The organism is Citrobacter sp. MGH103, assembly GCF_001034475.2.
Classification (GTDB): Bacteria; Pseudomonadota; Gammaproteobacteria; order Enterobacterales; family Enterobacteriaceae; genus Citrobacter; species Citrobacter freundii.
This window is the reverse complement of sequence record NZ_CP073043.1, coordinates 1,842,816-2,302,232: the sequence shown is the minus strand read 5'-3', so window position 1 is coordinate 2,302,232 and position 459,417 is coordinate 1,842,816. Positions and strand designations below refer to the sequence as shown.

Annotated in this window: 470 protein-coding genes, 7 tRNA genes, 7 other RNA genes, 13 pseudogenes, 1 riboswitch and 1 other annotated feature (2 of these 499 running past the window's edge); of the genes and pseudogenes, 217 read left to right on the top strand and 280 right to left on the bottom strand. The window is 50.9% G+C overall.

The genetic code is table 11. The features are described from left to right. The 5 genes from oppD to ychE form a co-directional block, all read right to left on the bottom strand. Positions 1–366, bottom strand: partial view of a murein tripeptide/oligopeptide ABC transporter ATP-binding protein OppD gene (gene oppD / locus SK33_RS11145; RefSeq protein ID WP_003833364.1) — the beginning only. Its footprint begins 648 nt before the window's first position; 366 of the gene's 1,014 nt are visible here — the first part of the coding sequence; its start codon is at positions 364–366; the stop codon falls past the left edge of the window. Positions 367–377: 11 nt separating this feature from the next. Beyond that, positions 378–1,286: an oligopeptide ABC transporter permease OppC gene (oppC, locus tag SK33_RS11140; protein WP_003020701.1), complete on the bottom strand. Its 909-nt coding sequence runs from the start codon at positions 1,284–1,286 to the stop codon at positions 378–380. Between the two features lie 14 nt (positions 1,287–1,300). Beyond that, positions 1,301–2,221, bottom strand: coding sequence for an oligopeptide ABC transporter permease OppB (oppB, locus tag SK33_RS11135; RefSeq protein WP_003020708.1), 921 nt, complete (start codon positions 2,219–2,221; stop codon positions 1,301–1,303). Positions 2,222–2,343: 122 nt separating this feature from the next. Continuing rightward, positions 2,344–3,975 (bottom strand): oligopeptide ABC transporter substrate-binding protein OppA, encoded by a 1,632-nt coding sequence (gene oppA / locus SK33_RS11130; protein WP_048217865.1) that lies wholly within the window; start codon positions 3,973–3,975, stop codon positions 2,344–2,346. Positions 3,976–4,747: 772 nt separating this feature from the next. After that, positions 4,748–5,395: an NAAT family transporter YchE gene (gene ychE, locus SK33_RS11125; RefSeq protein WP_003020714.1), complete on the bottom strand. Its 648-nt coding sequence runs from the start codon at positions 5,393–5,395 to the stop codon at positions 4,748–4,750. A gap of 487 nt (positions 5,396–5,882) precedes the next feature. Between ychE and adhE the strand changes: the two genes are divergently transcribed. After that, complete coding sequence (gene adhE / locus SK33_RS11120; RefSeq protein WP_003020717.1) at positions 5,883–8,561, top strand: bifunctional acetaldehyde-CoA/alcohol dehydrogenase; 2,679 nt, start codon at positions 5,883–5,885, stop codon at positions 8,559–8,561. Between the two features lie 236 nt (positions 8,562–8,797). On the opposite strand, the gene tdk is transcribed toward adhE, so the two are convergent. Then, entirely contained in the window at positions 8,798–9,415 is a 618-nt protein-coding gene (gene tdk, locus SK33_RS11115) for a thymidine kinase (RefSeq protein ID WP_003020720.1), read from the bottom strand. Between the two features lie 610 nt (positions 9,416–10,025). Between tdk and hns the strand changes: the two genes are divergently transcribed. Beyond that, on the top strand, positions 10,026–10,439 hold the full coding sequence (gene hns, locus SK33_RS11110) for a histone-like nucleoid-structuring protein H-NS (RefSeq protein ID WP_003020723.1): 414 nt from the start codon (positions 10,026–10,028) through the stop codon (positions 10,437–10,439). 136 nt (positions 10,440–10,575) lie between these two features. Here the strand turns inward: hns and galU are convergent, their stop codons facing one another. From galU to rssA, 3 genes are all read right to left on the bottom strand, one after another. Further along, a complete protein-coding gene (galU, locus tag SK33_RS11105; RefSeq protein WP_003020727.1) occupies positions 10,576–11,484 on the bottom strand; it encodes a UTP--glucose-1-phosphate uridylyltransferase GalU in 909 nt (302 codons plus the stop codon). A 204-nt stretch (positions 11,485–11,688) separates the two neighbouring features. Next, the gene (gene rssB / locus SK33_RS11100) at positions 11,689–12,702 is read right to left on the bottom strand and encodes a two-component system response regulator RssB (protein ID WP_048217867.1); all 1,014 of its coding nucleotides are present in this window, start codon (positions 12,700–12,702) and stop codon (positions 11,689–11,691) included. 90 nt (positions 12,703–12,792) lie between these two features. After that, positions 12,793–13,704, bottom strand: a complete 912-nt coding sequence (gene rssA / locus SK33_RS11095; protein ID WP_048217869.1) for a patatin-like phospholipase RssA — start codon at positions 13,702–13,704, stop codon at positions 12,793–12,795. Between the two features lie 111 nt (positions 13,705–13,815). Here rssA and SK33_RS11090 point away from each other — a divergent pair, with 111 nt between their 5' ends. The 11 genes from SK33_RS11090 (at position 13,816) to SK33_RS11040 (ending at position 16,763) form a co-directional block, all read left to right on the top strand. After that, positions 13,816–14,271 carry a YchJ family protein gene (locus SK33_RS11090; protein WP_003020734.1) on the top strand — a complete coding sequence of 152 codons (456 nt, stop codon included), beginning with the start codon at positions 13,816–13,818 and terminating at the stop codon, positions 14,269–14,271. Positions 14,272–14,326: 55 nt separating this feature from the next. Then, positions 14,327–15,169, top strand: a complete 843-nt coding sequence (gene purU / locus SK33_RS11085; RefSeq protein ID WP_003020737.1) for a formyltetrahydrofolate deformylase — start codon at positions 14,327–14,329, stop codon at positions 15,167–15,169. A gap of 156 nt (positions 15,170–15,325) precedes the next feature. Beyond that, a tRNA-Tyr gene (locus tag SK33_RS11080) sits at positions 15,326–15,410 on the top strand. 44 nt (positions 15,411–15,454) lie between these two features. Then, positions 15,455–15,586: non-coding RNA, RtT sRNA (locus SK33_RS11075), on the top strand. A 44-nt stretch (positions 15,587–15,630) separates the two neighbouring features. Then, positions 15,631–15,762: non-coding RNA, RtT sRNA (locus SK33_RS11070), on the top strand. 44 nt (positions 15,763–15,806) lie between these two features. Continuing rightward, positions 15,807–15,938, top strand: a non-coding RNA gene (locus SK33_RS11065) — RtT sRNA. Positions 15,939–15,982: 44 nt separating this feature from the next. Continuing rightward, positions 15,983–16,114: non-coding RNA, RtT sRNA (locus SK33_RS11060), on the top strand. A 44-nt stretch (positions 16,115–16,158) separates the two neighbouring features. Further along, positions 16,159–16,290, top strand: a non-coding RNA gene (locus SK33_RS11055) — RtT sRNA. 36 nt (positions 16,291–16,326) lie between these two features. Beyond that, a tRNA-Tyr gene (locus tag SK33_RS11050) sits at positions 16,327–16,411 on the top strand. A gap of 44 nt (positions 16,412–16,455) precedes the next feature. Then, positions 16,456–16,587: non-coding RNA, RtT sRNA (locus SK33_RS11045), on the top strand. Positions 16,588–16,631: 44 nt separating this feature from the next. Then, positions 16,632–16,763, top strand: a non-coding RNA gene (locus tag SK33_RS11040) — RtT sRNA. A 236-nt stretch (positions 16,764–16,999) separates the two neighbouring features. Here SK33_RS11040 and narI read toward each other — a convergent pair. From narI to SK33_RS11015, 5 genes are all read right to left on the bottom strand, one after another. After that, entirely contained in the window at positions 17,000–17,677 is a 678-nt protein-coding gene (gene narI, locus SK33_RS11035; protein ID WP_048217872.1) for a respiratory nitrate reductase subunit gamma, read from the bottom strand. Next, positions 17,677–18,387 (bottom strand): nitrate reductase molybdenum cofactor assembly chaperone, encoded by a 711-nt coding sequence (narJ, locus tag SK33_RS11030; protein ID WP_003020745.1) that lies wholly within the window; start codon positions 18,385–18,387, stop codon positions 17,677–17,679. The genes narI and narJ overlap by 1 nt, the downstream gene beginning before the upstream one ends. Then, positions 18,384–19,922, bottom strand: a complete 1,539-nt coding sequence (gene narH, locus SK33_RS11025) for a nitrate reductase subunit beta (protein WP_003020747.1) — start codon at positions 19,920–19,922, stop codon at positions 18,384–18,386. The genes narJ and narH overlap by 4 nt, the downstream gene beginning before the upstream one ends. Then, positions 19,919–23,662 (bottom strand): nitrate reductase subunit alpha, encoded by a 3,744-nt coding sequence (locus tag SK33_RS11020; RefSeq protein WP_003841311.1) that lies wholly within the window; start codon positions 23,660–23,662, stop codon positions 19,919–19,921. Before SK33_RS11020 ends, narH begins: the two co-directional genes overlap by 4 nt. 514 nt (positions 23,663–24,176) lie before the next feature. Beyond that, on the bottom strand, positions 24,177–25,568 hold the full coding sequence (locus SK33_RS11015) for a NarK family nitrate/nitrite MFS transporter (protein WP_003020752.1): 1,392 nt from the start codon (positions 25,566–25,568) through the stop codon (positions 24,177–24,179). A 340-nt stretch (positions 25,569–25,908) separates the two neighbouring features. On the opposite strand from SK33_RS11015, the gene narX reads away from it, so the two are divergent. Next, positions 25,909–27,705, top strand: coding sequence for a nitrate/nitrite two-component system sensor histidine kinase NarX (gene narX, locus SK33_RS11010; protein ID WP_048217873.1), 1,797 nt, complete (start codon positions 25,909–25,911; stop codon positions 27,703–27,705). Further along, positions 27,698–28,348, top strand: a complete 651-nt coding sequence (narL, locus tag SK33_RS11005) for a two-component system response regulator NarL (protein WP_048217874.1) — start codon at positions 27,698–27,700, stop codon at positions 28,346–28,348. The genes narX and narL overlap by 8 nt, the downstream gene beginning before the upstream one ends. Before the next feature lie 21 nt (positions 28,349–28,369). Here the strand turns inward: narL and SK33_RS11000 are convergent, their stop codons facing one another. After that, positions 28,370–29,755 (bottom strand): YchO/YchP family invasin, encoded by a 1,386-nt coding sequence (locus tag SK33_RS11000; RefSeq protein ID WP_048217876.1) that lies wholly within the window; start codon positions 29,753–29,755, stop codon positions 28,370–28,372. A 175-nt stretch (positions 29,756–29,930) separates the two neighbouring features. Here SK33_RS11000 and SK33_RS10995 point away from each other — a divergent pair, with 175 nt between their 5' ends. Together SK33_RS10995 and SK33_RS10990 are read left to right on the top strand one after the other, a co-directional pair. Then, positions 29,931–30,284 carry a DsrE/DsrF/TusD sulfur relay family protein gene (locus SK33_RS10995; protein WP_003020761.1) on the top strand — a complete coding sequence of 118 codons (354 nt, stop codon included), beginning with the start codon at positions 29,931–29,933 and terminating at the stop codon, positions 30,282–30,284. A gap of 262 nt (positions 30,285–30,546) precedes the next feature. Then, entirely contained in the window at positions 30,547–30,792 is a 246-nt protein-coding gene (locus SK33_RS10990) for a DUF1883 domain-containing protein (RefSeq protein ID WP_003020763.1), read from the top strand. A 54-nt stretch (positions 30,793–30,846) separates the two neighbouring features. Here the strand turns inward: SK33_RS10990 and SK33_RS10985 are convergent, their stop codons facing one another. Then, on the bottom strand, positions 30,847–31,542 hold the full coding sequence (locus tag SK33_RS10985; protein WP_003020766.1) for a gamma-glutamylcyclotransferase: 696 nt from the start codon (positions 31,540–31,542) through the stop codon (positions 30,847–30,849). 403 nt (positions 31,543–31,945) lie between these two features. On the opposite strand from SK33_RS10985, the gene chaA reads away from it, so the two are divergent. After that, positions 31,946–33,046, top strand: a complete 1,101-nt coding sequence (gene chaA, locus SK33_RS10980) for a sodium-potassium/proton antiporter ChaA (protein ID WP_003020769.1) — start codon at positions 31,946–31,948, stop codon at positions 33,044–33,046. Between the two features lie 98 nt (positions 33,047–33,144). Here the strand turns inward: chaA and kdsA are convergent, their stop codons facing one another. The 6 genes from kdsA to hemA are packed head-to-tail and all read right to left on the bottom strand — an operon-like array spanning position 33,145 to position 38,449. Beyond that, complete coding sequence (gene kdsA, locus SK33_RS10975) at positions 33,145–33,999, bottom strand: 3-deoxy-8-phosphooctulonate synthase (protein ID WP_003020772.1); 855 nt, start codon at positions 33,997–33,999, stop codon at positions 33,145–33,147. A gap of 35 nt (positions 34,000–34,034) precedes the next feature. Next, a complete protein-coding gene (gene sirB1 / locus SK33_RS10970) occupies positions 34,035–34,844 on the bottom strand; it encodes an invasion regulator SirB1 (protein ID WP_003020775.1) in 810 nt (269 codons plus the stop codon). Positions 34,845–34,846: 2 nt separating this feature from the next. After that, positions 34,847–35,239, bottom strand: a complete 393-nt coding sequence (gene sirB2 / locus SK33_RS10965) for an invasion regulator SirB2 (protein WP_003020779.1) — start codon at positions 35,237–35,239, stop codon at positions 34,847–34,849. After that, the gene (prmC, locus tag SK33_RS10960; protein WP_003020781.1) at positions 35,236–36,069 is read right to left on the bottom strand and encodes a peptide chain release factor N(5)-glutamine methyltransferase; all 834 of its coding nucleotides are present in this window, start codon (positions 36,067–36,069) and stop codon (positions 35,236–35,238) included. The genes sirB2 and prmC overlap by 4 nt, the downstream gene beginning before the upstream one ends. Then, positions 36,069–37,151, bottom strand: a complete 1,083-nt coding sequence (gene prfA / locus SK33_RS10955) for a peptide chain release factor 1 (RefSeq protein ID WP_003020786.1) — start codon at positions 37,149–37,151, stop codon at positions 36,069–36,071. Before prfA ends, prmC begins: the two co-directional genes overlap by 1 nt. A 41-nt stretch (positions 37,152–37,192) precedes the next feature. Further along, positions 37,193–38,449, bottom strand: a complete 1,257-nt coding sequence (gene hemA, locus SK33_RS10950) for a glutamyl-tRNA reductase (protein ID WP_003020789.1) — start codon at positions 38,447–38,449, stop codon at positions 37,193–37,195. Between the two features lie 211 nt (positions 38,450–38,660). Here hemA and lolB point away from each other — a divergent pair, with 211 nt between their 5' ends. The 4 genes from lolB (at position 38,661) to dauA (ending at position 43,153) form a co-directional block, all read left to right on the top strand. Further along, positions 38,661–39,284, top strand: coding sequence for a lipoprotein insertase outer membrane protein LolB (gene lolB, locus SK33_RS10945; protein WP_003020792.1), 624 nt, complete (start codon positions 38,661–38,663; stop codon positions 39,282–39,284). Continuing rightward, the gene (gene ispE / locus SK33_RS10940; protein ID WP_044700194.1) at positions 39,281–40,132 is read left to right on the top strand and encodes a 4-(cytidine 5'-diphospho)-2-C-methyl-D-erythritol kinase; all 852 of its coding nucleotides are present in this window, start codon (positions 39,281–39,283) and stop codon (positions 40,130–40,132) included. Before lolB ends, ispE begins: the two co-directional genes overlap by 4 nt. A gap of 266 nt (positions 40,133–40,398) precedes the next feature. Further along, complete coding sequence (gene prs / locus SK33_RS10935) at positions 40,399–41,346, top strand: ribose-phosphate diphosphokinase (protein WP_001518537.1); 948 nt, start codon at positions 40,399–40,401, stop codon at positions 41,344–41,346. A 151-nt stretch (positions 41,347–41,497) separates the two neighbouring features. After that, entirely contained in the window at positions 41,498–43,153 is a 1,656-nt protein-coding gene (gene dauA, locus SK33_RS10930) for a C4-dicarboxylic acid transporter DauA (protein ID WP_008322586.1), read from the top strand. Positions 43,154–43,273: 120 nt separating this feature from the next. Here the strand turns inward: dauA and SK33_RS10925 are convergent, their stop codons facing one another. Together SK33_RS10925 and SK33_RS10920 are read right to left on the bottom strand one after the other, a co-directional pair. Continuing rightward, positions 43,274–44,737, bottom strand: a complete 1,464-nt coding sequence (locus SK33_RS10925) for a pyridoxal phosphate-dependent decarboxylase family protein (protein WP_048217878.1) — start codon at positions 44,735–44,737, stop codon at positions 43,274–43,276. A gap of 15 nt (positions 44,738–44,752) precedes the next feature. Continuing rightward, entirely contained in the window at positions 44,753–46,138 is a 1,386-nt protein-coding gene (locus tag SK33_RS10920; RefSeq protein ID WP_003020802.1) for a diaminobutyrate--2-oxoglutarate transaminase, read from the bottom strand. Positions 46,139–46,746: 608 nt separating this feature from the next. On the opposite strand from SK33_RS10920, the gene lysC (SK33_RS10915) reads away from it, so the two are divergent. Next, on the top strand, positions 46,747–48,108 hold the full coding sequence (gene lysC, locus SK33_RS10915; RefSeq protein WP_048217880.1) for a lysine-sensitive aspartokinase 3: 1,362 nt from the start codon (positions 46,747–46,749) through the stop codon (positions 48,106–48,108). 114 nt (positions 48,109–48,222) lie between these two features. Here lysC (SK33_RS10915) and ychH read toward each other — a convergent pair whose 3' ends face one another. After that, positions 48,223–48,504: a stress-induced protein YchH gene (ychH, locus tag SK33_RS10910; RefSeq protein WP_003020810.1), complete on the bottom strand. Its 282-nt coding sequence runs from the start codon at positions 48,502–48,504 to the stop codon at positions 48,223–48,225. 274 nt (positions 48,505–48,778) lie between these two features. Between ychH and pth the strand changes: the two genes are divergently transcribed. Both pth and ychF read left to right on the top strand, forming a co-directional pair. Further along, positions 48,779–49,363, top strand: coding sequence for an aminoacyl-tRNA hydrolase (gene pth, locus SK33_RS10905; protein WP_003020814.1), 585 nt, complete (start codon positions 48,779–48,781; stop codon positions 49,361–49,363). A gap of 115 nt (positions 49,364–49,478) precedes the next feature. Continuing rightward, a complete protein-coding gene (gene ychF / locus SK33_RS10900; RefSeq protein WP_003020818.1) occupies positions 49,479–50,573 on the top strand; it encodes a redox-regulated ATPase YchF in 1,095 nt (364 codons plus the stop codon). Between the two features lie 167 nt (positions 50,574–50,740). Here the strand turns inward: ychF and SK33_RS10895 are convergent. Next, positions 50,741–51,849, bottom strand: a pseudogene (locus SK33_RS10895) (IS3 family transposase). Positions 51,850–52,082: 233 nt separating this feature from the next. Here SK33_RS10895 and SK33_RS10890 point away from each other — a divergent pair. The 23 genes and pseudogenes from SK33_RS10890 (at position 52,083) to SK33_RS10780 (ending at position 78,328) form a co-directional block, all read left to right on the top strand. Beyond that, positions 52,083–52,991: a helix-turn-helix transcriptional regulator gene (locus tag SK33_RS10890; protein ID WP_048217882.1), complete on the top strand. Its 909-nt coding sequence runs from the start codon at positions 52,083–52,085 to the stop codon at positions 52,989–52,991. Between the two features lie 3 nt (positions 52,992–52,994). Then, complete coding sequence (locus SK33_RS10885) at positions 52,995–54,572, top strand: hypothetical protein (RefSeq protein ID WP_048217883.1); 1,578 nt, start codon at positions 52,995–52,997, stop codon at positions 54,570–54,572. 16 nt (positions 54,573–54,588) lie between these two features. After that, positions 54,589–55,161 carry a hypothetical protein gene (locus SK33_RS10880; protein WP_048217884.1) on the top strand — a complete coding sequence of 191 codons (573 nt, stop codon included), beginning with the start codon at positions 54,589–54,591 and terminating at the stop codon, positions 55,159–55,161. 12 nt (positions 55,162–55,173) lie between these two features. Further along, positions 55,174–56,202, top strand: a complete 1,029-nt coding sequence (locus SK33_RS10875) for a hypothetical protein (protein ID WP_048217885.1) — start codon at positions 55,174–55,176, stop codon at positions 56,200–56,202. Positions 56,203–56,252: 50 nt separating this feature from the next. Continuing rightward, positions 56,253–56,540 (top strand): YkgJ family cysteine cluster protein, encoded by a 288-nt coding sequence (locus tag SK33_RS26645; protein WP_075262466.1) that lies wholly within the window; start codon positions 56,253–56,255, stop codon positions 56,538–56,540. Between the two features lie 170 nt (positions 56,541–56,710). After that, a protein-coding gene (locus tag SK33_RS10865) for an IS3 family transposase (RefSeq protein ID WP_113772681.1) occupies positions 56,711–57,858 on the top strand; the annotation gives its coding sequence in 2 pieces (ribosomal slippage) (positions 56,711–56,948 and positions 56,948–57,858; 1,149 coding nt in all). 14 nt (positions 57,859–57,872) lie between these two features. After that, positions 57,873–58,889 (top strand): annotated as a pseudogene (locus tag SK33_RS10860) (EAL domain-containing protein); the annotation flags it as partial. Positions 58,890–59,092: 203 nt separating this feature from the next. Further along, positions 59,093–59,824 (top strand): MerR family transcriptional regulator, encoded by a 732-nt coding sequence (locus tag SK33_RS10855; RefSeq protein WP_003841536.1) that lies wholly within the window; start codon positions 59,093–59,095, stop codon positions 59,822–59,824. 309 nt (positions 59,825–60,133) lie between these two features. Beyond that, positions 60,134–60,664 carry a Csu type fimbrial protein gene (locus tag SK33_RS10850; protein ID WP_003020867.1) on the top strand — a complete coding sequence of 177 codons (531 nt, stop codon included), beginning with the start codon at positions 60,134–60,136 and terminating at the stop codon, positions 60,662–60,664. Between the two features lie 14 nt (positions 60,665–60,678). Continuing rightward, positions 60,679–61,401, top strand: a complete 723-nt coding sequence (locus tag SK33_RS10845) for a fimbrial biogenesis chaperone (RefSeq protein WP_003020869.1) — start codon at positions 60,679–60,681, stop codon at positions 61,399–61,401. Between the two features lie 55 nt (positions 61,402–61,456). Next, positions 61,457–63,742 carry a fimbria/pilus outer membrane usher protein gene (locus tag SK33_RS10840; protein WP_048217887.1) on the top strand — a complete coding sequence of 762 codons (2,286 nt, stop codon included), beginning with the start codon at positions 61,457–61,459 and terminating at the stop codon, positions 63,740–63,742. Positions 63,743–63,755: 13 nt separating this feature from the next. Then, positions 63,756–64,724 carry a Csu type fimbrial protein gene (locus SK33_RS10835; RefSeq protein ID WP_048217890.1) on the top strand — a complete coding sequence of 323 codons (969 nt, stop codon included), beginning with the start codon at positions 63,756–63,758 and terminating at the stop codon, positions 64,722–64,724. Between the two features lie 321 nt (positions 64,725–65,045). Then, positions 65,046–66,320, top strand: coding sequence for a Glu/Leu/Phe/Val family dehydrogenase (locus SK33_RS10830; protein WP_003020877.1), 1,275 nt, complete (start codon positions 65,046–65,048; stop codon positions 66,318–66,320). Between the two features lie 325 nt (positions 66,321–66,645). Continuing rightward, a complete protein-coding gene (gene dhaK, locus SK33_RS10825; protein ID WP_003020880.1) occupies positions 66,646–67,716 on the top strand; it encodes a dihydroxyacetone kinase subunit DhaK in 1,071 nt (356 codons plus the stop codon). A gap of 11 nt (positions 67,717–67,727) precedes the next feature. After that, positions 67,728–68,360 (top strand): dihydroxyacetone kinase subunit DhaL, encoded by a 633-nt coding sequence (dhaL, locus tag SK33_RS10820; protein WP_003020881.1) that lies wholly within the window; start codon positions 67,728–67,730, stop codon positions 68,358–68,360. 10 nt (positions 68,361–68,370) lie between these two features. Further along, complete coding sequence (gene dhaM, locus SK33_RS10815; protein WP_048217891.1) at positions 68,371–69,801, top strand: dihydroxyacetone kinase phosphoryl donor subunit DhaM; 1,431 nt, start codon at positions 68,371–68,373, stop codon at positions 69,799–69,801. A gap of 170 nt (positions 69,802–69,971) precedes the next feature. Continuing rightward, a complete protein-coding gene (locus SK33_RS10810) occupies positions 69,972–71,684 on the top strand; it encodes an alpha,alpha-trehalase (RefSeq protein WP_003020888.1) in 1,713 nt (570 codons plus the stop codon). Positions 71,685–71,891: 207 nt separating this feature from the next. Beyond that, complete coding sequence (locus SK33_RS10805) at positions 71,892–72,914, top strand: ABC transporter substrate-binding protein (RefSeq protein WP_048217892.1); 1,023 nt, start codon at positions 71,892–71,894, stop codon at positions 72,912–72,914. 26 nt (positions 72,915–72,940) lie between these two features. Beyond that, positions 72,941–73,900: a FecCD family ABC transporter permease gene (locus tag SK33_RS10800; protein ID WP_369707177.1), complete on the top strand. Its 960-nt coding sequence runs from the start codon at positions 72,941–72,943 to the stop codon at positions 73,898–73,900. Next, positions 73,897–74,658: an ABC transporter ATP-binding protein gene (locus SK33_RS10795; RefSeq protein ID WP_048217895.1), complete on the top strand. Its 762-nt coding sequence runs from the start codon at positions 73,897–73,899 to the stop codon at positions 74,656–74,658. Before SK33_RS10800 ends, SK33_RS10795 begins: the two co-directional genes overlap by 4 nt. A gap of 9 nt (positions 74,659–74,667) precedes the next feature. Further along, on the top strand, positions 74,668–75,480 hold the full coding sequence (locus SK33_RS10790; RefSeq protein ID WP_032949452.1) for a class I SAM-dependent methyltransferase: 813 nt from the start codon (positions 74,668–74,670) through the stop codon (positions 75,478–75,480). Next, positions 75,477–76,334 carry a ModD protein gene (gene modD, locus SK33_RS10785; RefSeq protein ID WP_048217897.1) on the top strand — a complete coding sequence of 286 codons (858 nt, stop codon included), beginning with the start codon at positions 75,477–75,479 and terminating at the stop codon, positions 76,332–76,334. Before SK33_RS10790 ends, modD begins: the two co-directional genes overlap by 4 nt. Positions 76,335–76,357: 23 nt before the next feature. Then, complete coding sequence (locus SK33_RS10780; protein ID WP_048217898.1) at positions 76,358–78,328, top strand: TonB-dependent receptor plug domain-containing protein; 1,971 nt, start codon at positions 76,358–76,360, stop codon at positions 78,326–78,328. 41 nt (positions 78,329–78,369) lie between these two features. On the opposite strand, the gene SK33_RS10775 is transcribed toward SK33_RS10780, so the two are convergent. Beyond that, positions 78,370–78,624 carry a GlsB/YeaQ/YmgE family stress response membrane protein gene (locus tag SK33_RS10775; RefSeq protein ID WP_048218889.1) on the bottom strand — a complete coding sequence of 85 codons (255 nt, stop codon included), beginning with the start codon at positions 78,622–78,624 and terminating at the stop codon, positions 78,370–78,372. Positions 78,625–78,825: 201 nt separating this feature from the next. On the opposite strand from SK33_RS10775, the gene ycgR reads away from it, so the two are divergent. Next, on the top strand, positions 78,826–79,560 hold the full coding sequence (gene ycgR, locus SK33_RS10770) for a flagellar brake protein YcgR (RefSeq protein ID WP_003020911.1): 735 nt from the start codon (positions 78,826–78,828) through the stop codon (positions 79,558–79,560). A gap of 11 nt (positions 79,561–79,571) precedes the next feature. Here the strand turns inward: ycgR and emtA are convergent, their stop codons facing one another. Beyond that, positions 79,572–80,183: a membrane-bound lytic murein transglycosylase EmtA gene (emtA, locus tag SK33_RS10765; RefSeq protein ID WP_003020914.1), complete on the bottom strand. Its 612-nt coding sequence runs from the start codon at positions 80,181–80,183 to the stop codon at positions 79,572–79,574. A gap of 98 nt (positions 80,184–80,281) precedes the next feature. Here emtA and ldcA point away from each other — a divergent pair, with 98 nt between their 5' ends. Beyond that, entirely contained in the window at positions 80,282–81,196 is a 915-nt protein-coding gene (gene ldcA / locus SK33_RS10760) for a muramoyltetrapeptide carboxypeptidase (protein WP_048217900.1), read from the top strand. Positions 81,197–81,293: 97 nt separating this feature from the next. Further along, a pseudogene (locus SK33_RS10755) lies at positions 81,294–82,961 on the top strand (potassium/proton antiporter); the annotation flags it as partial. A gap of 171 nt (positions 82,962–83,132) precedes the next feature. Here SK33_RS10755 and dadX read toward each other — a convergent pair. Continuing rightward, a complete protein-coding gene (gene dadX / locus SK33_RS10750; protein WP_003020922.1) occupies positions 83,133–84,203 on the bottom strand; it encodes a catabolic alanine racemase DadX in 1,071 nt (356 codons plus the stop codon). A gap of 12 nt (positions 84,204–84,215) precedes the next feature. Beyond that, a complete protein-coding gene (locus SK33_RS10745; protein WP_003841565.1) occupies positions 84,216–85,514 on the bottom strand; it encodes a D-amino acid dehydrogenase in 1,299 nt (432 codons plus the stop codon). 322 nt (positions 85,515–85,836) lie between these two features. On the opposite strand from SK33_RS10745, the gene SK33_RS10740 reads away from it, so the two are divergent. Then, positions 85,837–87,369, top strand: a complete 1,533-nt coding sequence (locus SK33_RS10740) for a SpoVR family protein (RefSeq protein ID WP_048217904.1) — start codon at positions 85,837–85,839, stop codon at positions 87,367–87,369. 102 nt (positions 87,370–87,471) lie between these two features. On the opposite strand, the gene fadR is transcribed toward SK33_RS10740, so the two are convergent. Continuing rightward, positions 87,472–88,191: a fatty acid metabolism transcriptional regulator FadR gene (gene fadR / locus SK33_RS10735; RefSeq protein WP_003020931.1), complete on the bottom strand. Its 720-nt coding sequence runs from the start codon at positions 88,189–88,191 to the stop codon at positions 87,472–87,474. Positions 88,192–88,427: 236 nt separating this feature from the next. On the opposite strand from fadR, the gene nhaB reads away from it, so the two are divergent. The 3 genes from nhaB (at position 88,428) to SK33_RS10720 (ending at position 91,096) form a co-directional block, all read left to right on the top strand. Then, positions 88,428–89,972: a Na(+)/H(+) antiporter NhaB gene (gene nhaB, locus SK33_RS10730; RefSeq protein WP_003020934.1), complete on the top strand. Its 1,545-nt coding sequence runs from the start codon at positions 88,428–88,430 to the stop codon at positions 89,970–89,972. 141 nt (positions 89,973–90,113) lie between these two features. Next, a complete protein-coding gene (dsbB, locus tag SK33_RS10725; RefSeq protein WP_032949460.1) occupies positions 90,114–90,644 on the top strand; it encodes a disulfide bond formation protein DsbB in 531 nt (176 codons plus the stop codon). Between the two features lie 110 nt (positions 90,645–90,754). Next, positions 90,755–91,096, top strand: a complete 342-nt coding sequence (locus SK33_RS10720; RefSeq protein WP_003020940.1) for a DUF1971 domain-containing protein — start codon at positions 90,755–90,757, stop codon at positions 91,094–91,096. Between the two features lie 29 nt (positions 91,097–91,125). On the opposite strand, the gene SK33_RS10715 is transcribed toward SK33_RS10720, so the two are convergent. From SK33_RS10715 to SK33_RS10705, 3 genes are all read right to left on the bottom strand, one after another. After that, on the bottom strand, positions 91,126–91,572 hold the full coding sequence (locus SK33_RS10715; RefSeq protein ID WP_003020944.1) for a YcgN family cysteine cluster protein: 447 nt from the start codon (positions 91,570–91,572) through the stop codon (positions 91,126–91,128). A 92-nt stretch (positions 91,573–91,664) separates the two neighbouring features. Continuing rightward, positions 91,665–92,324 (bottom strand): fumarylacetoacetate hydrolase family protein, encoded by a 660-nt coding sequence (locus tag SK33_RS10710; RefSeq protein ID WP_048217905.1) that lies wholly within the window; start codon positions 92,322–92,324, stop codon positions 91,665–91,667. A gap of 69 nt (positions 92,325–92,393) precedes the next feature. Then, positions 92,394–92,687, bottom strand: a complete 294-nt coding sequence (locus SK33_RS10705; protein ID WP_003020949.1) for a YcgL domain-containing protein — start codon at positions 92,685–92,687, stop codon at positions 92,394–92,396. Positions 92,688–92,813: 126 nt separating this feature from the next. Here SK33_RS10705 and minC point away from each other — a divergent pair, with 126 nt between their 5' ends. From minC to minE, 3 genes are read left to right on the top strand one after another with little or no spacing between them, the layout of a single operon-like run. Continuing rightward, entirely contained in the window at positions 92,814–93,521 is a 708-nt protein-coding gene (gene minC, locus SK33_RS10700) for a septum site-determining protein MinC (protein WP_048217906.1), read from the top strand. 23 nt (positions 93,522–93,544) lie between these two features. Beyond that, positions 93,545–94,357 carry a septum site-determining protein MinD gene (gene minD / locus SK33_RS10695; RefSeq protein WP_003020956.1) on the top strand — a complete coding sequence of 271 codons (813 nt, stop codon included), beginning with the start codon at positions 93,545–93,547 and terminating at the stop codon, positions 94,355–94,357. Between the two features lie 3 nt (positions 94,358–94,360). Then, positions 94,361–94,627, top strand: coding sequence for a cell division topological specificity factor MinE (minE, locus tag SK33_RS10690; RefSeq protein ID WP_001185666.1), 267 nt, complete (start codon positions 94,361–94,363; stop codon positions 94,625–94,627). Between the two features lie 86 nt (positions 94,628–94,713). Here minE and SK33_RS10685 read toward each other — a convergent pair whose 3' ends face one another. After that, positions 94,714–95,631 carry a LysR family transcriptional regulator gene (locus SK33_RS10685; RefSeq protein WP_003020959.1) on the bottom strand — a complete coding sequence of 306 codons (918 nt, stop codon included), beginning with the start codon at positions 95,629–95,631 and terminating at the stop codon, positions 94,714–94,716. Positions 95,632–95,734: 103 nt separating this feature from the next. Here SK33_RS10685 and SK33_RS10680 point away from each other — a divergent pair, with 103 nt between their 5' ends. Next, positions 95,735–96,820, top strand: coding sequence for a tartrate dehydrogenase (locus tag SK33_RS10680; RefSeq protein ID WP_032949464.1), 1,086 nt, complete (start codon positions 95,735–95,737; stop codon positions 96,818–96,820). Between the two features lie 50 nt (positions 96,821–96,870). Here the strand turns inward: SK33_RS10680 and rnd are convergent, their stop codons facing one another. The 5 genes from rnd to SK33_RS10655 all read right to left on the bottom strand — a co-directional run bounded on the left by rnd (position 96,871) and on the right by SK33_RS10655 (position 103,304). Further along, complete coding sequence (rnd, locus tag SK33_RS10675; protein WP_008322612.1) at positions 96,871–97,986, bottom strand: ribonuclease D; 1,116 nt, start codon at positions 97,984–97,986, stop codon at positions 96,871–96,873. A gap of 84 nt (positions 97,987–98,070) precedes the next feature. Then, positions 98,071–99,756 (bottom strand): long-chain-fatty-acid--CoA ligase FadD, encoded by a 1,686-nt coding sequence (gene fadD / locus SK33_RS10670; protein ID WP_162771970.1) that lies wholly within the window; start codon positions 99,754–99,756, stop codon positions 98,071–98,073. Positions 99,757–99,960: 204 nt separating this feature from the next. Next, positions 99,961–100,545 carry a Slp family lipoprotein gene (locus tag SK33_RS10665; RefSeq protein WP_003020975.1) on the bottom strand — a complete coding sequence of 195 codons (585 nt, stop codon included), beginning with the start codon at positions 100,543–100,545 and terminating at the stop codon, positions 99,961–99,963. 94 nt (positions 100,546–100,639) lie between these two features. Continuing rightward, on the bottom strand, positions 100,640–101,335 hold the full coding sequence (tsaB, locus tag SK33_RS10660) for a tRNA (adenosine(37)-N6)-threonylcarbamoyltransferase complex dimerization subunit type 1 TsaB (RefSeq protein ID WP_003020977.1): 696 nt from the start codon (positions 101,333–101,335) through the stop codon (positions 100,640–100,642). 58 nt (positions 101,336–101,393) lie between these two features. Then, on the bottom strand, positions 101,394–103,304 hold the full coding sequence (locus SK33_RS10655; protein WP_048217909.1) for an ATP-dependent DNA helicase: 1,911 nt from the start codon (positions 103,302–103,304) through the stop codon (positions 101,394–101,396). A 140-nt stretch (positions 103,305–103,444) separates the two neighbouring features. On the opposite strand from SK33_RS10655, the gene SK33_RS10650 reads away from it, so the two are divergent. After that, positions 103,445–103,789: a RidA family protein gene (locus SK33_RS10650; RefSeq protein WP_003020984.1), complete on the top strand. Its 345-nt coding sequence runs from the start codon at positions 103,445–103,447 to the stop codon at positions 103,787–103,789. 6 nt (positions 103,790–103,795) lie between these two features. On the opposite strand, the gene SK33_RS10645 is transcribed toward SK33_RS10650, so the two are convergent. After that, positions 103,796–103,975, bottom strand: coding sequence for a YoaH family protein (locus tag SK33_RS10645; RefSeq protein WP_003020986.1), 180 nt, complete (start codon positions 103,973–103,975; stop codon positions 103,796–103,798). 83 nt (positions 103,976–104,058) lie between these two features. Between SK33_RS10645 and pabB the strand changes: the two genes are divergently transcribed. The 4 genes from pabB (at position 104,059) to SK33_RS10625 (ending at position 109,282) form a co-directional block, all read left to right on the top strand. Continuing rightward, complete coding sequence (gene pabB, locus SK33_RS10640) at positions 104,059–105,420, top strand: aminodeoxychorismate synthase component 1 (RefSeq protein WP_016150386.1); 1,362 nt, start codon at positions 104,059–104,061, stop codon at positions 105,418–105,420. A gap of 3 nt (positions 105,421–105,423) precedes the next feature. Next, complete coding sequence (locus SK33_RS10635; RefSeq protein WP_048217910.1) at positions 105,424–106,002, top strand: CoA pyrophosphatase; 579 nt, start codon at positions 105,424–105,426, stop codon at positions 106,000–106,002. A gap of 183 nt (positions 106,003–106,185) precedes the next feature. Continuing rightward, entirely contained in the window at positions 106,186–107,550 is a 1,365-nt protein-coding gene (sdaA, locus tag SK33_RS10630; protein WP_003020994.1) for an L-serine ammonia-lyase, read from the top strand. 130 nt (positions 107,551–107,680) lie between these two features. Next, positions 107,681–109,282 carry an EAL domain-containing protein gene (locus SK33_RS10625; protein WP_048217911.1) on the top strand — a complete coding sequence of 534 codons (1,602 nt, stop codon included), beginning with the start codon at positions 107,681–107,683 and terminating at the stop codon, positions 109,280–109,282. Positions 109,283–109,288: 6 nt separating this feature from the next. Here SK33_RS10625 and yoaE read toward each other — a convergent pair whose 3' ends face one another. Together yoaE and SK33_RS26740 are read right to left on the bottom strand one after the other, a co-directional pair. Continuing rightward, a complete protein-coding gene (gene yoaE / locus SK33_RS10620; protein WP_003020999.1) occupies positions 109,289–110,848 on the bottom strand; it encodes a CNNM family cation transport protein YoaE in 1,560 nt (519 codons plus the stop codon). Then, complete coding sequence (locus SK33_RS26740) at positions 110,836–110,994, bottom strand: protein YoaL (RefSeq protein WP_370766360.1); 159 nt, start codon at positions 110,992–110,994, stop codon at positions 110,836–110,838. Before SK33_RS26740 ends, yoaE begins: the two co-directional genes overlap by 13 nt. Positions 110,995–111,307: 313 nt before the next feature. On the opposite strand from SK33_RS26740, the gene manX reads away from it, so the two are divergent. From manX to mntP, 5 genes are all read left to right on the top strand, one after another. Continuing rightward, complete coding sequence (gene manX / locus SK33_RS10615) at positions 111,308–112,270, top strand: PTS mannose transporter subunit IIAB (protein ID WP_003021002.1); 963 nt, start codon at positions 111,308–111,310, stop codon at positions 112,268–112,270. A gap of 58 nt (positions 112,271–112,328) precedes the next feature. Further along, a complete protein-coding gene (locus SK33_RS10610; RefSeq protein ID WP_003021004.1) occupies positions 112,329–113,129 on the top strand; it encodes a PTS mannose/fructose/sorbose transporter subunit IIC in 801 nt (266 codons plus the stop codon). 12 nt (positions 113,130–113,141) lie between these two features. Next, complete coding sequence (locus SK33_RS10605; RefSeq protein ID WP_008322630.1) at positions 113,142–113,993, top strand: PTS mannose transporter subunit IID; 852 nt, start codon at positions 113,142–113,144, stop codon at positions 113,991–113,993. Between the two features lie 60 nt (positions 113,994–114,053). Further along, a complete protein-coding gene (locus SK33_RS10600) occupies positions 114,054–114,512 on the top strand; it encodes a DUF986 family protein (protein WP_003021010.1) in 459 nt (152 codons plus the stop codon). A 432-nt stretch (positions 114,513–114,944) separates the two neighbouring features. Next, positions 114,945–115,511 carry a manganese efflux pump MntP gene (mntP, locus tag SK33_RS10595; protein WP_003021013.1) on the top strand — a complete coding sequence of 189 codons (567 nt, stop codon included), beginning with the start codon at positions 114,945–114,947 and terminating at the stop codon, positions 115,509–115,511. On the opposite strand, the gene rlmA is transcribed toward mntP, so the two are convergent. The 6 genes from rlmA to mgrB form a co-directional block, all read right to left on the bottom strand. Further along, positions 115,508–116,317, bottom strand: a complete 810-nt coding sequence (rlmA, locus tag SK33_RS10590; RefSeq protein WP_003841628.1) for a 23S rRNA (guanine(745)-N(1))-methyltransferase — start codon at positions 116,315–116,317, stop codon at positions 115,508–115,510. The genes mntP and rlmA overlap by 4 nt on opposite strands. A gap of 63 nt (positions 116,318–116,380) precedes the next feature. After that, positions 116,381–118,126: a peptidoglycan glycosyltransferase FtsI gene (gene ftsI / locus SK33_RS10585; RefSeq protein ID WP_003021017.1), complete on the bottom strand. Its 1,746-nt coding sequence runs from the start codon at positions 118,124–118,126 to the stop codon at positions 116,381–116,383. Between the two features lie 219 nt (positions 118,127–118,345). After that, positions 118,346–118,555 (bottom strand): transcription antiterminator/RNA stability regulator CspE, encoded by a 210-nt coding sequence (gene cspE, locus SK33_RS10580; RefSeq protein ID WP_001062678.1) that lies wholly within the window; start codon positions 118,553–118,555, stop codon positions 118,346–118,348. A 12-nt stretch (positions 118,556–118,567) separates the two neighbouring features. Next, complete coding sequence (locus tag SK33_RS10575) at positions 118,568–118,711, bottom strand: DUF2627 domain-containing protein (RefSeq protein WP_003034983.1); 144 nt, start codon at positions 118,709–118,711, stop codon at positions 118,568–118,570. Between the two features lie 636 nt (positions 118,712–119,347). Beyond that, positions 119,348–119,632, bottom strand: coding sequence for a YebO family protein (locus tag SK33_RS10570; protein WP_003034980.1), 285 nt, complete (start codon positions 119,630–119,632; stop codon positions 119,348–119,350). Positions 119,633–119,706: 74 nt separating this feature from the next. After that, positions 119,707–119,850 (bottom strand): PhoP/PhoQ regulator MgrB, encoded by a 144-nt coding sequence (gene mgrB / locus SK33_RS10565; RefSeq protein ID WP_003034977.1) that lies wholly within the window; start codon positions 119,848–119,850, stop codon positions 119,707–119,709. Positions 119,851–120,014: 164 nt separating this feature from the next. Here mgrB and SK33_RS10560 point away from each other — a divergent pair, with 164 nt between their 5' ends. After that, positions 120,015–120,254: a YobH family protein gene (locus SK33_RS10560; RefSeq protein WP_003034975.1), complete on the top strand. Its 240-nt coding sequence runs from the start codon at positions 120,015–120,017 to the stop codon at positions 120,252–120,254. Positions 120,255–120,368: 114 nt separating this feature from the next. Here SK33_RS10560 and kdgR read toward each other — a convergent pair whose 3' ends face one another. Then, positions 120,369–121,160 carry a DNA-binding transcriptional regulator KdgR gene (gene kdgR / locus SK33_RS10555; protein ID WP_003833778.1) on the bottom strand — a complete coding sequence of 264 codons (792 nt, stop codon included), beginning with the start codon at positions 121,158–121,160 and terminating at the stop codon, positions 120,369–120,371. A gap of 174 nt (positions 121,161–121,334) precedes the next feature. On the opposite strand from kdgR, the gene SK33_RS10550 reads away from it, so the two are divergent. After that, positions 121,335–122,708 (top strand): MFS transporter, encoded by a 1,374-nt coding sequence (locus SK33_RS10550; protein ID WP_032949472.1) that lies wholly within the window; start codon positions 121,335–121,337, stop codon positions 122,706–122,708. Positions 122,709–122,754: 46 nt separating this feature from the next. On the opposite strand, the gene htpX is transcribed toward SK33_RS10550, so the two are convergent. From htpX to SK33_RS10530, 4 genes are all read right to left on the bottom strand, one after another. Further along, a complete protein-coding gene (gene htpX / locus SK33_RS10545; RefSeq protein WP_003034964.1) occupies positions 122,755–123,636 on the bottom strand; it encodes a protease HtpX in 882 nt (293 codons plus the stop codon). Positions 123,637–123,828: 192 nt separating this feature from the next. Then, the gene (prc, locus tag SK33_RS10540) at positions 123,829–125,877 is read right to left on the bottom strand and encodes a carboxy terminal-processing peptidase (RefSeq protein ID WP_003034960.1); all 2,049 of its coding nucleotides are present in this window, start codon (positions 125,875–125,877) and stop codon (positions 123,829–123,831) included. Positions 125,878–125,896: 19 nt separating this feature from the next. Further along, positions 125,897–126,583: an RNA chaperone ProQ gene (gene proQ, locus SK33_RS10535; RefSeq protein WP_048217913.1), complete on the bottom strand. Its 687-nt coding sequence runs from the start codon at positions 126,581–126,583 to the stop codon at positions 125,897–125,899. A 96-nt stretch (positions 126,584–126,679) separates the two neighbouring features. Further along, positions 126,680–127,177, bottom strand: coding sequence for a GAF domain-containing protein (locus SK33_RS10530; RefSeq protein ID WP_003034953.1), 498 nt, complete (start codon positions 127,175–127,177; stop codon positions 126,680–126,682). Positions 127,178–127,305: 128 nt separating this feature from the next. Here SK33_RS10530 and yebS point away from each other — a divergent pair, with 128 nt between their 5' ends. The 5 genes from yebS (at position 127,306) to SK33_RS10505 (ending at position 133,323) form a co-directional block, all read left to right on the top strand. Continuing rightward, positions 127,306–128,589, top strand: coding sequence for a membrane integrity lipid transport subunit YebS (gene yebS, locus SK33_RS10525; RefSeq protein ID WP_003841983.1), 1,284 nt, complete (start codon positions 127,306–127,308; stop codon positions 128,587–128,589). Continuing rightward, positions 128,558–131,191 (top strand): PqiB family protein, encoded by a 2,634-nt coding sequence (locus SK33_RS10520; RefSeq protein ID WP_048217915.1) that lies wholly within the window; start codon positions 128,558–128,560, stop codon positions 131,189–131,191. The genes yebS and SK33_RS10520 overlap by 32 nt, the downstream gene beginning before the upstream one ends. 112 nt (positions 131,192–131,303) lie before the next feature. After that, positions 131,304–132,692, top strand: a complete 1,389-nt coding sequence (rsmF, locus tag SK33_RS10515; RefSeq protein ID WP_048218890.1) for a 16S rRNA (cytosine(1407)-C(5))-methyltransferase RsmF — start codon at positions 131,304–131,306, stop codon at positions 132,690–132,692. 100 nt (positions 132,693–132,792) lie between these two features. After that, the gene (locus tag SK33_RS10510) at positions 132,793–133,029 is read left to right on the top strand and encodes a YebV family protein (protein ID WP_029139506.1); all 237 of its coding nucleotides are present in this window, start codon (positions 132,793–132,795) and stop codon (positions 133,027–133,029) included. 102 nt (positions 133,030–133,131) lie between these two features. Continuing rightward, on the top strand, positions 133,132–133,323 hold the full coding sequence (locus tag SK33_RS10505) for a YebW family protein (protein ID WP_003034941.1): 192 nt from the start codon (positions 133,132–133,134) through the stop codon (positions 133,321–133,323). Here the strand turns inward: SK33_RS10505 and pphA are convergent, their stop codons facing one another. From pphA to SK33_RS26420, 5 genes are all read right to left on the bottom strand, one after another. Further along, positions 133,324–133,965 carry a protein-serine/threonine phosphatase gene (gene pphA, locus SK33_RS10500; RefSeq protein ID WP_003034937.1) on the bottom strand — a complete coding sequence of 214 codons (642 nt, stop codon included), beginning with the start codon at positions 133,963–133,965 and terminating at the stop codon, positions 133,324–133,326. 412 nt (positions 133,966–134,377) lie between these two features. Then, positions 134,378–134,716, bottom strand: a complete 339-nt coding sequence (locus SK33_RS10495) for a YebY family protein (RefSeq protein ID WP_003034934.1) — start codon at positions 134,714–134,716, stop codon at positions 134,378–134,380. Between the two features lie 20 nt (positions 134,717–134,736). After that, the gene (copD, locus tag SK33_RS10490) at positions 134,737–135,609 is read right to left on the bottom strand and encodes a copper homeostasis membrane protein CopD (RefSeq protein WP_003034931.1); all 873 of its coding nucleotides are present in this window, start codon (positions 135,607–135,609) and stop codon (positions 134,737–134,739) included. A gap of 3 nt (positions 135,610–135,612) precedes the next feature. After that, complete coding sequence (gene yobA / locus SK33_RS10485; RefSeq protein ID WP_003841654.1) at positions 135,613–135,987, bottom strand: CopC domain-containing protein YobA; 375 nt, start codon at positions 135,985–135,987, stop codon at positions 135,613–135,615. Positions 135,988–136,245: 258 nt separating this feature from the next. Continuing rightward, positions 136,246–136,455: a hypothetical protein gene (locus tag SK33_RS26420; RefSeq protein ID WP_003844137.1), complete on the bottom strand. Its 210-nt coding sequence runs from the start codon at positions 136,453–136,455 to the stop codon at positions 136,246–136,248. A 154-nt stretch (positions 136,456–136,609) separates the two neighbouring features. Between SK33_RS26420 and SK33_RS10480 the strand changes: the two genes are divergently transcribed. From SK33_RS10480 to SK33_RS10465, 4 genes are all read left to right on the top strand, one after another. Next, on the top strand, positions 136,610–137,200 hold the full coding sequence (locus SK33_RS10480) for a hypothetical protein (protein WP_032939142.1): 591 nt from the start codon (positions 136,610–136,612) through the stop codon (positions 137,198–137,200). A gap of 492 nt (positions 137,201–137,692) precedes the next feature. Further along, on the top strand, positions 137,693–137,884 hold the full coding sequence (locus SK33_RS10475) for a hypothetical protein (RefSeq protein ID WP_008322661.1): 192 nt from the start codon (positions 137,693–137,695) through the stop codon (positions 137,882–137,884). A gap of 317 nt (positions 137,885–138,201) precedes the next feature. Further along, positions 138,202–139,104: a diguanylate cyclase gene (locus SK33_RS10470; RefSeq protein ID WP_003844140.1), complete on the top strand. Its 903-nt coding sequence runs from the start codon at positions 138,202–138,204 to the stop codon at positions 139,102–139,104. 353 nt (positions 139,105–139,457) lie between these two features. Continuing rightward, a complete protein-coding gene (locus tag SK33_RS10465) occupies positions 139,458–140,036 on the top strand; it encodes a recombinase family protein (RefSeq protein ID WP_003844141.1) in 579 nt (192 codons plus the stop codon). A gap of 306 nt (positions 140,037–140,342) precedes the next feature. Here the strand turns inward: SK33_RS10465 and SK33_RS10460 are convergent, their stop codons facing one another. The 4 genes from SK33_RS10460 to SK33_RS10445 all read right to left on the bottom strand — a co-directional run bounded on the left by SK33_RS10460 (position 140,343) and on the right by SK33_RS10445 (position 144,462). Further along, positions 140,343–141,068, bottom strand: coding sequence for a YagK/YfjJ domain-containing protein (locus SK33_RS10460; RefSeq protein ID WP_003844142.1), 726 nt, complete (start codon positions 141,066–141,068; stop codon positions 140,343–140,345). A 417-nt stretch (positions 141,069–141,485) separates the two neighbouring features. Continuing rightward, positions 141,486–142,460, bottom strand: a complete 975-nt coding sequence (locus tag SK33_RS10455; RefSeq protein ID WP_251363593.1) for a recombinase zinc beta ribbon domain-containing protein — start codon at positions 142,458–142,460, stop codon at positions 141,486–141,488. A gap of 161 nt (positions 142,461–142,621) precedes the next feature. Next, positions 142,622–143,742 (bottom strand): IS3-like element ISSen4 family transposase gene (locus tag SK33_RS10450; RefSeq protein ID WP_096147877.1). Its coding sequence is split into 2 segments (ribosomal slippage): positions 142,622–143,484 and positions 143,484–143,742, totalling 1,122 coding nucleotides; the frame shifts between segments, so codons are not numbered across the junction. A gap of 33 nt (positions 143,743–143,775) precedes the next feature. Continuing rightward, complete coding sequence (locus SK33_RS10445; protein ID WP_247751834.1) at positions 143,776–144,462, bottom strand: recombinase family protein; 687 nt, start codon at positions 144,460–144,462, stop codon at positions 143,776–143,778. A 148-nt stretch (positions 144,463–144,610) separates the two neighbouring features. Here SK33_RS10445 and SK33_RS10440 point away from each other — a divergent pair, with 148 nt between their 5' ends. The 3 genes from SK33_RS10440 to exoX all read left to right on the top strand — a co-directional run bounded on the left by SK33_RS10440 (position 144,611) and on the right by exoX (position 146,290). Then, entirely contained in the window at positions 144,611–144,841 is a 231-nt protein-coding gene (locus tag SK33_RS10440) for a DNA polymerase III subunit theta (protein WP_003034925.1), read from the top strand. Between the two features lie 106 nt (positions 144,842–144,947). Beyond that, the gene (locus tag SK33_RS10435; protein ID WP_003034921.1) at positions 144,948–145,604 is read left to right on the top strand and encodes a carbon-nitrogen hydrolase family protein; all 657 of its coding nucleotides are present in this window, start codon (positions 144,948–144,950) and stop codon (positions 145,602–145,604) included. 23 nt (positions 145,605–145,627) lie between these two features. Then, positions 145,628–146,290, top strand: coding sequence for an exodeoxyribonuclease X (exoX, locus tag SK33_RS10430; RefSeq protein ID WP_048217917.1), 663 nt, complete (start codon positions 145,628–145,630; stop codon positions 146,288–146,290). Here exoX and ptrB read toward each other — a convergent pair. The 4 genes from ptrB to yebG all read right to left on the bottom strand — a co-directional run bounded on the left by ptrB (position 146,281) and on the right by yebG (position 149,941). Then, positions 146,281–148,335 carry an oligopeptidase B gene (gene ptrB, locus SK33_RS10425; protein ID WP_178317586.1) on the bottom strand — a complete coding sequence of 685 codons (2,055 nt, stop codon included), beginning with the start codon at positions 148,333–148,335 and terminating at the stop codon, positions 146,281–146,283. The two genes, exoX and ptrB, sit on opposite strands and share 10 nt — an antisense overlap. Positions 148,336–148,421: 86 nt before the next feature. After that, on the bottom strand, positions 148,422–149,081 hold the full coding sequence (locus tag SK33_RS10420; protein WP_048217920.1) for a tellurite resistance TerB family protein: 660 nt from the start codon (positions 149,079–149,081) through the stop codon (positions 148,422–148,424). A gap of 94 nt (positions 149,082–149,175) precedes the next feature. Next, complete coding sequence (gene yebF, locus SK33_RS10415; protein ID WP_003034909.1) at positions 149,176–149,529, bottom strand: protein YebF; 354 nt, start codon at positions 149,527–149,529, stop codon at positions 149,176–149,178. Positions 149,530–149,650: 121 nt separating this feature from the next. Next, positions 149,651–149,941, bottom strand: a complete 291-nt coding sequence (gene yebG, locus SK33_RS10410; RefSeq protein WP_003034906.1) for a DNA damage-inducible protein YebG — start codon at positions 149,939–149,941, stop codon at positions 149,651–149,653. A 131-nt stretch (positions 149,942–150,072) separates the two neighbouring features. Here yebG and purT point away from each other — a divergent pair, with 131 nt between their 5' ends. After that, a complete protein-coding gene (purT, locus tag SK33_RS10405) occupies positions 150,073–151,251 on the top strand; it encodes a formate-dependent phosphoribosylglycinamide formyltransferase (RefSeq protein ID WP_048217921.1) in 1,179 nt (392 codons plus the stop codon). A 67-nt stretch (positions 151,252–151,318) separates the two neighbouring features. Here purT and kdgA read toward each other — a convergent pair whose 3' ends face one another. The 3 genes from kdgA to zwf form a co-directional block, all read right to left on the bottom strand. Then, positions 151,319–151,960 (bottom strand): bifunctional 4-hydroxy-2-oxoglutarate aldolase/2-dehydro-3-deoxy-phosphogluconate aldolase, encoded by a 642-nt coding sequence (kdgA, locus tag SK33_RS10400; protein ID WP_048217922.1) that lies wholly within the window; start codon positions 151,958–151,960, stop codon positions 151,319–151,321. Between the two features lie 34 nt (positions 151,961–151,994). Beyond that, the gene (gene edd / locus SK33_RS10395; protein WP_048217923.1) at positions 151,995–153,806 is read right to left on the bottom strand and encodes a phosphogluconate dehydratase; all 1,812 of its coding nucleotides are present in this window, start codon (positions 153,804–153,806) and stop codon (positions 151,995–151,997) included. Positions 153,807–154,039: 233 nt separating this feature from the next. Beyond that, a complete protein-coding gene (gene zwf / locus SK33_RS10390; protein ID WP_003034896.1) occupies positions 154,040–155,515 on the bottom strand; it encodes a glucose-6-phosphate dehydrogenase in 1,476 nt (491 codons plus the stop codon). 367 nt (positions 155,516–155,882) lie between these two features. Here zwf and SK33_RS10385 point away from each other — a divergent pair, with 367 nt between their 5' ends. Further along, the gene (locus tag SK33_RS10385) at positions 155,883–156,752 is read left to right on the top strand and encodes a MurR/RpiR family transcriptional regulator (RefSeq protein WP_003034893.1); all 870 of its coding nucleotides are present in this window, start codon (positions 155,883–155,885) and stop codon (positions 156,750–156,752) included. Between the two features lie 118 nt (positions 156,753–156,870). Continuing rightward, a complete protein-coding gene (pyk, locus tag SK33_RS10380) occupies positions 156,871–158,313 on the top strand; it encodes a pyruvate kinase (protein ID WP_048217924.1) in 1,443 nt (480 codons plus the stop codon). 43 nt (positions 158,314–158,356) lie between these two features. Here the strand turns inward: pyk and lpxM are convergent, their stop codons facing one another. The 3 genes from lpxM to znuA all read right to left on the bottom strand — a co-directional run bounded on the left by lpxM (position 158,357) and on the right by znuA (position 161,727). Next, positions 158,357–159,328: a lauroyl-Kdo(2)-lipid IV(A) myristoyltransferase gene (gene lpxM, locus SK33_RS10375; protein ID WP_048217925.1), complete on the bottom strand. Its 972-nt coding sequence runs from the start codon at positions 159,326–159,328 to the stop codon at positions 158,357–158,359. A 119-nt stretch (positions 159,329–159,447) separates the two neighbouring features. After that, a complete protein-coding gene (gene mepM, locus SK33_RS10370; RefSeq protein ID WP_003034883.1) occupies positions 159,448–160,767 on the bottom strand; it encodes a murein DD-endopeptidase MepM in 1,320 nt (439 codons plus the stop codon). 15 nt (positions 160,768–160,782) lie between these two features. After that, positions 160,783–161,727, bottom strand: coding sequence for a zinc ABC transporter substrate-binding protein ZnuA (znuA, locus tag SK33_RS10365; RefSeq protein WP_003844151.1), 945 nt, complete (start codon positions 161,725–161,727; stop codon positions 160,783–160,785). Positions 161,728–161,805: 78 nt separating this feature from the next. Between znuA and znuC the strand changes: the two genes are divergently transcribed. Next, the gene (gene znuC / locus SK33_RS10360) at positions 161,806–162,561 is read left to right on the top strand and encodes a zinc ABC transporter ATP-binding protein ZnuC (protein WP_003034877.1); all 756 of its coding nucleotides are present in this window, start codon (positions 161,806–161,808) and stop codon (positions 162,559–162,561) included. Next, positions 162,558–163,343, top strand: coding sequence for a zinc ABC transporter permease subunit ZnuB (gene znuB, locus SK33_RS10355; RefSeq protein ID WP_003034874.1), 786 nt, complete (start codon positions 162,558–162,560; stop codon positions 163,341–163,343). The genes znuC and znuB overlap by 4 nt, the downstream gene beginning before the upstream one ends. A gap of 78 nt (positions 163,344–163,421) precedes the next feature. Here znuB and ruvB read toward each other — a convergent pair whose 3' ends face one another. The 6 genes from ruvB to aspS all read right to left on the bottom strand — a co-directional run bounded on the left by ruvB (position 163,422) and on the right by aspS (position 168,678). Further along, positions 163,422–164,432: a Holliday junction branch migration DNA helicase RuvB gene (ruvB, locus tag SK33_RS10350; RefSeq protein WP_003034872.1), complete on the bottom strand. Its 1,011-nt coding sequence runs from the start codon at positions 164,430–164,432 to the stop codon at positions 163,422–163,424. An 8-nt stretch (positions 164,433–164,440) separates the two neighbouring features. Further along, a complete protein-coding gene (gene ruvA, locus SK33_RS10345; protein ID WP_003034869.1) occupies positions 164,441–165,052 on the bottom strand; it encodes a Holliday junction branch migration protein RuvA in 612 nt (203 codons plus the stop codon). Between the two features lie 80 nt (positions 165,053–165,132). Further along, positions 165,133–165,654 carry a crossover junction endodeoxyribonuclease RuvC gene (gene ruvC / locus SK33_RS10340; protein WP_003034867.1) on the bottom strand — a complete coding sequence of 174 codons (522 nt, stop codon included), beginning with the start codon at positions 165,652–165,654 and terminating at the stop codon, positions 165,133–165,135. 34 nt (positions 165,655–165,688) lie between these two features. Next, complete coding sequence (locus SK33_RS10335) at positions 165,689–166,432, bottom strand: YebC/PmpR family DNA-binding transcriptional regulator (protein ID WP_003034865.1); 744 nt, start codon at positions 166,430–166,432, stop codon at positions 165,689–165,691. 28 nt (positions 166,433–166,460) lie between these two features. Next, positions 166,461–166,904 (bottom strand): dihydroneopterin triphosphate diphosphatase, encoded by a 444-nt coding sequence (gene nudB / locus SK33_RS10330; RefSeq protein ID WP_003034863.1) that lies wholly within the window; start codon positions 166,902–166,904, stop codon positions 166,461–166,463. A gap of 1 nt (position 166,905) precedes the next feature. Next, complete coding sequence (gene aspS, locus SK33_RS10325; protein ID WP_003034862.1) at positions 166,906–168,678, bottom strand: aspartate--tRNA ligase; 1,773 nt, start codon at positions 168,676–168,678, stop codon at positions 166,906–166,908. Positions 168,679–168,966: 288 nt separating this feature from the next. Between aspS and SK33_RS10320 the strand changes: the two genes are divergently transcribed. From SK33_RS10320 to SK33_RS10315, 3 genes and pseudogenes are all read left to right on the top strand, one after another. Beyond that, positions 168,967–169,533 (top strand): hydrolase, encoded by a 567-nt coding sequence (locus tag SK33_RS10320; protein ID WP_032949527.1) that lies wholly within the window; start codon positions 168,967–168,969, stop codon positions 169,531–169,533. Beyond that, a pseudogene (locus SK33_RS26415) lies at positions 169,530–169,625 on the top strand (hypothetical protein); the annotation flags it as partial. The gene SK33_RS10320 and the pseudogene SK33_RS26415, both read left to right, overlap by 4 nt. Positions 169,626–169,886: 261 nt before the next feature. Next, positions 169,887–170,126, top strand: a complete 240-nt coding sequence (locus SK33_RS10315; protein ID WP_000497460.1) for a DinI family protein — start codon at positions 169,887–169,889, stop codon at positions 170,124–170,126. Positions 170,127–170,211: 85 nt separating this feature from the next. Here the strand turns inward: SK33_RS10315 and SK33_RS10310 are convergent, their stop codons facing one another. Both SK33_RS10310 and SK33_RS10305 read right to left on the bottom strand, forming a co-directional pair. Next, a complete protein-coding gene (locus SK33_RS10310; RefSeq protein ID WP_048216170.1) occupies positions 170,212–170,622 on the bottom strand; it encodes a hemerythrin domain-containing protein in 411 nt (136 codons plus the stop codon). Between the two features lie 191 nt (positions 170,623–170,813). After that, complete coding sequence (locus tag SK33_RS10305; protein ID WP_003841689.1) at positions 170,814–171,146, bottom strand: hypothetical protein; 333 nt, start codon at positions 171,144–171,146, stop codon at positions 170,814–170,816. 78 nt (positions 171,147–171,224) lie between these two features. Here SK33_RS10305 and SK33_RS10300 point away from each other — a divergent pair, with 78 nt between their 5' ends. Continuing rightward, positions 171,225–171,467, top strand: a complete 243-nt coding sequence (locus tag SK33_RS10300; protein WP_003840850.1) for a DinI family protein — start codon at positions 171,225–171,227, stop codon at positions 171,465–171,467. A 133-nt stretch (positions 171,468–171,600) separates the two neighbouring features. On the opposite strand, the gene SK33_RS10295 is transcribed toward SK33_RS10300, so the two are convergent. From SK33_RS10295 to SK33_RS10270, 6 genes are read right to left on the bottom strand one after another with little or no spacing between them, the layout of a single operon-like run. Beyond that, positions 171,601–172,926 (bottom strand): phage tail fiber protein, encoded by a 1,326-nt coding sequence (locus tag SK33_RS10295; protein WP_048217926.1) that lies wholly within the window; start codon positions 172,924–172,926, stop codon positions 171,601–171,603. A 9-nt stretch (positions 172,927–172,935) separates the two neighbouring features. Then, entirely contained in the window at positions 172,936–173,880 is a 945-nt protein-coding gene (locus SK33_RS10290) for a DUF6453 family protein (protein WP_048217927.1), read from the bottom strand. After that, positions 173,880–176,600 (bottom strand): phage tail tip fiber protein, encoded by a 2,721-nt coding sequence (locus SK33_RS10285; RefSeq protein WP_048217929.1) that lies wholly within the window; start codon positions 176,598–176,600, stop codon positions 173,880–173,882. Before SK33_RS10285 ends, SK33_RS10290 begins: the two co-directional genes overlap by 1 nt. Then, positions 176,600–176,998 (bottom strand): DUF6950 family protein, encoded by a 399-nt coding sequence (locus SK33_RS10280; RefSeq protein WP_016150471.1) that lies wholly within the window; start codon positions 176,996–176,998, stop codon positions 176,600–176,602. The genes SK33_RS10285 and SK33_RS10280 overlap by 1 nt, the downstream gene beginning before the upstream one ends. A gap of 6 nt (positions 176,999–177,004) precedes the next feature. After that, on the bottom strand, positions 177,005–177,589 hold the full coding sequence (locus SK33_RS10275) for a hypothetical protein (protein ID WP_048217931.1): 585 nt from the start codon (positions 177,587–177,589) through the stop codon (positions 177,005–177,007). Then, the gene (locus SK33_RS10270) at positions 177,589–178,182 is read right to left on the bottom strand and encodes a hypothetical protein (RefSeq protein WP_048217932.1); all 594 of its coding nucleotides are present in this window, start codon (positions 178,180–178,182) and stop codon (positions 177,589–177,591) included. Before SK33_RS10270 ends, SK33_RS10275 begins: the two co-directional genes overlap by 1 nt. 164 nt (positions 178,183–178,346) lie before the next feature. On the opposite strand from SK33_RS10270, the gene SK33_RS10265 reads away from it, so the two are divergent. Continuing rightward, the gene (locus SK33_RS10265) at positions 178,347–178,571 is read left to right on the top strand and encodes a hypothetical protein (protein WP_003841703.1); all 225 of its coding nucleotides are present in this window, start codon (positions 178,347–178,349) and stop codon (positions 178,569–178,571) included. On the opposite strand, the gene SK33_RS10260 is transcribed toward SK33_RS10265, so the two are convergent. The 25 genes and pseudogenes from SK33_RS10260 to SK33_RS10140 all read right to left on the bottom strand — a co-directional run bounded on the left by SK33_RS10260 (position 178,560) and on the right by SK33_RS10140 (position 195,046). Beyond that, positions 178,560–178,919 carry a hypothetical protein gene (locus SK33_RS10260; protein WP_016150474.1) on the bottom strand — a complete coding sequence of 120 codons (360 nt, stop codon included), beginning with the start codon at positions 178,917–178,919 and terminating at the stop codon, positions 178,560–178,562. The genes SK33_RS10265 and SK33_RS10260 overlap by 12 nt on opposite strands. 41 nt (positions 178,920–178,960) lie before the next feature. After that, the gene (locus SK33_RS10255; protein ID WP_048217933.1) at positions 178,961–179,671 is read right to left on the bottom strand and encodes a phage tail tape measure protein; all 711 of its coding nucleotides are present in this window, start codon (positions 179,669–179,671) and stop codon (positions 178,961–178,963) included. Positions 179,672–179,743: 72 nt separating this feature from the next. After that, a protein-coding gene (locus SK33_RS10250) for an IS3 family transposase (protein ID WP_113772681.1) occupies positions 179,744–180,891 on the bottom strand; the annotation gives its coding sequence in 2 pieces (ribosomal slippage) (positions 179,744–180,654 and positions 180,654–180,891; 1,149 coding nt in all). A 63-nt stretch (positions 180,892–180,954) separates the two neighbouring features. Further along, a pseudogene (locus SK33_RS10245) lies at positions 180,955–183,531 on the bottom strand (phage tail tape measure protein); the annotation flags it as partial. Between the two features lie 57 nt (positions 183,532–183,588). Further along, a complete protein-coding gene (locus tag SK33_RS10240; RefSeq protein ID WP_048217934.1) occupies positions 183,589–184,002 on the bottom strand; it encodes a lipoprotein in 414 nt (137 codons plus the stop codon). A 54-nt stretch (positions 184,003–184,056) separates the two neighbouring features. Continuing rightward, on the bottom strand, positions 184,057–184,335 hold the full coding sequence (locus SK33_RS10235; RefSeq protein WP_048217935.1) for a phage tail assembly protein T: 279 nt from the start codon (positions 184,333–184,335) through the stop codon (positions 184,057–184,059). Between the two features lie 8 nt (positions 184,336–184,343). Then, positions 184,344–184,733, bottom strand: a complete 390-nt coding sequence (locus tag SK33_RS10230; protein WP_048217936.1) for a phage tail assembly chaperone — start codon at positions 184,731–184,733, stop codon at positions 184,344–184,346. Positions 184,734–184,760: 27 nt separating this feature from the next. Continuing rightward, positions 184,761–185,465 carry an immunoglobulin domain-containing protein gene (locus SK33_RS10225; protein WP_048217937.1) on the bottom strand — a complete coding sequence of 235 codons (705 nt, stop codon included), beginning with the start codon at positions 185,463–185,465 and terminating at the stop codon, positions 184,761–184,763. A 57-nt stretch (positions 185,466–185,522) separates the two neighbouring features. After that, positions 185,523–185,870: a tail completion protein gp17 gene (gene gp17, locus SK33_RS10220; protein WP_048217939.1), complete on the bottom strand. Its 348-nt coding sequence runs from the start codon at positions 185,868–185,870 to the stop codon at positions 185,523–185,525. Further along, complete coding sequence (locus SK33_RS10215) at positions 185,867–186,316, bottom strand: HK97-gp10 family putative phage morphogenesis protein (RefSeq protein ID WP_048217940.1); 450 nt, start codon at positions 186,314–186,316, stop codon at positions 185,867–185,869. Before SK33_RS10215 ends, gp17 begins: the two co-directional genes overlap by 4 nt. After that, positions 186,313–186,651, bottom strand: coding sequence for a phage head closure protein (locus SK33_RS10210; protein ID WP_048217941.1), 339 nt, complete (start codon positions 186,649–186,651; stop codon positions 186,313–186,315). Before SK33_RS10210 ends, SK33_RS10215 begins: the two co-directional genes overlap by 4 nt. 9 nt (positions 186,652–186,660) lie before the next feature. Beyond that, on the bottom strand, positions 186,661–186,984 hold the full coding sequence (locus tag SK33_RS10205; RefSeq protein WP_048217943.1) for a head-tail connector protein: 324 nt from the start codon (positions 186,982–186,984) through the stop codon (positions 186,661–186,663). Beyond that, positions 186,981–187,247, bottom strand: coding sequence for a hypothetical protein (locus SK33_RS10200; protein ID WP_048217945.1), 267 nt, complete (start codon positions 187,245–187,247; stop codon positions 186,981–186,983). The genes SK33_RS10205 and SK33_RS10200 overlap by 4 nt, the downstream gene beginning before the upstream one ends. A gap of 38 nt (positions 187,248–187,285) precedes the next feature. After that, positions 187,286–188,494, bottom strand: coding sequence for a phage major capsid protein (locus SK33_RS10195; RefSeq protein WP_048217947.1), 1,209 nt, complete (start codon positions 188,492–188,494; stop codon positions 187,286–187,288). Between the two features lie 13 nt (positions 188,495–188,507). Further along, positions 188,508–189,161: an HK97 family phage prohead protease gene (locus SK33_RS10190; protein ID WP_044701272.1), complete on the bottom strand. Its 654-nt coding sequence runs from the start codon at positions 189,159–189,161 to the stop codon at positions 188,508–188,510. Beyond that, entirely contained in the window at positions 189,148–190,377 is a 1,230-nt protein-coding gene (locus SK33_RS10185) for a phage portal protein (protein WP_048217949.1), read from the bottom strand. Before SK33_RS10185 ends, SK33_RS10190 begins: the two co-directional genes overlap by 14 nt. After that, positions 190,377–190,562 carry a hypothetical protein gene (locus SK33_RS10180; protein ID WP_008323320.1) on the bottom strand — a complete coding sequence of 62 codons (186 nt, stop codon included), beginning with the start codon at positions 190,560–190,562 and terminating at the stop codon, positions 190,377–190,379. The genes SK33_RS10185 and SK33_RS10180 overlap by 1 nt, the downstream gene beginning before the upstream one ends. Positions 190,563–190,572: 10 nt before the next feature. After that, on the bottom strand, positions 190,573–192,330 hold the full coding sequence (locus SK33_RS10175) for a terminase large subunit (protein WP_048217950.1): 1,758 nt from the start codon (positions 192,328–192,330) through the stop codon (positions 190,573–190,575). After that, on the bottom strand, positions 192,330–192,803 hold the full coding sequence (locus tag SK33_RS10170) for a phage terminase small subunit P27 family (protein WP_048217951.1): 474 nt from the start codon (positions 192,801–192,803) through the stop codon (positions 192,330–192,332). The genes SK33_RS10175 and SK33_RS10170 overlap by 1 nt, the downstream gene beginning before the upstream one ends. A gap of 156 nt (positions 192,804–192,959) precedes the next feature. Beyond that, positions 192,960–193,310, bottom strand: a complete 351-nt coding sequence (locus SK33_RS10165; protein WP_048217952.1) for an HNH endonuclease — start codon at positions 193,308–193,310, stop codon at positions 192,960–192,962. Continuing rightward, a complete protein-coding gene (locus SK33_RS10160) occupies positions 193,298–193,531 on the bottom strand; it encodes a hypothetical protein (RefSeq protein WP_048217953.1) in 234 nt (77 codons plus the stop codon). The genes SK33_RS10165 and SK33_RS10160 overlap by 13 nt, the downstream gene beginning before the upstream one ends. Positions 193,532–193,550: 19 nt before the next feature. Continuing rightward, on the bottom strand, positions 193,551–193,781 hold the full coding sequence (locus SK33_RS10155; RefSeq protein ID WP_047500056.1) for a hypothetical protein: 231 nt from the start codon (positions 193,779–193,781) through the stop codon (positions 193,551–193,553). Beyond that, the gene (locus tag SK33_RS10150; protein WP_048217954.1) at positions 193,781–194,308 is read right to left on the bottom strand and encodes a DUF2514 domain-containing protein; all 528 of its coding nucleotides are present in this window, start codon (positions 194,306–194,308) and stop codon (positions 193,781–193,783) included. The genes SK33_RS10155 and SK33_RS10150 overlap by 1 nt, the downstream gene beginning before the upstream one ends. Before the next feature lie 2 nt (positions 194,309–194,310). Next, positions 194,311–194,730 carry a structural protein gene (locus SK33_RS10145; RefSeq protein ID WP_048217955.1) on the bottom strand — a complete coding sequence of 140 codons (420 nt, stop codon included), beginning with the start codon at positions 194,728–194,730 and terminating at the stop codon, positions 194,311–194,313. Beyond that, positions 194,717–195,046, bottom strand: a complete 330-nt coding sequence (locus SK33_RS10140; protein ID WP_079967939.1) for a phage holin, lambda family — start codon at positions 195,044–195,046, stop codon at positions 194,717–194,719. The genes SK33_RS10145 and SK33_RS10140 overlap by 14 nt, the downstream gene beginning before the upstream one ends. 165 nt (positions 195,047–195,211) lie before the next feature. Here SK33_RS10140 and SK33_RS10135 point away from each other — a divergent pair. Further along, a protein-coding gene (locus SK33_RS10135; RefSeq protein WP_096147877.1) for an IS3-like element ISSen4 family transposase occupies positions 195,212–196,332 on the top strand; the annotation gives its coding sequence in 2 pieces (ribosomal slippage) (positions 195,212–195,470 and positions 195,470–196,332; 1,122 coding nt in all). 78 nt (positions 196,333–196,410) lie between these two features. On the opposite strand, the gene SK33_RS10130 is transcribed toward SK33_RS10135, so the two are convergent. From SK33_RS10130 to SK33_RS10095, 8 genes are all read right to left on the bottom strand, one after another. Beyond that, positions 196,411–197,013, bottom strand: a complete 603-nt coding sequence (locus SK33_RS10130; RefSeq protein WP_048217958.1) for a hypothetical protein — start codon at positions 197,011–197,013, stop codon at positions 196,411–196,413. A 289-nt stretch (positions 197,014–197,302) separates the two neighbouring features. Next, positions 197,303–198,118, bottom strand: coding sequence for an antitermination protein Q (locus tag SK33_RS10125; RefSeq protein ID WP_048217959.1), 816 nt, complete (start codon positions 198,116–198,118; stop codon positions 197,303–197,305). After that, positions 198,115–198,426, bottom strand: coding sequence for a hypothetical protein (locus SK33_RS10120; RefSeq protein ID WP_048217961.1), 312 nt, complete (start codon positions 198,424–198,426; stop codon positions 198,115–198,117). Before SK33_RS10120 ends, SK33_RS10125 begins: the two co-directional genes overlap by 4 nt. Positions 198,427–198,436: 10 nt before the next feature. Beyond that, complete coding sequence (locus SK33_RS10115; protein ID WP_048217962.1) at positions 198,437–199,795, bottom strand: replicative DNA helicase; 1,359 nt, start codon at positions 199,793–199,795, stop codon at positions 198,437–198,439. Then, positions 199,792–200,673, bottom strand: coding sequence for an ATP-binding protein (locus SK33_RS10110; RefSeq protein ID WP_048217963.1), 882 nt, complete (start codon positions 200,671–200,673; stop codon positions 199,792–199,794). Before SK33_RS10110 ends, SK33_RS10115 begins: the two co-directional genes overlap by 4 nt. 14 nt (positions 200,674–200,687) lie before the next feature. Next, positions 200,688–201,689 (bottom strand): hypothetical protein, encoded by a 1,002-nt coding sequence (locus SK33_RS10105; protein WP_048217965.1) that lies wholly within the window; start codon positions 201,687–201,689, stop codon positions 200,688–200,690. Beyond that, on the bottom strand, positions 201,686–201,994 hold the full coding sequence (locus SK33_RS10100; RefSeq protein WP_048217966.1) for a hypothetical protein: 309 nt from the start codon (positions 201,992–201,994) through the stop codon (positions 201,686–201,688). Before SK33_RS10100 ends, SK33_RS10105 begins: the two co-directional genes overlap by 4 nt. Next, positions 201,991–202,275, bottom strand: a complete 285-nt coding sequence (locus SK33_RS10095) for a Lar family restriction alleviation protein (protein WP_247751701.1) — start codon at positions 202,273–202,275, stop codon at positions 201,991–201,993. The genes SK33_RS10100 and SK33_RS10095 overlap by 4 nt, the downstream gene beginning before the upstream one ends. A gap of 385 nt (positions 202,276–202,660) precedes the next feature. Here SK33_RS10095 and SK33_RS10090 point away from each other — a divergent pair, with 385 nt between their 5' ends. After that, positions 202,661–202,909: a bssS family protein gene (locus SK33_RS10090; RefSeq protein ID WP_048217968.1), complete on the top strand. Its 249-nt coding sequence runs from the start codon at positions 202,661–202,663 to the stop codon at positions 202,907–202,909. Between the two features lie 107 nt (positions 202,910–203,016). On the opposite strand, the gene SK33_RS10085 is transcribed toward SK33_RS10090, so the two are convergent. Beyond that, a complete protein-coding gene (locus SK33_RS10085; RefSeq protein WP_048217969.1) occupies positions 203,017–203,232 on the bottom strand; it encodes a Cro/CI family transcriptional regulator in 216 nt (71 codons plus the stop codon). Positions 203,233–203,310: 78 nt separating this feature from the next. Here SK33_RS10085 and SK33_RS10080 point away from each other — a divergent pair, with 78 nt between their 5' ends. The 21 genes and pseudogenes from SK33_RS10080 to cmoB all read left to right on the top strand — a co-directional run bounded on the left by SK33_RS10080 (position 203,311) and on the right by cmoB (position 214,501). Beyond that, positions 203,311–203,724, top strand: a complete 414-nt coding sequence (locus tag SK33_RS10080; protein WP_053065179.1) for a helix-turn-helix domain-containing protein — start codon at positions 203,311–203,313, stop codon at positions 203,722–203,724. An 88-nt stretch (positions 203,725–203,812) separates the two neighbouring features. After that, positions 203,813–204,334, top strand: a complete 522-nt coding sequence (locus SK33_RS10075) for a helix-turn-helix domain-containing protein (protein ID WP_053065180.1) — start codon at positions 203,813–203,815, stop codon at positions 204,332–204,334. Positions 204,335–204,462: 128 nt separating this feature from the next. Further along, positions 204,463–204,828, top strand: a complete 366-nt coding sequence (locus tag SK33_RS26410; protein WP_233609292.1) for a hypothetical protein — start codon at positions 204,463–204,465, stop codon at positions 204,826–204,828. Beyond that, positions 204,825–205,250, top strand: a complete 426-nt coding sequence (locus SK33_RS10065; protein WP_048217970.1) for a hypothetical protein — start codon at positions 204,825–204,827, stop codon at positions 205,248–205,250. Before SK33_RS26410 ends, SK33_RS10065 begins: the two co-directional genes overlap by 4 nt. A gap of 61 nt (positions 205,251–205,311) precedes the next feature. Further along, positions 205,312–205,587 (top strand): hypothetical protein, encoded by a 276-nt coding sequence (locus SK33_RS10060; RefSeq protein ID WP_048217971.1) that lies wholly within the window; start codon positions 205,312–205,314, stop codon positions 205,585–205,587. Between the two features lie 118 nt (positions 205,588–205,705). Beyond that, positions 205,706–206,062 (top strand): hypothetical protein, encoded by a 357-nt coding sequence (locus SK33_RS10055; protein WP_048218897.1) that lies wholly within the window; start codon positions 205,706–205,708, stop codon positions 206,060–206,062. Continuing rightward, on the top strand, positions 206,062–206,292 hold the full coding sequence (locus tag SK33_RS10050) for a hypothetical protein (protein ID WP_048217972.1): 231 nt from the start codon (positions 206,062–206,064) through the stop codon (positions 206,290–206,292). The genes SK33_RS10055 and SK33_RS10050 overlap by 1 nt, the downstream gene beginning before the upstream one ends. Continuing rightward, the gene (locus tag SK33_RS10045; RefSeq protein WP_048217973.1) at positions 206,285–206,707 is read left to right on the top strand and encodes a hypothetical protein; all 423 of its coding nucleotides are present in this window, start codon (positions 206,285–206,287) and stop codon (positions 206,705–206,707) included. The genes SK33_RS10050 and SK33_RS10045 overlap by 8 nt, the downstream gene beginning before the upstream one ends. Further along, on the top strand, positions 206,704–207,282 hold the full coding sequence (locus SK33_RS10040) for a hypothetical protein (RefSeq protein WP_048217974.1): 579 nt from the start codon (positions 206,704–206,706) through the stop codon (positions 207,280–207,282). Before SK33_RS10045 ends, SK33_RS10040 begins: the two co-directional genes overlap by 4 nt. Before the next feature lie 11 nt (positions 207,283–207,293). Next, positions 207,294–208,130, top strand: coding sequence for a BRO-N domain-containing protein (locus SK33_RS10035; RefSeq protein ID WP_048217975.1), 837 nt, complete (start codon positions 207,294–207,296; stop codon positions 208,128–208,130). Further along, positions 208,123–208,545 carry a hypothetical protein gene (locus SK33_RS10030; protein WP_048217976.1) on the top strand — a complete coding sequence of 141 codons (423 nt, stop codon included), beginning with the start codon at positions 208,123–208,125 and terminating at the stop codon, positions 208,543–208,545. Before SK33_RS10035 ends, SK33_RS10030 begins: the two co-directional genes overlap by 8 nt. After that, on the top strand, positions 208,542–208,766 hold the full coding sequence (locus SK33_RS10025; RefSeq protein ID WP_048217977.1) for a hypothetical protein: 225 nt from the start codon (positions 208,542–208,544) through the stop codon (positions 208,764–208,766). The genes SK33_RS10030 and SK33_RS10025 overlap by 4 nt, the downstream gene beginning before the upstream one ends. Continuing rightward, entirely contained in the window at positions 208,763–208,975 is a 213-nt protein-coding gene (locus tag SK33_RS10020; RefSeq protein ID WP_048217979.1) for a hypothetical protein, read from the top strand. Before SK33_RS10025 ends, SK33_RS10020 begins: the two co-directional genes overlap by 4 nt. 287 nt (positions 208,976–209,262) lie before the next feature. Further along, positions 209,263–209,433, top strand: a pseudogene (locus SK33_RS26405) (ATPase); the annotation flags it as partial. Beyond that, positions 209,433–209,795: a hypothetical protein gene (locus tag SK33_RS10010; RefSeq protein ID WP_023063003.1), complete on the top strand. Its 363-nt coding sequence runs from the start codon at positions 209,433–209,435 to the stop codon at positions 209,793–209,795. The pseudogene SK33_RS26405 and the gene SK33_RS10010, both read left to right, overlap by 1 nt. Before the next feature lie 148 nt (positions 209,796–209,943). Further along, positions 209,944–210,180 carry an excisionase family protein gene (locus SK33_RS10005; RefSeq protein ID WP_019077032.1) on the top strand — a complete coding sequence of 79 codons (237 nt, stop codon included), beginning with the start codon at positions 209,944–209,946 and terminating at the stop codon, positions 210,178–210,180. 58 nt (positions 210,181–210,238) lie between these two features. After that, positions 210,239–211,552, top strand: a complete 1,314-nt coding sequence (locus tag SK33_RS10000) for a tyrosine-type recombinase/integrase (protein WP_048217981.1) — start codon at positions 210,239–210,241, stop codon at positions 211,550–211,552. Further along, complete coding sequence (locus SK33_RS09995) at positions 211,531–212,304, top strand: DUF72 domain-containing protein (RefSeq protein ID WP_044701478.1); 774 nt, start codon at positions 211,531–211,533, stop codon at positions 212,302–212,304. Before SK33_RS10000 ends, SK33_RS09995 begins: the two co-directional genes overlap by 22 nt. Positions 212,305–212,356: 52 nt before the next feature. Next, the gene (locus SK33_RS09990; RefSeq protein WP_003034689.1) at positions 212,357–212,752 is read left to right on the top strand and encodes an MAPEG family protein; all 396 of its coding nucleotides are present in this window, start codon (positions 212,357–212,359) and stop codon (positions 212,750–212,752) included. Between the two features lie 40 nt (positions 212,753–212,792). Then, positions 212,793–213,536: a carboxy-S-adenosyl-L-methionine synthase CmoA gene (gene cmoA / locus SK33_RS09985; RefSeq protein ID WP_048217982.1), complete on the top strand. Its 744-nt coding sequence runs from the start codon at positions 212,793–212,795 to the stop codon at positions 213,534–213,536. Next, positions 213,533–214,501, top strand: coding sequence for a tRNA 5-methoxyuridine(34)/uridine 5-oxyacetic acid(34) synthase CmoB (cmoB, locus tag SK33_RS09980; RefSeq protein WP_048217983.1), 969 nt, complete (start codon positions 213,533–213,535; stop codon positions 214,499–214,501). The genes cmoA and cmoB overlap by 4 nt, the downstream gene beginning before the upstream one ends. 243 nt (positions 214,502–214,744) lie before the next feature. Here the strand turns inward: cmoB and cutC are convergent, their stop codons facing one another. Continuing rightward, positions 214,745–215,491, bottom strand: coding sequence for a copper homeostasis protein CutC (cutC, locus tag SK33_RS09975; protein WP_048217985.1), 747 nt, complete (start codon positions 215,489–215,491; stop codon positions 214,745–214,747). 2 nt (positions 215,492–215,493) lie between these two features. After that, positions 215,494–216,060: a VOC family protein gene (locus SK33_RS09970; RefSeq protein WP_048217986.1), complete on the bottom strand. Its 567-nt coding sequence runs from the start codon at positions 216,058–216,060 to the stop codon at positions 215,494–215,496. Positions 216,061–216,298: 238 nt separating this feature from the next. Between SK33_RS09970 and argS the strand changes: the two genes are divergently transcribed. Next, on the top strand, positions 216,299–218,032 hold the full coding sequence (argS, locus tag SK33_RS09965; protein ID WP_048217987.1) for an arginine--tRNA ligase: 1,734 nt from the start codon (positions 216,299–216,301) through the stop codon (positions 218,030–218,032). Between the two features lie 227 nt (positions 218,033–218,259). After that, a complete protein-coding gene (mrdA, locus tag SK33_RS09960) occupies positions 218,260–220,197 on the top strand; it encodes a penicillin-binding protein 2 (protein WP_048217989.1) in 1,938 nt (645 codons plus the stop codon). Here the strand turns inward: mrdA and bglB are convergent. The 10 genes from bglB to tar form a co-directional block, all read right to left on the bottom strand. Continuing rightward, on the bottom strand, positions 220,169–221,308 hold the full coding sequence (gene bglB / locus SK33_RS09955; protein ID WP_048217990.1) for a beta-galactosidase BglB: 1,140 nt from the start codon (positions 221,306–221,308) through the stop codon (positions 220,169–220,171). The genes mrdA and bglB overlap by 29 nt on opposite strands. Positions 221,309–221,616: 308 nt before the next feature. Beyond that, positions 221,617–222,009 (bottom strand): flagellar protein FlhE, encoded by a 393-nt coding sequence (flhE, locus tag SK33_RS09950; RefSeq protein ID WP_003034667.1) that lies wholly within the window; start codon positions 222,007–222,009, stop codon positions 221,617–221,619. Then, a complete protein-coding gene (gene flhA, locus SK33_RS09945) occupies positions 222,009–224,087 on the bottom strand; it encodes a flagellar biosynthesis protein FlhA (RefSeq protein WP_003034666.1) in 2,079 nt (692 codons plus the stop codon). Before flhA ends, flhE begins: the two co-directional genes overlap by 1 nt. Then, positions 224,080–225,231 (bottom strand): flagellar biosynthesis protein FlhB, encoded by a 1,152-nt coding sequence (flhB, locus tag SK33_RS09940; RefSeq protein WP_048217991.1) that lies wholly within the window; start codon positions 225,229–225,231, stop codon positions 224,080–224,082. Before flhB ends, flhA begins: the two co-directional genes overlap by 8 nt. 158 nt (positions 225,232–225,389) lie before the next feature. Further along, the gene (gene cheZ, locus SK33_RS09935) at positions 225,390–226,034 is read right to left on the bottom strand and encodes a protein phosphatase CheZ (RefSeq protein WP_003034659.1); all 645 of its coding nucleotides are present in this window, start codon (positions 226,032–226,034) and stop codon (positions 225,390–225,392) included. A gap of 10 nt (positions 226,035–226,044) precedes the next feature. Then, positions 226,045–226,434: a chemotaxis response regulator CheY gene (gene cheY / locus SK33_RS09930; RefSeq protein ID WP_003034656.1), complete on the bottom strand. Its 390-nt coding sequence runs from the start codon at positions 226,432–226,434 to the stop codon at positions 226,045–226,047. A gap of 17 nt (positions 226,435–226,451) precedes the next feature. Continuing rightward, on the bottom strand, positions 226,452–227,501 hold the full coding sequence (locus SK33_RS09925) for a protein-glutamate methylesterase/protein-glutamine glutaminase (RefSeq protein ID WP_048217993.1): 1,050 nt from the start codon (positions 227,499–227,501) through the stop codon (positions 226,452–226,454). Then, on the bottom strand, positions 227,498–228,370 hold the full coding sequence (gene cheR, locus SK33_RS09920) for a protein-glutamate O-methyltransferase CheR (protein ID WP_003034649.1): 873 nt from the start codon (positions 228,368–228,370) through the stop codon (positions 227,498–227,500). Before cheR ends, SK33_RS09925 begins: the two co-directional genes overlap by 4 nt. Before the next feature lie 19 nt (positions 228,371–228,389). Continuing rightward, a complete protein-coding gene (tap, locus tag SK33_RS09915; protein ID WP_048217994.1) occupies positions 228,390–229,991 on the bottom strand; it encodes a methyl-accepting chemotaxis protein IV in 1,602 nt (533 codons plus the stop codon). A 43-nt stretch (positions 229,992–230,034) separates the two neighbouring features. Then, positions 230,035–231,690 (bottom strand): methyl-accepting chemotaxis protein II, encoded by a 1,656-nt coding sequence (gene tar / locus SK33_RS09910; RefSeq protein ID WP_032936849.1) that lies wholly within the window; start codon positions 231,688–231,690, stop codon positions 230,035–230,037. A 406-nt stretch (positions 231,691–232,096) separates the two neighbouring features. Here tar and SK33_RS09905 point away from each other — a divergent pair, with 406 nt between their 5' ends. Beyond that, positions 232,097–233,356: a dicarboxylate/amino acid:cation symporter gene (locus SK33_RS09905; protein ID WP_048217995.1), complete on the top strand. Its 1,260-nt coding sequence runs from the start codon at positions 232,097–232,099 to the stop codon at positions 233,354–233,356. A 76-nt stretch (positions 233,357–233,432) separates the two neighbouring features. On the opposite strand, the gene cheW is transcribed toward SK33_RS09905, so the two are convergent. From cheW to flhD, 6 genes are all read right to left on the bottom strand, one after another. Continuing rightward, complete coding sequence (cheW, locus tag SK33_RS09900; protein WP_003034638.1) at positions 233,433–233,936, bottom strand: chemotaxis protein CheW; 504 nt, start codon at positions 233,934–233,936, stop codon at positions 233,433–233,435. Between the two features lie 20 nt (positions 233,937–233,956). Next, complete coding sequence (cheA, locus tag SK33_RS09895; RefSeq protein WP_003034635.1) at positions 233,957–235,993, bottom strand: chemotaxis protein CheA; 2,037 nt, start codon at positions 235,991–235,993, stop codon at positions 233,957–233,959. Between the two features lie 4 nt (positions 235,994–235,997). After that, positions 235,998–236,927 (bottom strand): flagellar motor protein MotB, encoded by a 930-nt coding sequence (gene motB / locus SK33_RS09890; RefSeq protein WP_048217996.1) that lies wholly within the window; start codon positions 236,925–236,927, stop codon positions 235,998–236,000. Further along, positions 236,924–237,811, bottom strand: coding sequence for a flagellar motor stator protein MotA (gene motA, locus SK33_RS09885; RefSeq protein WP_003034628.1), 888 nt, complete (start codon positions 237,809–237,811; stop codon positions 236,924–236,926). Before motA ends, motB begins: the two co-directional genes overlap by 4 nt. 124 nt (positions 237,812–237,935) lie before the next feature. Continuing rightward, positions 237,936–238,520, bottom strand: a complete 585-nt coding sequence (gene flhC, locus SK33_RS09880; RefSeq protein WP_008785071.1) for a flagellar transcriptional regulator FlhC — start codon at positions 238,518–238,520, stop codon at positions 237,936–237,938. Then, positions 238,517–238,858 carry a flagellar transcriptional regulator FlhD gene (flhD, locus tag SK33_RS09875; RefSeq protein WP_003034622.1) on the bottom strand — a complete coding sequence of 114 codons (342 nt, stop codon included), beginning with the start codon at positions 238,856–238,858 and terminating at the stop codon, positions 238,517–238,519. Before flhD ends, flhC begins: the two co-directional genes overlap by 4 nt. A 793-nt stretch (positions 238,859–239,651) precedes the next feature. Between flhD and uspC the strand changes: the two genes are divergently transcribed. Then, positions 239,652–240,080 carry a universal stress protein UspC gene (gene uspC / locus SK33_RS09870; RefSeq protein ID WP_003034619.1) on the top strand — a complete coding sequence of 143 codons (429 nt, stop codon included), beginning with the start codon at positions 239,652–239,654 and terminating at the stop codon, positions 240,078–240,080. A gap of 17 nt (positions 240,081–240,097) precedes the next feature. On the opposite strand, the gene otsA is transcribed toward uspC, so the two are convergent. The 6 genes from otsA to SK33_RS09840 all read right to left on the bottom strand — a co-directional run bounded on the left by otsA (position 240,098) and on the right by SK33_RS09840 (position 246,966). Continuing rightward, entirely contained in the window at positions 240,098–241,519 is a 1,422-nt protein-coding gene (gene otsA, locus SK33_RS09865; protein ID WP_048217997.1) for an alpha,alpha-trehalose-phosphate synthase, read from the bottom strand. Continuing rightward, positions 241,494–242,297 carry a trehalose-phosphatase gene (otsB, locus tag SK33_RS09860; protein ID WP_003034610.1) on the bottom strand — a complete coding sequence of 268 codons (804 nt, stop codon included), beginning with the start codon at positions 242,295–242,297 and terminating at the stop codon, positions 241,494–241,496. The genes otsA and otsB overlap by 26 nt, the downstream gene beginning before the upstream one ends. 175 nt (positions 242,298–242,472) lie before the next feature. Then, on the bottom strand, positions 242,473–243,459 hold the full coding sequence (araH, locus tag SK33_RS09855; RefSeq protein ID WP_003034609.1) for an L-arabinose ABC transporter permease AraH: 987 nt from the start codon (positions 243,457–243,459) through the stop codon (positions 242,473–242,475). Between the two features lie 14 nt (positions 243,460–243,473). Next, entirely contained in the window at positions 243,474–244,988 is a 1,515-nt protein-coding gene (gene araG, locus SK33_RS09850) for an arabinose ABC transporter ATP-binding protein AraG (RefSeq protein ID WP_048217999.1), read from the bottom strand. 115 nt (positions 244,989–245,103) lie between these two features. Then, on the bottom strand, positions 245,104–246,093 hold the full coding sequence (locus SK33_RS09845; RefSeq protein ID WP_003034602.1) for an arabinose ABC transporter substrate-binding protein: 990 nt from the start codon (positions 246,091–246,093) through the stop codon (positions 245,104–245,106). A gap of 315 nt (positions 246,094–246,408) precedes the next feature. Then, entirely contained in the window at positions 246,409–246,966 is a 558-nt protein-coding gene (locus SK33_RS09840; protein ID WP_048218898.1) for a DJ-1/PfpI family protein, read from the bottom strand. A 553-nt stretch (positions 246,967–247,519) separates the two neighbouring features. Between SK33_RS09840 and SK33_RS09835 the strand changes: the two genes are divergently transcribed. Further along, on the top strand, positions 247,520–248,023 hold the full coding sequence (locus SK33_RS09835; RefSeq protein ID WP_003034597.1) for a non-heme ferritin-like protein: 504 nt from the start codon (positions 247,520–247,522) through the stop codon (positions 248,021–248,023). A 139-nt stretch (positions 248,024–248,162) separates the two neighbouring features. On the opposite strand, the gene SK33_RS09830 is transcribed toward SK33_RS09835, so the two are convergent. Continuing rightward, on the bottom strand, positions 248,163–248,414 hold the full coding sequence (locus SK33_RS09830; RefSeq protein WP_003034595.1) for a DUF2766 family protein: 252 nt from the start codon (positions 248,412–248,414) through the stop codon (positions 248,163–248,165). 130 nt (positions 248,415–248,544) lie between these two features. Here SK33_RS09830 and SK33_RS09825 point away from each other — a divergent pair, with 130 nt between their 5' ends. Further along, positions 248,545–249,966, top strand: coding sequence for an MFS transporter (locus SK33_RS09825; RefSeq protein ID WP_048218000.1), 1,422 nt, complete (start codon positions 248,545–248,547; stop codon positions 249,964–249,966). 33 nt (positions 249,967–249,999) lie between these two features. Here the strand turns inward: SK33_RS09825 and SK33_RS09820 are convergent, their stop codons facing one another. Continuing rightward, positions 250,000–250,638, bottom strand: a complete 639-nt coding sequence (locus tag SK33_RS09820; RefSeq protein ID WP_003034591.1) for an RpiB/LacA/LacB family sugar-phosphate isomerase — start codon at positions 250,636–250,638, stop codon at positions 250,000–250,002. 267 nt (positions 250,639–250,905) lie between these two features. On the opposite strand from SK33_RS09820, the gene yecR reads away from it, so the two are divergent. After that, a complete protein-coding gene (yecR, locus tag SK33_RS09815; protein ID WP_003034590.1) occupies positions 250,906–251,241 on the top strand; it encodes a YecR family lipoprotein in 336 nt (111 codons plus the stop codon). A gap of 194 nt (positions 251,242–251,435) precedes the next feature. Next, positions 251,436–251,933 (top strand): non-heme ferritin, encoded by a 498-nt coding sequence (gene ftnA / locus SK33_RS09810; protein WP_003034588.1) that lies wholly within the window; start codon positions 251,436–251,438, stop codon positions 251,931–251,933. Between the two features lie 45 nt (positions 251,934–251,978). Here the strand turns inward: ftnA and SK33_RS09805 are convergent, their stop codons facing one another. Beyond that, a complete protein-coding gene (locus SK33_RS09805) occupies positions 251,979–252,218 on the bottom strand; it encodes a YecH family metal-binding protein (protein WP_003034586.1) in 240 nt (79 codons plus the stop codon). A gap of 226 nt (positions 252,219–252,444) precedes the next feature. Here SK33_RS09805 and tyrP point away from each other — a divergent pair, with 226 nt between their 5' ends. Next, the gene (gene tyrP / locus SK33_RS09800; RefSeq protein ID WP_032949537.1) at positions 252,445–253,656 is read left to right on the top strand and encodes a tyrosine transporter TyrP; all 1,212 of its coding nucleotides are present in this window, start codon (positions 252,445–252,447) and stop codon (positions 253,654–253,656) included. Positions 253,657–253,682: 26 nt separating this feature from the next. Here tyrP and SK33_RS09795 read toward each other — a convergent pair whose 3' ends face one another. The 4 genes from SK33_RS09795 to SK33_RS09780 all read right to left on the bottom strand — a co-directional run bounded on the left by SK33_RS09795 (position 253,683) and on the right by SK33_RS09780 (position 256,312). Next, positions 253,683–254,348, bottom strand: a complete 666-nt coding sequence (locus tag SK33_RS09795; RefSeq protein WP_003034581.1) for a YecA/YgfB family protein — start codon at positions 254,346–254,348, stop codon at positions 253,683–253,685. Between the two features lie 209 nt (positions 254,349–254,557). Then, complete coding sequence (locus SK33_RS09790) at positions 254,558–254,839, bottom strand: heavy-metal-associated domain-containing protein (RefSeq protein ID WP_003833910.1); 282 nt, start codon at positions 254,837–254,839, stop codon at positions 254,558–254,560. Continuing rightward, positions 254,836–255,192, bottom strand: a complete 357-nt coding sequence (locus tag SK33_RS09785; protein ID WP_032949538.1) for a membrane protein — start codon at positions 255,190–255,192, stop codon at positions 254,836–254,838. The genes SK33_RS09790 and SK33_RS09785 overlap by 4 nt, the downstream gene beginning before the upstream one ends. Further along, a complete protein-coding gene (locus SK33_RS09780) occupies positions 255,170–256,312 on the bottom strand; it encodes a transglutaminase-like domain-containing protein (protein ID WP_048218001.1) in 1,143 nt (380 codons plus the stop codon). The genes SK33_RS09785 and SK33_RS09780 overlap by 23 nt, the downstream gene beginning before the upstream one ends. A gap of 331 nt (positions 256,313–256,643) precedes the next feature. Here SK33_RS09780 and SK33_RS09775 point away from each other — a divergent pair, with 331 nt between their 5' ends. Next, entirely contained in the window at positions 256,644–257,669 is a 1,026-nt protein-coding gene (locus SK33_RS09775) for a patatin-like phospholipase family protein (RefSeq protein ID WP_003839115.1), read from the top strand. Between the two features lie 19 nt (positions 257,670–257,688). Here SK33_RS09775 and SK33_RS09770 read toward each other — a convergent pair whose 3' ends face one another. Together SK33_RS09770 and SK33_RS09765 are read right to left on the bottom strand one after the other, a co-directional pair. Next, positions 257,689–258,159: an SRPBCC family protein gene (locus tag SK33_RS09770; protein ID WP_003839113.1), complete on the bottom strand. Its 471-nt coding sequence runs from the start codon at positions 258,157–258,159 to the stop codon at positions 257,689–257,691. Between the two features lie 13 nt (positions 258,160–258,172). Then, positions 258,173–258,862: a LolA family protein gene (locus tag SK33_RS09765; RefSeq protein ID WP_048218002.1), complete on the bottom strand. Its 690-nt coding sequence runs from the start codon at positions 258,860–258,862 to the stop codon at positions 258,173–258,175. A gap of 204 nt (positions 258,863–259,066) precedes the next feature. Between SK33_RS09765 and SK33_RS09760 the strand changes: the two genes are divergently transcribed. Then, positions 259,067–259,411, top strand: a complete 345-nt coding sequence (locus SK33_RS09760) for a hypothetical protein (RefSeq protein ID WP_075262469.1) — start codon at positions 259,067–259,069, stop codon at positions 259,409–259,411. Positions 259,412–259,520: 109 nt separating this feature from the next. Here SK33_RS09760 and SK33_RS09755 read toward each other — a convergent pair. From SK33_RS09755 to uvrY, 6 genes are all read right to left on the bottom strand, one after another. Next, positions 259,521–259,607 (bottom strand) — tRNA-Leu (locus tag SK33_RS09755). Between the two features lie 12 nt (positions 259,608–259,619). Further along, positions 259,620–259,693, bottom strand: a tRNA-Cys gene (locus tag SK33_RS09750). A gap of 51 nt (positions 259,694–259,744) precedes the next feature. Further along, a tRNA-Gly gene (locus SK33_RS09745) sits at positions 259,745–259,820 on the bottom strand. 151 nt (positions 259,821–259,971) lie between these two features. Beyond that, a complete protein-coding gene (gene pgsA / locus SK33_RS09740; RefSeq protein WP_003030490.1) occupies positions 259,972–260,520 on the bottom strand; it encodes a CDP-diacylglycerol--glycerol-3-phosphate 3-phosphatidyltransferase in 549 nt (182 codons plus the stop codon). Positions 260,521–260,575: 55 nt separating this feature from the next. Next, positions 260,576–262,408 (bottom strand): excinuclease ABC subunit UvrC, encoded by a 1,833-nt coding sequence (gene uvrC, locus SK33_RS09735; RefSeq protein WP_003030488.1) that lies wholly within the window; start codon positions 262,406–262,408, stop codon positions 260,576–260,578. After that, complete coding sequence (gene uvrY, locus SK33_RS09730; protein ID WP_003030486.1) at positions 262,405–263,061, bottom strand: UvrY/SirA/GacA family response regulator transcription factor; 657 nt, start codon at positions 263,059–263,061, stop codon at positions 262,405–262,407. The genes uvrC and uvrY overlap by 4 nt, the downstream gene beginning before the upstream one ends. A 296-nt stretch (positions 263,062–263,357) precedes the next feature. Here uvrY and SK33_RS26735 point away from each other — a divergent pair, with 296 nt between their 5' ends. Both SK33_RS26735 and SK33_RS09725 read left to right on the top strand, forming a co-directional pair. Beyond that, the gene (locus SK33_RS26735) at positions 263,358–263,501 is read left to right on the top strand and encodes a hypothetical protein (protein WP_418219448.1); all 144 of its coding nucleotides are present in this window, start codon (positions 263,358–263,360) and stop codon (positions 263,499–263,501) included. Between the two features lie 19 nt (positions 263,502–263,520). Then, complete coding sequence (locus SK33_RS09725) at positions 263,521–263,745, top strand: DUF2594 family protein (RefSeq protein WP_003030482.1); 225 nt, start codon at positions 263,521–263,523, stop codon at positions 263,743–263,745. Positions 263,746–263,811: 66 nt separating this feature from the next. Here the strand turns inward: SK33_RS09725 and sdiA are convergent, their stop codons facing one another. From sdiA to SK33_RS09680, 9 genes are all read right to left on the bottom strand, one after another. After that, a complete protein-coding gene (gene sdiA / locus SK33_RS09720; RefSeq protein ID WP_003030480.1) occupies positions 263,812–264,534 on the bottom strand; it encodes a transcriptional regulator SdiA in 723 nt (240 codons plus the stop codon). 230 nt (positions 264,535–264,764) lie between these two features. After that, the gene (tcyN, locus tag SK33_RS09715) at positions 264,765–265,517 is read right to left on the bottom strand and encodes an L-cystine ABC transporter ATP-binding protein TcyN (protein ID WP_003030477.1); all 753 of its coding nucleotides are present in this window, start codon (positions 265,515–265,517) and stop codon (positions 264,765–264,767) included. Next, a complete protein-coding gene (gene tcyL / locus SK33_RS09710) occupies positions 265,514–266,182 on the bottom strand; it encodes a cystine ABC transporter permease (RefSeq protein WP_003030474.1) in 669 nt (222 codons plus the stop codon). Before tcyL ends, tcyN begins: the two co-directional genes overlap by 4 nt. Positions 266,183–266,203: 21 nt before the next feature. Next, positions 266,204–267,190 carry a D-cysteine desulfhydrase gene (dcyD, locus tag SK33_RS09705; protein ID WP_048218003.1) on the bottom strand — a complete coding sequence of 329 codons (987 nt, stop codon included), beginning with the start codon at positions 267,188–267,190 and terminating at the stop codon, positions 266,204–266,206. A 107-nt stretch (positions 267,191–267,297) separates the two neighbouring features. Further along, positions 267,298–268,098, bottom strand: a complete 801-nt coding sequence (gene tcyJ, locus SK33_RS09700; protein ID WP_003030469.1) for a cystine ABC transporter substrate-binding protein — start codon at positions 268,096–268,098, stop codon at positions 267,298–267,300. A gap of 100 nt (positions 268,099–268,198) precedes the next feature. After that, the gene (gene fliZ / locus SK33_RS09695) at positions 268,199–268,750 is read right to left on the bottom strand and encodes a flagella biosynthesis regulatory protein FliZ (protein WP_048218004.1); all 552 of its coding nucleotides are present in this window, start codon (positions 268,748–268,750) and stop codon (positions 268,199–268,201) included. Between the two features lie 56 nt (positions 268,751–268,806). Then, positions 268,807–269,526 (bottom strand): RNA polymerase sigma factor FliA, encoded by a 720-nt coding sequence (locus SK33_RS09690; protein WP_003030465.1) that lies wholly within the window; start codon positions 269,524–269,526, stop codon positions 268,807–268,809. Between the two features lie 162 nt (positions 269,527–269,688). Then, positions 269,689–270,960 (bottom strand): FliC/FljB family flagellin, encoded by a 1,272-nt coding sequence (locus SK33_RS09685; protein WP_178317564.1) that lies wholly within the window; start codon positions 270,958–270,960, stop codon positions 269,689–269,691. A 223-nt stretch (positions 270,961–271,183) separates the two neighbouring features. Further along, on the bottom strand, positions 271,184–272,497 hold the full coding sequence (locus SK33_RS09680; RefSeq protein ID WP_048218899.1) for a FliC/FljB family flagellin: 1,314 nt from the start codon (positions 272,495–272,497) through the stop codon (positions 271,184–271,186). Positions 272,498–272,819: 322 nt separating this feature from the next. Between SK33_RS09680 and fliD the strand changes: the two genes are divergently transcribed. From fliD to amyA, 4 genes are all read left to right on the top strand, one after another. Then, positions 272,820–274,232 (top strand): flagellar filament capping protein FliD, encoded by a 1,413-nt coding sequence (gene fliD, locus SK33_RS09675; RefSeq protein WP_048218005.1) that lies wholly within the window; start codon positions 272,820–272,822, stop codon positions 274,230–274,232. Between the two features lie 13 nt (positions 274,233–274,245). Next, positions 274,246–274,656 (top strand): flagellar export chaperone FliS, encoded by a 411-nt coding sequence (fliS, locus tag SK33_RS09670; protein ID WP_048218006.1) that lies wholly within the window; start codon positions 274,246–274,248, stop codon positions 274,654–274,656. After that, positions 274,656–275,024 carry a flagellar protein FliT gene (fliT, locus tag SK33_RS09665; RefSeq protein WP_048218007.1) on the top strand — a complete coding sequence of 123 codons (369 nt, stop codon included), beginning with the start codon at positions 274,656–274,658 and terminating at the stop codon, positions 275,022–275,024. Before fliS ends, fliT begins: the two co-directional genes overlap by 1 nt. A gap of 68 nt (positions 275,025–275,092) precedes the next feature. Further along, positions 275,093–276,580: an alpha-amylase gene (gene amyA / locus SK33_RS09660; RefSeq protein WP_048218008.1), complete on the top strand. Its 1,488-nt coding sequence runs from the start codon at positions 275,093–275,095 to the stop codon at positions 276,578–276,580. 40 nt (positions 276,581–276,620) lie between these two features. Here the strand turns inward: amyA and yedD are convergent, their stop codons facing one another. Beyond that, positions 276,621–277,034, bottom strand: a complete 414-nt coding sequence (gene yedD / locus SK33_RS09655) for a lipoprotein YedD (RefSeq protein WP_003030454.1) — start codon at positions 277,032–277,034, stop codon at positions 276,621–276,623. Between the two features lie 185 nt (positions 277,035–277,219). Here yedD and yedE point away from each other — a divergent pair, with 185 nt between their 5' ends. The 5 genes from yedE to SK33_RS09630 all read left to right on the top strand — a co-directional run bounded on the left by yedE (position 277,220) and on the right by SK33_RS09630 (position 281,557). After that, a complete protein-coding gene (yedE, locus tag SK33_RS09650; protein ID WP_003839093.1) occupies positions 277,220–278,425 on the top strand; it encodes a selenium metabolism membrane protein YedE/FdhT in 1,206 nt (401 codons plus the stop codon). Beyond that, positions 278,422–278,655, top strand: a complete 234-nt coding sequence (gene yedF / locus SK33_RS09645; protein WP_000790504.1) for a sulfurtransferase-like selenium metabolism protein YedF — start codon at positions 278,422–278,424, stop codon at positions 278,653–278,655. The genes yedE and yedF overlap by 4 nt, the downstream gene beginning before the upstream one ends. A 175-nt stretch (positions 278,656–278,830) precedes the next feature. Further along, the gene (locus SK33_RS09640) at positions 278,831–279,193 is read left to right on the top strand and encodes a GtrA family protein (RefSeq protein WP_032949546.1); all 363 of its coding nucleotides are present in this window, start codon (positions 278,831–278,833) and stop codon (positions 279,191–279,193) included. Next, the gene (locus SK33_RS09635; RefSeq protein ID WP_032949547.1) at positions 279,190–280,125 is read left to right on the top strand and encodes a glycosyltransferase family 2 protein; all 936 of its coding nucleotides are present in this window, start codon (positions 279,190–279,192) and stop codon (positions 280,123–280,125) included. The genes SK33_RS09640 and SK33_RS09635 overlap by 4 nt, the downstream gene beginning before the upstream one ends. Next, positions 280,115–281,557, top strand: coding sequence for a glucosyltransferase domain-containing protein (locus SK33_RS09630; RefSeq protein WP_048218009.1), 1,443 nt, complete (start codon positions 280,115–280,117; stop codon positions 281,555–281,557). Before SK33_RS09635 ends, SK33_RS09630 begins: the two co-directional genes overlap by 11 nt. Before the next feature lie 214 nt (positions 281,558–281,771). Here SK33_RS09630 and fliE read toward each other — a convergent pair whose 3' ends face one another. Beyond that, a complete protein-coding gene (fliE, locus tag SK33_RS09625) occupies positions 281,772–282,086 on the bottom strand; it encodes a flagellar hook-basal body complex protein FliE (RefSeq protein ID WP_003030448.1) in 315 nt (104 codons plus the stop codon). Between the two features lie 216 nt (positions 282,087–282,302). On the opposite strand from fliE, the gene fliF reads away from it, so the two are divergent. From fliF to rcsA, 14 genes and pseudogenes are all read left to right on the top strand, one after another. Then, a complete protein-coding gene (gene fliF / locus SK33_RS09620) occupies positions 282,303–283,976 on the top strand; it encodes a flagellar basal-body MS-ring/collar protein FliF (RefSeq protein ID WP_048218010.1) in 1,674 nt (557 codons plus the stop codon). Then, entirely contained in the window at positions 283,969–284,967 is a 999-nt protein-coding gene (gene fliG, locus SK33_RS09615; protein ID WP_003030443.1) for a flagellar motor switch protein FliG, read from the top strand. The genes fliF and fliG overlap by 8 nt, the downstream gene beginning before the upstream one ends. After that, positions 284,960–285,667: a flagellar assembly protein FliH gene (gene fliH / locus SK33_RS09610; protein ID WP_003030441.1), complete on the top strand. Its 708-nt coding sequence runs from the start codon at positions 284,960–284,962 to the stop codon at positions 285,665–285,667. Before fliG ends, fliH begins: the two co-directional genes overlap by 8 nt. Beyond that, positions 285,667–287,037: a flagellar protein export ATPase FliI gene (fliI, locus tag SK33_RS09605; RefSeq protein ID WP_003030440.1), complete on the top strand. Its 1,371-nt coding sequence runs from the start codon at positions 285,667–285,669 to the stop codon at positions 287,035–287,037. The genes fliH and fliI overlap by 1 nt, the downstream gene beginning before the upstream one ends. 21 nt (positions 287,038–287,058) lie before the next feature. Continuing rightward, positions 287,059–287,502, top strand: coding sequence for a flagellar export protein FliJ (fliJ, locus tag SK33_RS09600; RefSeq protein ID WP_003030438.1), 444 nt, complete (start codon positions 287,059–287,061; stop codon positions 287,500–287,502). Beyond that, complete coding sequence (gene fliK / locus SK33_RS09595; protein ID WP_048218011.1) at positions 287,499–288,713, top strand: flagellar hook length control protein FliK; 1,215 nt, start codon at positions 287,499–287,501, stop codon at positions 288,711–288,713. Before fliJ ends, fliK begins: the two co-directional genes overlap by 4 nt. A gap of 104 nt (positions 288,714–288,817) precedes the next feature. Next, positions 288,818–289,285, top strand: coding sequence for a flagellar basal body-associated protein FliL (gene fliL, locus SK33_RS09590; protein ID WP_003030435.1), 468 nt, complete (start codon positions 288,818–288,820; stop codon positions 289,283–289,285). 4 nt (positions 289,286–289,289) lie between these two features. Continuing rightward, the gene (gene fliM, locus SK33_RS09585; protein ID WP_048218013.1) at positions 289,290–290,294 is read left to right on the top strand and encodes a flagellar motor switch protein FliM; all 1,005 of its coding nucleotides are present in this window, start codon (positions 289,290–289,292) and stop codon (positions 290,292–290,294) included. Beyond that, positions 290,291–290,704 (top strand): flagellar motor switch protein FliN, encoded by a 414-nt coding sequence (fliN, locus tag SK33_RS09580; protein WP_003030433.1) that lies wholly within the window; start codon positions 290,291–290,293, stop codon positions 290,702–290,704. The genes fliM and fliN overlap by 4 nt, the downstream gene beginning before the upstream one ends. Beyond that, positions 290,704–291,081 carry a flagellar biosynthetic protein FliO gene (fliO, locus tag SK33_RS09575; RefSeq protein WP_113772682.1) on the top strand — a complete coding sequence of 126 codons (378 nt, stop codon included), beginning with the start codon at positions 290,704–290,706 and terminating at the stop codon, positions 291,079–291,081. The genes fliN and fliO overlap by 1 nt, the downstream gene beginning before the upstream one ends. Beyond that, a complete protein-coding gene (gene fliP, locus SK33_RS09570; RefSeq protein ID WP_003030427.1) occupies positions 291,081–291,818 on the top strand; it encodes a flagellar type III secretion system pore protein FliP in 738 nt (245 codons plus the stop codon). Before fliO ends, fliP begins: the two co-directional genes overlap by 1 nt. Positions 291,819–291,827: 9 nt before the next feature. Further along, a complete protein-coding gene (fliQ, locus tag SK33_RS09565; RefSeq protein WP_003030425.1) occupies positions 291,828–292,097 on the top strand; it encodes a flagellar biosynthesis protein FliQ in 270 nt (89 codons plus the stop codon). 8 nt (positions 292,098–292,105) lie between these two features. Next, a pseudogene (gene fliR / locus SK33_RS09560) lies at positions 292,106–292,901 on the top strand (flagellar biosynthetic protein FliR). Positions 292,902–293,179: 278 nt separating this feature from the next. After that, entirely contained in the window at positions 293,180–293,803 is a 624-nt protein-coding gene (gene rcsA, locus SK33_RS09555; protein ID WP_003030421.1) for a transcriptional regulator RcsA, read from the top strand. Between the two features lie 54 nt (positions 293,804–293,857). Here rcsA and dsrB read toward each other — a convergent pair whose 3' ends face one another. Further along, entirely contained in the window at positions 293,858–294,046 is a 189-nt protein-coding gene (dsrB, locus tag SK33_RS09550) for a protein DsrB (protein WP_003030419.1), read from the bottom strand. A gap of 163 nt (positions 294,047–294,209) precedes the next feature. Between dsrB and yodD the strand changes: the two genes are divergently transcribed. After that, positions 294,210–294,437 carry a YodD family peroxide/acid resistance protein gene (yodD, locus tag SK33_RS09545; RefSeq protein WP_003030417.1) on the top strand — a complete coding sequence of 76 codons (228 nt, stop codon included), beginning with the start codon at positions 294,210–294,212 and terminating at the stop codon, positions 294,435–294,437. Positions 294,438–294,643: 206 nt separating this feature from the next. Here the strand turns inward: yodD and SK33_RS09540 are convergent, their stop codons facing one another. Beyond that, positions 294,644–294,829, bottom strand: a complete 186-nt coding sequence (locus tag SK33_RS09540) for a YodC family protein (protein WP_048218018.1) — start codon at positions 294,827–294,829, stop codon at positions 294,644–294,646. A gap of 77 nt (positions 294,830–294,906) precedes the next feature. Further along, positions 294,907–295,821 carry a DUF808 domain-containing protein gene (locus SK33_RS09535; protein ID WP_169316136.1) on the bottom strand — a complete coding sequence of 305 codons (915 nt, stop codon included), beginning with the start codon at positions 295,819–295,821 and terminating at the stop codon, positions 294,907–294,909. A 175-nt stretch (positions 295,822–295,996) separates the two neighbouring features. Between SK33_RS09535 and yedA the strand changes: the two genes are divergently transcribed. Then, entirely contained in the window at positions 295,997–296,917 is a 921-nt protein-coding gene (yedA, locus tag SK33_RS09530) for a drug/metabolite exporter YedA (protein WP_003839069.1), read from the top strand. On the opposite strand, the gene SK33_RS09525 is transcribed toward yedA, so the two are convergent. The 3 genes from SK33_RS09525 to SK33_RS09515 form a co-directional block, all read right to left on the bottom strand. After that, on the bottom strand, positions 296,909–297,376 hold the full coding sequence (locus SK33_RS09525; RefSeq protein WP_032949554.1) for a very short patch repair endonuclease: 468 nt from the start codon (positions 297,374–297,376) through the stop codon (positions 296,909–296,911). The two genes, yedA and SK33_RS09525, sit on opposite strands and share 9 nt — an antisense overlap. Then, on the bottom strand, positions 297,357–298,787 hold the full coding sequence (locus tag SK33_RS09520; RefSeq protein ID WP_048218019.1) for a DNA cytosine methyltransferase: 1,431 nt from the start codon (positions 298,785–298,787) through the stop codon (positions 297,357–297,359). Before SK33_RS09520 ends, SK33_RS09525 begins: the two co-directional genes overlap by 20 nt. Before the next feature lie 76 nt (positions 298,788–298,863). Further along, positions 298,864–299,556, bottom strand: coding sequence for a phosphohydrolase (locus SK33_RS09515; protein WP_048218020.1), 693 nt, complete (start codon positions 299,554–299,556; stop codon positions 298,864–298,866). A 442-nt stretch (positions 299,557–299,998) separates the two neighbouring features. Between SK33_RS09515 and ompC the strand changes: the two genes are divergently transcribed. After that, positions 299,999–301,168, top strand: coding sequence for a porin OmpC (gene ompC, locus SK33_RS09510; protein ID WP_048218021.1), 1,170 nt, complete (start codon positions 299,999–300,001; stop codon positions 301,166–301,168). A 102-nt stretch (positions 301,169–301,270) separates the two neighbouring features. Here the strand turns inward: ompC and SK33_RS09505 are convergent, their stop codons facing one another. Then, complete coding sequence (locus SK33_RS09505) at positions 301,271–301,603, bottom strand: EmrE family multidrug efflux SMR transporter (RefSeq protein ID WP_003839058.1); 333 nt, start codon at positions 301,601–301,603, stop codon at positions 301,271–301,273. A 296-nt stretch (positions 301,604–301,899) separates the two neighbouring features. Between SK33_RS09505 and SK33_RS26400 the strand changes: the two are divergent. Further along, positions 301,900–302,079 (top strand): annotated as a pseudogene (locus SK33_RS26400) (hypothetical protein); the annotation flags it as partial. Between the two features lie 27 nt (positions 302,080–302,106). On the opposite strand, the gene SK33_RS09500 reads toward SK33_RS26400, so the two are convergent. Further along, a tRNA-Ser gene (locus tag SK33_RS09500) sits at positions 302,107–302,196 on the bottom strand. Positions 302,197–302,289: 93 nt separating this feature from the next. Here SK33_RS09500 and mtfA point away from each other — a divergent pair. The 5 genes from mtfA to SK33_RS09475 all read left to right on the top strand — a co-directional run bounded on the left by mtfA (position 302,290) and on the right by SK33_RS09475 (position 306,924). Then, positions 302,290–303,054 carry a DgsA anti-repressor MtfA gene (gene mtfA, locus SK33_RS09495; protein ID WP_003030306.1) on the top strand — a complete coding sequence of 255 codons (765 nt, stop codon included), beginning with the start codon at positions 302,290–302,292 and terminating at the stop codon, positions 303,052–303,054. Between the two features lie 132 nt (positions 303,055–303,186). After that, positions 303,187–303,262: transfer RNA gene (locus SK33_RS09490), tRNA-Asn, on the top strand. 258 nt (positions 303,263–303,520) lie between these two features. Next, positions 303,521–304,558, top strand: a complete 1,038-nt coding sequence (locus tag SK33_RS09485; RefSeq protein WP_048218023.1) for an extracellular solute-binding protein — start codon at positions 303,521–303,523, stop codon at positions 304,556–304,558. Further along, positions 304,542–306,230, top strand: coding sequence for an ABC transporter permease (locus tag SK33_RS09480; protein WP_003844223.1), 1,689 nt, complete (start codon positions 304,542–304,544; stop codon positions 306,228–306,230). Before SK33_RS09485 ends, SK33_RS09480 begins: the two co-directional genes overlap by 17 nt. Before the next feature lie 10 nt (positions 306,231–306,240). Then, positions 306,241–306,924 (top strand): ABC transporter ATP-binding protein, encoded by a 684-nt coding sequence (locus tag SK33_RS09475; RefSeq protein ID WP_048218025.1) that lies wholly within the window; start codon positions 306,241–306,243, stop codon positions 306,922–306,924. A gap of 24 nt (positions 306,925–306,948) precedes the next feature. Here SK33_RS09475 and ldtA read toward each other — a convergent pair whose 3' ends face one another. From ldtA to pduF, 23 genes are all read right to left on the bottom strand, one after another. After that, entirely contained in the window at positions 306,949–307,878 is a 930-nt protein-coding gene (ldtA, locus tag SK33_RS09470) for a L,D-transpeptidase (protein WP_048217363.1), read from the bottom strand. Between the two features lie 127 nt (positions 307,879–308,005). After that, positions 308,006–309,070, bottom strand: coding sequence for a nicotinate-nucleotide--dimethylbenzimidazole phosphoribosyltransferase (gene cobT, locus SK33_RS09465; RefSeq protein ID WP_048218027.1), 1,065 nt, complete (start codon positions 309,068–309,070; stop codon positions 308,006–308,008). Between the two features lie 24 nt (positions 309,071–309,094). Beyond that, positions 309,095–309,838: an adenosylcobinamide-GDP ribazoletransferase gene (gene cobS / locus SK33_RS09460; protein ID WP_003844226.1), complete on the bottom strand. Its 744-nt coding sequence runs from the start codon at positions 309,836–309,838 to the stop codon at positions 309,095–309,097. Continuing rightward, a complete protein-coding gene (gene cobU / locus SK33_RS09455) occupies positions 309,835–310,380 on the bottom strand; it encodes a bifunctional adenosylcobinamide kinase/adenosylcobinamide-phosphate guanylyltransferase (RefSeq protein ID WP_003030294.1) in 546 nt (181 codons plus the stop codon). Before cobU ends, cobS begins: the two co-directional genes overlap by 4 nt. Next, positions 310,377–311,897, bottom strand: coding sequence for a cobyric acid synthase (locus SK33_RS09450; protein ID WP_003844229.1), 1,521 nt, complete (start codon positions 311,895–311,897; stop codon positions 310,377–310,379). Before SK33_RS09450 ends, cobU begins: the two co-directional genes overlap by 4 nt. Then, the gene (locus tag SK33_RS09445; protein ID WP_003839037.1) at positions 311,894–312,709 is read right to left on the bottom strand and encodes an energy-coupling factor ABC transporter ATP-binding protein; all 816 of its coding nucleotides are present in this window, start codon (positions 312,707–312,709) and stop codon (positions 311,894–311,896) included. The genes SK33_RS09450 and SK33_RS09445 overlap by 4 nt, the downstream gene beginning before the upstream one ends. Positions 312,710–312,717: 8 nt before the next feature. After that, entirely contained in the window at positions 312,718–313,395 is a 678-nt protein-coding gene (locus SK33_RS09440) for an energy-coupling factor ABC transporter transmembrane protein (RefSeq protein ID WP_003030290.1), read from the bottom strand. Continuing rightward, positions 313,382–313,663 carry an energy-coupling factor ABC transporter substrate-binding protein gene (locus SK33_RS09435; RefSeq protein WP_003030289.1) on the bottom strand — a complete coding sequence of 94 codons (282 nt, stop codon included), beginning with the start codon at positions 313,661–313,663 and terminating at the stop codon, positions 313,382–313,384. Before SK33_RS09435 ends, SK33_RS09440 begins: the two co-directional genes overlap by 14 nt. A 2-nt stretch (positions 313,664–313,665) precedes the next feature. Then, positions 313,666–314,403, bottom strand: a complete 738-nt coding sequence (gene cbiM, locus SK33_RS09430; RefSeq protein WP_003834098.1) for a cobalt ECF transporter S component CbiM — start codon at positions 314,401–314,403, stop codon at positions 313,666–313,668. Further along, positions 314,400–315,113 carry a cobalt-factor II C(20)-methyltransferase gene (locus tag SK33_RS09425; RefSeq protein WP_003839034.1) on the bottom strand — a complete coding sequence of 238 codons (714 nt, stop codon included), beginning with the start codon at positions 315,111–315,113 and terminating at the stop codon, positions 314,400–314,402. The genes cbiM and SK33_RS09425 overlap by 4 nt, the downstream gene beginning before the upstream one ends. Further along, positions 315,110–315,904, bottom strand: a complete 795-nt coding sequence (cbiK, locus tag SK33_RS09420) for a sirohydrochlorin cobaltochelatase (protein ID WP_048218028.1) — start codon at positions 315,902–315,904, stop codon at positions 315,110–315,112. The genes SK33_RS09425 and cbiK overlap by 4 nt, the downstream gene beginning before the upstream one ends. Before the next feature lie 10 nt (positions 315,905–315,914). Further along, positions 315,915–316,700 carry a cobalt-precorrin-6A reductase gene (locus SK33_RS09415; protein ID WP_046670006.1) on the bottom strand — a complete coding sequence of 262 codons (786 nt, stop codon included), beginning with the start codon at positions 316,698–316,700 and terminating at the stop codon, positions 315,915–315,917. Beyond that, the gene (locus SK33_RS09410) at positions 316,697–317,422 is read right to left on the bottom strand and encodes a precorrin-3B C(17)-methyltransferase (RefSeq protein WP_003030278.1); all 726 of its coding nucleotides are present in this window, start codon (positions 317,420–317,422) and stop codon (positions 316,697–316,699) included. The genes SK33_RS09415 and SK33_RS09410 overlap by 4 nt, the downstream gene beginning before the upstream one ends. Further along, positions 317,422–318,477, bottom strand: coding sequence for a cobalt-precorrin 5A hydrolase (gene cbiG / locus SK33_RS09405; RefSeq protein ID WP_003030276.1), 1,056 nt, complete (start codon positions 318,475–318,477; stop codon positions 317,422–317,424). Before cbiG ends, SK33_RS09410 begins: the two co-directional genes overlap by 1 nt. Beyond that, entirely contained in the window at positions 318,458–319,231 is a 774-nt protein-coding gene (locus tag SK33_RS09400; protein ID WP_003030275.1) for a cobalt-precorrin-4 methyltransferase, read from the bottom strand. Before SK33_RS09400 ends, cbiG begins: the two co-directional genes overlap by 20 nt. Continuing rightward, positions 319,224–319,793, bottom strand: a complete 570-nt coding sequence (locus SK33_RS09395) for a decarboxylating cobalt-precorrin-6B (C(15))-methyltransferase (RefSeq protein WP_003030273.1) — start codon at positions 319,791–319,793, stop codon at positions 319,224–319,226. Before SK33_RS09395 ends, SK33_RS09400 begins: the two co-directional genes overlap by 8 nt. Next, on the bottom strand, positions 319,783–320,388 hold the full coding sequence (locus tag SK33_RS09390) for a cobalt-precorrin-7 (C(5))-methyltransferase (protein ID WP_032949563.1): 606 nt from the start codon (positions 320,386–320,388) through the stop codon (positions 319,783–319,785). Before SK33_RS09390 ends, SK33_RS09395 begins: the two co-directional genes overlap by 11 nt. Further along, positions 320,382–321,518: a cobalt-precorrin-5B (C(1))-methyltransferase CbiD gene (gene cbiD, locus SK33_RS09385; RefSeq protein WP_003030269.1), complete on the bottom strand. Its 1,137-nt coding sequence runs from the start codon at positions 321,516–321,518 to the stop codon at positions 320,382–320,384. The genes SK33_RS09390 and cbiD overlap by 7 nt, the downstream gene beginning before the upstream one ends. After that, the gene (locus tag SK33_RS09380; RefSeq protein WP_048218030.1) at positions 321,515–322,147 is read right to left on the bottom strand and encodes a cobalt-precorrin-8 methylmutase; all 633 of its coding nucleotides are present in this window, start codon (positions 322,145–322,147) and stop codon (positions 321,515–321,517) included. The genes cbiD and SK33_RS09380 overlap by 4 nt, the downstream gene beginning before the upstream one ends. 10 nt (positions 322,148–322,157) lie before the next feature. Continuing rightward, on the bottom strand, positions 322,158–323,117 hold the full coding sequence (cbiB, locus tag SK33_RS09375) for an adenosylcobinamide-phosphate synthase CbiB (protein ID WP_032949565.1): 960 nt from the start codon (positions 323,115–323,117) through the stop codon (positions 322,158–322,160). Further along, positions 323,114–324,493, bottom strand: a complete 1,380-nt coding sequence (locus SK33_RS09370) for a cobyrinate a,c-diamide synthase (protein WP_003030262.1) — start codon at positions 324,491–324,493, stop codon at positions 323,114–323,116. Before SK33_RS09370 ends, cbiB begins: the two co-directional genes overlap by 4 nt. Before the next feature lie 88 nt (positions 324,494–324,581). After that, a riboswitch (cobalamin riboswitch) is annotated at positions 324,582–324,756 on the bottom strand. Positions 324,757–325,088: 332 nt separating this feature from the next. Continuing rightward, positions 325,089–326,000 carry a transcriptional regulator PocR gene (gene pocR, locus SK33_RS09365; RefSeq protein WP_003030260.1) on the bottom strand — a complete coding sequence of 304 codons (912 nt, stop codon included), beginning with the start codon at positions 325,998–326,000 and terminating at the stop codon, positions 325,089–325,091. A 203-nt stretch (positions 326,001–326,203) separates the two neighbouring features. Beyond that, positions 326,204–327,013 carry a propanediol diffusion facilitator PduF gene (pduF, locus tag SK33_RS09360; RefSeq protein WP_003030258.1) on the bottom strand — a complete coding sequence of 270 codons (810 nt, stop codon included), beginning with the start codon at positions 327,011–327,013 and terminating at the stop codon, positions 326,204–326,206. A 525-nt stretch (positions 327,014–327,538) separates the two neighbouring features. Between pduF and pduA the strand changes: the two genes are divergently transcribed. The 21 genes from pduA to SK33_RS09255 all read left to right on the top strand — a co-directional run bounded on the left by pduA (position 327,539) and on the right by SK33_RS09255 (position 344,299). Then, on the top strand, positions 327,539–327,820 hold the full coding sequence (gene pduA / locus SK33_RS09355; protein WP_003030255.1) for a propanediol utilization microcompartment protein PduA: 282 nt from the start codon (positions 327,539–327,541) through the stop codon (positions 327,818–327,820). Then, on the top strand, positions 327,820–328,632 hold the full coding sequence (pduB, locus tag SK33_RS09350; RefSeq protein ID WP_003030252.1) for a propanediol utilization microcompartment protein PduB: 813 nt from the start codon (positions 327,820–327,822) through the stop codon (positions 328,630–328,632). The genes pduA and pduB overlap by 1 nt, the downstream gene beginning before the upstream one ends. An 18-nt stretch (positions 328,633–328,650) precedes the next feature. After that, the gene (pduC, locus tag SK33_RS09345) at positions 328,651–330,315 is read left to right on the top strand and encodes a propanediol dehydratase large subunit PduC (protein WP_048218031.1); all 1,665 of its coding nucleotides are present in this window, start codon (positions 328,651–328,653) and stop codon (positions 330,313–330,315) included. Positions 330,316–330,325: 10 nt separating this feature from the next. Beyond that, on the top strand, positions 330,326–331,000 hold the full coding sequence (gene pduD, locus SK33_RS09340) for a propanediol dehydratase medium subunit PduD (RefSeq protein WP_048218032.1): 675 nt from the start codon (positions 330,326–330,328) through the stop codon (positions 330,998–331,000). 14 nt (positions 331,001–331,014) lie between these two features. Further along, on the top strand, positions 331,015–331,533 hold the full coding sequence (pduE, locus tag SK33_RS09335) for a propanediol dehydratase small subunit PduE (RefSeq protein ID WP_003030243.1): 519 nt from the start codon (positions 331,015–331,017) through the stop codon (positions 331,531–331,533). Between the two features lie 15 nt (positions 331,534–331,548). After that, complete coding sequence (locus SK33_RS09330) at positions 331,549–333,381, top strand: diol dehydratase reactivase subunit alpha (RefSeq protein WP_003839013.1); 1,833 nt, start codon at positions 331,549–331,551, stop codon at positions 333,379–333,381. Next, on the top strand, positions 333,371–333,721 hold the full coding sequence (locus tag SK33_RS09325) for a glycerol dehydratase reactivase beta/small subunit family protein (RefSeq protein WP_048218033.1): 351 nt from the start codon (positions 333,371–333,373) through the stop codon (positions 333,719–333,721). Before SK33_RS09330 ends, SK33_RS09325 begins: the two co-directional genes overlap by 11 nt. A gap of 19 nt (positions 333,722–333,740) precedes the next feature. Continuing rightward, a complete protein-coding gene (gene pduJ / locus SK33_RS09320) occupies positions 333,741–334,016 on the top strand; it encodes a propanediol utilization microcompartment protein PduJ (protein ID WP_001057752.1) in 276 nt (91 codons plus the stop codon). Between the two features lie 24 nt (positions 334,017–334,040). Continuing rightward, the gene (locus tag SK33_RS09315) at positions 334,041–334,505 is read left to right on the top strand and encodes a BMC domain-containing protein (protein WP_016150574.1); all 465 of its coding nucleotides are present in this window, start codon (positions 334,041–334,043) and stop codon (positions 334,503–334,505) included. Further along, positions 334,505–335,137: a phosphate propanoyltransferase gene (locus SK33_RS09310; protein ID WP_003030214.1), complete on the top strand. Its 633-nt coding sequence runs from the start codon at positions 334,505–334,507 to the stop codon at positions 335,135–335,137. The genes SK33_RS09315 and SK33_RS09310 overlap by 1 nt, the downstream gene beginning before the upstream one ends. After that, complete coding sequence (gene pduM / locus SK33_RS09305) at positions 335,134–335,625, top strand: microcompartment protein PduM (protein WP_048218034.1); 492 nt, start codon at positions 335,134–335,136, stop codon at positions 335,623–335,625. The genes SK33_RS09310 and pduM overlap by 4 nt, the downstream gene beginning before the upstream one ends. Positions 335,626–335,628: 3 nt before the next feature. After that, positions 335,629–335,904 (top strand): EutN/CcmL family microcompartment protein, encoded by a 276-nt coding sequence (locus SK33_RS09300; protein WP_003030211.1) that lies wholly within the window; start codon positions 335,629–335,631, stop codon positions 335,902–335,904. Between the two features lie 8 nt (positions 335,905–335,912). After that, the gene (gene pduO, locus SK33_RS09295; protein WP_048218035.1) at positions 335,913–336,920 is read left to right on the top strand and encodes a two-domain cob(I)yrinic acid a,c-diamide adenosyltransferase PduO; all 1,008 of its coding nucleotides are present in this window, start codon (positions 335,913–335,915) and stop codon (positions 336,918–336,920) included. Next, complete coding sequence (pduP, locus tag SK33_RS09290) at positions 336,917–338,302, top strand: CoA-acylating propionaldehyde dehydrogenase PduP (protein WP_003030206.1); 1,386 nt, start codon at positions 336,917–336,919, stop codon at positions 338,300–338,302. Before pduO ends, pduP begins: the two co-directional genes overlap by 4 nt. Positions 338,303–338,312: 10 nt before the next feature. Further along, entirely contained in the window at positions 338,313–339,425 is a 1,113-nt protein-coding gene (locus SK33_RS09285; protein WP_048218037.1) for a 1-propanol dehydrogenase PduQ, read from the top strand. Beyond that, positions 339,422–340,777 carry a cobalamin reductase PduS gene (pduS, locus tag SK33_RS09280; protein ID WP_003838995.1) on the top strand — a complete coding sequence of 452 codons (1,356 nt, stop codon included), beginning with the start codon at positions 339,422–339,424 and terminating at the stop codon, positions 340,775–340,777. The genes SK33_RS09285 and pduS overlap by 4 nt, the downstream gene beginning before the upstream one ends. Before the next feature lie 2 nt (positions 340,778–340,779). Then, the gene (gene pduT / locus SK33_RS09275; protein ID WP_003030201.1) at positions 340,780–341,334 is read left to right on the top strand and encodes a propanediol utilization microcompartment protein PduT; all 555 of its coding nucleotides are present in this window, start codon (positions 340,780–340,782) and stop codon (positions 341,332–341,334) included. Then, entirely contained in the window at positions 341,334–341,684 is a 351-nt protein-coding gene (gene pduU / locus SK33_RS09270; protein WP_003030198.1) for a propanediol utilization microcompartment protein PduU, read from the top strand. Before pduT ends, pduU begins: the two co-directional genes overlap by 1 nt. A gap of 4 nt (positions 341,685–341,688) precedes the next feature. Beyond that, a complete protein-coding gene (gene pduV / locus SK33_RS09265) occupies positions 341,689–342,141 on the top strand; it encodes a propanediol utilization protein PduV (protein WP_003030195.1) in 453 nt (150 codons plus the stop codon). Next, the gene (locus SK33_RS09260) at positions 342,126–343,340 is read left to right on the top strand and encodes an acetate/propionate family kinase (protein ID WP_003030191.1); all 1,215 of its coding nucleotides are present in this window, start codon (positions 342,126–342,128) and stop codon (positions 343,338–343,340) included. The genes pduV and SK33_RS09260 overlap by 16 nt, the downstream gene beginning before the upstream one ends. A 92-nt stretch (positions 343,341–343,432) precedes the next feature. Then, positions 343,433–344,299 (top strand): GHMP family kinase ATP-binding protein, encoded by an 867-nt coding sequence (locus SK33_RS09255; RefSeq protein WP_044711279.1) that lies wholly within the window; start codon positions 343,433–343,435, stop codon positions 344,297–344,299. 40 nt (positions 344,300–344,339) lie between these two features. Here SK33_RS09255 and SK33_RS09250 read toward each other — a convergent pair whose 3' ends face one another. The 7 genes and pseudogenes from SK33_RS09250 to phsA all read right to left on the bottom strand — a co-directional run. Next, positions 344,340–344,675, bottom strand: a complete 336-nt coding sequence (locus SK33_RS09250) for a DUF496 family protein (protein ID WP_003030187.1) — start codon at positions 344,673–344,675, stop codon at positions 344,340–344,342. 238 nt (positions 344,676–344,913) lie between these two features. Next, positions 344,914–345,972: an FUSC family protein gene (locus SK33_RS09245; protein WP_003030186.1), complete on the bottom strand. Its 1,059-nt coding sequence runs from the start codon at positions 345,970–345,972 to the stop codon at positions 344,914–344,916. Positions 345,973–346,079: 107 nt separating this feature from the next. Beyond that, positions 346,080–346,547, bottom strand: a complete 468-nt coding sequence (sbmC, locus tag SK33_RS09240) for a DNA gyrase inhibitor SbmC (protein WP_003030184.1) — start codon at positions 346,545–346,547, stop codon at positions 346,080–346,082. Between the two features lie 122 nt (positions 346,548–346,669). Next, positions 346,670–347,842 (bottom strand): serine-type D-Ala-D-Ala carboxypeptidase DacD, encoded by a 1,173-nt coding sequence (gene dacD / locus SK33_RS09235; protein ID WP_032935099.1) that lies wholly within the window; start codon positions 347,840–347,842, stop codon positions 346,670–346,672. A 139-nt stretch (positions 347,843–347,981) separates the two neighbouring features. Continuing rightward, the gene (gene phsC, locus SK33_RS09230; protein WP_048218040.1) at positions 347,982–348,749 is read right to left on the bottom strand and encodes a thiosulfate reductase cytochrome B subunit; all 768 of its coding nucleotides are present in this window, start codon (positions 348,747–348,749) and stop codon (positions 347,982–347,984) included. Next, the gene (phsB, locus tag SK33_RS09225) at positions 348,746–349,324 is read right to left on the bottom strand and encodes a thiosulfate reductase electron transport protein PhsB (RefSeq protein WP_003844270.1); all 579 of its coding nucleotides are present in this window, start codon (positions 349,322–349,324) and stop codon (positions 348,746–348,748) included. The genes phsC and phsB overlap by 4 nt, the downstream gene beginning before the upstream one ends. 14 nt (positions 349,325–349,338) lie before the next feature. Next, a pseudogene (gene phsA / locus SK33_RS09220) lies at positions 349,339–351,396 on the bottom strand (thiosulfate reductase PhsA); the annotation flags it as partial. A 67-nt stretch (positions 351,397–351,463) separates the two neighbouring features. Between phsA and SK33_RS09215 the strand changes: the two are divergent. Beyond that, positions 351,464–352,444 (top strand): IS5-like element ISKpn26 family transposase, encoded by a 981-nt coding sequence (locus SK33_RS09215; RefSeq protein WP_000019445.1) that lies wholly within the window; start codon positions 351,464–351,466, stop codon positions 352,442–352,444. 149 nt (positions 352,445–352,593) lie between these two features. Here SK33_RS09215 and SK33_RS26640 read toward each other — a convergent pair. Next, a pseudogene (locus SK33_RS26640) lies at positions 352,594–352,812 on the bottom strand (twin-arginine translocation signal domain-containing protein); the annotation flags it as partial. 401 nt (positions 352,813–353,213) lie between these two features. Between SK33_RS26640 and sbcB the strand changes: the two are divergent. Then, positions 353,214–354,638, top strand: a complete 1,425-nt coding sequence (gene sbcB, locus SK33_RS09205; RefSeq protein ID WP_048218045.1) for an exodeoxyribonuclease I — start codon at positions 353,214–353,216, stop codon at positions 354,636–354,638. 59 nt (positions 354,639–354,697) lie between these two features. On the opposite strand, the gene plaP is transcribed toward sbcB, so the two are convergent. From plaP to SK33_RS09185, 4 genes and pseudogenes are all read right to left on the bottom strand, one after another. Beyond that, a complete protein-coding gene (plaP, locus tag SK33_RS09200; protein WP_048218046.1) occupies positions 354,698–356,059 on the bottom strand; it encodes a putrescine/proton symporter PlaP in 1,362 nt (453 codons plus the stop codon). Further along, positions 356,049–356,111, bottom strand: coding sequence for a membrane protein YoeI (gene yoeI, locus SK33_RS26730; protein WP_099045591.1), 63 nt, complete (start codon positions 356,109–356,111; stop codon positions 356,049–356,051). The genes plaP and yoeI overlap by 11 nt, the downstream gene beginning before the upstream one ends. Before the next feature lie 162 nt (positions 356,112–356,273). After that, positions 356,274–357,258: pseudogene (locus tag SK33_RS09190) on the bottom strand (LysR family transcriptional regulator). A gap of 41 nt (positions 357,259–357,299) precedes the next feature. Beyond that, positions 357,300–358,124 (bottom strand): SDR family oxidoreductase, encoded by an 825-nt coding sequence (locus tag SK33_RS09185; RefSeq protein WP_003030163.1) that lies wholly within the window; start codon positions 358,122–358,124, stop codon positions 357,300–357,302. Between the two features lie 174 nt (positions 358,125–358,298). Between SK33_RS09185 and hisL the strand changes: the two genes are divergently transcribed. The 9 genes from hisL to hisIE all read left to right on the top strand — a co-directional run bounded on the left by hisL (position 358,299) and on the right by hisIE (position 365,529). Continuing rightward, positions 358,299–358,346, top strand: a complete 48-nt coding sequence (gene hisL / locus SK33_RS09180) for a his operon leader peptide (protein WP_100250077.1) — start codon at positions 358,299–358,301, stop codon at positions 358,344–358,346. Further along, positions 358,322–358,444: a sequence feature (His leader region), on the top strand. It overlaps the preceding gene by 25 nt. Positions 358,445–358,489: 45 nt before the next feature. Then, positions 358,490–359,389, top strand: a complete 900-nt coding sequence (gene hisG, locus SK33_RS09175) for an ATP phosphoribosyltransferase (RefSeq protein ID WP_048218051.1) — start codon at positions 358,490–358,492, stop codon at positions 359,387–359,389. Positions 359,390–359,394: 5 nt separating this feature from the next. Beyond that, positions 359,395–360,699 (top strand): histidinol dehydrogenase, encoded by a 1,305-nt coding sequence (gene hisD, locus SK33_RS09170; RefSeq protein WP_048218052.1) that lies wholly within the window; start codon positions 359,395–359,397, stop codon positions 360,697–360,699. Beyond that, positions 360,696–361,775, top strand: coding sequence for a histidinol-phosphate transaminase (gene hisC, locus SK33_RS09165; RefSeq protein ID WP_048218054.1), 1,080 nt, complete (start codon positions 360,696–360,698; stop codon positions 361,773–361,775). The genes hisD and hisC overlap by 4 nt, the downstream gene beginning before the upstream one ends. Then, positions 361,772–362,839: a bifunctional histidinol-phosphatase/imidazoleglycerol-phosphate dehydratase HisB gene (gene hisB / locus SK33_RS09160; RefSeq protein ID WP_048218056.1), complete on the top strand. Its 1,068-nt coding sequence runs from the start codon at positions 361,772–361,774 to the stop codon at positions 362,837–362,839. Before hisC ends, hisB begins: the two co-directional genes overlap by 4 nt. Beyond that, positions 362,839–363,429, top strand: a complete 591-nt coding sequence (gene hisH / locus SK33_RS09155; RefSeq protein ID WP_048218057.1) for an imidazole glycerol phosphate synthase subunit HisH — start codon at positions 362,839–362,841, stop codon at positions 363,427–363,429. Before hisB ends, hisH begins: the two co-directional genes overlap by 1 nt. Then, positions 363,429–364,166 carry a 1-(5-phosphoribosyl)-5-[(5-phosphoribosylamino)methylideneamino]imidazole-4-carboxamide isomerase gene (hisA, locus tag SK33_RS09150; protein WP_048218059.1) on the top strand — a complete coding sequence of 246 codons (738 nt, stop codon included), beginning with the start codon at positions 363,429–363,431 and terminating at the stop codon, positions 364,164–364,166. The genes hisH and hisA overlap by 1 nt, the downstream gene beginning before the upstream one ends. Next, the gene (hisF, locus tag SK33_RS09145; RefSeq protein WP_019077116.1) at positions 364,148–364,924 is read left to right on the top strand and encodes an imidazole glycerol phosphate synthase subunit HisF; all 777 of its coding nucleotides are present in this window, start codon (positions 364,148–364,150) and stop codon (positions 364,922–364,924) included. Before hisA ends, hisF begins: the two co-directional genes overlap by 19 nt. Next, entirely contained in the window at positions 364,918–365,529 is a 612-nt protein-coding gene (hisIE, locus tag SK33_RS09140; protein ID WP_003030122.1) for a bifunctional phosphoribosyl-AMP cyclohydrolase/phosphoribosyl-ATP diphosphatase HisIE, read from the top strand. The genes hisF and hisIE overlap by 7 nt, the downstream gene beginning before the upstream one ends. A gap of 55 nt (positions 365,530–365,584) precedes the next feature. Here hisIE and wzzB read toward each other — a convergent pair whose 3' ends face one another. Beyond that, positions 365,585–366,568 (bottom strand): LPS O-antigen chain length determinant protein WzzB, encoded by a 984-nt coding sequence (gene wzzB, locus SK33_RS09135; protein WP_048218061.1) that lies wholly within the window; start codon positions 366,566–366,568, stop codon positions 365,585–365,587. 398 nt (positions 366,569–366,966) lie between these two features. On the opposite strand from wzzB, the gene SK33_RS09130 reads away from it, so the two are divergent. Further along, complete coding sequence (locus tag SK33_RS09130) at positions 366,967–367,971, top strand: NAD-dependent epimerase (protein ID WP_032949582.1); 1,005 nt, start codon at positions 366,967–366,969, stop codon at positions 367,969–367,971. A 58-nt stretch (positions 367,972–368,029) separates the two neighbouring features. Here the strand turns inward: SK33_RS09130 and ugd are convergent, their stop codons facing one another. From ugd to SK33_RS08965, 33 genes are all read right to left on the bottom strand, one after another. Continuing rightward, positions 368,030–369,196 (bottom strand): UDP-glucose 6-dehydrogenase, encoded by a 1,167-nt coding sequence (gene ugd, locus SK33_RS09125; RefSeq protein WP_048218063.1) that lies wholly within the window; start codon positions 369,194–369,196, stop codon positions 368,030–368,032. Between the two features lie 197 nt (positions 369,197–369,393). Next, positions 369,394–370,800 (bottom strand): NADP-dependent phosphogluconate dehydrogenase, encoded by a 1,407-nt coding sequence (gene gndA / locus SK33_RS09120; RefSeq protein ID WP_003844291.1) that lies wholly within the window; start codon positions 370,798–370,800, stop codon positions 369,394–369,396. 160 nt (positions 370,801–370,960) lie between these two features. Next, the gene (locus SK33_RS09115; RefSeq protein ID WP_048218065.1) at positions 370,961–372,019 is read right to left on the bottom strand and encodes a DUF1972 domain-containing protein; all 1,059 of its coding nucleotides are present in this window, start codon (positions 372,017–372,019) and stop codon (positions 370,961–370,963) included. 7 nt (positions 372,020–372,026) lie between these two features. Next, entirely contained in the window at positions 372,027–373,145 is a 1,119-nt protein-coding gene (locus SK33_RS09110; RefSeq protein WP_048218067.1) for a glycosyltransferase family 4 protein, read from the bottom strand. Continuing rightward, positions 373,142–374,338 (bottom strand): O-antigen polymerase, encoded by a 1,197-nt coding sequence (locus tag SK33_RS09105; protein WP_048218068.1) that lies wholly within the window; start codon positions 374,336–374,338, stop codon positions 373,142–373,144. The genes SK33_RS09110 and SK33_RS09105 overlap by 4 nt, the downstream gene beginning before the upstream one ends. Beyond that, positions 374,338–375,204, bottom strand: a complete 867-nt coding sequence (locus SK33_RS09100; RefSeq protein WP_048218069.1) for a glycosyltransferase family 2 protein — start codon at positions 375,202–375,204, stop codon at positions 374,338–374,340. Before SK33_RS09100 ends, SK33_RS09105 begins: the two co-directional genes overlap by 1 nt. A gap of 94 nt (positions 375,205–375,298) precedes the next feature. Continuing rightward, complete coding sequence (gene wecB, locus SK33_RS09095; protein ID WP_048218072.1) at positions 375,299–376,444, bottom strand: non-hydrolyzing UDP-N-acetylglucosamine 2-epimerase; 1,146 nt, start codon at positions 376,442–376,444, stop codon at positions 375,299–375,301. A 142-nt stretch (positions 376,445–376,586) separates the two neighbouring features. Further along, the gene (locus SK33_RS09090) at positions 376,587–377,837 is read right to left on the bottom strand and encodes a flippase (RefSeq protein ID WP_048218073.1); all 1,251 of its coding nucleotides are present in this window, start codon (positions 377,835–377,837) and stop codon (positions 376,587–376,589) included. Between the two features lie 2 nt (positions 377,838–377,839). Beyond that, positions 377,840–378,412, bottom strand: coding sequence for a dTDP-4-dehydrorhamnose 3,5-epimerase (rfbC, locus tag SK33_RS09085; protein WP_048218074.1), 573 nt, complete (start codon positions 378,410–378,412; stop codon positions 377,840–377,842). A gap of 1 nt (position 378,413) precedes the next feature. Then, positions 378,414–379,292, bottom strand: coding sequence for a glucose-1-phosphate thymidylyltransferase RfbA (rfbA, locus tag SK33_RS09080; RefSeq protein WP_048218077.1), 879 nt, complete (start codon positions 379,290–379,292; stop codon positions 378,414–378,416). Between the two features lie 51 nt (positions 379,293–379,343). Next, positions 379,344–380,243, bottom strand: coding sequence for a dTDP-4-dehydrorhamnose reductase (gene rfbD, locus SK33_RS09075; protein ID WP_048218080.1), 900 nt, complete (start codon positions 380,241–380,243; stop codon positions 379,344–379,346). Beyond that, entirely contained in the window at positions 380,243–381,328 is a 1,086-nt protein-coding gene (rfbB, locus tag SK33_RS09070; protein WP_048218081.1) for a dTDP-glucose 4,6-dehydratase, read from the bottom strand. The genes rfbD and rfbB overlap by 1 nt, the downstream gene beginning before the upstream one ends. A 373-nt stretch (positions 381,329–381,701) precedes the next feature. Continuing rightward, positions 381,702–382,595 (bottom strand): UTP--glucose-1-phosphate uridylyltransferase GalF, encoded by an 894-nt coding sequence (gene galF / locus SK33_RS09065; protein ID WP_048218083.1) that lies wholly within the window; start codon positions 382,593–382,595, stop codon positions 381,702–381,704. 165 nt (positions 382,596–382,760) lie between these two features. Then, complete coding sequence (gene wcaM / locus SK33_RS09060; RefSeq protein ID WP_048218085.1) at positions 382,761–384,155, bottom strand: colanic acid biosynthesis protein WcaM; 1,395 nt, start codon at positions 384,153–384,155, stop codon at positions 382,761–382,763. An 11-nt stretch (positions 384,156–384,166) separates the two neighbouring features. Continuing rightward, positions 384,167–385,387, bottom strand: a complete 1,221-nt coding sequence (gene wcaL, locus SK33_RS09055; RefSeq protein ID WP_048218086.1) for a colanic acid biosynthesis glycosyltransferase WcaL — start codon at positions 385,385–385,387, stop codon at positions 384,167–384,169. Beyond that, a complete protein-coding gene (wcaK, locus tag SK33_RS09050; RefSeq protein ID WP_048218088.1) occupies positions 385,384–386,664 on the bottom strand; it encodes a colanic acid biosynthesis pyruvyl transferase WcaK in 1,281 nt (426 codons plus the stop codon). The genes wcaL and wcaK overlap by 4 nt, the downstream gene beginning before the upstream one ends. 23 nt (positions 386,665–386,687) lie before the next feature. Then, the gene (wzxC, locus tag SK33_RS09045) at positions 386,688–388,166 is read right to left on the bottom strand and encodes a colanic acid undecaprenyl disphosphate flippase WzxC (RefSeq protein ID WP_048218089.1); all 1,479 of its coding nucleotides are present in this window, start codon (positions 388,164–388,166) and stop codon (positions 386,688–386,690) included. Between the two features lies 1 nt (position 388,167). After that, the gene (gene wcaJ / locus SK33_RS09040) at positions 388,168–389,562 is read right to left on the bottom strand and encodes an undecaprenyl-phosphate glucose phosphotransferase (protein WP_048218091.1); all 1,395 of its coding nucleotides are present in this window, start codon (positions 389,560–389,562) and stop codon (positions 388,168–388,170) included. Between the two features lie 54 nt (positions 389,563–389,616). Then, positions 389,617–390,987, bottom strand: coding sequence for a colanic acid biosynthesis phosphomannomutase CpsG (gene cpsG, locus SK33_RS09035; protein ID WP_048218094.1), 1,371 nt, complete (start codon positions 390,985–390,987; stop codon positions 389,617–389,619). 135 nt (positions 390,988–391,122) lie between these two features. Then, on the bottom strand, positions 391,123–392,559 hold the full coding sequence (gene cpsB, locus SK33_RS09030; protein ID WP_048218096.1) for a mannose-1-phosphate guanyltransferase: 1,437 nt from the start codon (positions 392,557–392,559) through the stop codon (positions 391,123–391,125). 2 nt (positions 392,560–392,561) lie between these two features. After that, complete coding sequence (gene wcaI, locus SK33_RS09025; protein WP_003036742.1) at positions 392,562–393,785, bottom strand: colanic acid biosynthesis fucosyltransferase WcaI; 1,224 nt, start codon at positions 393,783–393,785, stop codon at positions 392,562–392,564. Continuing rightward, complete coding sequence (locus tag SK33_RS09020; protein WP_003036744.1) at positions 393,782–394,261, bottom strand: GDP-mannose mannosyl hydrolase; 480 nt, start codon at positions 394,259–394,261, stop codon at positions 393,782–393,784. Before SK33_RS09020 ends, wcaI begins: the two co-directional genes overlap by 4 nt. A gap of 2 nt (positions 394,262–394,263) precedes the next feature. Next, positions 394,264–395,229, bottom strand: a complete 966-nt coding sequence (gene fcl, locus SK33_RS09015) for a GDP-L-fucose synthase (RefSeq protein WP_048218098.1) — start codon at positions 395,227–395,229, stop codon at positions 394,264–394,266. A gap of 2 nt (positions 395,230–395,231) precedes the next feature. Continuing rightward, on the bottom strand, positions 395,232–396,353 hold the full coding sequence (gmd, locus tag SK33_RS09010; RefSeq protein ID WP_003036748.1) for a GDP-mannose 4,6-dehydratase: 1,122 nt from the start codon (positions 396,351–396,353) through the stop codon (positions 395,232–395,234). 24 nt (positions 396,354–396,377) lie between these two features. Further along, complete coding sequence (gene wcaF, locus SK33_RS09005; protein ID WP_003036750.1) at positions 396,378–396,932, bottom strand: colanic acid biosynthesis acetyltransferase WcaF; 555 nt, start codon at positions 396,930–396,932, stop codon at positions 396,378–396,380. Positions 396,933–396,941: 9 nt separating this feature from the next. Next, a complete protein-coding gene (gene wcaE, locus SK33_RS09000; RefSeq protein ID WP_048218101.1) occupies positions 396,942–397,688 on the bottom strand; it encodes a colanic acid biosynthesis glycosyltransferase WcaE in 747 nt (248 codons plus the stop codon). A gap of 5 nt (positions 397,689–397,693) precedes the next feature. After that, positions 397,694–398,911: a colanic acid polymerase WcaD gene (wcaD, locus tag SK33_RS08995; RefSeq protein WP_048218104.1), complete on the bottom strand. Its 1,218-nt coding sequence runs from the start codon at positions 398,909–398,911 to the stop codon at positions 397,694–397,696. Next, a complete protein-coding gene (wcaC, locus tag SK33_RS08990) occupies positions 398,886–400,103 on the bottom strand; it encodes a colanic acid biosynthesis glycosyltransferase WcaC (protein ID WP_003036756.1) in 1,218 nt (405 codons plus the stop codon). Before wcaC ends, wcaD begins: the two co-directional genes overlap by 26 nt. Then, positions 400,100–400,588, bottom strand: a complete 489-nt coding sequence (gene wcaB, locus SK33_RS08985; protein WP_003036758.1) for a colanic acid biosynthesis acetyltransferase WcaB — start codon at positions 400,586–400,588, stop codon at positions 400,100–400,102. The genes wcaC and wcaB overlap by 4 nt, the downstream gene beginning before the upstream one ends. 2 nt (positions 400,589–400,590) lie before the next feature. Continuing rightward, complete coding sequence (gene wcaA / locus SK33_RS08980) at positions 400,591–401,433, bottom strand: colanic acid biosynthesis glycosyltransferase WcaA (RefSeq protein WP_003841790.1); 843 nt, start codon at positions 401,431–401,433, stop codon at positions 400,591–400,593. A 72-nt stretch (positions 401,434–401,505) separates the two neighbouring features. Next, positions 401,506–403,668 carry a tyrosine-protein kinase Wzc gene (wzc, locus tag SK33_RS08975; protein WP_048218107.1) on the bottom strand — a complete coding sequence of 721 codons (2,163 nt, stop codon included), beginning with the start codon at positions 403,666–403,668 and terminating at the stop codon, positions 401,506–401,508. Continuing rightward, complete coding sequence (gene wzb, locus SK33_RS08970; protein ID WP_048218108.1) at positions 403,665–404,114, bottom strand: low molecular weight protein-tyrosine-phosphatase Wzb; 450 nt, start codon at positions 404,112–404,114, stop codon at positions 403,665–403,667. Before wzb ends, wzc begins: the two co-directional genes overlap by 4 nt. A gap of 5 nt (positions 404,115–404,119) precedes the next feature. Beyond that, positions 404,120–405,259 (bottom strand): polysaccharide export protein, encoded by a 1,140-nt coding sequence (locus SK33_RS08965; protein ID WP_003036765.1) that lies wholly within the window; start codon positions 405,257–405,259, stop codon positions 404,120–404,122. 656 nt (positions 405,260–405,915) lie between these two features. Here SK33_RS08965 and SK33_RS08960 point away from each other — a divergent pair. After that, the gene (locus SK33_RS08960) at positions 405,916–407,499 is read left to right on the top strand and encodes a TerC family protein (protein ID WP_003841782.1); all 1,584 of its coding nucleotides are present in this window, start codon (positions 405,916–405,918) and stop codon (positions 407,497–407,499) included. A 44-nt stretch (positions 407,500–407,543) separates the two neighbouring features. Here SK33_RS08960 and asmA read toward each other — a convergent pair whose 3' ends face one another. The 3 genes from asmA to udk all read right to left on the bottom strand — a co-directional run bounded on the left by asmA (position 407,544) and on the right by udk (position 410,738). Continuing rightward, positions 407,544–409,397 (bottom strand): outer membrane assembly protein AsmA, encoded by a 1,854-nt coding sequence (gene asmA, locus SK33_RS08955; protein WP_048218110.1) that lies wholly within the window; start codon positions 409,395–409,397, stop codon positions 407,544–407,546. 26 nt (positions 409,398–409,423) lie between these two features. Further along, a complete protein-coding gene (gene dcd, locus SK33_RS08950; protein WP_003036774.1) occupies positions 409,424–410,005 on the bottom strand; it encodes a dCTP deaminase in 582 nt (193 codons plus the stop codon). A 91-nt stretch (positions 410,006–410,096) separates the two neighbouring features. Beyond that, entirely contained in the window at positions 410,097–410,738 is a 642-nt protein-coding gene (gene udk, locus SK33_RS08945) for a uridine kinase (RefSeq protein WP_003036776.1), read from the bottom strand. Positions 410,739–411,053: 315 nt separating this feature from the next. Between udk and SK33_RS08940 the strand changes: the two genes are divergently transcribed. Further along, positions 411,054–414,383: a diguanylate cyclase gene (locus SK33_RS08940; protein WP_048218901.1), complete on the top strand. Its 3,330-nt coding sequence runs from the start codon at positions 411,054–411,056 to the stop codon at positions 414,381–414,383. Here SK33_RS08940 and alkA read toward each other — a convergent pair. Continuing rightward, on the bottom strand, positions 414,351–415,220 hold the full coding sequence (gene alkA, locus SK33_RS08935; protein ID WP_003844335.1) for a DNA-3-methyladenine glycosylase 2: 870 nt from the start codon (positions 415,218–415,220) through the stop codon (positions 414,351–414,353). The genes SK33_RS08940 and alkA overlap by 33 nt on opposite strands. Positions 415,221–415,356: 136 nt before the next feature. Between alkA and yegD the strand changes: the two genes are divergently transcribed. Continuing rightward, on the top strand, positions 415,357–416,709 hold the full coding sequence (gene yegD / locus SK33_RS08930; RefSeq protein WP_048218112.1) for a molecular chaperone: 1,353 nt from the start codon (positions 415,357–415,359) through the stop codon (positions 416,707–416,709). A 98-nt stretch (positions 416,710–416,807) separates the two neighbouring features. Here the strand turns inward: yegD and SK33_RS08925 are convergent, their stop codons facing one another. Next, a complete protein-coding gene (locus tag SK33_RS08925; protein ID WP_101741518.1) occupies positions 416,808–416,867 on the bottom strand; it encodes a type I toxin-antitoxin system Ibs family toxin in 60 nt (19 codons plus the stop codon). Between the two features lie 278 nt (positions 416,868–417,145). On the opposite strand from SK33_RS08925, the gene SK33_RS08920 reads away from it, so the two are divergent. The 15 genes from SK33_RS08920 to SK33_RS08850 all read left to right on the top strand — a co-directional run bounded on the left by SK33_RS08920 (position 417,146) and on the right by SK33_RS08850 (position 435,356). Continuing rightward, complete coding sequence (locus SK33_RS08920) at positions 417,146–418,393, top strand: MdtA/MuxA family multidrug efflux RND transporter periplasmic adaptor subunit (RefSeq protein WP_048218115.1); 1,248 nt, start codon at positions 417,146–417,148, stop codon at positions 418,391–418,393. Then, entirely contained in the window at positions 418,393–421,515 is a 3,123-nt protein-coding gene (locus SK33_RS08915; RefSeq protein WP_048218117.1) for an MdtB/MuxB family multidrug efflux RND transporter permease subunit, read from the top strand. Before SK33_RS08920 ends, SK33_RS08915 begins: the two co-directional genes overlap by 1 nt. Further along, the gene (mdtC, locus tag SK33_RS08910; RefSeq protein WP_048218119.1) at positions 421,516–424,596 is read left to right on the top strand and encodes a multidrug efflux RND transporter permease subunit MdtC; all 3,081 of its coding nucleotides are present in this window, start codon (positions 421,516–421,518) and stop codon (positions 424,594–424,596) included. After that, positions 424,593–426,005 (top strand): MFS transporter, encoded by a 1,413-nt coding sequence (locus SK33_RS08905; protein ID WP_003036790.1) that lies wholly within the window; start codon positions 424,593–424,595, stop codon positions 426,003–426,005. The genes mdtC and SK33_RS08905 overlap by 4 nt, the downstream gene beginning before the upstream one ends. Continuing rightward, positions 426,005–427,417, top strand: coding sequence for a two-component system sensor histidine kinase BaeS (gene baeS / locus SK33_RS08900; RefSeq protein ID WP_048218121.1), 1,413 nt, complete (start codon positions 426,005–426,007; stop codon positions 427,415–427,417). The genes SK33_RS08905 and baeS overlap by 1 nt, the downstream gene beginning before the upstream one ends. Positions 427,418–427,567: 150 nt before the next feature. Next, positions 427,568–428,791 carry a tyrosine-type recombinase/integrase gene (locus tag SK33_RS08895; protein WP_048218124.1) on the top strand — a complete coding sequence of 408 codons (1,224 nt, stop codon included), beginning with the start codon at positions 427,568–427,570 and terminating at the stop codon, positions 428,789–428,791. 736 nt (positions 428,792–429,527) lie between these two features. Continuing rightward, entirely contained in the window at positions 429,528–429,857 is a 330-nt protein-coding gene (locus SK33_RS08890) for a hypothetical protein (RefSeq protein ID WP_247751702.1), read from the top strand. Between the two features lie 1,215 nt (positions 429,858–431,072). Further along, positions 431,073–431,240, top strand: coding sequence for a helix-turn-helix transcriptional regulator (locus tag SK33_RS26725; protein ID WP_075262470.1), 168 nt, complete (start codon positions 431,073–431,075; stop codon positions 431,238–431,240). A 24-nt stretch (positions 431,241–431,264) separates the two neighbouring features. Next, positions 431,265–431,681 (top strand): hypothetical protein, encoded by a 417-nt coding sequence (locus SK33_RS08880; RefSeq protein ID WP_048218126.1) that lies wholly within the window; start codon positions 431,265–431,267, stop codon positions 431,679–431,681. A gap of 14 nt (positions 431,682–431,695) precedes the next feature. Next, a complete protein-coding gene (locus SK33_RS08875; protein ID WP_048218128.1) occupies positions 431,696–432,010 on the top strand; it encodes a hypothetical protein in 315 nt (104 codons plus the stop codon). 15 nt (positions 432,011–432,025) lie between these two features. Continuing rightward, positions 432,026–432,598, top strand: a complete 573-nt coding sequence (locus SK33_RS08870; protein WP_048218130.1) for a hypothetical protein — start codon at positions 432,026–432,028, stop codon at positions 432,596–432,598. Positions 432,599–432,736: 138 nt separating this feature from the next. Then, positions 432,737–433,036 carry a hypothetical protein gene (locus SK33_RS08865; protein WP_162771962.1) on the top strand — a complete coding sequence of 100 codons (300 nt, stop codon included), beginning with the start codon at positions 432,737–432,739 and terminating at the stop codon, positions 433,034–433,036. A gap of 97 nt (positions 433,037–433,133) precedes the next feature. Beyond that, complete coding sequence (locus tag SK33_RS08860) at positions 433,134–433,928, top strand: Rha family transcriptional regulator (RefSeq protein ID WP_048218136.1); 795 nt, start codon at positions 433,134–433,136, stop codon at positions 433,926–433,928. A gap of 313 nt (positions 433,929–434,241) precedes the next feature. After that, entirely contained in the window at positions 434,242–434,865 is a 624-nt protein-coding gene (locus SK33_RS08855) for a hypothetical protein (RefSeq protein ID WP_053065181.1), read from the top strand. Between the two features lie 2 nt (positions 434,866–434,867). Next, entirely contained in the window at positions 434,868–435,356 is a 489-nt protein-coding gene (locus SK33_RS08850; RefSeq protein WP_048218139.1) for a hypothetical protein, read from the top strand. Between the two features lie 381 nt (positions 435,357–435,737). Here the strand turns inward: SK33_RS08850 and SK33_RS08845 are convergent, their stop codons facing one another. Beyond that, positions 435,738–436,676, bottom strand: a complete 939-nt coding sequence (locus tag SK33_RS08845; RefSeq protein ID WP_048218141.1) for an STM4504/CBY_0614 family protein — start codon at positions 436,674–436,676, stop codon at positions 435,738–435,740. A gap of 486 nt (positions 436,677–437,162) precedes the next feature. Between SK33_RS08845 and baeR the strand changes: the two genes are divergently transcribed. The 3 genes from baeR (at position 437,163) to trhP (ending at position 439,874) form a co-directional block, all read left to right on the top strand. Then, positions 437,163–437,885: a two-component system response regulator BaeR gene (baeR, locus tag SK33_RS08840; RefSeq protein WP_003036797.1), complete on the top strand. Its 723-nt coding sequence runs from the start codon at positions 437,163–437,165 to the stop codon at positions 437,883–437,885. 135 nt (positions 437,886–438,020) lie between these two features. Next, positions 438,021–438,353: a YegP family protein gene (locus SK33_RS08835; protein ID WP_003036800.1), complete on the top strand. Its 333-nt coding sequence runs from the start codon at positions 438,021–438,023 to the stop codon at positions 438,351–438,353. Positions 438,354–438,512: 159 nt separating this feature from the next. Continuing rightward, positions 438,513–439,874, top strand: coding sequence for a prephenate-dependent tRNA uridine(34) hydroxylase TrhP (gene trhP / locus SK33_RS08830; RefSeq protein ID WP_003844346.1), 1,362 nt, complete (start codon positions 438,513–438,515; stop codon positions 439,872–439,874). A gap of 662 nt (positions 439,875–440,536) precedes the next feature. On the opposite strand, the gene SK33_RS08825 is transcribed toward trhP, so the two are convergent. The 8 genes and pseudogenes from SK33_RS08825 to SK33_RS08790 form a co-directional block, all read right to left on the bottom strand. Beyond that, positions 440,537–440,758 carry a DNA-binding transcriptional regulator gene (locus tag SK33_RS08825; protein WP_075262471.1) on the bottom strand — a complete coding sequence of 74 codons (222 nt, stop codon included), beginning with the start codon at positions 440,756–440,758 and terminating at the stop codon, positions 440,537–440,539. A 78-nt stretch (positions 440,759–440,836) separates the two neighbouring features. After that, complete coding sequence (locus SK33_RS08820; protein ID WP_048218144.1) at positions 440,837–442,003, bottom strand: phage late control D family protein; 1,167 nt, start codon at positions 442,001–442,003, stop codon at positions 440,837–440,839. Then, complete coding sequence (locus tag SK33_RS08815; RefSeq protein WP_048218146.1) at positions 442,000–442,464, bottom strand: phage tail protein; 465 nt, start codon at positions 442,462–442,464, stop codon at positions 442,000–442,002. The genes SK33_RS08820 and SK33_RS08815 overlap by 4 nt, the downstream gene beginning before the upstream one ends. 13 nt (positions 442,465–442,477) lie before the next feature. After that, positions 442,478–444,919: a phage tail tape measure protein gene (locus tag SK33_RS08810; RefSeq protein ID WP_048218148.1), complete on the bottom strand. Its 2,442-nt coding sequence runs from the start codon at positions 444,917–444,919 to the stop codon at positions 442,478–442,480. After that, positions 444,909–445,067, bottom strand: a complete 159-nt coding sequence (locus SK33_RS08805; protein ID WP_306308100.1) for a GpE family phage tail protein — start codon at positions 445,065–445,067, stop codon at positions 444,909–444,911. Before SK33_RS08805 ends, SK33_RS08810 begins: the two co-directional genes overlap by 11 nt. Continuing rightward, positions 445,064–445,378, bottom strand: a complete 315-nt coding sequence (locus tag SK33_RS08800) for a phage tail assembly protein (RefSeq protein WP_032942881.1) — start codon at positions 445,376–445,378, stop codon at positions 445,064–445,066. The genes SK33_RS08805 and SK33_RS08800 overlap by 4 nt, the downstream gene beginning before the upstream one ends. Before the next feature lie 53 nt (positions 445,379–445,431). After that, positions 445,432–445,950, bottom strand: a complete 519-nt coding sequence (locus SK33_RS08795) for a phage major tail tube protein (protein ID WP_041327772.1) — start codon at positions 445,948–445,950, stop codon at positions 445,432–445,434. 12 nt (positions 445,951–445,962) lie between these two features. Beyond that, positions 445,963–446,817, bottom strand: a pseudogene (locus SK33_RS08790) (phage tail sheath subtilisin-like domain-containing protein); the annotation flags it as partial. Between the two features lie 60 nt (positions 446,818–446,877). Here SK33_RS08790 and SK33_RS08785 point away from each other — a divergent pair. Continuing rightward, on the top strand, positions 446,878–447,882 hold the full coding sequence (locus SK33_RS08785; protein ID WP_000427614.1) for an IS110-like element IS5075 family transposase: 1,005 nt from the start codon (positions 446,878–446,880) through the stop codon (positions 447,880–447,882). A 250-nt stretch (positions 447,883–448,132) separates the two neighbouring features. Here SK33_RS08785 and SK33_RS08780 read toward each other — a convergent pair. The 9 genes and pseudogenes from SK33_RS08780 to SK33_RS08740 all read right to left on the bottom strand — a co-directional run. Then, a pseudogene (locus tag SK33_RS08780) lies at positions 448,133–448,483 on the bottom strand (phage tail protein); the annotation flags it as partial. Positions 448,484–448,618: 135 nt separating this feature from the next. Next, entirely contained in the window at positions 448,619–449,197 is a 579-nt protein-coding gene (locus SK33_RS08775; protein WP_048218149.1) for a tail fiber assembly protein, read from the bottom strand. Next, on the bottom strand, positions 449,197–451,125 hold the full coding sequence (locus tag SK33_RS08770) for a phage tail protein (RefSeq protein ID WP_048218151.1): 1,929 nt from the start codon (positions 451,123–451,125) through the stop codon (positions 449,197–449,199). The genes SK33_RS08775 and SK33_RS08770 overlap by 1 nt, the downstream gene beginning before the upstream one ends. Before the next feature lie 10 nt (positions 451,126–451,135). Continuing rightward, positions 451,136–451,666: a phage tail protein I gene (locus SK33_RS08765; protein ID WP_048218153.1), complete on the bottom strand. Its 531-nt coding sequence runs from the start codon at positions 451,664–451,666 to the stop codon at positions 451,136–451,138. Continuing rightward, on the bottom strand, positions 451,659–452,567 hold the full coding sequence (locus tag SK33_RS08760) for a baseplate assembly protein (protein ID WP_048218156.1): 909 nt from the start codon (positions 452,565–452,567) through the stop codon (positions 451,659–451,661). Before SK33_RS08760 ends, SK33_RS08765 begins: the two co-directional genes overlap by 8 nt. Before the next feature lie 5 nt (positions 452,568–452,572). After that, a complete protein-coding gene (locus tag SK33_RS08755; RefSeq protein WP_048218158.1) occupies positions 452,573–452,923 on the bottom strand; it encodes a GPW/gp25 family protein in 351 nt (116 codons plus the stop codon). Continuing rightward, positions 452,920–453,561, bottom strand: coding sequence for a phage baseplate assembly protein V (locus tag SK33_RS08750; protein ID WP_048218162.1), 642 nt, complete (start codon positions 453,559–453,561; stop codon positions 452,920–452,922). Before SK33_RS08750 ends, SK33_RS08755 begins: the two co-directional genes overlap by 4 nt. 107 nt (positions 453,562–453,668) lie before the next feature. Further along, positions 453,669–455,021: a nucleotide-binding domain-containing protein gene (locus SK33_RS08745; RefSeq protein WP_048218165.1), complete on the bottom strand. Its 1,353-nt coding sequence runs from the start codon at positions 455,019–455,021 to the stop codon at positions 453,669–453,671. Positions 455,022–455,031: 10 nt separating this feature from the next. Beyond that, positions 455,032–455,514: a hypothetical protein gene (locus tag SK33_RS08740; protein WP_162771963.1), complete on the bottom strand. Its 483-nt coding sequence runs from the start codon at positions 455,512–455,514 to the stop codon at positions 455,032–455,034. Between the two features lie 34 nt (positions 455,515–455,548). Here SK33_RS08740 and SK33_RS08735 point away from each other — a divergent pair, with 34 nt between their 5' ends. Then, entirely contained in the window at positions 455,549–456,529 is a 981-nt protein-coding gene (locus SK33_RS08735; RefSeq protein ID WP_048218169.1) for an IS5-like element IS5 family transposase, read from the top strand. 265 nt (positions 456,530–456,794) lie between these two features. Here SK33_RS08735 and SK33_RS08730 read toward each other — a convergent pair whose 3' ends face one another. The 9 genes in view from SK33_RS08730 to SK33_RS08695 are tightly spaced (each overlapping or abutting the next) and all read right to left on the bottom strand, a layout consistent with a single transcriptional unit that may run on beyond the window. Next, positions 456,795–457,244: a phage virion morphogenesis protein gene (locus tag SK33_RS08730; protein ID WP_048218173.1), complete on the bottom strand. Its 450-nt coding sequence runs from the start codon at positions 457,242–457,244 to the stop codon at positions 456,795–456,797. Then, complete coding sequence (locus SK33_RS08725) at positions 457,237–457,704, bottom strand: phage tail protein (RefSeq protein WP_048218174.1); 468 nt, start codon at positions 457,702–457,704, stop codon at positions 457,237–457,239. Before SK33_RS08725 ends, SK33_RS08730 begins: the two co-directional genes overlap by 8 nt. Continuing rightward, positions 457,667–457,912 carry an Rz1-like lysis system protein LysC gene (lysC, locus tag SK33_RS08720; RefSeq protein ID WP_247751717.1) on the bottom strand — a complete coding sequence of 82 codons (246 nt, stop codon included), beginning with the start codon at positions 457,910–457,912 and terminating at the stop codon, positions 457,667–457,669. Before lysC (SK33_RS08720) ends, SK33_RS08725 begins: the two co-directional genes overlap by 38 nt. After that, positions 457,800–458,228 (bottom strand): Rz-like lysis system protein LysB, encoded by a 429-nt coding sequence (gene lysB / locus SK33_RS26395; protein WP_048218176.1) that lies wholly within the window; start codon positions 458,226–458,228, stop codon positions 457,800–457,802. The genes lysC (SK33_RS08720) and lysB overlap by 113 nt, the downstream gene beginning before the upstream one ends. After that, the gene (locus tag SK33_RS08715) at positions 458,210–458,458 is read right to left on the bottom strand and encodes a DNZ54_00345 family protein (protein ID WP_048218179.1); all 249 of its coding nucleotides are present in this window, start codon (positions 458,456–458,458) and stop codon (positions 458,210–458,212) included. The genes lysB and SK33_RS08715 overlap by 19 nt, the downstream gene beginning before the upstream one ends. Beyond that, positions 458,455–458,967, bottom strand: coding sequence for a lysozyme (locus SK33_RS08710; RefSeq protein WP_048218181.1), 513 nt, complete (start codon positions 458,965–458,967; stop codon positions 458,455–458,457). Before SK33_RS08710 ends, SK33_RS08715 begins: the two co-directional genes overlap by 4 nt. Beyond that, positions 458,951–459,172 (bottom strand): HP1 family phage holin, encoded by a 222-nt coding sequence (locus SK33_RS08705; protein WP_016153631.1) that lies wholly within the window; start codon positions 459,170–459,172, stop codon positions 458,951–458,953. The genes SK33_RS08710 and SK33_RS08705 overlap by 17 nt, the downstream gene beginning before the upstream one ends. After that, positions 459,163–459,366, bottom strand: coding sequence for a tail protein X (locus SK33_RS08700; protein ID WP_048218184.1), 204 nt, complete (start codon positions 459,364–459,366; stop codon positions 459,163–459,165). The genes SK33_RS08705 and SK33_RS08700 overlap by 10 nt, the downstream gene beginning before the upstream one ends. Continuing rightward, on the bottom strand, positions 459,366–459,417 hold the end of the coding sequence (locus SK33_RS08695; protein ID WP_046276225.1) for a head completion/stabilization protein. Its footprint extends 455 nt past the window's final position; 52 of the gene's 507 nt are visible here — the last part of the coding sequence; its start codon lies beyond the right edge, outside the window — the gene reads right to left on this strand; it ends in the stop codon at positions 459,366–459,368. Before SK33_RS08695 ends, SK33_RS08700 begins: the two co-directional genes overlap by 1 nt.

Genomic DNA, 459,417 nt, shown 5'->3' with positions numbered 1-459,417 from the left:
CCGCATGTACGGATTGAGAGACGTCATCGGGTCCTGGAAAATCATCGAGATTTGCTCAGCACGCAGTTTGTTCAGTTCACGTTCCGGTAAGTTCAGAATTTCACGTCCGTTGAACGTTGCGGAGCCCCCGATACGACCATTAGCCGCCAGCAGGCCCATCAGGGCAAAGGCCGTTTGCGATTTACCTGAACCGGATTCTCCGACAATACCCAGCGTTTCTCCAGCTCGCAGAGAAAAGTTTAAATCGTTGACCGCAGTTACATCGCCGTCGGGGGTAGCGAACGTCACACGCAAATCTTTTACGTTCAGCAGTGCGTTAGCCTGTTGTTGCGCGAGCGGCGCGGTTGAGGTTTCAATTACGCTCATGGCTGCACTCCTTAACGGTCTTTCGGGTCGAGGGCATCACGCAAGCCATCGCCAATAAAGTTAAAACAGAACAAAGTGACCACCAGGAAACCTGCCGGAAACAGCAGCAGCCATGGTGAGACTTCCATTGAGTTGGCACCATCACTGAGCAGAGCGCCCCAGCTACTTAACGGCTCCTGCGTACCTAATCCCAAAAAGCTCAGGAAGGATTCAAACAGGATCATGCTCGGCACCAGCAATGAAGCGTATACCACCACCACACCCAGCACGTTCGGCACAATATGGCGGATAACGATACGCACGGTAGACACCCCGCCCACTTGCGCCGCTTCAATAAACTCTTTGCGCTTGAGGCTCAGCGTTTGTCCACGCACGATACGCGCCATATCCAGCCAGGAGACCATCCCGATAGCGACAAAAATCAGCAGGATATTTTGCCCAAAGAAGGTGACCAGCAGGATCACGAAGAACATGAACGGGAAGGAGTTGAGAATTTCCAGCAGACGCATCATCACCGAGTCGATTTTTCCGCCGAGGTAGCCCGACAGAGAACCGTACAGCGTACCGACAACCACCGCGACCAACGCCGCCGCAATGCCGACCATTAGCGAGATGCGCCCGCCAATCGCCACGCGCACCAACAGGTCGCGTCCCGACGAGTCAGTACCGAAATAGTGGCCTGATTCCGTATCCGGCGCGCTGGACATCATGCCCCAGTCGGTATCGAAGTAGGTAAACTGCGACAGCATCGGCGCGAGCGTCACGAACAGCGCAATAATTACCAGCACCACCAGGCTTGCTACCGCAGCACGGTTATGCATAAAGCGTCGACGCGCGTCCTGCCACAGGCTGCGGCCTTCGACCTCCAGCTTTTCACTGAAATTCTCCAGCGCTTCGCTGTTTTTCTTACTTAACATCATAGCGAGCTCCAGTATCAGTAACGAATTTTCGGGTCGATAACGGCATAAAGCACATCGACAATCGCGTTAAACACGATGGTCAGAGTACCCACCAGTATGGTCAGACTCAGAACCAGCGAATAGTCGCGGTTTAACGCGCCGTTGACGAACAATTGGCCAATGCCCGGCAAACCATAGATGGTTTCAATAACCATCGAACCGGTGATAATGCCGACAAATGCCGGTCCCATATAGGACAGCACTGGCAACAGCGCAGGTTTTAACGCATGGCGGAAAATAATCCGCCGCATCGGCAACCCTTTGGCGCGCGCGGTACGAATAAAGTTAGAGTGCAGCACTTCAATCATCGAACCGCGAGTAATACGAGCGATACTGGCGATGTAGGCCAGTGACAAGGCCACCATTGGTAGGATCATAAATTTCAACGCCCCACCGTTCCAGCCCCCGCCGGGCAGCCATTTCAAGGTTATGGCAAATATCATGACCAATAAGGGAGCGACCACGAAACTGGGGATAACTACCCCAGTCATTGCCACCCCCATCACCGTGTAATCCCAACGTGTATTTTGCTTCAGCGCGGCTATCACCCCGGCGCTAACGCCGACGAGTACCGCCAGAATAAAGGCTGCCGCACCCAGCTTCGCAGAAACCGGAAAACTCGAAGCAACGAGGTCGTTAACCGTGTAGTCTTTATATTTAAAGGATGGTCCAAAATCGCCATGCGCCAGCTGTTTCAGATAGCTGAAGTACTGCGTCGAGATAGGATCGTTAAGATGATATTTCGCTTCAATATTCGCCAGCACCTCTGGCGGTAACGCGCGTTCCCCGGTGAATGGGCTTCCGGGCGCAAGGCGCATCATAAAGAATGAAATCGTAATAAGAATAAACAGCGTCGGAATCGCTTCCAGACAGCGACGTAATATGAATTTTAACATTGCCCGTACCTTCTGGCGTGTGCCTTTATACCTCTTTAACCCCGACGTTCAGGTAAAGCGGTATTAATAGTTCGAAGAAAAAAGACACTGTGGGGCAAAAATGATTGCCCCACGTCTTGCCATTAATGCTTGATAATATACAAGTCTTTAACGTGGATATTATCCATCGGGTCTTTACCGGAGTATCCGCCAACCCATGGTTTCACCAGGCGGGCATTAACATAGTAATAAACCGGTACAATCGCAGAATCTTTATCCAGCTGCTGTTCCGCTTTCGAATACAGTTCGCTGCGCTGCGCTTCATCCGTCACTTTCAGCGTATCCGCAATCAGCTTATCAAATACCGGGCTCTTATAGTGGACGGTATTATTGGAGCTGTCGGACAGCACCATATTCAGGAAGGACGTCGGTTCGTTATAGTCCGCACACCAGCCCGCACGTGAAACATCATAGTTGCCCTGATGGCGCGTATCGAGGAACGTTTTCCATTCCTGGTTTTCCAGCTTCACATTAGCACCCAGATTTTTCTTCCAGATAGATGCCGCGGCAATAGCCAGCTTCTTATGCAGGTCTGAAGTGTTATACAGCAGGTCAAAGGTCAGCGGTTTCTCAGCGGTATATCCAGCCTCAGCCAGCAGTTTCTTCGCTTCTTCATTACGTTTTTCCTGAGACCACTTGAACCACTCTGGCTCAACCAGTTTCGCGCCATCGGTGTATGGAGGAGTAAAGCTATACGCTGGCAGATCACCCTGGTTTTTCACTTTATTGACGATAATGTCACGATCCAACGCCAGCTTCAGGGCGGTACGAACACGAACATCGTTGAACGGTGCTTTCTGGTTGTTGATTTCGTAATAATAGGTGCACAGATACGGGTCAACGTGGACTTCGTTCGGGATCTCTTTTTTCAGTTTCTGGAATAACTCAATCGGCATGTTGTTATAGGTCATGTCGATTTCCCCGCTGCGATAGCGGTTAACGTCAGTCACTTCAGAAGAAATAGGCAGGTAGGTTACCTGGTTAATAACCGTTTTGGCGTTGTCCCAATAGTTGGTATTACGCTCAAGCACAATGCGCTCGTTCACAACCCAGTCTTTCAGTTTATACGCACCGTTAGTAACGATGTTAGCGGGCTGGGTCCACTTCTCGCCGAATTTTTCAACAGCAGCTCTAGGAACTGGTGAAACGGAAGAGTGCACAAGCAGTTTGTAGAAATAAGGAACAGGTTCGCTGAGGGTGACTTCAAAAGTATGATCGTCGAGAGCTTTTACGCCGAGATCGGTGATCGGTTTTTTACCGGCGATAATATCATCAATATTGACGATGTGACCGTACTGCAAATAACTGGCGTACGGTGATGCAGTATTGGGATTAGCCAAACGTTGCCAGCTATACACGAAATCCTGCGCGGTAACAGGCGTGCCGTCAGACCACTTAGCATCTTTACGCAGATGGAATGTCCAGACTTTAAAATCTTTATTTTCCCATTTCTCAGCCACGCCAGGCGATGGTTTGCCATCGACATCACTGATTAATAAACCTTCAAACAGGTCACGGTTAATGTTGGATTCAGGTACACCTTCGATTTTGTGGGGATCGAGTGACTGCACTTCCGAACCGTTATTACGCACCAGAGTCTGCTTTTCAGCAAGCTGCACACCCGCTGGCACTACTGCCGCCGTGGCAACATTTCCAGCGACTAGCGCAGTTAAGATCCCCGCAGCTACTAAACTTTTTTTAGTGATGTTAGTCATTGTGTTGTACTCCCTCATTATTATGGCTGGTTTTTTAACCAGACTGTTAATCCTGTCAGGATCACTGTACGGCACCGGAGATTTTCTGCCGTCAGGTCGTTTTTTGTTTTACTACTTGCTATCACCGACTTTATTTATTCTGGCGGTTCGTACGACCGCCTTACGTCGATTATCTTCGTGCCTCCCCTGCCGGAAACACGCTATTACCCTGTTGAGAGAAACTAACTGCAAATGATTCTCATCAACGTGAATTCTTCTGCATAATACCTGGCCGGAAAGTATCAAATGCGTTTCTTAACCGCCAATACATTTTACAAATTTGTTAACCAATTCTCTTTTATTGGAAATAAATCTCACAAAGAAAGTCTTACGAATGAAGGTTTTTTGCAACAAATCCATAAAAAAACAATAAATTACATCAAGCCAGGTATTAACTACCCTGTCAGGTGTCAACATCACGTCAAAATGCACATAAATTTAACAATTGGTTATTAATTAGCACATTCAACTGAAAAAAACGCTGAAATAACTAATAACATTTCGATAATCCTTCAGCAAGCCCCAGAGTATGATGTTAATTAAATAACAGCGATATCAGGCTCTCTCTGGCAGATGGATGAGCGTTACATCCATAAAATCAATGAATAAACAAATGAATAACCATCAGCATTTTTTATTATCACTATGCTGATTTTCAACTTTAGTGAGAAGTTTTACTGATAATGAAAGGAAACGGAGCCGGGACCGACTCCGTTTGTACAGAAGAGAGATATCAGGCCAGCAAACCAGGGAAAATGGATTTGATACCTGTAACAATGAATTCGATACCCAAGGCCATTAACAGTAGCCCCATAATACGCGTAATGACGTTGATGCCAGTTTGTCCCAACAGTCGTACCAGCCATGGCGCCATGCGAAACAGCCCCCAGCAGCACAGGGCAAACAGCGCAATCGCGACAAAAAAGCCAAACAGGTTAATCGCACTGTGATATCGCGTACCCCAAACAATAGTTGAGCTTATCGCCCCCGGTCCCGCCATCAACGGCAATGCCAACGGTACAACGCCGATACTCTCACGAATTGCGGTTTCTGATTTTTCCTGTTTGTTTTGTTTATCTTCCCCTAGTTTTCCGCTAATCATTGACATCGCGATAGTCACAACCAGAATGCCGCCGGCAATCCTGAACGAATCTATTGAGATACCGAAAAGTTGCAGAATACCATCACCAAGAAACAGCGAAGTCCACAGAATGATAGCGACCGACAGGTTTGCCGTAAGGTTGGTTTTGTTTCGCGCTGCAGCAGTTTGATAACTGGTCATACTGATAAAGACAGGGATGATCCCTACCGGGTTGACCAACGCAAATAACCCAATGAAAAATTTAAAATAGACAGGAAAATCAAATAGCGTTTGGATCACGGTTAGCTCCGAAGCGTTAGCCGGATAAAATGAGTCATAAAAATTGATAAAATCCGCGCTGAAGATACGCCTTTTGTCAGCATACTTCACCTTCTATCTTCGTATATCTACGTAAATACGCTACCAATACTCAGTGTTATTAATATGTATTAATTATGCTAACGTTATTAGCATTCATTACGTCAATTTATTAACACTTAACGAGAAACGCTAAAAGGGCCTGCTGAAAGGTGTCAGCTTTGCGAATTTTTGATCCAGATCACGCAATTACTACTCAGAAGTGAGTAATCTTGCTTACGCCACCTGGAGGTAACGCGTTAGAGTTAACTGGCACTAGCGTATAAGCTCTTTTAGTAAATCAAAGTAAAGTGGACGTTAATTAACCGTTTGATTTTCAAACCGTTACACAAATTTTCGTCGGTCTGTCTATACTCTCGTATCGAGCAGATGATTTACTAAAAAAGTTTAACATTATCAGGAGAGCATCATGGCTGTTACTAATGTCGCTGAACTTAACGCACTTGTAGAGCGCGTAAAAAAAGCCCAGCGTGAATATGCCAGTTTCACTCAAGAACAGGTTGACAAAATCTTCCGCGCCGCCGCTCTGGCTGCCGCAGACGCTCGAATCCCTCTCGCGAAAATGGCCGTTGCCGAATCCGGCATGGGTATTGTCGAAGATAAAGTGATCAAAAACCACTTTGCTTCTGAATACATTTACAACGCTTACAAAGATGAAAAAACCTGTGGTGTGCTGTCTGAAGACGACACTTTCGGTACCATTACCATTGCGGAACCAATTGGTATCATCTGCGGTATCGTTCCAACCACTAACCCAACTTCTACCGCTATCTTCAAATCGCTGATCAGCCTGAAGACCCGTAACGCCATCATCTTCTCTCCGCATCCGCGTGCAAAAGATGCAACTAACAAAGCAGCAGACATCGTTCTGCAAGCAGCAATCGCTGCTGGCGCACCGAAAGATCTGATCGGCTGGATCGATCAACCTTCCGTTGAACTGTCTAATGCGCTGATGCACCACCCGGACATCAATCTGATCCTTGCGACCGGTGGTCCAGGCATGGTTAAAGCGGCATACAGCTCCGGTAAACCGGCTATCGGCGTAGGCGCAGGTAACACCCCTGTTGTTATCGACGAAACCGCTGATATCAAACGTGCTGTTGCATCTGTTCTGATGTCTAAAACCTTCGATAACGGCGTAATCTGTGCTTCTGAGCAGTCTGTCGTCGTGGTTGACTCTGTATATGATGCAGTACGTGAGCGTTTTGCGACTCACGGCGGCTACATGCTGCAGGGCAAAGAGTTGAAAGCAGTCCAGGACGTTATCCTGAAAAATGGCGCGCTGAACGCAGCTATCGTTGGTCAGCCGGCATACAAGATTGCTGAACTGGCAGGCTTCTCCGTACCAGAAACCACTAAGATTCTGATCGGTGAAGTGACGGTTGTCGATGAAAGCGAACCGTTTGCTCATGAAAAACTGTCTCCGACGCTGGCAATGTACCGTGCGAAGGACTTCGAAGACGCAGTCATTAAAGCTGAAAAACTGGTTGCGATGGGCGGTATCGGTCATACCTCTTGCCTGTACACTGACCAGGACAACCAGCCAGAACGTGTTGCTTACTTCGGCCAGATGATGAAAACCGCACGTATACTGATTAACACCCCAGCTTCTCAGGGTGGTATCGGTGACCTGTACAACTTCAAACTCGCACCTTCCCTGACTCTGGGTTGTGGTTCCTGGGGTGGTAACTCCATCTCTGAAAACGTTGGTCCTAAGCACCTGATCAACAAAAAAACCGTTGCTAAGCGAGCTGAAAACATGTTGTGGCACAAACTTCCGAAATCTATCTACTTCCGTCGTGGCTCTCTGCCAATCGCACTGGATGAAGTGATTACCGATGGTCACAAACGTGCGCTCATCGTGACCGACCGCTTCCTGTTCAACAACGGTTATGCAGACCAGATCACCTCCGTTCTGAAAGCTGCTGGCGTGGAAACCGAAGTGTTCTTTGAAGTTGAAGCTGACCCAACTCTGACCGTTGTTCGCAAAGGTGCTGAGCTGGCTAACTCCTTCAAACCAGACGTAATCATCGCGCTGGGCGGCGGTTCCCCGATGGACGCCGCGAAAATCATGTGGGTTATGTACGAGCACCCGGAAACTCACTTCGAAGAACTGGCGCTGCGCTTTATGGACATCCGTAAACGTATCTACAAGTTCCCGAAAATGGGTGTGAAAGCGAAGATGGTCGCCGTCACCACCACTTCCGGTACCGGCTCTGAAGTGACTCCGTTTGCGGTTGTTACTGACGATGCAACTGGGCAGAAATACCCGCTGGCAGACTATGCGCTGACTCCGGATATGGCGATTGTTGACGCCAACCTGGTGATGGATATGCCGAAGTCCCTGTGTGCGTTCGGTGGCCTCGATGCCGTCACTCACGCTCTGGAAGCTTACGTTTCCGTACTGGCTTCTGAGTTCTCCGACGGTCAGGCTCTGCAAGCGCTGAAACTGCTGAAAGAAAACCTGCCGGCGTCCTACCATGAAGGTTCTAAGAACCCGGTAGCACGTGAGCGTGTACACAGTGCAGCAACCATCGCCGGTATCGCGTTTGCTAACGCCTTCCTGGGTGTATGTCACTCAATGGCGCACAAACTGGGTTCTCAGTTCCACATTCCTCACGGTCTGGCGAACGCCCTGCTGATCAGCAACGTTATTCGTTATAACGCGAACGACAACCCGACTAAACAGACTGCATTCAGCCAGTACGACCGTCCGCAGGCACGACGTCGCTACGCTGAAATCGCAGACCATCTGGGTCTGAGCGCACCGGGCGACCGTACTGCCGCGAAAATCCAGAAACTGCTGGGCTGGCTGGAAGAAATCAAAGCTGAGCTGGGTATTCCTAAGTCTATCCGTGAAGCTGGCGTTCAGGAAGCTGACTTCCTGGCACACGTGGACAAACTGTCTGAAGATGCGTTTGATGACCAGTGTACTGGTGCAAACCCACGTTACCCGCTGATTGCTGAACTGAAACAGATCCTGCTGGATACATACTACGGTCGTGAGTACAGCGAAGGCCAGACCACCGCTAAGACTGAAGCAGTAGCTGCACCGAAAGCAGAAAAGAAAGCGAAGAAATCCGCTTAATTTTCTCAGATAAGTTTTAGTTTCACTATAAACGGTCCCAGTTGGGACCGTTTTTTTTCGTCTTGTGTTATGAAAATTGAGTGCTCCCCAATTTAACCATGTGAATAGAATGGCACGGTAAGAGATGTATTCAGGAAGATGTGAGAATAGCCGTCAGAAGAGAGTCTGACAGGGTAGAGAATATTGACGAATGTCCCGGCCTACCCTGTGTTTATAAGCGCTCAGAAGCCTGCAGGTTAATCGTGGCTGTGTCGTTCTTGTATCGCCGTCAGAGAGCCCTCAGACTGCGCCTGTTTGTAGTGTTTACGACATACCGACACATAGCGTTCATTCCCGCCAATAACCACCTGCTCGCCCTCGTTATAGGGCCTTCCAGACTGATCAAGACGTAAAACCATGCTGGCCTTACGCCCACAGAAACAAATGGTTTTTAATTCAACGAGCTTATCTGACCACGCAAGCAGGTATTCGCTGCCGCCAAATAATTCACCACGGAAATCTGTGCGTAAGCCATAGCACAACACAGGAATATCCAGCCGATCGACAACTTCAGATAATTCATAAACCTGTTGTCGAGTCAGAAACTGCGACTCATCAACCAGTACACAGTGAATTCTTTGCTGCTCATTTTCAGCACGAATCTCTTCGTACAAAGATGAATTTTGGTTAAACAATTTTGCAGGCGACGACAGACCTATACGTGAACTTACTTTTCCAGCACCAAAACGGTCATCAATTTCCGCTGTATATACAACAGCACGCATCCCACGTTCCTGATAATTGTACGAAGATTGCAGCAATGCAGTCGACTTACCGGCATTCATTGCAGAATAGTAAAAATATAGCTGTGCCATTGACCAAAGGCCCTCACATGGGGAAATAAATATGCGCGGGATTGTATCATATTTCACGAAAGTGTCGGTGTAGCGTTGCGCCCAAAGGCGTATAAATGCGCGGGCAACCTCGCTCAGTGCCGCCTGAATTTAAGTAGCAGGTTGTGAGAGAGCATACAACCATCGACCATACAGCCCGAGCTCGGACGCGTATATACACTCTCTTTCACAAATAGTGCTCATGAAATTTATCAATGTCACTTATCATCATACGGCAATAAAGAAACCCTTCCCATATTGTTATTGAATCTACCCACTCTCACCATGTATTAGCGAATTCACGTAAGCAAAACTAATACAAAAGGTTGAAATCACTGCAAAGAGATACTATTTGTACACCATAAAATGTGACCTGAATCTTGAATTTTTACTCTCAGCCGCTGAGAAGCCCCCTCGCCAATAAGCCTTTTTTATGCCCAACATCATGGGGAATTTAAGACAGGAGAATTAATTCTGTTACTAAATAAAGCGCAATTTTGAATTCCTTACATTCCTGGCTATTGCACAACTGAATTTATCGCTCTATTATTAGCTCAACAAACCACCCCAATATAAGTTTGAGATTACTACAATGAGCGAAGCACTTAAAATTCTGAACAACATCCGTACTCTTCGTGCGCAGGCAAGAGAATGCACTCTGGAAACGCTTGAAGAAATGCTGGAAAAATTAGAAGTTGTAGTTAGCGAGCGTCGCGAAGAAGAAAGCGCTGCTGCCGCTGAAGTTGAAGAACGCACTCGTAAACTGCAACAATATCGTGAAATGCTGATCGCTGACGGCATTGATCCGAACGAACTGCTGAATAGCATGGCTGCTGTTAAATCTGGCACCAAAGCTAAACGCGCTGCACGTCCGGCTAAATATAGCTATGTTGACGAAAACGGTGAAACTAAAACCTGGACTGGCCAGGGTCGTACACCGGCAGTGATCAAAAAAGCGATGGAAGAGCAAGGTAAACAACTGGACGATTTCCTGATCAAGGAATAATTCAGAAATACTTTGCTTAAAATCCCGCCATTGGCGGGATTTTTTTTACTGGTACTTCGCTCAGCCCTACCCGGATTAGGTATAAAAAAATGGCGCTGTTAATACAGCGCCGTTCTGACCAGATAATGCCAGAAGGTTACTTCTTAATACCCATCTCGTCTTCCAGCCAGGCTTTAAATTCAGCGCCGAGAGTATTATGGCGAATACCATATTCGACGAACGCCTGCATATAGCCCAGTTTATTACCACAGTCATGGCTTTTGCCCTTCATGTGATAAGCTTCAACCGTCTCTTTTTCAATCAGCATATCGATTGCATCTGTCAGCTGAATTTCATCACCCGCTCCCGGAGGCGTTTTAGCCAGCAGAGGCCAGATATCGGCACTAAGAACGTAACGACCCACAACGGCCAGATTAGAAGGTGCTACGTCAGCTTTTGGTTTTTCAACCACGCCAACCATCGGGACACTTTCGCCCGGGGATAATTCAACGCCTTTACAATCAACAACACCATAAGCCGTAACATCTTCTACCGGCTCAACCATAATCTGGCTGCTACCTGTTTCATCAAAGCGATGAATCATTTCGGCAAGGTTGTCGCGGGATAAATCAGATTCGTATTCGTCAAGAATTACGTCCGGCAGGATTACAGCAACCGGTTCATCGCCAACCACAGGGTGCGCGCACAATACTGCGTGGCCCAGACCTTTTGCCAGCCCCTGACGTACCTGCATAATAGTCACATGCGGCGGGCAAATAGATTGCACTTCTTCCAGCAACTGACGTTTTACACGTTTTTCCAGCATCGCTTCAAGTTCAAAGCTGGTATCGAAGTGGTTTTCAATAGAATTTTTAGACGAGTGAGTCACAAGTACAATTTCAGTGATGCCCGCAGCAATACATTCGTTTACGACGTACTGAATTAATGGCTTATCAACCAACGGTAGCATCTCTTTCGGGATTGCTTTCGTAGCCGGTAACATCCTGGTTCCTAATCCCGCAACTGGGATAACGGCTTTTTTGACTTTTGAATTAAGGGCAGCCATTTAAAACTCTCCTGGACTGTTCATGTATTGAACGTGTTCATCATTCTGTATCGCATCCGAGTATATCAGTACAGCGACAAACTTCTGGTCTGAAAAGGACGCGCGTCGGTATAATTAAGATAAATACGAATAAATCTGGCGCTGATAGTAGCACTCACAGCACGGGGAGGGTGAACCAATTTCATTTGCACGCCTCTCAATTGTTCATTCCGCAGACAACATCAAGCGCAGGCGCCCTCCCGCCCCCCATATTTGGCATTGCCATGACTCACAATGTTGGCTCAACTGATTAAGATACGTATTACCTAAGGTACCCAGCGGAACGCCATTGCTGATTTGCACTTGGTGGGAACCTGTATTTAATGTCGCATTCAGCCCTGCAGATACCAGAATCAGATTTTTTAATCCGCTGTGGTAATACCCCACCAGCAAGGGAAATTGCCCTGGTAAATTGGCTTGCCGCAACAAATGATTTACCTGTTTCAATAACGTACCTAACTCCGGCAACCGCTGATTTTGTTGTGTCAGTTGCTCCTGCAGTAAACCATTAAATAGCGCCCGCAATAATAATGCAGCCAAGACACCATTATCCCCTGCCCGCGTCACATCAAGGCAATAGAATGCAAGGTCATGATCCGACAGCGGCGCAATATCCAGCACCAGCCCCGGTTGGTCGGCTACTACCAATTGTCGATAGTTAATGCGACAGTGCGAAATCACTTGCGACACTGGAGGCTGTAATTCTTTTAGCAGCTTCGCGGCGGCGGCAGGATCGTCCACCATCGCATCCCAGTCGCGAAACAGCCGCTCTTCTTCTTCTACGCGTGAATTAAACATGTTGGGATAAAGACATGCAAAGACGGTTTCTCTCAAGCGATTAAGGTCTTGCACCGGCTTCAATAGGACATCATCCACCCCGAGTCGTAGCGCTTTGGCTATGTCGGACATGTTTTCCGTCGCAGAAATCACCAGTATCGGGGTCTGATCGCCACGATTGCGTAGATACTCAACCAGTTTGAGGCCGTTCATTCTTGGCATAGCCAGATCGCAAATCATCAGGTCTGGTGTGAAGTGTCCAAGTAGTTCAAGTGCTTCAAGCCCGTCGCCAGCCACCGCCGTTGTCGCTCCCAAAGAGGAAAACCACGAGTCCATGAGTGAGCGAAATACCGGCTCATCCTCAACGATAAGAATCTGTTTTCCGACCAATGGCTGCGTCATATTCTCCCCCCTGACTGGCTTTAATAAATAGTGGCATGCTATTGCCACTCACGCCTGTCAGAATTAGCTTAAGTGTTGATAAAAAATGCGTTAGACGTTGGTTTTCACCAGGGGTAGAAGTTCATCCATTTTCTTCTCGACCGCCAACTGCCCGGCAGCAATTGCTGCACTGGCGCGGTGAAAATCCAGCGTGGATATTTGTGGACAAAACGGCTGAATCAGTATGTCTGGAGGGTCACCGGCCATGCGGTTACGTTTCAGACGATTTTCCAGAACCTGAATAGACGTCGTCATGATCTCCATCGCTGTCGGTGCCGTGACCGCACGCTTGGCCGTAATGTTGCTCAATCGCTCTTTCAGACGGGCATGCCATGAAAGCTCGTCAGCATCATTACCCGATTCGGCATCGCTATTGACGTTGAAGGAGAGTAAATCTTGTTGCATGAGATGAGCATCGTGTTGCAGGTCGACCGCGATAACAATATCGGCCCCCAACGCACGAGTCAGGGATACAGGGACGGGATTCACCACCGCGCCATCGACCAGCCAGTAACCATTATGCGCCACGGGAGACATCAGACCAGGAATACTACAGGAGGCTCGGACAGCCAGATGCAAATCACCTTCGGTAAACCACAACTCCCGCCCCGTACTCAGATTAGTAGCAACTGTTGCGAAACGGCGTGTGCATTGCTCAATTGCTTCTACCGGCATGACATTACGGTACTGATTGAATACCCGTTCTCCGCGCAGTAAACCTCCCCTGCGCCACGAGAGATCCATCAGCCGTAAAACATCCCAATAGCTGAAAGAACATACCCACTTTTCAAGAGCAGGTAACTTATTGCAGGCGTAGGCAGCGCCAACCAGCGAACCGATGGAGCACCCTGCCACGATATCAACATCGATGCCCATATGCTTAAGGGCTTTAATAACCCCAATATGCGACCAACCTCGCGCCGCGCCGGAACCTAGCGCCAGCCCAATTTTTATTTTTCTCATTATACGTACAAACTTCCCCTGGCTTGCAGACGTAGCAACATCGCTACCGCTCAGTTAACATAGTGCCACTCTGGCGTTTTTACGCCGTTTTTATATTCCAGGGAGTACTTTGTGTCTCAGCTTTGTCCCTGTGGTAGCGCTGTCGAGTATAGCCTATGTTGCTACCGTTATGTGTCCGGCGCGCAAGTAGCACCTACGCCGTCACACCTCATGCGTTCTCGTTACTGTGCTTTTGTGATGAAAGACGCAGATTACCTTATCAGGACCTGGCATCCAGATTGTCATGCGGCCTCGTTTCGCGACGACATTATCGCAGGATTTAGTCATACAGAATGGCTCGGACTGACCGTTTTTGAACAAGAGACGGCAGACACAGAAAATACCGGCTATGTCAGTTTTGTCGCGCGGTTTTCTGAACAAGGTAAAACAGGTGCAATTATCGAGCGCTCTCGTTTTTTAAAAGAAAACGGTCAGTGGTACTATATAGACGGTACACGCCCTCAAATTGGACGAAACGATACCTGCCCTTGTGGCTCCGGTAAAAAATTTAAAAAGTGCTGCGGCTAATCAACGCCCGACAGTATCAATTTTGCAAACATTCTCAACAGGATCACCGCTGCAAATGCATTCATTACAAAGAAAAGTGCTGCGTACTATTTGCCCGGACCAAAAAGGTCTGATCGCGCGCATTACGAATATCTGTTACAAGCATGAACTGAACATCGTGCAGAACAATGAGTTTGTGGACCACCGCACCGGACGCTTTTTTATGCGCACCGAACTGGAGGGCATTTTTAACGACGTCACGCTGCTTGCCGATCTGGACAGCGCCTTACCTGAAGGCTCAATTCGTGAATTAACCCCAGCAGGCCGCCGCCGCATCGTCATTTTGGTCACTAAGGAAGCGCATTGCCTGGGCGATCTGTTAATGAAGGCCAATTATGGCGGGCTGGATGTTGAAATCGCCGCGGTGATCGGCAATCACGAGACGTTGCGTCCTCTGGTTGAACGGTTTGATATTCCGTTTGAGCTGGTCAGCCATGAAGGTTTAACACGTGACGAACATGATCAGAAAATGGCTGACGCTATCGACGCCCATCAGCCGGACTATGTCGTGCTGGCTAAATACATGCGCGTTCTGACCCCGACATTTGTTTCACGCTTCCCAAATAAAATTATCAATATTCACCATTCATTCCTGCCAGCATTCATTGGTGCTCGCCCGTACCATCAAGCTTATGAGCGCGGCGTGAAAATCATCGGCGCGACGGCCCACTACGTGAATGATAACCTTGATGAAGGCCCAATCATTATGCAGGACGTGATCCATGTTGATCACACCTACACTGCCGAAGATATGATGCGTGCGGGTCGCGACGTTGAAAAAAATGTTTTAAGCCGTGCGCTGTATCAGGTTCTGGCTCAGCGCGTCTTTGTTTACGGTAACCGAACGATTATTCTGTAATCGATTGATAAGTTAATTGGTTACCTTTACATCTTTACGTGTAAAAATCAGGCAACCAGTTCTTTTTTATCAACGGAATGCTTTACAGGGGCGCATCATTTGATATGATGCGCCCCGCTTCCAACGGAAGCAGGCCAGTAATTAGCATTACCCCGTGGTGGGGTTCCCGAGCGGCCAAAGGGAGCAGACTGTAAATCTGCCGTCATCGACTTCGAAGGTTCGAATCCTTCCCCCACCACCATTTTTTACTACAGCGATGTAGTTATCCCGGTGAGCAATACAGAAGTTTGCACTTGTCGGGGAAGGGTGAGAACCTTCGATTAAGGTTCGACTCGAGCGAAAGCGAGAGAACGTTGCCAACGGCAACGGCCCGAAGGGTGAGGAGCGAAGCGACGAATAATCCTTCCCCCACCACCATTTTTTACTACAGCGATGTAGTTATCCCGGTGAGCAATACAGAAGTTTGCACTTGTCGGGGAAGGGTGAGAACCTTCGATTAAGGTTCGACTCGAGCGAAAGCGAGAGAACGTTGCCAACGGCAACGGCCCGAAGGGTGAGGAGCGAAGCGACGAATAATCCTTCCCCCACCACCATTTTTTACTACAGCGATGTAGTTATCCCGGTGAGCAATACAGAAGTTTGCACTTGTCGGGGAAGGGTGAGAACCTTCGATTAAGGTTCGACTCGAGCGAAAGCGAGAGAACGTTGCCAACGGCAACGGCCCGAAGGGTGAGGAGCGAAGCGACGAATAATCCTTCCCCCACCACCATTTTTTACTACAGCGATGTAGTTATCCCGGTGAGCAATACAGAAGTTTGCACTTGTCGGGGAAGGGTGAGAACCTTCGATTAAGGTTCGACTCGAGCGAAAGCGAGAGAACGTTGCCAACGGCAACGGCCCGAAGGGTGAGGAGCGAAGCGACGAATAATCCTTCCCCCACCACCATTTTTTACTACAGCGATGTAGTTATCCCGGTGAGCAATACAGAAGTTTGCACTTGTCGGGGAAGGGTGAGAACCTTCGATTAAGGTTCGACTCGAGCGAAAGCGAGAGAACGTTGCCAACGGCAACGGCCCGAAGGGTGAGGAGCGAAGCGACGAATAATCCTTCCCCCACCACCATTCATTCTTTTACACTCACAAAATTAGTATACCCCTGGTGGGGTTCCCGAGCGGCCAAAGGGAGCAGACTGTAAATCTGCCGTCATCGACTTCGAAGGTTCGAATCCTTCCCCCACCACCATCACCTCATAAAGCACCAACACATAATCAATCTGCAATGCCTCATATTTTTCCTATGCGGGAAGGATGAGAAGCTTCGACCAGGGTTCGATTCGAGCGTTAGCGAGAAAGCGTTGCCGCAGGCAACGACCCGAAGGGCGAAGCGCGCAGCGCTGAGTAATCCTTCCCCCACCACCATCACTTCATAAAGCACCAACACATAATCAATCTGCAATGTCTCATATTCTTCCTATGCGGGAAGGATGAGAAGCTTCGACCAGGGTTCGATTCGAGCGTTAGCGAGAAAGCGTTGCCGCAGGCAACGACCCGAAGGGCGAAGCGCGCAGCGCTGAGTAATCCTTCCCCCACCACCATCACTTCATAAAGCACCAACACATAATCAATCTGCAATGCCCTTTATTTGCCTGATGCGCTGTGCTTATCAGGCCTACAAACTCGACACATGCCCACAAATTGCCAGATGCACTACGCAGGCCTACGGCGCTCGCTGAAACCTGCGTAGGCTGGATAAGGCGTTTGCGCCGCCATCCGGCAAACAGGCATAAAAAAACCCCGCCGAAGCAGGGTTTTATCTTTCACAGAAATACAATTAGTGACGTGCACGAACAATCTGGTATTTGCGTGTCAGATATTCGACCGGGACGCTCCAGATGTGTACCAGACGCGAGAATGGGAACAACAGGAACAGCGTCATACCCAGCACAAGGTGCACACGGAAAATAAATGCGACGCCATCCAGATACTGAGACGCTCCGCCATGGAAGGTCACCACTGTCTGCGCCCAGTTCACCAACTTCATCATCTCGCTGCCGTCCATATGCTGGGCGGAGAACGGAATGGTCAGCAGACCCAGCGCACACTGGATAACCAACAGAGAGAGGATCAGAATATCCGCTCCGGTGGTGGTAGCCCGCACTCGTGGGCTGAACAAACGACGTTTCAGCAGCAGTACACCGCCAATCAGACACATTACGCCGCTAGCGCCACCCGCGAACATCGCCATCTTTTGTTTCACTTCAAGCGGCAGCCACGCTTCATACATCCAGTGCGGCGTTAACATACCCAAGAAGTGCCCGGCAAAAATCCCCAGGATCCCGATGTGAAACAGGTTTGACGCCAGGTTCATCCCTTTGCGATCCAGCATCTGACTGGAGGCCGCACGCCACGTATACTGCCCGTAGTCATAACGCAGCCAACTGCCGATCAGAAAGACAGAACCCGCGATGTACGGATAGATGTTAAAGAAGAACGTATTCAGGAAGTGCATTAGTGCTGTCCTCCGGTAGTGATATTCAGATACTGCGGCGCAACGGCCCCGGCAAAACGACGCTGGTGAGCGGAGATTTCCGACTCGCCACACCCCTGATCGGCGAAGAATTTTACCTGCTCTTCTTCCCAGACCGCATCCAGCGCTTGTGGAGTATCATCACGGGCTTCATCCGCAATTTTTTCAGCCACTTTATCGCTGTCGATAACGGTATTCGCCAGTTTTAACAGCAAATCGAACAGCACTGCATAACGGCTTCCACGCTGCTGCAAACGAGCGCTGAGCAAAGCCAGGATCGGCGCAATATCCTGCAAGCCACCTAGCGCTTCGCTTTTCGGCAGTTGCGCAAGATATTCCAGATACAACGGCAGATGATCGGGAAGTTCGCGGCTGTCGAGCTGCAAACCGTGCTGTTCATACTGTGCCATCAGGTCAACCATCGCCTGACCGCGATCGCGGGATTCACCGTGTACATGTTCAAACAGCAGCAGCGAGGTGGCACGGCCACGATCAAACAGTTCGCTGTAACTTGCCTGCACATCCAGCACGTCTTGCGCGATTAGATCGCGCAGGAAAACGCCCAGAGTCTGGGCATCCTCTTTATCCAGGTTCTCAGATGACGCGAGTGCATCGAAAAGTTCCTGCTGATGCTGCCACAGGGCAGCATCCGGGTACTCGAGCAAACGCGAAACAATGACGAGTTCAATCATTGGTGCGGCTCCGTTTTGCTGGTCACATCGACAGCGTCGATGCGGCGGCTGTTGAACAGATTGAATTTAGTATCAGAACCGTGGCAACCGTCACCGAAGGTAAAGCCACAACCGCTTTTCTCCGGGAACGCGTCACGCGCCAGTTCACGATGGCTGCTCGGTACCACGAAACGATCTTCGTAGTTCGCGATCGCCAGATAACGATACATTTCCTGTGCCTGCGCTTCGCTCAAGCCCACCTCTTCCAGCGCACGGGTATCGACTTTACCGTCAACGGTTTCCGTACGTTTGTAGTGACGCATTGCCAGCATACGTTTCAGCGCCAACAGCACCGGCTGAGTATCGCCTGCGGTCAGCAGGTTCGCCAGGTACTGAACCGGGATACGCAAACTGTCAACGTCCGGCAGTATACCGTTGCTGCCCAGCTCGCCCGCATCGGCGGCAGACTGAATCGGTGACAATGGCGGCACGTACCAAACCATCGGCAATGTGCGGTATTCCGGATGCAGCGGCAGCGCCAACTTCCAGTCCATCGCCATTTTATAAACCGGAGACTGCTGTGCGGCATCGATAACGCTCAGCGGAATACCATCTTTCAGCGCCTGTTCAATAACAGCCGGATCGTTCGGATCGAGGAACACGTCCAGTTGACGCTGGTACAGATCTTTCTCATGCTCGGTGCTTGCCGCGCTTTCAATCGCATCCGCGTCATACAGCAGTACGCCGAGGTAACGGATACGACCGACGCAGGTTTCGGAGCACACGGTCGGCTGACCGGCTTCAATACGTGGATAGCAGAAAATGCACTTCTCTGACTTACCGCTCTTCCAGTTGAAGTAGATTTTTTTATACGGGCAACCGGTGATGCACATACGCCAGCCGCGGCATTTGTCCTGATCGATCAGCACGATGCCATCTTCTTCACGCTTGTAGATGGCACCGCTCGGGCAAGTCGCCACGCACGCCGGGTTAAGGCAGTGCTCGCACAGACGCGGCAAATACATCATGAAGGTGTTTTCGAACTGACCGTACATCGCCTTCTGCATGTTCTCGAAATTTTTGTCTTTCGCCAGCTTCTCGAACTCACCGCCGAGGTCATCTTCCCAGTTCGGACCTTTGGTGATTTTATCCATACGCTGACCGGTGATCAGCGAGCGCGGGCGGGCAATCGGCTGCGCTTTGCTGTCTGCCGGGGTGTTGTGCAGAGTCTGGTAATCGAAGTCAAACGGTTCGTAGTAGTCATCAATACCTGGCAAATGCGGGTTAGCAAAAATTTTGCCCAGCAGCAGCGCTTTGTTACCCATGCGCGGCACCAGTTTACCGTTGATCTTACGGATCCAACCGCCCTTCCATTTTTCCTGGTTTTCCCAATCAGTGGGGAAGCCAGTACCCGGTTTGGTTTCAACGTTGTTAAACCAGGCATACTCCGCACCTTCACGGCTGGTCCAGACGTTTTTACAGGTTACTGAACAGGTGTGGCAACCGATGCACTTATCGAGATTCAGCACCATGCCGACTTGTGAACGAATTTTCATTTTACGCTCTCCTGTACCTGGTCATTGCCTTCGCCATCCAACCAGTCAATGTTCTTCATCTTACGAACCACCACGAACTCATCACGGTTCGAACCTACGGTGCCGTAGTAGTTAAAGCCGTAGGCCAGGTGGGCATAACCACCAATCATGTGCGTCGGTTTTGGTGTGATACGGGTCACCGAGTTATGGATCCCGCCGCGCTGCTCGGTAATCTCCGACCCCGGAATATTCACAATACGTTCCTGGGCGTGGTACATCATGGTCATCCCGGCCGGGACACGTTGACTCACAACCGCACGGGCGGTGAGTGCCCCGTTACTGTTAAAGACTTCGATCCAGTCGTTATCCTCGATACCCAGATCTTTCGCATCCGCTTCGCTCATCCACACGATCGGACCGCCGCGGCCTAACGTCAGCATCAGCAGGTTATCGCTGTAGGTGGAGTGGATACCCCACTTCTGGTGTGGCGTCAGGAAGTTGAGCGCTTTTTCAGGGTTACCATTTGATTTCTCGCCCATCACCTCTTTCACCGAACGAGTATCAATTGGTGGGCGGTAAACCAGCAGGCTTTCACCGAAGTCTCGCATCCACTGATGATCCTGATACAGCTGCTGGCGACCAGTCAGCGTACGCCATGGGATCAGCTCGTGAACGTTGGTGTAACCAGCGTTGTAAGAAACATGTTCATCTTCCAGTCCTGACCAGGTCGGGCTGGAGATAATTTTGCGCGGCTGCGCCTGAATATCGCGGAAGCGGATTTTCTCGTCTTCTTTATTCAGCGCCAGATGCGTATGGTCACGGCCGGTAAATTCACTCAGCGCTGCCCAGGCTTTTACCGCCACCTGACCGTTGGTTTCCGGTGCCAGGGTGAGGATCATCTCAGCGGCATCAATCGCCGTATTCAGCATCGGCTGGCCTTTTGCCGGGCCTTCAGCCTTGGTGTAATTGAGCTTGCGCAGCAGATCCATTTCGCTCTGGGTGTTCCAGGCAATCCCTTTCCCGCCGTTCCCGACTTTATCCATCAGTGGGCCGATGGACGTGAAGCGTTCGTAGGTTGCCGGGTAATCACGCTCAACTGTCATGATGTGCGGCGCGGTAACGCCTGGAATCAGATCGCATTCGCCTTTCTTCCAGTCTTTAACATCCAACGGCTGCGCCAGTTCGGCGGCCGAGTCGTGCTGGATAGGCAACGTCACTACGTCGGTTTCTTTGCCAAGGTGACCCACGCAAACTTCAGAGAATTTCTTGGCGATAGCCTTGTAGATTTCCCAGTCGCTCTTCGATTCCCAGGCTGGGTCAACGGCGGCAGACAACGGGTGAATAAACGGATGCATATCCGAGGTATTCATATCGTCTTTTTCATACCAGGTGGCGGTCGGCAGCACGATGTCGGAGTACAGACAGGTGCTCGACAGACGGAAGTCCAGGGTGACGACCAGATCCAGCTTGCCGTCCAGTCCGTTATCCTGCCATTCCACTTCTTCTGGCTTCACGCCCCCCTGTTTACCCAGATCCAGCCCCTGAATACCATGTTCAGTACCCAGCAGATACTTCAGCATGTACTCGTGGCCTTTACCGGAAGAGCCGAGCAGGTTAGAACGCCAGATAAACAGGTTACGCGGATGGTTTTTACCGTTCTCTGGTTGTTCAGCCGCAAAGCGAATAGAACCTTCCTTCAGAGATTTAACGGTGTAATCCACCGGTGTCATCCCGACTTTTTCCGCCTCACGCGCAATGTACAGCGGGTTAGTACCCAATTGCGGCGCAGATGGCAACCAGCCCATACGTTCAGCGCGTACGTTAAAGTCAATCAAATGGCCACTATAGCGGGATTTGTCTGCCATCGGGGACAGCAGTTCCTGTGCCGTAACCGTCTCATAGCGCCATTGGCTGGAGTGGTTATAGAAGTAGGACGTACTGTTCATGTGACGCGCCGGACGCTGCCAGTCAAGGGCAAACGCCAGCGGCTGCCAGCCGGTCTGCGGACGCAGTTTTTCCTGGCCCACGTAGTGCGCCCAGCCGCCGCCGCTCTGACCGACGCAGCCGCAGAACACCAGCATGTTAATCAGACCACGATAGTTCATATCGAGGTGGTACCAGTGGTTCAGACCCGCGCCGACAATAATCATTGAGCGGCCGTGCGTTTTATCTGCGTTATCGGCAAATTCACGGGCAATACGCACGATCTGAGCGCGCGATACGCCAGTGATTTTCTCTGCCCATGCCGGGGTATACGCTTTGATATCGTCGTAGCTGGAGGCGCAGTTTTCATCGTTCAGACCGCGTTCCAGACCGTAGTTGGCCATGGTCAGATCGTAAACGGTGGTCACCAGCGCGGTGCTGCCATCTGCCAGTTGCAGGCGTTTTACCGGCAGTTTGTGCAGCAGAACATTTTCCAGTTCAACTTTGCTAAAGTGCTCGGTGCCTTCGCCGCCAAAATACGGGAAGCCGACTTCAGCGATGTCGTCCTGGCTGCCCAACAGGCTGAGCTGCAGTTCGGTTTCGTTACCGGACGTGCCGTCGCGCTGTTCAAGGTTCCATTTACCTTTTTCACCCCAACGGAAACCAATTGAACCGTTTGGCGCAACCATTTCGCCGTCGGTATTGATGGCAACAGTTTTCCACTCTGGATTATTTTCCTGACCCAGGGAGTCAACCAGATCGGCGGCACGCAGCATACGACCCGCCGCATAATACCCGTCACGCTCTTCGAGCATCACCAGCATCGGGAAGTCGGTGTAACGACGCACGTAGTCGGTGAAGTATTGGCTCGGGTTATCAAGGTGGAACTCGCGCAGCATGACGTGGCCCATTGCCAGCGCCATTGCGGCATCGGTGCCCTGCTTCGGAGCCAGCCACAGATCGCAGAGTTTAGCGATTTCAGCGTAATCCGGGGTGATGGCGACCGTTTTAGTCCCTTTGTAGCGAACTTCCGTGAAGAAGTGCGCATCTGGGGTACGGGTCTGCGGAACGTTGGAACCCCAGGCGATGATGTAGCTGGAGTTATACCAGTCGGCAGATTCCGGAACGTCAGTCTGCTCACCCCAGGTCTGCGGAGACGCAGGCGGCAAGTCACAGTACCAATCGTAGAAGCTCAGGCAGGTGCCGCCAATCAGCGACAGATATCGTGCACCGGAGGCGTAGGAAACCATCGACATCGCAGGGATCGGCGAGAAGCCCGCCACGCGGTCAGGACCGTAGGTTTTAACGGTGTAAACGTTAGAAGCGGCAATCAGCTCATTCACTTCCTGCCAGGAAGAACGCACGAAACCACCACGACCACGCGCTTGTTTGAAGCTTTTTGCTTTATCGGCGTCTTCGATGATGGAGGCCCATGCGTCTACCGGATCGCTGTGCAGTCTTTTCGCTTCACGCCACATTTTCATCAGGCGTTTGCGCATCAGCGGGTATTTCAGACGGTTAGCGCTGTAGAGATACCAGGAATAGCTTGCACCACGAGGGCAACCACGAGGCTCGTGGTTTGGCAGGTCCGGACGGGTACGCGGATAATCGGTTTGCTGGGTTTCCCAGGTCACCAGACCATTTTTCACATAGATTTTCCAGCTGCATGAGCCAGTGCAGTTTACCCCGTGGGTTGAACGCACGATTTTGTCATGCTGCCAACGCTGGCGGTATCCGTCCTCCCAGTCCCTGTTGGTATTGAGAAGCTGGCCATGCCCATCGGCAAAGGTTTCGCCCTTCTGCTTGAAGTAGCGAAACCGGTCCAGGAATTTACTCATCGGTTTTCTCCTGTAGGAGCCTGACGGCTCTCTGATAAATCGACATTGCTTGATTGAGAGCGAAGGTAACGCTCTGAAAGGGCGTGAGAATTGATAACGATCAAGGCAGGCAGGGATGAAAAATGAGGGTTGGTTTTTACATACCCCCAAAGTGGGATATTGATATTTAACGTAATAAATTGAATTTAAAGGATTTTTAATAATTCAATTATCATGCAAATGTTAAATTCTTTATAAGTGGGTATTAAGGGGTATCCCCCCTGCTTAGCATGTTGCGTACGCCGTTCTCACAGGCTGTTGTCATGCCACAATACAAAAGTATGTTGTAACTAATTACAGACAAAAAAAAGCGCGGTCTAACACCGCGCAATGGATAATCAACTTACACTTCATCCTTCAAACTGCTTCGCGTTGGCTGCGCTCGTTCTCCCCAGTCACTTACTTCTGTTAGCTCCTGGGGATTTCTCACTTGTCGCCTTGATGCAGTTAGAATGATTTTGTGTATACCACTTTTTTACTTTTTAGAATGACGTCCGTATACCGCCCAGGTGATAACCACACAAGCGACATAGAAGATCAGAAATACTTTCATCGCACCGACCGGAGAACCGGTTAATGCCAGGGACGTGCCAAATGCTTTCGGGATAAAGAAGCCGCCGATCGCACCAATAGCAGAGATAAAGCCCAACGCTGCCGCCGTATCGGTTGCCGCCTCGCGCATCGCTTTCTCCTCTGAACCACCTTCAGCTTTTACTCTGTCCATCGTCAGTTTGCGAAAGATTACAGAGATCATCTGGAAGGTTGAACCACTCCCCAGACCAGCCGTCAGGAACAATGCCAGGAATACCGCAAAGAAGGCGATAAAGTTGCCGCCGACACCGTTTGATGGCAGCGTCAGGAACAGTAAGGCACTGAAAATAGCCATCAGAATGAAGTTCACCAACGTGACGCGGGTCCCGCCCAGACGGTCAGAGATTGCGCCGCCCGCAGAACGCGCCAGCGCACCAATGAACGGGCCAAAGAAGGCGTAATGCAGGATCTGCACCTCAGGGAACTGCGTTTTCGACAGCATCGCAAATCCAGCTGAGAAACCGATAAAGGAACCGAAGGTCGCCAGATACAGCAGGCTCATAATCCACAAATGCCCGCGTTTCAGCACCGGCAATTGCTCTTTCAGCGAGGCTTTGGAGGTTGCCAGTTCGTTCATACCGAACCATGCGGCCAGCGTGAAAATAGCGAGGAACGGCACCCAAATCCATGCGGCGTTTGCCAGATACAGCTGTGTACCATCCGGTTGTTCAACCCCGTGGCTACCAAATGCGGCAAAGATTGACAATGAAACCACCAGCGGCGCGACCAGCTGCATCACGCTGACGCCCATGTTGCCCAGGCCACCGTTCAGACCCAACGCGCCGCCCTGTTTCTGTTTTGGAAAGAAGAAGCTGATGTTTGCCATACTGGACGCAAAGTTCGCACCAGCGAAGCCGCACAGCAGGGAGATAATAATAAAGGTACTAAACGGCGTGGAGGTATCCTGCACCGCAAAACCTAACCATACGCAAGGAATGATCAGGATGCCGGTGCTAAATGCCGTCCAGCGACGTCCACCAAACAGGGGGACCATAAAGGAGTACGGAACACGCAGCAGCGCGCCGGACACCGAAGGTAATGCCGTCAGCATGAACAGCTGTTCAGTGGTGAAATCAAATCCGACTTTCGGTAAGTTCACCGCCACGGCGCTAAATAACATCCACACGCAAAACGCCAGCAGCAAGCAAGGGACGGAAATCCACAGATTACGGCTGGCGATTCGTTGACCACGCTGCTGCCAGAAGGCGGGATCTTCCGGCCGCCATTCGGTAATTACAGCTCCAGATGCCCTTTCCGGGGCAGATGAGTGACTCATAGACACCTCTGATACTTGTTTCGATGCCTGCAACATTAGGGTTTACAGCTGGAGGTAAGTTGATATAAATCAAAGGAAAAGGTGTCATTATTCATGCCTAAAATTTATTATTACCCTTAATGAGTACATAACTTCGGTAAAAAAGATGTGGTTTTTCACGCTTCTGTCGCCCCCTACTCCCCCTCGCCCAGGATCTCTCCCTCCACTGGCAATTAAGAGGTAGCCCGTTTGAGGTATGGGTATACTCCAGTGTATCGCCGAGAATAACGCCACTGCCTGCAGCAGAATCGTCATTCAATAAGGTTTTCTGTTCGACGAAAACCCGAAGGAACAAGTCACCATGTTTAAACGTTGTCTCTCCCCGCTTACGCTGGTCAACCAGGTGGCGCTGATTGTTTTATTGTCCACAGCCATCGGCGTGGCGGGTATGGCTGTCTCCGGCTGGCTGGTTCAGGGCGTTCAGGGTAGCGCCCATGCAATCAACAAAGCGGGATCGCTGCGCATGCAGAGTTATCGCCTGCTGGCAGCCGTACCGCTGGACGCTAGCGATCAACCGCTGCTGGATGAAATGGAGCAAACGGCGTTTAGCCCGGAGTTAACGCGTGCCGCAAAGCGAGACGGACAACAGGCGCAGTTAAAAGCATTACAGGATTACTGGCACACTGAACTTGCGCCGGGACTTGCGCATGCGCAAACGCCTGATGCGGTAGCGCAGGATGTGACGCGCTTTGTGGGCGGACTGGATAAATTGGTTACCGCCTTTGACCATACCACCGAATTACGCATTGAACGCGTCGTCCTGCTGCATCGCCTGATGGCCGTATTTATGGCATTGCTGCTGGTTTTCACCATTATCTGGCTGCGCGTGCGCCTGTTAGAACCGTGGAAACAGCTGCTGTCGATGGCGCGAGCCGTCAGCCAGCGTGATTTTACCCAACGCGCGCATATCAGCGGTCGTAATGAGATGGCGGCTTTGGGCTCGGCGCTAAATAATATGTCGGAAGAACTGGCCGAAAGTTACGCTGTGCTGGAACAGCGAGTACAGGAGAAAACGGCGGGGCTGGAGCACAAAAATCAGATTCTTTCTTTTCTGTGGCAAGCTAACCGCCGCCTGCACTCTCAGGTGCCGTTGTGCGAACGCCTCTCTCCGGTACTGAATGGTTTGCAAAATTTGACCTTGCTGCATGATATTGAGCTCCGGGTTTATGACCTGGAAGATGAAGACAATCATCAGGAATTTACCTGTCAGTCAAATGCCAGCTGTGATGAGAAAGGTTGCCATCTGTGTCCTCGCGGAACGCTGCCCGCGATTGACGGCGGGATTACATTGAAATGGCGGCTGACCGATGCGCATACCCAGTATGGTATTCTACTCGCCACCTTGCCGAACGGACGCCATCTCAGCCACGATCAGCAGCAGCTGGTTGATACTCTGGTTGAGCAACTGACCGCAACGCTTGCGCTCGACAGGCATCAGGAGCGTCAACAGCAGTTGATTGTGATGGAAGAGCGTGCCACCATTGCGCGCGAACTTCATGATTCTATTGCACAATCGCTCTCTTGTATGAAGATGCAGGTTAGCTGTTTACAGATGCAGGGCGATGCGCTTTCAGATAACTGTCGCGAGTTGCTCAGCCAGATTCGTAACGAGCTAAATGCTTCATGGGCACAACTGCGAGAACTGTTAACCACCTTCCGTTTACAGCTCACGGAACCTGGATTACGACCGGCGCTGGAAGCCAGCTGTCAGGAGTACAGCGCCCGTTTTGGATTTACGGTTAAGCTGGATTATCAGCTACCGCCACGCCTGGTCCCTTCGCATCAGGCGATTCACCTGCTACAAATTGCGCGCGAAGCCCTGAGCAACGCACTGAAACACTCTAAGGCCAATGAAGTGGTCGTGACGGTGGTGCAAAATGGCAAGCAGGTCAAACTGACAGTGCAAGATAACGGCTGCGGCGTACCGGAAAACGCCGAACGCAGTAACCACTACGGCATGATAATAATGCGCGACCGCGCGCAGAGCTTGCGCGGCGATTGCCGCGTACGCCGTCGCGAGACGGGCGGTACTGAAGTTGCTGTCACTTTTATTCCCGAAACAAACTTCACAGAAGTCCAAGGAGATACCCATGAGTAATCTGGAACCGGCAACTATCCTGTTGATCGACGATCATCCGATGCTGAGAACCGGTGTAAAACAGCTTGTCAGCATGGCGCCCGATATTACCGTTGTCGGCGAAGCCAGCAATGGTGAGCAGGATATCGAGCTGGCTGAATCCCTTGATCCCGATCTGATCCTGCTTGATCTCAACATGCCCGGCATGAACGGTCTGGAAACCCTCGATAAGCTGCGTGAAAAATCACTGTCGGGCCGTATCGTTGTGTTTAGCGTATCCAATCATGAAGAAGATGTGGTTACCGCACTGAAGCGTGGTGCCGACGGTTACCTGCTGAAAGATATGGAGCCAGAAGATTTACTGAAAGCATTGCAGCAGGCTGCCGCTGGTGAAATGGTGCTGAGCGAAGCCTTAACCCCGGTTCTGGCCGCCAGCCTGCGCGCCAATCGCGCAACGTCCGACCGTGATGTTACTCAACTGACGCCGCGCGAACGCGATATTCTTAAACTCATCGCCCAGGGTCTGCCTAATAAGATGATCGCCCGCCGCCTCGACATCACCGAAAGCACAGTAAAAGTTCACGTGAAGCATATGCTGAAGAAAATGAAGCTCAAATCACGCGTTGAAGCCGCGGTATGGGTGCACCAGGAACGCATTTTCTGATAACGCGCTCATGCGTCATTGTTAACGAGGATCATTTTCCGAAACGGTAATAAACGGTTCGGTCAGTGATAGCGTGATCTCATTGGAAGAGACACGCTGGCCCTGCTCATCTTCTACCACCACAGACAACCGCCAGCGGTTTGTCGCACCTTCTCTGTTGTCCCACTTCGGCATAATAATCGTCCAACCCTGAGCGCTTCGGCTATTGCTGCCCGCCGTTAAGCTCAACGCCTGAGTATCACCCTGCCATGCCAGACGACGGATCCCATGCAAACTACGCACCTGCACCTTCAACGCCACCGTCTCACCAGGCTTGAGATCCCAGGGTGGCGTGGCCAAAAATACCGACAGTGTTTTACGCTGGCGATACTCCAGCGTCGGCAGATTGTTACGTTGTGGATCGTCATAACGACTGCCGCGCAGCGATCGGCTGTTTGGCACCTCGCTTACCATCAGCTGTTTTTTTAGCGGCACGCCAAAACGGTAATTTAACGTTAATCCGAGGTTATTCTGACTGACGCCATTTTCACCCTGCTTATGCTGTGCTGTCACGGTGATCAGCGGCACCGGCGTATAGCTCAATCCCAGATTCACCGCCACAGGATTGTGGTACCCGGTTCCGGAATGAAACAGATCCACCTGGTCGCCAAAATACTGCTCCACGCTGACGCTGGTATTGAGATGTTGATAGAACGGCATGCGCATTTGCGCGGTCAGGTCGTATCCCCGAGCCATCCGTTGTTCTTGAGTTGCAAAACGATCCTGCCAGGAGGACAACGGTTGATAGTAATTAGCAGATAAACGGAGGTATTCACCCCACGCCTCTGCCCCCACGCCTCCCCGAGGCAGATTCTCATCCAGCAGGTTGTCATAAAAGGTGTTGTAACCCAGTAACCAACCGTCACGAACCCAGCGCTGCCCAATCCCCGCATTACTGACCAGGCCTCTGTCCTGTTGCGTCAGCCCCAACTGGCTCCAGGTAAGATAACGTTGATTATCCTGCCACGGTATAAACCAACTTCCCCGACTCCCGGTAAAGCTGCCTTCGTTATCCACCTGCAACCCGACGCTGGCGTTTCCCCAGGGAGAGAGCCAGGATTCCAGTTGCTGATTCACCTGTTCGCTGACCCTGTCGCGCACCTGGCCAAACGCAAACTGCTTCGCCTGTTCACCGGTATCAAGCCCGTTATCGGTCATGCTGGCTTCACCAAACGCTTTAACCATTTCGGCAAAGTGCTTTTCGCCTGCCCGCGACTCCGGCGCCATACCAAGATCGGGTAAGCCATCACTATTGTTATCGAAAGGGTTTTCCGCCTGGTGAATAAATGACGATTGCGCGCTGGCAGTACCGCCTGCCAACGGCAAGAGTGCAAATACAGCGAGAGATAAATAAATAATACGGCTCAAATCGTTAGTGGTTTCTTATATCTATTAGCCACAGCGGCATACTTATCTTAAACCATAACGTCTTCAGTATTGATTTTCAGCCCTTCCTTCCTTTTTCGGCATTATCCTGGCATCTAGAAATAGGTGTAACATACGTGTCAGTTTTTAACGCTCACATGCAGCAAAAGGAGTAAAAATGCAAAAGATAGTGATCGTCGCGAACGGTGCAGCCTATGGAAGCGAATCGTTATTTAACAGCCTACGTCTGGCTATCGCCTTGCGCGAGCAGGAAGGGGATCTCGATCTGCGTTTGTTTTTAATGTCGGACGCGGTAACCGCGGGATTGCGTGGTCAAAAACCCGCGGAAGGATACAATATTCAGCAAATGCTGGAGATTCTTACGGCGCAAAATGTGCCGGTAAAACTGTGCAAAACCTGCACCGATGGCCGTGGAATCACCACGCTGCCGTTAATTGACGGAGTAGCCGTCGGCACGCTGGTTGAACTGGCTCAATGGACGCTGGCTGCAGATAAAGTACTGACCTTCTGATACACCGCTTTCAGGCAAGAACACTGAAAGTGTCGATAATTTCCGGATTTAATCGTAGATGGGCGCGGTTTCGTTGAACGTTAGCACGCCCTTTCAATCCTTTTGAGGGATTTTGTCACTTTTGTTTAATCGTTATGCCATTTTTTGATCAAAATCAGCATCCCGTTGCTCCCCCTTTGGTGTTATGCAATGAGTGAAATGTGAACAACATCACGCAGCACTTTCGACAGAAAGTACGTTGTTTTCAAGAACGGGGTGAAAAATGGCATTAGTGAAGGCAAGTTTAAAGTTATTTGGTGGCGATACGGTGGTTGTGCGCTGTTCCGAGCGCTGTCACATCCATCTGATGAGCGAGAAAAATCACGTCAAAGACACGCAGTCCGACATCTTAAGCGTGCAGGATCGTGACAACGCATGGTTGACCGTGCCCTATACCGGCATCTGGAATGTGCTGATCGACAGCCACAGCCAGTCGCTAGAGCATTCAATAAGTTATATTGCAGCCTAAGCGTTAATTGCCCGAAAAGCGCCTGGCTTTCGGGCATTCAGTTCCCGGCTGGATTCAGGCAAACCCTGGCCGCATAACGCCTTCCGGCAGATTCTCTCCCAACAATCGTTTGACCGTGATCACCAGATCGTTAAGACAGTCATCCTGCATTCCCAACTTGACCAGCTCTTGTTCCAGCGAGAACAAATACTGGGCGTTGGTGCCTAAAGGTCCGCTCGCCGCGGCGATAAGCGGCGCAATCACCTGTGCGCGCGTGTCTGACTCAAACAGCGGATGACGCGGATCCATAATAAAGACCAGCGCGTTCACCGTCCGACCATCATCCAGCGCTAACTGGCACCAGGTGGGCAGATAGCATCCGGTGATCATTTCACGCTTCCACAGCAAAGAGAGCTCTTGTTCCAGCGACGCATTCGGTAAGCGGTAGGCTACACCGGTGGTGCGTCCGCCCTCTTTCAAGGCCAGCATACGACCTGGCTGACCCGCCGTTCCTCGCCCCGCCGTCAGGCGCAGGCAAAAAGCGCGGTGCCAGCCGACTAACGTCCCGGTACAGGACTCATCAAACTCTAAGGCCGGATTCCACATCAACGATCCATAACCGAAGATCCACACCGGTCCATCATCTGGTCGGCAAGCGAGCGTGGCGGCCAGTGAGGCTGCCCGTTGTTCCGCTGACCAGAGTAGTGATTCTTCAATAGCACCAAATGCCGTCTTACAGTCAGCATTCAATAAAAAATCACGCGTTAACACCTTACACCTCCGCCACTGCTGCTTCCCTGCGACAACTTTTTTGACGCCTTCCGGGCTTTTTTACTGCTCATTTTGAAACCAATAGCTGGACAATAGGCAATTCACCGCTCGCTTGCAAGCCAGCAAAGCGTCAACGGCATTTTATATCCTCTCGCGTTGGTACGTCCTGCACTATCATTTGTATCAGGACTATCAGCAATTTTTGTTGACGCTAAAGCCTAATGCTTTGTTATTTAAATATTCTATAAACAAGATATGCAATTTTATTCGCTTTGATGCAAAAATTGGTCCATGCCGTAAAATTACGTAAAATCGGATCGGAAATACCGAAAGATCTGTTATTTTTTACATTCTTTAATACTTTTATAATTATAAATACCTGCAGAGATGGAGAATTAGTTCAATGACACAAGTACATGAGGCGGTAAAAACCCGCCACAAGGAGACCTCTCTCGTCTTCCCGATTTTGGCGCTGGTAGTCCTGTTCTTCTGGGGGAGCAGTCAGTCACTACCAGTGGTCATCGGTATTAATGCGCTGGCCCTTATTGGTATATTAAGCAGCGCATTCAGCGTTGTCCGTCATGCAGATGTATTAGCGCATCGACTTGGCGAACCCTACGGGTCACTGATCCTCAGTCTGTCCGTCGTTATTCTCGAAGTCAGCTTAATCTCCGCATTAATGGCGACCGGTGATGCTGCACCTACGCTCATGCGCGACACGCTGTATTCAATCATTATGATCGTCACCGGCGGTCTGGTCGGTTTTTCATTACTGTTGGGTGGCCGTAAATTTGCTACTCAGTATATGAACCTGTTTGGTATTAAACAGTATTTAATTGCCCTGTTCCCACTGGCCATTATTGTCCTGGTGTTCCCAATGGCTCTACCGGGCGCTAATTTCACCACTGCGCAGGCGCTGTTGGTCGCGTTAATTTCTGCAGCGATGTACGGCGTATTTTTACTGATTCAAACCAAAACGCACCAAAGCCTGTTCATTTACGAGCATGAAGATGAAGGCGACGATGACGACCCGCATCACGGTAAGCCGTCAGCACACAGCAATATGTGGCACGCCGCCTGGCTTATCATTCATCTGATCGCCGTTATCGCCGTAACCAAGATGAACGCCAGCCCTCTGGAGACATTGCTGACTGAACTGAATGCACCAGTGGCCTTTACCGGTTTCCTGGTCGCGTTACTCATCCTCTCTCCTGAAGGGCTGGGCGCGCTGAAAGCGGTTCTGAGCAATCAGGTACAGCGGGCGATGAATTTGTTCTTCGGTTCAGTATTAGCCACTATTTCACTGACCGTACCAGTGGTGACGCTGATCGCATGGGCAACCGGGAATGATTTGGTGTTTGCGCTGGGCGCGCCAGAGATGATTGTGATGGTTTCTTCACTGGTACTGTGCCATATCTCTTTCTCCACCGGACGCACCAATGTGCTTAACGGTGCGGCACATCTGGCGCTGTTTATCGCCTATCTGATGACAATATTTGCCTGATGAAAAAAGCCGGACACCGACATAACTTGTCGGGTCCGGCTTCTTATTTCCTTTCGTATACCTGATAAGCGCAAGCTCTATCAGGCACAAAAAATGAATTAGTTCTCGGTATCCAGCTCGTCGAAGCTTTTCACCAGGTCATCAATCGCTTTAATCTGCGTCAGGAACTGTTCCAGTTTCGCCAGCGGCAGCGCGGATGGGCCATCGCATTTCGCATTGGCTGGATCCGGATGCGCTTCAATAAACAGACCCGCCAGACCTACCGCCATACCGGCGCGAGCCAGTTCGGTAACCTGCGCACGACGACCGCCGCTTGCTGCGCCAAACGGATCACGGCATTGCAGCGCATGGGTAACGTCAAAAATCACTGGTGAGTTGCCGGAGACTTTCTTCATCACGCTGAAGCCCAGCATGTCTACAACCAGGTTGTCATAACCAAAGTTAGCGCCACGGTCGCACAAAATAACCTTATCGTTACCACCTTCATGGAATTTATCCACGATATTGCCCATCTGACCAGGGCTTACGAACTGCGGTTTCTTCACGTTGATAACGGCACCGGTTTTCGCCATCGCTTCCACCAGATCGGTCTGACGCGCGAGGAATGCCGGCAGCTGAATCACATCCACCACGTCAGCAACAGGCTGCGCCTGGCTGGCTTCGTGAACGTCGGTGATCACTTTTACGCCAAAAGTCTGCTTCAGTTCCTGGAAGATTTTCATCCCTTCCTCAAGGCCCGGTCCACGGTAAGAGTGGATGGAAGAACGGTTGGCTTTATCAAAGGAGGCTTTGAACACGTAAGGGATACCCAGCTTTTGAGTAACGGTTACGTAGTGCTCACAAATGCGCATCGCCAGATCGCGGGATTCCAGCACGTTCATTCCGCCAAACAGCACGAACGGCAGGTCATTTGCCACGTTGATGTCGCCAATGCTAACCACTTTTTGTTTCATAGGATCGCCTTAAACGGTAGGTAAAGTGTCATTAATCAATGCAATACAATTTGCTTGTGCGAAATAGTATTAATCTGCGCACGAATCATTTCGCTGATAGGGTCTTCCGGACACTGCTCAACGAAATAACTTAAATCGGTCAGCGCAACATGTTCACACTCGAGCTGCGCGTAGATTAATCCACGATCGCGTATTTCATACGGATCTTCAGGATTAAACTGTAATAGTGCTTCGCTGGCACGCAGAGCCAGCTCCATTTGCCGCTCTTCCATCAGCGATGATTTCAGCGTGTCAAGCAGCTTGCGGATTACTTCTGCATTATCCGCCTCATCCAGGTCTTCGTTAAACAGCTCCGCGACCGGGCTGATATTCCCCTTCAGCCACACTTCCAGCGTGTGCTCATTTAACGTTTCGCCATTAAACGGATTGATTAGCCACATTTCGCCATCGAGCGATTCAATACGCAGGATGAGTTGTGTCGGGAAAATCACCGGCACCAGCGGTAGCTCCAGTCGGTTGGCAATCCACAACAAGATAGCGCCCAGAGATACAGCGCTGCCCTGACGATTTTTCAGTACCTGGTCAAGCCATAATGCATCAGAAAGACGATAGACGCCGTGGGTATCCGTAAACCCCCATTCGCCGTAAAAAAGTGCCAGCAGTTTTTCCAGTTGCTCATCCTGAGACAGGAGCTGGCTAATTTCTTCTTGCGCCAGACTAACCAGACGTTCCAGTTCGTCATACACAGTTTGTGTTGGAAAATCCAGACGGATAGACTCCGACGCCAGGATCATCCCATCACACAATGGCGCTTTATTAAATTCGAAATCAGCTAACGACCTCATGCTTACCCCAGTAACGGTATTTTTGTGGTGGCGAGTTTAATGATGATGTACAGCACCACCAGCGCCAGCGGAAATGCGACTAATCGCGCCTGCTGACTGCGCGCCCGACGATAATCGAGCGCAATAAAACCCAAAACGATGTAAATGATAACCCCAAACAGCTTTTCAGTCAGCCATGTCCCGTGCTCAGTGAATGGCAGGATGTGCGCTTTAACCATTAACGCTATGCCGCTGAGTAATAAAACGGTATCGACAACCGGCGGCACGATGCGCGTCCAGCGCGCGCAGGCAAGGCGCGAGTCGGTGTAACGCCACCAAAAACGCAGCGTTAACAGACCAACAGAAAGCGCAATGCTGATGAGATGGACGTTGAGTAACACGCTGAAGGTACTCATGATGGGATGCGTCCAAGCGTAATTCGCTCGTTGCCGCCATAGTCGCGGCAGGTTTCAACCGCCTGGTAACCAGCATGAGTATAGGCGTCGCGGACTGCCTGTCCCTGCTGCCAGCCGTGCTCCAGCAACAAATAGCCGCCGGGCGTTAGCATGTGTCGAGACTCGTCAATGATATGCACGATATCCGCCATACCCTGCTCACCCGCCACCAGTGCCGATAGCGGCTCAAAACGTACATCGCCAAGCGCCAGGTGCGGGTCCTGTTCGTCGATATACGGCGGATTGCTGACAATCATGTCAAACTGCTGCCCCTGCAAAGCGCTGAACCAGTCGCTTTGCAGCACGCAAACATTGTCGATGGCCAGATGCTGTTTGTTGCGAGTTGCCAGCGCCACGGCATCGGGCATGCGGTCAACCGCGGTCACCGCGCAATCCGGACGCTCAGTTGCCAGCGCCAGCGCAATGGCGCCCGTACCGGTTCCCAAATCGAGAATACGACACGCAGAGGCAGGCAGACGAGCCAGCGCCTGCTCAACAAGACACTCAGTATCCGGGCGTGGAATAAGCGTAGCCGGAGAGACAAACAGCGGCAGCGACCAGAACTCGCGCACGCCGGTCAGATGTGCCACCGGCTCACCTCGCTGACGGCGTTCCAGTAATGTATCGAGCCGTTGACGCTGCGCCTCGGTTAACACCGTTTCGCCGAACGCCAGAATAAAGGTGCGCCCCTTACCGGTGACAAACTCGAGTAAAATCTCGGCGTCGCGGCGCGGGCTTTCGCTTGCCTGTAATTGGCTTATCGCGTCACGCAGCCAGTGCTGATAATCCATTAATCCTGCTCGGACAACGCCGCCAGTTGGTCGGCCTGGTATTCCTGGACAATCGGCTCAATCAGCATATCCAGTTTGCCTTCCATCGCTTCATCCAGACGGTAGAGCGTCAGGTTAATGCGGTGATCGGTCACACGACCCTGCGGGAAGTTATAGGTGCGGTTACGATCGCTGCGATCGCCGCTGCCCAACAGGTTACGACGTTCAGAGGCTTCCGCCTGTTGACGTCTTGCCACTTCGGCGGCACGAATTCGCGCCCCCAGCACCGACATCGCTTTGGCTTTGTTTTTATGCTGTGAACGTTCGTCCTGGCATTCCACTACGATACCGGTCGGTAAGTGGGTAATACGGATTGCGGAGTCTGTGGTGTTAACGTGCTGACCGCCCGCGCCTGATGAACGGAAGGTATCAATACGCAGATCGGCCGGGTTGATATCCGGCAGTTCGGCATCCGGCAGTTCCGGCATGACAGCGACCGTACAGGCAGAAGTATGAATACGCCCCTGCGATTCCGTCGCAGGTACGCGCTGCACGCGATGGCCGCCGGACTCAAATTTCAGTCGCCCGTAAACACCTTCGCCGCTAATCTTGGCAATAACTTCTTTAAACCCGCCATGTTCGCCTTCGCTGGCGCTCATGATCTCTACCCGCCAGCGACGCGATTCAGCGTAACGGCTGTACATGCGGAACAGATCGCCGGCAAACAGCGCCGCTTCGTCACCACCGGTTCCCGCACGCACTTCGAGGAAAGCGTTACGTTCGTCATCGGGGTCTTTAGGTAACAGCAGGACCTGCAGATGCTGTTCCAGTTGCTCGCATTTCTCTTTTGCTTCGCGCAGTTCATCCTGCGCCATTTCACGCATTTCAGGATCGTCGAGCATCATCTGAGCCGTCTCGATATCTTCCTGAACCTGTTGCCAGTCCGTAAAACAGCGAGAGACATCGCTTAATTGCGCATATTCGCGCGACAGCGCACGAAAGCGATCCTGGTCTGCGATAGTACCTGCATCACCGAGCAGCGCCTGAACTTCTTCATGGCGTTCATGCAGGGCTTCCAGTTTGGCAACGATAGAAGGCTTCATAGGCGTAAATGCACCCTGTAAAAAATAAGATTGGTGTGCTGCTACTCCAGCCCGAGGCTGTCGCGCAGAATATTCAGGCGTTCACTATCCCCGTCACGGGCAGCCTGTTGAAGTGATTTGGTTGGTGCATGGATCAGGCGGTTGGTCAGTTTCCAGGCCAAATCCTGCATAATGGCTTGCGCATCACCGCCCTGTTGAAGAGCGGCCAACGCTTTAGCGGTCAGTTCATCACGGATCTGTTCTGACTGACTGCGATACTCGCGGATAGTGTCGCTTGCGCCCTGGGCGCGTAGCCAGGCCATAAACTCGCTGGCTTCCTGCTCCACAATCGTTTCGGCTTCCACCGCCGCCGCTTTGCGCTGGGCAAGGTTATGCGAAATGATGCTTTGCAGGTCATCAACGCTGTACAGATAGGCGTTAGACAATTTACCCACTTCCGGCTCGACATCGCGCGGTACGGCGATATCCACCAGCAACATAGGCTGATTGCGGCGGTTTTTAAGCGCGCGTTCCACCATTCCTTTACCGATAATCGGCAGCGGACTGGCAGTAGAACTGATAATGATATCGGCATCCTGCAAACGTGCGTCGATATCACTCAGTGAAATCACCTCGGCGCCGACTTCATCCGCCAGCACCTGCGCACGCTCGCGCGTACGGTTGGCGATGATCATCTTCTTCACTTTATGCTCGCGCAAGTGTCGCGCTACCAGTTCGATGGTTTCGCCCGCACCGACTAACAGCACGGTTACCGTTGAGAGCGATTCAAATATCTGCCGCGCCAGAGTACAGGCGGCAAACGCCACCGACACGGCGCTGGCACCGATGTCAGTTTCTGTACGTACACGTTTAGCAACAGAGAATGATTTCTGGAACATGCGCTCCAGCGCACTGGCGTTCTGGTGGCCTTTTTGCGAATCCGCAAATGCTTTTTTCACCTGCCCCAAAATTTGCGGTTCACCGAGCACCAGTGAATCCAGACCACTGGCAACGCGCATCAAATGACTGACGGCGTCGTTGTCCTGGTGCCAGTACAGGCTATTACGCAGGTCTTCTTCATTGAGGTTATGGTATTCGCACAGCCAGCGAATCAGCGCTTCTCGCAGGTTATCCTGCTCTTCCACGCTGAGGTAAATCTCTGTGCGGTTACACGTCGACAGCACTACCCCGCCCTGCACCATTGGCAGCGCTTGCAGGCTGTCCAGCGCCTGATCGAGCGTATCCGGCGAAAACGTTACGCGTTCTCGCAGCGATACAGGTGCCGTTTTATGGTTAATACCAAGCGCTAAAAGGGTCATGTGTGCGGGAATAGTACCAGCGTTGATAAGGTTAGACTGGGTGCATCATACAGGATGCGTGCGGTCAATAAAAGAGACTGACCCCTTTTGGAGTAATAGCTTAGTGCACAAATTTAAGCGATTTAAGATAACTTGAACGTAGACGATGTCAGATGGTGGCGCTAGCATTGAGAGTTATAACTGCAACGTATCTCAAGGATTTGTCATCATTATGACCCTGCCTGATTTTCGCCTGATTCGCCTGCTGCCCCTTGCGGCCCTGGTTCTTAGTGCCTGTACCCTCAACGCGCCGAAAGGTCCCGGCAAAAGCCCCGATTCCCCGCAGTGGCGCCAGCACCAGCAGGAAGTACGCGCCCTGAACCAATATCAGACGCGCGGTGCGTTCGCTTATATCTCCGATCAACAGAAAGTGTATGCCCGCTTTTTCTGGCAGCAAACCGGTCAGGATCGCTATCGTCTGCTGCTGACCAACCCGCTGGGCAGCACGGAACTGGAACTCAACGCGCAGCCGGGCAACGTTGAACTTGTCGATAACAAAGGTAAGCACTACACCGCCGACGACGCTGAAGAGATGATCGGCAAACTGACCGGCATGCCTATTCCGTTGAACAGCCTGCGCCAGTGGATCCTTGGCCTGCCGGGTGACGCTACTGATTACAAGCTCGACGACCAATATCGTCTGAGTGAAGTGAACTACAGCAAAGATGGTAAAAGCTGGAAAGTGGTCTATAGCGCCTACGACAGCAAAACGCAGCCAGCGATGCCGGCAAACATGGAGCTGTCGGACGGCTCCCAGCGTATTAAGCTAAAAATGGATAACTGGATTGTGAAATGATGACTCATTGGCCCTCTCCGGCAAAACTGAATCTGTTTTTATACATCACTGGGCAACGTACGGACGGTTACCATTCGCTGCAAACGCTATTTCAGTTTCTTGATTATGGCGACACGATAGATATTGCGCTGCGTGGCGACGGCGAAATCCGCCTGTTAACCCCGGTGGAAGGCGTTGCGCACGAAGACAACCTGATCGTCCGTGCGGCACGTTTGCTGATGAAGGTGGCATCTGAAAGCAATCGCCTTCCCAAAGGGAGCGGTGCGGACATCAGTATCGACAAACGCCTGCCGATGGGCGGCGGTCTTGGCGGTGGTTCATCAAATGCGGCAACCGTTCTGGTGGCGCTGAACCATCTCTGGCAGTGTGGACTTTCGATTGATGAACTGGCGGCACTCGGTTTAACCCTAGGGGCGGATGTTCCCGTGTTCGTGCGCGGCCATGCGGCCTTTGCCGAAGGCGTAGGAGAAATTCTGACGCCGGTCGAGCCTGAAGAAAAGTGGTATCTGGTTGCTCACCCGGGAGTCAGCATTCCGACACCGGTGATTTTTAACGATCCCGACCTCCCGCGCAACACGCCAAAAAGGTCAATAAAAACGTTACTAAAATGTGAATTCGGCAATGATTGCGAGGTTATCGCAAGAAAACGTTTTCGCGAGGTTGATGCGGCGCTTTCCTGGCTGTTAGAATACGCGCCGTCGCGCCTGACTGGTACAGGGGCTTGTGTCTTTGCTGAATTTGACACTGAGTCTCGTGCTCGCCAGGTGCTTGAGCAAGCCCCGGAATGGCTCAAAGGCTTTGTGGCGAAAGGCGTCAACCTCTCCCCATTGCACAGAGCGTTACTCTAAATCCTTCTGGTTTCAGGAAGATGGCGAAATGACGAACCGCCAGGAGCATACAAAAGTATGTGACTGATGTGAGGAATTGATGCCAACGAACATGAAACACGAAGGATAACGAGTAAGCCGGGCAAGCTGAGTTGCGGTGACAACGTCACCCTGTTCCAGACGTTGCATCGCGCTCTTTAATACACCGCATGGAGAGGATACTGCCTGGCCCGCACAGTTTTCGGCAGATTCTTTCCACCAATGGACGCATGCCTGAGGTTCTTCTCGTGCCTGATATGAAGCTTTTTGCTGGTAACGCCACCCCGGAACTAGCACAACGTATTGCCAACCGCCTGTACACTTCACTCGGCGACGCCGCTGTAGGTCGCTTTAGCGACGGCGAAGTCAGCGTACAAATTAATGAAAATGTACGCGGTGGTGATATTTTCATCATCCAGTCCACTTGTGCCCCTACTAACGACAACCTGATGGAATTGGTCGTTATGGTTGATGCGCTGCGCCGTGCTTCCGCAGGCCGTATCACCGCCGTTATTCCTTACTTCGGCTATGCACGTCAGGATCGTCGCGTACGTTCCGCACGTGTACCGATTACCGCTAAAGTCGTCGCTGATTTCCTGTCCAGCGTTGGCGTTGACCGCGTCCTCACCGTTGACCTGCATGCTGAACAGATCCAGGGCTTCTTTGACGTACCGGTTGATAACGTATTCGGTAGCCCGATCCTGTTAGAAGACATGCTGCAGCTGAACCTGGACAACCCGATTGTGGTTTCTCCGGATATCGGTGGCGTCGTGCGTGCCCGCGCTATCGCTAAACTGCTGAACGATACTGACATGGCTATCATCGACAAACGTCGCCCGCGTGCGAACGTTTCTCAGGTGATGCACATTATTGGTGACGTTGCTGGTCGTGACTGCGTGCTGGTTGATGACATGATCGATACCGGCGGTACGCTGTGCAAAGCAGCAGAAGCACTGAAAGAACGTGGTGCAAAACGCGTATTTGCTTACGCAACCCACCCGATCTTCTCAGGTAATGCGGCAAACAACCTGCGCAACTCTGTTATTGATGAAGTCGTTGTCTGTGACACCATTCCACTGACTGACGAAATCAAAGCACTGCCAAACGTGCGTACATTGACCCTGTCGGGTATGCTGGCCGAAGCGATTCGTCGTATCAGCAACGAAGAATCCATCTCTGCTATGTTCGAGCATTAATCGAGCCCGGCTCAAAAACCCGCTGCGGCGGGTTTTTTTATCTGTAATATTTATTTGTATGACTTTTGCCTCCTTCACCTGCCATTCAGTTGACAGATGATGCGCCCATGGATGAAACATTATTGTGAACAGATTATTTTCCTCACATGTGATGCCTTTCCGCGCCCTCATCGACGCTTGTTGGAAAGAAAAATATACTGCTTCCCGCTTCACCCGCGACCTGATCGCCGGGATAACGGTTGGGATCATTGCCATTCCACTGGCGATGGCGCTGGCAATAGGCAGTGGCGTTGCTCCGCAGTACGGTCTGTATACCTCAGCCGTTGCTGGGATTGTTATCGCCCTTACCGGGGGCTCGCGCTTTAGCGTATCTGGCCCAACCGCCGCCTTCGTGGTGATTCTGTATCCGGTGTCGCAACAGTTTGGGCTGGCAGGCCTGCTGGTTGCCACGCTCATGTCCGGGATATTCCTGATCCTTTTCGGCCTCGCCCGCTTTGGTCGTTTGATCGAATATATTCCGGTGTCCGTTACGCTAGGTTTTACCTCAGGTATCGGTATCACCATCGGTACTATGCAGATTAAAGATTTTCTCGGCCTGCAAATGACCCACGTGCCAGAGCACTATTTGCAGAAGGTGGGCGCGCTATTTATGGCCTTGCCGACCATCAACGTGGGTGATGCCGCAATTGGCGTGGTGACACTGGGGATCCTGATTTTCTGGCCGCGTTTGGGTATCCGATTACCGGGCCACCTTCCCGCACTCCTGGCAGGCTGTGCGGTAATGGGTATCGTGAACCTGACCGGCGGCCATGTCGCCACCATCGGATCTCAGTTCCACTATATTCTGGCTGACGGCTCGCAGGGCAATGGTATCCCACAGTTGCTGCCGCAACTGGTATTACCGTGGAATATGCCAGAGTCAAACTTTACTCTGAGCTGGAGCTCGTTACAGGCGCTGTTACCGGCAGCCTTCTCGATGGCAATGCTCGGGGCGATCGAATCTCTGCTGTGCGCCGTCGTACTTGATGGGATGACCGGCACCAAACACAAAGCTAACAGTGAGCTGATTGGTCAGGGACTGGGCAACATCGTCGCACCGTTCTTTGGCGGTATCACCGCCACGGCGGCAATTGCCCGTTCTGCGGCAAACGTCCGCGCGGGTGCAACCTCGCCAATCTCAGCGGTTATCCATGCGATTCTGGTGATCCTTGCCCTGCTGGTGCTTGCACCGCTGCTTTCCTGGTTACCGCTTTCCGCCATGGCCGCCCTGCTGCTAATGGTGGCATGGAACATGAGTGAAGCGCATAAAGTGGTGGATTTGCTGCGTCATGCGCCGAAAGACGACATCATCGTTATGCTGATGTGTATGTCGCTGACGGTGCTGTTCGATATGGTTATCGCCATCAGCGTCGGTATCGTTCTTGCATCTCTACTGTTTATGCGTCGTATTGCGCGCATGACGCGTCTGGCGCCGGTCAACGTAGACGTACCGGACGATGTGCTGGTGTTGCGCGTCATTGGCCCGCTATTCTTTGCCGCGGCGGAAGGATTATTTACCGATCTCGAGTCGCGTATTGAAGGTAAACGCATCGTAGTCTTGAAGTGGGACGCGGTCCCGGTACTGGATGCCGGCGGTCTGGACGCTTTCCAGCGCTTTGTGAAAAAGCTGCCTGAAGGCTGCGAACTGCGGGTATCTAACCTGGAATTTCAGCCGCTGCGCACTATGGCGCGCGCCGGTATTCAGCCGATTCCCGGTCGTCTGGCATTCTTCCCGAATAAAGACGCCGCTTTAGCGGATATTAAATAGCAAAAAGGCTCCCGTGAATGGGAGCCTTTTTATTGCCGGATGCGCTTCTCTTATCCGGCCTACAAAACCCAAACATTGCACCGAACCCGTAGACCCAGTAAACGCAGTGCCACCGGGCAATTACGCGTTTAAAATGCTCAATGCCGTTGCCTTCACGCTGGCCAGCAGGACTTTCACATCTTCCAGGCACACCGTCGGGTTCAGCAGCGTCAGCTTCAGGCAGGTGATGCCATCCGCTTCTGTCACGCCGACGTTGGCGCTACCTGAAGCCAGCAGCACGTCGCCAATACGCTGGTTCAGCAGCGCAACGAACGCCATATCGTCGCTTTCAGGACGGAAGCGGAACAGCACGCTTGCCAGCTGTGGTTCCATCACCAGTTCAAGATGCGACTGGGTTTTGACAAACTCAGCAACATCACGCGCCAGCGTTACGCCATTATCAATGATTTCGGCATACTGCTTTTTGCCCAGCGCTTCGAGGCCCATCCACAGCTTCAGCGCATCGAAACGACGCGTAGTCTGCAGCGACTTCGATACCAGGTTTGGTACGCCAGCCTCTTCATCGAAATCAGAGTTCAGGTACGCCGCCTGGTAACGCATCAGCTCGTAGTGGCGTGCATCTTTTAACAGGAACGCACCGCAGCTGATGGTCTGGAAGAACTGTTTGTGGAAATCCAGCGTCACGGAATCTGCCAGCTCAAGGCCGTTGAGGAAGTGACGATACTGCTCAGAAAGCAGTAACGCCCCGCCCCATGCCGCATCCACGTGCATCCAGATCTGATGTTCTGCCGCCAGCGCCGCAATATCCGCTAACGGATCGATGGCGCCCGCATCTGTCGTACCAGCCGTCGCAACAATGGCCATCACCTGCTCACCGTTGGCTTTCGCCTGGGCCAGCTTGTCTTTCAGGTCAGCCATATCCATGCGTGAAAACGCATCGGTCTTCACCTGGGTGACGGAGCGGTAGCCCAGCCCCATTAACGCCATGTTCTTCTGCACGGAGAAGTGCGCGCTTTCAGAGCAGAACACTTTAATTTTGCTCAGATCACCGGTCAGACCATCTTGCTGAATGGAATGTCCCAGGCGAGCAAAGAAGGCGTCGCGCGCCAGCATCAGGCCCATCAGGTTGCTCTGGGTGCCGCCGCTGGTGAACACGCCGGCATCGCCTGCCGCATAACCCACCTGCTCACGTAGCCATTCGATCAGTTTGATCTCAATGATCGTGGCCGACGGGCTTTGGTCCCAGGAGTCCATACTCTGGTTAGTGGCGTTGATCAGCACTTCCGCCGCCTGGCTAATCACCAGGCTTGGGCAGTGCAGGTGCGCCACGCACTGAGGATGGTGAACCAACAGGCTGTCTTTGAGAAAGTATTCAACCGCACGCTCAATAGCGGCCTGGTTGCCCAGGCCCTGAGACGTAAAATTCAGGTTGATACGTTCACGCAGTTGTTCAACGGTTTTGCCCTGATACATCTCAGGCTGCTTCAACCATTCAACGACCGCTTGCGTACTCTGCTCGATAGCGTCCTGATAGGCGGCGATGCTTTGCGCCGAGCCGGACAGAATCGGGTTTACGTCTGACATTCGATCCAACTCCGTTTAAACCGGCTTCACGCCAGCGCCCAGCAGGGCGTTTTCGAATTTATCGAGGAAAATTTCCAGCTCAGCGTTGGTGATCAGCAGAGACGGCAGCAGACGCAGCACGCAGCCGTTGCGGCCACCACGCTCCAGAATCAGCCCGTTTTCGAAGCATTTCTTCTGCAGCAACGCAGACAGCTCGCCATCAGCCGGGTAGCAACCCATATGATCCTGCGCTTCGTTCGGATTCACGATTTCCAGGCCGATCATCAGGCCCAGACCACGCACCTGGCCGATAACCGGGTAGCGTTTCTGCAGGTCAGTCAGTTTGCCTTTCAGCCACTCGCCCTGGGCGGCAACTTTATCGGCAATCTTGTCGTCTTTGAGGATCTTCAGCGTTGTCAGACCGGTCGCCATCGCCAGTTGGTTGCCGCGGAAGGTGCCAGTGTGGTGGCCCGGAGCCCACGCATCGAATTGCTTTTTAATGCCCAGTACCGCCAGTGGCAGACCGCCACCAACCGCTTTGGACATCACAATGATGTCTGGCTCAATGCCAGCGTGTTCGAAGGCGAACAGCTTACCGGTACGTGCGAAACCAGCCTGAACTTCATCGATGATCAGCAGAATGCCGTGTTCCTGGGTTACTTTACGAATGCGTTGCAGCCATTCGACCGGAGCCGGATTCACGCCACCTTCGCCCTGCACCGCTTCGAGGATTACGGCAGCCGGTTTACGCACGCCGCTTTCAACGTCGTTGATCAGGTTTTCGAAGTAGTAGGTTAATGCTTTGACGCCAGCGTCCCCGCCGATACCCAGCGGGCAGCGGTACTGATGCGGATATGGCATAAACTGCACTTCCGCCATCATATTGCTGACCGCTTCTTTCGGTGACAGGTTGCCGGTCACGGACAGCGCGCCGTGGGTCATCCCGTGGTAGCCGCCGGAGAAACTGATGATACTGGAACGGCCGGTCACTTTCTTCGCCAGCTTCAGCGCCGCTTCAACAGCATCTGCACCGGACGGACCGGTGAACTGCAGGCAATATTCTTTGCCCTGGCCCGGTAATAAAGAAAGTAAATATGATGAGAATTCATCTTTTAATGGGGTAGTAAGATCAAGCGTATGTAACGGTAAGCCGCTTGTGATGACACTTTGAATGCTCTGCAGCACTTCAGGATGATTATGACCAAGCGCCAGGGTTCCGGCACCTGCCAGGCAATCAAGATATTGATTATTTTCTACATCAGTAATCCAGACGCCCTGCGCTTTAGCGATTGCTAATGGCAGTTTACGTGGATAGCTGCGGACATTAGATTCAAACTCAGCCTGTCTTGCTAAAAAGGTATCATTGCTCTGTGGTAATGAATTAGCACTTAAAGTATCAATACGGACTTTATCCGTCATCATATCACTCCTACAACCAGGTGTAGATTAACGCCTGATTGAATAAATGGTTATAAGGATTACCTGTAAAAAAGCGCGGCTAATATATGTTGTTTTAGCTTAGGACTCAATCATTTATTTTTTTGCATCAGAAATAACAACTTTCCCTTTAAAAATCAAAGCACAAAGACTATCTACCATTACTAAATCCTAAAGAAATATAGCTATTTAATTAACAATGTTGTCGCTAATTGCAACGCAGACAATGTAATAAAAACCATGAGATTTTCATGTTTTTATTATTTTTTTACACGTTTTTACCATTAATAATGTAGGCACTTTCTTGTTACGACATGATTTTTCACTTATTTGCCTATAAATCGAATAAAAAAGTCGATCCCTTAATATAAATCACTTAGTATGGCGCGCTTATTTGCAGGCTTTGTAAATAAAATTAATGCGCAGCACCCGGTAACGCGTACAGGCGACACTCGTTATCGACAACAGGTATACCCTGGGTTGTCAGCAGAAATGTTCGCGGGCGGACATTTCGTAAGGCGAACTTTGTTCCCTTATGCCGAGAATGAAAATTTTCTAGCCATACTTTTATGGCGCCCTGATATGAGATTGTTATGACTCGCATTTATCCACCATCCGTCGTTGCCAAATTTGGCGGCACCAGCGTCGCTGATTTTGATGCGATGAACCGAAGCGCCAGCATTGTCCTTGCTGATCAAGATGTCCGTTTAGTCGTTTTGTCTGCTTCAGCAGGCGTGACAAACTTACTGGTCGAGCTTTCTGAAGGTCTGGAAACGCATCAACAATTAGATAAGCTTGAGACTTTACGCGCCATCCAATACAACATTATTTCCCGCCTGAAGCAGCCTTCCGTTATCAGCACGGAAATCGATAATCTTCTCAACAATATACATCGTCTTGCACAAACGGCGATGGTTTCACCGTCTGATGCGTTAAGCGATGAATTAGTCAGCCATGGCGAGCTGATGTCCTCACTACTGTTTACTGAAGTCTTACGTGAACGGCAGGCCGAGGCCGAGTGGTTTGACGCCCGCTGCGTGATGCGTACTAACGCGAACTTCGGCTGCGCCGAACCCGAGCTTGGCACACTGCACCACCAGGTGGAGACTCACCTGCGCCCTCGTCTTGAGCAAGCGATTATGGTGACTCAGGGATTTATCGGGCGTGATGCCGCAGGACACACCACAACGCTTGGACGCGGCGGTAGTGATTACACGGCTACGCTTCTCGGTGAGGCGCTTCACGCCACACGCGTTGACATCTGGACCGACGTCGCAGGGATCTACACCACCGACCCACGCATTGCGCCGCGGGCCAAACGAATCGACCATATCTCATTTTCCGAGGCCAGCGATATGGCCGCCTACGGTGCGAAGGTCCTCCACCCGGCTACGCTACTCCCGGCAATGCGTAAAAGCATTCCGGTCTTTGTTGGCTCAAGTAAGGATACTGCCGCCGGAGGTACGTTGGTGCACAACACCACCGATAATCCACCTCGCTATCGTGCGCTCGCCGTGCGTCGTAAACAGACGCTGTTGCGGTTACACAGTCTGGAGAAGCAACCTTCCTGCTCTTTCCTGGCGCAGTCCTTCGCCATTTTAGCTCGCCACGCGGTCACGGTGGATTTGGTTACAACCTCAGAGAATAGTATTGCGCTGGCGCTGGACGCCACTCATGCAACCTCAGGTGAAGACCATGTGCTGACCACCGCATTGTTTACCGCATTATCCTCCCACTGTCGTGTAGAAGTGGAAACCGGGCTGGCGTTGGTCACTTTGGTGGGGAATCAACTCACACAGGCTGCGGGAGTTTGCAAAGACGTTTTTGCCTGGCTTGAAGAGCATACGATACGAATGATTTGCCATGGAGCATCGAACGACAACCTGTGCATCCTGTTACCGGCTGACGATGCAGATAGCGCGATTAGAGCATTACATTACCGGTTATTCGAATAATTCTTCTCTTATTCTGTCGCATCCAGTTTAAGCAATGATCATAAACAAGCAGAGCCCTGGTTTTATAACCGAGGCTCTTCATTCTGACCACCACCCTCTCAACAGAGGGAGGATTTAGTTATGACGGTGATTGGTGTCACCACGACGACAGCGTTTGTCATAATGACGTACCCACCAGTAACGGTCACTGATTTGTTCGTGTCCACCCACTCTGGCACCTGCTAACCAGAGAATACCGCCAACAAAAATACTGAGCACCGCACCATGTGCGAAAAACTGCGGCAGATTAAATTGCGGCAACTGGTTTAAAATTGAATAACCCACACCCACAACCATTACCACCAACCCTAAAGCCATGAGCACGTTACCGAGTAGCGAAGCGTTTTTGCGTTTCATGTGTCACCTCCGGAACTTTGGGTTGTTACAGGGAATACCCCTAATCCTTATGTGTAAAGTATAGACAACACTGCCGTTCGCAAGTGCGGGAGCGATCACAATTACAAACACTCATGCAACAAAACTTTACAAATAAGCCACTGAACATACTCATTTTCTAATAGTCCATTTGTGCAATTATTCAGCTTTTGGCGATAAGCACGCAGTTTTTTGTCAAGCGCACCGTCAGACAGTAAACTACACGTCGTTTATCGAAACACTCAGGACAAAACACGTGGCGATTAAATTGATTGTCGGCCTGGCGAACCCCGGCGCAGAGTATGCGGCAACGCGACACAACGCAGGCGCATGGTATGTCGATCTACTGGCAGAGAGATTACGCGCCCCCCTGCGCGATGAGCCGAAATTCTTCGGTTACACCTCCCGAGTAACGCTTGAAGGTGAAGATGTCCGTCTGCTGGTACCGACCACATTTATGAATCTTAGCGGCAAGGCCGTCGGTGCGATGGCCAGTTTTTATCGTATTAACCCCGATGAAATTTTGGTCGCGCACGATGAATTAGACCTGCCTCCTGGCGTCGCCAAATTTAAGCTTGGCGGAGGTCATGGCGGACATAATGGCCTGAAAGACATCATTAGCAAATTGGGTAATAACCCCAACTTTCATCGTTTACGCGTTGGAATAGGCCATCCGGGCGATAAAAACAAAGTTGTCGGATTTGTTTTAGGCAAACCGCCTGTTTCAGAACAGAAGTTAATTGATGAAGCGATTGACGAAGCGGCACGTTGTACCGAGATTTTGTTCAAAGATGGCCTGACCAAAGCTACGAGCCGGTTACACACCTTTAAAGCGCAATAAGCAGTGATGTGCGGCATTTTTCTCGCGTGCTGTGTATAATAGGCAAAGTTATTTACATTTCTACAATCTGTTTTCCATAACAGGTTGAATATCAAAAGATTAAGGTGATTTAAACATGGGATTCAAATGCGGTATCGTCGGTTTGCCAAACGTAGGCAAATCCACCCTGTTCAACGCGCTCACAAAAGCGGGTATTGAAGCGGCAAACTTCCCGTTCTGTACTATCGAGCCGAACACGGGTGTTGTCCCGATGCCCGATCCGCGTCTGGATCAGCTGGCCGAAATCGTCAAACCACAGCGTATCCTGCCTACAACGATGGAATTCGTCGACATTGCCGGTCTGGTAAAAGGCGCGTCCAAAGGTGAAGGTCTGGGTAACCAATTCCTTACCAACATCCGTGAAACCGAAGCTATCGGCCACGTGGTGCGTTGCTTTGAAAACGACAACATCATCCACGTTAATAACAAAGTGGATCCGGCTGACGACATCGAGGTTATCAATACCGAACTGGCGCTGTCTGACCTGGATACCTGTGAGCGTGCTATCCATCGTGTGCAGAAGAAGGCCAAAGGCGGTGACAAAGACGCTAAAGCGGAACTGGCTGCGCTGGAAAAATGCCTGCCACAGCTGGAAAACGCCGGCATGCTGCGCGCGCTGAAAACGCTGACTGACGAAGACAAAGCGGCCATCAAATACCTGAGCTTCCTGACCCTGAAGCCAACCATGTATATCGCTAACGTCAACGAAGACGGTTTTGAGAACAACCCGTACCTCGACAAAGTGCGCGAAATCGCGGCTGCCGAAGGTTCTGTTGTGGTTGCCGTTTGCGCTGCCGTTGAAGCTGACATCGCAGAACTCGATGATGCTGACCGTGAAGAATTCATGGCTGAAATGGGTCTGGAAGAGCCGGGCCTGAACCGCGTTATCCGTGCTGGCTACGAATTGCTGAACCTGCAGACCTACTTCACCGCTGGTGTGAAAGAGGTCCGTGCATGGACCATTCCTGTCGGTGCCACGGCTCCGCAGGCAGCCGGTAAAATCCATACCGACTTCGAGAAAGGCTTTATCCGCGCGCAAACCATCGCGTTTGAAGACTTCATTACCTATAAAGGTGAGCAAGGCGCGAAAGAAGCTGGGAAAATGCGTGCCGAAGGTAAGGACTATATCGTCAAAGATGGCGATATCATGAACTTCCTGTTCAACGTTTAAGTTGCTTCTTCTGTCTGATCAGGCTTCCGGAGCTTTGTCAGATAAATGAAGGCGAAAAAAATCCACGCAGCTGCGTGGATTTTTGTTTTCATAACGCCCCTGCTAGCACCTTAGAAACGCAGCTAAAATTGAGCATGCTGGTGAGTGCAATTGTATGCACACCTGTTTTAGTTCCACGCATTTTTTGAGATTTCCGGCTTTTCAGCCATCAGTCGGTACTCTTCCAGCGTCAGGTTGTTCAGGGATTCATGAGGCCGCTCGTTGTTATGTTCCACCAGCCAGCGCTCGGTAATTTCCCGTGCGTCATTCAGTGTTCTGAACAGGTAAAAATCCAGAGTTTCTGTCCGGTATGTCCTGTTGAACCGTTCGATAAAAGCATTTTGTATAGGCTTACCCGGCTTGATAAATTCGAGCATCACGCCATGCTCTTCGGCCCGCTGCACCAGAGCCTGTGAGACTAATCCTGGTCCATTGTCCATCCGCATCTTCAGTGGATATCCGCGGTTTACTACGATCCTGTCCAGTGCCCAGACGACACAATGAGTCGGGATAATCAGGTCGATTTCTATCGCCAGCGCCTCACGGTTAAAATCATCCACCACATTGTAGGTCCAGAAGCGTCTGCCGCAGACCAGCGCGTCGTGCATAAAATCGATGGACCAGCTCTGGTTTAACGCTTGCAGCATCGCCAGTAGTGTTGGATTACGTACTGGCATCCGCTGTTTTCCCTTACGACGAAAATTCAGTTTCAGCAGGCAGTAAATCCGGTGTACACGCTTATGATTTCAGGTATTGCCCTGTCTGCGAAGCACCTGAAATAGCTTCTTAAAACCGTAGCGCGGATAGCGTTCTGCCAGCTCAGTCAGCGCATGGATCACTGGTTCATCACGTCCGGCATTGGGCTGATAAAAATACACCGTCCTGCTCAGCGATAACGTCCTGCAGGCTGGCGTAAACTCATGGCAAATTGTGCCGTCAGATAGCTGACGAGCTCACGCTTTATCGCTGGTTTTAAAGCCTTTTTCGATGACGTCTTTTAACGCGCGATTTTCCAGACTCAGGTCGGCAAACATTTGTTTCAAACGTCGATTCTCATCCTCAAGGTCTTTGATTTGTTAATATCGACCGCTTCCATCCCGCCATACTTTGCCTTCCAGTTGTAATAGCTGGCCTCCGAAATAGCGACCTCACGGCACACATCCTTGACAGTACGTCCGGCTTCGACGGACTTCAGAACGGCGATGATCTGGTGTTCAGTGAATCGGATCTTACGCATAGCGATCTCCTCAGGGGATATAATCAGTATGTAGAAAGATCTCTAAAAGTGAATGGGCCGTTTTACCGGGATGCTTACAAGTGCGTATGGAAAATATGGTTGACGCTTCTTAAAAAAAACGCAGAGTTCATTGCAATGCATGTATGATAAAAAACTGAGCCTCCTTAAACACACTGACATGACCTGTCAGTTATGAGGAGTAATATTAGGGAAAATTACAGAGGGGCGTATGCATGAGCGGACACGAAATCATGGCACAAAGGATAACCACTATTGTGGCGGAGTTGTATCAGCATGGTTTCGTATCACGACTGAAATTAATGGATGAATTCAACATCAGCGAACGTACACTGTATCGTGATCTTAATCGTCTTGGAGATCGCATAATCCATGACGGAAACGGCATTTATAGACTGGCCCCTGCTTACGCCAAACCTATGTCTCTGAATAATTTACAAAATTTTGTTAGAATCTTTGATATGGAGGATGTATTCCCTACAAAAAAAATATTCTCACAGCCTGATTTCACCTCATTGAATATACGTTCATTACCAGGTGATCCTCAAGCGAAGCGTATGCTTGAATGCAATTATGGTCTGTTTGATAAAGCTATTCGTGAGAATCAAATTTGTGAGTTCCACTATAAAGAAAAACAGCGGACCGTTGCGCCCTATAAACTCATAAACACGAAAGGTGTTTGGTATCTGGGGGCTGTAGAGAACGGGAATGTCAAGGGATTTCAACTAGCTAAAATTCACTGGCTTAAACTGAAAAATGAATACTTCACACCAGATCCTAGCATTATCCAATATTTTATCGAGGAAGATGATGTCTGGTTCTCTATGAATAAACAGATTGTGCATGTCAAAATCGCAGCTGATGTAAGCTATTACTTTCAGCGTCGAAGAATACTTCCCGCACAAAAAACAATCAGCCAAGAATCTAACGGCGACTTAATCGTGCAAACGGAAATGGCGCATGAAAACCAATTATTTCCACTGTTACGCTACTGGTTACCAAATCTTATTATTATTTCTCCTGTTGAGATACAACGGCGTTTCTATCAGAAACTTAACCAGCAAATAACAGAGTTGAAAACACAATACAATGGAACTACTTTTGACAACCAGCAGCAGGAGTGAATTATGTTACATAACCCAGAAAAAAAAGAATCGTTATCTCCATCTAATGTAGATAAACATAAACGTAACAGAGAGCAAATCGAGCTCGAGCAGAACCGTGCTGCTATTGCCCTTGCACAGGATGAAATCGTTAAACGTTATGGGAGCGCTGGTGCTGAATTTATTAAAGGCTATCAAGGTGTTGATCATGAAACAGGGCAACGTTTTGCAAAAGGTCTTGCAGACGTCTCTTCACATAAGGTAAATCCCGATTACGCCACACAGAATATTAAACAACAAGCTGGCTTCTCTGCCGAAATTGCAACTACCAGTCGCGATAATGCAGAAGCAATTATAAATGGCGATACTGCACGAACGTGGCGTAGCGATGATTTGCCTGAGTTTGGCCGTAACCATAACGTAGTTGATCGTGTGATGATTCAGGATGGCGTGATTGTAGAAGGTTCTCAGAGCCAGATGAAATTTGTAGGTGACCGAGACCAACTTTTTAAAGATATCACAAAAGATGACGGTAAATTTTCCCGCTATCGAGGAGTTAAGCTAGAACTCCCTTCTGAACAATACAAAGGAGCAGCAGAACACTGCCGTAAACAAGCCTCTGATCTACGCGAGCAGGCGGATAAGGTTGAGGCTTCAGGAAAACATGATATTGCAGATAAGCTCCGCCGGGAAGCAGACAATTACGAGCAACTGGGTGACAATGTGATTGATAGTGGTTTAACAACAGAACAAGCCATTTTTTACCGTGAGCATCCTAAGATAGCAACAGCAATGGATATTGCGCGTACCAGTCACAGAGCAGGTATCGAAGGGGCTAAAACAGGAGCTGTTGTTGGCGGTGTGATATCATTAGTTATCAATATTTTTAATGTCGCTCAGGAGAAGAAAGCACTGGGTGAAGCAATTGAAGACATCACTGTTGACAGCGCGAAAGCAGCGGTGCTGGGCTATGGTACTGCATTTGCAGGATCAGCGATAAAAGCAGGTTTGCAGCAATCAGAGAAGCAGGCACTACGGGCGATGGCCGGAACGACAGCCCCGGTTCTAGCGGTCAATATTTGCCTATCGCTTGGCATATCTATTAAGCGTTACATCAATAATGAAATTAATGAATCTGAACTGCTGGATGAGATAGGTGAAAAAGGTTCCGGTATGCTTTCTAGCGGAATGATGGCGGCGCTAGGACAAATTGCGATTCCTGTTCCGGTTGTAGGGGCGGCAATTGGCGGTATGATTGGTTACACACTCTCATCTATGTTTTATCAAAGTGCTCTTGAGGCCGCACGTGAGGTGACACTTTCACGTGAGCGTCTGGCGCATATTAGCGCTATTGAGAGTGAAGCTCGAGCACAAATCAAACAGCAACAAACATTGCTTGATGAGTTTACTACTCGGGAAATCCCACAACTTTGTAAAGACACCCAACATTTCTTTAATGTTATTTCGCGTGGAACCGATAATATTGACGACCTGGCCTTTGCCGTTAATGATTTTGCCACTTTACTCGGTGCACAATTACAGTTTCAGACTATGCCTGAATTCGAAGAATTCATGGGTTCAAACAAACCATTAATGCTGTGAAAAGTGAGGGAATACCATGCTAATTAGAATGCTGCCTGATGAGAAAAAGGTCCTACTCGTGGAACTTGCCAAGCTTATAACGTTATCTGACAACCAATTAATATGGAATGGAAAATCGAAGGATGAACTAACATCCGACTCTGATCTAAATAATCTAACAATTCAGAAGAATTCGCTGGAAACAGAGTTACTGGAACAAATGGAACAGAGCTTTTCAGGTGGTTTTTTCGGAGTCGTATTAGATGGATTATATGGTCATTCTACTGAGCATCAATTAATTGAGAAACTAAAAGCCTATCCACTTTCTCAAATTGATGCGCCCGAGACTCGTATTCAGGCGGCGACCTCAGTATTAAAACTACTGCTTAATGATCAAAAAATTGATAATCCCGCAACAGTAAAAATCATCATTTTCCAGCTTTTTTTAGTCGCTCTGCGAGATGGCCATATTTCCAGCATTGAATGGAACCTATTGAATGAGATCCAGTTACACTTTAAGATCCCAGATTTTATTTTTAAAGATCTTCTGGATCGTGCCGAAGCCTTGAACATTGAAATGAGTAAAATACTCGCTCTCGTACTTGAATGAAGGAGTTATGGTATGCCTATCCCTATTATTATCGGAGCAGTAGCCGCTGCCGCTGGAATTTATGGTATTGCTAAAGGTGTTGGTGGTGCCAAAGATCACAGCAATGCAAAAAGCATTAATGAAAGTGCACAAAATATGGTTGACGATATTAGTTCGCAAATAGAGTCAGGCCGCAAGCTAACAAATAACGTTATTGAAGATTATGGACAGCGCAAGCTTCGTGCGTATAACGGCGTTATTAATGATTTCATTGTTAATTTTGGACGTCTCAAAAATGTTGAACTAACTAACAGTGCTGAACTGGAAAAACTCAACGCGGGCGATTTTACCAGTACTACCTTGTCAGCGCTTAAACAGGATTACCAGATTCTGAAAGATGCCGGTTTGGGTATTGGAGCAGGAATGGGAAGCGGCGCAGCGCTGGCTTTTGGTGCCTACAACGGCACGATGCTACTGGCGACTGCAAGCACAGGAACGGCTATCTCCTCGCTATCAGGCGTCGCAGCAACTAACGCAACCCTGGCCTGGCTAGGGGGAGGTTCACTAGCCACGGGGGGTTTTGGTATGGCAGGAGGAATGATGGTGTTGGGGGGAATTGTTGCAGGCCCGGCACTGGCAATTTTCGGCCATATTATGGGAAATAAGGGTGAAGCAGCGTTGAACAATGCACGTAGCAACATGGAACAAGCCCAAACAATTTACGAAGAAGGCTTATTAATGGTAGGGAAACTCCAAGCCATTGAAAAAGTAACAATACTCGCAAATAATGCATTCTCTCTGACGAGTGGCCTTCTTCGTAGCGCTGTTTATGATATGAAGAATGCGCTGGAGAACTACGGTGAAAACTTCCCTGACTTCCCGCAGGAGTGCAAAGATGCCGTGTTCATGTCTGTTAAGTATGCCCAATTATTGAAAGCAATGATTGATACTCCGATCCTTGATCAAGAAGGAAACCTGGTACTTTCAACTGAACGTAGAATTATCAATATTACAGATGTTGCTGAGGGCAGAAAGGACAATCTGGACGATATTGACGCATAAGATTAAAACAGGCTCACGTATCATCGTGAGCCTTATAACGGGTGAAAGAAATGTACTGCAACAGTGATCAATTACCATTTCCATGCTCAAAGTGTGGTCTATGTTGTCAGCGAGTAAATCTAGCAAAAGAAACGCTTTTTCTGGACAAAGGCGATGGTACGTGCCGCTATTATGACTCTGCAAGCAAGGGGTGTAGCATCTACAATGAGCGCCCAGATATATGTAGGGTTGATCTGCAATTTGCGCTTCATTACACCCATCTCTACACATGGGAAAATTTTGTTGAACTCAATTTAGTTGTGTGTCGCCAACTAATTGAGGCTGATGAAAGTAAGTGACAATGAAATTTTCCCGTCTAACCGAATCATTCACTTTATAAAATCTTTCGACATACTGGCTATACCCTCCAAATGAGAGCGCTATGAGTATACGGTTCATTGAACACTGAATCGCCACGGGTTTAACAGACACCTCAGAGTCATTTAAGATGGCTTAAAGAGAGGTGCCCATGAGCGGTAAGCGTTATCCCGAAGAGTTTAAAACTGAAGCAGTCAAACAGGTTGTTGATCGCGGTTATTCTGTTGCCAGCGTGGCAACACGTCTCGATATCACCACCCACAGCCTTTACGCCTGGATAAAGAAGTACGGTCCGGATTCTTCCACTAATAAAGAACAGTCAGATGCTCAGGCCGAGATCCGTCGTCTCCAGAAAGAGCTGAAGCGGGTTACCGACGAACGGGACATATTAAAAAAAGCCGCGGCGTACTTCGCAAAGCTGTCCGACTGAGGTACGCCTTTATCCGTGACAACACCTGTTGCTGGCCTGTTCGCCTGCTCTGTCGGGTGCTGGATGTTCATCCCAGTGGTTTTTACGCCTGGCTTCAGCAGCCGCATTCTCAACGCCATCAGGCAGACCTGAGACTGACAGGACAGATTAAACAGTTCTGGCTGGAATCGGGATGCGTCTATGGTTATCGCAAAATCCATCTGGATCTGCGGGACAGCGGGCAACAGTGCGGAGTGAACAGAGTCTGGCGACTGATGAAACGTGTCGGGATAAAGGCTCAGGTCGGATACCGGAGCCCGCGGGCACGTAAAGGCGAGGCCAGTATCGTGTCGCCCAACAGGCTCCAGCGACAGTTCAATCCGGATGCTCCTGATGAGCGTTGGGTAACAGACATAACCTACATCAGGACCCACGAAGGCTGGCTGTATCTTGCTGTGGTTGTTGATCTGTTCTCACGCAAAATTATCGGCTGGTCCATGCAATCCCGGATGACAAAGGACATTGTCCTGAACGCACTGCTGATGGCTGTATGGCGGCGTAATCCCCAAAAACAGGTGCTGGTTCATTCGGATCAGGGCAGTCAGTACACAAGCCATGAGTGGCAGTCTTTCCTGAAATCACACGGCCTGGAGGGCAGCATGAGCCGTCGCGGTAACTGCCATGATAATGCGGTTGCAGAAAGCTTTTTCCAGTTGTTGAAACGCGAACGGATAAAGAAAAAGATCTACGGAACGCGGGAAGAAGCCCGCAGTGATATTTTTGATTACATCGAAATGTTTTATAACAGTAAGCGTCGGCATGGTTCTAGCGATCAGATGTCACCGACAGAATATGAAAACCAGTATTATCAACGGCTCGGAAGTGTCTAGATTATCTGTGGCGATTCAATATCGTTGAGCTGATGTGTGATTACGCTCCTGCGAGAAGATTCGGAAAAGTGGGAATGGAGTTATTTGATCTACAAAAACATGAACGCAATGACGTTCTGCAAGCTGTGCTGAATAAGGGAACATCAAAATTTCAGCTCACCTATGATGACAGGGCGTTACAGTTTTTCCGCACATTTGTCCTTGCGACGGAAAAATCGAGCTATTTTGAAATACCAGCGCCGGATTGCTGGAGTTTTATTGCCGACAACTCTTGTACTCTCCTGGATGAAAACACACTCCCATCCGATATAGATTTCAGCTTTGCTTTTCAACCAATTATCGATCCTATGTCGCAACGCGTCATTGCTCTGGAAGCACTTATTCGTGGTAGAGACGGTGAAACGCCCGCAACTTATTTTGACAACTTAAATCCTGAGGAACTGTATACCGCGGATCTGCAGAGCAAAAAGACTGCTTTTGCAATGGCAAGCGCGCTGGGACTTAACGACAAAATGCTGTCAGTCAATCTGCTCCCCATGACCCTGGTAAACAAACCCAATGCAGTCAGCTTTCTTATAAACGAAATCGCTGCGCACGGGCTAGTGCCTGAACAAATCATTGTAGAGTTTACCGAAAGTGAAGTTATTTCTCGCTTTGATACGTTCGCGCAGGCCGTGAAGTCACTCAAGGCTGCGGGGATCTGTGTGGCGATAGACCATTTTGGGGCAGGTTTTGCCGGGCTTCAGCTTCTGTCTCGTTTTCAACCCGACCGAATTAAGATAAGCCGCGAGCTGATCACGGATGTGCATAAAAGTGGACCGCGGCAGGCTATCATTCAGGCAATTATCAAATGCTGCGCGTCACTGGAAATTATGATTTCCGCAGTCGGCGTTGAAAAACCCGAAGAGTGGATGTGGCTTGAATCCGCGGGCATTGAAATCTTCCAGGGTAACCTTTTTGCACAAGCCTGCCTGAATGGTATTCCATCTGTTGCATGGCCAGAGAAAAATGATTTCTCAGCGTCAAAATAACTAACGCATTGTTATAAATCAACAATCACCACAACCGCCCTCATGCTGAACATAAAAAAACAGCATTTACTCCTTGCATGATAGTAAAGTAAATCTTAATTTTGCTAGAATCTTATATATGTTTTGTACAATTTGATGAATGTTGTACAAAGTAGCAGGAACCGCATATCGGTGACGGAGAATCAGGAGTGTCCGGGGGAACTATGGCTTATTACAGCATTGGGGATGTCGCAGAACGTTGCGGGATAAATCCTGTCACCCTTCGGGCATGGCAACGACGTTACGGTTTACTCAAACCTCAACGCAGTGAAGGTGGCCACCGACTCTTTGATGAAGAAGATATTCAGCGTATTGAAGAAATAAAACGTTGGATTAGCAATGGCATACCTGTTGGCAAAGTTAAGGCATTGCTGGAAACCAGTACCCGTCAAGCTGACGACGACTGGAATCAATTACAAGAAGAGATGATGAGCATTCTTCGCATGGCACATCCACCGAAGCTGCGAGCCAAAATTACCGCACTCGGTCGCGTTCACCCCGTAGATGCGCTGATTGATCACGTTTATCTTCCCGTACGTCAACGGCTGATACTTGACCATAATACATCCCGCATAATGAACAGCATGCTTGATGGCGCATTGATTGAATATGTTGCAACACTGCTGTCTGAAACGCGGCGCAAGTCAGGAAAGGATGCTCTCCTGCTGGCCTGGGATGTTGAAGACAGAACCCGTCTGTGGCTCGAAGCCTGGCGTTTATCGCAATCTGGTTGGCATATTGCCGTTCTGGCTGAACCCATTGAATCGCCAAGACCTGAACTTTTCCCTGGGCAAACGCTTTTTGTCTGGACCGGTATCGCGCCAACCCGCAGACAAAATGAACTGCTACAACACTGGAATGAGCAAGGTTATAAGGTCATTTTCCACAGCCCGTAGCCAATACGTAATACGTGTAAGATAAATCATACGACTCTCATTTTTTGGGTGGTTATTTTGAGTACCATCCAAGGAATATGTTGCCCCCTATTCTCCTGACTTAACACCCGCCATAGCATAAAAACAAAACAACATACTCACCCGTTGGTATTATTTTTTTGTCGACGACATCACCTTTTTCCTAAGTAAAATTCATTAGATCAACTGGCGTACACCTAATACTTATTCTAGGGTTAAATTATGTCTTCTTGTGCCACATTATTGTTTTTCTAAAGTAATAAATGTGGTTATTTGAAAAAGGTAAAGGATATGGCTCTAGTCTTAGACAAACGCTTAATTCTTTGTTGCTGCGCCTTTTCCATTATCTCTGTGGCAAATGCAGCAACCGTTAACGGAACATTTCAGGTGCTGATGACGATTCAAAAGGCCTGTACCGTGACTGCGGGTTCGGCTTCAAATATCACACTTGGTCCGGTGAATACCACGGCGACAAATACCAGTGCAAGCAACACTATTTCAATTAATTGCTCAAAAACCACGCCCTATTTTATCGGGCTGGCGCCATCGGCCGCTAATGGAGGGACGACGACGGGCTCGGGCGCCATGTCCTCTGTGGCTAACGCTGCCACCAATACCGATAAAGTGCCCTATCAGCTAAATCGCACGTCAGCAACAGGTCCGGTATGGGGAAATACCGCCACCGACACCGCACCTGGGAATGGCGTAGCAGCGACAGGGACCGGCCTGGTGCAAACTTTTACTGTTTATGCCACCGCACCGAGCGCCAACTTCACTCCTGACGACTATGCCGACACGGTAACGGTTAACGTTAACTACTAACTTCAGGAAGCTATATGAGAGTAAAACTGCCTGTTAAGCAGTGTGCCTGCGCATGCCTGCTAGGGATGGTTGCGAGCGCCAACCTTGCCACCGCCAGTGGGCTGCAAATAGCCCCGGTCACGTTAACGTTGCAAGCGACGCAAAATGCCGATGGTATCTGGTTGAGTAACGCGGGTGAGAATGTGCTCAATGCCCAGGTTCGGGTTTTTCGCTGGAGTCAAAGTGCTTATGACAACAAACTTTCCCCCTCTCAGGGGCTGGTGATAAGCCCGCCGATGTTGGCATTAGCCCCTGGAGAACGTCAGTTGATTCGAGTTATTCGCACAAGCCCTCCCTCGGCACATGCCGAAGACGCTTATCGTTTGTCGATAGATGAGTTACCTCCTGCAAAAGTAGAAAAAAATAAGCTTCAGTTTGTGCTGCATTATTCCGTTCCCGTTTTCATTCAACCAACATCAGCGGCACAAACGCAGGCAAAACTGCAATGGAAATTACAACAACTGGATGGCAAAAAATTCATTGAAGTCAGTAATCAGGGAAATGGGCATGCACAGTTATCTGCTGCAACATTTATAAGCCCTGACGGTACTAAAAAAGTCATTACACCCGGACTATTAGGCTACGTTTTACCAGGCTCAACAATGCGCTGGATAGTCTCCCCGTCGGCCAGTAATAATCATTATGGCGGGAAAATTGAAGTCACAATCAATGGCCAAAAAACAGTACAAGATCTGTAACAGATTCTGGCTTCTGGTGAAATATTGCTTTCTCAATGGAGTATTAATATCGGGAATGGTTTGCGCACAAACGCTGAATAATAACCAGAGTGAGAATGGTGTTATTAATAGCACCTCACAAATTACGGGAGTCGATTTGTATCTCGATGTCACCTTAAATGGGAATCCCGTTGGGCTGGTACATTTTGGCTACGATAATGGAAAGCTTTATGCGGGAGCTAATACCCTGAGTAAAATGGGCTTTCGCTTTGCTCCAGACGCCACTAACGCCGTCTGCCTGAACGATATCCCCCAGTTAACCATTGACTACAACGTTCAGTTGCAAACGCTCTCGCTTACTGCGCCACTTAGTTCACTCGAACTTGCCACCACGCAGCTTAACTCGCCTATCGAAACCGCGCCAACGGCGACAACATCACGCGGAGCGCTGCTCAATTATGATATCTATACCCAGCAGGGGGATGAGAGCGTAATAAATACCTTCAGTGAACTTCGCGCCTTCAATGCTGCCGGCGTGCTCAGCACCACCCAGTTGACGCAGTACTCCACCGAGGAATACGCCGATAACAGTTTTGAGCGCCTTGATACCAACTGGCGTACCTCATTTCCTGATACGATGTTGGCGTTAACCGTTGGCGATACCCTGACAAGCTCACTCATCTGGTCCCGACCAACGCGTATCGGCGGCATTCAGATAGGCACCGATTTTGGTTTACAGCCCTATATGCCAACCACCCCGCTCCCTGCATATCTGGGATCCGCGACGTTGCCATCAAACGTTGAGCTGTACGTGGACGGTGTCAGGTACTACAACGGAGAAGTCCCCGCAGGTAGTTTTCAGATCAACACCATGCCTAACATCAGCGGCGCGGGAACGGGTCAGGTGATGATGACAGATGCGTTGGGCAGAACGAGCGTACAAAATTTTTCGTTCTACAACGATCAACAACTCCTGCGGGAAGGATTAACCGCCTGGTCGGCAGAATTGGGCACGGTACGCGAAAATTATGGTTATTCCTCTTTTGACTATGCCAGCGCACCGGTATTGAGCGCTACGTGGCGTCGCGGGTTTAGCAATACGTTGACCGCCGGGGCTCACGCAGAAACCAGCGACGGACTAATTAACGCAGGCTTCAGTAACGACTGGATCCCGGGAACCCGCAGCGGCACATTTTCGACATCACTTGCCGCAAGTAGCGATTCAGGGCAGAACGGATTTCTGTATAGCTTTGGTTATCGTTGGTCCGGCGGACGGTTTAATTTCAGTACCAGTACCACGGCAACTTCTGGCGATTACCGCGATGTCGCCACCCATTATGGTGAGCCGCCCCCAACGCTTAACAGCAACACGGTCATTGGCTATTCGCTGGAATCTGCCGGAAATGTCAGCCTGAGTTACCTGCAGTTTCGTTATCCACACGAAAATGCGGTGCGCTACGCCAACGTCAGCTGGTTCAAATCCGTTACAGACAACATCTCACTGAATGCCGGATTCAACCAGAACATTGACGATAACCGCGATCGCAGTCTCTATCTGATGGTAACGATTACCACTGATAACAATCTGAGCGCCAGCAGCACGCTACAACGCACCAACGATGAAACCGGCTATCAGCTCAACGCAAGCAAGACGCCGCCTGCCGATGGCGGTTGGGGCTGGAATCTGGCCGCCAGTCAGCAGGCTTCCCGACAAAGTGGCCAGGGAGAAGTAGGATATCTGGGGCGTTATGGTAAAGCGTACGCGGGATTCAGCCGTTTACCAGATAACCATTACGGCTACGCAGGCGCAACCGGATCGCTGGTGACCATGGGAGGCGGCTTGTTTGCAGCAAGGGAAATCAACAATGGTTTTGCCGTCGTCTCAACTGACGGCGTGCCTGATGTTCCAGTCAAATTGCAAAATAACCTGATTGGCCGCAGCGATGACCAGGGACTACTGCTGGTCACGCCGCTCAACAGTTATCAAAAAAACCTGATCAGTATTGACCCGATGGATCTCCCCACCAATATGCGGATCGCACGCGTTGAGACGAATGCCACGCCTGCAGATCGTTCCGGTACTTTGGTTAGTTTTGGCATCACCCCCGTACGTGCTGCACAGGTTATCCTCGTTGACAATCAGGGTAAGCCAATTCCTGAAGGCAGCATGGCTTACGCCATCAACAGAAAAAGACAATCGTCTGTCGTTGGCTTTGATGGGATGACCTGGTTCGACACACTGGAGCAGCACAACACGCTGCGCGTTGAGACGGACACCGGTAGTTGTCGCGTGCAATTTGACTATCCCGTGTCAGCAAAGGGGATTGTGCAAATAGGCCCGCTGGTTTGTCGCCCACACTAACAGGAGTGCGCTCATGAGGTTAAGACATCTGCTACTCATTGCTGCCGTACTTTTTTGTCCGGCAATTAGCCATGCGGTAACCTGTTCGGTGAGCAATGTGCAACCCATAAATTTAGGTTCGGTCAATCCACTGTCTGCGACAGGCGCAACGTCATCAATGACGTTCAGTTACACCTGCACCAAAGAGCTTGGTGACGCGCTGGCAGGGATCAACCTCTGTTTTAATATTGGCGCCTCGGCCGTCAGCGGCCAGGTGACACCGCGAAATATGTCATTAAGCGGAACGCCTGCCAGTACACTGGCATACCAGCTTTACCAGGATAGCGGGCGCACCAAAGTTTGGGGCAGCCAGTATCAGTCGGGAACCACTTTTCCCATGGTACAGCTTAACCTGCTGAATCTGACGCCAGTGACGGGTTCACTCACGGTATCGGCGCAGATCGTCACACCACAAACCGCAGCCGTCCCCGGAAATTATCAGGATAACTATACGACGGCAACAGCCCTTGTCACTCTCAATCCCGGATTGCTTTTCCCGCCAACAACCTGTGGCGATACGGTTGCCGCCAGGCTGCCTTTCACCGTATCGGCGACCGTAAGCAAACAGTGCAATATCACCTCTGCAACCGATATTAGCTTTGCGCCAGCCAGGGCGACCGGGCGTAACCTTACGGCTTCAAATACCGTGGGCGTAGCATGTTCCAATAACACGCCTTACACCATCGGGCTTCAGCCCTCCAACGGTAATACGGCAGGCAGCGGCGTGATGGCGGGCACGGGGTCAAATACGGATAAAGTCCCCTACCAGCTTAGTTCGACGCCAGGTCCTTCCGGTACGGTCTGGGGCAATACATCACTCAATACCGTCGCGGGCAACGGTACGGGAACAACAACTATCTACCCGGTTTACGCCACCGTCCCCAGCGCGAACCACACGCCAGACAACTATGCCGATACCGTTACCATCGCCGTAACCTACTGACCTCATCTTAACCGCAATAAAGCAAATACATTTTGTTATCAAATTATTTACTTTTAGAGGTGCGTCATAAATCTAACAAATTACGATTTTTATATATTCTGCATATTAAATTACGCACCCTGCAAAACAACCCAATTACAAGCAAAGACACAGAATAACTATTCAATCGCAAGTTAAAGCCCATACTAATCATGGCGATAATTCGTGCTGGTCGGGCAGGCCCTTCTATGAAAAAAATGTTAAATTTAGGTTTATATGGTGAGATTCACTGTATACCACGGCCAAATTAAGAACATATTACTTTTATAACTAAGGTTTATCATGGATAAGTTATCTTACGCTTCAGATAGCAGCACATCTGCCTGGAATACCTACCTGCAACAAATCGAGCGTGTGGCCCCTTACCTGGGCGAACTTTCCCATTGGGTGGATACCCTGCGCCACCCAAAACGCGCGCTGATTGTCGATATCCCGGTGCAGATGGATGACGGCACTATCCGTCATTTTGAAGGGTATCGCGTGCAACATAACCTCTCCCGCGGGCCGGGCAAAGGCGGTGTGCGTTATCATCCTGATGTTGATCTTAATGAAGTGATGGCCCTGTCCGCATGGATGACCATCAAATGCGCAGCGTTGAACCTGCCGTACGGCGGTGCCAAAGGTGGAGTGCGCGTCGATCCGTTCTCGCTGTCTGAAGGCGAACTGGAGCGTTTAACTCGTCGTTATACCAGCGAAATCGGCATTATCATTGGGCCGCAGAAAGACATTCCTGCGCCGGATGTAGGTACTAACGGAAAAGTCATGGCCTGGATGATGGATACCTACTCCATGAACCACGGCACCACCGTGACCAGCGTGGTCACCGGTAAACCTATTCACCTTGGCGGTTCATTAGGTCGTGATAAAGCCACCGGTCGCGGCGTTTTCGTCAGCGGTCTGGAAGTCGCGCGCCGTGCCAACATCGAAGTTGAAGGTGCTCGCGTTGCAGTGCAAGGTTTTGGTAACGTCGGCAGCGAAGCCGCCCGACTGTTCGCGGCAGCTGGTGCACGCGTGGTCGCGATTCAGGATCACACCGCTACGCTGTTTAACCCCACAGGTATCGACATGACCGCGTTGTCTGCCTGGCAGTTAGAGCACAAACAGATTGCCGGTTTCCCGGGCGCTGAAACCATCGCCAGCGAGGCCTTCTGGAGCCTGGATATGGATATTCTTATTCCGGCCGCGCTTGAGGGTCAGATCACCCGTCACCGTGCGGAAACCTTGACCTGTAAACTGGTACTTGAAGGCGCTAACGGCCCAACCTATCCGGATGCCGATGATGTGCTGGCAAGCCGTGGTATCGTGGTTGTGCCTGACGTGGTCTGTAACGCCGGCGGCGTAACCGTCAGCTACTTCGAATGGGTTCAGGATATGGCAAGCTTCTTCTGGAGTGAAGAAGAGATCAACAATCGCATGGACAAAATCATGACTGATGCGATGGTGCATGTTTGGGAAAAAGCAGCTGAGAAATCCTGCTCCCTGCGTACCGCAGCCTACATCGTTGCCTGCGAACGCATTCTGCTGGCACGAAAAGATCGCGGAATTTATCCGGGCTAACGCCGAAATCGACCATGCCTACAAACCACCTGTTCTGCAGGTGGTTTGTTTTCCATAAAAAATCGTTCAAAAACGTTCCGCACAAATACCGCCCGACCTCTCACTTTCGCTGTTTTATGCACCATGACGTTCCAATACGGAACATTATTATGCTGCTATGTTTCGTATTGAAATGCTCTTCACAGCAATTTTCTTTTGCAAACCCGTGTGCAAAATTACCTTATCGGCAGCGAGCGGTCGCCGTGGCGTTGTACAAACCGATACCCTACATCAGATGCCTGCCCGAATTTGGCAGCCATCCAGGACTGTCTGCGGAGCATAAATAATGAAAAAATTGATCAACCGTGTTGAAGACGTACTGAATGAACAACTCGCCGGACTGGCGAAAGCGTATCCTTCCCTGGCACTGCATCAGGACCCAGTGTATGTCACCCGCGCAGATGCACCGGTGATGGGCAAAGTGGCGCTGCTTTCCGGCGGCGGCAGCGGGCACGAGCCTATGCATTGCGGCTACATTGGTCAGGGCATGCTCTCCGGCGCCTGCCCGGGTGAGATTTTTACCTCCCCCACGCCGGATAAAATGTTCGAATGCGCCATGCAAATTGATGGCGGGGAAGGCGTGCTGCTGATAATCAAAAATTACACCGGCGACATTCTTAATTTCGAAACCGCTACCGAGCTGCTGCACGAAAGCGGCGTCAAGGTCACCACCATGGTGGTGGATGACGATGTGGCGGTGAAAGACAGTTTGTATACCGCCGGACGTCGTGGTGTGGCTAATACCGTATTGATCGAAAAACTGGTCGGCGCGGCCGCCGAACGCGGTGACTCGCTGGAAGCCTGTGCTGCGCTGGGTCGTAAGCTGAATAACCAGGGCCACTCCATTGGCATAGCCATTGGCGCCTGTACCGTTCCGGCAGCCGGACAACCGTCGTTCACGTTACAGGATAACGAGATGGAGTTTGGCGTAGGTATCCACGGGGAACCGGGCATTGACCGCCGCACCTTCACCTCTCTCGATCAGACCGTTGATGAAATGTTCGATACCCTGCTGGAAAACGGTAACTACAGCCGTACGCTCCGCCACTGGGACAACGTCCAGGGCGCGTGGCATGAAGGTAAAGAAAGCAAGCGTGCGTTACAAAGTGGCGATCGGGTTATTGCGCTGGTCAATAATCTCGGTGCGACGCCGTTGTCTGAACTCTTCGGCGTGTATAACCGCCTCGAAAGCCGTTGCCAGGATGCAGGCATCGTCATTGAGCGCAACCTGATCGGTTCTTACTGTACCTCTCTGGATATGACCGGCTTCTCCATCACCCTGTTACAGGTGGATGACGAAACGCTGAACTTATGGGATGCACCGGTTCACACCCCTGCTCTCAACTGGGGTAAATAAGGAGATTCATGATGTCCCTCAACAGAACACAGATTGTTAATTGGCTCTATCGCTGCGGTGAGATATTCACCACTGAAAGTGATTTTCTCACCGGACTTGACCGGGAGATCGGCGATGCCGACCACGGTCTGAACATGCATCGTGGTTTCAGCAAAGTCGTTGAAAAGCTGCCTTCCATCGCGGACAAAGACATCGGCTTTATTTTGAAAAACACCGGTATGGTGCTGCTCTCAAGCGTCGGCGGGGCCAGTGGACCGCTGTTTGGCACGTTTTTTATCCGCGCCGCCCAAGTAACTCAGGCTCATCAAAGCCTGACGCTTGAAGAGCTGTATCAAATGATTCGTGATGGCGCAGAAGGTGTAATTAGCCGCGGTAAGGCTGAACCTGGCGATAAAACCATGTGCGATGTCTGGCTGCCGGTAGTGGAGTCTTTACGCCAGTCATGCGAACAGAAGCTGAGCGTCCAGGCGGCTCTGGAAGCGGCAAGCCAACAAGCGGAAGTCGCAGCGCAAAGCACCATCACCATGCAGGCTCGCAAAGGCCGCGCCAGCTATCTAGGTGAGCGCAGCATTGGGCATCAGGATCCCGGCGCAACGTCGGTCATGTTTATGATGCAAATGCTGGCTCAGGCGTCCAGAGAGTAAGGATAAAGCGATGGTAAACCTGGTTATTGTTTCTCACAGCGCCCAACTGGGCGAAGGCGTCGGCGTGCTGGCCCGGCAGATGTTAATGGGTGATGGTTGCAAAATCGCCATTGCCGCAGGCATTGACGATCCTGAGAATCCGATTGGCACCGATCCGATTAAGGTGATGGAAGCCATCGAGTCCGTGGCCGATACGGACCACGTGCTGGTGATGATGGATATCGGTAGTGCATTACTGAGTGCGGAAACCGCGCTGGAACTGCTCGACCCTAACATTGCCGCCAAAGTGCGTTTGTGCGCAGCACCACTGGTTGAAGGCACACTGGCCGCGACGGTTAGCGCCGCCGCAGGTGCTGATATCGATCGGGTCATCCGTGATGCCATGAACGCCCTCGACGCCAAATGTGAACAACTGGGTTTACCTTCGCCATCCGCAGCGAAACCCGCATCCGCTGAACTGTCTCCCGACGCTGATGCCCGTTCTGTTGCCATTGTGGTGAAAAACCCTAACGGCATCCACGTCCGCCCTGCTTCGCGGCTGGTTTCTGCGTTGTCTGGTTTTAACGCCGACATGTGGCTGGAGAAAAACGGCAAGTGTGTGGTCCCTGATAGCCTGAATCAAATAGCCCTGCTGCAGGTACGCTGTAATGACACACTACGCCTGATTGCTAAGGGCGAACAGGCAGAGGATGCGCTGGCCGCATTTAAACAGTTGGCGGCAGAGAATTTTGGTGAATCACTCGAGCCCGCGCATACTGATAACAAGGCAACTCTGGCTCCCTCAAAAGTCACGGGGACGGCATTTTGTCACACGCCGTTCTCGCCAAAGGTAAACCCGCAGTCCGCCGCATCACTGCAGGCTGAGCAGCAGCGATTACAGACCGCCATCCAAAGTACGCTGAACGATCTGAGCGAACTCACCGCTCTTGCTGAAGAACGATATTCCGCAGATATCGCCGCCATCTTCTCCGGTCACCACACGCTGTTGGACGATCCTGAACTGTTTGAAATGGCCTGCGATGTAATGCGTGAAAAACAATGCAGCGCCGCCTGGGCCTGGCATCAGGTGCTGAGCGATCTCAGCCAGCAGTATTTACAGCTCGATGATCCTTATCTGCAGGCGCGATACATTGATATTGAAGATTTGCTGTCTCGTTCACTGCAACATTTGACGGGAGAGAGCGCACAAATTCCCGCGTTCTTGCGCCCCACTATCCTGGTCGCTGATGTCATTTATCCGTCTACGGTACTGCAACTCGATCCGAAGACCATCAAAGGTATCTGCCTGCGGGACGGCAGCGAAGCCTCTCATCCGGCGATTATCGCTCGTGAAATGGGTCTGTGCTGGATGTGTCAGCAAGGCGCTGCTCTCGATAGCATAAAGATGGGCGATACTCTGACCATTGACTGTGTCACACAGCGGATAACCCGCGCAAACTGATACCGAAGCACACCCTTTTCGACAAAGGGTGTGCTTCTTCCCTATTCGCGTCGGGAAATGTCTGTTTGTTCGCAAAATGGGGTGTCGATCACGCGCAACGGTCGATCCTGAACTAAGGTTTTCTCATGGTAAATGCCGCTACTTCGGCACACCGCTAAGGAGATTAACCGATGATTACGCCTGCAACTCGCCATCCAGGCCTGCTTTCTGTTGCAATAAAACTGACTCTCGCCAGTACCTTTTTTGCCCTTTCCTCTTTTGCCGTCAATGCAGAAGACGCGCCAGCCGCTACACCGCAGCCGCCAGATATCCTGCTTGGACCTCTGTTTAACGATGTACAAACGGCTAAACTGTTTCCAGACCAGAAAACCTTTGCTGACGCAGTTCCTAACAGCGATCCTCTCATGATCCTTGCCGATTACCGGATGCAGAAAAATCAGTCCGGATTCGACTTACGCCATTTTGTGGAGGTGAATTTCACCTTGCCGAAAGAAGGCGAGAAATACGTTCCCCCGGCCGGGCAATCATTACGCGAACATATTGACGGACTGTGGCCGGTCCTCACCCGCTCGACAACTGACGCTGAAAAATGGGACTCGCTACTGCCACTTCCAGAGCCGTATGTGGTGCCTGGCGGGCGTTTTCGCGAAATATATTATTGGGACAGCTATTTCACCATGCTGGGGCTTGCCGAAAGCAATCACTGGGATAAGGTCTCGGACATGGTGGCAAACTTCGCTTACGAGATTGATTCCTGGGGACACATTCCTAACGGCAACCGCACCTACTACCTGAGCCGTTCGCAACCGCCGTTCTTTGCCTTTATGGTTGAACTGCTGGCGCAGCACGACGGGAATGACGCGCTGAAAAAATACCTCCCGCAGATGCTCAAAGAGTACAGTTACTGGATGGAAGGCGTCGAAACACTCCAACCCGGTCAGCAAAATAAGCGCGTGGTTAAACTGGATGACGGTACCATTTTGAACCGCTACTGGGATGACCGCGATACGCCGAGGCCAGAGTCCTGGGTCGAGGATATCGCCACCGCTAAAAGCAACCCAAATCGCCCTGCCACAGAAATCTACCGCGACCTGCGTTCAGCGGCTGCGTCCGGCTGGGATTTTAGCTCCCGCTGGATGGACAATCCTAATCAGCTGGGCACTCTGCGCACCACAAGCATCGTTCCAGTCGATCTCAATGCGTTGATGTACAAAATGGAAAAAATGATCGCACTCGCCAGCAAGGCTGCCGGTGATGATGCCAAAGCGGCGCAGTACGATGGCTTCGCTAATGCCCGACAAAAAGGGATCGAAAAGTACCTGTGGAACGACAAAGAAGGCTGGTATGCCGACTACGATCTGAAAAGCCATAAAGTACGCAATCAGCTCACGGCCGCCGCCCTGTTCCCGCTGTATGTCAATGCGGCGGCAAAAGATCGCGCCAGTAAAGTCGCCACAGCCACCCAGGCACATCTGCTGCAACCGGGCGGCCTTGCTACCACGTCGGTGAAAAGCGGCCAGCAGTGGGATGCCCCCAACGGCTGGGCCCCGCTCCAGTGGGTCGCAGCATCCGGGTTACAGAATTACGGTCAGGATAACGTTGCGATGGATGTGACCTGGCGATTCCTTACCAATGTGCAGCACACCTACGATCGAGAGAAAAAGCTGGTTGAAAAATATGACGTGAGCACCACCGGCACCGGCGGTGGTGGCGGGGAATATCCATTGCAGGATGGTTTTGGCTGGACCAACGGCGTCACGCTAAAAATGCTTGACCTAATCTGCGCCAAAGAGAAGCCCTGTGACAGCGTACCCGCATCGCGGCCAACACCGACAAGTACACCACCAGCCGAGCCTAAAAAACAGACTCAACCGACGCCATAACGTCAGTACCTGAGCCGTTTTACTCCCCGAATCCGCGCTTCGTCGCGGATTTTTCTGTCATATTTTTCGCTATTTAAGCTGTCTCTATCCCCTCTAGCCCTTATGGGGTATCCGGTGTTTTCATCCGTGAGAATTTGATTCTGAACATGTTTTTATTCGCTGTATATGTAAATATATAGCGAATTTGTAACCTTCAGGATACTGATAATGGCACTGACAAGACGGATGTTTGCCCAACTCGTGGCATCTGCACTGCTGCTACGCCATCTTCCCGCATTGGCGCAAACGCCGCTAACCGTTGCCGTAGGAGGCTCGCCAGGGCCGAATATAACCCTACGCGTGGTCAGTGCTGGCGCGCCCGCTGACATGCTACTGCTGGCTGTCGCGCCAGAAAAAGTGGTGGGTTTTTCCTCCTTTGATTTCTCTCGCCAGACCGCCATCCCGTTTCACGATGATATTCGGACTTTACCGAAACTGGGCAGGCTGGCGGGCCGCGCCAGCACGCTCTCGCTTGAAGCACTCTTGGCGCTTAAACCTGACCTGGTTATTGACTGCGGTAATGCCGATGAAACCTGGCTTTCTCAGGCCAGACAAGTGAGCGCACAAACTCACATTCCCTGGCTGCTGATTAACGGCGAACTGCGCCATACCCCAGAGCAGTTGCACGCAGCCGGTGAAGCATTGGGCGTCGTCTCGCGTACTGCAATGCAGGCCGCGCTGGCCCGTCGATTTATCGATAATGCAATAGCTTTCTCGCATACAGCTGCGGCGAATCTGCGTTTTTATGCCGCGCGCGGTGCCAGAGGACTGGAGACAGGTTTACAAGGTTCTCTGCATACCGAAGCGGCAGAACTGCTGGGGCTACAGAATGTGGCGCACATCCCCGGACGACAGGGGCTCACACAGGTTTCAATGGAAAATCTGCTCAGCTGGCAGCCCGATATTATTTTGGTGCAGGATGCGATGACAGCGCAGCACCTACGAGAAGATCCGGTCTGGCAAGGAGTCAAAGCGGTTGCTGACCGGCGCATTCTGTTTCTCAGCGGTCTGCCGTTTGGCTGGTTGGATGCACCTCCTGGCATCAACCGTTTACTGGGGTTACGCCGCCTGCACGCCTGGCTTGAACCGCAGGTTAACGCGAGCTTTAAAGCCGATATGCAGCACTACAGCGAACTGTTCTGGCATACCACGCTAAGCGACGCACAGTATCAACGTCTGGTGGCAGTCTGATGAAAACATCTACCCTCGGTTTTCTGATGATTGCTGCGGTGGTGCTTTGCGCGAGCGTCGCCGCGGTATCGGGCGCATACCGCCTGGATGCGCAACAGGTTGTGAATCTTATTACAGGTACTGATGACGTCCCGATGCAGGACAAAATCGTCTTCTGGCAAATCCGCCTGCCGCGCATTCTGGCTGCATTGCTGCTCGGCGCGGCGCTGGCAGGCGCAGGAACCACCTATCAGGGCATGTTCCGCAACCCGCTAGTCTCACCGGATATCCTCGGCGTGGCGGCGGGTGCCGGTTTAGGTGCCTGTACGGCAATCCTGTTTGGATTACCGATCCTGTTTATTCAACTGTATGCGTTCACGGGTGGTTTATTCGTGGTCGCCGGTGTCTGGTTGATTACCCGGCGAGTCAAGCGCCACGACCCGGTGTTAACGCTGGTTCTGGTCGGGATTGCGCTGGGTACGGTATGTGGCGCGGGGATTTCACTCATCAAAACGCTGGCCGACCCGTATACCCAACTCCCGTCTATCACCTTCTGGCTGCTGGGCGGTTTATCAACGATTACGCTGCACGATCTGTGGTTCTCAGCACCGCTGATCTTCACTGGACTGGTCCCGCTATTGCTGCTGCGCTGGCGCATGAACCTGCTCACCCTGTCGGATGATGAAGCACGATCGCTTGGCATCAACGTCTCCCGACTACGGCTGGGATTGATCGTCTGCGCAACGTTAATCACCGCCTGTACCGTCGCCATCGCGGGCATCATCGGCTGGATTGGGCTGGTTGTGCCGCATATCGGCCGACTCCTCAGTGGCAATAACCACCAGCAGTTGCTGCCGGTTTCCATGGGAGTCGGCGCCATTTTGCTGCTGCTCACCGATACCCTCGCCCGTACGCTTAGCAGCACGGAAATTCCTCTGGGGATCCTGACTGCATTTATTGGCGCACCGTTCTTTTTGCTGCTTTTGCTACGGGGAAATCGCCCATGACGCTACTGACCGTCCGCCATGCGTCGTTGGGATACCACAGTAACCAGCCCGTGCTACGCGATGTCTCATTTCAGGTTTCGCCCGGCTCAGTCTGTTGTCTGCTTGGTGCCAACGGTAGCGGAAAAACCACCCTGATGCGCACCATTCTCGGCGTTCTTTCGCCGCTTCACGGTGACATTTTGCTTGATGGCATCGCCATAAATCATCTCAACGATCGGCAACGCGCCGCCACTATTGCCTGGATCCCTCAGGCGCATGACGGCGCATTTGCCTTTAGCGCACTGGACATGGTGATGATGGGATTGGCCCCGCAACTGGCGGCATTTGCGGTTCCCGGGGCTAAAGAACACGAAATTGCTCATCAACAACTGGCGATGCTGGGGATCTCTCACCTGGCGCCCCGGCGCTGGAACACTCTGAGCGGCGGAGAGCGCCAACTGGTATTGATTGCCCGCGCGCTGGCGCAACGCCCGCGCCTTTTGTTGCTGGATGAACCCGCTTCAAGCCTGGATTTTGGGCATCAGATCCGTCTGCTCGACACGCTGGTGACGCTGAAAAATTCGGGTATGGCCCTGCTGATGTCTACGCATCATCCGTTGCACGCCCGGGCAATCGCCGACAGCGTGGTACGCGTTGAACCGAACGGTGAGGTTTCGCAGGGGCTTCCTGAACACCAGCTCGCCACCGATCGCCTGGCTGCGCTGTATCACGTTACACCGTCACAAATTGCCCACCACCTCTTTGGCTCTCACAATTAAGGAATAAGAATGCTCATTGACGACATTGATTTTGCCGATCTTTACCGTAAACAGTTACAACTGGCGAACAGAACCGAGAAAAAGCCGGAGCACTGGGATAAACGTGCGGAAAAAATGGCAGAGAATTGCGCCTCATTAACCGACAGCTATTTGCTACAGCTATTGGGGAAAATCGACCTGCAAGGAGCGGAGTCGCTGTTTGATATGGGCTGCGGTCCCGGTACGGTCTCGCTGGCGCTGGCTAAAAAGATACCAATAATTTACGGCGTAGATTACAGCCAGGGAATGCTGAGCGTTGCTGCCCGCCGCGCTGTGCAAATGAACGCCCGTCACGTACAGTGGGTGCAGCGGGCCTGGGAAGAACACTGGGATGATTTACCCCAGTGCGATATCGCCGTCGCCTCGCGCTCTACGCTGGTTGCCGATATGCGCCAGGCGATGACCAAACTGAATAATCAGGCCCGGCTGCGGGTTTACACCACCCATCTCGTCAGTTCATCTTTCGTTTCCCCCACCATTCAACGTGCGCTGGGCCGCGAGGTGATTGAACTTCCCAACTATATCTATGCGCTTAATGTCCTGTATCAGATGGGGATCCACGCGCACGTTGATTTTATCCGCGGGCCCAACTGTCAGCAGGACAATAGTACCTGGATGCGCTTTCTGGAAAACGTGCGCTGGAGTATGGGCGAACTAAGCGCCGACGAGGTCGAACGTCTGGAAACCTGGTATCAGCAGCAGGATCCACGCGCGATTGCCCCTGCCAGCCGTGACTGGGCGCTTATCTGGTGGGACAGTGTGCCGCGGGAAGCACTGCGATGATCTACTTTTCGCAGGCGCAAACCGACGCGCTGCTGCTGGAAGATATTCAGGGCGGCGATCTGACTACCCGCGCGTTGGGAATTGGCGCACAGCCGGGCGTTATGGCGTTTTACCATCGCCATGGCGGGTGCGTTAGTGGCACCGCCGTTGCCAGACAAATGCTGACGTCATTAGGGCTGACAGTCAGCGACATGGTGGCCGATGGTGAACAGGTAAGTGCAGGACAGCGATTGATTTGTGCGCATGGGAATGCGGCGGCGCTGCACCAGGGCTGGAAAGCGGTACAAAATGTCCTGGAGTGGAGCTGCGGAGTTTCGGGCTATCTTGAGAGCATGTTGAGCCAACTGCGCCAACGCTATCCTGATGGGCAGATTGCCTGCACCCGCAAAGCCATTCCCGGCACGCGTTCGTTGGCGACTCAGGCAATACTCGCTGCCGGGGGCATTATTCATCGCGGAGGATGCGCCGAAACGGTGCTGCTGTTCGCTAATCACCGCCGTTTTCTTACCAACCCAAACGACTGGACAAACGCGGTTGCGCGCTTACGCAGCCATGCGCCAGAAAAAAAGATCGTCGTCGAAGCGGATACGCCAGATGAAGCATTTGCCGCGCTACGCGCCGCGCCCGATGTTCTGCAACTCGACAAATTCACCCCTGAGCAGGCGACAGACATTGCCCGCCTGGCACCTTCACTGGCCCCTCATTGCACGCTGGCGCTGACTGGCGGCATTACCCTCGCCTCGCTGGCGAGTTATCTCGACTGTGGCATCAGGCTCTTTATCACTTCCGCACCTTATTACGCTCCACCTGCGGATATCAAAGTTAGCCTGAGCCCGGACGCACGTGGCATATAACATTAAAAAATGGACTAACAATAATGAATTTCAACAAAAGTTGTCTTTACACAGCCCTGTCGTTTGCTTTCGCGCACAGTGCTTTTGCTGGGCAAGAAAGCGAAACCATGACCGTCTGGTCAAGCCCGGCCTCTGCGGCAACCACTACGGTTCTCGGTCAGGAAACGATGCAGCAACTGGATAAGCAAAACGTGGCGCAGGCGCTAAGCGTCGTCCCCGGCGTGGTGCTGCAAAAGTCGGGCAACCGCAATGAGCAGCAGGTGAAAGTACGCGGTTTTGACAGCCGTCAGGTTCCCGTCTTTTTTGACGGTGTGCCGGTGTACATCCCCTATGACGGCAACCTCGATTTAGGCCGTTTTCTGACATCCGATATCGCTTCAGTTGAAGTTTCCAAAGGCTACTCATCTCTGCTACAAGGGCCTAACCAGATGGGCGGTGCCATTAATATCACCACCAAAAAGCCCACCAAACCAATTGAAGGCAGCATCGGCTATCGCCAGGGCTGGAGTCGTAGCAAAGACAACGCTCACGATATGCACGCTTCATTTGGCGCCAGTAACGATCTGGGTTACATCCAGCTCAGCGGCAGCCAGTTGAAGCAGGATTTCCTTGGCTTACCGCACGGCGTGGACAATACGGTTGCGGGTAGTCACGGCAAGATTGCCAACTCGTCCGCCGATGATAAACGCGGCATCGTGAAGCTGGGCTTTACCCCTCGCGGCGATGATGAATATGTCCTGACCTATATTAATCAGGACGGTGAAAAAGATAACCCACCATATGCCGGAACCAGCAGTCAGAAATCACGCTACTGGCAATGGCCACAGTACGATAAAGAGAGCTATTACTATCAGGGCACCACCCATCTGGGCGATCGTTTCACTCTGAAAAGCCGTCTGTATCGTGATACCTTTGAAAATACGTTGATGATGTACAACTCAGTTGCCGATCTGAAAAACAAAAAAGGCAACTACAGTCATTATTCAGACTATAGCGATGGAGCTGGCCTGCAGCTCGCTGCGGATATGCGTGAAAACGACCTGCTCTCTTTCGCCGTAAACTGGAAGGATGATGTTCACCGCGAGAAAGGCGCACCGAATGCGGCTTACGACCGTTACGAAGACCGCACCTGGTCTGTTGCCAGTGAATATCAGTGGGCGGCGGCGGATAATGTCGATGTAGTGGCGGGAATAAGCTATGACTGGCGTGACAGTCTGGAAGGCATGAAGCACGAAAAAAATGGTAGCGTCACCCACTATGATGACAACAATCAGTCGGCCTTCAACTGGCAGATGATGACCAAATATCACTTCGAAAATGCAGACACATTAGCGCTGTCCTATTCTGACAGAACGCGTTTCCCTACGTTGAAAGAACGCTACACGACCTCAAAACCGGCCTATAACCAGGTGGCGCTGGTCAATCCGCAGCTTAAACCTGAACGCGCCCGCAGCGTGGATCTGACCTGGAATGGGTCACTTAGTCAGAACTGGGGATTCGAAGCCAGCGTGTATTACAACCGCATCAGCGACGCCATCCTTTCACACAATATTGATGCCGACACCATCCAGAATCAGAACAGTGGCCGGGTGGATTACACCGGTCTGGATGCAGGCGTTAAAGGTAAAGTCTTTGATATGCTGGATGTCGGTCTGAGCTACGGCCTTATTCATGCAGACGTCAAACGCAGCGACATCGGCAAGATTACCGACCTGCCAACGCAAACCCTGACTGCCTGGATGACGCTGAAGCCATGGGATCCGCTCAGTATTACGCTGTCAGAAGAGGCCCGTTCGTCGAGCTATAGCAATAGCGACGGCTCACAGAAAGCCGCTGGTTTCGCCATTACCCATTTACGCGCTGACTACGCCATCGGTCACGGATTCAGCGTTAACGCGTCGGTCAATAACCTGTTCGATACGCAGTACGTTTATAGTGAAGGATTTATTGAAGAAGGCCGTAATTACTGGGCGGGGATTGAGTATCAGTTCTGACTTAGCAATACAGAGAAACGGCCCCCGCGGGGGCCGTTCGATTAATTTCGCCGCACCAGTCGGAAGACACCCAGCACAACAATCGCGCCGACCACGGCCACCAGGAAGCTGTGGAGATTAAACCCGCTGACATCGCCGCCGATACCAAACATCGTTGCCAGCCATCCACCGACCACAGCACCGACAACACCGAGAATACAGGTCAGGATAAATCCACCGCCATCGCGCCCCGGCATAATCAGTTTGGCGATAACCCCCGCAATCAGACCAAAAATAATCCAGGCAATAATTCCCATTTTCAGGCCCTCTTTCCAGTGAACGCACGCGCAAGACATTCTTGCGCCAGCCTTTAAAGTATAGGCAAACCATCGCTATGTGCTGTTTTCACGCAGACTTAATTCATTGGCGTTGGTAAAAAATTTCATCCATTTGTATTAAGTTCCGTTGATTGATGCCGATAATCCAACGACAAACCAGGCATCCGGGAGTCATTAGGTGTGAGTAACTACAATGAGCAGTTCCTGAAGCAAAATCCGTTAGCGGTGTTAGGTGTACTTCGGGACTTAAAATCGCAGCAGGTTCCACTGCGTATCTCCTGGTCGGGCGGCCAGTTCATCAGCAAAGTTCTGGCCGTCAGCCCGGACGAGCTGGTCATGGATTTTGGTAGCCAGGAATATGAAAACCAGGCCGTACAGCGGGCCAGTCAGATCTCGATTATCGCCGAAACGCAGGGAGCCAAAGTAGAATTCACCCTGCCACAGTTAAAAAAAGGTGAGTATCAGCAACTGCCAGCGTTTATTTCATCCTTGCCGCCTTCCCTGTGGTTTGTTCAGCGTCGGGAATATTTCCGCATCGGCGCTCCGCTGCATCCTCCCTATCGCTGCACGGCAAAAATGCCGGACAACAGCACGCTGTGCTTTCGCTTATTCGATTTGTCGCTTGGCGGTATGGGCGGGCTGTTAGAAACGGCAAAACCAGAAGGACTGGTAGAAGGTATACGCTTCGCGCAGGTTGAACTGAACATGGAACAATGGGGAGTGTATCACGTTGACGCCCAGCTTATTTCCATTAGCGAACGCAAAGTTATCGACAGTAAAAACGAAACCATTACCACTCCCCGCCTGAGCTTTCGTTTTCTCAACGTCGGCCCGGCGGTGGAGCGGAACTTACAGCGGATTATTTTTTCCCTTGAGCGCGAGGCCCGGGAAAAGTCGAACAAAGTGCGCGATTAACATCACCTGAATTACATTACATCCAGCGCTTGCTGAAGCTTCCAGATATAGCGCGGAGCTTGCGGCGCCGGATGATTGTCCGCAACATGTTCAATAAATTCATCCGGGCTGAGATCGTTGATCTTATTGATGGCTTTCTTCCTGTCGGAAGAGAACGTTCGCAGCAATGCTCCCGCTCCGTTAGCGTACGATACTACCAGTGCATACTGCATCACCTGCGGATCCTCAATCCCTGCCAGCGGCCCGGTCTCCAGAATGCTCAGGTATGCGGCCCCCATGGAGATATTGCGTTCGGGGTTTTTCAACTCGCTGGTCGACGGCTCTCCGCTCCATCCCATGCGACGATAAACATCGCGGCCTGAAGTCGAGGCTTTTAACTGCATCAGACCAATCGCATTAGACTTACTGACCGCATTCGGATTACCGCCTGATTCAATGGCAATAATAGCGGTAATCAATTGTGGACTGACACCCCAGGCCGCACCGGCTTTTTCACTGATCGGCATCCATTGCATTGCGCGTTTAACCGGAACTTCAGCATTCCACGGCGGGTTTTTGTAATCATGTTTTGAACTACAGCCCGCAAGTAATACAACCAAAAAAGCAAACCATCTCAATTTCACGTCATCTATCCTTATAGCCGGAACCTGTCGCTGAGGTGACAACGACATACCTACGCGGCATGATATACATTTGGTTTTAGTTGTAGCAAGGAAATGCCATGTCCCGGTTTCACTTAATTGCCCCATCGGGCTACTGTATCAATCAGCAGGCTGCCTTACGTGGGCTTGCACGTCTTACTGAGGCCGGTCATCAGGTCGATAATTCAGCGGTCATTGCGCGCCGCTGCCAGCGTTTTGCGGGTACAGAAGCAGAAAGGCTTGCTGATGTGAACTCGCTCGTTAATCTGAAAACCCCCGATACCATTGTGATGGCGGTACGTGGCGGCTATGGCGCGAGCCGTTTACTGGAAGATATTGACTGGCAAGGGCTGGCAGCCCGCCAGCAACAAGATCCGCTGCTGCTGTGCGGACACAGCGATTTTACGGCGATCCAGTGTGGTCTACTGGCTCAAGGGAATGTGATTAGCTTCAGCGGCCCGATGCTGGCGGCCAACTTCGGTGCCGAGGAGATGAACACATTCACCGAGCACCATTTCTGGCAAGCATTGCGTAATGCCCAATTCACCCTCGAATGGCAGGGTGACGGTCCGCAGTGCGCGACTGAAGGTACACTGTGGGGCGGAAATCTGGCGATGATCATTTCGCTGATGGGTACACCGTGGATGCCGGCCATCAAAAACGGCATTTTGGTGCTGGAAGACATTAACGAGCATCCATTCCGTGTCGAGCGCATGCTGCTGCAACTGTACCACGCGGGAATACTGGCCCAGCAAAACGCCATTATCCTCGGCAGTTTTAGCGGCAGCGCGCCGAATGATTACGACGCTGGTTACCATCTTGATTCAGTTTGTGATTTTCTGCGCGCCAGGCTGTCCGTTCCGTTGATCGGCGGCCTCGATTTTGGCCATGAACAACGCACCGTCACCCTGCCGCTGGGAGCCAGAGCGGTGCTGAAAAACGATAAAAACAGCACTCAGCTCACCTTAAGTGGGCATCCGGTACTAAAATCGTAAAAAAAGCAGCTAATGGGGCTAAGTAAAACGCTGTTTCTGTCGTTATTATGGTAGGGTTTATTAATACGAAACAGCGTAATTCAGGAGTAACCGAACGTTGGATGCCGCAGCAATTATTAGCCTTTTTATTTTGGGTTCCGTTCTCGTCACCTGCAGTATCTTACTCAGTTCATTCTCATCACGTCTCGGTATCCCAATTCTGGTGATATTTCTCGCTATCGGTATGTTAGCGGGTGTGGATGGTATTGGCGGCATACCTTTCGATAACTATCCTTTCGCCTACATGGTGAGTAACCTGGCACTGGCGGTTATCCTACTCGACGGCGGCATGCGCACTCAGGCCAGCTCTTTTCGCGTTGCGTTAGGCCCGGCGCTATCGTTGGCGACGGTCGGTGTGCTGATTACTTCCGGACTCACTGGCATGATGGCCGCATGGCTGTTTCATCTGGATCTTATCGAAGGGCTGCTGATTGGCGCGATTGTTGGTTCAACTGACGCCGCGGCGGTCTTTTCCCTGCTTGGCGGTAAGGGACTTAACGAACGCGTTGGCTCTACGCTGGAAATTGAATCCGGTAGTAATGACCCGATGGCCGTGTTTTTGACCATCACACTCATCGCCATGATCCAAAATCACGAGACCGGATTAAGCTGGATGTTCGCGGTGCACATTATCCAGCAGTTTGGCTTAGGAATCGCTATCGGTCTTGGCGGTGGATATATGCTCCAGCAGATGATTAACCGCATTTCTCTGCCTGCCGGACTGTATCCACTCTTGGCGTTAAGCGGTGGGATCCTGATTTTTGCCCTGACCACTGCGCTGGAAGGCAGCGGTATTCTGGCGGTTTATCTGTGTGGTTTCCTGCTGGGGAATCGCCCCATCCGCAACCGATTTGGTATCCTGCAAAACTTCGACGGTCTGGCCTGGCTGGCACAAATCGCCATGTTCCTGGTGCTTGGACTGCTGGTTACGCCGTCCGACCTGCTGCCTATCGCAATCCCTGCGCTGATTTTGTCTGCGTGGATGATATTCATTGCCCGCCCGCTTTCGGTCTTCGCCGGACTGCTGCCGTTTCGTGGCTTTAATCTGCGCGAGCGTATTTTCATCAGTTGGGTGGGTTTGCGCGGCGCGGTGCCGATCATCCTCGCCGTCTTCCCAATGATGGCGGGCCTGGAGAACGCGCGCCTGTTCTTTAACGTCGCCTTCTTCGTGGTACTGATCTCGTTGCTGTTTCAGGGAACGTCACTTTCATGGGCCGCGAAAAAAGCCAAGGTGGTGGTCCCTCCTGTCGGCTGGCCCGTTTCGCGCATTGGTCTCGATATTCACCCAGATAACCCGTGGGAGCAGTTTGTTTATCAGCTCAGCGCAGATAAGTGGTGTGTGGGTGCCGCGCTGCGCGACCTGCATATGCCGGAAGAAACGCGAATAGCCGCCCTGTTTCGTGACAACGTGCTGTTTCACCCCTCCGGCAGCACGCGTCTGCGCGAAGGCGACGTATTGTGTGTTATTGGTCGCGAGCACGATCTCCCCGCTCTCGGCAAGCTATTCAGCCAGTCGCCACCGGTGTCGTTAGACCAGCGCTTCTTCGGTGATTTTATTCTGGAAGCCAGCGCGAAATATGCCGATGTGGCGCTGATTTATGGCCTGGATGATGGCACAGAGTATCGTGATAAGCAGCAAACGCTGGGTGAAATTGTCCAGCATCTGCTTGGTGCCGCGCCGGTCGTCGGTGACCAGGTGGAATTCGCTGGCATGATCTGGACGGTGGCCGAGAAGGAAGATAATGCAGTGCTGAAGGTCGGTGTTCGCGTTGCTGAAGACGAGGATGAGTAAAGAGGATGTTGTTTGCCGGGTGGCGGCAGCGCCTTACCCGGCCTGTAAAATGCACTGAATCTACAGGCCGGATCAGTGCAGCGCCATCAGGCAGCCCCGTAAATGTTACACCGTCACAACCGGTACGCGCAGCGCCAAAGAACACATTAACTCGTAGCCCACCGTTCCTGCTGAGGTAGCTACATCGTCAATTTTAATCTCTTTGCCCCACAGCTCTACCGGTGTCCCGATCCCTGCCTGCGGGCACGGTGTCAGATCTACCGCCAGCATATCCATTGAGACTGTCCCCACCGTCCCGGTACGTACACCGTCCACCAGCACAGGCGTTCCGCTTGGCGCATGGCGCGGATAACCGTCTGCATAGCCGGTCGCCACTATTCCAATGCGCTGCTCGCCGCTGGCGGTGTAACGGCCACCGTAACCCACCCGATCGCCAGCTTTCAGCGTTTGTATGCCGATTATCTCGCTGCTCAGAGTCATCACTGGCTTCAGGCCGGTGTTGGCGATGTCCCGCCATTGTCCCGAAGGCGACGCGCCATACAAAATAATGCCCGGACGAACCCAGTCATAATGCGCTTCAGGGTGCCACAGCGTGGCGGCCGAATTCGACAGTGACCGTCTGCACTCCAGTCCTTCTGTTGCCAGCGCAATACGCGCCATTGCTTCCTGGATACCTTCCGGGTGCTCTGCATCTGCAAAATGCGACATCAGCGTCATTTCGCCGACGTTGGGCATCGCCCGCAGCTGTTGCCAGACCGTTGGAACTCTTTCCGGTAAAAACCCAAGCCGGTTCATACCGCTGTTCACCTTCAGGTAAACATCGAGCGGTGCTTTGAGGCGGGCATTCTGCAATGCTTTTAGCTGCCAGTTACTGTGTACACAGGTGGTCAGTCGATAATTGTCATATACCGTCAGGTCTTCAGCGTGGAAAAAACCCTCCAGCATGAGTATCGGGCCTTTCCATCCGCGCTCGCGCAGGGTTATCGCCTCTTCAAGATTGAGCATGGCAAAACCATCGGTTGTGCCCAGCGCATTCCAGACGCGTTCAATGCCGTGTCCATATGCATTGGCTTTCACCACCGACCAGACGCGAGCGTCCGGCGCTGCCTGGCGTGTAATGGTCAGATTTTGTTTCAACGCCTGCAGGTCAATGCTGGCCAGTATCGGGCGGGTCATCTCACGTCCTTATCAGTTATGTGCGCCATGTAAATGTCGTGGACGAGAGGGGGTAAACCCCGGACTGTAACGCGCCACGCTCAGATCGTCATAAGGTATGGCTGGCGTACGGCCAGAAAGGATATCGCTCAGCAACTGACCGGAACCGCAGGCCATGGTCCAGCCCAGCGTGCCGTGGCCGGTATTGAGCAGCAGATTCTTAAAGCGGGTGCGCCCCACCACCGGCGTACCGTCCGGCGTCATCGGACGCAGTCCGGTCCAGAAGGTTGCCTGCTCCACATGACCACCGCGCGGGAAGAGATCGCGTACGACCATTTCCAGCGTTTCACGACGAGGTTGTAGCAGCTCTGTATTAAAACCGACAATCTCCGCCATGCCGCCAACCCGAATACGATTGTCAAAGCGGGTAATAGCGATTTTGTAAGTTTCATCAAGGATAGTAGAAACCGGCGCACCGTCGTCTTGCGCTACCGGAATAGTCAACGAATAGCCTTTGAGCGGATAGACCGGGATATCAACGATCCCTTTCAGCATCGCCGTGGAATACGAACCAAACGCCATCACATAGGCATCGGCTTTGATAATCTCTTCGCCGCACTGGACGCCATAAATCTGCTCACCATCGCTCAGCAGCTTATCGACCGGGGTGTTAAAGCGAAACTTAACGCCCGCCTGCTCCGCCATCTGCGCCAGACGCTGGGTAAACAACTGGCAGTCGCCGGTTTCATCATTCGGTAAACGCAGACCGCCGGTCAGTTTGTGCGCCACTTCTGCCAGTGCCGGTTCGACTTCCGCCAGACGATTTGCTTCCAGCAGCTGATATGGCACGCCAGCGTCTTCGAGCACGGCGATGTCGCGAGTGGCGTTCTCATACTGTTGAGCGGTACGGAACAGTTGCAGGGTTCCGCCCTGACGTCCTTCATACTCAATACCGGTAGAGGCGCGCAGCGCTTTCAGACAATCACGGCTGTATTCCGCCAGTCGCACCATGCGTCCTTTATTTTCCATGTAGTGGCTGGTGTCGCAGTTGCGCAGCATCTGCCACATCCATTTCAACTGGAACTGGGTTCCGTCAAGACGAACGGCCAACGGAGCGTGGCGCTGAAACATCCATTTGATTGCTTTAAGCGGTACGCCTGGTGCCGCCCATGGTGCCGCATAACCTGGAGATATTTGCCCCGCGTTCGCCGCACTGGTTTCCAGTGCCGGACCGGGCTCACGATCAATGACGGTGACATCGTGTCCAGCCTGACTTAAGTACCAGGCGCTGGTCACGCCAACGACACCACTTCCCAGTATGACAACTCGCATAGCCACTCCGTTAACAGTAAAAGAACAATCTTCTAATTACATCTTGATAACTCAGTTGAAAATATTATTCAACATATGGCTTTTTTATGGTGACTTATCTCACATATAGCGGTGATGGCGGGGAACTCTCTGCTTTGGCATCTCCTGCTGTGCGTTATTTTTATCCAGCATAAAATTTTGCGGCAATGCCGTTTTTCAACGCCTCGCTAACGAGAAATCGCAAAGAAAAAATTTCTGCCGCAGCACGTTTTTTAACACCATGATCTATGCTTGAAATGAGGTACTCCAGACAGAGAGTGCCGCCAACAATGAGGGTGCGCGAATGGCTACGATTGATTCCATGAACAAGGACAGCACACGGTTAAGCGATGGACCCGACTGGACGTTTGATCTGCTGGATGTCTATCTGGCAGAGATAGACCGCGTGGCGAAACTCTACAGACTGGATACCTACCCGCACCAAATCGAGGTGATCACCTCCGAACAGATGATGGACGCTTACTCCAGCGTCGGGATGCCGATCAACTATCCTCACTGGTCGTTTGGTAAAAAGTTTATTGAAACCGAGCGCTTGTATAAGCATGGTCAGCAGGGACTGGCCTATGAGATTGTTATCAACTCCAATCCGTGTATCGCGTATCTGATGGAGGAGAACACCATCACCATGCAGGCGCTGGTGATGGCGCATGCCTGCTACGGACACAACTCCTTCTTCAAAAACAACTACCTGTTTCGTAGCTGGACGGATGCCAGTTCCATCGTCGATTACCTAATCTTCGCACGAAACTATATAACCCAGTGTGAAGAACGCTACGGGGTCGATGAAGTCGAAAAGCTCCTCGACTCCTGCCATGCGCTGATGAACTACGGCGTTGACCGTTACAAACGCCCGCAAAAAATCTCCCTACAGGAAGAGAAAGCCCGGCAGAAAAGTCGTGAAGAGTATCTGCAAAGTCAGGTCAATATGTTGTGGCGCACGCTGCCGAAGAAAGAGGAAGAGAAAAGCGTGGCGGAAGCCCGGCGTTATCCCTCTGAGCCACAGGAAAACCTGCTGTACTTCATGGAGAAGAACGCCCCGCTGCTGGAGTCCTGGCAACGTGAAGTGCTACGCATTGTACGCAAGGTCAGCCAGTATTTTTATCCGCAGAAACAGACGCAGGTGATGAACGAGGGCTGGGCCACTTTCTGGCATTACACCATCCTGAACCACCTTTATGATGAAGGTAAAGTCACCGAACGGTTTATGCTGGAGTTTCTGCATAGCCATACCAATGTGGTATTTCAGCCACCCTACAACAGTCCGTGGTATAGCGGGATAAACCCTTATGCCCTGGGGTTTGCCATGTTCCAGGATATCAAACGTATTTGTCAGTCGCCGACCGAGGAGGACAAATACTGGTTCCCGGATATAGCGGGTTCCGACTGGCTGGAAACCCTGCATTTCGCGATGCGCGATTTCAAAGATGAGAGTTTTATCAGCCAGTTCCTGTCACCGAAGGTAATGCGCGATTTCCGCCTGTTCACCGTGCTGGATGACGATCGTCACAACTATCTGGAGATTTCTGCGATTCATAACGAGGAAGGATATCGTGAGATCCGCAACAGGTTGTCGTCGCAATACAACCTGAGCAACCTGGAGCCGAATATTCAAATCTGGAATGTCGATCTGCGTGGCGACCGTTCGCTCACCTTGCGCTATATTCCGCATAACCGCGCACCGTTGGATAAAGGACGCAAAGAAGTGCTCAAGCATGTACACCGGCTTTGGGGTTTTGATGTGATGCTGGAGCAGCAGAATGAAGATAGCAGCGTGGAGCTGTTGGAGCGTTGTCCGCCAAGGATGAACGGTCTGTAAATCTTATTGCCGGAGGCGGTGTAAACACCTTATCCGGCCTACGAAGTGCATGCATTCCAGGCCGGATAAGACGCTTTGGCGTCGCCATCCGGCTTTGAGCGATTAACGGCCCTGAATCGCCAAATCGCCCGGCAGATTCTTCTGCATACGATGCCAAATCTCGCCACTGTCGTGACCGTAGCGGCGCACCGTTTCATACACCTGCTCATGAGCACCCTGCTCGCAGAGTTCTGACAGCTTGTGGTAGAAGCTCAGCGCCAGCGCGCGCGCTTCCGGGTTGGCAAAATAATGGCGGCCAATGCGGGTATATAATCCTTTCATACCGTTGAGGATCAAACCGTAAATCGGATTGCCGGAGGCAAATGCCAGACCGCGGAAAATGTTATAGTCCAGATCGGCAAATGCGTCAGCGTGGTCAGCCACCTGATTTGCCGTCGCCAGAACCTCCTGTGCTTTATCAGGATGCTGGCGAAACGCAGTACGAACAAAGATCGTCGAAATATTGGTACGCACAGACAGCAGATTATCAATCAGCTGCGGGACACTCTCGTGATCGAGGCGCGCCAGCGTTTCAAGAATATTCAGCCCGGAGGTTTCCCAGAAGTTATTCACCTTCGTCGGTTTGCCGTGTTGAATGGTCAACCAGCCATCTCGCGCCAGACGCTGCAATACTTCGCGTAGCGTGGTACGTGTCACCCCAATAAGTTCGGAGAGTTCACGTTCAGCGGGCAAAATAGTGCCAGGTGGGAAGCGGTTATTCCAGATACTTTCAATGATGTACTCTTCCGCGAACCCAGCCGGGCTTTGCGCCTTAATGACCATAGTAAAAATTCCATTACACAGCAAAACATAGTTACACACATCATACCAGATGGGTATCTTAGCTGATAGCTGACGCAATGAAGAAAAAGTGGATCAAGGCTTCATTTTCCAAATAACGCTGCAATACAGCCAATCTTGCCAGTCTTGTGAATAGCTTGCCTGTACTCCCTCCTCCCGCTAAGCTTTGCGGTCAAACATAAAAATATGATTTCATTTTTAAAGGTAGGGAAATCACCATGGAGCTATCATGGGGCCGCGCGATGTGGCGCAATTTTTTAGGTCAATCACCAGACTGGTACAAACTTGCACTGCTTGTCTTCTTAGTCGTTAACCCGATTATTTTTTTCATCAACCCCTTTATCGCCGGCTGGTTGCTGGTGGCCGAGTTCATTTTCACGCTGGCGATGGCGTTAAAATGCTACCCACTGCTGCCTGGCGGGCTGTTGGCTATCGAAGCTGTCATTATTGGTATGACCAGCGCAACGCATGTTCGTGAAGAGGTTGCCGCAAACCTTGAGGTGTTATTGCTGCTTATGTTTATGGTGGCAGGCATCTACTTTATGAAGCAGTTGCTACTGTTTATTTTCACGCGTCTGCTACTCACTATTCGCTCCAAAACGCTGCTGTCGCTGGCATTTTGTGTTGCGGCCGCTTTCCTCTCGGCGTTCCTTGATGCGCTGACCGTCGTGGCCGTGGTAATCAGCGTTGCGGTCGGTTTTTATGGCATCTACCATCGCGTTGCCTCTTCCCGCGCGGAAGACAACAACATGCTCGATGACAGCCATATCGATCAGCACAATAAGGTCGTTCTTGAGCAGTTCCGTGGTTTTCTGCGTAGCCTGATGATGCACGCGGGTGTCGGTACGGCGTTAGGCGGCGTGATGACCATGGTGGGCGAGCCACAAAACCTGATTATCGCCAAAGCGGCTGGCTGGCATTTTGGCGACTTCTTCCTGCGCATGTCGCCGGTTACCGTCCCGGTACTGATTTGCGGCCTGTTAACCTGTGTACTGGTCGAGAAATTGCGCTGGTTTGGCTATGGCGAAACGCTGCCGGAGACCGTCCGTGATGTCCTGCAACAGTTTGACGATCAGAGCCGCCAGCAACGTACCCGCCAGGACAAAATCAAACTGATTGTCCAGGCGATTATTGGCGTCTGGCTGGTAGTTGCGTTGGCCCTGCATCTGGCAGAAGTCGGATTGATCGGTTTGTCGGTCATCATTCTGGCAACCTCCTTGACGGGAGTCACCGACGAACATGCGATAGGTAAAGCCTTTACCGAGTCGCTGCCCTTCACCGCCCTGCTGACCGTGTTCTTCTCTGTTGTTGCGGTGATTATCGATCAACAGCTCTTCTCGCCGATCATTCAGTTTGTATTGCAATCCTCCGAACATGCCCAACTGACGCTGTTCTACCTCTTCAATGGCCTGCTGTCTTCTATTTCTGATAACGTATTTGTCGGTACCATTTACATTAACGAGGCCAAAGCCGCGCTGGAACAGGGGACCATCAGCCTCAATCAGTATGAGCTGTTAGCGGTGGCGATCAATACCGGGACCAACCTGCCTTCGGTGGCCACGCCAAACGGCCAGGCTGCATTCCTGTTCCTGCTGACCTCTGCACTGGCGCCGTTAATTCGCCTCTCGTATGGTCGCATGGTGTGGATGGCTCTGCCTTATACTCTCGTCCTGACGCTCGTCGGTCTGCTTTGCGTCGAGTTCACGCTTGTCCCGGTGACCGAGTGGATGACCCAAACGGGCTGGTTAGCTACACTTTCATAACAATTAACCGGGCAAATCACTGCCCGGTTTGACTTTTTGCATGATAATTATCCGATTACGCAAATTTTCAATTCCCGCTAGTGGCGCATAAAGTGAATTGGTTTAAACTGCGGTCTCTACGCATGTTGCAGGGAAATGATTATGTTGCGATTTTTAAACCAGTGCTCCCGAGGTCGTGGGGCATGGTTATTGTTGGCGTTAACCGCCTTTGCGCTGGAGCTCGTTGCGCTGTGGTTCCAGCACGTCATGCTGCTAAAACCTTGCGTGTTGTGTATTTACGAACGTAGCGCATTATTTGGCGTGATGGGTGCAGGGCTGGTGGGTGCTATTGCACCAAAAACACCGCTGCGCTATGTGGCGATGATAATCTGGATTTACAGTGCCTGGCGCGGACTTCAGTTAGCATATGAGCACACCATGATTCAGCTGCACCCGTCCCCGTTTATGACCTGTGATTTTGCCGCACGCTTCCCAAGCTGGCTGCCACTGGACAAATGGCTGCCGCAGGTGTTTTTAGCGTCCGGTGACTGTGCTGAGCGCCAGTGGTCTTTTTTAACCCTGGAAATGCCGCAGTGGCTGTTGGGGATCTTCACTGCCTACCTGGTAGTCGCCGTGCTGGTGGTGATAGCACAGCCGTTCAAACCGAAAAAACGTGACCTCTTCGGTCGCTAACAGAGACGCTCCTTCGGGAGCGTTTTTTTTGGCTTAAATTCATTGCCTGCTGGCATCTATAAGATGTATATTAAATACATCTTATAGATGCCACACCAAGGAGATGTCTTATGTCCCATTTACGCATCCCGGCAAACTGGAAAGTTAAACGCTCTACTCCCTTCTTTACCAAAGACAATGTCCCCGCAGCACTTCTTTCTCACCATAACACTGCAGCAGGCGTTTTTGGCCAGCTTTGTGTGATGGAAGGTACGGTAACGTATTACGGTTTTGCCAATGAAGACGCAAAAGAGCCTGAAGTAAAAGTGGTGATTAATGCCGGTCAGTTCGCGACCAGCCCGCCGCAGTACTGGCATCGCGTTGAATTAAGCGACGACGCCCAATTCAACATCAATTTCTGGGTTGAAGATGACAACCATGGAGATGAGATGTATCAGGCGAAAAAGTCTTAAGCCCTTACGCCTGCTAATCGATGGGCGGCTTAGTCCGCCCATGAAGGTTTGTTCAAAATATGGTCCTGCCAGTCACGCACTTCCGATTCTTTCACCGCAATATGACGTACTGAAATACGCTCGCCGTGCATTGCCGCTTTGGACCCCGTCAGCAGTGGATGCCACTCCGGTAGCCCTTTACCTTCCGCTAACAGACGATAAGCACAGGTCATCGGCAGCCATTCAAAGGTAGGCAGATTATCGCGCGTCAGTTTGATACAGTCAGGCTCGTACTCGAATCGGCGTTCGTAATTACGGCATTGACAGGTTTTGATATTGAGCTGCTTACACGCGACGTTGGTAAAATAAATTTCGTCGGTGTCTTCATCCATCAGCTTATGCAGGCAGCATTGACCACACCCGTCACATAATGACTCCCACTCGGCATCGGTCATTTCATCCAGGGTTTTACTTTGCCAGAAAGGTATGTCGCTCATCAGGGTATCCGCTATTGCAATAAAGCTGCACCTTATAACCAGTCTGGCACGCTGATGCAAGTTTTGCCGCCCGAAAAGGCGGCAAGAAGAGATTACAGCACGCGTGTCGTCAGCGTTTGACCATGAAAACTGATGGCCAGCTCATCGCCGCTGTTTAACGGCCCAACACCCGCTGGCGTCCCTGTCAGCACAACATCGCCCGCTTTGAGAGTAAAGAAACGGCTCATATAGGCAATCAAAGGAACGATGTGATGGATCATATCCGCCGTGGAGCCGTGCTGGCGTGTTTCACCGTTGACCGTTAACCCCAGCATCGTATCCTGCGGATCGCCGTTAAACTCGGCCACCGGAATAAACCCCGACAGCGGACAAGAGTTATCAAAACCCTTCGCTTTTTCCCACGGCTGCCCCGCTTTCTTCATTTTGCCCTGAATATCACGCAGGGTCAGATCCAACGCGACGCCATAGCCCGCGATGGCTTTGCGCACATGTTCTTCCGTCGCCTGACGTAGGGTCGCGCCAATCAGTACCGCCAGCTCAACTTCATGGTGAACTGAACCCATATCAGATGGGATCACCAGCGGCTGGCGCAAATCGCACAGCGCAGTTTCCGGTTTGATAAACAACACCGGTTCTTCCGGAGGGGTTCCGCCCATCTCTTTAATGTGGTTGGCATAGTTACTCCCTACGCAAACCACCTTACTCACCGGATAATCCAGCAGAGCACCATGCCAGTTATGATGTTGATACATTATTTTCCCCTAACGTAGTTATCGATTTCAGGTACTGCATCGATGGGGCGCGCTGCTGCCGGATGCAGTTTAACGTTTAGCGTCTGGTGTATTTTGTTTCGCCGCAGCCAGATGCTGTTTAAGTAAATCTTCTGGCGGTGGTGGTATTTGTAAATAATAGCCCTGCTCGGTGAGTGCCTGTTTTACTTTTTCCAGATCGGCATTAACGAGCTTTTTACGGCCATCAAGCGGCAACATCATTGCCAGCGTCGGCTGACCAAATCCTTTCATCAGTTCTTCAGGAACTCGCGAGAAATCGTCTTTTTTTTCGACATATAAATAGGTCTGGTCACGTTTACTGCTTCGGTAGATCACACAAAACATATCTTTTACTCTGAATTCACGGAATGGTGGCTTGCCTCAATATAATACTGACTATAACATGCCTTATAGTCTTCGGAATATCACCCCGCGCTGGGGATGATAAATAGCAAATTGAGTAAGGCCAGGATGTCAAACACGCCAATCGAGCTTAAAGGCAGTAGCTTCACCTTATCAGTGGTTCACTTACATGAAGCAGAACCCGAGGTTATTCGTCAGGCGTTGGAAGACAAAATCGCGCAGGCACCTGCTTTTTTAAAACATGCTCCCGTCGTGGTTAACGTGAGTGGTCTTGAAACCCCAGTAAACTGGTCAGCGTTGCAGAAAGTTGTCGCGTCTACTGGATTGCGCATTATCGGCGTTAGCGGATGCAAAGACGCCAGACTCAAGGCTGAAATCGACGAAATGGGTCTTCCTTTACTGACTGAAGGTAAAGAAAAAGCTATTCGTCCTGCGCCCGTTGAGGCCCCGACTCACGTCGCTCCGCCGAAAAACGTTACTCCCATCACAAAAACACGATTAATTAATGTGCCGGTTCGTTCCGGTCAGCGCATTTATGCACCACAATGTGATCTGATTGTTACAAGCCACGTCAGTGCAGGCGCAGAGCTTATCGCTGATGGCAATATTCATGTTTATGGAATGATGAGAGGCCGTGCGTTGGCAGGCGCTAGCGGTGATCGGGAAGCGCAAATTTTTTGTACCCATCTGACGGCAGAACTGGTGTCTATCGCAGGTGTTTATTGGCTGAGTGATAAAATCCCAGCAGAATTTTATGGCAAAGCGGCACGTCTGCAATTAGCAGAGAACGCTTTGACAGTTCAACCGTTGAATTGATCCCTTTTTAACAAGGAATTTCTATGGCACGCATTATTGTTGTTACTTCGGGTAAAGGGGGCGTTGGCAAAACCACCTCCAGCGCGGCCATCGCTACAGGTTTGGCCCAGAAGGGAAAGAAAACTGTCGTTATTGATTTTGATATCGGCCTGCGTAACCTCGATCTGATTATGGGTTGTGAACGCCGCGTCGTTTATGACTTCGTCAACGTTATTCAGGGCGATGCGTCGTTAAATCAGGCGTTAATCAAAGATAAGCGTACCGAAAATCTCTTTATTCTTCCGGCCTCACAGACTCGCGATAAAGACGCGCTAACGCGTGAAGGCGTCGCGAAAGTTCTGGACGACCTGAAAACGATGGAATTCGACTTCATTGTCTGCGACTCTCCGGCGGGTATTGAAACCGGTGCGCTGATGGCCCTGTATTTTGCCGATGAAGCGATAATCACCACTAACCCGGAAGTTTCCTCTGTACGTGACTCTGACCGTATTCTGGGTATTCTGGCGTCGAAATCTCGTCGTGCGGAAAACGGTGAAGATCCGATTAAAGAGCATTTGTTGCTTACGCGCTACAACCCTGGCCGCGTAAATAAAGGTGACATGCTGAGCATGGAAGACGTACTGGAAATTCTGCGAATCAAGCTGGTTGGCGTGATTCCTGAAGATCAGTCAGTCCTGCGCGCGTCTAACCAGGGTGAGCCGGTTATTCTCGACATCAATGCCGATGCCGGTAAAGCCTATGCTGATACCGTAGACCGTCTGTTGGGAGAAGAACGTCCTTTCCGCTTCATTGAAGAAGAGAAGAAAGGTTTCCTCAAACGCCTGTTCGGAGGATAAGTTATGGCATTACTGGATTTTTTTCTCTCGCGGAAAAAGAGCACAGCGAACATCGCTAAAGAGCGACTGCAAATTATTGTTGCGGAACGCCGTCGTAGTGACGCCGAGCCACATTATTTACCGCAGTTGAGGAAAGATATTCTCGAGGTTATCTGCAAGTATGTACAAATTGATCCTGAAATGGTCACCGTACAGCTTGAGCAAAAAGACGGCGATATTTCTATCCTCGAACTTAACGTGACATTACCTGAAGCCGAAGAATCTAAATAACGGCTTTACTCAGAGAGTCATCGTTACAAAAAAGGCAGATTATTCTGCCTTTTTTATTTTCTGTTTCTTGCCAACCTGTTGCACTTTTATTCCAAAGTAAACTTTGGATAGTTTTCGGTAAAATAGCGGCGCAAATACTCGACCGTAATACGGATTTTTGCAGACGTCGCCAGCCGGGAAACATACACCGCCCAAATATTTGCTGGTTGATAATACTCGGGCAATATGTGTATCAGGTTTCCGCTGGCAATGTTGTCGCAAACGTCCCACCATGACCGCAGGGCTATTCCCTGCCCATCAAGGCACCACTGATGTACCACTTCGCCATGATTAGACGACAGAGGTCCCGTAACTTTAATCGAATGCGCGCCCTCTTTATTGCGCATTTGCCAGATACCAAACGGATGGTCGCGCTCTTTGATGACCAGACAAGGAAGAGTGGCAAGATCGTTGAGTTGCTTCGGCGTCCCATGCTGCGTCAAAAATTCCGGCGAGGCGCACAAAATACGGTAGTTAGTCGCCAGCTTCCGGGCAATCAGGTTCGGCGCGATATCATCCCCGATACGAATATCAAGATCGATGCCCTCATTCACCATATCCACCAGACGATCTTCAACATCGAACCTCAGTTCTAACTGCGGGTACTCTTTTGCCAGCGCCGACAGCGCCGGAGCCACCACCCGGCGGCCAAAACCAAAGCTACTAATAATACGTAGCATCCCCCGCGGGACCTGCCTGGCATCAGAAAGCTCGTCCATCATTTGATCGACATCCTGTAGGATCCGCTGCGCCCATTCGTAGATCCGCTCCCCCTCTTCCGTGATGGTTACGCGCCGCGTTGTTCGATGCAGCAGCACTACATTCAGCGTTTGCTCCAGCAGGGCAACGCGCTTACTGATAAAAGCCGGTGATACGCCCAGTTCCTCGGCAACAGCGGCAAATCCTGCACGACGGGCAACCAGCATAAAGACGCGTAAATCTTTTAGCAGCGGCAGATTATTCATGATCTGTGTTTTATGTTTCACCAGTTAGGGGGATTAACTATTAATCAGTCAATTATAGGATAAGGGGAAAGTCAATTTTGATGGCGCACAAGTGAGAGCTGCTATGAAGAAAACCTGGCGTATCGCCGCTATCCCCGGAGATGGCATTGGTAAAGAAGTCCTGCCTGAGGGCATTCATGTTTTGCAGGCAGCCGCCGAGCGTTGGGGGTTGTCGCTCAGCTTTGAGCAAATGGAATGGGCCAGCTGCGAATACTACGCCCATCACGGCAAAATGATGCCCGATGACTGGCATGAGCAGTTGCAATCCTTCGATGCTATCTATTTTGGCGCGGTTGGCTGGCCGGACACCGTGCCTGATCACATCTCATTATGGGGTTCGCTGCTTAAGTTTCGCCGCGAATTTGACCAGTACGTCAACCTGCGACCGGTGCGCCTGTTTCCGGGAGTTCCTTGCCCACTGGTTGGCAAGCAGCCTGGCGACATTGATTTCTACGTCGTACGCGAAAACACCGAGGGAGAATACTCTGCCCTCGGCGGACGCGTGAGCGAAGGTACTGAACACGAGATGGTGATCCAGGAGTCGGTCTTCACCCGCCGTGGCGTCGACCGAATTTTGCGTTTTGCCTTTGAACTGGCACAAAGTCGCCCACGCAAAACGTTGACTTCGGCGACCAAATCCAATGGGCTGGCCATCAGCATGCCCTACTGGGATGAACGCGTCGAAGCGATGGCGTCACACTATCCTGAGATCCGCTGGGATAAACAGCATATTGATATTCTGTGCGCCCGCTTTGTCATGCAGCCTGAGCGATTCGACGTCGTGGTTGCTTCCAACCTGTTTGGTGACATCCTCTCCGATCTCGGTCCAGCCTGTACCGGAACGATTGGCATTGCGCCTTCTGCCAACTTAAATCCGGAACGCACCTTCCCGTCCCTGTTCGAGCCGGTACACGGTTCGGCCCCGGATATCTACGGTCAGAATATCGCCAACCCTATAGCGACTATCTGGGCTGGAGCCATGATGCTCGACTTCCTTGGCAACGGTGATGCCAACTATAAAGCCGCCCACGACGGTATTCTGGCGGCAATTGAGCAGGTCATTGCCAGCGGCCCGAAAACGCCAGATATGAAAGGCTGCGCCACCACCCAACAGGTAGGTGAAGCCATTCGTCAGGCACTGTGTCGCTAACTCAAATCCGATTAAAAACGGGAGCGCCAGCTCCCGTTTTTTTAGGTTTTCTACTGTGGGTATTCCTGCAGCAGCGCGTTGAGTCGTTCTGCCATCAACTCGCCACGCCAACCGGAAATCAGTTCCGGCAGGGACTGCTGCGGCTTTAATTTCCAGTGCCAGTTGAGCAACTGGTTAATCTGACGACGCGAAGCAAGCAGCTCGACGCTAAGATTATGTTCCGCACTCACTTCAGTAACCAGCGTCTTAATGGCTTTGAACGCCTTGCGATAGCCTGGCATATCCATCAAATTCAGCAGCGGCTGCGGCAACGACTCTTCCGGTAAGGCCTGTGCCTTCTCTACCAGGGAGATCAGCGTCTTGCCGTGGAAGCGAATTTCACTGCCGGAAAGTCCCAGACTATCCAGCTCACCCAGACTCCCTGGCATATAACGAGCGACCGACCACAGGTGTTCTTCACGCACCACAAAGTTCACCGCCAGATCGCGCTCACGAGCTTTACGCAGTCGCCAGTCGGCAAGCAGTTGCAGGCAGGCCAACTGACGGGTACGCAGTTGCCAGGCGTTGGTGATGTCGCGCCATGCGTCTTCAGGTGCCAGAACCTCCTGGCGACGCTGCTGCATTAAGCGACATTCGTCCAGTGCGGCTGGCAGCCAGCCGCTGGCTTCAGTTTCGACCATCAGTTTTGTGGTGATCGGTAATAGATACCAGACATCAGCCGCCGCGTACTCACACTGACGCTCGGTCAGCGGTCTGGCCAGCCAGTCGGTACGCGACTCGCTTTTGTCGAGCGCCACGCCCGTAAACTCTTCCACCATCGCGGCAAAGCCCCACGACAGCGGACGACCGCAAAAAGCAGCCAGAATTTGTGTATCAATCAACGGCTGCGGCAGTTCGCCAAAAGTGTTGAGAAACACTTCCAGATCTTCGCTGCCTGCATGTAGGAATTTTGTGATGGCAGTATCACGCAGAATATCGCGCAGCGGCGACCAGTCGGTGATCCCCTGCGGATCAATCAGAGCAACGTGTTTGCCATCAAACAGCTGGATCAGCCCCAACTGCGGATAATAGGTACGCGTGCGAACAAATTCTGTATCCAGGGCTATCGCCGGAAATTCACGGACGGCTTCGCACAGCGTGGCCAACGCGTCGTCCGTGGTGATCATTTGATAATTCAAATCGTGCTCTCTTAGGTTTGCGCCAAAAAAAACGCCGGATTACCCGGCGTTTTCTGCTGGCTGACTTAACGCTCAGCCTTTATTGTCCACTTTGGCGCGCGCTTCGTCACGTAATTCTCGTCGCAAAATTTTACCGACGTTAGATTTCGGCAACTCATCGCGAAACTCCACCAGCTTCGGTACTTTATAGCCCGTCAGGTGACGACGACAGAAAGTGACCAGCGCTTCATCGGTTAACGAGGCGTCTTTCTTCACCACGAAAATTTTTACCGCTTCACCGCTGCTGCCGGACGGAACACCAACCGCAGCCACTTCCTGCACGCCAGGATGTTGCATAACCACGTCTTCAATTTCGTTCGGATAGACGTTAAAGCCGGACACGAGGATCATGTCCTTCTTACGATCGACAATACGCAGGAAGCCTTCATCATCCATCACTGCAATATCGCCGGTGTGCAGCCAGCCGTCTTTGACGATTTCGTCAGTGGCGTCTGGTCGCTGCCAGTAACCCAGCATCACCTGCGGGCCTTTCACGCAGAGCTCCCCCGGTTCTCCCGGCGGCACTTCGTTGTCGTCGTCGTCCACCAGCTTGACCTCGGTGGAAGGCACCGGTAACCCGATACTGCCGCTGTGGTAGTCGATATCGTGAGGGTTGACGCTTACCAACGGCGCGCACTCCGTCAGGCCGTAGCCTTCCAGCAGATACTGACCTGTCAGCTTCACCCAACGTTCAGCTACCGCCTGTTGAACCGGCATTCCGCCGCCTGCCGAGAGGTGGAGTGAAGAGAAATCCAGTTGCTGGAACTCTTTGTTATTCAGCAGCGCGTTAAACAGCGTATTGACGCCGGTCATCGCGGTAAATGGATACTTCGCCAGCTCTTTTACCAGCCCCGGAATATCACGCGGGTTAGTAATCAGCAGGTTTTGACCACCTAGCTCAATAAACAGCAGGCAGTTCATCGTTAGCGCAAAAATGTGATACAGCGGTAGGGCCGTTACCACCAGCTCTTTACCCGGATGCAGCAACGGGCCATAGGTGGCGTTAACCTGCTCCAGGTTAGCCAGCATGTTGCGGTGTGTAAGCATCGCGCCTTTCGCCACGCCGGTTGTCCCGCCAGTATATTGCAGGAACGCCAAATCTTCCGACACGACTTCGGGCTTCACATACTGCATGCGATAACCGTTTTGCAGCGCACTGCGAAACGAGATGGCATCCGGCAGGTGATATTTCGGCACCAGACGCTTGATATACTTGACGACGAAGTTAACCAGCGTCCCTTTGGCGGTGGACAGCTGATCGCCCATACGCGTCAGGATCACGTGTTGCACAGACGTTTTGTCGACTACTTTTTCCAGCGTGTGGGCAAAGTTAGATACGATGACAATCGCCGACGCGCCGCTATCGTTGAGCTGATGTTCCAGCTCGCGAGGCGTGTACAGCGGGTTTACGTTCACGACGATCATGCCGGCACGTAAAATCCCAAACAGTGCGACCGGATATTGCAGCAGATTCGGCATCATCAGCGCGACGCGATCGCCCTTTTTCAGCCCGAGCCCCTGTTGCAAATAAGCGGCAAACGCACGACTACGCTCTTCAAGCTTGCGGAAGGTCATCACCTCCCCCATGTTTACGAACGCGGGCTGATCGGCATACCGTCTTACTGAGTGTTCAAAGAGTTCCACCAGGGATTGATAACGGTCAGGATTGATCTCCGCAAGAACACCAGCGGGATAACGGTTAAGCCAAACCTTTTTCAATACATCACCTCTAAAATGCGTATTCGTCGTCATCACAACCCCAGACAATAAACAAACTGTTAACATAATATTAACTCAGCGTACCAGTTTGTTTATTACACAACGACAAGGTTGCGAAGCACGTCACTATTTATTTTTCTTATATCCACGTTAATGCAGAAACAGCGGACAGGCCGCTGTTTCTTTTACCAATAAAACAAAGAGTTACTCTGTTACTATGGTCTGAACCTGTGCCGGGCCGGGATTGTACCAGCCCCATCCGCCATAGCCACCGTAAGGCCAGCCACGCGCACCGTAGAACCAGGGGTCGATAGGCTGAGGCGGCATGACAATCTGCTGAGTAATATGCCAGCGTTTATAACCGGTTACCTGCATCAGCATGAATTTATACGGCGTATTACCTATTTTTCCGTCCACCGTACCGCTAATCGGGCCGACGACGGTGACCAGTTGCCCGCGAAAGTCCACCGGGTCGAGGAAGCCATTTACATCAGCATATATACGCCCGCGAGAGGCTTCACCCAGCACTGGACGCGCACCACTATCGAGCGGAACGGTGGCAATTTCCAGACGGGATTTTCCCTGCTGGTTCTGAATATCCACCACTTTGCCACCAAAACGCGCTTCCTGTCCGACATACAGCTGCGGCGCATTCATCACCCGCACCAGATCCTGCTGCGGCATCGGGCTCGAACCTTTAATTGCATCCGGGATGGTGACGCAGCCGCTAAGCATTAACGCTAAGGCCCCCGCCAACACACCTTTCAATAACTGCTTTTGCACCGCCATATTGCGACTCCCTTTTCTTAGCTTCTGCCCCGGCCTGTTCACAATGCTGTGCACCGACGTCTATGAAAATAAACCGGGGATGTACTACTAAGATTCATTCTTTACCGGGAAGTTTCTTCCACGCCACGGTGTTACGTAAATAAACCGGTTCCGCGTGTTCGACCGCTACGGTCTTACCCGCAGCCAGCATTTGCATGGCGACAGGCAGCATATCTTCAGCCGCAGGAAGCAGCACGTCACCATCGCTGAGCGTCAGACCGCTGTCTTTACCAAGCTCAGGCCAGGCTGGCCACCCCGTCCCAACAGTTACCCACTCGCCAGAAAGCTGCAGTAAACGCTCATGTACCTGCTCGGGGGTTAACACCGCTTCGGTTTCTTCACCTTGCCAGTTGCCGTTGTCATCACACTGGTATTCGGCCCAGTAGACTTCGCCCATTCGCGCGTCAATCGCCGCCAGTACACGAGTCGCGCCCGACTTACGCCAGGCGCCCTGCGCCATGGTCGCCAGGGTGGAGACGCCGATCATCGGTAAGTTTGCGCCTAACGCCAGCCCCTGAGCAATGCCAATACCGATACGCACGCCGGTGAAACTGCCGGGACCGCGACCAAACGCCAGGGCGTCGATATCGGTTAACGTGAGATCGCCAGCGGCCAGGATTTCCTGAACCATCGGTAAAATTCGTTGGGTGTGTTCTCGTGGGCAAAGCTCAAAGTGAGCCTTGATAGTACCGTCATTCCACAGGGCAACAGAGCACGCCTCTGTGGCGGTATCGATAGCCAGAATTCGCATGGGTGTTTGTGATCAGATCAATAAATTTGGCGCGCATCTTACCACACTCCGTAACAAATTACTCAGTCGTTGGTATGGCAAGAAAGCTAACCGCGCGAGCTATGTCACGCGTCCGCGGCGCAGGAGGAAGACTCGCCAGGAAGGTGGCGCCGTATGGCCGCATAACCAGACGATTGTCGCAAATCACCAGCACGCCGCGATCGTCGGCATCACGTATCAGACGCCCTACCCCCTGCTTCAGGGTGATGACCGCATCCGGTAACTGGACGTCTTCAAACGGATCGCCGCCGCGCAGTCGACAATCCTCCATTCGGGCTTTTAACAGCGGGTCGTCCGGCGAGGTAAACGGCAGTTTGTCGATTATCACCAGCGACAGCGTATCACCGCGCACGTCCACGCCTTCCCAGAAGCTGCTGGTGGCAACCAGTAGCGCATTACCTGCGCTGACAAACTGCTGTAACAGTTGCCCTTTACTGGTTTCGCCCTGCAACAGAACGGGAAGCGTCATGGTGGCGCGGAATTGTTCCGCCAGATCGCGCATCATCGCGTGCGAAGTGCACAGCATAAAGCAGCGACCGTTGTTCGCTTCAATAATAGGTCGCAGCATGGATGCTAACTGGCGCGCAGCCCCCGGCTGGTTGGTTTGCGGGAGATTACGCGGCACGCACAGCAGCGCCTGGCGCGTGTAATCAAATGGACTCGGCAATAACATCGACTCGGCATCTTCAATCCCCAACCTCGCGGTGAAATGATGAAGGTCATCGTTTACCGACAGCGTCGCGGAAGTAAAAATCCAGCAGCCCGGCTTTTGTTCCATCACTTCTTTGAATTTATCCGCCACAGTGAGCGGCGTCAGCGCGAGAGTGAAATGGCGGGAGGTACATTCATACCAGTAGCTGAAGCCTGGCTGGTTGATCTCTTTCAGACGCTTCAGGCGCGCACGGTAAAGTGTGGCGCGTTCAAACGCGGCATCCAGCAACGCCGAACGCCCAAGAGACAGCTTCGCCACGTCATAACATAGCTCCAGCGTGTCATCGAGCAGCAAAAACGCGCGCTGTACGCGCTGGTCGGCCAGCAGTTCCCGCAGGTTTCCGCGATAGCCCGGCTCACCAAGTTGCAAGCGAAAGTCCTGAGCGCTTTGTGCAAGGCGATCGGCGCACTTTTGCAACTGCTGAGTGTCTTTCAGCTCGGTGCGATAGGCAATGGTGATGTCTTTCGCCAGGTCTAACAGCTGGCGACTTGAGAGCGATTGACCAAAGTACTGGCTGGCGATATCCGGTAGCTGATGCGCTTCATCGAAGATCATTATATCAGCTTCCGGGATCAGTTCGCCAAACCCGCTCTCTTTTACCACCATATCAGCGAGAAACAGATGATGGTTAACCACGACGACATCGGCATCCATCGCTTTTTTACGCGCTTTCACGACAAAACACTCTTTATACAGCGGGCAGTCGCTGCCCAGACAGTTGTCATTAGTGCTGGTGACCAACGGCCAGGCCTGAGAGTCTTCCGCCACGCTGACGCAGGTGCTGATGTCCCCATCAAGGGTTTGATTTGACCAGGAGCGCAGCAGGATGACGTCGCTTAACGTTTGTACCGGCAAGTCACCACCCGCCAGCGCCTGCTGTTCGAGACGTTCAAGGCACAGATAGTTTGAACGCCCTTTCAGCAGCGCCAGTTTACCGGTGAACTTTAGTGCCTTAGCTACGGTCGGGAGATCGCGGCTGTATAGCTGATCCTGCAACGCCTTCGAGCCCGTGGAGACAATGACCTTCTTTCCGGCACGCAGCGCTGGGGCAAGATAAGCATAGGTTTTACCCGTCCCGGTTCCGGCTTCTACCACCAACGGTTGTGATTTTTCGATGGCATGACTGACGGCGATGGCCATCTGCCGCTGTGGTTCTCGCGGTTTAAAACCCGGTATCGCTTTAGCCAACTGACCGTCTGCTGCAAAATCGTCCGTCACACTGCCCCCTGTTCATTTAAACAGGGATTATGTCAGGCCAGCAGCTCTTTCGCCAGTTGAAGAGGTGACGTGGGCACAACATTATGGCAGTCTTGGCGCAACCCAAAGCCATTTGAAAACACGTAAATGAGGAATGATTTATGACGATTGTGCGCATTGATGCCGAAGCGCGTTGGTCCGACGTGGTTATCCACAACAACACGCTGTATTACACCGGCGTGCCGGAAAATCTGGATGCAGACGCTTTTGAGCAAACGGCAAATACGCTGGCGCAAATTGATGCGGTGCTGGAAAAACAAGGCAGCAACAAGTCACGTATTCTTGATGCCACCCTGTTTTTGGCAGACAAAAACGATTTTGCCGCCATGAACAAAGCCTGGGACGCGTGGGTTGTTGCGGGTCACGCGCCGGTACGTTGTACCGTTCAGGCCGGGTTGATGAACCCGAAATACAAAGTTGAGATTAAGATTATCGCTGCAGTTTAAGCGGCGTTATTCGTCCTCATCTTCAAAACGCGCCACGATCCGCTCGCCGGTATGACTGGCGCGTAACTCTTCAGCAACAAGAGCAATGGCTTGTCCGCTGCTCATCCCCTGCGACATCAGCTCCTGAATACGCTCTACCGCTTTTTGCTGCTGCTCATGACTGAGTGAAGGTAAACCTGCAAACATTGTTAACTCCTGCTAAATTGTCTGCGCTAATTATTTCATGCTACCGGGCAGTTAGCCAGTAGAGTAGCAACGAGTCAGGACTGATGAAGACGTTATCTCCCGCAGTAATCACATTACCCTGGCGTCAGGACGCCGCTGAACGCTATTTTTCGACATTAAGCCATCTGCCCTGGGCGATGCTGCTGCATTCGGGTCAAGCCGACCATCCGCATAACCGCTTTGATATTCTGGTGGCGGATCCCGTCACCACGCTTGTTACGCGAGCTACAGAGACCGTAGTGCAGGACGGGCACGCAACCTCTCGCTCGCTTGATGATCCCATGACGGTATTACATTCCGCACTAACCGCACACAAGATTCACCCCGAATATCACCCCGACCTGCCGTTTCAGGGCGGTGCGTTAGGTCTGTTTGGCTACGATCTTGGCCGACGCTTCGAATCTCTGCCCACTATTGCAGAGCGCGATATTACGCTACCGGATATGGCCGTTGGCATTTACGACTGGGCACTGATTGTCGATCACCAGTTGCAGACCGTATCGCTGCTCAGCCATACCGATGTCGAGGCTCGCCTGAAATGGCTCGACGCGCAACAACCGCCAACGCGTGAGCCGTTTACATTAACTTCGGCGTGGCAGTCTAATATGAGCCGTGCTCAGTACGGCGAAAAATTCCGCCAGGTGCAGGATTATCTGCACAGCGGAGACTGTTACCAGGTCAATCTTGCCCAGCGTTTTCAGGCGCATTACCAGGGCGATGAGTGGCAGGCATTTGTCACTCTCAATCACGCCAACCGCGCCCCGTTTAGTGCATTTATTCGTCTTGAGGAAGGTGCAATCCTCAGCCTTTCGCCGGAACGATTTATTCTGCTGGAAAACCAGCACATACAGACGCGTCCGATTAAAGGCACGCTACCGAGGCTTGGAGATACCGATGCCGATCGTGAGCAGGCCCGGCGACTGGCGAATTCGCCGAAGGATCGTGCGGAAAACCTGATGATCGTCGATTTGATGCGTAATGATATTGGCCGCGTTGCCGTACCGGGTTCGGTACAGGTTCCGGAGCTGTTTATCGTCGAACCGTTCCCTGCCGTTCATCATTTGGTCAGCACCATTACCGCACGTCTGCCAGAGTCATTATACGCCACCGATCTGCTACGCGCCGCCTTCCCCGGCGGCTCTATTACCGGCGCGCCGAAAGTGCGGGCGATGGAAATTATCGACGAACTGGAGCCGCAAAGACGCAACGCCTGGTGCGGCAGCATTGGTTATCTGAGCTTTTGCGGCAATATGGATACCAGCATTACCATTCGCACGCTGACAGCCACAAACGGACAAATTTATTGCTCCGCAGGCGGTGGTATTGTTGCAGACAGTCAGGAAGACGCTGAATATCAGGAAACATTTGATAAAGTGAATCGCATTTTGCACCAACTGGAGAATTGACACGTGGAATACAGCGGCCTGACGCTTGATGATTTTTTATCGCGCTTTCAACTCCTGCGCCCGCAGGTCAATCATGCCGCGTTAAACCAGCGCCAGGCCGCCGTACTGATCCCCGTCGTGCGTCGCCCACAGCCGGGGTTGCTGTTAACCCAGCGTTCCGTTCACCTGCGCAAGCACGCCGGACAGGTCGCATTCCCTGGTGGGGCAGTGGATAGCAGTGATGCCTCGTTAATTGCCGCCGCCCTTCGCGAAGCGCAGGAGGAGGTGGCGATCCCACCTTCATGCGTAGAAGTGATTGGCGTTCTGCCGCCTGTCGACAGCGTGACCGGTTTCCAGGTCACCCCTGTGGTAGGCATTATCCCGCCTAATCTGCCGTATCGCGCCAGTGAAGATGAAGTTTCCGCAGTGTTCGAAATGCCGCTGGCCCAGGCCCTGCATTTAGGTCGTTACCACCCGTTGGATATTTACCGTCGTGGCGATTCACATCGCGTATGGCTTTCCTGGTATGAGCAATATTTCGTCTGGGGAATGACTGCCGGAATAATTCGTGAGCTGGCGCTGCAAATTGGCGTCAAGCCCTGACTATACTTATCTTTACGCACACAATAGACAACTTGAAACTCAGGTCACAACATTAGTAAAACCGCGGTTATCTATTAGTTTAATTCATGTGAATAGTTAAGCCGATCGCCGCGTTCCCTCTTACACTATGCGCAGTTATAACATCGTTACTGGAAAGCCCAGTCGCCCTGTAGGAGTATTATCGTGATTAGTCTATTCGACATGTTTAAGGTGGGGATTGGTCCCTCATCTTCCCATACCGTAGGGCCTATGAAGGCGGGTAAACAGTTCGTCGATGACCTGGTCGAAAAAGGATTACTGGACAGCGTTACTCGTGTCGCCGTCGACGTGTATGGTTCACTGTCGCTCACGGGTAAAGGTCACCACACCGATATCGCCATTATTATGGGTCTGGCGGGCAATGAGCCTGCTACCGTGGATATTGATAGCATCCCCGGATTTATCCGCGACGTAGAAACGCGTGGACGCCTGCTGCTTGCGCAGGGTCAGCACGAAGTGGATTTCCCGCAGAATGACGGGATGCGTTTTCACAACGGCAACCTGCCGCTGCATGAAAACGGAATGCAGATCCATGCGTACAATGGCGAAACCGTCATTTATAGCAAAACCTACTACTCAATCGGCGGTGGATTCATCGTTGATGAAGAACATTTTGGTCAGGATGCCTCGGGCGAGGTCAGCGTGCCTTATCCGTTCAAATCCGCCACTGAAATGCTGGAATATTGCAACAGCACCGGCCTGTCTCTCTCTGGCATGGCAATGCAGAACGAACTTGCGCTGCACAGTAAGAAAGAGATTGAAGAGTACTTTGGCCACGTCTGGCAAACCATGCAGGCATGTATCGATCGTGGCATGAACACCGAAGGTGTGCTGCCGGGTCCGCTGCGCGTTCCTCGCCGTGCTTCAGCCCTGCGTCGTATGCTGGTTTCCAGCGATAAGCTGTCCAACGATCCAATGAACGTGATCGACTGGGTGAACATGTTTGCGTTGGCCGTTAACGAAGAAAACGCCGCGGGCGGTCGCGTAGTGACAGCGCCAACCAACGGTGCCTGCGGTATCGTGCCTGCGGTACTGGCCTATTACGATCATTTCATTGAGTCCGTTAGCCCGGATATCTATACCCGCTATTTCCTGGCGGCCGGTGCGATTGGCGCGTTGTACAAAATGAACGCCTCTATCTCTGGTGCAGAAGTAGGTTGTCAGGGTGAAGTGGGCGTAGCCTGCTCCATGGCTGCCGCGGGTCTGGCTGAACTGTTAGGCGCAAGCCCGGAGCAGGTGTGTGTTGCTGCTGAAATCGGCATGGAACATAACCTCGGTTTAACCTGCGATCCGGTTGCCGGTCAGGTACAGGTTCCGTGCATTGAGCGTAACGCAATTGCTTCAGTGAAGGCGATCAACGCTGCGCGTATGGCAATGCGCCGTACCAGCGCGCCGCGCGTCTCGCTGGATAAAGTCATTGAGACTATGTACGAAACGGGTAAAGACATGAACGCCAAATACCGCGAAACGTCACGCGGTGGCCTGGCGATCAAAGTTCAATGTGACTAATACTTAATTTTCGCCCATCTGCGACGGATGGGCGAATTTGCCCCCTCTCCCTCGTCTACTGTAATTTTCCCCACTACACTTGCTCTGTTGCTGTTGGCTTCTGTGACCAACGGCTTATCGGGCGGCCCGCATGCAAACAGCACAACGGATCATTAAAAATTATCGCCGGAATCGCTTAATCGTCTGCACAGTATGTGCACTACTGACGCTCATCCTCACATTAACTGTCCGATTTATTTCGGAGCGTAATTTAAATCACCGAAATATCGTCACCTTTGCCAACCATGCTGTAGAAGAACTGGATGACGTGCTTTTACCCTTGCAGACCGGACGGGATGTATTGCTGCCGTTGATTGGCCTCCCCTGCTCAGTGGCGCGTTTACCCTTAAGCAAACATGCCGCAAGGTTGCAAACGGTACGTTCTATTAATCTGATTCAAAGCGGGATCCTCTATTGCTCCAGCATTTTTGGTTATCGTAATGTTCCCATTAGTCAACTGCAGCCCGAATTACCCAGCAGGGAACCGCAACTGCTGCTGTCTACCGACCATTCGTTGATTAAAGGCAGTCCGATTCTGACTCAGTGGTATCCGTCCTCTGCCGATGGTGAAGATGGCGTGCTGGAAATCGTCAATATTGACTTATTGTCGTCTATGTTGCTTGAACCCCAGCCGCCGCAGATCACCGATGCCAGCTTAACCGTTGGTAATCGGCATCTACTGTATGATCAAGGTGTTGTCGATACTCTGCCTAAGCTAAATGATGAAAAACGCTACCAGCTTTCATCTCAACATTTCCCGTTTACCATTAGCGTCACCGGCCCCGGTCCCAGTGAGTTGGCGGTAAAACACCTGCCAACACAGCTGCCGCTGGCGGTGATCCTAAGTTTATTAGTGGGTTATCTGGCATGGCTGGCTACCGCCAGCAGAATGAGTTTCTCATGGGAGATTAATCTGGCCCTAGCTGCTCGGGAATTCGAGCTGTTTTGCCAGCCGCTGCTTAATGCGCAAACCCAGCAATGCATGGGCGTGGAAATCCTTTTACGCTGGAATAACCCACGCCAGGGTTGGATCTCTCCGGAAGTGTTTATTCCCATCGCTGAGGAGCACAACCTGATTGTACCGCTTACCCGTCATGTCATCGCAGAAACCATTCAGCAGCGGCACGTCTTCCCAATGATCAGCCAGTTTCATATTGGGATTAATGTCGCCGCCAGCCATTTTCGTAACGGCACGTTGCTAAAAGATCTTAATCAGTACTGGTTCAGCCAGCACCCAATCCAGCAATTGGTTATCGAACTGACCGAACGCGATGCGTTACTGGATGTGGATTATCGGATCGTACGCGAATTAAATCGGCTTGGCGTAAAACTGGCGATTGATGATTTCGGCACCGGCAATAGCTCGCTCTCCTGGCTGGAAAAGCTCCGCCCGGATGTGCTGAAGATCGATAAATCATTTACTTCGGCAATAGGAACAGACGCCGTGAACTCAACCGTCACAGACATCATTATCGCTTTGGGGAAAAAATTGAATATAGAACTGGTGGCGGAAGGCGTTGAAACACAGGCGCAAGCTCAGCATTTGCGCCGACACGGCGTACATTTATTGCAAGGTTTTCTGTATGCCAAGCCAATGCCGCTACGCGATTTTCCAAAATGGCTGGCGGGCAGCACGCCGCCGCCCACCCGGCATAACGGGCGACACAGTATGCCCGTCATGCCGTTTCGCTAAACCCGGTTACTCGTCTTCGTCGTGAGCGGGTTGTTCTTTAACAATGCGAACTAAATCCACACGATAGTCATTCGCTTCGACAATCGTAATGCTCAGCGGTGCGACCTCGATAACATCACCTACACGAGGAATATGACCGTTAGCCGCAATGACTAAACCTGCCACCGTAGCGATGTCTTCGTCTTCATTCACTAACGTATCCACGTCCAGCGCCTGTTGCAACGCATGCAGATCGGTACCGCCTTTGACCAACCAACCGCCTGCATCAGCTATAATTTCAGGCGTTTCATCGGCATCAGGGAACTCACCGGCGATGGCTTCTAATACATCCAGCGGCGTGACCAGACCCTGTACTACGCCAAACTCATTAGTGACGATAACAAAGCTACCGCGGGCACGACGCAGAACGCCTAACAGATTGATCGGGTCCAGCGTTTCCGGAACAACAATAGCCGGAGAAGCAGAGGCAATCGCCGCCACATCCACACCGTCTTCCAGCGCCACCAGCAGCTCTTTAGCACGCACGATACCGATGATTTCATCCAGTTCGCCACGGCATACTGGGAACAGGCTATGAGGTGACGAAAGCAACTGCTCGCGAATTTCCTCCACGCTCAGGTCTGCATCAACCCAGCTAATCTCCCCACGAGGCGTCATAATGCCGCGTAATGAACGCGACGCCAGTGAGAGTACGCCGTTGATCATATAGCGTTCCTCTTCTACAAATGCGCCTTCCGGGACGGGAACCGGTACCGGATTGTCGGATTCCATCTGCGCGCTGGCCTGACGTTTACCGCCCATCAGACGGAGAATCGCATCGGCAGTACGCGCACGCAATGGCAGCGTCGACTGGTGGCGAATAAAGTTACGACGGGCAATCTGGTTAAACAGCTCAATGATGATTGAGAAGCCAATCGCCGCATACAGATAGCCTTTCGGAATATGGAAGCCAAACCCTTCGGCAACCAGGCTCAGACCAATCATCAACAGGAAGCTCAGACACAGCACCACCACCGTCGGATGTTGGTTCACAAATCGGGTCAGCGGCTTAGAGGCCAACAGCATCACGGCCATGGCAATCACTACTGCCGCCATCATCACTGGCAGATGGTTGACCATACCGACCGCCGTAATCACAGCATCCAGCGAGAACACTGCATCGAGGATGACAATCTGCGTTACGACAACCCAAAAGCTCGCATACCCTTTCGTCTGCCCGGTATCATGTTCACGGTTTTCCAGCCGCTCATGCAACTCTGTCGTAGCCTTGAACAAGAGGAAGATACCCCCCAGCAGCATAATCAGATCGCGCCCCGAGAACGCATAGTCCATTACCGTGAACAGCGGCTTTGTCAGCGTCACCATCCACGAAATCACGGACAACAGGCCCAGACGCATAATCAGTGCCAGTGACAAACCGATTAAACGCGCTTTATCTCGCTGTTTCGGCGGCAGCTTATCAGCCAGGATCGCAATGAAGACCAGGTTATCAATACCCAGAACAATTTCAAGAACGACAAGCGTGAGCAAACCCACCCAAATCTGCGGGTCCATTAATAATTCCATGACAAGCTCCTGCTTAAGGAATGACCAAACTGCGCGCTGAGGATCTCAGGCGTTAAAGCGATATGCAGAGAAAATTTGTGGCAAAAAGTGCCAATCTGACAGGCTTGATACGGCCTGAAGGTGAAATGACGTCGGTGACGATCCATATGGTGGGCTACTGCCCTATACTCCTGAGTAATTAAACAGATGCTAAACATAACAGAGAGAAGCGGTTTTTAGCAAAGATTTACCTTCCTTTGCAATAAGTTGTTTCGGAGATATTTTACCCTTCGAAATTTCTTTTAATCGGAAGTTAAATTACGGATCTTCATCACATAAAATATTTTTTTCGATATCTAAAATAATTCACGAAAATCATAGGTTTTTCTTTGTAACCCTTATCTGAATCGATTCGATTGCGGACGACGATTCAAATACATCTTCACGTTGATGTGTTAACGATAATAAAGGAGGTAGCAAGTGACCATTGCTATTGTAATAGGCACACATGGTTGGGCTGCAGAGCAGTTACTTAAGACGGCAGAAATGCTGTTAGGCGAGCAGGAAAATGTCGGCTGGATCGATTTCGTTCCAGGCGAAAATGCCGAAACGCTGATCGAAAAGTACAACGCTCAGTTGGCAAAACTCGATACCAGTAAAGGCGTGCTGTTTCTCGTTGACACATGGGGAGGCAGCCCGTTCAACGCTGCAAGCCGCATTGTCGTCGATAAAGAGCATTACGAAGTTATCGCCGGTGTGAACATTCCCATGCTGGTTGAAACCTTCATGGCGCGTGATGACAACCCGAGCTTTGATGAATTAGTGGCACTGGCAGTTGAAACCGGTAGCGAAGGCGTGAAAGCGCTGAAAGCCAAATCGGTTGAGAAAGCCGCTCCTGCCCCAGTAGCAGCACCCAAAACAGCAGCTCCCGCCAAACCGATGGGTCCGAACGATTATATGCAGATCGGCCTGGCGCGTATTGATGACCGTTTAATCCATGGTCAGGTGGCAACTCGCTGGACCAAAGAAACCAACGTAACACGCATTATCGTCGTCAGTGATGAAGTTGCCGCCGATACCGTGCGTAAAACGCTGCTGACTCAGGTAGCACCTCCGGGTGTGACGGCGCATGTGGTTGATGTCGCGAAAATGATCCGCGTCTACAACAACCCTAAATATGCAGGTGAGCGTGTGATGCTGTTGTTCACCAACCCAACCGACGTAGAACGTATCGTTGAAGGTGGTGTGAAAATTACCTCCGTAAACATTGGCGGTATGGCTTTCCGTCAGGGTAAAACGCAGGTAAACAACGCAATTTCTGTCGATGACAAAGACATCGAAGCCTTCAAGAAACTCAACGAACGCGGTATTGAGCTTGAGGCACGTAAGGTTTCTACCGATCAGAAACTGAAAATGATGGATTTGATTGCCAAGGTGAAATAATTTCCTGGCATTTACTTAGTTTTCACACTTAAGTCTGTATAGCAATAGGAGAAGTACAATGGAGATTACCACTCTTCAGATTGTGCTGGTGTTCATCGTCGCATGTATCGCGGGTATGGAGTCGGTACTCGATGAATTTCAGTTCCACCGTCCGTTGGTGGCCTGTACGCTGATTGGTGCCGTTCTCGGGGACATGAAAACCGGTATTATCATCGGTGGTACCCTGGAAATGATCGCCCTGGGCTGGATGAACATCGGTGCTGCGGTTGCACCAGATGCGGCACTGGCCTCAATTATCTCTACCGTTCTGGTTATCGCAGGTCACCAAAGCATTGGTGCCGGTATCGCGCTGGCTATCCCACTGGCAGCTGCAGGCCAGGTACTGACCATTATCGTTCGTACTATCACCGTAGCATTCCAGCACGCAGCGGATAAGGCGGCCGAAAACGGTAACCTGACGGCGCTCTCCTGGCTGCATGTATCCTCTCTGTTCCTGCAGGCTATGCGTATCGCTATCCCAGCGGTAATCGTAGCGATTTCTGTTGGTACCAGTGAAGTTCAGAGCATGCTTAACGCCATTCCGGAAGTCGTGACCGGCGGTCTGAACATCGCAGGCGGTATGATCGTGGTGGTTGGTTATGCGATGGTCATCAACATGATGCGCGCAGGCTACCTGATGCCATTCTTCTACCTCGGCTTCGTCACCGCGGCATTTACTAACTTCAACCTGGTTGCTCTGGGTGTGATTGGCGCAGTAATGGCGATCCTCTACATTCAGCTGAGCCCGAAATATAACCGCGTAGCCGGTGCACCTGCTGCGGCGGCTGGCAATAACGATCTCGATAACGAACTGGACTAGCAGGTGAGCGAAATGGTTGATATGACTAAAACTACCACCGAGAAAAAACTCACTCCGAGTGACATTCGTGGCGTGTTCATTCGTTCTAACCTGTTTCAGGGTTCATGGAACTTCGAACGTATGCAGGCGCTGGGTTTCTGTTTCTCCATGGTGCCGGCTATCCGTCGCTTGTACCCGGAAAACAACGACGCACGTAAGCAAGCGATTAAGCGTCACCTGGAATTCTTTAACACTCATCCGTACGTAGCGGCTCCAGTACTGGGCGTTACGCTGGCGATGGAAGAACAGCGTGCAAACGGCGCAGAGATTGACGATGGTGCCATCAACGGTATCAAAGTTGGTCTGATGGGTCCGCTGGCAGGCGTCGGCGACCCGATCTTCTGGGGTACCGTTCGCCCAGTATTCGCCGCGCTCGGCGCAGGTATCGCGATGAGCGGCAGCCTGCTGGGGCCATTGCTGTTCTTCGTTCTGTTTAACCTGGTTCGTCTGGCAACCCGTTATTACGGTGTGGCATATGGCTACCGTAAAGGTGTCGATATCGTTAAAGATATGGGCGGCGGCTTCCTGCAGAAACTGACTGAGGGGGCGTCAATCCTCGGCCTGTTTGTCATGGGGGCATTGGTTAACAAGTGGACGCACGTAAACATTCCACTGGTGGTTTCTACTATCACCGGTCAGGATGGTCAGACTCGTGTTACCACTGTGCAGACTATCCTTGACCAGCTGATGCCGGGTCTGGTTCCTCTGCTGCTGACATTCGCCTGTATGTGGCTGCTGCGTAAGAAAGTGAACCCGCTGTGGATCATCGTTGGCTTCTTCGTCATCGGTATCGCGGGCTACGCTGTCGGACTGCTCGGCCTGTAAAACTGTTGTACATCACCGGGGGCTTGCCCCCGGTTTTTCTATTTAGAGGGTTGAGGATTCATGACTATCACGGACCTGGTGCTGGTTCTATTTATCTTTTCGCTGCTGGCGTATGCCATTTACGATCAGTTCATCATGCCCCGCCGTAATGGCCCTACTCTGCTTACTGTCGCCCTGCTTCCCCGCAGCAGAGTCGACAGCGTTATCTTCCTTGGCCTGGTAGCTATTCTTATCTACAACAACATCACCAGCCACGGCGCGCAATTTACCACATGGTTATTATGTGCACTGGTATTGATGGGTTTGTATCTGTTCTGGATCCGTACGCCAAAAATCATCTTCAAGCAGAAAGGCTTTTTCTTCGCCAACGTCTGGATTGAATATAACCGCATTAAAGAGATGAATTTATCTGAAGACGGTGTATTGGTGATGCAATTAGAACATCGAAGATTGTTGATTCGCGTACGAAATATAGACGATCTTGAGAGGATATATAAACTATTAATTTCAAATCAATAGCTTATAAATATAGCCTGAACTATGTTTTTATATATCAGTATAAAAACAAACATAGCCAAGGCTATATTTCACTGTCCTCAATGTTATTTATTTTAACGTTTTATTTATAAATAAATCTAAATGAAAATCGTTTTCAACTAGAAGTCAAATATTATTTCTGCGTTTCTTGTTTTATATTCTCAAAATATGTTAAGGTTGCGCCCGTCGTTGGGGAGTAGCCGATTTCCAGACTCCGGAAATGTACGTGTCAACATACTCGTTGAAAAACGTGGCGCGTACGGACTGAACTTACAGGTTTAGTCAGGCGAGACCATAGGCACATCAACTGCAATGTATATTTGAATGGCGCTGTATTTACAGTGATTCCAGCCTGTATGCATGGTTACTGGGGGCAGTGATGTGTTTTATGGATACCCCGGTCAGGACGCTGTTATGAATCTCACCGCTACCGTTCTTCTCGCTTTCGGCATGTCGATGGATGCTTTCGCCGCATCAATTGGCAAAGGCGCCACCCTGCATAAACCCAAATTTTCTGAAGCATTGCGCACCGGACTGATATTCGGCGCAGTTGAAACGCTTACGCCACTGATTGGCTGGGGCATGGGGATGCTGGCCAGCAAATTCGTGCTGGAGTGGAACCATTGGATCGCCTTCATTCTGCTGATCTTTTTAGGTGGGCGAATGATAATCGAAGGTTTTCGCGACAACGGCGATGAAGAGGAAGAACCGCAGCGCCGCCACGGTTTCTGGCTGCTGGTTACCACCGCCATTGCCACCAGTCTCGACGCAATGGCCGTCGGGGTGGGTCTGGCTTTCCTGCAGGTCAACATTATTGCCACAGCGCTGGCCATCGGCTGCGCCACATTGATTATGTCCACGCTCGGCATGATGATTGGTCGTTTCATTGGCCCAATGCTGGGCAAACGAGCTGAAATTTTGGGTGGGGTGGTGCTGATTGGTATCGGTGCCCAGATCCTCTGGGCACACTTCCACGGTTAATTCAGACGCTGCCAGACATGAATACTAAAGTCGGTCTGGCAGTCAAACGTCGTTTTCCCCGCTAACGTTTCCCACACTTCCGGCTTTGCCCGCCAGGCGAACGGCGTCATTTGCAGTAACGCAACGGCCTCGCTGCCCTGAAGCTGCATCTGATATCCAAGCGCAATGCTCTGTTGCAGAACAAAACCGTCCAGTTGCTCAGTATGGGGCGCATGCAAACGCACCTCATCATAAATCAGCCCTTTCAGTTCCATTAAATGACGCGGTCCCGGCGTGGCGGTGATCACCCATCCACCCGGTTTAACCACGCGAGCCAGCTCTTGCGCTTTACAGGGCGCATAGATCCGGATGATGGCATCCATTGACTCGTCTGCGAACGGCAGACGATGGCTGGAGGCAACGCAAAAGATCACCTGCGGATAGCGTCTGGCTGCGGCTTTAATTGCCACTTTGGAGACGTCAAGACCAAAGGTTGTACAGCCCGCCAGCGCGTCGGCAAACGCATGGGTGTAATACCCTTCCCCACAGCCAATATCCAGGATCGCTGCATCTTCTGAATTCGACTTTTCTTTAAGCACATTCACAATCGCATCACGCAACGGTTGATAGTGCCCTGCATCAAGAAATGCCCGTCTGGCTTGCATCATTTCAGCGCTATCACCCGGATCGCGCGACCGCTTATGCTGAACCGGCAGTAAGTTGACATACCCTTCTTTCGCCACGTCAAACTGGTGCCGCCCGGGGCAGACAAAACTGTTATTCGCTTGAGTAAGAGGCTGGTGGCAAAGAGGACAGGAAAACGACATGACAACTCCGGCAGGTGACTTAAGGGCGCAAGTGTAACGCGAATTGCGCCCAGGGAAAATAACTTACAGCGACGGCGAGGATACGTTACTGCCGTGCATCACCAGCAGATGATCAGAGTCGGCAGGCATGCCATCCGGTTTAACGTTCTCCAGACGCAGGACATCTCCCATTATCTGGCTGAAGACAGGCGCAGAGACAGCCCCGCCATAATAAGCACCGTTTTGCGGATTATTGATGACGACCACCAGTGCAAATTTCGGGTCGCTCGCTGGCGCAACGCCTGCCGTGTAGGCCACGTATTTATCGACATACTTACCGTCATCACCAATTTTCTTTGCCGTTCCTGTTTTAACCGCCACGCGATAATCTCTGACCGCGGCTTTAGTTCCCCCACCACCGGGTAACGCGACGCTTTCCATCATATGTTCAACCTGGTGAACCAGCGCCTCCGGCATCACTCTGGTACCGATTACCGGCGGGTCAATACGGGTAATCGAAAGGGGTCGATAGATACCAAAACTACCAATGGTTGCATATACGTGCGCCAACTGCAGCGGCGTTACCATTAATCCATAGCCGAATGCAAAGGTCGCGCGATCCAAATCGCTCCAGTAGCGGCGTTGAGGCATTAAACCGCTACTTTCACCGGTTAATCCCAGTCCGGTTGGATCGCCAAAACCAAAGCTCTTATAGGTATCCAGCAACTTTTGAACAGGCATAGCCAGTGAAAGGTGCGACACGCCGGTATCGCTCGATTTCTGCAAAATTCCGGTCAACGACAGCTCCGGGTAAAATCCGACGTCGCGAATGCGATGTCCATCAAGGTAAAAAGGATGGGTATCAATCACGCTGTCCGGTTGTACTATCCCCTGCTGGAGTGCAGTCATGATCACCAGCGGTTTAACGGTTGAACCGGGTTCAAACGTATCGCTTATTGCACGGTTACGAAAATCATCCAGTACCGCGCCCTCACGGTTATTGGGGTTGAAGTCAGGAAAGCTTGCCATGGACAGTATTTCACCGGTAGCAATGTTGACCAGCACTGCGGCTCCTGATTCCGCTTTATTCCACGTAACGGCATTGTCCAACGCATCTTCGGTGACCGTCTGCAGGCGCTCATCGATGCTGAGCTGTAATTGGTGTGCAGGAACAGGCGTGACTTCGGTGATATTCTCGATTACATGGCCAAATTTGTCTTTACGTACCAGACGGGAGCCAGGTTTACCCATCAACTGGTTATTAAAGCTTTTTTCCAGCCCTTCAATGCCTTGTCCATCAATGTTGGTAAAACCTATGAGATTCGCCGCTACGTGGCCAGCAGGATAGAACCGGCGGGATTCCTCGCGCAGGTTAATGCCCGGGAGATTAAGATCATCGACCCACTCAGCCTGCTGAGGGGAAATTTGTCGTGCCAGGTAAATAAAACGTCCGCCAGGATTACTGTTAACGCGTTCCGCCAGCGTACTCAGTGACAGATGCAGAGCCCTTGCCAGAGCCTGCCACCGTTCGTTATAACCCACGCCTCCCTTGCTGATGATGGTCTTAGGATCGGCCCATACGGCGTTAACCGGAACACTTACCGCCAGCGGTCGCCCTTCTCTGTCGGTAATCATCCCGCGCGGCGAGGCAATAGTTACCTCACGTAATGAACGCATGTCTTCCTGTTTCACCAGACTTGTCGGCGTGACAATTTGCAGCCATGCAACCCGACCCAGCAGCAATCCCAGACTCAATAATATTGCCACACAAAGCAGGGCAAAACGTACGGGAGTAAAATTGCGCGCGTCGCCGTCGTTTTTCTTTTTCACCTGAACTCCAGCAAGATAGTTTTTCAGGTGTCTGATTTAACGAGAAATGTCGTAAGAAAGCGGGGAAAACTATGCTACGAACATCACGCCTTTGCAACAAAGCGCTAATGGGAGGGCATTTAGAAATATTTAGACGTATTTTGAATTAAAAAGCCCCGCATAGGCGAGGCTTTATATCTGAGATGGTTGCGCATATGCGCTTCAAATCAGTGGTGTCGATCAGATAGCTGTTACGTTAACAGCAGCCGGACCTTTCTGGCCGTCCTGAATTTCGAACTCAACGTTCTGGCCTTCAGCCAGAGTTTTGAAGCCGTTACCCTGGATAGCGGAGAAGTGTACGAACACGTCTTTGCTGCCATCAGCCGGAGTAATGAAACCAAAACCTTTAGACTCGTTGAACCACTTAACTTGACCTTTAATCTTTGCCATTTGCAAAATTCCTTAGAGTATTTTCTTCGCCCGCAGGCATAACATAGATAAAACTGAGACATTACTGCTTGAGGCACTAATATAAGGTTCGGCAGAGAAGCGGTATTCAACGTCAACGTGTTTACTCAGGACTTCTTTACTGAAAATGCCACACATAAACAGAACTGTACCTCGTTTAACCCAAAACGTGTTATCACATACAACGTTAATAATGGCAAGCCATTTTTAAACGTGTCTCGATCGGTCGCACAAATCCTGTCGTTCATCAAACAGCAACTGCACAGTTATGCGCCACACTGAGTAGTGTTATATTCCCGCCGCTCGCCCCATCCCCCGCCAGGCTTGCACCATAGCCGGGACATTTCTACCATAGCTCAATAGCTTCGGTTGTTCCAGATTAGCTGTTACAGGGTGTGCCGAATATCATTTTTTATGCTTAGTAATGCATAAAATGTCACAAGCGTAAAAATGAGATCTGCCTTCTGCTTTTGCACCAAAATAATGAAAGAATGATGACAATGCACAAAAAAAGTAAGAGAAACGTTTCGCTGTTAATAAGACGATCGCTATCACAAAAATGACATAATCATATTTTTATCGTATGGGAAATTATATTTATATCAGACCGGGGATAAGATATTAATTGGCTGGAGCATCTGAAAATACTGAGTTAACACGAGAATCAGAGTGCTAATTACACGACATATGCAGAAGAAAATAATCTGGCATGTTGGCGACAGGATGAAACATCTGAGAACGTAAGCAACAGATCCTCACCCTGTCATACCGTTTTTACCGCTCAGCTACCAGGCGGATGATGTCATCATCTTCGTCCTTCGCTGTGACCACAGCAGGCTCTGCCGATTTTTCAGGTTCGTTAGCTTCGCAAAGGCGACGGAGCAATGCGTTCTGTCTTTTTTGCTGATCTAACAATGCTTCAAGCAACTCAATCTGCTCATTAGTACGCGAACTTGCCCTATTGACGAAAAACCACAGTACAAGCCCGACAACCAGAATCACCACCGATACAGCCAAAGACGCCAAACTCAACGCGCCAGAATTCAAAACTTCGTTCATTTCACCACCTCAATGTAGACAGCGTAGTTTACCACTGCCGCACAAGAAGGTAATCAACTGTGGCAAAAATGCGCTTACCAGGGAATAAATTTATTAATGGCACAAATACCGCTGAAAAATTGTACATCCTGATCGCACATGATGTTGAACACTTGCGCCCACATCAGTATGCATACCAGCACGACAACTATCAGCACTACCCAGCGAATTTTTTTCACTCCAGCTCCACTCTTCGAATCAACATCTTATGCCTATAAATTATCATGCGTTACCTAAACCCAGCGTTAACTGTATCGGCATTCAATCGTTTTAGGAATGATTCACTTGTTTCATCCCATGTACAGGCTAATCTAATAATAACGAGAAAAGATAAGAGGTTGTAATGCGTCTGATAATCCGCGCTATTGTGTTGTTAGCTCTGGTTTGGATCGGTTTATTACTAAGCGGCTATGGAATTTTGATTGGAAGTAAGGAGAATGCAGCAGGCTTGGGCTTGCAATGCCAGTATCTGACCGCCCGCGGAACCAGCACCGCGCAATACGTCCACACAAACAGCGGTATCATTGGCCTGTCGGATTGTCCCTTGTTAAGAAAAAGCACGGTCATTATTGATAACGGTTAATATAGCAGCAATACATCCGCTACGTTATTTGCACCAACTAACATTATGACTGTTCATAAAAAACCCCAGATACAAAAATACCTGGGGTTTTTACCTTGACGCTATTACATCAGATTAGAACGGATAGTCGTTATAACCCATTTGTTCTGAAATTTTACGCGCAGCCGTATGCAGCATCGCCACATACTCGTGCAAACGTTCTTCTGAGAAACGCAGCGTCGGGAATGAAATACTCAAGCCTGCAATCACTACACCGAAACGGTCAAACACCGGTACACCGATGCAGCGCAGACCTTCTTCCTGTTCTTCGTTATCTTCACCGTAGCCCTGCTCGCGTACTTTATCCAGCAATACCAACAGCTCATCAGTATTGGTAATAGTACGGTCGGTGCTGCGCTTGTACTCAATACCATCCAGAATCTGCTTCACTTCATCGCGGTCACGCCATGCCAGCAGAACTTTACCGATAGCCGTGCTGTACAGCGGATTACGGCGACCTACGCGAGAATACATGCGCAGATTGTACATAGAGTCGATTTTATGGATGTAGACGATGCTGTCTTCATCCAGTGCACCAAGGTGCACTGTCTCTTTGGTCAGGCGCGAAAGTTCGCGCATCTGAATATCAGCGCTACGGATAAGATCGACGTTTTGTAACGCGCGAGCACCCAGCTCGAATAGTTTCAGGGTCAGTGAGTATTTCTCCGACTCCCCTTCTTGTGCCACATAACCCAGCGTTTTCATGGTCTGCAAAAAGCGATAAACGGTGCTTTTTGACATCATGACGCGTTGCGACAACTCGGTAATACCAATTTCGCGCTCTTCACCCAGCGCCTGCAGAATGCCAAAAACCTTCAGCACGGAAGATACAGAATCAGGTTGTTTATCCAGATCTGCGATTGCCATTTATCACCCCTTTCGAGTGTTTTATAAAAATCAGAACCGGTTTTTATTATAATTTCACGTATCAGCCCTCGCAATCGCTCTTTGCTTACTTAGTTACAAATCTGCGACCTAACGCCTGAATATCAATGCTAAAATTATTATTCTCATCATAAATTCCAACAGTATTGACTTCCTATGGAAAAAACTCAGACCGATGGTCTGCCATTGCCCCTGCGATATGGCGCAATTTTAACCATTGTTATTGGCATCTCTATGGCAGTACTCGACGGCGCAATAGCAAACGTTGCCCTCCCCACTATCGCCACCGATCTTCAGGCCTCACCCGCCAGCTCAATCTGGATTGTGAACGCCTACCAAATTGCGATCGTTGTTTCGCTGTTATCGCTCTCTTTTTTAGGTGATATGTTTGGCTACCGACGCATTTATAAGTGTGGTCTGGTCGTATTTCTGTTGGCATCGCTGTTTTGTGCCTTGTCTGACTCGCTGCATATGCTGACGTTAGCGCGCGTGGCTCAGGGGTTTGGCGGCGCGGCGCTGATGAGCGTTAATACGGCATTGATCCGACTCATTTATCCTCAGCGCCAGCTTGGCCGCGGGATGGGTATTAACTCCTTTATCGTGGCTGTATCCTCGGCAGCGGGTCCGACTATTGCGGCGGCAATTCTTTCTATTGCCTCGTGGAAATGGCTATTTCTAATTAACGTTCCATTGGGGATCATCGCCCTGCTGCTGGCTATGCGTTTTTTGCCACCCAATTCATCACGTAGCAATAAACCGCGCTTTGATCTGCCCAGCGCAATAATGAACGCCTTAACATTCGGTTTGTTGATCACGGCACTCAGCGGATTTGCACAGGGACAGTCGCTAAAACTGATTGGTGCTGAACTTGTGGGGCTTGTCGTAGTAGGGTTTTTCTTTATCCGCCGCCAACTCGCATTGCCAGTACCGTTATTACCGGTTGATCTGCTACGCATTCCCCTGTTTTCACTCTCTATTTGCACCTCAATCTGTTCATTCAGCGCACAAATGCTGGCGATGGTTTCCCTGCCCTTTTTTATGCAAACGGTTCTCGGACGCAGCGAAGTTGAAACGGGCCTGCTGCTGACGCCGTGGCCGCTGGCAACCATGGTGATGGCCCCACTGGCGGGATATTTGATTGAACGTGTTCATGCAGGTCTGCTTGGCGCGCTGGGCATGGCAGTAATGGCTTGTGGGCTGTTTTCTCTGGTGTTACTGCCCGCATCACCTTCCGATTTTAATATCATCTGGCCAATGATTTTGTGTGGTGCGGGTTTTGGCTTGTTCCAGTCACCGAATAATCACACCATCATCACCTCCGCGCCGCGCGATCGTAGCGGAGGCGCGAGCGGTATGCTCGGAACAGCGCGCTTACTGGGTCAGAGTACCGGGGCCGCACTGGTTGCGCTGATGCTAAATCAGTTTGGTGGCAGTGGAACGCACGTCTCGCTGATAACAGCGGGTATTCTGGCTTCGCTGGCCGCAATCGTAAGTGGCTTACGTATTACACAACCGCGAGTTCAGTCATAAAAAAAGCGCGTCTGTCGACGCGCTTTTTGTTGTTGTCTGCTGCAGATTATTTCAGGTACTCACCGCTGCGCAGCGCTTCAATACGTTTGTCCAACGGGGGGTGAGTCATAAACAGCTCACTCAGCGATTTGGATTTACCGTTGATGCAGAACGCCATCATACTGGTCGCTTCCTGCGGTTCATAGCTGGTTTTCAGGCGCTGCAGCGCGGCGATCATTTTTTCACGCCCCACCAGTTTCGCTGAGCCTGCATCCGCATGGAATTCACGATGACGTGAGAACCACATGGTAATGATGCTCGCCAGAATACCAAACACCAGTTCCAGCACCGTCGCCACCGCGAAGTAGATCAACGGGTTACCGTTGCTACCCTCACCCTCATCACGGTTTCCGCCCATAAAGCCAGCGGCAATTTGCGCCAGAATACGTGAGATAAAGATAACGAAGGTGTTTACTACCCCTTGAATGAGCGTCATGGTCACCATATCGCCATTGGCAATGTGGCTGATCTCATGCGCGATAACCGCTTCGGCTTCATCCGGGCTCATGTTTTGCAACAGGCCAGTACTTACAGCCACCAGCGAGGCATCCCGGCGGGCACCGGTCGCAAACGCGTTAATATCTGGCGCGTGGTAGATTGCAACCTGTGGCATAGCGATCCCGGCCTGGCGGGCCTGATTCGCAACTGTATTCATCAGCCAGCGTTCTCTTTCATTGCGAGGCTGTTCGATCACTTCCCCGCCAACGGACTTTAACGCCATCCATTTGGACATCAGCAGCGAAATGAAGGAACCACCAAAACCAAACAGCAGTGCCATGATCAACAAGCCTTGAACGCTGCTTGACTGGATCCCTGTCAGGCTCAATACCAGCCCGAAAACGACCATCACAGCCAGGTTCGTCAGCAGGAAGAGCGCGATTCGCATCATAATTTTCTTTTAACCTCAATTTAACAAAACGCACTATGCGATTACCCATATCGTATGGGTCTTATGACTATTTTCAAGCATCCATAGGTGCTAAGTCACCAGAAAGACACAACTTTACATTTTATCGTATCAGGCTGACGTCTTCATGCACTTGTTAAAAAAACAGGCACAATTTCTTGTGCCTGTTCGAGGTTATTGACTGGTTGCGGGCTGTTCCGCTGGCTTCTCTTTCTCAAGATGCGCCAGGTCGAGCGCGATTTTTACCGTTTCATCCAGGTACGGATCCGGCTCCTGGTAATCCTTCGGCAGATCGTCCAGTTTCTTCAATGGCGGTTTGCCTTCACGTTTAAACCGATCGTTGATACGCGCCAGACGCATTGCGTCATCTTCGTTATTCTCTTTTTCACGCTGAGCGTAATTCAGAGAAGCGATGTTGCGCTTATCCTTCATCGCATTGAAACGCGCAATGTCCTTCATGATGTATTGGAACTCAGGATCGTTCGCAATACGTGCATTGTGCTCTTTCAGCAATTCAGGTCCGAACGGCGTCAGATTATCTGACTTAGTGTAGGTCGCAGCATCAATGCTGTCCCACGGCAGTGCGTTATCTTCAAACTTCTCGCCGGTTTCAGTTTCTTCATTACCTGTCGGCATGATGATATCCGGCGTAACGCCCTTACGCTGCGTGCTGCCACCGTTTACACGGTAGAATTTCTGGATCGTGTACTGAACAGAACCCAGCGCTGGCCATTCCGGACGCAGCATCTGATCGTAAATACGGTTCAGGGAGCGATACTGCTGGACGGTGCCTTTCCCAAAGGTCGGTTCACCAACGATCAACGCTCGGCCATAATCCTGCATTGCCGCAGCGAAAATCTCTGATGCTGAGGCGCTGAAGCGATCGACCAATACCACCAGCGGGCCTTTGTAGTACACAACGCCGTCGGTATCGCTGTCTTCACGCACTTTACCGTTATTATCACGAACCTGAACCACCGGGCCGGAAGGAATGAACAGACCGGAAAGCGAAACCGCTTCAGTCAGTGCTCCACCACCGTTAGTACGCAGATCGATGATAATACTGCTGACATTTTGTTTTTCCAGTTTCTGCAGTTGGACTTTGACATCATCAGTCAGGCCTACATAGAAGCCAGGAATATCCAGTACGCCAACTTTTTCTTTGCCAACGGTTTTCACGGACATTTTTACGGCGCGGTCTTCGAGACGAATACGTTCACGCGTTAGCGTCACGGTGCGCGTCTTGGTACCTTTACCGGCAGGCAGAATTTCAAGGCGTACCTTGCTGCCTTTAGGTCCTTTGATCAGTGCCACGACGTCATCCAGACGCCAGCCAATCACATCGACCATGCCCTTGCCCGTCTGCCCGACGCCGACAATACGATCGCCAACGCTGATCGACTTGCTCTTGGCTGCCGGACCACCTGCCACCATGGAGTTAATGACGGTGTAGTCATCATCCATTTGCAGAACCGCGCCAATACCTTCCAAAGACAAGCTCATTTCAGTATTGAACTGCTCGGTATTGCGCGGAGAGAGATAGTTAGTATGCGGGTCGATTTCACGGGCGAACGCTGTCATCGCCAGTGAGAACACATCTTCGCTGTTGGTCTGCGCCAGACGGCGAATCGCAAATTTGTAGCGGCGCGTCAGCGTTTCGCGAATTTCCGCATCGGTTTTACCGGTCAGCTTCAGGCTGAGTTCGTCAAATTTAACCTTGCCGTCCCACAGCGCATTTAGCTCTGCTTCGCTCTTCGGCCACGGCGCTTTACTTCGGTCGAGGTTAAACGTGTCGTTACCGGTAAAATCCATTGGACGTGCCAGTACGCTTAATGCGTACTGATAACGTTCAAATCGGCGTTTTTGCGCCAGATTATAGAGATCGTAAAAGACATCCAGCTTGCCGGTGCGCAGTTCATCGCCGAGGACCGTTTTCTTTTTTGCATACTGTTCGATATCGCTCGCCAACAGCACATTGTGGCTGTAGTCGAGCAAATTCAAATAGCGGTCAAAAATTTTTGCCGAAAACGCCTGATCCAGATCGAACTGGCGATAGTGTGATCGCGTAAAACGCGACGTCACACGTTCGCTTACCGTCGCATGCTGGGTTTCTTCCTTTAAAACGGGGATTTGATCGGCACGCGTGATGTCTTCCACAGCAAGTGCCTGGCCTGCTAATGCAAGCAGACCAGCTAACGCAGTAAGCCTAAAAAAAGTGTTCATGCCAGGCCTGGCCTCCGTTTCAGAACACCAGGTGTTCTGCGCGTACAATCAAAGACATACCCGAATTCAGCTGTACACGGACGCCATCTTTGGTGATTTCTAATACGGTGGCATCCATCGCATTATTTCCTGCTTTCACCTTCAGAGACTGCCCTACCGTCAGTACTGAAATATCAGATACCGGGGTATGCTGTTCTTCACGAGGAGCACGCGGTGCTTTTGCTGCTGGTTTTTCAGCGCGAGGTTTACGCTCTGCACCTTCGTTACGACGCGGTGCAGGACGCGGCTTACGCTCGCGACGCGGTGCGCCTTCTTTTTCACCGGCAGCAGCAGCCGCTTCGCGTTTTTTCGCCTGTTGCTCTGCGCGTTGCGCCTGAACACGGGCTTTAGCTTCTTCCAGCTGTTTGCGCGCATGTTCAACATGTTGTTCATCCAGCTCACCACAAGGGTTGCCGTCGAGATCAACACGCGTTGCGCCCAATTTAACGCCGTACAGATAGCGCCAGCTTGAAGTATAGAGACGTAAGGCAGAACGGAGCTGAGTCTTGCTGAGGTTCATTTCGCCCTCAACACGCTCTACCAGATCCTGAAAAATGCCAATTTTCAGTGGGCGCGCTTCGCCTTCCGCACTAAAACACTGCGGGAAGCGTTCGGCCAGAAACGCGATGACTTCTTTACTGCTATTCAACTTAGGTTGATTTTCCATGAAATTTCCTGATTACAACGGACGTAGCCAACAAGCGCAGGCATGAACAGGCGACATTATAATGACGTCATCAGTAATTGCTACGTTATCCGTTGATTATCCTGCGACGTGCGCAAAGAATTTTTTGTAATCCGTCGTTGCAAGCACGGTTTCAAGCTGTGCCACCAGTGTACGCAGACCTTGTTCATCTTCCTCAGTAAAGCGGCCAAACGCCGTGCTATCGATATCCAGCACGCCGATTATCTGATTTTCGACGGTGATTGGCAGGACGATTTCAGCGTTGCTGGCGGCATCACAAGCAATGTGCCCATCAAAAGCATGTACGTCCTCAATACGCTGAACCTGGTTCTGCGCCACTGCTGTACCGCACACACCACGCCCTACCGGGATCCGCACGCAGGCAATTTTGCCCTGGAAGGGACCAAGCACCAGCGTATCGTCCTCAAGCAGGTAAAAACCGGCCCAATTCACTTCTGCAAGACGCTCGTACAACAATGCGCTGGTATTCGCCAGCGTTGCCAGAAAACTGGTTTCACCTGCCATCAATGCCTGAAAATCACGGTTCAGATCCGTGTATAGCTCTATTTTGTTCATTATGTAATCACTTAGTTGTCTTACTTAAAACTGCAGCCTACTAAAATAAACATTAAATGCGTTAATGCTCAAGATCATTCCCGTCATGAGTTAAGATAACATTACTTCAACAATTTGATTCGCGATACATGGCCTTAACGACACCACGCATCACGCCAACTAAAAAAATAGCCATCAGGTCCATCGGTGAGGCACTACCTCGTGCACATTATCATCGCTGCCCTGAATGTGACCTGATATTTAGCTTGCCTAAAATGCGTTCGCACCAAAGTGCCTTTTGCCCACGCTGCCAGGCAAAAATTCGTGACGGACGCGACTGGTCATTAACGCGACTTGCGGCAATGGCTTTCACCATGTTGCTGCTGATGCCCTTTGCCTGGGGAGAGCCACTCCTGCACATCTATTTATTAGGCGTGCGCATTGATGCCAATGTTATGCAAGGCATCTGGCAAATGACCCGACAAGGTGACCCCCTCACTGCTTCTTTCGTGCTTTTTTGCGTCGCTGGCGCGCCGCTAATTCTCGTGACCTCAATTGCTTATCTGTGGTTTGGCAATATTCTTGGGATGAACCTGCGCCCGGTGCTGCTGATGCTGGAAAGGCTCAAAGAGTGGGTGATGCTCGATATCTATCTTGTGGGCATTGGCGTCGCGTCAATCAAAGTTCAGGACTATGCTTTTTTGCAACCCGGTGTGGGACTGTTTGCTTTTATTGCGCTGGTGATCCTCAGTATTTTGACGCTGTCGCACCTCAACGTAGAGCAGCTTTGGGACCGATTTTACCCGCAAAGACCAGCCCGTCGCCCTGATGAAAAGCTCCGCGTCTGCCTCGGTTGTCACTTTACAGGTTATCCGGACGCTCGGGGTCGCTGCCCTCGTTGCCATATCCCGCTGCGCTGGCGCAGGAATCAAAGCATCCAAAAGTGTTGGGCGGCGCTACTGGCCTCGATTGTCCTACTTTTGCCTGCTAATCTGCTGCCCATCTCGGTAATTTATGTCAACGGTGGTAGGCAGGAAGACACTATCCTGTCAGGCATAATGTCTTTGGCAAACAGCAACGTCGGCGTGGCGGCGATCGTTTTTATCGCCAGTATTCTGGTGCCATTCACCAAAGTAATTGTGATGTTTACGTTGCTCATCAGCATCCATTTTAACTGCGAGCAAGGATTGCGTACCCGCATAAAACTGCTGCGTATGGTGACCTGGATTGGCCGCTGGTCGATGCTGGATCTCTTTGTTATCGCTTTAACCATGTCGCTGATTAATCGCGATCAGATACTTGCTTTTACTATGGGACCGGCTGCGTTTTATTTCGGCGCGGCGGTAATATTGACTATTCTTGCTGTGGAATGGCTGGACAGCCGCTTACTTTGGGATGCACATGAGTCAGGAAACGCCCGCTTCGCAGACTGAAGCGCAGATTAAAACAAAACGCCGTATCTCTCCATTCTGGCTGCTGCCGTTCATTGCGCTGATGATCGCAGGATGGCTTATCTGGGGAAGCTATGAAGATCGCGGCAATACCGTAACCATTGACTTCATGTCCGCGGACGGCATTGTACCAGGACGCACGCCCGTTCGTTATCAGGGCGTTGAAGTGGGCACGGTGCAGGATATCAACCTCAGCAAAGATCTGCGTAAAATTGAAGTCCGCGTCAGCATCAAATCGAGCATGAAAGATGCACTGCGCAAAGATACCCAGTTCTGGCTGGTCACGCCGAAAGCGTCGCTGGCCGGAGTTTCGGGTCTGGATGCGTTGGTTGGTGGTAACTATATCGGCATGATGCCCGGAACCGGCGAGGAAGAAGATCATTTTGTTGCCCTCGACACGCAGCCCAAATACCGTCTGGATAATGGCGATTTGATGCTGCATCTGCGGGCGCCTGACCTCGGTTCGCTCAATAGCGGTTCGCTGGTTTATTTCCGTAAGATTCCGGTGGGCCGGGTGTATGACTACACTATCAACCCCAACAATCAGGGCGTAACTATCGACGTGCTGATTGAACGTCGGTTTACCAATCTGGTGAAAAAAGGCAGCCGCTTCTGGAACGTCTCCGGTGTGAATGCGGATGTCAGCCTCAGCGGCGCGAAGATCAAACTGGAGAGTCTGGCCGCGCTGGTCAATGGCGCCATTGCTTTTGATTCGCCTGAAGACTCAAAACCCGCCGCAGCCGACGACACGTTTGGTTTATATCAGGATCTCGCGCACAGCCAGCGCGGGGTGATCGTCAAGCTTGACTTACCCAGCGGGGACGGACTCAAAACTGGCTCAACATCGCTGATGTATCAAGGATTACAAGTCGGCCAACTCACCAAACTGGATTTAAATCCAGGCGGTAAAGTGACTGGAGAAATGACGGTCGACCCCAGCGTCGTAACGCTGCTGCGCGACAACACGCGGATTGAATTACACAGCCCTAAATTATCGTTAAACGATGCCAATCTCAGCTCACTGCTGACGGGTAAAACGTTTGAACTGGTCCCCGGCGAAGGCGAGCCGCGTAGCCAGTTTGTTGTTATCCCCGCAGAGAAGTCGTTGTTACACGATCCAGGGGTCATGACATTTACGCTCACCGCACCGGAAAGTTACGGTATTGATGCTGGCCAGCCGCTGATTCTCCACGGCGTACAGGTCGGTCAGGTGATTGAGCGCACGCTTTCCAGCAAAGGCGTTTCATTTACCGTTGCCATCGAACCGCAGCATCGTGACCTGGTGCAAGGTGACAGTAAGTTCGTGGTCAACAGTCGCGTGGACGTCAAAGTCGGACTTGATGGCGTGGAGTTCCTTGGCGCCAGCGCCAGCGAGTGGCTCAGCGGCGGCATTCGTATTTTGCCCGGTACGAAGGGGGAAATGAAAAAAAGCTACCCGCTGTATGCCAACCTGGAAAAAGCGATTGAAAACAGCCTGAGCGATCTGCCAACCACCACGGTCAGCCTGAGCGCCGAAACGCTGCCTGATGTGCAGGCCGGCTCGGTGGTTCTATACCGCAAATTCGAGGTCGGTGAAGTGATCAGCGTTCGTCCTCGCGCCGATGCGTTTGATATCGATCTGCATATTAAACCGGAATATCGCAACCTGTTGACCAGCAACAGCGTGTTCTGGGCCGAAGGCGGAGCAAAAGTTCAGCTTAACGGCAGCGGATTAACCGTACAGGCATCTCCCCTTTCACGCGCGCTCAAAGGGGCAATTAGCTTCGATAATTTAAGCGGTGCCAGCGCCAGCCAACGCAAAGGCGACAAGCGCATTCTGTATGCTTCGGAAACCGCCGCGCGTGCGGTAGGCGGCCAGATAACGCTGCATGCGTTCGATGCCGGTAAACTCGCTGCTGGCATGCCGATTCGCTACCTGGGAATCGATATCGGCCAGATTCAGACGCTTGAGCTGATCACCGCCCGTAACGAAGTGCAGGCAAAAGCGGTTCTGTACCCGGAATACGTGCAGACCTTCGCGCGAAGCGGTACCCGTTTCTCCGTGATCACCCCGCAAATTTCGGCAGCTGGCGTGGAGCATCTGGATACAATCCTGCAGCCGTACATCAACGTTGAACCCGGACGCGGTAATCCGCGCCGTGATTTTGAGCTGCAGGAAGCCACCATTACCGACTCTCGTTACCTCGATGGTCTGAGTATTGTGGTGGAAGCACCGGAAGCAGGTTCACTGAATATCGGAACCCCGGTTTTGTTCAGAGGTATTGAAGTGGGGACCGTCACCGGGCTGACGCTGGGCTCGCTTTCCGATCGTGTGATGGTTGCCATGCGCATTAGCCAGCGCTATCAGCATCTGGTGCGCAACAACTCCGTGTTCTGGCTGGCATCCGGCTACAATCTTGACTTCGGCCTGACCGGCGGTGTCGTGAAGACCGGTACCTTCAATCAGTTCATCCGCGGCGGCATCGCCTTCGCGACTCCACCAGGTACACCGCTGGCTCCTAAAGCGCAGGCAGGTAAACACTTCCTGTTGCTCGAAAGCGAACCGAAAGAGTGGCGTGAATGGGGAACAGCCCTGCCACGATAATCTCTCCACTTGCTCCGGCGTACTCGCGCCGGAGCACTTATGCTACACTGCGCACCTGTTTTTTTGCCGGTGGTACCAAGTGGCTTATTTTCCCGACGCCTTTCTGACTAAAATGCGTGAAGCAATGCCTTCCACGCTCTCATTCGATGATTTTCTCGCTGCCTGTCAGCGCCCGTTGCGCCGCAGCATTCGCGTCAATACGCTGAAAATCTCCGTTGCCGATTTCCTCACACTGACAGCACCTTACAACTGGTCTCTCACTCCGGTTCCCTGGTGTGCTGAAGGTTTCTGGATCGAACGCGATGAAGATGAGTCAGTGCCGCTAGGTAGCACAGCAGAACATTTAAGCGGCCTGTTTTATATTCAGGAAGCCAGCTCAATGCTGCCAGTCGCTGCGCTGTTTGCCGAAGGCAATACCCCTGAACGCGTAATGGATGTCGCGGCAGCCCCCGGTTCCAAAACCACGCAAATTGCCGCAAAAATGAATAATCGAGGCGCCATTCTGGCGAATGAATTTTCTGCCAGTCGCGTCAAAGTCCTGCATGCCAATATCAGCCGTTGCGGGATAGCCAACGTCGCCCTGACCCATTTTGACGGACGAGTATTTGGCGCTGCGTTGCCGGAATCATTTGATGCCATATTGCTGGACGCCCCGTGTTCCGGGGAAGGCGTAGTGCGTAAAGACCCCGATGCGCTAAAAAACTGGTCGCCAGAAAGTAATCTGGAAATTGCCGCAACTCAGCGCGAACTGCTCGACAGCGCCTTTCACGCTCTGCGCCCCGGCGGCACGTTGGTTTACTCGACCTGTACGCTTAATCGTGACGAAAATGAAAATATCATGCGGTGGTTGATTGAAACCTACCCGGACGCCGTCGAGTTTTTACCACTCGGCGATTTATTTCCACATGCCGAACGCGCCCTGACGCCGGAAGGATTCCTGCATGTGTTTCCGCAAATTTATGATTGCGAAGGTTTCTTCGTTGCGCGTTTGCGCAAAACAGCCGCCATCCCTCCACTACCTGCGCCGACGTATAAAGTCGGTAACTTCCCGTTTAGCCCGCTGAAAGGACGCGAGTCCGCGCTTATCGCGCAAGCCGCGAGCGCTTGTGGACTGCAGTGGGAAGATAATTTACGCCTGTGGCAGCGCGATAAAGAGATTTGGCTGTTCCCAACAGAAATTGAGTCACTGATCGGCAAAGTCCGCTTTTCCCGACTCGGCGTCAAATTAGCCGAAACGCACAATAAAGGCTACCGCTGGCAGCATGAAGCCGTCATCGCGCTCGCCAACCCAAATCACAGCCATGCGTTTGAACTGACGCTTGCCGAAGCTGAAGAGTGGTACCGCGGCCGGGATGTCTACCCACAAGCCACACCGACGAGTGACGACGTACTGGTTACATTCCAGCATCAGCCTATCGGTCTGGCAAAACGTATTGGATCGCGACTGAAGAATAGCTACCCACGCGATCTTGTCCGGGATGGCAAACTCTTTACGGGATAACGCACGTTTTTACTGGCGCTTTTGCTAACGTTGACTACGCTGAAAAATGGACGACCTAACTGGTCGTACCACAATTAGCAAATTAACGGAGAGCACGATGATGAAAACCAGTGTGCGCATTGGCGCTTTTGAAATCGACGACGCCGAGTTACATGGCGAATCGCCGGGGGACCGAACGTTAACCATTCCGTGTAAATCCGACCCGGATTTATGTATGCAACTGGATGCCTGGGATGCCGATACCAGTGTCCCGGCCCTGTTGAACGGAGAACATTCAGTACTATTTCGCGAACACTACGATCGTAAGTCAGATGCCTGGATCATGCGCCTTGCCTGATTCAAAAAGAACCCGTCGCCAGACGGGTTATTTCTTGGTTAATTTCCCTCATCTATCAACATCTTCTACACTACAGCTATGGCTTTACCATTTGAGGATGGAATGTTCACGCTGGTTCTTTTTGTGTGCTACCTGGATGGCGGTTGTGAAGATATCGTGGTTGATGTCTACAAAACTGAGCAGCAGTGCCTGATATCGATGGACGATCAACGTATTCGTAACGGAGGGTGTTTACCCGCGGATGACTACATCGATAGTTTCTGGCACCCGGCCCAGGAATACAGCGATTTTTGATTATTGCAGTTGTACCAGCGTTAACTCGCCGCCAAATACAGCACCGGTATCAATATAATGCAGATTCTCGCGATCCAGCCGATGGCGCAACGGCGTGTGGCCAAACCAAAAGTGATCCGCGCCGCGAATCCCACAACCGTTGTTCATTAGCCTCGAACGATCCCACAGCACACGCTGTAAATCGATCTTTTTTAGCCACTGATAATCATCATCCGGGTAATCGGCATGAGCAATAACGTGTATGCCGTTTTGACAGTGCAGCTCCAGAATCCAGGGTAATTGCCAACACTCTTCAAGAGCGAATTTTGCTGCCGGTTGCTCCGCCTGCGCATACCACGAGCCACCATTCATTAACCACATGAATTTATCCCCCGTCGCCAGCGCGTCCAGCGCCATCTGTTCATGATTCCCCCTGACCGCGACAATCCAGCGTTTACGCAATAATTTCAGGCAACGCAAACTGTCTGGTCCACGGTCAATAACATCCCCCACTGAAACCAGCAGATCCTGCCAGGGATCAAAACGGTACTGGCGCAGTTTAGCCATCAGTATCGAGAAGCAGCCGTGGATATCCCCAACCACCCAGACGTGACGCCACTGTGTACCGTCGATTCGTTGATAGATATTGTCAGGTCGTCCCATGTCGCCTCCAGAGTACAAGGGTACCTGGTTATAATTTTAGCAATGATGGTAAAAAAGCCTGGACGATCGAGGGCAGGAGTATGGTATGGTTTATGGAGAATGCAGCATGCGATAAGACGTGTTTTGCCCTGGATGGCATCGCATTCGCCACATAAAAAGAGACCGAATACGATTCCTGTATTCGGTCCAGGGAAATGGCTCTTGGGAGAGAGCCGTGCGCTAAAAGTTGGCATTAATGCAGGCTAAGTTACCCTGCCATTTAAGAATAGATGACAGCGCCAGGTTTTCCAGTCCGCGACTAAAGTGGCCGGAAAAAAAGGACGTTTGTTACGCATCCAAACGCAAAAACCGCAAGTTCTCGTGTGAGATCCTTGCGGTTTTTTATTGGAAATCAGAGCGCTACATCTGACAATTAGCAGAGCTTTTCTGCACGCTCCACAAACGGTGCCAGGCTCATTTTTTCGCCCGGTTTCGCCGGATCATCAATCTGGATAATCTCGATCGGCTTTGCCGTGGTTTTTCCGCTCTCCATCTGCTGTCTGGCAACATCATTCAACGGGTATTGCACCAGCGTACTGGGATTGATGACATACAGCGCGTTACCCGGGCGGCAGGTCAGCATCACCTCTTCCCGATTAAACGCCCACTTATCTTTGCCAACCTCAAAACGGCTGACGGTAATGACCTGCGGCGCAGCCAGCGCAGCTCCGGAGCTTGCCAGGAGTAATAAAGAGATAATGATTTTTTTCATGCGTTTCGCCAGTCCATCAATCAGAAAGGTTCAAGGGTTGCGAACAGGCTGACAATTGCCAGCACAACGGCTCCTATACCCCATTCCAGCTTGGTCATCCAAATAAAATAGAGAGTCATGCCGCGGTTATCCTGCTGCATGCGTGGTACCAGAACATACCGATTCACCAGCGCAATCGCCACCATTAGCATGACCAGGGCACCTTTTAACAAAAGCAGTCGCCCGTAAGCCATGTGCCAGGGAACAGAAAAACCAACAATAAACAGCGCATTCATAATACCGGTAAGTAAAACACCGATAACAAAAAGATGCCCGTAGCGGGAGAAACGCATCATGGTGCTGATGGCCTGTTCTCGCCAGCGGCCATGCGCCATTCGCATACAGTAAAGTACGGGTAGCAGGCCACCGAACCAGGCGGCGGCGCATATCAGATGCAAGGCATGGTTAACCTGCTGGATTGCCCCAGTAATACCACTATGCAGCGTCGCATGCCCGACGCCAGCCAGCAAAATAAACTGCGCAATCGTCAGCATCAACAGCCGTCGCGGCATGCTACGCGGTACGATAATAACCACCACCAGAGTGACCAGCGCGAGGATAATCTGCCATAACCAGACGCCGCCAAACTGCGTTTGCAACACCGCGCCCCATACATCTGTAGAGATAACATCCCGCCAGCCTGAGCCCATTAACCCACCCTGGATCGCCAGCATCAGCGTCGCGCTGATAAAGCTCCACGTTGCGGCATGCCGTTGCAGACGCAAAAAACGACGCATCATTAAACGACGAACCGAAACGGGAGCCAGCCATGCACCGTAAAGCGCACAGCCAAACACCAGCATCAACGTGGTAAAATGGATAAACCGTAATGCAACCCAGGTAAATGCCAGCATCGGTTATTTCACGCTAAAGGTATATTGCCCCTTCGTCTTGTGACCATCCACGGAAACAACGTGCCAGTCGACCGTATATTTTCCTGCTTCAAGTGTTTGATCAAGCGGAACAATCAGCTGCGTTTTGTCCTGCTCACTGCGTGACGCCTTGCCCGTTTTGATCTGTTCTTTGTTTGGACCTGTCAGGGTTGCGCCGCTGAATCCCGGCTCTACGCCTTCAGAAAAATTCAGCGTCAACGCCTGAGGAGATGCCACTACCTCGGCATTAGCAGCCGGGCTTTGTTTTGTGAGGTGGGCATGCGCCAGGGCGGCGGGCGTTGCCAGCACGCTGGCGAGTACGATGAGAGCGCTGCGAAGCATAGATGCAGATGAAGCCATTTCAACTATTCCTTTTTGTTATGTCTAATCTATAGAGAATAACCTTCTACAATGATCGAGTCGAGAATCATCATTTCGGTCTTGCCATAATTATGTTTGATGCGAATCGTTTAACTACCTGATTTATATTTATTATAAACTCAAAAAGAACCACTACAAGGGCAATTCCTTTAGTCATACATCAGGCGTTCTCAACCCTATGGTTGTAATATATCGCAGACCGTACTCAGTATGTAACCCAATAAAAAAAAAGAAATTTTACTCACTATCGTTTGTATCAAAAGTCTTGATGTAAGGACAGTGTTTCGATTTTGTGATGTAAGTAAACGTATAAATACTATTGCTATACACACATAAGGTTTTCCCGTTCCCTGTGGTTGACTGTTCCGGATTGTTCATGGTCACACGCCCAGCGCCAGCGCTGAAGGTCATTATCAATCCGATAAGTATCGCTGCATATCTTTTCATTTTTCATTCCCCTTGTTGTCATCAGTGCTAACTCAGTGTAAGTGCCGCCATGAAAATACATCAATCGATCAAAAATAATTATCGATTTGATAGAAATTATTCATAGAACTAGTTAGAGTGTATGCATGAGATTTTCACTTCACGGCATGAAAGGATGATGGCTTTGACTACTAACCAAATGAAAAACAATAATCTGTACTTCTATCTCTACATGGCGATTCCAGTCCTGTTCCCGGCTATTTACTTTTTCACCATGAATGATGTGGCTGCTCTCATCGTTTTCTATGTGGCTGCCATCATCTGTGTGATTTTCGACCAGAAGGAAATAGTTAAGGCTGGCAACGAATCCAAACCTCAGTTTGTAGGGTCGGCTCTGGGGATTCTCATTTTTCCACCTCTTTACGTTTACGGGAGGGCTAAAACTGCTGACTTGAAGATGAGCACACGATGGGCGTGGTTCTTCGCATACATTGCAGTTGCGTTGAGTTGTTCCGCCATCACTGTTGTTTTAGATGACAGCGAAACACTTAAGACGAGCGCTTGTGAGATCACGACTTCAATATTCAAAGACAAGGGGAGTGAGGTGAAGTGCCTTGTTGTGGAGGATGTGAAGAAGGTTGCAGACAAAAACTATCGCGCGAAAGCTGTGTTGAGTAATGGCATTGATATGCCCATCACCATTGAAGAGCGTAACGACGATTACATTTATGTGACGTTAGCCCCGCTGAGTGGCTTTCTTGAGTAATAGACCGACGCAGGGGGAGCAATCCCCAAATCTTACCCAGTCTACCGCCACGAAGATTTCAGATGTACCTTATTACCAAATAGCGCACAGAAGAATAATATCCCCGGCACAATGTCTGATCGGCCAGGCCGCTTCTCGCTGCTCATAAACGTAACATTATTGATAAATAAGATTCTCAGGAGGTTAACCCGTAAACCTCCTGAGGGGCAATTGCCCTACGTTACAAAGAATCTACTTGCCTAGTCTAGGCTAAAAGAAAATAACTCACTTTCGTTACAAAAAATATTGATTTCTAGCATCTTTTCATGTGGTCGTGGTAAACGAAGCCCTTTGGATTTTATATTGATTCCCCACTGAAGCACATTGGTACTATAAAGGTACTTCATTATATTTGATCAGGATCTCAATCTCCCCTCCCACAGCATAAAAAATTTATGCTTTAGTGGTAGTCAAACCAGATATTTTATTCTAGTGTGTATTGAGACTAATCTGATGGAAGTTTTTGAAATGGATGATGAAGAAAGACGCTTGTGGAAAAATTTTAGGGATGCGTTAAGGCGCTTATTGGAGCACCCGGACTTAAGCTCTTCACAGAGGGATTACATTCTTAAAAACATCAGAGGATTTGCGCCAGAATATAATGTAATTGATTTGCGTAGTAAGCAACATAAGAAAAAGGAGTAAATATTCCTGAACCAGCCCCCAGAACCCTTCACCATTATATTATTTTAGACTGGCCCCCTGCTTCTTTTACATCTTTATCATCTGGAATGAAAATTTAATGATATATCTCAAATGATTAACGTCAGAAAGTGGTAATAACATACTTACGGTGACGTTAGTCTGATTCGTAACACGTTGAGTCGCCCCCCATACTGCTTTGGAGATGTTGATTCTGATGGTTGTTACAAAACTGTATGTTATCTGCAAGACAAGCATCTATCTTCCTGAGTTCAGCTATGTCGCCAAACTCTATTATTCCAAATCAGAAGGGGTAAGCGATGACATTTAATATTGATGATATTGATGCTTCATTATCCGCATTGAATGCGGCGCTTAAAGAGCATTATCTCCGGGGGGAAAAATTACTGTACCTGATCTTGTTTGGTGATTTGACCGATCACAACATAATAGATAATGATTCTCATCTTCATTGTCAGTTTTGTGAATGGCTGACGTTGCGTATGCGGGGCGATACCCTAGACAGAAATATGGTTTTGAGTATCAGCCGCAATCACGACGCGATGCACAATATTACTCGAATGTTAATGCAGGCTGTAGTATCCGGAACCACGACAAAAGAACTGGTTAGCCAGTATCATGGCTGCCAACTTGCATTTATTGACAGTATAGAGACCTACAGATCCAGTCTCTCTACATTCCGTAACCAGCATGACACCTTAACAGGGTTACCATTACGGCATCTGTTATACCAAGAATATCCATCCTTTCTTGAGCGTTGCCGACGAAACCTGTCCGAATTTTATGTGCTAATGCTGGATATTGACCGTTTTAAAAGCATCAATGATACCTGGGGGCATAACGCGGGCGATGAAGTGCTTAGACTGGTTGCGAGCAGGTTAAGTTCAGCGACTCGCCGTTCAGAGCGTCTTTACCGTTTTGGCGGTGAAGAGTTTATTATACTGCTGGAGACAAAAGGTCGCATGGCCGCTGAATCTGCTGCGGAACGTATCCGTTGCAACCTGAGTAGTTATGAGATCATTATTTCTGGGCAGCTAGTGCATATTACTGTAACGGGGGGACTAACCCGTGTGGAAGCACATGAGGAACTGCATTCGGTAATTGCCCGAGCGGATAATGCTATGTACTACGGTAAAAATAATGGGCGTAATTGTTGTGTGACGGTTATGGCTGATGGAGAGCCGAGTCGGATATCTAGATAGCAGCCTCTAATGCCAGTAAAGTAAATTGTCAAAATATAACAAATAGTTACCTGAAAATATGATATGAGGGTCTGAACATGCCCTGTTATGTTCAGACCCTCCGTTTAAAATATCATCAACAAATTGTCTGATCTGCCAGGCAGGTTCTCTCCGCACGTAAAGGTAACTCTCGATCTTTTACAAATATCATACGGGTGTCACCGCTGGCGTCGAACAGAGTAGTATCAACAATCGAACGTTTTATGATACCAGTAAACCCTACCTTAAATTGGTGTCATTAAATTAGCATATTGACATTATGATACCATTAGTTAATTATGATACCGTTTTTGATACCAATCAGGGGAGTGATTATGAGCCGTACATTTGCATATTGCCGTGTGTCCACCAGCGAACAGTCGACAGAAAACCAGATTATGGCGATTCGTCAGGCTGGCTATGAGGTGAATGATAACAGGGTGGTATCAGAAACCGTGTCAGGAGGAGTACAGGCAATGCAGCGCAAAGGCTTTGCTGATATGGTGACTCATAAACTGGAGGCTGGGGATCAGCTTGTAGTATTGAAACTGGACCGCCTGGGAAGGGACAACATCGACGTGCAGCAAACCATTACGATGCTGGTGGATAAAGGGATTGATGTTGTTTCACTGGATCTGCCTGTGCGTAACCTTTCCAGCGCGGAAGGGAAGTTGATGCTGCAAATGTTTTCTGCGTTTGCAGAGTTCGAAAAATCCCGCATCATTGAACGTACAAAAGAGGGTTTAGTAAGAGCCAGGAAGGAAGGGAAGAAGTTAGGCCGTCCGGTTGCGTCAGATACCCTTCAGCGTGTACAGGAAGCCAGAGCTAAGGGGCTGAGTCAGTCCAAAGCGGCGTTAGCATTGAATTTAAGTCTCCCAACTATCAAACGAAACTGGAACATCAAAGAGGCGTAAGATTTAACCTGTCTTCACTAAGATTCAGATACTGCCCTGCCAACGTGTGAGGCTTAATTATGGCTATTTTCGGGTCAATTAATCCGAAATATTCCGGCGTCAGTAAATCCAGCGGAGCCGCACACCAGCTTAAATCTACGTGGAAAAGATAGAGATGTGGTGCTATATTCAAAAGTTGAGCCGTGATATATGAGAGAAGGCATTGTTAAACGCAATGAGCGCTATCGTGAGCGTTTTTTGTGGCGTGGGTAATGCGAAGGTACTGCCTCCTGATTTGAAGGCCGTAGAGAGCGTTACGCGAAGGATTTAGCAATTATGGTTTTTATTGCTCAATTTTGATGTTGAGTGTACCCGATCCCCATTTCCGGTCTGATACTTCCCACGCTCTTTCGCCAGATACGATACCCACAGAAAAGGCCCCTCGAGCGTTTTCGGCTTATTTCTTTCGATAATGTAATAATTCGGATATCTTTCCGTTGCCTTTGGCAGTTCCACCAGCGCCGCTTTACCGCCCGTCAGACCCATCCAGATTTCAACAATGCTTCCGGCAATGCCACTTGTGGGTGTCCCAAGGCGTCTGACCTGTCGATGCGGGAGGGCAATCCAGCAATGGTAATGCACCTGTTTTGCTTTCTCTTGCTCCCGTACCCAGCCATAAGCAAAGTTGAGGATCGGTTCTGCCAACCCCACAGGTCGGTTTAATTTAGACTTCAGACGTTCACGTAGTTTTTTAAACAGGTCGCTTACCCACCTGTTGCCTGTGTCTATTGGGGTATTCTCAGGTAAGCGTAAATCGAAGCGAGAGAAGTAAACCCGGCTGTAGATGGATAGTATTGCATCAAGCTGTTCTGCTACTGGGGTAAGGATATCAAGGCGAATACCAGATTGGTCGGTGGTGTTGATCGGGTAGGCGTAACCATGACGAATGAAAACATCACCTGTGATGACCTTGTAACGCCCGTGTGTATGGACTTTGGTTGTGTAAGGAGTAGCCTGTGTGAGTACTGAATGAGTAGTTCCTTCTTCTGACACAACAACCCCGTTAGTTATTTATGTAAACAACCCTCGCGTACACACACGTATAAGTTATTACCATCTGACCACCGTAAAACGAAGCAATTACGGGTAGCATAAACCCCATCAGACAAAGGCTAATGGTAAAAAAGATGGATAAAATTTTTTCGAAGAAAGTTTACATGATGTAGATAATCCCAAAATTACAATAGCGCACAAGTCATGGCAGTGCAAAGATTATTTTTAATCTGTGGTATTTTTCGGGTTTGCTTCTGCCATTTTGCCGTTTTTGCGATAACCCAACAAGGTACTTCCCAGTTGATAAGTGCTTTGCTTTGGATCAGTGGGCAGCGCTGACATTCTGGTTACATACGGGCAGGAATTGATGCGTTCTGGCGCGGTCAGAACCAGCAACAGATACCGCCACGACCAATATTATCTTTTCGAGAAAAAGTCTCTTCCTAATGGTTCCGGCAGCCCCAATGCGGCGACCATCCTGTCCGATGCAGCCATGTATCCATCAATATCTGTAGCGTCTAGAGATGTTTCTAGAACATCAGAAAAAACAGCCGCGAACTTTGTATAAAGCTGATCATGCGGCGTCCTAGTAAGCGTATAAGATTTTTCTTTACCCTGCATAACCCCTTGAAAAGTCATGTGGCTATAGTCATGAAATCTGAAATCAATTCTCAAGGCTTTGTCTTTTAATTTTGAAATAGTGATTTCAGGTAGGCACTTTCTTACAACCTCGCGGATTTGCATCCGGTCAGTATGGGTGACATCGCCCAATAGTTCATCTGAAAACAGGCTAAGTGTCTTTATGATCAACTCATCCAACTCGTTCTCTGAACCCTGTAGAGCTAATTTCTGTTTCAGGGAGTCCAGTTCTAATAATAGGGATTGCTCACGCTGTGAAAGCACTGCAACTTGTTCTATTAATTCCTGAATCGGTCCAATCGTGCTGATCGCCTGCGCCTGATTGGTTAACTGTTTCTTTACTAACCCCAGTTCAGTCTCTTTAGATTCAATTAATGGCGTCAAATCTTCCGTTTTAGTGTTTCCTAACAGGATACTATGCGTATATCCGTACACCAGAGCACGGGCTGTTAAATTCTCAACAATACTTCCGTTCACTGACCAGACCTTACAGGACGATTTCTGAATTTTTCCATTTGAACAAACATAGCGAAGTCGACCTTCTCGACTATATGCAATCATAGGACCACCGCATAACCCACACTTCAGAACACCTAATCCAGATAAAAGGCTGATCATTTTTTTCTGTTCACCTTGTACAAACTTGTTCCCAGTTCTGATGTCCTGAATACGTGCAAACTGTTCAGGCGTCACCAACGCAGGGTAATACCCATCTAGCTTGTGCTCATAACCTTCAATTGTCAGTTTCTTCACCCCCATTAATGCAGGGTTTTTTCTCATCGTCACCAAGTTAGGGACTGCCCATTTTTTTACACCTTGATCAATCTGTCTCTTTGTCGGTTTTGGGGCTGGATATAAGTCTAAATGTGAATTCAGATATGCAGTTGACCTGCCCCCACGATTAGATACAACACTCAGTTAGTAACGTCGGAATCTTCATTCTCAGAATGACCCTTTCTCCAGCCCGCTGCAAATTCAGACGGTGTCTGATAATTCAGCGTGGAGTGCGGGCGGCATTCGTTATAATCCTGCCGCCAGTCATTAATAATTTTCCTGGCATGAACGATATCGCTGAACCAGTGCTCATTCAAACATTCATCGCGAAATCGTCCGTTAAAGCTCTCAATAAATCCGTTCTGCGTTGGCTTGCCCGGCTGGATTAAGCGCAACTCAACACCATGCTCAAAGGCCCATTGATCCAGAGCACGGCAAGTGAACTCCGGCCCCTGGTCAGTTCTTATCGTCGCCGGATAGCCTCGAAACAGTGCAATGCTGTCCAGAATACGCGTGACCTGAACGCCTGAAATCCCAAAGGCAACAGTGACCGTCAGGCATTCCTTTGTGAAATCATCGACGCAGGTAAGACACTTGATCCTGCGACCGGTGGAAAGTGCGTCCATGACGAAATCCATCGACCAGGTCAGATTGGGCGCCGCCGGACGGAGCAGCGGCAGACGTTCTGTTGCCAGCCCTTTACGACGTCTTCTGCGTTTTACGCCCAGGCCACTGAGGTGATAAAGCCGGTACACGCGCTTATGATTAACATGAAGCCCTTCACGGCGCAGCAACTGCCAAATACGACGGTAGCCAAAACGCCTGCGCTCCAGTGCCAGCTCAGTGATGCGCCCTGATAAATGCGCATCAGCAGCCGGACGGTGAGCCTCATAGCGGCAGGTCGACAGGGATAAACCTGTAAGCCTGCAGGCACGACGTTGCGACAGACCGGTCGCATCACACATCAACATCACGGCTTCCCGCTTCTGGTCTGTCGTCAGTACTTTCGCCCAAGAGCCACCTGAAGCGCCTCTTTATCCAGCATGGCTTCGGCAAGCAGCTTCTTGAGTCTGGCGTTCTCTTCCTCAAGCGACTTCAGGCGCTTAACTTCAGGCACCTCCATACCGCCATACTTCTTACGCCAGATGTAAAACGTGGCATCGGAAATGGCATGCTTGCGGCAGAGTTCACGGGCGGGTACCCCAGCTTCGGCTTCGCGGAGAATACTGATGATCTGTTCGTCGGAAAAACGCTTCTTCATGGGGATGTCCTCATGTGGCTTATGAAGACATTACTAACATCGGGGTGTACTAATCAACGGGGAGCAGGTCACAGTGACACGGAAGCAACCCCACCCCATAAGGAACAGCTCTACAGCCTTTTGTGCTGCAACCCAGTGAACCGGATGTGGTTTAACTGCTTCATATTTCGAACCACTCGAGTCAAACCACCACGGATCATTACTCATGTTTTTTATGTTGGTGGGTTGACCTTGTTTAAAACGAGCAACAAGCGCCCTAGCAGTGTTGTTGGTGCGATTCTGTTTAGTTTTAGATTCTTCGTTTGCTCTACTGAACATCAGCAATGAAATCAACATATCTGTAGGATTTTCATTTGCTGATTCCATCGTATAGACGCGCTGATCCATACCTGTTACTACAGTCAAACCTAGATCGAGCAAATCAAGCAATAGCTTTTGTGCAGTCCCTACCCCGCTCCGCGTGAGTCGGTCCAAGTTTTCAATAAAAATGGTTGAATCCTTTTCTATAACCCCATCTTTGACAGCTTGAATAAATGAACCTAAAGCACCATGTGTAATATTTTTACCTTTGAATGCGGATATCCCAGCGTCTCTAATTTCTGCGTATTCCAAGCCATTCTCAGTAGCATAATTGCGTGCAGCTTCTGTCTGCCTAGCTAAAGATGTCCCCACCGTTTGTTTCTGGCTTGACCAGCGGATATAGCTGTATAATTTTTTCATGTAGTGGTGTCTCAGTAGGTCCGTTTCCTTGTGGATGTCACTAGTTTACATCAACTGCATTGATTGGCATCTATTTATATTATGGCTTGCCATTAATGCACACTCTTAGTAACTTTGCGCGCCGAAAGACAGAGAAAAGGAGAAGCCCATGAACATCAATCTGGCCAAACTTGAGCAGGCGGAGATGGATAAGGTCAATGTTGACCTGGCCGCTGCAGGTGTAGCGTTTAAGGAGCGATACAACATGCCGGTTGTTGCCGAAGTTGTTGAGCGTGAACAGCCCGAACATTTACGCGACTGGTTTCGCGAAAGACTCATCGCGCACCGACTGGCATCCGTTTCCCTTTCACGTTTACCTTACGAGCCTAAAGTTAAATAAAACTTATACTACGTTACGATTCCTTACATGATGGCTGCTACAGTATAAGCATATTCTTAATCTATACTTTCAGGATGATTGTAGACACTATGAAAAGGAAATCATTATGTCACACTGGAAAATCGCAGCAGCGCAGTACGAACCTCTTCACACCTCAGTTACCGAGCATGTCGCACATCACCTGCAATTCATTCAGGCAGCCGCCCAATGCCAATGTGAATTGCTGGTCTTTCCTTCCCTCTCCTTGTTAGGTTGTGTTGATGAACATGACGCGCTTCCTGCCCCACCCGATGAAGCGCTGTTAGAACCTCTCGCCCATGCCGCCGCGATTTATCGTATGACAATCATTGCGGGACTACCGGTGGAACATAACAACCGGTTCGTAAAAGGCATCGCGCTCTTTTCTCCCTGGATGACCTCGCCCTTAACGTTTCATCAAAGTCACGGAGCCTGTATTGCCAGACAGCAAAATGCCATTAGCGTAGTGGATAGCCAGCCGGAAGGTATCGATATCGACCCGGCTTACTCCCTGTTTACCAGTAGTCAGTCCATTAGCGAACCCGAATTGCTCTCCTCCACATCTCGTCTACAGAGTTTCTCGCATAAGTTTGCCATAGCTGTATTAATGGCCAATGCGCGTGGCAGCAGCGCGTTATGGGATGAGCGAGGCCGATTGATTGTTCGCGCAGACAGCGGTTCTTTGCTGTTAACCGGTCAACGCACGCCACGGGGTTGGCAAGGTGATATCATTCCATTACGCTAGTCGTTTTGGGTCAGGAGCATGGCATGTTGCGCATAATAGATACAGAAACCTGTGGTCTACAGGGAGGCATTGTTGAAATTGCTTCTGTCGATGTGGTTGACGGAAAAATAGTCAACCCAATGAGCCACCTGGTACGCCCTGACCGCCCCATCAGCCCACAGGCGATGGCTATCCATCGCATTACTGAAGCAATGGTGGCCGATAAGCCGTGGATTGAAGACGTCATCCCGAAGTATTACGGCAGCGAGTGGTACGTGGCGCACAATGCCAGCTTTGACCGCCGCGTATTACCCGATATGCCCGGGGAGTGGATTTGCACCATGAAGCTCTCCCGCCGTTTGTGGCCGGGGATCAAATACAGCAACATGGCGCTGTATAAATCGCGCAAGCTGAGTGTCCAGACGCCAGCGGGTCTCCACCATCACCGCGCCCTGTACGACTGCTATATCACTGCGGCACTCCTGATCGACATCATGCAGACGTCAGGCTGGACAGCCGATCAAATGGTCGATATTACCGGCCGTCCCGCGTTACTCACTACTTTCACTTTTGGTAAGTACCGCGGAAAACCGGTATCAGAAGTGGCTGAACGTGATCCGGGCTATCTGCGCTGGTTATTTAACAACCTTGATAATATGAGCCCGGAACTGCGATTAACGCTAAAACACTATTTGGATCACGCCTGAGCAGGCAGTGTTCCCTGCGCCAGTCCAATCAAAAAAGCGTACTCAAGAGCCACACCTTCGTAAGATTTAAAACGCCCGGATTTACCGCCGTGTCCGGAATCCATATCCGTGCAAAGTAGCAGCAAACGATCGTCCGTTTTCAGCTCACGCAGTTTTGCCACCCATTTTGCTGGTTCCCAGTATTGCACCTGGGAATCGTGTAATCCCGTCGTGACCAGCAGATGCGGATACGCCTGCGCGGTTACATTGTCATACGGGCTGTAGCTTTTCATATAGGTGTAATACTCTTCGTCCTGTGGATTACCCCACTCTTCAAACTCACCGGTCGTCAGGGGAATTGATTCATCGAGCATTGTGGTCAGCACATCGACAAACGGCACCTGCGCAATAACACCATGGAAGCGTTCCGGGCGCTCATTAATGGCGACGCCCATTAACATTCCCCCGGCGCTTCCTCCCATTCCATAACATAACTCAGGCGCGCCATAGCCCATTTTTAGCAGCGCATCACAGACGTCGAGGTAATCATTAAAGGTATTTTTCTTGCGCAGAAACTTACCGTCCTCGTACCACTGTTGTCCTAATTCACCACCGCCACGCACATGGGCAATGGCGTAAACAAAGCCGCGATCCAGTAAGCTTAAACGGCTGCTGCTGAAATCGGCATCCATGCTGGCGCCATATGAGCCATAGCCATAAACCAGTAACGGATTTTTTCCTTTCAGGAAATACTTTTGATGATAAACCAGCGAAACCGGAACCTCGGTGCCATCACGTGCCGTTATCCATACGTGTTCGCTACGGTAATTCGCCGCATCAAATCCGGGGACCTCCGTCTGCTTAAGCACACGACGTTCCCCGGTGTCCATATCCAGTTCAAACAATGTGTCCGGGGTAGTCATGGAGGAATAGCCATAGCGCAGGCGCGATGTCTCCGGCTCTGGATTATAGGCAAGCCAGGTCACATATGCCGGATCGTCAAAGGCGATCCCGACCACTTCGCGCGTTTTACGATTAATCTGCCGCAGGCTGGTTAAGCCCCGCTGACGCTCTTCTACCACCAGCCAGTCGGTGAATAACGTAAAGTCCTCCAGCATCACGTTGTCACGCGGTGGGATCAGCGTCTCCCAGGCTTGCTCATCACGAACACGGGTACGGTACAGGCCGAAATTTTTCCCCTGACGGTTGGAGCGCAGATAAAAATTGTGCTGATAGTGATCGAGACTGTATTCGTGGTCTTTGCGTCGCGCTAAAAAGACCAACGGTTCGGCATCTGCCAGTTCTGCATCAAGCAACAAAACTTCACTGGTGGTCGCACTGGCAATGTGGATAATCACATAATGCAATGATGTGGTTTTATGCAGACTGACATAAAACATGTCATCGGCTTCTTCATACACCAGCTCATCCAGTGACGATGGCGAACCGACTGTATGTCGCCAGACCTGATACGGCAATAACGTCGTTTCGTGCTTGCGCACGTAATAGAAAGTCTGAGAATCATTCGCCCATACGAGATCCGCTTCGACGTTTTCCAGCACTTCCGGATACCAGTTGCCGCTTTGCAGGTTGCGAAAACGCACGCCATATTGCCGGCGAGAGAGATAATCTTCGGCCAGTGCCATGATGGTGTTATCCGGTGATATCGCCACTCCTCCCAGCGTATAAAACTCGCTGTGTGCCGCGCGCAGGTTCCCATCCAACAAAGTGTCCCAATCATCCCACTCTTCACTGAAGGCAGACTGACGCTGATAGATGGCATATTCGCACCCCGGTTCATAAATATGCCGGTAGCGATAACCATTCTTCACATAGGGGGCAGAAGCATCCTGAGGCGGGATACGGTCGATAATCTCTTTCAGGACGCGATCCTGCAAAGCCTGCTGCGAGGCCATAACCTGACGGCCATACGCATTTTCTTGTTGCAGATAATCCAGCACTTCTGGCTGCGAGCGAGTGTCATCTCGCAACCAGTAATAATTATCAACACGAGTATCGCCATGCTGCGTCATGGCGTGGGGAATACGAGAAGCTTTTGGTAGCATGTCATTGTTCTTTTGCTTAAACATCCTATAAGGGTGGCAAAAGACAGCAATGATGCAAGCGAAACATGCGCCTTAGCGGTAAGTAATTAACCCGGTAACGCCTGTTTTTGTTCCTTGAGATCCTGTTCAATGCCTTCACGAACATCCTGCGGGATCTTCAACGCATCGCCCAGCGCATTGAGATAACTACGTTCCATAAAGTGGTCGATATCAATCGCCGCACAGCTCAGGAAGTAAATTTCTAGCGCTTCTTCTTCGTTACGGATCCCATGCGCCAATCGTTGAGGGTCTAACGGTTGTTCGATGGCGCGTTCAATCAGAACGCGGCCCTGCTCTTCCACGCCCGCTTCACGGAGCTGCTGCTCAATGGCGCTACGTTCTTTGGCATCAATATGGCCATCGCTTTTCGCCGCAAAAACCAGCGCCAGAATCAGACGTTCGGTTCGCTCATCCAGCGGTGAGCTTTGTGCACCAAACTGCGGCTCATCCTGATGCGCTGCGCGAACTTTATCCTTGTACTTGTTCCATAACACAGTCCCGGCAACCGCGCCGCCGCCCACCAGAAGCGCGCTGGTGCCGTATTTACTCAGTAATTTACGAGAAGATTTGTTGGCAACCAGTAATCCTGCCAGACCGCCTAACGCGCCTGGAACGAGAAGTTTACTCAGCCCTTGCTCGCCAGAAGATGACGCGGAGGAACCCTTTTGCCCAAGAAGAGATTGTAGTTGATTTAGCCAGTTAGCCATTTTGCCCCTCAAGTACAGACGAATAATCATCAAAGCGTACCCGAGGGGATGTCAGGAAGTGTTCAGGTCATCAAAAGATGTGCAAATACCTCCGTTACTGCGGCTGATACTCCGCTGTTCCGGCTTTGCAGTCGACTTTTACCTGATAGTGAATATCCGCACTTTTACCGCGAACCGTCAGGGGAACTGACCATTTCCCGTCTTTGCCCGTAATATCGGGCGTGTTTACCCAGGCGACAGGATCGGCTTGCCCGACGCGCTTTTGATCGTCAGCCCAGCGCGCGATGCGATTTTGTTGATAATCACGTTTCACGCTCGCCGCAATACCGTTAGCGTCCAGTCCCTCACACTTGGGGAACTGGACGTTTTTGCTTTCCATATTTGCCGCAAATACAGATACGCTGGCAGACAGCAGTAGCAGGCTCAATAGCGTTCTTTTTTTATACATTCTTTTCTCCTTAATCTCCCCTTCGTCATTCAGATTGCCTGTAGCAACGAGAAATAACGTCAGGGATTGCACAATGATTCAGGGAAAAGCATGGTACAAAACGTCAGGAGCGCAAGTCGTTTCAGGCAGCCTGAGTATCATCCCCAGCGTGCGCATCGTTTTCGACAGCCTGCGGCGAAGGCAGCTTGCCATTTTTCAGAATGGCGCTCAGCACATCTTTTTGCTCAGCCAGCCACAGGGAAAGCGCTTCGCGCTGCTCGTCTTCAAGCGCTACCGGCGATTGCTCCAGCCATGTGTCGAGCAGATCTGCTGTATCCAGCATTTTGTCATACGCATCGGCTTCCTTTTTGCTGGTAAACGACATTTTTTCCTCACCTTCCCGAATGACTACGTATTTAACTTCAACCGCCATTTTGCAGCCTCTTAAATTACCTGTATTTATGTACAGTATATTCTTTTTAAGCCCTGAAATCAACCTGGTAATAAAGACAGACGCAAACGTTTTCGTATATACTGCGCCCAGATAAAACAGGGGATTAATTTATGACGTTATTAGGCACAGCGCTGCGTCCAGCAGCAACGCGAGTGATGTTATTAGGTTCGGGAGAACTGGGTAAAGAAGTAGCAATTGAATGTCAACGCCTGGGTGTGGAAGTCATTGCCGTGGATCGTTACCCCGACGCGCCAGCCATGCACGTTGCCCATCGCTCATACGTTATCAACATGCTGGATGGCGAAGCATTACGCCAGGTCGTCGAGCGTGAAAAACCACATTATATCGTGCCGGAAATTGAGGCGATCGCCACGGATATGCTGGTAAAACTGGAGCAGGAAGGCCAGCGTGTTGTGCCATGTGCAAGAGCAACGCAACTGACCATGAACCGGGAAGGAATCCGTCGCCTCGCCGCCGAAGAATTGTCTCTACCGACCTCTTCTTACCGCTTTGCTGACAGTGAAGTCCGCTTTCGCGAAGCCGTCGCTGAAATCGGCTACCCCTGCATCGTGAAACCGGTAATGAGTTCATCCGGTAAAGGACAAAGCTTTATCCGTTCAGCCGATCAGCTCGCTGCAGCCTGGGACTATGCTCAACAGGGCGGTCGGGCTGGTGCTGGACGCGTTATCGTCGAAGGCGTAGTGAATTTTGATTTTGAAATCACCCTGCTAACCGTTAGCGCCGTTGATGGCGTGCATTTCTGCGCGCCGGTTGGACATCGACAGGAAGATGGCGATTATCGCGAGTCCTGGCAGCCGCAACAGATGAGTGAACTAGCGCTGGCGCGCGCGCAGGAGATTGCCCGCAAGGTGGTTCTGGCGCTGGGTGGTCACGGACTGTTTGGTGTGGAGCTGTTTGTCTGCGGTGATGAGGTGATTTTCAGCGAAGTCTCCCCTCGCCCTCACGACACGGGTATGGTGACCTTAATTTCGCAGGATCTGTCTGAGTTTGCCCTGCACGTACGTGCATTTCTCGGTCTGCCCGTTGGCGAAATCCGCCAGTATGGGCCTTCTGCTTCCGCTGTTATTCTGCCGCAACTTACCAGTCAGAATATCACGTTTGATAACGTGCAGGCCGCTGTAGGTGCGGGTATGCAAGTTAGGTTCTTTGGCAAACCGGAAATCGACGGGAGCCGTCGTCTGGGCGTTGTGCTGGCCACAGCACAGAGCATTGAAGATGCGGTGATACGCGCGAAAGACGCGGCCGCACAGGTGAAAGTTACTGGATAAAAAAACGGGCCGAATGGCCCGTTACAGATTCGCAGGCCCGGTAGTGATTACCGGGCATTTTGCGCAATTATTGCTTCACGCCTTCAACAGCCTCACGAGCCAGTTTGGTAATGCGATCGTAATCACCTGCTTCCAGCGCATCTGCCGGAACCAGCCAGGAACCGCCGATGCACAGCACGCTTTTCAGTGCCAGGTAGTCGCGGTAATTCGCTGGAGAGATACCACCGGTTGGGCAGAAACGGACCTGTGAGAACGGACCCGCAATCGCCTGCAGCGCTTTAGTACCGCCATTTGCTTCAGCAGGGAAGAATTTGAACTCTTTCAAACCGTAGTCCATACCCAGCATCAGTTCAGATACGGTGCTGATACCAGGGATCAGCGGAATAGTGCCTTCCGTTGCGGCTTTCAGCAACGGCTCGGTCAGACCCGGACTGATAGCAAACTGTGCACCGGCTTCGGTAACTTCAGCCAGCTGTTGTGGATTCAGTACAGTACCTGCACCAACGATAGCGTCCGGAACTTCTTTTGCGATCGCGCGAATGGCATCCATCGCACATGCGGTACGTAGGGTCACTTCCAGAACGCGCACGCCGCCTGCAACCAGCGCTTTTGCCATCGGCACTGCGTGTTCCAGTTTATTAACCACGATAACCGGTACAACCGGGCCAGTGGTCAGGATTGCTTCTGCACTTGTCTTCCAGTTTTTCATCAGAGTTTTCTCTCGCCTGATTACAAAATAAGTCTTAAAAAGTGATACAGGTTGCGCCCTGTTCCGCACCGGACAGCTTTTCACGCAACGCGCTGAACATTTCACGGCCTGTGCCCACGCGCGATGCGCTGAGGTCAGGAATATGAGGCTGACGAGAAGCAAGTTCCTCTTCATCAACTAGCAGCGTCAATTCACCTGTCTGTCCATTCACACGAATGATGTCGCCATCGTGTACTTTTGCCAGCAGCCCGCCATCATAGGCTTCTGGGGTTACATGGATTGCAGAAGGCACTTTACCTGAAGCACCTGAAAGTCGTCCATCGGTAACTAACGCAATTTTGAAACAACGGTCCAATAATACACCAAGTGGCGGCATGAGTTTATGTAATTCTGGCATTCCGTTTGCTTTTGGTCCCTGATGGCGCACAACCACTACGCAATCACGGTCGAGCAGTCCCGCATCGAAGGCAGGTAATACATCATGCTGACTTTCGAAAACAACCGCGGGCGCTTCAATCACCTGATTTTCTACCGGTACCGCCGACGTTTTCATCACTGCGCGGCCGAGGTTTCCACTCAGCACTTTGGTGCCGCCGTGGTGGGAGAAAGGCTGGTCAAAGGTGGCTATCACGTTGCTGTCCAGCGACTTCGCTGCACCTTCACGCCAGTCCAGCTCACCCTCGTTGAGCCAGGGTTCCATGGTGTAGCGCGATAAACCAAACCCGGCAACGGTGTTCACATCTTCATGCAGCAGACCCGCATTAAGCAGTTCACGCATTAACACCGGCACGCCACCCGCCGCCTGGAAGTGGTTAATGTCTGCCGGACCATTCGGGTACAGACGCGCCATCAGCGGCACGATATCGGACAGATCGGAGAAGTCGTCCCAGTTAATCAGAATACCGGCCGCGCGCGCCATCGCGACCAGGTGCATTGTATGGTTAGTGGAGCCCCCGGTCGCCAGCAGCGCGACAATACCGTTGACCACTACTTTTTCATCGATCATTTTACCGATCGGCATCCATTCATTGCCGTTGCCGGTCAGACGCGTTACCTGACGAGCCGCAGCGGCGGTCAACGCTTCGCGCAGCGGCGCATCCGGGTGCACGAATGAGGATCCTGGCAGTTGCATCCCCATAAACTCCACTACCATCTGGTTGGTGTTTGCCGTGCCATAGAACGTACAGGTACCCGGTGCGTGATAAGACGCAGCTTCGGATTCAAGCAGCGCCATACGATCGACTTTACCTTCAGCATACAGCTGACGGATACGCACTTTTTCTTTGTTCGCCAGACCACTCGCCATCGGGCCAGAGGGAATAAAGATCGAAGGCAGATGACCAAATGACAGTGCCGCCATCACCAGACCCGGGACAATTTTGTCGCACACGCCAAGGAATAACGCGCCGTCGAACATATTGTGTGAGAGTCCCACAGCAGCCGACATAGCAATCACTTCGCGACTCAGCAGCGAAAGCTCCATCCCATCCTGTCCCTGGGTCACACCGTCGCACATCGCAGGAACACCGCCAGCGACCTGGCCTACCGCATTGGCTTCATGCAGCGCTTTACGAATGATGTCCGGGTAATGTTCGTACGGCTGATGCGCGGAAAGCATATCGTTATAGGAGGTAATGATCGCGATATTGTTACGCAGCATGCTTTTCAGCGAAGCCTTGTCATCCGGCTGGCAGGCAGCAAAACCATGCGCCAGGTTACCGCACGCCAGTTGTGAACGATGAACGGTAGTCGATTTCGCTTGTTCAATACGGGCAAGGTAGGCGGAACGTGTGTCGCGAGAACGTTCGACGATACGTTGTGTTACGCGTAACAAATTCGGATTCATAGAGGCTCCTAAAATTTATCTGTCAGAGCGTTGGAAAAACAATGTGTTTCAGTTGGGTTAAAAACAGCTGAATCGCTTGTTAGCCGTAGCTCAGGGGCAAAATCGTTTCAGGCAGTGTAATAAAAAAAGCCCCGCGGGTGAATCCACGCGAGGCTTAAAAGTGCAAAAATTATTCTACAATCTGTGTTAGATCATGTTACCGGTAAAATAACACCTATGGGCTAGATGATATTTTACTCGAATTCGTTCCAGGAACGACCATCACGGGTAATCATGGCCACAGAGGCAACCGGTCCCCAGGTCCCGGCCTGATAAGGCTTCGGTGCGTCGTTGTCCATTGCCCAGGCTTCGGTAATAGAGTCGACCCACTTCCATGCTTCTTCAACTTCATCTCGACGCACAAACAGCGCCTGAATGCCGCGCATCGTTTCAAGCAGCAGACGCTCATAAGCGTCGGCCAGATGTGTTTGGTTGAAGGTTTCGGAGTAGCTCAGATCAAGTTTGGTAATTTGCAGGTTATGCTTGTGATCCAGGCCCGGCACTTTATTCAGGACCTGGATATCGACACCCTCATCAGGCTGCAAACGGATGGTCAGCTTGTTCTGTGGCAGGTCCTGCCAGGATTCTCTGAACAGGTTCAGCTCAGGCGTTTTGAAGTAAACCACGACTTCAGAGCACTTGGTCGGTAAACGTTTACCGGTACGCAGGTAGAATGGAACACCCGCCCAGCGCCAGTTATCGATATCCACACGGATTGCCACAAACGTTTCCGTATTGCTGCTCTTGTTCGCACCTTCTTCTTCCAGGTATCCCGGAACTTTTTTGCCCTGGGCAAAACCGGCGGTGTACTGACCGCGAACCGTTTTTTCTCGCACGTTCGAACGATCGATGCGACGCAGTGATTTCAGTACCTTCACTTTTTCATCACGGATGCTGTCAGCGCTCAGATCGGACGGTGGAGACATCGCGATCATGCATAGGATTTGCAGCAGGTGGTTCTGGATCATGTCGCGCATCTGACCGGCCTGGTCAAAGTAGCCCCAGCGCCCTTCAATGCCCACTTCTTCCGCCACGGTAATTTCTACGTGATCGATAGTGCGGTTATCCCAGTTGTTCACAAACAGGGAGTTGGCAAAACGCAGTGCCAACAGGTTCAGTACCGTCTCTTTGCCGAGATAGTGGTCGATGCGGTAAACCTGGCACTCTTCGAAATACTCGCCGACCTGATCGTTAATTTCGCGCGATGTTGCCAGTGACGTTCCTAACGGTTTTTCCATCACCACGCGGGCAGGCTTAGCATTCAGCTTTGCTTCACCCAAACCTTTGCAGATTGCGCCAAAAGTGCTTGGCGGCATCGCGAAATAGTTAATAGTGGTACGTGATTTCTGATCCAGCATTTCACCCAGACGGCTAAATGCGGCGGTATCATTGACGTCCAGATTACAAAACTCCAGACGACCGCTGAGGGTCTCCCATAAACCTTCATCGATTTTTTCTTTCATGAAGGTTTCGAGCGCTTCGCGCACAACCTTGGTATAAGCTGCTTTGTCCCAGTCGGCACGCCCAACCCCAATGATACGGGTTTCCGGGTTAATCTGGCCGGCCTTTTCCAGTTGATACAGGGAAGGCAGCAATTTCCGTCGCGCCAGGTCGCCCTTCGCACCGAAAATGACCAGGTCACATGCCTGGGCTGTTTGCGTTACCGCCATGTCATTCTCCTCAATTAAGTGCCTGGTGCTTTTGCCAGACACTGGTTGTAATTTTATTACAGTGCACTGTACTGCTTTTACGTGAATCCGGAAACCGTAAACGCTTATCCAGCCGTGCTGTTACCGCGAACAGCCGCTTTATTGGCGTATAACCCATCAAAATGGATAAAAAAGTCGTATTTTTCGTACCCATGACGAAGTATGAAAATCCGACTCCGATCATGTAATGAAAAAAAACAACAACTATTCTGTCCATTTTGCCCCGTTGCTGCATTAGCAGGGGTAATATCTATACACTAAATTGTGTATCGGTTTCCCCGTATCGCTGAAATCGTTTTTGCCCATGACCCATGAGTCTACCTACATCATGAATATGCTGGAAAAAATCCAGTTAAAACTGGAACATTTGAGCAAGTCAGAGCGTAAAGTCGCCGACATTATTCTTGCCTCTCCCGAGCGGGCAATCCATTCAAGCATCGCCGCACTTGCTGTAGAAGCGAATGTCAGCGAGCCAACGGTGAACCGTTTCTGTCGCAGCATGGACACCCGCGGCTTTCCTGATTTTAAACTGCATCTGGCGCAAAGTCTGGCAAATGGCACCCCTTATGTTAATCGCAATGTGGATGAGGATGACAGCGTAGAATCTTACACGGGGAAAATCTTCGAGTCAGCGATGGCAAGCCTCGACCACGTTCGCCAGTCGCTGGATAACGCGGCGGTAAACCGGGCGGTAGATTTATTAACCCAGGCGAAGAAAATTGCCTTCTTTGGTTTAGGTTCTTCCGCCGCGGTAGCGCATGACGCGATGAATAAATTTTTCCGCTTTAACGTGCCGGTAATTTATTCCGACGATATTGTTCTGCAACGCATGAGTTGTATGAATTGTAGCGACGACGACGTCATTGTGCTTATTTCTCATACCGGAAGAACCAAAAGTCTGGTTGAACTGGCGCAGTTAGCGCGGGAAAACGATGCCATGGTTATCGCCCTCACCTCTCCCGGTACGCCACTGGCACGGGAAGCCACGCTGGCAATTACCCTCGATGTACCGGAAGATACTGACATTTATATGCCCATGGTCTCTCGACTTGCTCAACTGACCGTGATAGATGTGCTGGCTACAGGATTTACTTTGCGCCGAGGGGCAAAATTTAGAGATAACTTGAAGCGTGTCAAGGAAGCGCTCAAGGAATCGCGTTTTGATAAAGAATTACTCATCAAGAGTGATGACCGCTAAAAGCAATAACAATGTTCTACCCTTTTATCATCCGGGTTGTTCATTTACCGTTAATGTTTGAGAACGGCCGGATCAATGTTCACGCAACACCAAGTTGTTTCAGTCAACGGAGTATTACATGTCCAGAAGGCTTCGCAGAACCAAAATCGTTACCACGTTAGGCCCGGCAACTGACCGCGATAACAACCTTGAGAAGATTATCGCCGCGGGTGCGAACGTCGTACGTATGAACTTTTCCCACGGCTCTCCAGAAGATCACAAACTGCGGGCGGATAAAGTCCGTGAAATTGCCGCAAAACTGGGACGTCATGTAGCTATTTTGGGTGACCTGCAGGGACCTAAAATCCGCGTATCCACCTTTAAAGAAGGTAAAGTATTTCTTAACGTTGGCGACAAGTTCCTGTTAGACGCCAACCTCGGCAAAGGCGAAGGCGACAAAGAAAAAGTCGGTATTGATTATAAAGGGCTACCTGCTGACGTCGTGCCTGGCGATATCCTGCTGCTCGACGACGGTCGCGTACAGCTTAAGGTGCAGGAAGTTCAGGGCATGAAAGTCTTCACCGAAGTCACCGTCGGTGGCCCGCTATCCAATAACAAGGGCATCAACAAACTGGGCGGCGGTCTCTCTGCTGAAGCCCTGACCGAAAAAGACAAAGCCGACATCATTACCGCAGCGCAAATCAGCGTTGACTACCTGGCCGTCTCCTTCCCGCGCTGCGGTGAAGATCTGAACTATGCCCGCCGTCTGGCACGCGATGCCGGTTGCGATGCGAAAATTGTCGCCAAAGTAGAACGTGCAGAAGCCGTCTGCGACCAGAATGCGATGGATGACATCATTCTGGCTTCCGACGTAGTGATGGTGGCACGTGGCGACCTGGGCGTTGAAATCGGTGACCCTGAGCTGGTAGGTATTCAGAAAGCGTTGATTCGTCGCGCGCGTCAGCTGAACCGTGCGGTCATTACCGCTACGCAGATGATGGAGTCGATGATTACCAACCCAATGCCGACTCGTGCGGAAGTGATGGATGTGGCTAACGCCGTCCTCGACGGCACCGATGCCGTGATGCTCTCTGCAGAAACAGCAGCAGGTCAGTACCCGGCGGAAACCGTCGCGGCAATGGCGCGCGTCTGTCTCGGCGCTGAAAAGATCCCGAGCATCAACGTCTCTAAACACCGCCTTGACGTGCAGTTTGATAACGTTGAAGAAGCGATTGCGATGTCAGCGATGTACGCTGCTAACCACCTGAAAGGGGTCACCGCTATCATCGCAATGACGGAGTCCGGTCGCACTGCGCTGATGACTTCTCGTATCAGTTCCGGTCTGCCGATTTTCGCGATGTCCCGTCATGAGCGTACGCTGAATCTGACCTCGCTGTACCGCGGTGTCACACCGGTTCACTTCGACAGCGAAACTGACGGCGTCGTTGCCGCCAATGAAGCGGTGAACCTGCTGCGCGATAAAGGCTACCTGGTTTCTGGTGACCTGGTGATCGTGACCCAGGGCGATGTGATGAGCACCATTGGCTCAACCAACACCACGCGTATTCTGACCGTAGAATAAGTCGCTTAAATGTAAAAAAGCCTCTCGTTTGAGAGGCTTTTTTTTATTTCTTCGGATAGAGATCTTTGCGCTTATAGGGCTCAATCTCGCCGGGTTTACGCGTCTTAAGCAGTTTCAGAATCCAGGTGTATTGTTCGACATGAGGCGTGACAAAAATCTCCACCTCTTCGTTCATCCGTCTGGCAATGGTGTGGTCATCCGCCGTCAGGATGTCATCCATCGGTGGACGAACATGGATCGTCAGGCGGTGCGTTCTCCCATCGTATACGGGGAACAGCGGTACCACGCGCGCGTGGCAGACTTTCATCAGACGTCCAATCGCCGGTAACGTTGCTTTATAGGTAGCAAAAAAATCGACAAACTCGCTGTGTTCAGGCCCATGGTCCTGATCCGGCAGGTAGTATCCCCAATATCCCTGACGGACAGACTGAATAAACGGTTTGATGCCATCATTACGCGCATGCAAACGACCACCAAAGCGACGGCGTACCGTGTTCCAGACGTAATCGAATACCGGGTTCCCCTGATTGTGGAACATCGCAGCCATTTTCTGTCCCTGGGACGCCATCAGCATCGCCGGGATATCTACGCCCCAGCCATGTGGAACGAGAAAAATAACTTTTTCATCGTTGCGCCGCATCTCTTCGATGATTTCCAGGCCCTGCCAGTCAACCCGACTCTGAATTTTCTCCGGGCCACGTATTGCTAATTCAGCCATCATGACCATCGCCTGAGGCGCAGTTGCATACATATCATCAACAATGGCTTCACGCTCAGCTTCGCTACGTTCAGGAAAGCAGAGGGATAAATTGATCAATGCTCTGCGACGGGAGCTTTTTCCCAGTCTTCCGGCGAGCCGTCCGAGTTTTGCCAGAATAGGATCACGAAATGACGCAGGCGTTAACGCAATACCAGCTATTGCCGCCACCCCCAACCAGGCGCCCCAGTAGCGCGGATGGCGAAATGATTTGTGAAACTCAGGGATATACTCAATATTCTTTTTTTTCGTTTCCATGCTTTTCCAGTGTCTGGTGCCGCGAAAAGTAAATCTGCTGATAGTGTAGCGGCGCACCGTGCGCCGTACAAAATAAAAAAGCCGGCACGCATAGCGTACCGGCTTTATCAGTGTACTAATTAATCAAAACGTAGCTGAGGCATAACCTCTTTCACCTGCGCCAGGTAATCGGTGCGATCCGAGCCGGTCAGACCCTCTGTACGCGGCAGTTTCGCCGTCAAAGGGTTCACGGCCTGCTGGTTAACCCATACTTCATAGTGCAGATGCGGCCCCGTTGAACGCCCGGTGTTACCTGACAGCGCGATACGATCGCCACGTTTCACTTTTTGACCTGGTTTCACCAACAGCTTACGCAGGTGCATATAACGCGTGGTGTAGGTGCGACCATGACGAACCGCAACATAGTATCCGGCAGCGCCGCTACGCTTCGCTACAACCACTTCACCATCGCCCACCGACAGTACCGGCGTCCCCTGCGGCATCGCAAAGTCGACACCTTTGTGCGGCGCTACGCGTCCAGTCACCGGATTCAGGCGACGCGGGTTAAAGTTCGAGGAAATACGGAACTGTTTCGCCGTCGGGAAACGCATGAAGCCTTTCGCCAGCCCGGTACCGTTACGGTCATAGAACTTACCGTCTGCAGCACGGATGGCATAATAGTCTTTGCCTTCAGAACGTAAACGCACGCCCAGCAGTTGGCTTTGCTCGCGCTTGCCGTCCAGCATTTCGCGAGACATCAGCACCGAGAACTCATCGCCTTTTTTCAGTTTGCGGAAATCCATCTGCCACTGCATGGCCTTAATCACTGCGCTGATTTCAGAGCTGGTCAGCCCGGCATCTTTGGCGCTGGCGACGAAGCTTCCGCCCACCGTGCCTTTGATACGACTGTTAACCCAATCGCCCTGCTGCATTTCGCTGCTCATTTTGAAACCCGTCGCAGTGCGATCGTAAGTACGGGTTTCACGGCGGGATACTTCCCAGGTCAGACGCTGCAGGTCACCTTCCGCGCTTAAGGTCCATGAAAGCTGCTGACCAATTTTCAGATTACGCAGCTCTTTATCGGAAGCAGCGAGTTGACTGATATCGCCCATATCGATGCCGTACTGATTCAGAATACTGCTCAGCGTATCGCCTGTGGAGACGACATACTCATGCACACCGGCTTCACCAGACGTTTTGTCATCCAGTTCATCCTGTGGAATGGCTTCGTCTTCTTGTGCAGCCTGATCAATAGGTTCGCTTGCCTCAGGCAACAGTGAACGAATCTCGCTTTTTTCCAGCTCGATAGTTTTAACGATGGGTGCAGAATCGGGATGGTAAACATAAGGCCGCCAGACGGCGACGGCCAATGTCAGTACGGTAAGCGACCCCAGCATAACACGATGGGGTCGCGGCAGATTATTAAATGCCAGAGCGACAGAGCGGGCTATCTGTTGCACGTATTCACTTCCTCATTAATCTCCTTTCAGGCAGCTCGCATACTGGTTGGCTAATTGGTTCAAAAACGCTGAATAGCTTGTTTTACCCAGTTTGATATTCGTACCGAGCGGATCCAACGTTCCCATTCGAACGGATGTCCCTCTCGCGACGGCTTCAACGACCGCTGGCCTGAACTGTGGCTCAGCAAAAACGCAGGTTGCTTTTTGCTCAACCAACTGTGTTCTTATTTCATGTAAACGCTGCGCACCAGGTTGAATCTCAGGGTTCACGGTAAAGTGACCAAGCGGTGTTAGTCCGTAGTGTTTTTCGTAGTAGCCATAGGCGTCATGAAAAACGAAATAACCTTTTCCCTTGAGCGGTGCGAGCTCGTTACCTACCTGCTTATCGGTTGCGGCTAATTGTGCCTCAAAATCCTTCAGGTTGGCGTCAAGTTTGGCTCGACTTTGCGGCATAAGTTCCACTAATTTTTCATGGATTGCAACCGCTGAGGCCCGCGCTATCTCTGGGGAAAGCCAAAGATGCATGTTGTAATCGCCGTGATGGTGATGCTCGTCACTTTTTTCACTGCCAGCATCATTGTGTCCATGATCGTCATCGTCGTCGTCAGCACCTTTCATGAGTAACGGTTTCACGTCATTGAGCTGCGCAATCGTTACCTGTTTCGCGTTAGGAATATTCTTGACTGACTTTTCCATAAACGCTTCCATCTCAGGTCCAATCCAAACGACTAAGTCCGCGCCCTGTAAGCGTTTTACGTCTGATGGACGCAGTGAATAGTCGTGTTCGGAAGCCCCGTCAGGCAGCAAAACTTCAGTGTCTGTTACCCCGTCCGCAATGGCCGAAGCAATAAATCCCAGCGGCTTGAGCGAGGCCACCACAGCAGCATTTGCTGCCTGTGTTGCACTACCCCAAAGAGCAGCGGATAATGCTGCGAAAAGAAGCGTATTTTTATGTAACATAATGCGACCAATCATCGTAATGAATGTAAGAAATGTGATATTATAACATTCTATAACTTCTGCAAGACTAAAATTGATATGACGACTTTGGTTTCACTGGAAAATGTCTCGGTCTCTTATGGTCAACGCCGCGTCCTGTCTGACGTATCGCTTGAACTTCGACCCGGTAAAATTTTAACGCTTCTCGGCCCAAATGGTGCCGGGAAGTCTACGCTGGTGCGCGTTGTATTAGGACTGGTAGCGGCTGATGAGGGAGTTATCAAGCGTAATGGCCAATTGCGGATTGGCTATGTACCGCAAAAATTATACCTCGATACTACGCTTCCGCTGACGGTAAGCCGGTTTATGCGCTTACGTCCCGGCACCAAAAAAGAGGATATCCTTCCGGCACTGAAGCGCGTTCAGGCCGGACATCTGATGAATGCGCCGATGCAAAAGCTCTCTGGCGGGGAAACGCAACGCGTCCTGTTAGCCCGTGCTTTATTGAATAAACCTCAGCTACTGGTGCTCGATGAGCCGACCCAGGGCGTAGATGTCAATGGGCAGGTCGCACTGTACGACCTTATCGACCAGTTGCGACGTGAACTGGATTGCGCCGTACTGATGGTTTCCCATGACCTGCATCTGGTGATGGCCAAAACCGATGAAGTACTGTGCCTGAACCATCATATTTGCTGTTCCGGTGCACCGGAAGTGGTTTCCATGCACCCGGAATTCATCTCAATGTTCGGGCAACGCGGCGCCGAACAACTCGGAATTTACCGTCATAATCACAATCACCGCCACGATTTACAGGGTCGTATCGTCTTACGCCGGGGAAATGGTCACTCATGATTGAATTGTTATTACCCGGTTGGTTAGCCGGGATCATGCTGGCCTGTGCTGCTGGCCCACTCGGCTCGTTTGTGGTCTGGCGTCGAATGTCTTATTTCGGTGATACGCTGGCCCACGCTTCGCTGCTGGGAGTCGCCTTTGGCCTGCTGCTGGATGTAAACCCTTTCTATGCGGTTATCGCCGTCACTTTGTTGCTGGCTGGCGGTCTGGTATGGCTTGAAAAGCGCCCTCACCTCGCGATCGATACCTTACTGGGCATTATGGCGCATAGTGCATTGTCGCTGGGGCTGGTTGTCGTCAGCCTGATGTCCAACATCCGAGTGGATCTGATGGCTTACCTGTTTGGTGATTTGCTCGCCGTGACGCCTGAAGATCTTATCTCCATCGCCATCGGCGTGGTTATTGTTCTGGCGATTCTGTTCTGGCAGTGGCGTAACCTGCTGTCGATGACCATCAGTCCGGATCTGGCATTTGTCGATGGCGTGAAGCTGCAACGCGTGAAGCTGCTGCTGATGCTGGTTACGGCGTTAACGATTGGCGTGGCGATGAAGTTTGTCGGGGCGTTGATTATCACCTCGCTGCTTATTATCCCTGCGGCGACCGCCCGTCGCTTTGCCCGTACGCCGGAACAGATGGCAGGAGTTGCCGTTGGTGTGGGAATGATAGCGGTTACAGGCGGGTTGACCTTCTCGGCCTTCTATGACACCCCGGCAGGTCCCTCCGTGGTGCTGTGTGCCGCGCTGCTGTTTATTTTCAGCATGATGAAAAAGCAAGCGAGCTAAGCATGCGTTGCCCGGTAGCGCTGCGCTTACCGGGCCTACAAAATCGCCCAGGCCTTATAAGCGTAGCGACATCATGCATTAAGGCATCTGTGGCGGTGTAATGCCAAAATGGTTCCAGGCGCGCACGGTTGCCATACGTCCACGCGGCGTACGCTGCAGAAAACCTTGCTGAATCAGATATGGCTCAAGCACGTCCTCAATGGTTTCACGCTCTTCCCCGATCGCCGCTGCCAGGTTATCCAGTCCGACCGGTCCGCCAAAGAATTTGTCGATAACCGCCAGCAGCAACTTACGGTCCATATAATCAAATCCTTCCGCATCCACATTGAGCATATCCAGCGCCTGAGCGGCGATATCTGCTGAAATCGTGCCGTCATGCTTCACTTCGGCGAAATCACGTACCCGGCGTAATAAGCGGTTGGCGATACGCGGCGTACCGCGAGCACGGCGTGCCACTTCCAGCGCGCCTTCATCGCTCATTTCCAGGCCCATAAAACGCGCACTGCGTCCTACAATGTGCTGCAGATCAGCCACCTGATAGAATTCCAGGCGCTGTACAATACCAAAACGGTCACGCAACGGAGACGTTAACGACCCGGCGCGCGTCGTCGCCCCGATTAGCGTAAACGGTGGCAGATCGATTTTGATCGAACGTGCAGCCGGCCCTTCACCAATCATGATATCCAGCTGATAATCTTCCATCGCCGGATACAGCACCTCTTCCACCACCGGTGAAAGACGATGGATTTCATCGATAAACAGCACATCGTGGGGTTCAAGGTTGGTAAGCATTGCCGCCAGGTCACCCGCTTTTTCCAGTACCGGACCGGACGTGGTGCGCAGATTAACGCCCATTTCATTGGCGACAATATTGGCAAGCGTGGTTTTACCAAGACCTGGAGGACCGAAAATCAGCAGGTGATCGAGAGCGTCACCACGCAGCTTCGCCGCCTGGATAAAAATCTCCATTTGCGAACGGACCTGAGGCTGGCCAATATACTCTTCCAGCAATTTAGGGCGGATCGCACGATCCACCAGGTCTTCAGGGGTCGTGCTGACAGCCGAAATCAGGCGATCTGCTTCAATCATCCTTTACCTCACAATGCCGCGCGAAGCGCTTCACGAATCAGGGTTTCACTGCTGGCATCAGGGCGGGCAATTTTGCTCACCATGCGGCTGGCTTCTTGTGGTTTATAGCCCAACGCCACCAGCGCAGCAACCGCTTCCTGCTCGGCGTCGTCCGTTGTCGGACTGGCCGGAGAGGTCAGAACCAGATCCGCCGCCGGGGTAAAGAGGTCACCATGCAGGCCTTTAAAGCGGTCTTTCATTTCAACAATCAAACGCTCTGCGGTTTTCTTACCAATGCCCGGTAATTTCACTAACGCGCCAAGCTCTTCGCGCTCAACGGCATTAACAAACTGCTGCGCAGACATTCCGGAGAGGATCGCCAGCGCCAGCTTCGGCCCCACGCCATTGGTTTTGATTAACTCTTTAAACAGCGTGCGCTCTTGCTTGTTGTTAAAGCCATACAGCAGTTGAGCGTCTTCACGCACCACAAAATGGGTGAAGATAATCGCTTCCTGCCCGGCTTCCGGCAACTCGTAGAAACAGGTCATCGGCATATGCACTTCATAGCCTACCCCACCCGTTTCCAGAAGGACCAGCGGGGGTTGTTTTTCAATAATGATGCCTCTGAGTCTGCCTATCACGTGACGCTCCTGCGTTAAGGGCTAAAAGGTAATGCGCTATCATAAAAAAAGGCTGGATAGATATCCAGCCTCATTTGTCACTAACGTAATCGACCTCGCGCCAAATTCAGCCTCGACTCGCTCATTTGCATGGCATTCTGACTGACATGGCAGTGGGTAATAGCAATCGCCAGCGCATCCGCGGCATCCGCTTGCGGATTCGCCGGGAGTTTTAGCAGCGTGCGCACCATATGCTGGACCTGGCTTTTTTCCGCACTACCGATCCCCACCACAGTCTGTTTTACCTGGCGGGCCGCGTATTCAAAGACCGGTAGATCCTGATTGGTCGCCGCAACGATTGCCACGCCGCGTGCCTGTCCAAGCTTTAGCGCCGAGTCAGCGTTCTTCGCCATAAAAACCTGCTCAATGGCAAAATAGTCCGGCTGGAACTGGGTGATGATTTCCGTCACGCCCGCGTAAATTAACTTCAGACGTGACGGGAGATCGTCGACTTTGGTGCGGATACAACCGCTGCCGAGGTAGGTCAGCTGTCTGCCGACCTGACGAATAACGCCATAACCGGTGATGCGCGACCCCGGGTCAATGCCGAGAATGATAGACATCACGCACCTCCTGTCAGGTTGCGGTACAGCCACCTCATTCTAAGGTAGCTGCAACCTCATCAGAGATCTCGCCGTTATGGTAAACTTCCTGCACGTCGTCGCAGTCTTCCAGCATATCGATCAGACGCAACAACTTCGGCGCTGTTTCTGCATCCATATCTGCTTTGGTGGATGGAATCATAGACACTTCAGCCGCGTCCGCTTTCAGACCCGCCGCTTCCAGCGCGTCACGCACTTTACCCATCTCTTCCCACGCGGTGTAAACGTCAATTGCGCCGTCGTCGAAGGTCACCACGTCTTCAGCACCTGCTTCCAGCGCCGCTTCCATGATGGCGTCTTCGTCGCCTTGTTCAAAGGAGATCACGCCTTTTTTGCTGAACAGGTAAGCCACGGAACCGTCGGTACCGAGGTTGCCGCCCGTTTTCGTGAACGCGTGACGCACTTCCGCAACAGTACGGTTACGGTTGTCAGACAGACATTCAATCATAACGGCTGTACCGCCAGGACCATAACCTTCATAGATGATGGTTTCCATGTTGGAATCTTCATCACCACCCACACCGCGCGCGATTGCACGGTTCAGGGTGTCACGGGTCATGTTGTTAGCCAGCGCTTTATCAACCGCTGCACGCAGACGCGGGTTAGCGTCCGGATCGCCGCCGCCGAGTTTTGCCGCCGTCACCAGCTCACGAATTATTTTGGTGAAAATTTTACCGCGTTTAGCATCCTGCGCTGCTTTACGGTGTCTGGTGTTGGCCCATTTACTATGACCTGCCATAAATAATATCTCCAAAAAGCGCGCCTTTTCAGGCGACGTTAATTACAAACTCTTCAATCGCCTGCCGGTTACTCCACGACTTGGTTAATTGGGCGGCTTCAACCGCATTAACCCAACGATAGGTCAGATGTTCGGTGAACACGATCTCTCGTTCTGAGGGAAGTGCCAGGCAAAACCAGGATTCAGTATTACGTTCAATTCCCGGTGCATAGCGATGACGTAAATGGCTAAAAATCTCAAACTCCACCGTGCGCTGACAGTCAATTAAGGTCAGTTGCTCAGATGCAACATCAATGGCGACCTCTTCCTTTACTTCGCGCATAGCGGCTTGCGACGCGGTTTCACCCTCTTCAAGGCTGCCGGTGACCGACTGCCAGAAATCAGGATCGTCGCGTCGCTGTAACATCAGCACTCTCCCGGTGTCCTTTGCATAAATCACGACTAACACCGAGACAGGCTGTTTGTATGTCATATCAGTTATTCTCGGCCTTCTTAACAACCTGAATGCTCAGTTCCGCCAGCGCAGCTTCGTTGGCAAAGCTCGGCGCTTCAGTCATCAGACACGCTGCAGCAGTGGTTTTTGGGAAAGCAATAACGTCACGAATGTTGTCAGTACCGGTCAGCAGCATAGTCAGACGGTCCAGACCAAACGCCAGGCCCGCATGCGGTGGTGTACCATATTTTAGCGCATCCAGCAGGAAGCCGAATTTCTCACGCTGCTCTTGCTCGTTAATGCCCAGAATACCAAATACGGTCTGCTGCATGTCGCCGTTGTGAATACGCACGGAACCGCCGCCCACTTCGTAGCCGTTGATAACCATATCGTATGCGTTAGCAACCGCGTCTTCCGGCGCAGCTTTCAGCTCAGCAGCTGTCATATCTTTCGGCGCGGTGAACGGATGGTGCATTGCGGTCAGTCCGCCTTCACCATCGTCTTCAAACATTGGGAAGTCGATAACCCACAGCGGCGCCCATTTGGCTTCGTCGGTAATGTTCAGGTCTTTACCCAGTTTCAGACGCAGCGCGCCCATCGCGTCGGCAACCACTTTCTTGTTGTCGGCACCGAAGAAAATCATGTCGCCGTCTTGCGCACCGGTACGCGCCAGAATCGCTTCCACGATTTCTGCGTTCAGGAACTTAGCAACCGGGCTGGTGATACCTTCCAGACCTTTCGCACGCTCGGTGACTTTGATGTAAGCCAGACCTTTCGCGCCGTAAATCTTAATAAAGTTGCCGTAATCGTCAATTTGCTTACGGCTCAGTGCGGCACCGCCCGGTACACGCAGCGCAGCTACGCGGCCTTTCGCATCGTTTGCCGGACCAGAGAACACTGCGAACTCAACGTCTTTCACCAGATCGGCAACGTCAACCAGCTCCATCGGGTTACGCAGGTCTGGTTTATCGGAACCGTAACGACGCTCAGCTTCGGCAAAGGTCATGATCGGGAAATCACCCAGATCCACCCCTTTAACTTCCAGCCACAGATTACGCACCAGCGCTTCCATCACTTCACGCACCTGCGGTGCGGTCATGAAGGAAGTCTCAACGTCGATCTGGGTAAATTCAGGCTGACGGTCAGCACGTAAGTCTTCATCACGGAAGCATTTTACGATCTGATAGTAGCGGTCAAAGCCAGACATCATCAGCAGCTGTTTGAACAACTGAGGTGATTGCGGCAGCGCGTAGAATTTACCTTTATGTACGCGAGAAGGTACCAGGTAATCGCGCGCGCCTTCCGGCGTCGCTTTGGTCAGCATCGGTGTTTCGATGTCGAGGAAGCCGTGGTCGTCCATAAAACGACGCACCAGACTGGTAATTTTGGCACGCGTTTTCAGGCGCTGCGCCATTTCAGGGCGACGCAGATCTAAATAGCGATACTTCAGTCGCGCTTCTTCGGTGTTGACGTGGTTAGAGTCCAACGGCAGCGAGTCTGAACGGTTGATGATGGTCAGATCGGAGGCCAGCACTTCAATTTCGCCCGTCGCCATCTCGGCGTTGACGTTTTTCGCGTCACGCGCACGCACGGTGCCCGTAACCTGGATGCAGAACTCATTACGCAGTTCGGAGGCCAGCTTTAACGCGTCCGCACGGTCCGGATCGAAAAATACCTGCACGATACCTTCGCGGTCGCGCATATCGATAAAGATCAGGCTACCAAGATCACGACGACGGTTGACCCAACCACACAGAGTCACCTGCTGCCCCTCGTGGGACAGACGTAGCTGTCCGCAATATTCTGTACGCATGAGATATCCCTTAACTTTGCCGCAGGCGGATTGTCACCTGTCTCGCAGATGACGAAGTCGCAGCTTTAGCTGAATGTCACAACTGAATGAAAAAAGGCGGCTATTATACTGGAAATTCTGCCGCACGATAAGAGCCTACTGGGATAGACTCTTAGTCCGGTACTGACTGTACGCCTGTTTCCTGGACGGGCATTGCGTAATCTCACAAAAAATAACAAAAATTGTCGCCCCTTTCACACTGATTCGCGCTTAAGGTGTAACGGAATTCTATTTTTTACTGGAGTGAACATGCTGGAACTGAACGCAAAAACAACTGCCCTTGTCGTGATTGACTTACAGGAAGGGATCCTGCCTTTCGCTGGCGGACCTCATACGGCACACACTGTGGTTGCCCGCACCGCGCAGTTGGCGGAAAAATTCCGTACCCACGGTTCCCCGGTGGTAATGGTGCGCGTCGGGTGGTCTGACGATTACGCCGAAGCGCTGAAACAACCAGTAGATGCTCAGACTCCAGCAAAAGCGTTGCCCGAAAACTGGTGGGATTACCCGGCTGCTCTGGGTAAATGCACCAGCGACCTCGAAGTAACCAAACGCCAGTGGGGCGCGTTCTACGGCACCGATCTGGAATTACAGCTGCGTCGCCGGGGTATCGATACCATCGTCCTGTGCGGCATCTCTACGAACATTGGCGTTGAGTCGACGGCGCGAAATGCGTGGGAGCTGGGTTTCAGTCTTATCATTGCAGAGGATGCCTGTAGCGCCGCCAGTGCTGAACAACACCAGGGCAGCATGACGCACATTTTCCCCCGCATTGCGCGCGTTCGCAGCGTGGAGGAGATTTTGCAAGCGCTATGATCTATATCGGTTTACCCCAGTGGTCGCATCCAAAGTGGGTGCGTCTGGGGATCACAAGCCTTGAAGAGTATGCCCGCCACTTTAACTGCGTGACGCGGTAATTTTTAAAATCACTAAAGAACGCCCAAGAGCATGTGTTTTCTTTAGGTTAATCAGTGCATTATAAGACGCCTCCATATGAAATTCGGTTAAGTTCATATGAGTTAAAATGTCCCAACCATGCCCCAAAACTGGCATTTATGCCCCATACATGCCCCAAAAACCTTCCTTAAAAAGCTACGTGCCCAACCGTTGACGCTGTATAAATAAACAGTATAAATTGCGTGCAAAATCATTGTTGCTTTGGAGGCGGTATGTTCGTTGAGTTGGTGTACGACAAACGGAATGTTGAAGGATTAACAGGTGCCAGAGAAATAATTCTGAATGAGTTAACAAAGCGAGTGCACCGGATCTTTCCGGATGCAGAAGTGAAGGTTAAGCCGATGCAGGCGAACGGCTTAAACAGCGATGCCAGCAAAAGCGATCGGGAGAAGCTGAACCGCATGCTGGAGGAAATGTTTGAAGAATCCGATATGTGGTTAGTTTCGGAGTAGTGCCAGCTTTTACCAAGTCCTTTTCATACCTTTCTGGATACGGGAAACCAAATTCCCGTATTGGATGAACCATTGCCGCCCTTTTTTAAAGCTGCTCTACCAGCGGATAAAAATTATGATCCTCGCGCTGCATTCGTTCATGCACCTTGCGCAACACTACATTCGCGTCGCGGCGAAATGCCTCGTCACAATTGATAAGCTTATTTGCCGTATTCCAGCGACGGGAAAACTTTTCATACTCGGCAACAATATCAGCCATCTCGCGCTGAAAATTTACGCTCATTGTTTTTAGCTTTTGATCGTTCACCTTTTCCAGATAAGGATATAAAAACTGATCTTCGGCAGAAAGGTGTACTTTAATCACAGAACTCATACTGATAATGGTTTGAGCGATTTCTTGCGCATGAGCCGTCACACCCGCCCGGCTAAGCTCCCTGAGGCGGCTAATTTTATGGATAATCTCGGCATGCTGGATCTTCATTTTATCAATATTCACTGGGGAATCCCTTAATGAGCTTTGCAATTTATAACATATATATTAAATGCATCTTTAAAAATAAGCAATCTGAGTTGTTTTTATTAAATTTTATAAATTTACGTTATGTAAATACATAATAAACAAAATTTGAATGCAAATATAAAGAGATCTATTGCCAATCTTCGGAATTTTTCTATCGTACATATGTCTCAAAACTGCGCCAATGCCGCCTCAAGAGATATCGCAGCATCAGTGCTGTTGATAAAGTGCGTCACCCGCCTCATAACCTCAGCCTCTTCAGCTGCATCACCTTCGATCGCTTCGCCGTCATCCGTGATTAACGCTTTCCCCCTAAGCTTCGCAAACTGCGTCCGACCTCCGGACAGAATCAACAGCGCATCACCCTGCTGTGGGCGCGTGACCGGGACGATGATCGCATAACCCGCCGACGTCTCGAGGATGCGACTGTCGGGAGTCATGCAGACACTGGCTGGCGTAACCCGCTGCTCTATATAGTCGGTAGCTGGTGAAGGAAAGCCCATGTTTACGCCCTCTCTTGAATGCTGGATAAAAACACAGTATAAATACTGTATATCCATCCAGTAAAGAGGCAATAAGCAATGTTCGTGGAACTCGTTTATGACAAAAGGAATTTTGATGGTCTGCCCGGTGCAAAAGATATCATTCTGGGCGAGTTAACTAAGAGGGTTCACCGGATCTTCCCCGATGCTGATGTTCGGGTAAAACCGATGATGACACTGCCGGCGATCAACACTGACGCCAGCAAGCATGAGAAAGAACAGATAAGCCGTACTGTTCAGGAAATGTTTGAAGAGGCGGATATGTGGCTGGTTTCAGATTAAACACCTTGAATCGTCATATTGCTTAAGTACAATCCGCAGCGACTGGCAATCATTCATACTCGCACTATCGAACGTTCGCCAGTCGGCCGCAATCATGCTCTTGCATACGGTGTGGTTGCGGCAACCATCATTTTTACGACTGAGCATCCTGCTGATTTTCCTGACGCTCACGTTCAGCTTTTTCCATTTCCTCCTGCATTTTCTTTTGCTTCAGATTCCAGATACTATCATGTGGCATCTCTACACGAACTGAAACGAACTGGTCAGCAGGGATATCAACAGGGTCACCATCATTCAGGCCAGGCAGTTCATTTCTGGCGAATTCCGGAGCATCCGGGTATGTCCGGTGATAAGTTTTTACGTGAACTGAGCCATCATGGGTAATCTCATAGTCCAGCCAGACTTGTGCCTGTTTATTACGATCTACTGGAATTTCAAAACCACCATCAATTCCGCACCAGGATGCATCGGAGTTCATACCGATGCATCCGTTAATCATATACTCTCCAACGCCAATCCGAGAAACGGTCACCCCTTCTGATTCTTCGTTAGTATCAAAGCTTCCATCGTTATAAATTTTAACCACCGGGGAAGCCTTTTTTATGAATCCACCGCTGTCTACAACTGTATTGCCCGTTGTCAGGAACTCTTGCCAGTTATTAATGATATTGTTCGTAATTACCCGAATACCAATATTTCCTGCCAGGGTGATTGCAAGTTGGTTGCCGTAGGTATTATCAGTGTAACCAAACAGATTCATAACATGGTGGTTGCTGTTCAGGAATGTATCCGGCATGATCGACGAAAAAGCATAAAAAATACTATTCCAGCGAATATCCGACAGTGGGCCGTTATAACTCCACCCGGCACCATTTTCTTTCATCCACCCCCCAGAACCAATAGCCATCACTCTCCCCTGTTGTACGTCTTTATCTGACGTTGTGACATTCGCTGTAGCACATGTACCTAGCTCAAGAGAATTACGGGCACCTTCTTTTGTGTTCGAGCCAGTTCCACCCTGTTCAACAGGAACGGAACCATTAACTTTTGTTGCCATATTATTGGCAAGGTATTTCCATGACGGTCCAGGAAAGCTTGAGCCATCAGGAAGCTTCACCGTTATCATTTCAGATGCACTAAACACCTGCTGCCAGTTCTGCTTGTCGTAGTTCAGTCCGCGCAGGGCTTCTGCACTTTGTGCCACCAGCGCCGCGGTGACCATATTCAGCGCCACACGAGGAACAGCAGACCAGGCCGCGCCTGATTGTGTTGGCCCGGTGTAATTACTGACCAGCGTCAGCGCCGTGCCACTTTCCACGGATTTAACCGGGAGCGTATAGGGAACACCACCGACCGTGACAACAATAAAATCTCCTGCCGCCACCTCGGTAGTAAACACAGTCCCGCTGCCAGCGACCGCAGCAGAGTTATTCGTCAGGGTTAAGGTTCCTGCTGACATAGTTTTTCCTCAGTACATGTTCGGAAGAATGAGAATGGGCATGGCGATATTTCTGTTTCTGGTCATATCCCACGCACCAGAATTGCGGTCCGCAAACACTTTGTTGTAGGCTGACCTGACGCTACCGCCTGACATGACCACGCCTTTGGTTCTGATATTTCCCCATCCACCAATCATTCGTACCTGAACGCCGGTATAGACTATCTGGCAGAACCCACCGCCAATATCCTGGAAGGCATCGGTGATCTGGATTTGTCGGTCATACACAAAGGGGCGTTTCAGCGTGGAGAACGTGACCTGGCCTGCGGCGTTGGTCATCGTGATACCGTCGCCGCCGACAGGTGCGGTCTGATTGAATATCACCAGGTCAATCGTCACCGTTCCGGCCACGTCGTCCCGTCCTGTGTAGGAAATATCGCGAACGATGATATTGCCGCCATCAAACCCTACCGACACATTCGGGTTATCCCATTTGCCAAAAGGAATACCGCTCACCGGAAGCGGCGCACTGCCGTTAACCGTAATGCGTCCGGAATAAGCGCAGGTCATCAGTGCGGCCTGATTGGATATGGCAGTGAAGTCAGTCGAGTTTGAAACCAATAATCCTTCGTTATACGTCGCCGCGGGCAGCAGCTCCATGACATAACCTGACCAGTCTGGAGTAAGGGCTTTACCCCCGATTGTCTCAGCACCAATGACGACCCCGGAGTCCCCGTTTCGGGTGACTCCAGTCATAATGGCCACATCAAATTCAGCAAAGGAATAGATGTAAATGGGATTGGTTGGCACCACGATAACCTGTGAACCGGGAACAAGTGGCGTATTGACCGGGTACTGCATTGACTGGGATGACCAGCCCGAGAAGGATGTGCAAAAGCTGGGGGCTCGCAGCCCCGCAGTAATTGCCATTGCCGGTCGTCCATCGTTGTAATCAATCAGAATACCTTCCGGCATTATGACCACCTCCCGACGACGACCCGTCCACCACCTGGAAGATTAACTGTCACACCGTTGCCGTTGATAACAACAGTGTTATTCGTACCGTTAAATGCAAACTGGCCGCTGTTCGCATAAAACTGCCCATGAAATTCGCAGTTTCCGTTCTTGTCGATATTCCACCCAGCCCCAGAAGGACCAGGGATGAAAGAGGTGGACCGGATATAGTTGCCAATCTTGGCATTGGTGATACTGCCATCCTGAATCAGTGCATCGCGGATAAATACTTGCCCGTTATAGACAAAAAATGCAGCAGTGTAATTTCCCGGATCACTTCCGGAATAAATACCAAACTGATCAGCAGCAAAAACCACTGTGGACTTATAGCTGTTCCCCGATGGCTCAATCGACATACCGAAACCAGTATTGTATTTAACACCATTTCTTACGATGCCCATGTTCAGCGTGTAGGAGGCTTTGGCTGTTCCGTCGCTGTTCACCACAGCAGTCATTTTCTGGTTTACCGCAGAGGTCAGACTGCCATCAGGTCCTATTTGAGCCTGAACATAAGTGGACAGGTCAGCGAGCCCCTGCTCGGCTGTCGCAACGGTTGTTTTAACCACCAGGATTTCAGCGCGAACTTCGCCGTACTGCATCCACTGATGTTCTACTGTGCCATGGTTCGCCAGTGCGTTTTCCATAACGCCTTGCAGGTTAGTATCAACGCCATTTTTAACATTCTGGAACGCATCTGACTTCTGTATCCCGTCATCAATGAGATCGAACAAACCGCCTGTGTCCATAGAGCACAGTGCCGGAACTTCGATAAACCCGGATGCACCAAAGGCGTTAACCGTTCTGATGTACCAGTAATAGGTATGGCCGATCTTTAACTGATTACTTGTCCAGGTTGTTCCCATCCCCTCGCGGCTGGCATTGCCTTCCACGGTAGTCGTTGAGGTATTGGGTAGCTTTGTTTCGCCTGAAGTCCAGAAATCAAACTGCGTGGAAACATTAGTGATCGCCGCCAGACGCGGGATCAGCGTGACGGCAAAGAAGCCCTGCTCAATATCAACATTAGAAGGTGCTGGCGGTGCTTCGATACTGAATTCCAGATATCCTTCTGGCGACTCGGCCCCCATCTGGTTTACGGCAATAACGTGGGCTGTGTAGGTGTTTTTCGGTAACCCGGTAAGTCGTGTGAACGTCCCAGGAACCTGGACGGACATGACCATCTGACCATTGCGACGAATGATCACTTTGTTGTAGACCACCTGCCCGATGTTCTGCCAGGACAAAATGCCCTGTACGACCTGACCAATTTCCTCCACGGTGTATTTCAGGTTCTGCGGCTGCGCCACGCCACCTGACGGCAACTGAGTGAATGGCGGTCGCTCGATCGGTTTACCAACGGCATCCCCCCAGACATCTGCGGTTTCCTGCTTCAGCGTCAGTTGCACGCCATTCTGAACACCGAACTTCCAGTCTGTTACCCGCATCTCAACGTTAATGATACCGATAGACGGGAAATTCACCTTTACATACATTCCCGGACGGTAACGATATCCGCTCAGGTTTAACGTAACGTTCATGGTTCTGGCGATGCGGGTGCGCTTTAACTTCACGTCAGCCAGCCGCTGGGCCTGAAATTCAGAGGTCACAAACCGCAGCTTCATATCCTGCGATATTTCCACGCCGTCTTCTGTCACCCATTCACTGACTGACACAGAGGGGAAATCTGCTTCGGTATAACCCTGCTGCGGATCGACAAATGTCCCCTTGATGGTGTTAACGCGTTCCGCCTGAGAGACTTCCGGCATGATTTCAATATCACCGGCCAGCTGGCTTTCAGTGATCACCTCTGTCGCAGGACCATAATAGGCCCCGACCAGAAGACCATGTTTACCCGCGGTATACGTTACATCCCCGGCGCAAGCTGCCAGCATTCCTTCCAGAATACTGACCTTATTTTCACTGAGATCGAACTCACCGTTAATCGTGTAACGCTTCTCAACGGTATTACCGCCAGTAATAACATCCTCATCACAGATGTTCGCCGCTTCCTGAAACTGGTCCCAGAGAATATCGGTATCGGGTACTTTCAGGTAATTGCGGTAATAGTCCAGGATAACCAGCGCCGCATTGTTGCTGTAACCCGTCAACCCGGTGCGGGGGTCATAAATAGCCCGCCCCTGTTTTTCGACCTTAATGTTAGGGATGCCTGCCGGGAATTTTTCAGCATTGAATTTAAGGGATACGCGCAGCCAGGTGAGTCCTTTACCGATCATGTCTTCTTTCCATGACGGGCAGTTTTCCAGCATGTAGAGGTCCGCCGTCTGGCGGTTGGTGTGCAGCTCGAAAAAGGCATGCTCAGGATAGCTACTGATAGGCTCATCACCCAGCCAGACAGTCTGTACACCGGATAACGGATGTCCTGCCAGGGCAATGGCCAGATGAAGCATTTCGCCATCATCCTGTTCGCCAGCCTGTTCTTCGGAAAAGAACAGAGTGCCTGCTGATGTGGAGCGACCATACACAACGGTTTTGGCACTGGCCGCAGCGCGCAGAACCTGTTTGCGTTCAGACGTATCACGGTAGGAATTCAGCGACGGGGTCTTGGTCAGCGCCTGAGTGGCAATCTGTGCGGCAACGGTAATAACCATTGCGATGGCATACATTTCATTTGCCGCCGCCACACCTGCGGCAATGGTGGCAACAATAGGAACAGCAGCAGGCATTAACGCACCCTCCAGACACTCAGCGGTTTAACCCGCAGACTGACAAGACCAGTTTCGCCAGGTACCCACACAACGCCGGAATACACTACCCCGGCGCATCGCGCCCCAGCATTTTCAACCACGGCAATATCCCCTCTCTGCGCCAGCTTCACAGGCACTTCATCGAGATAACGGGCCAGCACCTTTTCAAGCGAACCGCCACCGCGCAATATCGCCTTTTTAGCACCATGCTCGCTGTCGTAGGTTCCGCGCCAGCCTGCCGCAAAATCCTCGCCGCACATGGCCTGAGCGCAGTCAGCCGCGAACAGGCAGCAGTCATGACTGCCCCATAAAAAAGGCCGCTTTTCAGCGGCCCTTATTACGGTGATTAATCTGTTATGCCAGTCCGGATGCTTCATGCTTCCTCACTTATAGGTAAATCCTGGCGCATCTTTTTTACTGCCCCAGTAAATAGAACGTTCAGACATCTGCGCCACATACCGGAATATGCGGTCGCCGGGATAAGCAGCCTGCTGCGATTCATCGGTATAACGATCGGGGAAAGGACGCTGCCAGTCTTCAAAAATATTACTGATGGTGTACTGCAGGGCGTTCGTCCCGCCAGCGGTCGCTCCCGTACTGGATACCCGCCCTTTAAACAGGAGATCGGCAACCTGGACAACACCGTTATCATCCATGGCCACAAGATAGATTTCGGCATTTCTGCCCACACAGCGTTCATTAAGCGTGGTGGCAAAGAGGGCCATATCCAGGCCAGAAAGAGTCATTTTGACCTGCGTCGGGCTTGTTGTGCTGGTTTCACTGGCATCATCAACAGAACCCATGCGCCCCATGCCGTAATAGACATAGCCGCCGAGAACCAGTGTCCCGGTACCGGAATGCACATAGACGGTACCGGATTCAAACTGAATATTAGCGGCAATCGCGACCGTCACCCTGTCGCGGGATAACCAGTCCACCATCGAATCCGAAAAGGGGGAATACAGCATTAAAATGCCTCCTCAAGCTCCAGGGTATAACTGGTAAAAACACCCGGCACACGGTTACCGGCTCCCTGCTGGTTATCCTTCAGTTTGAAAATGCCGTAGGGTTTCGCGATTTCAATGGCTGCATTATTAGGAGGCGAACTACGCAACATCGGCGCAAATGCAATCATTGCGCTACCGTTCGCCGCGCTCGTCACGTCGGCTGTAATCATCTTCAGCTCGTCGTTAACAGTGAAATAATCGCCCTGTCTGAGCACCACTGTTCCCGGCGTCCAGCCCTTACTTTGAATCTGGGTCCCTGTCTGATTAGCGCCATCAACAACGGGCACGCCCGCTGGCGCTCTGCCACTTCTCCCCCAGTCGCGAACTTTTACCCTGCCATACTCACCATCAAGCGAAGCCACCAGAGCATCAATACGTCTGGATTTTTCGTCCGTCAGGTTATTGAAGGTCAGGGAACATACCCAGCGGGTACCAGGGAAGCGTGCTGTCTGCGATGCCCCATTGAATGGAGATCGAAAGGTTTTGGTATTACTTTCTGGTCGCCAGGTCAGCGACGCGGGACAGACATCTTCCGGCCATTCGAGTACAGCCATAGATTCTCCTGCATTATTCTGCGCACGGCGGCGCTACTGATCATTTGTCAGGATGTTACTGATTTACATACCTGGTTATGGTTGTTATTCAGCCCGTCAGTGGTGGGACACTGGCGTTTTCTGATTAGGAGGGATAGCTGATTACCTCTGGATAAGGAAATAAAATGAAGTTTTACCTGTCTAAAGTGCAACTGCTACACATTGGAATGCCAGGTGATTACGAACCAGAAGCCGGGGATCCAAATGTCAGATTTACCGTTTATGGTGAGCACGGAGAAAGCATCACCAATCATATATACATTAAGGATGCGAAGAGTCGCACTCTTGTGGATCTTGAAAAAGAAGTTAATCAGTACCTCAATGGATTATATTCCGCCTCAGTCAAGTAATCGGCGTAGTGGTCCACGAGAAATAAAGTCTTGATGTATTTGTTTCATAGCCGCCTCCGCACCAGCAGTAGCGGCTTTCTCCATTGCCTGGCGTAATTTATCTGATTCGCTTACAGGGGAACTAAAACAGTTAATAACAATAACCCCTCCCCCTTTAAGATGAACAGTAATACCGCCATCTGCTAATGTAACTTTGTCGCCCCGCTCCTGAAGTCCATTATCATTAACTTTCAGTTGCTGTCGAACAGAAGCACTGAGTTCATCAATCGCGCAGTTAATCTCATTATTGGCCTGGCGCATACGCAAAAGCGACTTTTCCAGCACTTCAACTCGTTCTTCTAAAGTCATAACTGTCTCCTGCCTTTCGGCTTAATGAATATTAATAATGGTTACACGCCAAGCAATCGCCTTGCCTGGCCACGATTAGAGAAGTCCTGCAAGATATCCTGACGCGCCTGCTTCGCACCGTCATTCGCTCCCTGTCGCGCAGCTTCCTGCATAGCCTGCTTCAGTGCCGCATCCCCGTTACCAGATATGTTGAAGTGCTGATGAATAATCGTATCACCGCCACCTGACGTGGAACCCGGACTACCAACCATGCGAACACCCAGCGAACCATCAGCTGATCGTGTCAGGGGCATAATGGCTTCCGGCCCCGCCTCCCCCATAAGCCCAGCGCCTTTTGCAAAAGCAAAATATGTCGGTGTGCTAACAATGCTGTTGCTGTAAGCGCTCAGACTTTCAGAGGCATATGCACCACCTTTTGCATTCAGCTTTATGCCAGATGCGGCAGAGTTATAAGCGCCAGAAGGAGTGCTGCCAGATGCAGCGCCAGCACCCGCCCCAAACATGCCGCCGATTGAACTGAAAAAACCGCTGTTACTGGCAGAGCGTAAAGAATCCACCAGCATCGCATTGAGGATAATTTTCTGCATAGACTGAAGCACCGAACTAGCCCAGTCTTCCCAGTCAACCTTATTGCCGGCCAGAGCATCAGAAATGTTACCCACCAGCCCCGACATTGCATTATTCACCAGGTCAGCAGACTGAGATGCATAATCAGAAGCAGTGTCAGCCCAGTTAGCAAAACCTTCACGCATACCCGTTGTCCAGTCACTGCGCTGAGCATCAGAGGCTGAGTAGTAAGATTCCTGTGAATCGCCACAGATAATCTAGACACTTCCGAGCCGTTGATAATACTGGTTTTCATATTCTGTCGGTGACATCTGATCGCTAGAACCATGCCGACGCTTACTGTTATAAAACATTTCGATGTAATCAAAAATATCACTGCGGGCTTCTTCCCGCGTTCCGTAGATCTTTTTCTTTATCCGTTCGCGTTTCAACAACTGGAAAAAGCTTTCTGCAACCGCATTATCATGGCAGTTACCGCGACGGCTCATGCTGCCCTCCAGGCCGTGTGATTTCAGGAAAGACTGCCACTCATGGCTTGTGTACTGACTGCCCTGATCCGAATGAACCAGCACCTGTTTTTGGGGATTACGCCGCCATACAGCCATCAGCAGTGCGTTCAGGACAATGTCCTTTGTCATCCGGGATTGCATGGACCAGCCGATAATTTTGCGTGAGAACAGATCAACAACCACAGCAAGATACAGCCAGCCTTCGTGGGTCCTGATGTAGGTTATGTCTGTTACCCAACGCTCATCAGGAGCATCCGGATTGAACTGTCGCTGGAGCCTGTTGGGCGACACGATACTGGCCTCGCCTTTACGTGCCCGCGGGCTCCGGTATCCGACCTGAGCCTTTATCCCGACACGTTTCATCAGTCGCCAGACTCTGTTCACTCCGCACTGTTGCCCGCTGTCCCGCAGATCCAGATGGATTTTGCGATAACCATAGACGCATCCCGATTCCAGCCAGAACTGTTTAATCTGTCCTGTCAGTCTCAGGTCTGCCTGATGGCGTTGAGAATGCGGCTGCTGAAGCCAGGCGTAAAAACCACTGGGATGAACATCCAGCACCCGACAGAGCAGGCGAACAGGCCAGCAACAGGTGTTGTCACGGATAAAGGCGTACCTCAGTCGGACAGCTTTGCGAAGTACGCCGCGGCTTTTTTTAATATGTCCCGTTCGTCGGTAACCCGCTTCAGCTCTTTCTGGAGACGACGGATCTCGGCCTGAGCATCTGACTGTTCTTTATTAGTGGAAGAATCCGGACCGTACTTCTTTATCCAGGCGTAAAGGCTGTGGGTGGTGATATCGAGACGTGTTGCCACGCTGGCAACAGAATAACCGCGATCAACAACCTGTTTGACTGCTTCAGTTTTAAACTCTTCGGGATAACGCTTACCGCTCATGGGCACCTCTCTTTAAGCCATCTTAAATGACTCTGAGGTGTCTGTTAAACCCGTGGCGATTCACTGATCTCGTAACCGTTCATCGAGATAACGTTTATTCAGAGCCAGCCCTTCCTGATAAAACGTTTCGTCAATTTCACCAGCCTGGCGTTGGCGTAACAGAGCTGTATTCTTCTCTTCAAACTCTTTGCGGATATTGAACTGTTCCCGCATTCGCTCTCGGAAACGGGTGCCTTGACCATAACCAAGTAACTCCGCATCATTAGCAGCGCGTGAACTGGCGTTGCTATCAGCTAAGTTTGCCTCGTAATTACGCAATTGTTCACGTAGTTTAACCTGATCAATAAGTGCAGCATTGCGCATTAATTCGGCTTTTTGCGACTGACTTAATGTCGAGAGTTCCCCCTGACTAACCTGATATTTAACTTTCGCTAATTCAGTATTTTGGCTTTCAAGCGCGATCTGCTCTTTTTGCTGCTTAATTAAACGGTCATAGGTATCTACCGCCTTTTCTGCATCGCTCTTTGGTCCTTTCTTTTGCGGTTTATTAGCCTGGTTATTCCGCCACTCTTCTAAGCCATTGTTAATTAACTCCTGGCGGCTGGTCTGGTAACGAGGGTCGTTAGAAGCGAAGCCAAGATCATCAGCAGAATAACTTAATCGTAAGCGTTCTCTCTCCTCACCTTTACGGCGAGATAATTCAAGTTCACGCCTACTTTTTTCAAGCGCATCTGTTTGTTTATTATCAAGAGTCGCCTGAGGAATACGCAACGGGGAGTTAGTCAGGCCTTGCCGTGCCCTGAGTAATTCATTACCTAACCCCAGCAACCTATTGAACTCAGTATGTTGCCCATTCATGTTCACCAGAGACTGATATTCTGCGTTCTGTCGCCAGGCTCGCTCTTTAATCAGGTCATTACGCCGCCTTTCGTTTTCCTCAAGAGCTTGCGATACCGATCGAGATTTTTCTCTCAGTTGAGCAAGTTTTTCTTCCTCAATTGAGATTTGATCAGTCAGTATTGAAATTGACTTAAGAATATTGAGGGCGTTTTCCTGATTTATTGCTGGATCATTCCTCGCTTCATTGAGTTCATTAATCCGGCGATTCAGGCTGGCTACACTTTTTTCCTGTTCTGTAATCAGCCTTTTTTGTTCTTCCAGTGCTGTGACAGTCTGGCTACGGTTACTGTCCAACTCAGGAAGAGACATTTTCGATGTCTTCTCTTTGATCTCGTCAATCTGGTTTGCGTATTCGCGGGCAGATTGTCGGGCCTGTTCCTGATTCTGGTACATGGTGTACCAGGCACCAGCGCCGAGCATCAATAATCCTGGCAGACCACCAACCAGTGAAAGCAGACCTGTAGCTCCACTTTTGACTAGTCCCATCACAGATGTCGCAGAGTTAAGAGCCTGCTGTGATGCAGTAACAGCGCGGTTAGACTGAACCAGTGCAGCATTAGCCGTAATCATTGCGCGACGTTTGGCAATCACGTTCTGGGTTGCCGTCGCTTCTGCATTAGTATTACGGGTAAGCTCAAGTTCCATTTGGGCCAGTTGATATGCTCTTTCAGCTGCAATTGCATCAGCTGCTGCTTTTCGTTGAGACTGTGTTGCTGAACTGGCGCGGGCGGCAGCGAGCGCAATCTCATTTTTACGTGCATCGATCAGTTGTGCTGTTTGCCCGCTGAGATCACCGAACATACCACCAAGAAACCTTGCTCCACCAATAGCGGCAAGAGCACCAGCGGCAGCAGCTACGGTGTTAATATTATCTGAAATGGTATTGAGAACACCGGTCAGTGCGCTTGTCGCGCCGGTCGCTTCATTAGCCCCGCCAACCCATGCCATGAAGGCATTTTCAATTTTTGTTGATGCTGCCGCCACTGTCTGCGGCATAGCGCTGTATTCTTCGCGAAGTGATCCAAGCTGGCTGATTAGAGCGGGCACCACCTTGTCAGCGGTTAATTGCCCCTGATCGGCCATCGCTTTAAGGTCTTTTCTGGCTACTCCCATCCCTGAAGCAAGGGCACGAATTACACGATCTCCATTTTCATTGACAGAGTTAAACTCTTCTCCACGAAGGACGCCTTGCGCCAGCGCCTGGCTGAACTGGGTGATTACTGAGCTAGCTTCAGATGTGCTGGCGCCAGACAGCTTAAGTCCCGTTGAAATAGCTTCGGTTACTTTCAGAACCTCTTCTGAACTGTAACCATATTCGCGCATGGAAGCCGCCGAACGAGCAAACAGGCTGGCGTTATCTGAAAATGCGGTGCCGGTTCGCTGGCTGATATCCATCAGCGCACGCTGTGATTCTTTAAAATCATCAGTCGATTGCGATGCCTGCTTTAACCTTGCGTTAACCGAACTCCATTCATCCGCCAGAGAAATAAGGTGCCCAGTGGCATATGCGCCTGCAAAAGCGCCAGCCAGGCCCATAGCAGAAGCCTTTGCTGAATTAAGCTGACTGGTTACCTCCGCCAGCGCTTTCTGTGTTTCTCTTGATGCTGCTGCCGCCTGACGCCCGCCATTTTGCATGGTTCGGTAATAATCTTGTCCGGTGCGTGAAGCGCGCGCGATCTCCGTCTGGAAAGACTGGGAGTTAGCCGAGATTTTAATTATCAATTCACGGAGTGTCGCCATATTTCACCTAATAAAAAACCCGCTTTTTGGGCGGGTGTCTTTAATTCAAGAATTAACTTAAAAGGCTGTAGGTGAAAATCTGAAATCGCCGTTAGCCCCGTATCCAACCCGGTATATTAATACCTTATCTTTTACTACTTCAGCCCCAACCTCAACCATACCACCAGCACACCAGCCATGCGGAGTTGCACTTAAAACATGCCGACCTGGATTTGGGTAGAAGGTCACTTTTTCCCTTGAATCAATATCTGCAATTGGATTTCCGTCAATATAAATACTGATAAGGCACGCACTACCCATTAGTCCGGAATCTCTTTTGACGACAACTGTCCCGGTATCAGCAGAATTATTAACGATTTTTTTATCCCAAATTCTGTCAGCAGAAACACTTCTTGCTTGTTCTGTAGAAACGGGCTGCGTAGAACATCCAGATAATAGAGCGATAGCAACAACCAGAAGTAATTTATTCATATCCCTATTCCATGTTTAGAAGGCAATAAATATTAATGTGGAATGATTACAATGTCACTGAGTTGCTGCTGTTAATGCAGCCTCAAGCCCTGCAAACGGGTCCTTCGGTGCTGATTGTTCATCACCACCCCAGCGCAGGATCGCATCGTCCAGCGGTACTTTCGCCCCCTGTGAGCCGTAGATGGCAGAGACGATCTGCGCAGCCTGGATATCACCACGAATATCGCCAATGGGGCTTTGCCTGTCGAACTCAATCCACATCAGTAGCTCGCTTGCTGTCATGGTCTGGCGAAGCTCTGAGAGCGTGCGCCCCATGCGGAGCGCAAGCGACATCAGAAACTTTACGCCGGGGGTTGCGACTTTTCCCGCGCTTCGTCCGCACTGTTGATGAGGTCAAGCGCCTGTTTGAGCAAGCGTGAATGAACGGGTCCGTAAATTTCACGTACCTGTTCTTCTTCATCGACGCTGAATACCGGTTGCTTGTTGGTATCGCAAAGGACATCAATGAACAACACCACGTCAGCACAAAGATTACGGTGTGCTTTTTCTGATACAGATACCTCGCCTTCTTCATCAGTACCTGATTTTGCAATTTCCTGCCAGCGTAGCCACCCTTCGCCAGAAGGTTCCCGCAGAACAACCTTCACACCGCCCCATTCAGGGACCGTAATGATTTTATGACGAAAGCCTGACATTTTAGCCAGCGCCAGTTCTTTAAGACTTTTAGCCATTTTTTATCCCTGATTAAAGAAGATGAATTACGCTACCGTTACGACGCAGGTTGCTGAGGTGACTTTCCCGGCAGGTGTGGAGGCATCGGTAACTTCACAAACGTAATCACCGGCATCACCTGCAGCAGCGTTTGCCTTGTTGAACGTTGCTGTCGTCTGTCCACTAACCGCGCTGCCGCCCTTCTTCCAGACGTAGGAATAAGGTGCCGTTCCCCCGGCAGCTACGACCGTCAGTGACAAAGCCGCACCAGAGGTAACAGATTTGGTGTCAGGCAGGTCGGTGGTCAGGCGCAGCGCGTTATCAATTTTCGTCGGCTTACCTTTCAGGCGTAGCGAAAACGTTGCGGCCACCACACTGTTTGTCCCTGAAGACCAGGTGTGCTGACGAACTTCAGACAGGAACTGGAAGCCAATACCAGACGGGAAGACAATCCGAAAACCATACGTGGTGTCGTTATCATAGGCATCACGCAGCGCATCCTGTGCCGGGTTAACATAAAAGTTACCGGACATAGAGATTTCTGACTGAGCGCCCAGGCCGTTGATATTTTCCTGCTCGGTTGAGCACAGAGTTGTGACATCAATGTCCTGCTTCTGACCACCAGTAAACTGGACTTCTTTGATAGTACAGTGCAAATCCAGCCAGGTTGCGGCGCCAATCGTATCCAGTGTCACTGGCGCAGAGGTGATCTGAATTTTAGTACCCTGCGATTTTTCATACAGTGAGGACATATTTGTCTCCTGAAAATAGAAAACCCGCCGTAGCGGGTCTGTGAGTTAATGGATATGTCAGACGGTGACCTGAAATTCCAGCGTCATCCGGTAATACCGGTTCTCTGGTTCATAACCAGGAGTTTTGCTTATATTGGTGGGATTGAGTGGCTTAACCGCCTGAAGCGCCATATCACGAAGATTCCGCGCCTCTTTGAGAGTCAGTGAGTAAACATCCACCTGGACCGATATCCCTGATTCGGCCTGCCCACAAAGAACATCAGCGGTCACATCAGAAATAAGTGAAAAAATCACCCAGGGTGGCGATATCGAGGGATGACCATCACTGCCAAGCGGGGCGACATAGGGATAAACCTGCCCTCCGGCCAGCGGCCTCAGCAAAAGATAAAGGTCATCTTCCGTCATTTACTCAGCACCTCATCAATGGCCTGGTTCATGCGTTTCATAGCAACCTGCGTCGCCAGTTCTTCACGGGTATCAAACGCAGGACGGACAAAAGGATGTGGCGGCATATTCACTGTGCCCATTTCGACAAATCGCCAGTAAAACGCGTTACGTCGATCGGAGGCTTTCATTGAATTATCGCTGTTACCCGTTCGCATGTTTCGACCGCGAATATGAACACCGGATGAAATATCACCGCGTTTACGTGATCGCTGCGTCAGCACCACAACGTTTTTCTTCAGCTTGCCGGTTCGTTCAGGCGCTCTTACTATCACCTCATCTTTCAGAACCTCAGCACCAGCTCGAGTAGCATCACGCAGAACTTTGTTGTTTTCGGCGCGGCTCAGTAATTCCAGATCGCGGGATATCTCTTCAAGGCCAGAAAAATCCAGAGTGATATCAATCATTTTTCTGCTCCATTTTTACAGAGTATTTCCAGCCTGGTGGCTTTACTGTCGGGTATGGGGGGGCTGATGATATTCAGTACCGCGCCTTTAAATGGTCCTGTGAGCACCTTTAATCTTGACGCAGCAGTCACATCATGCCGGAAACGGACCCACACCCGAATTGTTGCCTGTGCCGTTTCTGCTCCTGATTGCAACTGCTCACGACCACTGATACCCAGCACTTCCGCCCATATAGTCTTTCCCTCCTGCCACTCTTCAACCGGCTGGCCTGTAGTATCGCGAAAAGAAGTAAAGTTCAGGATAGTAACGCGATGGCGTAATCGACCTGCCTGCATATACCCCCCTTATGTTCCCGGGTGCTTCCGGTGCGGCCCTAAGAGAGCCTGAACACCAAACGGCAATGTGCTTGTAATATTGCCAATATTTACCGGCTCTCTGTTCTCGTACCAGTGGCTGACAAGAAGCATTAACGCCAGCTTGATATCGTCGCTGATGATGATGCCATCAGGGTTACTATCCGGGATGCTCGTATCGTATAGAGCCCTGTTTAAAATTTTCTCAGCATGAGACTTTGCTGCACTGAGATATATCGCCAGTGTCTGATCTTCAGAAACATCATCGCTGTCTATCCGGCATTGCTGCCGTAATTCGGCAATAGACGGTTTCATTTGGCCTTCCCACGTTTTGTTTTCTCTGGCTCTGGCTCTGGCTCTGGCTCTGGCTCTGGCTCTGGCTCTGGCTCTGGCTCTGGCTCTGGCTCTGGCTCTGCAGGGACATGAACACCGCCACCACCAAATTTGATAATACCGAGTTCGGTAGCAATTTCCTCAGCGCGGGCAGGTAGCTCACCGTCCGAATACACCCCAGCGGGAATGGATTCAACAATACAACCATCTGGGGACCACTTAAGTTCACGCAATAATTCAGGCATAAATCACCTCGAAAAATCGGGGCCGAAGCCCCAGAGAATTAAGCGCCAGTGCCGATCTGCAGCAGTTTAATGGCCTGAGAATCCACCAGCATCCCCCCGGTTCGTTTGGTGGTGTAGAAACCAACGAATGGTTTTTTGGTGTAGGGGTCACGAAGAATGCGGGTGCCGATGCGGTCAACAATGGTGTAACCACGTTTGAAATTGCCAAATGCAATTGCTTTAGCATCAGCCGCGATATCCGGCATCTGTTCGTTCTCTGCCACACCGTACCCGGCCAGAGAGGAAGGCTGACCAAGTTCCAGACCAGGACGCCACAGGTAGTTGCCTTCTGAATCTTTCAGGATTCGGATAGCAAACAGGCTGTTGTTGTTCATCATGAACTTAGCGCCATTACGATGCACTTTACGCAACGTGTAGACCAGTTTGATGATCGCATCAGCCGTTACGCCTGCCGCAGCGCCAGAGAGAATGTGCTGGAGAGTACCAAATGCACGAGTCTTGTCCGGATCAAGCGTGGAAGCATATGCCAGAAAACCTTTCGGCTTCTTCGTCCCGTTACCGCTGGTAAAGGCGATTTCTTCCTGCTCTGCAAACTCAATTGCCAGTTCGCTGTTGATCCAGTCTTCGACGTTGAAGAAGGCATCGTCCAGCATGGTTTGAGTGGCCTGCGGGTTACCGTAAATTTCCCCCATGAACGGCTCAATCTGACCGAGTTTAGACGCATCGGTTTCCGGGCGGTCATCCGTTTCACCAACCCAACCCGAAGCCGTACCGCCGAGATTAACCAGTTTTTTATAGTTAGCGCCGCCGACTGTGATGGTTGTCGCCTCCTGGCGCATCACCACTTCATCTTTCAGAAGATTAAGGATCGTGCGATCCAGCTCTTCCGGCACGGCATAGCCACCATCTTCATCCACACCGACCTGCAGAGCTTTGCGTTCAAGTTCGCGCAGCCCGTCATCTTTACCCTTGCGCATAAAGCCAATGAAAGCGGTTTTATGTTCGCTTGCGGCTTTGCTCTGAGGACCACCGGCTGGACGTTTAACCTGCTTCAGTTCCTCTTCCAGCGCAGATTTAAGCTCATCCAGTTCAGACAACTTGCCGTTTAAGGTTTCAACCTCACCTGCCAGCTTGCCCTTTTCCTGTTCAACTGCTTCCAGGCGCTTATCGTTCTTTTCTTTGAACGCATCAAACTTCGCCTGCAGTTCCTGCGCGACCTGCTCTACGTCTTTAACGTCAACTGACATAATTAACTCCTGATTAAAATTTGATGTTTTTCAGTGCATCCAGTGCGGTACTCACCTCATCAACATCACGCAGTGAAAGTGAGCTATAACCCCCGGCCATGAATGCTTTAGCCTGGGTGCGTGAGAGCCCAACATCGCGCAGGACTCGTTCAATACTTTTTTGAGAAGGGATTTCTCCGCGCGAAAATGCGCTTTTGACATCACTTACACGCGCTTCATCGTTCGACGGAAACGTGACGAGACTGACTTCCCACAGGTCGATCTCTTTGAGAAGGAACACACCCTTAACACGGTCGTACTCCCAGTCTTTCAGCATGTAACCAATAGAAAGGCCGGTTAAAGAACCGGCCTTCATGTGGGCGTGTGCGCGTTTCGAAAGGGGATCGTCATCAATGAGTAACCGGCCTTTAACATAAAGGCCAACCTCATCCTCTTTCATCTCCGTGTAAATACCGATGGGTTCATCCATACGGTGCTGCCAGAGTAATGCAGGGAGAGCATTCTTTTCTTTCCATGCCTGAAGGGAGGCCGAAAAAGCGCCTGGCACGACAACATCATCGTAGCTGTCCTTTACGCCAAAAACAGAGCCATAACCTTCAAACTCCCCGCTGTCGCTGACAGACTTTAGCTGTAGCGGAATATCCAGCCGCTGTTTAGTCATCGGCATTATGTTGTTCCTCAGTTATTTTGTTCTTGCTGCTGTCTGACGGCTTCGTCGTCATGTTCATTGGCGTAAGGTAAATATCTCCGCCTGCGCGTGGGTTAAGTTCTTCAAGTTCCCGGCAGTCATTTGGTGAGTAAATACCCCAGTTAATGCCTGTTGAATACGCCTCAAATCGCGACTTCATATCCCCGCGCAGCAATGCGCCGGCATTGAATTTTGCGTAGTAAACACCCTGCTTTGATTCCTTCACCAGCCCGATGTTGATTCTCTGCTCAATGCGGGTCATATACGGAACGAGTGAATAATTGATAAACCCCATGCCGAGGTTTTCAATATTGTTAAACGTCGAGCGGTCAGTGTTCTGCACCATGTGCATCGGCACCCGGAACAGGCGGCATATTTCCTCCAGCTGGAATTTCCTGGTCTCAAGGAACTGACTGTCTTCCGCATTGAGCGCCATCGACTTCCAGTCCAGTCCCATTTCGAGAATCATTGGTCGGTGCGCATTGCTCAGCCCGAGATGTCGATCCTCAAAATCTTTTTTCAGCCTTGTATAAGCAGCGTCAGTGAGCGTTTGTTCAGTGCGGAGTACACCGGAGGTAACCGCGCCATTTGAGAACAACCGCGCCCCATGTTCCTCTGTTGCCATTCCCAGAGATATTGCTTCTCTTGCATAGGCTATAGGGTTCAGCCCCACCAGCCCGTCAAAGGTAAGCGTTCTGACATGCCAGATATCATCCTGCCCAAGCACATCTGTTGAACCATCGGGGAATGTTACCTGGTAAACCGGCTGCCACTGGCTGTTAAGCTTTGGTTCAACACACCCGGGGTCAATAGGAAGCAGCTCCACCACCTCGCCAAGCGCTTTAACTTTGTAGGCGTAAAAATTACCGCGAAGACAAAGACAGACAATGACCAGCTCCCAGAACTCCTGGGGGGTCATGTAATCATTTGGCTTCATCGTCAGTAATTTATGCAGCCTTTCAGAAGTCGCTTTTTGTTTACTGTTTCCGGTTATCTTGTACAGGTTACAGGGCAGCATACCCATCGACTCAGCAAGAACCCTGATACAACCGAAAACTGCTGTAAGCCGCATGGCTTTCTGGCTGCTTACCCTTTTCCCTGTATAGGTGTCGTAAGTCATTCCCACTGCTTCAGCGAGTTCTGCCGGAGTAGTGACAGGGGCGTCACTTTTTTTGAACATTCCGGGGAAAAACATCAGTCAGTCCCTCCTCGCAATGTTTTCCCGGCCAGCGAAAGCGTGCGGGAAACCAGCCATGACCAGATAAGGCAAAGCATACCCGCACTGATTAAGCCTCCAGGCGGATAAATCATCCATACACCAAACGAAAGCAAAATAGCGCCCATCACCCCGATCAGTGGGGCGAGAATCATCAGGATCATAACTGCCTCTTTATAATGAACGGACGCCGTAACTTTCCAGATGGTCAGAGAGGCTGTCCTGTTGTTCGCCGCCGTTTACAAGCATGCGGCTCATTGCGGTAAACAAGGCGGCAGGCCCGTCTATTTTCGCTTCTGGCGTGGATTTGTTCGGAAAGATATTGTCGTTTTTGTCAGGCTTGACGGTGACGTTAGACATCATCCAGTTCATAACCGGATGATTGCTGTGATGAAAACGCCCACCATAAACCAGAGACTCCACTTCTTTCATTGACTCAGAAAAGTTTCTGACCGTTTGCGGAACCTCTACCAGCGGCACACCCTCTTCTGCCAGAGCCAGGCTAAACTGCGTTGCGCTCCAGGGGTCAAACCCGGTTTCCTTCAGGTTTTCGCCGCTAATCCATTCCAGAAAATCAGCTTTAATCTGCGCATGATCGATAACATCACCATCGGTCAGTTCCAGCTTTCCAAGCTCGGCCCATTTGCGATACATCTGCGCCATTTGAGCGGAACATTTTTCCAGTCGCCCTTCGGGTAACCAGAATTTAAAGTCTGCATGCGCGTGACCGTTGTCTGCCCGCCAGAGTTTTACCGCAGCACAAATATCAATCTTGTGGGCCAGATCCACACCAGCCCACATCGGGTAGGTTTTCAGCTCATGACGGGGGGCTATAAACTCACAGTTTTCCCACTTAATCATGTCCATCCAGGCTGACTCAGCGGTCACCCAGATATTCATGTGTTTGGTGAAAAAGTTTACTCTGGCGGAAACCTGTTCTTTGGCCTTCTTTGCCAGGCGTCGAAGGTCATCCCAGCGCTTACAGATACCCAGCCCGGGGTTAGCCTTTTGCCAGACTGTTTCGTCAAACGGATCATCATCCTTATCCAGCGTGAAGATAATGGCGAAAAAGGTATCATCCTTAACCGCGCCTTCCACTTCGCTGTTATAGCCACGCAGCACCTTAATGGCATAATCGCGCAGCTCGTAACAAATCCCTTCTTTGTTAAACCCGGCAGTCGTTATGCCAAACAGAAGAGACTGCAATCGTGCGCCGGTTGCAGTCTCCAGAACGTCCCAGACATCACGGGTTTTATGCGCATGAATTTCGTCGACGATGCCACAATGGATATTGAGACCATCAAGATTGTTGGCATCAGAAGAAAGCGGTTCAAACTTGGATGCTGTCTGCTCCTGGTAGATCGCCAGTTTATTGAATTCAAACAGTCGCCCAAGTGTGGGTTTCGCTTTTTTAACCATGTTTTTCGCATCTTCAAAAACGATGCGAGCCTGATCCCGCGTAGTCGCTGCGGAATAAACCTCTGCCCCGCCCTCACCATCGGCGCCAGCCATATAAAGACCAACGCCAGAAGATAGTGTCGATTTGGCATTTTTACGGGCGACTTCGTTATATGCCGTGCGAAACCTGCGAACCATCACCGGACGGCCGCTGCCATCATTACGCAGCACAACTTCGCCTGTTTCTTCATTTACCAGGGGAATAACAAAACCGAAGATGTTGATCAGAATGAAAACATGCCAGTCCATCAGCTCAATCGGCTGGCCTGCCAGTGCTCCTTTAACATGAGGCACGAATTTATAGAAATTGAGGATGTGTTGTGCGCGGGGCTCGCTGAAATAGATGCCACGTTCTTCACCGTGCTTAAGATCATCAAGAAATCGCTGGCAGGAAAGACGGACATATTCACAGGCAATAACCTCCCCGGCCACGACGCGTTCGGCGTAACGTATGCCATCAGAAACTTTAGCCATCAGTCCCTCGCTTTCATAAATTCAGCAATAAGATCAACTTCGCCCGGAGTTTTTGTACTTACCTTCGAGCGACTGGCAGGCGTCATTCCGAACTCACCAAGCATGGCTCGCAGCCTCTTCCAGGCGTCAGCTTTCATAATTGCAGCCGGGTGTGCCTTTATCATGACGTCACCAGTCTGCGTTTCAGTTCGGTACGTATACCCCTCAATCTCCAGCGTGTCGCAGTGATGTCTGTATTCGGCATACGCTTCCACAAGCAGTTCAAGGGCTCGCCCATCAAGCTGGGAGATCACACCGATGGCGTCCAACTCTTCAGCCATCCGCTTAAACCAGTACTTCCCCTGCTTGTCGAAATGCTTGGGAACTGGGGGGACCCCTTTAGGTGGTTTCGGCTCGTTATTGTTGATCGGTCGTTTGGATGGGTTACCCCTCACCAAACGCAGATGGGTAGGGGTTTTCGGCGGTCCTGACATAATCGAAAACTCCTATTAATCATCGGCTGGGGGACCCCAAAAAAAGTTTTCTAACCTGCGGCGATGTGAAGAAAGGCTAGGCGGCGGTCCCTTGGGCTCTCGGCTACAGGGATTTGACCTCCCCCTCCCCTCCACGCTTGTTGATGGTAATCATTATCATTTGAAGCGTTCGCGCCCTGTTTTCGAACGATGGCAGGGCCAGCACAGGCTTTCGAGGTTCGAATCATCATCGGTACCCCCATGTGCCTTAGCCTTGATATGGTCAACGGTTGTGGCCGCGACAGCACGTCCAGTACGCAGACAGTTCTGACACAGATGGTTGTCACGCTTCAGGATGCGGGCGCGTTTGATATCCCACTTACTGCCGTAGCCACGCTCATGGCGACTCTTACCCTGCTGGTGCTGTTGCCAGCCCTCATTGCGATGCTGCTCACAGTAGCCTGAACGGTCAGTAGTCGTACCGGGACAACCTCGCTTGCGACATGCGCGAGGGATTAACGCTGGCATGGTTCAATCCTCACGGAACCGTAAAGCGTTTGCCGCTTCACTTCACCGTTATCTGTCGTCATATAACCACGCTCATCGAGAACAGCAGCGATTACTTCGCCCTTCTCATCGTCAGCAGTGAAGACATGCTTAACCTCAATACCATCGAGAAAAACAGCGTATCGCTCTACACCGAGATTAATCTTCCTGCCGGGATCGTCATCTAATACAGTGAGACGCATATGACCTCCACAGGCTTCCTTAAGTGAATGAGATGCCAAGACTAACCAGCACGACTTTCTTTTCCTCAATCCGGCGATTAAGTTCAGCCACTGCATGTGGGCGAATAGCATCGAGAAAGGCTTTATCCTGATATGTGGACTGAATTGTCACACCAAGCCCATCACCACTTTCCAGTATGCCTTTCTGTCGTTGTAGCTCTTTTATCCCGTTGTTGATGTAATATGCTTCGGTCAGATTTTCGACATTCATCATTCAACCCTTTTGTTATTCGACTCTCTTACCGAGTCGTAAACACGCTCACATGTCATTCCTGCCCGGTAGCGTTCGTCAGCGATTCCAGCATAACGTTTAGCTTCTTCTGCAAGACTTCCGAGCATGTTGGCGAGCATTCCGGCGTCGGCGCTGGCTGTTTTGCCTCGGACGGCAACGGCAAGATCTGCGGTGTGCTTTGCGGCGTCCAGGCGAGTGGCAAGCTTTGTTGCTTCGGTGCGCAACTGGCTAACAGTGGCAGACAGGCCAGCAGCAGTGGCAGCAGATTTAGCGGATTGTGCTTGTGCATCTTTTACAGCCTCATCACGGGCAATTATGCGCCCTTGCTCAATCATGCGGGCGGCGGTTTGCGCGTTCGCTGTTCGCGATGATTCCACGCTATTACGGTCAGCCCACTTCTTTTCCCAGCCCCGATCACTCCAGACATTTCCGGTGATAAACGCGCCTACCACCAGCAATATTAGCGCCAGTGGTTTCCAGTATTGTTCCACCAGCGCGATATTCATGATTACCCCGCCAGTTCGACTGCGCGAACAAACGTATCGAATCCGTAAGGCTGGCTACCGTTCTCGTGCTTAATGATTGCCTGTAGCAATTTCATCATGAAACGGCTGTCGCTGGTATCGATGCGCTTGTCGGGGGTAACGCCCGCCGCCTGAGCCACGCTGTTGATATACGCCTGTGTATTGTTCTCGTTTGGCGGGGCCCAGCGTTTGATAATGCCGCTTACAGTGTTCAGACCATGCTTGCGCTGGTAGTTGCGCAGGATGATGATCATCGCCCGGATACCATACTCAGGCGTGGTGAACTGGCAAAATGCTTTATCGGTGCGCTGTGTTTTGGGTGCCAGGCCCTGCCATTCGTCACCCCAGCGGATATTGCCGGGATTATTGTTGCGGATACCGCGGGAAACATTACTGGTTGTCATCGGTCACCCCTGCCCTTTTTTTGAGTGCGCTGATAGCGATTTCGCGCAGTTTGTCTACGCCGACGAATCCAATCACACCACCGACGAACGGTGATATCGATACAGGAAGGCCAACCACATCAAGCGCGCTGGTGATGCATAAAGAAAGGGCGCCACAAAGGACGCCCTCAAGCCATTTATTTTTTCGTGTTGCACCGTCATATATCAGACGACCATAGGCAATGAGTCCGGCCATTGACGCCCCCAGAATCTGGGGCCACGCATTTTTGAGTCCGGTCAAAACCGCAGCCCAGAATTCAGGGTTCTTGTCATTCATTTTCATAGCCTCACCTCGCATAGTTAGCGGGTGCTGTTTGTAGTAAGGGAGCAGGCTTCACGGGCTGGATTTATCAACAAAGCACGTAGCGGATTGACCTGCTCCCCGTTGATTAGTACACCCCGATGTTAGTAATGTCTTCATAAGCCACATGAGGACATCCCCATGAAGAAGCGTTTTTCCGACGAACAGATCATCAGTATTCTCCGCGAAGCCGAAGCTGGGGTACCCGCCCGTGAACTCTGCCGCAAGCATGCCATTTCCGATGCCACGTTTTACATCTGGCGTAAGAAGTATGGCGGTATGGAGGTGCCTGAAGTTAAGCGCCTGAAGTCGCTTGAGGAAGAGAACGCCAGACTCAAGAAGCTGCTTGCCGAAGCCATGCTGGATAAAGAGGCGCTTCAGGTGGCTCTTGGGCGAAAGTACTGACGACAGACCAGAAGCGGGAAGCCGTGATGTTGATGTGTGATGCGACCGGTCTGTCGCAACGTCGTGCCTGCAGGCTTACAGGTTTATCCCTGTCGACCTGCCGCTATGAGGCTCACCGTCCGGCTGCTGATGCGCATTTATCAGGGCGCATCACTGAGCTGGCACTGGAGCGCAGGCGTTTTGGCTACCGTCGTATTTGGCAGTTGCTGCGCCGTGAAGGGCTTCATGTTAATCATAAGCGCGTGTACCGGCTTTATCACCTCAGTGGCCTGGGCGTAAAACGCAGAAGACGTCGTAAAGGGCTGGCAACAGAACGTCTGCCGCTGCTCCGTCCGGCGGCGCCCAATCTGACCTGGTCGATGGATTTCGTCATGGACGCACTTTCCACCGGTCGCAGGATCAAGTGTCTTACCTGCGTCGATGATTTCACAAAGGAATGCCTGACGGTCACTGTTGCCTTTGGGATTTCAGGCGTTCAGGTCACGCGTATTCTGGACAGCATTGCACTGTTTCGAGGCTATCCGGCGACGATAAGAACTGACCAGGGGCCGGAGTTCACTTGCCGTGCTCTGGATCAATGGGCCTTTGAGCATGGTGTTGAGTTGCGCTTAATCCAGCCGGGCAAGCCAACGCAGAACGGATTTATTGAGAGCTTTAACGGACGATTTCGCGATGAATGTTTGAATGAGCACTGGTTCAGCGATATCGTTCATGCCAGGAAAATTATTAATGACTGGCGGCAGGATTATAACGAATGCCGCCCGCACTCCACGCTGAATTATCAGACACCGTCTGAATTTGCAGCGGGCTGGAGAAAGGGTCATTCTGAGAATGAAGATTCCGACGTTACTAACTGAGTGTTGTATCTAATCGTGGGGGCAGGTCAGGATGATTCCCGTCAAGCCTGATTAATTGTGGTATGGGGCAGATAATTTCTATTGAGGGATTAACTTTAAGCTTTTTATTTTTATAATTAGGCCGTTATACAATTTAGGGTGAAGCGAATCACATATGGATTTATACCCATATGCAATATCCATTTTTGCCTTATACCATGCTAAGTGCGCATCATAAGGGTCTGAAAACAAGCCAAGATGCCTGTTTTCACCATTAAACTTAATCGCGGCTTGGTATTTTTTACTTTTGCTGGCAGTCGTAACCCCAATAGGATAAGGGCTTGCCTTATCCGTTCTTATGGTAATAAAGGTATTAAGCCACTGAGGAATAAATACACATTTTTCTTTTGAATAAACCTTATTACCTAGGCTAAGCAAATCCTTATCAAGTTCAGCGCCTTCAAAGTAAAATTTATCGTAAAAATCTTTAAAGTTACTAAATTTGTGCCAATGCGGATCTACGGAACACCCTTCATAATCACGTCTGTATGACGAACCTTTCCCATAGCATCTTTTAAGCATACTGAACCAGACTCTATATGCTCTCGTCCTTACCCCGTTAATAATCACAGGATGAACATCAAGCTTTCCGACTCCAAAAACAAGCCGCTCTTTACTGCCTGTCGGATCAGTTTTACTCATGGCGTTTACCTTACTTTGAGATGAACCTTTGCCGCACAGGAAATCAGCCCGTCGAGGCTCGCCAGCGCTAACCGACTTCCTCAAAGGCTCATTTCAAATGGATTGGTTCGACGTGATGGATGCGCGGGCGGTGCGCAGGAAATGCGGATACAAAAAAACCCGCGCCGTGGCGGGCTTTTCGAGGTTAATTATCTACAGGCGTTATACTCCATAATCAGAAGCATACAGGACAATTTTATGCAAAGTCAACACTAACGTGCAAAAAGTGTCGCCATTTGCTCCGATCGCATCAATAAGTTGTTGCTTTCTCAAATTCTGATGATGCCTGACGCTCTCCCTTGTGCAGTGCATCAACCAACATTTCATAGAATGGCTTCCAGTTACGAGACCATGAGGACTGATGGAGATCCGGCAGACGTTTAAGGATAGCTCGGTGAACGGTCGCAGATGACACTCTGGAATACCCCTCGCCGCTGCAACGCTCACACGTTTTGAAAACCGGTGCGCCGCGGTCTTTTGTCGCGATGCGGTCCAGTACCTCGCCCTTTCCACTACAACGGCAGCGGGCGCTGATTGTTCCCTTGCCTCCGCAACTATCACAGACGGCCGGTACAACCTCTGTTACCTCAGTCCAGTGCTCCCAGTCAGACGGACGAACAGCACGAGAGCGGTTAGCCCAATATGGTGCTTTACCCCATGGGTACGAAACTTTACGGGTGACCTGCTCGCGTGTGGTTCGTCCGGTACCGCTGCAACTGTGACATGTCACGCTAGTTGCCGCAGAACGGGAGTATTCAGCAAAGGCAAATTGCGACAGCATCAGCATGCACCATCCGAACTCACCACCGGCAACTTTGCGCACGTTCTTTGGTGCTGTCTCCATCGCATGTCGCGCCAGCGCCTGAACTGCGAGCTGTTCATCAGTTTTGCTGATACCAGCCTTGCCGAAGAAAGCAGCCAGACCAAAACGCGCACGGCTGCTGGTGGTACCAATAGCAGCCATTACATCTGTACCGGTGATACGATCCGGAGAGGTGCCTTTCACGTCGTCGCTGATGTGCATCCCTTGAGGGCTGAAATGTTTAAGCGCTGATTCCAGTTTCATTGAATGGTATCTCCTTTCTCAGCGGTGCCAAACCAGCCAGGGTGTGCCCACAGGATATCGGTAACTTTACCGCCGTTTCCCCATAGCGATAACGCACGCATTGCAACGTAGTGCATAAATATTTTTTCACGCTCACGCCATTCATCCTCAGGCGTAGCTTCAAGGAACTCATCAATTGCATCAGCAATAAGACCAAAGCATTCGGGATAGTCGCTATGACTGATAGCTATGTCTCGTGCGGACTCCTGTAGCTCAATGAAGCGCTTTTTGGTGAACAAATAGGACATTTCATGAATTAGACGATCCATTGTTGGCTCCTTAAGCTTTTGCATACCGACGCGGTTGTAATTTTTGCTGCGATGCTGATTTTGATTTCGCTTCTTCCTGGTCAATCGGCAGAAAATGCCCGTTATAGAAACGGCGATATACGGTCCCAAGAACGCCGTTACGCTGCTTGGTGATGTTAATTTCCGCGATCCCTTTTGCCGGTGATTCGGGGTTATAAACTTCATCGCGATAGAGCATCATGATGATGTCAGCATCTGCCTCAATTTCACCTGAGTTCTTCAGATCTGAGTTCATAGGGCGTTTGTTAGGTCTGGATTCCACGCCTCTCGAAAGCTGACTCAGCGCCAGAACGGGAGTGCGGTTTGTTTTAGCGAGGCGCTTTAACCCCTTCGACAATTCACCCACTGCGAGGTCATAGCGTGCCGTGCTCTGGATCTTAATGAGTAACAGATAATCGATAACCACCAGCGCGGTTTCTGGATGAGCAATCTGATGACTGGTTGCCGTTTGCTGGATCTGCTCAAGCGTCAGATCTGTGGCATCGACCAACCAGATATTGCGCCCGGTAAGATGCCCGATACCTGTAGATAACCGTGCCCAGTCTTCATCTTCAAATTTCGCGGCCGCTTTGAGTCTGGACACTGACATACCACCAGCAGCAGATACCATTCGCTCGCCAATCTGGATGTTGGCCATCTCCATGCTGAAAAACAGTACGCCACGCCCCTGCTCTGATACCTTATCGATAATGTCCAGGGCCAGCTCCGTTTTCCCCATCGACGGACGAGCCGCAATGAAGACCAGATCTGTCGGTTCAATGCCGCCGGTTTTAGCGTCCAGTTCTTCAATGCCGGTCATCAGCGGTTTGGCCTCTTCCAGCCCCTGATTTCTTGCATCTACCCGGTCAATTACTGCAGGTAAGATTTCATCAATATGCACAGGTTGAACGGTATCAGGAGTGAGTGAAATTGAAGCCATGGCCTCCTGCGCGGCTTTCAACGCTTCGACTGCGTTTTCACCATTGGCGGCATTGCGAATGCCAGCCAACGCTGTCTCGATTACAGCCTCGGCGTCACGAACGGCAGCATTACGTTCCAGTGTGGAAACGTAATACGTCAGAGCTGATTTAGCCCATGCGATACGGCTTGACTCGAGTATCGTTGCGCTGTGTTCTGGCATGATCTCACACAGTAACAGCGGATCTATCACTCCGGTCCCCCGAGCCTGACGACAAATGCCGGAATAAATTTCACGGTACTGACGGACGGAAAATACACTCGCCGGCATACGGGAAAGAATGCCCAGAACCTCAGGGTCGGTATTGCGCAGAAAAATCGCGCCAATTACCGCACCTTCCAGATCATTATTTTTCCATACCGGAGTCATCATGCGGTTACCCCTGTAGCAATTGCGCGATAGCTTTCCCAGCCAAACGCCAGGCGGTTTCGTCCACCATCGGTAACCCTGTCCACGATGCGCTCACCAATGGACTCTTTCAGTTGCTCAAAGGTCAGGTTGCTGATCAGGATGGTCGGGAGCACGCTCTCGTAACGGGCATTGATAACCTCCTGCAGGATGGTCATTTCCGTCGGACTACCGAATTGCACGCCCACCTCATCGATAATCAGCAGATCCAGTGATGCGAAACGCTCGATAACGTCTTCTTCGGTACTGTCAGCACCGTGGCGCCACGTGTTTTTCACAGCCCGGGTAAGGCGCATAACATCGGTGATTTCCACGCTGGCCAGATACTCACGAACAATGCTCTTTGCCATCGATACCGCCAGATGGTTCTTTCCTGTCCCGCAGTTCCCGGTCATCACCAGCCCCGTTCCTGCGTTAATACGCTCCGACCAGCTGTTGACATAGCGCTGGCATGCTGCAAGGTTTTTTGCAGCACCCTGATTAACCGCTTGATAATTACTAAACTCACAGCCCTCAAATCGGCGGGCGATCCCGACGTTGTCCAGCAGGTCAGATACCTGCAACGCATGCAGCCCGGTATCGACTGCCGCCAACTCATCGCGCACGCACCCCGGGCACAGGGAATGTTTAACATTTTCGGTACCACGAAACGCTTTACCAATGAGCGACATGCGCTCATAGTCGCCATGTTTTTCGCACACTACGGTGTGGACTTCGCCTGACTCCCAACTTCCCCACTGCCACGGTTTTTTATGTTCTACAGCGAACGCCAGTTCCTCGCGAAGTCCTTCGCGTTTCGCCAGTAGTGAATCCCTTTCTTCGCGTTGTTTGATGTTCAGCATTGTGTTTCCCCTTGTCACCAGTTGCAGTCTGTTTGTCCGTAATCCTGTTCACTGAAGCCAGATACCGGAAGCACATTGCGACGCCCACCTCCGGGAGCTGATGGAGTTTGCCAGGCTTCTTCGAAATGGCGATCGGGTCCAAAGAACGTTGTCGCCTGCTTGACGAACTGTGTGCCAGCTTTCCCAGTCACTTTGACGTAGGCCGCATAGCGCTTGACGCCTGCCAGCATATCCTCAGGCTTAACGCCGTCTTTCAGGCGGGCTTTCCAGGCTTTGTAGGCTGCCGCTTTGGAATTGCCACCAGCACGTTTTGGATATGCCTGCCAGGCTGTTTCAAATTCAGGTGAATAATCCTGCTTTGCAGGGCGAGCCGGTGCAGGAGCGTCAGCGGATGCGCCATTAGTGTTTTTAATCTCTGTAGTAATCTCTGTAGTAATCTCTGTATTTGTATCGACATTGGGCGTACCCCCTGTTCCGTTTTGGCGTTGGGGGGTGTTCCGTTTTGGCGTAACAGGGGTGGCGTTTTTGAAAGAGCTATTACGTTCCGACGTAACTGGGGTTACAGCGTCAACGTTATCGGTCGAAACAGGATTTGTAATGGCGGCGATAGCGCAGGGAATCACGCCAACAAATAAAACGTTGGCGCATTTCAGGCCATCAAGCGCCTCTATCGTGCGCAATTCCAGCGTGATCAGCCCGGCATCGCGCAGTCGCTTGAGCGCATCCGCCGTTTCGCGCTTACCAAACCCAAACTGATCAGCGAATGATTGATAGCTACGCTGCAATTTGTCACCCCGAAAACGCTTTCTGTAGCCCTGTAGTGCGCCCGTCGCTTCATTCCTCACCTCTGAAGGGCGATACCAATAAATAATCTCGGAGAGCAACGTTATCGCGGTCTGATCCGGGCGCCCACTTGGCAGCGTGATATATCGCCACCAACTTGCAGGCGTCACATTCCCGGTAAAATTTATCTGACCAATAGCCATGACGGTATCGGTCGGTGTGGTGGTAGTCATTGCGCGTCCCCCTCAAGCAAAGCGTCCAGATTACGCAGATCGACATATAGCGCAGGCTCATCAAAAGCCATGCCGTCACGAATAACGCCAAGATCACGCAAGATGATGCGGGCGGCGCGCTGCTCTTCGGGAGTAAGCCCGGTAATGTTCTGGATTAGGTCAATATTCAGCATCATCCAGCCATCATTAACACTCCAGTCCCGGTAGTGATAAAGGAGGGTTGAAAGATAGATAGCGCAATTAATGCCACCAAGCGGCACCAGATCTCGGTTGTACATCACCGTATTCAGAAGAAGTTTGCTCATGCTGCACCCGCCTGTTCTGTATCGTGTTTCTCGCGCTGATTCCAGTCGTGAATAGCGCGTGCTTTGCTGTCGGGAAACTGGTTAGCGTTGCAGTGGGTACAGGCAACGTAGTAACCGTCATCACCATCTAAAAAATATTTAACTTCAACGAGGCGAACCTCAGACGTTGCGCAGAATGGACATGGTTTTAGTGTGATATCGCTGCTAGCAATCGAAATTCTGGAATGTGTTTCAGCATCAACACTTGAAACGTTCTGGTGTTTATTGATATTGTTTTTCACGGATTTACCTCGCTAGGTAGATTTATGCAGGTATGAACAGTAGTTAAGTTAATAAAGGCTGGGCGAGTTGATCCCTCTCTTCGGCCTTTTCTTTGCCTTGCGTTCTGCTGTTGTCGTCTGCCCAATAGCCCACTGACGAGCACGGAAAAGACAATTGTCAAAAGCTCCCCCCTTGCGACTTGCCTGCGACATCCGGCGATAGTGGTCAACGCCGACCAGCCCCCCCCCTGACACACCTGCTCTGGAAATCCCTCTGACGCCAGCCGCGCGGTGATGTGTTTTGCTATGAAATCTGTCGGGTCCATCTTGATTTCCTCATTGGTGCCGAACCATCCTCCGGTGATACTCTTGGTTTTCCACAACCAAGAACCGATGGAGGTTCGATATGTCACAAAAAGACGATATTCCCGTTTTCCCGGTTACTGGGTGGCAAGCAGGAGTATTGCCGTGGTATGGCACGCTTGCTCTAAAGCTCCAGTATCTGCCCTCCCCAATACAGGCAATGGAGATGGGGTCAAAGCAGGAGCAGGAAACGCACTTTTTCGCCCTTACCCCAGAAATGGCTGAAAGCCTGATTTCCGATCTACAAAGACACATTCAAAATTTACGAAACTCCGCCGGGCCCAGACCTTAAGAAGGCAAGAGCTAATCACGCAGGCTTTTGTTATCTGCATCACCGGAAAGCGTCGCTTAATCCTGGCGCTTTTCGGTTTTCCGTAACTTGTTAATTTCTGTGACATGTCACGCCTCCGCCGATCTGCGCTTGCCGCGGCGCGAGCCCTCTGAATACAACCCCAGATCGCACTTGAGAGCTCCATTGGTGATCTTCTCCAGCTCGAGAGCTGCACCTTTGGGGATTAGCTCTGGCCACTGGGAGACCGCCTGATCACTCACGCCAAGCGCTATGGATGCATTCCTTTGCGAACCAAAAAAATCAACTACACTTGATTTGTACATAAAGGTATAATCCACTCGAATAAATCAATTAAATTCAAGTTTAATCAAGTTAACCCCTAATGCCAAGAGGAATGTAGAATGGGAGAGAGAATTTTAGAGACAATGGGGGAGCGAATCCGCCGGAGAAGGAAGGAACAAGGCAAGACACTGAAGGAGTTGGCAAACGATGTAGGGGTTTCTATGGCGGCTGTCTCGCTATGGGAGAGAGGAGATACCTCGCCCACTGGTGATAAAATCAACCGATTATGTAAAGCCTTGGACTGTACGCCTATATGGCTCCTTGAGGGGCTTGAGCACTTAACAGCTAGCTCCGGGAGTGTTGCAAACAAATATACTAAGTATGATCTAGATAAGCTAAGTACCATATTTGATATATTGCCCCGCGAGTACCGTTTGAAGGTAGTTGAGTACGCTGAGACTCTTCTTGAAGATTATCACTCTGAAGTTGTGGCGAAAATTAAAGATATAAAATCCATGAAATTCAAAGAGTAAAAGAACCCCACACATCAATTCAAGTTTTTTGCTTGATTTTCAAGATATCTTGATTAAGACTATCCCTACACCCTAAGGAGATAGTCTTATGAAGCCTGAAATAGATGATTGCTTAATGGAGTCGCTTTCTATCGGCGTACAGCAATTGCAGTTTTTGCAGAAATTATCCGTGCAGCAGGATGTTGATAGTCGACATATTGCAGACACCCTAATTTTAGATGTTATCCACAAACTAGAACTGCTTCTCCCGGCTAAAACTCAATCCACGCCGCTATTCGCCCCCTACACCGCCGGTTTGAGCATTGGTGATCACATCCAGCTCGCCCGCGAAAACCTCGGACTCGGTGAAGCAGAACTTGCTCGTTTGCTGGGTACCTACAGCGATAACATTTCCGACTGGGAGTGTGGGATCACCGAGCCACCAGCAGGCATGGTCATTCCGCTGGCTAATGCGCTGAAGTGCGATCCAATTTGGTTATTGGGTGCTGAGGTTAATCGTCAGCCTCCTGCCACTCCAGCCCATCAATCACAGTGCCAGCATTCCGCGCAGCAACGATCTGGCGCCTCAGATCATGCATCTCATCACGAGAGGAGCCCATCGCAAGCGTGACGTAATCACCGCTCTTACCATTGAGGTACATACGAAGATTTTTTCGGATCATTGCAGAGGTGGTCTCAATATGAAAACACTTTTGAGACTCGCTATATAGCAGAACGTACAGATCAGCCGAGGATGCCATGAATAAGCTTGAAGACATAACCGTACTCCATATTGAAAGTTCAGATTACATCGGTGAGGCACTCAACCCCGCCGTTGAGAGAGAAATTGATGCGGCAGATATCGTAATTGCTGGTGGTAAGATTATCAAAAACCGTGTGAATCACAAGGTTGCAGAACCGACAAAGCAGGCGATGAAAACTTTTAAAGGCCTCACCCTCGAACCGGAAACCGCTTTTCATCAGATAGCGGTGATGATTGAAGCGGGATTAATTATTTCGGTTACCGATGGAGAAGACCATTCAGATCTTGGTGATTGCATTTTTATTCTGGCCAAGCAATACGCAGAAGCAGCCCATGCTAACGAGATGGAGAATAGAAAATGAAAACTCCAGTTGAAATTCTCGAAAGTATCGCAGCTGATATTGTGGAGAATACCTCACTACTTGAGGTTATTTACCGTATCAATGAATTGCCACCAGAAGCCGATAATGCAATTGCTTGCCTTATTCGCTCAATGCAGAAAACACTGGATGGTGTTAATGAATACGTCACTATGCTACACCAGACGCGCATTACCCAGCACGCCATCGTCGATAATTCATCCACAGGGGCAAGCAAGAGGTTAACATCTGGCGTGCTTAACAACTGGGCTACAGAAGCCGGAAACTGCAAAATGGCGGTTTGTAATGCGATGGACTGCATTCCGCAGGAATTATCTGCAATAGGAACTCTGACTATCGTTTTTGAAAAGCTCGACGAGCTACAAGAAGTAATCAGCAAGAAAGCTGAAAAAATAAACTCGTAATTAACAAATAAATAATTAACGCCTTAACTGGTGTGGCATCACTCACCCTGAGGAAATGCAAATGAATATTATCGTCAGAAGTGAAGTCATGAATAACAAGGTCCATCCAGCTAATCAGGATGACGAGATTCTTTACATAAACAAAGCTCACAAAACAGCAGAGTGTGCCAATAAATATGCGCATGAGCTGCGTGCTGAATTTACCCAGTTACTTATGCCCGCAATCACACGCACTGATGTGAAGGTAGCAGGAAGATTCACCTCGTTACTTAATGAGCTTTGCTTCATGACCCAAATGACCATGGAGAACACCTCAAAAAAGGGGGGGGGGCAATAATGACGTTTCTGAAAGATAAAGCAGCACACAACACAGCAAAACTTTTTGCCTCTTATGGAAATAGTTATCTGCATATTGCAAACCTTTTTCTGCGCAAGGCTTACGGGCGGTAATGACAATGAAAAACAACACCATTGAAATTTATCGCCGCTGCATTGCTATTGCGACATTAAATCGAATGAAGCGTAAGACAGGAGGTTATTGCCTATCCGTAAATATGCCCGATAACAATATTCAGGTTATCGAGATTAACGAAGAATCAATGATGAAACTTTTGCTGCGCTTCGAAAAACAGGCTCGGACTGAATTCAACACAGAAGCGGAAACATTTCTTCGCCAGACGTATATGAAAAGCGTCGATATCAATGGACACACCGAATATCTGACCGAAACAGGAAAGATGATTGTTGACGAGATTTTTGCGGAATTAATTAAACACGCGAAAGAGAAATACGTATGTGGAGGAATTAACTGATGACCTCACAACAAATAATTATGCCCGGGATTCAGATCCCCCCCCCAGTCCTCAACGTGGATCTGCATGTGCTTCCGGATTTCACCGGACGCGTGGTTCTTTACATCGAAAAAGGGCGTGTGACATGCGACCGCCGGCTGCTCGACGACGAACATATTTGCGCACTGGACACTTTTATCAAAATGGCTCGCGAAATGGAGCTACGTCTTGAGGAAATATCGAATGACTGACAACCGTACCGTAAGCGCGATAGACCTCGCGTTACAGAAACATGATACGCCAGTTGGCCCTTTGTTCGTGGCAGTACGACACGGGCGCACTAAAAAATGCTTCACACGGGATACGGCGATCCGCTATCTGGCGTTCTTCATGACCACCGAAGCTTTCAGTCGTTCCGGCTTCGAGCAGCGCTACCCGGATGTGCAGGCCGTCCACCATCTCAATCCAGAACTGAATTGTTGGCAGCGAGGAGGTGTAACAGTTGAGTACATCGGAGCCCACCAGCGCTGTGTTCGACGTCTTCGTCGCATTCTGGCCATTAAGCGTGACATGACGAAATGGTGTGAGAAGTGGGACGCCATGCACGACCGCTTCGTTAAAGAGGTTGACGAACTACAGGCCAGTAAACCGGAGGGTGTTCGATGAGCAGCAATTACGACGCGCCAGAAACTTCACCAAACGGCATCAAGATCGGAAGTCGCGTAATTGGCTGGTCTGGCGCGGTTAAACAATTCGATGGTTCACGCTTTGACTCCCGCAACTCAGAGGGTCTGCGTTGGTTGGCCTGCATTATGGATGCAGTAGCAGCTGGTTGGATTTCTTTAGGCACAGAGAAAGAACTCATTCTGTGGCGCTGGCTGGTAGCAACGGTATTCATCAATGAAGAGAAGGATAAGAACGGCACTATCGAAATCCCGAACGAAGACGGCGGCGTTGATATCGCGGTCATTTACTCGGGTAAGAAAGGCGACCTGAGCATCTACCCCGGCCCGCTGCGCTTTTCTCTCGCTAACCATGTTGAAGATATCGCGATCGAGAAATACGGCGCTGAGGAAGGTCCAGCGCTGGCGCTGCGCATGTACAAGGACATGGTGATTGCAGATCCCGGCGACGGATTCAGGATGTCACCCTTTGGGCGAAAAGGACTTGAGATGCTTCACGATGACTACATCGGAGAGATTAACGCCAACGGCATGCCAGAAATGCCAGTTATGCACTGAGGGAAATAACGATGAATAACCAACTTATGACCTTTAGCTCAGAAGAACTCAATTTTTCTATGAGCGGAATTCTTTATGAGGGAAAGCCAGCGTTTGACGCTGTAGAACTGGCTAAATCCCTCGGTTATACGAACCCAGCAAAAGCGCTGAAAGACCACTGCAAGGCATTGATTAAACTTGATTATAACGAATCGTTAGAATTGGGGTTTGGTGAAAAACCGCGCGGTACTCAGCTTGCTGGTCAGGCCGACTTGTTCCGCCTTATCCTGCGAAGCCAGCTTCCATCGGCTGAACGCGTACAGGACTGGGTTTGTGAAGATGTACTCCCTGCCATCATGACCACAGGCACATACAGCAAAGAAGTGCCAGTAGCTAAATCACACCAGCAGGAAATCAGCATGAACCATGACATTCTTTCGCTGGCCCGTGTTGTGGCCGAAGCAACCGCATCAGCGACGATGAAAGCAGTAATGGAAGTGAGTGGCACCAACCTGGTTGCTGCTTCGCCAGTATCTTCCTCTGTATCACAGCAACGTATTAGTTCGACTGAATTCGTGAATACCGATGCTGAGTTCGTTCCGGTGCATAAAATCTCGTGGGAAACAGGGCTTTCCGATCCTTCCTGTCGTCGGCTTGTTCGGTTCGCAAACCTGCCATCAAGGCAATTACCTGGCGTTCGCGGTCTGTGCGTGCATCGTGAATCGTTCCTGCACGCATTTCAGGTGCTGCTGGAAGAATCCGTTCGCCCAAGCGGTAAACGCAAGCGCTGGCAGCACCCTGAGTTTGGCGGCTTCATTCTGCGTAAAGATCCGAAAGAGATCTTCGGGGAGGGTCATCACGGTGAATAACGATATCTGGCTGCCCGCAGGTTCGATCGAGGAGGCCCACCAGCAGGCCTTAACATGGGTGTGCGATGCGTATCTGTTCTATCTGATCAGCCTGCACCGTCGCCCGGTGTACCGCCACCAGTACGGCGATATCTCGCTTAACCAGTCTGCGCTACAGGGTTTTATTGACTCCTACCTCAAAGATAAAGGATGGAGCCTGGAACATCGCCGTGCGCATTACATCAACATTCTTGACCTCATTAAATATCTGCATCGCAGCAATTCGGGATTTATCGACTGGGGGACAATACCGTCACTTACTCCGCGAGGTACACGCTGGATGAACGCCTGTTTCTCCCGGCTTGGCGAAATGGTTAACAGCTATGGTGGATGGGAAAACTACGTAAAAGAAACTGCTGGAGACTCAATTTCATGAAAATCGAATATCAGGACTACGGCGCCGTAGCTAACATTGTGATCACCAGCACTGCGTTTGAATTCCGTAAACATAACCGGGTGGTTGACGCCACCCTGCTCTGCACGCCAGGCATCATTGCAACCCGCAGCGGCATGTTCTTCATGAAGTCGGTTTTGTCCGGCAAATCCCGCGACATACTGCGGGCTTATAAAACCGTACAGCGTGAGGTGAAACGATGAGCAAGGGCCAACAACCAGCATATCCATGCCCGCGCATCGATACCCCCCGTGGCATGACTTACCGCCAGCACCTCGTTGCGCAGATAGCGCCGGTAATGCTCACGAATTTTTTTAGCAATGATGCCTGGCAGGATTACGACGACCTAGCCAGAACTCTGGTGATGGCTGTAGATGCCATCATCGAAGCTGAGCGGGAGACGGCGAAATGAGCAAAATCACTAACCCTGTCGTGCTTATCTATAAGCGCGAAAACAGTGATACCTACGCTGTCGCGATCACCAATGGCAGCCAGGACTATCACGACGCCGTTCTGATGGCGACGATGGAACCGGATATGGCCGGTGATGATGTAGATACCTGGAGCAAAACCGGTTACTACATGGCGGCGGAGATTCAGCGCTTACGCCAGCAGTTGATCGCCCCTTTAAGTATTGGGGGGTTAATTCAGCGTCTTGAATCGCAGACTGGCGACCACTGGGAGAGAGTGGTTAGCGATGTCACTTCTGGTAAACCGTTGACCATCACCCTGCCAGATATCACGTCAAAGGCGTTCTGGAGCGGTACCGGGAAAAGCGAGGTATTCCATCCGGAAAGCTATAAGCGCTGGGTAAAAGAAGCTATAGAACGAGCCTGTGTTATCGCAGGGATCGGTGTGGAGGTGAAGTGATGCAAAAATCATTTATCAATACAGACAATCTGAACTCTGTAAATGACTGCCTCCAGCAACTGGTAATCGCTGAAGAAACACAACTGAGCATTGAAGACCAGTTGTCCAACTCAAACAGTAGTAGTGAATGGAGTGCGTGGCGCAAAAAGGCAGAGAATGCCTTACGGGTTGTAAAAGCGAAGCGTCGCATCATCACAGCCCGTCTTGCTGTTCTCCGCCAGATCGAAAAAGAAAACAACATGCAACTCCACCAGCGACACAACGATTACCTGGTTGCTGAGTTGAAAAAGATTGTTACGCCGTCGTCGTTTGAGCGTTGCGTTCGTCGGGTTGATGAAAAATTGGAGGGATCAATTGAATAAGGCATTTGAAATCTGGGTGCGTCAGCGGTACGGAAACCGCTACGACCTTACGCGAGATTGCGACGGTTTTTACTGTAGGGAAGTGGTAAAGCGGATGTTTGATGTGTGGCGCCACTGCCGTGGCCTTGACTTGGTGTGAGGCGGGTATATGAGCAATGTTATTCAGTTAGCTCCTAACGATTGGGTTTGTGAAAGTGTTCTGATCGCGGTGACCGGGCTCAAGCCCGGTACCATCCTCCGGGCCAGAAAAGAATGCTGGATGGTTGGGAGGGAGTATATCCACGTATCGCCTGACGGAAATCCCAAACCTTCCAGTGAGTGCATGTATAACAGAAAGGCTGTAGATGCCTGGGTCGCTTCAATGAAAAGCAAGCAGCCAGGGTGATTTGATGCCATGAAAAAGGTAAGCTCGTATCGCTCTTGGGCGTCTGGAGGTAACACCAATGGATAAAGTCACATATCCAACAGGCGTCGAAAACCACGGTGGCACATTACGCATCTGGTTTAATTTTAAAGGTAAGCGTGTCAGGGAAAGTCTCGGTGTCCCTGACATCGCTAAGAACAGAAAGATAGCCGGGGAACTGCGGACATCAGTATGTTTTGCCATCCGCACAGGAACCTTTGATTATGCAACCCAGTTTCCTGACTCCCCTAACCTCAAGGCTTTTGGTGTAAGTAAAAAAGACATTACAGTGAAAGAACTTGAAGAAAAATGGCTGGATCTGAAACGGATGGAAATCTGCGCGAACGCATTCAATCGCTATGAATCTGTCGCAAGGAATATGGTGCCGAGGATCGGAGGTAATCGCCTGGTGTCAGCAGTAACCAAAGAGGAATTGCTGTATCTTAGGAAAGATTTGCTAACTGGTTATCAGAGTCCGACGAAAAATAAAGCCCCGGCAAAAGGGCGAAGCGTTGTTACTGTGAACTATTACATGACGACAATGGCCGGAATGTTTCAGTTTGCTGCGGATCACGGTTACTTAGAGGTGAACCCATTCGAGGGAATTAAACCTCTGAAAAAAGCCAGGGCAGAACCAGATCCTCTGTCTCGTGATGAATTTATTCGCCTGATAGATGCATGCCGGCATCAGCAGACGAAAAACCTGTGGTCATTAGCAGTGTACACAGGAATGCGTCACGGGGAACTGGTCTCCCTGGCCTGGGAAGATATCGACCTGAAGGCAGGAACAATTACCGTCAGGCGTAATTATACGAAACTTGGTGAGTTCACTCTACCGAAAACCGAGGCAAGCACAGATCGAGTGGTGCATCTTATCCAGCCCGCAATCAGTATCCTGAAAAATCAGGCTGAAATGACAAGGCTGGGCAGGCAACATCACATTGAAGTTCAGTTACGTGAGTATGGCCGTTCGGTGAACCATGAGTGTACATTCGTCTTTAACCCGCATGTGGTCAGACGCAGTAAGCAGGTCGGATTTATCTACCGGGTCGATTCAGTAGGCGACTCCTGGGAAGCGGCACTAAAGCGCGCGGGGATCAGACACAGAAAGGCGTACCAGTCACGACATACCTATGCGTGCTGGTCATTATCTGCTGGTGCAAACCCGAGTTTTATTGCCAGTCAGATGGGGCATGCGAGCGCGCAGATGGTGTTCAATGTTTACGGTGCATGGATGGCTGACAGCAGCGCAGAGCAGATCGCAATGCTGAATCAGAAGCTGGCAGATTTTGCCCCATTGATGCCCCATAGCCACGAGAACAGTACGGGAGGATTATTAAAATCAGTAAGTTAACCCCTAACGCCCGTCATGTTAACTGCGTGGAGGGCAATACCACGCTGTATGCGCTGCCTAAAGCCGATATTGTTGCCCGCTGGCAGGCACAGACCACCGATACGTTTCGATTTTGTTTTAAGTTTCCGGCGACCATTTCGCATAAGGCCGCGCTGCGTAATTGTGATGACCTGGTACAGGAATTTTTTATGCGCATGTCGCCGCTGGAATCGCGCATTGGACAATACTGGCTGCAATTACCCGCGACTTTTAGCCCACGCGACCTGCCTGCCCTGTGGCAGTTTCTCGATGCGCTCCCCAAATGCTTTACCTACGGTGTGGAAGTTCGCCATCCAGACTTCTTTGCCAAAGGCGAAGCCGAACAGCTATTTAATCGCGGGTTACACGAGCGTGGAGTAAACCGGGTGATTCTGGACAGCCGCCCGGTACATGCCGCAATCCCACATACCGAAGCGATACGTGACGCCCAGCGCAAGAAACCGAAGGTTCCGGTGCATGCGGTGGTGACGGCAAACCATCCGATGGTACGCTTTATCGGTAGCGATGATATGGCACAAAACAGCGCGCTTTTTGCCGTCTGGCTGACCAAGCTGTCGCTATGGCATCACACCACGACGCCGTATCTGTTTTTGCATACGCCGGACATCGCGCAGGCCCCGGAGCTTGTCGATACGCTATGGGCAGATTTACGCAATGCTCTGCCAGAGATCGGATCAGCACCGTCTATTCCACAGCAATCTTCTCTTTTCTGAAAATGCCACCTATCATAGTCAATGCCAGCAGCCATTTTAAAAGGGAGTTTGTATGGTAAGCGCGCTTTATGCCGTATTGGGTGCGTTATTGTTAATAAAGTTCTCCTTTGACGTTGTTCGCCTGCGCATGCAATATCGCGTTGCCTATGGCGATGGAGGTTTTAGCGAACTGCAAAGCGCTATCCGCATTCACGGTAACGCGGTGGAATATATTCCCGTCGCGTTAGTGCTGCTGTTATTTATGGAAATGAACGGCGCAGAGACGTGGATGGTGCATCTTTGCGGGCTGATGTTGATTGCCGGACGACTGATGCATTATTACGGATTCCACCACCGGCTTTTCCGCTGGCGCCGTTCAGGCATGAGCGCAACCTGGTGTTCGCTGTTGCTAATGGTGCTGGCGAATCTTTGGTATATGCCCTGGGAGTTGGTTTTCTCCCTGCATTAGCGCACAATACGCCACTTTATTTTTCCCGGATTTTTACGTTATGTCTCACCGCGACACGCTTTTTTCTGCGCCTATCGCCAGTCTGGGTGACTGGACCTTTGATGAACGGGTAGCTGAAGTCTTCCCGGATATGATCCAGCGTTCCGTTCCTGGCTATTCCAATATTATTTCTATGATTGGCATGTTGGCCGAACGTTTCGTACAACCCAACACGCAGGTCTACGATCTGGGCTGTTCTCTGGGCGCGGCGACGCTCTCGGTGCGTCGCAATATTCATCACGAGAATTGCAAAATTATTGCTGTCGACAACTCTCCGGCGATGGTTGAGCGCTGCCGTCGTCATATTGACGCCTATAAGGCACCGACCCCGGTTGAGGTTGTCGAAGGCGATATTCGCAACATTACTATCGAAAATGCCTCGATGGTGGTGCTGAATTTTACCCTGCAATTCCTTGAGCCACCCGAGCGCCAGGCGTTGTTGGATAAGATTTATCAGGGGCTGAATCCCGGTTGCGCGTTGGTGCTATCTGAAAAATTCAGCTTCGAAGACGCGAACGTAGGCGAATTGCTGTTCAACATGCACCACGACTTCAAACGAGCCAATGGCTATAGTGAACTGGAAATCAGCCAGAAACGCAGCATGTTGGAGAACGTGATGCTCACCGACTCGGTCGAAACGCACAAAGCGCGACTGCATCAGGCCGGCTTTGAGCACAGTGAGTTGTGGTTCCAGTGCTTCAACTTTGGCTCTCTGGTGGCGTTGAAAGCTGAGGTTAGCGCATGATCGATTTTGGTAACTTTTATCAGTTGATTGCCAAAAATCATCTGTCCCATTGGCTGGAAACACTTCCGGCGCAAATCGCTGCCTGGCAGCGCGATCAGCACGGTCTTTTTAAACAATGGTCAAACGCCGTCGAGTTTCTGCCCGAGCTAACGCCGCATCGTCTGGACTTACTGCGCAGCGTTACCGCAGAAAGCAAAGAGCCGCTAAGCGAAGGTCAGCTTAAACGTATCGACACCCTGATGCGTAACCTGATGCCATGGCGTAAAGGACCGTACTCGCTGTACGGCGTCAACATCGATACCGAATGGCGTTCCGACTGGAAGTGGGATCGCGTCCTGCCGCACTTGTCTGATCTCACCGGACGTACCATTCTTGATGTCGGCTGCGGCAGTGGCTATCACATGTGGCGCATGATTGGCGCGGGCGCACATCTGGCGGTCGGTATCGACCCGACCCAACTGTTCCTGTGCCAGTTTGAGGCGGTGCGTAAACTGCTGGGCAATGACCAGCGTGCTCACCTGTTGCCGCTAGGCATTGAGCAACTTCCGGCGCTCAACGCCTTTGATACCGTATTCTCCATGGGCGTGCTTTATCACCGCCGCTCGCCGCTGGAACACCTGTGGCAGTTAAAGGATCAGTTGGTTAAAGATGGCGAACTGGTACTGGAAACGCTGGTCGTCGAAGGCGATGAAAATACCGTGCTGGTGCCGGGCGATCGCTACGCCCAGATGCGTAACGTTTACTTTATCCCGTCTGCACTGGCGCTAAAAAACTGGCTGGAAAAATGCGGGTTTGTTGATGTGCGCATTGCCGACGTATGTGTGACCACTACCGAAGAACAGCGCCGCACCGAATGGATGATTACCGAATCGCTGGCCGACTTCCTTGACCCGAACGACCACAGTAAGACGGTGGAAGGCTACCCCGCCCCACTGCGTGCGGTATTGATTGCGCGTAAACCGTAGTCATTTTTGTCAAATGACTATTACGTATAGCACCATTTCTCCAAAATAGTTCGGTTTGCAACAAGGCGGCGACGCAGCAAATCCCTGGGAGCGTAGATAACTACGTGACCGGGGTGAGCGAGGAAAGCCAACACAGTTGCAGACCGAAATATGCAGGAGAAGGAGAAAAAAAGGCCCCTGTTGAAATTGCAGGGGCCTGGTACGAGCAAGCATCATATTGGGCGACATGATGCAACGGTAAAATCAGCTGGCCTGATGGTGTGCAATGATTGCTTTCATTTCAGCAACCGCCGCCCCGTCTACCGCATAGCGAGAATACTCATCCGCCTGCGCATCCGAAGACATCGACAACCCCGAATTGCGATAACGCATTGGTGAAGCCAGCCATACTCCGGCAGAACTGTGGACTTCCTGCACCCCAGCATCAAGGAACAGGGACAAATTCGAGGCGCGAACCCCCGCTCCGGCCATAATGATTGGAGCACCAGGCTGCGCAATAAGTTCCATTATTTTTGTTAAACCTTGCGCCGCATCTGATTTTTGCCCGGAGGTGAGTACTCTGGCGATGCCCAAATCAGCTAATTTTTTAAGCGTATTGAGTGGGTTAGCACACATATCAAAGGCACGATGAAAAGTGACTTGCAGTGAACCGGCGGCGATCATTATTTTCTCCATGCGCGGCATATCGACATCGCCATTCGCATCTAAAATGCCGGTCACCAGCCCTGAGAACCCTAGTTCTCTGACCATCGCTATATCATCCAGCATTGCAGCGAATTCACCTTCGGTGTAACAAAAGTCGCCTCCACGTGGACGAATAATGGGATTGACGGGAATCGAAATGTGCTGGCGAACAGAACGCAAGACGCCCAGTGAAGGCGTTAAGCCCCCTTCTTTGGGTGCCGAGCAAAGCTCAATACGATCCGCGCCGTTTTGCTGCGCCGTGCGCGCGCACTCCATGCTGTAACAGCAGATTTCCAGTATAGCCATGCTCACTCCTGACGCTCGCTTGCCACAATGGTTTCAATCGACCACGGGTGGAATTTAATCGTCACGCTACCATCGCTAACCGCCAGCGTCGGATTCGGTAAACGTTCACGTACTCCTTTTGGCGAGCTGGTTTTCACAAATATACCAGGTTGACTCAGACCGTGATCGGAAAGCAGCGCCAGCGCTCGCGCATTCAGCGTTTGTGCCTCACCCGGCAGAACAATTTCAATATGTTCCCAGCCTTCATGTGGGTAACGTTTTTCGCCCGGCCACGGCAGTTCGACGATGGAAAATTGCCAATGTTGCACACAAACCGGCTCATGCAGTTTAAAAAGACAAATAGGTCTGCCGTTAATGATGTTTTCTGACAACAATTCACCGCACTGTTCAAACCCACGACGCCAGCGTTCTGCAGTGGTATTTTGATGGCAACGCAAGGAAATGTGATCGGCTTCCAGGCCTGTGATATCCAGCCCAAGACGGGTAGAAAGTTCCGTTAATGCCTGCGTGAAATGCGGTAAATCTGCAGAAATATCCTGTAGTTCTGCAACGGTTTGCCAGTTCGCCATATTAAAAGCTCATATCCATGTTCAAAGTCGCTAATTTACTCTGTTGCGCTGCGCCATCCAACCGCTGTTTTCTCCGAACACATCATGGATAAATTTACGCCATTGCATGGTTTATATTTCAGGCTACTGGCGGTACACACAATGCTGACGGCAACGGGCATTTGCAGTATACTCCCGCCCTTAATTCTTAAACTGGTGCGGTGAATTTTAGACCGCTTCATAAATGTAAGGTATTCCGGTGAATATTCAGGCTCTTCTCTCAGAAAAAGTCAGTCAGGCCATGATTGCTGCAGGCGCGCCTGCAGATTGCGAACCACAGGTTCGTCAGTCAGCAAAAGTACAGTTCGGCGACTATCAAGCTAACGGCATGATGGCTGTCGCTAAAAAACTGGGTATGGCGCCGCGACAACTGGCTGAGCAGGTGCTGACTCATCTGGATCTCAACGGGATTGCCAGCAAAGTTGAAATTGCAGGCCCGGGCTTTATCAACATTTTTCTCGCCCCGGCATTTCTGGCGCAGCACGTTCAGCAGGCGCTGGCTTCCGATCGTCTGGGCGTCACCCAACCGACTAAACAAACCGTCGTGGTTGACTACTCCGCGCCTAACGTAGCGAAAGAGATGCACGTTGGTCACCTGCGTTCCACCATCATCGGTGACGCGGCGGTGCGTACGCTGGAATTCCTTGGTCACAAGGTTATCCGCGCCAACCACGTCGGTGACTGGGGTACTCAGTTCGGTATGCTCATCGCATGGCTGGAAAAACAGCAGCAGGAAAATGCCGGAGAGATGGCGCTGGCTGACCTGGAAGGTTTCTACCGTGACGCGAAAAAACATTACGACGAAGATGAAGCCTTCGCGGAACGCGCCCGTAGTTATGTCGTGAAGCTGCAAGGCGGCGACGAATACTTCCGCGAGATGTGGCGTAAACTGGTCGACATTACCATGTCGCAGAACCAGTTAACCTACGATCGCCTCAACGTTACCCTGACCCGTGACGACGTCATGGGCGAGAGCCTGTACAACCCGATGCTGCCTGGCATCGTGGCCGATCTCAAAGCCAAAGGCCTGGCTGTTGAAAGCGAAGGCGCTACCGTCGTATTCCTTGATGAGTATAAAAACAAGGAAGGCGAACCGATGGGCGTTATCATTCAGAAGAAAGATGGCGGCTATCTCTACACCACAACCGACATCGCCTGTGCCAAGTATCGTTACGAAACCCTGCATGCCGATCGCGTACTGTATTACATCGACTCTCGTCAGCATCAGCACTTAATGCAGGCCTGGACCATCGTGCGTAAAGCTGGTTATGTGCCGGATTCGGTGCCGCTGGAACACCACATGTTCGGTATGATGCTGGGCAAAGACGGTAAACCGTTCAAAACCCGCGCTGGCGGCACGGTTAAACTGGCCGATCTGCTGGATGAAGCGCTGGAGCGCGCACGTCGTCTGGTCGCGGAGAAGAACCCGGACATGCCTGCCGATGAGCTGGAAAAGCTGGCAAATGCGGTCGGTATCGGTGCAGTGAAATACGCGGATCTGTCCAAAAACCGTACCACCGACTACATCTTCGACTGGGACAACATGCTGGCGTTCGAAGGCAATACCGCGCCGTACATGCAGTATGCTTACACCCGCGTACTGTCCGTATTCCGTAAAGCGGATATCGACGAAAGCGCGCTGGCAAATGCGCAGGTGATTATCAACGAAGATCGCGAGGCTCAGCTGGCTGCGCGTCTGCTGCAGTTTGAAGAAACGCTGACCGTCGTTGCGCGTGAAGGTACACCGCACGTGATGTGTGCTTACCTGTACGACGTTGCCGGTCTGTTCTCTGGCTTCTACGAGCACTGCCCTATCCTCAGCGCTGAAAACGAAGAGATTCGTAACAGCCGGCTGAAACTGGCACAGCTGACGGCGAAAACCCTGAAGCTGGGTCTGGATACACTGGGTATCGAAACCGTAGAACGTATGTAATTACCTCAAGTAATGTGAAAGCCCGCGCTATGTCGCGGGCTTTTTTATTTTCCCTGACCCGTTCTCATGGCAGCGCAATCAGGCCTACGAGAAGCGGCGACGTTCACTGTAATTTGTAACAGCCCACAAGGAATGACACATTTCCCTAGAGATATGGAACATTTTTTGCCTGTCATCCCGTTTAAGCCTCCGTATCATTAGGCGGCGAATTAATCGGGTACGGGTCAATGACATTCAGAGATTTTGAGGCGGAAGAAAAACTCTTTCAGCGGCGTGTGTTGGTGGCCTTTGGCCTGGTGGTCATCTGTTTTGGCATCCTGATTTACAATCTGTATAACTTACAAATCTGTCAGCACCAGTATTACACCACCCGGTCGAATGCAAACGACATCAAAATGCTACCCGTCGCCCCCACACGTGGCATGATTTACGATCGCAACGGCATCCCGCTGGTGCGCAACGTCACCTGGTACGATATTTCCGTTACGCCTTATAAAATCAGCGATATGAATGCGTTGATCCAGCAGCTCACGCCCATCGTTGACCTCACTCCTGATGATATTGATCAGTTTCGCCATGAGCTAAAAGCCAGCAGCCGCTATCGTCCGGTCGTGCTAAAAAATGCGCTTACCGATGTGGAAATCGCCCGTTTCTCGGTAAATCAGTTTCATTTTAGCGGCGTAAACATCAATAGCTACGAAGACCGCCAGTATCCCTATGGCGCGGCGCTGGCACATGTCCTTGGCTATGTTTCAAAAATCAATGACAACGACCTGAAAGCTCTGGATCAAAAGGGTCAGGCTGAGAACTACGCCGCCGATCACAATATCGGTAAGCAAGGTATTGAGCGCTATTACGAAAATGAACTGCATGGAAAGACCGGTTATCAGGAGGTGGAAGTAGATAACCACGGACGCATCGTACGCCTGCTCAAAGATGTGCCGCCCGTTGCCGGAAAAAATATCCATCTGACGCTGGATTTACATTTACAGCAATATATTGAGAGCTTGTTGGCTGGCCAGCGTGCCGCCGTTTTGGTTGAAGATCCACACGACGGTTCTGTACTGGCGATGGTCTCAAACCCCAGCTATGACCCTAATCCGTTTGTCAAAGGCATTAGCTATCAGGACTATAACAAGCTACTCCAGGATAAAGACCTGCCATTAATCAACCGCGTCACACAGGGATTGTACCCCCCCGCTTCAACGGTCAAACCGTATATGGCGATGTCAGCATTACTAAACGGTGTGATCACGCCGCAGACCAGTTTCTTCGGTGCTCCTAACTGGACGCTACCCGGCACCGAGCGACATTACCGTGACTGGAAAAAAACGGGCCACGGTATGTTGGATGTCACCAAAGCGATAGAAGAGTCTGCCGATACGTTCTTCTATCAGGTGGCGTATATGATGGGGATCGACCGGATTAACAGCATGCTCAGCCAGTTTGGTTACGGTAAACCGACCGGTATCGATCTTGATGAGGAGTATAACGGTCTGCTCCCGAGCCGCGAATGGAAGCAAAAAGTGCATAAAAAAGCCTGGTATCAGGGGGATACTATCTCAGTTGGCATCGGCCAGGGCTACTGGATTGCCACTCCTATCCAGATGGTAAAAGCCATGGTCGCACTGATTAACAACGGCAAGGTTATCGTCCCTCACCTGCTACTCGATGAAGAAAATGGCAAAACCCTCACGCCGTATCAGGCTCCAGAAGCACCGTCACAAATCGCCTCAGCCTCGTCACCCTACTGGGGACTGGTGCGTCAGGCGATGTTCGGCATGGCGAATGAACCAAATGGTACAGGTTATAAGTTCTTTCACACCGCACCTTACGGCATTGCGGCGAAAAGCGGCACCTCGCAGGTCTTTAGCCTGAAAGAAAATCAGACCTACAATGCGAAGATGATCCCTGTCCGCTTGCGCGACCACGTGTTCTATACCGCATTTGCGCCCTATAAGAACCCGAAGGTCGCGGTGGCGTTAATTCTGGAAAACGGCGGCAGCGATGGTGTCACCGCCGCGCCGGTTATGCGTCAAATCATGGATCATCTCTTTGCCCCGCAGGACAACACGGTACACACAGTGACGACTCAACCATCAGGTCCGATAGCGGTAGCGCCATCGAATACCGATATCAAAAATACTTACGCAAGTATTCGGTAAGACACAGCATCGCCATCGCTTGTCCGTAAGGCATAGAAGTCCGAGGGATGTTGCGGTAGAAATCGAGATTGTGTCCCATCCCGGTGCCAAACGAGGTGTGCAGCAGTTCACCTTCCGGTGAAATATGCTGCACAATGCCACGAATGGCTTTTTCGGCCACCAGCGTATACTCTTGCCCAACATAGCGTTTACGTACAGCTTTGAGGATCCCATAAGCAAATCCGGCAGTTGCCGATGCTTCCAGATACGACTGCGGGTCGTCCAGCAAGGTATGCCACAACCCACTTTCATCCTGGCATTTCGCCAGCGCCGCGATTTGTGCGTTCAGGACCTGTACCAGATAGCGGTGAACGGCATTGTTTTCTGGTAAATCAAGTAATTCGAGGAAGTCCGGGATCACAATAGTTAACCAACTGTTGCCACGCGCCCAGCGGGCATTGGCAAAGTTATGATTTCCTTCATAGCTCCAGCCGTGGAACCACAGCCCCGTGTCTTTATCCATCAGGTTTTGCACGTGCAGCAGGAACTGATACGTTGCCTCTTCGATGTAGTCAGGGCGATTGAGTAACTTGCCAATCTTCGCCAGCGGTAAAACCGTCATCATCAGCGTGTCATCCCACATCTGCTGGTGGTTTTCTTCCGCCAGCGTAATGTGTTGCATACCGCCGAACTCGGTACGCGGCATCTCATGCATTGCCCACTCAGCCCAGCAGTCGAGCCACGGTAGATACGCTGGATTACGCGTCTCTTCATAGCGATACGCCAACGTTAAAAATGGCGCCATGGTGTTAACGTTTTTGGTGGTTGCACCTTCAGCAAAGCGATCGGCAAACCAGCTATCGATGATATCGCGTATCGTTTCATCGCCGGTTTGCAGATAGTACTGATACATCCCGTACAAGCCGACGCCGTGCGTCCACTCCCATCCCGCCCAGCCTTTGGTATCAATTACGCGTCCATCGTCCAGACGCAGCAAGAACTCACCAGTTTCGTCATGAATATTGACCAGGTTATGCGTCACCTTTTTGATCAGCGTTTTTAATTCATCCCTGGCAATAAAATGTTCTGGCTGGCGCAACAACGGGCTATGTTTAACCGGGTAAACAATCATTTACTTAACCTCTGTCAATGTCGGATTCAATGCTGTGACCTGCCCCTGTTGCGGCGCAGCAGCTGTATTTGGGAGGCCCCGCAATCCTCGCTTTGACAATGGGCATCCTTATAGGGGCACAGTAAAAGCAAACAGGAAGCGAAACCTTTCTATTTCTGCCAGAAGGATTCGTGAAATGGCAACAATACAAAGAGTCCGGCAACGTACGCCACCTATTTTATAAAACTGCGTTTCTATTTAATTGAATGAGAGGCTGGAATGTTGAAACAACCAGCAGTTTCAACTGCTGGTCTGAATGACGGAGGGTGTTAACGGTAGTTCACAATCACCTGATTGCTCTGAATGCGTAACGCGGGGATCAGGCGACCACCGCCGGGGACTTCCCAGACAAAATGCATCGGTTCAATGGCCGGAACATTATTGAACCCGTTGGTGGTCCCACTTTGCCCGTCCAGCTCGACACAGCGGGACTGAGAACATAAACGCACTCGCAGACCTGCGGGCGTGGGGCCATTCAGCTCATAGCGCCAGGCTACCAGCGTCATTAAGCCTGAGACCGGCTGGCCAGGAACCAAAGGCGCAGACGAGGCTGACTGGCCACGGTGATTTAAGGTGATCCCCATACCGCTTGCCTGCCAGGCCCCTTCTCCGGCGGCCTGCGCCACCAGAGGAAAAAACAACAACCACAGTAACTTGCGCATTATTTACCTCCAATGGTCGCCGTCATGCGGATATGGCGGTTATCGGAAAGCTCCATGTTCGATAACACCACCAACTGCGGGATGCTGCGACGTAAAAACCGCGCCAGCAGCGGACGCAACGCGTGATTAACCAGCAAGACCGGCGGCGCGCCCAACATTTCCTGCCGGGACAGCGCTTCCTGTGTTTGGGCCAGCAGGCGGTCTGCAAGCCCAGGCTCCAGGCCTCCCCCCCCCTGCAGCGCTTGCAGCAGCAAACGCTCGAGCGGAGTATCAAGACCGATAACCTGAACCTCTTCATTCCCCGGGAACCACTGCTGAGTGATGGCGCGTCCCAACGCAACACGGACGACCGCGGTAAGCTCATGCGGATCGTTTTGCAGCGGCGCATGTTCCGCTAGCGTTTCAAGAATGGTGCGCATATCACGAATCGGTACTTTCTCGTCCAGTAAGTTCTGCAGCACTTTATGCAGCGTGGTGAGCGTCACAACGCCCGGCACCAGATCTTCCGTCAGCTTTGGCATTTCCTGCGACACTCGATCCAGTAACTGCTGCGCTTCCTGACGGCCAAACAGCTCAGCGGCGAACTGGCCAATCAGGTGATTTAGATGCGTAGCAACAACAGTACTGGCTTCAACCACCGTAAAGCCCTGAATCTGCGCCTGTTCCTTCAATGCGCTTTCAATCCAGATAGCGTCCAGTCCGAAAGCCGGATCGACCGTTTTCTCGCCCGGCAGCGACCCGGCAGCAGTACCCGGGTTAATGGCCAGCCAGCGTCCCGGATAGGCGTCACCGCTGCCAATTTCTACCCCTTTCATCAAAATTCGATAGCGGGCCGGCTGCAGATCCATATTGTCACGGATGTGTACCACCGGCGGCAGGAAGCCCATATCCTGAGCAAATTTCTTACGAATACTGCGAATTCGCCCCAGTAACTCGCCATCCTGCTGAAAGTCCACCATTGGGATCAGGCGATAACCTACCTCCATTCCCAGCGAATCTTCCAACTGCACGTCGTTCCACGTGGCTTCCACCACGGAGTTGTTTTCCGGCATTTTCACCGGCTGCGGTTCATCTGGCGCTTTTTGCTCACGACCGCGCATCCACCAGGCCAGGCCCAGCAATGCGGCAGTAAACATCAGAAACACCAGGTTCGGCATGCCCGGAACCAGGCCCAAAAGTCCAAGTACCGCCGCACTGAGCAACATGACACTAGGATTGCTGAACAGTTGGGTCACCATCTGTTCGCCTACGTCCTGGTCGGTACTCACGCGGGTCACGATAACGCCCGCCGCGGTAGAGATAACCAGCGCAGGAATTTGTGCCACCAGCCCGTCACCGATGGTCAGCAGGGTATAACTTTCCGCAGCGCTGCCCATGCTCATACCATGCTGCAACACCCCAACTAACAGACCGCCGACTACGTTGATCACCATGATCAAAATACCGGCAATGGCGTCTCCACGGACGAATTTACTCGCACCGTCCATTGAGCCGTAAAAATCCGCTTCCTGGGTCACTTCCGAGCGTCGTTTTTTAGCTTCATCTTCGCCAATCAGACCGGCATTCAAATCCGCATCAATCGCCATCTGCTTGCCGGGCATACCATCCAGCACGAAGCGCGCGCCAACCTCGGCGATACGCCCTGCACCTTTGGTGATTACCATAAAGTTAATGATGACGAGAATGACGAAGACCACGATACCGATCGCAAAGTTACCGCCCACCAGGAAGTGACCAAAAGCTTCAACCACCTTCCCCGCCGCCGCCGCGCCGGTGTGTCCTTCCATCAAAATGATACGGGTCGACGCGACGTTCAGCGCCAGGCGTAATAATGTGGTAAACAGCAAAATCGTCGGGAATGCGGCAAATTCCAGCGTACGCTGGGTGAACATCGCCACCAGCAGTACCATGATCGACAGCGCAATGTTAAATGTGAACAGCAAATCGAGGACGAAAGCCGGCAGCGGCAGCACCATCATCGACAGGATCAGCAGGATGAGGATCGGTCCGGCAAGGATTTGCCATTGCGTGGATTTCAGGTTGCTGGGCAGACGCAGCATCGCGACCAGATTAGCCATCAGTATTCTTCTCGTTCATGAAATCCAGTGCTTCAGGCACCGGAAGGTTTTCAGGTTGTGGTGGACGTTTGCCGCCAGCCAGACGCCAGCGTTTTAGCTGCCATACCCATGCCAGCACTTCGGCAACGGCGGCATATAATTGACCCGGTATTTGCTGACCAATTTCAGCATGGCGATAGAGCGCACGCGCCAGTGGTGGCGCTTCTAACGTAGGGACACGGTGCTCTGCGCCAATTTCACGAATGCGCAGCGCAACCAGCCCGGCCCCCTTAGCGACAACTTTCGGCGCACTCATTTTGTTCTCGTCATACTTCAACGCCACTGAGTAGTGCGTAGGGTTAGTGACAATAACGTCTGCTTTTGGTACATCCGCCATCATGCGACGCTGAGCGGCCGCGCGCTGCATTTGACGAATTTTGCCCTTAACGTGCGGGTCACCTTCGCTTTGCTTAAATTCGTCACGGATATCCTGGCGCGACATGCGCAGCTTTTTCAGATGGCTGTAAATCTGGAAAAAAACGTCGAATCCCACCATCGGAATGACACCAAGCACCACCAACAACGCGCACATGCCGACTAAATCCAGGGCGTTGCCCATCGCCGTAATCGGAGATTCCGCCATCAGCCGCATCATCTCTGGCCACTTGTGCCAGAGATAAAACCCGGCCACGCTGCCCACTAACGTCGACTTCAGTATCGCTTTGAGCAGTTCTGCGCCGGTTTGCGCGGAAAACATGCGCTTAATGCCCGGCAACGGATTCAGCTTAGAGAATTTGGGTTGCAGGGATTTACCGCTGAAAATCAAGCCGCCAAGCATCACCGGGGAGATTAATGCCACCAGAACGACGCCGGTAATCAACGGCAACAGCGCAATCATCGCGTCTTTAATCAGCAGGATGATTTGGCTGAGGATCAGGTTTGGATCGTTGACCATACTGTGGTCAAAACGTAATCCGGCCGACAGCATATCGGCCAGCCTGCGGGCAAGCGACTCCCCGCCAATCCAGATAATGCACACGCCCACCAGCAAAATAAGTAGTGAGGTTAGCTCTTTGGATCGGGGGATCTGCCCTTCTTCCCGCGCTTTTTCAAGTCGGTGGGGTGTGGGGGCTTCTGTTTTGTCGTCGTCGCTTTCTTCTGCCACGCATCAGACCCTGGATAGAGATATAGGCGAGAATGATGCCAGAACAGCTATCCAGCAATGGGAAGAGTAAGCGGTAAAAAAGACGGGATTTATGGCTTTAAGCAGTATTGCGCGTAAGCCGGATGAGAGGCCCACGCCTCACATCCGGCAAATACTCATCAGAACCCGAGGCTATCCAGCAGGTCGTCAACCTGATCCTGGCTTGCCACTACGCCAGCTTTCGAGGCGTCAACCTGCGGGCCGTTCAGCAAGCTTTCGTTTTCACGTTTTGGACGAGCGCCCTGTTCCGGAATGTTTTCCAACAGAACCATCAGCAGCTGACGTTCAATTTCCTGGATAACATCCATCATGCGCTTGATGACCTGTCCGGTGAGATCCTGGAAATCCTGCGCCATCATGATGTCCAGCAACTGGGCATTGGTAAAGCTGGTATGTCCGGGCACATCACCAAGGAACTGACGGGTATCGGTGACCAGTTCACGAGCGTCTGACAGCTCGATCGGATTTTCGAACCATTCATCCCAGCGTTTGGTCAGGTCTTTGGCCCCTTTTTCCATCGCGTCCTGGTGCGGCTGCGAAGCTTCGACGCTGTTCAGCGCGCGCTCTGCCGCCTGAGCGGTCATCTGTACAACGTAATCGAGACGATCGCGGGCATCGGGAATTGCTTCTGCCGCTTCGGCAATGGCCTGATCCAGCCCCAGTTCACGCAGGCTGTCGCGCAGCATTCGGGTCAAACTGCCGATGCGCGCGATGATGTCCCCTGCAGAGTGTTCGTCAGCAGGTTTAATTTGTGGTTGCATCATCATCACACCCTCACATGCCCAGTTTCTCAAAGATTTTATTCAGTTTTTCTTCCAGCGTCGCCGCCGTGAACGGTTTCACGACATAGCCACTGGCGCCTGCCTGTGCCGCCGCAATGATGTTCTCTTTTTTCGCTTCCGCCGTGACCATCAGCACCGGCAGAGAAGCCATCCCACCATCTGCACGGATGGTTTTCAGCAGTTCCAGTCCATCCATGTTCGGCATGTTCCAGTCAGAAATAACAAAACCGAATCCCCCTGCCTGCAGCTTGTTCAGCGCATCCACGCCATCTTCAGCCTCTTCAACATTGTTGAATCCCAGCTCTTTAAGCAGGTTACGCACGATGCGACGCATGGTGGAAAAGTCATCCACAACCAAAAACTTAAGCTCTTTATCCGCCATAAAAATAAACTCCTGATTCAAATACGTATTGCCTGTCCGGCACTAATTTTCACCAGCATTTGCTGGCTCACCTGGCTAAGATCGACCACTTCGCTTACGCCACCCATATTGATGGCCTCGCGCGGCATGCCGAACACCACACAACTTGCTTCGTTTTGCGCAATGGTCCAGGCACCCGCCTGGTTCATCGCTAACATTCCGGCTGCGCCATCGTTGCCCATACCGGTCAGGATCACCCCAACGGCATTACGCCCCGCATGTTTCGCCACCGAATGAAACAGCACATCCACTGAGGGCCGGTGCCGGTTAACCGGCGGACCGTCATGAATTTTGATTTGATAGTTCGCGCCGCTGCGCGCCAGCTCCATATGCTTGTCGCCAGGCGCGATATACGCATGCCCAGGGAGAACGCGCTCTCCGTCCTCTGCCTCTTTCACGGAAATCTGACACAGTTTGTTCAGACGTTCGGCGAACGAACGGGTAAATCCTGGCGGCATATGCTGGGTAATAAGAATACCGGGACTTGAAAGCGGCAATGGCTGGAGTACATGGCGAATTGCCTCTGTTCCTCCGGTTGAGGCGCCGATGACCAGCAGTTTTTCTGAACTGAGTAATGGCCCCGTTTTCAAGGTCGTCGGTGCCGCCAAGGGTTTGTGGGCGGCCAGTTTTGCCCGCGATGCGGTGCGGATTTTCTCCGCAATCATCTCGCTATACGCCAGCATGCCTTCGCGGATCCCCAACTGAGGCTTGGTGACAAAGTCAATCGCCCCCAGTTCCAGGGCCCGCAGCGTGACCTCAGAACCTTTACCGGTCAGTGAAGAAACCATAACCACCGGCATCGGACGCAGGCGCATCAACTTCTCAAGGAAATCGAGGCCATCCATGCGCGGCATTTCCACGTCCAGCGTCAGGACGTCGGGATTGTATTTTTTGATTAAATCCCGGGCGACCAACGGATCCGGCGCCGTCGCCACCATTTCCATATCACTGTGGCTGTTAATAATTTCGGTCATGATTTGACGCATCAATGCAGAATCATCTACCGACAACACCCTGATTTTACTCATGCTTTATCCTTACCTGGCGCATGCGCATACACGGTCTGTCCACGCAGGCTAAACTCGCGCACAAGGTTGCTAAAGTTTTCTGAATGACCTGCAAACAGCAGTCCGTCAGGTTTAAGAAGTGGAACAAAACGGTGCAAAATGTCCTGCTGCGTCGTTTTATCGAAATAGATCATCACGTTACGGCAAAATATGGCATCAAAAGGGCCTGGCACGTTGTACTGCTTATCCAGTAAATTGACGCTGGAAAATTCAACATGACCTGCCAGTTCCTGCCGAACGCGTACCAACCCTTCATGCGGCCCGGTGCCGCGCATGAAATAACGCTGCAACTGCTGGGGTGACAGCGTCTTTAGCTCATCGAGGCGGTAAATGCCGTTTCTGGCCTTTTCCAGCACTTCGGTATCAATGTCGCTGGCAAAAACACGCCAGCGGCCCGGTGCCATACCTAAGGTATCGGCAAGCGTAATCGCAATGCTGTAGGGTTCTTCTCCGGTTGATGCCGCCGCGCTCCAGACGCGGTATTCACCGCTGCGCCGACGAGCATGATCTGACAGCACCGGAAAATGATGCCCTTCGCGAAAAAATGCGGTCAGGTTGGTAGTCAGGGAGTTAATAAAAGCCTGCCACTCAGCACTGTTCTGGTTAGCTTCCAGCATGCTGAGATAGCGACCAAAGTCATCCAGCCCCAGGGTACGCAAACGGCGGACCAGGCGGTTATAAACCATATCCCGCTTGTGGTCGGCCAGTACGATCCCCGCACGCTGGTAGATTAATTGACATATCCGACGAAAATGCGCGTCAGACAGCGCGAGGCGCTGTGTCATCTGTAACAATAATGACGTTTGCCCGGTGGGCAGAGATGATGTCATAGCGCCTTCTCAATCACATTCAGGATACAACGGGCACAACCTGCGGCTGCGCCAACTCTTGTTTTGCTACGGTTTGCTCTTCAAGCTTGAAAAATGCGACACAGGCGGAAAGATTATCGGCCTGTGTGGCGAGTTGTCCGGTGGCGGATGCGGCTTCTTCCACCAGCCCGGCGTTTTGCTGCGTCACTGAGTCCATCTGGCTGACGGCCTGCGCCACCTGCTCAATGCCTCTGCGCTGTTCATCGGATGCCGAGGCAATCTCGCCCATGATGTCGTTAACCCGGGTCACCGAACTGACAATTTCTGTCATCGTACGCGACGCCATATCCACCAGTTGCGAGCCCTGATGCACCCGGGTGACTGACTCCTCAATGAGCCCCTTAATTTCTTTCGCCGCCTGCGCGCTACGGCTTGCCAGATTACGCACTTCACCAGCGACGACGGCAAAACCACGCCCTTGCTCCCCTGCCCTGGCGGCCTCGACCGCGGCATTCAACGCCAGGATATTGGTCTGGAAGGCAATGCTGTCAATCACGCCGATGATGTCGCCGATTTTCTGCGAGCTGGCAGAAATCTCATGCATGGTGCTGGCAACCCGGGACGTCTGCTCGCCACCTTTATGCGCTGTGTCTGCCGCACTTTTGGCGATCCCTGACGCCTGGCGCGCGTTATCAGCGTTCTGGCCGACAGTGGCGGTAAGTTGTTCCATGCTGGCTGCCGTTTGTGCCAGCGCGGCCGCCTGCTGTTCGGTTCGCGAAGATAAATCGTTATTGCCCATCGCGATTTCTGAAATACCGCTATGCATGGCTGAGCTGCCCTGACGAACGTCACTTACCGTTTCGCGTAACGCCTTTTGCATCTTCTGCAGGCTGGCAAAAATGGCCGAGATCTCATTGCGCCCATAAACCGCTACTGGCCGTGCCAGATTCCCCGCGGCAATACTGTCGAAATGGCTGCCAATAATCGCCAGCGGCTGAACAATCATCTTGCGTGACCAGAACAGCGCACCGCTGGTGAGCAGTGCCGCCAGGACCACCATGGTGGCGAAAATCACCCCCGACATATGATAATTGCGCTGACTCTGCTCTCCTGCCGTTTGCAACACGCGGTCGATGTTGCTCTGCCACGCATTCACATTCGCATCAAAAGCATCTTGAGCCGCCTGCACCGGCGCGGTCAGAAAATCTGACAACTGATTGTTTTCAAGCCAGGTGACCTGATGCGCGAGATCGCTGTGCCACTGGTTGAAACTTTTCTCCGTCGCGCTAAACAGCGCCTTGCCTTGTTCCGTCGAATCCGACGTCGCCATAAAGCGTTTAAACATCAATTCAGACTGCGCCAGGCTGTCGCGCGCGAGGGTCATCAGCGTTTTGATGTCCTCTGGCGGATAGCTCAGGGCGGTCAGCGTCCCCGCCTTATTAAGGGCCGTACTGGCCTGTAATAACACAGCGCGGGTTTGGGCCAGCGCAGCGCGTTGCTGATTACTCTGTTCGACCTGATTCAGGTTCTGAAAACCGTCCCGAAATGCCCAGAAGGACAAGCCATTACTGCCAATCTGCAAAACACCGCAGAGGATTAAAATCAAAAACAGCGTGGTCGAAATTCGAATACGATTAAACATCAACGCTCCCATCATGCGGCACTGGCCGCGGTTTAACTGTCAGTCAAAATGTTTCCCAATTCGTATCTTGTTCAATGCTCTGGCGCGGATAGGATGCGCTCGGCGCTGCAGGTAATCGTGTATCGCGTGGTTTTGTCGAGGCCGGACGTGACGCAAGACGGAAAGTCGATACCGACTGCGTCAGGCGACTGGCCTGTTCTTCAAGAGCGGCCGCTGCGGCAGCCGACTCCTGTACCAAAGAGGCGTTCTGCTGCGTAACGCGATCCATTTCAGAGACCGCGAGCGCAACCTGATCAATCCCCCGGCTTTGCTCGTCGGAGGCCGAGGCAATCTCACCCATGATATCGGTCACCCGCGTCACGGCATTGACGATGTCGTTCATCGTTTCCCCAGCGCTTTCTACCAGCACAGAACCGGTATCAACCCGGGAAACGGAATCTTCAATCAATGCTTTAATCTCTTTCGCCGCCTGCGCACTGCGGCTTGCCAGATTACGCACTTCGCCCGCCACCACGGCAAAGCCGCGGCCTTGCTCACCGGCGCGTGCAGCTTCAACCGCCGCGTTCAATGCGAGAATGTTGGTCTGGAAGGCAATGCCATCGATGACGCTAATAATGTCGGCAATTTTCTTCGAGCTATCGGCAATTTCGTGCATGGTGTTCACCACGCTATCAACCACTTTGCCGCCATGCTGCGCGGTGTCCGAGGCGCTTTTCGCCAGTTGCGAGGCCTGACGCGCGTTGTCCGCGTTTTGCTTCACGGTTGCGGTCAGCTGTTCCATGCTGGCTGCGGTTTCCTCCAGCGCTGACGCCTGCTGTTCCGTACGAGATGAGAGATCCGTGTTTCCGCTGGCAATTTCGCTGGTACCAGAATAAATCGCATCAGAGCCTTCACGCACCAGAGTGACGGTTTCCGTCAGCGAGCGCTGCATATGATCAACCGTACTGGCCAGCTCGCCGATTTCGTTACGACCACTAACGGCGAGAGTTGCGGTCAGGTTACCGCTGGCGATTTCCCGAATATGGGCAATAACACGGGACAGAGGATTAAGCAGGGTATGACGGATGCCGTACCAGACCACCACCAGAATCAGCACCAGCACTACGGCCAGCACGCCAAGCTGCCATTGGGCGAAATGGTAATCCCGCGCGCTTTGATCAAATGCCTGAACGTAAAGCTTTTCGCTAACGCTGGCGTACTTGCCCAGCGCCTCGCCGAGCGCGTTTTGCATTCCCTGCGTAGGCTGCGCAAAGTAGGCGTCCATATTGCCGCTTTCCAGAAACTGAACCAGTTCTGCCAAGGCCGCATGGTACTGTTGATATTTTTCCTCAATGTTGCCGCTGGCTTCTGCCATTTCCGGCAACGGTGTGATGTTTTTAAATTTTGCGTAATGCGTTTCAGCCTGCGCCAGCGATGCTTTCGCATTCTTCAGCAGATCGTTTTTGGCGCTGCTTTGCTGGTTAGACGCATCCATCATCATGCGCGCAGAAGAACGGCTTAAATTGATTCGTGTTTGCAGCATCAGATCCCATGTTGAGGTGAGTTCACTTTGCTGCTGTCGAAGATCGTTAGAAATAACAAAACTTTGCTGATTCTGCTGCAATGAAGAAAACAACAGACCACCGGAAACAAGCTGTAGCAGTGCGAAAACCCCCAGCACCATCATCAGCATTGTGACAACGCGGATACGGTTAAACATAAGGCACCTTCCTGAAAACGAGTTACCAACGTTATCGGCAGTGGCAGAGATAACTTTACGTTTGCAAAAAGGAAATCCTGAAGGGATGTGAAGCCTGGCGAGGGGAAGGTAAAACTGGTGTGCAGCAACCACAAATTATTCACATAAAAACACCATAATTATCATGCAAATAACATTCATACTCATCAGTGAGCACGGCCAGATTGGCTGAAATACACTTTTTTGTGTGATTTGGATCACACATACGCATCGTAAATACCACAACAAAATGGATAAAAAATTAAAAAAAGTTGTATCCGTTTACGCTTTAATCCAATTTATATGATGAATACTTCGTTACCACTTAATAAGTATAAAAAATGAGTAACCGATCAATAAATGTTAAATCCTTACTGAGGGCTTTTTAGTGGCAAATGCAAACAAACTCACGTTGTTTATCGTGATCTTCATGCTGGCGGGGATCCTGTCGGGTGCGGTGATCCACTCTTATGCCTCCCCCGGCGTTGTGACCGCCTGGGCCGATAATATTACGCTTCTCACCGACATCTTTTTACGTCTGATTAAGATGGTGATTGCGCCTTTAGTATTCAGCACCCTGACCGTTGGTATTATGCGCCTGGGGGAAACGTCCACCATCGGTCGCGTGGGCGGCAAAGCGATGATCTGGTTTATCAGCTCTTCTGTATTGTCTATTCTGGTCGGTCTGTTTGTGGTTTCCCTTGAGCAACCCGGGAGCGGGTTAAACCTTACGATCCCGCTGGAAGCCACCGACACCGGTCTGGCCGTAGGCGGCATGAGCCTGAAAGGTTTTCTGACACATACCATTCCAACCAGCATAGCCGAGGCCATGGCTAACAATGAGATCCTGCAAATCGTGGTGTTCTCAATGTTCTTCGGTATTGGTGGAGCATCGCTCGGAGAGAAATTTAACGCTCCGCTGGTTGCCGCGCTGGATGTGGTTTCCCACATTATGCTGAAGGTGACCGGCTACGTGATGTACGTCGCGCCGCTGGCAATTTTTGCCGCCATCTCTTCCGTAATCTCTACCCAGGGTCTGGGGATCCTGCTTAACTATGCATCGTTTATCGGCGGCTACTATGTGGCGATTTTGCTGACCTGCCTGGTTCTGTTGGCGGTGGGTTATGTCATGCTGAAAAAAGAGGTATTTCGCCTGGTGAGCATGCTGAAAGACCCGGTTCTGGTCGCATTCACCACCAGCAGCTCTGAGGCCGCTTATCCGAAAACGCTGGAGCAATTAACTAAATTTGGCTGCTCACCCAACATCGTGTCATTCGTGCTGCCTATCGGTTATTCGTTCAACCTGGTCGGTTCCATGGTCTATTGTTCATTTGCCTCCATGTTTATCGCGCAGGCCTATAATATTCACCTCTCTTTCGCAGAAATCACCGTCCTGATGCTGACGCTGATGCTGGCGTCCAAAGGAATTGCAGGTGTGCCACGTTCAGCACTGGTGGTGCTGGCGGCAACCATCCCGAGCTTCAATATTCCGGTTGCCGGAATTCTGCTACTGATGGGTATTGACCACTTCCTGGATATGGGACGTTCAGCAATCAACGTATTAGGTAACGGGATTGCAACGGCGATGCTGGCGCAGGATGAAGGTTTACTGGAAGAAGAACCTGAGCTGGTTGAGCGGGAAGCGTAAGAAGGAAATCGGCCGGATGCGCTACGCTAATCCGGCCTACAACAGTAATCATTGTAGGCCGGATGAGTTATGGCGATTATGCGACGTGGGAAGCGGCAATATCCAGCAGCGCCATTTCTTCGCTGTTCAGCAGCTTCTCAATGTTGACCAGAATCAGCATCCGGTCACCCAGCGCACCCAATCCCGTCAAATATTCCGTCGACAGCGTGACCGCAAACTCCGGTGCCGGACGGATTTGATCCGTTGTCAGCGACAACACATCCGAAACGCCATCCACCACAATCCCAACCACCCGCTGACCCAGGTTCAGCACAATCACCACGGTGTTTTCGTTGTAATCCACATCGCTCTGGCTAAATTTCACGCGCAGGTCGACGATAGGCACAATCACACCACGCAGGTTCGTGACGCCTTTGATAAACGCAGGCGTGTTAGCGATGCGCGTCACCTGATCATAACCACGGATTTCCTGCACTTTCAGGATATCGATACCGTACTCTTCATCCCCCAGCGTAAACACGAGGAATTCCTGACCTGACGGTTCGCCGGCCAGTTTAGTTACATTACTCATACCGGTCATATTCTTCCCTTCTCACTCAATCAGGCGGCTGTGATCGCCACACGTTGTTCGCGGTTTAATCCCTGCAATGCAGAGACATCGACAATCAGCGCGACGCTGCCGTCGCCGAGGATCGTTGCTGCAGAAATACCTGGCACTTTGCGGTAGTTGCTTTCCAGGTTTTTGACCACTACCTGGTGTTGACCAATTAACTGATCGACCAGCAGCGCATAGCGACGCCCTGCACTTTGTAAAATAACCACAATGCCCTGAGTCGCTTCAGTTTTAGCGCCTTCAACCTCAAAGACTTTCCACAACTCAACCAGCGGTAAATATTCGCCACGCACTTCCAAAACGCGTTCGCCTCCGGCCAACGGATGGAGATCTTCTTCGCGCGGTTGCAGTGATTCCATAACGGCATTTAGTGGCAGAATGAAGACCTCATCCGCCACGCGCACGGACATCCCGTCGAGGATCGCCAGCGTCAGCGGCAGCAGAATGCGAATAGTGGTCCCCTGTCCCTGTTTGGACTGGATCTCAACATGGCCGCCCATCTCCTGGATATTTCGCTTCACCACATCCATACCCACGCCGCGTCCGGAGACATCCGTCACCTGTTCGGCGGTCGAAAAGCCTGGAGCGAAGATCAACATACCCACTTCGTCATCGCTCATGTTTTCGTGGATCGGCATGCCCTGGGAGATAGCTTTGGCCAGGATACGTTCGCGGTTCAGGCCAGCGCCATCATCGGTCACTTCAATACAAATATTCCCACCCTGGTGCTCGGCGGAAAGCGTCAGATTGCCGATTGGGCTTTTGCCGGATTCAAGGCGTTTTTCCGGCAGTTCGATACCATGGTCGAGGCTGTTACGCACCAGGTGCGTCAACGGATCGATGATGCGTTCAATCAGGCTCTTATCGAGTTCGGTTGAGCTACCTACCTGCGTCAGCTCGACCTGTTTACCCAGCTTACCGGCCAGATCGCGCACCAAACGAGGGAAACGACTGAACACATACTCCATTGGCATCATACGAATCGACATCACCGACTCTTGCAAATCGCGGGCGTTACGTTGTAACTGACCCATGCTGGTGATGAGATCGCCATGATTGACGGGATCCAGTTCGTTAGATCGCTGGGCCAGCATCGACTGGGTGATCACCAACTCACCGACCAGGTTAATGAGCTGATCGACCTTCTCAACCGCTACGCGGATGCTGGTCGACTCGCTGGCGCGGGCTGGTTTTTCACGCTCCGCGCGCCCATGTGGCGCTTCACTGGCGGCGGCTTTCACCGCTGGCGCAACGGCAACCGGCTGCGGCTTCGCGACAACGGCTACCTCTTCAGTTTCAACGGTCGCGGGCGCTGCGCTGACGGTTTCGAATTCAATTTGGTCAGCTTCAATGACAAAGCAGAGTACTGCAATGATGTCATCTTCTGCGAGGTTGCCATCAAGCGTAGCTGACAGCGTGTCGCTTCCTTTTACCACATCGGTTAAGGTCGCCAGATTCCCCAGTTCCTCTTCCAGCAAATCCACTTCGCTGGCTTTCAGACGCGAGAGAGTAATGCGTTTTTTACTCTCTTCACTGGCGAGTTCAGGCTTTGCAACCGCCTCTTCCTGCATCGCGGTGCTATCAACAACGCTCAGTTTTGCTGAGTTGACAACTGACGGTGCGGTTTCACCTTTCGCTTCGAGCGCTAACTGCCGTAACGCCTGGCAAATGTACTCAAAACTGTCGGCATCAGGCTCCACTGAGCTTTTATAGGCGTCGAGCTGTTCCTGCATAATATCTTTCGTTTCCAAAAACAGGTTGATAATGTCGGCATTGAGCTGCATCTCGCCACGCCGCGCTTCATCCAGCAGGTTTTCCATCAGATGGGTCGTTTCCTGCAAAATGGTAAAGCCGAAGGTGCCCGCCCCGCCTTTAATCGAGTGCGCTGCACGAAAAATGGCATTCAGCTGTTCGGAGTCCGGGGCTTCAGGAACCAAATCAAGAAGGTGTTGCTCCATATCAGCCAACAGTTCGTCAGCTTCATCAAAAAATGTCTGATAAAAATCGCTAATATCCATGCTCACGCTATCACCTCGGATTGGCTGGTGGCGATGTGGGAACGCTTACCGGCGGGAGTTCCGCTGGCCGTTGTAAGACACTTACCGGCTCATTCTGGCTTTCAGCGTTTTCATGCAAAATGGCCTCTTCTGCCTGCTTATTGAGAACCAGCAGGCTAATACGGCGGTTGATAGCGTCTTCAGGACCGCGATCGCTCAGACGCATCGTGGCGGCCATACCTACCACACGTAATACTTTTCCATCATCCAGACCGCCGCTAACCAGCTCGCGACGCGATGCATTTGCGCGATCAGCAGACAATTCCCAGTTGCTGTACCCTTTCTCACCATTCGCGTAAGGGTAATCATCCGTGTGACCGGAAAGGCTGATCCGGTTAGGGATCCCGTTTAGCACTGGTGCAATCGCGCGCAGGATATCGCGCATGTACGGCTCAACTTCAGCACTACCGGTCTTAAACATTGGGCGATTCTGACTGTCGATAATCTGTATCCGCAGCCCTTCCTGAACTAAATCAATCTTTAAATGCGGACGCAGCGCTCGCAGTTTGGGATCGGATTCAATCAGTTGATCGAGATCGCCACGAAGTTTGCTCAAGCGGCTCTGTTCCATACGTTTTCTCAGGTCATCAATATTCGGCTGCTTGTTCAACTCACCCTGCTGCTGGGTGTAATCATCCCCGCCGCCTGGAATCGGGCTTTGGCTATTCGAAATACGATTTCCCCCGGTCACCGCGGTGGCCAGCGGTGTACGGAAATATTCGGCAATCTGGATCAATTCTTTAGGGCTGGATATAGAAATGAGCCACATCACCAGAAAGAAGGCCATCATCGCGGTCATAAAATCGGCGTAGGCGATTTTCCACGAGCCATGCGCCCCACCACCGTGATTCTTATGTTTGCGTCGCTTTACAACGATAATGGGATGGGCCTGATTTTTCATGCGTCCTCGGTCGTCTGTTGCGCAGTTGGATTTCTCACCGCACGAACATGTTCTTCCAGTTCGATAAACGAAGGACGTTCGCTGGAGTACAGAGTCTTACGACCGAATTCAACGGCAATCGGCGGCGCGTAGCCATTCAGATTGGAGAGCAGCGTTATCTTCACGCACTGCATCATTTTGGTTGTTTCAGCGCTTTTCTGGCGCAGAACGCTGGCAAGCGGAGAAATAAATCCATAGGCCAGCAAAATACCGAGGAATGTTCCCACCATCGCATGCGCAATCAACGCCCCCAGCTCTGCTGCCGGGCGATCGGCAGAAGCCAGTGCATGCACAACACCCATAACGGCCGCGACGATCCCGAATGCCGGCAGTGAGTCGCCGACCATCGCCAGACTATTCGCCGGAACTTCGGCCTCACTCTCATGAGTCTCAATTTCTTCGTCCATCAGCGCTTCAATTTCGAACGTATTCATATTGCCGCTGATAATCAGGCGCAGATAATCGACAATAAAATCAAGCATTACGGCATCGGCAAGAATGCGCGGATAGCTGGCGAAGATTTCACTTTCTTTAGGGTTTTCGATGTCGCGCTCAAGCGAGAACATGCCCTGTTGACGTGACTTGGCCATCAGGCGATACAGGAGCGCCAGCAGATCCATATACATCGCTTTGGTGTATTTCGAACGACGGAAAAGCAGCGGGATCGCTTTCATCGTCCCTTTGATGGCTTTCCCGTTATTACCGACGATGAATGCCCCAATACCCGCGCCACCGATAATCACCAGCTCAGCCGGTTGATAGAGTGCCCCAAGGTGTCCGCCGGTCATCATGTAACCGCCGAAAACTGTACCAATAACAACCAGGTAACCTAATAAGATAAGCACGACATCATCCTTTCGCAATTGACTATGACAGGATGCGCAGTCGGGCAATTAACGTAAGGTCAGGACAAAAAAAAGCAGCGGTAATCGCTTACCGCTGCTGGAGTGTTCATCCACACCGTATCAGTTAAACAGCCTGTTCGATCTGTTCATCCAGCAGTTGTGGAATAATATCGGCAGCATTCTGGGAAAGTTTACGTCTTTTTACGGCCCTTGATGGCGGCTGGCATAAACTACAGGCAAAGCTGCCTGCGGGTTGGTGTGCATGGGTGATAAAATTCCCACCGCAGCAATTGCATTGAGACAACTCCAGCAATCCGCTGTCGACAAATCGTACCAGCGTCCACGCGCGAGTTAACGCCAGCAATGGCCCTTCTTCAGGCTGCGGACACTGCTCAAGATATAACCGATACGCCTTAATCACGGCATCCACGCCGCTACAGAGACCCGTTTTGAGCAGGAATTGCCATGCATTGCAAAACATCGACGCATGAATATTTTGTTCCCACGTCATAAACCAGTCGGTGGAAAACGGGAGCATCCCTTTTGGCGGAGGACTACCGCGTAATTCTTTGTACAGCTTGATTAATCGACCACGGCTTAATTGCGTTTCGCTTTCCAGCATTTGCAAACGGGCGCCCAATGTGATTAATTCCATTGCCAACTGGATATCACGCGCTTCCTGAACAATGCTTTTTTCGCTCATCATCAAGCCCTTTTCTTACGTGCTGCATCATCGATGTCGCTTAACAGGCGTGTTGAAAGCATGATACCAGTATGAATTTGCTGAAGATCGTCAACGCGGGAGTCTTGCGTCAGGCGAGTAACAGTCTGGTGATCGTCGAAACGGAAATGACATACCAGTTGGTTTGTTTCGGCCAGTTTGACCATTTGAGGAAGTGTTAATGTTGCCAACGTGTCCGCCATTTCCTCGCTGATACCAAGGCGAAACATCGCAGATGCTTTGTCCTGAACGATCAAACGCTGTGCAAGCAATAAATATGACAAATTGATGTCATAAATGTGTTTCAGCAACTCGGATGTATGCATTATTTGCATCCATAATAACCAACATTGTTTTCATGCGGTAAAACCGCACCCCGTGATGTCGCCGGGAAGGCCCGGTAAAAAAAAGCAAAAGGTCAAATACATAGCAGCGTAACGAGACTTACGCGTCGTCTAAACAATCCCTTTTAAGAAGGCAGCGTCCCTTACAAGCTCACATCAATTCTTACAAATGTCTAAGATTTTTCCTAATTCGACGCAACTCTACCCGCCGTCAGTTACACATACAACGGAGCTATGCTGCGAATTTAAAGAATATGTGATCAAGATCACATAAACCAGCCAAACACTTAACATAAATCCATCAGCGTGGCTTTTACTTTGCTTATTTCTTAACCTTCCATTATCCATTTCGATTCCTGATGTACGAATATTCTTGCAATAAAAGCGAAAAGTATTATGTTCACGACCGTTAATATCACCCCGTGAAATAGCGAGCTGGATCACATATTTAACTCAAAAAACTTTTTTAATTAAATTCTTTATAAACAATGACTTAAATATTTAGAGCGATTAATTAATACCGCGATGTGACGACCTTGCAAATGTTAATGTATGTTTATTTTTTATTAACACATTATTTTCATTAGCCGTGGGTTTTACTTAAGTTACCTAAACATATCTGCAACCAATATGAATCGATTATTCTATTTATAAGAATAATTAATGAATAATCATGATGACATTCACACTATGAAGGAAGGAAACGTTGCAGTATGGAGTAAGCTGAGTAAAGCTGAAAAGCCCCCTCATAATTCTTGAAAAAAAGGAGCGAGTTATGAGCTATTCGCACATTCTTGTTGCTGTTGCCGCCACCCCTGAAAGTCAGCAGTTGTTAGACAAGGCGGTTTCTATCGCTCGCCCTGTCAACGCCCGAATTAGCCTGATTACACTGGTCTCAGACCCCGAACTGTATAACCAGTTTGCAGCTCCCATGCTGGAAGACCTGCGTGAAGTCATGCAGGAAGAAACTCAGGATTTTATCGACAAACTTAGCAAAGAAGCAGAATACCCTATTGAGCATACCTTTATTACCTATGGGGCTCTGAATGAACATATCCTGGATGTATGCCGCAAATACGCCATTGACCTGGTCATTTACGGCAACCATAACCACAGTTTTTTTTCACGCGCTTCCTGTTCAGCGAAAAGCGTGATTCATACCAGCCAGGTGGACGTTCTTCTGGTTCCGCTAGCCGGAGATTAATACACAGCGCCAGGACTTCATGCGAGTTTAGAACAGGAAGAAATATTGTCTGGCAGTTGGCATTGACTCCGACGCGGCGTGACTGTTTTAAGATCACTAATGAACGTCGCCTGCCAGTTGTCGATATCGTTTTTAACGATAGTCTCAAGCATTTCAGCGTGGCGCGAGATGCGTTCGGTAAGTGGCATCGTCAGCGCCTGGTTTAATGCGCCTGCCACTTCATCCCGGTCATAAGGATTAACAATAAGCGCAGAGGTTAGCTCATTCGCCGCCCCGGCAAATTGCGATAAAACCAGCACGCCAGGGTTAGCAGGATCCTGTGCGGCCACAAACTCTTTCGCCACCAGGTTCATACCATCGCGCAACGGGGTCACCAATCCTACGTCAGAGTAGCGGAAGATCTTCATCAGCAATTTACGATCAAAGTACTGGTTCAGATAGTAAAGCGGCGTCCAGCCCAGTTGCCCATATTTGCCGTTGATTCGCCCTGCTTCTGTTTCCAGTTGGTGGCGAATATCCTGATAGGCCTGCACCTCTTCACGCGAGGTCGGCGCTATCTGCGTATAGCGAATTTTACCGTGGTGCTGCGGATAATGTTCCAGTAAGGCCTCGTAGGCCTGAAAGCGCTCCGGCAAGCCTTTGGAATAATCCAGACGCTCCACGGAGAAAATATTCTGCACATTTTTAAGCTCCGCTTTTAGCTGCGCCAGTTTTGGCGGCAGCGGCCCGGACGCCTGTCGTGCAATCTCATCAGGTTCGATACCGATGGGATAGACCTGAGTGCGAAACGCTTTTCCCCATGCCAGGTGCTGCTTATCTTTATGCGTGGACACCCGAGTCTGGGCTGCGAGACAGTCCAGAAAAGCCTGGCGATCGTTTTCGGTCTGGAAACCAAGCAAATCAAAATCACACATTTGCTCAAGTAGCGCCAGATGTGGAGGGAGCGCATTAAAAATTTCCGGCGTCGGAAAAGGAATATGCAGGAAAAAACCGATGCGGTTATTCACACCGCGCTTACGTAACTCGCAGGCAAACGGCAACAGATGGTAATCATGAATCCAGATGATGTCGTCATCGCCAAGCAGCGGCAGAAGTTTATCTACCAGTAAGGCATTAACCCGTTGGTAGCCTTCCCAGGCAGAGCGCTGAAACTGAACTAAATCCAGTCGATAGTGAAATGCGGGCCATAAAACCGCATTTGAAAACTGGCAGTAATACTCTTCGTAATCTTGCTCACTCAAATTAAACGAGGCCCAGGTGATATTGCCACGCGTGACTTTTTTTAACGGTTTATCCTCATTACCGGTATCACCACTCCAGCCAAACCACAGACCACCAGCAGCTTTTAACGCGCCCAGTACACCGACCGCGAGCCCACCCGCGCTCCCTTTGTCATCTGGTGAGGCGATACGATTAGATACTACGACTAAACGACTCATAGCCACCTCTTCTGTTATTCGTTGCTTTCGATTCTTGCTGCGAAGAGTTAATTTGCTCCAGCCAGCGCCAGACATCCCTGACGCCATCCAGACGCCATGTCGCCTGCGTCGGCCCGATCCCCACCTTCACGGAAATACCGCCAGCGCGGTTAACCACAGCAAATCCTGTTTCATCTGTCAGATCATCACCGAAAAACACAGGGATCCGGCCAGCAAAAGGCGCTTCCTGCATAAATGCAGCTATCGCGTCGCCTTTATTGCTACCCTTAGGCTTTATTTCCACGACACATTTTCCATGCTGCAGAGCAAGCTGCGGCCATCTGCGCGTGATGCGTTCAGCCAGGGTAATCAGCGCAGCTTCGTGTTCGGGTGCCTGGCGATAGTGCAACGCGAAAGCCATACCTTTGGTTTCCAGCGTTGTCCCCGGTAACGTCACTAACGCTGCGTGTAATAAAGCCCCAGCTTCACGCTCGATACCTTCAGGCAGGTGTACTATGTGCGTTTGACCATTGATGTCACGGCGTTCTGCCCCATGCACTCCGGCAAGCGGAAAACGAAACGGAGTTGTGAGTGCGTCAAGCTCAACCATTGAGCGCCCTGAAATCAATGCCAGCGCATCCGCATTATGCGTCGCTAACTGATGTAAACATTGCAGGATTGCCTTAGGGACAACGACCTGGTCGGGAAAGGGTTTAATCTCAGCAAGTGTCCCATCGAGATCAAAAAAGTAAGCACAGTTTACAGATTGTTCAGGGGGTAAGATCAGTGATGCTGTCACCCGGTTATCCTCCTCATCATAGTCAGAACGCCACGCGGATCGCGGCGTATAGATGATGTATGACGGATATAAGTATAGACAGTGTGACCATGCTCGCCATTTGGAAAAACAATCGCCAGCCGGGTAGCGGCTGGCGATGGGCAGAAGCTAGACTAAAAAGTTAGGGTTTAAATCATCAAACGGTACGCTTCGCTTTTTGCTTGTAACGGTCGAAGATCACCGCCGCCAGCAGGATGAGGCCACGTACCACATACTGCGCGAACGGAGAGATATTCAGCAGGTTCATCGCATTCTCAACCGTACCCAGGATTAACACCCCGGCCACCACATATGAGATTTTTCCGATGCCACCTTTAAGCGAAACGCCCCCTAACACGCAGGCTGAAATCACGATCAACTCATAACCGATTGAGGTCATTGGCTGGCCGCTGGTCATACGCGATGCGAGGATAATCCCGGCAATGGCGGATACCAGACCGGAAAGAATAAAGATAATAATCTTGGTACGAACAACAGGAACCCCTGCCAGGCGCGCCGCCTCTTCATTGCCCCCAATGGCCAGCGTATTACGACCAAACGTGGTTTTGTTCAGCAGTAAACCAAAGACAATGAAACAAACGACAGTGATCCAGATAGGCGCAGGCAGACCAAACCAGTTAGCATAACCGAGTGTAAAGAAACGCTCGTCTTCAATCCCGACAGCCTTACCGTCGGAGATAATATAAGCCAGACCACGTACAATCTGCATCGTCGCAAGAGTAGTGATCAGGGCGTTAATTTTTAACCGCGCAATCACGAACCCATTCACCAGGCCACACAGAATACCGAGCAGCAGTCCGGCAGCCACGCCAATCCACAAACTTTCAGTCATGTTAATGACTACGGCAGTGGTAACACCAGCACAAGCAATCACAGATGCGACAGACAGGTCGAAATCACCGGATGCCAGACAAAACAGCATCCCACACGCGACCATGCCCGACATCGATACTGCCAGTCCCAGTCCCTTCATATTGATGAAGGTGGCAAAGTTTGGCACAAACAGGGAACAAACGAGGAACAGCACGGCGAACACCACCAGCATACCGTATTGATCCCAAATGCGGCCCAGATTTAGCGCCGACTTCGCTGCGCCAGAACCCGATGTAGAAACGGAAGACATCATACTCTCCTTATTCAGGCTACAGCCTGGCTGACTTTAGGCATAGCAAGGCTCAACGCCTGGCGCTCATCCGCCTGTTCATGAAGTAACTCACCGGCAATTTCGCCTTCTCTCATCACCACAATACGGTCGGCGACACCGAGCACTTCTGGCAGGTCACTGGAAGCAAACAATACGGCCACACCGCGCGCTGCGAGGGCATAAATCACGTTGTAAATTTCATGCTTGGCGCCTACATCAATGCCGCGTGTAGGCTCATCCAACAAAATCACCTTCATCTCTTCCGATAACCAACGACCGAGGATAGCCTTCTGTTGATTACCGCCGGAGAGATTCATGATCAGTTGCTCTGCACCCGGTGTTTTGATGTTGAGTGAACGAATATGGTGATCGGCATTGGTCTCTTCCCAGCCGTTGTTGATCACGCATCCCCCCAGAACATGCTTACGTCGTGCACTAATGTTGATGTTGTTGCGTACTGAATGGACCGGAATGATCCCTTCGGCTTTGCGATCCTCCGGGCACAGCATCATCCCTGCTTCAATGGCATGGCTTGGTTTACGGATATCGATAGGCTGTTCATCAATAAATACCTGGCCCGCCGTGATACGCGTACCACCGAACAGTCCTTTCATTAATTCGCTACGTCCGGCCCCCACCAGGCCAAACAGCCCGACAATTTCACCGCTTCGCACGGATAAACTGATTGGCGTACGCACGCCCGGGGCTTTTACTTCATGCAACCGCAGACGCTCTGTGCCAAACGGTCTGGATTTCCAGCCATAGATATCCCCGAGGTCGCGCCCGACCATCGCCTGCACCAGCGCGTCGTGATCGACCTGCTGCATATCCGTGAACGTTTTGACGTAATGACCATCCTTAAACACAGTGATGGCATCGCTGAGGGCAAAAATCTCCTCCATACGGTGCGAAACGTACAGAATGATGCGTCCTTCGTTGCGCAGCTCACGGATGACACGAAACAGATTCTCAATCTCACGTGCTGACAGGGAACTGGTCGGTTCATCAAACGCAATAATTTTGGCGTTTCGCGCCAGCGCTTTTGCAATCTCTACCATCTGCCACTGACCAATGGAGAGGTATTTCAATGGGGTATCGGGATCGATATCCATTCCCAGATGCTTCAGCTGGATTCCTGCTTCATAGTTCAGCAGCGAGCGGTTCACAATCCCGCCTTTGTGCGGTAACTGCCCTAAATAAATATTCTCGGCAACGGTCATTTCCGGGACGAGATGCAGTTCCTGATAAATAATGGCGACGCCGGCGTTGAGCGCGGCAGTGGTATCCGCGAAGGAAACTTCCTGTCCGCGGATCGTCAATGATCCCGTCGTTGGCGCATAGTTACCGCTGAGAATTTTTAAGAGTGTTGATTTCCCGGCGCCATTTTCGCCCATCAGCGCATGCACCTGTCCGGCATAGCAGTCGAAACTGATATCCGTCAGCGCCTTAACGCCGGGGAACGTTTTGCCAATGCCGCGAAATGAGAGATACGGGGTAGACTGTTGCATAACGTCTCCGTGAGTCAGATCTTTATGCCGGAGGGGGGCTTTGCCTCATCCGGCCTTCTGAGGACGCAATTCGTAGGCCGGATAAGACGCGTTGACGTCGCATCCGGCATTTGTGTTACTTACCGCCTAAGCCTTTCTTAGCCAGCTCTTCTTTGAAGTTATCGCGGGTAATCAGCACCACATCCGTCACTTCAGTGAATGCCGGTGGCTCTGCACCTTTCGTTACCCAGTTGTAGAGCATTTCACTGGACTTGTAGCCGTGAACGTCCGGGCTTGGCAGCAGTGAACCGTAGAACCCGGTCGCTTCGCCTTTAGACAGTTCGCTTACTGCGTCAACGCCGTTGATACCAATACCAATTACGTTTGGTGCTTTGAAGCCCTGCCCTTCGGTCGCACGTACGCCGCCCAGCACAGTGTTGTCGTTCATGCCGACAATCAGCCAGTGTTTGACTTCAGGATGCTGAACCAGCATAGAGTTAGCGGCATCGAATGCGCCGGGGATATCATTTGATTTAGTCGGGACCTGATAGATCTGTTTTTCCGGGAAGCCAGCGGCTTTAAGCGCTTCCATTGAACCAGAAGTACGACGACGTGCGGTATCCAGTTCGTTGGCGGTAATGGCCATTACGGCGGTGGATTTCACATCCCAACCGCGTTTTTGCATCTCCTTGTACAGCTCCTGGCCCTGGCGCTCACCAATTTTGGTTGCCGCCATCATCACCAGCGGTACGGTATCCATCGGTTTACCTTTGGCGTTGGCAAACTGGTCATCGACGGCAATGACTTTCATATCGTAGCCACGCGCCTTAGCCATAATGGCTGGCCCCAGTTTTGGGTCTGGCGTACAAATAACAAACCCTTTTGCTCCACTTGCAGCCAGGCTGTCGATGGCGTTAAGGGTTTTCTCACCATCCGGGACGGCAATTTTAATCACCTCAAAACCAAGGTCTTTACCGGCTTTATCGGCAAATTTCCATTCAGTCTGGAACCACGGTTCTTCCGGCTGTTTGACCAGGAAACCGAGCTTCATGGATTCAGCGATAGCGGATTGTGACATAATGGCCGCCAGACCGATGGCAGCCAGCGCTTTAGTGAATTTGTGCATGGTTAACTCCAGCTTTAACGTTCTTTTATGTAGGGTAAAATCAGACGATTTTTTGTAATTCGTACGTAAAACAAGGCATTACCTTTTATTGATAAGATCAATGCCAGTGCTGAGAGTATTTGTAGCGGGAAATTGATTCTCCATAAGAGAGCGGCATCACACCACAGAATTACAGTAATTGCGTACATAAATTCAGCGGGAAATGACATAAAAAAACGCGGTTTTGTCGACGGGAAAAAAGAGGAATAGCAGATTAGTCCATAACATCAGCCAACGAATCCTTGTTCCCGAATACCGGAGCATTCGGGAAAATGATTACCATCGGTAATAAATGTGATCAGCGTGATCGCGAACCGGAATATCATCTCCCAATAGACGCGCCGCAAGCGTCAATGCAAAATCGAAAATATGCCCTAACCCTTTACCGCTAATCAGGTTGCCATCTTCCACAATCGGCGCATCGATATATTCCCCATCCGTTACGTTTTGCCACAGATCCCCCGAACACACGTAGCGACGCCCCTTCAGCAGGCCGTTGCCACCCAGCACGCGCGCAGCCGCGGAACACACCGGGCAAATGAGTTTTCCTGCCTCGTCATGGCGAGCGATAAACTGGATGACAGCCCTACTGGCGGCAAGATTAACGCTGCCCTGCGGCCCGCCCGGTAACACAACGGCATCGTAAAGATCCGTCTGACGCGCAGCCAGCGTGCTGTCCGTCACCATCGGCACGTCATGATAGCTCACCACCGCACGGGACTCGGCGCAGGCCAGTGTTTCAACTTCGATCTGCAGGCGGCGCAGAATATCAATGGTAACAATGGCTTCCGCCTCTTCAAAACCAGGTGCCAGTAGCACGGCAACCTTTTTCATACACACTCCTCGATTTTTCCAAATACACCAAACCATAAATGCCGAATCATTCAGGCGCTTAACTTTATTAATTTCCACAAAACTGATCTGGCGCAAAAAATTAGCCAGCAGATAACGTTCACCGACACGTCCCGATAATGAAATTTCTCCATCCCAAGGCCGGATAATCATCCGGTGAGAGACAATACCTGATTGTGAAATTCCATTTCGTGATATGAAACATCATTTCAATATTAATGCCTGGATTTAATCCCATAAATATCAATCCCTTATATTCACACCACTTATATACACAAGCAGAAAAATCACTAATATTGCTATGACAATATGTAAAAAATCATAAATACGCAGATTTAAGGATTTTCTTAAGTCGGAACAGGAGTTATGCTGAATCTCGATCGGGAGCGAATATAATTCGTGATCACTAAAGGACCGGCGGAACGGATTTATTCTGCTAACAGTTTTAATTGTACGTAGAGGTGATGTGTAGCGGCAGCCCGTTGCACTGACGTAAGTAACGTACATCCCCCTTTCTGGAAATAAGGATATTGATATGGCTGCAGTTGGAATTGTTCATAAACTCAACACACAAATGAACCTCGAGTTCTACGCATCGAATCTTTACCTGCATCTCAGTGAATGGTGTTACGAACACAGCCTGACTGGCACCGCAACCTTTCTACGCACTCAGGCACAAGGTAACGTGACTCAAATGATGCGTATGTTCAATTTTATGAAAAGTGCCGGGGCTAACCCCATCGTCAAGGCTATTGATGTTCCGGGTGATGAACTAACTTCTCTTGAAGAACTGTTTCAGAAAACGCTGGATGAATACCAACAGCGTTACAGCAAGCTATCACGCTTGACCAATGAAGCAGAAGCCTTGAATGATGCAACAACCATTGATTTTCTTCACGATCTGGAAAAAGAGCAGCAGCAGGATGGCGTGCTGTTACAAACGATTCTTGATGAAGTCCGCAGCGCTAAACGTGCGGGACTGTGCATGGCGCAAACCGATAAGCATCTGCTGAACGTCGTGAATTATCAACATCACTAATCTTCAATTTTCATCGTGTTAATGCCGGATAACGATGCGACGCACCTTATCCGGCTGGTGCTTAATTTTCTCTACGCTCACGCCTCTCATTCTGCGAGGCGCAAAAAAACCTTTCTAAAACCTGAAACAACGGTTTATTTTAGTGAGATTCATTCTGCGGCGTGAATTTCAACTCGATCAAGGCAACTGCTTTTTGTATTGCGCGCATAGTAACCGGATCGGCGCCCGCAGGATGGCTGGAGAAATCGATGCTTTTCAGTTGGCTGGACATTTTCTCCCGCACTTCTACTGGGGCAATAACATCAAGAACATCCAGAATCTGCTTGATAACCAGCTGACAGGCAACAACGTCCGAGAGCAGTTCCTGATCGGCATTCAGTGTTTGGGACATAGTGAGCTCCTTATAGAAAGGTCGTCATAGTACCTATTCAACGAACGAAACGATAGCCGCGCATGCATTACGAATGCGCTGGAAAATAAAAATAGATCCAGTCAGTTTCTTTTGAGATGGCAAACACAACATGAGTGAACATTTAGCGGTTGAGAACAAACGCGGTCTATCCCCGGCTGCATTACTTGTTGCCGGGGCTTTCTTTATGGAGTTTATTGACGGCACGGTGATTGCCACCGCACTGCCCGACATGGCGAAGAGTTTTGCCGTGCAAGCGGTAGACCTGAACATAGGTATCAGCGCCTATCTGATTACCCTCGCGGTGCTGATTCCCGCCAGCGGCTGGATTGCGGATCGCTTCGGCGCCCGAAAGGTGTTTACCCTGGCGCTGGTGATATTTACTCTCGCCTCGGTTTTATGCGGTTTGTCCGAAAGCCTTGAGAGCTTTGTCGCCATGCGAATCTTACAGGGTGTAGGTGGCGCGCTAATGGTTCCGGTTGGCCGACTTGCAGTATTGCGTACCACGCCTAAACATCAGTTGATCACCGCTATTGCGACCCTGACCTGGCCCGCGTTAGTCGCCCCCATCATTGGCCCTCCCCTTGGCGGATTCATTACCAGCTATGCCAACTGGCGTTGGATCTTCTTCATCAATGTACCGCTCGGGATACTGGCGATTGCGCTGGCGCTACGTTTTATCCCGGATATTCATGACAACGAGCGCCGCCCATTTGATATAACGGGATTTATCACAACCTCTGTTGCGATGGTAAGCCTGGTGTATGCCATGGAGTTACTGGGAACCCAACAGCCTCAGGGCTGGCTGACCGCCGGACTTTTGGCGCTAGGAACAGTGACATTTCTGTTTGCCCTGCATCATTTTCGTCGCGCCGCATGGCCAATGATTCGCCTTGATGCCATGAACGTCCCTACTTTTCGCGTCACCATGTATGGCGGATCGCTGTTTCGTGCCTCTATCAGCGCCGTGCCGTTTCTGCTGCCGTTAATGTTTCAGGTAGGTTTTGGCATGAACGCTTTCCACGCGGGTTCGCTGGTGCTGGCGGTATTTGTGGGCAATCTGACGATTAAACCGGCCACCACACCGTTGATACGTTGGCTGGGCTTTAAGAAACTGCTGTTGATTAACGGTGCGCTTAACGTTCTGGCGCTGCTGGCCTGTGCATTAATTACGCCACAGACCCCCGTGTGGGTTATTTTGCTGGTGTTGTATCTGGGCGGTGTGTTCCGCTCAATTCAGTTTACCGGCGTCAGCACGCTTGCCTTCGCGGACGTCCCCGCGGCACAAATGAGCTACGCTAATACGCTGTTCAGTACAGCGACACAATTAGCGGTAGGATTGGGCATTTCTTTAGCCGCTATTGGGATCCGCATTGGCGATGTGGTCAGTGAAAAGCTGGCATTGGGCAATATTCCAGGGATCAGTTTCCGGCTGGCCTTTGTCGCTATTGCCATTATTTGTCTGGTAGGTATGGTGGATACGCTGCGGCTCACCCGTGATGCAGGAAGTGCAGTATCGAACAAGAACAGGTAGCCCGGAGGGTGAACGCTGCCGGGCCAATAGGATTTAGCCAATTACCTCGCGTACAAACGCTTCGATTGCTTTGTCCTGGCAGTTTTCAAAGAAGCACTGCTGGAAGCGCGGGCCCGATACAGCGGTTTTCACCAGCTCAGGATCGATAGCGCGCAGCGTGTCCAGATAATTTTCTTTTACTACAGCCGCTTTCACCTGATTCAGAATACCGGCGTTACGCACCTGCGGCTCTTTACGCTCCGGTGGGTAGCCTTCGCCGTTACGCCCGGTGAACGCTTTTTCAAACATATAGCGCACATTCAGCTCAGCACCCCAGCCAAAACCTTTGGCGAATGCCAGAGAAAGCGCGTTGCCGTTGTTGATCTGAGAGAACAAGAACGCATCTGCAGGATCGAGGCAATAACCACACACCACACCCGGATGGATATTCAGTGACATCATTGCCCCCTGGCCCGTGCCGCAACCGGTGACCACGAAATCAACCGCTTTGGAATTAAGCAGGATGCTGGCCATAATTCCTAAATGGATGTAGGTCAGATGATGATCATTTTCATCGCTCATCCCAACGTTATAGACCGGAAAACCTTTCTCATCCGCAACGGCTTTAAGCTCGTTATGGATGATGGCGTTTTTGCTTGCCTGACTGTTTTCCATCATCAATGCAATTTTCATTCTGTACTCTCCTGAATGCGCTGCGGTAGCCCGCTGAAAGTCATAACATTCAGCCACATTACTATTTTGCAATCACACTTTCAAATTTAATGAAATTTAGTTTTAAAAAACAAAGTTGCGCTCACATTCTTGTCTGAACAGTTCAGAATTGCCTCAAACGAATGACCTCGTTGTGATTAATCACAGGTGATCTTCGGGCTATTCAAGCCATTGATGAGGGCCTCTGTATGCCATGATAGTGTATCTTCGAACTTTCAGAGCGATCTCATGAAGACCTTTATCCTAGCGCTTTTGCCGCTCGTGCTGACAGGATGCACAATTACAAAACAGGCACAGGTCAGCGAAGCCAGCGCCATCACTGGTGTGGTTCGCCTGACTTATAATCAGGCTATGTTACAAACAGCACGTACCGATGACTACGTTACCCAAGGGACAGCCACCAAAGAGTGTCAGCGCCTGGGCTATGCCAGCGCTGAAGCGTTTGGTCAGCCGGTGTCAACCTGCAGCGTATATGCAGGTTCTCTGTGCTTAAATACCAAAATTACACTCGCCTGGCAGTGTCATGGTGTCGCGGTATCGCAATCCCCCTCATTCAATTATTAATATTTCCGACCAGCACATTTTTGCTGGTCTTTTACCACTTTATTATTTATATCCCCCGCTTAATATCGTTAATGCGTTTTATTCCCATTCGCATTTTTAATAAATAAATTTATTATTTTACCTTTTGCAAATAATTAAATAACAAATTATAGTGACGCCACGTCAATATATAATAATGTTTGTGGAGCAGAACCATGCTGAAAACAGAAATGATCGACCAACTGAATGAGCAAATGAATCTTGAATTATATTCATCTCTGCTCTACCAACAGATGAGCGCGTGGTGCAGCTATCACAGCTTCGAAGGTGCCGCCGCGTTTTTGCGCCGTCACGCCCAGGAAGAGATGACGCACATGCAGCGTCTGTTCGACTACCTGACCGATACCGGCAGCTTGCCGCGTATTAATACCGTTTCTTCACCTTTTGCTGAATATGCGTCTCTGGATGAACTGTTCCGTGTCACTTACGAACACGAGCAGTTGATCACCCAGAAAATTAATGAGCTGGCACACGCGGCAATGACCCACCAGGATTATCCAACCTTTAATTTCCTGCAGTGGTATGTTGCCGAGCAGCATGAAGAAGAGAAATTATTTAAATCTGTTATTGATAAGCTGTCGCTGGCAGGGAAAAGCGGCGAAGGTCTTTATTTCATCGATAAAGAACTGGCTACGCTTGATACGCAGAATTAATATTTTGGGGTAATGAAGGCAACCCGCCATCATTACCCATTAAAATCAGTGACGGCAGATCTTGCTTTCGTGCGTAGAGAAGCCGTCTTCTTTTGCAATAAACTTTCCCTTCGCCGCTAAAAACGCCACCAGCTCGCCTGCCGTCATATCTGCCGCAGAACAAGTGTGGAAACGTGCCTGCTCGCCGAAACGTGCCGTAATCGCCGCTTCAAGGCTGGCATTTGAATACTGCTCGCCAGATTCAATCATCATGTTGAGCACTTCGTGACCGTGAATAGATTCCATACTACCTCCTCAATAAATACCGTAGCCTAATGTGAACCGCACGGCGCTGCTTTGCGCTAACGCAGGTTTATCCGCAGATAAATGTCATTTGTTATACATCTTAATGGTCAAAAATATCGTAAACATTAATGTACAACCATTGTAACGACGATTTGACGAACATAGCGTTTTGCCTTAACCTGCGCCGCAGATACAACCGTTGATTATCTCTGGGACAGAGGAAAGCGTGAAAAACAGAACCCTGGGTAGTATTTTTATCGTGGCGGGAACCACGATTGGTGCCGGTATGTTGGCAATGCCGTTGGCTGCGGCAGGCGTGGGGTTTAGCGTCACGTTGGTATTGTTAGTCAGTCTTTGGGCGTTGATGTGCTACACCGCGCTGCTGCTGCTTGAAGTATATCAACATGTCCCGGCAGACACCGGGCTGGGTACGCTGGCAAAACGTTATCTTGGTCGTTACGGACAATGGGTAACGGGCTTTAGCATGATGTTTTTAATGTATGCCCTGACGGCGGCGTACATCAGTGGTGCAGGTGAACTGCTGGCCTCCAGCATCAGCGACTGGACAGGAACAAATATATCCCCGACAACAGGTGTTCTGCTGTTCACCTTTGTTGCCGGTGGCGTGGTTTGTGTCGGGACCTCGCTGGTCGATCTCTTCAACCGTCTGCTATTCAGTGCCAAGATAATCTTCCTGGTGGCGATGCTGGCTCTGTTAATGCCGCATATCCATAAAGTGAACCTGCTTACGCTGCCGCTGCAACAGGGGCTGGCGCTCTCCGCAATCCCGGTCATCTTCACCTCGTTCGGTTTTCACGGCAGTGTTCCCAGTATCGTCAGCTATATGAACGGTAACATCCGTAAACTGCGTTGGGTGTTTATTACGGGTAGCGCTATTCCACTGGTCGCCTATATCTTCTGGCAACTGGCGACGCTTGGCAGCATTAACTCGACAACGTTCATGGGGCTTTTAGCCAACCACGCAGGCTTAAACGGCTTATTGCAGGCATTGCGTGAAGTCGTGGCTTCGCCGCACGTCGAACTGGCGGTACATCTGTTTGCCGACCTCGCGCTGGCAACCTCTTTCCTCGGCGTTGCATTGGGATTATTTGACTACCTAGCCGACCTCTTCCAGCGCCGCAATACCGTAGCGGGAAGAATGCAAACCGGCGTGGTGACCTTCCTGCCGCCGCTGGCATTCGCGCTGTTCTATCCGCGTGGTTTTGTCATGGCATTAGGGTATGCGGGCGTTGCCCTGGCGGTGCTGGCGCTGCTCATTCCCTCGATGCTGGCCTGGCAGAGCAGAAAACATAATCCGCAGGCCAACTACCGCGTAGCCGGCGGTGCTCCGGCGCTGGCACTGGTATTTTTGTGCGGCATTGTGGTGATAGCAGTGCAGTTTTCTATTGCAGCAGGATTACTACCAGAAGTGGGTTAAAACAAAGGGGCTTTCGCCCCTTTCTGTTAATGCAAACAGCACTGCTTATATTTCTTGCCGCTGCCACAGGGGCAAGGGTCATTGCGCCCTACTTTGGCATCCACTTTCACCGGTACTTTGACCGGCGTTTCCTGAGGATGCGCCATCCAGTAAGCATGCAGGTCCAGCGCAGCAAGGCGGATGGCATCGACGCTCTCTTCAAACGCTTCAGGTGTCAATTTCTCAACCACCGCAAAGTTCTCTTCCGTACCGTGCAGCGCAATAGCCTCAAGTGCTGGTTTTAACGTGTCCGGTAACGCGGACCAGTCTGACAGTGCAACGCCGCGCATATAACCAAAGCACCACTCTTCAACGATGGTCAGTTCATGCTCGTCAATTTCACGCAAACCAAACAACGGCTCAAACTGCTCAGGATATTCATCCAGACGATCGGCCGTATCCGCCATATGTTGAAACGCCAGGTTCATGAAACGCGTCATTTCTTTTTCGGAGGACCAGCGAGGGACATACTGCGCGCCCCCCCAAATAGCGACCAGCCACTGCTCTGGTTCAATTTCATACGGTGAACTCAGCACCGCCGTCAGCAAACCATCCAGTTCTGACACATCCAGAATAGCCTTGTCTGTATTGTACTTAGTCAGTACATCATCCAGCCATTCCAGTTCGCTCTCGTTTAATGGTCCCGTTTTCATAACGCTTTTCCTTAGTCAAAAAATCTTGCCTGTGATCATCCTACATGGCTGGAGGGATAACAGATACAAATGGGCATATGCGGCATACAGTTGCCGCCTGTTCAGGTTAACAGGAAACGAGGGGAATTCCGGAAGTTAACGCACAAAAGAGAACACTAAGCCGCCGGGCATCATACCGGGAAAACACAATAAAACCACCCGCAGGTGATTTACTGTTGTTCAATACGGTTGAGCGTTGCGGTATAGCCCGTTTTCGCTACCGCGTTAAGTAAAGTATCGGTTGGGAAACCTTCTGGCACTATCGCTTCTGCTTGTCGGGTTTTTAGGGAGGACTTTGCTTTAATCACGCCGTCGGTTTCACGTAGCGCCTGATTGACCGAAATAACGCATAGCGAGCAGGTCATATTTTGTATATCCAGCACCACTTTTTGGTTTGCCGCCTGAGCCCACAGCGGTAATAGCAAGCATGCAACTAACGTGAAGATCTTCATTCAAATACCTCATAAAACCAGGCAACAAGCGTTGGGTAAAATAACACTGGCAAAATCAATGCCAGTGCGCACCAGTAGAACATGCGCGCTTGCCTCAGCGTTAGCCACCCAGAGCACCACAGCCGCCTGGAGAAATAGAGCCGCCAGAAAACGCGCAGTAATAAGCCCAATGACACCAGCATCAAGGGAATTCGCAAAAACTCAAACTGGGTGAAAACAGCAAAGCTCGCCGCCGAAATACCAAACAGCAGGTAGAGCAGCGGTCCAACGCAGCATAAGCCCGCAGTGACGGCAGCTACCGCAGCCGTCAACAGGGTGAGTCCCGCCCGTTTAGCGTTGTTCTGTGGCGACATAGCTGTAGGAGAACGCTTTAGGATCATAGAAATTGATCGGGTCGCCATCAACTTCAGCATAAGGATAACCAAAGTTGTTCACCGCGCCCTGCTCCGTTGCCGGATACAGCTCGAAATCACGCCCGTAGTTGAATCCAACCCAGTTCATTTCCCAGTTACCAAACAGGTAAGTGTTTACCGCCTGGACATCGGCGTCCTGATGCGATTTTTTCTCTGCCAGACGCATTTTGGTCACATCAGCAGGATCGCAAGGTAACCAACCGTAACCGGCCAGATAGAACTCGGCACGACAATGTTGCCCACCGCTCACATCAGCAACGCCTGCGCTGTCTGCTTTGCCAAATGCACTTTTCGAGTAACGTTCGAGCTTATTGGCCTTGCCCAGACGGATACCAAACAGTTCACGCGCCGGAATGCCGCTGGCACGCGCCAGAGCCACAAAAACGGAGCTCATGTCGGTGCATTTTCCTTTGAGCTTACCGCTTTTTAAGATCTCCGCTACATCCCCCGTGCCGCAGCCGATAACGTCGTTATCGCGCTCCATATGGCTACTCACCCACTCGTAAATCAGGCGTGCTTTTTTCAGCGGATCCTGCTCATTACCGGTGATTTTACGTGCGGTTTCCAGAACCAGCCCATCAACTGGGGTATGTGCCGTCGGCAAAAGGTACGGTTTTACATCCAGCGGGTAAATAATCTGCTCCGGCGCTTGCCAGGTTTTCAACGCGTCCTGCTTCAGCGGTTCCCAGTCGGTGGTTTCAATGTCGATATCAACGTTAATCAACAGTTCGCCCTGCGAGTCAGGCCAGGTGGCAAACAGCGTTTTCGCGCCATAAGTATTATTAGTGGTGACATACGCTTGCTTATAGTTTCCGCTAAAGGCAAGCGCCGTCATTTGTTGAAACGCGGTATCTACAGGAAGCGGGATCCACAGTTTTACTACACCGCTCGAGCCCTTAGGAGGGTTAAGTTTATAGGTCTGGGATAACACAAAGCGCCGACGCGCGACTGGTGCAACGGATGGCTCAGCGGCGCGAACCGTCTGACTAATAACCGCAGGACCGACTAAACCGGCGGCCGAAAGGAGAACGCTATTTTTGAGAAATTGTCGACGTTGCATTGCTGTCTGTCCATGTTGTAAGAGTTGAACTACGGCTAAGCAGGTAAAAACCGTATACGATCATCACAGCAGACAGACGCTGACATAAAAAGGTGAGCCGATGGAGGTTGTTCATCAATAACAGACCTGTTAACTGTGAATGAAATAAGATACTACAAGGTCGCTATTAAGTCATTTACATGCAAAAAAGTACAGCAGTGAGCGGATATCAATCTGCCAGCCACCTTCTTATGAAACAAACTCAGCGTAAATCCTGTCTATATTTAACTGCAACCATAGCGGAAACAACCCTACCCCTAAATCCCGTTTCTTATCTTTGGAGGACATAAAAATGGCAATGAGAATACTGTCTATCGATGGTGGCGGGATCAGAGGCATCCTGCCGGGTATGCTACTTGTGGCACTGGAGAAGAAATTGCAGGATATATCACAAAATCCTGCCGCCAGAATTGCGGATTACTTCGATCTCGTTGCCGGTACCAGTACCGGGGCCATTCTGTGTTCTGCTTACGTTTGCCCTGATGCGAAAGGAAAGCCCAAGTTCTCCGCTCAGGAAGCCGTCAATTTCTACCTTCAGGATGGGGATGAAATTTTTGATGTCGGCGTCTGGAAAACAATCAGTTCACTGGGTGGTGCTAGCGATGAAAAATATTCTGCAAAGGAGCTGGAGAGGGTATTAAAAACAGCATTTGGTGAAACAAAAATCAGTGAATTATTAAGACCAACCTGCTTTGTTTCTTATGACGTGAGCAGTCGTCTTCCTGTCATTTTCAAACAACACTCCGCCCTCGCCAAGAATCGGGACTTCCTGGTCAGGGATGCTTTACGGGGTACCTCAGCAGCTCCCACCTATTTCGAGGCAGCGCGTATTTATTCACTACCCCCGGTACCCGAAAAATTTGTCCTAGTTGATGGCGGTGTGGTGGCAAACGACCCGGCACTCTGCGCCTATTCCGAAGCGATTAAATTCAGTAATGTCGCTGGCATTAAGGATATGATTATTGTCTCACTGGGCACCGGCAAGAAATTGCAGGGGTATTCTTATTCCGAAGTTAAGGACTGGGGCCCCTTTGGCTGGGCAAAACCGGCTATTGATATCGCGCTAGAGGGGGGGCCACAGATGACCGCGTATTATCTGCAACAAATTGCCTCAACGGTAAAAAACTCTAAATACTACAGAATTCAGCCTGAACTATACGGCGCCGATCCAACGCTGGATAACGCATCGCGTGAAAACTTAGAACTTCTGCGCAAGGCAGGCCTACAAAATGCCGCCGTGTATGATAAGAAATTGACTGAGATCGCTAAGTTATTAATCAGTAGTGGAGGCAATTTTAAATATCAGGACGCTAATTAATCCTCAACGCTGACTGAACTCAAAATATATGTACATTCGTTGCCAGTTTGCGGGCTAATCCTCTGGCCCCTTCGCGCATGACCGTATCGTGATTCCAGCGAAAAACGGGTGCCGCCAGCGGGGCCAGGTAATTCATCCAACGAATCGTGGTGCGAACATTCCAGTCATATCTGACGATGGTCTCAGCGCCACTGGCAGAAAAATACCACACACCTCGCCCTTCTACCGCCCCACTGGCTTGTCCCTCAAGCAGCGAGCAAGGCAGAATATTTAACACGTTGATGTCAAAGGTTAAGCGATAGGGAAGCGCTCCTTTCCAGGTATAACGATGCAGCGCCCCAATGCCCTGTACATCACCTTTTTTAATCTCAACAATGCGTTCCAGACTTTCCCACCATTCAGGCCACTGATCGGGATGAGAAAAAACATCCCATACCTCCTGAATAGAAGCCTCAACCCGCCAGACGGTGGAAAACTGATAGTCAGCCATAATACAGCCTCCTTCAGGGTGAGAAGAAATTGGCGGGAAAACGGATGTTAATGACCATAGCATCCAGAAGCACGGTTTCTAATCGCTGCCCATCTGGCGCATAGCTGATCACTTTGGCAGGAAGTCCGTGATAATTATCCAGCCAGACGTCATAGCGGTGAACACCATCAACCACCATTGTTCCAGGCCCAACCACAGATACGTGCGTCGTCGCCCGTCCTGCAAGGTTTTCCTTGCCAACAGTGATCATTGTCCCTTCGCGTTGCAGATGACGAATATTGCGCAACAACACGCCGATATCAGAGCGATCCACTCGATGACCACGCTCATCCTGGATCAATGAATTATTAGGCGACAGTTGCAAAATGGGCAAAAAACCCACACCAAATGGCCATAACGTCACTTTACCGCTGACAGGATTAAAGATAAGCACCGCTCCTGAATGCGGTTGGGTAAAATCCATCCGCACATACCCAGGCTTTTGAAAGCTATAGCGAATAATTTTGCTTTCATCGGATGGCGACGAAGAGCGCATCATGACCTGATAAGACGTCAGGTTTTTAAATGACTGTTGAGAAAATGCGATGGGATCCATGGCCCTGGCATTCTGCGAAAAGATATTCCCTTTTTCCACCGAATATGCTGCACAACTAAAGGTGAGCAATGCTGCGAACATGACTATCGGAGAAGATGAAATGTTCATAGCTGCCCCCTGAACCAGCGCGATTGGCAAACAGGAGTTATCACCTGCCGACTGTTTTTATTATAGTTCTTAACTGCGCGGCACTACTCTTCCGGCCCCTCAGACTCAGTATGGACAGCAGGTTTAAATTATTGGTTTTCTTTTCAGTTGAGATGACAACATAAAGCTATACTTTAATAGCCATACTTTTAATAGGTATTAATCATGAAACTGCCATCGGTATTTTCATGCGCCGTTCTCATATTACTGCTGCTGTCGTCATCTTCTGCCACATCCAGCACGTTACAAAACCAGGCAGTCAGAGAGCAAGAGTTAAGCGCGGCACTTCGAGCCGGTAAAGGCGTGATCATCATTGGCGGGACGGATGATTTCGTTTTCACGTTCAGGGCACGAAACCGAATCCACAGACACCTGGCGATACAGGATGGCTTTGGCGATCCCATCCTGATGAATAGTTTCCAGGACCACAACTATAATCCCGCCCGCGATGGTTTTATCAACAACCCTGCCCGAGGGGGCTTTATGTTTAACGCGCCGATTCGGCGATAGATTGATGTGCAATAGTGAGTTCTATGCTTGTAAAAAACAGGCACAAAAAAACCACCCGTAGGTGGTTTCACGACACTGCTTATTGCTTTGATTATTCTGTTCTTTCCCATGGTACCCGGAGTGGGACTTGAACCCACACAGCGCGAACGCCGAGGGATTTTAAATCCCTTGTGTCTACCGATTCCACCATCCGGGCTCGGGAAAAAATTGGAGGCGCGTTCCGGAGTCGAACCGGACTAGACGGATTTGCAATCCGCTACATAACCGCTTTGCTAACGCGCCGAAATCTTCTGGCTTTTCAGCCGACATCCGCTATTGCCGATGTCTCTAATTTGGAGCGGGAAACGAGACTCGAACTCGCGACCCCGACCTTGGCAAGGTCGTGCTCTACCAACTGAGCTATTCCCGCATCACCAAGTAACTTTGTTAATCACTTGATTTTGTTATCGTCTGGCAATCAGTGCTGCCGTTCGATGCGTTGCATTCTACTTACCTGACGCAATGAGTCAACGATATTTTTCACCACTAACGATCGTTTGCTGAAATTTGCGTCGAAACGATCACTGATCAAGCAAATCTCCACGTGCAGCGCTCAAATACTGGAACATTGACCACAAAGTCAGTATCGCGGCGACGAAGAAAAGTGCGATCCCAGCATACTCAACCCAGATATTTGGACGCCACAGCAGCCAGGCCAGTGCAGCCATTTGCGAAGTGGTTTTCACTTTACCAATCCAGGATACGGCTACGCTGCTGCGTTTACCCAGTTCGGCCATCCATTCACGTAGTGCAGAGATGATGATTTCACGCGCAATCATTGTTGCGGCAGGGAGCGTCACCCACCAGCTGTGGTAATGCTCTGTCACCAGTACCATCGCAATAGCTACCAGCACTTTATCAGCGACCGGATCGAGGAAGGCGCCAAAACGCGTGCTTTGGTTCCAGCGGCGAGCCAGAAAACCGTCAAACCAGTCTGTGACCGCTGCGATACAGAAGATCAGCGCACAAACAAAGGGAGCCCAGGTGAATGGCAGGTAAAAAGCCAATACAAAGAATGGGATCAGGATGACGCGAAACAGCGTGAGCAACGTAGGGATATTAAATTGCATATGACGGATAACTATCTGTTGTCAGTGAAATTACCCCTATGTTGCTACAGAGGGCCTAATGTTTCAACGAGTAGAAGATCTTTTCTGCCAGAGCTTGCGAAATACCCGGCACTTTTGCAATTTCTTCGATACTTGCATTACGAAGACCTTGCAAACCTCCCATATATTTCAACAACATCTGGCGACGCTTTGGCCCGACACCTTCGATGGTCTCAAGCGTGCTGGTACTTTTCACTTTTGCCCGCTTTTTACGATGCCCGCTAATCGCATGATCGTGAGATTCATCGCGGATATGCTGGATAACGTGTAATGCAGGCGAATCCGGCGGCAGACTAAAGCCCTCACCTTCCGGCTCAAAGAACAGTGTTTCCAGACCGGCTTTACGATCGGCCCCTTTTGCCACCCCCAGCAAGAGTGGGTGCTGTTTGTCCCAGGGAACGTCCAGTTCAGCAAAAACGGCTTTCGCCTGCCCTAACTGACCTTTACCGCCATCGATCAATATGACGTCCGGAATCTTACTTTCTTCAATCGCCTTACCATAACGCCGACGTAAGACCTGATTCATCGCCGCATAATCATCACCCGGCGTAATGCCGGTAATATTGTAACGCCGATATTCTGCACGCAGCGGGCCATTGGCATCAAAAACCACGCAGGAGGCTACCGTCTGCTCCCCCATCGTATGGCTAATGTCGAAGCACTCCATACGCTTCACCGCAGGTAACTTCAATACGGAGGCCAGCGCCGTTAGACGTTGCGTAATCGTCGACTGCTGAGAAAGTTTCGTGGTGAGCGCCACTGCCGCGTTGGTCCGCGCCAGCTTCAGATAACGCGCGCGATCCCCTCGCGGTTTCGTCTGCACGTTAATCTTCCGTCCGGCCAGTTCAGACAGAGAGTCTGCCAGCAGGGTTTTATCGCTAAGATTGAAATCGAGCAGGATCTCCCCGGGTAAGGTACGCATCTGGCTCCCCTGCAGATAAAACTGCCCGACAAAGGTTTCGACGACCTCGCCCAGTTCCGTACCACCAGGTACTTTAGGGAAATAGCTGCGGCTGCCCAGCACTTTACCCTGGCGAATAAACAGAACGTGCACACAGGCCATGCCGGCGTCAAACGCCACGCCAATGACGTCCAGATCGTCTCCGGTGTTAGAGACAAACTGTTTTTCGGTCACGCGGCGTACGGCCTGGATTTGGTCACGAATTCGCGCAGCCTCTTCAAATTCGAGATTTTGGCTGGCCTTTTCCATGCGGGTAATCAGCTGTGTTAACACCTGATCGTCTTTTCCGGACAGGAACAGACGAACATACTCGACCTGCTGAGCATACTCTTCCTCGCTCACCAGACCCGCGACACACGGGCCGAGACAGCGGCCAATCTGATATTGCAGACAAGGTCGAGAACGGTTGCGATAAACGCTGTTTTCGCACTGGCGGATAGGGAATATTTTCTGCAACAGCGCCAGCGTTTCACGCACAGCATAACCGTTAGGGAACGGTCCAAAGTACTCGCCTTTGGCATGCTTTGCCCCACGATGCATCGCCAGACGCGGGTGGGTATCGCCGCTAAGGAATATAAAGGGGTAGGATTTATCATCACGCAGCAATACGTTATAACGCGGCTGATATAGCTTGATGTAGTTGTGCTCAAGCAATAACGCTTCGGTTTCAGTATGCGTTACCGTGACATCAATCTGCTGGATTTGCGCGACCAGCGCTTCGGTCTTGCGTGACGCAAGATTACTACGGAAGTAGCTGGAAAGCCTTTTTTTCAGGTCTTTCGCTTTCCCGACATAGATAACCGTTCCGGCGGTATCATACATACGATAGACGCCGGGCTGGCTGGTCACGGTTTTCAGGAACGCTTTGGCATCAAACTGATCTGTCACTGGCTTGCTAATGTCTCCGCATTACACAGGCCATGGCGAATTGCCAGGTGAGTCAGCTCTACATCGCCATGAATGTTTAATTTACTGAACATTCGATAGCGATAGCTGTTCACCGTTTTAGGACTAAGATTCAGTTGCTCTGAGATCTCATTAACCTTCTGACCTTTGGTGATCATCAGCATAATCTGCAACTCGCGTTCAGACAAACTGGCAAACGGGGTTTCCGTTTTCTCAGGCTCAATCTGGCTGAGCGCCATTTGCTGAGCGATATCGGAGGCAATGTACCGTTGCCCGGAAAAAACCGAACGAATCGCACTCACTACTTCCTGGGGGGCGGCGCCTTTGCTGAGATACCCTGCAGCCCCTGCCTGCATAACTTTTGCAGGTAATGGGTTTTCGGTGTGTACCGTCAACATGATCACTTTAATGTCTGCCGTGGAACGCGCAATTTTGCGGGTTGCTTCCAGACCGCCAATACCGGGCATATTCATATCCATCAGCACAACGTCAACGGAATTTGAGCGGCACCATTTTACCGCATCTTCACCGCAGCACGCTTCGCCGACAACTTTTATGCCTTTTATATCTTCCAGAATGCGTCGTATCCCTGCGCGCACCAGTTCGTGGTCATCAACAAGAAAAACGTTGATCAAAGGAATATCTCCAGAATAGGGATAACGCTACCGATAGTTAATCGGTCCTATGTTAACGGGTTTTATCTCAACTTTGAAATGTAAAAAACGCCCGACTTTCGATTTTGCTCTCGTTTTTGGAAATTAGATTGTACGACGAGTGGAAACTTTCAGTACTGGTAACCTTTTGCCACGGTTATATCTGTGTAGCTGTTTCATAATGGTGACAAAAAGATCATATTCCTTCGCTGAATGCAAACCAGGCAGTCAAAGTTGTAACAATAATTAACGAGGAAAATACTCGAAATAAACAACATGTGGAGAAAATATATGCACTGCAACATGTTGTTTATTTTAATGTCCACAACATTGGTCCGCGCAAAAAACAACCACAGATATTTTTAGCCTCGCTTATGGTATACTCCGCCGCCTTAAGATTTGACATCGCACTTTTTCATTGAAACATAACGAGGAAAATAAATGAGTACGCCTGACTTTTCCACTGCTGAGAATAACCAGGAACTGGCCAATGAAGTCACCTGCCTGAAAGCCATGTTAACGCTGATGCTGCAGGCAATGGGTCAAGCCGATGCAGGCCGCGTGATTCTTAAAATGGAAAAACAGCTCGCGCTGATTGAAGATCAATCACAGGCTGCGGTATTTTCCAACACGGTTAAGCAAATTAAACAAGCTTACCGCCAGTAATAAGAAACCGGCTGATAGCAATGCTCTCAGCCGGTTTTGCGTCTGACACTCAGAACGATAATTTACTCAGATAAGCCCGGTTGCCGCGGCATAACAGGCTATCTGCGTTTTGTTTGGCGCATTGAATTTCTTTTGCATATTCTTCTGGTGGAAGTTCACGGTATTTTCAGAAATCGACAGAATGATGGCTATCTCTGAAGAGGTTTTCCCCTCAGCCGTCCATTTCAATATTTCCTTTTCCCGCTTGCTAAAACGCATCTCTGGCGCCATAACCATGTCATCTTCCAGTCGCGTCAGTACAGACAGACTTTCCCGAACCAGAAGCTGCATCCTGAGCTCCACTTCATCGCTCGCAAGGCGACTGTTACGGATACTTGCACGCGATACAGATAAAAAGCCCAGCGCCCGGTTAGGCAACATTAAGCATTGCGTCATCCCTTTGCGTAAACCGTGATTGCGCGCGGCGTCCCACAAAGGTTGCGCATCGCGAAAAAGAGTATCGTTCCAGGGTAAATGCCCCTGGCTGAAGTTTTCAGGTTTCAGCACCGGATCAATGGCAAAATAATTTTCGGACTGATAATGCGCCACCCATGCTTTGGGATAGGTCGTATGAAGTGACGTTTTAGGTCGGGTAAAAGGTACCGGATGACGAACACAGAGCGCGTAAAAATCAAACTCTAAGTGCTGCGTCTGTTGTTGCAATTCCGTATAGACATCCTCTGCCGTCGCCATTTCCTGAAAGCGTAACAGCATGCTCCGTCGCCAGGTGAAGAAATCAAGATCCTGCATACTAAGTGGTAATGCCCCTGAGATTGATAATCATCCAAACATATGAAACAAGCTAACACATAAATGTATTTTATATATGCAAATTATCGGACAAATGAACAATTACTTGAGTATTACTCAACAGCGGAAGTAAGTAACAGAATCAAATGTTAATAATAAAGCAATAATTATAAATAGTTATGCGAATAGCACTCGCCAGAAACAATCCCGGCGAGTGCCATATACACTATTTATTGCATCAAAAACTTTTCAAGAAACTGACGGGTACGCGGCTGCTGCGGATGCGTGAATAAGGATTTTGCTGGTCCCTGCTCTACTATCCGTCCTTGATCCATAAATATCGCTCTATCGGCAACATCGCGAGCAAAGCTCATTTCATGCGTCACAATTACCATGGTGCGTTTTTCCTGCGCCAGTTGGCGGATGGTATTAAGTACCTCGCCAACCAGTTCAGGATCAAGCGCGGAGGTCGGTTCATCAAAAAGAATAACCTCAGGTCGCATCGCCAGCGCTCGGGCAATCGCTACGCGCTGCTGCTGTCCACCCGATAAACGCCGCGGATAGCTGGTTTCTTTACCTGCCAGCCCGACTTTCGCCAGCAATTCACGCGCACGAGCTGTCGCTTCAGCTTTTGGTTCACCTTTGACTATCACCGGCCCTTCAATAATGTTTTCCAGCACTGTCCGATGGGGAAACAAATTAAAGTTCTGGAACACAAAACCGACGTGCTGGCGTAACTGACGAATCAGCCCTTTCTGCTGGGTCAACGAACGCGCGGTATCAATGGTAATCTCACCTACTTTAATGGTGCCCGCCTCCGGTTGCTCCAGCAAATTAATGCTACGCAGCAGCGTGGTTTTGCCCGATCCGCTCGGCCCGATAATCGCTACTACTTCACCAGGTTTGACGTCAAGATCGATCCCGTGCAGCACCGTTTGCCCATGAAATTTTTTGACCAGGTTTCTGACTTCGATAGCACTCATTTCGGCTCTCTCTCCTGGCGGTTCAGTTGTTCTTCAAAATAGTTTTGCAGCGCAGAAAGCACCGTCGCCATCACCCAGTAAATCAACGAGGCCGCCAGATACATCGTAAAGACTTCCAGCGTACGCGAGGTAATCAGCTGCGCCTGACGGAACAGTTCCGGTACCTGAATAGTGGCGGCCAAAGAGGTATCTTTCACCAGACTGATAAAGCTGTTGCTCAGCGGCGGCAGCGCAACGCGCGCAGCCTGTGGCAGGATTGCCCGGCGCATGGTCTGCCAGCGCGTCATACCAATACTGGCACCCGCCTCCCACTGTCCTTTGTCGATGGAAGAGATTGCCGCACGCAGGGTTTCCGCAGCGTAGGCGGCTGTATTAAGCGACAAGCCAATCATCGCCGCCGGGATGGGATCTAGCTCAATTCCAAACTGCGGCAGACCGTAATAAATCATAAACAGCTGGGCAATCAACGGCGTTCCGCGAAAGATAGAGATATAAAAACGCGCCAGCCAGCGCACAGGCAACAGCGGAGACAGACGCATCAACGCCAGGATAAACCCCAGCACGAGGCCAAAAAACATCCCGCCGATACTCAGTTGCAGCGTAAAAACCGCACCTTTGAGCAGATACGGCAGGGAATCAATTACCAGTTGGATACTTTCATGCATTAGCGTTTTTCGACCTGGTTGTTACACGTGAGGATGGTAGGCAAACAGTGCAGGCGCCCCACCGGTATGAATAAAGAGGATTGGCCCTTCATCTTTGAAGCGCTTCTGGCTGATTCCGTCAATCAAACCCGCCATCGCCTTACCGGTATACACCGGATCCAACAAAATGCCTTCAAGGCGTGCCAGCAGTTTTACCGCCTCCATGCCCTCTTCGTTTGGCGTACCGTAGCCTGGCGCAAAATAATCATCCCATAACAGGATATCCGCTGAGGCCGTCAGCTCCAGTTCACGGGCAATATCCTGCTGCAACGTGACAACTTTTGGCTTTTGATCGGCGACGCTGCGCGAAACGGTCACACCGATAAGTTCAACGTCCGGCATCAGTTGCTCCAGACCCACCGCCAGTCCGGCATGCGTTCCCGCACTGCCCGACGCGACCACCACGGAAGAGAGCGAAACGGCCCCTTCACACTGCTGGGCAATTTCCAGCGCGCTCTCCACATAACCCATCGCCCCCAGAGCATTAGAGCCTCCAACCGGGATCACATACGGGCGGAACCCTTGCGCTTCAATGCGCGTCGCCAGCTCCTGCAACTGCGCATTCGGATCGGTTAGCGCGTCACACATTTCGATCTGCGTATTAAACAGATCCAACAGCAGACGGTTGCCATTGGTGAGATAGTTTTCCGCCGTGGTGCCAATCGGATTTTCCAACAGCGCCACGCAGTGCAGGCCAAGCTTAGCCGCTACCGCCGCAGTCTGACGAACGTGGTTAGATTGGATGGCACCCGCGGTTATCAGCGTATCAGCGCCTTCACGCAGCGCGTCTGCGGCCAGAAACTCCAGCTTACGCAGCTTATTGCCGCCCATGGCCATCGGCGTGACGTCATCGCGTTTAATGAAAATATCGCGCCCGAGGTAGTCGGAGAAACGTGGAAGATATTCGAGCGGCGTTGGCGCGCCAATAAATTCCAGACGTGGAAAGCGCGTTAAGTTATGCAGCGGCATACAGCCTCCGGTATTCGTTGTTGTGATGTTCTTTTTATTATGCACGCTCAGGCGCAATGAAATAAAAAAAGGCGCTGTTTAAGGCGCCTTTTTTCATCGGATGCCGATTATTTCGTCACATCCGCTCCAAACCATTTTTCAGACAAGGCTTTCAGCGTACCGTCTTTCTGCATTTCAGCAATGGCCGCATCAACCGCTTTCAGCAGATCTTCATTGCCTTTGCGCAGCGCCACGCCGGACTCCTGACGGGAGAACGCTTCACCGGTTACAGCCAGCGTATCCTTGGTTTTCTTGACCAGATCCAGCGCCGCCAGACGGTCAACCAGAATGGCGTCGATACGGCCTACACGCAGGTCCTGGTATTTGGTCGGGTCGTCATCATAGGTACGAATATCCACGCCCTGCACGTTCTGGCGCAGCCACTCTTCATAGTTGGTTCCCAGACCAACGCCGACTTTTTTACCTTTCAGATCGGCAGCGGTCTTAATAACGCCTTCATTGCCTTTTTTCACCAGCGCCTGAATACCAGAAACCGTATACGGGGTAGAGAAATCGTATTTTTTCTTACGTTCGTCAGAGATGGTCACCTGGTTGATGACCACATCAATGCGCTTGGAATCAAGAGAGGCCAGCATACCGTCCCACTTGGTCGGCTTCAGATTAGCTTTCACCCCAAGGTGCTTGGCCAGTTCCTCAGCGAACTCCACTTCGAAACCGGTCAGCTTGCCGTCATCGCCCTGAAAACTAAACGGGGGATAGGTCCCTTCCAGGCCCACCAGCAGCGTGCCGCGCTCTTTAACTTTATTTAACAGACCTTCATCTGCATAAGTCTTTACGCTCATTCCGGCGACAAGTGCAACAGCCATTACACCCATCAGAGCCTGACGTCCCAGAAGTGCTAATTTCATAGTTACCCCGAATATTGTCATTATTGACTGCTATTTATGAGCATAGTGTAAAGCGTTTGTCATGATCCACAAACACGACTCTGTTACACCTTATTCGTTTTTAATATATATCAGAACTGGCTGTCCAGGAGGATTTCTGCATATGTCCCATGTGGGTATGGGCTTTAAACTGCTCATACTTGCGCAAGGCGATGCGGTAATTGTTGGTGCTGGTTTCCGGCAGCCACGGGGCAAGGTTTTCGTCGAGGAACCCTTCCTGCAGCAGATCGTGAGAGATGTTTTGTTCGGTCAGGTGATTCCCGAGGCGACGCAGACGGACAACATATTCACGTACCGTGCCGTGGCTCATTTCGGTCTGTTCAAATAAAAACTGTTTGAAACCGATAATGTCAAAAAAGTCGCTTTGCTCTTTGCAGTGCAAATCACCGCAAAAACGACACAGCGCCACCCACTCTTTTTTCTCCTGTTCCCACTCGGCTTCATTCAGCAATGTGTCCAGGCGGGCGATGGCGATTTTATTGACAATTTTCCCGCGGCGAACCAGCGTGATCCGGTCGAGCAACTTGAGGCAATGGGCGCAATGCGTCTGGCTGTGTTTGAAATCTTTGAGGTAGCGGCTTAGAGGCCGTCTTTTTGATTGCTGCACCGTCATGAGAACTCCTGGTAGTCAATTCGTAATGCGGCATTGTTCAGGGGTAAGATGTACCCCTATAGCTTACCCAGCTTGGTGCGTAGACGTTTGATGGCCTGACTGTGCAACTGGCTGACCCGTGATTCCCCGACTTCCAGTACCGCGCCAATCTCTTTCAGATTCAGCTCTTCCTGGTAGTACAGCGTTAACACCAGCTTTTCGCGCTCCGGCAACGCCTCGATCGCGTCCATCACGCGCTGGCGGAGGTTGCCCTCAAGTAGCTGTTGTAACGGGTTTTCCTGCTGATGTTCTTCCGTCACCAGCTCAATACTATCGCCATGCTCTTCCCGCCACTCGTCGTAGGAGAAGAGTTGGCTGTTATTGGTATCGAGCAACATCTGACGATACTCTTGCACAGGAATAGCCAGACGCGCCGCCACTTCGGTTTCCGTCGCGTTGCGCCCTAATTCCTGCTCCAGTTGTCCCATCGCCTGTGCCACTTCGCGAGCATTGCGCCGAACACTACGCGGCACCCAATCCCGGCTACGTAGTTCGTCCAGCATTGCTCCACGAATACGCTGCACTGCGTAAGTGGTAAATGCCGTTCCTTGCAAAGCGTCATATCGGTCAACGGCATTCAATAACCCGATGCCGCCCGCTTGTAGCAGGTCATCCAGTTCTACGCTCGCCGGCAAACGCACCTGAAGGCGCAATGCTTCGTGACGCACCAACGGTACATAACGCTGCCACAGCGAGTGTTTATCCATTACACCTTCAGCGGTATACAGTGAATTCACGATAAACAGCCCTGCGTTAAATGAGTTATCGGCATGATTATCCGTTTCTGCAGGGGTTTTAATCGGGTGAATAGTGGGTGAAATGGGGGGTTATTTGGGGGTTACGGGTAAAGCTAAATGTAAAAAACCCCGCCGGAGCGGGGTTTGCGCGATAAGCGTAAATTAACGCAGCAGAGACAACATGGTCTGCGGAACCTGGTTGGCCTGGGCCAGTACGGAAGAACCTGCCTGCTGCAGGATCTGCGCGCGTGACATGTTGGACACTTCGGTCGCGTAGTCAGAATCCTGAATACGGCTACGTGCATCAGTCAGGTTGTTAACAGTATTGTTCAGGTTAGTGATGGTAGATTCAAAACGGTTCTGGGAAGCACCCAGGATGCTGCGCTGAGTATCAACAGCTTTCAGTGCGGCATCGATATCTTCCAGCGGGCTACCGTTGGTTGCACCGGTGGAATCGACAGTACCGTTCAGAACATCAAAACCTTTTGCCGCAACGGTACGCATATTGCCGTTCACGACTGCTCCATGAGTTGCTTCAGCAGCTTTAGTACCTGCTGTTTTTGCTGATTCAACTACTGCAACAGATTTACCCACTAAAGTGGATAATTTAGCATCAGCAGCAGTTTTATCACCCGTCACTGCGCCAGTGGCCGCATAGCCAGTTTTGATTTCACCAAGTGTGACTGCATCTATTGACTGATTTGAATCTAGGCCTAACTTTTTATTCAACGCAGCAAGTGTGTCCGCATTCTGATTTGCTGCATAAGCCTTTAATTCTGTATCTGCACCGGTAACAGCAGCATCACCTTTAGTTTTTGCATCATTATTATAAGCTGTTGTGTAATTGGTTTTAGCCGTATCCAGAGCCGCCTGGTTGGTATTAACTGCCGTACCTGAAGTCCCACCCGCTCCAGCAGTTGCCAGGTTCCAGCCCGCGCTTGAACCAATATTAATGCTGATCTGCTCACCATCTTTAGAGCCTACCTGGAAGTCATAGCTCTGCGCGGTGGCTTCACGGTTGTCCAGAACTTTGATACCGTTGAAGTCGGTCTGTTTGGTGACGCGGTTAATCTCTTCCATACGCTGGTTAACTTCAGACTGGATGGAGTCGATATCAGATGCGGAGTTAGAGCTGTTCTGTGCCTGAACGGTCAGGTCACGCACACGCTGCAGGTTGTTGTTGATTTCGCTCAGTGCGCCTTCTGCGGTCTGAGACAGAGAAATACCATCGTTGGCGTTACGCGCAGCCACGGTCAGACCATTGATGTTAGAGGTGAAGCGGTTAGCAATCGCCTGGCCAGCAGCGTCATCTTTTGCACTGTTAATACGCAGACCAGAAGACAAACGCTCAATTGCGGTACCCAGAGAAGACTGAGATTTGTTCAGGTTAGTCTGTGTCATCAGCGACAGGCTGTTAGTATTGATTACTGCCATAATTGAGTTTCCTTCATAATAGTGTTTAGTTTCAGGCCGCTGGCCTACGGCTTCTGTGCCGTTAAATTCGTTATCGACGATGAAACTAAAACCTTTAGGCTTTTTTCTATGTAAACAACACCTGGAGAGAAAATAATTATATTTAAATACAGACAGTTATAAATAAACCGGAGGAATAAGCTAAAAAACCCCGCCGAAGCGGGGTTTGCGCGATAAGCGTAAATTAACGCAGCAGAGACAACATGGTCTGCGGAACCTGGTTGGCCTGGGCCAGTACGGAAGAACCTGCCTGCTGCAGGATCTGCGCGCGTGACATGTTGGACACTTCGGTCGCGTAGTCAGAATCCTGAATACGGCTACGTGCATCAGTCAGGTTGTTAACAGTATTGTTCAGGTTAGTGATGGTAGATTCAAAACGGTTCTGGGAAGCACCCAGGATGCTACGCTGAGTATCAACAGCTTTCAGTGCAGTATCGATATCATCCAGCGGGCTACCGTTGGTTGCACCGGTGGAATCAACAGTACCGTTCAGAACATCAAAACCTTTTGCCGCAACGGTACGCATATTGCCGTTCACGACTGCTCCAGGAGTTGCTTCAGCAGATTTAGTACCTGCAACTTTACCCGCTTCTACACCCGCTTTCGCAGCGGCATCAGCTGAGCCTGTCATTTTCGGCGCAAGAATTGCTACAGAGGCCTCTTTCTGGGTAGCGTTTGCTGCGGCAGCATAGCCTGCTTTAATGGCTGTATGGTCACCACCAGTGAAAGTAGCCGTAGAATCAACTCCTGCAGCTGTTTTGAAGATATCTAATTTCGCAGCTTTTGCGGTTGCGTCTGTTTCAGTATCATAAGCATCATAGGCAGCTTTCGCATCAGCGGAGAAGATTTTGTCAGAATAAACCTTGTCGCTTGCGGTTTTAGCTGCGGTCGTGTATGCCGTATCATAATTCGTCTTAGCCGTATCCAGAGCCGCCTGGTTGGTATTCACCGCTGTACCTGAAGTTCCACCCACTCCAGCAGTTGCCAGGTTCCAGCCCGCGCTTGAACCAATATTAATGCTGATCTGCTCACCATCTTTAGAGCCTACCTGGAAGTCATAGCTCTGCGCGGTGGCTTCACGGTTGTCCAGAACTTTGATACCGTTGAAGTCGGTCTGTTTGGTGACGCGGTTAATCTCTTCCATACGCTGGTTAACTTCAGACTGGATGGAGTCGATATCAGATGCGGAGTTAGAGCTGTTCTGTGCCTGAACGGTCAGGTCACGCACACGCTGCAGGTTGTTGTTGATTTCGCTCAGTGCGCCTTCTGCGGTCTGAGACAGAGAAATACCATCGTTGGCGTTACGCGCAGCCACGGTCAGACCATTGATGTTAGAGGTGAAGCGGTTAGCAATCGCCTGGCCAGCAGCGTCATCTTTTGCACTGTTAATACGCAGACCAGAAGACAAACGCTCAATTGCGGTACCCAGAGAAGACTGAGATTTGTTCAGGTTAGTCTGTGTCATCAGCGACAGGCTGTTAGTATTGATTACTGCCATAATTGAGTTTCCTTCATAATAGTGTTTAGTTTCAGGCCGCTGGCCTACGGCTTCTGTGCCGTTAAATTCGTTATCGACCATCAACCCCGAAGCTTTAATCATTTCATCATCACAGTGAGCACTTTCGATCACAGTGCTATAGACGTAGCAATATTAGATTTGTGTTAAAACAGATATGTCTTGTGTGTCTTTGTTCTGAGCCCGTGAATACCTTCCGAAAAAGCCTCTTTATTGTGCAATTGCTCGCACGATCTTTTCGCTAAACTTCTTGCGTAATGTGCCGATACCCACTCCATTGGTTTTTATTCAAAAGGAAAATGTGATGGCGAGTGTTAGTTCTCTTGGAGTCGGTTCGAATCTAGATCTCAGTGCGTTACTGGATAAATTAAATGCTGCCGAACAACAAAAACTGACCCCTTTAACCACTCAGCAGACGTCTTATAAAGCACAACTTACCGCTTGGGGCGTAGTGAAAAGTGCATTGCAGAAGGTTCAAACAGCAACAGATGCGCTAGCAAAAGCAGATAAAATCGCTACCACAACCGTGACCAGTAAGAATACCGCATTCAGCGCAACGGTAGAGGGCGGTGTGCCGGCAGGGAATTATTCAGTTGAAGTACTGAAGATGGCGCAATCCCAGACGCTGACCTCAAAAGAATTCTCAAGTAGTAAAGATAAAATAGGTGGCACTACTGCGTCTGATAGCCGAACAATTACCATCACTCAACCAGGTCAAAAAGAGCCAATGACCGTCACCCTAACTGACGATCAAACTTCTTTAACGGGCATACGTGATGCGATCAATAAACAAAATGGCAGCGTTACCGCCACAATTGTTAAGGCGGATGACGATTCTTATTATTTATCTCTGACGTCCAAAGAGACAGGTGTTTCCAACGCGATGACCGTTACCGTGACAGGCGACGATACACTGAAAAATAACCTGGCGTATGACCCTAAATCAACCTCGGGTAATGGACTGAAACAAACAGTACAGGCATCAGATGCTGAAGTTAAAATTAACGATATCACCATCAAACGCAGCAGCAACACCATTAAAGATGCACCAGAAGGTCTGACCTTAACACTGCTGAAAGAGTCAGAAGCCAGTAAGCCAGAACAGTTGACTGTCACCCGCGACAACACAGCAATGAAAGCGGCTATTCAGTCATTTGTTGATGCCTATAACTCACTGCAAACAACCATTACATCGCAAACAAAATATACTGCGGTTGACCAAGGTAGTGATAACCAGGACTCCAGTAACGGAGATCTTATGGGCGACGGAACGCTGCGCAATATTCAGACTCGTCTGCGTTCAATGGTGATCAGCGCACAACCTACTGATTACGCAACGCTGTCATCAATGGGTATTACACAGGATGTTAACGGTAAACTCACAGTAGATAGCACCAAATTAGATAAAGCGCTGAACGATAAACCCGGCAGCGTAACTGAATTCTTTGTGGGTGATGGTGAAAAAACAGGTTTTGGCGTGGAAACCAGTGCGTTGTTGAAGCAATTTCTAGCAAATGATGGTGCAGTGCAAAGTGCAACAGATGGTATCAATAACTCATTAAAAAAATTGAAGACTCGTATTGATGACACCACGCTCAGCATTAACAACACCATTGAACGTTATAAAAAGCAGTTTACACAACTCGATACGCTGGTGAATAAGCTGAATAATACCGGCAATTATTTAAACCAACAATTTACCGCTATGTCTTCGTAGTAAGGATTTTTGCATGTATAACCGTGCTGGCATTAACGCATATGCACAAATAGAAGTGGAGAGTGCTGTTATGAGTGCCTCCCCTTATCAGCTCGTTAACATGCTTTTTGACGGCGCTCTTAGCGCCTTAAAAAAGGCGCAAATTTTACTAGAGCAAGGAGATGTACCTGGTAAAGGAAAGGCTCTAACTAAAGCCATAAATATTATATCCAATGGCTTACAGTCAGGACTCGACCGCAGCATAAATCCTGAGTTATGCGACAATCTTGATAGTCTTTATGATTACATGACTCTCCGATTATTGCAGGCAAACTTACATAATGATGGGGCAGCTATATCTGAAGTCCATGCTTTATTAAACAACATATCAGAAGCGTGGAAAGAAATAGAACCAGCATATTCAAAAGCACAGGATATAAAATAATGAGCACATCCTCTTCATCCTTGCAACAGTGGCTACGACTTCATTCTGTAAGCCAGCGAATGCTCAAGCTGGCAACGGAAAAAAAATGGGATGAATTGGTTGAAGGCGAAATGGAATATATTTGCCTGGTCGAGACATTGACTCAGAATCCTGCCCTATCTAGTGGCCCTTCTACCCATAACCAAATCAAGGGACTACTCCGGGCAATTATTGATAACGAAAACGAGGTTAAGCGACTACTCAACATGCGCATGGATGAGCTGAAAGTTCTCATCCAGAACGGTAATCAACAAAGAACCCTTACGTCTACCTATAGTAATCTTTCCGGCATGCTGTTAGTCCCCGACGCCCCCACTACGCCACAATAATTTCCCGTCTCGTCTGAATTATCTTCCATACTCCAGAGGTCGACCAAACGACTTCTGGAGCACGGAAGATGAAAAATCCCACGTTATTGCAGTATTTTCACTGGTATTACCCCGATGGCGGTCAACTCTGGCCCGAGCTTGCCGAACGCGCAGGCGGACTCAATGATATCGGCATCAATATGGTATGGCTGCCCCCCGCTTATAAAGGCGCGTCCGGCGGTTATTCCGTTGGCTATGATTCCTACGATCTGTTTGATTTGGGCGAATTCGACCAAAAGGGAACCGTCGCCACCAAATACGGCGATAAAAACCAGCTGCTGGCGGCGATAGACGCGCTTAAGCACAATGATATTGCCGTACTGCTGGACGTGGTGGTTAACCACAAAATGGGCGCAGATGAGAAAGAAAAGATCCGCGTCCAACGGGTTAACGCCGAGGATCGCACGCAAATAGACGATGAGATTTTCGAATGCGAAGGCTGGACGCGCTACACCTTCCCTGCCCGTGCAGGCCAGTACTCGCAATTCATATGGGACTTCAAATGCTTCAGCGGCATTGACCATATCGAGAATCCCACCGAAGACGGGATTTTTAAAATCGTTAACGATTACACCGGCGAAGGCTGGAACGATCAGGTTGATGATGAGTTGGGTAATTTTGATTATCTGATGGGCGAGAACATCGACTTTCGTAATCACGCCGTCACCGAGGAACTCAAATACTGGGCGCGCTGGGTGATGGATCAAACCCATTGCGACGGCTTTCGCCTGGATGCCGTCAAGCACATTCCGGCCTGGTTTTATAAAGAGTGGATTGAGCACGTGCAGGAAGTCGCGCCCAAGCCGCTGTTTATCGTCGCAGAATACTGGTCCCACGAAGTCGACAAGCTACAAACCTACATCAACCAGGTAGAGGGGAAAACCATGCTGTTCGACGCTCCCCTACAGATGAAATTCCACGAAGCGTCCCGTCAGGGTCGCGATTACGACATGAGCCAGATTTTCACCGATACCCTGGTAGAAGCCGATCCGTTTCATGCCGTCACGCTGGTGGCCAATCACGACACCCAACCTTTACAGGCACTCGAAGCCCCCGTCGAGCCATGGTTTAAGCCGCTGGCTTATGCGTTGATTCTGTTGCGTGAAAATGGCGTACCGTCGGTGTTTTACCCTGACCTCTACGGAGCGCATTACGAAGACACTGGCGGCGATGGCGAAACCTATCCTATCGACATGCCGATCATTGAACAGCTTGATGAACTGATCCTCGCACGTCAGCGCTTCGCACACGGGGTACAGACGCTCTTTTTCGATCATCCCAACTGTATCGCTTTTAGCCGCAGCGGAACAGACGACGATCCCGGCTGTGTGGTGGTACTGTCAAACGGCGATGACGGGGAAAAGACCATCAATCTCGGCGCGAATTACGGCAATAAAACCTGGCGTGATTATCTGGGAAATCGCGAGGAAAGCGTGGTCACCGATGAAAACGGTGAAGCAACGTTTTTCTGTAACGGCGGGAGCGTCAGCGTGTGGGTGATTGAGGACGTGTTGTAAAGTTCAACCCCGGTGGCCAGAGGCTACCGGGGCGTACGGTTTATGGCAGCGGTGTGGCCAGCGGCGTTTTCTTTAACGCGTCAGCGCACTCCTGCGTTGGGCGATCGACCCGTTGCAGCGTCATACCGTCATATTCCAGCGTATTGCCTTCGCGCTCAATCTCGTACAGCTCGCGTTTCACCGTCACGTTGGTGAGATCGCCAGAGAGCATCGTCAGTTTCCCCGGCAGCGCGATCACCCGCTGCCACTGGCGACAATCCAGCGTATCGCCCTCTTTCGTTATCACCAGGCTGGCAATCGCTTCCGGGCTTACCAGACTGCGTTGCGGACCTTTTGACTGCCAGTATCCTTCCAGACCGGCTGGAGCTGGCGTTTTCACCACGTCGTTATAATTTTCTACTTCGGCGCATCCGGTAAGCGCCAGAAATACACCAACGATTGCTAATTTTTTCATCATTCATCCTGCATGCGAAGAAAATGGGATTGTGGCATTAAAGGCCTGATGTCGCCAGCCTTTCGGCAGCGTTGAGAAAGATTGATCCAGACGGTGTTACCTCTTATTACTCATAGTCAAAAATTCTGAACGGTGTAGTATCCACACTTCTTGTTACATACCTTCTGAGTTCAGAGGCACAACGCATGTCATGGCAACACTTCAAACAGGCCTGGTTAATTAAATTTTGGGCCCCCGCCCCTGCGGTCATCGCAGCGGGTATTCTCTCCACTTATTATTTCGGCATTACGGGAACCTTCTGGGCCGTTACCGGTGAATTCACCCGCTGGGGTGGGCAAATCCTGCAACTGTTTGGCGTGCACGCCGAAGAGTGGGGATACTACAAGCTGATCCATCTCGAAGGCTCGCCCCTGACCCGCATTGACGGCATGATGATCCTCGGTATGTTCGGCGGCTGTTTTGCTGCCGCGCTGTGGGCTAACAACGTCAAATTACGCATGCCGCGTAGCCGGGTGCGCATTATGCAGGCGATAGTTGGTGGGATGATCGCCGGATTCGGTGCCCGGCTCGCGATGGGCTGCAACCTGGCCGCATTCTTCACAGGCATTCCACAGTTCTCGCTACATGCCTGGTTTTTCGCGCTGGCAACGGCAATCGGCTCATGGTTTGGCGCACGCTTTACCCTGCTGCCGATGTTTCGTATTCCGGTCAAAATGCAGAAAGTCTCCGCCGCTTCGCCGTTAACGCAAAAGCCGGATCAGGCCCGTCGCCGTTTCCGCCTTGGCATGCTGGTGTTTATCGGCATGATCGGCTGGGCGCTGCTCACCGCGATGGATAAACCCAAGCTCGGTCTGGCGATGCTGTTTGGCGTTGGGTTCGGTCTGCTGATTGAACGGGCGCAAATCTGCTTCACCTCCGCCTTCCGCGACCTGTGGATTTCTGGTCGCACCCATATGGCAAAAGCGATCATCTTCGGGATGGCGGTCAGCGCCATCGGTATCTTTAGCTACGTGCAACTGGGCGTCGAGCCTAAAATCATGTGGGCGGGTCCAAATGCGGTGATCGGCGGCTTGCTGTTCGGCTTTGGCATCGTTTTAGCGGGCGGATGTGAAACCGGCTGGATGTATCGCGCCGTTGAAGGCCAGGTGCATTACTGGTGGGTTGGGCTTGGCAACGTTATTGGCTCGACCATTCTGGCCTACTACTGGGATGATTTTGCTCCCGCGCTTGCCACCAACTGGGACAAAGTGAATCTGCTCAACACCTTCGGTCCGCTCGGCGGCCTACTGGTGACCTATCTGCTGTTGTTTGCCGCGCTGATGCTCATTATCGGCTGGGAAAAACGCTTCTTCCGTCGCGCAGGACTGACGCCTGCCAAGGAGTCTGTATGAAAAATATCGTGCCTGATTATCGCCTCGATATGGTCGGCGAACCGTGTCCATACCCGGCTGTCGCCACGCTGGAAGCGATGCCGCAATTGAAGAAAGGTGAAATTCTGGAAGTGGTGAGCGATTGCCCGCAGTCAATCAACAATATTCCACTGGATGCGCGTAATCACGGCTATACGGTGCTGGATATTCAGCAGGATGGCCCAACGATCCGCTATTTGATTCAGAAGTAATGCGATTCTCCCGTTGCCTGGCGCGGCGGGAGAATGTTCAGTGACTAAACATGCCTCGACATCAGGTGCATAACTTTGCGCTCCCGCCTTTGTTTCATCTACTTAGTATCACAGGTCGATCGTTCCATGCTCAGATGGTAAACTGTCGGACCCTAAGAATTCGCTGATTTTTATAATGTTTAAACTATTCGCAAAGTACACATCCATAGGGGTCATCAACACGATGATTCACTGGATTGTCTTTGCTATATGCATATACGGGCTGCACACCGGACAAGCTCTCGGTAATTTTTCTGGTTTCCTCGTGGCGGTATCGTTCAGCTTCTTTGCAAACGCAAGATTCACTTTCAAGTCATCGACTACAACCATGCGCTACATGCTCTATGTTGGCTTCATGGGCACACTCAGCGCTGCTGTAGGATTGTGTGCTGATAAGTCAGGTATGGCGCCTATCATCACTTTAATCTTATTCTCAGCCATCAGTTTGGTATGCGGTTTCATTTATTCTAAGTTCATTGTCTTTAGGGATGCGAAATGAAAATATCTTTGGTCGTTCCGGTCTTTAACGAAGAGGACGCAATACCAATTTTCTATAAAAATGTTCGCGAATTTGAAGAACTCAAAAAGCATGATGTAGAAATCGTATTCATCAATGATGGAAGCAAAGATGCAACAGAATCAATCATCAACGCGCTTGCGATATCTGATAAGCTCGTGGTTCCTGTTTCATTTACCCGTAATTTTGGAAAAGAGCCAGCCATATGCGCGGGGCTTGACTATGCCACTGGTGAAGCCGTCATTCCGATTGATGTTGACCTACAGGATCCCATTGACGTTATTCCGGTCATGATAGAGAAATGGCAGTCAGGTGCAGATATTGTACTTGCAAAGCGTTCTGATCGCTCTACAGATGGGAAACTAAAACGTAAAACAGCTGAATGGTTTTATAAATTACACAATAAAATCAGTGACCCCAAAATAGAAGAGAACGTTGGCGACTTTAGACTCCTGTCCCGCCATGTAGTAGAGAACATAAAACTCATGCCAGAGCGTAACCTATTTATGAAAGGCATTCTGAGCTGGGTTGGTGGTCGTACTGATGTCGTCGAATACACACGAGCCGGGCGTATTGCGGGCAACTCAAAATTTAACGGTTGGAAATTGTGGAATCTCGCACTAGAGGGCATTACCAGTTTTTCGACGTTTCCACTCCGGATTTGGACTTACATTGGTTTTTTTGTCGCTGCTTTATCCTTCTTGTACGGAGCGTGGATGATTGCCGATAAAATATTTTGGGGAAACCCAGTGGCGGGATATCCATCTATTATTGTTTCTATTCTCTTCCTTGGTGGTGTTCAGCTAATTGGAATAGGTGTGTTAGGAGAGTACATCGGTAGAATATACATCGAAAGCAAGCAACGCCCACGCTATATAGTTAAAAAACAAGATGGAAATAAAAATGTTCTCTAAACTCGATAAAAAATTACTCTTTATTTACTCAGGACTGGCTCTATTATTCATCTATCCTTTAATACAAGCTGGAATATACTATAGGGACGACTTAGATAGATCCATAAGTGGGTATTATGGTTGGCGTGGCTTAGGCCGTCCTTTTGCAGATATTTTAGCAAGATTTTTTTCTGCAAGTGGTCATTACAATCTTGACTTATTTCCGTACACGATGCTCGCGTCCTGTGTATTTTTAGGTGCATCTTCACTTGCGCTCAGTAAACATTTGATCAGATCAGATGTTGCAAATGCAAAAATGGTTGCCGCACTTTTAATATTCAATCCATTCATTCTGCAAAATATCGCTTATCGATACGATAGCCTGGGAATGTCTATCGCTTTTTTCCTTGCAGTAATTGCGTATACGTATTCAAATAAAAATTTGGCACTAGAGATTGCGACAAAACTAATATCAGGAATATTAGCTTTAACATTGTATCAGCCATGTGCAAACATTTTTATTGGTTTACTTGCTATTGACGTAATAATTATAGCGTTAAAACAACACGTAAAAGTCAAAGAATTCGTAATCTTTTTATTCAAAAAAACAATTCTATTTTTATCGTTTTACATTATCTATATGCTTTTCTTTTCTCCAAAAAACAACTCTCGCGCAGAGCTAATACCTTTGGATAAAGGAGGATTGGATTACCTCACAGGAACATTAGCTTCTTTAAAAGCGTTAGTCCTTTCTTATCTTTATCATCCGGTTTACATCTATTTCGCAATACCGATGTTAATAAGTTGTGTGTTTATGCTCATTTCTTATCGTACACACATAGGAAATATCGCGTCCTTTATTTTATATGGCGCCATTTCTTTTTTAATATTCATCATTTCCCTTATGGGGCCAACCATATTACTTCAGGATGCACCTGTACTTCCACGTACTTTAGTTTCCTTTTCAGTTATAATGGTTATAATTGCTATACCAATCATGCATTTTGCCCCTCGCCTCAAATATGCAGCACTGATTCCTGTTATTGCCTCACTTGCCTTTAGCGCTCAATTGGGCAACACAATGAAAGCACAACAAGAATATGAAGATTTTGTTTTCAACATGATTGCACAGGATATTGCAAATCATAAGAACATCGTTTCGATTGGGACTGTAGGCCAGTTAAATGCAAATGAAAGAGCAAAACTGATAATAGAAAATAAACCACTTGTAGGTTATTTCGTTTTTCCAGCCACTGAGTTTTTAGCATCCTTCCAATTAATTAACAAAGGATTATTACAAACACAGCACGGTTATAGTGATGTGCAAGAGAATAAAATCAAACTGGCTAATATGATAAGCAAAGGAATCAAACCTGTATCCTCTAACCAGTATTACTCATTATTTATTTCAGATAACACCGCTATAGTCTTTTTAGGAAAATACAATAATTAGCTATTACGAGCCCTCATACTGAAATTTGAGGGCTTTTTCTTCGGTAAGATGATACTCATGACGACGGCTCAGCATCAGGCATACCTTACGGTACAAACAGGAAACTTCACTGAGATAAAATACCGGGAATTTGACCGATGTGATGTGCATCCATGCACTTTTATATTAAACCACAGATAGTGACGCGAAATGCATGTGGATTAGGTTAGTGAACCTACACCTGCATCGACATCACTTCCTGGTAGGCCGACACCAGCTTGTTACGCACCTGAATACCCATCTGCATTGATACCGACGCTTTTTGCATATCGGTCATCACATCATTCAGCGCAATACCCGGTTCACCGAGGGTAAATTTCTCAGCCTGCGTACGGGACGCGGTTTGCACATCGCTGATCCTGTCTAACGCCGCATGCAGTTGACCGGCAAAACTCACGGTCGGTTGTGGCTGCATATCCTGCATTTTTGCTGACATCGCCGTGGCTTGTAACTGGCTGATGACCCCTTCAATCCCCTGTATTGCCGACATTCTGATCCCCTGGATGATTTTTTACTTAGCTGAGATTACCAGTTAGTCAATAAGATAAAGGCGTTAAATAACGATAAAAAACCACGGTTTTTAACGCATAGAAAAATTCGAAACCGCAAATAATGAGACCGTCAATTTTTCGAGTTTGCTGACCCGGGAGTGAGTCTTGTTCCACTTTGCAAAAAACGCCGTCCACGATAAGCCACGAGGTGCGAGATGAGTGCGACAGCATCGACTGCAACCCAGCTTAAACCTCTCGAGTGGTTAAACCGCCTGCGCGCGAATCCCAGAATTCCTCTGATTGTGGCGGGAGCCGCTGCCGTCGCTATCATCGTGGCGATGGTCCTGTGGGCCAAAACACCTGACTACCGCACACTGTTCAGCAACCTATCCGATCAGGATGGTGGCGCGATTGTCGCCCAACTGACGCAGATGAACGTTCCCTATCGTTTTACTGAGGGAAGCGGTGCTATAGAAGTTCCTGCCGATAAAGTTCACGAATTGCGGTTACGTCTGGCACAACAAGGTCTGCCGAAGGGCGGCGCCGTTGGCTTTGAGCTGCTGGATCAGGAAAAGTTTGGTATTAGCCAGTTTAGCGAGCAGGTCAACTACCAGCGTGCGCTGGAAGGTGAATTAGCCCGTACTATTGAAACGCTGGGACCGGTAAAACGCGCCCGCGTGCATCTGGCAATGCCAAAACCGTCGCTGTTTGTGCGTGAGCAAAAAGCGCCTTCAGCCTCCGTGACCGTTAACCTTGAACCTGGCCGCGCACTGGATGAAGGTCAAATCAGTGCGGTCACGCATCTGGTTTCCAGCGCTGTTGCAGGCTTGCCGCCGGGCAACGTTACGCTGGTCGACCAGGCGGGTCATCTGTTAACTCAGTCAAATACCAGCAGCCGCGATCTTAACGATGCGCAGTTGAAATACGCCAGCGATGTCGAAGGGCGCGTTCAACGTCGTATTGAATCGATCCTGTCGCCGATTGTCGGCAACGGTAACGTACATGCGCAGGTCACCGCGCAACTGGATTTTGCTAATAAAGAGCAAACCGAAGAACAGTACCGTCCAAACGGTGATGATTCCCAGGCCGTGCTGCGTTCACGCCAGTTAAACGTCAGCGAGCAGATCGGGAGCGGAGCGCCAGGCGGCGTACCGGGCGCATTGTCTAATCAACCAGCACCGGCTAATACCGCGCCAATCGCCACCCCTCCGGCTAATCAGCAAAATGCGCAAACCACGCAAACGGCAAATAACAACAATAATGCTGGTCCACGCAGTACGCAGCGTAATGAAACCAGCAACTATGAAGTCGACCGTACCATTCGCCACACCAAAATGAACGTCGGCGATGTGCAGCGTCTCTCGGTTGCAGTGGTGGTCAACTATAAAACGTTGCCGGACGGTAAACCGCTGCCGTTAACCGCAGATCAGATGAAACAGATTGAGGACCTGACCCGCGAAGCGATGGGCTTCTCCGACAAGCGTGGCGATACCCTGAACGTGGTGAACTCGCCCTTCACGGCAACCGACGATTCCCTTGGCGAGCTGCCGTTCTGGAAACAGCAGGTCTTTATTGAACAGTTGATGACCGCAGGCCGTTGGTTGCTGGTTCTGCTTGTTGCCTGGATCCTGTGGCGTAAGGCTGTTCGCCCGCAGTTGGTTCGCCGCAGCGAAGAAGCAAAAGCGGTACAAGAACAAACGCGTATCCGTCAGGAAACCGAAGAAGCGGTAGAAGTTCGCCTCAGCAAAGACGAACAAACCCAGCAGCGTCGTACGAATCAACGTCTGGGTGCAGAAGTGATGAGCCAGCGTATTCGTGAAATGTCAGATAACGATCCGCGCGTCGTGGCGCTGGTCATTCGCCAGTGGATGAGTAACGATCATGAGTAATGCCCTTACCGGTACCGATAAAAGCGTCATCCTGCTGATGACCATTGGCGAAGATCGCGCGGCTGAGGTGTTTAAACACCTTTCCACGCGCGAAGTTCAGGCGCTCAGTACAGCGATGGCGAACGTACGCCAGATCTCCAACAAACAGTTGACAGAAGTACTGGCCGAGTTTGAGCAAGAAGCAGAACAGTTTGCCGCGCTGAATATCAACGCCAACGAATATCTGCGCTCCGTGCTGGTGAAAGCGCTGGGCGAGGAACGCGCCTCCAGCCTGCTGGAAGATATTCTGGAAACCCGCGATACCACCAGCGGCATTGAAACGCTCAACTTTATGGAACCGCAAAGCGCCGCCGACCTTATCCGCGACGAGCATCCGCAGATTATCGCCACCATTCTGGTACACCTCAAACGGGGCCAGGCCGCCGATATTCTGGCGCTGTTCGACGAGCGTTTACGTCACGACGTGATGCTGCGTATCGCCACCTTCGGCGGCGTGCAGCCTGCCGCGCTGGCAGAACTGACCGAGGTACTGAACGGTCTGCTCGATGGTCAGAACCTCAAGCGCAGCAAAATGGGCGGCGTGAGAACGGCAGCAGAAATTATCAACCTGATGAAAACCCAGCAGGAAGAAGCGGTTATTACCGCCGTACGCGAATTCGACGGCGAGCTGGCACAGAAAATTATCGACGAGATGTTCCTGTTCGAAAACCTGGTGGACGTCGACGATCGCAGTATCCAGCGCCTGTTGCAGGAAGTGGATTCCGAATCTCTGCTGATTGCCCTGAAAGGTGCCGAACAGCCGCTACGCGAGAAGTTCCTGCGCAACATGTCGCAACGTGCTGCCGATATTCTGCGCGACGACCTTGCCAACCGCGGCCCGGTGCGTTTGTCGCAGGTGGAAAACGAACAGAAAGCCATTCTGCTTATTGTGCGTCGTCTGGCGGAAACTGGAGAGATGGTGATAGGCAGCGGCGAGGATACCTATGTCTAACGAACTGCCGTGGAAAGTCTGGACTCCGGACGACCTCGCCCCACCGATGGCGGAGTTCGTACTGGCCGACCACAGCGAAACACCGCTGTCAGAAGAAGCTGAAGAGCCACAGCTTTCCGCAGAGCAACAGCTTGAACAGCAGCTCGCACAGCTGCAAATGCAGGCCCATGAGCAAGGGTATAACGCGGGGCTGGCGGAAGGTCGACAAAAAGGTCACGAACAAGGCTATCAGGAAGGTCTGAGCCAGGGGCTGGAGCAAGGCCAGAACCAGGCGCGAGCACAGCATGCGCCTATCCATGCCCGCATGCAACAGCTGGTGAGTGAGTTTCAGAATACGCTGGATGCGCTGGATAGCGTCATTGCCTCACGACTGATGCAAATGGCGCTGGAAGCTGCGCGTCAGGTGATTGGTCAGACGCCAATCGTGGATAACGCGGCGCTGATTAAGCAAATCCAACAGTTATTGCAACAGGAACCGCTGTTTAGCGGTAAACCTCAGCTGCGCGTACATCCGGACGATCTCCAGCGTGTAGAGGAGATGCTCGGTGCCACTCTCAGCCTGCACGGCTGGCGGCTACGCGGCGACCCGACTCTGCATCACGGCGGTTGTAAAGTCTCCGCCGACGAAGGCGATCTGGATGCCAGCGTCGCCACACGCTGGCAAGAACTCTGCCGTCTGGCAGCGCCAGGAGTCGTGTAATGACCACTCGCCTGACTCGCTGGCTCAATACGCTGGACAACTTCGAAGAGAAAATGTCACTGCTGCCTGCGGTGCGTCGTTATGGTCGCCTGACCCGCGCAACCGGGCTGGTGCTGGAGGCCACAGGATTACAGCTGCCGCTCGGTGCCACCTGCGTCATTGAACGCCAGGACGGCAACGAAACCCAGGAGGTCGAAAGCGAAGTCGTGGGCTTTAACGGTCAACGTCTGTTTTTGATGCCGCTCGAAGAGGTCGAAGGCGTTCTGCCCGGCGCACGCGTATACGCGAAGAACATTGCCGGAGAAGGTCTGCAAAGCGGGAAGCAATTACCGCTTGGCCCTGCTCTGCTGGGTCGTGTGCTGGACGGTAGCGGCAAACCGCTCGACGGACTGCCCGCCCCGGATACCACCGAAACCGGCGCATTGATTACGCCGCCGTTTAACCCGCTGCAACGGACCGCAATTGAACACGTCCTGGATACCGGCGTACGCCCCATCAACGCGTTGTTAACCGTTGGCCGCGGCCAGCGTATGGGGCTTTTCGCCGGTTCCGGCGTCGGTAAAAGCGTCCTGCTCGGCATGATGGCGCGCTATACCCAGGCCGATGTTATCGTCGTGGGTCTGATTGGCGAGCGTGGTCGCGAAGTTAAAGATTTTATTGAAAATATTCTCGGTGCTGACGGTCGCGCACGCTCGGTAGTGATTGCCGCTCCGGCGGACGTCTCGCCGCTGTTACGTATGCAAGGCGCGGCCTACGCCACGCGCATCGCCGAAGATTTTCGCGATCGCGGACAGCATGTATTGCTGATTATGGACTCCCTCACCCGCTACGCGATGGCACAACGTGAGATAGCCCTGGCGATCGGCGAGCCACCGGCAACCAAAGGTTATCCACCCTCAGTATTCGCTAAGTTACCGGCGCTGGTCGAACGGGCCGGTAACGGTATCCACGGCGGCGGTTCAGTCACCGCGTTTTATACGGTACTGACCGAGGGTGACGACCAACAGGACCCGATTGCCGATTCCGCGCGCGCGATTCTGGACGGTCACATTGTGCTGTCTCGTCATCTGGCCGAGGCGGGTCACTATCCGGCCATCGATATTGAAGCCTCGATCAGCCGCGCCATGACCGCACTCATTAGTGAAAAACACTATGCACGGGTGCGTAACTTTAAACAGTTGCTGTCCAGCTTCCAGCGTAACCGTGATCTGGTCAGCGTGGGGGCGTATGCCAAAGGCAGCGATCCGATGCTGGATAAAGCCATCGCCTTATGGCCGCAGCTGGAAGCATTCTTACAGCAAGGTATTTTTGAACGGGCTGACTGGGAAGATTCTCTACAAGCTTTGGAACTGATTTTCCCTGGTGTGTGATTAAGCAGGAGAGCATAGGTCATGGCACAACATGGTGCATTAGCAACATTGAAAGACCTGGCTGAAAAAGAGGTAGATGACGCTGCTGTCTTATTGGGAGAGATGCGTCGTGGCTGTCAGCAGGCGGAAGAGCAGTTGAAAATGCTGATCGATTATCAGCATGAGTATCGCAACAATCTGAACAACGACATGGGCCAGGGTATTACCAGCAATCGCTGGATCAATTACCAACAATTTATTCAGACGCTGGAAAAAGCGATTGAGCAACATCGCCAACAGCTCAATCAATGGACACAGAAAGTAGACCAGGCATTGAACAGTTGGCGCGACAAAAAACAACGATTACAGGCGTGGCAGACGTTGCAGGACAGACAAACCTCGGCGGCGTTACTGGCCGAAAACCGTCTGGATCAGAAAAAAATGGATGAATTTGCTCAGCGCGCAGCTATGAGGAAACCCGAATGATTACTTTACCCCAACTGATTACCACCGACACCGATGTAGCCGCAGGTCTTCAGTCAAGCAAAGCGGTAGATTCACCCGAAGATTTTTTAGCGCTACTGGCTGGCGCATTAGGTGCGGGCGACGCACAAGGTAAAGACGCCCCGCTGTCGCTTGCCGACTTACAGGCGGCCAGCAGTAAGCTGCAAAAAGGGTTGCTGCAAAAAAATGGCGATGCCACACCGTCGGTCAAATTAACCGATCTGCTGGCGCAACAGGAGCTGCAAACCGAGACTTCTCTTGCCGACATGACTGACGCTCAGCAACTGTTGTCCGCTCTCACGCCTTCACTGAAAGCGAATGCCCTGACGACACTGGGCAAAGTCGCGCAGCAAGACGAAAAAAACACTACGCTGAGTGATGACGATCTCGCCAACCTGAGCGCGTTGTTCGCCATGCTGCCAGGACAACCACTGGCTACGCCTGCCGTCGATAGCGCACCAGCCCCTGTTGATGCGGCGCTTTCCGCATTGTCACGAGGCGCGGTACACGGCGCGGCAACTGATAATGCAGACGAATTACTGCCTGGTGATGCCAAAAAAGGCAAAGCGGATGTCACGATTGCTGGCGGTGGTGCTAATCAGGCAAACAACCCGGCATTAACCCCGCTGACGGCGGCAGCGAACGCCAGAACTGAAATCGACAGCACCCCGTCACCGACCAGCATTGGCATGACTGCGGCCCCGCTAAGTGGTTCACAAACACACGCACAACCGTTACCGACGGCCGCGCCGGTGTTAAGCGCTCCGTTAGGTAGCCATGAATGGCAGCAATCGCTGAGCCAGCACGTCACCTTGTTCACGCGCCAGGGCCAGCAAAGCGCAGAGCTGCGTCTGCATCCGCAGGACCTGGGTCAGGTACATATTTCGCTCAAGCTGGACGATAACCTCGCGCAGTTACAAATGGTTTCACCGCACAGTCACGTGCGCGCCGCACTGGAAGCCGCATTACCGATGCTGCGTACACAGTTGGCTGAAAGCGGGATCCAACTGGGACAAAGCAACATCAGCAGTGAAAGCTTCGCTGGCCATCAGCAGTCTTCCGGACAGCAACAGCAGTCTGGTCGCGCTCAAGGACAAGACATTTTTGCCGCTGAAGATGACGCAATACTGGCAACCCCAGCCTCGCTGCAAGCCGCTGCCCGCGGCGATGGCGCAGTAGACATCTTCGCCTAACGCCAGAGGTAGCATGATTATCCGCGTCTTTTCCACGCTTTGTCGTGGACAGGACACGGGATAATCAGCCCATAAGCTGTACCGAAACAGGAAGCCCGTATCTGATGACTGACTCCGCGATTAACAAAAAAAGTAAACGCGCTATTTGGATCCCTCTGCTGGTATTAATTACCCTCGCCGCCTGCGCAACTGCAGGTTATAGCTACTGGCGCATGCAGCAGCAGCCTTCCGCCAGCGTCAAAGCGGAACCGGCTCCACCGCCAGCCCCAGTGTTCTTTGCGCTGGATACCTTTACCGTCAATCTGGGTGATGCAGACCGTGTGCTGTATATAGGTATCACACTGCGCATGAAAGATGAGGCGACACGTTCACGTCTTAACGAATATCTGCCGGAAGTGCGCAGCCGCTTGCTGCTGCTATTTTCTCGTCAGAATGCGGCCACACTCGCCACCGAGGAAGGTAAGCAACAGCTGATTACCGCTATCAAAGAGACGCTGGCGACTCCGCTTGTTGTTGGGCAGCCGAAACAGGTTGTCACCGACGTTCTTTATACAGCTTTTATTCTGCGGTAAAGACATGGGCGACAGTATTCTTTCTCAGGCAGAAATCGACGCATTGCTGAACGGCGATAGCGAAACCAAAGACGAACCCATTTCAGGTATCGCAAAAGAAAGCGATATTCGTCCTTATGATCCCAACACTCAGCGTCGCGTGGTACGTGAGCGTTTACAGGCGTTGGAGATCATTAACGAACGCTTTGCGCGCCAGTTCCGTATGGGGTTATTTAACCTGTTGCGCCGTAGCCCGGATATTACCGTGGGGGCGATCCGTATCCAGCCTTACCACGAATTTGCGCGCAACTTGCCGGTTCCGACTAACCTGAACTTAATCCACCTGAAGCCGCTGCGCGGTACGGGTCTGGTTGTGTTCTCACCAAGTCTGGTATTTATCGCCGTAGACAACCTGTTCGGTGGTGATGGTCGTTTCCCGACGAAAGTGGAAGGCCGCGAATTTACGCACACAGAACAGCGCGTTATCAACCGCATGCTGAAGCTGGCGCTGGAAGGCTACAGCGATGCGTGGAAGGCCATCAACCCGCTGGAAGTGGAATACGTCCGTTCCGAGATGCAGGTGAAATTTACCAATATCACCACCTCCCCGAACGACATTGTGGTGAACACCCCGTTCCACGTTGAAATTGGCAACCTGACCGGTGAATTTAACATCTGTCTGCCATTCAGCATGATTGAGCCGTTGCGTGAGCTGCTGGTGAATCCGCCGCTGGAAAACTCGCGTAATGAAGATCAGAACTGGCGCAATAATCTGGTGCGTCAGGTTCAGCATTCTGAGCTGGAGCTGGTGGCAAACTTTGCCGACATTCCGCTGCGGCTATCCCAGATTTTAAAACTGAAACCCGGCGATGTACTGCCGATTGAAAAACCCGACCGCATTATTGCTCATGTGGACGGCGTGCCTGTGCTGACCAGCCAGTATGGCACCGTAAACGGTCAGTATGCGTTACGCGTAGAACATCTGATAAACCCGATTTTGAATTCGCTGAATGAGGAACAGCCCAAATGAGTGATATGAATAATCCGTCCGATGAGAACACTGGCGCATTGGACGATCTGTGGGCTGACGCGTTAAACGAGCAAAAAACCACGCCCACCAAAAGTGCGGCCGATGCGGTATTCCAGCAGTTAGGTGGCGGCGACGTCAGCGGTGCTTTGCAGGACATCGACCTGATCATGGACATTCCGGTCAAACTGACCGTCGAACTGGGCCGTACCCGCATGACCATCAAAGAGCTGCTGCGCCTGACGCAGGGGTCGGTTGTCGCACTGGATGGCCTGGCAGGCGAACCGCTGGATATCCTGATCAACGGTTATCTGATTGCCCAAGGCGAAGTCGTCGTGGTCGCGGATAAATACGGTGTGCGTATCACTGACATTATCACCCCGTCTGAACGTATGCGCCGTCTGAGCCGTTAATCATGAATACCCAGGCTACCGTTTCTCAACCCGCCGCCGTTCCCGGCTCACCGCTGGTGCAGGTAAGCGGCGCGCTGCTCGGGATCATCGTCTTGATCCTGGCGGTGGCCTGGGTCATTAAACGTCTGGGGTTTGCCCCCAAAAGTGCCGGTACACGCGGGTTGAAAGTCACGGCCAGCACCTCATTGGGTCCACGTGAGCGCGTGGTGATTGTCGAGGTCGAAGATACCCGTCTGGTACTGGGTGTCACAGCCTCGCAGATTAACGTCCTGCACACCCTGCCCCCGGCACCTGCCGATGCAGAAGAAAAAACGGCCTCCCCTGCGGATTTCCAGGCCATGATGAAGAGTTTGCTTAAGCGTTCTGGGAGATCCTGATGCGCCGTTTGTTATCCCTCACGCTGGCAGGCTTGTGGCTTTTCAGTCCCGTTGCCCTCGCCCAACTCCCGGGTCTGGTTAGTCAGCCGTTGCCGGGCGGCGGACAAAGCTGGTCTTTGCCCGTGCAGACACTGGTGTTCATCACCTCGCTGACGTTCCTGCCTGCAATTTTGCTGATGATGACCAGCTTCACCCGCATCATCATTGTTTTCGGTCTCCTGCGAAATGCGCTGGGTACCCCCTCTGCACCACCTAATCAGGTGCTACTGGGCCTGGCGCTCTTTTTGACCTTTTTCATCATGTCGCCGGTGATCGATAAAATCTACGTCGACGCATATCAACCGTTCAGCGAAGAGAAGATCTCCATGCAGGAAGCTATGGAGAAAGGCGCCCAGCCGCTGCGTGAGTTTATGTTGCGCCAGACCCGTGAAGCCGATCTGGCACTCTTCGCGCGCTTAGCAAACAGCGGTCCATTACAGGGACCAGAAGCCGTGCCGATGCGAATTTTGCTACCCGCTTATGTCACCAGTGAGTTGAAAACAGCATTCCAGATAGGTTTTACCATTTTTATTCCGTTTCTGATTATCGACCTGGTGATTGCCAGCGTACTGATGGCGCTCGGGATGATGATGGTACCACCAGCCACAATCGCGTTGCCGTTTAAGCTGATGCTGTTTGTGTTGGTAGACGGTTGGCAGCTACTTGTCGGCTCGCTGGCACAAAGCTTTTACAGTTAGAGGCGCGAAATGACTCCTGAATCGGTCATGATGATGGGCACAGAGGCGATGAAAGTCGCCCTGGCCCTTGCTGCGCCTTTGCTGTTGGTCGCTCTCGTCACAGGTCTTATCATCAGTATTCTGCAGGCGGCGACCCAGATTAACGAAATGACGCTGTCCTTCATTCCCAAAATTGTCGCGGTGTTTATTGCCATCATTGTTGCTGGCCCGTGGATGCTTAACCTGCTGCTCGACTACGTGCGTACGCTGTTCAGCAATATCCCCTATATCATCGGGTAGACAACGTTATGTTGCAGGTGACCAGCGTTGAGTGGCTCCACTGGCTGAATTTATACTTCTGGCCTTTGCTGCGCATACTGGCGCTCATCTCAACGGCCCCCATCCTCAGTGAACGAGCCATCCCCAAACGGGTAAAGCTGGGGCTGGGGTTGATGATTACCGTCGTTATCGCCCCGTCGATTCCCGCCGTTGACGTCCCCATATTTTCTGTTGGCGCGCTATGGCAGGCAATGCAACAAATCCTGATCGGTATCGCTTTAGGCTTCACCATGCAGTTTGCGTTTGCCGCAGTACGTACCGCCGGGGAATTAATTGGCCTGCAAATGGGCCTTTCCTTCGCGACGTTCTTCGATCCCGGTAGCCGTCTGAATATGCCGGTTCTGGCACGACTGATCGACATGCTCGCCATGCTGCTGTTCCTGACCTTTAACGGCCATTTATGGCTGATTTCGCTGCTGGTAGATACTTTTCATACTCTGCCCATCGGCGGCAATCCGGTGAACAGCAATGCGTTTCTCGCGCTGGCACGGGCGGGTAGCCTGATTTTCCTCAATGGGCTAATGCTGGCCCTGCCGGTAATGACGCTGCTACTCACGCTGAACCTCGCACTTGGTTTGTTAAATCGCATGGCGCCACAGCTGTCGGTTTTCGTCATCGGCTTTCCTCTCACTCTGACCGTAGGTATTTCACTGATGGCGGCGCTAATGCCATTAATTGCGCCATTCTGCGAACGATTATTCAGTGAAATTTTTAATTTACTGGCCGATATCGTCAGCGAAATGCCTGGAAAATAATAACCCTTAATTTTTATCCTGTTTTACTAAGGATTGTCCTAATTTTAAAAAGTGACAACATCCACCAGGATATCTCTGTCGCGGCTTATTTGTTTTTGCCTCACTCACATAACGCAACATTCACTTTACTTTAAGATGTTTCCTGGCAAATTATACGCAACTTTACGGGATAGTAAATTCGCCTGAAAAACAGCGAAAGCGTCATCTTGGGTCGTTATTATTCCGTTTAGTTGTGATGAAATAATCAGGTAAGGGGAATTATCGTTACGCATTGAGTGAGGGTATGCCATGTCAACGATTATTATGGATTTATGCAGTTACACCCGACTAGGGTTAACCGGGTATCTGGTAAGTCGGGGAGTGAAAAAAAGGGAAATCAACAACATTTCCAACGTTGATGAACTCAGTCTCGCCTGTGTTTCTCAACAACCCGCTGTGGTGTTTATTAATGAGGACTGCTTTATCCACGATCCTGCTAATAGCCAGCAAATAAAGCAAATCATTAATCAGCATCCCAGCACATTATTTATTGTGTTTATGGCAATTGCCAACGTGCATTTTGATGAATATCTACTCGTCAGAAAAAATTTATTGATTAGTTCTAAATCGATTAAGCCTGACTCACTGGATAAACTACTTGGCGATATTCTGAAAAAAGAAGTAGATATTGCTATCGATGTGAATCTGCCGACATTATCATTAAGTCGAACCGAATCCAGCATGTTGCGTATGTGGATGGAGGGTCAGGGAACAATACAGATATCAGATCAAATGAATATCAAAGCCAAGACGGTGTCATCCCATAAGGGGAATATAAAACGAAAGATTAAGACGCATAATAAGCAAGTTATCTATCACGTTGTGAGACTTACGGACAACGTCACCAATGGTATCTTTGTGAATATGCGCTAAGACGTTCTGACTGGTGGCGACTCCACCAGTCAGAATCAAATAGCGGAACTCATCTCACTCCACTTTTTCCACAAAGATACCATCCTGATGACCTGATTCATTAAAGAACCAGATACCGAGCGGGTAGTCTTCCAGCGAAACCAGGTACATGGTGCCTTCACTAAACTCTTCGATTGCCAGTACCACGCCCGGTCGACGAGGACCGCCGTCCGTTTTGACTGTGACCCGATCATTCACCTTCATAGTTTTCCTCCTGTGGCTTTGTGCCAGTGTAGAACAAATTCCTTTTTCTGGCAGCGCTGTGCACGCGCGATTGCGGGTTTTATCGACGGTCTATACTTAAGTTGTGCGTATCTGATGTTTGGGTACGCTCCCCCGGTATCCTTAACGGTTGAGAGGTATGAGGATGAAAACCGCGAAAGAGTACAGCGATACGGCCAAACGTGAAGTCAGCGTCGATGTCGACGCGCTGCTAAAGGCAATCAACGAAATCTGCGAGAGTGAAATTCATCGCAGCCAGGATGACCCGGAGCGCGTTAGCGTCGACGGCCGAGATTACCATACATGGCATGAACTGGCCGACGCGTTCGAGCTTGATATCCATGACTTTAGCGTATCGGAGATCAATCGCTGACTGAGGGCGAAAAAACTCCCGGCCCTTATAGGGTCGGGATCAAGCTTGCTTATGCAAGAAGCACTTGTAAATTCGTTACACCAGAAAATCTGATGTGAACCAAACCTTATCTGCAATTTTTTTGCCTGACAAGTAAATAATTCTCACCGGAATGATAAATATAACTAATAGGTGAGAGATCACCAGGTTACGGTCGAGCCAAATTTTCAGGCATCCTGACAGAGCTGTCTTCGCTCGCCCAGCACCACCAGTTCATCTTCACGGAATGCTTCCCGTTTAACGCCAAAGCCGTCGTACCAGCGACACTCCACCATTCCGCTGGCATACCCGGTAACGATCATACGTGGGCCACCCTCTTTGGAGGTGACTTCCTCACTGACAGAAAAGACCATACCTGCCTCCTGTATCAAGAGAAACCTTTACACCTTAGATGACAAAGAGGCGTTTTGCATAATCAGTCCTGTAACAATTAGTGCGAAACTCCGCGCAGTCTGGCGACAGCTTTCACCAGCAGAACGACAATCCCACCGATGATAAAGCCGAGCACCAGGTTAAGCAGGGTCGGAAGCATTAGCGAAATCAATGTACTTTGCTGTTGAGCAAAATGTTCAATCGCATGATGCAGCGGTGATATTCCGTGTACCACAATACCGCCCCCCACCAAAAACATCGCCAATGTACCGACCACAGAAAGTGTTTTCATCAGCCAGGGGGCAACCACCAGCAACCCTTTCCCCAGCGACTGGGCAAGTTGGCTACGTTTTTCTGCCAGCCAGTACCCGATGTCGTCAAGCTTAACGATAATCCCGACCAGGCCATACACGCCCACGGTCACCACTAACGCGATACCCGATAACACCAACACCTGATTCAGCAAAGGTGCATCCGCTACAATACCCAGCGTAATCGCAACAATCTCGGCAGACAAAATGAAGTCAGTACGTATTGCCCCTTTGATTTTATCTTTCTCAAAGGTGAGTGGATCCTGTGCGGCCAGAGCAGCCAGACGCTGCTGACGCTCTTCCGGGCTTTCTTTGTGCTTACGCGCCTCCAGGGTATGCAGAACCTTTTCTACCCCTTCAAAACAGAGAAACGCCCCACCTACCATTAATAAGGGGGTGATCGCCCAGGGAATAAATGCGCTTATCAATAGCGCCAACGGTACAAGGATAACTTTGTTTACAAACGACCCCTTCGCCACGCTCCAGACCACCGGGAGTTCACGGTTCGCCCGCACGCCCGATACCTGCTGCGCATTAAGCGACAGATCATCTCCCAGCACGCCCGCGGTTTTTTTCGCGGCCAATTTTCCCATCACTGATATATCATCCAGCAGCGTGGCGATATCATCGAGTAAGGTTAGTAAGCTACTTCCTGCCAAAATTTTGACCCTCAATATTATTTTTTTGCAGTCATAAGTATGAAGTAAAACACGCCATGCTGAAACTGACCTTTCTGGTCAACAAGTTTTTAACATCGACACGTAATTATAAATCTCGCCAGTAAGATAGTTTTGACGTTTACTATGTTGCATCTTTTTATTTCTACCGTGAGGGATTATGCGTTTCAGGCAATTGTTACCGCTTTTCAGTGCGCTATTCGCGCTGTACATCATTTGGGGTTCCACGTACTTCGTTATTCGCATTGGTGTTGAAAGCTGGCCGCCGTTAATGATGGCAGCCGTACGTTTTCTCTCTGCGGGAATTTTGTTAACAAGTTTTTTACTTATTCGCGGGCATAAGCTCCCCCCCTTACGCTTAATCCTGAACGCCGCGTTAATTGGTATCCTGCTGCTGGCTGTGGGTAATGGACTGGTCACCGTCGCAGAACATCAAAATGTCCCTTCCGGTATTGCCGCCGTGGTGGTCGCCACCGTCCCGCTATTTACGCTGTGTTTTAGCCACTTTTTTGGCATCAAAACGCGCAAACTGGAATGGTTGGGAATAGCGATTGGGCTCGCAGGGATCATCATGCTGAACAGCGGAGGCAATTTAAGTGGCAATCCGTGGGGCGCTATTTTAATCCTGATCGGTTCGATAAGCTGGGCGTTTGGCTCGGTGTACGGTTCACGCATTACGCTGCCCGTTGGCATGATGGCCGGAGCCATTGAAATGTTAGCAGCCGGTATTGTGCTGATGTGCGCATCGTTACTTTCCGGGGAAAAACTGACCACCATGCCAACATTTTCAGGCTTTATGGCGGTGGCTTACCTGGCCCTGTTTGGCTCCATTATTGCCATTAATGCGTATATGTTCTTGATCCGCAATGTCAGCCCGGCGCTAGCCACCAGCTACGCCTACGTCAATCCGGTTGTTGCGGTGCTGTTAGGTACCGGTCTGGGGGGAGAAAGACTGGCCCCTATCGAATGGCTGGCGCTAGGCGTGATCGTGTTTGCTGTGGTGCTGGTAACGTTGGGGAAATACCTGTTCCCTGTTAAAGCGGATGCCGTCGCGAGTTCGTCGGAAAAAACATTACAGTAAATGAATACCGAGAGTGTCGATCTGCGCGGTGTCGCCACCGCCGCAGATCCACTCGATGACACGTTCAGATAACGCTTCATCATCCAGCTTTTCGCGACCACGCAGGGCGCACTCCCAGACAATCAGTACGCGCCAGCCAAGAGCCTGCAATTTTTCACAATCCCGCGCATCGCGTTGGACATTTTTGCCTATTTTTTCCAGCCAGAATTCCGTTCGTGTCGTGGGAACTTTAAATAAATAGCAATTGTGGTGGTGCCAGAAACAACCGTGAGTAAAAATCACACAATGATAATCATCCACCACAAAATCGGGGCGACCGGGTAACGTCGCATCCTGCACGCGAAACGTTACCCCCTGCTCTGTCAGCACGCTGGCAAGGCGTTTTTCAATTGCGGTATCGCGGGTGGCTATCGCCCGCATATTTTTACTGCGTGTTGCTTTATCGTGAACGTCTGCCATGCAGGTTCTCTTTCTCGCGAATAGCAACTGCCTGCCTGATTTTTGGCTCCAGCAGCCTGGCCACCGCCGCAAATGCCGGAACGATCACCGAATTACCAAACTGGCGATAAGCCTGAGTATCTGACACGGGGATTCTGAACTGATAGCCTTGCGGAGATTCAAACCCCATCAGGCGCGCGCACTCTCTGGGCGTAAGTCTGCGTGGGCGGTGTCGCTGATTCTGCGGATCGTCAAAATCTTTTTCACCCAGCGCCATATCCCAGCCACGGTCAATCAGGATCTCCGCCCCATCCTTATAATAACGCGCAGATAATGTGCGCGTTACGCTATCAGGGTTACCGGGATACACCATGCCATAGCCAAATCCATTTCCCCGCGCCTGATGCTTTTTCGCATAGCGATAGAGGTATTTCCACAGCACCGGCGTCAGCACATATTTCGCATCGACGGTCGGCTCAAGCAGTTCCGCCAGCGTAGTACGCCGCTGCGGATAACGCGTGACAATATCCCGCAGCGTGAAGTCTGATTTCAAATTCAGATCGCGCCGGAAGCCGACAAGCACGATACGTTCGCGATGTTGAGGCAAAAAATGTTGCCCATCGATAATTTTCGGATCGTCCGGACCGTTATCTGCCGCATCTGACACGTCATAACCCAGCTCGTCCAGCGTCTGCATAATGATGCGAAACGTTTTGCCCTGATCGTGACTCTTCAGGTTTTTGACGTTTTCGAGCACAAATATTGCAGGTCGACGAGCGTCGATAATGCGCACCACGTCAAAAAAGAGTGTGCCTTGTGTATCACAGGCAAAACCGTGGGCCCGCCCTAACGCATTTTTCTTTGACACCCCGGCCAGGGAGAAGGGCTGACAAGGAAATCCCGCCAGCAGTACATCATGTTCTGGAATGTGCTGGCGAATATGTTCTGCCGCCTGCTGGTCGCTCACCCCATCCTGATGGCTCAGCGTGACATCACGAATATCTTCATTAAAGTGATGCTGGAAGGGATCGCAATAGTTGTTCGCTTTGTAGGTGCGCACCGCATGCTTGTTCCACTCACTGGTAAACACGCACTGCCCACCAATTTCCTCAAAGCCGCGACGAATCCCGCCAATGCCGGCAAACAGATCGATAAATCGAAAGGCATAATGCGGATGATGCGCAGGTGGCGTCGGCAGCAAGGAATTCAGATAAGTAAACTCATTGTCGCTGAGGCGATGCCATGTTTCGTTCGCCACCACTCGCTTAAAGATGGCCGGACTCCAGCGGTTCTCGCCAACACCGTTCAGATAAGCAACCAGGGTTTTCACGTCATATATTTCAAGCAACTTAGCCAAAATCACCTGCGCGGCGGCCTTGTTATCATCTGTCATCGGGTTCATGGAGCCTGCTACTGAAAAATTATCCTGCATACATTTAACCGGCCGTAATGGATAACCGACAGATTAACATAAAATAGTGCGGTTGACGTTGCGGCTGTACTGGCGACTAACGTGCTTTAAAGGGTTGAATCGCGTCAAGATCCAGCATTTCATACTCTCCTTTTAACTCCGCACTCAGCTTCGCCATATATGTCAGTAAGAAGTCAGTATTATGCTGCGCTAAATGTCGTCCTTGTTCAGTTTGCATCGTCGACGGCAACGTCAATAACTTGGTCTGGAAGTGATCGAGCGCGTACTGTTTTTCGTCAAGGCCACGCTGGCGGGCAAACGGATCTTCCGCATCAAATAGCGCCACGCCTAACGCACCAGACACAGCAAATACGCGCGCTAAACCGATAGCCCCCAGCGCCTCAAGCCGGTCCGCATCCTGCACGATTTTCGCTTCAAGGGTTTCTGGTGCAATTTTGGCGCTAAAACTGTGCGCCTCAATGGCATGGCACACTGCCGGTAACCGTTGTTGTGGAAAATCCGGGAAATCGCGCATCAAAATGCGACGCGTTTCCAGAGCTGCCAGTACCGACGAACGATGACGCTCAGGATGGTTCTTTGGCAGGCTGACGAGATCATGGAAGTAGCACGCGGTCAGCACCACCAGCCAGTCTACAGTTGCATCCGTACTCAGCTTTTGCGCCGTCATCCACACACGACGAAAGTGAAAGATGTCATGCGCAGCATCTTGTCCGGAATGGTTATCAGCTAACCAAGCTTCAAATTGCGACTGCCAGTCGTGCAGTTTCATGCTATCTCCCTTTGTAGAAAGAAAATCACCTTAGCAACAATTTTCATTGCAAACCACTGCCTGCCCCATTACATAATTAATTTTTATTATCACACCGAAAATAAAACCCACATGAATTTATAAAAACCATAATCTCAATATCAACAACCATATTATATGAATAATAAAGACAAATACTTCCCACAAATAAAATTCAAGTTGCAAATAAATAACTAGACACACATAACGCATTGATTAAAAAATGATTTTCGTGGCAAATAACAATGTAATACACATACATTTATAGTTATAAAAACACATTCAAGAAATATTTAGAAATATTTTAAATATATTTGTTACATGTTATATTTTAAATTAAATGAACTTCATAGATAGTATCCAAATGTAGTTGCTTGGATAGTACTACATATTCATTTTAATTATCATGCAAAGGGAATACATAATGAAAAGAAAAGTATTGGCACTGCTTCTCCCTGCTTTATTAGCTGCAGGCGCAGCAAATGCGGCTGAAATCTATAATAAAAACGGCAATAAACTGGATCTGTACGGAAAAGTCGATGGTCTGCGTTATTTCTCTGATAACCCTGGCGACGATGGCGATCAGACCTATGCCCGTCTGGGTTTTAAGGGCGAAACACAGATCAACGACATGCTGACCGGTTATGGTCAGTGGGAATACAACATTAAGGCCAACGGTACCGAAGGTGACAAAGGCGATTCCTGGACTCGTCTGGCCTTTGCCGGTTTAGGTTTTGGTCAAAACGGTACTTTCGACTACGGTCGTAACTACGGCGTCGTGTACGACGTTGAAGCCTGGACCGATATGCTACCAGAATTCGGTGGTGATACCTACACTCAGACCGACGTTTACATGCTGGGCCGTACCAACGGCGTTGCTACCTATCGTAATAAAGGCTTCTTTGGTCAGGTTGATGGCCTGAACTTTGCCCTGCAATATCAGGGGAATAATGAAGGTAGCAGCGTAGGTCAGGAAGGTTCTGGTAATAGTGAAAACCGCAAACTGGCGAAAGAAAACGGCGACGGTTTCGGTATGTCCACCTCTTATGACTTCGACTTCGGTTTAAGTCTCGGTGCAGCGTACTCCAGTTCTGATCGTACTAACAACCAAGTCGCTGAAGGTCGCAATGATCGTAGCTACACCAGTAAATATGCTGGTGGTGAAACAGCAGATGCATGGACTGTTGGCGCGAAATATGACGCTAACAACGTGTACCTGGCTGCAATGTATGCCGAAACCCGCAATATGACCGCTTATGGTGATGACAAAGGCGGTATCGCCAACAAAACGCAGAACTTTGAAGTTGTTGCACAATACCAGTTTGACTTTGGTTTGCGCCCGTCCGTTGCATTCCTGCAATCTAAAGGTGTCGACTTAGGTGGCTGGGATCACCATAGCAATGGCACCCCACGCTACACCGACAAAGATCTGGTCAAATATGTTGATGTGGGTATGACTTACTACTTCAACAAAAACATGTCCACCTATGTCGATTATAAAATCAACTTGCTGGACGAAGACGACAGCTTCTATGAAAGCAATGGTATCGCAACTGACGACATCGTTGCCGTTGGTTTAGTCTATCAGTTCTAATTACGACAAAAATACGCAAGCCCGCTTCATACCAAGCGGGCTTTTTTACCGCACAGGGTTAAGCTCTGCTAACAGCGCCAGATATCCGACACTCTTTTAGAATTAATGCGGGGAAGATTTCGAAAAAATATTGATAACCAGAACCCCAGCGCAAATCAGGAACATGCCTGCGATCGCCGGGAAATCCAGCTTTTGCCCACTTACCAACCAGCCCAAAAGGCTGATTAATACGATTCCAGCACCTGACCAAATTGCGTACGCAATACCCGTTGGAATCGTCGACAGCGTCTGAGCGAGAAGATAAAAAGCAGTGCAGTAGCACACAATGGTTGCGACAGATGGCCATAGACGTGTAAATCCGTCAGAGAACTTCATCAGGGTTGTACCTATTACTTCAGCTACAATGGCCCCGGCAAGGAAAATGTATGAATTCAAAATCTGGCCCCATGTGACAATCTAAGATAATTATCGTATCACAAAGGGTTAAGTGAGTTTATCCAAAACAAGTCGTGGGCATAACCCCAACAAATATTGCAATCTTGTCACCGTCTTGTGCGTCCGCTCATCGCTCAAAGATAACTGTCAGATTTATTCTCGAGGCTTGTTGCTAATTTCTCTGACGGCCTGGTTTCTGGGGCTATCTTCTTCTAGCATAAAAGCCAAAATAACTTTAGCTACCCTGCCCCTGGTTTAATTTTGAGCCGCAGGAAAAAAACTTGATAGAAACGAGAAAGGACAAACAACTATTCTCAGATCACAAAACTGAACGCCAGGTTGCGGTTTATGACAGAAAAGTGAAAATTTCCCCCACACTGGATCTTCCAGTATTGGGCAAATCAGAACATGATGATGGCGAGCTTTATACTAAGCGAATATATCAACACTATACCAAGTGTGACATGAGTCGTTGAAAGGAATTGAGCTAAGTGTTTGAATAGTGGCGGAGAGAGGGGGATTTGAACCCCCGGTAGAGTTGCCCCTACTCCGGTTTTCGAGACCGGTCCATTCAGCCGCTCTGGCATCTCTCCGTTTTGGCGGTTGCCATGATGCCAGGTAATTTGGCATTTTAACAGACCCCGTTCCGTCAATTTCGTTCAAGTGACGAGTTTGCGAGCAAAACGATGATTAAGTGGCCCTGGAAAGAGCAAGAAACAACCCGGAGTGACGACTGGCCGTGGGACGACGCCCTGGCTATTCCTCTTCTGGTGAATCTCACCGAGCAAGAACAAGCCAGACTTATCGCCCTGGCCGAGCGCTTTTTACAGCAAAAAAGATTGGTAGCGCTTCAAGGGTTTGAACTTGACCCGCTGAAAAGTGCGCGCATTGCGCTGCTTTTCTGTTTGCCTGTCCTGGAATTAGGGGTCGAGTGGCTCGACGGGTTTCATGAAGTTCTCATCTACCCTGCCCCGTTTGTCGTGGACGATGAATGGGAAGACGATATTGGGCTGGTGCATAATCAACGGGTTGTACAGTCCGGGCAGAGCTGGCAGCAAGGTCCGATAATCCTTAACTGGCTCGACATTCAGGATTCTTTTGATGCCTCCGGCTTTAATCTGATCATCCATGAAGTGGCACATAAGCTTGATATGCGTAATGGCGACCGCGCCAGCGGTATTCCGGCGATCCCTCTGCGAGATATTGCCGGTTGGGAGCACGACCTATATGCCGCAATGAATAACATTCAGGATGAAATTGATCTGGTCGGTGAAACCGCGTGCAGTATAGATGCTTACGCAGCAACCGACCCGGCCGAATGCTTTGCCGTTCTTTCGGAGTATTTCTTCAGTGCTCCTGAATTATTTGCGCCACGTTTTCCGGCCTTATGGCAGCGTTTTATTCAGTTTTACCGCCAGAACCCCATGGAGCGGTTACGCGATACCCGCTAAGATGGTCATTATCGCTCAGCAAATGCGCATTAACGCTGAATTTGAAGATTAATTAAGCAATTGAAATGACGCGCTAATTTTACTGTTGACACCTCATGGTGAGGTCAGTAATATGCGCCTCGTTCACACGATTCCTCTGTAGTTCAGTCGGTAGAACGGCGGACTGTTAATCCGTATGTCACTGGTTCGAGTCCAGTCAGAGGAGCCATATTTAAGAAGCCTGCTTAGGAAACTAAGCAGGCTTTTTGCTTTTCGGTCGCTATGAAATCCCCTCTGATAAGCACCCTGCCTGCTCTGTCCCCCCGATACATGCCGCATCACAACGTTGATTAAAGTTATGTAAATGTAAATCGTTTAAACTTTGCAATTATTGTAAGTGCTAGTGATTATCATTTATTGTACGCGAGCCAAAGGAACGAGCCTCGCTCGGTTCACTGTACGTTCCAATTACTCTGGGATATAAACGATGAATTCTCTGCCTCGCGCCGGACTGCGCCGTATCACACTTGCCTCTGCCCTGGTCTTCTCAGTTAGCCTACCGGCTTTCGCTCAGGAAACGTTAACGCTCTATACCACCCGTGAACCGGGTCTGATCCAGCCTTTGCTTGATAGCTGGACCAAAACCAGCGGCATCAAAGTCAGTACGGTCTATATCAAGGACGGTATGCTTGAGCGCGTTAAAGCTGAAGGTAAAAATTCACCTGCCGACCTGCTGATGACCGTCGATGCCGGTAATCTCATTGATTTAGTGGAAGCGGGTGTAACTCAGCCAGTAGAGTCAGAAGCACTGAAAACCGCTATTCCAGCTAATCTGCGCGGTACAGATAATCAGTGGTTTGCGCTGTCGATGCGTGCCCGCGTGCTGTATGCCGAGAAGTCACTGCCAATCGATAACTGGCATTACGAACAACTCGCCAGCCCTGAGTACAAAGGTAAAGTCTGTATTCGTTCCGGACAGCACCCGTATAACACGGCGCTGATCGCCGCAATGATTGCTCATCACGGCGAAGCAAAGACCGAAGAATGGCTGCGCGGTGTGAAAGCTAACCTGGCGCGTAAAGCTACCGGTGGCGATCGCGATGTTGCTCGCGATATCCTCGGCGGTATTTGCGATATTGGTCTCGCCAACTCCTATTACGTCGGCCATATGAAAAATGCCAAAGAAGGCAGCGATGCGCGTCAATGGGGCGATGCGATTAAAGTCGTTAAACCTACCTTTGAAAATGGCGGTACACACGTCAACATCAGTGGTGCAGCTGTAGCCCGCTATGCGCCAAATAAAGCCGATGCCGTTAAGCTGATGGAATATCTGGTTTCCGCACCTGCCCAGCAGCAATATGCGAAAGCGAACTTCGAATACCCGGTACTGAAAGGCGTGACGCTTGACCCGGTTATCAACGCAACTATTGGCGAAATCGACGTCGATAAAACACCATTAACCGAAATCGTTAAATATCGTAAACAAGCTAGTCTGCTGGTAGATAAAGTTGGATTCGATCAATAAACCTCTGCAGTTTCCGACGTTACGCGGCCTGGTTTCCGGGCCGCAGTCATTATTGACGCCGCTACATCTTGGCGCACTGTGCGTAGCGCTTGGCGTTTTGACACCGATCATTGCGCTGATTTGGCAGGCTACCCAGGCCGATTTATCTCACTGGGATAATCTCCTGACGTATGTACTACCTGCCGCACTAAAAAATACCGTGCTGTTATTAGCCGGTGTCGCGGTGATGGTCGGCGTGATTGGCGTAGGCAGCGCATGGGCGGTAACGGCATGGGATTTCCCTGGACGTAAAATACTTAGCTGGGCGTTACTGTTGCCGCTGGCGATGCCGACCTACATTGTGGCCTTTGCGTGGCTCGATCTGCTGCATCCGATTGGCCCCCTGCAAACCTTTATCCGTTTTTTACTGGGTTTTGACAGCCCAAGACAGTTCCGTCTGCCAGATTTACGCTCACTTTCCGGCGCAATCATCCTACTCGGATTGGTGCTTTACCCATACGTGTATCTGACAACCCGCGCCATGTTTATTAGCCAACCGGCCCATTTACTGGAAGCCGCACGCACACTGGGATGCAGCGCGACCGGAACCTTCTTTCGTGTTGCATTGCCCATGGCCCGTCCGGCACTGGCCGTTGGGATCAGCCTGGCACTACTGGAAACGCTCAACGATATCGGCGCATCGGAGTTTCTCGGGGTACAGACGTTAACCGTTACCGTGTACACCACATGGATCTCGCGTTCTGATTTATCTGCCGCGGCACAAATTGCCTGCATGATGCTGATGTTTATATTCCTTATTCTGACGCTGGAATTTTATGGTCGCAGAAAACAAGGATTCAGCAGTCGCAGCCTGCGGGAAATTCAACCTACGCGCGTGCAGGGCTGGCGTGGCTGGCTGCTCGGTGGCGTTATTTCACTGCCTGTCCTGCTGGGTTTTCTGGCTCCGGTTCTGTTTTTAATGTGGGAAAGCGCCAAACGCATAGGTGATGAAAATCCGCTTTCCTCTTCGTTACTGTCAGCATTACAAAATACGCTATCGCTGGCGGCGGGAACCACGCTGGTGGTGGTTTGCGTCAGTATGTTAGTGGCCTGGAGCGCGCGTCATAGTGCCGCCGACAACGCCATGCCAGGATTTCGTCGCGGCGTGATGCGTCTGGCTTCTTTAGGCTATGCAGTCCCCGGCACAATTCTGGCAATTGGTTTTTTGACACCCGCCATGGCGGTCGACCGCTGGCTGGCCGATTTACTGGATGTTCGTGGTCTGCCGCTGATGTCCGCCGGGATCCTGCTGGTAATTTGTTGTGCCATGCGATTCCAGGCGATTGCCATTGGCGCACTGGATTCTGGTCTGGGCCGTATCCCCCCCTCGCTGGAACAGGCGTCTCGTCTGTTGGGTGAGAATGGCGCGGGGACGTTTGCACGGGTCCATTTTCCCCTGCTGCGCCCAGCGTTAGTCAGCAGTGCCCTGCTGGTTTTTGCCGATGCCATGAAAGAACTGCCAACAACGTTGCTTTTGCGCCCGGTCAATTTCGAAACGCTGGCAACATTGTTGTATGCGGAAGCCGCCCGTGGAACCTATGAAGAAGGTGCTATCGCCGCGCTAATGATTGTGTTAGCTGGCACGCTACCGGTTATTTTGTTGGTGCGTCATCAAATGACTCGCCGTGGTTAAGAGAGCAACAATGTCAGAAATTGCATTACGACTCCAGGATGTACACGTTACTTATGGCAACAGCCAGCAATCGGTACTGAGCGGATTTTCAATGTCGGTACATAAAGGTGAAATCGCCTGTCTGCTGGGCGCTTCAGGCTGCGGAAAAACCACGGTGCTACGCGCAGTTGCCGGATTTGAACGCCTGCAAAACGGAGAGATCTATGTGTCACAGCGCCGTGTTGCCGGTCCCGGCATTCATCTGCCACCGGAAAAACGTCATGTCAGCATGGTCTTCCAGGAATATGCGTTATTCCCCCATCTGACCGCGCAGCAAAATGTGGCCTTTGGATTGCGTCGCATGCCGCGTGAGGAACAACAGGCCAGAGTGACTGAGCTGTTGAAAATGGTGGAGTTACACAGCCATGCCAACCGCTATCCGCATGAGCTTTCAGGCGGGCAACAACAGCGTATCGCCCTTGCGCGCGCGTTGGCGCCACATCCGGAAATCCTGTTGCTCGATGAACCCTTCTCCAGCCTGGATAAGCGCACACGTGAACGTCTTGGCAACGAGGTACGGGATATTTTGCGCGCCGCCGGGCAAACGGCGCTGTTGGTTACCCACAGCGAACACGAAGCTCAACTAATGGCAGACCATATTGGCGTGGTAAAAATGGGGCAGTATCAAATAAAAAAAGCGACCCATCCGACCTGAAGGTCACCAGGGTCGCCCTGAAAATTAATAATGTTTCTGTACCAGGCTGATGTTCACCGGCATACCGGAACGTCTTTCCAGTGCCTGGTTCCCACGGCTCACATCCACGTCATTCCCGCTGATAAAGGTACGCAGAGCGGGAGTGACTGGCAAAGGTACCTTTCTGTCAGACTCGTATTCCGAACGATTTCGCGACAGCGGCTCATGCACTTCCACCCAACGACTACCGTCCGGCTCTTCGCTGTATTTCACCGGTCGGTCAATTAATTGTACACGGGTCCCTACAGGCACCGTATCAAACAGGTACTTGATGTCGTCATTCCGCAAACGGATACACCCCTGGCTTACCCGCAGACCAATACCGAAATTGGCATTTGTCCCGTGAATGGCATAAAGCCTGCCGATATAAATTGCATACAGGCCCATCGGATTTTCTGGCCCGGCAGGAACAAATGCTGGCAAGTTTTCCCCGCGAGCGGCGTATTCGCGTCGGGTATTTGGCGTCGGTGTCCAGCTTGGCGCTTCCTGCTTACGCTCTACCGCCGTCACCCAGTTGCGCGGCGTTTCTCTACCCGCCTGACCAATGCCAATGGGTAAAACCTCAACCGTATTGCTGCCAGCAGGATAATAGTAAAGCCGCATCTCGGCGACGTTGATGACAATCCCCTCGCGTACGGTATCCGGTAATATCAGTTGCTGCGGCACAACCAGCGTTGAACCCGATTTAGGCAGAAAAACATCGACGCCCGGATTGGCTTCAAGCATATTGCTCAACCCCTGCCCGTACTGAGCGGCAAATGCTTCCAGCGGCTTGGTATTACCTGGTGGAACCGTAATAGTCAAAGGGCTACCCACCAGGCGACTGCCCTCTGGCGGCAGTGGATAACTCACCGCCTGCGCGCCCTGACTCGCAAGCAGCATAATGAGTGAACAAAGCAGTTTTACACGACGCATCTTTTTCCTTTCCTTCGTCGCAGCAGATATCCGTTAATTATAGCTTTTATTATCTGTTTTAGTGGGTTACGACATATTTGCGCATAAAAAAACCTCGCCAACAGGCGAGGTTCAGGTTGAGCGGTAACTACGCTTCCTTACCATCCGGAAGCACGATGTTACTGGCGGCTAACTGCCCCATATTGTTGTACATCGCACAAGCAGCCTCAACAATTGGCATCGCCAACGCGGCCCCACTGCCTTCGCCCAAACGCATCCCCATATTCAGATACGGATCCAATTCAAGATGCGCCAGCGCGGTACGGGCGCCCTTCTCAGCGGAGAAATGTGACGGGATTAGGTAGGGTTTAATTTGTGGTGCAATCTGGCAGGCCGCCAGCGCAGCGGAATAAGAAAGAAAACCATCCAGCACGACCGGCAGGCCGCAGGAGGCCGCCCCCAACATAACCCCTGCCATGCCGACAAGATCGAACCCACCAACTTTAGCCAGCACATCGACACCGTCATGGCGATCCGGCTGATTGACGGCAATTGCCCGACGCACAACGTCTACCTTATTCCCCACCCGAGAAAGAGGAAGGTTAGCGCCAATACCCACGACTTCCTCAGCATCACTGCCGGTAAGCACGCTAACAATGGCCGCCGCAGGTGTAGTATTTGCCATACCAAGCTCACCGACACCAAACAGCGTCATACCGTCTTTGGCCAGTTCATGGGTATAGCGAATGACTTCCAGCAACAGCTCCTCGGCCTGCGAACGGCTCATTGCCGGGCCTTCGGCTATATTGCCGCAGCCGCGTGCCACACGCATATTCACCACGCCGGGAATAGGTTCAGCATCAATCCCCACATCTATCACATGGACCTTCGCCCCCGCCTGAGCGGCGAGGACGCAGACGCCGGTCGTTCCACACGTCATATTGGCGGCCTGTATAGCCGTGACAACTTTAGGTGAAACGGCAACCCCTTCATTCCACACGCCGTGATCGGCGCACATCACCAGCATCGCTTTGCCATTCACATGCGGCACACCCTTCAAGCCAGGCATCCCGGCCAATTGCACGGCGAGAGATTCGAGTCGCCCCAAACTTCCCGGCGGCTTAAGCAAGCCGTCGATATGCTGCTGCGCGCGCAGCATCGCGGCACTGTCAGGTAATGGGATCGCGCGGAGTAAAGAGGTTAAAGTCTGCATAAGGGTTCCAGTATGTGGGCTGACTCAGAGCAGAGCCAGCAAGAAAATCAACTCGCCAAGTTCAATGGCAGCGCCCAGCGTATCGCCGGTTTGCCCACCCAACGTGCGTTTTAATAACTGCCCAAGAATAAAAATCGCCACCATTGTGACAACCAGCGCTGCCACGCCGCGCATGCCGGGAAGCAGCACGGCGGCAAGGATCGCCGCCAATCCCAACGTAACGCAGGTTTGACGCCCGGTGACTTTACCAATAAAAACGTTGCCCAGCCCTTCTTCGCGGGCATAGCGATGCCGATACATCAGCAACACCGCCGTTCCTCGCCCGGCAACACATGCCGCCGCCAGCGCAGCCAGCATCGGCGTGCCACGCAAAGCCAGTTCGCTCACCACCAGCACCTTCGCCAGTAAAACGAAAATTAACGCCAGTCCACCGTGGGTTCCCAGACGACTGTCGCGCATGATTTCCAGCATCCGCTCGCGTCGGCGCGCCGAAAAAATGCCGTCACAGGTATCCGCCAGACCATCCAGATGAAATCCTCCGGTCAATAACGCCAGCGTCAGCACCGCAAAAAGAGCGGCCAACGGTATACCGCACCAGGTCTGGAGCGCCATGAAGACCAGCCCCGTCAACCCTCCCAACACGACGCCAATCAGGGGGAACATCACAATACCGCGGGAATAATGCTCGAAATCCAGTCCTTGCGACCAGCGAGCAGGAACGGGCAAGCGACTGATAAAAGAGAGCATTGCCCAGAACAACTTACTCATTTAATTTTGACTCCAATTCCTGATACCACCAGCCAGACCTCATCAGCCGCCGCCGCCAGTCGCTGGTTCACGCGTCCTGCAATATCACGAAAATGCCGCGCCAGACGGTTCTCCGGCACAATCCCCATTCCCACTTCGTTAGTGACCAACACGATCTTTGCCGGGCAGCGCTGACAGGCTGCAATCAGTGAACGGATTTCACCTTCAATAGATTGCTCCATCGCCGCGTAATCCCAGCTGTCCGGATCGCTGTCACCGCCCAGCGCAAACAGCAGGTTGGTCACCATCGTAGTGATGCATTCAAGCAGAATGGCTTCCTGAGGATCGTTCGCGGCCGTAATCAGTTCATCAAGATGTTGCCAACGTTCGGCTGTACGCCAGTGCGCAGGACGTCCATCGCGATGATGCTGAATTCGCGCAGCCATCTCCTCATCAAAAATCTGCGAAGTCGCAATATACAAAACATTTGGGGAATCAGCGATCAGCGCTTCCGCATGCCGACTCTTACCGCTTCGCGCGCCGCCAGTAACCAGAATCATCATACTGGCTCCCGGTGTTGCTGCATGATGGTATAAATTTTCTCAATATCGATGTGTTGCCGCATCGCATCCGCCAGCAGATCAAACTGCTGCGATTTATATTGCGCGTAATGGAAGGTGGAATCCAGCGGAGCTAACCCTTTACGTTCTCGCAGGCCATTGACCAACGCACGGGTGAAATCATCGCTGTCGAAAAGACCGTGAAGATAGGTGCCGAACGCCAGACCATCCGCAGTGACCGCGCCGTCAACAACGTTGCCGCCGTCTTTGTGCAACGTCATCACCGACTGACATTCATCGGTTAATGCTGTTTCACCCATATGAATTTCATAACCGCGAACGGATAACCCCGCCGTGCCCGCCAGCCAGTCAGGCAGCGATGAGGACATTTGCCCCTCAACCAGGGTCGTGGTTTTGTGCTGAGCAAAATGGGTGACAGTATTGAGCAAGCCCAGCCCCGGCAGCGTACCGAGTCCTGACTCCACTTCATCAATGATGGTATCGCCGAGCATTTGATAACCGCCGCAAATCCCCACCACCGGTACGTTATTACGATGCAATTGCACGACACCATGCGCCATCCCGCTTTCACGCAGCCACACCAGATCGCCAAGGGTATTTTTGCTGCCGGGCAAAATCACCAGATCGGCCCCCGCCAGCTCTTCAGGCTGGCGAACATAGCGCACACGCACATCCGGCTGCGCAGCAAGCGCATTGAAATCCGTAAAGTTAGAAATGTGCGGTATTTGCACAACGGCGATGTCGATGTCGCGTTTATCAGTGCGCAAATACTTGCCCTTTTGCAGCGCAACGCCATCTTCATCTTCCAGATCAACATCCAGCCATGGCATCACGCCCAGCACCGGAACACCGGTCAGCGCTTCAATTTGCTCGATACCGGAGTGCAGCAGCGTCACATCACCGCGAAACTTATTGATGATCACCCCTTTTACGCGTGCGCGTTCGTGATCGTGCAACAGCGCCAGCGTGCCGTAAATGGAGGCGAACACCCCACCACGATCGATATCCGCCACCAAAACGACAGGGCACTGCGCCATTTCTGCCATGCCCATATTGACGATATCGCGATCGCGCAGGTTAATCTCTGCCGGGCTCCCCGCACCTTCCAGCACCAGCACATCGAACTCCTGCGCCAGGCTATTATAAACTGACAGGATCTGTTCCCGCAGACGTGGTTTGTACTCGTGGTAACTCACCGCGTCCATATCAGTCGCTACTTTGCCCATCAGCACTACCTGCGCTTTGCGATCGCTGGTCGGTTTAAGCAGAACCGGGTTCATACGCACATCTGGCGTAATACCTGCGGCTTCAGCCTGAAAAATTTGCGCGCGGCCCATTTCTTTTCCCTCTGGCGTAATGCCAGAGTTCAGCGCCATGTTCTGCGATTTGAACGGTGCGGTATGCAGTCCATCCTGATAAAAAATACGACACAGCCCGGCGACCAATACGCTTTTACCCACATCAGATGCCGTTCCCTGCAACATTATTGCCTGCGTCATGACGCCTCCTTCAGTGCGTTCTCTCGCATACAGCTAAAAAATTCAGCCTCTGTTTTACACAGCGGGAAGCCCAACTCGGTATGCAGCTTCACCAGCCAGGGCTGAGTTAATCCCGCTTGTTCAATAAGATCCGTACGGGCGAAAACGTCGCCTGGCGTGCCGTGCGTGAGTACTTCGCCCCGGCGTAAAACGTACACCGCATCGCTGACTTCATAGATAAGATCGATATCATGGCTTGAAATTACGACATGGTTTCCTTGCGCTACGATGCGTTTGATAATCTCAATCATCTGCGTGCGGCCTGACGGGTCGAGACCCGCAGTAGGTTCATCCAGCAGCAGATACTGCGCCTGCAACACCAACGCCCCGGCTATCGCTACGCGTTTTTTTTGCCCATGGCTTAAACACTGAATGGGCTGATGGCGAAAATGCTGGGCGTCGACCAGCGTAAGCGCATCTTCCACGCGTCGGGCGATTTCAGCCTCATCCACCCCGAGATTGCGCAGGCTAAAGGCGATATCGCTGTCGATATCGGTATAAAAGATTTGCTGATCGGGGTCCTGAAATACCGTTGCCACCTGTTGACGCAGCGCCAGCAGGCCGCGTTTGCTGTAATCCAGCGGTTTGCCCTGCCACATCACCGCGCCTTGCTGTGGGCGCAATAAGCCACTCAGGTTCATAAACAGCGTGGATTTCCCGCAACCATTAGCGCCTACCAACCCGGTGACGGCATGCGTAGAAAAATCCAGCGTTAACCCTTTGAGGATCGGGTCATCCTGATAGCGAAACCAAAGCGCTGAGGTGGCAAGCATACTTTTCCTTACAGGTGAAAATCACCCTGATAAAGTTTGATATCCAGTGTGGTGGTCATTTGCTGGTAGCGGATCAACACGCGGGTGAACAGCAATCCCACCAGCATTGCCAGAGAGCGGTAGCCCAACGGCAAGCTACGATAACCAAAACGCAGCGTTTGTGCGCGGTGAATAGCCAGCGCCTCGTCTAAGAGAATAAAAATAAACCGCCAGGTCAGCAGGATCTGCTCAGTTAACAGGCGAGGAACGTGCGCGCGTTTGAGTAGGATAATTAATTGCGGAAACGGCAGATTCAGTACCAGCCAGAAGGTTGCCGCCAGCGCTGCAAGGCTGCGCCAGAACGTTTCATTCGCTGTCACCAGACCTGGTGCGCTGATTCCCAACCAGTAACTTCCCACAGGTATGCTGGCCAACAGCGTCTGTGGATCGCGGCTGATGCTAAACAGGATGGTCACTACGCCAACCGCCAGAAAACCAAACGGTAATGCCATCCAACGGCACCAGCGCCAGAATGAAATACGCAGCAGCCAGCAGCTCAGCGCGGCAATCAATAACAGCTCAATACCCTGCCCCAACGGGGGCAGAGTAAACGCCAGAATCATCATCACCAGCCAGAGCAGAAATTTCCGCACTGGCGAGACATGAACCCAACGGCTTTGATAACTAAGCCTGTCAAGCCCGGTCATCACGGCGTTGCCTGCCCTTGGTATAACCCAGGATATAGAAAATCACGGCTGCGCCCAGCGATCCCTGAAGTGTAAACAGCAGACTTTCAATTTCACCGCTTGCCGGTTCATACAGCGGCTGGAACCAGGGTTCATAATGCGGGGCAATAGCCTGAATCTGACTCTCAGCCTCACCGTCTGAACCGCCGTACTCTCCACCGTGGTTGATAAAGAACGGCAGGATCACCAGCGCCACAACCATGCCCAATATAATCAGCGTCTTTTTCATCGTTAATGTCCTTGTGCGGTTATTAACTGGCGTTTGGTCAGCTGATCGTAAATCAGCACGGTGAGTAACCCTTCCGCAATCGCGATTGGGATCTGCGTCAGACAGAAAATCCCCATGAACTTAATGATTGAACCGGTAGCGCCAGCAGAGGGATCCGGGAACGCCACGCCCAGCTGTACCGACGTCACGAAATAGGTGACGAGATCCGCCAGCATCGCGCACAAGAAGACGCAAACATCACGACGCAGCCCTGCACGGCAGGCCATTTTCCACACCATGTAACCCACTACCGGGCCAATTACCGCCATCGACATGCCGTTCGCGCCGAGCGTCGTTAAACCACCGTGTGCCAGCAGCAGTGCCTGGAACAGCAGAACGATCGCCCCGAGGATGGCCACTACGCCAGGTCCAAACAGGATAACCGCCAGGCCTACGCCGGTAGGGTGTGAACAACTTCCGGTAACGGAAGGAATTTTCAGCGCCGACAGCACAAAAATAAAGGCGCCGCACAGTGCCAGTAAAACTTTCTGGTGGTTATCTTCCTGCACGATTTGGCGCAAGCGCACCAGCCCGTACCACAGGCAGGGTAAAAACAACAGCCACCAGGCCAGCGCCCACATCGGTGGCAAGAAACCTTCCATAATGTGCATGGCGAACGCTTGCTCAGGAACAATCATCAGTAATAGCGCCGCAGCCAACCCGCTGAAAGACAGCTGTTTTAGCTGTTGTTCAAGCTTCATTGTGCATACTCCCACTGTTTGTTGACCAGAATGGTCGAGAAATAAGGCAGCGGCTGATCGTCGCTCACCTCATCGAGATGACGCCAGCACTGTTCACCTGGCAGCGTGGCTTCAGACATCATTAATGCGCAGCCCAACAAACCTTCTTGTTGCAGCAGCGCTTTGATACGCGCAAAACGACCGTACACTTTCATCAACACCAGACTGTCATGCTGCTTTAACGCCTGCTGAATTTCAGCTTCCGGCGCGGTACAGGAGACCACTGCCAGCGATTGTTGCTCCATAGCGAGCGGGGTTTTCGAACGCGCGGCAATCGCAGCGAAAGAAGTCACGCCCGGGACGATTTCTAACCAGTCAGGCGAACCAATGCGCTGCAGTAAAAAGACCCAGGTACTGAACAGCATGGCGTCGCCGAGCGTAATAAAGCCTACTTTTTTTCCAGCTTCGACTTCCTGAACCAGCGCGGTTGCAACCTCATCCCAGACGGCCTCTTTTTCCGCGCTGTCGGCACTCATGGGAAAATGGCAGCAGCGGACCTCGGTCTGCTCGCCGATATACTCCCGTACAATCGACAGCGCCAGGCTATCGCCGCCTTTACGCCCGGCAGGCGCATAGAGAATATCCAGCATGCCCAGCGTACGTGCAGCACGTACGGTGATCAGATCGGAAGCGCCAGGTCCGGTGCTTAATGCGTACAGTTTCCCGCTCATGCTGCTTCCTCCAGCGCCACATTAAGCGCCTGATGTAAATGTGCCACGAACATGGCGCGAACCGCCGGATTCTCACCCAGTCCACTGAGCCATGGCGTAGCCGTTATCCCGGCCGCATTGAACAATGTTTTCCACGAATCATCTTCGTCAGAGGCCATATCATTGATGGCATGGTCACCAGCAACTAACATCAGCGGCATCAGATGCACCGCCGTCACCCCTTCCTGGGATAAACTTTCAATCAGCACATCCACTTCCGGATAGCTTTCCACCGCCCCAACCCGCGCCGGAAAGCGCTGCGCCGTCATCATATGGTCGAGACAGGCATAGGCGGCAAAGGCATGATGGCTGGCGCCGTGTCCCATAAACACCACTTTTTCATTTTCTCTAAGCGTCGGCATTTGCTGTTGCAGCGCCAGCATCAGCTGGGCGTAATCTTCATGGCTGCTCATTAGCGGTACACCCAGCGTCAGGCGTGAAAACAGCGGACGCATACTTTGCACTTCGCGGACAATTTTTTCGTATTCGTCGCCATTGATAATGTGCAGCGACTGAATAGCCACATCCTGATACCCCTGCTCCGCCAGTTTTTGCAGCGCCTGCAGCGGTGTGTCGATTTCAATGCCGTCACGCTGCTTGAGCTTGCGGATAATCATCCCGGAGGTAAACGCCCGGAACAGGTCGCGGTCAGGGCAACTGGCTGCAAGATCGCGCTCACAGGCCACAATATTTTTCTCACAGGTGTCGTGATAGCTGGTGCCAAAGCTGACCACCAGAAGCGCCTTTTTCATCTTTAACTCCTTAAGCCGCGGCCAGCCAGCGCGTTAAACGCGCCGCAAAGGCGGCCTGACTTTCCAGTAACTCGTCTCCCGTCACCAACGGTGCCGGACGTGTAATCACGATGCAGGGGATACCGGCATCCAGACAGGGTTGAACTTTTTCCTGATAACCACCTTCAGCGCCTGAAGCCTTAGTGATCACCACATCAGCCTGACACTGGCGATAAAACGCGGCGTTGAACTCGGCGCTAAACGGCCCACACAGTGCGAAGATTTCACCGACGCCAAATCCCAGATCCGCGCATTGCTGAATGACCTCAGGTACAGGCAGAACGCGCGCCAGCAGCGTTTTTTCAGGCAACCCTTCGCGCCAGATGGACAGATCTTTACTGCCAGTCGTCAACAGCACGCGATCGCCGAAGCGTCGCGCCACCTCACAGGCTTGCGGAATACTTTGTACGGTATAAAGCTGCGGGTGAGTTAATCCGCTCAACTGCTCAGGGCGCTGGTAGCGGCTCAGCAGTACGCCCGCCGCTTCGCAGGCATTCATGATGTTGCGACTCACCACCTCGGCGTACGGATGCGAGGCATCGATCACCCAGCGCGTCTGATTTTCCTGTAGCCAGGCAATCATTTGTTCACGTTCCAGACGCCCGCAGCGCACCTGGCCTTTGATGTCTCCCGCCAGCTGCTTTCCCGTCGGGGTCGCAACGGACAGGGTGTAGGCCACGTTTGCCGCATCCAGTTGCTGGCACAGCATGCGCGCGTCGCTGGTGCCGCCCATGACCAGCACATCACCATAATTCACAGCACATAACCTCGTGGCGTGATCATCAGGCCGTCCTGAACATAGGTTGTTTTATTGCCCACGATCACAAGACTGGTCATATCAACCGGCTCAAAGTCCATTTCACCCAGCGTGGTCAGCCATTTTTCCTGCTTTTTACGTCCGGCTGACTTCACAATACCAACCGGCGTTTGTGCGCTCTTGCTGGCAGATAACAGCTCAAATGCGCGCGCCAGATGTCCTTCGCGACCCCGACTGCGTGGGTTGTAGAAACAGATAACAAAATCGGCCTCACCGGCGGCAACGATGCGTTTTTCGATAACCGGCCACGGCGTTAACAGATCGCTTAAGCTGATGTGGCAGAAATCGTGCATCAACGGCGCACCCAGCAAAGAGGCGGCGGCAATGCTGGCGGTCATCCCTGGGATTAGCCTGACCTCAACGTCCAGCTTTTGCTTACTGACCAGCTCGAGCACCAGCCCGGCCATACCGTAAATCCCCGCATCACCGCTGCTGATCAGCGCCACGTTGTGCCCCGCCTGCGCCAGTTCGATCGCCGCCTGACAGCGTTCAATCTCTTTGCACATCCCGGTTTTGATCACCTGCTTGTCGCCAGTGAACGCTTTTACCAGATGGGTGTAGGTTTTATAGCCCACGATGATTTCCGCTGCCTGCAGTGCTTCAACGGCTTCCATGGTCATCATTGCCTGCGAGCCAGGGCCAATTCCAATTACGCTTAACATCAGTGTGAAACTCCCAAAGTGATAGTGACGCCCTGTTCTCGCAGGGTCTCGCCTAACAGTTGTCCGTGGCTCAACAGCCAGGCTGCAGGACCAGAAACGCTTCCTGTACCCACCGTTTTGCGAACAAACGATGAGGCCGGAAAACGGTGCTCATGCTCACGCAGCGCGTCAGCAGTAAAGGTTTCGAAAGGAACGCGGCAGCATGAAGCCAGTTGGATAAGTCCCTGTTCATCTTTTTTCAGCGTGATGCTGCCAATCGCTTTTAGCGCCAGCGGATCGAGCTGTTGGGCTTCGAGTTGGCGGGCAAGCAGCGCAGCCAGCAGCGGGAACGGCGTATCACGCCGACAACCAATTCCGGCCACAACCCGCTGCGGCACCAGCTTCCAGTGCGGAACAGGCAGCTCAGGTAAATTTGTGCGTAAGGTGATGCACACCAACGCATCCAGTTCAGGGAGCTGGTTGAGATCGGTGACCGTAATAAATCCGCGCCGGTCGCAATGGCTGACATCCTGCGTCAGTTCGTCATCCCACCACAGCCCAACCCGCTTATTGCTGACCAACATCTGATTGACGATCTTCACCGCCGAACGGAAATCACTCATTCGGGCATTCAGTTGAAATGCCAGCGTATCCAGTGCCGCCATATCGTTCACATCCGTCGCGGTGGTGATAACCGGGTCGGCGCCCAACATGCCCGCCAGATAACGTGCCAACGCATTAGCACCGCCCGCGTGACCGGAGAGCAGGCTGATGACATGCTGGGCACGTTCATCAATGACCACCACCGCCGGATCGCAAAACTTGTCGTTGACCAGCGGGGCCAGTACGCGCACCGCAATGCCAGTCGCCCCGATAAAAATCAGCGCCGAATAATTCGTAAACGCTTCGCGAGCGGTATTCGCAAAGCCGTTTTCGAAGGGAATAAACCCCTCCTCCAGCAGCTTTTCACTGGTAAAACAGGTAACCGGCAGCATAGCTGCCAGACGTTTCGCCAGCACAACGCCGCCAGGAGTCAGGCAAAAAAGCGCAATTGACTCAGGCTTTACGGTATTCATGGCTAAAGTCCGCCGCATAGAGTTTGGAGTAGTGATACTCCGAGCCCAGGAAATTACCGACCAGAATAAGGGCCGTTTTACGGATGCCAGCATCGCGAACCTTGTCGCCAATATCCGCCAGGGTCCCGCGTACGGTCTGGCTTTCTGGCCAGGTTGCTTTATAGATCACCGCCACGGGCGTGGTCGCCGGATAGCCACCTTCAATCAGACGCTCAGCCACCCGATGAATACGCTGGACGGAAAGATATATCGCCATTGATGTCTGGTGGCTGGCAAAAGACTCCAGCTGTTCACGCTCTGGTACCGGGGTGCGGCCTTCCAGGCGCGTAATGATCAGGCTCTGTGACACTTCGGGCACGGTATACTCAACGCCCAGCTCCGCCGCCGCGCCGAGGAACGCGCTGACGCCGGGCACCACCTGCCAGTCAATCCCGCGTTTGGTCAGCTCCTCGCCCTGCTCGCGCACGGAACCATACAACGAGACATCGCCGGTTTGCAGACGCACGACGGTTTTACCCGCTTTCACTCCGGCTTCCATCAGATCAAGGATCTGCTCCAGATGCAGTTCGGCACTGTCGTGACATTCAGCACCAGCAGGGCAATACTCCAGCAGTTCGGTGTTAATCAGCGATCCGGCGTAGATAACAACCTGCGCCTGCTGCAGCAACCGGTAACCTTTGAGGGTAATCAGCTCGCGATCGCCAGGACCTGCGCCAACAAACCACACGCTACGGGGATCAAAAATCTCAGACATGGTTTCCTTCCTTCTGACAGGCGATAACAAATACGGGGTTATTCGGTTTAAAATAGTGACCACTGCCAAGCGCGGTAAGCGAGGAAACCTGTAGCTGCAGGCAATCCACTCCCTGTACGCCAAGATGGTCCAGATGTGTTAGCGCGGTGTTGAGGTTTTCCTGGAGGATAAATGTCATCACCAAACGCCCTGCGGGATGCAATTGGCGCATCGACCAGTCAATCAGGTCGGTCAGATGACCACCGCTGCCGCCCATAAAAATGGCATCGGCTTTTTCCGCGATGGTCATGGGAGCAACGCCGGGAAAAATATCGATATTTGCGCAGGCAAAATGCTGGCGGTTTTCGTCCAGCAACCTGAGCGCCGCCGGGTTACGTTCGATGGCCGTGACACGTAATCCGGGATATTGCAACGCCGCCTCTATCGACACGCTGCCGGTTCCGGCGCCTATATCAATCAGGTGACTGGCGCGGTGTAATTCAAGTTTTGAGAGGGCAAGTGCGCGTACCGCTTCTTTGGTCATCGGCACTTTCTCTCCACGCAGAAACAGCTCATCTTTCATCGAGGATCACCACTGCATTCATGTCATAGTCGGCGTTAACTTCACGCACAGGCAGGAAATGGATCTTTTCGTTTTCCATCGCCAGGTTTTCGCCAATCACCATCCAGCGATGCCCCTTGCCTCGGGCAATGAGCTGCTGCGCGATTTCACGCGGGCCACACAGCGCATCAGTCACCATCGCTACCTTGTTATGTCGCGCCAGCTCATCAAAACAGACGCTGCGGCCATGGCTACTGGTCAGCCACATATCGTTCATATCAATACCGGACTGCGCACACAGGTACTGCACCGCACTAATGCCGGGAATAATCCGCACATTCTCAATACCAAAATGCGCCACCATGCGCGTCCCGATGCCGTAAAACAGCGGATCGCCAGATGCCAGTACCACAACATGCTTCTCCTGGTGCGCGCTAATCCAGCTCAGGAGTTCCGGGATATTGGCGCCAAGAGCAAACTGTTCACCGGCAAAATCCGGGAATTGCTGCAAATGCCGCTTTCCACCGACCAGAACATCCGCCACCGCGACCGCTTCACGTGCCGCAGGCGTCATCAAATGCAAACCGGCGGGGCCCATCCCTACAACGGTTAACATTGCATCTCCTCAGCAATTTCTGCGACCGGACGATTACTACCAAGAACCTGATTATCAAAGGAAAACATGATGGCATCGCAGGTCGGTGGATTTTTGGTAAAGCGCAATGTTTGCAGAACACGCATACAAATGCGCTGAGCCAGATGGTCATAAATGTGCTGGAAACCGTATGCGTCGATATGCTCCATCGCCGCTTCGGTGGTATCGCACTCGCTGACCAGCGTCAGCAGTTCCAGCGGTGCGCCAAGTAATGCGAGGTGGGCCACCAGCGTTTCCATGCGGGCATCGGCAATATGGCTATGGGTATGGAAGATCCCCGCCGCGATTTTGACGAGCTTACCGGGATGTCCCACCAGCACAATTTGCCGGAATCCAAGACGTACGGCTTCTTCAATCATGTAGCCGACAAAGTTGCTCATGGTGACTACAACCTGGGTGTCGATACCCATCTGCTCGCGCACAAAACGCTCGCCGTGGTTTCCCGGCACCAGTACGACACGCTCCAGCCCAGCCGCCCGCTTAATTTCCAGCTCCAGCGACAGCGAACGTTTCCAGCTCTCTTCCGACATCGGCGTGACAATACCCGTGGTGCCGATAATCGAAATACCGCCCAGAATGCCAAGGCGGGAGTTGTAGGTTTTTTGCGCCCGTTCTTCTCCTTCTGGCGCGAAGATTTCAATCTGCGCCCCACGATTTGGGCCAATCGCTTCGCGGACGGCAGATTCAATGGTCTGGCGAGGTGTACGGTTAATCGCCGAGCTGCCGACCGGTAGGCCAATCCCTTTACGGGTTACCGTACCGACCCCTTCACCGCCCTGTAAGGCAATCACGCCACTATCGTCTAACGTCACGCGCGCAAAAATCAGCATCCCATGTGTGGCGTCCACATCATCACCACCGTCTTTGCGGATGGCGGCTATCGCCTGCTGCCCTTCGATATGTGGCGACTCAACATTCAGGCACAACGTCACCCCGGAAGGCGTGACGATGGAAACCTGATGGATGAGGTGTTGGCGTAATACCATCAACGCTGCCACTTTTGCCGCCGCCGTGGCGCACGATCCCGTGGTATATCCTTTACGCAGCGCTTTACCGTTGTGCCACACCGGCGTATCGAAGGCCTCGCTCATCGCGCCCCCTGCATGTGATAAAGCATGGCGTTGACGATAGCGGCAGCGACATTACTCCCCCCTTTACGGCCTAACGCGGCAATGGCGGGCAACTTGCTTTGGGTCAATGCTTCTTTCGACTCTTCTGCACCAACGAACCCGACCGGTACGCCAACCACACCGCTGACAGCGACATCATGCTCAAGCAGGCGAAACAGCGCTGTCGGCGCGTTGCCAAAGACAAACAGCTTTTCCCCCTCTTCCTTCACCGCAATGTCGACAGCAGCCATGGACCGGGTAATACCCTGCTCTTTTGCCGTACGCACAACCCGCGGGTCACTGATGTAACAGCGGCATTCACCGCCGAATTTTGCCAGCAGCGTTTTATTGATCCCGGAAAGCGCCATCGTGGTGTCGGTATAAATCACGCTCGAACGGCTAAGCGCCGCACAAAACTGCTCCAGCACATCACTGGAAAACCACAGAATGTCCAGCCAGTCGAAATCTGCCGTCGTGTGAATGACCCGCTTGATAATGGCTTCATGTAACGGACTGGCAAACTGATAGTCCGGACGGGTTTCACGGATGATCTCGCCAATAATGTCGAAACTTTTGGCTTCAATCGCCTGGGGTTGCTGGATATATTGCATTATGTTGTCCTCAGGCTACACCGGCCCACAGCCACCGCAGCGCAACAAACAGCGCCAGTGCCAGCGTCGATGCCACCCACATCAGTCGAATCGTATGGGAAATGTCGTCTACCGAAATGTCGCGTTGTGCATCACCGATCCACGGTTTCTCAACGCGCTCGCCAAAGTAGTCATTAGGACCACCCAGACGAATGCCTAATGCCCCGGCTACGGATGCCTCTGACCACGCACAGTTTGGGCTGCTGTGGTTGTAGCGATCGCGCCAGCCAATCTGTAAAGCTCGCGAGCCGTCTTTACGGCATAAAAATGCCGCCACGCCCAGCAGCAGCCAGCTCAGTCTTGCAGGAATAAAGTTCGCGACATCGTCCAGACGCGCGCTGACCATACCGATAGCGCGGTATTTTTCATGTTTGTAGCCCACCATGGAGTCAAGGGTGTTTACCGCTTTGTAGGCCATCGCCAGGGGCGCACCGCCGAGAAGGAGAAAGAACAGCGGCGCGATAATGCCGTCGACGGTGTTTTCAGCCACGGTTTCCACCACCGCGCGATTGATCTGTTGCGGTTGCAGTTGCGAGGTATCACGCCCCACTATCCACGACAGTTTTTCCCGACTCGCGGCAAGGTCACCGGCCCGTAGAGGACGTTCGACATCCTGTGCGGCATTCGCCAGGCATCGCCCGGCCAGCACGGTAAAGATCATCCATACCTCTACCACCCAACCCAACCAGGGATGAACAGATTTTGCCAGTACCAGCACGCCCCAGGACGCAGCCCAGGTCAGACCAACCACCACAATCCACATCACCGCGCCACCAATGCGCAGCGCACGGTCGCTATGACAATAACGCCGAATAATTCGCTGCACTGCAGAAATCAGATTGCCAATCCAGCGCACCGGATGCGGCCAGTTCTGCGGATCGCCGATGATAAAATCAAGCAGCCAGGCAACACACCACGCAAGGATCGTCATAGCGCGCTCCTCGCGGCTGTCAGCCAGTGGTTAAGCATCTGCGGACGTTGAGCAAAATGAACGTGTAGATAGCTGGCGAAGGTGTTTCCGACCTGCCAGCCGCCAGACCAGGCTTGCAGCGTTTTACCATCGCGCACTTTGCGACAGTTCATCACCGCTGGCGTTTCAGGGGTAAAATCGGAATAGTGGAATTCATGCCCGCGCAGCACTTCCCCTTCTGCTGCTAACAATGTTTGCTGCGCGGCCTGCGCTTCGCAGTAGCCAAATCGGGTCAGACGTTTTCCCATTTTGCTGTGGCCGGGAATGATATCCGCCATCAGCCAGGTATCGCCGTTACTGTCCTCAAGCGAACTGCCGAGATACATCAGCCCCCCACACTCTGCGTAAATCGCGACGCCACGTTGATGCGCCGCTCGCAGTTGCTTCAGCATCGAGACATTGCGAGCCAGCGCCGCAGCGTGTAGCTCAGGATATCCGCCACCTAACCAGATCATCTGACAGTCGGGTAAGCAGGTGTCGTGCAACGGGCTAAAACGAACAATATTAAGCCCCGTACGTTCCAGCAGCGTAATGTTGTCCGGGTAGTAGAAGTTGAAGGCTTCGTCATCGGCAATTGCAAGCGTTAGCCCTGCTCCGGCATCTGCGGCAGGCAGCGCAGGCCATTCGCCAGCAGGAAGATTGGTTGACAGGCTTAATGTCAGCAGTGCGCCAATATCAAGGGTTTGCTCCAGCGTCGCGGCAAACTCCTGCCACGGTTGCTGATTGACAACCGACTCACGTGCGGTGACTAAACCCAAATGTCGTTCGGGAAGGGCAACCCCATCCATACGGGGTACGTAACCTAAGACGGGTACATCGCAGTAACGTTCGATTGCGACTTTCAGTAACTGGTAATGCGTTTCGCTGTTAACCCGATTAACAATAACGCCGGCGATGTTCAGGGTGGGATCAAAATGCTGAAAACCCATTACTGTTGCGGCGATTGAGGTGGAAACGGCTTTGCCATCAACCAGTAAGATGACCGGACAGCCTAACTGTTTAGCCATCGCGGCGGTGCTGCAGTAGTTTGGGTCGGTACCATAGCCGTCATACAACCCCATCACACCTTCAATAACGGCGATATCTGCATGTCGCATCTGCTCGTTGAATAGAGCGTTCAGCGTGGGGACGGGAAGCATAAAGCTATCAAGATTGCGGGAAGCGGTACCGCATACCGCTGTATGCCAGCCGGTATCAAGGTAATCAGGACCCACTTTGCAAGGCTGGACGCGCAAACCGCGTTTTTTCAACAAGCTCAACAAGCCCAGCGTCACCGTGGTTTTACCACAGCCGCTTCCGGTACCTGCAAGAACAAATGCGTGAAAATTGGCCGCCATACCCTGATCCTGTTCAGGGTGGTAGGGGTGTAGAGATACCCAGTCTCTCGACTGTATGCATCTGAACCACCCACTTCCCACCGAAGTTGTTGGTAGTCACTGACAGGCAGGTCTTCTGGCTTAGCGTCATCCTAACCCGTCCTTCCCAATCTTGCGATCAGTGGTCCATACGGGGTCGTCAGCATCACAGCAGCGGGGGCTGCGGGGGATTCTCACCCCCTTCCCTACCACAAATGTGGCAAACCTGTCAGTTCAAGAGCCTGGTTAATTAAGCTCTCTGTTATGAGGTAAATTCACGACCTCATGACAATAATTCAGTTTAATATCTTTCCGAATTCATTCAGCCAATTTCCTGGCCTTTTCCCACATATTCATACGTTCACTTTTTGAATGAAAGTATCAGCTAAGAATAAAGAAAGTCATTCACACAGACACTGTATCTCATCACAAAAATAAAAACTGGTGCAGTTTATCCCTCTAATACCATTATTTTGTTGCGCTATGACAATTTATTGGCAGCTGTCATTATTTTTCATTTTATAATGACGGGCATAGCGCCACATATCAAAAATCGGCAATAGCAAAATATTGCTATTTAAGCGGACTCTCCGCGTGAAATGACATTAATTTGCTGGCGAAATGCCTGCGGCGTAACCTGATACGTTTGACGGAACACTTTGCAAAAATAGCTGGTTTGCGAAAAGCCTAAATTACGCGCAATGCTGGCTATGCTCCAGTCACTGTGGCAAAGCAACTCTTTGGCACTTGCCATTCTCTGTTGGTTTACCCATGCGTTAAAACCGATACCCTGATATTTTTTGAACAATTTACTGAAATAGTACGGGCTAAGGAAAACATGAGAGGCAACATCTTCCAGACGCAGCTCGTCTGATAAATGCGCATCAATATAGCGCAGGGCTTTTTTCATTTTACTGTCATGGGGGTTGGTACTGCGGTTAGCGCGTACCGGCTCTGACTGCTGCGGGTTATCTTTGATAACAACAAAATTGAGTTGTTTCTTAAGGCAATTTTCGACGATGAGCTTGAGTAAATCCGCTGAGGCAATGACACGAGAATAGTCCATCTCAGGTACATTACGGAACTCGTTGACCAGCTCAGGATCGGCTTGCCAGCGGTCATCGACGTTCAGAATATCAACGAGGCCTACATCGTTACTTAAGCGTACTTGTCCACAAAGCACAAACCCTACCAGGTGTCCCGCGATGACCAGCGGAATTGAGAAATCGGTAAGCCCGGCATGGCAGCGATAAATGCAAGGTTGATCGGACTTAGAGGCTTCCAACCCGCCACAGCGGTCGCTCATACGACAACGCGTACTATGCTGAGGATGCTGGCGCATCAACTGGCAAAAAGGAGTGAAATTAAAAAGCTCAGAAATTTCATCACCGTGAATATTGACAACCACAACAGCCAGACTGGTGGCCTGTGCAAAATCCTGTGCGATTTTATTAATGAGTTCTGAGTTCAGGGCACTCGCAGAAATCATGATAAAACCTCTCAGTTAATTTATTGTTATAAATAAAACATATTATTCACACATTCATTTTCATCTCGCGATCCAGCGCTCTGATGAAAGTCAGCATTGAACATAACAAAAGTCTCCCATTCTTGGGAGACTTTTTAAGCCGTTCAGGAAACCGGATCACGAAAACAGTTTTTGCCTTTCAATAATAAACATCTTTCATGAAGCTAGCTCTCGTTTTCCTCCAACTTACACGAATTACACGGTAAATTTTTGCCAATAAAATAACGATAAATTGCTGCGCCCGCACAGGCGCCGATGATGGGAGCCACAATCGGCACGATGAAATAAGGGATATCGCGCCCGCCGGTCATCGCAACATCACCCCACCCGGCCATCCAGGCAAACAATTTAGGACCAAAATCACGTGCCGGGTTCATCGCAAAGCCGGTAAGTGGGCCGGTTGATGCGCCGATAACAGCAACCAGAATACCAATCAACAGTGGTGCCAGAGGGCCTTTGGGAACGCCGTTACCGTCGTCCGTTAGCGCCATAATCATCCCCATCAGAATGGAGGTAATCACCACTTCGACTAGTGCGGCCTGCCAGACACTCAGTGCGGCGGCAGGATACGTGCTAAAAATACTGGCAAGTTGCAGGCTTTCCAGACTGCCGCGTACCATTTGGTGGGCTGATTCATACTCAATGAACAAACTGCCGTACAACAAATAGGCCAGCATAGCGCCACCAAAGGCACCCGCTATCTGAGCGACAGAATAAGGCAGTACTTTACGACCAGGAAAACAGGCAAACAACCAAAGTGCGATGGTAATAGCAGGATTGAGATGGGCCCCAGAAATCCCGGCTGTCAGGTAAACTGCAAGCGAGATCCCCAAGCCCCATATGATGCAGATCTCCCACAATCCCAAACTAGCACCCGCGACTTTAAGGGCGCTCAGGCACCCAATACCAAAAAACAAAAATAGCCCGGTACCCAAAAACTCAGCAATACATTGCGCTCTTAGTGAATCGTTCATTGTGACACCTTCTAAGCAGAGTTCGTGTCTTTACCAGCGGACTCCTTGCTGGCAGGAAGGTTACTTCAAGACTTACTATAAAAATCTGTATCGGCAAATTGTTGGCAATCTGCAAGCGACATACCCTTAAAAATCGTGTTGTGATAGCAAATTTTTGCTATCACCTTTATTAAAACAGGCGACAAAACGTGGATTCACCCAATTAAAAGTGCATTTTCAAAATAATAAAATATTGCGAACAGCAGAATTCCATTTTCAAACGATCATCACAATTTCATTTTTCTCGCATAGCAAATGATATTTAAACTGTCACTCAGAAAAGTGTAAATATGGAATTAACATAACCAAATAGTCATATCAATTAAGATTAAAATAATCAATAAAAACATAACATTACAATAATGCACAGCAATTTTATCTCACCGTTACCCCACTATTTTTTCACTCTTACTTTCAACTCAGCCATTCTTTTTCCTCGCTTCTTTTTATAGTCATGAAAATCGGGACAACCCAGGCGAGGTCTTTATGCAACAAGAAGCGTTAGGAATGGTAGAAACCAAAGGCTTAACTGCAGCCATAGAGGCCGCAGATGCAATGGTGAAGTCAGCCAATGTAATGCTGGTCGGCTACGAAAAAATTGGTTCGGGGCTGGTAACAGTTATTGTCCGCGGCGATGTCGGCGCAGTCAAAGCAGCAACAGATGCCGGTGCCGCCGCAGCCCGTAATGTGGGAGAAGTGAAAGCCGTACACGTTATCCCACGCCCGCATACCGATGTAGAAAAAATCTTACCGAAGGGAATTAGCTAATGAGCAGCAATGAACTGGTTGAACAGATCATGGCGCAGGTGATTGCTCGTGTGGCAACGCCAGAACAGCAGGCTATCCCAGAAAATAATCACCCAACACGAGAAACGGCTATGGCAGAGAAAAGCTGCAGTTTAACGGAGTTTGTCGGTACCGCGATTGGCGACACCGTCGGTCTGGTAATCGCCAACGTAGACAGTGCCCTACTGGACGCAATGAAACTTGAAAAACGCTATCGCTCCATTGGCATCCTTGGCGCCCGTACTGGCGCAGGCCCGCACATCATGGCCGCCGATGAAGCGGTGAAAGCCACCAATACTGAAGTCGTCAGTATTGAGTTACCACGTGATACCAAAGGCGGCGCAGGTCATGGCTCGCTGATTATTCTTGGCGGCAACGATGTTTCCGACGTGAAACGCGGCATTGAAGTCGCACTGAAAGAACTGGATCGCACCTTTGGCGACGTTTATGCCAACGAAGCCGGTCACATCGAAATGCAGTACACCGCACGTGCCAGCTACGCACTGGAAAAAGCCTTTGGCGCACCGATTGGTCGTGCCTGTGGCGTCATCGTCGGCGCACCAGCGTCCGTTGGTGTCCTGATGGCTGATACTGCCCTGAAATCCGCCAACGTGGAAGTTGTGGCTTACAGCTCCCCTGCTCATGGCACCAGCTTCAGTAACGAAGCCATTCTGGTTATTTCGGGCGACTCTGGCGCTGTTCGTCAGGCTGTTATCTCCGCCCGTGAAATCGGTAAAACCGTACTCGGGACCCTCGGCTCAGAGCCGAAAAACGATCGTCCGTCCTACATCTGATATCAGTGAGGCTGATTCATGAGATCGAAAAGATTTGAAGCACTGGCGAAGCGCCCTGTGAATCAGGATGGCTTCGTTAAGGAGTGGATCGAAGAAGGCTTCATTGCGATGGAAAGCCCGAACGACCCCAAACCGTCGATTAAAATCGTCAACGGTACAGTCACTGAACTGGACGGTAAATCCGCCAGTGAATTTGACTTAATCGACCATTTCATTGCCCGCTACGGCATTAACCTGGCACGCGCTGAAGAAGTCATGGCGATGGATTCGGTCAAACTGGCCAATATGCTTTGCGATCCCAACGTGAAGCGCAAAGACATTGTGCCGCTGACCACCGCAATGACGCCGGCAAAAATTGTCGAAGTCGTGTCCCATATGAACGTCGTTGAGATGATGATGGCCATGCAGAAAATGCGTGCTCGTCGTACACCATCTCAACAAGCGCACGTCACTAATGTCAAAGATAACCCCGTGCAAATTGCCGCTGATGCCGCTGAAGGCGCATGGCGCGGGTTTGACGAACAGGAAACGACCGTTGCCGTTGCGCGTTATGCGCCATTTAACGCCATTGCGCTGTTAGTCGGTTCACAGGTTGGACGCCCGGGCGTGTTAACTCAGTGTTCTCTGGAAGAAGCAACCGAACTCAAACTCGGGATGCTAGGCCACACTTGCTACGCTGAAACTATCTCCGTCTATGGTACTGAACCCGTCTTTACCGACGGCGATGACACGCCATGGTCTAAAGGCTTCCTCGCCTCGTCCTATGCATCCCGTGGTCTGAAAATGCGCTTTACCTCCGGCTCAGGCTCAGAAGTTCAGATGGGTTACGCCGAAGGCAAATCGATGCTTTATCTGGAAGCCCGCTGTATTTACATCACCAAAGCTGCTGGCGTACAGGGTCTTCAAAACGGTTCCGTAAGCTGCATCGGAGTCCCTTCCGCCGTGCCGTCAGGAATTCGTGCTGTGCTGGCTGAAAACCTGATCTGCTCCTCTCTGGATCTGGAATGCGCCTCCAGCAACGACCAAACCTTTACCCATTCGGATATGCGTCGTACTGCGCGTCTGCTGATGCAGTTCCTGCCGGGTACTGACTTCATTTCTTCTGGTTATTCCGCAGTGCCGAACTACGACAACATGTTTGCGGGTTCGAACGAGGATGCTGAAGATTTTGACGACTACAACGTTCTCCAGCGTGACCTGAAAGTAGACGGTGGTCTGCGTCCGGTTCGTGAAGAAGACGTTATCGCCATTCGTAACAAATCGGCGCGTGCGCTGCAGGCCGTCTTTGCCGGGATGGGATTACCGCCAATCACTGATGAAGAAGTGGAAGCGGCGACCTACGCCCACGGTTCGAAAGATATGCCGGAACGTAACATCGTTGAAGATATCAAGTTTGCACAAGAGATCATCAACAAAAACCGTAACGGTCTGGAAGTGGTGAAAGCCCTTGCTCAGGGCGGATTTACCGATGTCGCTCAGGACATGCTCAACATCCAGAAAGCCAAGTTAACCGGGGATTACCTGCATACCTCCGCCATTATCGTTGGCGACGGACAGGTGCTATCCGCTGTCAATGATGTTAACGACTATGCCGGTCCGGCAACAGGTTATCGCCTGCAAGGCGAACGCTGGGAAGAGATCAAAAACACCCCTGGCGCACTTGATCCCAACGAGCTTGGCTAAGGGGTGAAAAATGGAAATTAATGAAAAACTGCTGCGCAAGATAATTGAAGATGTGTTGTCTGAAATGCAGACCAGCGACAAACCCGTCTCTTTCCGCGCATCTACAGCGGCAAGCGCACCTCAGGCTGCTGCGGCACAGGGCGACAGCTTTCTGACCGAGATTGGTGAAGCCAAACAAGGCCAGCAACAGGACGAAGTGATTATTGCCGTAGGGCCGGCGTTTGGCCTGTCACAAACCGTCAATATTGTAGGGATCCCGCATAAGAATATCTTGCGCGAAGTGATTGCCGGTATTGAAGAAGAAGGCATTAAAGCGCGCGTTATCCGCTGCTTTAAATCCTCCGATGTGGCGTTTGTTGCCGTTGAGGGTAACCGTCTGAGCGGTTCCGGGATCTCTATCGGTATCCAGTCAAAAGGCACGACGGTTATCCACCAGCAGGGGTTACCGCCGCTTTCAAACCTGGAGCTGTTCCCTCAGGCACCGCTTCTGACGCTGGAAACCTATCGTCAGATCGGTAAAAACGCCGCGCGTTATGCCAAGCGTGAATCTCCGCAACCGGTCCCTACGCTGAATGACCAGATGGCTCGTCCTAAGTACCAGGCGAAATCAGCCATTCTGCACATTAAAGAGACCAAATACGTTGTGACAGGCAAAAACCCGCAGGAACTGCGCGTGACGCTTTGATAAAGGATACCTCCATGAATACCGACGCAATTGAATCGATGGTTCGGGATGTGTTGAGCCGGATGAACAGCCTGCAAGGCGAGTCCGCGACTCCGCCCGCGGCGAGTTCATCAGCACATACCGCGAAAGTCACGGATTACCCTCTCGCGAATAAACATCCTGAGTGGGTAAAAACTGCGACCAACAAAACGCTGGACGACTTCACGCTTGAAAATGTTCTGAGCAACAAAGTGACCGCGCAGGACATGCGCATCACTCCTGAAACACTGCGCCTCCAGGCGGAAATCGCCAAAGATGCCGGACGTGACAGGCTGGCGATGAACTTTGAGCGCGCTGCCGAGCTAACCGCTGTTCCTGACGATCGCATTCTTGAGATCTACAACGCGCTGCGCCCGTACCGCTCAACAAAAGATGAGCTGATGGCTATCGCCGACGATCTCGAAAATCGTTATCAGGCAAAAATCTGTGCAGCTTTCGTTCGTGAAGCGGCAGCGCTGTACGTTGAGCGTAAAAAACTCAAAGGCGACGACTAACTCAGGGACAGGATCATGCGATATATAGCTGGCATTGACATAGGCAACTCATCAACGGAAGTTGCTCTGGCTACTCTGGATGAGTCTGGCGTGCTGAGCATCACCGGCAGCGCGCTGGCAGAAACCACCGGAATTAAGGGCACATTACGTAATGTGTTTGGCATTCAGGAGGCCCTTACGCTGGCGGCAAAAAACGCCGGTATCAATGTCAGCGATATTTCGCTCATCCGTATTAACGAAGCCACCCCGGTCATTGGCGACGTGGCGATGGAAACAATAACCGAAACCATCATCACTGAATCCACCATGATCGGCCATAACCCTAAAACACCGGGCGGTGTCGGGTTAGGCGTGGGCGTCACTATTACGCCGGAAGACCTTCTCAGTCGCCCGGCGGATACGCCCTATATTCTGGTGGTGTCATCGGCATTTGATTTCGCCGATGTTGCTACGATGATTAATGCCTCCGTCCGTGCCGGATACCAGTTGACTGGTGTTATTTTGCAGCAGGACGATGGTGTGTTGGTCAGTAATCGTCTGACTCATCCCCTGCCCATAGTCGATGAAGTCCTTCATATTGACCGTATCCCGTTGGGGATGCTGGCTGCCATTGAGGTCGCCGTACCAGGAAAGGTTATTGAAACACTTTCTAACCCCTACGGTATTGCAACTGTCTTTGGCCTCAATGCCGATGAGACTAAAAACATTGTTCCGATGGCACGGGCGCTGATCGGCAACCGTTCAGCTGTGGTGGTGAAAACGCCGTCAGGTGATGTGAAAGCGCGAGCGATTCCTGCCGGAAATCTGGAGCTACAGTCTCAGGGACGTACAGTACGGGTCGACGTTGCAGCGGGCGCCGAAGCGATTATGAAAGCGGTTGGTGAATGCCCGAAACTGGATAACGTTACCGGAGAAGCTGGCACCAATATTGGCGGCATGCTGGAGCATGTGCGCCAGACGATGGCTGAATTAACCAATAAACCCAGTCATGAAATTTTTATTCAGGATCTGCTGGCGGTCGATACCTCGGTTCCTGTCAGCGTGACGGGTGGACTTGCCGGTGAGTTCTCGCTGGAACAGGCTGTCGGCATAGCCTCCATGGTGAAATCAGACCGCCTGCAAATGGCGATGATTGCCCAGGAGATCACGCAAAAGCTCAACATTGACGTCCAGGTTGGCGGGGCCGAAGCCGAAGCTGCCATTCTGGGGGCCTTAACTACTCCGGGCACCACGCGACCACTGGCTATTCTGGACCTCGGCGCGGGTTCAACCGACGCTTCTATCATCAATCCTAAGGGCGAAATTATTGCCACGCACCTGGCGGGGGCAGGCGATATGGTCACGATGATCATTGCCCGTGAACTGGGTCTGGATGACCGTTATCTCGCGGAAGAGATTAAAAAGTATCCGTTGGCGAAAGTTGAGAGCTTGTTCCATCTTCGCCACGAAGACGGCAGCGTTCAGTTCTTCCCTACACCTCTCCCGCCAACGGTTTTTGCGCGCGTGTGCGTAGTGAAGCCCGATGAACTGGTGCCACTGCCGGGTGAACTGGCGCTGGAGAAAGTACGGGCCATTCGTCGAAGTGCTAAGGAACGCGTTTTCGTTACTAACGCACTCAGAGCGCTACGTCAGGTGAGTCCGACCGGGAACATTCGGGATATTCCCTTTGTGGTACTGGTTGGCGGCTCATCCCTGGATTTTGAAGTTCCGCAGCTGGTCACCGATGCTCTGGCGCATTATCGACTGGTTGCCGGGCGCGGCAATATTCGTGGTACAGAAGGTCCGCGCAATGCGGTTGCGACAGGGCTGATTCTCTCCTGGCATAAGGCATTCGCTCATGGAAAGTAATCTCACCACGCCAGCCATCGTTATCTTCACCAGTGCTGACTGCGCTGACGTCTGGAATGACGTACTGCTGGGTATTGAAGAAGAAGGGATCCCCTTTGTGATTCAGGAGAATGACTCAACTGACATTATTCACAACGCATGGTTGGCAGCCTGCCAATCGCCATTGCTGGTTGGTATTGGCTGTAGCCGTGAAAAACTGGTCGTGCACTACAAAAACTTACCCTCATCAGCACCGCTTTTTACGCTGACGTATCAACAAAATAGCCACGATCGCCGCAGCATTGGTAACAACGCTGCGCGGCTGGTTAAAGGCATTCCGTTCCGGGAATGCCACTCATAACCCACAGGAGAAAAGCAGTATGAATAACGCACTGGGACTGGTTGAAACAAAAGGGCTTGTCGGCGCTATTGAAGCCGCTGATGCCATGGTGAAATCCGCAAACGTGCAGTTGGTTGGTTACGAAAAAATCGGCTCTGGCCTGATCACCGTTATGGTTCGCGGTGATGTCGGCGCGGTGAAAGCAGCCGTAGATGCTGGAAGCGCAGCCGCAAGCGCCGTTGGCGAGGTGAAATCCTGCCACGTTATCCCGCGTCCGCACAGCGACGTTGAAGCCATTTTACCTAAATCCGCATAAGTCGTTGCAACCAAGGAGCACAGCGTGAAGCAATCACTGGGATTACTTGAAGTTAGTGGTCTGGCATTAGCCATCAGTTGCGCGGACGTCATGGCGAAAGCCGCCTCCATCACGCTGGTGGGCCTCGAAAAAACCAACGGCTCAGGCTGGACGGTGATCAAGATAATCGGGGATGTGGCCTCCGTCCAGGCGGCCATTTCCACCGGTGTCAGTTTCGCTGACCAGCGAGATGGACTGGTGGCTCACAAAGTCATTTCCAGACCCGGGGACGGGATCCTGTCGCATAGCGTTGTCCTGGAGCCTGAACCAACGCCCGAACCCATACCAGCCATACCGCATGAAGAGATATTTGTAGACCATGCGGCACCCGAAGCACCGCAAGATGCAGAATTGATTAGCTGCAATTTGTGTCTTGATCCTGCCTGCCCTCGCCAAAAAGGTGAGCCGCGCACACTTTGTCTTCACTCCGGCAAACGAGGTGAAGCGTGATGGATAAACAGCAACTGGAAACCACTGTCGCTAAGGTTCTGGATGAAATGCGCGAGCGCCCGATTCCGCTGGGGATCTCTAATCGGCATATTCATCTGTGCGCTGAAGATTACGGTCGCTTGTTTCCCAATCACCCAATTAGTGAGAAAAAAGAGCTGCTGCAGCCAGGACAATATGCAGCAGAGCAGACTGTCACGCTGGTGGGGCCAAAAGGTCAGTTAAAAAATGTGCGTTTACTCGGCCCGCTGCGCAATACCAGCCAGGTCGAAATTTCTCGTACCGACGCCCGCACGTTGGGAATTGCTGCTCCGCTGCGGATGTCGGGCAATATTCAGGGCACACCCGGTGTTCGTCTTGTCAGCCCATTTGCTGAACTGGAGTTAGCATCCGGGGTGATCGTTGCCCAACGGCATATCCATATGTCGCCGCTCGATGCTCTGATTCTGCGAGTTTCCCATGGTGATAAAGTCTCGGTCGCCATTAATGGCGATGAACGTCGACTGATTTTCGATAACGTCGCCGTACGCGTTTCGCCGGATATGCGCCTCGAAATGCATATCGATACAGACGAAGCCAATGCTGCAGGCGCTGATAATCCCCAGGCATTTGCCACACTGGTGACCTCACGATGAACAACGAACTGCTGCAACGCATTATCGAGGAGGTTGTTTCCCGATTAAAAAAACGCGCGGAAAGCACGCTCATTCTTAGCGTCGCGCAGTTACGGGAAATCAATTCACGGACAGTATGCTGCCAGTACTCGTCGCTCCATCTCCAGCAAGTGGACCTGCCATTACTGGAGCAAATTGCCGAAGGCTGCCCAGTCAACATGTCGGTGGTAACGATTCACGACGCGCTGGCATGCGGAGTCCGCGTGAAGATTTCACTACAACACCGATTGTTACCCGCAATCCCCGTGAAAAAACTCGCGCGTCTGCCGCTGGAGTTCAGTGACGAACTGGGGCGAATCATCTTTTTGCATCCTGAGAAGCTTCTCAGCTATGCCGACGTCGCCCAATTGAGGGATGGCGTACTGGTGCTACGCCGTCGATGTGTCGTGACGGCTCTGGCTCAGGAAGCTGTCAGTCTGCGAAATGTCCAACTAATTAAGCAGGAGTGAGCTATGCATCTGGCACGGGTTACAGGCGTTGTGGTTTCCACGCAAAAATCCCCATCACTGGTGGGAAAAAAACTGTTGCTGGTACGTCGGGTAAGTGCTGACGGAGAGCTTCCTGCGTCCCCAGTGAGTGGAGATGAAGTCGCTGTTGATTCTGTCGGCGCGGGGACCGGCGAACTGGTATTACTCAGCAGCGGGTCCAGCGCCAGACACGTATTTTCCGGCCCTAATGAGGCCATTGATCTGGCTATCGTCGGCATTGTCGACACGCTTTCTCGTTAGGAGGAACTATGGCGATTTATACCCGCACAGGTGATGCCGGAACAACAGCCCTATTTACCGGACAGCGCGTGAGCAAAACGCATCCGCGCGTGGAAGCCTACGGTACGCTGGACGAACTGAATGCGGCGCTTAGCCTATGCGTTTGCGTGGCGAAAAACCCTCAGCACCGGCAGTTACTTGAAAATATCCAGCTGCAGCTTTTTTGGTTCAGCGCCGAACTGGCAAGCGAAAGCGAAGAACCAACGCCAGAGCAGCGCTACATCAGCTCAGAAGAAATTGCGGCACTGGAAGCTGCCATCGATATTGCAATGGGAAGAGTACCGCCCCTGCACAGCTTTATTTTACCAGGCCGCAGCGAAGCCGCCAGCCGACTGCACTTTGCCCGAACTCTGGCACGTCGCGCAGAAAGACGACTGGTCGAGCTGTCTACCGAGATCTCCGTCAGACACGTGCTGATGCGTTATATCAACCGCCTGTCCGACTGCTTATATGCGCTTGCACGAGCAGAAGATCATGACGCCCATCAAAACGAAATCATTCAGAAAGTGGCTGAGCGCTATCTCGCTGCCGTTCAACCACCAGCCACAAAGGAGCCGACTATGTCTCTGTCTTTTCAGGAGCTCCACCAACTCACTCGCGCTGCGGTGACGAGAGCAGAAGAACTTCAGGTTCCGGTCGTCATTAGTATTGTTGATGCGAACGGTACCCAAACGGTGGCCTGGCGCATGCCTGACGCATTACTCGTGAGTAGCGAACTGGCACCGAAAAAAGCATGGACTGCCGTGGCGATGAAAACCGCCACGCATGAGCTGACATCAGCAGTGCAACCAGGCGCCGCGCTTTACGGTCTGGAAAGCCATATGCAGGGAAAAGTCGTCACCTTCGGTGGCGGGTACGCATTATGGCGTGAGGGTTTACTCCTCGGGGGTCTTGGCATCAGCGGAGGAAGCGTTGAACAGGATATGGACATTGCAGAAACGGCCATTGCGGCGATTAACGTGAGAACACATCAATGAATACTTCAGAACTTGAAACCCTTATTCGTAACATTTTGAGTGAGCAACTCGCCCCGGCAAAAGCAGAAGTTAAGGGTAACGGTATTTTTCCGTCCGTTGGCGAAGCGATCGATGCCGCTCATCAGGCTTTTCTGCGTTACCAGCAATGTCCATTGAAAACCCGCAGCGCCATCATAAACGCCCTACGCGAAGAACTGACGCCTCATCTAGCTTCACTGGCCGCTGAGAGCGCTGCCGAAACGGGTATGGGCAACAAAGAGGATAAGTTCCTTAAAAATAAAGCCGCGCTGGACAACACTCCGGGTATCGAAGATCTCACCACCACGGCGCTAACCGGCGATGGCGGCATGGTGTTATTCGAGTATTCACCGTTTGGCGTAATTGGTTCTGTCGCCCCCAGTACTAATCCGACAGAGACCATTATTAACAACAGCATCAGCATGCTGGCGGCAGGGAATAGCGTTTACTTCAGTCCGCATCCGGGTGCTAAAAAGATTTCACTCAAGCTGATTGCCATGATTGAAGATATTGCTTTCCGTTGCTGCGGAATTCGTAATCTTGTCGTCACGGTCACAGAACCCACTTTTGAGGCTACCCAGCAGATGATGGCGCACCCTAAAATCGCAGTTCTGGCGATTACCGGTGGCCCAGGCATTGTTGCTATGGGCATGAAAAGCGGGAAAAAAGTCATCGGCGCAGGCGCAGGAAATCCACCCTGCATTGTTGATGAAACGGCCGACCTGGTTAAGGCGGCGGAAGATATCATCAATGGCGCATCCTTTGATTACAACCTCCCCTGCATTGCTGAGAAGAGCCTGATTGTTGTTGATGCCGTTGCCGAACGACTGGTTCAACAGATGCAGTCTTTTGGTGCGATGCTTCTCAATAGAGAAGAGGTAGACAAACTGCGAGCCGTCTGTCTACCAGAAGGCATAGCCAATAAAAAACTGGTAGGTAAAAGCCCGGCAACCTTACTGGAAGCAGCAGGAATACCGGTTCCGGCAAAAGCACCTCGATTACTGATAGGCATCGTCCATGCGGACGACCCGTGGGTTACCAGCGAGCAACTGATGCCAATGCTCCCCGTCGTAACGGTGAGCGATTTTGATAGTGCATTAACGTTGGCCCTGAAGGTTGAAGAGGGATTGCATCACACGGCCATTATGCATTCGCAAAATGTGTCACGTTTGAACCTTGCCGCGCGCACGCTTCAGACCTCCATCTTTGTGAAAAATGGCCCCTCTTACGCCGGGATCGGCGTTGGTGGTGAAGGCTTTACAACCTTCACTATTGCGACGCCAACCGGTGAAGGAACAACATCTGCGCGCACTTTCGCACGCTCTCGTCGTTGCGTGCTGACAAACGGTTTTTCTATTCGTTAATGGGGCCGTTATGAATAGCTTTTCACTGCAAACTCGATTGTACAGCGGCCAGGGAAGTCTGGATGTGCTCAAGCGCTTCACGAATAAGCATATCTGGATTATTTGCGATGGTTTTCTCGCGCGTTCTCCCCTGATTGAAAAGCTGCGCAACGCTCTGCCAGCGGATAACCGCATCAGCATTTTCAGCGATATCACCCCCGATCCCACCATCAGCACTGTAGTTCAAGGGATTGCACAAATGCAGTCCCTGCGGCCGGACATCGTGATGGGTTTTGGTGGCGGCTCAGCACTGGACGCCGCAAAAGCCATCGTCTGGTTCAGCCGCCAGTTCGGTATTGAAATTGAAACCTGTGTCGCAATTCCCACTACCAGCGGTACGGGCTCCGAGGTAACCAGCGCCTGCGTGATTAGCGATCCGGATAAAGGCATTAAATATCCATTGTTTAATAATGCGCTTTATCCAGACATGGCCATCCTTGATCCAACGCTGGTCGTCAGCGTACCGCCAGCCATAACCGCGAATACCGGCATGGACGTGTTAACGCATGCGCTGGAGGCATACGTGTCCACGAAGGCCAGCGACTTCACCGATGCACTGGCTGAAAAAGCGGCTCAAATCGTCTTCCAGTACCTGCCTGTCGCCGTCAGCAAAGGCGAATGCCTGGCAACAAGAGGGAAAATGCACAATGCGTCAACGCTCGCGGGAATGGCATTTAGTCAGGCTGGACTGGGGATCAATCATGCGATTGCCCATCAGTTGGGCGGTCAGTTTCATCTGCCACACGGACTTGCCAATGCGCTGCTGCTGACCCATGTCATTTATTTTAATGCTCGCGATCCGCGGGCTGCGAAGCGCTATGCCCGTTTCGCTAAAGCCTGCCATTTATGCCCGGATAACGCGAACGATACAGCGGCATTGAATGCGCTCATTCATCATATCGAGCTACTCAAAAAACAGTGTGCGTTGCCTTCTTTAGTTGACGCGCTTAAAGACGGAAAGCAAGCCTGGTCGCAACGTATCCCGTCGATGGTTCAGGCCGCGCTGGCTGATGTCACGCTGCAAACCAATCCTCGTGTTGCCGACGCCAGTGCCATGCAGGAACTGCTTGAGGAATTATTATGAAGACAGCCATGACGGCAGAGTCCACGCTCTATGATGCGCAGACAATTCGCGAACGCGTTCGCGCAGCGGGTGTTGTCGGAGCCGGAGGCGCAGGCTTTCCTGCTCACGTAAAATTACAGGCGCAGGTCGATACTTTTCTGGTCAATGCGGCTGAATGTGAGCCAATGCTGAAAGTTGACCAGCAGTTGATGGCCGTCCAGGCTGAGCGACTTATCCACGGCGTTCAATATGCCATGACGGCTACCGGAGCCAGTTCCGGAATTATTGCGCTCAAAGAGAAATACCAACAGGCTATCAATGCATTAACGCCCCTTCTGCCTGCCGGGATCCGCTTACATATTTTGCCCGATGTCTACCCGGCAGGTGACGAGGTTCTGACCATCTGGATGGCAACAGGCCGGAGAGTTCCGCCTGCCGCGCTGCCTGTCAGCGTCGGCGTAGTGGTCAATAACGTCCAGACAGTGCTCAACATCGCGAGAGCAGTTGAGCAGCAGTACCCGGTTACGCGTCGTACCTTGACCGTTAACGGCGCAGTCGCCAGTCCCATCACACTCACAGTCCCTATCGGAATGTCTTTACGTGACGTTCTGGCGCTGGCCGGGGGTGCAACCGTTGACGATCCCGGCTTTATTAACGGTGGTCCGATGATGGGCGGCCTGATTACTTCACTGGATACCCCAGTCAGCAAGACCACCGGGGGCCTGCTGGTTTTGCCTAAGTCTCATGCGTTGATTCAGCGGCGGATGCAGGATGAACGCACTGTGCTTTCTGTTGCAAAAACCGTTTGCGAGCAGTGTCGTTTGTGTACGGATTTGTGCCCAAGGCATTTGATCGGTCATGAATTATCCCCGCATCTGCTGGTTCGTGCGGTTAATTATCAGCAGGCGGCCACGCCGCAATTGCTGCTCACGGCCCTGACCTGCTCAGAATGCAATGTGTGTGAAAGCGTTGCCTGTCCAGTTGGGATTTCGCCGATGCGAATCAACCGCATGCTTAAACGCGAGCTGCGGGCGCTCAACCATCGTTATGAAGGGCCGCTAAATCCTGAGGATGAAATGGCGAAGTACCGGCTGATCCCGGTTAAGCGCCTTATTACCAAACTGGGCCTTAGCGACTGGTATCACGATGCGCCACTGGCTGAGACTGACTACTCCACAGACAAAACGACGCTGTTGTTACGCCAGCATATAGGTGCCAGCGCTATCCCATGTGTAGAACAAGGCGAACGCGTTGTTCGCGGTCAATGCGTTGCCGATGTGCCGTCCGGTGCATTAGGCGCGCCTGTTCACGCCAGTATTGACGGTATTGTCAGCGAAATCACTGAGCAATCCATCACGGTAATAAGAGGTTAATCATGTCTCAGGCTATAGGGATTTTAGAACTCACCAGCATTGCCAAAGGAATGGAAGCTGGCGATGCCATGTTAAAAAGCGCGAATGTGAATTTACTGGTCAGCAAGACCATCTGCCCGGGAAAATTTCTACTCATGCTCGGTGGTGACGTAGGTGCCGTACAACAGGCGATTGCCACTGGAACATCTCTTGCTGGCGATATGCTCGTTGATAGTCTGGTACTCCCCAACATTCATGCCAGCGTACTCCCCGCAATCAGCGGACTAAACAGCGTAGATAAGCGTCAGGCAGTTGGTATTGTCGAAACATGGAGCGTTGCTGCCTGCATCTGCGCCGCCGACAGGGCTGTTAAAGCCTCCAACGTCACGCTGGTACGCGTCCATATGGCATTTGGTATAGGCGGCAAGTGCTACATGGTTGTCGCAGGCGACGTGTCTGATGTGAATAACGCCGTGACGGTTGCCAGTGAAAGTGCGGGTGAAAAAGGCCTGCTGGTTTACCGCTCGGTCATTCCTCGCCCGCATGAAAGCATGTGGCGACAAATGGTGGAAGGATAATGGAAAGACAACCCACCACGGATCGTATGATTCAGGAATATGTTCCTGGCAAACAGGTCACGTTGGCGCACCTTATCGCCAATCCCGGTAAGGATTTGTTCAAGAAACTGGGATTACCTGATTCGGTTTCTGCGATCGGTATTCTGACCATTACCCCTAGCGAAGCCTCAATCATCGCCTGTGATATCGCCACGAAATCAGGGGCGGTAGAGATTGGTTTTCTCGACCGGTTTACCGGCGCGGTGGTACTGACGGGCGATGTTTCAGCCGTTGAGTACGCGCTGAAACAGGTAACCCGAACGCTGGGCGAAATGATGCGTTTTACCGCGTGTCCCATCACCCGGACGTAATCTCATGAAACGTATCATGCTAATTGGTCCCAGCCAGTGCGGTAAAACGTCGCTCACGCAGTGCATGCGCGGAGAGGTGCTCCACTATCAGAAGACCCAGGCCATAGTCTGGTCACCTACGACAATAGACACACCGGGTGAATATCTTGAGAACCGCTGCCTGTACAGTGCGCTGCTGGCCAGCGCCTGTGAAGCGGACATTATTGCGCTGGTACTCAATGCAGACGCGCCGTGGTCACCATTTTCTCCCGGTTTTACCGGACCAATGAACCGACCCGTTATTGGCCTCGTTACCAAAGCCGATTTAGCCAACCCGCAGCGTATTTCTCTTGTGGAGAGTTGGTTAGTTCAGGCTGGTGCGCAAAAAGTATTTGTCACCAGCGCGCTGGAGAATACCGGAGTCGATGAGATGTTCATTTTTCTGAATGCAAAGGAACCTTCATGTCTCACAAAATAATGGCCATTAATGCAGGTAGTTCCTCGCTTAAGTTTCAACTACTGGCGATGCCGCAGGGTGAAATGATCTGCCAGGGGTTGATAGAACGTATCGGTTTGTCTGATGCACAGGTCACCCTAAAAACACCAGCGCAGAAATGGCAGGAGACTTTGCCCGTAGCAGATCACCGTGAAGCCGTAACGTTGCTTCTGGAAAAACTGCTCAACCACCACATTATCAGCAGTCTGGAAGAGATCGACGGCGTGGGCCACCGCGTCGCACACGGCGGGGAATCCTTTAAAGACTCCGCGCTGGTAACTGATGAAACGCTGGCAGAAATCGAGCGACTCGCGGAACTGGCTCCTCTGCATAACCCAGTAAATGCGTTGGGGATCGCGGTATTCCGCCAGCTATTGCCCAAAACGCCAGCCGTTGCAGTGTTCGACACCGCGTTTCATCAAACGCTTGATGAGCCTTCTTTCATCTATCCCCTGCCCTGGCGTTACTATGTCGAGTTGGGTATTCGTCGTTACGGTTTTCATGGTACCAGCCACAAATACGTTAGCTCACAGCTTGCTGAAAAACTGGGTGTGCCACTCAGCGCCCTGCGCGTTGTTTGTTGTCATCTGGGCAACGGCAGCAGCATCTGCGCCATCAAAGGCGGACAATCGGTGAATACGTCAATGGGCTTTACACCACAATCTGGCGTGATGATGGGCACGCGAAGTGGCGATATTGATCCATCCATTTTGCCCTGGATAGCCCTGCGAGAAGGCAAAACACCGCAGCAGCTCAACCAATTGCTCAACAATGAGTCCGGATTGCTCGGTGTTTCTGGCATCTCACCTGACTACCGCGACGTTGAACATGCCGCAGATACGGGCAATCACCAGGCTGCTCTGGCGTTGACGCTTTTTGCTGAGCGCATTCGTGCCACCATTGGTAGCTATATTATGCAGATGGGCGGTCTGGATGCCCTGGTTTTTACCGGTGGTATTGGCGAAAACTCCGCACGGGCGCGCGCTGCGATTTGTCGTAACCTGAATTTCCTGGGTCTGGCCGTTGATGAGGAAAAAAATCAGCGTAATGCCACCTTCATTCAAACGGAAAATGCGATGGTCAAAGTAGCAGTGATTAATACCAATGAAGAGCTAATGATTGCGCAAGACGTTATGCGTTTAGCGATATCTGAAACTGTGACATTGGGCATTCCTGCATAATACTGCAGCACCTCAAATTGCGGCAAATCATGGTAATAGCGCGATCGCCATGACACTATGCGCCGAGGATTGCTGATCACATAGGTGAAGACGTGGCTGTTGCGCAATGTCCCGCATCGTGCGGAGAACTTATCCAGGGCTGGATTCTGGGCAGTGAGAAATTGGTCTCCTGCCCGGTTGAATGGTATAGCACCGTTGAGGTCACTTCAGGTTCGCCGCTGACAGATGAACGTCCACTTTCGCGGGCAATGGTTGAGAGGTTATTGCTGCACTGGCAATACCCGGCACACATGAGTCAGGATATCCGAATAGATGTCCAGTCAACCATTCCTGTCGCTAAAGGGATGGCCAGCAGCACAGCGGATATCGCCGCCACGGCAATCGCCACGGCACAGTATCTGGGGCATCAGCTAGACGAATCCACTCTGGCGCAGCTTTGCGTTTCGCTGGAACCTACCGACAGCACCGTTTTCCGCCAGCTTACGCTGTTCGATCATAACGACGCCTCCACGCAAATTGCCTGTGAATCCCAGCCTCAACTCGATCTGCTGGTTCTCGAAAGTCCGGAAACCTTGCTTACTGCTGATTATCACCGTACTCCACGTCAGTCAGGGTTACTGGCGGGCGCCCCAGCTCTGAAACGCGCATGGGAAAAGTTACAGGAAGCCTGTATCAGTCAAAACCCTTATCGGATGGGCGAAGCCGCCACGCTGAGCGCGATCGCCAGCCAGTTACTGTTACCTAAACCAGATTTTGATTCACTATTAGCACTGGTAGAAGAATGTGATTTATACGGCGTCAACGTCGCGCACAGCGGCAGCGTCGTCGGTCTGATGCTCGACAGAAAGCGTCATGATGTGGACTACATTAAATGGATGCTGACGCAGAAAAAATTGACAGTGCACTGGCCGGAACAACATTTGTTGCGGATGGTAACTGGCGGGGTCGAACTGCAATAAGGGCCGCCGCTAAGCAGCGACCCAAACGAGCATAAAATCGTTACTCAGCTTTCGCATCGGCGTTTTTCACTTCGCCCATCGCTTTCAGCTTTTTAGAGATGTCGCGGCGCTCTTTAGAGATCTCAGCGTTTTTGATGATGTAATCATCAACACGATCTTCATAATCGCTTTTCATGCTGGCGATAATGCCCTGAATCGCTTCCACGCTCATTCCAGGCTTGATGTAGTCGCTCAGGTTGTCCAACAGCAGAACGCGTTTCTGGTTGTCACGGATCTTTTTCTCAACGTCCTGAATTTCACGTTGCAGTTTGTTTTTACGACGGAACAGACGAACAAATTCCAGCACGTCCTGGAAAGAAGGCTTGGTAGTTTCCATTTTTACACCCCTGATAATGTGAGATTCGGATTCGTTAAAACAACGGCTAAAGTGGGTCAACATTACTTTCATGCCCGCCATACTTCAAGTTGCATCTGCATCGACAATGCATGGTTGAAACCTGAATTATCGAGGGTAAAGCCATTGCAGTTACCAATGGTTTTAGCCTTTTTCAGTATCATACCTCTAATCTTTGCTGAATCGAAGCAGCAGTAGAACCTATCGCCTCATCTGCTCTTTATTTGCGCAGCGCGCGACAGATTAAATGTGAGAGCAACTCCAGCTGTCGCGCCATTTCCATGTTCAACCAAACGTAGCCGTGAATGGGCGTTTCTGCGACATAATCGCCTTTATGCTCAGCAATGAGCTGACGTAACTCCGCCACGGTGTCATTGAGCTTTTCCGTATTGGCAAGCACCGGCTGCGGATTCCCTTCGTACAAGGCGTGGGTTATGGTCAGTAGCGCCTGCTGCGTCCTGAGCTGAGTTTCACGCAAAGTTTGCGCATTCAGCATGACAAAGTGGCTGGTGCGGCTGGCCCAAAGTGCATTAATTTGCAGCTCAAGCATGCAGACCAGATTGCGGTTAACCGTTTGAATAGCCTCAAAAATGGATTTTTGAATACGGGTTTCTTTACTGGCGGGAACGATGAGCCCGCGCATTTTGACAACGTCGCTTAAGAGCTGCTGTAAATGCTTCTCAAGCCGCGGTTGCTCAAGCAAATTAGGGGATAGCGCGGCCTGATACACCCGATTATATCCCGTCACACAATGTGCCAATTGGATACGCCAGTGTATAAATGCCCGCTGCGGCCAGATGCCGGTAAACAACATCGCCAGTAATGAGCCCAAAATAACATCGCCACCGCGCCATAACGCGGTATTCATATCTCCGGCAGGCGCCCCCACGACCACGGCAAGCGTAATGCCAATCAGCAGCGCCTGATACGGCCTTTTACCCAATGCCAACCAGCCACAGAGAAACATCGCCACCGCGCACCAGATCAGCATTAGCGGAAGCGAAAAGAGTTCCAGACGCAGGGCAATCAATCCAAGCACCGAGCCCAGGATCGTTCCGCCTATACGCTCAAACGCTCTGGGAACAACGTTACCCCAAAAAGAAATTGGCCCCATAATCACCACCAGCGTGATCAGAGGCCATGTACCTTCGGGAATGTTTAACAGGCGTACCAACAGAAAAGTAAGAAGAAACGCCAGCGCAATGCGAATGCCATGCACCACACGATAATGACGATACAAACGAATTTCAAAAGGACTCAGAGACTTATCTGCACGCACTCATGCACTCCGTCAGGGAATAGCAAAGAAGCGAATTGTACCTGTTTTTACGGTGAAAACATCATCCTGATGACCAGGACATTCATCCTGATTTACACCAAAAACAGTTACTTCAACTGTACCGGCACGTACATTTCAATGTCCCAGTAACCGTCCTCCATGCCGTTGTTCATATAAACTTCAAAACAGGGTTTAGCCGCTATCGCATACGTCGAATCCTGCATCAGGCGCTCAAAAAACTGATACCACGGCGTCGCGAAGTCATGATTTTCAACGCGCGCAACGGCTATAGCATAGTCGCCACCTGCCAGCTCGGTCTGGATCACGCCTTCGCTGTTTTCCGGGATCTCAAAACCTTCAGGCACAGACACCACGGTATCACAACGAAGTTTTTCCGCCGGAACAACGTCAGGATTGTCGTAATAAACGGCTATCCATTCCAGCGGTACGATCTGCTTACCGTCGACCCACATCATTAACTGTTCGAAACCTTGCTTTACCGTTTGTTCCCACGGTCCAACCATATGGAAACCGGCAATTATGCGTTTCTCGACCTGCTTTATCTCGTACTCCATATAACCTCCGTTATTACACTGTATTTATATACAGTGTAATTTTTAGGTATGACGGCCACAAGGAATCAGTGATTATTATGTGAGCAGATTCGCACTCTTGCCAGTCAGGCACATCAGGAAAACTACGCCTTATGGCGGAAGTAATCGCTCAAACGCGAGAAGACGCCACCTTCGTTGACAGACTCCAGCGTAACCAGAGGCCAGTGCGCCACCAGTTTATCCCGATCGTAGAGTTCAATTTCCCCCACACGTTGATGGGCTGCAATGGGGGCGACCAGTTCTTTCTTATCAAGAACATATTTTGCCTTGATATTCGCGACTTCGGCTTTAGGCAGGGCCATCCAGAAATCCTGCTCTGTGCCAAGGCTAATTTTTTCTTTATCGCCATACCAGATCCGTTCAATACCGACCTGCTTACCGCTACGTAAAACCTGCACGGTATCGAAGTTCTGTTGTCCCCATTGCAGCAGTTTTCTCGCCTGGTCTTCACGTCCTTTCGCACTCTCCGCCCCCATCACAACCGCAATCAGGCGGCGCTGCCCATCAACAGCAGAAGCAATCAGGTTGAATCCAGCGCCGGAGGTATGCCCAGTCTTCAGACCGTCGACGTTCATGGTTTTATCCCACAACAAACCGTTACGGTTTTGCTGCGTGATTCCGTTCCAGGTAAGGCTTTTTTCACTGTACATATGGTAGAAATCCGGCTCTCCATGGATGATAGCTCGCGACAGCACGGCCAGATCGTAAGCTGAGCTATGCTGACCTGGCGCATCCAGACCATGTACCGTTTCAAAATGCGTGTCCCGCAGGTTCAGCTTTTGCACATAGTTGTTCATCATCGCGACAAACTGCGGCTGCCCTCCGGCGATGTAATCCGCCAGCGCCACACAGGCATCATTACCGGAATCAACAATTAACCCACGACTCAGGTCGCGCACAGAAACGCGATCCCCTTCTTTCAGGAACATTAAGGATGAACCGACGAATACCGGATTATCTTTCGCCCAGGCGTCGCGCCCAACGGTGACAATATCTGTCGGACTAATACGCTTGCTGTCGATTGCGCGATCGACAACATAGCCAGTCATCAGCTTGGTCAGGCTGGCAGGGTTGCGCTGCTGGTGTTCATTTCCGGCTGTCAGGATTTGGCCCGTGGTGTAATCCATTAATACCCACGCTCCGGCATTAATCGCGGGTGGCTGTGGGGAAAAGCTTACGACCTCGGTCGCGTAAGCGGGCGAAAAACTCATCGCAAAGAGTGAAGCGGCAATAAACAAACGGCGTTTCAACAGCATGTCCTCAGGAAATGGAGAAATAGCCGTTCTTTTTACGGAAGTTCTGGCGAACAAACATGGACAAATTGCAAGAAAATGTGACATAAGGCACATTTTCTTGCTGTAAGGAAAGGTTTTCAGATATCAACCGCGGCGGGCATTACCCTTTGCGCGGTGCTGTCTCTGCGTGATGGGTGCGATGACGATGATAGCCATCTATCATGCTGCGGAAAATTTGCCCCGGTGTGTCACCCAGCGTGCACAGGTAAATATGTGCACAGATGAACAGTAAGCCGACAATCGCCAACACCATATGCAGCACCAGCATCACAGGCCCTGCCCCTATCACCTGCGGGTAGAGACATAACAACCCGGTAATGATCAACAGCGGAACCAGCGCATACATGATGGCCAGATAAGCCAACTGTTGTAGTGGGTTAAATTTACTCTCTGCCGTTGCGGCAAACGGGTGCGGCTCACCTTTCATGATGCCATACAGATAAAAGCGCGTTTGCAACAAGCAGCGTGATATCAACCCGTTAAATTTCACCCGATAATGACAACCGTTGCCGCTGGTTGCGTTGATTAGCACAAAACCAACCCAGAAGGCCAACAGGGCGAAGCCGCACCAGGTATGTACCTGCACCATCAATGCCACCGGTCCGACAGAGAAGTGCCCAAACAGGCCACTCAGCAGAAGCAGGATAAAAAGCAGCGCATTACCCCAGTGCCAGCGGCGAACTGCCAGCGAATAGAGGTAATCCCGATGTTCTTCTCCAGTTGCTGTTTTGGGTGACAACATCCGACGTAACAGCGCGTGTATAACCAGGCCCGCAATCATCAGCACAATAACAACGCCTGCATAAATGAGCCACAGCGGCCAGTAGTCCGGCGCATAGTTAAGCTCTGCTCCCCAGATAGAATTCATGCTTTACCCTCCTGATGGATCTCTTTACGCCGATAAACACTCACCGGACCGCTACGCGTATCCTGCTGGCGATAAACCTCTTTTTGATTTATCCAGTGCTGAATTTCCGGGTCGTCACGACGACCAAATTTCAGCGCATCCGTCGGGCAAACGGAAACGCAGGCGGGCGATTGTCCAGTCTCCAGTCGGGTATCTGCACAGAAGTTACATTTGTCGGCAATTCCCGTTTGCGGATTGAGATAACGGACGTGGAACGGACAAGCGGCAACGCAATAGTCACAGCCAATACAGCGAGACTTATCCACTTGCACAATGCCATTTTCGTCGCGAAATGACGCACCGGTCGGACAAACGCTGACACACGGCGCATCTTCACAATGCTGACAGGAAACGCGAACAAACTGGAAGTGGGATAGCACCTCGGGTTCATGTTCGGGTGAACGGATCTGCACCTGTAGACGGCTAAATCCCTCTGGCACGTCATTCAAAACTTTGCAGGCAACCGTACATGCCTGACAGCCGATACAGCGTTTCTCGTCATGCAGCATGACATAAGGGTTTGTAGATTGATTCATGATGTTCTCCTTTCTCATGCCCGACGAAGCGTAACGCCAGCGGTGTGGACCACCGTACCGGAAACCAGACTGGTGACATGCGGCAGCAAATTACCGCAATGGATACCGTGCGTTGTCGCTGCGGTTTTGGCTCCCGCCTTGGCGCCAAACCCCATATAAACAAACAGCGTATCGGGCCGAATTCCGGCGGTGACCAGCGCTTTGCCTTTTTCCTTGCCGGTCGCATTTTCCAGCCAGATGTCATCGCCGCTTTTGATGCCTTTTTCACGGGCCGTTTGCGGGTGGATCCACACCGCGTTGTCCCACATCAACTCGCTAAGCAGTGGCACGTATTGCGTCGCACCGTTGGTATGAACCGCCACTTTTCCCTGGATAAAATAGAGCTCACTATCGCCTTTGAGCGCAAAATTGCGCGCGCGCGGAATACCGTAGCCAGGCAGGAGCGTCTCCAGCTCTTCAGAATAAAGCTCTATTTTTCCTGAAGGGGATTTAAAGCGCAGTTGCTCGCCATAGGTACCGTCGCTGTCAACCGCCACCGCGCCCGGATAGCGTTCCACAAACTGACGCACCGCTTCAGGTTCACGCAGCAGTAACGGAACACCCCACTCCCGATACCCTTTCTCACGCAGTTCAGCAGACAGCGCATGATCGCCATTAAGCTGGTATAACTGACGCGTTTGCATATCCTGCCATGGGTAGAATTGCCCAAGGCCTAACTGCACGGCCAGCTCTTTCCAGATTTGCCAGCTTGGACGCGCATCACCAATAGGTTCTACTACCTGCTGGCGCAGGGCATAGGCTGGATTCAGACCCGACATGTCTGAAACTTCTTCATCGCGCTCAAGGTAAGTACATTCAGGCAAAAGGTAGTCGGCATACGCCGCGCTTTCGCTAAGATAGACATCACAACTGACCACAAGATCGAGCTGTTCAACGGTTTTGACCAGATCCGGTCGACATGTAACGGTTTGGAAAGGGTTGTGTCGGGACATAATCCATCCCTTCACCGGATAAGGCGTCTGGTTTAACACAGCATCAATAATGCTTTGCACCACACCACCGCCCGCCGCGATGTACTTAAACTGCGGGGCTACCAGATCGATACGCTGCGCCGTTGGCTTGGGTAATTTGACATCGGGTTTTGCCAGCACCGGAGCGACCTTTTCTCCGGCCAGCTTATTATAAGTTGCCGCCGCTTTTTTCTGGTACAAACCGCCTTCACGCTCAATATTGCCAAGCAGCACATTGAGGGTAAAAATCATGCGCCGCATATCAATTTCTTCTTGCGAGAACGTCGCACGATGGCCCGGGCTGACAATAGCATGGGGCGCGCAGGCGGCCATTTCTCGGGTGACCCGAACAATGACATCAGCAGGCACATCAGCTTGCTTTTGCGCCCATTCCGGCGTGGTCTCTTGTACTGCTTCTGCCAGTTGGTCAAACCCTGTGGTGTAGCGCGCAACGAAGTCCGCGTCATACAATTTTTCATTGATCATGACGTGACACATGGCCATCAACACCGGCAAGTCGCCGCCCGGTTTGAGCGCATGCCATTCATCCGCCTTGCTGGAGAAGACGGACAGACGGGGGTCGAAGCTGACCATTTTTGCGCCCTTTTCCTGCGCCGTCATCAGTTCATGCGTTTCGGCAACCTCAATCCCTTCATAAAGGTTGTGACCAAAAGAGACCATATAACGGGTATTGGCGATATCCATGGCCAAATCGCCGCCCATCATCACTTTGGCGGCAATCGATTTTCCGGCCGGGCATGTCGACGCGTGCGTAAAGGTGTTTGGCGATCCGAAAGCCGTCGCCAGTTGAAATAAATGCCCTGAAAGCGAACCGGATTTAGAAGAAAACACGACGCCCTGAGGACCATGCTGCGTTTTAATTGCCGTCATTTTTTCGGCAATTTCTTTATACGCTTGTTCCCAGCTAATAACCTGCCATTCTCCGCTCCCGCGAGGTCCTGTGCGTTTCATGGGTTTAACAATGCGATGAGGGTCGTTGACCAGGCTAACGCCGCTGCCGCCACGAGCGCAGACACGCGTGCCTTGTTGAGGCGCATTAGGGAAGGTGCGAACAAGTTCCTGATATGAGATCATCATATTCATCCGGAGCGCATCCCAGAGGGACATCATGAGCCATCAACTCACCTTCGCCGATAGTGAATTCAGCACTAAGCGCCGTCAGACCCGAAAAGAGATTTTCCTCTCCCGCATGGAGCAGATTCTGCCATGGCAGAATATGACCGCTGTCATCGAGCCGTTTTATCCCAAGGCGGGCAATGGCCGACGGCCCTATCCGCTGGAGACCATGCTGCGTATTCACTGCATGCAGCATTGGTACAACCTGAGCGACGGTGCCATGGAAGATGCCCTGTACGAAATCGCCTCCATGCGCCTGTTTGCCCGATTATCCCTGGATAGCGCCCTGCCGGATCGCACCACCATCATGAATTTCCGCCACCTGCTCGAGCAGCATCAACTGGCACGTCAATTGTTCAAGACCATCAATCGCTGGCTGGCCGAAGCAGGCGTCATGATGACCCAAGGCACTTTGGTGGATGCCACCATCATTGAGGCCCCCAGCTCTACCAAGAACAAAGAGCAGCAACGCGATCCGGAGATGCATCAGACCAAGAAAGGCAATCAGTGGCACTTTGGCATGAAGGCCCACATTGGTGTCGATGCCAAGAGTGGCCTGACCCACAGCCTGGTCACCACCGCGGCCAACGAGCATGACCTCAATCAGCTGGGTAATCTGCTTCATGGAGAGGAGCAATTTGTCTCAGCCGATGCCGGCTACCAAGGAGCGCCACAGCGCGAGGAGCTGGCCGAGGTGGATGTGGACTGGCTGATCGCCGAGCGTCCCGGCAAGGTAAAAACCTTGAAGCAGCATCCGCGCAAGAACAAAACGGCCATCAACATCGAATACATGAAAGCCAGCATCCGTGCCAGGGTGGAGCACCCGTTTCGCATCATCAAGCGGCAGTTCGGCTTCGTGAAAGCCAGATACAAAGGGCTGCTGAAAAACGATAACCAACTGGCGATGTTATTCACCCTGGCCAACCTGTTTCGGGTGGACCAAATGATACGTCAGTGGGAGAGATCTCAGTAAAAACCGGAAATAACGCCAGAAATGGTGGAAAAAATAGCCTAAATAGGCTGATTCGATGTGTTTGCGGGAAAAAAATCGGCCCAGATCCGCGAAATTTTAATCAGCGAGTCAGCTTGGGAAGAAATGACCTGCTTATTCGCACCTTCCTTAGGGTTCCCTTGAATAAAAACCGTTTTGTTATTAATTACCTGCGCCTGTATCGGGCAACGATAAGAACACATTTCACACAAACTTGGCGTCAGGGATGTCTTCCCTTTGATACTCTCAGGAGAATTTCGTGCCAGTGCCCCAGGCGGGAAACTGCCTATCGCACAGGCTGAACAGCCTATACCCACTCCTCGCAAAAAATTACGCCGACTAATGCTCATATAACCTCCTGTTATTAGATATATCCAATAATTATATGGCGTTTAGAATATTTATTTTTTACATCAATCACATTTCATTACAATGCATGACAGCGAATTGACACAAATAAAAACTCTTTGTTTATAAAAGACTTTTAAAGTTTCCAGAACACAATAAAAGAAGAAGAAAATAACAATAATGGTTATCAATTAGATTGTTTACAAATCCGCAACTCCAAGATATTTTATTTCCGTAATTTATTTTAACAGTGCGGGATTTATTTATTAATTCTATAAAAAGTCCTGTTTATCTCAACTTTATTGCGTACACAATCCAGCTTCGATAATTCCATAGCTGATTATCTCACTATTTTTTGGTATTCTTGGACGAGCGCTAAATTGATCCCGGACATAACTGAACAATGAATGACGGCAAGCAGCAACCTGGTTTTCTCTTCCACGATTACGAGACCTTTGGTACCCATCCGGCGCTGGACAGACCCGCGCAATTTGCGGCTATCCGCACAGATAATGATTTCAACATCATCGGTGAACCAGAAGTCTTTTATTGCAAACCCGCGGACGATTATCTGCCGCAGCCTGAGGCGGTGTTGATTACGGGTATCACACCGCAGGAAGCACGTGAAAAGGGAGAGAATGAAGCCGCTTTTGCCGCGCGCATCCACGCCCTGTTCACCGTGCCGAAAACCTGTATCCTGGGCTATAACAACGTGCGCTTCGATGATGAGGTGACGCGCAACATCCTGTATCGCAATTTCTACGATCCCTATGCCTGGAGTTGGCAGAACGATAATTCGCGCTGGGATCTGCTGGATGTGATGCGCGCCTGCTATGCCCTGCGCCCTGAAGGCATTAACTGGCCGGAAAACGACGACGGCTTACCCAGCTTCCGCCTGGAGCATTTGACCAAAGCTAATGGTATTGAGCATGCCAATGCTCACGATGCGATGGCGGACGTATACGCCACGATCGCAATGGCGCAATTAGTGAAGTCGCGCCAGCCGCGTCTGTTTGATTATCTCTACAGCCATCGTAATAAGCATAAGCTGGCCGCGCTGATTGACGTCCCGCAAATGAAGCCACTGGTTCATGTCTCAGGCATGTTTGGCGCATGGCGCGGTAACACCAGTTGGGTGGCACCATTGGCGTGGCATCCGGAGAATCGTAACGTGGTTATTATGGTCGACTTAGCTGGTGATATTTCGCCGCTGCTCGAACTCGACAGCGACGCCCTGCGCGAGCGGCTCTACACGTCTAAAGCGGATCTGGGTGATAACCCGGCCGTACCGGTTAAATTGGTGCACATCAACAAATGCCCGGTACTGGCACAGGCAAATACGCTACGTCCGGAAGACGCCGACCGTCTTGGCATTAACCGCCAGCATTGTCGGGATAATCTCAAAGTTCTGCGCGAGAATCCGCAGATACGCGACAAAGTGGTCGCGATCTTTGCCGATGCGGAACCCTTTACACCATCAGATAACGTGGATGCCCAACTGTATAACGGCTTTTTCAGCGATGCTGACCGTGCGGCGATGAAAATCGTTCTGGAAACCGAACCACGCAATTTACCGGCGCTGGATATCTCCTTTGTCGATAAGCGAATTGAAAAACTGTTGTTTAATTATCGTGCACGTAACTTCCCGGGAACGCTGGACGAAGCTGAACAGCAGCGCTGGCTGGACCATCGTCGCCAGGTATTCACACCGGAGTTTTTGCAAAATTACGCCAATGAATTGCAGCTATTGAGCCAGCAATATGCGGATAACAAAGAAAAGTTGATGCTGCTGAAATCACTCTGGCAGTATGCCGAAGAGATTGTATAAATCCCACGTATAAAAAAACGGAGAACATGTCTCCGTTTTTTTTCAGCTAAATGCCGTTGTTACGCGATATCTTCGTCGTACTGCGGGACCGGGTTGCGGAAGCTTTTGGTCACGCAAGCCAGGTAGATCAGACCGATACCCGCCCAGATCAGGCCCAGAACCATTGAGCTTTCTTCCAGGTTCACCCACAGCGCGCCAACGGTCAGCGCACCGCACATTGGCAGGAACAGGTACTGGAAGTGATCTTTCAGCGTCTTGTTACGCTTCTCACGGATCCAGAACTGGGAGATTACCGACAGGTTAACGAAGGTAAATGCCACCAACGCACCAAAGTTAATCAGCGCCGTCGCCATCACCAGGTCGAAGTTGATTGCCAACAGAGCAATCGCCCCAACCAGAATGATGTTCATGGACGGAGTACGCCATTTCGGGTGTACATAACCGAAGAAGCTTTTCGGGAATACGCCGTCACGACCCATCACGTACATCAGACGCGCAACGCCTGCATGCGCCGCCATACCGGACGCCAGTACAGTAATGGTAGAGAAAATCAGCGCGCCGACCTGGAAGAACTTACCGGCAACATACAGCATGATTTCCGGCTGCGAAGCATCTGGATCCTTAAAGCGCGAAATATCCGGGAAGTACAACTGCAACAGATAGGTGGAGACGATAAAGATCAGGCCACCAATCAGCGCAGTCAGGAAAATCGCACGCGGGATCACGCGCTCAGCGTCTTTGGTTTCTTCTGACAGGTTGCTGATACCGTCAAAACCGGTGAACGAGAAGCACAGGATGGTCGCACCGGTGATCATCGGGATCACGTGCGCATCACCGGACCAGAATGGACGGCTGCTCACCAGCGTACCGGCACCTTCCCCTTCGAACACGCCATAAACGACCATGCCGAGGATCACCGCAATCAGCACCACCTGCAACAACACGATCACGGTGTTGAAATTCGCAACGGATTTAAGGCTGCGCAGGTTGAAGGCGGTCATAAAGGCCACCAGCGCCACCACGAACATCCACGATGGAATCGAGGGCACCAGCGCTTCAAAATAAATTTTCGCCAACAGAATGTTGATCATCGGGGCGAACAGGTAGTCCAACAGTGATGACCAACCCACCATAAAGCCAACTGTCGGACTAATGGATTTCTGGGCGTAAGTGTAGGCAGAGCCTGCAGACGGATAGCGGCGTACCAGTTTACCGTAGCTCAGTGCGGTAAAGAGGATGGCGATCAGTGCAAAGGCGTAAGCTGTCGGGACGTGACCATCGGTCATTCCTGATACGATACCGAATGTATCGAACAGCGTCATCGGCTGCATATAGGCAAGGCCCATCATGACAACCGGAACCAGCGTAAGCGTTTTACGTAATTCCACGCGAGAGGTGTTTGGAGTAGCGTTATGCGACATGGTTATCCCCCATTACGGCGAAAACCGTCGCGTAAGCAAAAAATTGCCCCATTTTTTGTTAATCCTCAGCGACAACAACTGTCGATTTTTAAGTAAGTATCTATCCGGTACGAAGCCCGGCCTCTTTTATGAATGATTGGTTTGATGCAAAAAAATAACCGACGCGTATTAAAACGTCGGTTAATGTCATTTTTTGCAAGCGGCGTATTTTGCACTAAATTGGGGAGAAATAACAAGAGATTGAAGTGGACACAAAAGAATATTTTTTCTTAACTGATTGATTTGTCAGCAGCCGTTTTAACATACACCCCCGCAATAGCACTATTTGCTAAAATTTCATCCCGCCACCAGGCACTGGCCAACCCGGCGGTCTGTTCATTCCAGCCTATCCACACGGGTTCAAGGACAATTTGCGCGACCACTTTTTTCTCAATCAGTGCGCCGCTCTCCAGAAATCGCTGCGCCAGATAGCGCGGAATATAGCCACATCCCAGGCCGCTGATTTGTAGTTCCAGCTTGGTTTTGAAGTCAAAAACGTTAATGGCTTCCTGATCGTCAAGCACCTGAGAACCTGAGACATTGGCATGCTGCGCATTGTCGCCCACTACAATGGCGCGAAAACGGCGAATAGTGCGACGATTTAACGGTTCCTGTTCCTGCGCCAGCGGGTGATGCGGCGCAACCACAAACACCTGTTCCAGAACCCCCAGCCGTGCAAAGCCAAATTCGCTCGCTGCAGGGGGTTCATGCATGGCACCGACAATAATATCCGCCCGGCCCTGAGTAAGGGCATCCCATGAGCCGCCCAGCACGCCATTGATAAATTTCAGACGCGTCACGCTGTGATGTTGATAGAAAGACTCGATGAGTGGGGCCAGCAATGAAAAGGGAAAGGTATCATCTACGCCAATAACCAGTTCATTCTCCCAGCCTTCGTGTAGTTTAATGGCCTGCTTTTCGAGTTCACGGACGGTATGCAGCACCTCCCGCCCCTTTTCCAGCAGCATCTGTCCGGTGCGGGTGAACTTAGCCCGGTGCCCGCTGCGATCGAGTAGCTGAATATTAAGATCGCTTTCCAGCTTATGGACGGTGTAGCTAAGCGCAGACGGCGTCTTAAACAATTTTGCCGACGCCGCCGCGAAACTGCCCTCTTTTTCTAAGGCATCGAGGATGATAAGAACGTCCAGCAGTGGTTTCATACTCGCCCCCTGGCGGTATACAGCGGCACTCTGCTGGCTTGTCACTCCATCGGCATCACCAGCGGATCAGGATACTGGTACTCAAACCCAAGCTCATTACAAATACGGTTGCCATCAATGACTTTACCTTTACCGTTATCCGTACCGTCGCGAAATTCCGGCGGCTCCATCCCCAACTGGCGGGCCATCTGCGGATAGAACACGTTACGCGCCGGATGCATAGGCGCACATATATTATAGATGTGTCCCCCTTTAGGCGCTTGCAGCAGTAACGTGATGGCAGAAACCACATCGTCCAGATGCACCAGATTGACGCCATGATGTCCGTCTGGCGCCGTCTTGCCGGCAAAGAAGCGACCAGGATGTCTTCCCGGACCAACTAACCCGGCCAGACGCAAAATATCCACCGACGTGCCAGGTAAATTGTGCAACCAGTCTTCAAGTTCTTTCAGAACACGACCACTTGCCGTGACCGGATTACGCGGCGTCCCCTCTTTCACTGTTCCTTGAACGTCACCATAGACTGACGTAGAACTGGTAAAAATAATCCGCGGGATCCGATACGCCAGCGCGCTGTCGACCAGTTCCTGCATTGCCTGCAGGTAAAATGCTTCCCCAGGACCGCTACGGCGTGCAGGCAGCGTAATTACCAACGCATCGGCGTCCATCAGTGCGTCGAGATCGTCAGCCTCACAGACCAGTTCAGGTTCCAGGCGCAGCGAGTAACTCTCGATACCGCTCATGCGGGCCGCTTCCACCCCATCCAATGTGGTTTTGCTGCCGGTAACCTGCCAGCCTCTCGCCGCCAGCGACATGGCTAACGGCATGCCTAACCAACCTAATCCGACAATTGCGACCTTTTTCATGCCTTCTCTCCTGACTTTTGGCCTATAACGCAAGGCTACGCCAGCCCACGGTGGCTGACAATTCATAGTATCAATATGAAATGAATTAATGATCAAAAAAAGCCCTTGCTTTCCGTAGCTAAAGTGGTTTAGGTTAAAAGACATCAAATGAATAAACATTCATCGAGAAAATTTATGACACGCGCTCAATTCAAACACCATCATCACCATCATCCTGACTAGTCTTTCAGGCGATGTGTGCTGGGAGACATTTAAATCTTCCAGCGGTGCATGAGCGTATGAGAAAGCCCCCGGAAGATTTCTTCCGGGGGCTTTTTTTTGTGCGTGACCCAAACTGATTCAGACAGGATAACGAGGAATAAAGAATGTTAGACAACACCCGTTTACGCATAGCTATGCAGAAATCTGGCCGTTTAAGCGATGATTCACGCGAATTGCTGGCCCGTTGCGGCATTAAAATTAATCTTCACACCCAGCGCCTGATTGCAATGGCAGAGAATATGCCTATCGATATTCTGCGCGTACGTGATGACGATATCCCGGGTCTGGTGATGGACGGTGTCGTTGACCTCGGCATCATCGGGGAAAACGTTCTGGAAGAGGAACTGCTCAACCGCCGGGCACAGGGTGAAGACCCTCGCTATTTTACCCTGCGTCGTCTGGACTTCGGCGGCTGCCGTCTCTCGCTGGCAACCCCGGTTGATGAAGCATGGGATGGCCCGGCAGCGCTGAACGGTAAGCGTATCGCGACCTCTTACCCACACCTGCTCAAACGCTATCTCGATCAGAAAAGGGTGTCGTTTAAATCCTGTCTGTTAAACGGCTCTGTAGAAGTCGCTCCCCGTGCGGGTCTGGCCGACGCGATTTGTGATCTGGTGTCCACCGGCGCAACGCTTGAAGCCAACGGTCTGCGTGAAGTGGAAGTCATTTACCGCTCTAAAGCCTGCCTGATTCAGCGCGACGGCGAAATGGCCGACGCCAAGCAACAACTGATCGACAAATTGCTGACCCGTATTCAGGGGGTGATTCAGGCTCGTGAATCCAAATACATCATGATGCACGCGCCGAGCGAGCGTCTGGACGAAGTTATCGCCCTGCTGCCTGGCGCTGAGCGTCCGACCATTCTGCCGCTGGCCGGTGACCAGCAGCGTGTTGCCATGCACATGGTCAGCAGCGAAACCCTGTTCTGGGAAACAATGGAAAAACTGAAAGCGCTCGGTGCCAGCTCAATTCTGGTGCTGCCAATTGAGAAGATGATGGAGTGATAGCCATGAGCTTCAATACCCTGATTGACTGGAATAGCTGTAGCCCCGAACAGCAACGCGAACTGCTGATGCGCCCGGCTATTTCCGCCTCGGAAAGCATCAGCCGTACGGTGGCTGAGATCCTTGAGAACGTCAAAAATAACGGCGACCGGGCGCTGCGTGAATACAGCGCGAAGTTTGATAAAACCGAGGTCGCCGCGCTGCGCGTCACCGAGGAAGAAATCCAGCAAGCCAGTAGTCGCCTGAGCGACGAACTGAAACAAGCTATGCAGGTGGCGGTGCGTAATATTGATACTTTCCACACCGCGCAGATCCTGCCACCGGTGGATATCGAAACTCAGCCGGGTGTGCGCTGCCAGCAGGTTACCCGCCCTATCGCTTCCGTGGGCCTGTATATTCCTGGAGGTTCGGCGCCGCTGTTCTCTACCGTATTAATGCTGGCGACCCCGGCGCGCATCGCCGGCTGCAAAAAAGTGGTGCTGTGCTCACCACCGCCGATTGCCGATGAAATTCTCTACGCCGCACAGCTGTGTGGTGTAAAAGAGGTGTTTAATGTGGGCGGCGCACAGGCCATTGCCGCGCTGGCGCTGGGCACCGAATCTATTCCTAAGGTCGATAAAATCTTCGGGCCGGGCAATGCGTATGTGACCGAAGCCAAACGTCAGGTCAGCCAGCGTCTTGACGGCGCGGCCATCGACATGCCTGCTGGCCCGTCCGAAGTGCTGGTTATCGCCGACAGCGGCGCGACGCCGGACTTTGTTGCCTCTGACCTGCTTTCTCAGGCAGAACACGGCCCCGACTCGCAGGTTATCCTACTGACGCCAGACGCTACGCTTGCCGAAGGCGTTGCCAAAGCCGTTGAACGCCAGCTCGCTGAGCTTTCCCGCGCCGACACCGCCCGCCAGGCGCTCGCCGCCAGCCGACTGATTATCGCCAAAGATCTTGAACAGTGCGTGGCCATTTCTAACGCCTACGGTCCGGAACACCTGATTATTCAGACCCGCAACGCACGTGAACTGGTTGATGAGATCACCAGCGCCGGTTCGGTGTTCCTCGGCGACTGGTCGCCGGAATCCGCAGGCGACTATGCTTCTGGCACCAACCACGTTCTTCCGACCTACGGCTATACCGCGACCTGCTCAAGCCTTGGGCTGGCTGATTTCCAGAAACGGATGACCGTACAGGAATTAACCCCACAAGGTTTCTCTGGCCTGGCCTCAACCATTGAAATACTGGCCGCTGCTGAACGACTGACTGCCCACAAAAATGCCGTTACCCTGCGCGTTAACGCTCTGAAGGAGCAAGCATGAGCACTGACAACTTTCTCAGCGTCACTGATTTAGCCCGTAAGAATGTTCGCGAATTAACGCCCTATCAGTCTGCCCGTCGTCTCGGCGGTAACGGCGATGTCTGGCTCAACGCGAATGAATATCCCACCGCCGTGGAGTTCCAGCTCAGTCAGCAAACGCTGAACCGCTACCCGGAGTGTCAGCCGAAAGCGGTGATTGAGAATTACGCGCAGTATGCTGGCGTCAAACCGGAGCAGGTGCTGGTCAGCCGCGGCGCAGATGAAGGGATCGAACTGCTGGTGCGCGCATTTTGCGAACCCGGTAAAAACGCCATTCTCTACTGCCCGCCGACTTACGGCATGTACAGCGTAAGCGCCGAAACGATTGGCGTCGAATGCCGCACCGTTCCGACTCTTGATAACTGGCAACTGGATTTGCAAGGCATCGCGGACAAGATTGATGGCGTGAAGGTGGTCTACGTTTGCAGCCCTAATAACCCAACCGGCCAGTTGATTAACCCGCAGGATCTGCGTTCACTGCTCGAAATGACGCAGGGTAAAGCTATTGTGGTCGCTGATGAGGCCTATATTGAGTTTTGCCCGCAGGCCACGCTGGCAGGCTGGCTGTCTGAGTATCCGCATCTGGTGATATTACGCACGTTGTCAAAAGCGTTTGCTCTCGCCGGTTTACGCTGCGGGTTTACGCTGGCGAATGAAGAGGTTATCAATCTGCTGTTAAAGGTGATTGCCCCTTACCCACTCTCTACGCCGGTGGCAGATATCGCCGCCCAGGCCCTGACGCCGCAAGGGATTTCCGCCATGCGTAAACGCGTAGAGCAGATCCTGGAAGAGCGTCAGTATCTGGTAGATAACCTGAAAACAATTCGCTGTGTAGAACAGGTTTTCGACTCTGAAACCAACTATGTTCTGGCGCGCTTCACCGCATCAAGTAGCGTATTTAAATCTTTGTGGGATCAGGGCATTATCTTACGAGATCAGAATAAACAACCTTCGTTAAGCGGCTGCCTGCGAATTACTGTCGGAACCCGTGAAGAGAGCCAGCGCGTCATTGACGCCTTACGTGCGGAGCAAGTATGAGCCAGAAGTATCTTTTTATTGACCGTGATGGAACCCTGATTTCCGAACCGCCAAGTGACTTTCAGGTCGATCGCTTTGACAAACTCGCCTTCGAGCCGGACGTCGTTCCTGTTTTACTCAAGCTGCAAAAAGCAGGTTTTAAGCTGGTTATGATCACTAACCAGGATGGACTAGGAACACAGAGTTTCCCACAGGCTGATTTTGACGGTCCGCATAACCTGATGATGCAAATTTTCACCTCTCAGGGTGTGACATTTGATGAGGTACTGATTTGCCCGCACCTGCCAGCGGACGAGTGCGATTGCCGTAAGCCAAAAGTGAAGCTGGTTGAACAGTATCTGGTTGAACAGGCCATGGATATGGCGAACAGCTACGTGATTGGCGATCGGGCAACCGATATTCAGCTCGCTGAAAACATGGGCATTAGCGGATTGCGTTACCATCGCGACACCCTGAACTGGGCAATGATCGGCGAGCAGTTGACCAAACGTGACCGCTACGCACACGTTGAGCGTAATACTAAAGAAACGCAGATTGACGTCAAAGTCTGGCTGGACCGCGAAGGCCGCAGCAAAATTAATACCGGCGTTGGCTTCTTTGACCACATGCTGGATCAAATCGCCACCCACGGCGGTTTTCGCATGGAGATAGCCGTCAAGGGCGATCTATATATAGACGATCACCACACAGTTGAAGATACCGGTCTGGCGTTGGGTGAAGCCTTAAAGCTGGCATTAGGCGATAAACGCGGCATCAATCGTTTTGGTTTTGTGCTGCCGATGGACGAGTGCCTGGCGCGTTGCGCACTGGATATTTCCGGCCGCCCGCACCTGGAGTACCGCGCGGAGTTTACCTACCAGCGCGTTGGCGATCTGAGCACGGAGATGATCGAACACTTCTTCCGTTCACTCTCTTACACTATGGGCGTCACCCTACACCTGAAAACCAAAGGCAAAAATGACCACCACCGTGTGGAGAGCCTGTTTAAAGCCTTTGGCCGTACGCTGCGTCAGGCGATTCGCGTCGAAGGCGACACGCTGCCCTCTTCAAAAGGAGTGCTGTAATGGACGTGGTGATTCTGGACACCGGTTGCGCCAACCTGCACTCGGTAAAATCTGCCGTCGCACGCCATGGATACGATCCTGTTGTCAGCCGTGACCCGGACGTAGTGCTGCGCGCCGATAAACTATTTCTGCCGGGCGTAGGCACCGCGCAGGCGGCTATGGACCAGTTGCACGAGCGCGAACTGATTGAACTGATTAAAGCCTGTACGCAACCGGTACTGGGGATCTGTTTAGGTATGCAACTACTGGGCCGTCGCAGCGAAGAGAGTAACGGTGTCTCCCTGCTGGGCATTATTGAGCAAGACGTCCCGAAGATGACCGATTTCGGTCTGCCGCTGCCGCATATGGGCTGGAATCGCGTCTATCCGCAGGCGGGGAACCGTCTGTTCCAGGGCATTGAAGATGGCGCCTATTTCTACTTTGTACACAGCTACGCTATGCCGGTAAACCCGTGGACCATCGCCCAGTGCAATTACGGCGAACCGTTTACCGCGGCAGTACAAAAGGACAATTTCTTTGGCGTGCAGTTTCACCCGGAACGTTCGGGCGCAGCTGGGGCGCAGTTGCTGAAAAACTTTCTGGAGATGTAATGATTATTCCGGCATTAGATTTAATCGACGGCACGGTGGTGCGTCTTCATCAGGGCGATTACGCCAGGCAACGTGATTACGGTAACGATCCTCTCCCCCGTTTGCAGGATTACGCAGCCCAGGGGGCCGAAGTACTGCACCTGGTTGATTTAACCGGCGCGAAAGACCCGGCGCAGCGGCAAATCCCGCTGATCAAAACGCTGGTCGCTGGCGTCAATGTTCCGGTACAGGTTGGCGGCGGCGTGCGTACGGAAGCAGACGTGGCGGCGCTGCTTGACGCTGGCGTGGCGCGCGTGGTGGTGGGTTCGACGGCGGTAAAATCCCCCGAAGAAGTCAAAAGCTGGTTTGCTCGTTTTGGTGCCGATGCGCTGGTGCTAGCACTGGACGTTCGTATTGACGAGCGCGGGAACAAACAGGTAGCGGTTAGCGGCTGGCAGGAAGATTCCGGGGTTTCACTGGAAGAACTGGTTGAGACCTATTTACCCGTCGGCCTGAAACACGTGCTGTGCACCGATATTTCCCGCGACGGTACGCTGGCAGGTTCAAACGTCGCGCTTTATGAAGAAGTGTGCGCCAAATATCCGCAGGTGGCGTTTCAGTCATCTGGTGGTATTGGTGGAATCGATGACGTAGCGGCCCTGCGCGGGACCGGTGTTCGTGGTGTTATCGTCGGACGAGCCTTGCTGGAAGGTAAGTTCACCGTTGAGGAGGCCATACAATGCTGGCAAAACGCATAATTCCCTGTCTGGACGTTCGCGATGGACAGGTGGTAAAAGGCGTCCAGTTCCGTAATCATGAGATTATTGGCGACATTGTCCCACTGGCAAAACGTTATGCCGATGAAGGCGCAGATGAACTGGTGTTCTACGATATCACCGCTTCCAGCGATGGCCGCGTAGTGGATAAAAGCTGGGTATCACGCGTGGCGGAAGTTATCGATATTCCGTTCTGTGTTGCCGGTGGCATTAAATCCATCGACGATGCGGCACGTATCCTCTCTTTCGGGGCGGACAAAATCTCCATCAACTCCCCGGCGCTGGCCGAACCGGAACTTATCACCCGTCTGGCGGATCGCTTTGGCGTGCAGTGCATCGTGGTGGGCATTGATACCTGGTATGACGCCGAAACCGGCAAATATCACGTTAATCAGTATACCGGGGATGAAAGCCGTACCCGCGTCACACAGTGGGAAACACTGGACTGGGTGCAGGAAGTCCAAAAACGCGGCGCGGGCGAAATCGTCCTGAACATGATGAATCAGGACGGCGTACGTAACGGTTATGACCTGGAACAATTGAAAAAAGTACGTGACGTTTGCCACGTCCCGCTGATTGCCTCCGGCGGCGCGGGCACCATGGAACACTTTCTCGAAGCCTTCCGGGATGCCGACGTTGACGGCGCGCTTGCCGCCTCCGTCTTCCACAAGCAAATCATCAATATTGGCGAATTAAAAGCGTACCTGGCAACACAGGGCGTGGAGATCAGGATATGTTAACGAAGCAACAATGCCGCGAGCTGGACTGGGAAAAAACTGACGGGCTGATGCCAGTCATCGTGCAGCATGCGGTTTCCGGTGAAGTATTGATGCTGGGTTATATGAATCCGGAGGCGCTGGATAAAACGCTCGAAAGCGGCAAAGTGACCTTTTTCTCGCGGACTAAGCAGCGCCTGTGGACCAAAGGAGAAACATCCGGTCACTTCCTGAATGTGGTGAGCATTGCGCCTGACTGCGACAACGACACTCTGCTAGTGCTGGTTAACCCGATTGGTCCAACCTGCCATAAAGGCACCTCAAGCTGCTTTGGCGACACCAGCCACCAGTGGCTGTTCCTGTATCAGCTTGAGCAACTGCTGGCCGAACGCAAAACCGCTGATCCAGCCAGTTCCTACACTGCGAAACTGTATGCCAGCGGCACCAAACGCATCGCACAGAAAGTGGGTGAAGAAGGCGTAGAAACCGCGCTGGCTGCGACGGTGAACGACCGCTTTGAGCTGACAAATGAAGCCTCTGACCTGATGTATCACCTGCTGGTGCTGCTGCAGGATCAGGACCTCGACCTGACGACAGTGATAGAGAATTTACGTAAGCGTCATCAGTAAGTTGCAGATATGAAAAAACCGGGCACTGCCCGGTTTTTTGTTGTCAGGTTCAGGCTTACTCTGCTTTTACGTTGTAACCACGCAGAGCATTTCGCCCCAGCACCACACCAGCCCCAATCATCCCACCGAGCAGAACCGCCAGCACCAGGGTAATCGCTTTTTTCGGACTGTCACGACGAACCGGCAACGTTGGTTTCATCACATAGCGATAGGCGTGTAACTCGGCCCCCTCAAGCTTAAGATTTTCGATATCCAACAGCTTTTGCTTAGTCTGAAAGTAGTTGTCAGATAATATCAACGGACGCGTAGATTCGTGCTCAATCATGGACTTTAGGGCATCACTACCCAACAGTAGCATGCTGTCCTGCGTAACATCCTGAGTTTGCTGAATCTGCGGCTTGGTCACACCCGCCTGCAGTGCATAACGCAGCGCTTCCTGGATTTGCTTGATTCGCAGATCTTTTTGCTCCTGAGCGACCACTTCCTGAGTTTTCAGAGAGTCTTGCAACGTAGTTGTTTGCAATTTGATGTTATCAACCAGGTCAAGTTCCAGTTCTTTGGCAACCTTTTCATCTGTTTGTTGAATGTATTCGGCGAGCTGACGCTGAGCGTCTTCAGGTGAGCCACCCACATAAGAAACCGCCAACGGCAATGGTTGCCCTTTTACAGACTGCTCAATCGATAGTTTTTCAGGCTTTTCCTGATTATCCAGCGTTTCCGCCAATGCAGAAAATGACGTGCTAAAACGGCCAATCACGTTTGCCTGTAACTCAGTAACCTTAGGGGCGCTGACACCATACAACACGTTAAGTGCGTTGTTATACGTGGCAATCTGTCCGACATCCGGTTGAGTGATAATGGCTGTTGAAGTCCATTTCTCCTTAGCAACTGCCAGATAGCCCACAGCAAGCACTATGGCAATAACAATCGCAATAACGATTGTTACTTTCCCGCGCCACAACTGTACCAGTAAATCAATCAGATCAATCTGTTCCGGATCGTGACTGCGCCCGGACATGTTGTTATCACTTACAGACATAGAAACCCTAGATAAGGAAAGACTTAAACTGGGATTAGTTTAGCTATAAATTGAGGCAATGCCATAGGATTAATGATAAAAAATCAAATTGTTTGAGGGATTTTGATTGGTATTTCAATCACTACTGAAAATCAATACGATTGAACAAAAGTGTAATTACTCAAAGAACACTTTCATGAGCAAAAAAACAGCAACAATCAGATTTCATGTCCGCCAATCGTTGCCCTTTACAATTCATTTTAATGAATCCATGTCATGAATATTTACCGTCTGACCAGTAAAAATGGTAAGCGTAAAAAATATAACAATTAGCTTTTTTACCATCTAACGGTATCATTCCACTTTTTAGTAGCGCCTGTTGGTATCTGGCTATTATTTGGCCAAAAAGAGGAATAAACATGAAATACCTGGTTACGGGTGCCGCTGGTTTCATCGGCTTCCACGTTAGCAAACGCCTCCTTGAGGCTGGCCATCAAGTAGTCGGTATTGATAATCTGAACGATTACTACGACGTCAGTCTGAAACAAGCTCGTCTGGAATTACTGGCACAGCCTGGTTTCCATTTTCATAAAATTGATTTAGCCGACCGCGAAGGCATGGCTGAACTCTTCGCATCCGGGCATTTTGAACGTGTCATTCATCTTGCCGCACAGGCTGGCGTTCGTTATTCACTCGAAAATCCGCATGCCTATGCAGATTCAAATCTCACAGGCTTTCTGAACATACTGGAAGGGTGTCGCCATAATAAAATTCAGCATTTACTCTACGCCTCATCCAGTTCAGTTTACGGCCTGAATCGCAAAATGCCTTTCTCTACGGATGATTCCGTCGATCATCCCGTGTCGCTGTATGCAGCAACCAAAAAAGCCAACGAGCTGATGGCTCATACTTATTCCCACCTGTACGGATTGCCCACCACTGGGTTGCGTTTTTTCACCGTGTACGGTCCATGGGGTCGACCGGATATGGCGCTGTTCAAGTTCACCAAAGCGATGCTGGAAGGGAAAAGTATTGACGTCTATAACTACGGAAAAATGAAGCGTGACTTTACCTATATCGATGATATCGCAGAAGCAATCATTCGCCTGCAGGATGTCATTCCACACGCAGACACACAATGGACCGTTGAAACAGGCACGCCAGCAGCCAGCATTGCGCCCTATCGCGTCTACAATATCGGCAATAGTTCACCGGTTGAGCTAATGGACTATATCCAGGCTTTGGAAGATGCTCTGGGTATTGAAGCGAAGAAAAATATGCTACCACTACAGCCAGGTGATGTACTGGAAACCAGCGCAGACACTAAAGCACTGTATGAGGTAATTGGTTTTAAACCTGAAACCACGGTAAAAGATGGGGTGAAGAACTTTGTTGACTGGTACCGTAATTTCTACAAAGTTTAATTACTGACCTGATTAAAATAAAAAGGCCTTTTATAAGGCCTTTTTTATGGAGACGAGATTAATCACTACCAAATAAATCGCGGGTATACACTTTATCGGCAACATCAGCTAATTCTGACGTCATACGGTTAGAAATAATAATATCGGCTTCATTTTTGAACGAATTAAGATCACGCACAACTCGGGAATGGAAAAATTCATCCTCTTCCATGACCGGTTCATAGATAATAACGTGCACGCCCTTGGCTTTAATGCGCTTCATGATGCCCTGAATCGATGATGCCCGGAAATTATCGGAACCACTTTTCATGATCAAACGGTACACGCCGACCACCTTAGGTTTACGCGCAAGAATAGAATCTGCAATGAAGTCCTTACGCGTACGGTTCGCATCAACAATCGCACCAATAATGTTATTCGGTACAGACGCGTAGTTAGCCAGCAACTGCTTAGTATCTTTCGGCAGACAGTAGCCGCCATAGCCGAATGACGGATTGTTGTAGTGATTACCGATACGCGGATCCAGGCACACACCTTCAATAATCTGCCGTGAGTTCAAGCCAAGACTTTCTGCATAGCTATCCAGCTCGTTAAAGTAGGCCACACGTAACGCCAGATAGGTGTTAGCGAACAACTTGATGGCTTCGGCTTCAGTAGAGTCGGTAAACAGCGTCGGAATGTCTTTTTTAACCGCACCTTCCTGCAGCAACTCGGCAAAACGCTCGGCTCGTTCGGAACGTTCACCAATAACGATACGGGACGGATGCAAGTTGTCGTATAGCGCACGACCTTCACGCAGGAATTCTGGCGAAAAGAAAATATTGTCGATACCCAACTGTTCTTTAATAGAGTTCGTAAAGCCAACCGGAATCGTTGATTTAATTACCATCACCGCATTTGGGTTGATTTCGACCACATCGCGGATCACTGACTCGACGCTCGAAGTGTTAAAGTAGTTAGTTGTCGGATCGTAATCAGTCGGTGTCGCGATGATAACGTAGTCCGCGTCGCGGTATGCATCATACTTATCGGTCGTTGCACGGAAATTCAGCTGTTTTGTCGCCAGATATTCTTCGATCTCCTTATCAACGATCGGCGATTTTTTCTGATTCAGCATCTCGACCTTCGTCGGAACGATATCCAGAGCGACCACTTCGTGGTGCTGGGCAATCAGAATACCGTTCGACAAACCTACATAACCTGTTCCTGAGATAGTTATCTTCATTCGCTGTGTAACTTCTTCCGGTTGAACATTTGAGGGTGAACACGCTGCCAATAACGTGGCGCATCGCTCTGCATCGCACCAGTATATCGTGATTTGCTACAACACCGGATATCAGACCTGACTGAATCCCATTTTTTGGCAATAAAAAAGCCCGGAGGAGCGCTCCGGGCCTGGATTCACAGTTTGACTAAATCAGATTAATCCAGCCATTCGGTATGGAACACGCCTTCTTTATCGGTGCGTTTATACGTATGTGCACCAAAGTAGTCGCGCTGGGCCTGGATCAAGTTAGCCGGCAGTACCGCAGAACGGTAGCTGTCGTAGTAGGCTACCGCTGCAGAGAAGGTCGGTACCGGAATACCGTTCTGCACAGCATAAGCCACTACATCACGCAGCGCTTGCTGATATTCGTCAGCGATATTTTTGAAGTACGGGGCCAGCAGCAGGTTCGCGATGCCTTTGTTTTCAGCATAGGCGTCGGTGATTTTCTGCAGGAACTGCGCACGAATGATGCAGCCCGCGCGGAAGATCTTCGCGATTTCGCCGTAGTTCAGATCCCAGTTGTATTCGTCAGATGCGGCACGCAGTTGAGAGAAGCCCTGAGCATAAGAGACGATTTTGCCCAAATACAGCGCGCGACGGACCTTCTCAACAAACTCTGCTTTATCACCAGCCAGTTTAGCCTGCGGGCCAGACAGCACTTTAGATGCCGCAACGCGCTGGTCTTTCAGAGAAGAGATGTAGCGAGCGAATACGGATTCGGTGATCAGCGACAGCGGTTCGCCCAGATCCAGAGAGCTCTGGCTGGTCCATTTACCGGTGCCTTTGTTCGCCGCTTCGTCCAGGATCACATCAACAAGGTATTTACCCTCTTCGTCTTTCTTGGTGAAGATATCTTTGGTGATGTCGATCAGATAACTGCTCAACTCACCTTCATTCCACTCGGTGAAAGTAGTTGCCAGCTCTTCGTTAGACAGGTTCAGACCGCCTTTCAGCAGAGAATAGGCTTCCGCAATCAGCTGCATATCGCCGTATTCAATCCCGTTGTGCACCATCTTCACGTAATGACCCGCGCCATCGGCACCGATATAGGTCACGCACGGTTCGCCATCTTCAGCAACCGCGGCAATCTTGGTCAGGATCGGAGCAACCAGTTCGTACGCTTCTTTCTGACCACCAGGCATGATGGATGGGCCTTTCAGTGCGCCCTCTTCACCGCCTGAAACACCGGTACCGATGAAGTTGAAGCCTTCGGCTGACAGTTCACGATTACGACGAATGGTGTCCTGGAAGAAAGTGTTACCACCATCAATGATGATGTCGCCTTTATCCAGATACGGCTTCAGGGAATCGATGGCAGCATCGGTGCCAGCGCCCGCTTTCACCATTAACAGGATACGACGTGGGGTTTCAAGAGACTCGACGAACTCTTTCACCGTGTAATAAGGAACCAGTTTCTTACCCGGGTTCTCGGCAACAACTTCTTCAGTTTTCTCGCGGGAGCGGTTGAAGATGGAGACGGTATAACCGCGGCTTTCGATGTTGAGCGCCAGGTTGCGCCCCATCACTGCCATACCGACGACGCCGATCTGTTGTTTGGACATTATGTACTCCTGTCAGGTGTGGTCCCCGCGCGACGTATGCACGGATTGAAATGTGGTTTAGATGTTAATTCAGACGTTCATTTTCAGGTGGCACTATATAAGTATGAAAAAGAAATTTGTGCTTTTTAATTGCCATTAAAAATGGCATTACATTAACATGTTACTTATATGTATTTTCATACTGTTTTATAATTGTGGTCCATTGATATCGGCGCTGCGCAATCTCAAATAAACTTTGACCTGTAGATTCAATCTTACCAGTTTCCAACAATTCAATAACATTCACCAATTCATTTTTTGTCGAAAAATAATGAGCTTTATCTTCTGTAGAATACCGGTTAAAGTTGCAATCAAATGCAATAATATCCATTCCAAATTGCATTGCTTCGACGAGAGATGGATTAGTACCTCCGGCACTATGCCCATGTATATACCCTTTACAACAACTTCTCAATAAATAAAGAGATTTGATATCATAGACTGGATCTATAATATCAATATTTTCATAACCCCGATATTTCTCTCTTAATTCTCGTCCATATTCGCTATTATTCCAATTCCCTATAAATTTTATTTTATAAGGAAGAAGCGCAAACGCGCCAAGGATAGTTGCTATGTTGTTTTCTGGTTCAATGCGGCAGATAGAAAGATAATAGTCATGCTTAACATCAGGTGTTTGCATACCATCAATTAAAGCGTGTTCACCACCATAAGCTATCACTTCACTATTTTTATTATACTCAGCATTGATATAATCTCCAATCGCTTGATTATCTGAAATAATAACATCTGAAAAAAGTACTGCTATTTTTTCAGATAATTTAAGAAATGCCTTGGACCACCGCCCCCATTTATCTCTTCGCCATTCAAGACCATCAACGTTAGTAACAACTTTTGAACGTGAAAGTAATTTATAAAAAGGTAAAAAAATACAACCAGAAACACCTAAAATAAGTACAACATCATATTTTGTTTTAATGCATTTAATAAGACAGAGTATGTCATAAGCAATACTTGAAATCCCATTCGCTTTTAATGGAATATATTCAAGACGTGCAGCTTTATACATGCCTGGTCTTTCTTTATAAGCTTTAGATGAGCAGAAGACCGTGTACTCGATATCATCACCTTGGTAGTCTACAAGATTTTGAACTAAGGACTCAAATCCTCCGTAACAAGCAGGTATTCCTACTGTACCGATTATTGCAATTTTTTTCATATTTTTATCATTTAATATGCTGGCTTAACGCTAACTGATAGCCTTCAAGTGTTTGCTGGGCAGTATGTTTCCATGTGAAATGAGACATAACACGGTGCTTTAAATGAGGGGAATACTCTTTTGACATAACATCAATAACTCCTTGTCGGATAGAATTAACATCCCCGGGTTCACAATAAATCGCTTCGTCGCTGAAATAATATTCAGTATCTCCGCGATCAGTCACGAGCACATTACAATTCATTACTGCAGCTTCAAGAGTAGATAAACCTGGCGTTTCCATCCATGAGATAAGTGCATGAGATTTTGCGACCTTATATAAGGCAGCGAGCTCTTGCTGCGTAACATGTTCTATGAATATAACATTAGGGCCAGCTTCATTTTTACACTGCTCAAAATATTTTATACTGTTCGGGCTAGGTTTACCTACTAAAACAATTTTATATGGCAAATCTTTACATGCACGAATAAGATCAAGCTGGCATTTACGTATTTCTATTCTTGCGGCGCTTAGCAAACATCCTTCAAGATGTTGATACTTTGTAGCATCCACTTTGTCATAGTCAAATATATTTAAATCAACGGCATTCGCTACAGATATACCTTCTTTATTTGGTTGTCGCATATCATTACGAACACGCTCAAGCTCAGTTGGGCTATTTGGAAGCAATACATCAATCGTATTAACAATTTCTTTCTGAGCTGCCAAATGACCTTTTAAAATATATTCAAATGTTCCGGCATGAAAGTTTTTATTTTTTATAATTCTTGCAACTGTTTTTAGATATTCAACAAAACTTTCTTTGAAATTATTTGCAACCCATTTTTGGATTCCCCTTCTAGCCTTCTGATCACACTCATAATATGATCCCCAAATAGTAGACAATACCATTGGCTTGTTTTTTTCTCTTGCCAATCGAACATAATGAAGAATATCCTGAGGATTACGTAAATTAAAAAAATGAACTACGTCATAAGAATCAAAATTAATATCGCCACCGACATGGATATCTATGTCAAGACCTAACATCTCTAAATATTCTTTTGTTTTAACTAATTGAACCGTATCCCCCCCTGGACCTGTAAATAAGGTGGGTCTAGAGATAAATAATATTTTTTTAATCATGGAATACGCTCCTTATATAAACGAGAAATAAGAAAGAGAAGAAAAAGATAAATCCATATATATAATTCATTAAAGCTATATGTATAAATCAATGTAAGAAATGCAGTCATTAAATATGAATAAAATGGCACGTAATAGATCTTACCACATGAATACACAACATAGAATGAATACCCTAATAAGAATGAAAGCAAAAAAATAACGATAAAACCAAAATAACCAAAATCAAAATAAGGAACACCAAACCCTGTTGAAGTTAATAGCCCGTAAAAATCATCTTTTAAAACATCCTTTTGCAATTCTATTAACTGATAAGCATTGTTTGTAAATAATGAATCAAATGGAAGTACAATGCTAAAATAACCATAAAAATAGCTATCTAACGCAGTTATATAATGATTTAATATTTCGAAATTCATAACAAATGTGACATATCCATAGTATAGGGGCAAAAATAAAAAATTCCCCCCCATAAACCAAACTTTCGAAATATCATCAATAACTGAAGGTCCCGTATATAAGTAATCACGAATCAGTTTAGACGCACCTAAAGCATATAAACACAGAAACATTATATAACAAAGCTTAGCCAATCGAATCTTCTGAAATGAAAATTTAATAATAAAACACTGAACAAAAAATAACGCAATTGTCCCTCTATTCCCAACCATAATAGCCAACAATACATTAATTAATATTAAAGAATAGAAAACAACTTTTTGTGTCAGAGTCCATGAATTCTTATATATTAATATATCATAGTATAAAGATAACCCTACTATAAACCCTGACATAGCCAAAATATGTACATATCCTGAGACAGGGAATTCCATACGCAACACTTCAAAATCAGGATTAAAAATTGGAATAGAGCCGTGTTTATTAAAAAATATATAGTGTTCAAACGCAAAAGCAAGGGTAGATAGAGTGAGTAACAATAAAACTAGCTTCCTCTGTGCTGCAGGAATCAATTTAGGTTTGAATGGAATAGGCTTGCAACTTCGTAAATTTTTTAATTTTGTACCAAAACTCATCCCTAGAGCCATAGCCCCCAAACACAGGGTAAGATAAAGTACTGTTTCAATACTTGGTAACGTAATTTGGTTGCTCAACCTTAGCAAGTATAAGAATATCACAACAAAAAATGCAATTAGCAAATTAAAAGGAGATGATATTGTTTTGTAAATCATCATTACCTCAGTCTTATTCCATAACGTCTTTTATAACCATCAATTATTCCAAAAATTATGTTTTTCAATAGACGATTTTTTTTTAAATACAGAGTCTTAATTGCAAATACAGGCAAGGATTTCATAAAAAATAATATAATATCTATCTTTGAGAACATACTCTCGTGTTTTTGTCTAATCAAAAAAGAATTTCTAAAATAATAATACGAGGCATTGTAAATCCACTCTCTTTCATTAGGGGTTCTAATTATATTTCCAACATCATTGATAAAACAACATTTACCACCAAGCTTTCTGATATTTATACATAAGTCAACCTCCTCCCAATACATAAAAAAACGCTCGTCAAAAAGCGTTTCAAGAGGATTGTATTCATCTAACTTTAAATAAAGAAATGAACCAGGACAGTAATCACTATTGCAAAAATCTTCTGACTGTGTTTCTTTATATATTTTTTGTGTTAAACCTTTTAACCTTATTCGTGTATACATAATATTGCCTTCTGGTGTAACTGCGGGCAATGTATATACTCCCCATTCTTTCACCTTCTGCACGATCTCATTTATTTGGTTAAGACTAAAAAACGTATCGGGGTTACAAATAACAATATCTCCAGTTAGCTTATTTTTTATTATGTACTCATATGCTACATTATTTCCGCCACAATACCCAAGATTAGTTCCTGTACCTAGTAATTTAACATTTGAGAAAGTATTGATTTCTTTATCTGACAAAATCTCACCAGAATTATCAACAACTAGAATTGTATAACTAAATGAGGTTACTTTTTCTCCATCTAATCTCTTGATAGTTTCAGCAATTACATTTCGAGAAAAATAATTAACAATAACAATAAAAACATGTTTCACGTTTATATTCCACCACTAACCATTGTTTTTTATGTTTATATTTTTTAATTCTTATTTATTATAATCACTTCTATATTACAAGATCGCATATAAATCACGAGCCAATAGCGTCTAGATCGCTATTTAATAAAATAGAAACAATACGTTGCGAAGAACATCCATTTCCATATGGGTTATGAGCATGGCTCATTTTTTGATATGATTCTTTACATGAAAGTAATTCATTTACATTTTCAATAATTTTATCCCTATCTGTTCCTATTAGCTTTACTGTTCCAGCATCAACAGCCTCAGGACGTTCAGTTGTTTCTCGCATCACTAATACCGGCACGCCAAGAGATGGAGCTTCTTCCTGTATCCCACCTGAATCCGTTAATATCAAGTAAGCCTTTGACATTAGAAAAATGAATGGAAGGTACTGTTGTGGTTCAATAAGACTTACATTATTAATCCCTGACAGAATTCTATTAACGGGCTCACGTACTTGAGGGTTCATATGAACAGGATAAACAATATGAATATCATCATGCTGCTTAGAAAGAGCGGCTAATGCCTCACAAATATTTTCAAAGCCTGCACCAAAACTTTCACGCCTATGCCCTGTAACTAAAATTATTTTTTTGTTCTGAGATAAAAATGGCAGGCGTTCATGCATCGTGTTTACGATGCTAGGGTCTGAGTTAATTTTATCTCTTGCGATCAACAATGCATCGATAACTGTATTCCCAGTTACAAAAATCTTATTTCCCGGATATCCTTCATTAATAAGATTGACTTTTGATTGCTGGGTTGGAGCAAAGTGGTATTGTGTTAATACTGATGTTAATTTTCTATTAGCTTCTTCTGGCCAAGGTGAATATATGTTTCCAGTACGTAAGCCAGCTTCAACATGTCCTACAGCGACTTTGTTATAATAAGCAGCTAAACTTACAGCAAATGTAGTTGCTGTATCCCCATGGACAAGCACGATATCTGGTTGGAATTTATCCAAGTAAGGCTTTATTTTAATCAAAATTTCCGAGGTAATATCACCTAATGTCTGACCTGATTTCATTATATTAAGATCATAGTCTGGTATAATATCAAATACGTCTAACACTTGATCCAACATTTCACGATGTTGACCAGTTACACAGACTTTGCATTCTAAGAATGGATTCTTCTTTACTTCATTTACTACCGATGCCATTTTGATAGCTTCTGGTCTCGTACCAAAAACAATTAATATTTTCTTAATCATAATATGTTGCCTTTACATTCCATTACACTGTGTTTTTATATCAACAATGCTATTTGTTACACTTTCAATAATACTCTAAATTAAGCATGATATATATTCCCCATAAACATATATATTGATAGTTTATTTTATAATATTATATTTATTTTTTTTCATCCATTTTCCTTCTGACACAGTATAGTATTAAAAAATCAACGACCATCCTTAAAGACCATGCGATAGCTGTGCCAGTTAATCCATAGTCAGATGTTAATACATATAGGATTAAAAGATAAGGAATAACTTCCGTACAATGGATCAATGCTGTTGCTCTTGAGAAACCTGATGCCTGCAATACTGAATATGGAATTTGTGCTAATGAATTAAAATAGAATCCAATTAATAAAATTTGCAATATAATAGATGATTTATCTGCATAACTCTCCCCCATCCATGTAGACATTATTAAGTGTGAGAATATTATTGCGATAATTACAATTGGTAGACATACCACGCTAATGATGAAATAACTTTTGTCTTCCAATGATTTTTTTTCTAATTTATTACTTATAGAACTTATTTTTGGAAAAAGCGCTCGACTTAATGCAAATGGAACGTTTGATAATCGTGATATGCCTTCTGCTGGAGCAGAATAAAAGGCCACATTATTTGCACCTAAAACATTAGATATAATAAATCTATCAAAATAAGTCATTACAGGACTTATTATATTACTTACGGTCAACCAACTCCCATATTTAATCATTCGTTTTAAAGTATCAAAACATATTACAGGACGCACTTTCTTAAGTATATGAGAACTAAACGCATATGTAACAACTAAAGAAAACATACGGGAAATAACAATCCCATATACAGCACTAATTAAAGAACCATAAAAATAAACTAATATTGCTGGCAACCCAGCCAAAATAGAACTTGTTACAGTTCTTTGTATATTTAAAATAGCAAATTGTTCTTCCCCTTCAAGATAGGCTAACCAAATCTGATTAACCAAATATATTGGAATAATCACAGCCAATAAATAAAATATGAATTTTATATCTTGAAAATATATTTCTGACACTTTCAAAAAATGTATTAACTGCAGAGAAAAAACGTTAAGCAGTACAGCGGCGAAAATGCCAAGAATAAAGACAACCGCAGTCGAGGTAGACAATATCTTTAGTTGTTCTTGTTCATTATTCTTATGAATTGACACCTCTCTTATGACAGCTCTGGTTAAACCAGCATCGAATATACTTGAATATCCGACAAGAGCAAAAATCAACATAAAAATACCAAAAGCTTCAATACCCAAGCATCGAGAAATAACACCCAAACTGGGTATTGCTATCAATGTGGGAAGTATATAACCAGCAAGATTATATGCACTATGTCTTAATAAACTCATTTTTAATTTCTATTTTTTCTAGCAACACATTCAATATTATATATATTTTTAAAATTATTTTGTACTTTGTCTTTTTCTGACAAAAATATTTCATTGACATCTGGCCATTGGATATTCAAATCTTGGTCATTCCAAAGAATACCAGCATCATGCGCTGGTGAATAATATGCTGTCGTTTTATATAAAAATTCTGCTGTATCAGTTAAAACATAAAACCCATGAGCGAATCCTTCAGGTATCCAAAGTTGTCTTTTATTTTCAGCCGAAAGATTTATACCAACCCATTTACCAAATGTTTCAGAATCTCTACGAATGTCCACCGCGACATCAAAAACCTCACCTACAACGCAGCGAACTAATTTCCCTTGGGCAAAAGGTGGAAGTTGATAATGCAGTCCCCTAAGCACGCCTTTCGCAGATTTAGAATGGTTATCCTGCACAAATTCGATCTTACGTCCAACAGCCTCTTCAAATACCTTCTGGTTAAAACTCTCCATGAAAAAACCACGTTCATCACCAAACACTTTAGGTTCGAAAACCAGCACATCAGGAATATCAGTCTTGATAACATTCATATTAATAGCCCTTAATCATCTTAATCAAATACTGCCCATAAGCATTTTTTGACAGTGGGATAGCTAATTGTTTAACCTGCTCCGCGTCAATAAACCCCTTACGATATGCTATCTCTTCTGGACAGGAAACTTTCAATCCCTGACGTTCTTCTATGGTCGCAATAAAATTGCTTGCTTCAATTAGGCTTTGATGCGTACCAGTATCAAGCCATGCATAGCCACGCCCCATCATTGCAACAGATAACCTTCCCTGTTCCATATAAATTCGGTTAATGTCGGTAATTTCAAGCTCACCACGTGCAGAAGGTTTTAAGTGCTTTGCCATTTCAACAACATCGTTGTCATAGAAATACAACCCGGTTACTGCATAATTACTTTTAGGCTCGAGTGGTTTTTCTTCAAGGCTAACTGCTGTACCACTTTTATCGAACTCAACTACACCGTAACGTTCAGGATCGTTGACATGATAGGCAAATACTGTTGCACCGCTTTCTTTATTTACGGCAGTATCCATTAATTTTGGTAAGTCATGTCCGTAAAAAATGTTGTCACCCAGAACAAGAGCACAATCATCATTACCGATAAACTCTTCACCAATAATAAATGCCTGGGCTAGGCCATCTGGTGTCGGTTGTACTTTATATTGTAAATTAAGTCCCCACTGGCTACCGTCACCCAATAACTGTTCAAATCGAGGGGTATCCTGAGGAGTACTAATAATCAAGATGTCACGAATCCCTGCCAACATTAGCGTAGAAAGCGGATAATAGATCATAGGTTTATCATAGATTGGCAGCAGTTGTTTGCTTACAGCCATAGTGACAGGATAAAGACGAGTACCTGAGCCACCAGCTAAAATAATCCCTTTACGCGTTTTCATTTCATCATCTCTTTATGTGCAAAATGCCCGTCAAGGGGCATTAAAATAAATTCAGATCGCCGTTGTCGTGAACAACTCAGCCAACATACGTTTTACACCAGCATCCCACTGCGGTAATACCAGCTCAAAGTTATTCTGGAATTTATCGGTGTTCAGGCGAGAATTTGTTGGACGGTGTGCAGGTGTAGGATACGCACTGGTCGGCACCGCATTTAATTGGGTCAATGCCAGTTCAATTCCTGCCTTACGGGCTTCATCGAACACCAGTGCTGCATAGTCATACCAGGTCGTGGTTCCACCCGCAACCAGATGGTAGAGTCCAGCCACATCGGGTTTGTTCATCGCAACACGGATAGCATGCGCCGTACAGTCAGCAAGAAGTTCAGCTCCAGTTGGCGCACCGAACTGGTCGTTAATTACCGAAAGCTCTGCGCGCTCTTTTGCCAGTTTCAGCATCGTTTTCGCAAAATTATTGCCTTTACCTGCATACACCCAGCTGGTTCTGAAAATCAAATGGTTGGCGCAGTGCGTCTGAAGCGCCATTTCTCCCGCCAGTTTGGTTTCACCGTAGACATTAAGCGGCGCTGTAGCGTCCGTTTCGCGCCATGGTGTTTCGCCGGTGCCAGGAAAAACATAGTCCGTGGAGTAATGCACTACCCACGCTCCGATTTCTGCGGCAGCTCTGGCAATTGCCTCCACACTGGTCGTATTAAGCAACCGGGCAAATTCAACTTCGGACTCAGCCTTATCTACTGCCGTATGGGCAGCCGCGTTGACGATAACGTCAGGCCGGATACGACGAACGGTGTCTGCCACGCCTTGTGGATTACTAAAGTCACCACAATAGTCAGTCGAATGTACATCTAATGCGATCAGGTTCCCCAACGGGGCTAGCGCACGTTGCAATTCCCAACCCACCTGGCCCGTTTTACCAAACAGCAGAATATTCATTACTGACGTTCTCCATAATTCTGTTCGATCCACGTCTTGTAGGCGCCGCTTTTCACATTCTCAACCCACTGCGTATTCGACAGATACCACTCAACAGTCTTACGGATCCCGCTCTCGAAGGTTTCCAGCGGCTTCCAGCCCAGTTCATCGCTGATTTTCGCTGCATCAATCGCATAGCGGCGATCGTGTCCAGGTCTATCCACTACATATGTAATTTGCTCGCGGTAAGAACCTTCTTTAGGCACAATCTCATCCAACAAATCGCAGATAGTATGGACAACGTCCAGGTTTTTCTTCTCGTTATGACCACCGATATTGTAGGTTTCACCTACAAGTCCCTGAGTCACAACGGAGTATAATGCCCTGGCATGATCTTCAACATACAGCCAATCGCGAATTTGATCGCCTTTGCCATAAATTGGTAATGCTTTGCCCTCAAGTGCATTCAGAATCACCAGCGGGATTAGTTTTTCAGGGAAGTGATACGGCCCATAGTTATTGGAACAATTGGTGACAATTGTTGGGAAGCCATAGGTGCGCAGCCACGCGCGAACCAGATGATCGCTTGAGGCCTTTGAAGCAGAGTATGGGCTACTCGGCGCATAAGCCGTCTTTTCGGTGAACAGAGGCAACACACTACCAGCAGCCACTTCATCTGGATGTGGCAGGTCGCCGTATACTTCATCTGTGGAGATATGATGGAAACGAAATGCCTGTTTTTTATCTGCCTCCAGCCCGTTCCAGTAGCCACGAGCAGCTTCCAGCAGCACATAGGTACCGACGATATTCGTTTCGATAAAAGCCGCAGGCCCTGTAATAGAGCGATCAACATGACTCTCCGCTGCCAGATGCATCACCGCATCCGGTTGATGAGTGGCAAAAATACGCTCCATTGCCGCTTTATCACAGATATCCGCGTGTTCAAAATAATAGCGATTATTTTCGCTGACTTCGGCAAGCGACTCCAGGTTACCGGCGTAGGTAAGTTTATCGACATTAACAACGGTATCCTGAGTATTTTTTATTATATGACGAACTACTGCGGATCCAATGAAACCCGCCCCACCAGTAACTAGTATTTTCACGTTTTAATTCCGAATATCGTTTATACGAATACTATTTAATATGCTGGCACATAATGCACGCATCTGGGCATTATGCACGCTACCGCCCCTGGCCTTGCAGCTACCAGAGCACTACCTAAATTCCAAAGATGTAACCAGCCCCGCAAGCTTTCGCAAAGCTCTGTTAAATTCAAACGCTAATTGTCTTACCAAATGCCACCAGAAACAAGAAAAAATCTGACAAAGCCATGATTAAACTTGGTAGGTTAACTTGTTGTTATTGGTCATTTTTCATAAAAAAGCGACAGTAACATTCCATTGCTTAAAGCATAGAAGCTGGGATGTTAGCTGCCGCTATTTTTTCTGGCGTACCGTCACAAAGACCTGTAAATATCTACTCGCTCAGTAGCTTCTCGATGCTCTTACGGAACTTCGGACCTTCCTTCAGGTTACGCAGCCCATACTTAACGAATGCCTGCATGTAGCCCATCTTTTTACCGCAGTCGTAGCTGTCACCCGTCATCAGCATGGCATCAACAGACTGTTTTTTAGCCAACTCCGCAATGGCATCAGTCAGCTGAATACGTCCCCAGGCACCTGGTTCAGTTTTTTCCAGCTCTGCCCAGATATCAGCAGAAAGCACGTAGCGTCCTACGGCCATCAGATCGGAATCCAGCGTTTGCGGCTGATCCGGTTTTTCAATAAATTCAACGATACGGCTGACTTTACCTTCGTTGTCTAAAGGCTCTTTGGTTTGAATAACCGAGTACTCAGACAGATCGCCATCCATGCGTTTAGCCAGTACTTGGCTGCGCCCGGTTTCATTGAAACGTGCCACCATGGCAGCGAGGTTGTAACGCAGCGGATCTGCACTTGCGGTATCCAGAACAACGTCAGGTAATACCACGACAAACGGGTTATCACCAATGATAGGGCGAGCACAAAGAATGGAGTGACCCAGACCCAGTAACTGAGCCTGACGGACGTTCATGATAGTCACGCCCGGAGGACAGATAGACTGCACCTCGGCTAATAACTGGCGCTTAACACGCTGCTCAAGCAACGATTCGAGTTCGTAAGAGGTGTCGAAGTGGTTCTCAACCGCGTTCTTAGACGCATGAGTTACCAGAACGATTTCTTTGATACCTGCAGCTACAATTTCGTCGACAATGTATTGAATCATCGGCTTGTCTACGATCGGCAGCATCTCTTTAGGGATTGCCTTCGTGGCTGGCAACATGTGCATCCCCAGACCCGCTACCGGAATAACTGCTTTCAAATTAATCATTAAGTCATTCACCTATTCATTAGTTGCTGAATTATAGCTTTTTAGCTTGTTTTAGCCAGTATGAATTACATTGTACAGTTGCCGCGTATGTTACGCCGCTTATCTGTAGAATGCAGTAATCTTAAGCTCAAGTATGTGCGACTTGAGCCAGGAATGGTCGCAAAGTTACCTCCCCTGCCCCGGTAGTCGAAAATTCACCGCTTCGACATTGACGACCTGATGGTTTATACGGTCAATGTCAACTGAACTTTGCCCAGCTTCGTTTACTGCATGTACGTTGGCCAGTGAGAGTAATGTGTCCTGCCTGGCCATAAACTTACCGCGTACGTCCTGGCGCAGATCGAAGTGCATCTTAAGTGCGGGACCCGTAGCTGATTGCTGCATCACCCTGACGTTACGTAAAAAAAGGTGCTGCGGTTGGTTGTGCAACTCAAGCGTGGCATGCTTCATCTCCACGTTGGTGATGGCCACGAATGACGTTGCATTACCAGAGGAGATCTGAATTCCGCGTAATTTGTATTCACGTTTGGTGTTATCGAGATGGATATTATTTAGCTTAAAGTTTTGTGGAATGGATAAATATCGACCTTTGATAACGCCATAACCAATGAGCATACCTGCGCTGTTCTCCATATTGATATTATCGATCACGAAGTTATCACATCCATAAATAGCAACCGTCGCATTATCAATGCCCGCTTTCTTACTGAAATCCGGGGTGATATTTCGCGCGGTAATATTACGAATGATAAAATGCTTGCCGTTCTCCACATGAACTAACTGCCGACAGTCGGTACCGGTGATGTTCGCCACCACGAAGTTTTTTACCGCCAGTTCATCAGGATAGCTATTGTCATAGGTACTGCCCGCCAGCCCGATACCGATGCCCCAGTTCACATTGCCATTGGTACAGTTAATACGTTCAATGACATGGTCAGAAATGAGGATGTTGCTGTCGTTGATCGCCACATTCCACTCTATGGCATCCCCCTGTAAATCGCTAAAACGGCTGTTCGTGATCTTTACGCCGTCCATTCGGTTATGAAAACCCTGACGCAAAATCCCATAGTTAGCGCGTGTGACAGTAATATCATCGATAATCAGATTACGCATCAGCCTTGAAGTTTTACCGCCGATATAGATTTGCGTCACCGGACCGAAACCGCTCATGGCAATCCCTTTTATTACACAGTCCGAACCACGTACATCCAGGGTAACGTTCTTCAGGCTCCCGCCCTGCTCGCCCACCACTTTACATCCATCCTGCAGAATAAAGCGCCCACGGCCATTGCCACTTATTCGCCCTTGTAGGAAGAGCGTTTTGCCTGGCGGAATAACAATAGCAGTATTGAGATCCTTACATTCCAGGCCTTTTGGTACGACGACCATTTGCCCTTCTTTGAACGCCTGCCTGAAAGAGGCCACCCAATCCTGTGGGTTGTAATCCTGAATGTTGACGCTGCCCGATGATTCAAGCGCGCGAACAACGGGAGAATGCAGCACGACAAGCGCAGAGCCCGCCGTCAGAAAAGTACGGCGTGAGAGTTTGTTCTCTGACATACAACCTCGATTTACATCGTTTGCAGCAGACTGGCTAACTGTTTATTGATAGCTAACTGATTAAATTCATTTTCAATTTTTTCGCGCGCACACTGCACAATCGACTGTACCTGCTCACTGTCGAGCAGGCTAAATGCCGCTAAACGTTCTGCCAGTGCCTGCGCGTCGTTTTCCGGTGCCAGCCAGCCTGATTTACCCGACTCGACCAGCTCCGGGATCCCGCTGTGAACGGTGGAAATCACCGGAATACCCACCGCCATCGCCTCCATCAGCGCCACCGGGATCCCTTCCATATCGCCGTCTCTTCCGGTGATCGAAGGCAGCAAAAATACATCCGCCTGTTCAAGCATCTCCTTTACCTGATGACTGGGTTTAAAGCCGGGCATCTCAATCACATCATCAAGCTGATATTGCTCGATCAGCGTCCGTAACCGACGCTCCCACGGGCCAATCCCCAGAATGCGATAGCGAAATGAGATGCCTTGCTCTTTTAACTGACGACAAGCTTCGATGGCGAGGTGCAGTCCTTTTTTCTCGGTTAACCGGGCGACAGAGATTATTTCCAGCGGTGCGGCTGGTGCTTTTAGTTGGCGAGGGGTAAAACGCGTCATATCAATACCCATACGCGAAACCGCGATTTTTTGCGGCGGGCACCCCATACTTTTCAAACGTCCGGCCCAGAGATTGCTGATGGGTAACATCAAATCTCCACGCTGAAACAGTTGTTGATACTCAGGGGTATAGCGGGCCAAAACGCCCCGGTGCGAAACATCAACCCCATGAAATACCGTGGCGATTTTTCCGCGGATCATCCCAAGCTCACGCAGCTTGGCGGCCGTTACGCCTGCTGGCCCAAAATGAGCAATAAAGACATCTGCCTGAAACGCTTGCGGATTCCCGCCGCAAATAGCTGCCAAAATCAGATTGCGCGCCTCATCGCCATAGCGTGCAACATTGAGCGCTTTCCAGGTCGCTGCGCGGGTAATACCGTGCAGAGCCGCCGCTGCCCTATATTTCAGTTTCGCCAGTTTGCTTTCCGGTTCATTCAGCAACCAGCGCGTTTTTTCACCCAGACGGTAGGTATTAAAGGAGGCATGAGTATTTTCAAGATCGCCCTTCTGCAAAGCGACAATCTCCACGTCGTAGCCCATATCGATAAATGCGGTTATCTGATTGAGTACAAATGTCTCGGAGGAGAGCGGAAATTTAAGCAGAAAAAAACCAATCTTCATTTTTCCCCCTCAATACGCGTTAAAACCGACTGCACCATGCGTACCCCACGTTCGCGTTCGCGCATAACCGCGTCGCCGAGACGTATGCGCAGCTCAGGTAACTGTCCGAGAGTATCGGCAACCTTCCCTTCGAGACTGCCATCGAGAAGATGACGAATATCAACAGCCATCTCCGGTAACCCCAGTTGTTGCATGATCCCGGCCGATTTGTGCTCGTAGTTAATGGCGATGGCAGGCGTCATAAAATTCATCGAGATGATGGCAGAATGCAAGCGAGTTCCCACCGTCAGATCGCATGCGCCCAGAATCTTCCCCATCTCCAGATCGTTAAGTTCATCCATCACCACATGATATCGGGCCGGATCGTTAACATACTGGCGCAGGTTTAACGCCACCATGCGGTCATCTTTGTTGTAACTATCAATACCGGTGCAAGTTGACAGCGCTATCACCTGGTAACCTTCATCAAGGATGCGATTCACCACCCCGCCAAAGGCTTGCTCATAGGCTTGCTGCGTTGTCCCCAGACGCTTATCAAAAGGAGCCAGCTCACGCAATGTAATGGCAACGGTCTTCTGTTTAGCCGCCATGTCTAACCAGTGCTGTACCGAATAACCTGGCTCAAAATCCTCATGATGGTTGTCGACCAGCCAGGCCGTATCCACGCCTGTTTCGACTTTATCCGTGGTAATTGCGCTGCGCTTCATCAGATCCAGACTGACGGATTCACGTAAAATCAGCGCATTACAGTGACCAAACACGTAGTTCGCCAGTTGATTAAACTGCTCATCCTGGAATGGCCCCACGCTGTGACCAATCATGTACAGCGGTTTTTTCGCCATAAACGAACACAGGGCATGTTCAAACTGCGGCACGCCATACAGATCGACAAAGAACGATCCGCCGACCTGGATGATGGCGTCATAGCGCGACAGCAGACGGACAAAATCGGTAAAGCCCTGGGCGATAGCGATATTGCGCAGATTACCGGAATCGGTAACACGCGAGAGTAGTACCTGATGCTGATAGCGACGACGCAGCACTTTCTTCACGCGCCCCATAACACCCGCTGCGTTGTTATGTTGCTTCATCTGCAAATACAGCGGGTCGCCCATAATCGGGCGGTTTAGCAACCACGAAGAACTCACCGGGTAACGGCTCATCACATCCACTTCGGTCTCGGGACGCAACGCGTTAATGGCATCCAGCAAACCGCGCAGGATCGCGCTATCCCCTCGGTTCCCGCAGGTATGGTTGCCTAAAATTAGTAATTTCATTATGACCTCTTAAAACGTTGTTCTTATCCCGCACGGAGCAAGGTTTTCATTTTTTCACTGCGACAGAGTTGGCGTTTTATTTCCACCACCAGCGGATGGCGCGACAACACAATCATTAGCGCAAACACCAGTGCTCCTGCCGCTATCTGGATCCCCAGCAGCGCGCTTAATGGCACCTGGTTGCGCAGGGTTAAGCCCAACGCATAGCTCACCACAAGGGTTGGTAAGGAGAGATACAACGGCAGCCACAGGCTGAGCATGTACTGACGGTAGCTGGAGCCAAGAACAGGCTTGATCATCACGAAGTAGCTGAGGATCGTGTTAATCACCTGGACCAACAGAAAGCCCAGCGCCACGCCAATCGCCCCCGCCAGATGACCGCCAATGAAAATGGCAGGAATAAACAGAAAGGTTTTGAACACATTGAATTTGAAGCTGATATCGACCCGGGCTTTCGCCATCAAGAGCGATCCTATTGGATTCCCCACCGAGCGCAGCAGACCCACAATGCACAATAGTTGCAGGACCGGAATAATGCCGTTCCACTTATCGCCGAATACCAGCGGCACCACGTTATTCGACACCACCATCAGTCCCAGTAGCGCCGGGAAGTTGATAATCCCAACCACTGACAGCAGCTTGTAAAAATTCACCCGTAGTTTTTCACTGTCGTCCTGGATTTTGGCAAACGCCGGAAACAGCACGCGGGTGATAATCGGGTTCAGTTTGATCGGCGGGACAACCGCCACGTTCCAGGCGAGATTGAATCCGCCCGCCACGCCAGCTCCCAACGTGCGGGCTAAAACCAGCGTGGAAAGGTTGGTATTGATGTAATTGATGATGCTGTCTGCCGTCAGCCATGCGCCAAAACGCAGGTTCGACGAAACGGATGCCAGTGAAAAATGCAGCCCGGGTCGGTAAATCCGGCGGCCAAAATAGCCGAACAGCAGCGTACGTAGCGTACTATTCACCAGATACCCAAGAATGGCCGTCAGCGCGAGCGGCCAGAAATGGGCGCTGACCACGGTAAAGGTAAATCCAGCCAGCACCGAACTAGTTTCAATCATGCCAATTTTGTTGAAGGCCAGCTCTTTTTGCATCAGCGCGCGAAACTGCTGCCCGTGCGGTATCACCACAAACGCCAGTGATAAGGTTTTGATGAGCGGCGCCAGTTCGGGATTATTGAGCACGCTGGCAATCGTCTCGCTAAGCAGAAACATCGCCACACAGACCACGATCCCCAGCCCAACGTTGAGCCAGTACAGCGTTGTCAGCTCCAGATAACCAATCTCTTTGCGTTGAATAATTGAGTTGGCGATGCCGAAATCCGACAGCGTATCGGCCAGCGCTATGATCACCAGCGACACGGTTAACAACCCGAACTGGTGGTTATCAATAATTCGCGCCAGGACGGTCATCTGAATAAGTCCGAGGCCAATAATGATCACCGTGGCAATCGCCGACCACTTTGCGCCATTAAGCGTTTTTTCTCGTAAACTCATGTTAATACGCCGCTTTGTTAACAAAGCCTTTGAATATCGTCAGAAAAACAATTTTGATATCGAACCACACGCTCCACTCGCGAATGTATTCGAGGTCAAACTCCACACGTTTCTCCATTTTTTCCAGCGTATCGGTTTCACCGCGCCAGCCGTTGATTTGCGCCCAGCCGGTAATACCCGGTTTCACCTTATGGCGTAACATGTATCCCTCAATCAGTTGGCGGTACTGTTCGTTATGCGCCACCGCATGCGGACGTGGTCCGACGATAGACATCCCTCCCGTCAGCACGTTAATAAACTGCGGCAGTTCATCAAGCGACGTCCGACGCAGGAAATTCCCCACAGGAGTAACGCGCGGATCGTTTTGCGTCGCCTGCGTCACCACCGCATCGTTTTCCATCACTTTCATTGAGCGAAACTTCCAGACTTTGATCGGCTTCCCATCCATGCCGTAACGGGTCTGGCGGAAAATCACCGGTCCTTTGGAGGTCAGTTTTACCAGTAGCGCTATGCCACATAGCACCGGGGAAATAAGCAGCAGGATCAGTGAAGCCAGCACGATATCTTCCGCGCGCTTTAACAGACGATTAATCCCCGAGAGTGGCGTGTCATACAGCGGCACCACCGGAATGCCGTTCATCTCTTCAATCCGTGAATGTAGAATGTTGAAGGTAAACACATCAGGAATAAGGATCACTGAACAGGTGGTATCGGCCAGCTCGCGCACCAATTTTTTGACGCTGGCACCATCGCTCATCGACATGGCGATATAAACGTTATGAATGCGTGAGGCTTTGGCGTCATCCACCAGTTGTTGCAGATTACCGGCCCAGTCGCGGGAGTTTTTTCCAGGGATAGGGTCGTGATAGACCCCCGCTACTTCAAACCCCAGCCACGGTTCATGGCGAAAACTGTCCAGCAGCATTTGTCCAGCTGGCAGGTCCCCTGCCACCGCCACCCGACGAGTGTTGTACCCGCGATTACGCAGCCATCCCGCACCGTAGCGAATAAACGAACGACTCAACACCAGGCCAACGCTGGATAGCAGATACCACTCCAGGCAGACGGCGAGACGGTTATCAAAATCGTTATTAAAGGCGATCAGACCTGCGCAAAAAATCAGGCTCAGCGTCCAGTTTTGCAGCAACAGCACCAGCTCAGTGGTCATTTTGACACCACGCCAGGAGCGATAAAAATCCGTTATGCCACCGAGCATCTGAAAAACGACCAGCGTGATCAGCGCCACCAGCAGGTGCATGTACAGGAAAGGCAAACCGCTTAATTCGCAGATTACCCACAACCCGCCAAACATGATGGTGATATCTGAAAAGCGTTGCACCATCGAAATTAACGACGCATTGGTTTTGGCGCGCTCGCGCTTCTTTAGATGTGTCATCGTGGTTCCTGTTAGTCACCCTTTGCCCAGAATCGGGCAAAGGAAGCACCAGCATTACTGATTCAGTAACGCCAGAAGAGTGCGCGTTCGCGCTTCCATCAACGGAATATCTCCGCGCGATTCCACGTTCAGGCGCACCACCGGTTCGGTATTGGAAGAGCGTAAATTGAAGCGCCAGTCGACAAACGACATGCTGATACCGTCCGTTCTGTCTACCGTCAGCGCCTCACGGGAAAAATGCTGCTCCACGCGCGCAATCGCTGCCGCCGGCTCTGCCAGCGTGCTGTTTATTTCACCACTCGCCGGATAGGCCACCATCCGGTCGCGGACCAGTTCGCCCAGCGACTGTCCTTTCAGACAAAGCAGTTCAGCCACCAGCAGCCACGGGATCATGCCGCTGTCACAGTAGGCAAAGTCACGGAAATAGTGATGCGCACTCATTTCACCGCCATAGACGGCATCTTCGTGGCGCATCCGCTCTTTGATAAACGCGTGCCCGGTTTTTGACATCACCGGTTTACCGCCTGCCGCCGTCACCACGTCCACTGTGTTCCAGGACAGACGCGGGTCGTGGATAATCTTCGCCCCCGGATTCTTCTCCAGAAACGCCTCCGCCAGCAGGCCGACAATGTAGTAACCCTCAATGAACTGACCTTTTTCATCGAACAGGAAGCAGCGGTCAAAATCACCGTCGAAGGCAATCCCCATATCCGCGCCATGTTCAATCACCGCGTTGCGCGTGTCAGCCCGACATTCCGGCAGCAGAGGATTGGGAATACCGTTGGGGAAGTTGCCATCCGGCGTATTGTGGATTTTGATAAACTCGACCGGCACGCCCAATGTTTTAAAACGGGCTTCAATGGCGTCAACCACCGGACCTGCCGCGCCGTTGCCGGAATTGAGCACCAGCTTCATCGGTTTCAAATTGGCGGGATTGATGTAACCCAGCAGGTGGTCAATGTAGGCATCACGGGTAGTAATACGCTGGTAGCGGCCACGTTTTGTCTCATCAACCGCCGGGAAGTCGTTGGCTTCCGCCAGGCGCTGTACGTCGCGCAGACCGGTATCACCGCTGATGGGCCGTGCCCCTTCCCGCACCAGCTTCATGCCGTTGTAATCCATCGGATTATGGCTGGCGGTCACTTCAATACCGCCGTCAATACCCAGGTGGAAGGTGGCGAAATAAATCTCTTCGGTACCCGACATGCCAATATCCAGCACATCCACCCCCGCATCCTGAAGTCCTTTCGCCAACGCCAGCTTTAGCGTCTTGCTGGTCAGGCGCACATCACCACCGAGGACAATCGTTTTTGGCTTCAGGAACTCACCGTAAGCTCGGCCAATACGCCACGCGATATCTTCATTCAGCTCTTCGCCCAGCCTGCCGCGAATATCGTAGGCTTTGAAACAGGTTAATTTCGTCATGATTTACCCTTCTTCAGGCAACAGGAGGCCCTGACTCTTAATGAGCCTTTTAATGAGTGTTAAATGCATTTCCCGGCGCGCTTCGCTTACCGGGCCTACGGTGTTGTAGGCCGGATAAGCGCGGCGCATCCTGCATCAGGCGCGCCCGTATCTGTCCGCAAACCGCACCACATCATCCTCATCGAGGTAAGATCCGGAGCGCACTTCAATCAGATCGAGCGGGATTTTCCCCGGGTTCTCCAGACAATGGGTCGCCCCCAGCGGAATATAGACAGACTCGTTTTCAGCGAGCAGTTTGATATCATCATTGATCGTCACTTTCGCGGTACCGGCCACCACCACCCAGTGTTCAGCCCGGTGATGATGCATCTGCACGGACAATCCCTCACCTGGTTTAACGGTAATTCGCTTCACCTGGTAACGGTCTCCGGCATCAATGGAGTCGTACTTGCCCCACGGACGGTAAACTTCACGGTGAATATGGTGTTCATGTCGTCCGTCAGCTTTAATTTGCTCCACCACTTTTTTGACGTCCTGCACCGCGTTGCGATCGGCGATCAGCACCGCATCTTTGGTCTGCACCACCACCAGATCCTTCACCCCGACGGTCGTCACCAGGCCAGATTCGGCATACACGTAGCTGTTCTCCGTTTTGTGGCTAATGACGTCGCCATGATGCACATTGCCTTCGGCGGTATGGGCGCTGATTTCCCACAGCGATGACCAGGAGCCAACATCGCTCCAGCCTGCGTTCATGGGCATTACCACCGCATCGGCCGTACGTTCCATTACCGCATAGTCCACAGACTCTTCCGGACAGTCGAGAAACGCCTGTTCATCAACGCGGATAAAATCGAGATCGGGGTCAACCGCACTCATGGCATTCTCACAGGCCTGAAGAATGTCGGGGCGATATTTTTTCAGTTCTTCCAGATAACGTCCGGCGCGGAACAAGAACATGCCGCTGTTCCAGTAGTAATCGCCGTTCGCCACATAAGCCTGCGCGGTTTCCAGATTGGGCTTTTCAACAAACTGCGCTACTTCGAACGCCACGGCGTCGGTATTCGTTGGCGAAACCTCGCCACGGCGGATATAGCCATAGCCCGTTTCCGGCTGGTCCGGCACGATACCAAACGTCACCAGCTTACCCGCACTGGCATAGGGCATTGCATTGCGAACCGCCTCGCGAAAAGCCTCTTCGTCGGCAATCATGTGATCGGCCGCCAATACCAGCAGCAGCGGATCGTCCCCCGGACACTGACGTTTTGCCGCCAGTGCGGCCAGCGCTATCGCCGGTGCCGTGTTACGACCGGCGGGTTCGAGAATAATGTTCTCAGTCAGCTTGTGCAGTTGCCGTAGCTGTTCCGCGACGATGAAACGGTGTTGTTCATTACAGATAACCACCGGGCTTTCACACTCCACGCCGTTCAGACGACAGATCGTTGTCTGCAGCATGGTGAGATCACCTTTCAGGCACAGGAACTGCTTTGGATACAATACGCGGGACAGAGGCCATAAACGGCTACCCGAGCCACCGGCCATCACTACCGGAAAGAGTTTGCTTTGACTCATCATTAACCCCGAATATCAGCAATAAATTGGCTAAGCACGTTATCTTTATCCAGCGTGCGTTCGGCATAGTCACGTGCCACCGTATTGACTTTTGGCATCCTCAACGCTTGTTGGATACCGCAAACCAGCGCGTTTACCGATTCCGGCTCCACGCATACTGCGATGCCTGGAACAATGTTACAGAGCTGCCCCAGCTCGGTTTCCGGCTCGGCGGTAATCACCGCGTTACCACCAACGGCGAGGATATTGGTCAGTTTGGAGGGCAGTACAGCATCCGCCGCACCGCGCTTTTGTACCACCAGATGACAGTCCGCCATCTTGAGCAGCGCAGGCAGCGCGTCATAAGATTGCAGCGGAAAGAACATCACATTGTTCAGGCCGCGTTCGCTGGCCATACTCTCCAGCCGCGCTTTACCCCCGCCCTGCCCGACAATCACAAACAGCCAGGGCCGCTCGCTCAACAGGGCCGCTGCGTCGATCACACTCTCCAGCCCTTGCTTTTCACCGATATTGCCCGAGTAGAGAATGATTTTTTTTTCATCAGGCAAGCCCAGCTGCTGGCGCAACGCCAGAGCATCAGCGGCGTCCACATCGCGAAAACGCGCTACTTCTGACCAGTTCGGAAAGAAAATAACCTTCTGTGCATCAACGCCCTTTTCCTGTGCTTTGTTCATCATTGAGCGAGAAATGGTCGAAATATGATCCATATTCAACAGCCCACTGCGCTCAAAGGCGCTGGCCAGTTTTGCCACCATACCGCGCTTGCCTTTGCCCGCCATGCCAAGTCCCAACATGGCATCAACTTCGTAATCCTGAATATGCAGCAGCGTGCGCGCCCCGGACAGCTTCGCCAGCAGGCGCATTCCCGGCGTACAAAACAGCGTCGGCACTACCCCAATGATGCGATCCGGCTTCCAGCGGCGTTGCGCCAGCAGTGGGAAGAAACTGCTCAGGGCGAAACTGCCTAAATGCAGTAGACGCTTGAGCGTGGAGGGCTGCTCAGGCACATACAGCGGGCAACGCCAGACGATGGCATCGCCCTCTTCACGACGGTAGCGCCAGGATGAATAGCGACCGTTGACTTTCCACTGCGGATAATAAGGCGGCGCGGTGATCACCCGTACGTCATGCCCCTGTTGCGCCATCCACTCCACCATTTCACCGGTGTATTTACCGATACCGGTCAACTCCGGCGAATAGTTGATGCCATACACAAGGATCTTCATAGCCCGGGTGCTCCGGCCTGACTCTTCTCACAGAAGTAAGCCCGGCTGTTGTCGTGCACGTGGTCACTGGCCAGAATCTCTTCAATTGCCAGCCAGCGGTACGCGTCATGTTGAACGTCAGGCAGTTGCAGGTCGTTTTCCGACACCCGCAGACGAAATCCCAGCACGATGTAATGCGTTGAGAAATCTTTCCCGGAAAAGTTGTCGTCATAGAAGTGCTGCCAGACACCGTAAAACTGCGCAACGGACAGCGGTAAACGTAACCCCAGCTCAGCTTCAGTAAGCCGCTCAAAGGCCGCGTGCAGCGGTTCATCTTTTTGCACCCGACCGCCAGGCACAAACCAGTACCCCTGCGCAGGACGATTGAGGCGCTTGCCAAGCAGAAATTCACCGTGGGCGTTTTCCACGATCAAATCGATGGAAATCAGCGGAGTTGAACGTACAACGGTGGCAAAATCCTCATGACGTAAAAACATGCTTACCCCCGGTAACGCTGCTGGTTTTCAAGGAACCACTGATATGTACTGGCAAGCCCCGCTTGCAGAGATATCTCGTGATACCAGCCCAACTGATGCAGACGCGTAACGTCGAGCAATTTGCGCGGCGTGCCGTCCGGTTTGCTGGCGTCAAACACCACGCGCCCCTTGTAGCCCACGACCTCCGCAATAGTCTGCGCCAGTTCACGGATGGTGCAGTCCAGGCCGGTCCCCACGTTGATATGCGACAGCATCGGCTGGGTATATTCCTGCAACACTTCCTGAGCCAACTCCATCACGTGGATACTGGCCGCCGCCATATCGTCGACATGCAGAAATTCACGCATTGGCGTCCCGCTGCCCCATACCACCACATCCGGAGCATTTTGCCCGCGAGCTTCATGAAAGCGGCGCAGCAGCGCCGGGATCACATGCGACTTACTCGGATGAAAGTTGTCATGCGGCCCATACAGATTGGTCGGCATCACCGAGCGATAATCACGGCCATACTGTCGGTTATACGATTCACACAGCTTGATCCCGGCAATTTTGGCAATCGCATACGGCTCATTGGTCGGTTCAAGTGTCCCCTGCAACAGTTCACTCTCGGCGATTGGCTGGGTAGCTTGCTTGGGATAAATACAGGATGACCCGAGAAACAACAGTTTATTCACGTTATGCAGATGTGCAGCATGAATAATGTTGCTCTCAATCATCATATTTTCATAAATAAAATCAGCAGGATAAGTATTGTTTGCCACAATCCCTCCTACTTTTGCCGCCGCCAGATAAACCTGGTCAATACGTTCAGCGGCAAAAAACGCCTGCACCGCACTGGCGTCCAGCAGATTAAGCTGGTCGCGGGTACGCAGCACCAGCTCCACATTATTTCGCTGCGACAATTGTCTGACGATGGCGGACCCCACCATCCCGCGATGGCCCGCCACAAAAATACGTTGTGTCTTCATCCTCAGTACTCCAGCGCGATGGCGACCTCGTAACCGTGCGACTTAAGCAGGGAATGTTTCTTCGCCGCATCAAGATCGTTAGCAACCATTTCCGAGATCATCTGGCGCAGCGTGATTTCCGGTTTCCAGCCCAGTTTTTCATGTGCTTTGGCCGGATCGCCCAGCAGCGTTTCCACCTCAGCCGGACGGAAGTAGCGCGGGTCAACGGCAATCATGACATCGCCTGGCTTCACGCCCGGCGCATCATGTCCGGTCACGGAAACCACGATGCCTTTTTCATTCACGCCCTCACCTTCAAAGCGCAATTTAATCCCCAACTGAGCTGCCGCCATTTCTACAAACTGGCGCACGGAATACTGCACGCCGGTGGCAATCACGAAATCTTCCGGCTTATCCTGCTGCAGCATCATCCATTGCATCCTGACGTAATCTTTGGCATGCCCCCAGTCGCGCAGTGAATCCATGTTGCCCAGGTACAGGCAAGACTCCAGCCCCTGAGCGATGTTGGCGATCGCCCGGGTAATTTTGCGAGTGACAAAGGTTTCGCCGCGGCGCGGAGACTCGTGGTTAAACAGAATGCCGTTACAGGCATACATCCCGTAAGACTCACGGTAGTTGACGGTTATCCAGTAGGCGTACAGCTTAGCAACGGCATACGGTGAACGCGGATAGAACGGCGTGCTCTCTTTCTGCGGGATTTCCTGAACCAGACCGTACAGCTCAGAGGTAGACGCCTGATAAAAACGGGTCTTTTTTTCCAGACCAAGGAAGCGGATCGCCTCCAGCAAGCGCAAGGTGCCGATCGCATCAACATCTGCGGTGTATTCCGGTGAATCAAACGACACCGCAACGTGGCTCATGGCACCCAGGTTATAGACTTCATCCGGTTGGACTTCCTGTAAAATACGGGTCAGATTGGAGGAGTCCGTCAAATCGCCATAGTGCAGATGAAATTTGGGATTGCCTGAATGCGGATCCTGGTAGATGTGGTCCACACGTTCGGTGTTGAATGATGAAGCGCGACGCTTAATACCGTGTACTTCGTACCCTTTTTCCAGCAGGAGTTCTGCCAGGTAAGAACCATCCTGCCCGGTTACGCCAGTAATGAGAGCGACTTTTGACATGTTATAACCTCTTCAGTGATCCCCTCAGGGAGTAACTTTCTCGACGCGTTCGCGCGTGACTACTGCGGGATTTCCCCGACAAATGACATTTGCTGGCAGCGATTTAAATACGCTGCTTCGTGCTCCGACGACGGTGCCATCGCCAATCGTCACGCCAGGCGCGACAAAGACATCTGTCGCCAGCCAGCATTTATCGCCAACCACTATCGGTGTGGCGTTAATATCAAAATGTTGGCTGGCATAATCATGACTCCCGGTGCATAAATAACTTTTTTGCGAAATAACTGCGTGGGCCCCAATCGTAATATCACCTAACGTATATAAAACCGCGTCATCACCCACCCAGGCATAATCTCCCAGAGTTAGTTTCCACGGATAAGTAATTTTTACTGAAGGCCGAATGACTACGTTTTTTCCTATTTTTGCGCCAAACATCCGTAATAAAAATGCACGCCAGCGATACATGACCTGTGGAGACCAGCGAAATAATGTTGCTTGCACCGCCCACCATAATTGCACTTTAATAGCGCCGCCGCCGCGAAAACCTCCAGGCACTTTAAATCCGCTTAAGTCTTGCATACTGTGCCCTTACGTTTTTCCATATAAGGTTTTTGTTTTATCGGTTGTGCGCAGACGCAAATACCCTGACAATCCGGTCCAAAAACCTGGCATGTGTAATATCTGGCGCTGTACTTTTTTGGCATCCCGGCACAATTCCAGATTATTCGTCGTTGACACTCCGCCCATAGAAAATTCCGACACCAGCCCGCGCAGCTTTTTAAAAGCGTAACCGGACTTGTATAATTTGGCTGCCAACGCGTAATCTGACGATATTTTATATTGCAAATCATAATGCCAGACATTCAGTCCTGAGAGCGGAAAAAATATTGCCTGATGGCTGGCGGGCAGGCTGTGATAAATATACCAACCCGGTTTTGCCCGACGCTTAATTTTGTTGCCATTGCCGAAATCCAGCAACGCATCGCCAATGACCATAGTTTGGTCACTCTGCATTTTTAGCTGGCGGATAAAACAAGCCGCATTCGCATGCAGAATATCCCCGGAGTTGAGGAACAGTGCAAACCGCCCGCGCGCCATGGCGATGCCTTTGTTCATCGCATCATAGATGCCGTTATCCGGCTCGCTGACAAACCGTAACCGGTGTTCTCCACTGAGTCCTTCAAGAAACGCCGACGTACCATCCGAGGAGCCGCCATCAACAACAATCCACTCAAAACTGATATCACCCGCTTGCGCCAGATGTGCCAGCGACGCGTGAGTTTTGACGATCCCTTCCAGATTGCGAAAGGCGACGGTAATGATACTGAGCAGCATGTGAGTTACCTCGCGATATTCAGCGCCTTGCGCAAAATAAACGGACACACAATTAAAAATGCGTATTCCGGACTAAATACTGAACCTGTAAAAAACAGTGACAATGGTGTAAAAAGATAAAGCTGCACCCGATAATTCTGATTATCGCCAAACGCATTGATCATCATTTTCATGACCTTCCCCATGTACCATAGGGTTAATATCACCGCGAACCATGAAAAATAAATAATCAGCAGATACAAGCCATTGTCTATTGTTTTACCGACATCTGCACCGTTAAAAATTCCGAATGACGCGACGTATTCATAAAGTGAGCCAAATCTCACTACGCCATCAACGTTCAGTAACGAATAACCGACCATCACTAATGGTCCTACGATACGATAATACGATGACGAACCTTCAGTTCCTAAATCACCAAGCCGCGTTGCGATGTACGGAAAAGCAAATATCACACCAACTAAAAACACGCTTAATGAGATTATCGCCAGAGGTAGCTTCTTTTTTATCGCATCCTTATTTAGGTACTGAAACGCCCATTCCAGGAGGTAAAACAAAATAAACGTCATTACTCCTGAAAACGATCCCGATAATATTATCCCTACCAGAATCATAGCATCGGACTTAGGTGTTTTGATACCAAACTGTTTGATACTGAGCCAAATTGAGATTAACGCCAGAGCGAAGAATGCCGGTTCGAAATAGAGCGCGGTGGTTCGTTTCCCACCAAACTTAATAAAGTTCAGAACATAGCTGTTACTGTAAATAAGATATTTCGAAATAACTTCCATTAAACTGCTGCCGCCGCTGAGAATTATCTGTGCCATTTCAGCTGCAGCTAACCCCACCACCAGTCCCACGACCAGCCAGAAAAAGCGCAAGATTTTAATGTAGTTATGCGGTGAAATGGTTTTGAAGCGAATACTCCATACCATGCCAATAATCACCACGGTATAGATAAACAACATGGCGGACGTCACGTACTTGCTGGCATCCAGTGACTGACCGAACAGATAGTTAAATGCCGTCAGTCCGCCCCCTACGCCCAGCGCGATCATTAATTTTTTGATATTGATGCGCTCGATAAACAGCAACAGCAGAACGGGTAAAAAGGTGACGATAGTTATCGGGAAGCTCTCGCCAAGCTGGGCGAGTTTGACGTTTACTAGCAGATAAAGCAGCGGTAGCACCAGATAGCTACAGATTCTGATAGAACGAGACATATTCCTCCAGCATCTGTTGTCCACTGTATGCCAACTGGCTGCGCTGGCTAAATGCGGCAAGCGACGTGTCAAATACCGCCTGCGCAATGTCTGATTTTTTCAGCTGCACTAGTTGCAACACTTCAGCTTCGCTGAACGTTTTTCCACCTGATTTAGCCAGCACTTCCTGCGCGGCATCGCTGTGCGTGGCTATTACCGGTACGCCGATGGACAGCGCTTCGCACAGAATCAGCGGGTAGTTATCGACACGGGAGCTGAACACCAGTCCATCCATCTGATTAAGCGCACTCATCAACGTGCGCTTATCGCTCTCAAAACCGTGATTGATGACGTTATCTCCCGCAAATGGCGAAAATTTGCCGAAGGTATGCAACTCAATTTTGTCTCCGAGCGCGGTAATAGCTCGCACCAGTTGCTGACTGGTTTTGCCGTCATAGCGCAGGTCATGAGCCACCACGGCAATTTTCGGCCGACCGCTCTCCTCAGGCATCGCGGGTAGTTCGGCAAGAATGGTTTCAGTTGCCACATCAATGCCATTATTGATAATGCGGCAGCGTCCCGCGCCATACAGGCTGTTGAAGGCGTCGGCCACATGCTGACTGGGCGAGATAAACTGGCAACCCAGCGCCAGCATCGCACGAAACATCTGCCGCTTAACGGGCAACTGTTGATGGGCTTTATCGATTTTTACCGGCGGATAGTTGCTCAGCGTTGGGCATTGCAGACAGCCCGTTTTCCAGCCTTCGCAGCCATCGGTAAAGGCACAGCGCCCGGTCACACTCCAGTGATCGTGCAGCGTCCAGACGAAGGTGATATCCGGTTTATGCGCTTTCACTTTTTGGCAAAAGGAGACTACCTCTTCCAGGTTCAACCAGTAGCTGTGCAACACATGAAAATGCAGTACCAGCGGGCCGTTAGTGCGGGTAACCGTACGATATAGCTTGTCGAGATTGCCGAACATGTCGCGGTTCGCGAAACGAAACAGCGCAATGTTCGCCGCCGACGTCAGGCGCGGCGTATATTTGATAACCTGCGGGTATTTCGCATGGCTGGCGCTTTTTTTACCGCCTTTGCCATAGCCATAGACAAAACGCGACGACAGCCCTTTTTCCAGCGACCTCAGATGCAAATCTAACGCCACGCCTGCCGCCCCACCTTCTGCGAGTCGCACATTAAATTGTAATATCTTCATTTTATTACCTTCACCCGTGCCTTCTCGCCCACGACCAGCGCATTGTCCGGAACGCTATCCACCACGACGCTCCCGGCACCAATCGTCACGTTATCGCCAATAGCAACGTCGCCAAGCAGAGTGACATTGGCCCCCAGCTCAACGCTGTTACCGATTACCGGGCAGGACAAATCGTTGGTGCCAAGATTGCCGATGGTGACGCCGTGACGTAGGGTAAAATCATCCCCCACAACCACGTGTTTATTGATAACCACCCCATAGCCATGATGGATGGTGAAACGACGACCGATTGATGCAGCAGCCTGAATTTCATAGCCAAACAGGCATTCGGTGATAAGGCGGTACATCACCAGTATCGGAGCGGCCCACAGGTTGTTTAAGATGTTTTTTTTACGCCAGACGGAGCAAAAATGGGCAATCCGATAGGCCACCACCATGCAGCAGGGGCGCAGACTCCAGCCGTTCACGCGTAAATCTTCCAGCATAATTAGCGTCCTCGCAGTCCGTCGGCCAGACGCTTACTGTTGCGAACAGAAAGCAGCGTCAGTAGCGTGCGCCAGTTCATCCGTTTATTGCGGATCTGATAGAGGGTAAACAGCTGATATTTCTTGCTAGCCCGGTCAAATTTGCCTTTGTGCTTGCGGTAAAACTGAAAGTAGCCGGAGAATTTATTCGGCGATGAGGTAATGCGCATCTCACCGTGATTCACATGCAGGATCTGCGTTGCCTCTTTGACCTTCCACGGTTTGCCATACGCCACCACCATGCGCAGGAAGATGTCGTAATCCTGCGCCGCTTTCAGCGTGGTATCGAACAGACATGCTTTAAACCGCCATGCCCAGGTAAATACCTGGTTACCAATGATGTTGCGCTTATAAAACCTGCGGCGTGAATAAACGGACTTAGGATAGAGCGGCAGACTGGTCGGCTGCGAATACACTTCACCCTCACAGACATAGTCATTGGCATACAGAAACGCCCGCGTGACCAAATGATGGCGATAGTTGAGAAATACACTCAGTCGGTTCGGCGTCCATTCATCATCATCATCAATCCCCGTAATGTATTGCCCGTTGGCCTGCATAATGGCCTGATTACGCACCGCACAGGCCCCGGAGTTGGTGGGATTATGCGTATACGACACGCGCGGATCGTTGAGTTCCTCAACAAACTGCTGCAACTGCTCATATGAGGAAGAGCAATCATCCACAATGATCATCTCCCAGTGAGGATAGTCCTGCCGCAACACCGATTTAATCGCCCGAATGGCCAGCTGCTGGCGGTTCCAGGTTGGCATGTAAATTGAAATTAGCGGGTTTTCTGTGGTCATTTTCGTTTCCAAAAAAAGTTGCCTGATGGCACTACGCTTATCAGGCCTACATTCGATATGCGTTGCTGTTAGTTATTTCGAATCCGACGTGTATTCGTATTCGTAGTAGCCGTAATCCTGATACCCGCTGGAGCGGCGGAAGATCGAGTTGAGGATCACCCCTTTCACCTGAATGCCATTTTGCTCGAAGCGGCCCAGGCTGGTTTCCACCTCTTTCAGCGTGTTGACCGCATAACGCGCTACCATCAGCGTGGTTCCGACGTGGCGCCCTACGATAGCCGCATCGGTCACCGCCAGAATTGGTGGGGTGTCAATCAACACCAGGTCATAGTGCGAGCTGGCCCAGGCAATCAGTTCGCCGAAGCGCTCGCTCATCAACAGTTCGGAAGGATTGGGAGGAATTTGACCGCGAGGGATCAGATCAAAATGCGGAATCGATGTCGGTTTAGCGCTGGATGAGATATCCCCTTTGCCAATGAGGATCTCAGACAGGCCGTTGACATTATTGGTCCCCAGCAGTTCGTGGGTATAGCCTTTGCGCATGTCGCAGTCGATCAACAGCACGCGTTTGTTGGTCTGGCTGATGACCGCCGCCAGGTTGGCGCAGACAAACGTTTTCCCGATCGACGGGCTGACGCCGGTCAGCATCAAAACGTTGTTACGCGCCTGCATCATGGCAAAGTGCAGGCTGGTGCGCAGGCTGCGGACCGCTTCGATGGCGAGATCCGTCGGATTCCCCACGGCCAGCAGTTGGCTTTGCTTGTAGCGTTTCACACCTTTAATGGTCTGAACGTTATCACGCGCTTTTTGCCATTCAGACAGCGGAATACTGGCATACACGCTGATACCATGCTCTTCCAGCGCCTGCGGGCTTTCAATACCGCGATTAAACAGAGAACGCAGCAGTACGCCCACCACGGAAAGCATTAAACCGAGAATGATACTGCCGAGAATAATCAGCGCCGTTTTCGGCTTCAGCACGCCAGGCTGGGCAATCGCGGGATCGACAATGCGCACATCACCGACCGTACTGGCCTCGGTAATCTTCAGTTCCTGTTGCTTGTTCAGCAACTGCATATAGACCTGCTGACCGGACTCCACATCACGCGTCAGGCGAACAATTTCCTGCTGCGTTTTCGGCATCGCCGTTACGCGCCCGTTCAGCTTACTTTTCTCATCTTCCAGCGCCTGGCGTTTTTCCAGCAGCGTGCGGTACGCCGGATGCGCTTTGGTGAACAGCTTGGAAATCTCCGCTTCTTTGAAGGTCAGTTCATTAAGCTGAGCATCGATATTCACCATCGAATCCAGCACCGCTTTGGCTTCCAGCGGCAAATCCACGGAGTCTTTATCCTGACGGAAGGCGTTCAGCTTGTTTTCAGCAACATCCAGGTGGCTACGCACTTCGGGCAACTGTCTGGCCAGAAACGCCAGACTTTTGGCGGCCTCTTCGGATTTACGTTCCACGTTTTGTTGCAGATAGTTACGGGTAATACTGTCGAGGATCTGGCGGATTTGCTCGCGGTCTTCACCGGTAAAAGTCAGGCTCAATACACCGGTATCTTTGCCTGTTTCCGTCACCATCAGGTTATTTTGCAGGGTGTTTATCATGCCCAGCGTGGAGAATTTGCTGACGGTAAATTGGCTCTCCGGGCTGGCATGAATCGCCTCAACCAGCATCGTCACGCCATCGTGTTCCAACACCTTGCCGACTTGCCCCCGAACGCTAAAACCCCCGTCACTCACCAGTTGATAGCTTTTGTCATTCAGCACATTGAGCGTGAAGGTCTGTTCATTCATAGCCTTTGGCAGCGTGAAGGTAGTCACATTAACCGTTTCGTTCTGACGGCCCATCAGCCGGTCCCAGCCCGCGCCAAAAATAGGGAACGTATCTTTGGTCACGCCGATATCGAGGTTGAGATCGTCTACCGTTTTCCCTAATACCAGTCGTGACTGAATGAGCTGAATTTCCGCTTCCGAGGCCGGGGGTTTGTTCGACAACGCCGAGCCAATATCCTGCACCAGTGAATTTCCAGTATTTTGCTCAATTTGCACCAGCGCGTCCGCACTATAGATGGGGGTGGCGAACAGCGTGTAGACCGCGGCACACAATGCAAAAGCCGCGGTAATGCCAAGTACCCACCAGCGGGCTTCCACCACCGTTGCGACCAGACGACCAATATCGATTTCATCATTGCCCGTTACCGGCGCAGCAGACTGTTTAACTTTTTCTGTCATCGTTTTCCCTGCTCTGCGTTCAGTGCCTGAGCCCATTGGCGGGCAGACCGTTCAAGTAATGTGTACACCGCGTCAAACGCATCACGGCTTTTACGATACGGATCGGGAATTTCGCGCTCGCTGTCCCAGTGACCAAAAAGCATCACTTTGCCACGCATCTCCGGCACCATTTCACACAGGGCAGAGATATGGCGCTTTTCCATGGTCAGGATCAGGTCATACTCCCGGCACATTCGTCCCGAGATCTGCCGGGCACAATGATTATCCAGTGACAGGTTGTGCGCCTGCGCCACGCTAATGGCGCACGGATCCGCGCCTTTCCCCACCAGCGCCCCAAGACCGGCAGAAGAGACCGTCAACGCCGGGTGAAATTGCCTTAACAAGCGCTCTGCCGTCGGGGAACGGCAAATGTTCCCCACACAGACAACTAAGATTTTGTTAAACATGACGATTACCAGTTGTGAAGGTCGCTGGCCGTGTCCGTCATATAGCGAACACCGCTAATAGTCGGCAGCAACTGATTGATCAAACGGTTCCAGCGAGCAACCGGCGCAGTAGTGACGTACACCACATCGTATGGCTGGAGTCGGAATGATGTTGCCATCACCAGCGACGTCGCATCGGACATATCAAGCTGATAGATATTGGCGATCTTGCCGTTGTTCCCGCCTTCGCCTTTCAATGGTCGAATAACGAAAATACCGCTGGCATTGGAGGTGGTCAGGTCAATACCTTCGGCATTGCCCAGCGCTTCGGTAAGCGTCATGCCACTGAAGTCCATTTTGAGGGTGCTCTGTTTTTTCACTTCTCCCATTACGAAGACTTTCAGATCGTCATTACGCGGGACAAACAGAATGTCGCCAGGATAGAGCAGTCGGTTCTGGCTCAGGTCGCCATTTTGCATCAGTGCTTGCAGTGAAATGCGTTGCTCCTGCCCTTTATGAGTCAGCACAACGTTGCGCCAGTCTGCCGCTTCGGTGAGACCGCCAGCGGCGTTAATGGCATCGAGAACGGTAAGCGGCACGTTGGTGATGGCCTGCTGACCGGATTTGTTCACCTGCCCGGAGACATAGGCCTTCTGCGAGCGGAAAGCGGCGATATTAACGTCCACCTGCGGGTCAGCAATGTACTTCGCTAAGCGCCCGGTAATATCACTACGAATCTCTGCCAACGTTTTCCCTACCACGCTGACTTTGCCGATGTAGGGGTAAAACATCGTGCCATCAGGTTGTACCCAGTTGCCGGTATCGCTTGAGCTACGGTACTGCCCGGCCGGGGTGGTGAGTTCAGGATGGTCCCAGACGGTCACATTCAGAACATCACCCGGGCCAACCCGGTACTGATACCCGGCAATCTCCTGGTCCAGCGACATATTAGGTTGTGCAACATTTGGTCGAGGACGTAATTGTTCTACTAGCCGTGGGGTGAGTGGATAAACATTCACCATGCGATCGATATCAAAATCAGCGTCCTGCTGTTTAATCACATCTTTGCCCATCGTAGACATATTGCTGCCCGGAAGCACGGTACAACCGTTTATCAAGATTACCGATACCAATACTGGTATCAATTTAAGTTTGGATTTCATCATTGATTATTTATCACTTTGGCAGAGTAATTATCACATGCAATCTAAATAGCGACTTCGCCTGTACGTATTTACCTTGCCGTTAATTGAAATGGAATTTAACTGGCATCAGTCCTAAAAAAAATGAATTCATCTGCGGTCTCTTGACAGAATAATTTAGGCTTGTTTCAGGCGACCAGACACGCTACCGCCCCTGGCTTCACTAGCTACCAATGCACTGATTAATTTAAATTTTTATCTTCCCCTTTATTTTCATCACATTTACAGCGGCAACGCATCGGGAATGCGCGCCACTGGTTAATGAGGAAATATTTATCTTTTGATTATTACCGCAAGAATTGTTGCAGCTAAGCGAATATCAGGCAAGATAACAAGCCACCGATACCAAGCTTTTAAGATTAATATTAAGCGTTGGATTTGTATATTTTTAGGATTTTATTGATGTTGACAATATTGATATAGAAACATCCCACCTGCGATATTTCCTAAATATATTTAGATTAATAGAATCATTTCCTGTAGTTACATTAAGGCTATTATCCTGCATCTGTTCTGATATAACCGACAGAGAAATCCCCTCTCGCCATTGCATTTTTCGCCAGTTTTACCCATGATCGAATTGTGACAATTGTCATACAACTATGGGTATAGCATTTACTATGGAATGGATTGCCGATCCGTCAATCTGGGCCGGACTGGTCACGTTAATCGTGATCGAACTTGTTCTTGGCATTGATAATCTTGTTTTTATTGCCATCCTCGCGGAGAAACTACCTCCTGCCCAGCGGGATAAGGCGCGTATTACCGGGCTACTGCTGGCGATGGTTATGCGCCTGCTGCTGCTGGCATCAATATCCTGGCTGGTAACACTGACCACGCCGCTGTTCAGCATTCGCGATCTCAGCTTCAGCGCCCGCGATCTGATCATGCTGTTCGGCGGTTTCTTCCTGCTGTTTAAAGCCACTATGGAGCTCAACGAACGGCTGGAAGGAAAAGACAGCGATAACCCCACCCAGCGTAAAGGCGCTAAGTTCTGGGGTGTGGTCGCGCAGATCGTGGTGCTGGACGCCATATTCTCTCTCGATTCCGTCATTACCGCTGTTGGGATGGTCGATCACCTGGCCGTGATGATGGCTGCGGTGATTATTGCCATCAGCCTGATGGTGCTGGCGAGCAAGTCGCTAACGCGCTTTGTCAACAGTCATCCAACTATCGTTATTCTGTGCCTGAGCTTCCTGCTGATGATTGGTTTTAGCCTGGTGGCCGAAGGGTTTGGTTTCCATATCCCGAAAGGTTACCTGTACGCGGCCATCGGCTTCTCGGTGATGATCGAAGCATTGAACCAGTTGGCTATTTTTAACCGTCGTCGCTTCCTCTCAGCCAACCATACTCTGCGCCAGCGCACCGCCGAAGCGGTAATGCGGCTGCTGAGCGGGCAAAAAGAAGATGCCGAACTGGATGCCGAAACCGCGGCAATGCTGGCGGACCATCATGAAGGTCAGATTTTCGCGCCTCAGGAGCGGAGGATGATTGAACGTGTGCTGAACCTTAATCAGCGTACCGTCAGCAGTATCATGACCTCGCGTCACGATATTGAACACATCGACCTCAATGCTCCCGAAGCAGAAATCCGCGCCTTACTGGAAAAAAACCAGCATACGCGTCTGGTGGTCACTGGCGAAGACGGGCAGGAAGAACTGCTTGGCGTGGTGCATGTCATCGATTTGCTGCAACAGTCTCTGCGCGGCGAGCCGCTCGACCTGCGCGTCCTGATTCGCCAGCCGCTGGTGTTCCCGGAAACTCTGCCGCTACTTCCGGCGCTTGAGCAGTTCCGAAACGCCCGGACGCACTTCGCGTTTGTAGCCGATGAATTTGGTTCCGTCGAAGGGATTGTGACGCTGAGTGATGTGATGGAAACCATCGCCGGCAATCTGCCAAACGAGGTAGAGGAAATCGACGCCCGCCATGATATTCAGAAAAACGCCGATGGTTCATGGACCGCTAACGGGCATATGCCGCTGGAAGACCTGGTGCAGTACGTCCCTATCCCATTAGATGAAAAACGTGAGTATCACACCATTGCCGGGCTTTTAATGGAATATTTGCAGCGCATCCCAAAAACCGGGGAGGAAGTCCAGGTTGGCGACTATCGGCTAAAAACCCTGCAGGTGGAAAATCATCGCGTGCAAAAAGTCCAGCTGATACCGCTACACAGTGAAGAAGAGATGGATTACGAGGTGTAAGTCACGAGCCGGATGGGGCATTAGCCACCATCCGGCAATATGAATCAGAGCTTATCCAGCAACTTTTTAACATCTTTGCCGTTGCGGGAATCTTTATTGCGATCGGCCCAGTCACTCAGGCGACGTTTTGCTTCATCCTGCAGATGTTTACGCAAAAGCTGATCAACTTGCAGACTGTAGTTCAGTGATTGCCATTGACCATAGACTCTGAGAGGAACCGGGGTGGCCTTCAGGAAATTAATCAACTTACTTTCGCCATCCCAACCGCCCAGCACGCGAATGTTAAACAGCGTGTCGCAATTCTGCTTCACCAGATCTAACGTTCCTTTGCCGGTCAGTGCCAACATAGCGGACTCCCCTACCATGTTATCCAGCGTCACCTCACCGTTATCCAGCGTCATATCGGTTACAAAATGATCCAGACGGGTCACGTTCTCCATATTTTGCTGGGCTTTAGCATCTCCACCGCTACGCTCGACGGCCTGCTGTATCATCTGCTGGAAGTTCATCCCTTCCATTCGCGTATCGTTCATTTCGACATGGGCCTGCCCTTGCCAGCTGTGACGAAACGCCTGGGCGTCAATATCCGAGCCGGAAAAATCTCCCGCCAACGACAGCTTGCCGGTGAGTGCGATGGGGTAATCAAAGGCCTTCAGAATAGTGCCAATTTCAACACCTTCCAGGCGCGGATGAAAGACCGCTCGCGGTTCTCCCTTTCTGGCATCCAGCGTGCCGGGCAATGAGATCAGCCCGCCATCACTTTTTCCCTGCAACTGTGCAATGCTCAGTAAGCCGAACCGGTTGTCTATTTTTGCCGAGACATTCTCAAACGCCATTTTCCGCCACAGCACTTTGTCAGCCTGCAAAGCGATGTCTGCCGAAAAACCCTTGAGTCCCTGATACGAAACAGCATCAACCTGGGAAGCAATAACGGGGCGCGCCAGCGTTGACTGACTCTGACCTTGCTGAACTTCACCTTTTGCTGTCACCGCTGCGTCATGTTGTACGAGTAGGTTATCCAGATTGAGCTGACCAAATTTTAGGTCAACGGCCCATTCCGGTTTTTCCAACAAGGCCACATGCGCTTGCCCAGAGAAAGAAGAGTCATTAGCGGTCAAATTTATCTGGCTAAATGAAAGCTGTTTTTTCTCTTCCAGCCATTGCGCCTGAAGATGTCCCTGACCGTTAATCCCCTGCGGCGGCAGATCGGCCCCCTGCAGTTGCCAGCTTAACTGCTCAATATTCGCAGATAAGTTGTGCGGATAATCGGAGGCATCGACCGTACCGTTAAAGGATAACGCGAGATCGCGCTGATCGCGGTTCACACGCCCGGAGAAATCAAACGTGCCGCGGTGCTGGCTATCTTGTTCCATCTCCAGACGAATATCGCGAACGGTAACCTGTTCATCGTCTTCATGTTGGAACACCAGAACACTGTCGGCAACGCGCAGACGGGCGATATCAAACGACCATCCTTTGTCTTCCGCCAGATCGGGCAACATATTGTCTTTTGGGGCAACGGGTGCATCTTTGCCGCGTACCGCCTCAGTTTGCGGGGTCAATTGAATCACTGCGCCTTTGAGCATCACCTGCTTCACGCTGAGCTGGTGGCTCAACAGCGGCCACAATGCAACGTCGAGACGCATATTATCAGCACGAACCAGGGGTTCGCTGGCGCCTTCAGCCGTTAACATCACTCGCCCTGAGAGGATACTCAGTTGCGGCCATACGTGCCAACGCAGGGGGCCATCCAACTGCAGCTGATACCCGCTACGTACGGCAACCTGCTTGACCATATACGCGCGGAAATCATTCGGATTCACCAACAGTACTAACGCAGAAAAACCGGTCACCAGCACGACCAGAAGAATCATCAGCGTCGTCAGAAATCGTCTCATGCTATCCCCAATGGACTGATAAACACTCAGTCTTTATCGATCCGGCTGGCAACGGCGCCCTGCTGGTCGCGATACTTCGCATCCTGACGACGGTTGTAGGGTCGCGCTGCCGGACCGGAAAGCGGTTCGAAACTTAACGCGCCAATCGGCATCCCCGGACGCAGAGCCAGCGGTAATTTTCCGGAGTTGTAAAACTCCAGTACGATACAGCCAGACCAGCCCGGATCGATACGGTGTGCGGTGACGTGTACCATCAGTCCCAGACGAGCCAGCGAAGAACGGCCATCTAACCAACCGACGAGATCGGAAGGCAGCGTCACGGATTCGAATGTTACCGCCAGTGCAAGTTCCCCCGGATGCAGGAAAAAGGCTTCGCCGTCCTTAAGGACGATTTCATCACTCATCACGCGATCCAGCGCGGCGCTGACTTCATCTTTCGGTCCGCTTAAATCGATATACGCCGCCGTATGACCGCGGAACGTACGGAATTTGTTGCCAAGGCGCACATCTACCGTGGCGCCATTGATTCGCTCGACAGGAGGGCGTGGATTGATCGACAGGCGACCTTCATCCAACCAGGCTTCAATATCTCGGTCACATAAACGCATGGCACTTTCTCCTTTCGTGCTTCAAACCCTTAATGCCAGGTGCGTTAAGGGTGAACCAGGTTATCACTGAACGGTACACAATTCGCTGAACTTATTCAAAGAACTGACTGATTTTAGCCTTCAGAATATCGATGGCGATGCGGTTTTTACCCCCGCGCGGCACAATGATGTCGGCGTATTGTTTTGAAGGCTCAATAAATTGCAGGAACATTGGGCGGACGGTTTTCTGGTATTGCGCCATCACCGAATCCATTGAACGACCACGTTCGTTCACATCCCGCTTGATACGGCGCATCAGGCAAATATCCAACGGCGTATCAACAAAAATAGAGAAGTTCATCTCGTCACGCAAACGCGCATCCGTCAGCAGCAAAATGCCTTCCAGGATGATGACTTTCTTGGGTTCGATATGAATAGTGTCTTGCGTACGCGTGTGCTCAACATAGCTATATACCGGCAGCTCAATGGCAGAGCCGCGTTTCAGCGTTTGCAGATGTTGAAACAGCAGGCTGTGGTCCATCGCGTTCGGATGGTCGTAGTTGGTTTTTACACGTTCTTCCATCGACAGATGGCTTTGATCTTTGTAATAGCTGTCTTCGGGAATAACGCCAATATGTTCGTCACCGACTTGTTCACGCAATTCGCGATAAAGAGTACTGGCAATAAGGCTCTTGCCGGAAGCCGATGCGCCGGCAATGCCGATAATGACGCACTGATGGGACTGATCAGTCATAAATTTAGCGACCTGATTAACCTGGATGTAAGGAAGGGCGGCGCCGAAACGCCAAACGCGGCAATTATAGGGATTTCAGCGGCGCGATGCCACCCCAGGCTGCACCAATGCTGTCCCTGTCGCAAATTAAAATGGTCAGATTTAGAACAGCCGCTATATTTATTCACCTGCCTTAGGAATTAATAGCTTGGGAGTGTTAATTTATGAGCAGCTGGCGTATAAATTGTAAATTGTTTGTACTAGCATAATCCCAGATTAAATGTGATGCGTCCGGCATCTCTGCTGGGCAACAACGGCTATTTGGGTAGAGTGGTAATGAGTAAACAATCCCAACATGTTTTAGTTACCTTACCCCATCCTCTACTGCGCCTGGCCAGTTTAGGTCTGGTGGCTTTCATCTTTACGTTGTTTTCGCTAGAACTGTCACGTTACGGCGCGCAGCTTGCGCCGCTGTGGTTTCCAACCTCTATCATGATGGTGGCTTTTTACCGTCACGCGGGAAAGATGTGGCCTGGGATCGCGCTGGCTTGCTCATTCGGTAGCATCGGCGCCTCTTTACTCTTCTTCCCCGGACAGTCGCTTAATTTCGCCTATACAGTCATTAACATTATTGAGGCAGTTGTTGGCGCAATGTTATTGCGTAAACTGCTGCCCTGGTACAATCCCTTACAAAATTTGAATGACTGGGCACGCCTGGCATTTGGTAGCGCGGTTGTTCCGCCACTGTTAGGCGGAATATTGATGTGGTTGTTGCTGCCGAAGGACACATCGTTAAATACCTTTCTCATTTGGGTACTGTCAGAATCCATTGGCGCACTGGCGTTGGTGCCGTTAGGTTTATTGTTTAAACCACATTATCTGCTGCGCCATCGTGACCCGCGTTTACTGCTTGAGACCCTGATTACGCTATTGGTGACCTTAACGCTTAGTTGGCTGTCGATGATGTACATTCCATGGCCGTTCACTTGCGTTATTGTCCTGCTGATGTGGAGCGCTGTCCGTCTGCCGCGTATGGAGGCGTTTTTAATATTCCTCAGCACCGTGATGATGGTTTCGCTGATGTTGGCCGCCGACCCTTCGTTGCTCTACACTCCCAAACTGACCATGTTGACCAGCATACCCTGGCTGCCGTTTTTAATGATCCTGCTGCCAGCCAATATGATGACCATGGTGATGTACGCATTTCGGGCTGAACGCAAGCACATTTCAGAAAGCGAGTCGCGCTTTCGCAACGCCATGGAATATTCCGCGATTGGCATGGCACTGGTTGGCACCGAGGGGCAATGGCTACAGGCCAATAAAGCCTTGTGCCAGTTTCTGGGCTATAGCCAGGAGGAGCTACGTTCGCTGACCTTCCAGCAATTAACCTGGCCGGAAGATCTGAACAACGACCTTGAACAGCTCAACATGCTGGCACGCGGAGAGATTAATAGCTATTCCATGGAAAAACGCTATTACACCCGCGCGGGCGACGTCGTCTGGGCGTTGCTGGCCGTTTCGCTGGTGCGCCATAGCGACAACACTCCACTCTACTTTATCGCGCAGGTTGAAGACATTAACGACCTGAAGCATACCGAGTGGATTAATAAACGGCTGATGGAGCGCATTACTCTCGCCAATGAAGCCGGGGGTATTGGGATTTGGGAATGGGAACTGCAGCCTGACGTGATCAGTTGGGATAAACGGATGTTCGATCTGTATGAAGTTCCTGCACATATCAAACCCAGTTGGCAAGTCTGGTATCAATGCCTCGTACCTGAAGATCGCGAGTACGCCGAAAATGTGATTCGTGATTCGCTGGCCGCACGGGCTCCGTTTAAGCTTGAGTTTCGTATCGCAGTAAAAGATGGCATACGCCATATCCGCTCGTTGGCCAACAGGGTGCTGAATAAAGACGGTGAAGTTGAACGCTTACTTGGTATCAATATGGATATGACCGAAGTGAAGCAGCTTAACGAAGCGCTGTATCAGGAAAAAGAGCGCCTGCACATTACGCTGGACTCAATCGGCGAAGCGGTAATTTGTATTGATGTCGATATGAACGTGACCTTTATGAATCCGGTCGCTGAGAAAATGAGCGGCTGGCAGCAGGACAGTGCCATCGGCATTCCGCTATTGACGGTACTACATATTACTTTTGGCGAGAACGGTCCGCTGATGGAAAATATCTACAGTGCTGACATGTCGCGTACGGCAATCGAGCAGGAAGTGGTCCTGCATTGTCGTAACGGCAACAGTTATGACATTCAGTACAGCATCACGCCCCTCAGCACCCTTGACGGCGGCAGCATTGGTTCGGTGTTAGTCATTCAGGACGTCACAGAGTCACGGAAGATGCTCCGCCAGCTTAGCTACAGTGCCTCACATGATGACCTGACGCAGTTGGCAAACCGGGTCAGCTTCGAAAACCATCTAAAACAATTGCTGCATTCGGTACACGACACGCGCCAGTGCCATGTACTGGTTTTTATCGATTTGGATCGTTTTAAAGCGGTGAACGACAGCGCGGGTCATGCCGCCGGCGATGCCCTGCTGCGTGAGCTCTCTGCGCTTATGCTCAGCATGTTGCGATCCAGCGATATGCTGGCGCGCCTTGGCGGCGACGAGTTTGGTCTGTTGCTGCCGGATTGTAATATCGAAAGCGCCCGCTTTATCTCAGGACGCATCATCAGTGCTATTAACAATTACCAATTTATGTGGGAAGGCCGTTTGCACCGTATTGGCGCCAGTGCGGGAATTACGCTGATTGATGAGAAAAACCATGTCGCGACTGACGTTATGTCTCAGGCCGATATCGCCTGCTACGCGGCGAAAAACAGCGGACGTGGGCGAGTCTGTGTCTATGAACCTCAGCAAAGCCAGGCCCATGCCGCGCGTAGCCAACTGTCATTGGATGAACAAAGACACACTATTACACACAACCCTATGCTGATGATCGCCAGAGGTGTTGCTTCTCCGCGTATACCGGAGACTTTTAGCTTCTGGATTATCTCGCTTCGCTTAGGCACCGCTGAGGGTGAAGTCATTGAAGATCAAGCCTTCCATGCCGGGTTGGTCGATCCCACGTTGAGTCAGGCGCTCGATCGTCGGGTATTCGGCGAGTTCTTCCAGAGTGCTGCCTCGGCTGTCGCCAACAAGGGCCTCAGTATTGCCCTGCCCCTTTCCGCCGCCGGCCTGCTCAACACAGAACTGGTAGATGAGCTGCTAGAGCACTTGCAACGCAGCCCGCTACCACCACGATTGCTGCATCTGACCGTTCCATCCAGCGTCATCAAAACAAGCCCAACGCAGGCGGTATCCGCCCTGCATCGACTGCGGCAGTACGGTTGTCGAATTGTGTTAAGTCAGGTTGGTCGCGACTTAGAGCTTTTTGACAACCTGAAATATCACATTGTCGATTACCTGTTACTCGACAGCGAGCTAAGTGCCAGCGCTCCCGGCAACTTGATCGACGAAATGTGGGTGTCCATTATCCAGGGTCATGCTCAGCGCCTGGACATTAAAACCATCGCCGGTCCGGTGCAACTGCCACTCATCATGGATACGCTTTCTGGCATCGGTATTGATATGATTTATGGTGATATTATTGCCGACGCCCAACCGCTGGATCTACTACTGAATACCAGCAATTTCGCCATCAACTGACGGTTGCCAACCATCCGTATACCAGATATGCAACAGCGCATAGGAGCGCCAGGGTTTCCAGCGCTCTGCATACCGCCGGATCTGGGCTGGTGTCATGCCGGGAAAACGCTGCTTAATCAGATAATCATCCGGCAGAAAAACGTCCTTCGCCTGCCAGCCGCGCAGCGCAAAGTAGTTGGCGGTCCAGCGCCCTATCCCGGGAAATGTTTGTAGCTGCTTAACGCCTTGTTCGATATCGGCAGGGGCTGTTGTCGCGAGCGTTCCTTCAAGGGTTGCATGAGCAAGGTGAATCAACGCTTCAGCGCGTTTGAGCGGCATTCCTAACGTTTTCAGGTGCAGCGGATCGGCGTTGGCAAGCTCTTCTGGAGAGGGAAAACACACATACTCGGGCGCATCCTCCAGCGTATTGCCATAAGCGTGCGCTACTTTCGCTGTCAGTTTCGCGGCCATCGCCACGCTGACTAACTGTCCTAAAATCGCCCGTACCCCTTGCTCAAAAGCATCGACACATCCCGGCAGGCGCAATCCCGGACGCGCCGCGCCGAGGTTACCCAGCGCGCAGACAATTTGCTGCGGGCAACATGAAAGATCGAACAAGCGCGTTATTTTTGCCAGGCACTCGGAGGCTACAGGCTGTAACCCTGAGCTCAACGTCACGTGTAACACATTGGCGTGCAGATCCGGGACAACGCTCACCAGACCACGATGCTCCCCTACGGACAGACTTCGGACATAACTCAGTTCTTCTACGGTTTCGACACCTTCAACCGCACGGGCGGCAAGAAATCCCAGCATCCAGGGCCAGTCATAAGGCGGTTGCCAGCTCAGCGTGAACATTCGGTTTTCCTTTTAAAGCAAACTTACAGCATAAACGGTATTCAATCAGTACGCCTTGCTTTCATATTCCAGTTGTCGGGCCGTCAACTATTCGTTAAAGTCACGCCCCTTCTTCACTGGCATGGGGATTTTTACGGTGTTTATTGGTTTTGACTACGGTACGGCAAACTGTTCAGTGGCCGTTATGCGTGATGGGCAGCCCCACCTGCTCAAAATGGAAAATAACAGCACGCTGCTACCCTCAATGCTGTGTGCACCAACGCGCGAAGCGGTTAGCGAGTGGCTGTATCGCCATCACGACGTTCCAACCACGGACGATGAAACACAGGCGCTGCTTCGCCGTGCGATGCGCTACAATCGCGAAGAGGACATCGACGTTAACACCAACAGCGTGCAGTTCGGTCTGACATCGCTGGGTCAGTATATTGAAGACCCTGAAGAGGTGTACTTCGTTAAATCGCCAAAATCATTTTTGGGCGCCAGCGGTCTGAAGCCGCAGCAAGTTGCGCTGTTTGAAGATCTGGTCTGTGCAATGATGCTGCACATTCGCAACCAGGCGCAAAGCCAACTGCCGGAAGCTATAACTCAGGCCGTAATTGGTCGCCCCATCAACTTCCAGGGATTAGGCGGCGATGACGCCAACACCCAGGCGCAGGGGATTCTTGAACGTGCGGCCAAACGTGCCGGTTTTCAGGATGTCGTCTTCCAGTACGAGCCGGTAGCAGCGGGGCTGGATTACGAAGCCACACTGCAGGATGAGAAACGCGTGCTGGTGGTAGATATTGGCGGGGGTACGACCGACTGTTCACTACTGCTGATGGGGCCGCAATGGCATCAGCGCGCCGATCGCGAAAACAGCCTGCTGGGACACAGTGGCTGCCGTGTAGGCGGGAACGATCTGGATATCGCGCTGGCGTTTAAACACCTGATGCCGCTGCTAGGTATGGGCGGTGAGACTGAAAAAGGGATCGCCTTACCGATTCTCCCCTGGTGGAACGCGGTTGCGATCAACGATGTTCCCGCGCAAAGTGATTTCTACAGCAGCGCCAACGGTCGTTTACTGAACGATCTTGTCCGCGACGCGAAAGAAGCCGATAAAGTAGCCTTGCTGCTTAAAGTCTGGCGCGAGCGTCTGAGCTATCGCCTGGTGCGCAGCGCAGAAGAGAGCAAGATCGCGCTTTCCGACCAGACCATTGTAACGGCGGCGATACCGTTTATCAGCGACACGCTGGCAACCGATATTAGTCAACATGGATTGGAGGCCGCGCTCAATCAGCCCCTGGCGCGCATTCTGGAGCAGGTCAAACTGGCGCTGGACAACGCGCAGGAAAAACCGGACGTGATTTATCTGACCGGCGGCAGCGCGCGTTCACCGCTGATTAAAAAAGCCCTCGCCCAGCAGCTTCCAGGGATCCCTATCGCGGGTGGCGATGACTTCGGTTCTGTCACCGCCGGTCTGGCCCGCTGGGCTGACGTTGTTTTCCGCTAAGCGGCTCGCAGGCTTAAAGGTACGCGTATTGACATCATCGTTACTGTGCCTTATTTTCAGGAGTGAGGGTTAGGGAGGGTTTCCCCTCCCCTGGTGTCTTAGTAAGCCGCGAAGCTAATGACTAAGAGTATCACCAGTATGATGACGTACTTCATCATAACCCTTTCCTTATTTTGGCCCCTTCCTCGGGAGGGGCTTTCCCGTTCCAGCGTCCCGCTGAAATCTCTGGCTTACCTCCTTTTGCCTTGACCGCACTCTAACGCACAATGACGCATTCGCTATTTTCGCCGCAAATTGTTGCGTAACGCCTCGCAAAGCCGCGTCAGCATTCAGACGAATCCCGACAGTGTTTCATAATTCCTCCATTTTTCTCCCTTGTTCACTGGCTAAACTAGTATCATTCCACGAATCGTTTCAGGATGAGAAACTCATAACAATGAAAGGCAGTAATAAATCCCGCTGGGTGATAGCAATCGTGATCGTCGTGGCCACCGTCGCCGCCATCTGGTTCTGGCAAAGCCGCAGCGCTTCCCAGGAAACCGCACCGGGCGCTACCAAACCAGCGCAGCACACGCCTGGGTCGGCACGCCGTGGATTGCGCTCCGGACCGTTGGCTCCCGTGCAGGCTGCCACTGCCACCGAGGAAGCCGTTCCACGTTACCTGACAGGGCTGGGTACCATTACTGCCGCCAATACCGCCACGGTACGTAGCCGGGTGGATGGTCAGCTCATTGCCTTACACTTTGAGGAAGGACAACAGGTAAAAGCCGGCGACCTGCTGGCAGAGATAGATCCCAGCCAGTTCAAAGTCACTCTGGCTCAGGCGCAGGGACAACTGGCAAAAGATAAAGCCACGCTGGCGAATGCCCGTCGCGATCTTGCCCGCTATCAACAGTTGGTTAAAACCAATCTGGTCTCCCGCCAGGAGCTGGATGCCCAGCAGGCGCTGGTCAATGAGACGTTAGGCACAATCAAAGCGGATGAAGCCAGTGTCGCCAGCGCTCAGTTGCAGCTCGACTGGAGTCGGATAACCGCACCTGTCGATGGTCGTGTCGGCCTGAAGCAGGTCGATGTCGGTAACCAAATTTCTAGCGGCGATACCACCGGGATCGTCGTTATTACGCAAACTCATCCCATCGACCTGATATTTACTTTGCCTGAAAACGACATTGCTACCGTGTTGCAGGCACAAAAATCGGGGAGCCAGCTGAAGGTCGAAGCCTGGGACCGAACCAATTCACAAAAACTGAGTGAAGGCGTCCTGCTCAGTCTCGACAATCAGATTGATGCCACTACAGGAACCATCAAAGTTAAAGCCCGTTTTAACAATCAGGATGATGCGTTATTCCCTAACCAGTTCGTCAACGCCCGCATGCTGGTCGACACGCAGCAAAATGCCGTGGTGATCCCAACAGCAGCCCTGCAGATGGGCAACGAAGGGCACTTTGTCTGGGTACTGAATAGCGACAACAAAGTGAGCAAGCATCTGGTTAAACCGGGTATTCAGGACAGCCAAAAAGTGGTGATCGCCGCTGGGTTGTCCGCAGGCGATCGGGTCGTGACTGACGGTATTGACCGTCTGACGGAAGGCGCAAAAGTCGAAGTCGTTGAGGCGCACGACGCCTCTGTTTCCGATGAGAAAACAGCGCCACGCGGATACGGCAAAAAAGGAGCCAACTCCTGATGCAGGTGTTACCTCCGGACAACACAGGCGGACCATCGCGCCTGTTCATTCTGCGCCCCGTCGCCACTACGCTGCTGATGGTCGCGATTTTGCTTGCCGGTATTATCGGTTATCGCTTCCTGCCAATCGCCGCCTTACCTGAAGTGGATTACCCCACGATTCAGGTCGTGACGCTCTACCCTGGCGCCAGCCCGGACGTCATGACCTCGGCGGTAACCGCGCCGCTTGAACGTCAGTTTGGCCAGATGTCTGGCTTAAAACAGATGTCATCACAAAGCTCCGGTGGCGCATCGGTCGTTACGTTACAGTTTCAACTGACGCTCCCGCTGGATGTTGCCGAGCAAGAAGTTCAGGCCGCGATTAACGCCGCCACCAATTTATTACCCAGCGATCTACCTAACCCTCCGGTCTACAGCAAGGTAAACCCGGCAGATCCGCCGATCATGACGCTGGCGGTCACTTCCAGCGCCATGCCGATGACGCAGGTGGAAGATATGGTCGAAACCCGCGTCGCGCAGAAAATCTCTCAGGTATCCGGCGTGGGTCTGGTAACACTTTCCGGTGGGCAACGTCCGGCGGTCCGCGTGAAACTTAACGCTCAGGCCATTGCCGCACTCGGTCTTACCAGCGAAACCATCCGTACGGCCATTACCGGTGCCAACGTCAATTCAGCAAAAGGGAGTCTTGATGGCCCAACGCGCGCCGTTACCCTTTCAGCTAACGACCAGATGCAGTCCGCAGATGAATATCGTCAGCTCATTATTGCCTATAAAAACGGTGCACCGGTTCGTCTGGGCGATGTCGCTACCGTCGAACAAGGAGCAGAAAACAGCTGGCTGGGTGCATGGGCAAATAAGCAACAAGCTATAGTGATGAATGTGCAGCGCCAGCCTGGGGCGAACATTATCTCCACGGCAGACAGTATCCGCCAGATGCTGCCACAACTTACCGAAAGCCTGCCCAAATCGGTTAAGGTCAGCGTACTTTCCGATCGTACCACCAATATTCGTGCCTCCGTTGCAGACACCCAGTTCGAGTTGATGCTGGCGATAGCGCTGGTGGTGATGATTATCTACCTGTTTCTGCGCAATATTCCGGCGACGATTATTCCTGCAGTCGCCGTACCGTTGTCGTTAATCGGCACCTTCGCGGTGATGGTATTTCTTGATTTCTCCATCAACAATCTGACCTTAATGGCGCTCACCATCGCGACAGGCTTTGTTGTGGATGACGCTATCGTGGTTATCGAGAATATTTCACGCTATATCGAAAAAGGCGAAAAACCGCTGACTGCTGCCCTGAAGGGCGCGGGCGAGATTGGTTTTACCATCATCTCCCTGACGTTTTCATTGATTGCGGTATTGATCCCACTGCTATTCATGGGCGATATTGTCGGGCGTTTGTTCCGTGAATTCGCCGTTACGCTGGCGGTGGCGATTCTGATTTCCGCCGTTGTCTCGCTCACTCTTACGCCGATGATGTGCGCGCGCATGCTGAATCAGGCCTCATTGCGTAAGCAAAATCGCTTCTCCCGCGCCTCAGAGCGAATGTTTGATCGCGTCATAGCCGGGTACGGTCATTGGCTGGCAAAAGTACTTAACCATCCGTGGCTCACACTTAGCGTAGCGCTCGGCACGCTGGCATTGAGCGTCATGCTTTGGGTTTTTATCCCCAAAGGTTTCTTCCCAATCCAGGACAACGGCATTATCCAGGGTACGCTACAGGCACCGCAGTCCAGCTCATTCGCCAGCATGGCCGAGCGCCAGCGCCAGGTTTCAGATGTCATCCTTAAAGATCCGGCGGTAGAGAGCCTGACCGCTTTTGTCGGTGTGGATGGTACTAATCCGGCATTGAACAGCGCGCGTTTGCAAATCAACCTTAAACCGCTGGATGAACGTGACGATCGGGTGCAGAAAGTGATTGCGCGCTTACAGGATGCGGTTGACAGGGTTCCCGGAGTTGACCTTTATCTTCAGCCCACTCAGGATCTGACGATTGATACTCAGGTGAGCCGGACGCAATATCAGTTCACGCTGCAAGCGACATCCCTTGATGCCCTCAGCACCTGGGTTCCACAGCTGTTAGCAAAACTACAGCAGCTACCGCAACTGTCCGACGTCAGCAGCGACTGGCAGGACAAAGGGCTGGTAGCGTATGTGAACGTCAATCGCGACAGCGCCAGCCGTTTGGGCATCAGCATGTCAGATGTCGACAACGCCCTGTACAACGCCTTCGGCCAGCGTTTGATTTCGACTATTTACACCCAGGCAAATCAATATCGCGTGGTGTTAGAACATAACACCAACAATACGCCGGGGCTTGCGGCACTGGATACAATACGTCTGACCAGTAGCGACGGTGGCATAGTACCGCTCAGCGCAATCGCCAGTATTGAACAGCGTTTTGCCCCGCTGTCGATTAACCACCTCGATCAGTTCCCGGTCACCACCATCTCGTTCAACGTGCCAGACGAACATTCGCTGGGTGATGCGGTACAGGCGATTCTGGACGCCGAAAAAACGCTTAACCTGCCCGCAAATATTACGACCCAGTTCCAGGGCAGCACGCTCGCCTTCCAGGCCGCGCTGGGAAATACCATCTGGTTGATTGTGGCTGCGGTTGTGGCGATGTATATCGTGCTCGGCGTGCTGTATGAGAGCTTTATTCACCCAATTACTATTCTCTCCACGCTGCCGACGGCGGGCGTCGGGGCACTGCTGGCGTTAATGATTGCCGGCAGCGAACTGGACGTCATCGCGATTATTGGCATTATTTTGCTCATCGGTATCGTCAAGAAAAACGCCATCATGATGATCGACTTTGCCCTTGCCGCGGAGCGCGAACAAGGCATGGCACCGCGCGATGCTATTTTCCAGGCCTGTCTGCTGCGTTTCCGCCCAATTCTGATGACTACGCTGGCGGCACTGCTCGGCGCGTTGCCGCTGATGTTAAGTACCGGCGTGGGCGCAGAGTTACGCCGTCCGTTAGGCATTGGCATGGTCGGTGGACTGCTTGTGAGTCAGGTATTAACCCTGTTTACCACCCCGGTAATTTATCTGCTGTTTGACCGTCTGTCGCTGTATGTGAAAAGCCGCTTCCCGCGTCAGGAAGAGGAAGCGTAAATGAAATTTTTCGCGCTTTTCATTCATCGGCCGGTGGCGACCATTCTCATTTCGGTGGCCATCACCCTGTGCGGCATACTCGGATTTCGTCTGCTGCCGGTCGCTCCGCTGCCGCAGGTGGATTTTCCGGTGATAATGGTCAGCGCATCATTACCCGGTGCCTCCCCTGAAACGATGGCGTCTTCGGTCGCAACTCCGCTGGAGCGCTCGCTGGGCCGCATCGCGGGCGTAAACGAAATGACTTCGAGTAGTTCGCTTGGCAGTACGCGTATTATTCTCGAATTCAAATTCGACCGTGACATCAATGGCGCGGCGCGGGACGTTCAGGCCGCGATTAACGCCGCGCAAAGCCTGCTGCCCAGCGGGATGCCGAGCCGACCAACGTATCGCAAAGCTAACCCTTCCGATGCGCCAATCATGATCCTGACGCTGACGTCGGACACTTACTCGCAGGGTGAACTATACGATTTCGCATCAACACAACTGGCGCAGACCATCGCGCAAATCGACGGTGTGGGCGACGTGGACGTTGGAGGCAGTTCTCTGCCTGCCGTGCGGGTAGGACTCAACCCGCAGGCGCTGTTTAACCAGGGCGTGTCACTGGACGACGTGCGTAGCGCGATCGACAATGCCAACGTGCGTAAGCCGCAGGGCGCTATCGAGAATGATACCCATCGCTGGCAGGTACAAACTAACGATGAGCTGAAAACCGCCGCCGAATATCAACCGATTATCATCCACTATAACAACGGCGCAGCGGTGCGACTGGGTGATGTTGCGTCTATAACCGACTCTGTACAGGACGTTCGTAACGCGGGGATGACCAACGCCAAACCGGCCATTCTGCTGATGATCCGCAAGCTGCCGGAAGCCAATATTATTCAGACGGTAGATAGCATTCGCGCCAAATTACCGGAGCTACAAACGCTGGTCCCGGCCGCCATCGATCTGCAAATCGCCCAGGACCGTTCACCGACCATTCGCGCTTCATTAGAGGAAGTTGAACAGACGCTGATTATCTCCGTGGCGCTGGTTATCCTGGTGGTCTTTGTTTTCCTGCGATCCGGGCGTGCGACTCTGATCCCCGCGGTAGCGGTTCCGGTCTCGCTGATCGGTACCTTTGCCGCCATGTATCTGTGCGGATTCAGCCTGAACAACCTGTCATTGATGGCGTTAACCATTGCCACGGGATTTGTCGTAGATGACGCCATCGTGGTGCTGGAAAATATTGCCCGCCACCTGGAAGCAGGAATGAAGCCACTCCAGGCGGCGTTACAGGGTACGCGCGAAGTGGGATTCACCGTGCTTTCCATGAGCCTGTCGCTGGTGGCGGTATTCCTGCCGCTGCTGTTAATGGGCGGATTGCCTGGACGCCTGCTGCGCGAATTTGCCGTCACGCTGTCGGTTGCCATCGGTATCTCGCTGCTGGTGTCGCTGACATTAACGCCAATGATGTGCGGCTGGATGCTTAAATCCAGCGCCCCGCGTGAACAGCCGCGTAAACGGGGATTTGGTCGCGTGCTGGTAGCGCTGCAGCAAAGCTACAGCACTTCACTTAAATGGGTACTGCGCCACACGCGACTGGTGGGCGTGGTATTACTCGGCACCATTGCGCTGAATATCTGGCTTTATGTTTCCATCCCCAAAACCTTCTTCCCAGAGCAGGATACGGGCGTATTGATGGGAGGGATCCAGGCTGACCAGAGCATCTCTTTCCAGGCGATGCGCGGTAAACTGCAGGATTTTATGAAGATCATCCGCGACGATCCGGCGGTGAACAATGTCACCGGCTTTACCGGTGGGTCACGGGTTAACAGCGGGATGATGTTTATTACCCTCAAGCCCCGCGATGAGCGCCGTGAAACCGCTCAGCAGGTGATCGACCGCCTGCGCGTTGCGCTTTCAAAAGAACCAGGTGCGAATCTGTTTCTGATGGCGGTGCAGGACATCCGCGTTGGCGGACGCCAGGCCAACGCCAGCTATCAATACACATTGCTGTCCGACGATCTGGCGGCGCTGCGTGAGTGGGAACCGAAGATCCGTAAGGCGCTTGCCACCCTGCCCCAACTGGCGGACGTCAACTCCGATCAGCAGGACAATGGCGCGGAGATGAATCTGATTTACGATCGCGACACCATGTCTCGTCTTGGGATCGACGTGGCAGCCGCCAACAGCCTGCTGAATAACGCCTTTGGTCAGCGACAAATTTCAACCATCTATCAGCCGATGAACCAGTACAAAGTGGTGATGGAGGTCGATCGACGTTACACCCAGGACATCAGCGCACTGGACAAAATGTTCGTCATCAACAATGACGGTAAAGCGATCCCGTTATCGTACTTTGCCAAATGGCAGCCAGCGAATGCCCCACTGTCGGTAAACCATCAGGGATTATCTGCCGCCTCAACCGTGTCGTTTAACCTGCCGACAGGTTCTTCACTGTCAGAAGCGACAGAGGCCATCAACAGAACCATGACCCAGCTCGGCGTCCCCTCCACGGTTCGTGGCAGCTTTGCCGGTACCGCCCAGGTATTTCAGGACACTATGAACTCGCAGATGATCCTGATTATCGCCGCCATCGCCACCGTCTATATCGTGCTGGGTATGCTGTATGAAAGCTATGTACATCCGCTGACCATTCTCTCCACGCTACCTTCGGCAGGGGTCGGGGCTTTGCTGGCGCTGGAGCTGTTCAATGCCCCATTCAGCCTAATCGCCCTGATAGGGATCATGCTATTAATTGGAATTGTGAAGAAAAACGCCATCATGATGGTCGATTTTGCGCTGGAAGCGCAGAGAAACGGTAAGCTGCAGCCGGAAGAAGCTATTTTCCAGGCCTGCCTGTTGCGCTTTCGCCCAATCATGATGACCACGCTGGCGGCGTTATTTGGCGCACTGCCGTTAGTGTTATCCGCAGGGGATGGCTCTGAGCTGCGCCAGCCGTTGGGGATAACCATTGTCGGTGGGCTGGTCGTGAGCCAACTCCTGACGCTGTACACCACGCCTGTGGTCTATCTCTTTTTCGACCGTCTGCGTCTGCGTTTTTCGCGTAAAAACAGCAAACCGGTAGCAGAGTTATGACAGAACTTCCCGACAGCACCCGCTGGCAACTTTGGATTGTGGCATTTGGTTTTTTTATGCAGTCGCTGGATACCACCATCGTTAATACCGCGCTTCCCTCGATGGCGGCAAGCCTCGGGGAAAGCCCGTTACACATGCATATGGTCATAGTGTCATATGTTTTAACCGTTGCCGTGATGCTGCCCGCCAGCGGATGGCTGGCGGACAAAGTTGGTGTGCGTAATATCTTCTTCACCGCCATTATCCTGTTTACGCTTGGTTCGCTGTTTTGCGCCGGGTCCAGCACGCTCAACGAGCTGGTGATGGCGCGCGTCTTACAAGGCGTTGGCGGTGCGATGATGGTGCCAGTCGGCAGGCTGACGGTGATGAAAATCGTCCCGCGTGAGCAATATATGGCGGCGATGACGTTTGTCACTTTACCCGGTCAAATCGGCCCGCTGCTGGGCCCAGCGTTAGGCGGAATTCTGGTTGAATACGCCTCCTGGCACTGGATCTTTTTGATTAACATTCCGGTAGGCATTGTCGGCGCGATAGCGACGTTAATGTTGATGCCCAACTACACCATGCAAACCCGACGCTTCGACCTCTCCGGATTCGCGATGCTGGCGGTCGGTATGGCGGTTCTGACGCTGGCGCTCGATGGCAGCAAAGGAACAGGTCTCTCCAGTATCACGCTGGCGGCGTTGGTTATCTGCGGGGTGCTGGCTATTGCGCTGTATCTGAAACACGCCCATCGAAATCCCCGCGCGCTGTTTAGCCTGAATCTGTTTCGCACATCGACCTTCTCGCTAGGTCTGTTCGGCAGTTTTGCCGGACGCATCGGCAGCGGTATGCTGCCGTTTATGACGCCGGTGTTTTTACAGATTGGCCTCGGTTTTTCACCGTTTCATGCCGGACTGATGATGATCCCGATGGTGCTGGGCAGTATGGGCATGAAGCGCATTGTGGTGCAGGTCGTTAACCGCTTTGGTTATCGTCGCGTACTGATTACCACCACGCTTGGCCTGTCGCTGGTCAGTCTGTTGCTAATGACCACGGCACTGCTGGGCTGGTATTACGCCCTGCCCTTCGTGCTGTTTTTACAGGGAATGGTCAACTCAACGCGCTTTTCATCCATGAATACCCTGACGTTAAAAGATCTGCCTGACGATCTCGCCAGCAGCGGCAACAGCTTGCTGTCGATGATCATGCAGCTGTCGATGAGTATCGGGGTGACCATCGCGGGTCTGCTGTTAGGCATGTTTGGCCAGCAACATATCGCCATCGACAGCGGTAGTACGCATAGCGTCTTTATGTATACCTGGCTGTGCATTGCATTCATTATTGCGCTGCCCGCCATTATTTTTGCCCGCGTGCCGAACGACACGCAAACCAATGCGGTGATTTCACGACGCAAAAGGAGCACCTGATGAAGTTCTGGCGGCCCGGTATCACCGGCAAACTGTTTCTGGCGATTTTCGCCACCTGCATTGTGTTGCTGATCAGCATGCACTGGGCTGTACGCATAAGCTTCGAACGCGGTTTTATCGACTATATTAAGCACGGTAACGAACAGCGGCTGCAAATGCTCAGCGATGCGTTAAGCGAGCAGTACGCGCAGCACGGCAACTGGCGATTCTTACGCAATAACGATCGTTTTGTTTTCCAGATCCTGCGCTCTTTTGAACACGACAACGACGATGATAAACCGGGTCCAGGCATGCCGCCACACGGCTGGCGTACACAGTTTTGGGTTGTCGATCAAAATGCCCACGTACTGGTCGGCCCGCGGGCTCCTGTCCCCCGCGACGGTATGCGCCATCCCATCCGCGTCAACGGTAGCGAAGTGGGTGCTGTGATTGCCTCTCCGGTGGAGCGTTTAACGCGTAATACCGATATCAATTTCGACATGCAGCAAAGACGTTCCAGCTGGCTTATCGTCGCGCTCTCCACGATTCTGGCTGCGCTGGCAACGTTTACGCTGGCGCGCAGCCTGCTGGCCCCGGTTAAACGGTTGGTGGAAGGCACGCACAAACTGGCGGCGGGCGATTTCACCACTCGCGTTACGCCAACCAGTACGGATGAGCTAGGCAAGCTGGCGCAGGACTTCAACCAGCTCGCCAGTACGTTGGAAAAAAACCAGCAGATGCGTCGTGACTTTATGGCCGACATTTCTCACGAACTGCGCACGCCGTTGGCGGTGTTGCGCGGTGAACTGGAGGCCATTCAGGATGGCGTCCGCCAGTTCACGCCCGACTCCGTTGCTTCTTTGCAGGCTGAAGTGGGTACGCTCACCAAACTGGTTGACGACCTTCATCAGCTCTCCATGTCAGATGAAGGCGCGCTGGCCTATCAGAAATCATCGCTGGATCTTATCCCGCTGCTTGAGGTGGCAAGCGGCGCATTTCGTGAACGCTTTGCCAGCCGTGGACTGACGATTCAACTCTCGCTCCCGGACAGCATGACGGTATTTGGCGACAGGGATCGTCTGATGCAGTTGTTCAACAATCTGCTGGAAAACAGCCTGCGCTACACCGACAGCGGCGGCGGGCTGCACATCAGCGCCGAACAACGCGAACGCATGGTGTTATTAACCTTCGCGGATTCCGCTCCCGGCGTAAGTGACGAGCAGTTACAGAAGCTGTTTGAACGATTTTATCGCACCGAAGGCTCGCGTAACCGCGCCAGCGGAGGTTCCGGGCTGGGGCTGGCGATTTGCGTCAATATCGTACAAGCGCATAATGGTCTGATCCGCGCCGCCCATTCGCCTTTTGGTGGGGTTAGCATTACAGTAGAGTTACCGCTGGAACGCGATTTACAGAGAGAATCACAACGAATGTAAAACCATGTTCACATTCGTCTATAAAAACGCGTCATACCTGGATATCATAGGCACTCAACACGCAGACCTGCTTTACTCCATGCGTTGATAACCAAACTCAGTAGGGGTACAAAGCGAGGTACATGCGAATCATTAAAATGAGATACCCCTATGAAACTGACTATTAAAGCGGTAGGTGCAGCAAAGCCACGCGAGAAGCCTTACAAACTAGCAGACGGCAACGGCATGTTCCTGTTAGTTAACCCAAACGGATCCAAATACTGGCGCTTGAAATATTACTTCAATGGCAAAGAGAAGTTGTTAGCGCTTGGCGTATACCCCGAAGTATCCCTAACAGAAGCAAGAGAACGCACACAACAAGCGCGGCGAATGTTACGCGATGGATTAGACCCCATACAGGAAAGGCGCAGCCTGGAGGCGATAGAGAGTGGTAATTATGTGCCGTCATTTAAGACGGTAGCAGACGACTACATCAAAGCCAGATCAGGTCAATGGTCAGAGCGCTACGCAAATGATGCGCGGTCAATCATGAAGCGGGACGTTTTTCCGTCCATTGGTAACAAGTCAGTTAACAACATTACCCCGCAGGAAGTATTAAACCTGTTAAGAACAATAGAGCAGCGCGGCGCAGTCATTCAGGCGCGGAAGGTTCGCAACCGGATAAGCGAAGTTTTCAATTACGCCATAGTGATCGGGCACGCTAAAACTAATCCAGCAGAACGGCTCACAATGGCCTTACAGAAGCCGGAACACGGTCACAACCCAACAATAGAACCTGGTGAGATTCCGGCGTTTCTGGACGCACTGGAGGCGTACACGGGAGACTTTAGAGTTAAGGCAGCTATAAAGCTGTTAATGCTCACAGGCTTGAGAACTGGCGAGCTACGCGGCGGTAAATGGTCAGAGATAGACTTCAACGCGGAAACATGGCAGATCCCCGCCGAGCGTATGAAGATGAAGCGCCCACACATTGTTCCACTATCACGCCAGGCTGTATCTATCCTGCAAAGCCTCCAGTATGTGGCAATGAGTGATCTTATCTTCCCTAACAGGCTTAACATAAACAAGCCAATCAATGCCGGAACGCTGAACAACGCGATCAAGCTGATAGGGTACGGCGGCAGATTAACGCCCCACGGCCTGAGACATCTGCTAAGCACTGTGTTACATGATGCGGGGTATCCTTCCAACTGGATAGAGTTAACATTAGCTCACGCAGATAAGAACACGATCAGGAGTATCTACAATCACGCTCAGTTATTACCACAGCGTAAGGATATGTTACAGGCTTACGCAGATTACATCGACAGACTGAGAGCCGGAACCCCTGAGCCATTAACGCCACCAGCAACCATGATAAAATTCCCTTCCTGAATATTCCCCTATCGAGCCGTATAGCCTTTATGCGGCCTATACCTTACAGGTATATTCGAGAAAATATACCCCTACATAACGCCATACAGCGCGTTTAAACGGCATTCATTTTTAATTAGTTTTAGATACCACCATTAGCACTAAGTCACCGGAAAATAATTCCGGTCACAAATGGTTAAGACTTCAACTTTTATTTACACCCTCATAATAAGGTTATAATTCATTTTCCGCACATGTCATGAGGATACAAAAATAAGCGATATGTAGTTACCACTGGCATAATGAATCTATTGATACGGAATTCTCCAATTTCTTGTATCAATCATCGATTGAAAGTGGATGTTGCGGGAAGCGGAACACACCTTGACACGTTCCTCTATCATAAAGCGCTGGCATACGTTGAACTGATAGCCCGCCTTATTATTCACTACAATGGTTTACCCTCCTGTTACCATTGAAACGCTGTTTATTGTCACATTATTTGATTAATGTCCTCCATAACTTGAACAGGACAGCTACACAATTGTAGTTGGTTTTTTTGTCTGAAATTTACCCACCAGGCCGCCTATATTGCCGAACTAATCAACCAACACGAAGCAGTAATGGCGCGTAAACCAATCACCAACCAATACCGAAGCGAGGCGATTATATAAGTTGCGAAGGGGTTATAATAAAGTATTATCAGTGCACAGTATGATGATGGGTATTAAGTAGCTAGGGGCAAACATTGGCTAAGGTGACTAGAATTCAGGCCGGGCAGTATGCAGTAGATGATGGGCGTTTCATCGTAAAAAATAGCTCAGGATGGCTTGTTGTTGATGTTAATGGTGCTCATGATTTTGGGCCTGTTCCTACGCTAGCGGCAGCGAAACAATATGTGGAGACTGGGACTATTCCGTTAGGGCAACATAATTTTTCTACAACACATGGCCGTAGACAAAGTAAAAAAGAGTTTAATGCACATCTGGCATCTGAAGCTAAAAATGGCAATCCAATGCCAGCCATTCTATGGATCATTGTTCTTTGCATCATCGGTGGCGTTGTATTGGCTGTTAGAGGTTATTAGTTTTGAAAAGATTAACTGATCTGCTATAGCCCGCTTTTCTTGCCAGTTACCCGATCAAAATTCGAGCAATTGGTCGTAGTTGGAATAAATTATTCCAATATATTTTTCGCTATTCCAATATTTATTAATATAAAAAATTAGTTATGATTTTAATTCACATTTTGCTGGAATAATTACCACCGATATAATGGTTTTAGCAGTTAACGAGATTAATCACTTTCCACTCCACGCCCGAGCGGCCCGCAGCAAACGCAATGTTTGCGAGGACATGAGCGGGGCTAGCGATACCTACCAAGCTATGCGAAGCAACAACATTAGGTTTTAAGGCATATTGTGTCTGCGATTCCAGACCGGAATAACCCACAACACCCACCGATTGAAGCCCACCTATCAACGCCAGCCAATAAGCGCCACTTACTTTCCTGTATCGACCGCTACGCGGCCTCACCCGATTAAAAATCGGGATGTGTAAGGGTTAACATTTATTTTCTCATCACAGCAGGTCATCAGGGATCGGCAGTGACTGACACATCAGAGAAAGAAAACCCCGCTTTGCATGATGACAGGTTCGTTTATTCGCAATCCCTATGAACAGATCAGGCGTGATCGCCAGCAATGCAAACCAGTAAACGAAGATAAACGAATTGATCCCCCTGTTACTGATAAGCCTGATGGGTTTAGCTAACAACAAGCTAGGAGTAAGGAAAGAAAATCCGCATACAGTCACGCCATATCATCGTAAGTGAACAGGCACGATCCGTGATTCACTGCGATCTGACATTTCGCGCCATATAAAGCAAGTTATTTCGCCGCCCGCCTGGATGCCCCGCCGCCCTATTCCATCCCGCCGCCTAACCCGCCCGCAAAATTACCACGCCAGCCCACACAAACACCACCAATCAAGCTATAACGGCCCCACAATCTCACGCGGTGTTATTTGTATGCGCCGAATATAGAGCCGTTTACATTGCGTCCTACGCGGTCACAGAAGCCAGGGAATATTAATTACGTGGATAAATAAAAACCTAATCCAGGCAAGCTAATTGTCACAAAGGTAAATTAAATGCACCACTAACACCCTATTTCCTCACATTCAAAAATAGCACGAAATGCTAAAATCAAAAAAAACGCCTATTAAATAAATGTGGGATTATTTATATACAGAATGACACTTCTGTATATAAAGACAGACAGCACGACACAAAGGAGCCGAACATGAACAAGGTAATTTATCGTGTAGCGGACATCCTGGAAATTACTGGATTTTGCAGGGCTACACTATACAAACTTATTAGCAGGGGCGACTTTTCAGCACCATTAAAAATAGGCCGCACTAGTGTATGGAAAGCTGAGACTATTAACGAATGGCTAAAATCACTTTAAGCAACTAATGGAGGGTAACACGCTATGGCTAATACTTTCAAAATCCACGAATGCGAAAAGCACATGGAATACATTCATGAAACCGTAGAGAAATATAACAAGGGATTGATTAATCTTAACGCGGATCAGCTGTTAACTATCGGGCGCATATTAGTGGCAAAAGATTTTTTATATTACGCAGCTATCCAGGCGGGCAATAATGACCTACCGCTTAACACGGGAATAAAGGCAAACGGCAAACACCCGATCAGCCTATATCACGTAATGGTGGCGATTGAGGAAGGTTTACAGAAGCGTTTAATCAAGAAGCACAAAGGCGAAACCGAGCCGGAAGTAAGAGCGGCAATTGATTTGTTTAATATCTACGCCAGCGCCAATGACTTTGACAACGCAGCATTAGAAGAAGTTTATATAGATGTTTTGAGTACCTGGGTTGAATAACAGGAGGCCAAGCCATGAGCAACACACCCGATCCGAAAACATATTTCAAAACACAGCTTGATAAAGACACAGAGCGCTATTTCGAAAATCATTATCAGCCGGACGGCAAAGCGCCGGATCCTGATGGTTATTTTCAGGCAGAACAACCGGACGGAACGCCACCCGCGCCGGATATGCCGATTAATTACGGTGATGATGTACCAAATCCGACAGATTATTTAACCCCGCCGCCTGATGAATATCAGGTTAAGCGCGAGGAAAACATGAAACGCATGGCAGACCAGCAGAAGCACATGCAAGAAATCATTAAATTTGCTCTCAACAACTAACAGGAGGATTTACCCATGAGCATGACATTACCAGCCGTTTTTGAGAAACACGGTATTTTTGATGCAGATATCCCGACCAGCGGCAAAGGGGCAGTGATTAAACTCCAATCCGGCGCAGAGATTCACGCGGATCTGCATATCAAAGAAACAGTGATGAGCGATGGACGGCGCGGAGTATTCGAGGCCAATATTGCCGAAGCCCTGGATGAATTTATGAGTAATAAGAGCTACGAAATATCCGTACACCAGGTACAGTATGAGCAACAATTAAGCGCTTACAATCGTGAGGTTGCCGCCGCTGGCGAACGCCTGGAAATTATGAAGGAAATGGGGATTGTTAAGACTGAGGTTGAACATTTACCCCGCTTAAATAAAAAACTTGTCAAGTTATATATGAGTGACGGATCTATTAAACCGTTCTATACGGTCTATAACCCGTTATTTAATGATGATGAGTATATTAGCCAGGCAGTGATGAACATGAAAGAACACCCAGAGGAATGGACTCTGCCGAGCGATGGTAAGCAGCTTACAGCAAACGCCAGCATTATTAACAAGCCCGTGCCAAGTAAAGTAATTAAATTCTAATCAGCAACATGGCCCGCCTAGCGCGGGCTATTTATTCCCCATGAGAGTATTAAACATTTTGTTAAAGCCAAGAGCTTTACGTGAATTCTATTATTTTGCCAGCACAATTAACCGATGATTTTTAACGAGGTGAATATTATGTTGAACATCATTACCATCGGCGTGAAGGTTATCAGCCGCCGAATCGAAAAAATGAAACGCGAGCCGGATCCAAAACATCAGTTTTACCAACGACACAATATTAGACATTTTGCAGACATTATCCTTGAGGTGATCGATCAGATGCTTGAAGAATTAAAGACGGCGCACAATGAGAGCAAGGAGGAGAAAAAACATCTAAGAAAATTAAAACGCGAGCTTGAAAAGGTTATTGAATCCATGAATGAACATTACAGCAAGCGCGGTATTCAACGCCACGGCCCGAAGAAGGAAGATTAATTTGACCAGAGCAACAGCCAACACAGCAACATTTAACCAGCGGATTATCCGCAAGCCGATCCGCATCAACGTTAAGAAATAACCGGAGGGAAAGAACATGCGATTTTACAACCACAAAACCACTACACGCGCTTTTTTCGGTCATTCAGTATGTAAGCGAGCCTTTGCAATTAACCACGCCAAAACACGCCAGCGGGCTAAATATGCACCCGTTGTGACATTGGATCCGGCTGATAATGTATTAATCAGGCGCGGTGATGAGTGGAGAGTATCAAGCCGATTGATTGCTAATCGCCTGGATATGGATCACGACAGCATTACAAGAGTGATGCGAAATAACAAGGAAGATTTTGAAGTGTACGGGAAATTGCCCAACGTCGAATACAAGGAATGTATAACCGATGCTGTGAATGGTGGCGATGAATTACTGGATTATAAATCCAGAATTAATCCTATCAAAAGAGGTCAAAAACAAAGGCATTACCTATTGAATATCGACCAGTTCGAATTGTTAGCTAGTTTTCTGAGAGGTAACTGCGAAAACAGAGATCGAATCATGGCCCTACGCCATAGCATTATTAAGAATAATCGCTATATACGCGAGCGCCTGGAGAAACGAGAGATCCAATTACTGAATTACCACCCGACCAGAGAGCTACTGGCAGAACATGACGCAAGACCTGAGTACTATATGAAGCTGGCAGCAATGGACAACAGATTCATAGGAAGCAAGCGCGGAGTATCGAGAGATTTGCTATCGCCGGATCAATTGAACAAATTAACCGCCTGTCAGGTGATAGAAAACCAGTGCATTACAAAATCCCTGAGCGAAGGTAAAACATTAGACGAAGCCATTAGCCACACTGCCAAGATATTAAGGGATATAGGATGACCAGCGACGGCAGCAGAGAAGCGCATTAAACCAACAGATCACGAAGTATTTAATCAGATATTCAACGCAAGAATTACCCATCAATAAACGCGCTTAAACACGTTTTAACGACCCTTAAATGACAGATAGGCAATCATAAGCGGCAAATAAACGAACGTTACACAGCGCGATACAGGAAGAATAAGCGATACATTCAAAACCTATTTAAGCCGCCAGCCCGCATGAATAAAGGGTTAGGTAACTATTAATAACTTAACGTAATAATTCACATTTACATTTTGCATAAGATCTAAGCATACAGGAGGCAAATACTATGGCTAGACCACGCGGATCCACTTATTCGGAAAAGTGGCTTGATAAGATTATTGATGAAATATTAAACGGTAAATCAATTAACCAGATCGGCAATACACCAGGCTTCCCAACCGTCAGGACGATATTCAAATGGATCCGCACATATCCAGAGTTACGGGAGGCGGTAACGTTAGCAAAGGAATTCGCCGCAGAAAGGCTAATGGATGAATGTATGAGCATTGCCGATACAGTAAGGGAAGATAACGCAGCGATTAGCAAAGCCGGATTAAGGGTAAAAGCTCGATTAGCCGCAATAGGCCGTAATGCACCGAGGAAGCAAGAAAGCAACGTGACAATCAACAACACCAACAACGTACAAGCCAACGCAGAAGCACAGGCTGCCGCCGTTGCCAATATCGATGTCTCAATCTTAGAGCAAGAACAAAACTTGAACTTTGCCCGCATGTCGATGCTATTTCTTGATGACGTAATGGAAGCCGATGAGGTAATCCAACAGATCAACGCTAAGCGGATCATCATTCAAAACGGCAATGAAAAGCTCATACCTACAGAAGAATATATAAAAATCCGTGGCTTTGACATTATTGAAGGGGGGAAACGGAATACCTTAGACAGCAGATAGTGATGGAAGCCCAAAGCCAAGCAAGCAGCGCGGCAACCACAGCACAGATGGGAGCTATTGCGGCATCAGCAGCACCAGCAGCGGCGGCAGTGTCCACAGCTACTATGGGCGGGGCCGCAGGTATAGCAATGAGTGCTTTATCAGGGCTTATGGGCTTTGCCTCATCCTTTTTCAGTGGCAGACGTTACAACGGCGGATCCGTATTAGGCGGGAACATGTACCGCGTAGGCGAACACGGCAAGCCTGAGTTATTCCAACAGGGCAATAAGCAATATATGATCCCAGGCGATAACGGGCGCGTAATAAGTAACCGTGACGCTTTCGGCGGTGGTGGTGATGTAATTAATAACTACAACATAACGGTTAATACTACAAACGGCTGGAGTGAGAAGGATAGCCGCGAGTTAGAAGCCACTATCAAGCGGATCTCTATGGCCCAAATAAGGGAACAGGCCACACGACCAGGAGGTTTAATTCAGCCCCGACGCTAATTCATCAGCTAATTAACTTTGCCACTTACAATGCCGTAGGCGGCTTTATTCAACACTAGCAAAAACATTTCAGCAATCGGAATAAATGGAGTAATATATTTAGGGAAGGAAATTAGTTTTGATTCATTAGCACCATTAACTACTTACTCATTGCATAGCGCCGAATCCTCTAGGCGCTATTTTTTATCTACTCCCCTGCCATCCCTCCGTATATCCTCATCAATCATTAAATATTTCGTAAAGCTCAATCCACGAATTTAAATTCTGTATTTTTATCAACACGATTAATCGCTATTTTTCACAGAGCAATAATATTGTAAAGGCCGCTACGGAAATCGAATTCCGCAGCAACCTATTTTCGTCTCATCATTATTTGAACAATCAATATGCTTTATCGCATTCAGCTAAAAACAGCAAATTAGTCGCCGTTAAATGAAGCATATAACTTGCGAGTGATTCTTCTACCGTTTTTACATCAGCGCCTTGTCCATGCCCAGCCTCTTTGTTTCTAATTGTAGCAATTCCGCTATCTAACATACCGCGCAAAGATGAAAATTGATTCTGCAAATACTCTGGGATCAACTCATTTTTGAGACATCCGTTAACCAGTTCCCTTGCGGTTGTTTTCTTGGGGTCATATTCCCACCCACGCTTATCATGAATAGATTTCATTAAACTCTCAAATGCTTTTAAGCAATCAACCATGCTTTCTTTATATTTTCCATGTCTATAATGCTCATGAGCCGAAAGAAACTCATTCATTGAACCATTGTATTCATCCTTCGAACTCAATAAAAAAAGTGTAGGCTTCACTACTTCAGAATGAATATACTGAGAATCAATTTTCATTAATCCTCCATTCTCAAACTGAAAACCAACAGCATTTTCCTTAAACCTTATGTTTAATTCCTCTATCGCATTATTGATTTTTTCTGGACTATTTCTATAATAGTCTCTCAGATCGCTATTTATGACGTTAAATGTCAAGTCTATGATATCCAGACATTTATTTACATCATCAGCTTTCAAAAAAAAGTCTCGAACCTCAGTAAAGAAAGAGTATGAATCTCTCTCTAAAGTGAATAATCCATATTCGGTGCGTAATGTTTTGCATATAAATTTGTAGGTGTTATCTGATCTATTAGATCTATATGAAGAAAATCGCATACTAGAAAATGAAGTACACGAACCTATTACATCTGTCATTATATGTATTATTTGCACTCTTAATTTTCTTGGTATTTCATCATAAGAATAGACTTCATCTATCTCGCCATTTATTAATTTTTGTCGCTTTGAGTATAAATTAAAAATTGCCATCTTATTCTGCTCAATTTCTATAATTAAGTTAGTTTGAACTACACCGCGAGGTGATCCGAGACTCCGTGACTCCCGAACATTACACGGTTTCCCGTAGCTTTTCCTTGTCTATCATATCATTGAAGCTATTTCTATATGCCTACGATTTCCTCAAAACGTGATTACAGCGCCGTTAACGAGTAAGTCATATAGTCGCCACCAGAACTTCTTCTCTACTGGCTTGAGCATAGTTTTAGAACCCATTTATTTGAACAGATGAACATTTAGCGCGGTGTGATCATGTTTACAAGTCGCTATGAATATCCGAAACTCACTAAACGCGCCAGCATGCCAGAAATTCACCCAAAACATGGTGGGGGATGTGAGCATAATTTAACCATCAGCTACAATCACGGGGATACTGACAGGGGTACATTTTACCAACAGTTATCAATATCCACGCCGTTACTGGCATGAGAGCCATAACCATGATTTACAGAGAGATGTATGACTGAGTTACCCATTGATGAAAACACACCGCGTATTCTGATCGTGGAAGACGAACCCAAGCTGGGGCAACTGCTCATAGACTACCTGCGGGCAGCGAGCTACGCTCCTACGCTCATCAGCCACGGCGACCTGGTTCTGCCTTACGTGCGCCAAACACCGCCCGATCTGATCTTGTTGGATCTGATGCTGCCCGGTACCGATGGTCTGACCCTGTGTCGGGAAATCCGCCGCTTCTCAGAAGTCCCCATCATGATGGTAACCGCTAAAATCGAAGAGATTGATCGCCTGCTGGGGCTGGAGATCGGTGCAGATGATTATATTTGTAAACCGTACAGCCCGCGCGAAGTCGTCGCGCGTGTTAAAACGATCCTGCGCCGATGCAAACCGCAGCGCGAACTACAACAAATGGATGCAGAAAGCCCGCTTATCGTCGATGAAGGCCGTTTTCAGGCCTCCTGGCGTGGGAAGATGCTCGATTTAACACCCGCTGAATTCCGCTTACTTAAAACGTTGTCACATGAGCCGGGAAAAGTATTCTCCCGAGAACAATTGCTTAACCATCTCTATGACGATTATCGCGTCGTTACCGACCGCACCATCGACAGCCATATTAAGAACCTGCGACGCAAGCTGGAGTCGCTGGATGCTGAGCAGTCGTTTATCCGCGCGGTCTATGGCGTGGGGTATCGCTGGGAAGCCGACGCCTGCCGAATTGCTTAAACACTCCTGCCCTTCAGGGCCCGCTGCTTCATGGGGCCCTGGTGACTAGCAACTCTCCAAATATCGCTCATACTCTTTCTGACAACACTGTCGTCAATAACTGTTTGATCTAAAACTTTTAATCAAGGAGTTCATATGGCTGGTTGGTTTGAATTAAGTAAGAGTAGCGATGATCAGTACCGCTTTGTTCTTAAAGCTGGGAACGGGGAAATAATCCTTACCAGTGAGCTTTACACTACCAAAAGCGCTGCGGAAAAAGGGATCGCATCTGTCCAGGCTAACAGCCCTCTGGATGAGCGTTATGAGAAAAAAACAGCGGCTAATGGAAAATTACATTTCAACCTGAAAGCTGCAAACCACCAGATTATTGGTAGCAGTCAACTGTATGCGAATGAACAGTCACGCGAGACCGGTATTACTTCGGTTAAGACCAATGGTGTCAGTCAGACGATAAAAGATAAGACCTGATAATTACTCGCTCAGCCGGGTAACGCAACGCTGTCGCCCGGCGTTTTTCTTTACCTGCCTTCCCTGCAGCGCTACAATGCCCGCCCTTAATATGGGGGCACTCCCCTAACCGCCTCATTGAGTGAGGCGAGTCTGACCTGTCATCAGAACGAGAAAATTATGTTTAAACCGGAACTCCTTTCCCCGGCGGGAACGCTGAAAAACATGCGTTACGCTTTCGCCTATGGCGCAGACGCTGTGTATGCGGGCCAACCGCGTTACTCACTGCGCGTACGCAACAACGAATTCAACCACGAAAACCTGCAGCTCGGTATTAATGAAGCCCATGAACTGGGTAAAAAATTCTATGTGGTGGTTAACATTGCCCCACATAATGCCAAGCTGAAGACTTTCATTCGTGATCTGAAACCGGTGGTGGAAATGGGGCCGGATGCACTGATCATGTCAGACCCTGGTCTGATTATGCTGGTGCGCGAAAACTTCCCTGACATGGACATTCACCTTTCGGTACAGGCTAACGCCGTAAACTGGGCGACGGTGAAGTTCTGGAAGCAGATGGGGCTGACCCGCGTGATCCTCTCCCGTGAGCTGTCGCTGGAAGAGATTGAAGAGATCCGCACCCAGGTGCCGGATATGGAGCTCGAGATCTTCGTTCACGGCGCGCTGTGCATGGCCTACTCCGGCCGTTGCCTGCTCTCTGGCTACATCAACAAGCGTGACCCAAACCAGGGTACCTGTACCAATGCCTGCCGCTGGGAATACAACGTGCAGGAAGGGAAAGAAGATGTAGTGGGCAATATCGTGCATAAGTACGAGCCTATCCCGGTACAAAACGTCGAACCCACGCTGGGTATTGGCGCACCAACAGACAAAGTCTTTATGATTGAGGAAGCCCAGCGCCCGGGTGAGTACATGACCGCATTCGAAGACGAACACGGCACTTACATCATGAACTCGAAGGATTTGCGTGCCATTGCCCACGTTGAGCGCCTGACGCAGATGGGCGTGCATTCCCTGAAGATCGAAGGCCGCACCAAGTCGTACTATTACTGTGCACGTACCGCGCAGGTCTATCGTAAAGCCATTGATGATGCCGCAGCCGGTAAACCGTTCGACCCGCAACTGCTGGAAACGCTGGAGGGTCTGGCGCATCGTGGTTACACCGAAGGGTTCCTGCGCCGCCATACACATGACGACTATCAAAACTACGAATACGGCTTCTCTGTTTCCGAGCGTCAGCAGTTTGTCGGCGAATTCACCGGCGAACGTAAAGGTGAACTGGCGGCCGTGCTGGTAAAAAACAAATTCACTGTCGGCGACAGCCTGGAGCTGATGACCCCACAAGGCAATATCAACTTTACTCTCGAGCAGATGGAAAACGCGAAAGGCGAAGCCATGCCAGTTGCGCCGGGCGATGGTTACACCGTGTGGATGCCTGTACCAGAGGATATCGATCTGAATTATGCATTGTTGATGCGTAATTTTGCCAGTGAGTCCACACGTAACCCGCATGCTAAGTAGTTAATTACGGTTATTTTTCAGCGTTCGGAAGATTCTTAGAAATCGATCACATACCGTTTCGTTCATTAAGGGTATTATCCACTCCGCTGAAAAACATAACCCATAAATGCTAGCTGTACCAGGAACCACCTCCTTAGCCTGCGTAATCTCCCTTACGCAGGCTTATTTTTTTCCTGTAATCTACTGAAATAAATGGATTTATTTCTATCAATGTCCACACATTGACCACATCGATACTAAAAGCCTCGCTTATGCGAGGCTTACCCCTTCGTCACCTGAACTAAAAAGTAATGCCACATCAGACAGGAAGAAGCCCTCACAAATCATTTTTTCAGGTTGTATAAATGAGATACCAGACACTTATTTTCGATTAATACCAATGTATTCTCATTAAATATTGTGAAATATCTATGAAAACAAGGAATTGGCAAAGATGGATACCAAGAGAAGATTAAAGCGGGCTCTAAGTGCAATTGATGACGCCATGACCGTTTTGAAGCGTACACGCTCCAAGGTAGAGAATGGCCGTTCAGATATCAACAGGGCTATAAGTGAACTTGACGACGCAGAATCAAACATACGTAAAGCGATACGCGAACTACCGGACGATGTCTAATCGCGAAAATACAGAAAACCCCGCATTTGCGGGGTTTTCTTTTGGTTCACAGCCAGGGCATTTGATGCTGACCGGTCATCGTCGGGTGCGGTGGAGCCGATACGACTTCCCCCGGCGAAACGATGAAACGCTCAACGGTTTCTGTCGTGACAAAAGTACAACTGCAGTTGATGTTTGTGCACTGATGATACCGCTCTTTTGTGGTGTCAGAAAAATAGCGACTCGTGCGGGCATGGGCGGCGTAATGGCATTTCGGGCAGTGAAACATGATGAGCACCTCTGAGCGTTTTCAATACTGTGATTTTACTCATTTTAACCTTATAAAACAAATACATATAGTAAATTACTACGCTATTTCTTCTCTCTCATACTCCACATCAGAAACCTTAACCTCAAGCTCTAAGCCCGTCGTGAAGCCACTCCCGTTAAGGCTGTGCACCACACGGCTGATTATCCATGCCTGCTCGTCTATCACGCGCTTAAAGCCTTTCACGGTCACCGGCGTTTCGGGAAATAAATCAGCCCGACCAGTGGCAAGCGTAATGGAAAATTCCGCCACGCCTCGCTGTATCCTGTCCCACTTTGCCTGAGCCGCGCGCATGGCCTGCGCCTTTGTGGCATAGATGGTCGTGAGCTCAAGAACGTTGTCCGACTCTCCGGCCATATACTCACCTTCCCGCGCTTCCTGCTCTTTTTTCTTCTTAGCCTTTGCTGATGTTTTGGTGGCTTTCGGGTGCTGCAGCGCGCGCAGGTGCTGCTCTTTGGGTTTACGTTTGAGCTTCACCTTTTGCTTTTGTGGTTTCGGGTCTCTGGTATGTAGCCATTTCGCCGTCACGCCGGTGTAAGCCTTCCGGTCTGCAATGGCGAACTGATGGCGGTCGCCATCGCCACGCTCGACGGTCATTTGGGGGATCGGCTTACCACTGGCCGTCATCGCACTACCGGCTTTCAGGAATAATAATTTCCCGGCTTTCACCGACACTGATGCACCGTTACGCTCAGCAAGTCGGGACAAAAACGCCGCATCAGATTCCTGCGTCTGGTCGATATGCGGAATGGCGATGGCTTTCAGGGCATCAGCAACACTGGCCGTCAGCTTATTACGCTGCGCGATGGTCTCCACAATCACCCCGAGCGTGGTGTCGTGCCATGACTGCTCGCGCCGTGAGTTCAGCGAGCCGCGAAAATCTGCGCTACGTCCCCGGATGGTCAGCGTATCAGGCGCGCCCCGGTGCTCGATTTCATCCACCGTGAAACTCCCCTTGTTGACCAGTGCGGAGCCCTGCCAGCCCAGCCACAGCGTCAGTGATGCCCCGCGCGGCGGCAGCTCGACCAGCCCGTCAGTATCATCGAGCGCGATATCGAGCTGGTCAGCCTCGAATCCGCGATTGTCGGTCATGGTCAGACCGATAAGCCGGTCGCTGAAATTCTGCGTGATATCCGCCCCGTCCAGCGTGAGCATATACGCAGGGGCAACACGCGCCCCGGCCTGAATATTCATTCCCGTTATCATCCTGCCAGCCCTCCCGCCCATTCACCGGCAGACGTGACCAGATTATCCGCCTGCGTTTTCAGGTCGCCATACATGGCCGCAAGCGACTCGTCGACGCGTTTCAGGGACAGAGTGAACTCGATTTTTCTCGCTGCGCCGTCGCTGAAAAGCTCGGTGTGGTTATGGGTCACTTTATCGATAACGTACATTCCGTGGATCATGCCGGTTCCGTCAATCAGCGGCCACGCACGCCCCTCGTCGGCCATCAGTTCGATGGCCTGCAGCGACAGACGCCCGCCGGTGATTTCAGGGTAAAGCGTCCCCGACAGGGTGCGCGAGGTCTCCCCCTCCCCAAGAAACTGATAAGCCGGTCGCCTGCCGATACGGTCATTGGACACCCACCGATAGTCCTTCGAATACTGCATCGACTGATGCGGCAGGGTGCGCCGTTCAAACACAAAAAAGCCCAGCACCATTAACATTTTGCCCCCTCTCTCAGTCGAGTCTCATGTTGGATCGCTGACGCGCGCGCTTTTCACGTTCAAGTTTGTCGACGGCGTCGCGGAGCTGGCGGTCAAGGTCACCACCCGGCGCAACGCCACCCTGCAGGGTGATGTTGTATTCGCTTTTGCTCTGGTCGATATAAGAGCGACCTGCAGGCGCAGTGACCGGCTGATACGCCTGATACCCGCCATAACTCGCTGTCGCAGGGATATACCCGCCACCCGGTGAAGCCTTATCCGCTTTGGCTGCAGTCTGGTCGAGGTCGGTCGATTCTTTTTTGATAACGCCGAGTTTCTCCAGCAGCCAGTCAACCTTGCCGCTCAGGCTGTTAAACAGGTTGAGCGGCGTCATCAGCGCATCAGCCAGCGCCTGACCAAACGCCACGCCGACATTTTTGCAACTGTCGAGCGTGTCCTGCGTGGCTTTCACCGGTGCAAGCAGGTCTTTAAACCACTGGCAGACAACGCCCAGCTTTTCCGCAATGGCATCAAACACCGGCGCGAGCGGGGAAAACATCGCCCCCACCGGTGCAAAGGCGGCTTTCAGCCCCTCCACCACCCCCGAGAAAAATGCGCCAATAGGCTCCCAGTATTTACGGATGAGCAGCGCCCCGGCCACCACCGCCCCGGCAACCGCCAGCACCGGCAGGCTGATTGCGCCAATGGCCGTGACAATCGCGCCGCCGACCGTACTGAAAACCACACCGAGCACGCCAGCCGCCGCAATGATGGCATTAATCCCCATCACCACCGGCCATGCGATAAGGCCAATCCCGCCCATCACACCAATCAGCGCCAGCGCACCCCCGACCACCACGCCGAGGGTGGTCGCCAGCCCCTTATTTTTCTGGATCCAGCCGTCGAGTCTGAGCACATACTGCGTGGCCGTCTGCGTCAGCTTACGCAGTGAGCCCTCCTGCTGGTCAAACAGGTCGGTCCCGACCGCCTCATAGGCTGACTGAAATTCTTTGAAGTCGCCGCCGAGGTTATCCTGCATAACCTTAACCAGCTCCTCAGTCTTGCCGTCCGAGGCTTTAAACGCGGCGGTGAGCTTATCGAGCTTGCCGGTTGAGGCCGCAGTCATCAGCACGGCGGCCGCCGAGCTGGCTTCCTCCCCGAAAATGGTTTTCATGTATTCCGCACGCTGACCCGTCCCGAGATTATTTTTCTCAAAACTGCGCTGCATTTCTTTCAGGATGGAAAATATCGGGCGCGTGTTGCCCTTGCTGTCGGAGGTTTTCACCCCGAGTTCTTTGATGGCGTCATAGGCTTTGCCTGTCGGTGCCTGCAGGCGACTCATGACGGCACGGCTTCCCGTTCCCGCCATCGAGCCGGTGATTCTGGAGTCGTGCAACGCCCCCACCATCGCGGCGGTTTCCTCGATACTTACCCCGGCATTTTTCGCCACCGGCGCGGCATAGGTCAGCGCATCGCTCATCCCGTCAAAGTCGGCGGCGGTTTTGTTCATCGTCATCGAGAGAACATCGCCAATATGCGCGACCTTGTCATTTGAGAGCTGAAACGCTGATTTCATCCCGGTCAGCAGCGCGGCGTTCTCTTCCATCGTGCGCTTGTTGGACAGCGCCATATTCAGCGTGACCGGCGTCGCCGCCTGAATGGCCGCCGCATCCCCGCCACTTTTGGCGATAATAATCTGCGCCCCCGCCGCATCATCGGCAGAGGCCGCCGTATTGTCCCCGAGCTGGCGCGCCTGTTTGCGCAGCGCCTGCATTTCGGGTGACTGTTTGTCGACACCGAGCACCGCCTGCAGCTCCGAGTTCTTCTGCGCAAATTCATAGCCCGGCATCAGCAGCTTAACCCCGGCCATCGTTCCCGCCGTCGCAATACCGACACCGGCAGCGCCCGCCGCCGCCGCGTTACCGGCCAGTGATTTACCGGCCTGATACCGCTCTTTTACCCGGCTTAACTTCGCCTGCTGTGCGCTGACTTTCGCCAGTGCCTCGCGCTGACGGTTAAGCTGCGCGGTGGTTTCAGCGATGCGGGATTTAAGCCCCCGCTCATCATTTGCCAGATTACGGGTATTAATCCCCACTGCACCGAGCTCGCGCTGCTGGCGCTTAACTGACTCCGTGAGGCTGTTGTATTTCGTCTGCAGACCTTCGGCGGCACGCTTCGCGGATTCAAGCACCTGCGCCTGCGCACGCGTCGGGCGCTCCGTATTTTTAAACTGCGTGGCGAGTGCTTCGGCTTCCTGTTTCGCTTTATCAAGCGCGTGACCGGTCACGGCAAGCTGTGCGCTGGCTTTTCGGAATCCGTCGATACGGGATGCCTGCGCATTCAGCTCGCGCAGGCTTTTCTGTGAGGTGCGGATATCACCGGACAGGGATTTGCTGGCGTTCTGAATGGCTTTGAGCGGTCGGCTTGCCCGGTCAACGGCATTCAGCAGCACCTCAATTCTGACGTTATTGCTCATGATGGTTTCCGCTTCGTTGCAGCGCCTTGTCGCGCCATGTCAGGAGCTCGGTCACGCTCAGGGAATGTAACTCTGATGGCGGCCAGTGGAAAATCACCGCGATATCCGCCATCAGGTCATCGACCGACAGGTTTTTCGGAAAGGTCAGCGACCCGAAGCAGGCGACAAAAAACCGACCACCTTCCCGGCCAGCGAAATCAGGTCAGACGCATCGAGACGCGTGACCTCGTGCTCAGTCAGTGCGGGATACGTCATGCGCGGCAGCACCTTAATCAGCGCATCAACGTCGGAATTCGCCAGCGAGGCCAGCGACACCCCGCGCAGGGTTCCGGCATTCGGTTTGGTCAGCGTGACCTGTTCAATTTTCTGCTCACCGCGCATCAGCGGAGTGTCAAAAATCACCACATTCGGATTGACGGTTTCAGTGTCAGCAACGGCAGTTTCATTGATATTTTTCATGGGTATTCTCATCAGGAAAAGTGACCGGCCAGCCTCACTGACCGGTTAAGGGATTACAGGCCAATCGCCCGGCGGTGCTCCGCCAGACGGTCGACGCCGTCGACTTTCAGCACCATGTTAACGACGTCAATCTCGATGACTTCGCGGCCATCAATCGTGAGCTGGTAATAGGCGCACTCGGTCGACATTTTGGTCGTGCCGCTTTCGCCCTGCTTGTTCTCACCGCCGTCATACTCTTTGTGACGGCCACGCATCACCACCTCGACGGCAGAAATCGCGCCGGTGTCATCACGCTGGAAAGAGCCGGTAAAGCGCAGCGGCACACTGTCAGCGCCCGGCGAGGCATACTGCGCCCACAGCTCAACGTCAGGCAGACCGCCGAGCGTCCATTCCAGCGACAGCGCGTCGTCATCGAGGCCGAGGTCAATTGATACCGCGCCCGGCATCCCGCCGCCGCGATATTTCTCCAGCTTGCGGGTCAGTTTTGGCAGGGTGACGGACTCAACGACGCCCATGTAGCTGAGGCCATCGTTGAACATATTCAGATATTTAAGTTTGCGGGGTAACGCCATGCTCTGAGCTCCTTAGCTGTTGACCGCATCCGACAGATTCGCCAGATAGGTATCGGTGATGCGCTGGCGCAGGGTCAGGTTCTCCAGCGGCGGGACGGGGGTGTAGTCATAATCGATATACAGCTTCCCGACTTTGAGGGTCGCGGTCTCGTTCGACTCCGGGTCATACCAGCAGGAGCCGTCAACGATATACCCGTTATTTTTCAGCTCGCGGAATTTGGCATTGATACCCGATACGATGTCTCGAATCAGGGTCGGGGTGATGGGTTTATCCATCGCCCACGCATGCGCCTCCGCCATCGTGTCGGCCAGTACCTGCGCGGTGCGGGTGTAGTTCTCATACAGGAAAAGCGGGTCATCCGAGCAGGTGCGGTTTCCCCAGAACTTGAAACCGTCATTGCGGATAAGCGTCGTAACACCGGCTTTGTTAAGCAGGTTGGCGTCGGTCGCAGGCTCCTGCAAATCCCACGACACCGAGGCGCTGACGCCGGTGACGCCATTCACGCCGACGTTTGACAGGGTTTTATGCCAGCCGACGGTCTGGTCAATTTTGGCACGCAGACCGAGCGCGCGCGCCGTTGCCCAGGCTGTCGCAGTCTCATTCGCCGTGGTGTCCCATGCCAGAAAATCGGGGAAGATAACCATCAGCTCACGCTGGCTGAAATTCTCGCGGTAGTTAATGGCGTCAGAAATGGTTTTGCAGCCCCACGCGCTGACATAGCCAAAGGCGCGCAGGCTCTGGCAGGTGGACGCGAGCGCCGTCGCCACTTCCTGCGGATCCAGACCCGGCACACCGAGAATGCGCGGCTTCACGCCGGTGACGGTCTGCGCCGTCAGCAGCGCTTTCAGGCCGGTATATTTAATGAGATGGTCACTCCCTCCTTCCCAGTACTATGCTGAGGACAGGCTTTCATTCGGAGAACCATCATGGAAAACATTGCGCTTATTGGTATCGATCTGGGTAAGAACTCTTTCCATATTCATTGTCAGGATCATCGTGGGAAGGCCGTTTACCGTAAAAAATTCACCCGACCAAAGCTAATCGAATTTCTGGCGACATGCCCGGCAACAACCATCGCGATGGAAGCCTGTGGCGGTTCTCACTTTATGGCACGCAAGCTGGCAGAGTTAGGGCATTTTCCAAAGCTGATATCACCGCAATTTGTCCGCCCATTCGTTAAAAGCAACAAAAATGACTTCGTTGATGCTGAAGCTATCTGTGAAGCAGCATCACGTCCATCTATGCGTTTCGTGCAGCCCAGAACCGAATCTCAGCAGGCAATGCGAGCTCTGCATCGTGTCCGTGAATCCCTGGTTCAGGATAAGGTGAAAACAACTAATCAGATGCATGCTTTTCTGCTGGAATTTGGTATCAGCGTTCCGCGAGGTGCTGCCGTTATTAGTCGACTGAGTACCCTTCTTGAGGACAGTAGTTTGCCTCTTTATCTCAGCCAGTTACTGCTGAAATTACAACAGCATTATCACTATCTTGTTGAGCAGATTAAAGATCTGGAATCTCAGTTGAAACGAAAGTTGGACGAAGATGAGGTTGGACAGCGCTTGCTGAGTATTCCCTGCGTTGGAACGCTGACTGCCAGTACTATTTCAACTGAGATTGGCGACGGGAAGCAGTACGCCAGCAGCCGTGACTTTGCGGCGGCAACAGGGCTGGTACCCCGACAGTACAGCACGGGAGGTCGGACGACATTGTTAGGGATTAGCAAGCGGGGCAACAAAAAGATCCGAACTTTGTTGGTTCAGTGTGCCAGGGTATTCATACAAAAACTGGAACACCAGTCTGGCAAGTTGGCCGACTGGGTCAGGGAGTTGTTGTGTCGGAAAAGCAACTTTGTCGTCACCTGTGCTCTGGCAAACAAGCTGGCCAGAATAGCCTGGGCACTGACGGCGCGACAGCAAACTTACGAAGCATAAAGGCAGAAATACACCAGTTTAAACAATCATTCATCTGGTTTTGCGAATACTGATATTGATGATACTAACGGCCCACCGGCCTGTTGAGGAACCTGTAAAACGGAAAGGCTCATTGAAGCCGTATATTTTCTGGAGGTTCATCAGGCGCGGAACTCATCGAGGCGCGGGAATAAAATCCCATTCAGACGCCGGATAGATTCAAGCAAGCCAACTTGTCGTCAAAATCGGTGTTGCAAAAACGGGAGTGACCATAGATGCCGTTTTCGTCGGTCGTGCCGATGATGTTGGAAATGGTTTGTTTTTTCCCGGCCTCCGGGTCATCCGGGTCTTCTGCGCCTTCGGCCACGCGCACGGCCACAATGACCGGTTTGCACTGGTCAGCGATGGCCTGCAGGGATGTCGACAGCGTCCCCTTTTTGCCCGCCTTGCCGATAGCGCTTTGCACGTTGGTAATGAGCACCGGCTCATTGAGGGGAAATGTCTTGTCGTCAGCATCACTGGCCGTGCAGACCATGCCGATGATGGCCGTTGAGACGGTGGAAATGGTGCGCACGCCATCGTTAATTTCGATGACCTCTACGCCATGATGAAAATCACTCATCCGTTTAACTCCGTGGTTAAGGGTGAGTGTATTTTCTGTTGTGTGGTGATGGCGGGCTATTTGTCAGGGTTGGATAAGGTCTGACACAACCGGAGGCCGGAAAGCGCGGGCAACCGCCCGCCTGAGTGATGCCGGTTATGCGGGCAGTTCCGGCCATGTGATATCGGGGGCATCTTCGGGTTTGACCCTGTTGAGCATTACGCGATACTTTTTCCATTCATTAAGCGCGGCCGCTTCGTCTTCCGTTGCCATATCCAGATCAACGGCATCCTGCAGCGGGGCAATCGCCGATGTTGCAATCATCAGCAGGTTTGCTTTTTCCTGCGCCGCCTGCCCCTGACGAAATGTTTTTTCCGCTTCGGCATCGTGGATCCACCTGGCGCCATCCCATTTTACATACTCCCCGTCAGGTGCAACCGACACAACGTTATCAGGCAGAGCGCCCAGCTTTTCAATAACAGCGGGCTTGCCGGTGCTGATGTCATAGACGGTTGTCCCGCGGTGGTCTTCCACCCGCGACCATTTATTAGCCTGAGCATCGAAAACAGCCACAAAACCCGCCGTCACTTTTGGGGGCGCAATATCGGTGCTGTAGGCAGGCAAGCCCGTATTGGCCGGAATAAAACCATCCCCTTTACCGATAAACTCATTCGTGGCAGATGACAGGTTGTAAATCGTAATAACCCGGTTGGTGCTGGTCATTTTAAAAGCCATTATGCAAGCCTCACTAAATAATTAAATGCGGTGTTTTTTACGGTGTTTTCAGCCTGACCCGAGGGCGAAACGGTCACGCCGTGACTGTGCGCACCAATGTAGACAGAGTGAGCATGCGCCCCGATCCCGACAACGTGATCATGCGCACCAATGCCGACGGCGTGAGCGTGGTCGCCGACGCCACCAACAGCCCCCCAGTTTGTCCTGTCAGAGCCGGTATTGGACATAGCAACAACATCCCCCGCCTGACCGAACTGCGTTCGCCCGGAAATCGGGTGGTTGTGTGCGCCCGCGCCGGTTGTGGATTTCGTGCCATAGTCAAAGACCGATACCGGTTTGGTTCCGTAGTCAAATCCGGTGGTGTCCCGGTTTCCGAGGTCGGTACTTGCGACCGTTGCGCCGTGGTCGTGCCACTTAATGCCGTCCAGTTCCTGAGACAAAACAGCACGGCCATCAGGTCTGCCCTTTATCGTCTGGCCGCGCATATCTGGAATAACGCCAGAGGGATACGCCACGCCCAGCAACGGATAGACTGATTTATCAAAAGGTTGTCCCTGCATTAAGGCGTGAGCGGGCGGAACGGTATCGGATGGCCACGGGATCGGCGCACCGACAGGGTATGATACTGGTGGCGGATTTGCCGTATTGAAATCACGTCGCCAGCCCGGTAAATAACCATCCCCATGATTGACGTAAGTGAACTGTGCATTTGTAACCCCCGCCGTTGCGGTTGTAGGTGTCGTGACACGAAGGGTCATCGCACCACGCACGCCCATAACCTCAACAACCGCACCGGCTAGCTGGATGTTCCCGCACCCGGTATCGGTAATAGTTCTGTTATCACCGTAAGACCACGACCCTTTGCACATCCAGTACGGATGATTAAGCGCACCCTGTTGCTCCAGCCAGGCGATAAACTCCGCAGTCGTCCAGTCACCGCCCCCGCCAATGCTTACCGTGCCACTGAAAGCCCGCGCTGCGCCGATGTTGCGCACGAATACATCTTTTTCGGGGATATCCCTGCCGTTCTGCTCTTTAGCCAGTCGCTTATCTGCGTTGTCGTTAGCGTTCTTGACCGCTTTCGGTGTCGCGGCGAGCGCCTCAGACGTGCTGTCGGTGGCGCTGCTGAGTTTCACCAGACCTTTCTGCGCCGTGCTCGCGTCCTGAGCCGTATATTTACCACTGGCAAGGTCATACGCCGCCTTAACTGCCTTTGGCGTCGCGGCGAGCGCCTCAGACACGCTGTCGGTGGCGCTACTGAGCTGCACCAGACCTTTCTGCGCCGTGGTCGCGTCCTGAGCCGTATATTTACCACTGGCGAGGTCATACGCCGCCTTAACCGCTTTCGGCGTCGCTGCGAGGCTCTCAGACGTGCTGTCGGTGGCGCTGCTGAGTTGCACAAAGCCTTTTTCTTTCAGCGTGGCGTCAGGATGCCTGCGGGACTGCTCATGCTCTGCCAGTTTGTCGTCAACATAATCCTGCGTCGCCATCACCGTTGTCGCGTCAATGGACAGCTCCACTGAGGCGATACTGCTGACAATAATCACCATGCGACAGGTCTGCGCACGCCCCGAGCCCTCCGCCAGCTCCGGCTTGTAGCTCTCCGCCATATTGGCAACGGCTATCAGCGTGCCTGCGTCATCATACAGACCCAGCTCACGCATCCAGAAGCCGCCCACCTCGGGAGGAATGACCAGCTCCGCAACGATATAATTTTTATTTTTGTTGTCCTGGCTGATTTTATTCAGCGCATGACGCCAGACTTCATTGATGAGCTTTACCTGCCCGACGTTCGGCTCCGGCAGTGCGCCGCCACCATCACCGACGGCCATCGCGGTAAGGTTCACTTTTTTACCACCCGGCACCGTCGCCGCCGCCAGTTTTGCAGCTCCGGCAGTGGTAATGATTGTTTTAAATTTCGTGCTCATTATTCCTCACTCATCCGGGATAAACCGTAATAATGTCGCCGTCATACACCACACCACCGACAAACATATGACCGGGAATGTCCTGGATAATATTCAGACCAATCAGATGACGGCTGGCAGGCTTCGCATCCGCAATCAGGCGCTCCATTTCAAAATACATTTCCTCAGTGATACCGCTTTCCAGCACACCGATATCAAGCCGGAATGTGCCGGGCGGGTCGCTGGTCTCCCACCATTCCGTGACGTTGATGACATAACCGAGTGGCTCCACCACCCGACGAACAGCACCGATAGTGCCTTTGTGACAGTGAATAAAGTACGCATCACGGATGACGGCGCGCTTCGTTTCCTCCGGCCAGTTCTCATCCCAGCGGTCGACAGAAAACGCCCACGCCAGCCACGGCAGCAAATTAGCCGGGCAGGTGTCAGGACTCCACAGACGACGCAGCGGGACGGGGGTGCTTTCGATATCCGCGCAGGCACGCGCCGCGGCCACCTCAAGCGGTGACGAGCCCACCGGCAGCAGACGGGTATCACTCATCCGAGCCCCCGATCACAATGCTGTAATCAGTGCAAAATGACGCCTGCGCACTACTGAGCACGAGGTCAGCCACCGGCGCGGCCAGCTCGACGCGCTGTACACCCTCGACATGCAGCGCGGCATAAATGGCAGACAGGCGAATATCACGCCCGAGGCGGTGCTGCGCGCTGATATAGCCCTCCAGCTTTTTCACGGCGGCGGCGCGAATGGGTTCGCTTTCCGGACCGGGATAGAGATAAAGCGAGGCGGTTATCTGGTAGTCAACAATGTCGGCTGACTGCACCGTCACACGGTCTGCGACCGGCCTGACATCTTCGGCATTAAGCGCGTTTCGTACCACAGCGAGCAGCTCATCAGAGGCGACGCCGTTGTTTTCACGCGACAGCACAGAAATCGTCACGCAGGCGGGCGACGGGCTGGTCACTGAGATATCTGCGACCCGCCCGTCAGCGCTGCGGCCATGAAACTGATAAGCGCCGACAGAGCCGGCCACGCTCATCCCTTCAAATGCCTGCTGAACGCGCAGACGGTAATCGGTGTCCGACTCCATAACGGCAGGTGTGGGCGGCAGCGTGGTCTCATCTGCAGGCGTGATAACAAGACGCCCGACGCTGAAATTTGCGCCGATATTATCGAGGTCATTACCGGCGGCATACGCCAGCATGACCGCGCGCGCCGATTCATTCACGCGCTGACGCCAGATAACCTCCCGGTAAGCGTTCTCCTGCAGCAGCTTAACAACCGGCTCAGATTCAAGCGTCAGCGTGCGCGCAACCGCCTCCTGCTGTTCCTCCGGGTACAGTGAGACAAGCGTCGCCTTTCGCTCTGCCAGAATGGTTTCATAATCCAGCTCATCCACCACATCAGGCGCAGCGAGCAGGCTCAGGTCAACAATAGCCATAGTGTTTAACTCAGTGGAAGGGTGATAGAAAAGGGCTGGCCTGACGCCGACCGCGTGCCGGTGATATCGACATACATCGCGCCGTCATTCTCCCCGCGTTCAAAGGTGATGGTCGTCAGGCTGACGCGTGGCTCCCACTTCTGGATCGCGGAATAGCACGCGGCCATAATCTGCAGGCGCAGCGCCGGGGTCTGCGGCTGGTCAATAAGCGCCGCCAGCAGCGAGCCGTAATCACGGCGCATGACGCGCGAGCCCACCGGCGTGACCAGAATGTCGCGCACGCTCTGCCTGATATGCTCAACCTCAGAAATACTGAGCCCGGTATGACGGTTCATGCCCAGATAGCTCGTCGTCATTTTGTCCCCACCGTTCTGTCATCACCCCGTTTCACGCCGCCGTGGTCATGGTCATCCACCTGCACGCCGTTTGATTTAAACGTGCCGCCGTCATGCTCGATGTTGCCGCTCATCTTCCCGCCCTTTTGCACCTCAAGCGTGGCCGTGGTCAGCTTGTTGGTGCAGACCACCTCGGGGGTATCGAGCGTGATGCGGGTGGACGCTTTGACCAGTACCAGCGGCACCGTTGCGGTAATGGCGTCCGACGCGGTAACGTCAGCGGTTTTGATACCACTCACCGTGAGCGCCCCGCTTTCGGGCTCGTACTCAATAACCGCTCCGTCATGAAAGGAAACGTGAAAGGCATCAGGCGAGGCCGACGGCGCGGGATGGTCATCAGAAAAAATGCCGGGCAGCACAAAGGCGGTGTCGAGCTCGCCGCCAATGGCAAGAATGAGCACCTGCTCGCCAACTGAGGGAGCCCACCAGACACGCGAGCGACCGGCGCGGCAGGTCAGCCAGTTTAGCCAGGTGGTTTGCATGCCGCCGGTCTGGACACGGCAAAGCCCCTCATCGGGATTGACTGCAGTCACAATGCCGGTGCGGATAAGGTTACGGATAGCGCGGGCGATATCCTGAATGGAATTTAAAGTATTCATGGGAAAAGGATGCCGCCGGGGAAGACAAGCGGCAATGATTGTTAATTTGGTAGGCGCTGATACAACGAACAATCAGTTAATTAGCACTGTGTGGAACATAACCTAATTTAGTCACTAATAAAAATTGAGAAACACTTTTCATTCTTAATGAGTCGATCCCCATCCCAAAAAGACACATACATGTGATGAAGGCCTTTATAGGCAGTATTCTCCCAGTGCCTCGAGAAATACCGGCCATCAGAATACTTCGCAACTTCATATTCTTCATGATTACCGTTACCCTCTGCTTTCGAGGCTTCCTCTCCGGTATTAACAACTCTGAATCTGAACTTAGGGTTCTCGTAATGATTGTAAGTATTAAAATACCCTTTAAAAGAAATGCCCATTCCTTTTTTTATCACTCTGGAACAAGGATAGTATTCATCATCTGAAGAGGCATTTTTATCCATCTTCAAAGTAGCTTTTACTATCAACTCGCTATTTTCATCAGAAGTCGGCAGTAAACTACAATAATGCTCATTCTTCAAAACATACTGCTTATAATTAACAAGCTCGCCATTAGCATCTTTATAGTTAGGCGTCAGATATTTAACAGGGGTAGCCACACCATCTTTAATTTTAGTCTTAATTGACAACTGATTTTCATCAAAACCAATTAATTTAGCAAGGCTATCACCAATCATGATAGAGTTTTTCGGAGCTTTTTGCTGTAATTTTGCCGCCACATCGACAAAGAATGATGTAGCAGTTACCTCCTGACTCTCCATGTAGCCATACTTACCCCAAATAACTTGGTCATCGGCCCCATAATCAATTCCAATTCGAATGCCTAAGTTTTCATCAATGCCCAAATCATTAAGCTTTGGTATTACGACACCCTTGAACATTTCAATTAAAAAAGTCGCACAATTAATAGCATCAATCGCGCTATCAGCAATACGTCCTTGCTGTTTATATGTTTCCATTCTAAAGAACGCCATAACTGCGTCCCCCATAATTCTGTGCACATGACCATCAAATGAATTAACAGTTTCAATTGCACATCTTATGATGTCATTTTTAATTTTAAAAACAGTTTCAGGTGGAAACACGACACCTAACTTAGTCGAGCCGATTATATCCATAAACAATGTTACAGAATAACCGTTTCTCAATTCCCCCTCGTCCATTTCATCGAAATCAGGGTGACATCCAAAACTTGACATCAACTTACCACTCTTGCCAAATTTGTGCCTAACAATCTCCTTAACTCCATAATGTTGAGTCGTCGTACCCACAGCATTGCTTTCAAGACCCACAGAGCTTTTAACAAAATTATATGTACGTTTGGTACTCTCAGCTCCCACCCTAGAATCCATAGCGGACTCCATCATAGAATCATAAATTTTTTTAGATTTTGAAGCTGAAATAGTTCTCTCTAAACTCTGTTCCAAATTAGAGTATATGTTTTTTATAGACATAAATCCCTTCTTAACAATTAGATAGTATTATTACATAAATTGAAAAACCGAGCACATACGCTGCAGATTCTAAAAAAGTTATTGCGGTAATCTGTTTTTCATACTTAGCCACAAGCGCTTTAGATAGATTATGGTTAAGTGCAATCAACTGATTTAATAATTTCAAACTGTCAACTGAGGAAAACTCTTTTCTATAATCTTCCAACTCACTATAATTCAATGAGATATCTACAAAAGAAAAAGTATTACTTTTAGTACTTGCTTTAATAAAGGGTGTAATCCCTTTCAAAGAAAATATTACAGATGCGATTAACAAGAATAAAATAGCACCGACCAAAAAAGATAAAAAAGCTTTATCGGCTCTCACATTAACCAAAGAAATTATTTTATCAAAATTAACAGACAGAGCTACAATTAAGGCAGATGCCAAACTAAGAAGTATTGTCGATTTGGTGTTAGGGAAGGTGCGAACAAGTCCCTGATATGAGATCATGTTTGTCATCTGGAGCCATGGAACAGGGTTCATTATGAGTCATCAACTTACCTTCGCCGACAGTGAATTCAGCAGTAAGCGCCGTCAGACCAGAAAAGAGATTTTCTTGTCCCGCATGGAGCAGATTCTGCCATGGCAAAACATGGTGGAAGTCATCGAGCCGTTTTACCCCAAGGCTGGTAATGGCCGGCGACCTTATCCGCTGGAAACCATGCTACGCATTCACTGCATGCAGCATTGGTACAACCTGAGCGATGGCGCGATGGAAGATGCTCTGTACGAAATCGCCTCCATGCGTCTGTTTGCCCGGTTATCCCTGGATAGCGCCCTGCCGGACCGCACCACCATCATGAATTTCCGCCACCTGCTGGAGCAGCATCAACTGGCCCGCCAATTGTTCAAGACCATCAATCGCTGGCTGGCCGAAGCAGGCGTCATGATGACTCAAGGCACCTTGGTCGATGCCACCATCATTGAGGCACCCAGCTCGACCAAGAACAAAGAGCAGCAACGCGATCCGGAGATGTATCAGACCAAGAAAGGCAATCAGTGGCACTTTGGCATGAAGGCCCACATTGGTGTCGATGCCAAGAGTGGCCTGACCCACAGCCTAGTCACCACCGCGGCCAACGAGCATGACCTCAATCAGCTGGGTAATCTGCTGCATGGAGAGGAGCAATTTGTCTCAGCCGATGCCGGCTACCAAGGGGCGCCACAGCGCGAGGAGCTGGCCGAGGTGGATGTGGACTGGCTGATCGCCGAGCGCCCCGGCAAGGTAAGAACCTTGAAACAGCATCCACGCAAGAACAAAACGGCCATCAACATCGAATACATGAAAGCCAGCATCCGGGCCAAGGTGGAGCACCCATTTCGCATCATCAAGCGACAGTTCGGCTTCGTGAAAGCCAGATACAAGGGGTTGCTGAAAAACGATAACCAACTGGCGATGTTATTCACGCTGGCCAACCTGTTTCGGGCGGACCAAATGATACGTCAGTGGGAGAGATCTCACTAAAAACTGTGGATAACGCCTTAAATGGCGAAGAAACGGTCTAAATAGGCTGATTCAAGGCATTTACGGGAGAAAAAATCGGCTCAAACATGAAGAAATGAAATGACTGAGTCAGCCGAGAAGAATTTCCCCGCTTATTCGCACCTTCCTTAGCTGAGTTCAGATACGAATCTGTTCGATTGATAACCTTTATCATCAAGTCGATTTTTTTGTTTACCTCTGTCTCATTACCTTTACTAAATTTTTGCACCTCGATCCCACCTTAGGATTAATCCAACATATGATTAATGATCGTATTTGAAATATTGTCAATATCTACCTTAGAAAAGCCAACAAGCTGTCTGATGGGGTATTGCACGTCCTGAGCATGAGGGTTAGGCCGGTCTTTGAGTCCGAGCTGATGAATCTGCGCTATGCGCTGCACTTTGCCGGTAAACTCCACCACAGCAGCATCATTGCGACCACTAGCTTTCATGTAGCGACTCGTTCGCAGCTTCTGAAACATCGCCCGTTTTATTCGCCCTTTTTTCACCCTGAGCGGCTGGCGTTTTCGGGTCTCATACGGTGAGCCGTCCGGCGCTTTTTGTTGTCTGATACGTTGCTGCTGTGCGGCGCGCAGTTGTTTCGCTATCTCTGCGGCCAGCCTGCGCCGCGACGCCGGTGACAATGCCCCGATAAGCCCCGCCATCTGGTCATCAAAAGGCGTTAATTCACTCATCCCATTTACTCACCAGCTCGCCATTGATATAGAGCTCTGTCGGACGGGTGACAGGCTCCGGCAGGGGCGGCTCCGGGGCATAGCTGACGTGTAACGCGCCGTTTTCTTCCCGGACAAGGGTGCGCTCAGTCAGTTGCAGGCTGATACTGATATCAACATTATCCCCGTCATTTAAATCCATCTGGAATCGATAGCCCTTTTTGCGCCCCTCATCGAGCGTGCAGATATCCGGCTGGTTTTCTCGCAGCCACGCCGCCACCGGCACAAAAATCAGGTCGGGGTCGCCGACAAAGTCACAGACGATCACATTCAGCGTGTATTTCTTTTCGTGGGACAGTGAGGCCGCGAGACGCGCATCGATATTCCCCTCATCGGCAAAAATGCGCATCATCTCGGGGTTATTCATGAGCTGCGGGACGGCGTCATTCAGCGCTTTGCGCAGGCTTTTCATTTTCTGCATCGATTCTATCCTGACAGTCTTTGATGGTTTCGACCTTAATCGCACAGGCGGTGAGCGCATGCTCAAGCCTGCGAATATCGGCACTCAAATCACCGTTATTGACGGGGTCGCTTCCCGGCATCGGGCAGAGGCTCACCTTCGGGCAGGCGTTGTAAACAACGGGCAGCGGAGGCGCAGCCTGTTCGGATGTGCAACCGCCGCACAGCATCAGGCAGCTTATCGCTGTACCAGCGGCGTAACGTCTCATTTTCATTCATCAGCCTCGTTATGGTTTCTTCCCGCCTTGCTGCCTGCTCACCGGCAACGGCCAGCTCATCACCGAGCCTGACCTGCGCATCCTCATTCGCCCTTGCGATTCGCTGCGATACGGCAAGCTGATTTTTCAGCATGCCAATTGTCGTCTTTTGCGCACTGGCGACGCGGTTCGCTTTCTCAAATGACCGGGATAAGTTCTCATTTTCATGTCGCAGCCACAGCAACCCGGCCAGCGCAGCTACCAGAAGGATCACAATGAGTCTGGACACACCCCCTCCCCCTCGATGCGCTGACGGTAAGCAGAGCGCACAGCTTTAAGCACAAGGACACAAATCAGATACAGCAGCGCTGTAAACACCCATCCCGCACCAACCAGACAGCCAAACAGCGCCCATACAGCAACGAAATTGACTGCCACGCTCTGCGGGTTCGCCAGCCCCATAACCAGCATCAGCGCCAGCAGGAAATCAAAAATCAGCGAGGTAATGTGTTGTTTCATTGAGTCACTCCTTTCATGCAATACGCCAGCTCCCGCGCGCGGCGGTTCTCCAGCCCTTTATTTTTTGTGCCGTTGACATACACCCAGCGGGTGAGCTGGTCGCACGCCTGCCACCACTGATGACGCTTGATAAACGAGACCAGCGTCGAACGGCAGGCCGCACCGGTTCCGACGTTAAACGCAAAACTGACCAGCGAGTCATAGACGCGCGGTGGCATATCCACCGGCACACAGACTGCGAGCCGTTGCTCGACGTTGAGCACATCGGCAACGAGATTCTCCGCCGCCTGTCGCTCTGTAATATCCCCTTTCGGGACCACCCCGGCAGTGTGGCCGATGCCCGACGTCCACACTCCCGCGATGCACTGGTAAGGTGTCAGGCGACATCCTTCGAGATCGGCAATCAGTGCCAGCCCCTCGGGCGAGGTGTTAAGCAGACGAAAGTCAGGCACCAGTGCTGCCAGCGCCAGCACGGCGGCCACACTGCAGCGTTTAATGATTGAGCTCACGGGCAGCCTCCTTATCGAGTCCGAGTGAGGTCAGATAGCGGTAGGTTTTGCGCTTAAACCAGTAATTCGTCAGCGCGGTAAAAATGGCGCAGGCACTCCCCACATAGAGCGCCAGCTTTTCGGGGGACATCGCCCCGAAATACGCCAGCCCCACGGCCAGCCAGTAAGCGATAAACGTCGTGATTTTTTCCACACTCAGTCCCATAAATTCACCGTCTCGGTTTTCGGAGCGCTGTCGGTTTCGGGCAGTTCGATTGCCGTGCCGTGCGGCAGAATAACGCCCAGCTCCGACAGCCCCGGATTCGCCTGCAGCACCGTTTCAACGACGCCCTCAGTGCGCCCGTAATACCGGGCGCAAATCGCATCGAGGGTGTCCCCCTGTATCGCCCTGATCTTCATCAGATTTGACCGACAATACAGCGCGGCTTGTCCTGAATACGCGCCACAGAC

Bases quoted from the DNA above. Each gene is read 5' to 3' on its own strand.
- trhP (WP_003844346.1), top strand. From the start codon at position 438,513: ATGTTTAAACCGGAACTCCTTTCCCCGGCGGGAACGCTGAAAAACATG.
- SK33_RS08705 (WP_016153631.1), bottom strand. From the start codon at position 459,172: ATGGGACTGAGTGTGGAAAAAATCACGACGTTTATCGCTTACTGGCTG.
- lolB (WP_003020792.1), top strand. From the start codon at position 38,661: ATGACCCTGCCTGATTTTCGCCTGATTCGCCTGCTGCCCCTTGCGGCC.
- SK33_RS09640 (WP_032949546.1), top strand. From the start codon at position 278,831: ATGTTTAAACTATTCGCAAAGTACACATCCATAGGGGTCATCAACACG.
- SK33_RS08755 (WP_048218158.1), bottom strand. From the start codon at position 452,923: ATGACGACGAGCTATCTGGGCATGAACCGTCATACCGGGCTCAGTATT.
- lpxM (WP_048217925.1), bottom strand. From the start codon at position 159,328: ATGGAAACGAAAAAAAAGAATATTGAGTATATCCCTGAGTTTCACAAA.
- SK33_RS26740 (WP_370766360.1), bottom strand. From the start codon at position 110,994: ATGGATCGTCACCGACGTCATTTCACCTTCAGGCCGTATCAAGCCTGT.
- SK33_RS08810 (WP_048218148.1), bottom strand. From the start codon at position 444,919: ATGAGCAATAACGTCAGAATTGAGGTGCTGCTGAATGCCGTTGACCGG.
- hemA (WP_003020789.1), bottom strand. From the start codon at position 38,449: ATGACCCTTTTAGCGCTTGGTATTAACCATAAAACGGCACCTGTATCG.
- pduE (WP_003030243.1), top strand. From the start codon at position 331,015: ATGAATACCGACGCAATTGAATCGATGGTTCGGGATGTGTTGAGCCGG.
- SK33_RS10130 (WP_048217958.1), bottom strand. From the start codon at position 197,013: ATGAGTAAAACTGATCCGACAGGCAGTAAAGAGCGGCTTGTTTTTGGA.
- SK33_RS10600 (WP_003021010.1), top strand. From the start codon at position 114,054: ATGACTATCACGGACCTGGTGCTGGTTCTATTTATCTTTTCGCTGCTG.
- SK33_RS10710 (WP_048217905.1), bottom strand. From the start codon at position 92,324: ATGTATCAACATCATAACTGGCATGGTGCTCTGCTGGATTATCCGGTG.
- SK33_RS10605 (WP_008322630.1), top strand. From the start codon at position 113,142: ATGGTTGATATGACTAAAACTACCACCGAGAAAAAACTCACTCCGAGT.
- wcaI (WP_003036742.1), bottom strand. From the start codon at position 393,785: ATGAAGATCCTTGTGTATGGCATCAACTATTCGCCGGAGTTGACCGGT.
- yedD (WP_003030454.1), bottom strand. From the start codon at position 277,034: ATGAAAAAATTAGCAATCGTTGGTGTATTTCTGGCGCTTACCGGATGC.
- minD (WP_003020956.1), top strand. From the start codon at position 93,545: ATGGCACGCATTATTGTTGTTACTTCGGGTAAAGGGGGCGTTGGCAAA.
- modD (WP_048217897.1), top strand. From the start codon at position 75,477: ATGATCTACTTTTCGCAGGCGCAAACCGACGCGCTGCTGCTGGAAGAT.
- SK33_RS09090 (WP_048218073.1), bottom strand. From the start codon at position 377,837: ATGAGTTTATTAAGACATAGTGCATATAATCTTGCTGGTTATATACTT.
- ugd (WP_048218063.1), bottom strand. From the start codon at position 369,196: ATGAAGATAACTATCTCAGGAACAGGTTATGTAGGTTTGTCGAACGGT.
- SK33_RS08725 (WP_048218174.1), bottom strand. From the start codon at position 457,704: ATGCAGAAAATGAAAAGCCTGCGCAAAGCGCTGAATGACGCCGTCCCG.
- purT (WP_048217921.1), top strand. From the start codon at position 150,073: ATGACGTTATTAGGCACAGCGCTGCGTCCAGCAGCAACGCGAGTGATG.
- SK33_RS10385 (WP_003034893.1), top strand. From the start codon at position 155,883: ATGAATATGCTGGAAAAAATCCAGTTAAAACTGGAACATTTGAGCAAG.
- SK33_RS09540 (WP_048218018.1), bottom strand. From the start codon at position 294,829: ATGGTCTTTTCTGTCAGTGAGGAAGTCACCTCCAAAGAGGGTGGCCCA.
- SK33_RS10275 (WP_048217931.1), bottom strand. From the start codon at position 177,589: ATGCTGTATTCCCCCTTTTCGGATTCGATGGTGGACTGGTTATCCCGC.
- SK33_RS10740 (WP_048217904.1), top strand. From the start codon at position 85,837: ATGGCTACGATTGATTCCATGAACAAGGACAGCACACGGTTAAGCGAT.
- SK33_RS10520 (WP_048217915.1), top strand. From the start codon at position 128,558: ATGAGTCAGGAAACGCCCGCTTCGCAGACTGAAGCGCAGATTAAAACA.
- SK33_RS10125 (WP_048217959.1), bottom strand. From the start codon at position 198,118: ATGAAACTGGAATCAGCGCTTAAACATTTCAGCCCTCAAGGGATGCAC.
- gmd (WP_003036748.1), bottom strand. From the start codon at position 396,353: ATGTCAAAAGTCGCTCTCATTACTGGCGTAACCGGGCAGGATGGTTCT.
- SK33_RS10505 (WP_003034941.1), top strand. From the start codon at position 133,132: ATGTTCACGCTGGTTCTTTTTGTGTGCTACCTGGATGGCGGTTGTGAA.
- SK33_RS10720 (WP_003020940.1), top strand. From the start codon at position 90,755: ATGTCCCATTTACGCATCCCGGCAAACTGGAAAGTTAAACGCTCTACT.
- araG (WP_048217999.1), bottom strand. From the start codon at position 244,988: ATGCAACAGTCTACCCCGTATCTCTCATTTCGCGGCATTGGCAAAACG.
- cbiD (WP_003030269.1), bottom strand. From the start codon at position 321,518: ATGAGCGAGGCCTTCGATACGCCGGTGTGGCACAACGGTAAAGCGCTG.
- yebS (WP_003841983.1), top strand. From the start codon at position 127,306: ATGGCCTTAACGACACCACGCATCACGCCAACTAAAAAAATAGCCATC.
- sirB1 (WP_003020775.1), bottom strand. From the start codon at position 34,844: ATGAGGTCGTTAGCTGATTTCGAATTTAATAAAGCGCCATTGTGTGAT.
- SK33_RS10150 (WP_048217954.1), bottom strand. From the start codon at position 194,308: ATGAATATCGCGCTGGTGGAACAATACTGGAAACCACTGGCGCTAATA.
- pduD (WP_048218032.1), top strand. From the start codon at position 330,326: ATGGAAATTAATGAAAAACTGCTGCGCAAGATAATTGAAGATGTGTTG.
- SK33_RS08915 (WP_048218117.1), top strand. From the start codon at position 418,393: ATGCAGGTGTTACCTCCGGACAACACAGGCGGACCATCGCGCCTGTTC.
- zwf (WP_003034896.1), bottom strand. From the start codon at position 155,515: ATGGCGGTAACGCAAACAGCCCAGGCATGTGACCTGGTCATTTTCGGT.
- SK33_RS09805 (WP_003034586.1), bottom strand. From the start codon at position 252,218: ATGGAATCTATTCACGGTCACGAAGTGCTCAACATGATGATTGAATCT.
- pduJ (WP_001057752.1), top strand. From the start codon at position 333,741: ATGAATAACGCACTGGGACTGGTTGAAACAAAAGGGCTTGTCGGCGCT.
- SK33_RS10645 (WP_003020986.1), bottom strand. From the start codon at position 103,975: ATGTTTGCAGGTTTACCTTCACTCAGTCATGAGCAGCAGCAAAAAGCG.
- SK33_RS08770 (WP_048218151.1), bottom strand. From the start codon at position 451,125: ATGAGCACGAAATTTAAAACAATCATTACCACTGCCGGAGCTGCAAAA.
- SK33_RS09330 (WP_003839013.1), top strand. From the start codon at position 331,549: ATGCGATATATAGCTGGCATTGACATAGGCAACTCATCAACGGAAGTT.
- SK33_RS10300 (WP_003840850.1), top strand. From the start codon at position 171,225: ATGTTCGTGGAACTCGTTTATGACAAAAGGAATTTTGATGGTCTGCCC.
- wzc (WP_048218107.1), bottom strand. From the start codon at position 403,668: ATGACAGAAAAAGTTAAACAGTCTGCTGCGCCGGTAACGGGCAATGAT.
- fliT (WP_048218007.1), top strand. From the start codon at position 274,656: ATGAGCACATCCTCTTCATCCTTGCAACAGTGGCTACGACTTCATTCT.
- SK33_RS09760 (WP_075262469.1), top strand. From the start codon at position 259,067: ATGAAACTGCCATCGGTATTTTCATGCGCCGTTCTCATATTACTGCTG.
- hisH (WP_048218057.1), top strand. From the start codon at position 362,839: ATGGACGTGGTGATTCTGGACACCGGTTGCGCCAACCTGCACTCGGTA.
- SK33_RS10145 (WP_048217955.1), bottom strand. From the start codon at position 194,730: ATGACAACCAGTAATGTTTCCCGCGGTATCCGCAACAATAATCCCGGC.
- SK33_RS08905 (WP_003036790.1), top strand. From the start codon at position 424,593: ATGACAGAACTTCCCGACAGCACCCGCTGGCAACTTTGGATTGTGGCA.
- wzxC (WP_048218089.1), bottom strand. From the start codon at position 388,166: ATGAGTTTACGAGAAAAAACGCTTAATGGCGCAAAGTGGTCGGCGATT.
- znuB (WP_003034874.1), top strand. From the start codon at position 162,558: ATGATTGAATTGTTATTACCCGGTTGGTTAGCCGGGATCATGCTGGCC.
- SK33_RS10235 (WP_048217935.1), bottom strand. From the start codon at position 184,335: ATGTCGCTTGCGCTCCGCATGGGGCGCACGCTCTCAGAGCTTCGCCAG.
- SK33_RS09830 (WP_003034595.1), bottom strand. From the start codon at position 248,414: ATGTCCCAAACACTGAATGCCGATCAGGAACTGCTCTCGGACGTTGTT.
- bglB (WP_048217990.1), bottom strand. From the start codon at position 221,308: ATGATTGTTTACCCGGTTAAACATAGCCCGTTGTTGCGCCAGCCAGAA.
- sdiA (WP_003030480.1), bottom strand. From the start codon at position 264,534: ATGCAGGATCTTGATTTCTTCACCTGGCGACGGAGCATGCTGTTACGC.
- oppC (WP_003020701.1), bottom strand. From the start codon at position 1,286: ATGATGTTAAGTAAGAAAAACAGCGAAGCGCTGGAGAATTTCAGTGAA.
- SK33_RS09400 (WP_003030275.1), bottom strand. From the start codon at position 319,231: ATGTCTGAGATTTTTGATCCCCGTAGCGTGTGGTTTGTTGGCGCAGGT.
- yodD (WP_003030417.1), top strand. From the start codon at position 294,210: ATGAAAACCGCGAAAGAGTACAGCGATACGGCCAAACGTGAAGTCAGC.
- SK33_RS10100 (WP_048217966.1), bottom strand. From the start codon at position 201,994: ATGAGCAAACTTCTTCTGAATACGGTGATGTACAACCGAGATCTGGTG.
- SK33_RS10780 (WP_048217898.1), top strand. From the start codon at position 76,358: ATGAATTTCAACAAAAGTTGTCTTTACACAGCCCTGTCGTTTGCTTTC.
- cobU (WP_003030294.1), bottom strand. From the start codon at position 310,380: ATGATGATTCTGGTTACTGGCGGCGCGCGAAGCGGTAAGAGTCGGCAT.
- SK33_RS09380 (WP_048218030.1), bottom strand. From the start codon at position 322,147: ATGCAATATATCCAGCAACCCCAGGCGATTGAAGCCAAAAGTTTCGAC.
- SK33_RS08835 (WP_003036800.1), top strand. From the start codon at position 438,021: ATGGCTGGTTGGTTTGAATTAAGTAAGAGTAGCGATGATCAGTACCGC.
- tsaB (WP_003020977.1), bottom strand. From the start codon at position 101,335: ATGCGAATTCTGGCTATCGATACCGCCACAGAGGCGTGCTCTGTTGCC.
- SK33_RS08865 (WP_162771962.1), top strand. From the start codon at position 432,737: ATGTTGAACATCATTACCATCGGCGTGAAGGTTATCAGCCGCCGAATC.
- SK33_RS10795 (WP_048217895.1), top strand. From the start codon at position 73,897: ATGACGCTACTGACCGTCCGCCATGCGTCGTTGGGATACCACAGTAAC.
- SK33_RS10650 (WP_003020984.1), top strand. From the start codon at position 103,445: ATGACGATTGTGCGCATTGATGCCGAAGCGCGTTGGTCCGACGTGGTT.
- SK33_RS08875 (WP_048218128.1), top strand. From the start codon at position 431,696: ATGAGCAACACACCCGATCCGAAAACATATTTCAAAACACAGCTTGAT.
- SK33_RS10170 (WP_048217951.1), bottom strand. From the start codon at position 192,803: ATGTCAGGACCGCCGAAAACCCCTACCCATCTGCGTTTGGTGAGGGGT.
- SK33_RS10035 (WP_048217975.1), top strand. From the start codon at position 207,294: ATGAATAACCAACTTATGACCTTTAGCTCAGAAGAACTCAATTTTTCT.
- dsbB (WP_032949460.1), top strand. From the start codon at position 90,114: ATGTTGCGATTTTTAAACCAGTGCTCCCGAGGTCGTGGGGCATGGTTA.
- araH (WP_003034609.1), bottom strand. From the start codon at position 243,459: ATGTCTTCCGTTTCTACATCGGGTTCTGGCGCAGCGAAGTCGGCGCTA.
- SK33_RS08740 (WP_162771963.1), bottom strand. From the start codon at position 455,514: ATGATCTCATATCAGGGACTTGTTCGCACCTTCCCTAACACCAAATCG.
- prfA (WP_003020786.1), bottom strand. From the start codon at position 37,151: ATGAAGCCTTCTATCGTTGCCAAACTGGAAGCCCTGCATGAACGCCAT.
- lysC (WP_247751717.1), bottom strand. From the start codon at position 457,912: ATGCTGTGCGGCGGTTGCACATCCGAACAGGCTGCGCCTCCGCTGCCC.
- SK33_RS09635 (WP_032949547.1), top strand. From the start codon at position 279,190: ATGAAAATATCTTTGGTCGTTCCGGTCTTTAACGAAGAGGACGCAATA.
- wcaC (WP_003036756.1), bottom strand. From the start codon at position 400,103: ATGAAGATATTACAATTTAATGTGCGACTCGCAGAAGGTGGGGCGGCA.
- dauA (WP_008322586.1), top strand. From the start codon at position 41,498: ATGCCTTTCCGCGCCCTCATCGACGCTTGTTGGAAAGAAAAATATACT.
- SK33_RS10890 (WP_048217882.1), top strand. From the start codon at position 52,083: ATGAGCGGACACGAAATCATGGCACAAAGGATAACCACTATTGTGGCG.
- SK33_RS10850 (WP_003020867.1), top strand. From the start codon at position 60,134: ATGGCTCTAGTCTTAGACAAACGCTTAATTCTTTGTTGCTGCGCCTTT.
- otsA (WP_048217997.1), bottom strand. From the start codon at position 241,519: ATGAGTCGTTTAGTCGTAGTATCTAATCGTATCGCCTCACCAGATGAC.
- SK33_RS10745 (WP_003841565.1), bottom strand. From the start codon at position 85,514: ATGCGAGTTGTCATACTGGGAAGTGGTGTCGTTGGCGTGACCAGCGCC.
- hisB (WP_048218056.1), top strand. From the start codon at position 361,772: ATGAGCCAGAAGTATCTTTTTATTGACCGTGATGGAACCCTGATTTCC.
- hisF (WP_019077116.1), top strand. From the start codon at position 364,148: ATGCTGGCAAAACGCATAATTCCCTGTCTGGACGTTCGCGATGGACAG.
- SK33_RS10305 (WP_003841689.1), bottom strand. From the start codon at position 171,146: ATGGGCTTTCCTTCACCAGCTACCGACTATATAGAGCAGCGGGTTACG.
- SK33_RS08760 (WP_048218156.1), bottom strand. From the start codon at position 452,567: ATGGCTATTGTTGACCTGAGCCTGCTCGCTGCGCCTGATGTGGTGGAT.
- alkA (WP_003844335.1), bottom strand. From the start codon at position 415,220: ATGTTCACGCTGAGCTGGCAACCGCCTTATGACTGGCCCTGGATGCTG.
- uspC (WP_003034619.1), top strand. From the start codon at position 239,652: ATGAGCTATTCGCACATTCTTGTTGCTGTTGCCGCCACCCCTGAAAGT.
- SK33_RS10715 (WP_003020944.1), bottom strand. From the start codon at position 91,572: ATGAGCGACATACCTTTCTGGCAAAGTAAAACCCTGGATGAAATGACC.
- rfbC (WP_048218074.1), bottom strand. From the start codon at position 378,412: ATGAATGTTATCAAGACTGATATTCCTGATGTGCTGGTTTTCGAACCT.
- SK33_RS09970 (WP_048217986.1), bottom strand. From the start codon at position 216,060: ATGGCGAACTGGCAAACCGTTGCAGAACTACAGGATATTTCTGCAGAT.
- SK33_RS09840 (WP_048218898.1), bottom strand. From the start codon at position 246,966: ATGAAAAAGGTTGCCGTGCTACTGGCACCTGGTTTTGAAGAGGCGGAA.
- SK33_RS10610 (WP_003021004.1), top strand. From the start codon at position 112,329: ATGGAGATTACCACTCTTCAGATTGTGCTGGTGTTCATCGTCGCATGT.
- fliS (WP_048218006.1), top strand. From the start codon at position 274,246: ATGTATAACCGTGCTGGCATTAACGCATATGCACAAATAGAAGTGGAG.
- hisD (WP_048218052.1), top strand. From the start codon at position 359,395: ATGAGCTTCAATACCCTGATTGACTGGAATAGCTGTAGCCCCGAACAG.
- cobT (WP_048218027.1), bottom strand. From the start codon at position 309,070: ATGCAGACTTTAACCTCTTTACTCCGCGCGATCCCATTACCTGACAGT.
- fliN (WP_003030433.1), top strand. From the start codon at position 290,291: ATGAGTGATATGAATAATCCGTCCGATGAGAACACTGGCGCATTGGAC.
- cpsB (WP_048218096.1), bottom strand. From the start codon at position 392,559: ATGAGTCAAAGCAAACTCTTTCCGGTAGTGATGGCCGGTGGCTCGGGT.
- kdgA (WP_048217922.1), bottom strand. From the start codon at position 151,960: ATGAAAAACTGGAAGACAAGTGCAGAAGCAATCCTGACCACTGGCCCG.
- wecB (WP_048218072.1), bottom strand. From the start codon at position 376,444: ATGATTAAGAAAATATTAATTGTTTTTGGTACGAGACCAGAAGCTATC.
- cheR (WP_003034649.1), bottom strand. From the start codon at position 228,370: ATGACATCATCTCTGCCCACCGGGCAAACGTCATTATTGTTACAGATG.
- rssB (WP_048217867.1), bottom strand. From the start codon at position 12,702: ATGACGCAGCCATTGGTCGGAAAACAGATTCTTATCGTTGAGGATGAG.
- pduC (WP_048218031.1), top strand. From the start codon at position 328,651: ATGAGATCGAAAAGATTTGAAGCACTGGCGAAGCGCCCTGTGAATCAG.
- SK33_RS10210 (WP_048217941.1), bottom strand. From the start codon at position 186,651: ATGCAGGCAGGTCGATTACGCCATCGCGTTACTATCCTGAACTTTACT.
- cutC (WP_048217985.1), bottom strand. From the start codon at position 215,491: ATGGCTATACTGGAAATCTGCTGTTACAGCATGGAGTGCGCGCGCACG.
- cbiG (WP_003030276.1), bottom strand. From the start codon at position 318,477: ATGAATACCGTAAAGCCTGAGTCAATTGCGCTTTTTTGCCTGACTCCT.
- SK33_RS10090 (WP_048217968.1), top strand. From the start codon at position 202,661: ATGTCACAAAAAGACGATATTCCCGTTTTCCCGGTTACTGGGTGGCAA.
- SK33_RS10840 (WP_048217887.1), top strand. From the start codon at position 61,457: ATGGTTTGCGCACAAACGCTGAATAATAACCAGAGTGAGAATGGTGTT.
- SK33_RS10050 (WP_048217972.1), top strand. From the start codon at position 206,062: ATGACCTCACAACAAATAATTATGCCCGGGATTCAGATCCCCCCCCCA.
- phsB (WP_003844270.1), bottom strand. From the start codon at position 349,324: ATGAATCAATCTACAAACCCTTATGTCATGCTGCATGACGAGAAACGC.
- SK33_RS10475 (WP_008322661.1), top strand. From the start codon at position 137,693: ATGGAAGTTTTTGAAATGGATGATGAAGAAAGACGCTTGTGGAAAAAT.
- sbmC (WP_003030184.1), bottom strand. From the start codon at position 346,547: ATGGAGTACGAGATAAAGCAGGTCGAGAAACGCATAATTGCCGGTTTC.
- SK33_RS09105 (WP_048218068.1), bottom strand. From the start codon at position 374,338: ATGATGATTTACAAAACAATATCATCTCCTTTTAATTTGCTAATTGCA.
- SK33_RS10180 (WP_008323320.1), bottom strand. From the start codon at position 190,562: ATGATCCTGATGATTCTCGCCCCACTGATCGGGGTGATGGGCGCTATT.
- ruvC (WP_003034867.1), bottom strand. From the start codon at position 165,654: ATGTCTATCATTCTCGGCATTGACCCGGGGTCGCGCATCACCGGTTAT.
- ychH (WP_003020810.1), bottom strand. From the start codon at position 48,504: ATGAAACGCAAAAACGCTTCGCTACTCGGTAACGTGCTCATGGCTTTA.
- SK33_RS09475 (WP_048218025.1), top strand. From the start codon at position 306,241: ATGTCAGAAATTGCATTACGACTCCAGGATGTACACGTTACTTATGGC.
- pduO (WP_048218035.1), top strand. From the start codon at position 335,913: ATGGCGATTTATACCCGCACAGGTGATGCCGGAACAACAGCCCTATTT.
- cbiK (WP_048218028.1), bottom strand. From the start codon at position 315,904: ATGAAAAAGGCGCTTCTGGTGGTCAGCTTTGGCACCAGCTATCACGAC.
- lysC (WP_048217880.1), top strand. From the start codon at position 46,747: ATGACTCGCATTTATCCACCATCCGTCGTTGCCAAATTTGGCGGCACC.
- SK33_RS10055 (WP_048218897.1), top strand. From the start codon at position 205,706: ATGAAAAACAACACCATTGAAATTTATCGCCGCTGCATTGCTATTGCG.
- SK33_RS10230 (WP_048217936.1), bottom strand. From the start codon at position 184,733: ATGGCTAAAAGTCTTAAAGAACTGGCGCTGGCTAAAATGTCAGGCTTT.
- SK33_RS08700 (WP_048218184.1), bottom strand. From the start codon at position 459,366: ATGAAGATCAGGGCGATACAGGGGGACACCCTCGATGCGATTTGCGCC.
- SK33_RS10920 (WP_003020802.1), bottom strand. From the start codon at position 46,138: ATGATGACGGATAAAGTCCGTATTGATACTTTAAGTGCTAATTCATTA.
- purU (WP_003020737.1), top strand. From the start codon at position 14,327: ATGCATTCATTACAAAGAAAAGTGCTGCGTACTATTTGCCCGGACCAA.
- SK33_RS09395 (WP_003030273.1), bottom strand. From the start codon at position 319,793: ATGAAAGATGAGCTGTTTCTGCGTGGAGAGAAAGTGCCGATGACCAAA.
- pduU (WP_003030198.1), top strand. From the start codon at position 341,334: ATGGAAAGACAACCCACCACGGATCGTATGATTCAGGAATATGTTCCT.
- SK33_RS10830 (WP_003020877.1), top strand. From the start codon at position 65,046: ATGGATAAGTTATCTTACGCTTCAGATAGCAGCACATCTGCCTGGAAT.
- minC (WP_048217906.1), top strand. From the start codon at position 92,814: ATGTCAAACACGCCAATCGAGCTTAAAGGCAGTAGCTTCACCTTATCA.
- yebG (WP_003034906.1), bottom strand. From the start codon at position 149,941: ATGGCGGTTGAAGTTAAATACGTAGTCATTCGGGAAGGTGAGGAAAAA.
- flhE (WP_003034667.1), bottom strand. From the start codon at position 222,009: ATGCGCAAGTTACTGTGGTTGTTGTTTTTTCCTCTGGTGGCGCAGGCC.
- znuC (WP_003034877.1), top strand. From the start codon at position 161,806: ATGACGACTTTGGTTTCACTGGAAAATGTCTCGGTCTCTTATGGTCAA.
- adhE (WP_003020717.1), top strand. From the start codon at position 5,883: ATGGCTGTTACTAATGTCGCTGAACTTAACGCACTTGTAGAGCGCGTA.
- SK33_RS08895 (WP_048218124.1), top strand. From the start codon at position 427,568: ATGAAACTGACTATTAAAGCGGTAGGTGCAGCAAAGCCACGCGAGAAG.
- cbiB (WP_032949565.1), bottom strand. From the start codon at position 323,117: ATGACGATCCTTGCGTGGTGTGTTGCCTGGCTGCTTGATTTTATCATC.
- tar (WP_032936849.1), bottom strand. From the start codon at position 231,690: ATGTTTAACCGTATCCGCGTTGTCACAATGCTGATGATGGTGCTGGGG.
- SK33_RS10420 (WP_048217920.1), bottom strand. From the start codon at position 149,081: ATGGCTAACTGGCTAAATCAACTACAATCTCTTCTTGGGCAAAAGGGT.
- baeR (WP_003036797.1), top strand. From the start codon at position 437,163: ATGACTGAGTTACCCATTGATGAAAACACACCGCGTATTCTGATCGTG.
- SK33_RS08960 (WP_003841782.1), top strand. From the start codon at position 405,916: ATGGAATGGATTGCCGATCCGTCAATCTGGGCCGGACTGGTCACGTTA.
- SK33_RS10020 (WP_048217979.1), top strand. From the start codon at position 208,763: ATGAGCAAGGGCCAACAACCAGCATATCCATGCCCGCGCATCGATACC.
- SK33_RS10510 (WP_029139506.1), top strand. From the start codon at position 132,793: ATGAAAACCAGTGTGCGCATTGGCGCTTTTGAAATCGACGACGCCGAG.
- SK33_RS09630 (WP_048218009.1), top strand. From the start codon at position 280,115: ATGTTCTCTAAACTCGATAAAAAATTACTCTTTATTTACTCAGGACTG.
- udk (WP_003036776.1), bottom strand. From the start codon at position 410,738: ATGACTGATCAGTCCCATCAGTGCGTCATTATCGGCATTGCCGGCGCA.
- SK33_RS08795 (WP_041327772.1), bottom strand. From the start codon at position 445,950: ATGGCGTTACCCCGCAAACTTAAATATCTGAATATGTTCAACGATGGC.
- dhaL (WP_003020881.1), top strand. From the start codon at position 67,728: ATGTCCCTCAACAGAACACAGATTGTTAATTGGCTCTATCGCTGCGGT.
- SK33_RS10155 (WP_047500056.1), bottom strand. From the start codon at position 193,781: ATGAATGTCGAAAATCTGACCGAAGCATATTACATCAACAACGGGATA.
- rssA (WP_048217869.1), bottom strand. From the start codon at position 13,704: ATGAGAAAAATAAAAATTGGGCTGGCGCTAGGTTCCGGCGCGGCGCGA.
- yebF (WP_003034909.1), bottom strand. From the start codon at position 149,529: ATGTATAAAAAAAGAACGCTATTGAGCCTGCTACTGCTGTCTGCCAGC.
- SK33_RS26410 (WP_233609292.1), top strand. From the start codon at position 204,463: ATGAATAAGCTTGAAGACATAACCGTACTCCATATTGAAAGTTCAGAT.
- galF (WP_048218083.1), bottom strand. From the start codon at position 382,595: ATGATTAATTTGAAAGCAGTTATTCCGGTAGCGGGTCTGGGGATGCAC.
- pocR (WP_003030260.1), bottom strand. From the start codon at position 326,000: ATGATTTCTGCGAGTGCCCTGAACTCAGAACTCATTAATAAAATCGCA.
- wcaB (WP_003036758.1), bottom strand. From the start codon at position 400,588: ATGCTGGAAGATTTACGCGTGAACGGCTGGAGTCTGCGCCCCTGCTGC.
- SK33_RS10810 (WP_003020888.1), top strand. From the start codon at position 69,972: ATGATTACGCCTGCAACTCGCCATCCAGGCCTGCTTTCTGTTGCAATA.
- SK33_RS10800 (WP_369707177.1), top strand. From the start codon at position 72,941: ATGATTGCTGCGGTGGTGCTTTGCGCGAGCGTCGCCGCGGTATCGGGC.
- SK33_RS10470 (WP_003844140.1), top strand. From the start codon at position 138,202: ATGACATTTAATATTGATGATATTGATGCTTCATTATCCGCATTGAAT.
- pduS (WP_003838995.1), top strand. From the start codon at position 339,422: ATGAAGACAGCCATGACGGCAGAGTCCACGCTCTATGATGCGCAGACA.
- tcyN (WP_003030477.1), bottom strand. From the start codon at position 265,517: ATGAGTGCTATCGAAGTCAGAAACCTGGTCAAAAAATTTCATGGGCAA.
- narI (WP_048217872.1), bottom strand. From the start codon at position 17,677: ATGCACTTCCTGAATACGTTCTTCTTTAACATCTATCCGTACATCGCG.
- SK33_RS09925 (WP_048217993.1), bottom strand. From the start codon at position 227,501: ATGAGTAAAATCAGGGTGTTGTCGGTAGATGATTCTGCATTGATGCGT.
- hisIE (WP_003030122.1), top strand. From the start codon at position 364,918: ATGTTAACGAAGCAACAATGCCGCGAGCTGGACTGGGAAAAAACTGAC.
- wcaE (WP_048218101.1), bottom strand. From the start codon at position 397,688: ATGCTGCTCAGTATCATTACCGTCGCCTTTCGCAATCTGGAAGGGATC.
- SK33_RS09725 (WP_003030482.1), top strand. From the start codon at position 263,521: ATGAGTACGCCTGACTTTTCCACTGCTGAGAATAACCAGGAACTGGCC.
- SK33_RS08850 (WP_048218139.1), top strand. From the start codon at position 434,868: ATGGAAGCCCAAAGCCAAGCAAGCAGCGCGGCAACCACAGCACAGATG.
- SK33_RS09990 (WP_003034689.1), top strand. From the start codon at position 212,357: ATGGTAAGCGCGCTTTATGCCGTATTGGGTGCGTTATTGTTAATAAAG.
- SK33_RS09110 (WP_048218067.1), bottom strand. From the start codon at position 373,145: ATGATTAAAAAAATATTATTTATCTCTAGACCCACCTTATTTACAGGT.
- rnd (WP_008322612.1), bottom strand. From the start codon at position 97,986: ATGATCACCACGGACGACGCGTTGGCCACGCTGTGCGAAGCCGTCCGT.
- SK33_RS10025 (WP_048217977.1), top strand. From the start codon at position 208,542: ATGAAAATCGAATATCAGGACTACGGCGCCGTAGCTAACATTGTGATC.
- SK33_RS10290 (WP_048217927.1), bottom strand. From the start codon at position 173,880: ATGCCGGAAGGTATTCTGATTGATTACAACGATGGACGACCGGCAATG.
- SK33_RS09780 (WP_048218001.1), bottom strand. From the start codon at position 256,312: ATGCAACGTCGACAATTTCTCAAAAATAGCGTTCTCCTTTCGGCCGCC.
- SK33_RS10045 (WP_048217973.1), top strand. From the start codon at position 206,285: ATGACTGACAACCGTACCGTAAGCGCGATAGACCTCGCGTTACAGAAA.
- SK33_RS09370 (WP_003030262.1), bottom strand. From the start codon at position 324,493: ATGGCGGCCAATTTTCACGCATTTGTTCTTGCAGGTACCGGAAGCGGC.
- yedF (WP_000790504.1), top strand. From the start codon at position 278,422: ATGAAAAATATCGTGCCTGATTATCGCCTCGATATGGTCGGCGAACCG.
- SK33_RS10260 (WP_016150474.1), bottom strand. From the start codon at position 178,919: ATGACTTTAGAAGAACGAGTTGAAGTGCTGGAAAAGTCGCTTTTGCGT.
- fcl (WP_048218098.1), bottom strand. From the start codon at position 395,229: ATGAAGACACAACGTATTTTTGTGGCGGGCCATCGCGGGATGGTGGGG.
- SK33_RS09520 (WP_048218019.1), bottom strand. From the start codon at position 298,787: ATGCAGGATAATTTTTCAGTAGCAGGCTCCATGAACCCGATGACAGAT.
- SK33_RS11015 (WP_003020752.1), bottom strand. From the start codon at position 25,568: ATGAGTCACTCATCTGCCCCGGAAAGGGCATCTGGAGCTGTAATTACC.
- fliM (WP_048218013.1), top strand. From the start codon at position 289,290: ATGGGCGACAGTATTCTTTCTCAGGCAGAAATCGACGCATTGCTGAAC.
- SK33_RS10240 (WP_048217934.1), bottom strand. From the start codon at position 184,002: ATGAATAAATTACTTCTGGTTGTTGCTATCGCTCTATTATCTGGATGT.
- narH (WP_003020747.1), bottom strand. From the start codon at position 19,922: ATGAAAATTCGTTCACAAGTCGGCATGGTGCTGAATCTCGATAAGTGC.
- SK33_RS10685 (WP_003020959.1), bottom strand. From the start codon at position 95,631: ATGAATAATCTGCCGCTGCTAAAAGATTTACGCGTCTTTATGCTGGTT.
- SK33_RS10105 (WP_048217965.1), bottom strand. From the start codon at position 201,689: ATGACTACCACCACACCGACCGATACCGTCATGGCTATTGGTCAGATA.
- dhaM (WP_048217891.1), top strand. From the start codon at position 68,371: ATGGTAAACCTGGTTATTGTTTCTCACAGCGCCCAACTGGGCGAAGGC.
- rsmF (WP_048218890.1), top strand. From the start codon at position 131,304: ATGCGTGAAGCAATGCCTTCCACGCTCTCATTCGATGATTTTCTCGCT.
- SK33_RS10075 (WP_053065180.1), top strand. From the start codon at position 203,813: ATGAAGCCTGAAATAGATGATTGCTTAATGGAGTCGCTTTCTATCGGC.
- SK33_RS08870 (WP_048218130.1), top strand. From the start codon at position 432,026: ATGAGCATGACATTACCAGCCGTTTTTGAGAAACACGGTATTTTTGAT.
- SK33_RS10625 (WP_048217911.1), top strand. From the start codon at position 107,681: ATGCAAACAGCACAACGGATCATTAAAAATTATCGCCGGAATCGCTTA.
- gndA (WP_003844291.1), bottom strand. From the start codon at position 370,800: ATGTCCAAACAACAGATCGGCGTCGTCGGTATGGCAGTGATGGGGCGC.
- SK33_RS09130 (WP_032949582.1), top strand. From the start codon at position 366,967: ATGAAATACCTGGTTACGGGTGCCGCTGGTTTCATCGGCTTCCACGTT.
- gp17 (WP_048217939.1), bottom strand. From the start codon at position 185,870: ATGACGGAAGATGACCTTTATCTTTTGCTGAGGCCGCTGGCCGGAGGG.
- SK33_RS10065 (WP_048217970.1), top strand. From the start codon at position 204,825: ATGAAAACTCCAGTTGAAATTCTCGAAAGTATCGCAGCTGATATTGTG.
- SK33_RS09020 (WP_003036744.1), bottom strand. From the start codon at position 394,261: ATGTTTTTACGTCATGAGGATTTTGCCACCGTTGTACGTTCAACTCCG.
- plaP (WP_048218046.1), bottom strand. From the start codon at position 356,059: ATGTCGCATAACGCTACTCCAAACACCTCTCGCGTGGAATTACGTAAA.
- pyk (WP_048217924.1), top strand. From the start codon at position 156,871: ATGTCCAGAAGGCTTCGCAGAACCAAAATCGTTACCACGTTAGGCCCG.
- yobA (WP_003841654.1), bottom strand. From the start codon at position 135,987: ATGGCTTCATCTGCATCTATGCTTCGCAGCGCTCTCATCGTACTCGCC.
- fliK (WP_048218011.1), top strand. From the start codon at position 287,499: ATGATTACTTTACCCCAACTGATTACCACCGACACCGATGTAGCCGCA.
- SK33_RS09215 (WP_000019445.1), top strand. From the start codon at position 351,464: ATGAGCCATCAACTCACCTTCGCCGATAGTGAATTCAGCACTAAGCGC.
- SK33_RS10880 (WP_048217884.1), top strand. From the start codon at position 54,589: ATGCTAATTAGAATGCTGCCTGATGAGAAAAAGGTCCTACTCGTGGAA.
- SK33_RS09515 (WP_048218020.1), bottom strand. From the start codon at position 299,556: ATGAAACTGCACGACTGGCAGTCGCAATTTGAAGCTTGGTTAGCTGAT.
- SK33_RS08800 (WP_032942881.1), bottom strand. From the start codon at position 445,378: ATGAAAAATATCAATGAAACTGCCGTTGCTGACACTGAAACCGTCAAT.
- SK33_RS09825 (WP_048218000.1), top strand. From the start codon at position 248,545: ATGAGTGAACATTTAGCGGTTGAGAACAAACGCGGTCTATCCCCGGCT.
- ldcA (WP_048217900.1), top strand. From the start codon at position 80,282: ATGTCCCGGTTTCACTTAATTGCCCCATCGGGCTACTGTATCAATCAG.
- hisG (WP_048218051.1), top strand. From the start codon at position 358,490: ATGTTAGACAACACCCGTTTACGCATAGCTATGCAGAAATCTGGCCGT.
- proQ (WP_048217913.1), bottom strand. From the start codon at position 126,583: ATGGAAAATCAACCTAAGTTGAATAGCAGTAAAGAAGTCATCGCGTTT.
- fliL (WP_003030435.1), top strand. From the start codon at position 288,818: ATGACTGACTCCGCGATTAACAAAAAAAGTAAACGCGCTATTTGGATC.
- SK33_RS10040 (WP_048217974.1), top strand. From the start codon at position 206,704: ATGAGCAGCAATTACGACGCGCCAGAAACTTCACCAAACGGCATCAAG.
- SK33_RS09790 (WP_003833910.1), bottom strand. From the start codon at position 254,839: ATGAAGATCTTCACGTTAGTTGCATGCTTGCTATTACCGCTGTGGGCT.
- pduA (WP_003030255.1), top strand. From the start codon at position 327,539: ATGCAACAAGAAGCGTTAGGAATGGTAGAAACCAAAGGCTTAACTGCA.
- wcaJ (WP_048218091.1), bottom strand. From the start codon at position 389,562: ATGACACATCTAAAGAAGCGCGAGCGCGCCAAAACCAATGCGTCGTTA.
- oppB (WP_003020708.1), bottom strand. From the start codon at position 2,221: ATGTTAAAATTCATATTACGTCGCTGTCTGGAAGCGATTCCGACGCTG.
- SK33_RS10200 (WP_048217945.1), bottom strand. From the start codon at position 187,247: ATGCCTGAATTATTGCGTGAACTTAAGTGGTCCCCAGATGGTTGTATT.
- mtfA (WP_003030306.1), top strand. From the start codon at position 302,290: ATGATTAAGTGGCCCTGGAAAGAGCAAGAAACAACCCGGAGTGACGAC.
- wcaF (WP_003036750.1), bottom strand. From the start codon at position 396,932: ATGCAAGACTTAAGCGGATTTAAAGTGCCTGGAGGTTTTCGCGGCGGC.
- SK33_RS10495 (WP_003034934.1), bottom strand. From the start codon at position 134,716: ATGAAAAAAATCATTATCTCTTTATTACTCCTGGCAAGCTCCGGAGCT.
- SK33_RS11020 (WP_003841311.1), bottom strand. From the start codon at position 23,662: ATGAGTAAATTCCTGGACCGGTTTCGCTACTTCAAGCAGAAGGGCGAA.
- SK33_RS09410 (WP_003030278.1), bottom strand. From the start codon at position 317,422: ATGTTAAGCGTAATTGGAATTGGCCCTGGCTCGCAGGCAATGATGACC.
- SK33_RS08940 (WP_048218901.1), top strand. From the start codon at position 411,054: ATGAGTAAACAATCCCAACATGTTTTAGTTACCTTACCCCATCCTCTA.
- SK33_RS09260 (WP_003030191.1), top strand. From the start codon at position 342,126: ATGTCTCACAAAATAATGGCCATTAATGCAGGTAGTTCCTCGCTTAAG.
- fadR (WP_003020931.1), bottom strand. From the start codon at position 88,191: ATGGTCATTAAGGCGCAAAGCCCGGCTGGGTTCGCGGAAGAGTACATC.
- SK33_RS10805 (WP_048217892.1), top strand. From the start codon at position 71,892: ATGGCACTGACAAGACGGATGTTTGCCCAACTCGTGGCATCTGCACTG.
- wzzB (WP_048218061.1), bottom strand. From the start codon at position 366,568: ATGTCTGTAAGTGATAACAACATGTCCGGGCGCAGTCACGATCCGGAA.
- SK33_RS10190 (WP_044701272.1), bottom strand. From the start codon at position 189,161: ATGCCGATGACTAAACAGCGGCTGGATATTCCGCTACAGCTAAAGTCT.
- SK33_RS10280 (WP_016150471.1), bottom strand. From the start codon at position 176,998: ATGAAGCATCCGGACTGGCATAACAGATTAATCACCGTAATAAGGGCC.
- kdgR (WP_003833778.1), bottom strand. From the start codon at position 121,160: ATGGCAATCGCAGATCTGGATAAACAACCTGATTCTGTATCTTCCGTG.
- SK33_RS10790 (WP_032949452.1), top strand. From the start codon at position 74,668: ATGCTCATTGACGACATTGATTTTGCCGATCTTTACCGTAAACAGTTA.
- SK33_RS10120 (WP_048217961.1), bottom strand. From the start codon at position 198,426: ATGGATCGTCTAATTCATGAAATGTCCTATTTGTTCACCAAAAAGCGC.
- SK33_RS10185 (WP_048217949.1), bottom strand. From the start codon at position 190,377: ATGTTTTTCCCCGGAATGTTCAAAAAAAGTGACGCCCCTGTCACTACT.
- dsrB (WP_003030419.1), bottom strand. From the start codon at position 294,046: ATGAAGGTGAATGATCGGGTCACAGTCAAAACGGACGGCGGTCCTCGT.
- SK33_RS26420 (WP_003844137.1), bottom strand. From the start codon at position 136,455: ATGAAAAGATATGCAGCGATACTTATCGGATTGATAATGACCTTCAGC.
- SK33_RS09835 (WP_003034597.1), top strand. From the start codon at position 247,520: ATGGCTGCAGTTGGAATTGTTCATAAACTCAACACACAAATGAACCTC.
- SK33_RS09390 (WP_032949563.1), bottom strand. From the start codon at position 320,388: ATGTTAACCGTTGTAGGGATGGGCCCCGCCGGTTTGCATTTGATGACG.
- baeS (WP_048218121.1), top strand. From the start codon at position 426,005: ATGAAGTTCTGGCGGCCCGGTATCACCGGCAAACTGTTTCTGGCGATT.
- SK33_RS10010 (WP_023063003.1), top strand. From the start codon at position 209,433: ATGCAAAAATCATTTATCAATACAGACAATCTGAACTCTGTAAATGAC.
- yecR (WP_003034590.1), top strand. From the start codon at position 250,906: ATGAAGACCTTTATCCTAGCGCTTTTGCCGCTCGTGCTGACAGGATGC.
- SK33_RS10295 (WP_048217926.1), bottom strand. From the start codon at position 172,926: ATGTCAGCAGGAACCTTAACCCTGACGAATAACTCTGCTGCGGTCGCT.
- dcd (WP_003036774.1), bottom strand. From the start codon at position 410,005: ATGCGTTTATGTGACCGAGATATTGAAGCCTGGTTGGATGAAGGTCGC.
- SK33_RS10550 (WP_032949472.1), top strand. From the start codon at position 121,335: ATGGAAAAAACTCAGACCGATGGTCTGCCATTGCCCCTGCGATATGGC.
- SK33_RS10335 (WP_003034865.1), bottom strand. From the start codon at position 166,432: ATGGCAGGTCATAGTAAATGGGCCAACACCAGACACCGTAAAGCAGCG.
- rcsA (WP_003030421.1), top strand. From the start codon at position 293,180: ATGTCAACGATTATTATGGATTTATGCAGTTACACCCGACTAGGGTTA.
- rlmA (WP_003841628.1), bottom strand. From the start codon at position 116,317: ATGTCGTTTTCCTGTCCTCTTTGCCACCAGCCTCTTACTCAAGCGAAT.
- znuA (WP_003844151.1), bottom strand. From the start codon at position 161,727: ATGTTACATAAAAATACGCTTCTTTTCGCAGCATTATCCGCTGCTCTT.
- SK33_RS10875 (WP_048217885.1), top strand. From the start codon at position 55,174: ATGCCTATCCCTATTATTATCGGAGCAGTAGCCGCTGCCGCTGGAATT.
- ompC (WP_048218021.1), top strand. From the start codon at position 299,999: ATGAAAAGAAAAGTATTGGCACTGCTTCTCCCTGCTTTATTAGCTGCA.
- SK33_RS08715 (WP_048218179.1), bottom strand. From the start codon at position 458,458: ATGAAACAACACATTACCTCGCTGATTTTTGATTTCCTGCTGGCGCTG.
- SK33_RS10080 (WP_053065179.1), top strand. From the start codon at position 203,311: ATGGGAGAGAGAATTTTAGAGACAATGGGGGAGCGAATCCGCCGGAGA.
- SK33_RS09185 (WP_003030163.1), bottom strand. From the start codon at position 358,124: ATGAAAAAGGTCGCAATTGTCGGATTAGGTTGGTTAGGCATGCCGTTA.
- SK33_RS09775 (WP_003839115.1), top strand. From the start codon at position 256,644: ATGGCAATGAGAATACTGTCTATCGATGGTGGCGGGATCAGAGGCATC.
- SK33_RS10845 (WP_003020869.1), top strand. From the start codon at position 60,679: ATGAGAGTAAAACTGCCTGTTAAGCAGTGTGCCTGCGCATGCCTGCTA.
- narJ (WP_003020745.1), bottom strand. From the start codon at position 18,387: ATGATTGAACTCGTCATTGTTTCGCGTTTGCTCGAGTACCCGGATGCT.
- oppA (WP_048217865.1), bottom strand. From the start codon at position 3,975: ATGACTAACATCACTAAAAAAAGTTTAGTAGCTGCGGGGATCTTAACT.
- SK33_RS09785 (WP_032949538.1), bottom strand. From the start codon at position 255,192: ATGTCGCCACAGAACAACGCTAAACGGGCGGGACTCACCCTGTTGACG.
- SK33_RS10270 (WP_048217932.1), bottom strand. From the start codon at position 178,182: ATGGCTGTACTCGAATGGCCGGAAGATGTCTGTCCCGCGTCGCTGACC.
- fliZ (WP_048218004.1), bottom strand. From the start codon at position 268,750: ATGACGGTGCAGCAATCAAAAAGACGGCCTCTAAGCCGCTACCTCAAA.
- SK33_RS10570 (WP_003034980.1), bottom strand. From the start codon at position 119,632: ATGAACGAAGTTTTGAATTCTGGCGCGTTGAGTTTGGCGTCTTTGGCT.
- pduP (WP_003030206.1), top strand. From the start codon at position 336,917: ATGAATACTTCAGAACTTGAAACCCTTATTCGTAACATTTTGAGTGAG.
- sirB2 (WP_003020779.1), bottom strand. From the start codon at position 35,239: ATGAGTACCTTCAGCGTGTTACTCAACGTCCATCTCATCAGCATTGCG.
- chaA (WP_003020769.1), top strand. From the start codon at position 31,946: ATGACACAAGTACATGAGGCGGTAAAAACCCGCCACAAGGAGACCTCT.
- SK33_RS10005 (WP_019077032.1), top strand. From the start codon at position 209,944: ATGAGCAATGTTATTCAGTTAGCTCCTAACGATTGGGTTTGTGAAAGT.
- SK33_RS09770 (WP_003839113.1), bottom strand. From the start codon at position 258,159: ATGGCTGACTATCAGTTTTCCACCGTCTGGCGGGTTGAGGCTTCTATT.
- rfbA (WP_048218077.1), bottom strand. From the start codon at position 379,292: ATGAAAACGCGTAAAGGGATTATTTTAGCTGGTGGCTCAGGTACTCGT.
- SK33_RS08730 (WP_048218173.1), bottom strand. From the start codon at position 457,244: ATGAGTGAATTAACGCCTTTTGATGACCAGATGGCGGGGCTTATCGGG.
- SK33_RS26645 (WP_075262466.1), top strand. From the start codon at position 56,253: ATGTACTGCAACAGTGATCAATTACCATTTCCATGCTCAAAGTGTGGT.
- SK33_RS10480 (WP_032939142.1), top strand. From the start codon at position 136,610: ATGATGGCTTTGACTACTAACCAAATGAAAAACAATAATCTGTACTTC.
- wcaK (WP_048218088.1), bottom strand. From the start codon at position 386,664: ATGAAATTACTAATTTTAGGCAACCATACCTGCGGGAACCGAGGGGAT.
- SK33_RS10085 (WP_048217969.1), bottom strand. From the start codon at position 203,232: ATGTACAAATCAAGTGTAGTTGATTTTTTTGGTTCGCAAAGGAATGCA.
- SK33_RS09820 (WP_003034591.1), bottom strand. From the start codon at position 250,638: ATGAAAATTGCATTGATGATGGAAAACAGTCAGGCAAGCAAAAACGCC.
- SK33_RS10680 (WP_032949464.1), top strand. From the start codon at position 95,735: ATGAAGAAAACCTGGCGTATCGCCGCTATCCCCGGAGATGGCATTGGT.
- SK33_RS08735 (WP_048218169.1), top strand. From the start codon at position 455,549: ATGAGTCATCAACTTACCTTCGCCGACAGTGAATTCAGCAGTAAGCGC.
- SK33_RS10215 (WP_048217940.1), bottom strand. From the start codon at position 186,316: ATGATTGATATCACTCTGGATTTTTCTGGCCTTGAAGAGATATCCCGC.
- SK33_RS09115 (WP_048218065.1), bottom strand. From the start codon at position 372,019: ATGAAAAAAATTGCAATAATCGGTACAGTAGGAATACCTGCTTGTTAC.
- SK33_RS10440 (WP_003034925.1), top strand. From the start codon at position 144,611: ATGAACATCAATCTGGCCAAACTTGAGCAGGCGGAGATGGATAAGGTC.
- cmoA (WP_048217982.1), top strand. From the start codon at position 212,793: ATGTCTCACCGCGACACGCTTTTTTCTGCGCCTATCGCCAGTCTGGGT.
- SK33_RS10925 (WP_048217878.1), bottom strand. From the start codon at position 44,737: ATGTCAGACGTAAACCCGATTCTGTCCGGCTCGGCGCAAAGCATCGCC.
- wcaA (WP_003841790.1), bottom strand. From the start codon at position 401,433: ATGACCACAGAAAACCCGCTAATTTCAATTTACATGCCAACCTGGAAC.
- nhaB (WP_003020934.1), top strand. From the start codon at position 88,428: ATGGAGCTATCATGGGGCCGCGCGATGTGGCGCAATTTTTTAGGTCAA.
- SK33_RS10160 (WP_048217953.1), bottom strand. From the start codon at position 193,531: ATGCGTCTCACTGTATTAGATGACGATCCCGGCAGGAAGATTAATCTC.
- pduF (WP_003030258.1), bottom strand. From the start codon at position 327,013: ATGAACGATTCACTAAGAGCGCAATGTATTGCTGAGTTTTTGGGTACC.
- mntP (WP_003021013.1), top strand. From the start codon at position 114,945: ATGAATCTCACCGCTACCGTTCTTCTCGCTTTCGGCATGTCGATGGAT.
- fliF (WP_048218010.1), top strand. From the start codon at position 282,303: ATGAGTGCGACAGCATCGACTGCAACCCAGCTTAAACCTCTCGAGTGG.
- cbiM (WP_003834098.1), bottom strand. From the start codon at position 314,403: ATGAAGCTTGAACAACAGCTAAAACAGCTGTCTTTCAGCGGGTTGGCT.
- cheY (WP_003034656.1), bottom strand. From the start codon at position 226,434: ATGGCGGATAAAGAGCTTAAGTTTTTGGTTGTGGATGACTTTTCCACC.
- prc (WP_003034960.1), bottom strand. From the start codon at position 125,877: ATGAACACTTTTTTTAGGCTTACTGCGTTAGCTGGTCTGCTTGCATTA.
- SK33_RS10775 (WP_048218889.1), bottom strand. From the start codon at position 78,624: ATGGGAATTATTGCCTGGATTATTTTTGGTCTGATTGCGGGGGTTATC.
- SK33_RS10995 (WP_003020761.1), top strand. From the start codon at position 29,931: ATGCAAAAGATAGTGATCGTCGCGAACGGTGCAGCCTATGGAAGCGAA.
- SK33_RS10465 (WP_003844141.1), top strand. From the start codon at position 139,458: ATGAGCCGTACATTTGCATATTGCCGTGTGTCCACCAGCGAACAGTCG.
- pduT (WP_003030201.1), top strand. From the start codon at position 340,780: ATGTCTCAGGCTATAGGGATTTTAGAACTCACCAGCATTGCCAAAGGA.
- SK33_RS10285 (WP_048217929.1), bottom strand. From the start codon at position 176,600: ATGCCTGCTGCTGTTCCTATTGTTGCCACCATTGCCGCAGGTGTGGCG.
- SK33_RS08855 (WP_053065181.1), top strand. From the start codon at position 434,242: ATGGCTAGACCACGCGGATCCACTTATTCGGAAAAGTGGCTTGATAAG.
- tdk (WP_003020720.1), bottom strand. From the start codon at position 9,415: ATGGCACAGCTATATTTTTACTATTCTGCAATGAATGCCGGTAAGTCG.
- yedE (WP_003839093.1), top strand. From the start codon at position 277,220: ATGTCATGGCAACACTTCAAACAGGCCTGGTTAATTAAATTTTGGGCC.
- SK33_RS08765 (WP_048218153.1), bottom strand. From the start codon at position 451,666: ATGAGTGATACCCGTCTGCTGCCGGTGGGCTCGTCACCGCTTGAGGTG.
- dadX (WP_003020922.1), bottom strand. From the start codon at position 84,203: ATGACCCGCCCGATACTGGCCAGCATTGACCTGCAGGCGTTGAAACAA.
- amyA (WP_048218008.1), top strand. From the start codon at position 275,093: ATGAAAAATCCCACGTTATTGCAGTATTTTCACTGGTATTACCCCGAT.
- fliP (WP_003030427.1), top strand. From the start codon at position 291,081: ATGCGCCGTTTGTTATCCCTCACGCTGGCAGGCTTGTGGCTTTTCAGT.
- minE (WP_001185666.1), top strand. From the start codon at position 94,361: ATGGCATTACTGGATTTTTTTCTCTCGCGGAAAAAGAGCACAGCGAAC.
- rfbD (WP_048218080.1), bottom strand. From the start codon at position 380,243: ATGAATATTCTGCTGTTTGGTAAAACGGGCCAGGTGGGTTGGGAATTG.
- pphA (WP_003034937.1), bottom strand. From the start codon at position 133,965: ATGGGACGACCTGACAATATCTATCAACGAATCGACGGTACACAGTGG.
- pduM (WP_048218034.1), top strand. From the start codon at position 335,134: ATGAACAACGAACTGCTGCAACGCATTATCGAGGAGGTTGTTTCCCGA.
- yoaE (WP_003020999.1), bottom strand. From the start codon at position 110,848: ATGGAATTATTAATGGACCCGCAGATTTGGGTGGGTTTGCTCACGCTT.
- ldtA (WP_048217363.1), bottom strand. From the start codon at position 307,878: ATGCGTCGTGTAAAACTGCTTTGTTCACTCATTATGCTGCTTGCGAGT.
- tap (WP_048217994.1), bottom strand. From the start codon at position 229,991: ATGTTTAATCGTATTCGAATTTCGACCACGCTGTTTTTGATTTTAATC.
- narL (WP_048217874.1), top strand. From the start codon at position 27,698: ATGAGTAATCTGGAACCGGCAACTATCCTGTTGATCGACGATCATCCG.
- wzb (WP_048218108.1), bottom strand. From the start codon at position 404,114: ATGTTTAACAAAATCTTAGTTGTCTGTGTGGGGAACATTTGCCGTTCC.
- SK33_RS09680 (WP_048218899.1), bottom strand. From the start codon at position 272,497: ATGGCAGTAATCAATACTAACAGCCTGTCGCTGATGACACAGACTAAC.
- SK33_RS26725 (WP_075262470.1), top strand. From the start codon at position 431,073: ATGAACAAGGTAATTTATCGTGTAGCGGACATCCTGGAAATTACTGGA.
- dhaK (WP_003020880.1), top strand. From the start codon at position 66,646: ATGAAAAAATTGATCAACCGTGTTGAAGACGTACTGAATGAACAACTC.
- SK33_RS09765 (WP_048218002.1), bottom strand. From the start codon at position 258,862: ATGAACATTTCATCTTCTCCGATAGTCATGTTCGCAGCATTGCTCACC.
- aspS (WP_003034862.1), bottom strand. From the start codon at position 168,678: ATGCGTACAGAATATTGCGGACAGCTACGTCTGTCCCACGAGGGGCAG.
- narX (WP_048217873.1), top strand. From the start codon at position 25,909: ATGTTTAAACGTTGTCTCTCCCCGCTTACGCTGGTCAACCAGGTGGCG.
- cspE (WP_001062678.1), bottom strand. From the start codon at position 118,555: ATGGCAAAGATTAAAGGTCAAGTTAAGTGGTTCAACGAGTCTAAAGGT.
- SK33_RS10435 (WP_003034921.1), top strand. From the start codon at position 144,948: ATGTCACACTGGAAAATCGCAGCAGCGCAGTACGAACCTCTTCACACC.
- kdsA (WP_003020772.1), bottom strand. From the start codon at position 33,999: ATGAAACAAAAAGTGGTTAGCATTGGCGACATCAACGTGGCAAATGAC.
- yedA (WP_003839069.1), top strand. From the start codon at position 295,997: ATGCGTTTCAGGCAATTGTTACCGCTTTTCAGTGCGCTATTCGCGCTG.
- ptrB (WP_178317586.1), bottom strand. From the start codon at position 148,335: ATGCTACCAAAAGCTTCTCGTATTCCCCACGCCATGACGCAGCATGGC.
- tcyJ (WP_003030469.1), bottom strand. From the start codon at position 268,098: ATGAAATTAGCACTTCTGGGACGTCAGGCTCTGATGGGTGTAATGGCT.
- SK33_RS10205 (WP_048217943.1), bottom strand. From the start codon at position 186,984: ATGAAACCGTCTATTGCCGAATTACGGCAGCAATGCCGGATAGACAGC.
- SK33_RS09445 (WP_003839037.1), bottom strand. From the start codon at position 312,709: ATGCTTGCCACCTCAGCGCTTTGGTTTCGCTATCAGGATGACCCGATC.
- ruvB (WP_003034872.1), bottom strand. From the start codon at position 164,432: ATGATTGAAGCAGATCGCCTGATTTCGGCTGTCAGCACGACCCCTGAA.
- SK33_RS10855 (WP_003841536.1), top strand. From the start codon at position 59,093: ATGGCTTATTACAGCATTGGGGATGTCGCAGAACGTTGCGGGATAAAT.
- SK33_RS09300 (WP_003030211.1), top strand. From the start codon at position 335,629: ATGCATCTGGCACGGGTTACAGGCGTTGTGGTTTCCACGCAAAAATCC.
- flhA (WP_003034666.1), bottom strand. From the start codon at position 224,087: ATGGCTAATCTGGTCGCGATGCTGCGTCTGCCCAGCAACCTGAAATCC.
- fliG (WP_003030443.1), top strand. From the start codon at position 283,969: ATGAGTAATGCCCTTACCGGTACCGATAAAAGCGTCATCCTGCTGATG.
- fliI (WP_003030440.1), top strand. From the start codon at position 285,667: ATGACCACTCGCCTGACTCGCTGGCTCAATACGCTGGACAACTTCGAA.
- SK33_RS09795 (WP_003034581.1), bottom strand. From the start codon at position 254,348: ATGAAAACGGGACCATTAAACGAGAGCGAACTGGAATGGCTGGATGAT.
- dcyD (WP_048218003.1), bottom strand. From the start codon at position 267,190: ATGCCGCTGCATAACTTAACGCGCTTTCCACGTCTGGAATTTATTGGC.
- dacD (WP_032935099.1), bottom strand. From the start codon at position 347,842: ATGCTGTTGAAACGCCGTTTGTTTATTGCCGCTTCACTCTTTGCGATG.
- wcaD (WP_048218104.1), bottom strand. From the start codon at position 398,911: ATGTCTCGTTCTATCAGAATCTGTAGCTATCTGGTGCTACCGCTGCTT.
- SK33_RS10530 (WP_003034953.1), bottom strand. From the start codon at position 127,177: ATGAACAAAATAGAGCTATACACGGATCTGAACCGTGATTTTCAGGCA.
- SK33_RS10195 (WP_048217947.1), bottom strand. From the start codon at position 188,494: ATGTCAGTTGACGTTAAAGACGTAGAGCAGGTCGCGCAGGAACTGCAG.
- fliH (WP_003030441.1), top strand. From the start codon at position 284,960: ATGTCTAACGAACTGCCGTGGAAAGTCTGGACTCCGGACGACCTCGCC.
- hisC (WP_048218054.1), top strand. From the start codon at position 360,696: ATGAGCACTGACAACTTTCTCAGCGTCACTGATTTAGCCCGTAAGAAT.
- SK33_RS09325 (WP_048218033.1), top strand. From the start codon at position 333,371: ATGGAAAGTAATCTCACCACGCCAGCCATCGTTATCTTCACCAGTGCT.
- SK33_RS08825 (WP_075262471.1), bottom strand. From the start codon at position 440,758: ATGTTTCACTGCCCGAAATGCCATTACGCCGCCCATGCCCGCACGAGT.
- SK33_RS08845 (WP_048218141.1), bottom strand. From the start codon at position 436,676: ATGGCAATTTTTAATTTATACTCAAAGCGACAAAAATTAATAAATGGC.
- pduB (WP_003030252.1), top strand. From the start codon at position 327,820: ATGAGCAGCAATGAACTGGTTGAACAGATCATGGCGCAGGTGATTGCT.
- SK33_RS09525 (WP_032949554.1), bottom strand. From the start codon at position 297,376: ATGGCAGACGTTCACGATAAAGCAACACGCAGTAAAAATATGCGGGCG.
- mrdA (WP_048217989.1), top strand. From the start codon at position 218,260: ATGACATTCAGAGATTTTGAGGCGGAAGAAAAACTCTTTCAGCGGCGT.
- SK33_RS09485 (WP_048218023.1), top strand. From the start codon at position 303,521: ATGAATTCTCTGCCTCGCGCCGGACTGCGCCGTATCACACTTGCCTCT.
- SK33_RS08815 (WP_048218146.1), bottom strand. From the start codon at position 442,464: ATGTTAATGGTGCTGGGCTTTTTTGTGTTTGAACGGCGCACCCTGCCG.
- nudB (WP_003034863.1), bottom strand. From the start codon at position 166,904: ATGACATACAAACAGCCTGTCTCGGTGTTAGTCGTGATTTATGCAAAG.
- fliE (WP_003030448.1), bottom strand. From the start codon at position 282,086: ATGTCGGCAATACAGGGGATTGAAGGGGTCATCAGCCAGTTACAAGCC.
- SK33_RS10560 (WP_003034975.1), top strand. From the start codon at position 120,015: ATGCGTCTGATAATCCGCGCTATTGTGTTGTTAGCTCTGGTTTGGATC.
- SK33_RS08775 (WP_048218149.1), bottom strand. From the start codon at position 449,197: ATGGCTTTTAAAATGACCAGCACCAACCGGGTTATTACGATTTACAAC.
- SK33_RS09250 (WP_003030187.1), bottom strand. From the start codon at position 344,675: ATGGAAACTACCAAGCCTTCTTTCCAGGACGTGCTGGAATTTGTTCGT.
- SK33_RS09440 (WP_003030290.1), bottom strand. From the start codon at position 313,395: ATGACCGGGCTTGACAGGCTTAGTTATCAAAGCCGTTGGGTTCATGTC.
- SK33_RS09425 (WP_003839034.1), bottom strand. From the start codon at position 315,113: ATGAGCGGGAAACTGTACGCATTAAGCACCGGACCTGGCGCTTCCGAT.
- SK33_RS10445 (WP_247751834.1), bottom strand. From the start codon at position 144,462: ATGAAAAAATTATACAGCTATATCCGCTGGTCAAGCCAGAAACAAACG.
- ychF (WP_003020818.1), top strand. From the start codon at position 49,479: ATGGGATTCAAATGCGGTATCGTCGGTTTGCCAAACGTAGGCAAATCC.
- fliJ (WP_003030438.1), top strand. From the start codon at position 287,059: ATGGCACAACATGGTGCATTAGCAACATTGAAAGACCTGGCTGAAAAA.
- SK33_RS10990 (WP_003020763.1), top strand. From the start codon at position 30,547: ATGGCATTAGTGAAGGCAAGTTTAAAGTTATTTGGTGGCGATACGGTG.
- copD (WP_003034931.1), bottom strand. From the start codon at position 135,609: ATGCTGGCATTTACCTGGGTTGCATTACGGTTTATCCATTTTACCACG.
- asmA (WP_048218110.1), bottom strand. From the start codon at position 409,397: ATGAGACGATTTCTGACGACGCTGATGATTCTTCTGGTCGTGCTGGTG.
- exoX (WP_048217917.1), top strand. From the start codon at position 145,628: ATGTTGCGCATAATAGATACAGAAACCTGTGGTCTACAGGGAGGCATT.
- prmC (WP_003020781.1), bottom strand. From the start codon at position 36,069: ATGGATTATCAGCACTGGCTGCGTGACGCGATAAGCCAATTACAGGCA.
- SK33_RS10110 (WP_048217963.1), bottom strand. From the start codon at position 200,673: ATGCTGAACATCAAACAACGCGAAGAAAGGGATTCACTACTGGCGAAA.
- SK33_RS10320 (WP_032949527.1), top strand. From the start codon at position 168,967: ATGCTGGAACTGAACGCAAAAACAACTGCCCTTGTCGTGATTGACTTA.
- SK33_RS10255 (WP_048217933.1), bottom strand. From the start codon at position 179,671: ATGCGTGAAGGTTTTGCTAACTGGGCTGACACTGCTTCTGATTATGCA.
- SK33_RS08745 (WP_048218165.1), bottom strand. From the start codon at position 455,021: ATGTCTATAAAAAACATATACTCTAATTTGGAACAGAGTTTAGAGAGA.
- sbcB (WP_048218045.1), top strand. From the start codon at position 353,214: ATGAATGACGGCAAGCAGCAACCTGGTTTTCTCTTCCACGATTACGAG.
- SK33_RS10175 (WP_048217950.1), bottom strand. From the start codon at position 192,330: ATGGCTAAAGTTTCTGATGGCATACGTTACGCCGAACGCGTCGTGGCC.
- SK33_RS09685 (WP_178317564.1), bottom strand. From the start codon at position 270,960: ATGGCAGTAATCAATACTAACAGCCTGTCGCTGATGACACAGACTAAC.
- fliQ (WP_003030425.1), top strand. From the start codon at position 291,828: ATGACTCCTGAATCGGTCATGATGATGGGCACAGAGGCGATGAAAGTC.
- SK33_RS10705 (WP_003020949.1), bottom strand. From the start codon at position 92,687: ATGTTTTGTGTGATCTACCGAAGCAGTAAACGTGACCAGACCTATTTA.
- phsC (WP_048218040.1), bottom strand. From the start codon at position 348,749: ATGAATTCTATCTGGGGAGCAGAGCTTAACTATGCGCCGGACTACTGG.
- SK33_RS08920 (WP_048218115.1), top strand. From the start codon at position 417,146: ATGAAAGGCAGTAATAAATCCCGCTGGGTGATAGCAATCGTGATCGTC.
- SK33_RS10000 (WP_048217981.1), top strand. From the start codon at position 210,239: ATGGATAAAGTCACATATCCAACAGGCGTCGAAAACCACGGTGGCACA.
- SK33_RS10115 (WP_048217962.1), bottom strand. From the start codon at position 199,795: ATGATGACTCCGGTATGGAAAAATAATGATCTGGAAGGTGCGGTAATT.
- ftnA (WP_003034588.1), top strand. From the start codon at position 251,436: ATGCTGAAAACAGAAATGATCGACCAACTGAATGAGCAAATGAATCTT.
- pduV (WP_003030195.1), top strand. From the start codon at position 341,689: ATGAAACGTATCATGCTAATTGGTCCCAGCCAGTGCGGTAAAACGTCG.
- cheW (WP_003034638.1), bottom strand. From the start codon at position 233,936: ATGACCGGTATGAGTAATGTAACTAAACTGGCCGGCGAACCGTCAGGT.
- htpX (WP_003034964.1), bottom strand. From the start codon at position 123,636: ATGATGCGAATCGCGCTCTTCCTGCTGACGAACCTGGCTGTGATGGTC.
- pgsA (WP_003030490.1), bottom strand. From the start codon at position 260,520: ATGCAATTTAATATCCCTACGTTGCTCACGCTGTTTCGCGTCATCCTG.
- mdtC (WP_048218119.1), top strand. From the start codon at position 421,516: ATGAAATTTTTCGCGCTTTTCATTCATCGGCCGGTGGCGACCATTCTC.
- ispE (WP_044700194.1), top strand. From the start codon at position 39,281: ATGATGACTCATTGGCCCTCTCCGGCAAAACTGAATCTGTTTTTATAC.
- cpsG (WP_048218094.1), bottom strand. From the start codon at position 390,987: ATGACGAAATTAACCTGTTTCAAAGCCTACGATATTCGCGGCAGGCTG.
- SK33_RS09310 (WP_003030214.1), top strand. From the start codon at position 334,505: ATGGATAAACAGCAACTGGAAACCACTGTCGCTAAGGTTCTGGATGAA.
- flhD (WP_003034622.1), bottom strand. From the start codon at position 238,858: ATGCATACATCCGAGTTGCTGAAACACATTTATGACATCAATTTGTCA.
- SK33_RS10575 (WP_003034983.1), bottom strand. From the start codon at position 118,711: ATGTGTGGCATTTTCAGTAAAGAAGTCCTGAGTAAACACGTTGACGTT.
- hisA (WP_048218059.1), top strand. From the start codon at position 363,429: ATGATTATTCCGGCATTAGATTTAATCGACGGCACGGTGGTGCGTCTT.
- SK33_RS10060 (WP_048217971.1), top strand. From the start codon at position 205,312: ATGAATATTATCGTCAGAAGTGAAGTCATGAATAACAAGGTCCATCCA.
- SK33_RS08965 (WP_003036765.1), bottom strand. From the start codon at position 405,259: ATGATGAAATCCAAACTTAAATTGATACCAGTATTGGTATCGGTAATC.
- SK33_RS10665 (WP_003020975.1), bottom strand. From the start codon at position 100,545: ATGGCGGTGCAAAAGCAGTTATTGAAAGGTGTGTTGGCGGGGGCCTTA.
- pabB (WP_016150386.1), top strand. From the start codon at position 104,059: ATGAAGACGTTATCTCCCGCAGTAATCACATTACCCTGGCGTCAGGAC.
- SK33_RS10315 (WP_000497460.1), top strand. From the start codon at position 169,887: ATGTTCGTTGAGTTGGTGTACGACAAACGGAATGTTGAAGGATTAACA.
- wcaM (WP_048218085.1), bottom strand. From the start codon at position 384,155: ATGTCAGAGAACAAACTCTCACGCCGTACTTTTCTGACGGCGGGCTCT.
- motB (WP_048217996.1), bottom strand. From the start codon at position 236,927: ATGAAAAATCAGGCCCATCCCATTATCGTTGTAAAGCGACGCAAACAT.
- SK33_RS10225 (WP_048217937.1), bottom strand. From the start codon at position 185,465: ATGTCCTCACTGTATGAAAAATCGCAGGGTACTAAAATTCAGATCACC.
- cobS (WP_003844226.1), bottom strand. From the start codon at position 309,838: ATGAGTAAGTTGTTCTGGGCAATGCTCTCTTTTATCAGTCGCTTGCCC.
- SK33_RS10165 (WP_048217952.1), bottom strand. From the start codon at position 193,310: ATGCCAGCGTTAATCCCTCGCGCATGTCGCAAGCGAGGTTGTCCCGGT.
- cheZ (WP_003034659.1), bottom strand. From the start codon at position 226,034: ATGATGCAACCACAAATTAAACCTGCTGACGAACACTCTGCAGGGGAC.
- tcyL (WP_003030474.1), bottom strand. From the start codon at position 266,182: ATGCATGAAAGTATCCAACTGGTAATTGATTCCCTGCCGTATCTGCTC.
- SK33_RS08750 (WP_048218162.1), bottom strand. From the start codon at position 453,561: ATGAATACTTTAAATTCCATTCAGGATATCGCCCGCGCTATCCGTAAC.
- SK33_RS08785 (WP_000427614.1), top strand. From the start codon at position 446,878: ATGGAAAACATTGCGCTTATTGGTATCGATCTGGGTAAGAACTCTTTC.
- hns (WP_003020723.1), top strand. From the start codon at position 10,026: ATGAGCGAAGCACTTAAAATTCTGAACAACATCCGTACTCTTCGTGCG.
- SK33_RS10265 (WP_003841703.1), top strand. From the start codon at position 178,347: ATGAAGTTTTACCTGTCTAAAGTGCAACTGCTACACATTGGAATGCCA.
- wcaL (WP_048218086.1), bottom strand. From the start codon at position 385,387: ATGAAGATTGGTTTTTTTCTGCTTAAATTTCCGCTCTCCTCCGAGACA.
- SK33_RS09435 (WP_003030289.1), bottom strand. From the start codon at position 313,663: ATGAAAAAGACGCTGATTATATTGGGCATGGTTGTGGCGCTGGTGATC.
- SK33_RS09845 (WP_003034602.1), bottom strand. From the start codon at position 246,093: ATGCACAAATTCACTAAAGCGCTGGCTGCCATCGGTCTGGCGGCCATT.
- SK33_RS08820 (WP_048218144.1), bottom strand. From the start codon at position 442,003: ATGATAACGGGAATGAATATTCAGGCCGGGGCGCGTGTTGCCCCTGCG.
- SK33_RS10885 (WP_048217883.1), top strand. From the start codon at position 52,995: ATGTTACATAACCCAGAAAAAAAAGAATCGTTATCTCCATCTAATGTA.
- edd (WP_048217923.1), bottom strand. From the start codon at position 153,806: ATGAATCCGAATTTGTTACGCGTAACACAACGTATCGTCGAACGTTCT.
- SK33_RS10835 (WP_048217890.1), top strand. From the start codon at position 63,756: ATGAGGTTAAGACATCTGCTACTCATTGCTGCCGTACTTTTTTGTCCG.
- fliD (WP_048218005.1), top strand. From the start codon at position 272,820: ATGGCGAGTGTTAGTTCTCTTGGAGTCGGTTCGAATCTAGATCTCAGT.
- SK33_RS10140 (WP_079967939.1), bottom strand. From the start codon at position 195,046: ATGAATGACAAGAACCCTGAATTCTGGGCTGCGGTTTTGACCGGACTC.
- galU (WP_003020727.1), bottom strand. From the start codon at position 11,484: ATGGCTGCCCTTAATTCAAAAGTCAAAAAAGCCGTTATCCCAGTTGCG.
- SK33_RS09285 (WP_048218037.1), top strand. From the start codon at position 338,313: ATGAATAGCTTTTCACTGCAAACTCGATTGTACAGCGGCCAGGGAAGT.
- cmoB (WP_048217983.1), top strand. From the start codon at position 213,533: ATGATCGATTTTGGTAACTTTTATCAGTTGATTGCCAAAAATCATCTG.
- SK33_RS08880 (WP_048218126.1), top strand. From the start codon at position 431,265: ATGGCTAATACTTTCAAAATCCACGAATGCGAAAAGCACATGGAATAC.
- SK33_RS08860 (WP_048218136.1), top strand. From the start codon at position 433,134: ATGCGATTTTACAACCACAAAACCACTACACGCGCTTTTTTCGGTCAT.
- SK33_RS09450 (WP_003844229.1), bottom strand. From the start codon at position 311,897: ATGACGCAGGCAATAATGTTGCAGGGAACGGCATCTGATGTGGGTAAA.